The organism is Geovibrio sp. ADMFC3, from assembly GCF_054687035.1.
On sequence record NZ_BAAFZG010000002.1, the window covers coordinates 517,747 to 979,119 of the forward strand.

Annotated in this window: 434 protein-coding genes, 9 tRNA genes, 1 other RNA gene, 6 pseudogenes and 1 CRISPR repeat array (2 of these 451 cut by a window edge); of the genes and pseudogenes, 175 read left to right on the forward strand and 275 right to left on the reverse strand. The window is 43.7% G+C overall.

Going from position 1 to position 461,373, the window contains the following annotated elements:
• From ACYRYY_RS02745 to ACYRYY_RS02870, 26 genes are all read right to left on the reverse strand, one after another.
• On the reverse strand, positions 1–566 hold the 5' portion of the coding sequence (locus ACYRYY_RS02745) for a PTS sugar transporter subunit IIC (protein ID WP_460213962.1). Its footprint begins 91 nt before the window's first position; only the first 566 of its 657 coding nucleotides appear in the window; it begins with the start codon at positions 564–566; its stop codon lies off the left edge, out of view.
• On the reverse strand, positions 563–1,054 hold the full coding sequence (locus ACYRYY_RS02750; protein WP_460213963.1) for a PTS system mannose/fructose/N-acetylgalactosamine-transporter subunit IIB: 492 nt from the start codon (positions 1,052–1,054) through the stop codon (positions 563–565). The genes ACYRYY_RS02745 and ACYRYY_RS02750 overlap by 4 nt, the downstream gene beginning before the upstream one ends.
• Positions 1,051–1,458, reverse strand: a complete 408-nt coding sequence (locus tag ACYRYY_RS02755) for a PTS sugar transporter subunit IIA (protein ID WP_460213964.1) — start codon at positions 1,456–1,458, stop codon at positions 1,051–1,053. Before ACYRYY_RS02755 ends, ACYRYY_RS02750 begins: the two co-directional genes overlap by 4 nt.
• A 2-nt stretch (positions 1,459–1,460) precedes the next feature.
• Positions 1,461–2,312 carry an RNase adapter RapZ gene (gene rapZ, locus ACYRYY_RS02760; protein ID WP_460213965.1) on the reverse strand — a complete coding sequence of 284 codons (852 nt, stop codon included), beginning with the start codon at positions 2,310–2,312 and terminating at the stop codon, positions 1,461–1,463.
• Positions 2,312–3,313 (reverse strand): HPr(Ser) kinase/phosphatase, encoded by a 1,002-nt coding sequence (hprK, locus tag ACYRYY_RS02765; protein ID WP_460213966.1) that lies wholly within the window; start codon positions 3,311–3,313, stop codon positions 2,312–2,314. The genes rapZ and hprK overlap by 1 nt, the downstream gene beginning before the upstream one ends.
• A 27-nt stretch (positions 3,314–3,340) precedes the next feature.
• Positions 3,341–3,799 (reverse strand): PTS sugar transporter subunit IIA, encoded by a 459-nt coding sequence (locus ACYRYY_RS02770; RefSeq protein WP_460213967.1) that lies wholly within the window; start codon positions 3,797–3,799, stop codon positions 3,341–3,343.
• A 10-nt stretch (positions 3,800–3,809) separates the two neighbouring features.
• Positions 3,810–4,343, reverse strand: a complete 534-nt coding sequence (gene hpf / locus ACYRYY_RS02775) for a ribosome hibernation-promoting factor, HPF/YfiA family (RefSeq protein ID WP_460213968.1) — start codon at positions 4,341–4,343, stop codon at positions 3,810–3,812.
• Position 4,344: 1 nt separating this feature from the next.
• On the reverse strand, positions 4,345–5,751 hold the full coding sequence (gene rpoN / locus ACYRYY_RS02780; RefSeq protein WP_460213969.1) for an RNA polymerase factor sigma-54: 1,407 nt from the start codon (positions 5,749–5,751) through the stop codon (positions 4,345–4,347).
• The gene (lptB, locus tag ACYRYY_RS02785) at positions 5,751–6,470 is read right to left on the reverse strand and encodes an LPS export ABC transporter ATP-binding protein (RefSeq protein ID WP_460213970.1); all 720 of its coding nucleotides are present in this window, start codon (positions 6,468–6,470) and stop codon (positions 5,751–5,753) included. Before lptB ends, rpoN begins: the two co-directional genes overlap by 1 nt.
• A gap of 1 nt (position 6,471) precedes the next feature.
• Complete coding sequence (locus ACYRYY_RS02790) at positions 6,472–6,945, reverse strand: LptA/OstA family protein (protein WP_460213971.1); 474 nt, start codon at positions 6,943–6,945, stop codon at positions 6,472–6,474.
• On the reverse strand, positions 6,920–7,453 hold the full coding sequence (gene lptC / locus ACYRYY_RS02795) for an LPS export ABC transporter periplasmic protein LptC (protein WP_460213972.1): 534 nt from the start codon (positions 7,451–7,453) through the stop codon (positions 6,920–6,922). Before lptC ends, ACYRYY_RS02790 begins: the two co-directional genes overlap by 26 nt.
• Positions 7,426–7,923, reverse strand: a complete 498-nt coding sequence (locus tag ACYRYY_RS02800; RefSeq protein ID WP_460213973.1) for a KdsC family phosphatase — start codon at positions 7,921–7,923, stop codon at positions 7,426–7,428. Before ACYRYY_RS02800 ends, lptC begins: the two co-directional genes overlap by 28 nt.
• A complete protein-coding gene (locus ACYRYY_RS02805; protein WP_460213974.1) occupies positions 7,920–8,885 on the reverse strand; it encodes a KpsF/GutQ family sugar-phosphate isomerase in 966 nt (321 codons plus the stop codon). The genes ACYRYY_RS02800 and ACYRYY_RS02805 overlap by 4 nt, the downstream gene beginning before the upstream one ends.
• 2 nt (positions 8,886–8,887) lie before the next feature.
• Complete coding sequence (locus ACYRYY_RS02810) at positions 8,888–10,513, reverse strand: CTP synthase (protein WP_460213975.1); 1,626 nt, start codon at positions 10,511–10,513, stop codon at positions 8,888–8,890.
• Positions 10,506–11,237 (reverse strand): 3-deoxy-manno-octulosonate cytidylyltransferase, encoded by a 732-nt coding sequence (gene kdsB / locus ACYRYY_RS02815; RefSeq protein ID WP_460213976.1) that lies wholly within the window; start codon positions 11,235–11,237, stop codon positions 10,506–10,508. Before kdsB ends, ACYRYY_RS02810 begins: the two co-directional genes overlap by 8 nt.
• 203 nt (positions 11,238–11,440) lie before the next feature.
• The gene (gene acpS / locus ACYRYY_RS02820; protein ID WP_460213977.1) at positions 11,441–11,785 is read right to left on the reverse strand and encodes a holo-ACP synthase; all 345 of its coding nucleotides are present in this window, start codon (positions 11,783–11,785) and stop codon (positions 11,441–11,443) included.
• Complete coding sequence (locus ACYRYY_RS02825; RefSeq protein WP_460213978.1) at positions 11,772–12,506, reverse strand: pyridoxine 5'-phosphate synthase; 735 nt, start codon at positions 12,504–12,506, stop codon at positions 11,772–11,774. Before ACYRYY_RS02825 ends, acpS begins: the two co-directional genes overlap by 14 nt.
• A complete protein-coding gene (gene glmM, locus ACYRYY_RS02830; protein WP_460213979.1) occupies positions 12,506–13,864 on the reverse strand; it encodes a phosphoglucosamine mutase in 1,359 nt (452 codons plus the stop codon). The genes ACYRYY_RS02825 and glmM overlap by 1 nt, the downstream gene beginning before the upstream one ends.
• 2 nt (positions 13,865–13,866) lie before the next feature.
• On the reverse strand, positions 13,867–14,772 hold the full coding sequence (locus tag ACYRYY_RS02835; RefSeq protein WP_460213980.1) for a CdaR family protein: 906 nt from the start codon (positions 14,770–14,772) through the stop codon (positions 13,867–13,869).
• Positions 14,769–15,542, reverse strand: coding sequence for a diadenylate cyclase CdaA (gene cdaA / locus ACYRYY_RS02840; protein ID WP_460213981.1), 774 nt, complete (start codon positions 15,540–15,542; stop codon positions 14,769–14,771). Before cdaA ends, ACYRYY_RS02835 begins: the two co-directional genes overlap by 4 nt.
• Positions 15,535–16,725, reverse strand: a complete 1,191-nt coding sequence (folP, locus tag ACYRYY_RS02845) for a dihydropteroate synthase (RefSeq protein WP_460213982.1) — start codon at positions 16,723–16,725, stop codon at positions 15,535–15,537. The genes cdaA and folP overlap by 8 nt, the downstream gene beginning before the upstream one ends.
• A complete protein-coding gene (ftsH, locus tag ACYRYY_RS02850) occupies positions 16,712–18,619 on the reverse strand; it encodes an ATP-dependent zinc metalloprotease FtsH (protein WP_460213983.1) in 1,908 nt (635 codons plus the stop codon). The genes folP and ftsH overlap by 14 nt, the downstream gene beginning before the upstream one ends.
• The gene (gene hpt, locus ACYRYY_RS02855; RefSeq protein ID WP_460213984.1) at positions 18,616–19,164 is read right to left on the reverse strand and encodes a hypoxanthine phosphoribosyltransferase; all 549 of its coding nucleotides are present in this window, start codon (positions 19,162–19,164) and stop codon (positions 18,616–18,618) included. The genes ftsH and hpt overlap by 4 nt, the downstream gene beginning before the upstream one ends.
• Before the next feature lie 128 nt (positions 19,165–19,292).
• A complete protein-coding gene (tilS, locus tag ACYRYY_RS02860; protein ID WP_460213985.1) occupies positions 19,293–20,531 on the reverse strand; it encodes a tRNA lysidine(34) synthetase TilS in 1,239 nt (412 codons plus the stop codon).
• Positions 20,515–21,873 (reverse strand): glucose-6-phosphate isomerase, encoded by a 1,359-nt coding sequence (locus ACYRYY_RS02865; RefSeq protein WP_460213986.1) that lies wholly within the window; start codon positions 21,871–21,873, stop codon positions 20,515–20,517. Before ACYRYY_RS02865 ends, tilS begins: the two co-directional genes overlap by 17 nt.
• Positions 21,848–23,659, reverse strand: a complete 1,812-nt coding sequence (locus tag ACYRYY_RS02870; RefSeq protein WP_460213987.1) for an ATP-dependent DNA helicase — start codon at positions 23,657–23,659, stop codon at positions 21,848–21,850. The genes ACYRYY_RS02865 and ACYRYY_RS02870 overlap by 26 nt, the downstream gene beginning before the upstream one ends.
• Before the next feature lie 158 nt (positions 23,660–23,817).
• Between ACYRYY_RS02870 and ACYRYY_RS02875 the strand changes: the two genes are divergently transcribed.
• The 7 genes from ACYRYY_RS02875 (at position 23,818) to ACYRYY_RS02905 (ending at position 32,474) form a co-directional block, all read left to right on the forward strand.
• Positions 23,818–25,170 (forward strand): S1C family serine protease, encoded by a 1,353-nt coding sequence (locus ACYRYY_RS02875; RefSeq protein WP_460213988.1) that lies wholly within the window; start codon positions 23,818–23,820, stop codon positions 25,168–25,170.
• A 143-nt stretch (positions 25,171–25,313) separates the two neighbouring features.
• Positions 25,314–26,435, forward strand: coding sequence for a glutamine-hydrolyzing carbamoyl-phosphate synthase small subunit (gene carA / locus ACYRYY_RS02880; RefSeq protein WP_460213989.1), 1,122 nt, complete (start codon positions 25,314–25,316; stop codon positions 26,433–26,435).
• A gap of 3 nt (positions 26,436–26,438) precedes the next feature.
• On the forward strand, positions 26,439–27,452 hold the full coding sequence (mltG, locus tag ACYRYY_RS02885) for an endolytic transglycosylase MltG (RefSeq protein WP_460213990.1): 1,014 nt from the start codon (positions 26,439–26,441) through the stop codon (positions 27,450–27,452).
• Positions 27,452–28,366 carry a Ppx/GppA phosphatase family protein gene (locus ACYRYY_RS02890; RefSeq protein WP_460213991.1) on the forward strand — a complete coding sequence of 305 codons (915 nt, stop codon included), beginning with the start codon at positions 27,452–27,454 and terminating at the stop codon, positions 28,364–28,366. Before mltG ends, ACYRYY_RS02890 begins: the two co-directional genes overlap by 1 nt.
• On the forward strand, positions 28,347–29,873 hold the full coding sequence (locus ACYRYY_RS02895) for a DUF445 family protein (RefSeq protein ID WP_460213992.1): 1,527 nt from the start codon (positions 28,347–28,349) through the stop codon (positions 29,871–29,873). The genes ACYRYY_RS02890 and ACYRYY_RS02895 overlap by 20 nt, the downstream gene beginning before the upstream one ends.
• Positions 29,874–29,970: 97 nt before the next feature.
• Positions 29,971–31,227, forward strand: a complete 1,257-nt coding sequence (locus ACYRYY_RS02900; protein WP_460213993.1) for an EAL domain-containing protein — start codon at positions 29,971–29,973, stop codon at positions 31,225–31,227.
• Between the two features lie 14 nt (positions 31,228–31,241).
• Positions 31,242–32,474 carry an EAL domain-containing protein gene (locus ACYRYY_RS02905; RefSeq protein ID WP_460213994.1) on the forward strand — a complete coding sequence of 411 codons (1,233 nt, stop codon included), beginning with the start codon at positions 31,242–31,244 and terminating at the stop codon, positions 32,472–32,474.
• Here ACYRYY_RS02905 and cls read toward each other — a convergent pair.
• Both cls and ACYRYY_RS02915 read right to left on the reverse strand, forming a co-directional pair.
• Positions 32,471–33,883 (reverse strand): cardiolipin synthase, encoded by a 1,413-nt coding sequence (cls, locus tag ACYRYY_RS02910; protein ID WP_460213995.1) that lies wholly within the window; start codon positions 33,881–33,883, stop codon positions 32,471–32,473. The two genes, ACYRYY_RS02905 and cls, sit on opposite strands and share 4 nt — an antisense overlap.
• Positions 33,880–34,785 (reverse strand): TIGR01212 family radical SAM protein, encoded by a 906-nt coding sequence (locus tag ACYRYY_RS02915; RefSeq protein WP_460213996.1) that lies wholly within the window; start codon positions 34,783–34,785, stop codon positions 33,880–33,882. Before ACYRYY_RS02915 ends, cls begins: the two co-directional genes overlap by 4 nt.
• A 149-nt stretch (positions 34,786–34,934) precedes the next feature.
• Between ACYRYY_RS02915 and ACYRYY_RS02920 the strand changes: the two genes are divergently transcribed.
• The 12 genes from ACYRYY_RS02920 (at position 34,935) to rsmI (ending at position 45,205) form a co-directional block, all read left to right on the forward strand.
• On the forward strand, positions 34,935–36,272 hold the full coding sequence (locus ACYRYY_RS02920) for a Fic family protein (protein ID WP_460213997.1): 1,338 nt from the start codon (positions 34,935–34,937) through the stop codon (positions 36,270–36,272).
• A gap of 167 nt (positions 36,273–36,439) precedes the next feature.
• Positions 36,440–36,625 carry a Trm112 family protein gene (locus ACYRYY_RS02925; RefSeq protein ID WP_460213998.1) on the forward strand — a complete coding sequence of 62 codons (186 nt, stop codon included), beginning with the start codon at positions 36,440–36,442 and terminating at the stop codon, positions 36,623–36,625.
• Positions 36,626–36,627: 2 nt separating this feature from the next.
• On the forward strand, positions 36,628–38,136 hold the full coding sequence (locus ACYRYY_RS02930) for an NAD(P)H-hydrate dehydratase (protein ID WP_460213999.1): 1,509 nt from the start codon (positions 36,628–36,630) through the stop codon (positions 38,134–38,136).
• The gene (gene tsaE / locus ACYRYY_RS02935; RefSeq protein WP_460214000.1) at positions 38,120–38,536 is read left to right on the forward strand and encodes a tRNA (adenosine(37)-N6)-threonylcarbamoyltransferase complex ATPase subunit type 1 TsaE; all 417 of its coding nucleotides are present in this window, start codon (positions 38,120–38,122) and stop codon (positions 38,534–38,536) included. The genes ACYRYY_RS02930 and tsaE overlap by 17 nt, the downstream gene beginning before the upstream one ends.
• A gap of 2 nt (positions 38,537–38,538) precedes the next feature.
• On the forward strand, positions 38,539–38,772 hold the full coding sequence (locus ACYRYY_RS02940; RefSeq protein WP_460214001.1) for a hypothetical protein: 234 nt from the start codon (positions 38,539–38,541) through the stop codon (positions 38,770–38,772).
• 25 nt (positions 38,773–38,797) lie between these two features.
• On the forward strand, positions 38,798–39,019 hold the full coding sequence (locus ACYRYY_RS02945; protein ID WP_460214002.1) for a hypothetical protein: 222 nt from the start codon (positions 38,798–38,800) through the stop codon (positions 39,017–39,019).
• Between the two features lie 18 nt (positions 39,020–39,037).
• Positions 39,038–41,662 carry a valine--tRNA ligase gene (locus ACYRYY_RS02950; protein ID WP_460214003.1) on the forward strand — a complete coding sequence of 875 codons (2,625 nt, stop codon included), beginning with the start codon at positions 39,038–39,040 and terminating at the stop codon, positions 41,660–41,662.
• The gene (gene nadC, locus ACYRYY_RS02955) at positions 41,653–42,489 is read left to right on the forward strand and encodes a carboxylating nicotinate-nucleotide diphosphorylase (RefSeq protein WP_460214004.1); all 837 of its coding nucleotides are present in this window, start codon (positions 41,653–41,655) and stop codon (positions 42,487–42,489) included. Before ACYRYY_RS02950 ends, nadC begins: the two co-directional genes overlap by 10 nt.
• Before the next feature lie 2 nt (positions 42,490–42,491).
• Positions 42,492–43,025 carry a TlpA family protein disulfide reductase gene (locus ACYRYY_RS02960; protein WP_460214005.1) on the forward strand — a complete coding sequence of 178 codons (534 nt, stop codon included), beginning with the start codon at positions 42,492–42,494 and terminating at the stop codon, positions 43,023–43,025.
• Complete coding sequence (gene trxB / locus ACYRYY_RS02965) at positions 43,026–43,988, forward strand: thioredoxin-disulfide reductase (protein WP_460214006.1); 963 nt, start codon at positions 43,026–43,028, stop codon at positions 43,986–43,988. It abuts the gene before it with no gap.
• A 19-nt stretch (positions 43,989–44,007) separates the two neighbouring features.
• Complete coding sequence (locus ACYRYY_RS02970) at positions 44,008–44,391, forward strand: DUF2914 domain-containing protein (protein WP_460214007.1); 384 nt, start codon at positions 44,008–44,010, stop codon at positions 44,389–44,391.
• Positions 44,384–45,205, forward strand: a complete 822-nt coding sequence (gene rsmI / locus ACYRYY_RS02975; protein ID WP_460214008.1) for a 16S rRNA (cytidine(1402)-2'-O)-methyltransferase — start codon at positions 44,384–44,386, stop codon at positions 45,203–45,205. The genes ACYRYY_RS02970 and rsmI overlap by 8 nt, the downstream gene beginning before the upstream one ends.
• Here the strand turns inward: rsmI and ACYRYY_RS02980 are convergent.
• Together ACYRYY_RS02980 and ACYRYY_RS02985 are read right to left on the reverse strand one after the other, a co-directional pair.
• On the reverse strand, positions 45,176–45,691 hold the full coding sequence (locus tag ACYRYY_RS02980) for a hypothetical protein (protein WP_460214009.1): 516 nt from the start codon (positions 45,689–45,691) through the stop codon (positions 45,176–45,178). The two genes, rsmI and ACYRYY_RS02980, sit on opposite strands and share 30 nt — an antisense overlap.
• The gene (locus ACYRYY_RS02985) at positions 45,678–48,398 is read right to left on the reverse strand and encodes a tetratricopeptide repeat protein (protein ID WP_460214010.1); all 2,721 of its coding nucleotides are present in this window, start codon (positions 48,396–48,398) and stop codon (positions 45,678–45,680) included. Before ACYRYY_RS02985 ends, ACYRYY_RS02980 begins: the two co-directional genes overlap by 14 nt.
• 332 nt (positions 48,399–48,730) lie before the next feature.
• Here ACYRYY_RS02985 and ACYRYY_RS02990 point away from each other — a divergent pair, with 332 nt between their 5' ends.
• From ACYRYY_RS02990 to ACYRYY_RS03000, 3 genes are read left to right on the forward strand one after another with little or no spacing between them, the layout of a single operon-like run.
• Positions 48,731–49,495, forward strand: a complete 765-nt coding sequence (locus ACYRYY_RS02990; protein ID WP_460214011.1) for an ABC transporter substrate-binding protein — start codon at positions 48,731–48,733, stop codon at positions 49,493–49,495.
• A gap of 29 nt (positions 49,496–49,524) precedes the next feature.
• Positions 49,525–50,172, forward strand: a complete 648-nt coding sequence (locus ACYRYY_RS02995) for an amino acid ABC transporter permease (RefSeq protein ID WP_460214012.1) — start codon at positions 49,525–49,527, stop codon at positions 50,170–50,172.
• 13 nt (positions 50,173–50,185) lie between these two features.
• Positions 50,186–50,959 carry an amino acid ABC transporter ATP-binding protein gene (locus tag ACYRYY_RS03000; protein WP_460214013.1) on the forward strand — a complete coding sequence of 258 codons (774 nt, stop codon included), beginning with the start codon at positions 50,186–50,188 and terminating at the stop codon, positions 50,957–50,959.
• Positions 50,960–51,097: 138 nt separating this feature from the next.
• On the opposite strand, the gene ACYRYY_RS03005 is transcribed toward ACYRYY_RS03000, so the two are convergent.
• From ACYRYY_RS03005 to dnaG, 6 genes are all read right to left on the reverse strand, one after another.
• Complete coding sequence (locus tag ACYRYY_RS03005) at positions 51,098–51,502, reverse strand: ribonuclease HI family protein (protein WP_460214014.1); 405 nt, start codon at positions 51,500–51,502, stop codon at positions 51,098–51,100.
• Between the two features lie 3 nt (positions 51,503–51,505).
• Entirely contained in the window at positions 51,506–52,216 is a 711-nt protein-coding gene (locus ACYRYY_RS03010; protein WP_460214015.1) for a zinc ribbon domain-containing protein, read from the reverse strand.
• Positions 52,217–52,219: 3 nt separating this feature from the next.
• Positions 52,220–53,323, reverse strand: a complete 1,104-nt coding sequence (locus ACYRYY_RS03015; RefSeq protein WP_460214016.1) for a Nif3-like dinuclear metal center hexameric protein — start codon at positions 53,321–53,323, stop codon at positions 52,220–52,222.
• A 20-nt stretch (positions 53,324–53,343) separates the two neighbouring features.
• A tRNA-Ile gene (locus ACYRYY_RS03020) sits at positions 53,344–53,417 on the reverse strand.
• 58 nt (positions 53,418–53,475) lie between these two features.
• Positions 53,476–55,410 carry an RNA polymerase sigma factor RpoD gene (gene rpoD / locus ACYRYY_RS03025; protein WP_460214017.1) on the reverse strand — a complete coding sequence of 645 codons (1,935 nt, stop codon included), beginning with the start codon at positions 55,408–55,410 and terminating at the stop codon, positions 53,476–53,478.
• Between the two features lie 5 nt (positions 55,411–55,415).
• A complete protein-coding gene (dnaG, locus tag ACYRYY_RS03030; protein WP_460214018.1) occupies positions 55,416–57,119 on the reverse strand; it encodes a DNA primase in 1,704 nt (567 codons plus the stop codon).
• A 199-nt stretch (positions 57,120–57,318) separates the two neighbouring features.
• Here dnaG and ACYRYY_RS03035 point away from each other — a divergent pair, with 199 nt between their 5' ends.
• The gene (locus ACYRYY_RS03035) at positions 57,319–58,266 is read left to right on the forward strand and encodes an ABC transporter ATP-binding protein (protein WP_460214019.1); all 948 of its coding nucleotides are present in this window, start codon (positions 57,319–57,321) and stop codon (positions 58,264–58,266) included.
• A gap of 1 nt (position 58,267) precedes the next feature.
• Here ACYRYY_RS03035 and ACYRYY_RS03040 read toward each other — a convergent pair whose 3' ends face one another.
• Positions 58,268–59,593: an MATE family efflux transporter gene (locus ACYRYY_RS03040; protein WP_460214020.1), complete on the reverse strand. Its 1,326-nt coding sequence runs from the start codon at positions 59,591–59,593 to the stop codon at positions 58,268–58,270.
• Positions 59,594–59,749: 156 nt separating this feature from the next.
• Between ACYRYY_RS03040 and ACYRYY_RS03045 the strand changes: the two genes are divergently transcribed.
• Together ACYRYY_RS03045 and ACYRYY_RS03050 are read left to right on the forward strand one after the other, a co-directional pair.
• The gene (locus ACYRYY_RS03045) at positions 59,750–60,436 is read left to right on the forward strand and encodes a 3'-5' exonuclease (protein ID WP_460214021.1); all 687 of its coding nucleotides are present in this window, start codon (positions 59,750–59,752) and stop codon (positions 60,434–60,436) included.
• A gap of 47 nt (positions 60,437–60,483) precedes the next feature.
• Entirely contained in the window at positions 60,484–60,888 is a 405-nt protein-coding gene (locus tag ACYRYY_RS03050; protein ID WP_460214022.1) for a ClpXP protease specificity-enhancing factor SspB, read from the forward strand.
• 7 nt (positions 60,889–60,895) lie between these two features.
• Here ACYRYY_RS03050 and ACYRYY_RS03055 read toward each other — a convergent pair whose 3' ends face one another.
• The 3 genes from ACYRYY_RS03055 to hcp all read right to left on the reverse strand — a co-directional run bounded on the left by ACYRYY_RS03055 (position 60,896) and on the right by hcp (position 63,490).
• Positions 60,896–61,111 carry a hypothetical protein gene (locus ACYRYY_RS03055; protein WP_460214023.1) on the reverse strand — a complete coding sequence of 72 codons (216 nt, stop codon included), beginning with the start codon at positions 61,109–61,111 and terminating at the stop codon, positions 60,896–60,898.
• A gap of 234 nt (positions 61,112–61,345) precedes the next feature.
• Positions 61,346–61,735, reverse strand: coding sequence for a response regulator (locus ACYRYY_RS03060; protein ID WP_460214024.1), 390 nt, complete (start codon positions 61,733–61,735; stop codon positions 61,346–61,348).
• A gap of 132 nt (positions 61,736–61,867) precedes the next feature.
• Positions 61,868–63,490: a hydroxylamine reductase gene (gene hcp, locus ACYRYY_RS03065; RefSeq protein WP_460214025.1), complete on the reverse strand. Its 1,623-nt coding sequence runs from the start codon at positions 63,488–63,490 to the stop codon at positions 61,868–61,870.
• 80 nt (positions 63,491–63,570) lie between these two features.
• Between hcp and ACYRYY_RS03070 the strand changes: the two genes are divergently transcribed.
• The 5 genes from ACYRYY_RS03070 to ACYRYY_RS03090 all read left to right on the forward strand — a co-directional run bounded on the left by ACYRYY_RS03070 (position 63,571) and on the right by ACYRYY_RS03090 (position 69,964).
• Positions 63,571–64,215 carry a Crp/Fnr family transcriptional regulator gene (locus tag ACYRYY_RS03070; protein ID WP_460214026.1) on the forward strand — a complete coding sequence of 215 codons (645 nt, stop codon included), beginning with the start codon at positions 63,571–63,573 and terminating at the stop codon, positions 64,213–64,215.
• Positions 64,216–64,262: 47 nt separating this feature from the next.
• Entirely contained in the window at positions 64,263–65,240 is a 978-nt protein-coding gene (locus ACYRYY_RS03075) for a sodium:calcium antiporter (RefSeq protein ID WP_460214027.1), read from the forward strand.
• A gap of 67 nt (positions 65,241–65,307) precedes the next feature.
• Positions 65,308–65,643, forward strand: coding sequence for an STAS domain-containing protein (locus ACYRYY_RS03080; RefSeq protein ID WP_460214028.1), 336 nt, complete (start codon positions 65,308–65,310; stop codon positions 65,641–65,643).
• Between the two features lie 23 nt (positions 65,644–65,666).
• Entirely contained in the window at positions 65,667–68,630 is a 2,964-nt protein-coding gene (locus tag ACYRYY_RS03085) for a PAS domain S-box protein (protein ID WP_460214029.1), read from the forward strand.
• Positions 68,631–68,710: 80 nt separating this feature from the next.
• The gene (locus tag ACYRYY_RS03090) at positions 68,711–69,964 is read left to right on the forward strand and encodes an MgtC/SapB family protein (RefSeq protein ID WP_460214030.1); all 1,254 of its coding nucleotides are present in this window, start codon (positions 68,711–68,713) and stop codon (positions 69,962–69,964) included.
• Here the strand turns inward: ACYRYY_RS03090 and ACYRYY_RS03095 are convergent.
• On the reverse strand, positions 69,961–70,617 hold the full coding sequence (locus tag ACYRYY_RS03095; RefSeq protein ID WP_460214031.1) for a YkgJ family cysteine cluster protein: 657 nt from the start codon (positions 70,615–70,617) through the stop codon (positions 69,961–69,963). The two genes, ACYRYY_RS03090 and ACYRYY_RS03095, sit on opposite strands and share 4 nt — an antisense overlap.
• A gap of 146 nt (positions 70,618–70,763) precedes the next feature.
• Here ACYRYY_RS03095 and ACYRYY_RS03100 point away from each other — a divergent pair, with 146 nt between their 5' ends.
• A complete protein-coding gene (locus ACYRYY_RS03100) occupies positions 70,764–72,026 on the forward strand; it encodes an NAD(P)/FAD-dependent oxidoreductase (protein ID WP_460214032.1) in 1,263 nt (420 codons plus the stop codon).
• Between the two features lie 3 nt (positions 72,027–72,029).
• Here ACYRYY_RS03100 and ACYRYY_RS03105 read toward each other — a convergent pair whose 3' ends face one another.
• The 3 genes from ACYRYY_RS03105 to ACYRYY_RS03115 form a co-directional block, all read right to left on the reverse strand.
• On the reverse strand, positions 72,030–72,281 hold the full coding sequence (locus tag ACYRYY_RS03105) for a hypothetical protein (RefSeq protein ID WP_460214033.1): 252 nt from the start codon (positions 72,279–72,281) through the stop codon (positions 72,030–72,032).
• Positions 72,282–72,344: 63 nt separating this feature from the next.
• A complete protein-coding gene (locus tag ACYRYY_RS03110) occupies positions 72,345–72,707 on the reverse strand; it encodes a PAS domain-containing protein (RefSeq protein WP_460214034.1) in 363 nt (120 codons plus the stop codon).
• Positions 72,708–72,838: 131 nt separating this feature from the next.
• The gene (locus ACYRYY_RS03115; protein WP_460214035.1) at positions 72,839–73,654 is read right to left on the reverse strand and encodes a ZIP family metal transporter; all 816 of its coding nucleotides are present in this window, start codon (positions 73,652–73,654) and stop codon (positions 72,839–72,841) included.
• Between the two features lie 145 nt (positions 73,655–73,799).
• On the opposite strand from ACYRYY_RS03115, the gene ACYRYY_RS03120 reads away from it, so the two are divergent.
• Positions 73,800–74,816 (forward strand): MBL fold metallo-hydrolase, encoded by a 1,017-nt coding sequence (locus ACYRYY_RS03120; protein ID WP_460214036.1) that lies wholly within the window; start codon positions 73,800–73,802, stop codon positions 74,814–74,816.
• 186 nt (positions 74,817–75,002) lie between these two features.
• Here the strand turns inward: ACYRYY_RS03120 and ACYRYY_RS03125 are convergent, their stop codons facing one another.
• Together ACYRYY_RS03125 and nifB are read right to left on the reverse strand one after the other, a co-directional pair.
• Positions 75,003–75,296, reverse strand: a complete 294-nt coding sequence (locus ACYRYY_RS03125) for a hypothetical protein (RefSeq protein WP_460214037.1) — start codon at positions 75,294–75,296, stop codon at positions 75,003–75,005.
• The gene (nifB, locus tag ACYRYY_RS03130; protein ID WP_460214038.1) at positions 75,293–76,633 is read right to left on the reverse strand and encodes a nitrogenase cofactor biosynthesis protein NifB; all 1,341 of its coding nucleotides are present in this window, start codon (positions 76,631–76,633) and stop codon (positions 75,293–75,295) included. Before nifB ends, ACYRYY_RS03125 begins: the two co-directional genes overlap by 4 nt.
• A gap of 246 nt (positions 76,634–76,879) precedes the next feature.
• Here nifB and nifV point away from each other — a divergent pair, with 246 nt between their 5' ends.
• The gene (gene nifV, locus ACYRYY_RS03135; protein ID WP_460214039.1) at positions 76,880–77,998 is read left to right on the forward strand and encodes a homocitrate synthase; all 1,119 of its coding nucleotides are present in this window, start codon (positions 76,880–76,882) and stop codon (positions 77,996–77,998) included.
• A gap of 42 nt (positions 77,999–78,040) precedes the next feature.
• On the opposite strand, the gene ACYRYY_RS03140 is transcribed toward nifV, so the two are convergent.
• The 3 genes from ACYRYY_RS03140 to ACYRYY_RS03150 form a co-directional block, all read right to left on the reverse strand.
• Positions 78,041–81,799: a choice-of-anchor D domain-containing protein gene (locus ACYRYY_RS03140; RefSeq protein WP_460214040.1), complete on the reverse strand. Its 3,759-nt coding sequence runs from the start codon at positions 81,797–81,799 to the stop codon at positions 78,041–78,043.
• A gap of 138 nt (positions 81,800–81,937) precedes the next feature.
• Positions 81,938–82,204 (reverse strand): hypothetical protein, encoded by a 267-nt coding sequence (locus ACYRYY_RS03145; RefSeq protein WP_460214041.1) that lies wholly within the window; start codon positions 82,202–82,204, stop codon positions 81,938–81,940.
• The gene (locus ACYRYY_RS03150) at positions 82,204–84,171 is read right to left on the reverse strand and encodes a cation:proton antiporter domain-containing protein (protein ID WP_460214042.1); all 1,968 of its coding nucleotides are present in this window, start codon (positions 84,169–84,171) and stop codon (positions 82,204–82,206) included. Before ACYRYY_RS03150 ends, ACYRYY_RS03145 begins: the two co-directional genes overlap by 1 nt.
• Before the next feature lie 104 nt (positions 84,172–84,275).
• Here ACYRYY_RS03150 and ACYRYY_RS03155 point away from each other — a divergent pair, with 104 nt between their 5' ends.
• The 4 genes from ACYRYY_RS03155 (at position 84,276) to ACYRYY_RS03170 (ending at position 87,830) form a co-directional block, all read left to right on the forward strand.
• Positions 84,276–85,010, forward strand: a complete 735-nt coding sequence (locus tag ACYRYY_RS03155; protein WP_460214043.1) for a PhnD/SsuA/transferrin family substrate-binding protein — start codon at positions 84,276–84,278, stop codon at positions 85,008–85,010.
• A complete protein-coding gene (locus ACYRYY_RS03160) occupies positions 85,007–87,592 on the forward strand; it encodes an ATP-binding protein (RefSeq protein ID WP_460214044.1) in 2,586 nt (861 codons plus the stop codon). The genes ACYRYY_RS03155 and ACYRYY_RS03160 overlap by 4 nt, the downstream gene beginning before the upstream one ends.
• A 77-nt stretch (positions 87,593–87,669) precedes the next feature.
• A tRNA-Gly gene (locus ACYRYY_RS03165) sits at positions 87,670–87,742 on the forward strand.
• 17 nt (positions 87,743–87,759) lie between these two features.
• Positions 87,760–87,830, forward strand: a tRNA-Cys gene (locus tag ACYRYY_RS03170).
• 134 nt (positions 87,831–87,964) lie between these two features.
• On the opposite strand, the gene arsB is transcribed toward ACYRYY_RS03170, so the two are convergent.
• Together arsB and ACYRYY_RS03180 are read right to left on the reverse strand one after the other, a co-directional pair.
• Positions 87,965–89,146 (reverse strand): ACR3 family arsenite efflux transporter, encoded by a 1,182-nt coding sequence (gene arsB, locus ACYRYY_RS03175; protein ID WP_460214045.1) that lies wholly within the window; start codon positions 89,144–89,146, stop codon positions 87,965–87,967.
• Between the two features lie 13 nt (positions 89,147–89,159).
• A pseudogene (locus ACYRYY_RS03180) lies at positions 89,160–89,957 on the reverse strand (arsenite methyltransferase).
• Positions 89,958–90,076: 119 nt separating this feature from the next.
• Here ACYRYY_RS03180 and ACYRYY_RS03185 point away from each other — a divergent pair.
• The 17 genes from ACYRYY_RS03185 (at position 90,077) to ACYRYY_RS03265 (ending at position 111,472) form a co-directional block, all read left to right on the forward strand.
• The gene (locus ACYRYY_RS03185; protein WP_460214046.1) at positions 90,077–90,505 is read left to right on the forward strand and encodes an arsenate reductase ArsC; all 429 of its coding nucleotides are present in this window, start codon (positions 90,077–90,079) and stop codon (positions 90,503–90,505) included.
• Between the two features lie 156 nt (positions 90,506–90,661).
• A complete protein-coding gene (locus tag ACYRYY_RS03190) occupies positions 90,662–91,525 on the forward strand; it encodes a substrate-binding domain-containing protein (RefSeq protein WP_460214047.1) in 864 nt (287 codons plus the stop codon).
• The gene (locus ACYRYY_RS03195; protein WP_460214048.1) at positions 91,509–92,888 is read left to right on the forward strand and encodes an ATP-binding protein; all 1,380 of its coding nucleotides are present in this window, start codon (positions 91,509–91,511) and stop codon (positions 92,886–92,888) included. The genes ACYRYY_RS03190 and ACYRYY_RS03195 overlap by 17 nt, the downstream gene beginning before the upstream one ends.
• The gene (locus ACYRYY_RS03200; RefSeq protein ID WP_460214049.1) at positions 92,866–94,245 is read left to right on the forward strand and encodes a sigma-54-dependent transcriptional regulator; all 1,380 of its coding nucleotides are present in this window, start codon (positions 92,866–92,868) and stop codon (positions 94,243–94,245) included. Before ACYRYY_RS03195 ends, ACYRYY_RS03200 begins: the two co-directional genes overlap by 23 nt.
• A 149-nt stretch (positions 94,246–94,394) precedes the next feature.
• A complete protein-coding gene (locus ACYRYY_RS03205) occupies positions 94,395–96,926 on the forward strand; it encodes a molybdopterin-dependent oxidoreductase (RefSeq protein WP_460214050.1) in 2,532 nt (843 codons plus the stop codon).
• An 11-nt stretch (positions 96,927–96,937) separates the two neighbouring features.
• Positions 96,938–97,693, forward strand: a complete 756-nt coding sequence (locus tag ACYRYY_RS03210; protein ID WP_460214051.1) for a 4Fe-4S dicluster domain-containing protein — start codon at positions 96,938–96,940, stop codon at positions 97,691–97,693.
• Between the two features lie 79 nt (positions 97,694–97,772).
• Positions 97,773–98,381 (forward strand): TorD/DmsD family molecular chaperone, encoded by a 609-nt coding sequence (locus ACYRYY_RS03215; protein WP_460214052.1) that lies wholly within the window; start codon positions 97,773–97,775, stop codon positions 98,379–98,381.
• A gap of 531 nt (positions 98,382–98,912) precedes the next feature.
• Positions 98,913–99,665 carry a CRISPR-associated endoribonuclease Cas6 gene (gene cas6 / locus ACYRYY_RS03220; protein ID WP_460214053.1) on the forward strand — a complete coding sequence of 251 codons (753 nt, stop codon included), beginning with the start codon at positions 98,913–98,915 and terminating at the stop codon, positions 99,663–99,665.
• Between the two features lie 10 nt (positions 99,666–99,675).
• A complete protein-coding gene (locus ACYRYY_RS03225) occupies positions 99,676–101,193 on the forward strand; it encodes a TM1802 family CRISPR-associated protein (RefSeq protein WP_460214054.1) in 1,518 nt (505 codons plus the stop codon).
• The gene (locus ACYRYY_RS03230; protein WP_460214055.1) at positions 101,194–101,652 is read left to right on the forward strand and encodes a hypothetical protein; all 459 of its coding nucleotides are present in this window, start codon (positions 101,194–101,196) and stop codon (positions 101,650–101,652) included.
• A gap of 10 nt (positions 101,653–101,662) precedes the next feature.
• On the forward strand, positions 101,663–102,595 hold the full coding sequence (gene cas7b, locus ACYRYY_RS03235) for a type I-B CRISPR-associated protein Cas7/Csh2 (RefSeq protein WP_460214056.1): 933 nt from the start codon (positions 101,663–101,665) through the stop codon (positions 102,593–102,595).
• Between the two features lies 1 nt (position 102,596).
• On the forward strand, positions 102,597–103,469 hold the full coding sequence (gene cas5, locus ACYRYY_RS03240; protein ID WP_460214057.1) for a CRISPR-associated protein Cas5: 873 nt from the start codon (positions 102,597–102,599) through the stop codon (positions 103,467–103,469).
• Positions 103,470–103,527: 58 nt separating this feature from the next.
• Positions 103,528–105,699, forward strand: coding sequence for a CRISPR-associated helicase Cas3' (gene cas3 / locus ACYRYY_RS03245; protein ID WP_460214058.1), 2,172 nt, complete (start codon positions 103,528–103,530; stop codon positions 105,697–105,699).
• Positions 105,700–105,709: 10 nt separating this feature from the next.
• Positions 105,710–106,207 (forward strand): CRISPR-associated protein Cas4, encoded by a 498-nt coding sequence (gene cas4, locus ACYRYY_RS03250; RefSeq protein ID WP_460214059.1) that lies wholly within the window; start codon positions 105,710–105,712, stop codon positions 106,205–106,207.
• 6 nt (positions 106,208–106,213) lie between these two features.
• Entirely contained in the window at positions 106,214–107,209 is a 996-nt protein-coding gene (gene cas1b / locus ACYRYY_RS03255) for a type I-B CRISPR-associated endonuclease Cas1b (protein ID WP_460214060.1), read from the forward strand.
• The gene (cas2, locus tag ACYRYY_RS03260) at positions 107,209–107,475 is read left to right on the forward strand and encodes a CRISPR-associated endonuclease Cas2 (protein ID WP_460214061.1); all 267 of its coding nucleotides are present in this window, start codon (positions 107,209–107,211) and stop codon (positions 107,473–107,475) included. Before cas1b ends, cas2 begins: the two co-directional genes overlap by 1 nt.
• A gap of 143 nt (positions 107,476–107,618) precedes the next feature.
• Positions 107,619–110,762: direct repeats of the CRISPR family, unit length 30 nt; unit sequence CTTTCGACCCTACCTATAAGGAATTGAAAC.
• 281 nt (positions 110,763–111,043) lie between these two features.
• Positions 111,044–111,472 (forward strand): hypothetical protein, encoded by a 429-nt coding sequence (locus tag ACYRYY_RS03265; protein ID WP_460214062.1) that lies wholly within the window; start codon positions 111,044–111,046, stop codon positions 111,470–111,472.
• A gap of 13 nt (positions 111,473–111,485) precedes the next feature.
• Here the strand turns inward: ACYRYY_RS03265 and ACYRYY_RS03270 are convergent, their stop codons facing one another.
• From ACYRYY_RS03270 to ACYRYY_RS03300, 7 genes are all read right to left on the reverse strand, one after another.
• The gene (locus ACYRYY_RS03270; RefSeq protein ID WP_460214063.1) at positions 111,486–112,841 is read right to left on the reverse strand and encodes a toxin-antitoxin system YwqK family antitoxin; all 1,356 of its coding nucleotides are present in this window, start codon (positions 112,839–112,841) and stop codon (positions 111,486–111,488) included.
• Between the two features lie 148 nt (positions 112,842–112,989).
• Positions 112,990–113,790, reverse strand: coding sequence for a hypothetical protein (locus ACYRYY_RS03275; protein WP_460214064.1), 801 nt, complete (start codon positions 113,788–113,790; stop codon positions 112,990–112,992).
• 145 nt (positions 113,791–113,935) lie between these two features.
• Positions 113,936–115,477 (reverse strand): sensor histidine kinase, encoded by a 1,542-nt coding sequence (locus ACYRYY_RS03280; RefSeq protein WP_460214065.1) that lies wholly within the window; start codon positions 115,475–115,477, stop codon positions 113,936–113,938.
• Positions 115,474–116,103, reverse strand: a complete 630-nt coding sequence (locus ACYRYY_RS03285) for a response regulator transcription factor (RefSeq protein ID WP_460216450.1) — start codon at positions 116,101–116,103, stop codon at positions 115,474–115,476. The genes ACYRYY_RS03280 and ACYRYY_RS03285 overlap by 4 nt, the downstream gene beginning before the upstream one ends.
• 27 nt (positions 116,104–116,130) lie before the next feature.
• Positions 116,131–117,311, reverse strand: a protein-coding gene (locus tag ACYRYY_RS03290; protein WP_460214066.1) for an IS3 family transposase whose coding sequence is annotated in 2 segments (ribosomal slippage) — positions 116,131–117,030 and positions 117,033–117,311 — 1,179 coding nt in all. Because the reading frame shifts where the segments join, the coding sequence is not laid out codon by codon here.
• 377 nt (positions 117,312–117,688) lie between these two features.
• Complete coding sequence (locus tag ACYRYY_RS03295; protein ID WP_460214067.1) at positions 117,689–118,087, reverse strand: thioredoxin family protein; 399 nt, start codon at positions 118,085–118,087, stop codon at positions 117,689–117,691.
• Positions 118,088–118,148: 61 nt separating this feature from the next.
• A complete protein-coding gene (locus ACYRYY_RS03300; RefSeq protein ID WP_460214068.1) occupies positions 118,149–118,358 on the reverse strand; it encodes a hypothetical protein in 210 nt (69 codons plus the stop codon).
• Between the two features lie 152 nt (positions 118,359–118,510).
• On the opposite strand from ACYRYY_RS03300, the gene ACYRYY_RS03305 reads away from it, so the two are divergent.
• The 3 genes from ACYRYY_RS03305 to ACYRYY_RS03315 all read left to right on the forward strand — a co-directional run bounded on the left by ACYRYY_RS03305 (position 118,511) and on the right by ACYRYY_RS03315 (position 121,291).
• Positions 118,511–120,142 carry a methyl-accepting chemotaxis protein gene (locus tag ACYRYY_RS03305; RefSeq protein WP_460214069.1) on the forward strand — a complete coding sequence of 544 codons (1,632 nt, stop codon included), beginning with the start codon at positions 118,511–118,513 and terminating at the stop codon, positions 120,140–120,142.
• A 147-nt stretch (positions 120,143–120,289) separates the two neighbouring features.
• Positions 120,290–120,736, forward strand: coding sequence for a hypothetical protein (locus ACYRYY_RS03310; RefSeq protein WP_460214070.1), 447 nt, complete (start codon positions 120,290–120,292; stop codon positions 120,734–120,736).
• A gap of 93 nt (positions 120,737–120,829) precedes the next feature.
• On the forward strand, positions 120,830–121,291 hold the full coding sequence (locus ACYRYY_RS03315) for a hypothetical protein (protein ID WP_460214071.1): 462 nt from the start codon (positions 120,830–120,832) through the stop codon (positions 121,289–121,291).
• Here ACYRYY_RS03315 and ACYRYY_RS03320 read toward each other — a convergent pair whose 3' ends face one another.
• Both ACYRYY_RS03320 and ACYRYY_RS03325 read right to left on the reverse strand, forming a co-directional pair.
• A complete protein-coding gene (locus ACYRYY_RS03320; protein ID WP_460214072.1) occupies positions 121,292–121,492 on the reverse strand; it encodes a YjfB family protein in 201 nt (66 codons plus the stop codon). It abuts the gene before it with no gap.
• 103 nt (positions 121,493–121,595) lie between these two features.
• Positions 121,596–121,967 (reverse strand): hypothetical protein, encoded by a 372-nt coding sequence (locus ACYRYY_RS03325; protein WP_460214073.1) that lies wholly within the window; start codon positions 121,965–121,967, stop codon positions 121,596–121,598.
• A gap of 351 nt (positions 121,968–122,318) precedes the next feature.
• Between ACYRYY_RS03325 and ACYRYY_RS03330 the strand changes: the two genes are divergently transcribed.
• Genes ACYRYY_RS03330 through ACYRYY_RS03340 form a run of 3 tightly spaced genes read left to right on the forward strand, consistent with a single transcriptional unit; the run spans position 122,319 to position 128,979 of the window.
• A complete protein-coding gene (locus ACYRYY_RS03330; RefSeq protein ID WP_460214074.1) occupies positions 122,319–123,377 on the forward strand; it encodes a glycosyltransferase family 9 protein in 1,059 nt (352 codons plus the stop codon).
• Between the two features lie 38 nt (positions 123,378–123,415).
• Positions 123,416–126,025, forward strand: coding sequence for a PD-(D/E)XK nuclease family protein (locus tag ACYRYY_RS03335; RefSeq protein ID WP_460214075.1), 2,610 nt, complete (start codon positions 123,416–123,418; stop codon positions 126,023–126,025).
• The gene (locus ACYRYY_RS03340) at positions 126,025–128,979 is read left to right on the forward strand and encodes a UvrD-helicase domain-containing protein (RefSeq protein ID WP_460214076.1); all 2,955 of its coding nucleotides are present in this window, start codon (positions 126,025–126,027) and stop codon (positions 128,977–128,979) included. Before ACYRYY_RS03335 ends, ACYRYY_RS03340 begins: the two co-directional genes overlap by 1 nt.
• A gap of 2 nt (positions 128,980–128,981) precedes the next feature.
• Here ACYRYY_RS03340 and ACYRYY_RS03345 read toward each other — a convergent pair whose 3' ends face one another.
• The 4 genes from ACYRYY_RS03345 to ACYRYY_RS03360 form a co-directional block, all read right to left on the reverse strand.
• Positions 128,982–129,764, reverse strand: coding sequence for a DODA-type extradiol aromatic ring-opening family dioxygenase (locus ACYRYY_RS03345; RefSeq protein ID WP_460214077.1), 783 nt, complete (start codon positions 129,762–129,764; stop codon positions 128,982–128,984).
• A 207-nt stretch (positions 129,765–129,971) separates the two neighbouring features.
• Positions 129,972–130,385: a hypothetical protein gene (locus ACYRYY_RS03350; protein ID WP_460214078.1), complete on the reverse strand. Its 414-nt coding sequence runs from the start codon at positions 130,383–130,385 to the stop codon at positions 129,972–129,974.
• Positions 130,386–130,630: 245 nt separating this feature from the next.
• Entirely contained in the window at positions 130,631–130,816 is a 186-nt protein-coding gene (locus ACYRYY_RS03355; protein WP_460214079.1) for a hypothetical protein, read from the reverse strand.
• Between the two features lie 184 nt (positions 130,817–131,000).
• Positions 131,001–131,300, reverse strand: coding sequence for an MTH1187 family thiamine-binding protein (locus ACYRYY_RS03360; RefSeq protein ID WP_460214080.1), 300 nt, complete (start codon positions 131,298–131,300; stop codon positions 131,001–131,003).
• Between the two features lie 69 nt (positions 131,301–131,369).
• Between ACYRYY_RS03360 and ACYRYY_RS03365 the strand changes: the two genes are divergently transcribed.
• Positions 131,370–132,236: a DUF6731 family protein gene (locus tag ACYRYY_RS03365; RefSeq protein ID WP_460214081.1), complete on the forward strand. Its 867-nt coding sequence runs from the start codon at positions 131,370–131,372 to the stop codon at positions 132,234–132,236.
• Here ACYRYY_RS03365 and ACYRYY_RS03370 read toward each other — a convergent pair.
• The 3 genes from ACYRYY_RS03370 to ACYRYY_RS03380 all read right to left on the reverse strand — a co-directional run bounded on the left by ACYRYY_RS03370 (position 132,233) and on the right by ACYRYY_RS03380 (position 136,854).
• On the reverse strand, positions 132,233–133,636 hold the full coding sequence (locus ACYRYY_RS03370) for a capsular polysaccharide export protein, LipB/KpsS family (protein ID WP_460214082.1): 1,404 nt from the start codon (positions 133,634–133,636) through the stop codon (positions 132,233–132,235). The genes ACYRYY_RS03365 and ACYRYY_RS03370 overlap by 4 nt on opposite strands.
• Positions 133,633–134,898 (reverse strand): oligosaccharide flippase family protein, encoded by a 1,266-nt coding sequence (locus ACYRYY_RS03375; RefSeq protein ID WP_460214083.1) that lies wholly within the window; start codon positions 134,896–134,898, stop codon positions 133,633–133,635. The genes ACYRYY_RS03370 and ACYRYY_RS03375 overlap by 4 nt, the downstream gene beginning before the upstream one ends.
• 66 nt (positions 134,899–134,964) lie before the next feature.
• Positions 134,965–136,854 (reverse strand): putative nucleotidyltransferase substrate binding domain-containing protein, encoded by a 1,890-nt coding sequence (locus tag ACYRYY_RS03380; RefSeq protein WP_460214084.1) that lies wholly within the window; start codon positions 136,852–136,854, stop codon positions 134,965–134,967.
• 627 nt (positions 136,855–137,481) lie between these two features.
• On the opposite strand from ACYRYY_RS03380, the gene ACYRYY_RS03385 reads away from it, so the two are divergent.
• Positions 137,482–137,775 (forward strand): DUF485 domain-containing protein, encoded by a 294-nt coding sequence (locus ACYRYY_RS03385; RefSeq protein WP_460214085.1) that lies wholly within the window; start codon positions 137,482–137,484, stop codon positions 137,773–137,775.
• A 13-nt stretch (positions 137,776–137,788) separates the two neighbouring features.
• Complete coding sequence (locus tag ACYRYY_RS03390; protein WP_460214086.1) at positions 137,789–139,357, forward strand: sodium:solute symporter family transporter; 1,569 nt, start codon at positions 137,789–137,791, stop codon at positions 139,355–139,357.
• Between the two features lie 60 nt (positions 139,358–139,417).
• On the opposite strand, the gene ACYRYY_RS03395 is transcribed toward ACYRYY_RS03390, so the two are convergent.
• Positions 139,418–140,275, reverse strand: coding sequence for a glycerophosphodiester phosphodiesterase (locus ACYRYY_RS03395; protein WP_460214087.1), 858 nt, complete (start codon positions 140,273–140,275; stop codon positions 139,418–139,420).
• 81 nt (positions 140,276–140,356) lie between these two features.
• On the opposite strand from ACYRYY_RS03395, the gene ACYRYY_RS03400 reads away from it, so the two are divergent.
• Positions 140,357–140,800: a hypothetical protein gene (locus tag ACYRYY_RS03400; protein WP_460214088.1), complete on the forward strand. Its 444-nt coding sequence runs from the start codon at positions 140,357–140,359 to the stop codon at positions 140,798–140,800.
• Here ACYRYY_RS03400 and bioD read toward each other — a convergent pair.
• Both bioD and bioA read right to left on the reverse strand, forming a co-directional pair.
• Complete coding sequence (gene bioD / locus ACYRYY_RS03405) at positions 140,767–141,372, reverse strand: dethiobiotin synthase (protein ID WP_460214089.1); 606 nt, start codon at positions 141,370–141,372, stop codon at positions 140,767–140,769. The genes ACYRYY_RS03400 and bioD overlap by 34 nt on opposite strands.
• A complete protein-coding gene (gene bioA, locus ACYRYY_RS03410; RefSeq protein WP_460214090.1) occupies positions 141,369–142,709 on the reverse strand; it encodes an adenosylmethionine--8-amino-7-oxononanoate transaminase in 1,341 nt (446 codons plus the stop codon). The genes bioD and bioA overlap by 4 nt, the downstream gene beginning before the upstream one ends.
• 38 nt (positions 142,710–142,747) lie before the next feature.
• Between bioA and bioF the strand changes: the two genes are divergently transcribed.
• The 4 genes from bioF to ACYRYY_RS03430 all read left to right on the forward strand — a co-directional run bounded on the left by bioF (position 142,748) and on the right by ACYRYY_RS03430 (position 146,193).
• The gene (bioF, locus tag ACYRYY_RS03415) at positions 142,748–143,923 is read left to right on the forward strand and encodes an 8-amino-7-oxononanoate synthase (RefSeq protein WP_460214091.1); all 1,176 of its coding nucleotides are present in this window, start codon (positions 142,748–142,750) and stop codon (positions 143,921–143,923) included.
• Positions 143,916–144,536, forward strand: a complete 621-nt coding sequence (locus ACYRYY_RS03420; protein WP_460214092.1) for a hypothetical protein — start codon at positions 143,916–143,918, stop codon at positions 144,534–144,536. The genes bioF and ACYRYY_RS03420 overlap by 8 nt, the downstream gene beginning before the upstream one ends.
• On the forward strand, positions 144,508–145,257 hold the full coding sequence (locus ACYRYY_RS03425; protein WP_460214093.1) for a methyltransferase domain-containing protein: 750 nt from the start codon (positions 144,508–144,510) through the stop codon (positions 145,255–145,257). Before ACYRYY_RS03420 ends, ACYRYY_RS03425 begins: the two co-directional genes overlap by 29 nt.
• 126 nt (positions 145,258–145,383) lie before the next feature.
• Complete coding sequence (locus ACYRYY_RS03430; protein WP_460214094.1) at positions 145,384–146,193, forward strand: lipopolysaccharide kinase InaA family protein; 810 nt, start codon at positions 145,384–145,386, stop codon at positions 146,191–146,193.
• Here the strand turns inward: ACYRYY_RS03430 and ACYRYY_RS03435 are convergent.
• The 3 genes from ACYRYY_RS03435 to ACYRYY_RS03445 form a co-directional block, all read right to left on the reverse strand.
• Complete coding sequence (locus tag ACYRYY_RS03435) at positions 146,156–146,965, reverse strand: hypothetical protein (protein ID WP_460214095.1); 810 nt, start codon at positions 146,963–146,965, stop codon at positions 146,156–146,158. The two genes, ACYRYY_RS03430 and ACYRYY_RS03435, sit on opposite strands and share 38 nt — an antisense overlap.
• Positions 146,965–147,495, reverse strand: a complete 531-nt coding sequence (def, locus tag ACYRYY_RS03440) for a peptide deformylase (protein ID WP_460214096.1) — start codon at positions 147,493–147,495, stop codon at positions 146,965–146,967. Before def ends, ACYRYY_RS03435 begins: the two co-directional genes overlap by 1 nt.
• Positions 147,496–147,562: 67 nt before the next feature.
• Positions 147,563–147,697, reverse strand: a complete 135-nt coding sequence (locus tag ACYRYY_RS03445; protein WP_460214097.1) for a FeoB-associated Cys-rich membrane protein — start codon at positions 147,695–147,697, stop codon at positions 147,563–147,565.
• A 344-nt stretch (positions 147,698–148,041) separates the two neighbouring features.
• Between ACYRYY_RS03445 and ACYRYY_RS03450 the strand changes: the two genes are divergently transcribed.
• From ACYRYY_RS03450 to ACYRYY_RS03500, 11 genes are read left to right on the forward strand one after another with little or no spacing between them, the layout of a single operon-like run.
• Positions 148,042–148,524, forward strand: coding sequence for a Na+/H+ antiporter subunit E (locus ACYRYY_RS03450; protein WP_460214098.1), 483 nt, complete (start codon positions 148,042–148,044; stop codon positions 148,522–148,524).
• Complete coding sequence (locus ACYRYY_RS03455) at positions 148,517–148,771, forward strand: monovalent cation/H+ antiporter complex subunit F (protein WP_460214099.1); 255 nt, start codon at positions 148,517–148,519, stop codon at positions 148,769–148,771. Before ACYRYY_RS03450 ends, ACYRYY_RS03455 begins: the two co-directional genes overlap by 8 nt.
• 11 nt (positions 148,772–148,782) lie before the next feature.
• The gene (gene mnhG, locus ACYRYY_RS03460; RefSeq protein WP_460214100.1) at positions 148,783–149,091 is read left to right on the forward strand and encodes a monovalent cation/H(+) antiporter subunit G; all 309 of its coding nucleotides are present in this window, start codon (positions 148,783–148,785) and stop codon (positions 149,089–149,091) included.
• Positions 149,084–149,617, forward strand: a complete 534-nt coding sequence (locus tag ACYRYY_RS03465) for a DUF4040 domain-containing protein (RefSeq protein WP_460214101.1) — start codon at positions 149,084–149,086, stop codon at positions 149,615–149,617. Before mnhG ends, ACYRYY_RS03465 begins: the two co-directional genes overlap by 8 nt.
• Entirely contained in the window at positions 149,607–150,029 is a 423-nt protein-coding gene (locus ACYRYY_RS03470; RefSeq protein ID WP_460214102.1) for a Na(+)/H(+) antiporter subunit B, read from the forward strand. Before ACYRYY_RS03465 ends, ACYRYY_RS03470 begins: the two co-directional genes overlap by 11 nt.
• Complete coding sequence (locus tag ACYRYY_RS03475) at positions 150,022–150,402, forward strand: cation:proton antiporter subunit C (RefSeq protein ID WP_460214103.1); 381 nt, start codon at positions 150,022–150,024, stop codon at positions 150,400–150,402. Before ACYRYY_RS03470 ends, ACYRYY_RS03475 begins: the two co-directional genes overlap by 8 nt.
• A complete protein-coding gene (locus tag ACYRYY_RS03480; protein WP_460214104.1) occupies positions 150,399–151,907 on the forward strand; it encodes a monovalent cation/H+ antiporter subunit D family protein in 1,509 nt (502 codons plus the stop codon). Before ACYRYY_RS03475 ends, ACYRYY_RS03480 begins: the two co-directional genes overlap by 4 nt.
• Positions 151,898–153,382 (forward strand): monovalent cation/H+ antiporter subunit D family protein, encoded by a 1,485-nt coding sequence (locus tag ACYRYY_RS03485; protein ID WP_460214105.1) that lies wholly within the window; start codon positions 151,898–151,900, stop codon positions 153,380–153,382. The genes ACYRYY_RS03480 and ACYRYY_RS03485 overlap by 10 nt, the downstream gene beginning before the upstream one ends.
• Positions 153,383–153,393: 11 nt before the next feature.
• Positions 153,394–153,525 carry a hypothetical protein gene (locus ACYRYY_RS03490; RefSeq protein ID WP_460214106.1) on the forward strand — a complete coding sequence of 44 codons (132 nt, stop codon included), beginning with the start codon at positions 153,394–153,396 and terminating at the stop codon, positions 153,523–153,525.
• Positions 153,526–153,539: 14 nt separating this feature from the next.
• Positions 153,540–153,791, forward strand: coding sequence for a hypothetical protein (locus tag ACYRYY_RS03495; RefSeq protein WP_460214107.1), 252 nt, complete (start codon positions 153,540–153,542; stop codon positions 153,789–153,791).
• Positions 153,784–155,568, forward strand: coding sequence for a Na(+)/H(+) antiporter subunit D (locus ACYRYY_RS03500; RefSeq protein WP_460214108.1), 1,785 nt, complete (start codon positions 153,784–153,786; stop codon positions 155,566–155,568). Before ACYRYY_RS03495 ends, ACYRYY_RS03500 begins: the two co-directional genes overlap by 8 nt.
• 40 nt (positions 155,569–155,608) lie before the next feature.
• Here ACYRYY_RS03500 and ACYRYY_RS03505 read toward each other — a convergent pair whose 3' ends face one another.
• The 17 genes from ACYRYY_RS03505 to argS all read right to left on the reverse strand — a co-directional run bounded on the left by ACYRYY_RS03505 (position 155,609) and on the right by argS (position 172,901).
• Positions 155,609–156,736 carry a class I SAM-dependent methyltransferase gene (locus tag ACYRYY_RS03505; protein WP_460214109.1) on the reverse strand — a complete coding sequence of 376 codons (1,128 nt, stop codon included), beginning with the start codon at positions 156,734–156,736 and terminating at the stop codon, positions 155,609–155,611.
• Positions 156,736–157,449 (reverse strand): hypothetical protein, encoded by a 714-nt coding sequence (locus tag ACYRYY_RS03510; RefSeq protein WP_460214110.1) that lies wholly within the window; start codon positions 157,447–157,449, stop codon positions 156,736–156,738. The genes ACYRYY_RS03505 and ACYRYY_RS03510 overlap by 1 nt, the downstream gene beginning before the upstream one ends.
• 3 nt (positions 157,450–157,452) lie before the next feature.
• Positions 157,453–157,854: an ExbD/TolR family protein gene (locus ACYRYY_RS03515; protein WP_460214111.1), complete on the reverse strand. Its 402-nt coding sequence runs from the start codon at positions 157,852–157,854 to the stop codon at positions 157,453–157,455.
• The gene (locus tag ACYRYY_RS03520; RefSeq protein ID WP_460214112.1) at positions 157,851–158,474 is read right to left on the reverse strand and encodes a MotA/TolQ/ExbB proton channel family protein; all 624 of its coding nucleotides are present in this window, start codon (positions 158,472–158,474) and stop codon (positions 157,851–157,853) included. Before ACYRYY_RS03520 ends, ACYRYY_RS03515 begins: the two co-directional genes overlap by 4 nt.
• 358 nt (positions 158,475–158,832) lie before the next feature.
• A complete protein-coding gene (locus ACYRYY_RS03525; RefSeq protein ID WP_460214113.1) occupies positions 158,833–161,490 on the reverse strand; it encodes a tetratricopeptide repeat protein in 2,658 nt (885 codons plus the stop codon).
• Positions 161,490–161,612 (reverse strand): hypothetical protein, encoded by a 123-nt coding sequence (locus ACYRYY_RS03530; RefSeq protein WP_460214114.1) that lies wholly within the window; start codon positions 161,610–161,612, stop codon positions 161,490–161,492. The genes ACYRYY_RS03525 and ACYRYY_RS03530 overlap by 1 nt, the downstream gene beginning before the upstream one ends.
• Positions 161,599–162,366, reverse strand: coding sequence for a 5'/3'-nucleotidase SurE (gene surE, locus ACYRYY_RS03535; RefSeq protein ID WP_460214116.1), 768 nt, complete (start codon positions 162,364–162,366; stop codon positions 161,599–161,601). Before surE ends, ACYRYY_RS03530 begins: the two co-directional genes overlap by 14 nt.
• A gap of 118 nt (positions 162,367–162,484) precedes the next feature.
• On the reverse strand, positions 162,485–163,327 hold the full coding sequence (gene modD, locus ACYRYY_RS03540) for a ModD protein (RefSeq protein ID WP_460214118.1): 843 nt from the start codon (positions 163,325–163,327) through the stop codon (positions 162,485–162,487).
• 23 nt (positions 163,328–163,350) lie between these two features.
• Positions 163,351–164,025 (reverse strand): molybdate ABC transporter permease subunit, encoded by a 675-nt coding sequence (locus ACYRYY_RS03545; protein WP_460214119.1) that lies wholly within the window; start codon positions 164,023–164,025, stop codon positions 163,351–163,353.
• Positions 164,022–164,741: a molybdate ABC transporter substrate-binding protein gene (gene modA / locus ACYRYY_RS03550; RefSeq protein WP_460214120.1), complete on the reverse strand. Its 720-nt coding sequence runs from the start codon at positions 164,739–164,741 to the stop codon at positions 164,022–164,024. The genes ACYRYY_RS03545 and modA overlap by 4 nt, the downstream gene beginning before the upstream one ends.
• Before the next feature lie 234 nt (positions 164,742–164,975).
• Entirely contained in the window at positions 164,976–165,719 is a 744-nt protein-coding gene (locus tag ACYRYY_RS03555; RefSeq protein WP_460214122.1) for a molybdenum ABC transporter ATP-binding protein, read from the reverse strand.
• 74 nt (positions 165,720–165,793) lie between these two features.
• Positions 165,794–166,585, reverse strand: a complete 792-nt coding sequence (locus ACYRYY_RS03560; RefSeq protein WP_460214123.1) for a TOBE domain-containing protein — start codon at positions 166,583–166,585, stop codon at positions 165,794–165,796.
• Between the two features lie 206 nt (positions 166,586–166,791).
• A complete protein-coding gene (elbB, locus tag ACYRYY_RS03565; protein ID WP_460214124.1) occupies positions 166,792–167,454 on the reverse strand; it encodes an isoprenoid biosynthesis glyoxalase ElbB in 663 nt (220 codons plus the stop codon).
• A gap of 504 nt (positions 167,455–167,958) precedes the next feature.
• On the reverse strand, positions 167,959–169,335 hold the full coding sequence (gene hemG / locus ACYRYY_RS03570; protein ID WP_460214126.1) for a protoporphyrinogen oxidase: 1,377 nt from the start codon (positions 169,333–169,335) through the stop codon (positions 167,959–167,961).
• Between the two features lie 26 nt (positions 169,336–169,361).
• Positions 169,362–170,522: a poly-beta-1,6-N-acetyl-D-glucosamine N-deacetylase PgaB gene (locus tag ACYRYY_RS03575; protein ID WP_460214127.1), complete on the reverse strand. Its 1,161-nt coding sequence runs from the start codon at positions 170,520–170,522 to the stop codon at positions 169,362–169,364.
• A complete protein-coding gene (locus tag ACYRYY_RS03580) occupies positions 170,519–171,250 on the reverse strand; it encodes an SPOR domain-containing protein (RefSeq protein WP_460214128.1) in 732 nt (243 codons plus the stop codon). The genes ACYRYY_RS03575 and ACYRYY_RS03580 overlap by 4 nt, the downstream gene beginning before the upstream one ends.
• A gap of 1 nt (position 171,251) precedes the next feature.
• Entirely contained in the window at positions 171,252–172,901 is a 1,650-nt protein-coding gene (gene argS / locus ACYRYY_RS03585) for an arginine--tRNA ligase (RefSeq protein ID WP_460214129.1), read from the reverse strand.
• A 225-nt stretch (positions 172,902–173,126) separates the two neighbouring features.
• Between argS and ACYRYY_RS03590 the strand changes: the two genes are divergently transcribed.
• From ACYRYY_RS03590 to ACYRYY_RS03665, 16 genes are all read left to right on the forward strand, one after another.
• Entirely contained in the window at positions 173,127–174,452 is a 1,326-nt protein-coding gene (locus tag ACYRYY_RS03590; protein WP_460214131.1) for a GGDEF domain-containing response regulator, read from the forward strand.
• 108 nt (positions 174,453–174,560) lie between these two features.
• Positions 174,561–175,262 (forward strand): cell division ATP-binding protein FtsE, encoded by a 702-nt coding sequence (ftsE, locus tag ACYRYY_RS03595; RefSeq protein ID WP_460214133.1) that lies wholly within the window; start codon positions 174,561–174,563, stop codon positions 175,260–175,262.
• Positions 175,252–176,145: a cell division protein FtsX gene (locus ACYRYY_RS03600; RefSeq protein ID WP_460214134.1), complete on the forward strand. Its 894-nt coding sequence runs from the start codon at positions 175,252–175,254 to the stop codon at positions 176,143–176,145. The genes ftsE and ACYRYY_RS03600 overlap by 11 nt, the downstream gene beginning before the upstream one ends.
• Positions 176,135–177,316 (forward strand): murein hydrolase activator EnvC family protein, encoded by a 1,182-nt coding sequence (locus tag ACYRYY_RS03605; RefSeq protein ID WP_460214135.1) that lies wholly within the window; start codon positions 176,135–176,137, stop codon positions 177,314–177,316. The genes ACYRYY_RS03600 and ACYRYY_RS03605 overlap by 11 nt, the downstream gene beginning before the upstream one ends.
• A 5-nt stretch (positions 177,317–177,321) precedes the next feature.
• Positions 177,322–178,560, forward strand: a complete 1,239-nt coding sequence (locus tag ACYRYY_RS03610) for a S41 family peptidase (RefSeq protein ID WP_460214136.1) — start codon at positions 177,322–177,324, stop codon at positions 178,558–178,560.
• On the forward strand, positions 178,553–179,785 hold the full coding sequence (locus tag ACYRYY_RS03615) for a divergent polysaccharide deacetylase family protein (protein ID WP_460214137.1): 1,233 nt from the start codon (positions 178,553–178,555) through the stop codon (positions 179,783–179,785). The genes ACYRYY_RS03610 and ACYRYY_RS03615 overlap by 8 nt, the downstream gene beginning before the upstream one ends.
• A gap of 18 nt (positions 179,786–179,803) precedes the next feature.
• Entirely contained in the window at positions 179,804–180,787 is a 984-nt protein-coding gene (tsaD, locus tag ACYRYY_RS03620; RefSeq protein ID WP_460214138.1) for a tRNA (adenosine(37)-N6)-threonylcarbamoyltransferase complex transferase subunit TsaD, read from the forward strand.
• Positions 180,705–181,748: a tRNA dihydrouridine synthase gene (locus ACYRYY_RS03625; RefSeq protein ID WP_460214139.1), complete on the forward strand. Its 1,044-nt coding sequence runs from the start codon at positions 180,705–180,707 to the stop codon at positions 181,746–181,748. The genes tsaD and ACYRYY_RS03625 overlap by 83 nt, the downstream gene beginning before the upstream one ends.
• Positions 181,749–181,894: 146 nt before the next feature.
• Positions 181,895–184,105, forward strand: coding sequence for a heavy metal translocating P-type ATPase (locus ACYRYY_RS03630; RefSeq protein WP_460214140.1), 2,211 nt, complete (start codon positions 181,895–181,897; stop codon positions 184,103–184,105).
• Positions 184,090–184,395, forward strand: a complete 306-nt coding sequence (locus ACYRYY_RS03635; protein WP_460214141.1) for an HMA2 domain-containing protein — start codon at positions 184,090–184,092, stop codon at positions 184,393–184,395. Before ACYRYY_RS03630 ends, ACYRYY_RS03635 begins: the two co-directional genes overlap by 16 nt.
• Before the next feature lie 11 nt (positions 184,396–184,406).
• Complete coding sequence (locus ACYRYY_RS03640; RefSeq protein ID WP_460214142.1) at positions 184,407–185,105, forward strand: hypothetical protein; 699 nt, start codon at positions 184,407–184,409, stop codon at positions 185,103–185,105.
• 11 nt (positions 185,106–185,116) lie between these two features.
• Positions 185,117–185,446 (forward strand): hypothetical protein, encoded by a 330-nt coding sequence (locus ACYRYY_RS03645; RefSeq protein WP_460214144.1) that lies wholly within the window; start codon positions 185,117–185,119, stop codon positions 185,444–185,446.
• A 23-nt stretch (positions 185,447–185,469) separates the two neighbouring features.
• A complete protein-coding gene (locus ACYRYY_RS03650) occupies positions 185,470–185,793 on the forward strand; it encodes a YtxH domain-containing protein (protein ID WP_460214146.1) in 324 nt (107 codons plus the stop codon).
• Position 185,794: 1 nt separating this feature from the next.
• Positions 185,795–186,025 carry a hypothetical protein gene (locus tag ACYRYY_RS03655; RefSeq protein WP_460214147.1) on the forward strand — a complete coding sequence of 77 codons (231 nt, stop codon included), beginning with the start codon at positions 185,795–185,797 and terminating at the stop codon, positions 186,023–186,025.
• Between the two features lie 23 nt (positions 186,026–186,048).
• Positions 186,049–188,148 carry a heavy metal translocating P-type ATPase gene (locus ACYRYY_RS03660; RefSeq protein ID WP_460214148.1) on the forward strand — a complete coding sequence of 700 codons (2,100 nt, stop codon included), beginning with the start codon at positions 186,049–186,051 and terminating at the stop codon, positions 188,146–188,148.
• Positions 188,149–188,862, forward strand: coding sequence for a hypothetical protein (locus ACYRYY_RS03665; protein WP_460214149.1), 714 nt, complete (start codon positions 188,149–188,151; stop codon positions 188,860–188,862).
• Between the two features lie 43 nt (positions 188,863–188,905).
• Here ACYRYY_RS03665 and ACYRYY_RS03670 read toward each other — a convergent pair whose 3' ends face one another.
• Genes ACYRYY_RS03670 through xthA form a run of 5 tightly spaced genes read right to left on the reverse strand, consistent with a single transcriptional unit; the run spans position 188,906 to position 193,338 of the window.
• Positions 188,906–189,157: a Txe/YoeB family addiction module toxin gene (locus ACYRYY_RS03670; protein ID WP_460214150.1), complete on the reverse strand. Its 252-nt coding sequence runs from the start codon at positions 189,155–189,157 to the stop codon at positions 188,906–188,908.
• A complete protein-coding gene (locus ACYRYY_RS03675) occupies positions 189,141–189,407 on the reverse strand; it encodes a type II toxin-antitoxin system Phd/YefM family antitoxin (RefSeq protein WP_460214152.1) in 267 nt (88 codons plus the stop codon). Before ACYRYY_RS03675 ends, ACYRYY_RS03670 begins: the two co-directional genes overlap by 17 nt.
• Positions 189,408–189,466: 59 nt before the next feature.
• Entirely contained in the window at positions 189,467–191,593 is a 2,127-nt protein-coding gene (locus tag ACYRYY_RS03680) for a Tex-like N-terminal domain-containing protein (protein ID WP_460214153.1), read from the reverse strand.
• 24 nt (positions 191,594–191,617) lie between these two features.
• Positions 191,618–192,520 carry an AEC family transporter gene (locus ACYRYY_RS03685; RefSeq protein ID WP_460214154.1) on the reverse strand — a complete coding sequence of 301 codons (903 nt, stop codon included), beginning with the start codon at positions 192,518–192,520 and terminating at the stop codon, positions 191,618–191,620.
• An 11-nt stretch (positions 192,521–192,531) separates the two neighbouring features.
• A complete protein-coding gene (gene xthA, locus ACYRYY_RS03690; RefSeq protein ID WP_460214155.1) occupies positions 192,532–193,338 on the reverse strand; it encodes an exodeoxyribonuclease III in 807 nt (268 codons plus the stop codon).
• 103 nt (positions 193,339–193,441) lie between these two features.
• On the opposite strand from xthA, the gene ACYRYY_RS03695 reads away from it, so the two are divergent.
• Positions 193,442–193,969, forward strand: a complete 528-nt coding sequence (locus tag ACYRYY_RS03695) for a YqiA/YcfP family alpha/beta fold hydrolase (RefSeq protein WP_460214156.1) — start codon at positions 193,442–193,444, stop codon at positions 193,967–193,969.
• A 31-nt stretch (positions 193,970–194,000) separates the two neighbouring features.
• Here ACYRYY_RS03695 and ACYRYY_RS03700 read toward each other — a convergent pair whose 3' ends face one another.
• The 12 genes from ACYRYY_RS03700 to ACYRYY_RS03755 form a co-directional block, all read right to left on the reverse strand.
• Complete coding sequence (locus ACYRYY_RS03700) at positions 194,001–195,587, reverse strand: hypothetical protein (RefSeq protein ID WP_460214157.1); 1,587 nt, start codon at positions 195,585–195,587, stop codon at positions 194,001–194,003.
• A 135-nt stretch (positions 195,588–195,722) separates the two neighbouring features.
• Positions 195,723–196,196: a transcription elongation factor GreA gene (greA, locus tag ACYRYY_RS03705; RefSeq protein WP_460214158.1), complete on the reverse strand. Its 474-nt coding sequence runs from the start codon at positions 196,194–196,196 to the stop codon at positions 195,723–195,725.
• Positions 196,123–197,538: an exodeoxyribonuclease VII large subunit gene (gene xseA, locus ACYRYY_RS03710; protein WP_460214159.1), complete on the reverse strand. Its 1,416-nt coding sequence runs from the start codon at positions 197,536–197,538 to the stop codon at positions 196,123–196,125. The genes greA and xseA overlap by 74 nt, the downstream gene beginning before the upstream one ends.
• Entirely contained in the window at positions 197,498–197,800 is a 303-nt protein-coding gene (locus ACYRYY_RS03715; RefSeq protein WP_460214160.1) for an FtsB family cell division protein, read from the reverse strand. The genes xseA and ACYRYY_RS03715 overlap by 41 nt, the downstream gene beginning before the upstream one ends.
• Positions 197,797–198,705: a hypothetical protein gene (locus tag ACYRYY_RS03720; RefSeq protein WP_460214161.1), complete on the reverse strand. Its 909-nt coding sequence runs from the start codon at positions 198,703–198,705 to the stop codon at positions 197,797–197,799. Before ACYRYY_RS03720 ends, ACYRYY_RS03715 begins: the two co-directional genes overlap by 4 nt.
• A gap of 25 nt (positions 198,706–198,730) precedes the next feature.
• Positions 198,731–199,273 (reverse strand): DUF4416 family protein, encoded by a 543-nt coding sequence (locus ACYRYY_RS03725; RefSeq protein ID WP_460214162.1) that lies wholly within the window; start codon positions 199,271–199,273, stop codon positions 198,731–198,733.
• On the reverse strand, positions 199,273–199,500 hold the full coding sequence (hfq, locus tag ACYRYY_RS03730; protein WP_460216451.1) for an RNA chaperone Hfq: 228 nt from the start codon (positions 199,498–199,500) through the stop codon (positions 199,273–199,275). The genes ACYRYY_RS03725 and hfq overlap by 1 nt, the downstream gene beginning before the upstream one ends.
• A 63-nt stretch (positions 199,501–199,563) precedes the next feature.
• Positions 199,564–200,472, reverse strand: coding sequence for a tRNA (adenosine(37)-N6)-dimethylallyltransferase MiaA (gene miaA, locus ACYRYY_RS03735; RefSeq protein ID WP_460214163.1), 909 nt, complete (start codon positions 200,470–200,472; stop codon positions 199,564–199,566).
• Positions 200,469–202,208: a DNA mismatch repair endonuclease MutL gene (gene mutL / locus ACYRYY_RS03740; RefSeq protein ID WP_460214164.1), complete on the reverse strand. Its 1,740-nt coding sequence runs from the start codon at positions 202,206–202,208 to the stop codon at positions 200,469–200,471. Before mutL ends, miaA begins: the two co-directional genes overlap by 4 nt.
• Positions 202,209–202,210: 2 nt before the next feature.
• Entirely contained in the window at positions 202,211–203,164 is a 954-nt protein-coding gene (locus ACYRYY_RS03745; RefSeq protein WP_460214165.1) for an acetyl-CoA carboxylase carboxyltransferase subunit alpha, read from the reverse strand.
• A 276-nt stretch (positions 203,165–203,440) separates the two neighbouring features.
• Positions 203,441–204,289, reverse strand: coding sequence for a DsbA family protein (locus ACYRYY_RS03750; protein WP_460214166.1), 849 nt, complete (start codon positions 204,287–204,289; stop codon positions 203,441–203,443).
• A gap of 437 nt (positions 204,290–204,726) precedes the next feature.
• On the reverse strand, positions 204,727–205,812 hold the full coding sequence (locus ACYRYY_RS03755; protein WP_460214167.1) for a glycosyltransferase family 4 protein: 1,086 nt from the start codon (positions 205,810–205,812) through the stop codon (positions 204,727–204,729).
• 197 nt (positions 205,813–206,009) lie between these two features.
• On the opposite strand from ACYRYY_RS03755, the gene ileS reads away from it, so the two are divergent.
• The 7 genes from ileS to ACYRYY_RS03790 all read left to right on the forward strand — a co-directional run bounded on the left by ileS (position 206,010) and on the right by ACYRYY_RS03790 (position 213,686).
• Positions 206,010–208,811: an isoleucine--tRNA ligase gene (gene ileS, locus ACYRYY_RS03760; protein WP_460214168.1), complete on the forward strand. Its 2,802-nt coding sequence runs from the start codon at positions 206,010–206,012 to the stop codon at positions 208,809–208,811.
• Between the two features lies 1 nt (position 208,812).
• Positions 208,813–209,289, forward strand: coding sequence for a signal peptidase II (gene lspA, locus ACYRYY_RS03765; RefSeq protein WP_460214169.1), 477 nt, complete (start codon positions 208,813–208,815; stop codon positions 209,287–209,289).
• Positions 209,286–210,839, forward strand: a complete 1,554-nt coding sequence (gene purH, locus ACYRYY_RS03770; RefSeq protein ID WP_460214171.1) for a bifunctional phosphoribosylaminoimidazolecarboxamide formyltransferase/IMP cyclohydrolase — start codon at positions 209,286–209,288, stop codon at positions 210,837–210,839. Before lspA ends, purH begins: the two co-directional genes overlap by 4 nt.
• Before the next feature lie 70 nt (positions 210,840–210,909).
• A complete protein-coding gene (gene purD, locus ACYRYY_RS03775) occupies positions 210,910–212,196 on the forward strand; it encodes a phosphoribosylamine--glycine ligase (protein ID WP_460214173.1) in 1,287 nt (428 codons plus the stop codon).
• The gene (gene purE / locus ACYRYY_RS03780) at positions 212,193–212,699 is read left to right on the forward strand and encodes a 5-(carboxyamino)imidazole ribonucleotide mutase (protein WP_460214174.1); all 507 of its coding nucleotides are present in this window, start codon (positions 212,193–212,195) and stop codon (positions 212,697–212,699) included. Before purD ends, purE begins: the two co-directional genes overlap by 4 nt.
• Before the next feature lies 1 nt (position 212,700).
• On the forward strand, positions 212,701–213,312 hold the full coding sequence (locus tag ACYRYY_RS03785) for an L-threonylcarbamoyladenylate synthase (RefSeq protein WP_460214176.1): 612 nt from the start codon (positions 212,701–212,703) through the stop codon (positions 213,310–213,312).
• Positions 213,313–213,335: 23 nt separating this feature from the next.
• The gene (locus ACYRYY_RS03790; protein ID WP_460214178.1) at positions 213,336–213,686 is read left to right on the forward strand and encodes a cytochrome c3 family protein; all 351 of its coding nucleotides are present in this window, start codon (positions 213,336–213,338) and stop codon (positions 213,684–213,686) included.
• A 78-nt stretch (positions 213,687–213,764) separates the two neighbouring features.
• On the opposite strand, the gene ACYRYY_RS03795 is transcribed toward ACYRYY_RS03790, so the two are convergent.
• The 4 genes from ACYRYY_RS03795 to tnpA (ACYRYY_RS03810) all read right to left on the reverse strand — a co-directional run bounded on the left by ACYRYY_RS03795 (position 213,765) and on the right by tnpA (ACYRYY_RS03810) (position 217,408).
• Positions 213,765–215,063 carry a GGDEF domain-containing response regulator gene (locus tag ACYRYY_RS03795; protein WP_460214179.1) on the reverse strand — a complete coding sequence of 433 codons (1,299 nt, stop codon included), beginning with the start codon at positions 215,061–215,063 and terminating at the stop codon, positions 213,765–213,767.
• A gap of 175 nt (positions 215,064–215,238) precedes the next feature.
• A complete protein-coding gene (gene xerA, locus ACYRYY_RS03800; protein ID WP_460214180.1) occupies positions 215,239–216,141 on the reverse strand; it encodes a site-specific tyrosine recombinase/integron integrase in 903 nt (300 codons plus the stop codon).
• 2 nt (positions 216,142–216,143) lie between these two features.
• Entirely contained in the window at positions 216,144–216,878 is a 735-nt protein-coding gene (locus tag ACYRYY_RS03805) for a Crp/Fnr family transcriptional regulator (RefSeq protein ID WP_460214181.1), read from the reverse strand.
• 74 nt (positions 216,879–216,952) lie between these two features.
• Complete coding sequence (gene tnpA / locus ACYRYY_RS03810; protein WP_460213868.1) at positions 216,953–217,408, reverse strand: IS200/IS605 family transposase; 456 nt, start codon at positions 217,406–217,408, stop codon at positions 216,953–216,955.
• Positions 217,409–217,659: 251 nt separating this feature from the next.
• Here tnpA (ACYRYY_RS03810) and ACYRYY_RS03815 point away from each other — a divergent pair, with 251 nt between their 5' ends.
• From ACYRYY_RS03815 to ACYRYY_RS03825, 3 genes are all read left to right on the forward strand, one after another.
• Positions 217,660–219,159: an FAD-dependent oxidoreductase gene (locus ACYRYY_RS03815; protein ID WP_460214182.1), complete on the forward strand. Its 1,500-nt coding sequence runs from the start codon at positions 217,660–217,662 to the stop codon at positions 219,157–219,159.
• 78 nt (positions 219,160–219,237) lie between these two features.
• Complete coding sequence (locus tag ACYRYY_RS03820; protein WP_460214183.1) at positions 219,238–219,606, forward strand: cytochrome c3 family protein; 369 nt, start codon at positions 219,238–219,240, stop codon at positions 219,604–219,606.
• Positions 219,607–219,617: 11 nt separating this feature from the next.
• Positions 219,618–220,796 (forward strand): MFS transporter, encoded by a 1,179-nt coding sequence (locus tag ACYRYY_RS03825; protein WP_460214184.1) that lies wholly within the window; start codon positions 219,618–219,620, stop codon positions 220,794–220,796.
• Here the strand turns inward: ACYRYY_RS03825 and trmFO are convergent.
• The 6 genes from trmFO to ACYRYY_RS03855 are packed head-to-tail and all read right to left on the reverse strand — an operon-like array spanning position 220,773 to position 227,755.
• Entirely contained in the window at positions 220,773–222,074 is a 1,302-nt protein-coding gene (trmFO, locus tag ACYRYY_RS03830) for a methylenetetrahydrofolate--tRNA-(uracil(54)-C(5))-methyltransferase (FADH(2)-oxidizing) TrmFO (protein ID WP_460214185.1), read from the reverse strand. The genes ACYRYY_RS03825 and trmFO overlap by 24 nt on opposite strands.
• Positions 222,075–222,080: 6 nt before the next feature.
• Positions 222,081–224,441, reverse strand: coding sequence for a type I DNA topoisomerase (topA, locus tag ACYRYY_RS03835; protein ID WP_460214187.1), 2,361 nt, complete (start codon positions 224,439–224,441; stop codon positions 222,081–222,083).
• 14 nt (positions 224,442–224,455) lie between these two features.
• The gene (locus tag ACYRYY_RS03840) at positions 224,456–224,872 is read right to left on the reverse strand and encodes a DUF494 family protein (RefSeq protein WP_460214189.1); all 417 of its coding nucleotides are present in this window, start codon (positions 224,870–224,872) and stop codon (positions 224,456–224,458) included.
• Complete coding sequence (dprA, locus tag ACYRYY_RS03845; protein WP_460214191.1) at positions 224,847–225,974, reverse strand: DNA-processing protein DprA; 1,128 nt, start codon at positions 225,972–225,974, stop codon at positions 224,847–224,849. Before dprA ends, ACYRYY_RS03840 begins: the two co-directional genes overlap by 26 nt.
• 12 nt (positions 225,975–225,986) lie before the next feature.
• Positions 225,987–227,117, reverse strand: a complete 1,131-nt coding sequence (locus ACYRYY_RS03850) for a M20 metallopeptidase family protein (RefSeq protein WP_460214193.1) — start codon at positions 227,115–227,117, stop codon at positions 225,987–225,989.
• Positions 227,118–227,158: 41 nt separating this feature from the next.
• On the reverse strand, positions 227,159–227,755 hold the full coding sequence (locus ACYRYY_RS03855) for a LolA family protein (protein WP_460214195.1): 597 nt from the start codon (positions 227,753–227,755) through the stop codon (positions 227,159–227,161).
• A 385-nt stretch (positions 227,756–228,140) separates the two neighbouring features.
• Between ACYRYY_RS03855 and ACYRYY_RS03860 the strand changes: the two genes are divergently transcribed.
• Complete coding sequence (locus ACYRYY_RS03860) at positions 228,141–231,575, forward strand: pyruvate carboxylase (RefSeq protein ID WP_460214196.1); 3,435 nt, start codon at positions 228,141–228,143, stop codon at positions 231,573–231,575.
• 554 nt (positions 231,576–232,129) lie between these two features.
• Here ACYRYY_RS03860 and uvrC read toward each other — a convergent pair.
• The 23 genes from uvrC to ACYRYY_RS03975 form a co-directional block, all read right to left on the reverse strand.
• Positions 232,130–233,929 (reverse strand): excinuclease ABC subunit UvrC, encoded by a 1,800-nt coding sequence (gene uvrC / locus ACYRYY_RS03865; RefSeq protein WP_460214197.1) that lies wholly within the window; start codon positions 233,927–233,929, stop codon positions 232,130–232,132.
• Between the two features lie 92 nt (positions 233,930–234,021).
• Entirely contained in the window at positions 234,022–235,668 is a 1,647-nt protein-coding gene (locus ACYRYY_RS03870; protein WP_460214198.1) for a methyl-accepting chemotaxis protein, read from the reverse strand.
• A gap of 140 nt (positions 235,669–235,808) precedes the next feature.
• The gene (gene trpA / locus ACYRYY_RS03875; protein ID WP_460214199.1) at positions 235,809–236,510 is read right to left on the reverse strand and encodes a tryptophan synthase subunit alpha; all 702 of its coding nucleotides are present in this window, start codon (positions 236,508–236,510) and stop codon (positions 235,809–235,811) included.
• Positions 236,507–237,649 (reverse strand): tryptophan synthase subunit beta, encoded by a 1,143-nt coding sequence (gene trpB, locus ACYRYY_RS03880; protein ID WP_460214200.1) that lies wholly within the window; start codon positions 237,647–237,649, stop codon positions 236,507–236,509. The genes trpA and trpB overlap by 4 nt, the downstream gene beginning before the upstream one ends.
• A complete protein-coding gene (locus ACYRYY_RS03885) occupies positions 237,646–238,185 on the reverse strand; it encodes a phosphoribosylanthranilate isomerase (RefSeq protein ID WP_460214202.1) in 540 nt (179 codons plus the stop codon). Before ACYRYY_RS03885 ends, trpB begins: the two co-directional genes overlap by 4 nt.
• The gene (locus ACYRYY_RS03890; protein WP_460214203.1) at positions 238,176–238,925 is read right to left on the reverse strand and encodes an indole-3-glycerol phosphate synthase TrpC; all 750 of its coding nucleotides are present in this window, start codon (positions 238,923–238,925) and stop codon (positions 238,176–238,178) included. The genes ACYRYY_RS03885 and ACYRYY_RS03890 overlap by 10 nt, the downstream gene beginning before the upstream one ends.
• 5 nt (positions 238,926–238,930) lie before the next feature.
• Entirely contained in the window at positions 238,931–239,914 is a 984-nt protein-coding gene (gene trpD / locus ACYRYY_RS03895) for an anthranilate phosphoribosyltransferase (protein ID WP_460214204.1), read from the reverse strand.
• Entirely contained in the window at positions 239,911–240,465 is a 555-nt protein-coding gene (locus ACYRYY_RS03900; protein WP_460214205.1) for an anthranilate synthase component II, read from the reverse strand. The genes trpD and ACYRYY_RS03900 overlap by 4 nt, the downstream gene beginning before the upstream one ends.
• Positions 240,449–241,933, reverse strand: a complete 1,485-nt coding sequence (locus ACYRYY_RS03905) for an anthranilate synthase component I family protein (RefSeq protein ID WP_460214206.1) — start codon at positions 241,931–241,933, stop codon at positions 240,449–240,451. The genes ACYRYY_RS03900 and ACYRYY_RS03905 overlap by 17 nt, the downstream gene beginning before the upstream one ends.
• A 270-nt stretch (positions 241,934–242,203) precedes the next feature.
• Positions 242,204–243,325 carry an MFS transporter gene (locus ACYRYY_RS03910; protein ID WP_460216453.1) on the reverse strand — a complete coding sequence of 374 codons (1,122 nt, stop codon included), beginning with the start codon at positions 243,323–243,325 and terminating at the stop codon, positions 242,204–242,206.
• A 25-nt stretch (positions 243,326–243,350) separates the two neighbouring features.
• Positions 243,351–244,091, reverse strand: a complete 741-nt coding sequence (locus ACYRYY_RS03915) for a lipoprotein intramolecular transacylase Lit (RefSeq protein ID WP_460214207.1) — start codon at positions 244,089–244,091, stop codon at positions 243,351–243,353.
• A 5-nt stretch (positions 244,092–244,096) separates the two neighbouring features.
• On the reverse strand, positions 244,097–245,245 hold the full coding sequence (locus tag ACYRYY_RS03920) for an HD-GYP domain-containing protein (protein WP_460214208.1): 1,149 nt from the start codon (positions 245,243–245,245) through the stop codon (positions 244,097–244,099).
• Positions 245,242–245,403, reverse strand: coding sequence for a hypothetical protein (locus ACYRYY_RS03925; protein ID WP_460214209.1), 162 nt, complete (start codon positions 245,401–245,403; stop codon positions 245,242–245,244). The genes ACYRYY_RS03920 and ACYRYY_RS03925 overlap by 4 nt, the downstream gene beginning before the upstream one ends.
• Positions 245,404–245,405: 2 nt before the next feature.
• Entirely contained in the window at positions 245,406–245,909 is a 504-nt protein-coding gene (locus tag ACYRYY_RS03930; RefSeq protein WP_460214211.1) for a flavin reductase family protein, read from the reverse strand.
• 1 nt (position 245,910) lies between these two features.
• Positions 245,911–246,171, reverse strand: coding sequence for a c-type cytochrome (locus tag ACYRYY_RS03935; protein ID WP_460214212.1), 261 nt, complete (start codon positions 246,169–246,171; stop codon positions 245,911–245,913).
• A gap of 212 nt (positions 246,172–246,383) precedes the next feature.
• Positions 246,384–247,076, reverse strand: a complete 693-nt coding sequence (locus tag ACYRYY_RS03940; RefSeq protein ID WP_460214213.1) for a DUF554 domain-containing protein — start codon at positions 247,074–247,076, stop codon at positions 246,384–246,386.
• Entirely contained in the window at positions 247,073–247,699 is a 627-nt protein-coding gene (locus ACYRYY_RS03945; RefSeq protein WP_460214214.1) for a phospholipase D-like domain-containing protein, read from the reverse strand. Before ACYRYY_RS03945 ends, ACYRYY_RS03940 begins: the two co-directional genes overlap by 4 nt.
• Entirely contained in the window at positions 247,608–248,183 is a 576-nt protein-coding gene (gene yihA, locus ACYRYY_RS03950) for a ribosome biogenesis GTP-binding protein YihA/YsxC (protein WP_460214216.1), read from the reverse strand. Before yihA ends, ACYRYY_RS03945 begins: the two co-directional genes overlap by 92 nt.
• On the reverse strand, positions 248,180–249,025 hold the full coding sequence (locus ACYRYY_RS03955) for a DHH family phosphoesterase (protein ID WP_460214217.1): 846 nt from the start codon (positions 249,023–249,025) through the stop codon (positions 248,180–248,182). The genes yihA and ACYRYY_RS03955 overlap by 4 nt, the downstream gene beginning before the upstream one ends.
• A 59-nt stretch (positions 249,026–249,084) precedes the next feature.
• Complete coding sequence (locus ACYRYY_RS03960) at positions 249,085–249,504, reverse strand: secondary thiamine-phosphate synthase enzyme YjbQ (protein ID WP_460214218.1); 420 nt, start codon at positions 249,502–249,504, stop codon at positions 249,085–249,087.
• Positions 249,505–249,508: 4 nt separating this feature from the next.
• On the reverse strand, positions 249,509–249,721 hold the full coding sequence (locus ACYRYY_RS03965) for a DUF2905 domain-containing protein (protein ID WP_460214219.1): 213 nt from the start codon (positions 249,719–249,721) through the stop codon (positions 249,509–249,511).
• The gene (locus ACYRYY_RS03970; RefSeq protein WP_460214220.1) at positions 249,722–250,288 is read right to left on the reverse strand and encodes an epoxyqueuosine reductase QueH; all 567 of its coding nucleotides are present in this window, start codon (positions 250,286–250,288) and stop codon (positions 249,722–249,724) included. It lies immediately after the preceding gene.
• Entirely contained in the window at positions 250,285–251,640 is a 1,356-nt protein-coding gene (locus ACYRYY_RS03975) for a TrpB-like pyridoxal phosphate-dependent enzyme (RefSeq protein WP_460214221.1), read from the reverse strand. Before ACYRYY_RS03975 ends, ACYRYY_RS03970 begins: the two co-directional genes overlap by 4 nt.
• A gap of 101 nt (positions 251,641–251,741) precedes the next feature.
• On the opposite strand from ACYRYY_RS03975, the gene ACYRYY_RS03980 reads away from it, so the two are divergent.
• Positions 251,742–252,293 carry a DJ-1 family glyoxalase III gene (locus ACYRYY_RS03980; RefSeq protein WP_460214223.1) on the forward strand — a complete coding sequence of 184 codons (552 nt, stop codon included), beginning with the start codon at positions 251,742–251,744 and terminating at the stop codon, positions 252,291–252,293.
• 7 nt (positions 252,294–252,300) lie between these two features.
• On the opposite strand, the gene ACYRYY_RS03985 is transcribed toward ACYRYY_RS03980, so the two are convergent.
• Genes ACYRYY_RS03985 through ACYRYY_RS03995 form a run of 3 tightly spaced genes read right to left on the reverse strand, consistent with a single transcriptional unit; the run spans position 252,301 to position 256,023 of the window.
• Positions 252,301–254,211 carry a transglutaminase family protein gene (locus tag ACYRYY_RS03985; RefSeq protein ID WP_460214224.1) on the reverse strand — a complete coding sequence of 637 codons (1,911 nt, stop codon included), beginning with the start codon at positions 254,209–254,211 and terminating at the stop codon, positions 252,301–252,303.
• Positions 254,204–255,094: a DUF58 domain-containing protein gene (locus ACYRYY_RS03990; protein WP_460214225.1), complete on the reverse strand. Its 891-nt coding sequence runs from the start codon at positions 255,092–255,094 to the stop codon at positions 254,204–254,206. Before ACYRYY_RS03990 ends, ACYRYY_RS03985 begins: the two co-directional genes overlap by 8 nt.
• Complete coding sequence (locus ACYRYY_RS03995) at positions 255,091–256,023, reverse strand: AAA family ATPase (RefSeq protein ID WP_460214226.1); 933 nt, start codon at positions 256,021–256,023, stop codon at positions 255,091–255,093. Before ACYRYY_RS03995 ends, ACYRYY_RS03990 begins: the two co-directional genes overlap by 4 nt.
• A gap of 808 nt (positions 256,024–256,831) precedes the next feature.
• Here ACYRYY_RS03995 and ACYRYY_RS04000 point away from each other — a divergent pair.
• The 6 genes and pseudogenes from ACYRYY_RS04000 to ACYRYY_RS04025 all read left to right on the forward strand — a co-directional run.
• Positions 256,832–257,293: pseudogene (locus tag ACYRYY_RS04000) on the forward strand (methyl-accepting chemotaxis protein); the annotation flags it as partial.
• A 219-nt stretch (positions 257,294–257,512) separates the two neighbouring features.
• Positions 257,513–257,806: a CZB domain-containing protein gene (locus tag ACYRYY_RS04005; RefSeq protein WP_460216454.1), complete on the forward strand. Its 294-nt coding sequence runs from the start codon at positions 257,513–257,515 to the stop codon at positions 257,804–257,806.
• A 55-nt stretch (positions 257,807–257,861) separates the two neighbouring features.
• The gene (locus tag ACYRYY_RS04010) at positions 257,862–258,125 is read left to right on the forward strand and encodes a hypothetical protein (RefSeq protein WP_460214227.1); all 264 of its coding nucleotides are present in this window, start codon (positions 257,862–257,864) and stop codon (positions 258,123–258,125) included.
• Between the two features lie 87 nt (positions 258,126–258,212).
• Positions 258,213–258,827: a DUF4136 domain-containing protein gene (locus ACYRYY_RS04015; RefSeq protein WP_460214228.1), complete on the forward strand. Its 615-nt coding sequence runs from the start codon at positions 258,213–258,215 to the stop codon at positions 258,825–258,827.
• Positions 258,828–258,917: 90 nt separating this feature from the next.
• Positions 258,918–259,211, forward strand: coding sequence for a type II toxin-antitoxin system HigB family toxin (locus tag ACYRYY_RS04020; RefSeq protein ID WP_460214229.1), 294 nt, complete (start codon positions 258,918–258,920; stop codon positions 259,209–259,211).
• 1 nt (position 259,212) lies between these two features.
• Entirely contained in the window at positions 259,213–259,560 is a 348-nt protein-coding gene (locus ACYRYY_RS04025) for a helix-turn-helix domain-containing protein (protein ID WP_460214230.1), read from the forward strand.
• Between the two features lie 72 nt (positions 259,561–259,632).
• Here the strand turns inward: ACYRYY_RS04025 and glyQ are convergent, their stop codons facing one another.
• From glyQ to amrA, 5 genes are all read right to left on the reverse strand, one after another.
• On the reverse strand, positions 259,633–260,505 hold the full coding sequence (gene glyQ / locus ACYRYY_RS04030) for a glycine--tRNA ligase subunit alpha (RefSeq protein WP_460214231.1): 873 nt from the start codon (positions 260,503–260,505) through the stop codon (positions 259,633–259,635).
• A gap of 10 nt (positions 260,506–260,515) precedes the next feature.
• Positions 260,516–261,727 (reverse strand): argininosuccinate synthase, encoded by a 1,212-nt coding sequence (locus ACYRYY_RS04035; RefSeq protein ID WP_460214232.1) that lies wholly within the window; start codon positions 261,725–261,727, stop codon positions 260,516–260,518.
• 32 nt (positions 261,728–261,759) lie between these two features.
• Positions 261,760–262,686 (reverse strand): ornithine carbamoyltransferase, encoded by a 927-nt coding sequence (gene argF, locus ACYRYY_RS04040; protein ID WP_460214233.1) that lies wholly within the window; start codon positions 262,684–262,686, stop codon positions 261,760–261,762.
• Positions 262,683–263,846 (reverse strand): aspartate aminotransferase family protein, encoded by a 1,164-nt coding sequence (locus ACYRYY_RS04045; RefSeq protein ID WP_460214234.1) that lies wholly within the window; start codon positions 263,844–263,846, stop codon positions 262,683–262,685. The genes argF and ACYRYY_RS04045 overlap by 4 nt, the downstream gene beginning before the upstream one ends.
• 146 nt (positions 263,847–263,992) lie before the next feature.
• Positions 263,993–264,547, reverse strand: coding sequence for an AmmeMemoRadiSam system protein A (amrA, locus tag ACYRYY_RS04050; RefSeq protein WP_460214235.1), 555 nt, complete (start codon positions 264,545–264,547; stop codon positions 263,993–263,995).
• Between the two features lie 163 nt (positions 264,548–264,710).
• On the opposite strand from amrA, the gene ACYRYY_RS04055 reads away from it, so the two are divergent.
• The 6 genes from ACYRYY_RS04055 to ACYRYY_RS04080 all read left to right on the forward strand — a co-directional run bounded on the left by ACYRYY_RS04055 (position 264,711) and on the right by ACYRYY_RS04080 (position 270,772).
• Positions 264,711–266,567 (forward strand): methyl-accepting chemotaxis protein, encoded by a 1,857-nt coding sequence (locus ACYRYY_RS04055; protein WP_460214236.1) that lies wholly within the window; start codon positions 264,711–264,713, stop codon positions 266,565–266,567.
• A gap of 399 nt (positions 266,568–266,966) precedes the next feature.
• Positions 266,967–267,320: a succinate dehydrogenase, cytochrome b556 subunit gene (sdhC, locus tag ACYRYY_RS04060; protein ID WP_460214237.1), complete on the forward strand. Its 354-nt coding sequence runs from the start codon at positions 266,967–266,969 to the stop codon at positions 267,318–267,320.
• 12 nt (positions 267,321–267,332) lie between these two features.
• A complete protein-coding gene (locus ACYRYY_RS04065) occupies positions 267,333–267,641 on the forward strand; it encodes a succinate dehydrogenase, hydrophobic membrane anchor protein (RefSeq protein ID WP_460214238.1) in 309 nt (102 codons plus the stop codon).
• 26 nt (positions 267,642–267,667) lie between these two features.
• On the forward strand, positions 267,668–269,437 hold the full coding sequence (sdhA, locus tag ACYRYY_RS04070; RefSeq protein ID WP_460214239.1) for a succinate dehydrogenase flavoprotein subunit: 1,770 nt from the start codon (positions 267,668–267,670) through the stop codon (positions 269,435–269,437).
• 18 nt (positions 269,438–269,455) lie between these two features.
• Positions 269,456–270,163 (forward strand): succinate dehydrogenase iron-sulfur subunit, encoded by a 708-nt coding sequence (locus ACYRYY_RS04075; RefSeq protein WP_460214241.1) that lies wholly within the window; start codon positions 269,456–269,458, stop codon positions 270,161–270,163.
• Positions 270,164–270,295: 132 nt separating this feature from the next.
• Positions 270,296–270,772: a YbaK/EbsC family protein gene (locus tag ACYRYY_RS04080; RefSeq protein ID WP_460214242.1), complete on the forward strand. Its 477-nt coding sequence runs from the start codon at positions 270,296–270,298 to the stop codon at positions 270,770–270,772.
• 32 nt (positions 270,773–270,804) lie between these two features.
• On the opposite strand, the gene ACYRYY_RS04085 is transcribed toward ACYRYY_RS04080, so the two are convergent.
• The 3 genes from ACYRYY_RS04085 to ACYRYY_RS04095 all read right to left on the reverse strand — a co-directional run bounded on the left by ACYRYY_RS04085 (position 270,805) and on the right by ACYRYY_RS04095 (position 272,968).
• Positions 270,805–271,653 carry a DMT family transporter gene (locus ACYRYY_RS04085; RefSeq protein WP_460214244.1) on the reverse strand — a complete coding sequence of 283 codons (849 nt, stop codon included), beginning with the start codon at positions 271,651–271,653 and terminating at the stop codon, positions 270,805–270,807.
• A 152-nt stretch (positions 271,654–271,805) separates the two neighbouring features.
• Entirely contained in the window at positions 271,806–272,354 is a 549-nt protein-coding gene (locus tag ACYRYY_RS04090; protein WP_460214245.1) for a hydrolase, read from the reverse strand.
• A gap of 14 nt (positions 272,355–272,368) precedes the next feature.
• Positions 272,369–272,968: an HAD-IA family hydrolase gene (locus ACYRYY_RS04095; protein WP_460214246.1), complete on the reverse strand. Its 600-nt coding sequence runs from the start codon at positions 272,966–272,968 to the stop codon at positions 272,369–272,371.
• A gap of 33 nt (positions 272,969–273,001) precedes the next feature.
• On the opposite strand from ACYRYY_RS04095, the gene mnmA reads away from it, so the two are divergent.
• Together mnmA and larE are read left to right on the forward strand one after the other, a co-directional pair.
• Positions 273,002–274,078: a tRNA 2-thiouridine(34) synthase MnmA gene (gene mnmA / locus ACYRYY_RS04100; RefSeq protein ID WP_460214248.1), complete on the forward strand. Its 1,077-nt coding sequence runs from the start codon at positions 273,002–273,004 to the stop codon at positions 274,076–274,078.
• The gene (gene larE, locus ACYRYY_RS04105; protein ID WP_460214249.1) at positions 274,062–274,769 is read left to right on the forward strand and encodes an ATP-dependent sacrificial sulfur transferase LarE; all 708 of its coding nucleotides are present in this window, start codon (positions 274,062–274,064) and stop codon (positions 274,767–274,769) included. Before mnmA ends, larE begins: the two co-directional genes overlap by 17 nt.
• Here larE and ACYRYY_RS04110 read toward each other — a convergent pair.
• Positions 274,750–275,430 (reverse strand): flagellar brake protein, encoded by a 681-nt coding sequence (locus tag ACYRYY_RS04110; protein ID WP_460214250.1) that lies wholly within the window; start codon positions 275,428–275,430, stop codon positions 274,750–274,752. The genes larE and ACYRYY_RS04110 overlap by 20 nt on opposite strands.
• Positions 275,431–275,618: 188 nt before the next feature.
• Between ACYRYY_RS04110 and ACYRYY_RS04115 the strand changes: the two genes are divergently transcribed.
• Positions 275,619–276,194 carry a hypothetical protein gene (locus tag ACYRYY_RS04115; RefSeq protein ID WP_460214251.1) on the forward strand — a complete coding sequence of 192 codons (576 nt, stop codon included), beginning with the start codon at positions 275,619–275,621 and terminating at the stop codon, positions 276,192–276,194.
• A gap of 5 nt (positions 276,195–276,199) precedes the next feature.
• On the forward strand, positions 276,200–276,943 hold the full coding sequence (locus ACYRYY_RS04120; protein WP_460214252.1) for a hypothetical protein: 744 nt from the start codon (positions 276,200–276,202) through the stop codon (positions 276,941–276,943).
• On the opposite strand, the gene ACYRYY_RS04125 is transcribed toward ACYRYY_RS04120, so the two are convergent.
• The 9 genes from ACYRYY_RS04125 to ACYRYY_RS04165 all read right to left on the reverse strand — a co-directional run bounded on the left by ACYRYY_RS04125 (position 276,936) and on the right by ACYRYY_RS04165 (position 290,367).
• Complete coding sequence (locus ACYRYY_RS04125; RefSeq protein WP_460214254.1) at positions 276,936–277,508, reverse strand: class II aldolase/adducin family protein; 573 nt, start codon at positions 277,506–277,508, stop codon at positions 276,936–276,938. The genes ACYRYY_RS04120 and ACYRYY_RS04125 overlap by 8 nt on opposite strands.
• A 352-nt stretch (positions 277,509–277,860) precedes the next feature.
• Positions 277,861–279,021 (reverse strand): MFS transporter, encoded by a 1,161-nt coding sequence (locus tag ACYRYY_RS04130; RefSeq protein WP_460214256.1) that lies wholly within the window; start codon positions 279,019–279,021, stop codon positions 277,861–277,863.
• Complete coding sequence (locus ACYRYY_RS04135) at positions 279,018–280,295, reverse strand: MFS transporter (RefSeq protein WP_460214258.1); 1,278 nt, start codon at positions 280,293–280,295, stop codon at positions 279,018–279,020. Before ACYRYY_RS04135 ends, ACYRYY_RS04130 begins: the two co-directional genes overlap by 4 nt.
• Positions 280,288–282,072, reverse strand: coding sequence for an ABC transporter ATP-binding protein (locus ACYRYY_RS04140; protein ID WP_460214260.1), 1,785 nt, complete (start codon positions 282,070–282,072; stop codon positions 280,288–280,290). Before ACYRYY_RS04140 ends, ACYRYY_RS04135 begins: the two co-directional genes overlap by 8 nt.
• Positions 282,059–283,846: an ABC transporter ATP-binding protein gene (locus ACYRYY_RS04145; protein WP_460214262.1), complete on the reverse strand. Its 1,788-nt coding sequence runs from the start codon at positions 283,844–283,846 to the stop codon at positions 282,059–282,061. Before ACYRYY_RS04145 ends, ACYRYY_RS04140 begins: the two co-directional genes overlap by 14 nt.
• 9 nt (positions 283,847–283,855) lie before the next feature.
• Positions 283,856–286,012, reverse strand: a complete 2,157-nt coding sequence (locus ACYRYY_RS04150; RefSeq protein ID WP_460214264.1) for a TonB-dependent receptor — start codon at positions 286,010–286,012, stop codon at positions 283,856–283,858.
• A gap of 129 nt (positions 286,013–286,141) precedes the next feature.
• Positions 286,142–287,326 (reverse strand): DUF1302 family protein, encoded by a 1,185-nt coding sequence (locus tag ACYRYY_RS04155; protein WP_460214266.1) that lies wholly within the window; start codon positions 287,324–287,326, stop codon positions 286,142–286,144.
• 12 nt (positions 287,327–287,338) lie between these two features.
• On the reverse strand, positions 287,339–288,100 hold the full coding sequence (locus tag ACYRYY_RS04160; protein WP_460214268.1) for an outer membrane lipoprotein-sorting protein: 762 nt from the start codon (positions 288,098–288,100) through the stop codon (positions 287,339–287,341).
• On the reverse strand, positions 288,097–290,367 hold the full coding sequence (locus ACYRYY_RS04165) for an efflux RND transporter permease subunit (RefSeq protein WP_460214270.1): 2,271 nt from the start codon (positions 290,365–290,367) through the stop codon (positions 288,097–288,099). Before ACYRYY_RS04165 ends, ACYRYY_RS04160 begins: the two co-directional genes overlap by 4 nt.
• 256 nt (positions 290,368–290,623) lie before the next feature.
• On the opposite strand from ACYRYY_RS04165, the gene ACYRYY_RS04170 reads away from it, so the two are divergent.
• Positions 290,624–291,661, forward strand: a complete 1,038-nt coding sequence (locus tag ACYRYY_RS04170) for a helix-turn-helix domain-containing protein (protein ID WP_460214272.1) — start codon at positions 290,624–290,626, stop codon at positions 291,659–291,661.
• Between the two features lie 55 nt (positions 291,662–291,716).
• On the opposite strand, the gene rplQ is transcribed toward ACYRYY_RS04170, so the two are convergent.
• The 53 genes from rplQ to ACYRYY_RS04435 all read right to left on the reverse strand — a co-directional run bounded on the left by rplQ (position 291,717) and on the right by ACYRYY_RS04435 (position 327,652).
• Positions 291,717–292,073: a 50S ribosomal protein L17 gene (rplQ, locus tag ACYRYY_RS04175; protein WP_265823827.1), complete on the reverse strand. Its 357-nt coding sequence runs from the start codon at positions 292,071–292,073 to the stop codon at positions 291,717–291,719.
• Positions 292,074–293,078, reverse strand: a complete 1,005-nt coding sequence (locus ACYRYY_RS04180; RefSeq protein WP_460214274.1) for a DNA-directed RNA polymerase subunit alpha — start codon at positions 293,076–293,078, stop codon at positions 292,074–292,076.
• A 32-nt stretch (positions 293,079–293,110) separates the two neighbouring features.
• Entirely contained in the window at positions 293,111–293,737 is a 627-nt protein-coding gene (gene rpsD / locus ACYRYY_RS04185; protein ID WP_460214276.1) for a 30S ribosomal protein S4, read from the reverse strand.
• A 15-nt stretch (positions 293,738–293,752) separates the two neighbouring features.
• A complete protein-coding gene (gene rpsK, locus ACYRYY_RS04190; protein ID WP_460214277.1) occupies positions 293,753–294,142 on the reverse strand; it encodes a 30S ribosomal protein S11 in 390 nt (129 codons plus the stop codon).
• A gap of 13 nt (positions 294,143–294,155) precedes the next feature.
• Positions 294,156–294,524 (reverse strand): 30S ribosomal protein S13, encoded by a 369-nt coding sequence (gene rpsM, locus ACYRYY_RS04195; RefSeq protein WP_460214278.1) that lies wholly within the window; start codon positions 294,522–294,524, stop codon positions 294,156–294,158.
• A 12-nt stretch (positions 294,525–294,536) separates the two neighbouring features.
• Positions 294,537–294,650 carry a 50S ribosomal protein L36 gene (rpmJ, locus tag ACYRYY_RS04200; protein WP_128466087.1) on the reverse strand — a complete coding sequence of 38 codons (114 nt, stop codon included), beginning with the start codon at positions 294,648–294,650 and terminating at the stop codon, positions 294,537–294,539.
• A 12-nt stretch (positions 294,651–294,662) separates the two neighbouring features.
• Positions 294,663–294,887, reverse strand: a complete 225-nt coding sequence (gene infA, locus ACYRYY_RS04205) for a translation initiation factor IF-1 (protein ID WP_128466086.1) — start codon at positions 294,885–294,887, stop codon at positions 294,663–294,665.
• Positions 294,884–295,636 carry a type I methionyl aminopeptidase gene (gene map, locus ACYRYY_RS04210; protein WP_460214280.1) on the reverse strand — a complete coding sequence of 251 codons (753 nt, stop codon included), beginning with the start codon at positions 295,634–295,636 and terminating at the stop codon, positions 294,884–294,886. Before map ends, infA begins: the two co-directional genes overlap by 4 nt.
• Positions 295,636–296,283 carry an adenylate kinase gene (locus ACYRYY_RS04215; protein WP_460214281.1) on the reverse strand — a complete coding sequence of 216 codons (648 nt, stop codon included), beginning with the start codon at positions 296,281–296,283 and terminating at the stop codon, positions 295,636–295,638. The genes map and ACYRYY_RS04215 overlap by 1 nt, the downstream gene beginning before the upstream one ends.
• Positions 296,280–297,596, reverse strand: coding sequence for a preprotein translocase subunit SecY (secY, locus tag ACYRYY_RS04220; protein ID WP_460214282.1), 1,317 nt, complete (start codon positions 297,594–297,596; stop codon positions 296,280–296,282). The genes ACYRYY_RS04215 and secY overlap by 4 nt, the downstream gene beginning before the upstream one ends.
• 6 nt (positions 297,597–297,602) lie before the next feature.
• The gene (gene rplO / locus ACYRYY_RS04225; RefSeq protein ID WP_460214283.1) at positions 297,603–298,052 is read right to left on the reverse strand and encodes a 50S ribosomal protein L15; all 450 of its coding nucleotides are present in this window, start codon (positions 298,050–298,052) and stop codon (positions 297,603–297,605) included.
• 3 nt (positions 298,053–298,055) lie between these two features.
• Positions 298,056–298,601 carry a 30S ribosomal protein S5 gene (rpsE, locus tag ACYRYY_RS04230; protein ID WP_460214284.1) on the reverse strand — a complete coding sequence of 182 codons (546 nt, stop codon included), beginning with the start codon at positions 298,599–298,601 and terminating at the stop codon, positions 298,056–298,058.
• Positions 298,570–298,938: a 50S ribosomal protein L18 gene (rplR, locus tag ACYRYY_RS04235; RefSeq protein ID WP_460216455.1), complete on the reverse strand. Its 369-nt coding sequence runs from the start codon at positions 298,936–298,938 to the stop codon at positions 298,570–298,572. Before rplR ends, rpsE begins: the two co-directional genes overlap by 32 nt.
• A gap of 8 nt (positions 298,939–298,946) precedes the next feature.
• On the reverse strand, positions 298,947–299,486 hold the full coding sequence (gene rplF, locus ACYRYY_RS04240) for a 50S ribosomal protein L6 (RefSeq protein ID WP_460214285.1): 540 nt from the start codon (positions 299,484–299,486) through the stop codon (positions 298,947–298,949).
• A gap of 12 nt (positions 299,487–299,498) precedes the next feature.
• Positions 299,499–299,897, reverse strand: a complete 399-nt coding sequence (rpsH, locus tag ACYRYY_RS04245) for a 30S ribosomal protein S8 (RefSeq protein WP_460214286.1) — start codon at positions 299,895–299,897, stop codon at positions 299,499–299,501.
• Positions 299,898–299,907: 10 nt separating this feature from the next.
• A complete protein-coding gene (locus ACYRYY_RS04250) occupies positions 299,908–300,093 on the reverse strand; it encodes a type Z 30S ribosomal protein S14 (RefSeq protein WP_460214287.1) in 186 nt (61 codons plus the stop codon).
• On the reverse strand, positions 300,083–300,637 hold the full coding sequence (rplE, locus tag ACYRYY_RS04255; RefSeq protein ID WP_460214288.1) for a 50S ribosomal protein L5: 555 nt from the start codon (positions 300,635–300,637) through the stop codon (positions 300,083–300,085). Before rplE ends, ACYRYY_RS04250 begins: the two co-directional genes overlap by 11 nt.
• Positions 300,638–300,639: 2 nt before the next feature.
• Entirely contained in the window at positions 300,640–300,969 is a 330-nt protein-coding gene (rplX, locus tag ACYRYY_RS04260; protein WP_460214289.1) for a 50S ribosomal protein L24, read from the reverse strand.
• Positions 300,970–300,981: 12 nt separating this feature from the next.
• The gene (gene rplN / locus ACYRYY_RS04265; RefSeq protein WP_460214291.1) at positions 300,982–301,353 is read right to left on the reverse strand and encodes a 50S ribosomal protein L14; all 372 of its coding nucleotides are present in this window, start codon (positions 301,351–301,353) and stop codon (positions 300,982–300,984) included.
• 12 nt (positions 301,354–301,365) lie between these two features.
• The gene (rpsQ, locus tag ACYRYY_RS04270; RefSeq protein ID WP_460214292.1) at positions 301,366–301,638 is read right to left on the reverse strand and encodes a 30S ribosomal protein S17; all 273 of its coding nucleotides are present in this window, start codon (positions 301,636–301,638) and stop codon (positions 301,366–301,368) included.
• A 10-nt stretch (positions 301,639–301,648) separates the two neighbouring features.
• On the reverse strand, positions 301,649–301,846 hold the full coding sequence (rpmC, locus tag ACYRYY_RS04275) for a 50S ribosomal protein L29 (RefSeq protein WP_460214294.1): 198 nt from the start codon (positions 301,844–301,846) through the stop codon (positions 301,649–301,651).
• The gene (gene rplP, locus ACYRYY_RS04280; RefSeq protein ID WP_460214295.1) at positions 301,843–302,265 is read right to left on the reverse strand and encodes a 50S ribosomal protein L16; all 423 of its coding nucleotides are present in this window, start codon (positions 302,263–302,265) and stop codon (positions 301,843–301,845) included. The genes rpmC and rplP overlap by 4 nt, the downstream gene beginning before the upstream one ends.
• Positions 302,266–302,925, reverse strand: coding sequence for a 30S ribosomal protein S3 (rpsC, locus tag ACYRYY_RS04285; RefSeq protein WP_460214296.1), 660 nt, complete (start codon positions 302,923–302,925; stop codon positions 302,266–302,268). It lies immediately after the preceding gene.
• An 11-nt stretch (positions 302,926–302,936) separates the two neighbouring features.
• Complete coding sequence (gene rplV, locus ACYRYY_RS04290; RefSeq protein ID WP_460214298.1) at positions 302,937–303,269, reverse strand: 50S ribosomal protein L22; 333 nt, start codon at positions 303,267–303,269, stop codon at positions 302,937–302,939.
• Position 303,270: 1 nt separating this feature from the next.
• Positions 303,271–303,552, reverse strand: a complete 282-nt coding sequence (gene rpsS / locus ACYRYY_RS04295; protein ID WP_460214299.1) for a 30S ribosomal protein S19 — start codon at positions 303,550–303,552, stop codon at positions 303,271–303,273.
• A 12-nt stretch (positions 303,553–303,564) separates the two neighbouring features.
• Positions 303,565–304,392 (reverse strand): 50S ribosomal protein L2, encoded by an 828-nt coding sequence (gene rplB, locus ACYRYY_RS04300; protein WP_460214300.1) that lies wholly within the window; start codon positions 304,390–304,392, stop codon positions 303,565–303,567.
• 11 nt (positions 304,393–304,403) lie between these two features.
• Complete coding sequence (gene rplW / locus ACYRYY_RS04305) at positions 304,404–304,682, reverse strand: 50S ribosomal protein L23 (protein ID WP_460216456.1); 279 nt, start codon at positions 304,680–304,682, stop codon at positions 304,404–304,406.
• Between the two features lie 2 nt (positions 304,683–304,684).
• On the reverse strand, positions 304,685–305,308 hold the full coding sequence (rplD, locus tag ACYRYY_RS04310) for a 50S ribosomal protein L4 (protein ID WP_460214301.1): 624 nt from the start codon (positions 305,306–305,308) through the stop codon (positions 304,685–304,687).
• 10 nt (positions 305,309–305,318) lie between these two features.
• Complete coding sequence (gene rplC, locus ACYRYY_RS04315; protein ID WP_460214302.1) at positions 305,319–305,951, reverse strand: 50S ribosomal protein L3; 633 nt, start codon at positions 305,949–305,951, stop codon at positions 305,319–305,321.
• Positions 305,952–305,967: 16 nt separating this feature from the next.
• A complete protein-coding gene (rpsJ, locus tag ACYRYY_RS04320; protein ID WP_460214303.1) occupies positions 305,968–306,276 on the reverse strand; it encodes a 30S ribosomal protein S10 in 309 nt (102 codons plus the stop codon).
• Between the two features lie 14 nt (positions 306,277–306,290).
• Positions 306,291–307,481: an elongation factor Tu gene (tuf, locus tag ACYRYY_RS04325; RefSeq protein WP_460214304.1), complete on the reverse strand. Its 1,191-nt coding sequence runs from the start codon at positions 307,479–307,481 to the stop codon at positions 306,291–306,293.
• A gap of 27 nt (positions 307,482–307,508) precedes the next feature.
• The gene (gene fusA, locus ACYRYY_RS04330) at positions 307,509–309,584 is read right to left on the reverse strand and encodes an elongation factor G (protein WP_460214305.1); all 2,076 of its coding nucleotides are present in this window, start codon (positions 309,582–309,584) and stop codon (positions 307,509–307,511) included.
• Between the two features lie 12 nt (positions 309,585–309,596).
• Positions 309,597–310,067: a 30S ribosomal protein S7 gene (rpsG, locus tag ACYRYY_RS04335; protein ID WP_460214306.1), complete on the reverse strand. Its 471-nt coding sequence runs from the start codon at positions 310,065–310,067 to the stop codon at positions 309,597–309,599.
• Between the two features lie 11 nt (positions 310,068–310,078).
• Positions 310,079–310,450 carry a 30S ribosomal protein S12 gene (gene rpsL, locus ACYRYY_RS04340; protein WP_128466060.1) on the reverse strand — a complete coding sequence of 124 codons (372 nt, stop codon included), beginning with the start codon at positions 310,448–310,450 and terminating at the stop codon, positions 310,079–310,081.
• 357 nt (positions 310,451–310,807) lie between these two features.
• Entirely contained in the window at positions 310,808–314,863 is a 4,056-nt protein-coding gene (gene rpoC / locus ACYRYY_RS04345) for a DNA-directed RNA polymerase subunit beta' (RefSeq protein WP_460214308.1), read from the reverse strand.
• 2 nt (positions 314,864–314,865) lie between these two features.
• The gene (rpoB, locus tag ACYRYY_RS04350) at positions 314,866–318,849 is read right to left on the reverse strand and encodes a DNA-directed RNA polymerase subunit beta (protein ID WP_460214309.1); all 3,984 of its coding nucleotides are present in this window, start codon (positions 318,847–318,849) and stop codon (positions 314,866–314,868) included.
• Positions 318,850–318,955: 106 nt separating this feature from the next.
• Positions 318,956–319,336: a 50S ribosomal protein L7/L12 gene (gene rplL / locus ACYRYY_RS04355; protein ID WP_460214310.1), complete on the reverse strand. Its 381-nt coding sequence runs from the start codon at positions 319,334–319,336 to the stop codon at positions 318,956–318,958.
• 12 nt (positions 319,337–319,348) lie between these two features.
• Positions 319,349–319,867 carry a 50S ribosomal protein L10 gene (rplJ, locus tag ACYRYY_RS04360; RefSeq protein WP_460214311.1) on the reverse strand — a complete coding sequence of 173 codons (519 nt, stop codon included), beginning with the start codon at positions 319,865–319,867 and terminating at the stop codon, positions 319,349–319,351.
• A gap of 208 nt (positions 319,868–320,075) precedes the next feature.
• Positions 320,076–320,774, reverse strand: coding sequence for a 50S ribosomal protein L1 (rplA, locus tag ACYRYY_RS04365; protein ID WP_460214313.1), 699 nt, complete (start codon positions 320,772–320,774; stop codon positions 320,076–320,078).
• Positions 320,775–320,843: 69 nt separating this feature from the next.
• Entirely contained in the window at positions 320,844–321,269 is a 426-nt protein-coding gene (gene rplK, locus ACYRYY_RS04370; protein ID WP_460214314.1) for a 50S ribosomal protein L11, read from the reverse strand.
• Positions 321,270–321,284: 15 nt separating this feature from the next.
• Positions 321,285–321,809, reverse strand: a complete 525-nt coding sequence (nusG, locus tag ACYRYY_RS04375; RefSeq protein WP_460214316.1) for a transcription termination/antitermination protein NusG — start codon at positions 321,807–321,809, stop codon at positions 321,285–321,287.
• Between the two features lie 13 nt (positions 321,810–321,822).
• Entirely contained in the window at positions 321,823–322,002 is a 180-nt protein-coding gene (gene secE / locus ACYRYY_RS04380) for a preprotein translocase subunit SecE (RefSeq protein ID WP_460214317.1), read from the reverse strand.
• Between the two features lie 399 nt (positions 322,003–322,401).
• A tRNA-Trp gene (locus ACYRYY_RS04385) sits at positions 322,402–322,477 on the reverse strand.
• 16 nt (positions 322,478–322,493) lie between these two features.
• Positions 322,494–322,643, reverse strand: a complete 150-nt coding sequence (rpmG, locus tag ACYRYY_RS04390; protein WP_128466051.1) for a 50S ribosomal protein L33 — start codon at positions 322,641–322,643, stop codon at positions 322,494–322,496.
• Between the two features lie 10 nt (positions 322,644–322,653).
• Positions 322,654–323,844, reverse strand: a complete 1,191-nt coding sequence (gene tuf, locus ACYRYY_RS04395; protein ID WP_460214304.1) for an elongation factor Tu — start codon at positions 323,842–323,844, stop codon at positions 322,654–322,656.
• Positions 323,845–323,866: 22 nt separating this feature from the next.
• Positions 323,867–323,940: transfer RNA gene (locus tag ACYRYY_RS04400), tRNA-Thr, on the reverse strand.
• A 62-nt stretch (positions 323,941–324,002) separates the two neighbouring features.
• Positions 324,003–324,076, reverse strand: a tRNA-Gly gene (locus ACYRYY_RS04405).
• A gap of 45 nt (positions 324,077–324,121) precedes the next feature.
• A tRNA-Tyr gene (locus tag ACYRYY_RS04410) sits at positions 324,122–324,204 on the reverse strand.
• Between the two features lie 122 nt (positions 324,205–324,326).
• Positions 324,327–324,399 (reverse strand) — tRNA-Thr (locus tag ACYRYY_RS04415).
• 226 nt (positions 324,400–324,625) lie between these two features.
• Complete coding sequence (locus tag ACYRYY_RS04420; RefSeq protein ID WP_460214319.1) at positions 324,626–325,468, reverse strand: tetratricopeptide repeat protein; 843 nt, start codon at positions 325,466–325,468, stop codon at positions 324,626–324,628.
• Positions 325,465–326,253, reverse strand: coding sequence for an ABC transporter permease (locus tag ACYRYY_RS04425; RefSeq protein ID WP_460214320.1), 789 nt, complete (start codon positions 326,251–326,253; stop codon positions 325,465–325,467). Before ACYRYY_RS04425 ends, ACYRYY_RS04420 begins: the two co-directional genes overlap by 4 nt.
• Complete coding sequence (locus ACYRYY_RS04430) at positions 326,250–327,146, reverse strand: ABC transporter ATP-binding protein (protein WP_460214321.1); 897 nt, start codon at positions 327,144–327,146, stop codon at positions 326,250–326,252. The genes ACYRYY_RS04425 and ACYRYY_RS04430 overlap by 4 nt, the downstream gene beginning before the upstream one ends.
• A 44-nt stretch (positions 327,147–327,190) precedes the next feature.
• On the reverse strand, positions 327,191–327,652 hold the full coding sequence (locus ACYRYY_RS04435) for a type IV pilin protein (protein WP_460214322.1): 462 nt from the start codon (positions 327,650–327,652) through the stop codon (positions 327,191–327,193).
• Between the two features lie 304 nt (positions 327,653–327,956).
• On the opposite strand from ACYRYY_RS04435, the gene ACYRYY_RS04440 reads away from it, so the two are divergent.
• Both ACYRYY_RS04440 and ACYRYY_RS04445 read left to right on the forward strand, forming a co-directional pair.
• Positions 327,957–328,040, forward strand: a tRNA-Leu gene (locus ACYRYY_RS04440).
• 160 nt (positions 328,041–328,200) lie between these two features.
• Positions 328,201–328,329, forward strand: coding sequence for a hypothetical protein (locus tag ACYRYY_RS04445; protein ID WP_460216457.1), 129 nt, complete (start codon positions 328,201–328,203; stop codon positions 328,327–328,329).
• A gap of 345 nt (positions 328,330–328,674) precedes the next feature.
• Here the strand turns inward: ACYRYY_RS04445 and ACYRYY_RS04450 are convergent, their stop codons facing one another.
• Positions 328,675–328,866: a HipA N-terminal domain-containing protein gene (locus ACYRYY_RS04450; RefSeq protein WP_460216458.1), complete on the reverse strand. Its 192-nt coding sequence runs from the start codon at positions 328,864–328,866 to the stop codon at positions 328,675–328,677.
• A 6-nt stretch (positions 328,867–328,872) separates the two neighbouring features.
• Positions 328,873–329,007: pseudogene (locus ACYRYY_RS04455) on the reverse strand (hypothetical protein); the annotation flags it as partial.
• Between the two features lie 432 nt (positions 329,008–329,439).
• Here ACYRYY_RS04455 and ACYRYY_RS04460 point away from each other — a divergent pair.
• Complete coding sequence (locus ACYRYY_RS04460) at positions 329,440–331,479, forward strand: tetratricopeptide repeat protein (protein ID WP_460214324.1); 2,040 nt, start codon at positions 329,440–329,442, stop codon at positions 331,477–331,479.
• A 169-nt stretch (positions 331,480–331,648) separates the two neighbouring features.
• Positions 331,649–332,629, forward strand: a pseudogene (locus tag ACYRYY_RS04465) (IS3 family transposase).
• 150 nt (positions 332,630–332,779) lie between these two features.
• Here the strand turns inward: ACYRYY_RS04465 and ACYRYY_RS04470 are convergent.
• The 12 genes from ACYRYY_RS04470 to ACYRYY_RS04525 all read right to left on the reverse strand — a co-directional run bounded on the left by ACYRYY_RS04470 (position 332,780) and on the right by ACYRYY_RS04525 (position 355,283).
• Positions 332,780–334,105 (reverse strand): TolC family outer membrane protein, encoded by a 1,326-nt coding sequence (locus ACYRYY_RS04470; RefSeq protein WP_460214325.1) that lies wholly within the window; start codon positions 334,103–334,105, stop codon positions 332,780–332,782.
• Positions 334,106–334,118: 13 nt separating this feature from the next.
• Positions 334,119–335,399, reverse strand: a complete 1,281-nt coding sequence (locus ACYRYY_RS04475) for an HlyD family type I secretion periplasmic adaptor subunit (RefSeq protein ID WP_460214326.1) — start codon at positions 335,397–335,399, stop codon at positions 334,119–334,121.
• The gene (locus ACYRYY_RS04480; RefSeq protein WP_460214327.1) at positions 335,396–337,126 is read right to left on the reverse strand and encodes a type I secretion system permease/ATPase; all 1,731 of its coding nucleotides are present in this window, start codon (positions 337,124–337,126) and stop codon (positions 335,396–335,398) included. The genes ACYRYY_RS04475 and ACYRYY_RS04480 overlap by 4 nt, the downstream gene beginning before the upstream one ends.
• A gap of 181 nt (positions 337,127–337,307) precedes the next feature.
• Positions 337,308–346,166, reverse strand: coding sequence for a cadherin-like domain-containing protein (locus ACYRYY_RS04485; protein WP_460214328.1), 8,859 nt, complete (start codon positions 346,164–346,166; stop codon positions 337,308–337,310).
• A gap of 5 nt (positions 346,167–346,171) precedes the next feature.
• Positions 346,172–346,564, reverse strand: coding sequence for a hypothetical protein (locus ACYRYY_RS04490; protein WP_460214329.1), 393 nt, complete (start codon positions 346,562–346,564; stop codon positions 346,172–346,174).
• Between the two features lie 15 nt (positions 346,565–346,579).
• Complete coding sequence (locus ACYRYY_RS04495; protein WP_460214330.1) at positions 346,580–347,284, reverse strand: outer membrane protein; 705 nt, start codon at positions 347,282–347,284, stop codon at positions 346,580–346,582.
• 49 nt (positions 347,285–347,333) lie between these two features.
• The gene (locus tag ACYRYY_RS04500) at positions 347,334–347,990 is read right to left on the reverse strand and encodes a response regulator transcription factor (protein ID WP_460214331.1); all 657 of its coding nucleotides are present in this window, start codon (positions 347,988–347,990) and stop codon (positions 347,334–347,336) included.
• A gap of 801 nt (positions 347,991–348,791) precedes the next feature.
• Positions 348,792–349,589, reverse strand: a complete 798-nt coding sequence (locus ACYRYY_RS04505; protein ID WP_460214332.1) for a hypothetical protein — start codon at positions 349,587–349,589, stop codon at positions 348,792–348,794.
• Positions 349,586–350,275: a TorD/DmsD family molecular chaperone gene (locus ACYRYY_RS04510; protein WP_460214333.1), complete on the reverse strand. Its 690-nt coding sequence runs from the start codon at positions 350,273–350,275 to the stop codon at positions 349,586–349,588. Before ACYRYY_RS04510 ends, ACYRYY_RS04505 begins: the two co-directional genes overlap by 4 nt.
• On the reverse strand, positions 350,265–351,590 hold the full coding sequence (locus tag ACYRYY_RS04515; RefSeq protein WP_460214334.1) for a radical SAM protein: 1,326 nt from the start codon (positions 351,588–351,590) through the stop codon (positions 350,265–350,267). Before ACYRYY_RS04515 ends, ACYRYY_RS04510 begins: the two co-directional genes overlap by 11 nt.
• A 65-nt stretch (positions 351,591–351,655) precedes the next feature.
• A complete protein-coding gene (locus ACYRYY_RS04520) occupies positions 351,656–352,270 on the reverse strand; it encodes a 4Fe-4S dicluster domain-containing protein (protein ID WP_460214335.1) in 615 nt (204 codons plus the stop codon).
• A 4-nt stretch (positions 352,271–352,274) separates the two neighbouring features.
• On the reverse strand, positions 352,275–355,283 hold the full coding sequence (locus ACYRYY_RS04525; RefSeq protein ID WP_460214337.1) for a molybdopterin-containing oxidoreductase family protein: 3,009 nt from the start codon (positions 355,281–355,283) through the stop codon (positions 352,275–352,277).
• A 243-nt stretch (positions 355,284–355,526) separates the two neighbouring features.
• Here ACYRYY_RS04525 and ACYRYY_RS04530 point away from each other — a divergent pair, with 243 nt between their 5' ends.
• Positions 355,527–356,138, forward strand: coding sequence for a helix-turn-helix transcriptional regulator (locus ACYRYY_RS04530; protein WP_460214338.1), 612 nt, complete (start codon positions 355,527–355,529; stop codon positions 356,136–356,138).
• A 118-nt stretch (positions 356,139–356,256) separates the two neighbouring features.
• Here ACYRYY_RS04530 and ACYRYY_RS04535 read toward each other — a convergent pair whose 3' ends face one another.
• From ACYRYY_RS04535 to ACYRYY_RS04545, 3 genes are all read right to left on the reverse strand, one after another.
• Positions 356,257–357,579 (reverse strand): metallophosphoesterase, encoded by a 1,323-nt coding sequence (locus tag ACYRYY_RS04535; protein WP_460214339.1) that lies wholly within the window; start codon positions 357,577–357,579, stop codon positions 356,257–356,259.
• Positions 357,580–357,734: 155 nt separating this feature from the next.
• Positions 357,735–359,021 (reverse strand): sensor histidine kinase, encoded by a 1,287-nt coding sequence (locus tag ACYRYY_RS04540; RefSeq protein WP_460214340.1) that lies wholly within the window; start codon positions 359,019–359,021, stop codon positions 357,735–357,737.
• On the reverse strand, positions 359,018–359,755 hold the full coding sequence (locus ACYRYY_RS04545; RefSeq protein ID WP_460214341.1) for a LytR/AlgR family response regulator transcription factor: 738 nt from the start codon (positions 359,753–359,755) through the stop codon (positions 359,018–359,020). Before ACYRYY_RS04545 ends, ACYRYY_RS04540 begins: the two co-directional genes overlap by 4 nt.
• 333 nt (positions 359,756–360,088) lie before the next feature.
• On the opposite strand from ACYRYY_RS04545, the gene ACYRYY_RS04550 reads away from it, so the two are divergent.
• From ACYRYY_RS04550 to ACYRYY_RS04565, 4 genes are all read left to right on the forward strand, one after another.
• Positions 360,089–360,937: a sulfide/dihydroorotate dehydrogenase-like FAD/NAD-binding protein gene (locus tag ACYRYY_RS04550; protein ID WP_460214342.1), complete on the forward strand. Its 849-nt coding sequence runs from the start codon at positions 360,089–360,091 to the stop codon at positions 360,935–360,937.
• 4 nt (positions 360,938–360,941) lie between these two features.
• Complete coding sequence (gene gltA / locus ACYRYY_RS04555; RefSeq protein WP_460214343.1) at positions 360,942–362,432, forward strand: NADPH-dependent glutamate synthase; 1,491 nt, start codon at positions 360,942–360,944, stop codon at positions 362,430–362,432.
• Between the two features lie 233 nt (positions 362,433–362,665).
• Complete coding sequence (locus ACYRYY_RS04560; protein ID WP_460214345.1) at positions 362,666–363,370, forward strand: response regulator transcription factor; 705 nt, start codon at positions 362,666–362,668, stop codon at positions 363,368–363,370.
• Positions 363,363–364,658, forward strand: coding sequence for a HAMP domain-containing sensor histidine kinase (locus ACYRYY_RS04565; protein ID WP_460214346.1), 1,296 nt, complete (start codon positions 363,363–363,365; stop codon positions 364,656–364,658). Before ACYRYY_RS04560 ends, ACYRYY_RS04565 begins: the two co-directional genes overlap by 8 nt.
• A 292-nt stretch (positions 364,659–364,950) precedes the next feature.
• Here ACYRYY_RS04565 and ACYRYY_RS04570 read toward each other — a convergent pair whose 3' ends face one another.
• Together ACYRYY_RS04570 and ACYRYY_RS04575 are read right to left on the reverse strand one after the other, a co-directional pair.
• Positions 364,951–365,889 carry a M23 family metallopeptidase gene (locus tag ACYRYY_RS04570; RefSeq protein WP_460214347.1) on the reverse strand — a complete coding sequence of 313 codons (939 nt, stop codon included), beginning with the start codon at positions 365,887–365,889 and terminating at the stop codon, positions 364,951–364,953.
• 81 nt (positions 365,890–365,970) lie between these two features.
• Entirely contained in the window at positions 365,971–367,680 is a 1,710-nt protein-coding gene (locus ACYRYY_RS04575) for a proline--tRNA ligase (RefSeq protein ID WP_460214349.1), read from the reverse strand.
• 138 nt (positions 367,681–367,818) lie between these two features.
• Between ACYRYY_RS04575 and ACYRYY_RS04580 the strand changes: the two genes are divergently transcribed.
• Positions 367,819–369,471: a GspE/PulE family protein gene (locus ACYRYY_RS04580; RefSeq protein WP_460214351.1), complete on the forward strand. Its 1,653-nt coding sequence runs from the start codon at positions 367,819–367,821 to the stop codon at positions 369,469–369,471.
• Positions 369,468–370,670 carry a type II secretion system F family protein gene (locus ACYRYY_RS04585; protein ID WP_460214352.1) on the forward strand — a complete coding sequence of 401 codons (1,203 nt, stop codon included), beginning with the start codon at positions 369,468–369,470 and terminating at the stop codon, positions 370,668–370,670. The genes ACYRYY_RS04580 and ACYRYY_RS04585 overlap by 4 nt, the downstream gene beginning before the upstream one ends.
• Here ACYRYY_RS04585 and chrA read toward each other — a convergent pair whose 3' ends face one another.
• The 8 genes from chrA to ACYRYY_RS04625 form a co-directional block, all read right to left on the reverse strand.
• Positions 370,671–371,849 carry a chromate efflux transporter gene (chrA, locus tag ACYRYY_RS04590; protein WP_460214353.1) on the reverse strand — a complete coding sequence of 393 codons (1,179 nt, stop codon included), beginning with the start codon at positions 371,847–371,849 and terminating at the stop codon, positions 370,671–370,673.
• 76 nt (positions 371,850–371,925) lie between these two features.
• Positions 371,926–372,471, reverse strand: a complete 546-nt coding sequence (locus tag ACYRYY_RS04595) for an NAD(P)H-dependent oxidoreductase (protein WP_460214355.1) — start codon at positions 372,469–372,471, stop codon at positions 371,926–371,928.
• Between the two features lie 8 nt (positions 372,472–372,479).
• Entirely contained in the window at positions 372,480–373,118 is a 639-nt protein-coding gene (upp, locus tag ACYRYY_RS04600) for a uracil phosphoribosyltransferase (RefSeq protein ID WP_460214356.1), read from the reverse strand.
• Complete coding sequence (locus ACYRYY_RS04605; protein ID WP_460214357.1) at positions 373,118–374,347, reverse strand: uracil-xanthine permease family protein; 1,230 nt, start codon at positions 374,345–374,347, stop codon at positions 373,118–373,120. Before ACYRYY_RS04605 ends, upp begins: the two co-directional genes overlap by 1 nt.
• 855 nt (positions 374,348–375,202) lie before the next feature.
• On the reverse strand, positions 375,203–377,155 hold the full coding sequence (locus ACYRYY_RS04610; protein WP_460214358.1) for a methyl-accepting chemotaxis protein: 1,953 nt from the start codon (positions 377,153–377,155) through the stop codon (positions 375,203–375,205).
• A 154-nt stretch (positions 377,156–377,309) separates the two neighbouring features.
• Positions 377,310–377,579 (reverse strand): DUF3325 domain-containing protein, encoded by a 270-nt coding sequence (locus ACYRYY_RS04615; protein WP_460214359.1) that lies wholly within the window; start codon positions 377,577–377,579, stop codon positions 377,310–377,312.
• A gap of 2 nt (positions 377,580–377,581) precedes the next feature.
• Complete coding sequence (locus ACYRYY_RS04620) at positions 377,582–379,180, reverse strand: PepSY-associated TM helix domain-containing protein (protein WP_460214360.1); 1,599 nt, start codon at positions 379,178–379,180, stop codon at positions 377,582–377,584.
• Positions 379,177–379,464, reverse strand: coding sequence for a hypothetical protein (locus ACYRYY_RS04625; protein ID WP_460214362.1), 288 nt, complete (start codon positions 379,462–379,464; stop codon positions 379,177–379,179). The genes ACYRYY_RS04620 and ACYRYY_RS04625 overlap by 4 nt, the downstream gene beginning before the upstream one ends.
• A 399-nt stretch (positions 379,465–379,863) precedes the next feature.
• Here ACYRYY_RS04625 and ACYRYY_RS04630 point away from each other — a divergent pair, with 399 nt between their 5' ends.
• Positions 379,864–381,270 carry a methyl-accepting chemotaxis protein gene (locus tag ACYRYY_RS04630; RefSeq protein ID WP_460214363.1) on the forward strand — a complete coding sequence of 469 codons (1,407 nt, stop codon included), beginning with the start codon at positions 379,864–379,866 and terminating at the stop codon, positions 381,268–381,270.
• A 5-nt stretch (positions 381,271–381,275) separates the two neighbouring features.
• Here the strand turns inward: ACYRYY_RS04630 and ACYRYY_RS04635 are convergent, their stop codons facing one another.
• From ACYRYY_RS04635 to ACYRYY_RS04670, 8 genes are all read right to left on the reverse strand, one after another.
• On the reverse strand, positions 381,276–382,145 hold the full coding sequence (locus tag ACYRYY_RS04635) for a DMT family transporter (protein ID WP_460214365.1): 870 nt from the start codon (positions 382,143–382,145) through the stop codon (positions 381,276–381,278).
• Between the two features lie 39 nt (positions 382,146–382,184).
• Complete coding sequence (locus ACYRYY_RS04640; protein WP_460214366.1) at positions 382,185–383,027, reverse strand: AraC family transcriptional regulator; 843 nt, start codon at positions 383,025–383,027, stop codon at positions 382,185–382,187.
• Positions 383,028–383,087: 60 nt separating this feature from the next.
• Positions 383,088–383,783 carry a 16S rRNA (uracil(1498)-N(3))-methyltransferase gene (locus ACYRYY_RS04645; protein ID WP_460214367.1) on the reverse strand — a complete coding sequence of 232 codons (696 nt, stop codon included), beginning with the start codon at positions 383,781–383,783 and terminating at the stop codon, positions 383,088–383,090.
• A gap of 69 nt (positions 383,784–383,852) precedes the next feature.
• Entirely contained in the window at positions 383,853–384,104 is a 252-nt protein-coding gene (locus ACYRYY_RS04650) for a hypothetical protein (RefSeq protein ID WP_460214369.1), read from the reverse strand.
• Between the two features lie 176 nt (positions 384,105–384,280).
• Positions 384,281–385,189, reverse strand: a complete 909-nt coding sequence (locus ACYRYY_RS04655) for a SphA family protein (RefSeq protein ID WP_460214370.1) — start codon at positions 385,187–385,189, stop codon at positions 384,281–384,283.
• A complete protein-coding gene (locus ACYRYY_RS04660) occupies positions 385,173–385,844 on the reverse strand; it encodes a TorD/DmsD family molecular chaperone (protein WP_460214371.1) in 672 nt (223 codons plus the stop codon). The genes ACYRYY_RS04655 and ACYRYY_RS04660 overlap by 17 nt, the downstream gene beginning before the upstream one ends.
• 55 nt (positions 385,845–385,899) lie before the next feature.
• Positions 385,900–386,505, reverse strand: coding sequence for a 4Fe-4S dicluster domain-containing protein (locus ACYRYY_RS04665; protein WP_460214373.1), 606 nt, complete (start codon positions 386,503–386,505; stop codon positions 385,900–385,902).
• Between the two features lie 10 nt (positions 386,506–386,515).
• Entirely contained in the window at positions 386,516–389,242 is a 2,727-nt protein-coding gene (locus ACYRYY_RS04670) for a molybdopterin-dependent oxidoreductase (protein ID WP_460214374.1), read from the reverse strand.
• Positions 389,243–389,415: 173 nt separating this feature from the next.
• Between ACYRYY_RS04670 and ACYRYY_RS04675 the strand changes: the two genes are divergently transcribed.
• Entirely contained in the window at positions 389,416–390,825 is a 1,410-nt protein-coding gene (locus ACYRYY_RS04675; protein ID WP_460214376.1) for an aminotransferase-like domain-containing protein, read from the forward strand.
• Positions 390,826–390,864: 39 nt separating this feature from the next.
• On the opposite strand, the gene lysA is transcribed toward ACYRYY_RS04675, so the two are convergent.
• The 4 genes from lysA to ACYRYY_RS04695 all read right to left on the reverse strand — a co-directional run bounded on the left by lysA (position 390,865) and on the right by ACYRYY_RS04695 (position 396,462).
• Positions 390,865–392,103, reverse strand: coding sequence for a diaminopimelate decarboxylase (gene lysA, locus ACYRYY_RS04680; RefSeq protein ID WP_460214377.1), 1,239 nt, complete (start codon positions 392,101–392,103; stop codon positions 390,865–390,867).
• A gap of 81 nt (positions 392,104–392,184) precedes the next feature.
• The gene (locus ACYRYY_RS04685; RefSeq protein WP_460214378.1) at positions 392,185–393,651 is read right to left on the reverse strand and encodes a nicotinate phosphoribosyltransferase; all 1,467 of its coding nucleotides are present in this window, start codon (positions 393,649–393,651) and stop codon (positions 392,185–392,187) included.
• Between the two features lies 1 nt (position 393,652).
• A complete protein-coding gene (pncA, locus tag ACYRYY_RS04690) occupies positions 393,653–394,285 on the reverse strand; it encodes a bifunctional nicotinamidase/pyrazinamidase (protein WP_460214379.1) in 633 nt (210 codons plus the stop codon).
• A 746-nt stretch (positions 394,286–395,031) separates the two neighbouring features.
• The gene (locus ACYRYY_RS04695; protein ID WP_460214380.1) at positions 395,032–396,462 is read right to left on the reverse strand and encodes a nitronate monooxygenase; all 1,431 of its coding nucleotides are present in this window, start codon (positions 396,460–396,462) and stop codon (positions 395,032–395,034) included.
• A 212-nt stretch (positions 396,463–396,674) separates the two neighbouring features.
• On the opposite strand from ACYRYY_RS04695, the gene ACYRYY_RS04700 reads away from it, so the two are divergent.
• Together ACYRYY_RS04700 and ACYRYY_RS04705 are read left to right on the forward strand one after the other, a co-directional pair.
• Complete coding sequence (locus tag ACYRYY_RS04700; protein WP_460214381.1) at positions 396,675–397,127, forward strand: PilZ domain-containing protein; 453 nt, start codon at positions 396,675–396,677, stop codon at positions 397,125–397,127.
• Between the two features lie 93 nt (positions 397,128–397,220).
• Positions 397,221–397,820 (forward strand): redoxin domain-containing protein, encoded by a 600-nt coding sequence (locus ACYRYY_RS04705; RefSeq protein ID WP_460214383.1) that lies wholly within the window; start codon positions 397,221–397,223, stop codon positions 397,818–397,820.
• Between the two features lie 108 nt (positions 397,821–397,928).
• On the opposite strand, the gene ACYRYY_RS04710 is transcribed toward ACYRYY_RS04705, so the two are convergent.
• From ACYRYY_RS04710 to uvrB, 3 genes are read right to left on the reverse strand one after another with little or no spacing between them, the layout of a single operon-like run.
• Positions 397,929–398,897, reverse strand: a complete 969-nt coding sequence (locus tag ACYRYY_RS04710; protein WP_460214384.1) for a two-component system sensor histidine kinase NtrB — start codon at positions 398,895–398,897, stop codon at positions 397,929–397,931.
• 2 nt (positions 398,898–398,899) lie between these two features.
• The gene (locus ACYRYY_RS04715) at positions 398,900–401,185 is read right to left on the reverse strand and encodes a penicillin-binding protein 1A (protein ID WP_460214385.1); all 2,286 of its coding nucleotides are present in this window, start codon (positions 401,183–401,185) and stop codon (positions 398,900–398,902) included.
• Complete coding sequence (uvrB, locus tag ACYRYY_RS04720) at positions 401,182–403,155, reverse strand: excinuclease ABC subunit UvrB (RefSeq protein WP_460214386.1); 1,974 nt, start codon at positions 403,153–403,155, stop codon at positions 401,182–401,184. Before uvrB ends, ACYRYY_RS04715 begins: the two co-directional genes overlap by 4 nt.
• A 159-nt stretch (positions 403,156–403,314) precedes the next feature.
• Here uvrB and ACYRYY_RS04725 point away from each other — a divergent pair, with 159 nt between their 5' ends.
• On the forward strand, positions 403,315–403,566 hold the full coding sequence (locus ACYRYY_RS04725; protein WP_460214387.1) for an FmdB family zinc ribbon protein: 252 nt from the start codon (positions 403,315–403,317) through the stop codon (positions 403,564–403,566).
• 39 nt (positions 403,567–403,605) lie between these two features.
• Here ACYRYY_RS04725 and ACYRYY_RS04730 read toward each other — a convergent pair whose 3' ends face one another.
• Entirely contained in the window at positions 403,606–404,031 is a 426-nt protein-coding gene (locus ACYRYY_RS04730; protein ID WP_460214388.1) for a bacteriohemerythrin, read from the reverse strand.
• 107 nt (positions 404,032–404,138) lie between these two features.
• Positions 404,139–406,883 carry a cache domain-containing protein gene (locus tag ACYRYY_RS04735; RefSeq protein WP_460214389.1) on the reverse strand — a complete coding sequence of 915 codons (2,745 nt, stop codon included), beginning with the start codon at positions 406,881–406,883 and terminating at the stop codon, positions 404,139–404,141.
• 131 nt (positions 406,884–407,014) lie between these two features.
• Here ACYRYY_RS04735 and smpB point away from each other — a divergent pair, with 131 nt between their 5' ends.
• The 4 genes from smpB (at position 407,015) to ssrA (ending at position 409,027) form a co-directional block, all read left to right on the forward strand.
• On the forward strand, positions 407,015–407,461 hold the full coding sequence (smpB, locus tag ACYRYY_RS04740) for an SsrA-binding protein SmpB (protein WP_460214390.1): 447 nt from the start codon (positions 407,015–407,017) through the stop codon (positions 407,459–407,461).
• Positions 407,462–407,585: 124 nt separating this feature from the next.
• Complete coding sequence (locus ACYRYY_RS04745; protein ID WP_460214391.1) at positions 407,586–408,005, forward strand: MarR family winged helix-turn-helix transcriptional regulator; 420 nt, start codon at positions 407,586–407,588, stop codon at positions 408,003–408,005.
• A gap of 42 nt (positions 408,006–408,047) precedes the next feature.
• Positions 408,048–408,575, forward strand: coding sequence for an NAD(P)H-dependent oxidoreductase (locus ACYRYY_RS04750; protein ID WP_460214392.1), 528 nt, complete (start codon positions 408,048–408,050; stop codon positions 408,573–408,575).
• Between the two features lie 104 nt (positions 408,576–408,679).
• Positions 408,680–409,027, forward strand: a transfer-messenger RNA (tmRNA) gene (gene ssrA, locus ACYRYY_RS04755).
• Positions 409,028–409,366: 339 nt separating this feature from the next.
• Here ssrA and ACYRYY_RS04760 read toward each other — a convergent pair.
• Positions 409,367–409,972 (reverse strand): YqiA/YcfP family alpha/beta fold hydrolase, encoded by a 606-nt coding sequence (locus ACYRYY_RS04760; protein WP_460214393.1) that lies wholly within the window; start codon positions 409,970–409,972, stop codon positions 409,367–409,369.
• Between the two features lie 18 nt (positions 409,973–409,990).
• On the reverse strand, positions 409,991–411,814 hold the full coding sequence (locus ACYRYY_RS04765; protein WP_460214395.1) for a DUF262 domain-containing protein: 1,824 nt from the start codon (positions 411,812–411,814) through the stop codon (positions 409,991–409,993).
• A 212-nt stretch (positions 411,815–412,026) separates the two neighbouring features.
• Here ACYRYY_RS04765 and ACYRYY_RS04770 point away from each other — a divergent pair, with 212 nt between their 5' ends.
• The 11 genes from ACYRYY_RS04770 to ACYRYY_RS04820 all read left to right on the forward strand — a co-directional run bounded on the left by ACYRYY_RS04770 (position 412,027) and on the right by ACYRYY_RS04820 (position 425,059).
• Positions 412,027–412,548 (forward strand): hypothetical protein, encoded by a 522-nt coding sequence (locus tag ACYRYY_RS04770; RefSeq protein WP_460214397.1) that lies wholly within the window; start codon positions 412,027–412,029, stop codon positions 412,546–412,548.
• A gap of 690 nt (positions 412,549–413,238) precedes the next feature.
• Positions 413,239–414,039 (forward strand): hypothetical protein, encoded by an 801-nt coding sequence (locus ACYRYY_RS04775; RefSeq protein WP_460214398.1) that lies wholly within the window; start codon positions 413,239–413,241, stop codon positions 414,037–414,039.
• 32 nt (positions 414,040–414,071) lie between these two features.
• Complete coding sequence (locus ACYRYY_RS04780) at positions 414,072–414,338, forward strand: hypothetical protein (RefSeq protein ID WP_460214400.1); 267 nt, start codon at positions 414,072–414,074, stop codon at positions 414,336–414,338.
• The gene (locus ACYRYY_RS04785; protein ID WP_460214401.1) at positions 414,331–415,236 is read left to right on the forward strand and encodes a helix-turn-helix transcriptional regulator; all 906 of its coding nucleotides are present in this window, start codon (positions 414,331–414,333) and stop codon (positions 415,234–415,236) included. Before ACYRYY_RS04780 ends, ACYRYY_RS04785 begins: the two co-directional genes overlap by 8 nt.
• A 283-nt stretch (positions 415,237–415,519) precedes the next feature.
• Positions 415,520–417,124, forward strand: a complete 1,605-nt coding sequence (locus ACYRYY_RS04790) for an ATP-binding protein (protein ID WP_460214402.1) — start codon at positions 415,520–415,522, stop codon at positions 417,122–417,124.
• A 48-nt stretch (positions 417,125–417,172) separates the two neighbouring features.
• A complete protein-coding gene (locus ACYRYY_RS04795) occupies positions 417,173–417,712 on the forward strand; it encodes a hypothetical protein (protein ID WP_460214403.1) in 540 nt (179 codons plus the stop codon).
• Positions 417,713–418,128: 416 nt separating this feature from the next.
• The gene (locus ACYRYY_RS04800) at positions 418,129–419,667 is read left to right on the forward strand and encodes a type I restriction-modification system subunit M (RefSeq protein ID WP_460214404.1); all 1,539 of its coding nucleotides are present in this window, start codon (positions 418,129–418,131) and stop codon (positions 419,665–419,667) included.
• Complete coding sequence (locus ACYRYY_RS04805) at positions 419,657–420,922, forward strand: restriction endonuclease subunit S (RefSeq protein ID WP_460214405.1); 1,266 nt, start codon at positions 419,657–419,659, stop codon at positions 420,920–420,922. Before ACYRYY_RS04800 ends, ACYRYY_RS04805 begins: the two co-directional genes overlap by 11 nt.
• Entirely contained in the window at positions 420,913–421,365 is a 453-nt protein-coding gene (locus tag ACYRYY_RS04810) for a hypothetical protein (protein ID WP_460214406.1), read from the forward strand. Before ACYRYY_RS04805 ends, ACYRYY_RS04810 begins: the two co-directional genes overlap by 10 nt.
• The gene (locus ACYRYY_RS04815; RefSeq protein ID WP_460214407.1) at positions 421,365–424,364 is read left to right on the forward strand and encodes a type I restriction endonuclease subunit R; all 3,000 of its coding nucleotides are present in this window, start codon (positions 421,365–421,367) and stop codon (positions 424,362–424,364) included. Before ACYRYY_RS04810 ends, ACYRYY_RS04815 begins: the two co-directional genes overlap by 1 nt.
• Entirely contained in the window at positions 424,361–425,059 is a 699-nt protein-coding gene (locus tag ACYRYY_RS04820; protein WP_460214408.1) for a M48 family metallopeptidase, read from the forward strand. The genes ACYRYY_RS04815 and ACYRYY_RS04820 overlap by 4 nt, the downstream gene beginning before the upstream one ends.
• A gap of 257 nt (positions 425,060–425,316) precedes the next feature.
• Here ACYRYY_RS04820 and ACYRYY_RS04825 read toward each other — a convergent pair.
• Positions 425,317–425,673, reverse strand: a pseudogene (locus ACYRYY_RS04825) (SNF2-related protein); the annotation flags it as partial.
• A gap of 758 nt (positions 425,674–426,431) precedes the next feature.
• Here ACYRYY_RS04825 and ACYRYY_RS04830 point away from each other — a divergent pair.
• From ACYRYY_RS04830 to ACYRYY_RS04845, 4 genes are all read left to right on the forward strand, one after another.
• A complete protein-coding gene (locus tag ACYRYY_RS04830) occupies positions 426,432–427,499 on the forward strand; it encodes a hypothetical protein (RefSeq protein ID WP_460214409.1) in 1,068 nt (355 codons plus the stop codon).
• Positions 427,500–427,690: 191 nt separating this feature from the next.
• Complete coding sequence (locus tag ACYRYY_RS04835; protein ID WP_460214410.1) at positions 427,691–429,667, forward strand: hypothetical protein; 1,977 nt, start codon at positions 427,691–427,693, stop codon at positions 429,665–429,667.
• Positions 429,657–431,180: a hypothetical protein gene (locus tag ACYRYY_RS04840; protein WP_460214411.1), complete on the forward strand. Its 1,524-nt coding sequence runs from the start codon at positions 429,657–429,659 to the stop codon at positions 431,178–431,180. Before ACYRYY_RS04835 ends, ACYRYY_RS04840 begins: the two co-directional genes overlap by 11 nt.
• Before the next feature lie 3 nt (positions 431,181–431,183).
• Positions 431,184–431,576 (forward strand): site-specific integrase, encoded by a 393-nt coding sequence (locus ACYRYY_RS04845; RefSeq protein ID WP_460214412.1) that lies wholly within the window; start codon positions 431,184–431,186, stop codon positions 431,574–431,576.
• 50 nt (positions 431,577–431,626) lie between these two features.
• Here the strand turns inward: ACYRYY_RS04845 and ACYRYY_RS04850 are convergent, their stop codons facing one another.
• A complete protein-coding gene (locus tag ACYRYY_RS04850; RefSeq protein WP_460214413.1) occupies positions 431,627–432,298 on the reverse strand; it encodes a hypothetical protein in 672 nt (223 codons plus the stop codon).
• Between the two features lie 280 nt (positions 432,299–432,578).
• Here ACYRYY_RS04850 and ACYRYY_RS04855 point away from each other — a divergent pair, with 280 nt between their 5' ends.
• From ACYRYY_RS04855 to ACYRYY_RS04870, 4 genes are all read left to right on the forward strand, one after another.
• Positions 432,579–433,166: a site-specific integrase gene (locus ACYRYY_RS04855; RefSeq protein ID WP_460216459.1), complete on the forward strand. Its 588-nt coding sequence runs from the start codon at positions 432,579–432,581 to the stop codon at positions 433,164–433,166.
• Complete coding sequence (locus tag ACYRYY_RS04860) at positions 433,156–433,368, forward strand: hypothetical protein (RefSeq protein WP_460214414.1); 213 nt, start codon at positions 433,156–433,158, stop codon at positions 433,366–433,368. The genes ACYRYY_RS04855 and ACYRYY_RS04860 overlap by 11 nt, the downstream gene beginning before the upstream one ends.
• A gap of 415 nt (positions 433,369–433,783) precedes the next feature.
• The gene (locus tag ACYRYY_RS04865; protein WP_460214416.1) at positions 433,784–433,996 is read left to right on the forward strand and encodes a type II toxin-antitoxin system Y4mF family antitoxin; all 213 of its coding nucleotides are present in this window, start codon (positions 433,784–433,786) and stop codon (positions 433,994–433,996) included.
• Between the two features lies 1 nt (position 433,997).
• Positions 433,998–435,182: a HipA domain-containing protein gene (locus ACYRYY_RS04870; RefSeq protein WP_460214417.1), complete on the forward strand. Its 1,185-nt coding sequence runs from the start codon at positions 433,998–434,000 to the stop codon at positions 435,180–435,182.
• A gap of 334 nt (positions 435,183–435,516) precedes the next feature.
• On the opposite strand, the gene ACYRYY_RS04875 is transcribed toward ACYRYY_RS04870, so the two are convergent.
• Both ACYRYY_RS04875 and ACYRYY_RS04880 read right to left on the reverse strand, forming a co-directional pair.
• Positions 435,517–435,696 carry an SEC-C metal-binding domain-containing protein gene (locus ACYRYY_RS04875; RefSeq protein ID WP_460214418.1) on the reverse strand — a complete coding sequence of 60 codons (180 nt, stop codon included), beginning with the start codon at positions 435,694–435,696 and terminating at the stop codon, positions 435,517–435,519.
• 2 nt (positions 435,697–435,698) lie between these two features.
• Entirely contained in the window at positions 435,699–436,076 is a 378-nt protein-coding gene (locus tag ACYRYY_RS04880; protein ID WP_460214419.1) for a hypothetical protein, read from the reverse strand.
• Between the two features lie 331 nt (positions 436,077–436,407).
• Here ACYRYY_RS04880 and ACYRYY_RS04885 point away from each other — a divergent pair, with 331 nt between their 5' ends.
• From ACYRYY_RS04885 to ACYRYY_RS04905, 5 genes are all read left to right on the forward strand, one after another.
• Positions 436,408–436,704 (forward strand): helix-turn-helix transcriptional regulator, encoded by a 297-nt coding sequence (locus tag ACYRYY_RS04885; RefSeq protein WP_460214420.1) that lies wholly within the window; start codon positions 436,408–436,410, stop codon positions 436,702–436,704.
• Complete coding sequence (locus ACYRYY_RS04890; protein WP_460214422.1) at positions 436,701–437,933, forward strand: type II toxin-antitoxin system HipA family toxin; 1,233 nt, start codon at positions 436,701–436,703, stop codon at positions 437,931–437,933. The genes ACYRYY_RS04885 and ACYRYY_RS04890 overlap by 4 nt, the downstream gene beginning before the upstream one ends.
• A gap of 584 nt (positions 437,934–438,517) precedes the next feature.
• Positions 438,518–440,197 carry a caspase family protein gene (locus ACYRYY_RS04895; RefSeq protein ID WP_460214424.1) on the forward strand — a complete coding sequence of 560 codons (1,680 nt, stop codon included), beginning with the start codon at positions 438,518–438,520 and terminating at the stop codon, positions 440,195–440,197.
• A 7-nt stretch (positions 440,198–440,204) separates the two neighbouring features.
• The gene (locus tag ACYRYY_RS04900) at positions 440,205–441,008 is read left to right on the forward strand and encodes a DUF4384 domain-containing protein (RefSeq protein WP_460214425.1); all 804 of its coding nucleotides are present in this window, start codon (positions 440,205–440,207) and stop codon (positions 441,006–441,008) included.
• Between the two features lies 1 nt (position 441,009).
• Complete coding sequence (locus ACYRYY_RS04905; protein WP_460214426.1) at positions 441,010–442,089, forward strand: formylglycine-generating enzyme family protein; 1,080 nt, start codon at positions 441,010–441,012, stop codon at positions 442,087–442,089.
• A gap of 315 nt (positions 442,090–442,404) precedes the next feature.
• Here the strand turns inward: ACYRYY_RS04905 and ACYRYY_RS04910 are convergent.
• A pseudogene (locus ACYRYY_RS04910) lies at positions 442,405–442,707 on the reverse strand (IS1595 family transposase); the annotation flags it as partial.
• A gap of 4 nt (positions 442,708–442,711) precedes the next feature.
• Positions 442,712–443,854: a Fic family protein gene (locus ACYRYY_RS04915; RefSeq protein ID WP_460214427.1), complete on the reverse strand. Its 1,143-nt coding sequence runs from the start codon at positions 443,852–443,854 to the stop codon at positions 442,712–442,714.
• Positions 443,855–444,015: 161 nt separating this feature from the next.
• Between ACYRYY_RS04915 and ACYRYY_RS04920 the strand changes: the two genes are divergently transcribed.
• Together ACYRYY_RS04920 and ACYRYY_RS04925 are read left to right on the forward strand one after the other, a co-directional pair.
• Positions 444,016–444,261 (forward strand): type II toxin-antitoxin system prevent-host-death family antitoxin, encoded by a 246-nt coding sequence (locus ACYRYY_RS04920; protein ID WP_460214428.1) that lies wholly within the window; start codon positions 444,016–444,018, stop codon positions 444,259–444,261.
• Positions 444,262–444,263: 2 nt separating this feature from the next.
• A complete protein-coding gene (locus tag ACYRYY_RS04925) occupies positions 444,264–444,569 on the forward strand; it encodes a type II toxin-antitoxin system RelE/ParE family toxin (protein ID WP_460214429.1) in 306 nt (101 codons plus the stop codon).
• A 684-nt stretch (positions 444,570–445,253) separates the two neighbouring features.
• On the opposite strand, the gene tnpA (ACYRYY_RS04930) is transcribed toward ACYRYY_RS04925, so the two are convergent.
• The 6 genes from tnpA (ACYRYY_RS04930) to ACYRYY_RS04955 form a co-directional block, all read right to left on the reverse strand.
• Positions 445,254–445,709 carry an IS200/IS605 family transposase gene (gene tnpA / locus ACYRYY_RS04930; RefSeq protein WP_460213868.1) on the reverse strand — a complete coding sequence of 152 codons (456 nt, stop codon included), beginning with the start codon at positions 445,707–445,709 and terminating at the stop codon, positions 445,254–445,256.
• A gap of 213 nt (positions 445,710–445,922) precedes the next feature.
• Positions 445,923–446,558, reverse strand: a complete 636-nt coding sequence (locus ACYRYY_RS04935; RefSeq protein WP_460214430.1) for a cytochrome c3 family protein — start codon at positions 446,556–446,558, stop codon at positions 445,923–445,925.
• Between the two features lie 91 nt (positions 446,559–446,649).
• Positions 446,650–447,543 carry a SphA family protein gene (locus tag ACYRYY_RS04940; protein WP_460214431.1) on the reverse strand — a complete coding sequence of 298 codons (894 nt, stop codon included), beginning with the start codon at positions 447,541–447,543 and terminating at the stop codon, positions 446,650–446,652.
• Positions 447,544–447,554: 11 nt separating this feature from the next.
• Positions 447,555–449,075, reverse strand: coding sequence for an FAD-dependent oxidoreductase (locus ACYRYY_RS04945; RefSeq protein ID WP_460214432.1), 1,521 nt, complete (start codon positions 449,073–449,075; stop codon positions 447,555–447,557).
• Between the two features lie 195 nt (positions 449,076–449,270).
• Complete coding sequence (locus ACYRYY_RS04950) at positions 449,271–450,725, reverse strand: PAS domain-containing sensor histidine kinase (protein ID WP_460214434.1); 1,455 nt, start codon at positions 450,723–450,725, stop codon at positions 449,271–449,273.
• Entirely contained in the window at positions 450,722–451,387 is a 666-nt protein-coding gene (locus tag ACYRYY_RS04955; RefSeq protein WP_460214435.1) for a response regulator transcription factor, read from the reverse strand. Before ACYRYY_RS04955 ends, ACYRYY_RS04950 begins: the two co-directional genes overlap by 4 nt.
• Before the next feature lie 317 nt (positions 451,388–451,704).
• On the opposite strand from ACYRYY_RS04955, the gene ACYRYY_RS04960 reads away from it, so the two are divergent.
• From ACYRYY_RS04960 to ACYRYY_RS04975, 4 genes are all read left to right on the forward strand, one after another.
• Positions 451,705–452,886 carry an MFS transporter gene (locus tag ACYRYY_RS04960; protein WP_460214436.1) on the forward strand — a complete coding sequence of 394 codons (1,182 nt, stop codon included), beginning with the start codon at positions 451,705–451,707 and terminating at the stop codon, positions 452,884–452,886.
• 283 nt (positions 452,887–453,169) lie between these two features.
• On the forward strand, positions 453,170–454,603 hold the full coding sequence (locus tag ACYRYY_RS04965; protein WP_460214438.1) for an aminotransferase-like domain-containing protein: 1,434 nt from the start codon (positions 453,170–453,172) through the stop codon (positions 454,601–454,603).
• 96 nt (positions 454,604–454,699) lie between these two features.
• Positions 454,700–455,959, forward strand: a complete 1,260-nt coding sequence (locus ACYRYY_RS04970; RefSeq protein WP_460214439.1) for an OprD family outer membrane porin — start codon at positions 454,700–454,702, stop codon at positions 455,957–455,959.
• A gap of 28 nt (positions 455,960–455,987) precedes the next feature.
• Entirely contained in the window at positions 455,988–457,574 is a 1,587-nt protein-coding gene (locus ACYRYY_RS04975; RefSeq protein WP_460214440.1) for an FAD-dependent oxidoreductase, read from the forward strand.
• 416 nt (positions 457,575–457,990) lie between these two features.
• Here ACYRYY_RS04975 and ACYRYY_RS04980 read toward each other — a convergent pair whose 3' ends face one another.
• The 3 genes in view from ACYRYY_RS04980 to ACYRYY_RS04990 are tightly spaced (at most 3 nt apart) and all read right to left on the reverse strand, a layout consistent with a single transcriptional unit that may run on beyond the window.
• Entirely contained in the window at positions 457,991–459,454 is a 1,464-nt protein-coding gene (locus tag ACYRYY_RS04980) for a class I SAM-dependent DNA methyltransferase (RefSeq protein ID WP_460214441.1), read from the reverse strand.
• A gap of 3 nt (positions 459,455–459,457) precedes the next feature.
• Positions 459,458–460,747, reverse strand: a complete 1,290-nt coding sequence (locus ACYRYY_RS04985; RefSeq protein WP_460214442.1) for a restriction endonuclease subunit S — start codon at positions 460,745–460,747, stop codon at positions 459,458–459,460.
• Positions 460,744–461,373: the end of a type I restriction endonuclease subunit R gene (locus ACYRYY_RS04990; protein ID WP_460214443.1), read on the reverse strand. 2,121 nt of this gene lie beyond the right edge of the window; only the last 630 of its 2,751 coding nucleotides appear in the window; its start codon lies beyond the right edge, outside the window — the gene reads right to left on this strand; its stop codon occupies positions 460,744–460,746. The genes ACYRYY_RS04985 and ACYRYY_RS04990 overlap by 4 nt, the downstream gene beginning before the upstream one ends.

Genomic DNA, 461,373 nt, shown 5'->3' on the forward strand with positions numbered 1-461,373 from the left:
GAAAGAAATATTATCGTAAACACCATATAGGGTATGAAGTTGTCATTACCGGGCAGATAAGCCGCAAACCACTGGTAAAGAGTGTATATAATAACAAAAGCAAGGTTGTAGACCACCACGCCCTGCCCGAAGTGGAACAGAAGACCCAGCTTAACAAGCTTTGATGCATTAAACCTCTCCCCTTTGGTAAGTTCACGGAGATAAAGCCTCTTGTTGATCTTCCTGCATATATGGACAGACATAGTAACCGGATAAGTAAAGATTATCACAAGCATAAGAGCAAGGATAAAGTTGCTCATGCCTGTTACGGCGTGATAAGACAAAACAAGGCTGAAAGCATAGGCACCGAAGCTGTCGTCTCTGGCAATCCTTGTGCCCACAGGCACATCCACAAGACCTATTATCTCGAAGATAAGTCCGCCGAGAAAGCACAACTCTACCGAGCCGAAAATCATTCCGATTATTACGGACACAACAAGCGGTCTGGATATCATAGTGTTGAAGCCTGCGGCTCTGTCAATTGTGATTATCCCTGAAAAAGCCAACAGTAGAATAAGCTGGGTCATAACCCGCCTTTAAGAAGTTTTGAAAAATTTCGTATTTCTACGCTGGGCTCCCACGGAACTTTATGAATATACACCTCGACCATGTCCCTGATTGAACAGACCTGTTCAATTTCGTTCAGGTCAAGAAACACAGTGTTGGATACCTCAACCTTATGCTCACGGCATGCAACACAGCCTATGTTTACATATATATCGCTGTCTATAAGGTTCATACATCGTGCCAGATCCTCAACAGACTCCATAAGGACAAGGGTATAGTCCTTCACCTTTTTCAGCCTGCTGAAACCGGCAATAAACTGATCAACGCTCATAATCTCAAGGGTACAGCCCGAAGGCAGAGCGCTTTGAAAGATCATTCGCTGAAGGCTGTCTCCGGCGATTCGGTCACTCACCACCATTATCCGGTGTATTTTGTAATACTTCACCCAGCCTTCAATCACCTGACCGTGTATAAGTCTGTCATCAACACGAAAAATAATCTTCTTCATGATGTCTCTTTTAAAAGCTCTCCGGCAACTATAATGCTCTGCCTTGCGGATTCAGCGCATTCATTGCACATCACCCTTATGGATTTATTTTCACGCCTCATCCCCAGAGCCTTTATCAGCATAGGGAGATTAACGCCTGAAACAACCTCAACATTTTTTGCGCCGAGGTAAGCCATAGCCACATTAGAGGGGCTGCCTCCGAACATGTCGGTAAACACAATTGCCCCGGACTCTTCATATCTGGCGATTATTTTTTCTATTTCGTCGGCCACATCCGCCAGAGATGAGCCGTACTCCATGGAAATCGTCTCCACACCTTCCTGAGATCCCAAGATCATTTCTGCGCTTTTTTTAAGCTCTTCCCCGAATCTTCCGTGTGTTACAAGAACTATTCCGACCATCATTGTCACCTGTCCATATCTCTGTGCTTAGTTATAACTTTAAATTTAGTCGCTTCTTTCAGATATTTCGATAGATTTTCGGCAATAGTCACGGATCTGTGTTTACCGCCTGTGCATCCTATTGATATGGTAAAAAATTTCTTCCCTTCCTCAAGATAGTTCGGGATGAGAAAGTTAAGCATATCTTTCAGTTTATCAAGAAATATCCCTGTATTTTGATCAGAAAAGACGAACTCCTGAACATCTTTCTGCAAACCTGTTTTTTCCTTGAGTTCCTCTTCAAAAAAAGGATTTTTAAGAAAGCGGACATCAAAAAGCATGTCGGAATCCTCTGGCACACCGTATTTAAACCCGAAAGACTGAACAGTTATATTCAGCACAGCAGAATCATCGTCAGCGAAATATGACTCCACCTGGCGGGCAAGCTCATGTACTGTTTTACGTGATGTATCTATGACAATATCAGCGGTTTCCCTTATCTCCCGAAGACTTTCGCGTTCGGTATTGATTGCTTCGGGCAGGCTGGAGCCAAGGGGGTGGGTGCGCCTTGTTTCTTTGTATCGCTTGATCAGTGTGGCATTATCCGCCTCAATAAAAAGCACCTTGGCACCGTAGCTTTTTTTAAGAAGAGAAATAACCTCGAATGCTTTTTGATTGTTTCTGCTGCGGATGTCTATCACAAGGGCAACCTTGGAAACATCCATATTCAGAGTGCCAATGAGTTCAAGGAACTTTTCCAGAAGCTGAGGAGGAAAATTGTCCACTGTATAATAGCCGAGATCCTCCAGAACGTCAGCCGCCCTTGATTTACCGGCTCCGGAAAGTCCTGTGAGGACAACCAGAGAAACTCCCTCCACTATTCTTCCCCCTTTTTAGGAATATTTTTAAATGATAATATATCTCCGGTGGTGTTACCATTCTTTTTTCTCTTCGGGTTCATTTTATTGAGCAGATTTTCGGAAAAAACCTTTGCAGAATCATAACCCATTACCTTCAGAAGCTGGTTTCTGGCGGCGACTTCAACTATAACCGCCATATTTCGCCCGGCGGTGATGGGCAGAACAATCATCGGAATCTGGATATCAAGAGCTTCGTAAAACTTTTTTTCAAGCCCTATGCGGTCACAGCTTCCCACCTGATCCCAGTCCACAAACTCTATGACAAGCTCCATCTTCTTACGCATGCGGATCGCAGTCACACCGAACATGTCCTTGATGTTCAATATGCCCAGTCCTCTCACCTCTATGTGGTGGCGCAGAATATCATTACTCATCCCCACAAGTGTGTCATAGCGTTTTTTTATGGTGACTATATCATCCGCCACAAGCCTGTGACCTCTTTTCACAAGCTCAACGGCGCATTCGCTTTTGCCTATGCCGCTTCTGCCTCTGATAAGAACACCGATGCCGTAAACATCCATAAGAACACCGTGGGTGTTTGTTTCGGGAGCAAGTCTTTCCTCAAGAAAATCCGTAATAAATTCAATAGCCTTTGAACTTAAGAGCTTTGTTTTCAGGAGAGGTATATCGCTCTCTTTGACAGCAGCGAGAAATTCTTTCGGTATTTTGAGATTTTTCGTAACGATAAAACAGCTTATGTTATGCCGCATGAGGTTGTCGGCAGCAGTTCTGCGCTGTTTCGGGGGGAGTGTCCAGAGATAGCTTATTTCTGTATTGCCGAGGATTTGTATTCGCCCCTCGTGCAGATATTCGGTAAAACCCGCCAGAGCCAGCCCCGGTTTCTGGATTCGGTAGCTGGTTACAAAGCGTTCGTGAATCTGCTTCTTACCGTAAAGCAGTCTGAGCCCTATATGTTTCGCTCCCGCTGAGAGCAGATCGGAAACAGGCAGTTTATCCATACAGATTCATCCGGATATTTATCCTATTTAAAGTTTCTGTTCCTCTTCACTGAGAATGCGGCACACATCGGCAACGCTTCCGGCTTCAAGCACCCTTTCTTTAAAACCCGTAGACTTCACAAGCCTGCTGATTTTTGCAAGTGTCTTAAGGTGCAGGTTCATTTGCTTTTCAGGCGCAAGGAGAAGAAAGAATATCCTCACATCTTTTCCGTCCGCTGAGTCAAAGGGTATTCCTTTGCTGCAAGCCAGCATGATCACAAGATCTTCAATGGACGCAAGTTTTGCATGGGGAATCGCAATTTCCTCGCCAACCCCTGTGCTGCCAAGTTTTTCTCTTTCAAAGAGTGCCTTTAACGCCGATTCCGTGTCGGAAAGAGCTTTCTTCTGATCCAGAAAGCCCACCATTTCCCTGATTGCGGAATCTTTATCATGAGCAGAAAGGGAGAGGATTACCCTCTCCCCGTCTATGTATTCGGAAAGATTCATTCAATTATGCCTAAGAGTCGATCAGACCGATGTTGCCGTCGTCTCTTTTGTAAACAACGCTGAGATCGCCTGTTTCGGCATTGCGGAAAACAAAGAATGCCTTGTTAAGCAGATCCATCTGCATAACGGCTTCTTCAACATCCATAGGTTTAACAGGCATGTCTTTAGACACTACCACACGGGGTTCATCAGCATCAAAGCTCTCAACGTCAAGAACGTTAAGTTTGAGGGGAGCTTTGAACTCTTTATCCATGAGTTTTTTGCTTTTCAGTTTTTCTTTGTATTTTATAAGCTGTTTTTCTATCTTATCCACGGCGAGGTCTATTGAGGCGTAGAGGTCTTCAGACTTTTCAAGACCTTTCATAAACACGCCTTTGGCAGTGATAAGCACTTCAACTATATGAAGATTTTTCTGAACCTCCAGAAGAACGTTTGCTTCGGTGATATGATCGAAGTATTTTTCAAGTTTTGCGACTTTCTTTTCTGCGTAGCTTCTTATTGCATCCGTAATTTCAATGTTTCTTGCAGTGATCTGGACGTTCATGCTACCTCCCGGTTTTTTTTCTCTGAGATTTAGTGGGTATATTTAACTCATCTCTGTATTTTGCAACGGTTCGCCGTGCAATTTTTATACCTTTTTTCTGCAAAATTTCCACAATTTTCTGATCGCTGTGGGGGCTGTCTGCGGGCTCTTCATCAATGATACCTTTGATCATATCCTTCACTCTGTCGGTGGACATATCCCCGTCTGCCGTGTCGAGTCCTTTAACAAAAAAAGATTTAAGCTCCATAACGCCGTGTTCGGTCATGGCATACTTGCCGGATGTGACCCTGCTGACAGTGGATTCATGAAGCTCCGTAACTTCGGCGATATCTTTCAGCTTCAGCGGGCTAAGGTGCTTCACAGCGCCGAGGAAAAACGGCTTCTGTGCATCTATTATAGCACGCACAACCCTGTAAATCGCTTTCTGCCGTTTATTAAGGCTTTTTATCAGCCATACAGCGCCCTTTATTTTTTCTTCCAGATATTCCTTTGCCTTCTCATCCACATTAGCACTTTTCAAAAGCCTCATGTAGTAAGCGCTGGTGCGCAGAGAGGGCATTCCATCCTCATTGAGAACAACATCAAAGTCATCCCCTTTTCGGGCTATGTAAACATCGGGAGTCACATGCCTGTTCTCCCCTTTCTGAAAAGAAAGTCCCGGTCTGGGGTCTGTCTTTCTAATTAAAAAAAGGAGATATTCAAAAGTATCCAGCTCTATGCCGATGCTTTTCATTATATCGTCATACTTAAAGTTTATCAGTTCCTCTTCGTAGTTTTCAAGGAGTTCCGTCACAAGTTCAATATAAACCTCTTCGGTTCCGAAATCCTCAAGCTGGCGGCATATGCACTCACGCAGGTTTGAGCTTGCGATACCAGACGGTTCAAACCCTTTTATCACATCGAGAACAGCCTGAACCTGATGCTCAGTTGAGCCGAAATGCTCGGCAACCTCAGTACAGGGAAGCCTGAAAAAGCCATCATCCGAAAGGTTGCCGATAATATATTCGCCTATCCTTTCGGCTTCTATTCCCAAACCCATAATTTTAAGCTGAAACATCAGATGATCAAAAAGATTATCTGTCCTTCCGACAAACTTTTCAAAATCATAACCTTCATCGCCGGAAGGGTTATACTGAAGTTCCTCATTGTCACGGTAAAGCTCGTCCCAGTCAACTTTAAGAAGATCATCCTCAAAATTATCCTCGTTTTTGAGTTCTTCTGCGGATTTTTCCTCTCCTTCCTGCACCTCTTCAAGTACCGGATTCTCCTCAAGATAGGTATTCAGCTCCTGCACCAATTCGGTAATAGGCATCTGGAGGATATTGAGGGACTGCTTCATCTGCGGTGTGATGAGTAGTTTCTGCGCAAGCTTTGTCTGAAGACCGATATTAAGTTTTCCCGATACCATCAGATTTCAAAGCCCTCGCCAAGATAGCGGCTGATCACCTCTTCATTTCTCACGATCTCCTGTGGAGAACCGTGGCAGAGTATTTTTCCATCCGCTACAATGTAAGCCCTGTCAGTTATTTTCAGGGTTTCCCGAACGTTGTGATCAGTTATCAGAACGCCCAAGCCCATCTCCTTCAGGGAAAAAATCATTTTCTGTATATCAGAAACGGATATAGGGTCGATACCCGAAAAAGGCTCATCAAGCATTATCACATCCGGTTCTGTGGATATGCAGCGGGCTATTTCCACCCTTCTCCTTTCACCGCCGGAGAGGGAGTAGCCTTTGGAGTCACGTACTTTTTCGAGTCCGAAATCTTTTATTAACCTTTCAGTTGTTTCTTTTATAAGGGATTTATCGTTATTTTTCAGTTCAAGGGCAGCATAGATATTTTCATAAACACTGAGTTTTCTGAAAACAGACGGTTCCTGCGGGAGATAGCCAATGCCTTCACGGCTGCGTTCATGAATGGGGCTTTTTGTTATATTTTTCCCGTTCAGATGCACACTTCCGCCATCCGGTTTTACAATACCGGTGAGCATGTAGAAAGTTGTGGTTTTACCCGCTCCGTTAGGACCCAAAAGCCCCACAACTTCACCTTTGGAAACCTTCAGTGAGATTCCGTCAACAACGGCACGTTTTTTATAAACCTTGCGCAGGTTTTCCGCAGAAAGTCCCAAACTATTTACCTTCCTCCGGATTAAGAATTATCTTAACCCTTTTGTCCTTTCCTCTGAATACTTTCGCTTCGCCTGTCTTGTTATTTATCGTAACTGTTTCGCCTTCCAGATAGTTGATGCCCTGCCACACTTTGACGGCACCGCTGAGAACCGCTCTGTCGTCAGACACAAAAAACTCTGCCCGATCAGAAACAGCCCTCATATCTTCCTTGGTTATCCTTACATTGCCTTTGAATATAAGTTTATCAACTTCCTTTGAGCCTTTGAGGTAAACCTCAAGTTCTTCGGAGCGTGCCTCAAGCTCGCCCCTTTTAACGAACACATTGCCACGCAGAACATTTTTGTCCTTAAGCACGGTCATATTGTCCATTTCTATATGAATGGGACCTGATGAGCCCATGTTAAAGCCTTCCACCGCATATGCTGAAAAATATGTCAGCACGATAATACTACATAGAATAACTAATCGATACATTACCTTTAAACTCCGTAATTTTGGTTTTGAAGTCCATCTCTGCCTTGTCAGCTTTGATGATATTGCCGCCCTGGTCGCATTCAACATCGTTTTCAACCGTTCCGGTATAGTTTTCAAAGTCATAATTCATTATGCCTTCCGGCCCGGTCTTAAAGGATAATTCAGGCGTTCTGCCCTTTATGTTCCCTTCGGCAACCAGATAACGGTTCTGCATGTAGTAGCCTCTGTCTGCCGTGGCGGTTATCCTGTCTTCGCCGTCCTCAAATTCTACAGTAATATCAGTGAGTTCAGCAATATTTCCTATTCTATTGAAAGACGCCTTTGCCGCAAGCAGGCGGTAATTTGCCCCTTCCCTGCCGGTGAGCATCTCAAAGTCTTTTATCTCAAAAACATTTGACGGCGGAACATAGCCTTTCACTCTCTTGTCACTGCCGGAGCAGGAGAAAAGAATAAGCAGCAAAACAAGACCGCCGGCAGCAGCTAATACGACTTTAAAACGTCTTCCCATATCCCGCATTTTTTCAGTATATATTCTATAAACTCCCTGACCGCACCCTCTCCGCCTTTGGCAAAGGTGATATAGTCAACCTCGCTTTTAACATATTCCGGAGCGTCCGAAACCGTAGCAGAGGTTCCGACAGCCCGAAGCATGCCGATGTCGTTTATATCATCACCTATGGCAGCGCAGTTGCAGTCATCATATCCTTTGGCGTCTCTTATCTCTCTGTAGAGAGTCGCCTTGTCAATTATACCTGTGTGTGCTTCAATGCCCAGTTCTGCGGCACGTATATCCGTAACAACGGATTTCCTGCCGGAGATTATTATAATCTCAAGTCCGGCACGCATAGCCAGCTTAATACCAAGACCATCATGGACGTTAAAATGTTTTGTTTCTTCGCCTCTTTCGTTATAAACAATTTTGCCGTCGGTCATTACACCGTCAACATCAAGGAAAATAACCTTTATATCCTTCCTCATGCCAGCCCCGCACGGAGAAGATCATGAAGATGAATAATACCTGTTGCTTTGCCGTCCGGATCCACTGTCAGAAGTGATGTTATGGAGTAAGTCTCCATAATTGACAGAGCCTTGGCAGCAAGAGCATCATCCGCTATGGTCTTGGGAGATTTTGTGCAAAGCTCCTCAACCTTCATTGAGAAAACCCTGTCTCGGTGTTTTTCCATACCTCGTCTCAAGTCACCGTCAGTCAATATACCCACAAGCTTTCCGTTTTCCCCAATAACTACTGTACAGCCGAAGCCTTTGGAGCTGATGACAAAAACCGCTTCGGAAACCGGAGTGCCTTCCTTAACCACGGGAAGGGCATCACCTGTGTTGTATATATCAGCCACTTTCAGCAAAAGTTGTTTGCCGAGAGAACCTGACGGATGAAAAATTGCGAAATCTTCCTTTTTAAACCCTCTCTTTTCAAGGAGGGCAACGGCAAGAGCATCACCCACAGCAAGGGCAGCGGTTGTACTGGCGGTGGGAGCGAGGTTAAGAGGGCATGCCTCTTTTTCAACAGATGCATCAAGAACACAATCGCTCTTTTTTGCAAGCATTGAATTTGTCTTGCCCACAATGCAGATCAGCGGGATGCTGAATCTTTTTATAACAGGGAGAATTTCAAGAATTTCCTTTGTCTCCCCGCTGTTTGAAAGGGCTATGACAACATCGCCCTTCACTATCATTCCCAAGTCTCCGTGAACACCTTCCGCCGGATGGAGGAAAAGCGCCGGAGTGCCTGTACTGGCGAATGTTGCGGCTATTTTTTTGCCGATATGACCTGATTTGCCCATACCAGTGACGACAACACGTCCTTTGCAGGAATAAATAAGCTCAACAGCATCGACAAAACCACCGTCCAGAGCATCTTTCACTCTGTGCAGCGCATCTATTTCAACATCAAGGGTCTTTCGGCCCGCTTCAAGAATATCCAAGTTTATTCTCCTTCGCCGGCAAGCTCCTCACGCTCTTTCTTAAATTTATAAGCGGCGGCTATGAAGCTTGAAAAAAGAGGATGCGGCTTGGTTGGTTTTGATTTGAACTCCGGATGAAACTGGCATCCGAGGAACCATCTGTGGGTTTTGAGTTCAAGTATCTCCACCAGATCTTTTTCCGGGTTAACGCCTGTAATATGCAGACCGCCCTTTTTCAGAGCTTCCCTGTATTCGTTATTAACTTCAAGTCTGTGCCTGTGTCTTTCGCTGATCAGCGGTTCACCGTATGCGGCGTAAGCAGAGCTTCCCTCTTCGAGCTTGCACGCATATGCGCCGAGTCTCATTGTTCCGCCCATGTTCTGAATATTTTTCTGTTCGATCATGTAGTGAATGACAGGATGAGGGGTGTTTTCCGCAAATTCGATGCTGTGAGCATTTTCAAGTTTAAGCACGTTGCGTGCATACTCCACAACCATGCACTGAAGACCGAGGCATATTCCAAACAAAGGAATATCCTTAACACGGGCGAAGTTTACGGCATTTATCTTGCCTTCCACCCCTCTGTCGCCGAAACCGCCGGGGATAAGCACGCCGTCAACATCGTCAAGAAGTTTGTCGGGACTGCTTTCCTCAAGATCTTCAGCGTCAATCCACTTGATATTCACCTTAAGCTTGTTAGCAATGCTTCCGTGGAGAAGTGCTTCGGAAATGCTTATGTATGCGTCCTTGAGTGATATATATTTACCGACAACGGCTATATCAACAGTGTCTTCAGGCTGTTTTATTCTGTAAACTATGTCTTCCCATACGGAAAGATCTGACTCTCTTTCTTCAAGACCGAGCTTCTTAAGAACAACTCTGTCTATGCCCTCTTTGCTCATTTTGTGGGGGATTTCATATATTGAAGCTGCGTCAATGGCATTGATTACGCATTCTTTTGAAACATTACAGAACAGAGCTATTTTCTCCCTGTAATTATCATTGAGCGGGTACTCCGAGCGGCACACAAGAACATCTGCCTGAATACCTATCTCACGCAGTGTCTTGACAGAGTGCTGTGTCGGTTTTGTTTTCAGTTCGCCGGCTTTTTTCATGTAGGGAACAAGTGTTACATGGATGTAAAGCACATTGTTTTCTCCGTCCTCATAGCGGAACTGCCTGATTGCCTCAAGGAAGGGAAGTGATTCAATATCGCCCACCGTACCGCCTATCTCAACAAGAACTATGTCAAAATTCTCGCTTCCGGCACGTACGTTTGCTTTTATTTCATCTGTGATGTGAGGAATAACCTGAACTGTAGCGCCGAGATAGTCCCCTCTTCTTTCTTTATCTATTACGGACTTATATATTTTACCCGTAGTATAGTTGCTTTCCTTTGTGGTGTTTGATGAAAGGAAACGCTCATAGTGACCTAAGTCAAGATCAGTCTCCGCTCCGTCATCAGTTACGAAAACTTCTCCGTGCTGAATAGGGCTCATTGTTCCGGGGTCAACGTTAAGATACGGATCAAGTTTTTTAACCGTTACTCTGTAGCCTCTGGACTCAAGAAGAGCACCCAGTGACGCCGCAGTTATTCCTTTTCCCAGCGAAGAGAGAACCCCGCCCGTTACAAAAATATACTTAGCCATTTCCCAACCTTTTTAAATATTCTTCTGCTTTTTTCAAGTCCTCTGCCGTGTCAACGGAGACGGGCTTGTAATCTGTTACTAATACACGAATCTTTTCGCCGGACTCCATAGCTCTGAGCTGTTCCAGTTTCTCGGTATTCTCAAATCTGCTTGGTTCCATTGAGGCGAATTTAAGTAAAAAATCCTTTCTGAATCCGTAGATTCCGATGTGTCTGTATCTCTGCACGCCGCTGCCTTCTCTGTCAAAAGGGATGGGCAGACGTGAGAAGTAAAGAGCATTGCCCGTACTGTCAAAAACAACTTTGACTGCATTCGGGTTGCTTTCGTCCTCACCTTCTTCAAAGGGCGTGCATGCTGTAACCATATTAAGCCCTTCATCCGCCTTAAGTTCAGCAATGAGTGCATCTATAAGTCCGGGATCGATGAAAGGCTCATCCCCCTGAACATTTATAACTATATCGTCTTCTAAAAACTTTGCAACCTTTGCGACCCTGTCCGTGCCGGAAGGTATAGCTGGGTCTGACATGGAAGCCTCAAGCCCGTCAACTGCCTTACAGGCGTCCAGAACACGCATGTCATCAGTGACAACGATTACCCTGTCCGCTTCTGACTTTATGCACCTTTCCGCAGTGCGGACAACCATAGGTACACCGCCTATCTTTGCCAAAGGCTTACCCGGCAGACGGCTGGACTCATAACGCGCCGGTATAACAACAACACTCATAAAAAACCTGACCTTACATATGCTTAAACTTTATTTGCACTCAAAACATTACATGATAGTATGAACAGCGGAGTTTTTCAATGAGCAAAAACGATGCCGCAGGATAACACTTAATATTTTTTTGAAAAAACATCAAAGAGAATGGAGTCAGCGTGGAAATATGCTGACACTGTATCGAAAACCAGTATTTCCAGCAGCCAGCACTATTTTATGCAAATGCTTACAGCTATAGCATAATCTTTGCCGTGGGAAATGGAGACCTCAATGTCAGGACGCTTTACCCCCTTAACATAAACTTCCGGTGCGCCGCCCCTGACCGGAAGAATCTCAATATCAGAAAAGCCTATTCCTCTCATTCCTGTCTTGAGGGATTTGGAAACAGACTCTTTTGCGGCAAATCTTCCGGCAAGGAAATTGAGCCCGTTTTTATTGCGTTTATAAAAAACCGTCTGTTCACGCTCGGAGAGTATCTTGTTCAGAAATCTCTGCCCGAAACGCCCATAGGCGGATTTTATTCTCTCCATCTCGACAATGTCACACCCCAGCATGGAATGTTGCCCTGTCAATCGCTTCACGCATATCTTTCACAGCCTGAGTAAGTCCGGTAAATATGCTTCTGGCTATGATAGAATGTCCGATATTTAACTCGTGCATCCCCCTAAGGGTCGCAACCTCACCCACGTTCTTGTAGTTAAGTCCGTGTCCGGCATTCACAATGAAGCCTGTCTCAAGGGCAAAGTCAGCAGCAGTGGCAAGCTTGGTAAACTCCCCTCTTTTCTGCATTCTTTTTGCATCGGCGTAGCTGCCTGTGTGAAGCTCAATGTATTTCGCCCCAGTTTCATAAGCCTTTGCTATCTGCCTGTTATCGGGATCAATGAATATACTCACATCGATTCCTGCCGTCATAAGTTTCTCAACAGTATATTTCACCGTATCATAGTTGGAAATGACGTCGAGACCACCCTCAGTGGTAAGCTCTTCGCGCTTTTCAGGCACAAGTGTGCATGTTTCAGGCATTACGGCAAGGGCAATTTCGATTATTTCATCACTGCATGCCATCTCAAGGTTAAGAGGTACATTTATTGTCTCCCTGAGGAGCATAACATCACGTTCGTTTATATGCCTTCTATCTTCACGGAGATGCACGGTTATACCGTCAGCACCGCCAAGTTCCGCAAGAACAGCCGCCTGAACAGGGTCGGGTTCATGCCCTCTTCTTGCCTGACGAACCGTTGCCACATGGTCTATATTTACACCGAGTTTAACCATTACTTCTTACCTATCTCATTTACCACAGTGCATGTTATTTCCTGCGCCATAACTGTTATTTCATCATTATCATGACCTTCGGTCATCACTCTTATTTTGTTTTCCGTGCCGGAATAGCGGACAAGTACCCTGCCTCTGCCTTTGAGCTTTTCTTCCACAGATTTGATGAGTGCAGAAGTTTCGGGCAGTTCTTCCAGAGGTATTTTTTGGTCGACTTTCTGATTGATAAGTACCTGCGGATAAAGTTCAATGAACTTCTTAAGCTCACTCAATGGCTTGCCGGTTCTCCGCATAACTTTCAGAAGCTGGATAGCGCTCACCATTCCGTCTCCGGTGGTGTTGTAGTCAGAAAATATCATATGACCGCTCTGCTCACCGCCGATATTGTATCCGCCCTCAAGCATCCTCGCCAGAACATATCTGTCACCAACCTGGCAGCGCTCAAGGTTTATGCCTATGCCGTTCATGGATTTTTCAAAGCCATAGTTGCTCATCACAGTGGCAACAAGAGTATTGCCGTTAAGCCTGCCCTCCGCCTTCATCTGGCGGGCGCAAATTCCCATGATGATATCGCCGTCAACAACTTCACCGTTTTCATCTGTAAATATAACCCTATCAGCATCTCCGTCAAAGGATATACCTACATCCGCACCCTGTTTTTTAACAAGTTCAGAGCATTTTTCAGGATAAACAGAACCAACACCGTCATTTATATTTCTGCCGTCCGGTTCAACACCAATAGTAGTTACAGCCGCCCCAAGCTCCATCATAGCCATAGGAGCAACCCTGTAGGCGGAACCGTTTGCGCAGTCCATTACAATTTTCATTCCCATAAGGTCAAGATCCTTGTCCAGACTGCTTTTCACAAACTCGACATACCGCCCGACAGCGGTGTCTATCCTGTATGCTTTTCCTATAGTTTCTGCGGATATGGAAATCTCACCGCCGTGGATCATTTTGTCAGTTTTCTCTTCAATGGCGAGTTCCACCTCATCGGGGAGTTTCAGCCCGTCTGAGGAGAAAAACTTTATTCCGTTATCGTAATAGGGATTATGTGAAGCAGAGATAACCACACCTGCGTCAGCACGAAGGCTTCGTGTTATGAAAGCGATGGCAGGAGTGGGAATAACCCCTATCTGCACTGCATCCACACCCATTGAGCAGATTCCCGCAACAAGGGCGTTTTCAAAAAGATAACCGGAAAGCCTTGTATCTTTTCCAACTACTATACGATGAGTTTTCTTGCCGTTTTTAAACTGCTGTGCAGCCGCCTGACCAAGACGAAGAGCAAATGCAGCAGTCATGGGAAAAATATTAGCCCTTCCCCTGACCCCGTCTGTACCGAAATATTTTCTCAATGTTATTCACCTTTCCGTTCGACTCTAATCCTAACTTTGCCGGGGTTTATCTTGAGTACCTGATACCCCTCTGCTCTGCTTGAGCGTATTCTGAATGTATATGAACCCGGTTTATCTATACTTTCAAGATCCACATAGAACTTGATCTTTTTCCCTATGCTTTCAGAAGTAAGAAAATCCTTTCTTCCTTTTACTCTCACAGAGATTTTGTCGTTTATCACGGCAGTAAGATTATCGCTCAGATTAGCTGCAATAACCGGGACATCATCTATTGTTTCCTCGATTATGTTCTCAATGAAGCTCACATACACCTCGACCTGTTCAGGAGCGGAGGTAAGAACACCGTCAGTTTCTTTTATTCCTATGCTGTATGTAAGCCCTTCTTTTTTAGAAGATAGATTCACAGGCTTTGTCTCTATGGCATTTATAGCAGCCAGCTTATTTGTTGCACCCTGAATTTCAACATATTCAGGATAAACCGTAACACTGCCCACCTTAAATCCCGGATGAGGCTCACCTATGAAAGTAGGAACAACTTTTATGGGCTTTTTAACGAGTTTATCTACTGTTATATTAATACCTTCCGGCTCCACACGTACAAATTCCACACCGGAGGGGAGCTTAATTTCATCAGTGGTCAGTCTGTGATACGTATCACCCAGTCCGAGGGAGGAAACATCCACCTCTATAGTAACTGCATTATAGTCCAGAGCCCTCATAAGCCCTCTGGGAGTTTTTGCAAAAACGTTCACGTGCGTATCAGCAGTGACAGCAACAAGCTCGCCCTGCATATTTCTGAGCTTAACCGGAGCGTAAACACTGAACTCCTGATATTCTCCGCTGACAAGCCCGAACCAGAGAGAAACGGCAATAACAACGGAAAGTATTTTCAAATGAAGGTTTTTCATTTCTTTTTACTCCCTTTTCTGTCTGTTTCAAAAAGCTCTTTAAGCTTGACCCTGAGCATTTCAGCATCAAGCTCATCACTTAAAACTCCTCTGTAAGCTACTGTGATAGAACCTTTTTCCTCACTGACAGTAACACTCACAGCGTCAGTTTCCTCTGTTATGCCTATGGCAGCTCTGTGGCGTGTTCCGTAGTTTTTGCCTATATCGACTTTCTTACTCAAGGGGAGAATACACCCTGCCTTGAGAATTTCACCGTCCTTAATTATCACCGCACCGTCATGAAGGGGTGAGTAAGGGATGAATATACTGATTAAAATATCCTTGGTTACAAGGCTTTTAAGAGTCTCACCCGTATCAAGGTAATGTTCAAGATCTGTATTGCCTTCAATAACAATAAGTGCCCCAATCTGTCTGTTGGCAAGGATGCTCGCAGCTTTGACAATTTCATCAAGAACCTTGACCGTAGACTTGTTACCTGCGCCAAGCATTCTTGTTTCACCGAATACGGCAAGGGCACGCCTTATTTCAGGCTGGAAGAGAACAACGAGAGTTATGAAAAGATAACCGGTAAAATTACTTAAGACCCAGCTTGTTGTTTTAAGACCTAAATATTTGGAAGCAAAGGATATAACAATCAGTAAAAGGACACCGAGAATCATCTGTATGGCTCTTGTGCCCTTTATGAGCAGAAGTATCCTGTACGCCACAACGGCGATAATTGTCATGTCGAGAATATCGATCAGCGTTATAAATTTCAAAAACTCAGGCATCACACCCTGCCTTTCTTAAATAATCAACCACCTTAATCATCTCGGCGGTTTCCGCAATATCGTGAGAACGGATGATATCTGCTCCCTTGAAAACAGCAACAGCTTCAAGGGATTTTGTTCCTATAAGCCTCTCCTGAGGCGGTTTTTCAGTTATACCGCCAACCATGGATTTTCTGGACATCCCCACAAGGAGCGGAAAACCCATGGAAGTGAATTCCTCCAGATATTTAAGGATAACGTGATTATCCTTCAAAGTCTTTCCGAACCCGAACCCCGGATCAAAAATTATGGAATCTTCCCTTACACCCGCTTTGACAGCGGCATCCGCCGAATCGTAAAGGAAATTTTTAACATCTTCCAGCAGGTTTCCGTAAACAGGGGAATCCTGCATGCTTTTCGGTTCACCCTTTATATGCATAACACACAAAGCCGCACCAAAATCGGCGCAGACTTTTGCCATGTCCTTATCAAAGGTAAGACCGCTTATATCATTTATCATATCGGCTCCGTTCTCCAGAGCCTTTAGCGCTGTTTTGCTTTTATAAGTGTCTATGGACACAAAAAGATCCATTTTCTTAGCAAGCTGAACAGCAGGAAGGATTCTTGCCATCTCTTCCTCATGGGAAACAGTGTCCGATCCGGGACGGGTAGACTCGCCGCCTATGTCCGCCATATCAGCACCCTGAGCGGCGAATTCAGCAAGCCTTGCTCTCATGGCTTCTTCTTCAGTGAACTTACCCCCATCACTGAAAGAATCAGGAGTCACATTAAAAATACCCATAAGGAGAGGTTTTTCCAGTGAAAATTCCCTTCCGCATGAAAAGAATGAACGTTTTTTTGATTTTGTGAGAAGTGACTTAAGAGATCTGCCTATTTCCGGCAGACCGAAGGGCTGAACGGCAAGCCTGCCGGACAATGCTTTCAGCCCTCTTTCTGTTCCGATGATAAGAACATCTGTTCTTTCTACTGTGCAGTTTACAGTGCCTCTGCATACGGCGGCATCTATACCGCATGCAAGAGCCTCCTGCTTTATAATGTTCCCCTGAGAAGGCTTGAGTCCGCATATTTTAACGGCTCTCGCCACTGCCTTTTCGGCCATTCTCAGGGCATAGGGGTCAACCCCTACCTTTTTCAGTTCATAGATTATCCGCTCTTTTTCAGGCGTTACCTCAAACAGTCTCAACTTGTGCTTCTTCCCCTTCCGTAACTTCGGCGGATTCAGCTTTTTCTTCGCTTTTTCTTTCGATGGGCTTAATCATATCCGGCTCAATCTCACCGGAATTTATTTTACTTATAAGCTCATCTATTTCATGTCCGTCGATCGTTTCTTTTTCAAGGAGAAGTCTGGTAACTGCATGCAGCAGCTCCATATTGCTGTTAAGTATATCTTTAGCGTTGTTATAACCGGTGATTACAAGTCTTTTCACTTCCTCATCGATCATAACAGCCGTAGCTTCGCTGTAGTCTTTGGTGTGTCCGAAGTCACGTCCGAGGAACACCTGCTCGTCCTTGCGTCCGAAAGCGAGGGGTCCCATCTTTTCGCTCATGCCCCATGAGCAGACCATCTTGCGGGCTATATCAGTCGCCCTTTCGATGTCATTGCCAGCTCCGGTGCTTAATCTGCCGTAGATAACCTCTTCGGCGCATCTGCCGGCCATAAGAACCGCAAGCATTCCTTCCATATACTCTTTGGTGTACATGTGTCTGTCATCTTCGGGAAGCTGCTGGGTAACACCGAGAGCCATACCTCTGGGAATGATACTAACCTTATGAACAGGGTCGGCACCTTCGACAAATTTAGCCACAATAGCGTGTCCTGCTTCGTGGTATGCGGTGTTCTCTTTTTCTGCATCTTTAATAACCATGCTGCGTCTTTCCTTGCCCATGGTTACTTTATCTTTTGAGTCCTCGATATCTTTCATGTCAACCTTGTCTTTGTTGCGTCTGGCGGCAAGAAGAGCAGCCTCATTAACAAGGTTTGCAAGTTCCGCTCCGGCAAAACCGGGGGTTCCCTTTGCTATAACCTCAAGATCTACTTCGGAATCAAGGGGTATTTTATTTGTATGAACTTTGAGAATCTGCAATCTTCCCTGCATGTCCGGTCTGGGAACAACGACCTGCCTGTCGAACCTGCCCGGTCTTAAAAGAGCAGGGTCAAGGACATCAGGTCTGTTTGTGGCGGCTATGAGGATAACGCCTTCGTTTGACTCAAAACCGTCCATCTCAACAAGAAGCTGGTTAAGTGTCTGTTCCCTCTCATCGTGTCCTCCGCCGAGACCTGCGCCTCTGTGGCGTCCGACTGCGTCTATCTCGTCCACGAAAATGATGCACGGAGCATGTTTTTTACCCTGATCAAAAAGGTCACGCACACGGGATGCACCCACGCCCACGAACATCTCTACAAAGTCTGAACCGCTAATGCTGAAGAAGTTTACACCAGCTTCACCTGCAACTGCTCTGGCGAGGAGTGTTTTACCTGTTCCCGGAGGCCCCACAAGCAGTACGCCTTTGGGAATCTTTCCGCCGAGCTTCTGAAATTTATGGGGATCCTTGAGAAATTCTATGATCTCCTCAAGTTCTTCCTTCGCTTCTTCAATTCCTGCAACATCCTTGAAAGTAACTTTCTGCTGATCCTGTGTAAGGAGCTTCGCCTTGCTTTTGCCGAAGCTGAAAGCTTTTCCGCCGCCTCCGCCGCCCTGCATCTGGCGCATGAAGAATATCCACACACCAATAAGAAGCAGCATAGGCAGCCATGAGATAAGCACCTGCATATACCAAGGGCTCTTATCAGGGGGACGTGCCGTAATTTTTACTTTATGTTCAACAAGCATCTGCACAAGTTCAGGGTCGTTCGGGGCATAGCTCTCGAACTGGGTTCCGTCCATGTACTGCCCGTTAAGCTTTTCCTGCTTGATAATAACGGATTCAACTTCACCGCTCTGCACGGCTTGGAGAAACTCCGAGTATGATATGTTCTTGATAACCCCCTGAGTTCCTGAAATAATGTTAAACAGGAACACCATAATGAATGCTATAACAAGCCAGAGGGCCATATTTTTATAGAGGTTGTTGTTCATTTCTCCTCCAGATTTCCGAAATCCACAACTTTTATATCCGCAAGGTTTCTGTATTTTCCGTCATAGTCAAGCCCGTATCCAACCACAAACTTATCAGGGATGGAAAAGCCTATGTAATCGGGCGTGAAATCCATTATACGCCTTGAGGGCTTGTCCAGAAGGGCGCACACACCGACATATTCCGGATCACGAACCTTGAGCATCTTTGTAAGATAATTTATAGTATAGCCTGTGTCTACAATATCTTCCACTAGAAGAACACATTTATCTTTCAGTGGTTTATCAATATCGCAAACAAGCTGAACAGAGCCGCTTGACTTGGTGCTTGCGCCCTTGTAGCTGGAAACTGTTATGAACGCAGTTTCAACTGAAGGTTTGTCCAGCTTCCTCACCAGATCCGCCATAAAGATAAACGAACCCTTGAGAACCCCAACCACCAGCAGATCCCTGCCGGCGAAGTCATTGTTGATTTTTTCAGCCATTTCAGCGACTTTAGCGCTTATTCTGTCTTCAGTAATGTAACTCACAAGTGTATGCTTGTTCACGAACCCTCCGCAAATGTCCTATAAATATAAAACAGATTTAAGGACACTGGAACTTTTCAGGAAAAAATACTTTTTAGTCAACGGAACAGGGAAAGTCAAACAAAAATAATCCGTTAATAGTATATTGATTATTCCCCTGCTTCCCTGCGGAGGGAGATGCCGCTGTTCTGAAAAACACTTTCAGCCCAGATAATTTTACCGTCTTTCTCCGCAATAAGAGCCTTGTCTCTGTTAAAAAGTTCAGTTTTAGTATTTATAAATATATCTTTAAGTTTTTTATTTCCTATTCGGTCGCCGTTTTTTCTGGTGCGGATAATAATTTCCGCATCCTCAAGCCCGCCGGAAAAAGTTAAAACACTGCTGTTTATATTTAATTCTGTCTGTCCCGCCTTTTTGACAACATAAACCGGCTTTATCAGCTCTGAGTGGAAAATACGCAGAACACCGTAAGAATATTCCCCGTGAAATCCGTCCGGCAGGTCGATTCTTGCCGATTCACCGCTTTCAGCCAGTTTCAGCACAGCTTCCACATGCCGTTTCGCCGCACGGAAAAATTCCGAAAGCATCCGCCGCACAGCCCACGCCTGTTCAACAGGGCGTAAGGATAAAAGCTCTGAAGCATCAGCAACACAGCATCCGCCGTCAGTACGGCAGAAACTTCCCAGCCGTTTTTCTGTTTCGGAATCAAGCTCCGCAGACTGCTCCATAAGCTGAATAACCTTATCCAGAAAAGCAGGGTTATAGCGTTTGATCTCACCGACTATTCCGCTCCGAACCCAGTTGCGCAGGTAAGCCCCGTCCAGATTGGTTTCATCAAATGTGGTTTCTATCTCGTTATTTTTTATATATTCCAGCACATCTTCCGTGGAGATTTTCAGCATGGGTCGGAAGATGCTGCCTCTTTCCTGTTTTATTCCGCCGAGGGAAAACGGAGACGCACCCTGAAAAACTCTTATGAAAAAGGTTTCTGCCATGTCGTCTTTTGTGTGGGCAGTGAGGATCAGTTCCGCCTGAATTCTCTTTCTGACCAGTTCAAGAACTTCGTATCGCAGCTTTCTTGCCGCATGTTCCAGCCCCTGCCCCTGATATGCGGCAAGCTCCGGAACATTACGTTTTTCCGCATAAAAGGCTATGTCCCTTTTTTCACAGAACAGACGGCAGAATTCCTCATCTCTGTCAGCGTTTTCACCCCTTATCATGTGGTTGACATGACAAGCGTGTAAACTGATGCCCAGCCTTTTAATGTTGAGATAAAGCCAATGGAGAAGAGCGCATGAATCCTTTCCGCCGGAAAAAGCAGCAAGAACAACCCTGCCGCTCAAGACTCCGGCGTTTTCTTCCATGTATGTATCAAAGGATAAAGTCATTCTGTTTGCTGTAAATTTCCGTAAACGCTTTTTTCTTAGCCTCAAACCCCTCACGTCCGAGAAGTCCGTAGGCATATTGTTTTCCTTCTTCAACGCCGGGCTGATCGAAGGGATCAATATCGTAAGCAAGCCCGATTACAGGCACAACATACTGATAAAGCATAAAAAGCTGACCAAGCGTATATTCATCAAGCACATCCACAGTAATCTTCAGCGAAGGCTTGCCTGTATTTTTCAGAGCGGCTTCTGTTGCCTTAAGCTCAACATTGCAGAGTTCGCCCATTGTATGCCCGCTTAAGTAGTCGTAAGCTTCAAAGGATGATTTAATCGGTTTATCACTCTCGTGGTTGAGAACTTCGACAAATGTTACAAGCTTGTCTGAAGGACCTTCCTTAAAAAGCTGAACAAGTGAATGCTGATCCACCACGCCCACAGAAGGAACAGGGGTTGAGCCGAAGAAAACTTCGTTTCCATTCCGGTCATACCTTTTGCCGAGGCTCTCACCCCAGAGCTGGCAGAACCATGCGGAAAATGACTTAAGCCTTGAGCTGTAGGGCATCATAACATTCATGTTGCGCCCTTTGTCCATGTAATACATGTATATTGAAGAGAGAACCAGAACCATCTCATAATTATCATCAATGATTGATGCTCCGCCTTTTATAAGCTTATCTATATCCACTCCCAAAACAGCGGCGGGCAGAAGTCCCACAGGGCTGAGAACGGAATATCTTCCGCCCACGTTTGAGGGAACATCAAACGCACGGAATTTCTTTTCGGATGAAATAGAACGCATAATCCCTTTTTCGGGATCAGTTACAACCACAACTTTCTTGGAAACATCTTTGACATTGCTTTTCAGCCATTCGTAAAGAATATTGAAGTTTGCTGCTGTTTCCACTGTACTCCCGGATTTTGAAATAACACAGAGAAATGTGTCGTCCGGTTCACAAGTGTTCATAATAGATGCCACTTTGGAGGGATCAACGTTGTCAGCAACCCATATCCTTGGCTTGCTGCCTCTTTCCCCGTAGGAAAGGGAGTTGTATCCGAATGGAAGCAGAGCATCGCAGAGTGTCTCAAGCCCCAGAGATGAACCGCCGATACCGGCAACTATAAAGTCATTCACTGAACCTTTTATCTCTTTTGCAAAGCTTTTCATCGCAACGGTATTCTGCCCTTTAAGGTTCGGAAAACCAACGCTTCCGGCGTTCACCAGGTCAATCAGGCGGGAAAGTCCAAGTCTTGCCTTCTCCTTGTACTGCCCGAAGTCCTCTTCGCCCATTCCGCCATCAATAAAAGCGGATGAGACATAGTTATAATCCAGCCTGATTCTTTCCATCGCAAACCTCCAGAAAGCTCAGGGCTTCGCTTAGAGTGCGTACCCTGTGTACATTTTTTAGCACATCCATAAAGGACTTTCCATAATTTTTAGTCAGCAGGCGGTCGTCCAGAACAACCCAAAGCCCCATATCATCCTCATGGCGGAAGAGTCTTCCCACTGCCTGCTTAAAATAAATTACCGCACGGGGAAGAAAAAAATCCATAAAAGGGTTGCCGCCGTTATCTCTGACTTTTTCTGACTTCTGCTTTAAAAAAGCGTCATCAGGATACTCAAACGGCAGCTTATCCAGAACAACGCATTTAAGTCCCGTGTGGGCAAAATCCACGCCTTCACGGAAGATGTTGCAGCCGATGAAGATTCCGCCGGATTCAAGCTCACGGTCACTTATATCCACCATTCCCTGCATAAAAACTTTTTTATACGGCATGGTAGTTTCAAAAAGAGCAGCAAGCTCCTCCATTCTTCTGGTACTGTTGCATATAACAAGCATCGAGCCTTCAAGGCGGGATGCCAGTGACGTATAGATTCCGTCTGCATTTTTGTCGTTCCACAAACCTTTAGGGACATAAATCCGTCCCCTGTTCTCATAGTCAAACACTGCGCCGGTTTTCAGGGCATTGACTTCATCAGCCTCATACCCAAGTTCAGAAAGGAAATAACCGAAGCTGTCCCCAGCGGTGAGGGTTGCGCTTATGAAGACTGGAGAAACACACGTTCCCTTAAGCCCTTCACGGAAGTTGTCACCGGCGGTGAGGGGAATGAACTTAACGGTAAATGTACCAGCCCCCGCCTCGCAAAGCCTGACACCCTCTTCTTCTCCCCTTATGGGGGCAAGAGCGGCTTTAAGTTTTGTGAATGTATCTTTTATTTCTTTTTCGGTTCGGTCCTCTATTATTCTGAAAACAGCCTCAAGGTATCTGTCCACATCGCCCTGCATCTGCTCAAGGAGCATACGGCTTTCCTTAACATTCGCCAGAAGAGAGTTGTATGCCCCTGTCGCAGTTTCCACCTCTTTCGGGGAAAAGAGCGCCTTATTCTCACGTATCAGAGACATAAAGCTCCGCAGGTTCAGATCACTGCCTGCAAATTGCGGATAAATATCCGGCAGTGCGTGGGCTTCATCAAATATTACATGCTCGGCAAAGTCGAAAACAGCGCCGAACTCGCTTTTGTTCTTCATGGCTATATCGCTGGCGATGAGATGGTGATTGGTAACAATGATATCCGATGAGTTGGCGGCTTCTTTTGCCCTGTAGAATGAGCAATGAGTATAAAACTGACAGCCGCTGCCTGTACATTGATAGCTGTCTGCGGTCATTTTTTCCACAACCTCGCCGCCGAAAACGCCGGAGGGGATCTCAATCACATAATCTTCTGCAATGCTCTCAAACCATTTTACAGCATCGGGATAAAAACTTGAGTTCGGATAAACCAAACGAAAAAAACGCTCATGGCAGAAATAATTGCGCCGTCCCTTAAGGTAATACACCGCAGGAGAATGCCCGAAAAGCTTTGAGGCTATAGGTATATCCTTATTAAGTATCTGAAGCATGAGCTGTTTTGTTTTGGTGGAAATGATAATTTTCCGCTCAAGTTCAAGGGCGGGGATAAGGTACGACAGAGTCTTGCCCGAACCTGTGGGGGCTTCCACCACGGCGGGAGTATGACCGTTCATTGATTTATGGATGAAGTCCGCTATCTCTGCCTGCTGTTTCCTTGGTCTGTATCCGCCAAGAACAGAGGGCAGAAAGTCTTCATCTTCAAAGTATTTTTTTATCGTCATATTATCACGGAGAATTTATATCACACGAAACAGGAAGTATAAACTTATATTTATGCTGTCTCTGAATCGGGTTAATATATAATGATAGCCGAAAGAGAACAAAACATCTTTTTTAAGCGTCTTTTTTCTGATAGAATTTCTACCCGTCGGAGAGTTAAATGTTCAGAAAATTATCAGCAGTCATAATTCTTTTTATAATGTGCGTAAGCTGCGGAGCCGTTAAGCAGGATAAAACCGCAGAAAACAACGATCAGCAGAAGCCGGAGGCTGTGGCTCCTGTTCATCCGGAAAGCCAGCCTGATGCATCGGATTCCAGCAGGGTTACACCCACTGTTCTGGCAATACGCAAAATTGAAGACAGCGTGGTAAATATCCGCACCGAAAAAACTGTTGAAACAAATGTCAGCCCTTTTTTCAATGACCCTTTCTTTGATGATTTCTTTGGAATGCGCAAACGCAGCTACAAGACTCAAAGCTTGGGTTCAGGGGTTTTTGTCCATGAGGACGGAACAGTTGTCACCAATTACCACGTAGTTAAGGACGCAACTACAATATTTGTAATTACCCGTGATAACGCAAATTATGAAGCGGAATTTATCGGCGGTGACGAGGCTATTGACCTTGCTGTTCTCAAAATAAAAGATGATAACAAAAAATTTCCCGCAGCAACGCTCGGCACCAGCTCTGACATTATGCTCGGAGAACCTATAATAGCCATAGGCAATCCATACGGACTAAGCAGTTCAGTAACCACAGGGGTAATCAGCGCCACGGCCAGAATGATGAACATCGGCAATAACTACAGTGTATTTATTCAAACTGATGCCCTTATAAACCCCGGGAATTCGGGCGGTCCGCTTATTAATATAAACGGTGAAGTAATAGGAATAAACACAGCCATCCACCGTCAGGCTCAGGGTATAGGCTTTTCAATCCCTGCCGACACCATAAAAAGAGTTCTCCCGGAAATTGCCAAAAACGGCAAACTCCGCAGGGGGCATGTGGGCTTCACTGTCAAAGACACTGCCAAAGGGGATGATGTTGTTCCGGTGATCGAATCTGTGGAGAAAAACTCCAATGCCGCAGAAATAGGGCTCAAAACCGGTGATGAGGTAATCGAACTCGGCGGTGTACCCATAAACAGTGAGGAGGTAATGTATCACATCCTCCGCAGCTATCCTCCCGGCTCCGCTGTTGAAATAGGCATCAGAAGACCGGACGGCACATTTAAAGGACGGCTCGTACTCACTGAAAGACCATCAGATTTCGGATTAAAATATCTGGATACTAAATACGGTATTGCGGTGATCGAGAAAGACGGCTATCTTACCGTGGCAAAAAGCGGAAACGCTAAGTATATTCGTGAAGGGGATATGGTTATCGCCTTCAACAACACGGAGATGGACAGCCTCGACCAGTTAAGTCAGATGATCGAGGATAATCAGGATAAAGCGTTTCTCCTCACCGTGTACAGGGACGGCAGACTGCTTCAGGTAAAGCTGAATCCCTAATTAATAGTGATAAAAACTACATCCTGTGTTTTTATCACACACGCTCGCGCCTCGGTAAACGAGGCTTCGCTTCGCACGGCGGGCGGCACATCAACGTGCCCTAAAAGTTGAATAATAAAACACTAAATATACTGGGAGTATTAATGAGCAAGGCTTTTCTTGTGCTGGAAGACGGCACTGTTTTTGAAGGAAAAAGTTTCGGGGCGGAAGGAACGTCCGAAGGTGAAGTAGTTTTTAATACCTCTATTACAGGCTATCAGGAAATACTCACCGACCCCTCATACTACGGGCAGATGGTGGCGATGACCTACCCCCTCATAGGCAACTACGGTGTAAATGAGGAAGACTTTGAGGCCGACCGCCCTTACCTCTCCGCATTTATAGTAAAAGAACACAGCAGGGTTCACTCCAACTACAGGTCAAATGGAAGCCTCGGCGATTTCCTGAAAAAATACGGAGTAATCGGCATTGAAGGCATAGATACCAGAAAGCTTGTACGCCATATCAGGGAAAGAGGCTCAATGAACGCCGTTATCACCACCCAGACGGAAGACCTTGAAGCCCTTAAAAAGCAGGCGGCAGCCATTCAGACCATTATAGGCAAAGACCTTGTAAAAGAAGTGACCTGCAAAAAGCCCTACGAATGGACACAGACAAGCTGGCAGCTTGGCGAGGGATACAACAACCTTGAAAAACCCAAATATCACATAGTCGCAGTAGACTTCGGTATAAAAAGAAACATTCTCCGTAATATGGCTGACCTCGGCTGTAAAGTTACCGTGGTTCCCGCTGATTCAAAGATTGAAGAAATTGACGCTCTCAAACCGGACGGTGTATTCCTCTCAAACGGACCGGGCGACCCTGAAGCCGTTACATACGGTATAGAGCTTACAAAGCAGCTTGTGGGCAAATACCCGATGTTCGGGATATGCCTTGGCAACCAGATACTTGGTCTCGCCCTCGGAGGAAAAACATACAAGCTCAAATTCGGTCATCACGGCGGCAATCAGCCTGTTATGGACAGCGAGACGGGCAAAGTAGAGATAACAGCACAGAACCACTGCTTTGCTGTGGATGTTGACAGCCTCGGAGATCAGGTGGAAGTAACTCACATGAATCTCAACGATAAAACAGTCGAGGGTCTTAAACATAAAAAATACCCTATATTCTCCGTTCAGTACCACCCCGAAAACGGACCCGGGCCCCACGACGCCACTTATCTTTTCAAAAGATTTGTGGACATGATCGAGGAGTGCAAGGCGTAAGGGATGGTTAAAAAAATCATCGCAGCCGTTGTTGTTACAGCGGCTTTAGCCTTTGCTGCAACTGCTGTTCTGGGCATCTGGATAGTCAAGTGCGAAAAGTTCCTTGAAACAACGGAAATCACCCTTGAACTGGATCTGCCTAAAAACAGTAATTTCAATGAATTTTATGAAAGGGTGTTCGCCCATCTGAACACCCCTCCCTACTTCAGAGAATATCTTATCCGTGTAAAAAAAGCCGACCGCAGGATAAAATATGGATACTACCGTGCAGAAAATACACTGCTGAAGGATTATCTTGAAAATATTCTCAGAGGCACGCAGTCCACACTGAAAGTTACAATCCCTGAAGGCTACAATATACACGATATAGCGGCGGTTCTGGAAAATACCAAAATCATCAATGCTGAAGAATTTCTCAAAACAGCGCTGGATGATTCATTCATATTCAGCCTGACAGGCGTTCAGGCACCGACAATTGAAGGATTTCTTTATCCCGACACCTACTTTTTTCCTCCATATACCAAAGCTGACTACATAATCCGCACAATGTACATGAACTTTCAGCGCAATCTGCCGGAAGATTTTGACGCACGGGCAGAAGAAAAAGGCTTAAGCTTTTATGATGCGCTGATCCTTGCCTCCATTGTCCAGAAAGAAACATATATAGATGAAGAGGCAAAGACAGTTGCATCTGTTTTTTATAACAGGCTGAAAAAACGAATGCGGCTTCAGGCTGATCCCACTATTATATACGGCAAATACGCCGAATTTGACGGCAATATCCGCAAAGAAGACATCAAAGACGGTGAAAACCCTTACAACACATATGTGATCAGAGGTCTCCCCCCCACTCCTATCTCAAACCCGGACAGACAGTCCCTTGAAGCTGCTGCCTATCCGGCGGACACGCCCTTCCTCTATTTTGTGGCGAGGCAGGACGGAACTCACGTTTTTTCAAAGACATATGACGAACACCGCAGACAGGTTTATCTGCATCAGATAAGAAGAGGCAAATAATGAGAGTAGCCGCCATAGACATAGGCTCAAACGCAGTAAGGCTCATAATAGCCGATATAGAACACGGAGTTCTTACTGAAATTGTTCACTCCGACAGAATAATAACCAGACTCGGCAGCGGGCTGAAGAATACCGGCAGAATATCTGAGGAATCTGTATTAAAAACACTGATAGCTCTACAAAAATTTATTACAGCAGCATCTGAGCATAAGTCGGAAAAAATAACCGCAGTGGCAACAAGTGCTGTGCGTGAATGTACTAATAAAGACGATTTGCTGATACCTGCAAAGGAAATAGGCATAGATATAAGTGTTATAAACGGTGAAACCGAAGCAGCACTGGAGCTTGCGGGAGTTCAGGCGGGTATTGAAACCGGCGGGCAGAGAACTCTTATTTTTGATATAGGCGGAGGCTCCACCGAATTTATTTACACTGAGCCGAATGTGCCAGCAAAGGTTATGAGCATTCCCCTCGGAGTTGTGAAAATGGCAGACTCCTATAACTTCCGTGAGCCTTGCATCGAAGAACATATGGACAGGATACGCATCCCTCTTTTCACCATCCTGAATGACGTGAAAAATGAGATGGATTTTCAGCCGGAATTACTAATCGGCAGTGCGGGCACACCCACAACCCTCGCAGCCATTGATCTGGGGATGACAACATACGACTGGAAAAAAATAAACGGATACCCCTTGAAAAAATCGAGGATAGAACAAATATTCTCAAGGTTATGCTCGCTCTCGTCAGAGGAAAGACTTTCTATTCCCGGTATGGAAAAAGGAAGAGAGGATCTGCTCATCCCCGGAACTCTGATAACTCTGGAGCTTATGAGTATGACAGGTATGGACACTCTTACAGTGTCCGATTTTGGTTTGAGGGAGGGTCTTGCTGTTGCAGCCGCTGTCAGTTAGTTTTATCGTAACACCTTTTGTAACGGGCTTTGTTGGTTATGTAACCAACTGGCTTGCCATCAAAATGCTTTTCCGCCCCCACAAGCGCAGGTGGTACTCCTTCGGCTGGATAGGTGTGATCCCACGCAACCGTTCAAAGCTTGCCTCCAAAGTCGGTATTATGGTGGGTGAAAAACTCATCGGAGAAGAGGAAATAGCAAAGGCTGTCAAATCAGACAACGTGCAGAGTGCTATATCCGATACAATTGAAAAAGAACTTGAAAATTTTCTAAAGACAGACCATGGAAGCATAAGCGATATCTTAGAGAAAATCGGTCTCCATGAAGAGACAGTGATAAAGAAACTCTCCGATATCCTTGCAGATGAAACAACCCTAAACAGCATAAGCGAGGCTCTTTCATCCATAACAGCTCCTATGCTTGAGCGGCTGGCAGATACGGAGCTGAACACTCTTGCTCCCGAAGGCGGTCTCGAACCTGTTATAAGGAAAGTTTTTACCGAAGGTAAATGGCAGCCCGCCGTTATAAACGAAATATCAAACAGGCTTAACAACCTTGTTCTTTCCGGCAAATCCTTTTCCGACCTGTTGCCTGATAAGCTCAATCAATCCACAGGAAAAGTGGCGGACTTTCTCACTGACAAGGCTCTGGATATTCTGGATAAACTTTTTGAGGATGAAAATTCAAGAAAAAAGGTTGCGGAAAGACTCATAAGCCTCAAAGACAGCATGTTCGGCGGCAGCGGGTTTGATCAGCTCAAGCTAGGCTTTCTCAATATGTTTCTCAATGAGGACAGTATAAACGACCTTGTTCAGGAGCATCTGCCTAAACTGATTAATGGAATCAAAACAGATCCGGCGCTCAAACAGCGCATCTCAAAAGGGATCAAAGGTAAAATTGACGAATTTCTCAAGAAACCTCTTTACGCCCATGCGGGCAAAATAGGCTTTGAAACAATATACGAAGTCAGAAGTGATTACATCACCCGCATTCAGAAATACCTTTCTTCAGAAAGCTTTGCCGAAAGCATATCAAAAGCCGCCTGCATGATGCTCGAAGAGAGGGGAGCCACAATAGGCTCGGCGGCGAAAATGATAGGAATAGACCTCAAAAACGAAGGTACTGCGTCTGCGCTCATCACAAGGCTTGCCGGCTCAGGTGTACTAAAAAACACTCTGCCCCATGCAATATACAAAATACTAAAAAGCATAAGAGCTGCAAACTTATATGACGGCATGCCTAAGAAATCATTTTTTGCCGTTAAGGCAAAACTCACAGATGAGATAAACATTCTTCTGGAAAAAAATGTGCCGGGCATGGTGCGTGCGGTTGATCTGCCGGGAATCGTTGAGAAAAAAATAAATACACTAAATCTTTATGAGGTTGAGGATATTCTCTTCGACTTCATGAAGGACCAGTTCAAATGGATCAACAGACTCGGTTTTGTTCTGGGTTTTATTTTCGGGCTTGTTCAGGTTGCTGTGCTTATTTTTATGCAGACCCAATAACATATTACGCAAGCTAACTAAAAATTACTTCTTGCAAAATGACTTACAAATACAATATTCTGGCTACTAATTTATATGTAGTATTTTACGGTGATTGGTGAACGAGTTCAACATTCGGGAAATTATTGAAAAGGAAAGTGTGATAACTCACTTCCAGCCTATCATCAGCCTGAAGGAAAAACGGGTTGTGGGGATAGAGGCTCTCAGCAGAGGCATTAAGCCTGTCTGCGGTTCTGTTATTCCTCCTGCCGCAATGTTTGAGTCTGCAAAGCAAAATAACTGCCTTGTGGAGCTGGACAGGCTATGCCGTAAGAAAGCTCTGGAAAACTTCCGTGAATTCGCTCAAAATGAAGAGCTTATTCTCTTTATAAACCTTGACGCATCCATACTTGATATGATCGAAATAAACGGCAAGTCATGGACAAAATCCTTTGCTGATGCTGCAGGCATCGACTGCAGCATGATCGCCATAGAAATTGTTGAATCCCGTGTGGAGAAGAATGAGAACCTCGTCCACTTCGTAAATAAGCATAAAGATTACGGTTTTTTTGTAACTCTGGATGATTTCGGCGCATATCACTCTAATCTGGATCGCATAGTCAAATCAAAGCCGAATATCATCAAAATCGACCGTTCTCTTGTTGCCAATATGAATAATGATTACTACCAGCAGTCCATAGTTCGCTCAATAATTGAACTCTCACGGAAAATAGGCTCCCTCACACTGGCAGAAGGGCTTGAGACAGAAGAGGATATTATAAAATGCTACGAGCTTGGAGTAGATCTTTTTCAGGGATTTTACTTCAGCGAACCGGTAAGCGAGTTTGAAAAGATAAAAGAAAGCTGCTCTGAGGAAATTAAAAAAATATCTAAAAGCATCAAAATTCACCTCAATGGCATCATCAGCAGAAAACAACAGCAGCATAAGCATTTTGAAGCTATACTTGACAATATTGTTGACGAAATACGTTCATCAGGCGAAGCGGCCGAAATCCGTTTTCTTGAAGAAATTATTGGCAGACATCAGGAAATAGAAAAAATATGCATCCTTGACAGTGAAGGAATTCAGACCTCTCAGGCGATCAGCGGGACGTGTGTTTCTAAGAACGGCTTCCACAGGTTATACTGGCCAAGCACCGAAAATATGGATCATTCGTTAAAAGATTATTATTATTTTTTGATGCGTCTTGATATTAAAAAGTTTTATACTGATCCTTTCATGTCCATTTTATCCGGCAGATTATGCAGAACCATGTCTTCCAGATATATACGCAACGGGCATGAGGAGGTTGTCTGCATCGACTTCGTTGAGATGGAAACAGAACTTAACCTTAAAAAAAGCAGTTCGCTGTGAGCATGGTGAGTCATTTGAACTTCGATATAACAGAAATACTGGATAAGGAATCAATCATAACCGCCTTTCAGCCGATAGTCAGTCTGAAACGCAAAAAAATAGTCGGTCTTGAAGCCCTTACCAGAGGATGCAGTCCGTCAGACGACAGTATCATTCCCCCTAACCTGCTTTTTGATGCAGCAGAGCAAAACGGAAAATCAATAGAACTCGACAGGCTCTGCCGCAGAACTGCGATCAAAAACTTCAATAAAATCAAAAACCACAGAGATATGGTTCTGTTTGTAAATCTCAACACCTCAGTGCTTAATCAGGACGGTGAGTTACAGATGCTCACTAAGCAGTACGCTGATTCCGAAGGGATTGACTACAGCAACATAGCCATAGAAATTGTTGAGTCAGCGGTTGAGAACAACGGCAAACTCATAGAAGTTATAGAAAAGTACCGCGAGATCGGCTTCTTTGTGGCGCTTGATGATTTCGGCGCTCTTCATTCAAACCTTAACAGGCTGGTGATCACCAAGCCTGATATTATCAAGATCGACCGCTGTCTGGTGCATAATGTCAGCAAGAGCTACTACCAGCGTTCAATAATAAAATCGATCATAGAGCTGGCAAAGACAATCGGCTCTCTGACCCTTGCCGAAGGGCTTGAGGAAGAGGTAGACATTCTCACCTGCTACGAAATGGGTATAGATCTCTATCAGGGATTTTACTTCGCAAGACCAGGCGCATACGATGAAATAGCCGTGGAAAGCTGCCTCAATAAAGTTCTGACCTGCGCAGATAAAATAAAGAAAAATATTGAAACCTCCATCCATGAGAATAAAGAGAAGCATAAGGAAAACCAGAAGATAATCGAAGAGGTCGAAGGCAGGCTCAACAAGCTGGCGATAAAAGACTTTTTTCAGGAGTTTCAGGAAACGGCAAACGGAAATGATTCGGTTCAGTGCATTTACCTTCTTGATTCGAGCGGTACACAGATAGGTCCGACCATCTGCGGATGCGGCAAAAAAAACCTGAAACATAATCATTTTTTCAGACCCGCAGAAGAGCTGGATGACCACTCACTGAAAGATTATTATTACTACATAAGTCACTTAGGGCTTGAAAGATTCTACACGAACCCCTATATATCCCTCGCCTCCGGTCAACTTTGCAGAACAGCATCGTTCCGTACAAACGCAGGCGCAAAGGATTATATCGTCTGTATAGACTTCATAGAGCAGAAACTAGATATTCAGGATTAAAGAACAGGTCCCAGAGTACGGCACACTCCTTCAAATACACGAAGGGCAAAGGGACGTGCTTTGATCGTTTTAAGATCCATTTCCTCCGAATGGCAGAGATAATACTTCACAAGCCGTCCCACATCCTCGGCAAATGCGCCGGAATAAGCAACGATATTAAGCTCGAAGTTGATCTTAAAGCTTCTGCCGTCCATGTTCGCTGAACCCGTAATCACAAAATAATCATCTATCACTACAATCTTGGCGTGAAGCATTATGCCTTTTGTCTCATATATCTTAACGCCGTTCTCGATCAGTTCCTCGTAATAGGAGCGTCCGGCAGCGGCGGCAAGCGGCTGATTGTTCTTACCGGGGAGGATAACAGTGACATCTATCCCCTGACGGCTGATATTTTTCAGGGTTTCTATAACAGGCTGATCAGGAACAAGGTAAGGAGTAACTATGACAACAGACTTTCTCGCCCTGTTCAGTGTACTGAAAAGCGTGCTGTATATCAGCGGGCGTGGCATATGCGGACCGGAGGGAACAACCTGAAGCGTGGTATCCCCGCCCCGCTCAACCTGAGCGCTTTTTATCAGCTCTTCAATATTCTCACCTGTTGCAAAAAGCCAGTCCTCAGCGAAAACCTCTTCAACAGGGTACACTGCATCCCCTTCAAATGAAAGGTGTGCATCAAACCATTTTCTGTTGCCGAACAGACCGCCCATGTATTCACTGCCGATATTCATTCCGCCTGTGTAGCAGATGCGTCCGTCTATTACGGCTATCTTCCTGTGGTTGCGGAAGTTCATCCTTGAAACAGTTTTAAAACCCAGAGGCGGATGAAATACAGCTATATTCACCTTGCTTTTCTTCAGCCTTCTGTAAGTTCTGCTGAGAGTAAAAAGAAAAGAGCCGAAACCATCCACAAGAAGGAAAACCTTAACGCCTCTTTCGGCAGTTTCGATAAGCATATCAGCAAAAAATTTCCCTGCAAAATCATTCCTGAATACGTAATATTCCATGAGAACATACTTCTCTGCACCGCTTATATCTTCACCCAGAAGAGAATATTTCTCTCCGCCGCCGATGATGAGTTTTAAGTTGCTGCACATATGCGGAGAAACGCCTGTGATATTTTCCACAAGGGCGCCAAGACCGCTTTTATCAAACTCTTCATCATGTTTTACGTATTTCTTGAGATCAATGGAACGGTAGGACTTGAATTTCTGCTCAACCATGCGCTTAAGCCTCGGATTACCGAGAAGAATATACATCACAGCGCCCACGAAAGGGAAAAGCACCACAACCATCAGCCAAGAGAAGTTCGCCCTCGCTTCTCTCCTGCCTGAAAGGATAACAAGGACAAGAATAAGAGAAATTACCTCGCCCAGATGCTGAAAAAAGAAATTGACAAACGCTGTCATCATTTCCTGAATAAAACTCCCTGACGCAGTCCCTTTTCACGCATTACACTTTTGAGAAGATCAATAAACCCGTTTTTGGAAATTTCCCATTTCGGTGCGATAAGCGTGTCACCCGCTGCATCCCCCATAAGACGGGCGATAACGGTTTCATCCGGCAGAAGTGCTATGCACTCAGCAAGAATATTCGCATATTCACGCACGTCCATAACTTTAATTTTACCCTGTTTATAAATATTTTCAAGCTCTGTATCTTTTACGATGTGGAGGTGGTGAAACTTTACGGAATGAACACCGCAGGCAGCGGCAAAGCGGGCTGTTTCCAGCATGTCCTCCCTTGTGTCATTGGGCAGACCAAGGATTATATGAGCGCATGACTTTATGCCCCGTTCAGATGTTTTACGCACAGCATCAGCAAAATCATCCGCAGTATGCCCACGGTTTATAATGCGGAGTGTTTCAGGGTTGGAGGACTGAAGCCCATATTCCACAACAACTTCGTAGCGTTTATTTAACTCCGCCAGATAATCAAGTTTTTCATCATCTACAGTGTCTGGACGGGTGCCTATGTGAATAGAAACTATTCCATCGTCAATGAGTGCGCTTTCAAGCTTTGTTTTTATCTCACTCACAGAACCGTAAGTATTTGAGTATGACTGAAAATACACTATGTATGCGTTTATATTCTTCCGTTTAAGCGCCTCAATACGCTTCTTCACCTGCCCGGTAATCTCACCTGCTGAAGCCCCGGAGAAGGATTCGTTATTGCAGTAAATGCACCCGTTGAGCCCCTTGGTTCCGTCCCTGTTGGGGCATGTGAATCCGGCATCGACAGGCACTTTCCAAACCTTCTGCCCGAAACGCCGGCGGAGATAGGTATTTAAGTCAAGATAAAGGTGTTCAGTCATCAGTTTTCCTAAATACTAATGGTTTATAAAAAAGTCATTGGTTGATATTTCATTATATACCAATCTGTTAGTTTGAAAAGATTTATAATTTACAAAATACTGCTCAAGCTATATACTAATTATTACTAAATTAGTATTTGGAGATAAAATTGAAGCTTCCCCAAATTCCGCCGCAAATAAGTGATATAGCAGAATTAGATCATGACAGACTATTTGATATTTTTATGCTGAATGTAAAACCCGTGGATGAAAAAGGGCGTTATCTTCACTGGGATGAAATAATCCACAAAAAATCTCCAGAGGGGTTCACTAAGGATGAATATTGGCTCGCTATTAAAAATACACGTTTAAAAATATCATCACATCTTGCTTTCAAGTTGAAAAATCAAACAAATTTTTCTTTCTGTATACCTGAACCTATTCTGAAGCTTAACAGCTATATAGATAAACACGCATGCGGAACTGTTGATGCTCCAAAAGAACTTAATGAAGGAGGGCACAAGGAACGCTTTCTCGTAAGCTCAATTATTGAAGAAGCAATACGCTCAAGCCAGCTTGAAGGAGCTTCAACCACACGGGATGCTGCAAAAAAAATGATATTGTCTGATTCTAAACCAAAAGATAAAAGTCAGCAGATGATCATGAACAATTATCGTGCAATGCAATTTATAAAAGATAAAAAAGATGAAAGCTTAACCCCTGAATTAATTTTTGAGATTCACCGTATACTCACAGAAAACACTCTGGAAAACCCGCTAAAGGCAGGTACTTTCCGCACTGATGAAGATAGTGTTACAGTTGTTGATAACAGAGATGGTGCAACTCTTCATATTCCGCCAAAAGCAGGGGAACTTCCGAACAGGATTAAAGTACTTTGCGATTTTATCAATAAAGAAGATGAAGACTATTTTATATTTCCTATCATGAAATCGATTATTCTGCATTTTATGATCGGCTACGATCACCCATTTATTGATGGAAACGGGCGAACAGCAAGGGCACTTTTTTACTGGTCTGCATTAAAATACGGATATTGGATTATAGAATTTATATCCATATCCCAAATACTGAAAAAAGCTCCGTCTCAATATGCTAAATCGTATCTTTATACAGAAACAGACGGAGGTGACGTAACTTATTTTATTATTCATCAAATGGAAGTAATTAAGCAGGCAATAGAAAATATGTACGCCTATATTATCAGAAAAACAAATGAAAACTCCGCAACAGAATCAGTTTTAAGATCAGCAAAAATTAAAGCAAATTTTAATCATAGGCAGATCGATCTGTTCAGAAAAATTACACATAACCCAAACAGCAGATACACAATCGCAGAGCATAAAAATTATCATAATATAACCTATGAAACTGCCAGAACGGACCTTCTTGAACTTGAGAAGCTAGGCTTTATGAAAATGGTGAAGTTCGGCAGAACATATGTTTTTATACCTCAAGATAATCTTATGGATAAGCTCAAAAACTATTAGTATTTAAGTAAGTCTATCATAAAAAAAGACTGATATATTATTGACACAACACATCTACTAATTTCGTATTAATTAGTATTTGCCACTATTCTCTTCAATTAATTTCCTTTCTTGTATTTGTTGCTATAATATCTTACATTAATTCAAACTGTACTCGGAGCGACATAATGGCTTTAAAACCAGAACTTATAGAAGTGCTTGCATGTCCGAAATGCAAAACGGGCGTAAGAGTATCCAAAAACGGAAAATCCATTGTATGCGACACATGCAGGCTTGTGTATGAGATAAAAGACGATATTCCAGTTATGCTTATTGACGAAGCCAAACAGGTTGAAAACACGGAAGAGTATTAATCATGGAAATTCTTAATTCTGCCTCCATGTCCGAGGCGGACAGACTCACTATTCAGGAAACCGGAATCCCTTCTGCCGTATTAATGGAAAACGCCGCCAGAAGTGTTTTTGAATATATTGCCTCCCTTGATGTTCCGAAGGAGAGGATAGCTATTGCTGCGGGCTCAGGCAACAACGGCGGAGACGGCTTCGCCCTTGCCCGTCACCTTGCAAACGCAGGGGTTATTGTTGATGTTTTTGCCTGTCACCCTGAAAAACTCAAGGGCGATGCTAAGCTTAACTACGACATTCTCCTTAATTTTCCTGTAAGCATAATAGAGCTGGACGGCGAAGCCCCCCTCTTCGATTCATACGACATAACTGTCGATGCTGTTTTCGGCACAGGCTTTAAGGGTGAAGTAGCAGGATTTTACGCAGAACTGATTGAGTCAGTGAACGAGACATCAAACTACGTAATTTCAATAGATATACCAAGCGGTCTTTCAGGCAGTTCCCACAATGTTTCAGGCATATGCGTTGATGCAGACGCCACTGTGACATTCTGCCGCCCGAAGATACCGCACTGCATGTACCCTGCCAAGAAATTCTGCGGTGAAATCGCCGTAACAGATATTTCCATACCCGATTTCAATGTGGATAAGGTGTCCGAAGGTCTTTTTCTCATAACAGAAGATCTGCTGCCCCGCATCCCTCAGCGCAGTGAAGATTCCCACAAAGGAACATACGGTCATGCGGTGATTGCAGGCGGTTCAGCAGGAAAAACAGGTGCCGCTATGATGGCGTCATTATCATGCCTTTCCGCAGGTGCAGGGCTCGTAACCTGCATGCTCCCCGCCAGCCTGAATTATGCGGCTGAAACCGGAGCATTTGAGGTAATGAGCTTTCCCGTGGGCAAGGGCGACCATTTCCACGGAGAGGATTACCTTGATGCCGTCAGCTTTCTGAAAGACAAAAAAGTTCTAGCCATCGGCACAGGAATCGGCAGAAATGAGGAAACAGGCGAGTTTATCCGCAAAACACTCAAATCAACCTCACTTCCGGTAGTGATAGATGCTGACGGGCTGTATCACACTGATAAAACAATCCTTGCCGCACTTTCAGGACGTGCTGTGCTTACGCCGCATATAGGCGAATTTGCACGCATGACAGGGCTTAGTACCGAACAGGTTCAGGCGGACAGACTGAATCTTGCACGCTCATTTGCCGCAGAAAACGGTGTTGTCCTCGTGCTGAAAAGTGCTGATACCATAATCGCAACCCCCGAAGGAATAACCTTCATAAACATAAACGGCTCACCCGCCCTTGCAAAAGGCGGCAGCGGAGACTGCCTCACGGGACTGATAACAGGCTTTATCTCCCAGGGTTATGAACCCGCAGAAGCCACTGTTCTCGGCTGCTACATACTTGGCGCAGCAGGGAAAAAAGCCGCAGAGGAAATGAGTGAAAGAAGCGTTATGACCTCCCATGTCATACAGCAGATCGGAACGGTGATAAGTGAGCTTGAAGATTAACACATCATCACCGGAGGAAACAGCGGAAACGGCAAAAAGCCTCATAAGCACACTCACGGGAAAGACAGTTCTCCTCAACGGCAACCTCGGTGCGGGTAAAACAACCTTTGTTAAGGCATTTGCCAAAGCTTCAGGCTGTATGGAGGAAGGCTCAAGCCCCACTTTCACCCTGATGCAGAGATACAGAGGAGAAACAGATATACTCCACTTCGATCTCTATAGGCTCAATCACTTTGAAGAACTTGAAACAATAGGCTTTTTTGAGACTATGGAGGAAAATGCCACAAAGTTTATCGAATGGGCAGAGAAGTTCAGCCTTGAAGACGAGCTTGAAAGTTTTGTAAAAATTGATATAAAAAATCTCGGCGGCAACAAGAGAGAGCTGCACATAAAGGAATAGATATGATACCCAAATACTGCCCCTACTGCGGTGACGAAAAACTGGAAGAGCTTGAGCCTACAGAAGTCGCCATAGACAATATGATATGGACAATATATCATTACGAATGCCAGTTCTGCGGCGAGCTTTTCGACAGAATAATCCCCGAAGGCGAGCTTGAGTGGGACAATGTATCGCCTGATGACCTTGATTCGCTCATAGACGATGACGATAAACCGAAAGGATATCCCCATTAACAGACCTAACCTCTCCGAAGAGGATGTGAATAAAATACTTATCGTCAAAAACGGACTTGAGGATCTTAACCTGATCATTCAGGAAATTGAGCATACTTACCAGGTTCTGAGCGATACAGAGCTTACGGACGAGGAAATAGCACTGAACAGAAGAAGACTGAAATCGCTGGAAAAGCTGCTTGCGGACATTAACTCCAAGGTTAATACAGCGATTGAGAAAGAACTTGATAAATCAAAACTTTCATAATAGACGGAGCTGATAAGAATGCCGAAAGAAATACCTACGCGAATTGACCCGAAAGAATTTGAAGCAGACATTTATGCGGAGTGGATAAGAGACAACAGATTTCATGCAGATGAAAACTCTGAAAAACCCGCCTACTCTATAGTCATACCGCCTCCAAACGTCACAGGCTCACTTCACATGGGGCATGCTCTGAATAACACATTGCAGGATATTCTCATCCGCTATCACCGCCTTGCTGGTTTTGAAGCTCTCTGGATGCCCGGCACAGACCATGCAGGAATCGCAACGCAGAACGTTGTGGAGAAACAGCTTGCCGCAGAAGGAACAGACAGACACGCAGTCGGACGAGAAGCTTTCATAGAAAGGGTCTGGAAATGGCGTGAGGAATCAGGCGGAACAATAATAAACCAGCTCAGGCGCCTCGGCTGTTCATGTGACTGGGAGCGTGAGCGCTTCACCATGGATGAAGGCTTGAGCGATGCTGTCCGCAAGGTGTTTGTAACTCTTTACAAAGAAGGACTGATCTACCGTTCTGACTATATAGTTAACTGGTGTCCCAGATGCCACACCGCCCTGAGCGATCTTGAGGTCGAACACGAAGACACCGAAGGCGGATTTTATCAGATACTCTACCCTGTCAAAGACAGCGATATAAAACTCACAGTCGCCACAACAAGACCCGAAACAATGCTCGGCGATACTGCTGTTGCTGTTCATCCTGATGATGAGAGATATAACAGCCTCATAGGTAAAACAGTTATACTCCCCCTTATGAACCGCGAGATCCCCATAATCGGCGATGAATATGTCGATATGGAGATGGGGACAGGCTGTCTGAAGGTTACTCCGGCACATGACCCTAACGACTTTGAAATAGGCAGAAGGCATAACCTTCCCGCTGTCAAAATGATGGACGAGAGCGGAAAAGTAAACTCAAACGGCGGTCAGTTCGCAGGAATGGACAGATTCGAGGCAAGGAAAAAGGTAATCGAAGAGCTTGATAAGCTTGGTCTCTTCGTTAAAAAAGATGTCCACATGCACAGCGTGGGACACTGCCAGAGATGCACAACAGTGGTTGAACCCACAATCTCTAAGCAGTGGTTTGTAAAAATCAAACCTCTGGCTGAAAAGGCCATCGAAGGCGTGGAAACAGGCGACATCAAAATATATCCTGAATCATGGAAAAATACCTACTATGAATGGATGTACAACATCCGTGACTGGTGCATAAGCCGCCAGATATGGTGGGGACACAGAATACCCGCATGGTATTGTGACGGCTGCGGCGAAGTTATTGTCGAAACAGAAGATCCGGACACATGCCCCAAATGCGGAAGCTCAAGCTTAAGGCAGGATCCCGATGTCCTTGACACATGGTTTTCATCTGCCCTGTGGCCTTTTTCTACGATGGGCTGGCCGGAGCAAACAAAAACTCTTGAGAAATTCTACCCCACATCCTGCCTTGTGACAGGCTTCGATATTCTGTTCTTCTGGGTGGCGAGAATGATCATGGACGGATATAAGTTCATGAGAGAAAAGCCCTTTAAAGAGGTGTATCTCCACGCCCTTGTCCGTGACCAGCACGGACAGAAAATGAGTAAATCCAAAGGGAACGTAATAGATCCCCTTCTGATGATAGACAAGTTCGGAGCCGATTCCTTCCGCTTCACCCTCGCAGCATTCGCAGCGCAGGGGCGTGACATAAAAATGTCCGAAGAGCGCATCGAAGGCTACAGAAACTTTGTAAACAAAATATGGAACGCCTCAAGGTTCATTATGATGAATGTTGAGCAGAATAATCCCCTTCCCTCTGCGGATAAACTGAGCATCGAAGATAAATGGATTCTCATGAACCTGCGCAAAACTGCGGAGCAGACAGCGGAAGCGATTAAAAAATATGACTTTAACGAAGGCGCACTAAGTATATACAGCTTCTTCTGGCACAAATTCTGCGACTGGTACATCGAGTTTATCAAACCCAGAATATACAACGAGGAAACCAAGGCGGACGCCATAGCTGTTGCATCTTATGTGCTTGAGAAATCATTGATAATACTCCATCCGTTTATGCCTTTCGTAACGGAATATATCTATAAGATGCTCACAGGCAAAGAGTCTGTGATGGCTGAAACCTATCCTGAACTGGATTTTACATGGCAGAAAGAGATGGAAGAGACAGATGCGGTAATCGAACTTGTAAGCCTTATCAGAAACGTAAGGGGCGAGTACAACGTATCCATGTCCAAACAGCTTAAGGCCTGGGTTAAGACAGACAGTGAAAAAATGAAAGAGCTTTTTACCCACGCAAAAGACAGGGTAATAAACCTCGCAAGGCTTGAGAGCCTCGACTTCACTGATGCAGAACCTGCTGATTCTGTTGCCAATATTGCAGGCAGTTTCACTGTTTATGTCCCTCTTCAGGGTTTGATCGATGTTGAGGCGGAGATCAAAAAACTGGAAAAAGAACAGAAAGCAGTCGAAAAAGACCTTAATGTTTACGGTGGAAAGCTGAAAAATGAAAAATATCTGGCAAATGCTGCGCCGGAAGTTATCGAAAAGGATAAAAAGAAATTCGAGGATGCAACAGCCCTCGCCGCCAAAATTGAAGAAAACTTAAGGAGACTGAAAAGCCAATGCAAATGAACGGATACACCAAAAGGCTTATACAGCTTGCCTTAGATGAAGATATAGGTACAGGAGATCTCACAGCCGGAGCATTTGAATCCTTCAAATCTCAGGCAACCTTCAACTTCATAGCAAAGGAGGACTGCATAATCTGCGGTACAAAAGTTGCGCAGGAAGTGTATTTCATGCTTGATCATGATGTTAAGGTTGAGTTCTCCGTTAAAGACGGTGAGCGTGTGAGTGAACGGCGTATAATCGGTCAGGTCACAGGTCCGGCAAGCTCGATCCTCACAGGTGAGAGAACATCGCTTAACTTTCTCCAAAGGCTTTCAGGCGTTGCCACAAACACCGCCAGATATGTTGAGGCGCTTGGTGATTCAAATATAAAAATTCTTGATACCCGCAAAACCACCCCCGGCTGGCGCAGGATAGAGAAATACGCAGTGAAGACAGGCGGCGGCTGGAACCACAGACTCGGTCTGTTTGACGGAGTAATGCTTAAGGACAACCATGTGGACGCAGCGGGAAGCATAACAGGCGCAGTGAAAAACGTCCGCCGATTCATCCCCACCACTGTTAAGGTTGAGGTCGAAACCCGCAATCTTCAGGAAGTTCAGGAAGCTGTGGAAGCCGGAGCAGACATAATCATGCTTGATAACTTTGACATAGCGACCATTGAGGAAGCTGTGAAAATTATAGAAAAACGTGCAAAAATTGAGGTCTCCGGCGGCGTAACAATGGACTTCCTTAAAAAGCTAAGAAACATTGATGTGGATTATGTATCCATCGGAGCGCTCACTCATCAGGCTACAGGAGTTGACATAAGCCTCAAAATGAGAGGTTAATCTTGAGGAAAATCCGCTTTTTTGACGGCAAAAGCATTCTTGTTTTCGGAATAATAGCCCTTGCCTTCTACACCCTTTGGCAGAGCAGATTCAATGACGCCCTGCCGGAGGGATTCAAAGCGGAGAGACTTGAATTTCGTACCCTTGACAACCAGAGTTTTACCACAGATGAAATAGGCATGCCTGTCATGCTTGTATTCCTTAATACAAAAACCTTTTTTACCAGCAACATATATCCAAACCTCATACTGAAGGCTATGCCGGAACTCAAGCAGATTGAAAACGCAGGATATATGAAGCTGTTAGTGGTTACAGATATTGAACAAACGCCCGAATCAGTACATAAGCTGCTCGGACGAAAAAAGTATAAAATCCTTGAAAATAGCGTATATTTGAGTAATACTGAACTATTGTCAGGCTACTTCGGCGTGCGGAGCTGGCCTCATTTTTTTTTGATGGATAAAGATAACACAATACTTTATCAGGACAAAGTTCCCTCCGTGGATAAGCTTATCCGCATACTTAAAGGAGTATAAATGCAGGACTTTTTTAACTTTCAGGATATTCAGGAAGAATATGATGTTGTGATTCTGGGCGCAGGGCCGGCTGGACTTACCGCTGCGATGTATGCTGCCCGTGACAATCTTAAAACCCTTGTGCTTGAAAAGCAGTTTCCCGGCGGGCAGGTTGCCACCACAGAATTTGTGGAGAATTATCCGGGATTTCCCGAAGGCTTAATGGGTGCGGACTTAAGTGAAAAAATGTACGCCCATGCCGAAAAATTCGGCGTTGTTATACGTGCTGCAGAATGTCAGAATATTGAAGTCAAAGGTGACTACAAATACCTCACCATAAAAAACCTGCCCTTCCAGCTCAAGGCTAAGGCACTGATACTCTGTCTGGGCGCCCACTGGAAAAGGCTTGATGTACCCGGAGAAAACAAATTTTTCGGACGTGGAGTATCCTTCTGCGCCACCTGTGACGGTTCTTTCTATAAAGACAGAGAAATAGCAGTTATCGGCGGCGGCGATTCCGCAGTGGAAGAAGGACTTTACCTGACCAAATTTGCCAGCAAAGTTACAATTATTCACCGCAGGGATAAACTCCGTGCCGCAAAAATATATCAGGACAGGGCACTTAAGCATGAAAAAATGAATTTCATATGGGATACTGTTGTAACTGCTGTAAACGGTGACCAGAAAGTTAGCTCCATATCCCTGAAAAATGTCAAAACCGGTGAGGAATCCGAGCTTGAGATAGCCGGAATCTTTGTTTTTATCGGGCAGACTGCTGATACTGAGCTTGTTAAAGACTTTATCAAGCTTGATGAAAGCGGCTTTATAGTGGCTGATGAAACAACAGAAACAAATATTCCGGGGATATTCGCAGCCGGCGATGTCCGCTGGAAACCCTTGAGGCAGATAACAACAGCGGTTGCTGACGGCTCTGTAGCCGCCAAGGCAGCCGGAAAATATATCGGCGAAGTTTTTGAACAATAAATTTTTACGGAGTTTTTTCATGAAAAAGGTTCTTCTTGTTTTCATTGCGGTTTTGTTTTTGGCTAATTTATCTTACGCACAAACCAAGGTAAGCAGAATAATTATGAGTACAGGCATTGAAAACAAAGAACCAGTGGATAATCTCAGTTCTATCACCACCGGCACAGAGACAATTTACTGCTTCACCGAAATCCAGACTGATGAATACCCAACAGAAGTCACACACATCTGGATTCATGAGAAAAATATTGAAGCAGAAGTTAAGCTTTTTGTCGGCTCTCCTAAATGGAGAACATACAGCTCAAAAACCATACTCCCCGGCAAAACCGGACAGTGGAAAGTGGAAATATACGCCCAGAGCGGTCAGCTTATAGATTCTGTGGACTTCACTGTTAATGAGTAAAACCCCGCTTCTCAGTTTTGTTCCCACCCCTGTGGGCAATCTGGGCGATATAACACTGAGGGCTGTCGAAACTCTGCGGAGTGCGGATATTGTATTCGCAGAGGACACAAGGACAGCCTTAAAACTCCTCAGTCATCTCGAAATCAAAGTCAGAGTCGAGTCTTTCCATAAAGATAACGAGAAAAAAAATATCGGCAGAATCATGGAACTCCTTGAAGAAGGAAAAAAGCTCGCAGTAATCAGTGAGGCGGGCTCACCGTGCATCTCTGATCCCGGTATGTATTTGTCTGCAGCGCTGCGTGAGGCAAACGTAACTTTTGAAGCCCTGCCCGGAGCAACGGCTTTTGTTCCCGCACTCACACTTTCCGGTTTTGACACTTCCGACTTTTATTTTCACGGTTTTCTCCCACACAAAGCATCAGAGAAAAAAAGCGAAATAGAAAAGCTTAAAAAATTAAGCACTCTTATAGTGTTCTACGAATCACCTCACAGAGTTACAGAAACCATCAAACTGCTCTTGGAAAGTTTCCCGTCTCCAATATCAGTGAGCAGAGAAATAAGCAAGATTCACGAAGAAACCCTTATGATATGCAATGAGAACGACATAAACGCCCTCACATTAAAAGGTGAGTTTGTTCTTGTGGTGAACAACCGCAAAGGATCGGAACCGGAAGAGAAAGAAGATTTCAGAGAGCTGGCGGAAACACTGATAAAAGAGGGAATTTCCGCCAAAGACTGCCTGATTGTTCTTAAAGCGATGGGAATTAAAAGAAACGCTGCCTACTCAGCTATTAATGAAATTATAAACGGCTGATCCGATAAGAAAAATGTTCAGAACAACAAGCAGAACCATGAATGTTATCTGCTTTTTTCTTATGAGCTTGTTATCCAGCTTCGCTATATTTCCCTGCAATTCAGCATTTACATTTGATTTAACATAATCGGTAAAATCTTCAAAATTTTTGAAATATGAAGAAACAAAAACAAATCTCTCCGCATCGGACAAAATCAAAATAGCACGCATTTTCAGCAATATAACGCCTATCTCTTCAAGGGCGGTGAGCCTTATCTTTTTCCTGCCGAAAACAGTGTAAAGGCGTACCTCGTCCCCTTCCACTTCAAGTCTGCGGAAATAGAGCGAAATAAAATTAAACAGGGTAAAGCCCATAACAATCGCAGCTATAAGCCATTTGGCACCGTTCATCCCTGTGAAGGCATGCGACACGGAGAAAAAAACAGATGAAAGTACAAGAAGAAAAGAAAGAATCATGGCAGATGTGCCGACTCTATAAACCGTCAATTTCAAGCTCCAGCGGGAGTTTCAGCAGAAAATTGCCATTCTTTGCCTCAAGTTCTCCCATTTCGTTGTAAACCATGCGGATATTATCACTTTTAAGCGCAACCATCAACCTTATAGCTGCACCTCTGAAATCATCAGGGTATTTTCTCATGTAGCTTTCGATATGATCCAGAAGTCGTTGATCGTGATAATTCAGCAGGAAGTACAGCATCTTATAGTAATCAAAATACCTGTCCTGATACCCCAGATTTTCAAGGGCAGAAAATGAGGCTTCGGCGTTCACAAAGTCCTCAAGCCAGATAAAGTAGTACAGCGAAGCCTTATAAAGCTCAGGATATCTGAAATCCAGATTATTCAGACGTTGCAAATAGTAAAGGGCACGTCTGCTGTCGCCCATATACACCTGATAATAAAAAAGTTCCTTCAGGATCACGTTGTCGTTTATGTAGTCGTCACTGTCAACACCGGAAAGCTGCTTAAATTTTTTCACCTGCAAATATGCCCGCATGAACTTATAGAACCTGTCTGTTATCAGATCAGGATTCTGCGCAGGTTCCTTGTTTTCAAACATAGCGAGGAGATCACGGAGGCTTGCGCCTCTGAAAATTTTATCACTCCGAAGAACCTCAAGTCTGTCGAACCCCTGCCCGCTTAAATATTCGGAAAGTGAGAGAAGTGCCTTAAGAAAACCGTCTTCCGGTTTTTGCTTGCCAATATCTTCTATCACGCCTCTGTAGTCGCCCACACCCATATCAGCAAGGTATTTGGTGTAATAGATAATGTTCGGAACTTTTTCACGGTCGTCCTGAACATCCGCCGCTCTGTCACGCACAAGGTTATATTCCTGATAGGCTCCGTTATCGTCCCCTTTGTCCTTGAGAACAACAGCCTTTGCCAGATAAGCAGGGAAATTGTATCTGTTCTGCATTATTGAATTATCAAAAAACTTTTCCGCAAGATCCGGTCTGCCGACGGCAAGATTGACAAGCCCTATGTTGTACAAGGTGTAAGGGTTATTGCTAAGGAGTTCATTTGCCTGCTGAAACTCACGCATGGCATCCTGATAAGCATAGGCAAGAAACAGGGTAACACCCTTATTATTATGAGCTATACCTTCCGAGAAGCGGACAGATTTCTGAAGCTCTTCAAGAGCAAGGAGTTTGTCATTCTGTTGGAGGAGCTTATAACCGAGAGCGACAAAATTCAGCATCTCATCAGGTTCAATAAGCAGCGGATAAAGCACTGTTGAAAGAATATCCTCAAAGTTACCGTCGAACCTGTACGAAAAATTCATATCGTCAAGGACAGGATCAAGATGTACGGCAATTTCAGGGTGCCTGCTTATTCTTAAGTTCCTTGTAAGAGCGTCATTTATATGAACCTTAAGATCTGTAATCTTCTTGGTGTTCCATAGATTCACTGTTTTATACCAGAAATACTCCGGTTTGAATTCATCTATAAGATCAACAACTTTCACCGCATCATCATAGTTACGGTACTTCATCATGATATAGGCACGGTAAACATAGTAGTCATTATCCGTCTCAGGCGGAACACGGTCCAGAAGCTTCTGAGCAGGGAGCATACTTCCTTTGTAGATATTGTACATGGCATCAGCGAGTTCCACATACGGAGACCGCCCGCGGGAAGTAATAAGCCTGCGCACTTCCTCTCCCTTATTTTCATATATAAGAGAATGTTTTGCATACATATACATCAGAGCGTCATCATTTATCTCCCTGAAGCCCTTAAATATAAGTCCGCCAGCCTGTCTGTAATCGCCTTGGGCAAGCAGAATATTGTAATCTGTTAAGTAGTAAGCAGTTTCTTTAGGATATTCAGCAAGCAGCCCTGTCATAACATCATGGGCAGTGTTAAGTGAACCGCTTCTGAAAAGAGCCAGTGCGTATCTGTGCCTGTAATCTCTGTCTTTATTGAGATCCGTGAGTTTTTTAAGCACTGACGCCTCTTCGGCGTAGCTTTTAAGCATATTGTAATCTCTGGCGAGAAGTTCAAACACTTCTTCAGTTTCCCTGAATTTTTCTGCCAGAAGGAGATTGGTAATGGATGTAAGGTAATCTCCTGTTCTGTAATATGCCGTACCAAGATTGAAATAATCAGTGTAGTTTTTATATTCAAGACCTTCTATTATCTTTATACCGCTCTCAAATTCACCGATACTGAGCAGGAAATAAGCGTAATTGGACATTACAAATCGGGATTTCCCGTCTTTTTTGAGAGCTTCCTCATAAAGCACCGTAGCACGGGCTGTTTCACCCTTTCGGAGATATATATTAGCCATATTTACAAGAAGTTTGCCGGATGCTCTGTCTTTGAGGAGTTCAGCCATGTAAAGCTCTGCCTCGTCCAGCTTGCCGGTTTGAAGCAGAACAACAGCAAGGTTTATATAGCCTTCGGTAAATTTTGGATCTTCTTCAACGGATTTGCGGAAATACTCTTCACTTTTATCAATATCACCAAGAAGATAATAGCTCACACCCATATTATAGAACGCAACGGAACGGTTAACCCGGAGTCCTTCCTCGTACTTTCTTATGGCGTCCTCAAAATTACCCTGCAAAAAGAGGTTATTACCTTCCTCTATGCCCTGATCCTGTTCTGCTACGGCTACACCGGATATAGGCTGACTGTCTGTGTAGTTATCCTCAATCAGCTTTATCCGCTCCTCCTCGGAGCAGGATGCCAAAACAAAAACAAGGAAAAGAAATAATCCCGCAAGGTACGGACTGTAAAGCTTTAATACTGTTCTTGCCGCGCTTATATCAGTTTCCCGTAATTACGTATTCACACCAAATTTACACTTATGGCGCTGTCATTAGAATCGTCTGTTTTTTCTAAATATTAATACTTTTTTGCTTAAAAAAGACTTTTACAGACTGATCCGCTTTTAAATTTTATGCAACATTAATCTTGAACCATACTTTCGTGCATGTTATCTTTAAATATACATATTTCATATATCAATAATATAAGCATGAATTTATTCCAGTATAAATAATCAATTGACAGGAGAAGACAATGAAAAAACTAACAACATTGATCATTACAGGATTCATAATTTTCACATCCTCATTCGCTTTTGCGGAAGGTCTTGATGATGTGAAGAAAAAAGGCGAACTTTCTTTTTCCCTCACAGGACAGTACCCGCCTTTCAATTTTGTTAACGAAAAAAACACGGTAACAGGATTTGACGTTGAAATAGGGATGGAAGTTGCAAAAAGACTCGGAGTAAAGGGAAAAGCTGTCACAACTGCGTGGGATGGAATAATAGCCGGTCTCATTGCTTCTAAATATGACCTGATATGCGGAAGCATGGCTATCACAGAACAGAGGCTCAAATCAATCGATTTTTCTGACCCCTACTACAGAAGCGGGGCACAGATATTCACAAAAAACAGTTCAAAAATTAAGTCAGCTCTTGATCTCAGAGGCAAAAAAATTGGTGTGACACTCGGCACAACCTTTGAGCAATGGGTTCGTGAAAACATCAAGGATGCCGAAATCAAGACCTACAAAGGCGTGCCTGATATGATACTTGAAACAGCTACAGGCAGAATTGATGCCTTCATTACAGATAAAATTGTAGGCGCTATGGCTATTAAAGAGAAATTTGCCCCGCTTAAACTTGTCGGCGACCTGCTCTATGAAGAGAGGATGGGCATAGCACTCCGCAAAGGCAATCCAGAACTCAGAGAAGCCATAAACAAAGCGCTGACAGATATGAAAAATGACGGCACTTATGAAAAAATAAGCATGAAATGGCTGGGCATCGATGTCAGATAATATGATGATAGCAGAAGCAGGAGCCGCCTATGCTTGATTGGGGCACGATGGTGCATTACTTTCCCTTTCTTTTGCAGGGGGCGGTTCTTACGCTTAAGATTTCAATTTTTGCTCTGATTCTGGGGTTCATCTTCGGGATATCGGCAGCGCTTTTCAAGCTTTCAAAAAACCCTTTACTGAGAGGCGCTGCGGGTTTCTACATCTGGATTGTCCGTTCCACACCTCTTTTGGTTCAGCTTTTTCTCATTTATTTTGGTCTGCCCCAGCTCGGGATCGACCTTGGCTCTTTCTTTTCCGGTGTTTTGGGGCTTGCTCTCAACACAGGTGCATATAATGCAGAAGCAATAAGAGGCGGTATCATTTCAGTACCCAGCGGACAAATGGAGGCTTCACGCAGTCTGGGGATGTCATCCAAACTTGCCATGAGGAGGATTATTTTGCCGCAGGCTATGGGTATAGCCCTTCCCTCTCTCGGAAATAATTTTGTCATCCTAATTAAAGACACATCTCTCGTTTCGACAATCACCCTTGTGGAACTCACGCTCACGGCGCAGAGACTTATAGGCTCAACTTATAAACCGTTTGAGATGTATCTCATGGCGGCTTTCCTTTACGCTATACTGACAACAGCCACAAGCCTTATTCTTGGGCGAGTCGAAAAAAGGATGGCATACTGATATGGAGGAACAGATGACAGAACAGCCGATGGTTCAGATGAAAAATCTCCATAAATATTTCGGTGAAAATGAAGTGCTGAAGGGTATAGACATAGATGTGGAAAGAAGTGAAGTTGTGGCGGTGATAGGACCCAGCGGTTCAGGGAAAAGCACTCTGCTTCGCTGTGTAAACCGTCTTGAGGAGTCAACTGAAGGAGAAATCTATATCGAAGGAATACTGCTCAACAAACAGGGCATGAAACCCAAGGAGTTTCAAAAACACCTCAACAGAATCCGCACAAAGGTTGGAATGGTTTTTCAGCAGTTTAACCTCTTTCCGCACATGACAGTTCTGGAAAATGTTATTGAAGCTCCGATTCATGTACTGAAAAAATCCAGAAAAAATGCAGTGAAATTTGCTGAATCGCTCCTTGATAAAGTGGGAATGCTGGAAAAGCGTGATGCATATCCCAAAACCCTTTCAGGAGGGCAGAAACAAAGGGTCGCCATAGCCCGTGCCCTTGCTATGGAGCCCGACATCATGCTTTTTGACGAAGCGACTTCAGCTCTAGATCCTGAACTTGTGGGAGAAGTGCTGAAGGTCATGGAGGATCTGGCGAAAGAAGGTATGACCATGATAGTGGTAACTCACGAAATGGACTTTGCCAGACGTGTTGCGGACAGGGTGGTCTTCATTGCCGAAGGAAAAATAGTTGAGCAGGGAAATCCGGAGAAAATATTCACCGAACCTGCGGAAGAAAGAACAAAGCAATTTCTCGGAACTTTTATAAACGGTTTCGGGTCATAAAACAAAAGGGCAGAAGCGTGCGTCACTTTCTGCCCTTTAAACTTCCGCCGGTTTGCTCAATCAGCGGTTATAATAATACTATATGCTCATTATGAAAAAAATCAATAGCTATTGAACATGCTGATATTACGGATAAAGTTAAGCCGTAATTTTATCATCAATAGCCTTGTTTGCTAATTTATCAGCAAGCTTATTCTGCTCTCTGGGTACGTGATTAAAAGAAACCTTTAACCCCTGCAAGGTCTTAACAAGCTCAAGGCGTATCAGCGCAAGGGCTTCATTCCTCACCTTATATTCGCCTTTCATCTGTTTTACAATAAGCTCGGAGTCGAGATAGAAATTTATCTCAGAAGGATTTTTAAGTTTTGCTCTGCGTGCGGCTTCAAGCACCGCCCGGTATTCGGCTACATTGTTTGTGGCATGTCCCAGATAAAGACAGCCCTCTTCCAGAACTTTATTCTCCGTATTCAGAATAACAAAACCGCAGCCCGCCTCGCCGGGGTTACCCCTTGAGGCGCCATCGGAAAAGACCTTTAATATCATTGATTAATCATCACTGAGCGCATAAAGGAAACGCTGGCAGTTGGGACACTGATGCAGAGCTTTGCCTTTTTTTACTTCAACATAAAGCTGGGGTGGAACTTTGATATAGCAACCTGTGCAGGTTTCTTCGTGGACTCTTACGATGGCGAGATTGTTTCTGGCGTGTCTTACTCTTTCGTATTTAGAAATAATGGATTTTTTTACAACTGACTGAGCTTCTGCTCTTTTGGTTTTAAGTTCGGTGAGTTCTGTGTTTGCTTCGGAGTCTTCTTCGCTTTTCTGAGCTTCTTTTTCCTCAAGGCTCGCCTTGAGTTCAGCCTCTTTGGCCTCAAGCTCCTCAACCTTCTGTTTGGATGCGTTTACACTCTCCTGAAGCTCAAGGATTCGGTATTCGCCTTCGTTCACGTTTTTCTTAAGCACATCAAGCTCTTTCAGAACAGCTTCATATTCCTTGTTATTTTTAACATTAGGAAGCTTACCCTGCGCTTTATCCAGAAGAGCCTTGTTTTCCGCACATTCCCTTGAGAGCTTGGAAAGAGTTTCAGCATCAGTATCATATTTAACTTTTACAGTTGCATATTCACTTTTTACGCTTTCAAATTCGTCCCTTACCTCTTTAAGAAACGCCGGAACCTGTGAAACCTTGGTTTCAAGTTCGGCAATTCTGTTGTCCAGCTTCTGCAGTTCAATAAGCTGTTCCACTTCTTGGAGCATTGATCACCTCATATGTTTTATTGGAGAACTCTCATCAATAATGATTGTTTCTATATTAAGCTCTTTGTTTATTCTTTCTGCCAGATGCTCCATGTAGCATCTTTCTGTTTCAAAATGACCCGCATCCACAAGGCATATGCCAGCCTCATAAGCGTCCAGTGCATCATGGTGCTTCATATCCCCTGTAAGGAGAAGTTTAACGCCGCAGCGGTTCCACATGGACGCTCCGCTGCCTGTTATTATGCCGAAGCCGGTAAACTTCGTATCAAGGGGAAAACCGTTGTAACGAACCGTTCCACAGCCGAGCTTTGATTTGACAGTCTCAAGGAACTCGCCAAGGGTAAACTCACGCCCGAAGCCGCATTTTCTGCCGAGTGAGAACTCTGTGCCTATTTCCATTTTATAGACATCATAAGCCACTTCCTCGTATGGGTGAGCCTTAATAACCTCTTCAATAAGCCTGTTCAGGTTAGGCGCAGTGACAACAGTTTCAATGCGGTATTCCTCAACCCTTTCCAGTTCGTCCTTTTTGCCGATAAAGGGATTTGCTCCCTCCATAGGCTGGAAGGTTCCGGTTCCTTCTATGTTAAAAGTGACCTTTGAATAATTCCCAATAACGCCCGCACCTGCCCTGTCTATGGCATCACGCACGGCATCTTCATGCCCTTTCGGAACAAAAACCGCATACTTATACCAGTTTTCCTTCCCCTCTTTTACAAGACCGCCCTTCACAGATGCACCGATTTTTTCGGCGAGATAATCGTTCAGGCTAAAATCCGCAAGGTCTGCGGAGGTGTGGTAGGAAATGATATTCAGGTTGCCCTGCACGGCTTTTATGATTTTGCGTCCCAATGCGTTTGCGGGGTTTATGCTTTTCAGCTTGTCAAAAAAAAGGGGGTGATGAGTAATAAGTAACTCACACCCCGCATCAATTGCTTTGTTTATCGCCCCTTCACTGGGATCCAGTGCCAGAGCTGCTTTTCGTGTTTCAGCATCCGGACTGAGACAGATTTGCAGTCCGGAGTTGTCCCAAGTGTACTGTCTGGACTGACTTACTGCATTTTTTTCAAGAAAGGCGATTACGTTTTTTATGCTACTGCTCATCATTTTATTTAGAGGAAAAAAAATGGGCCAACTAGGAATCGAACCTAGGACCTCCCGGTTATGAGCCGGAGGCTCTAGCCAACTGAGCTATTGGCCCGTTATCTCGTTAAAAACGAGAAGGTTGTTTTACTTAAATATTATAGCTTTGTCAAGAGCTATTCTACAAAAGTTTTAAGAATTCTGCTTCTGGTGGGATGGCGCAGTTTTCTTAAAGCTTTAGCCTCAATCTGCCTGATACGTTCACGGGTTACGCTGAACTGTTTGCCAACTTCCTCAAGGGTGTGGTCAGACTCGCAGTCTATTCCGAAACGCAGCTTGAGAACGTTTGCTTCACGCTGAGACAGGGTGTTGAGTATCTGCTTGGTATGTTCACGCAGCTTGAGGTACATAACCTCGTCTGCGGGGTTTGTAGCGCTCTTGTCTTCGATAAAGTCACCAAGGCTGCTGTCCTCATCCTCACCTATGGGTGTTTCAAGGGAAACAGGTTCTTTGGCTATTTTCATAACCTTTTTGATTTTCTCTACAGGGATATCCATTTTCTTGGATATTTCTTCCGGCGTAGGTTCTCTGCCGTAATCCTGCTGAAGCTGGCGGGTTATCTTCATCATCTTGTTTATAGTCTCTATCATATGCACGGGGATACGGATAGTGCGTGCCTGATCCGCTATCGCCCTTGTGATAGCCTGACGAATCCACCATGTAGCGTATGTGGAGAACTTATAGCCTCGTTTATACTCAAACTTTTCCACAGCCTTCATAAGCCCTATGTTACCTTCCTGAATCAGGTCAAGGAACTGGAGCCCTCTGTTGGTATATTTTTTGGCTATGGAAACAACCAGACGGAGGTTTGCTTCAATAAGCTTGCTTTTAGCATTTTCCGTCTCTCTTTCACCAAGGAGAAGCCCTTCATAAATAAGTTCAAGCTCCTGCTTGTCACAGCCGAGTTTTTTGTATTCCTTGAGGAGGGTATCTCTCGCTTTGGAGAACTTTTTGACAACAAGTTCTTTTTCGCTGGGAGACTTTCCGGTTTCATCACAGGCTTTTATTATATCCTCGTCTGAAAGTTCAAGCGGGTCATGGTTGGTGGCTATTTTCATAAGCTTGAGAAGCTTGCGGATGTCGCTCTGAGAGTCAATGACTCTGGAGTACATTTCTCTTATATCATTGGCGATCTGGCATATTCTTGAATAATTCACTTTTATTTCAAGGAGCTTGGCTGTAACTTCGTCAACCGTAGCCTGTCTCTGCCTGTTTACTTCAATCATGTCCTCAACATTGATCGAACCGTCCTTAATTCTGGCGGCAAGTTCAATATTTTCTTTAAGCTTCTGAGTGATATCCTCAAAAATATTTACAAACTGGGCACGCATCTGCGCTTCCCTGTCTTCTGCCGCTTCCGCTGCCGCTGTTTTGGCTTTTTCTATTTCTTCAACAGCTTCCGCTACGGTTTTCTGAGGTGCGGGTTCTTTAACTTCGGCTTCAGAGTCTTCCTCATCAAAGCTTTCTTCCTCGTCGGAATCAACTTCATTTTCAGCATCATTCTCTGCATCGTCAAAATCCATCTCACCGGACTCAAAGTCAAGCTCGTCGTCCACATCCACAATGTCTTTCAGTCTCATGGAACCATCGTTGATGGCTTCGGATATCTCCATGATTTTTTTTGCTGTGGTGGGAAAAAGAAGAACGCTGCGGATAACTTTGCTCTGTCCGTCTTCAATTTCTCTGGCTACCTGAATCTCCTCTTCCCTGTTGAGAAGAGGAATGTTTCCCATCTCCTTAAGATAAAGGCGCACGGGATCATCCGTACTCATGGTATCCTCAACACCAGATTTCAGAGCTGCCATAACCTCATCGTCCTCGTCCGCTTCTTCATCATCATCGTCAGCGGAAAGAAGGCTGCTGTTCTTGGACTTGGAATCTATAACATCGATCTTGAGCTGTGCGAGGAGCATGAGTATTTCATCAATGAACTCTGCCGAACTCATCTCTTCCGGCAGGATGTCGTTTATCTCGTCAAAAGTGAGAAATCCCTTCTCTTTCCCCAGTGCGATAATCTGTTTAACTTCCGGGGTCTTAATCTTTTTCGACATCTACTCTAAACCTCCGATTTCTTATCAATAACTTCGTTCCGAACAAGGCTGTTTTGGAGACGGAGATACTCCATCTTCTCTTCAAAAGAAGCCGCTTCGGATATTTTTTTGGTCATGTTTTTCTTGAAAGCAGGCATTGCGTTGCTGATGATCTTACCCCTATTTTCCATAGCGGAACGGTAATAATCTTCCTGAGACTCTTGCTGGATACGCATTTCGGCAATATCCTCACCCACTTCGGGATCATTGACAAGAATTTCGATAGTACCACCTTCACTAAAAACTTCAACCACTTTCTTAAAAATTTTTCGCGCAACGGGATCATGAAAATAGGATTCCGCTACGCCTTCGGTAAGTCTCTGCCCCAGGTCTTCGGGGAGCTGGAACAGGCTGGAGAGGTAATGCCTCTCACATATATAATTCAATGAACTTGAATTTGTTTTCTTTAAGTTAGTTTTAGCCAGAGAAAGATCAACGTCTTTTTTCATTAAGTCAGGGTCAACTTCAAACCGCTTTGCCACTGCCTCAAGGTAGTGAGCCTTTCTGTACGGATCCTTTATCCGCATGAGCTTGTCTTTTATCCTGCCTAAGTGCATGAGCTTCCTGTTAAAATCACTGGAACGCCCCCGCATGAGGTCAACAGTGTAGAGAAAAAGATCCTTTTTCGCATCCAGAAGCCTTTCAAACTCGGCATTGCCCTTCTGCTGTAAAAAGGTGTCGGGGTCGTCGCCCTTAGGCAGAAACACCGCATAGGGGAAAAAGTTTGATTCAAGGAAAACATCCAGAGCCTTAAGCGCTGCCTTGTATCCGGCATCGTCACCGTCAAAAAGGAGAATTATCTCCTGTGCATAGCGCTTGAGCTGATCCACATGCTCTTTGGTGAGCGCAGTTCCCATTGTGGCGACTGCGTTTCCGTAGCCCTTTTCCACCAGACGCATAACATCAAAATAGCCTTCGGTGATTATGCAGGTTTCCGTCTTTTTGATTTTATCTTTCGCCTTGTCGAAGTTGTATAAGATCTCTCTCTTTCTGAAAGCTTCAGTCTCCGGAGAGTTCATATATTTCGGCATTGAGCCGTCCATTGAGCGTCCTGAAAACCCCACAACCTTGCCTGTTATACTGCGTATGGGGAATGACAGCCTGTTGAAAAAGCGCATACGGACACCGTATTTACCTTCAACAAACAGCCCTGAAGCAAGAAGAACATCCTTGCCGTATTTCTTGAGATACGGCTCGGTTTCAAGCCTTATGGGGAAATATCCCAGCCCGAATTCCTCCACAACCTCACCTGCAAACTTTCTGGAGGCTATATAGTCCCTTGCCTCTTTTCCTTCTGCGGAAAGGAGCCTGCGCTTGGTTTCAAGGAGAATATCCTCATGCAGACCGATTATTCCGCTTCGCTTTGAGTCCTCTTTCCCTGTCTGAACACTGATGCCGTACCGCTCAGCGAGAAACATAACCGCATCAGTAAAGCTCAGGTTATGAAAACGGGAAACGAATGTAATAACATTTCCGCCTGCTCCGCAGCCGAAGCAGTAAAAAAGGTTCTTTTCAGGATTAACATTGAATGAAGGTGTCTTTTCACCGTGGAACGGGCAAAGTCCCTTGTAGCTGTTTCCGGCTTTTTTTAGCTGAACAGTCTCTCCGACAATGTCGACAATATCTGCTGAACTCAGAACCTCTTCGACAACGGTATCGGGTATTTTCATATATATAGTCTACTCCTGATTTAATAATACAAATCCGCACACATAAAACACCAGGAAGGAAAAACAGGCGGAAACCTGAACCTTTCCTTTCACTGAAAGTTCTAAAAAAGCGGGAAGAAATAATTATCTGCTGATGTGTTGAATATCTTCATACTTTATATAATATAGACAAAGGATCCTATTTCAAATATATTTTAACATGCTTTTTATAAACAGTCTCAATATCGGAATAAAAAATTCCGAAAAAAACATACATATTTTACGTGATGTTTCCCTAAGTATTCAAAAAGGCGAAATACTTGGAATCGGCGGTGAGTCCGGTTCGGGAAAAACCATTCTCGCCAAAACAGTGCTGGGGCTCCTCAGCCTTCCGGTTCAGAAAGTTTCCGGAGAAATAGTTTTTGAAGGCAAAAAACTGGAAACAGAAAAAGATTTCCGCTCCGTCCGGGGTAAAAATATATCCATGATTTTCCAAAATCCCACAGCATCTCTCAATCCTGTGATGAAAATCGGCACGCAGATTATTGAAGCGATACGTGCTGCAGATAAAAAAATCTCAAAATCAGATGCCCGCAAAAAAGCCGAACAGCTTCTGAAAGAGGTCGAGATTGATTATCCGGCTGAAAGACTTGAGAGTTATCCGCATCAGCTTTCCGGCGGTATGAACCAGAGGGTGATGATCGCCCTAGCCCTCGCCAGCGACCCCGAACTCCTCATAGCTGACGAACCCACCACAGCGCTTGATGTAACCATACAGAAGCAGATTGTTGAACTGCTCCTCAAGCTGAACAGAGAGAAGCATCTTTCTATTATATTCATCACCCATGATCTTTCTCTGATGCAGGTAATCTCCCATCGGTGCATTATCCTCTATGCAGGGGAGATAATGGAAAAAACTGACGGAAAGGCTCTGCGTGAAAACAAAATACGCCACCCCTATACATACAGCCTGAAAAAATGTCTGCCCGTACTGGATGAGAAAAAAGAGACTCTCTACTCAATTCCGGGGGTCATTGAAAAAAATACAGACGAATATGATAACTCATGCGTTTTTCATAAACGCTGCTTCAACAAAATTGATAAATGCACAGCGGAGAAACCTAAGCTCACCGCTGAACACCCTTTTGCCTGCCATAATCCGCTCTGATTCATACTGCGATACTTTTCCACCTGCCCCGCATAAACACACGGACAAGAAGTCCCGCCCTCACTGCGCTTTCCAAAGCCGCTACAAGATAAATCCAGAAGAGTGAAATGCCCATCCACACCATAACAACGGCCGGAAGAACACGCAGAAGCCATATGCAGACAGTATTCACCACAAATGTGGTTCTCGTATCCCCTGCCCCTCTCAATGCTCCGCTCATAACAAAAAATATGCCCAAAGGAATCTGGCTCAAGCCCATTATACGAAGATATTCCGCTGCATGTTCCACAGTCGCAGCATCCGAAGTAAAAACCCTTGCCAGCGGGACAGGAAAAAAGAACATAGCCAGCCCCACAGTTCCCATGAATGCACATGCGGCAACAGTTGCTGCCAAAGCATCCTTCTCCGCCTCTTCAGGGCTGCCGGCTCCGAGATGTTTTCCGGTCAGCGCCATAGTCGCAACTATAAAACCTACCCCCGGCATAAATGCTATTCCCTCAACACGCATACCGATCTGGTATCCGGCGAGAGCTTCTGTTCCGTACCTCGCAACCAGAGCCGAAAGCACAATGTACGTGGGAAAGGTCATCATTCTTTCCATCCATGTGGGAAAACCGACCTTGAGGGCTCTCCGGAGAAGATCGGCAGAAAAACGTGTCACAAAATGGATCTCTTTTTTGATGAAGCATATATAGATGTATATAAAAAATTCAAGAAGCCTTGTGAAAGCGGTTGCGTAAGCCACACCGGCTACACCGAGAGCGGGAAACCCCCATGCGCCTAATATCAGCACATAGTCAAGCACCAGATTCACAACATTGCCGAACACGCCTATATAAAAGGGTATTTTTGTTTTCCCGTATGCGTTAAGACTGCTGTAAAGCACACCTTGGGCAAAAAGAATGGGGATGGTGAAGGCATAAATTTTCATATATACTGAGCCTATCTCTTCTATTTCTCCGCTCATGCCGAGGATATGAAACAGGATGTGAGACTTAAAGTAGCCCACAAGAAGCAGCGGAACAGAAAATGCAACGGCGAACAGGAACATATTATAGCTCACAAGCCCTGCCTTTTCAGGCTCCTTTGCACCGAAAAAACGTGATACAAGGGCATTAGTACCCACATAAAACAGCGACATGAAAGCGTACAACATACCTGCATACTGCATGCTTACGCCCACAGCGGCAACACTAAGAGCCGAAATACGCCCCACAAAAAGCATATCAACAAGCCCCTGAACCATACCGAGGAAATTATACATAGCGGCGGGAAAGGATATTTTAAGAACAGTCCATATCCTTTTACCAAAAGAAAAATCCGACAAAAAAGCACCTTTTTTCTGTAAACAATTGTAAAAAACAGTATAAACCAAAAACAGAAGCTTGAAAAAGGGAAAAAAAATATTTAGAATAATACCGAAATGAAATTATGTTATAAATTACAAATGTTCATAAAAACAAAAACACCAAACCGGTGAAAAATGATAGCGAAACTCTTCGGCAAAAAGAATGTTGAAAATAAACCGAAAGACCCCATAGCCATTTATGTAAACAAGATGTGCGAGGCTGCGAAAAAGCACAATGTAATGACCGAAAAAATTGAGGATGCGGTGTTCTCTGTTGTGGATACGGAGACCACAGGGCTTGATCTCTCCAAGGCAAGGGTTATTAACATAGCCGCTGTCAAGGTACAGAATTTTAAAATCATCGATTTTTACAACACGTTTATTAATCCTGAAATGATCATTCCGCCTGAATCAATCAAATGGCACAACATCACCGATGAAATGGTTAAGGATAAACCGAAAGTTGAAGAGATTCTGCCCGATTTCATGAAGTTTGTCGGTACATCAGTTATAGTGGGTCATCACATAAATTTCGATATAAAGATGATAAATAAAGAGCTTAACGGCTGTTTCGGGTGCCAGCTCAACAACCAGTGGCTTGATACTATGCTGATCTATTCCCGTGCGATTATCAAGAAAGAGGATCACCTCACTCTTGATCATCTGTTTGATGTCTATAATGTGAAATGTAACGGCAGGCACACAGCGCTGGGGGATGCCCTCGCCACGGCAGAGGTGTTCACCAAAATGGTTTTTCAGGCAAATGAACACTACAGCACAATCCGTGAGCTTGTGGACTGTCAGAAAAGCCTGCTGACATAAGCGAAAATCCGGTTTATTAAAGGCTGTTTTCCTGCTATAAAAACAATATGGAATCAGTTATACCTTTCAAAAAAGAACTCATAGGCAGTGTTGTTGCCAATTATCTTAAATTTTTCATGCACATATCACCTCATCCCGGTGTGGTTATCGGCAGGCGTGGTTTTGTTGACGAGGAAAAAACACGGGGAATAGTCCTTGTGTTCGGATCGCAGTCATACCGTGATTTCAGGATGGAGGACAGCTTCATCTCCGTTACAATGAAGTTTTCCGGCAGATGGGAAGAGGTCTTTATCCCTTATGAAGCCATAGCAGCAGTTTTTAACGATCCTGTTACCCCTGAGTTTATAGTTAATTTCCGCATTCAGGAGAAAAAAACCGAACAGCCGAAAGCCGAAATTGAAACTCAGCAGGAAGGCAAAATAATCAGGCACGACTTCGGAAAAAAGAAATAAACAGCCTTCAGTAACCGCCGCTGATAACCATAAAAGCGGCAAAAGCGATAACCGCAGGCCAAATCAGCCCTGCCACATAAGCCACAATGACCGAAGGCAGCCAGCCAATTCCACCGCCCAGAAGCAGACCGTAGTTCTTTACACAGTACACGTACGCAATTACAAAAACCACACCCCATGTCAGATAAAGCCCGAAACGATATAAATTGCTTCCAAAGCCCATGCTCCGCTCCTATGTTCATTATAAGAAATAAGCAGTTCAGATTAATCAACTAAAGGATCTACATTTTCATGAATATCAAATTTATATTCATAAAACAATACAAATTTCTGAAATACTTGACATTTTCCATAAAATAGATTAGCGGATGTTCATTTGAAATAAACAGATCAGGATAGTGGAATTTTTTAACAGAGCATTCTGAAAGGACTGGGACTTAAAGAGAGAAAAACAATTTCAGTCCTTGTTTTTTTCGTTCATTTTTCTGACACAGGCATGAAGAAGCTCGAGAAGAAGATCCTTATGAACAGGCTTAACCATGATATAGTCAGCGCCGTCAAGGTTTTTTCCCTGATCGGGAAAAGCCGTTACGATAACAATCGGCACTTCTTTGTCATGCTCACGTATGGAAGCTATCATTTCAGCGCCGTCCATAACAGGCATGGCGAGATCAGCCACAACAAGGTCAGGGCGTTTTTCCATGAAAACATCAAGTCCTTCCTGCCCGTTGGCTGCCATGTAAACCTCTGCTGTTCTTCTGCGGATGATGTTTACGATGGAAAGTCTGGCTATTTCGTCATCCTCAACGCAAAGAACACGCAGTTTGCTTAAATCTGTCGAAGCCACGCCTCACCCCATGAAAATTACTATCAATAACATAGTGTTTCCCTAGAGGATATTGCGTGAGGGGTTTATAGTCAAGAGATAAAAAAAACCGGAAAGGCTTTCACCCTTCCGGCTTTGAGATTATTTTTTTAATTATGCGAGCATTCCAACAAACTCGTCCGCTTCTTTTACGGGGCTGAGTTTGAACTGTTCAACAATGAAGTTAGCCACTGTCGGCGAGAGGAACGCAGGCAAGCTCGGTCCGAGATGGATGTTTTTCACACCGAGGTAAAGCAGCGCAAGAAGAACTGTAACCGCTTTCTGCTCATACCATGCCACATCATAATAGATGGGAAGTTTATTAACATCATCAAGTCCGAAAGCTTCTTTCAGTTTGAGAGCAATGACAGCGAGAGAGTAAGAGTCGTTACACTGACCGGCGTCAAGCACTCTGGGGATTCCGCCTATTGTACCGAGGTTGAGCTTGTTATAACGGTATTTAGCGCATCCCGCTGTGAGGATGATGTATCCTTCGGGGAGCTTTTCAGCAACTTCTGTGTAGTGCGAGCGGGTTTTGTGCCTTCCGTCGCAGCCGGCCATAACAACAAAGCCTTTTACAGCGCCGGATTTAACAGCTTCAATAACCTTATCGGCAATGGAAAGAACTGTTCCGTGAGCAAAACCGCCTACAATCTTACCTGTTTCAAGTTCCACGGGAGCAGCGCATTTTTTAGCAAGAGCGATAATTTCAGAGAAATCTTTTTTGCCGCCCTTCGCCCTGTCGCCGATGTGCTTAACACCGGGATAACCGGCCATGCCTGTGGTGAAAATTCTGTCTTTGTAGGAATCTTTCACAGGTACAATACAGTTTGTTGTCATAAGGATAGGTCCGTTGAATGTTTCAAATTCCTTATCCTGATGCCACCAGGAGCCGCCGTAGTTTCCGGCAAAATGGGTATATTTCTTGAATGCCGGATAGTAATGACCGGGAAGCATTTCGCTGTGAGTGTAAACATCAATTCCTGTTCCTTCTGTCTGCTCAAGGAGTTCCTGAAGGTCTTTAAGATCGTGTCCGGAAATGAGGATACCGGGGTTTTTACCAACGCCGATGTTAACCTCTGTGGGTTCGGGGCTGCCATAAGTAGTCGTGTTGGCCTTATCAAGGAGAGCCATGGTGGTTACAGCAATTTCGCCTGTTTTCATAACAAGTGCTATAAGCTGTTCCATGCTCATATCTTTCACTGTGGCAGCGAGAGCTTCCTTAGCGAAAGAATAGATAGCGTCATCCTCATAACCAAGAACCGCCGCATGCTCCGCATAAGCAGCTATACCTTTCAGACCGTAGGTAATAAGCTCTTTCAGCGAGCGGATATCCTCATTTGTTTCAAGGAGAATGCCCACGGATGATGCTTTCGCCTGAAGATCCTCATCATTTGCGGGTTTCCATGTCACACAGTCAGGCATATGAGCGGGCACAGCCGCTTTTGCCTTTACGGATTCTCTTATATTCAAAGCCTCTTTCACAAGAGATGTCAGCTTGTCATTATCAAAGTTAGCATTTGTGATTGTGGCGAAAAGTGCCTTGATTGTGAAAAAACCTGCTTCCTTCTCATAAACTCCGGCAGGAGCGCACTCACCTGCAAAAGCTATCCCCTTAAGGACGTAAAGAAGAAGATCCTGAAGCTGGGCGGTATCAGCCTGTTTACCGCAAACCCCTTTTACCGTACAGCCTGTGTTTTTTGCCGTTTCCTGGCACTGCATACAAAACATACTCATTAAATTGTCCTCCTGTCTTTTTTTTTCTGATGAAGTTATGATATAAGAATACCAAGTAAATGATTTGATATGGATCAAGAATGGATAAAAAAACTGCGATTAAAAAATTTCTTACGGCTTTTTTCGGTGATGACAGTGTTCACGATGTCATAGACAGAATTTCAAAGGTCAGAACTCTGGACAAAGGCGGAATTCTCTTTATGGAAGGTCAGACAGGAAGATACATCTACTTTCTGCTGGAAGGGAAGATAAAGCTCTATAAAACCAACAGTGAAGGCAAAGAGGCAATAGTACACTTTGTTGTTGAAAATGAGATGTTTGCTGAAATAATTCTTCAGCTTGAGTGCTGCTATCCTGTCACCTCTGAGGCAATGGAGAACTGTATTCTTCTGGAGATGGATGCGGCGGAACTTTTCAGACAGATCGAAAAAACACCCAAAGTTGCCATGGCCATAATAGCCTTGCTTGCCAGACGAATAAAATATTTTGTAAATATGATTGAAAACCTCACACTTAAAGATGTGCGGGGCAGATTTCTGCATTATCTGGGAACAATACAGCATAAAGGTAAAAACACAGCCACTCTTCCCGTCCCAAAAGGCGAGCTGGCTCTTCTTCTGGGTACAACACCGGAAACTTTCTCACGGCTTCTTAAAAAACTTGCTGAGGAAGAGGTGATAACCTATGAAGGCAAAAAAATAACATTTCTCAAAGAACTTGAGTAATCAGTAACAGTCTTAAGTCTGATTTTAATATTACAGGTGTAATAAATATGTATTATCTTCTTTTCCTAGCATCTGCCGCTGCAGTGATATTCGCCGGTAAAAAAATGTCGGTAAGCGGCGATATAATAGCCGAAAAAACCGGACTGGGGCACAGTTTCATCGGGCTCACGCTCATTGCCGCCTCCACAAGCCTGCCGGAAGTTATATCCTCTGTCGGCGCTGTGACAATTGTTGACAACCCGGATCTGGCATTCGGTAATGTTTACGGCTCAAATATGTTTAACATGCTGGTAATATTCATAATGGATGCCATGTACCGGAAAGGCAGCATCCTTGCTCATGCCAGCAAATCCAATGTTACAACAGGTCTTTATGTAATAATTCTTACCATGATAAGCGGAGTTGGACTTTTTGTTCCTATGCCCTCTTTCGGGTGGCTGAATATTACAAGCATAGCCATATTCGCAGTTTATCTCCTCTCAATGTACACTGCGTTTATACATAAGGACGAGCTTTCAGCAGACCTTGAAGAGGAAAATATAAACGGAACCAGCCTGTCCTCTGCTTTTCTGTCATTCGCAATATCAGCAGCAATTATAGTTGCCGCAGGGCTTGCACTCAGCAAATCCGCAGACTTTATAGCCACAGACACAGGGCTGGGCGGTTCATTTGTGGGCAACTTCATGCTTGCCTTCGTTACATCTCTTCCCGAACTGGCAGTGTGCATAGCGGCTGTGAAAATAGGCTCTGTCAATATGGCAGTTGGCAACCTCATTGGCTCTAATATTTTTAATATAACAGTAATCGGGATATGTGACCTTTTTTACCTCAAAGGCGATGTTTACAGCTCCGTCAGCAGAATCAACACTGTTGCCGTTCTGATTACATCCATAGTGGTGGCTCTTGTTCTTCTTGGTATTGAGCTTGATAAAACAGCAAAAAAACACAGGAGAATCTCCGTTGTGTCATGGTGCATAGCGGCGCTTTACACTGTTTATATGCTTTATATTTATTTTGCATCATAGGTTCATAAGGACATTGAGTTTACAAAAGCTTCACCGACACTTATAATTCTTAATAAAATGGTATGATATGTGGAAATATAAAACAGAAAAAGAAAATACGGCGGTAATCACACCGCCTAAATCCATCAACTACGATACTCTGGAGGATTTCCGCAAGCTGATCAAAAAGCTTACGGAATCAGGCTGCGTCAATGCTGTCATAAATATGAAAAATGCTATATATATAGACTCCAGCGGTCTTGGAACACTCGTCAAGGCGGCTGCTGACCTGAAAAATGCCGGCGGAAACCTTAAACTTGCCGATGTCAGCCAAGGTATTATGGATATACTCAAAATAACAAGCCTGCATAAGGTACTGAAAGTTTACGAGGATACGGAGACCGCACTTAAAAATTATGAGTGAGGGAAAAAAATTAAGGCCGGGCAATGCTGAAATTCAAAAACCTATCAGAACAGATATTCTTATCGGCTTTTATAGCTGCCGTTATAACTGTGATTACGGTAGGTCTTCTCTGGCTTATGGATATCAACACCAAGTTAAGCGAGGAAACAGCAGACCTTAAAACTGCCCAGATTAACAGCAGAAAAGAGCTTATCAAGTCACAAGTTGATGAAATAAGAACCTTCATTGATTATGAAAAAGTGCGTACAGAAAAAGAGATCGCCAGCGTTATTTCAAATGAGCTTAACAGTATTGTTTATCTAATCAGTGAGCTGGCAGAATACGAAACAAAAGATAAGCTTGTCTCCTCCGCCCTTTCCTTAGCCTCCGGATTTAATACAAAAATCTTCATAATCGATGCAGAAGGTACTATTCTTGCCCATTCATCAATGCCTGAGCTGGCTGGAAAACATGTATCATCTTTTGAAGATGCAGATAAAAGACGCCCTTATTACATTCTTTTTAATGATGCTCAAAAAGGTTTCAGAGCCAACATCCGTTTCAATAATAACCCTCAGCCGTCAGGAACTTATGAAATAAGTGCTTCTGCGTTTCATGATCAGAATTCCGGTCTCATAATCGGAGTTCAGGCAGACAGAAATATTTTCATTAATATAATGAGGAATAACATATTCCGCACCCTTGCCTCCAGAAAACTAAGCAAAGGCGGTTATCTTATCGTAACCGATTTTAACGGCTACCTTCATGCAAACTTCGGCACATATTACGACCCTCCGCTGTATTTTGAAAAATTTCAGGATTCCACGGGAGCATACCCTTATCTGGGTATAAAAGAGATTCTTGAAAAGGAAGATACCACATTCTACTCCTACCTTTACCCTAAACATAAAGGCGGCAAACCCCTTCAAAAGGTATCTTACTTCGCAGCAGACAGAGAGCTGAATGCGATCTATGGAACGGGTCTTTACATCGACGATATTGAAGCAGTATTTGAAGCGGAAAAAGCAATAAGAGTTCAAAGAACAAAAGATAGCATTATAAAGACAGTCAGTGTTCTTTTTATAACTCTTTTAATAATAGCAATCATTGCCCGCAGAGTTTCAGAGCAGATAAAGAGAAGTTTCGGCTCATTTATGCTCTTTTTTGAAAGAGGCAGGGATGAAAATGTCAAAATAGAGCAGGACGAGCTGTTTTTCAACGAATTCAAGATACTGGCAGAATACGCAAACAGAATGATTGAAGAGCGGGTAGAGTTTGAAAAAACTCTTGAGGAAAAACATCTTGCTCTCCAGAAAGAAACAACGGAAAAGCAGGAGTCTGAAAAACGTTTTAAAACCGTTATTTCCGTTATGCGGGAAGGTGTACTGATTCAGGACGGAACAGGACGCATAATAAGCATAAACGCCAGCCTCCGTCAGATGTTCGGAATAGGCGATACAGGCATAATAGGGCGAACTCTCGAATCACTCGGTCTGAAATTCATGGATGAAGATAACGTAATAGCAGGAAGTTTCTGCCCGCCCATAGCCGAATGCAGGAAAAATGGAAAACCTTCTGTTGACAGCATCATAGGGCTTCATAAACCGGATGGAAGCTCAAGCTGGTTCATCGTCAATGTTATGCCTCTCTTCACAGACAACGGCGACAAGGTCGACAAAACCGCAGCAACCTTCAGCGATATAACAACAAGAAAAGAGCTTAATGACGAGCTTGTAAAAACCAGAGCAAGTCTGGAAAATGCTCAGACAATTTCAAATATTGGCAACTGGGAGTGGAGTCCGGATACGGGTAATCTCTGGCTTTCAAAAATGTTTTACACCATTCACGGAATAAAAGAGGGGCAAATACTCGACCTTGATACTTTTCTGGCGATAACACACGAAAATGACAGGGATAGAATCAGGAAACTTCTTCAGGATCTTGCCAGAAAAGACATCCCCTTTGAGACGGAATACAAGGTTGTAAGTGAAGGCGGTCAGGAAAAGTGGGTGTATGCCAAAGCTGTTACATCTGTCCTTAATAACGGCGAGAAAGTAATAACGGGAACCATTCAGGACATAACCGCAATGCGTAAAGCCCAGCAGGAGCTTAAACAGGCGTATGCCAAACTTAATGAATACGTCGAAATAATAGACGAAAACGTAATAATATCTGAAACGGACAAAAAAGGATTTATAACATCCGTCAGTGAAGCCTTCTGCCGCATATCAGGCTACAGTAAGGAAGAACTGCTGGGGAAAAAACATAACGACCTGAAATATGACCGCAATGATCCCCCAACTGCCGATGATATACGCTTTATTGTACTTACCGGAGAAAAATGGGTGGGAGAAGTGCGGAATAAACGCAAAAACGGCGAGCTTTACTGGGTAAAAGCAACAGTCTCACCTAAGTTTGATGCAAACGGCAAGCCAGTAGGCATGCTTTCTATCAGGCAGGATATTACCGACAGAAAAAAGGTTGAGGAGCTTTCACTCACCGACGAACTGACCGGACTGAACAACAGAAGATCTTTCAATGCGGTTCTTAACTCTGAACTGAAAAGAGTCCGCAGAGACAGTAAATACCTTACCTTTGTCCTGATAGACGTTGACAAGTTTAAAGAGTTTAACGACACATACGGACATACCCAGGGGGATATGGTGCTGAAGAGCGTATCCCACTGCATGAAAAGCTTTATGCTGAGAAGCTCAGACTACAGCTTTCGGCTGGGGGGAGAGGAATTCGGACTCCTTTTCAGCGGGCTGGATACAGAAAAAAGTAAAGCGTTTCTTGAAAAAATACGTTCAGCGATAGAAAACCTCATGATCGAACATAAAGGCAACACAGCCTCAAAGTTCGTGACCGCATCTTTCGGTGGAATCTGCATAAACCTTTCCAAGTACACAAAAACAGATATCGATACCCTGTACAAAGCGGCTGATGAAGAGCTTTACAAAGCCAAAGATGCAGGCAGAAACTGTATTTTTCTGAAAACAGCAGACTGATCCTGCTCAAAATTTTCCTGTTTGTTATCCTCGCTGAAATAGGCTAAACTGTTATTAAATATATTACTGAAGGTGCAGCTATGAATGAGTTTCTCCCATTGTTCCTTTCTCTTGCTCTGGGTCTTCTCATCGGACTTGAAAGAGGCTGGAGGGAGATAATAGACGGCGAAGCCTCACCCTTTTTCGGGCTCCGCACCTTCGGTCTCATTGGTCTTCTAGGCGGGATAATCGGCTTCATCAGCCATACATACGATAATATGATGATAATAGCCATTGCCTTTGCCGCTGTAACTGTTCTGCTTACAGCAGTTCACGTCAGTGACTGCGGACGTCCTCACGGTGTGGGTATTACAACCGTGGTCGCAGCCGCCATCACCTTCTGTTTGGGTGTTCTCTCCACTATAGGCTTCATGAGCATAGCCTCATCCATAGCAGTGGTAACGGCGGTGATATTAAGCATGAAACCCATAGTTTATCAGTGGGTCAGAAAGCTCGAAGCAAAAGAAATTTACGCAGTTCTCAAGCTTCTTCTCATATCTGTCGTCCTCCTGCCTGTCCTCCCGAACAAAGGATTTGGTCCTTACAGTGCGCTTAATCCATACGAAGTGTGGTGGTTTGTGGTGCTTATTACAGGAATGTCTTTTGCGGGATACTTCGCCATACGGATAGCAGGAGCAGGCAAAGGAATAATGATAACAGGCATACTCGGCGGTCTGGTATCGTCCACTGCCCTCACCCTTTCATTCTCAAGGCTTGGCAAGCATTCACAGCTCAAAAGAATTTTCTCCGCAGGAATACTGGTGGCGTGCGGAACAATGTTTCCCCGTATGATTATCGAAGTTTCCGTTGTGAACAAGGAACTTCTTAAGCTTGTGGCTATTCCGCTCTCAGTGAGCGGGATTACTGTGTATGCCGGAATGCTTTTTTTCTGGCTGACAAGGGCAAAAGACAGGGAAGTCAAGGCGGATATGCCGCCTTTGAGCAACCCTTTTCAGATAAAACCTGCGCTGAAATTTGCCGCCCTTATTTCTGTGATACTTCTGTTTTCACAATTTATAAAGGAATCATTCGGCGATGCCGGAATAATAATACTGGCATTTTTTTCAGGGCTTACGGATGTAGACGCTATTACGATATCAATGGCACGTTTGGCCCATGAGGGTCTGAGTCACACCACCGCCTCAATGGCTATAATGACTGCGGCTGCCACAAACACCATGCTGAAAGGTCTTCTTGTTCTTTTCCTTTCCAACAGGCTTATAGGTATAAGGGTTATGTCTGTCTTTGTTATTGCCTTTGTTGCAGGTGCAGTATCGCTATATATAGCAGCCTAGCAGGGTCGTATTTTTTCTCCCTTTTTCAGTCTTTCTGCCAGATCTTCATTTTTCAGAGCGCAGAGAACAGCACGGGTCAGCTCAAGACCTGCGCTGTCCATGCCGTTATTTTTCATAGCGTCTGCAAGGGCGTGAAAGCTCTGTTCATAGGTTTTCTTAATAAGAAGGTTCATTAATATAAGTTTTTCCTCTCCCATTATTCTTGAAGCCAACGCCTCATGGCAGTCCTCCGCAGAAGCCGATGTCACTGCCCTGCACAAAAGCGGGCGGACAGTATAAATTGAGCAGCTTCCGCCCTCATCCAGAAAAATACATTTTTTGCCAAGGAGGCTCCAGTCCTGCTCCTCTGTCCATCTGGTTTCTATCACACGCTCCTCAAGCAAAGGGATCAGCTTTTCGGCTCTGCCCTCTTTTCTCAAATAAGCAGCAATACTAACCGCCTCCGGCAGCAAAACTGTAATAAAAACAACACAGCAATGGGCACACCCTTTCTTACATGCTATAAAATCAAAATTTGTTTTATCTTTATTTTCTAAAATATATGTATCAGAGTCAGTAGTGACTGTGCGTGCAATATCTGCCAAACAAGCATCTGAACTAACGCTCTCAATACACTCCCCGACCTTTTTAAGTATCTGTTCATAAACATACATAATAAAACCTCTTTGTTTATAAAACACTGTAATACTATATTAACACACTCTGTCACAAAAAATCAAAAACAAACTCTTGACCGGAAAGTCTAAATGTCTGATCATCATTAAACGCATTAGATTTGTCTTGTTTTAACGGAGGTTGTATGAAGCGGGTTGTCATAATAGGCGGCGGATTTGCGGGACTCAATGCCGCTAAAGGTCTGGGTGGAGCCAAAGATATTGAGGTTATCCTCGTGGACAGAGCCAACCATCACCTTTTCCAGCCTTTGCTTTATCAGGTAGCGATGGCAGGGCTGAACCCTGCTGATATAGCTGTTCCGGTGAGAAGCCTCCTCGCTAAATATGAAAATGTCAAGGTAGTGCAGGGAAAAGCACTCTACATAAGCTCTTCTGAAAAGAAAATAATCACCGATTTCGGTGAACTGAACTATGATTATCTCATAATCAGCTTAGGCGCAAAACACACCTACTTCGGAAATGAGCAGTGGGAACAATTTGCTCCGGGTCTCAAAACACTTGAACAGGCAACGGAGATTCGCAGAAGAGTTCTTTCCGCCTTTGAAAATGCCGAAAAAACTTCTGATAAAAGCCTGCAAAAAAAATATCTCACCTTCGCAGTGGTAGGCGGCGGACCCACAGGTGTTGAACTTGCCGGAGCCATAGGCGAAATGAGCCGCTACACCCTTGCCCGTGACTTCAAAAACATTGATGCCAAACTGACAAGAGTAATCCTTGTTGAAGGCGGAAACCGCATTCTCCCCTCTTTCAGCAAAAAACTTTCAACATGGGCAACAAGAGCCCTCGAACAGCTTGGCGTTCAGGTATGGACAAACAGTATTGTCACAAATATAGACGAAAACGGACTTAACATAGGCAATGAAAGGATAGAGACCACAACCGTGCTTTGGGCTGCCGGAGTAAAAGCAAACTCCATCGATGCAGACTTCACCATAGAAAAAGACAGAATGAACCGTATAGCAGTAACCAGCGACCTGAGCCTTACCGGACACCCGGATATCTTTGCCGCCGGAGACTGTGCCTGTTTTCCGGACGATGAAGGCAAGCCTCTTCCCGGAATAGCTCCGGTTGCCATGCAGCAGGGCAATTACCTTGCAGACGTAATAGAGAGTGATGTGCGGGGAAAGGCTCGCAAGCCTTTTAAGTATAAAGATAAAGGGCAGATGGCAACAATAGGCAGGAGTAAAGCGATAACCGAGTTCGGAATAATGCGCCTCACGGGATTTTCCGCCTGGGTTGCGTGGCTTCTGGTTCACATCTATTATTTAGCAGGATTCAAAAACCGCTTCATTGTAGTCACCCAGTGGGCATGGTCTTACCTGACATTCCGCAGGGGTTCACGGCTTATACTGGAAAAGAAATGGAGATTCTACAACGGAGACAGCTAGGCTCTACCACTTATCCGCCAGAGCGTCTATACGTTCGTGGGCACGCTGAACAGCCTCCTCGCATTGACGCTCCAGGCGGTAGAAATCATCTTTTGTGGCATATTTTTCAGATATATGAAGTTTAAGTTCCTGTAGTGCTTCTCTTACTCCGCCTATGCTCCGGTTGAGTTTTGAAAGCACATTCCATACAGGAACAAAAATAAGCATTGTGACAGTGTGGACTATTCCAAGAACCACCGCAATTGTTTCAAGCATCGCCATCCTCCGTATTTATATGCGGATTATAGCTGAATGAGGCAAAAGAGATGTTCCGGCTTGTTATTTAATATAAAAACTCTCTGTTGCTCCTCTGATTACCCCTATGGAGTCATAAAGAGGCTTAATACTCACTGTGCATGGAAGCCTATAGCCGTCCTTGTGCATCATAAAAGCTTCAATTTCTCTGGGTTTTCCGTCTTTAAGGGTCATCTGCATAGGGCATCCGGCTTTGCAGTATTCGTTACCGCAGCTATCTGCATGTCTCAATATATCATCTGCGCATGATCTCCCCACACATTCAGACTTGAGATAACCTGAGATTTTTTCAGCACCCTTGTTCCAATAAAGAATGTGCCTTTTGCTGTCAACGTAGAACACACCTTCATCAAGCTCATCGAGCTTGTCGAATCCTATTCCAATCATAATAATCACCTTTTTGTATATGTATTGTGTAATCCTTTCAGGATATGTCACAAAATATTACACAACAGCCTTTTTGCAATGGAAAAGTGACATTCAGTTAACAGTTTTTTTACATATCCGATTTTCTCCTTTTATCCCAATGCCACATCCAGTGTCATCATCACAGCGAAGCCCAGCATTGTTCCTATGGTGGCGATATCCGTATTTTTTTCAAGCTGCGCTTCGGGAATAAGCTCCTCAACCACAACGTAAATCATTGCGCCCGCAGCAAAAGCAAGAGCGTAGGGTAAAATGGGACGCATTGCAAGAACAGCAATTACTCCTATTACCGCAGCAATGGGCTCCACAATACCTGAAAGCTGCCCGTACCAGAAGCATTTAAACTTACTTAAGCCCTCTCTGCGGAGCGGAACTGAAACCGCCGTGCCTTCAGGAAAATTCTGTATACCAATACCTATGGCAAGAGCGACTGCTCCGGAAAGTTCAGCAGACGGCAGACCGTAAGCCACAGCACCGAACGCAACTCCAACCGCCAGTCCTTCAGGGATATTATGGAGTGTTATGGCAAGAACCAGAAGAATACTACGCTGCCAGCTTGTTTTTATTCCTTCCGCTTCTGACTTGGGAAAACCGAGGTGCAGGTGAGGCAAAATTCTGTCTATACCCCAGAGAAACGCCCCTCCCGCAAGAAAGCCTACCACTGCGGGTATCCATGCAGGAGTATCACCGTTATTTTCAGCCATTTCTATGGCAGGAGCAAGGAGAGACCAGTAGCTTGCAGCTATCATAACACCGGCAGCAAACCCAAGCATCCCGTCCATAAGCTTGCGGTTAATTTTTGTAAAGAAAAATACCAGCGAACCGCCGAGAGCAGTCATTCCCCATGTGAAGAGGGTTGCCAAAAGCGCCTGATAAACAGGACTTAATTCTATAAATGACTCAACCATACCGACTCCGTTGCCATGTTTATTCTGAATTGTATACTGTTAACATCGGTAAAATCAAGCTACAGTGGATAAACAGCAATGATAAACTTTTTCGGCAAAAATGAGTCTTGGATATATATTATTGGTTAAAGATCAGGGGGAACGAATGGACTTTAAAATAATTATTATTGCGTGCTTGCTGGCGGGGTGTTCAGCATCCGCCAAGGTCGAGCGGGCAAATATAAACGCTCCGTTTGACGGAGAGAGGTTCCATAATTATGACCCTCGACCCGAACGATCAAGATGGGATGTATGGAAATGGCGATTCAGCTCCAACAAAACCGAATGGCCGGAGTGGATAGACAGCACACCTCAGAAGGTTCCTAATGAGAGGGTGAATGGTTTATCCGTTACTTTCATAAATCACAGTACATTTCTTATACAGACGGACGGTAAAAATATTCTCACTGACCCATTTTTTTCATACAGAGCAAGCCCTTTTACATGGATCGGACCAAAACGTGTGCGTGATGCCGGGGTCAAGATGGAGGATCTGCCTCCCATTGATATAATTCTCATCAGCCATAATCACTACGAACATATGGACAAGCCCGCTCTTGAAAAGCTCCACGCACTTTTTCCAGATGCAGAAGTTTATACAGGTCTCGGCAATATACCGGATGTAAGAGAGACTGGCTTTAAGAATGTTACAGAGCTTGACTGGTGGGAAGAAACAGAGTTCAAGGGGCTAAAACTAGCCTTTGTCCCCGCAAGACACTTCTCCGCCCGCACCCTGTGGGACAGAAATATGACACTTTGGGGCGGTTTCGTGATAACGAGCAGTACCGGAAACATTTATTTTGCAGGAGACACCGCAAAAGGCAGCCATGATAAAATGATTGCAGATAAATTCGGCGAATTTGAACTGTCTCTCATACCAATAGGGGCGTATGAACCAAGATGGTTTATGAAATATTCCCACACAAACCCTGAAGAAGCTGTGCAGATACATCAGGAAATCAATTCAAAATTCAGTATAGGCGGTCATTTCGGCACAGTTCAGCTCACTGACGAAGGTATTGATGAACCGGCGGAAGGACTGATCAAGGCACGGAAAGCAGCAGGACTTGCTGATAATGAATTTATTGTGCCCGAATTCGGGGCAACATATGCATTACGCTGATTTTGCAACAGAGCTGGTTTTCCAAGGACAGGAAATAGTGAACGGTTACAGCCGCCTCCATGGATGGCAGGCGGCGATATAAAAAGGACCGGAGCGGCGAACTCCGGTCCTTCATAAGGAGTGTCGAAAGGTGTTAGCTTTCTATCCTGTACGGAAAGCGAGCATACCGCACAGAACTCAACAAATCTATTTTACAAGGTAAGTCTCCAGATTCGGATTCTTCTTCTGAAGGCTTGTCATATATTCTTTTATATCAGTTATTATTGTTATATCCTTTCCGCTCATCAGGCAGAAAACAGTGCTGTTCACAGCTATACCTGCTTTTACAAGCTCCGCCGCAGACATCATAATGCTTATGGTGCGTTTGCCGGACTGGATCATCACTGATGCGTTGATAAGCCCTGAATCTACCTCAAGGACTGTCCCTTTTATGAGCTGACCGTTGAAATCTCTGTTTGTCAATCTTGGAGCCGCTATCATTTGTTCACCTCAGCTTTTTCGACAGCCAGAATATCGGCCGCCGCTTTCCATGCCTCTTTCAGACATGTATTATACGCTGTACCCACCACAGGGGTCATGCCTAAGTTTTTCATCTCATCCGCTGCGCTGTTGCCTATTCTGCGGTAAACCACCGCATGACACCCACCGAGCCCGGCTATCATAGCATGGGTTCTGGCATCAAGCCTGTTTTCCGGAGAAGCAGCAATCTCCGCAGCCAAATCAAAGCTGCGTTCGTGTGCGTAGCCGTTTTCGGAGAAGCTGAATATCTCAAACCTGCCTGCTTTACCGAAGTTTGAATCAAGATATCTTCCGGTGGATGAGGCAACAGCAACTCTCACAGTGCGCCCATTGAGGAAGTCTTTCATTTCACCGATTCCTTTTCTCACATCCGCTTCGGCGAGTTCGTTCAGTTTGCCGAAAACAGCGCCGCTGTGCGTCCTTGAGTGTTCATCAAGGGAGAGATCACCCACCTTTGAAACACTGCCCAGTTTACCCACAGCATCCGCCCTGCACTGACGGCAGTGGCTCATTATATTTTCTGAACTGCCCATTGCATCCTCACAGTCATTTCTGACCTTGGCGAGCATTGCGCAGTCCGGTTCGGGAACTTCCATCTCAGCGAATTTTGTTCCGTATTCCTTTTTGGACATAAGAGGGATTACATTATGAATGTAAGCACCCAATTCCTTTATTGTTTTAGCCACTTCGGCTATGTGTTCGTCATTTACTCCGGGTATGAGAACAGAGTTGATTTTGACTATAACATCCTCAGCCACAAGCATCCGGATGCCGAGAATCTGGTTGCCTATGAGCTTCTTGACAGCCTCTATCCCCTTTTCTCCGCCCACATTGTCATATATTTTTACTGCAATTTCAGGATCAACCGCATTCATCGTCACCGTGACATGCTCTATGCCAAGCTCAACAATTTCATCAACATACTGAGGCAATGCCAGACCGTTTGTGCTGAGACAGAGCTTAATTTCAGGGTTAAATTCCTTTATCAGTCTGAATGTTCCGAATGTTTCCTCAGGGTTGGCAAGGGCATCGCCGGGACCTGCTATTCCAGCAACACTTAAGTTTTCAACTGCGTGATAAGCGGAGATTGTTTTCTCAAGCGCCTGCTCAGGAGTAAGAATATCGCTGGTCACTCCGGGGCGTGATTCATTGCTGCAGTCAAACTTACGGTTGCAGTAATTACACTGAATATTACAGGCAGGGGCAACAGGAAGATGTATGCGTGAATATTTCATGTGCGCGCCGGCACAATAACAGGGGTGTTTCTCTACTTTCTGCTTTATTGTTTCTCTGTCCATAACGCACTCTCCTTATGGCTCAACATATGCAAAAAGCCTGCCAAACAATATATTCTTATTTATCAGCAACTTATAAAAATGTCAGTTTGTGCGAAACCTTACAATGACTGTTTTTTGTAAGTGTTACGACAATGTCAGTAAATCATATAAATAACTTATAAATAAGAATTATAGCAAAACAACCCATATGGCACGGGTTTTGCAGGTGGATTATTAAATTTAAATCCGTTTTTGGGAGGCATAAATATGAAGAATTACATAATAGACGATACAACCCTCCGTGACGGAGAGCAGACGCCGGGAGTCAGCTTCTCACTGAAAGAGAAACTGGAAATAGCCAGAGGGCTGGATAAAATAGGCGTTCAGGAGATCGAGGCGGGAATCCCTGTTATGGGAGAAGAGGAAAGCCGTGTCTTCTCAAAAATAGTAGACCTTGGGCTCAGTGCAAGAATCATTGCATGGAACAGGGCACTGATCAGCGATGTTCAGGCATCAATTAATGCCGGAGCAGATTCTGTGGAAATTTCTCTGCCGCTCTCCGATATACAGATAAAAACCAAGCTTAACAAAGACCGCACATGGGTGAAAGACCAGATAAAGCGGGTGATGGATTTCTGTGCCTCTAAAAACCTTTATGTTTCCGTCGGCGGTGAAGATGCCTCCAGAGCTGATATAAGCTTTGTCACAGAATACGCAAAGATTGTTAAAGAACATGGCGGCGCACGATTTCGCTACTGCGACACAGTGGGCATACTCGACCCCTTTTCCACATATGAAACAGTGAAAAGAATAATAGATGAAACAGGAATAGATGTTGAAATCCATGCTCACAATGATTTCGGACTCGCCACAGCTAACTCACTCGCTGCGATAAGAGCTGGAGCAACTCACGTAAACACCACTGTAATAGGCTTAGGAGAAAGAGCAGGAAATGCGCCTCTGGAAGAAATTGTCATGGCATCCAGACATGTCTACGGACTTGAAGACGGCTTCAACCACTCCTGCATAAAAAGCCTCAGTGAATACGTATCAAAAGCATCAGGCAGAGCAATAGAACCTTACAGACCTGTCATCGGAGAGCTGATGTTTACCCATGAATCAGGCATCCATACAGATGGAATACTGAAAAACCCTAATAACTATGAAGCTTTTGACCCGGCAGAACTGGGAATGGAGAGAAAGCTTGTGGTCGGTAAACACTCAGGCAGAGGCATTCTGGAATACATTCTTCAGGCGCACGGTCTGGAGTACACTCCGGATACTGTTAAGAACCTGCTTGAAGCGGCTAAAAAAATAAGCGGCAGCAAAAAACGTTATCTGAATAATAATGAAGTGATAGAGCTTTATAAAAGCATTGCCATTTAATGAAAAGAGGCTTCCCATTCTGCGGGAAGCCTCTTTTTTTTATCAATTCATCTTTCCGATTCCGAAAAGATTTGTCATCTTCGTACTCCTGTCTGTTTCAACGATCAGCCTGTCACCCAGAGCCCCTTCGCCGTACGGGCGGAATTTCACCTTAACGGTGCATTCACTCTCAGGATAAAGCGTAAAATCATCATCAGGGCATGCTCCTGTTCCGTAATCGGTTAGCAGAATAAAGTTATCTCCGTAATCAAGGCGGATATCCTCAACTTCCATAACCTGTGTGCCGTTGTTTGAAACGGTTACAATAAACTCAGGAGAATTCATACCGAAATAAACCTCACCGAAGTTTTTATAAACATGGGAAAGATCCAAAACAGGGATAAGGCTTTCTGTTGTGTGGATAAGCTTATCCCCATTGCGATAGAACACGGAAACAAGCTTTGTAACAGGATCGGTTATAACCTTCATTCCATTATATGTGCCGGAAGAAGCATCATCAAAATCTTCAATTGTTTCCACGCTGTAAGCATCACCCAGAACACCTTTAAGCAGGATAACCTTTGACTGACTCTCAATTACTCCGACATAAACATTGTCATCGCTGTCAACAGTAAGAGAGACAGCCAGTGCGGAACTATTTGCAGGAGTTGTGTAGCTGTAATCCTCAGAGCAGGATGATAAATCAGCTTCGCACTCGAAAATTTTTACTGTTGACTCCGTAGTCATTGTGTCATAGATATTTGCCGCATACACAAGTGTTCCCGCAGAAGAAACAGCCATATCAACATAGTTCGTATAGGGTGACGCACTTGCTATTTCAATGCCTGTGTCATTGCTGAAATATTTCAGCATATACTTTTCAGTAACTGAATCATAATGGGCAAAATAAAGCTTTCCATCAGTAAACTTCATGCTCATGCCGGTTTCACTTACACCGGCGGTAAGACCGCCTGTTATGCCAGCACCAACCTTACGCAATGTCGGTTTCGCAGTGCTGTCTCCGTAAGCTATGTATATGTTGCCGGATGAATCTTTCTCAAGAGTGCATGTTTTTGAAGATGCATCATCCAAAGCCCCATGAGTGATGTGGGTATCACCGTCATAATAACCAAGTTTGAGACCGCCGTTTAACTCATATACATAGCACACAGATCTGCCGGAATCAGTAACCAGCATGTCTGTTCCCCTGACTACATAGCTTTCGGGTCTGTCAAGGGCTTCCGATTCAACACCGCCGTCATCCAGATTAAACATATAGAGCCCGCCGCTTATGTCATAAATAAAATCTCCCATCACGCCGTAAAATTCAGTTCCCTCAGGCTTGAATTCAACATCAAAAGACAGGTTAGAATTTATTCCAACAAGCATTGCAACAGGGATTGAACCGTTGTCCCACACTCCGCTTGTGCGGCTTTTTGATGAAAGCAGAGCGTTTTTATCATAAACAATAACTGTATCGCCGTTAGATGCAGCGGAAGCGGCAAGCATATTATTGCCGGTGAAGAAGTTTATGGTGTTGTCATAAAATTCCTCCGGAGCAGACCATCCACTGGAATAGGTTTTCTTCATAATCCTAGGACTTTCAGTATATTTATAATAGAGTTCGATATTCCCGCCCACACTGAGTGCCGAAAAACCGCCTGTGTACATTGCATCAATTTCAATGGGAGTCGGTGACCAGCCTGCCCCGCTGTCTATAACTTCATAAAGTCCGTTATTGTTGTATATGACGTGTACTTCAGTACCTGAAAAAGCAATTGTCGGATTATAGCCGTCAGCAATTTCCTCATCAACGACCCACGGATCTGATGCGCTGTTGGCGTAATGAATACCATCGCTGTCACTGAAAACAACATGTATTAAGCCTGCTGAATCAATTTTAAGCATTGTGCTTTCAGGTCCGGGCAGAGCCGTAGCCACAGTCCTTCTGGTGAAATTTGCTCCGAAATCCGTTGTTTTATCAACAACAACAGAACTAGTGTCGTCATTTATGCTTGAAATATATATGTCAGTGCCGTCAGAGTCTATGGAAACAGCACCGTTCATCCTGAGTACCATAGCCGTGTCTATTTCATAATGCTGCCAGAAGCCGGATGTTCTGCTCTGAGCATAGTGGAGAGTCTGCTCGGAAGTGTACGCAACATGGGGCATGCAGTCTGAATCGGCGGTTACTACCGCAAGATCCCACTCATCCATTACTACGCCCATATCACTTAACATCCACTTTGTTCCGTCAAAAAAACCGTAAGCGAGCTTGCCGTTTGAGGGGAACACAGCATGTGCAGTGCCTCCGGGGCATACAGCAACACTTTTTTCAGTAAGTGACGTGAACCCGGTATCTTCAAATACAACCTCGGACGCCAGTGTGCCTTCAAGAACAGAGTAGCCTTTGAGGTCAACTTCAACATCTGCTGCGTTTGAACTTACTGTCATAACAGCATCTCTTTGTCCGGCAGATGAAACAGGCTGGAATCTCACGCTTATTGTGCAGCTCTGACCGCCCGCAAGCGAGGTGCAGGTATTTGTTTCAGTGTAACCGTTTGCTCCGGAAAAAGAAGCAGTGATGCCAGTGGCTGCTGCTGTACTTATATTTGTGAGTGTAATTGTTTTTGTTATGGATCCGCCTGTGGCAACTGCTCCGAAATCAAGCTTTGATGAGCTTGACGTAATAACCGGAGACGCCGATGCGGTACCGTTAACTTTAAGTGCGGATGAAGCAGGAGCAACAGCCGAATCTGATGACGTTACATCAAGAGTTCCGTTTGTAACGCCGGTTGCAGCGGGAAAAGCTTTTACTGTTACAGTGCAGCTTTCCTGCGGAACAAGGGTAAAAGCTCCGCTGCCGCAAGGTGCTGAACCTCCTGTTAAATCGACCTGAAATGTGTAATGAGGAGAAGCAGTTATACTATTTATATTAAGGCGGAAGTTACCCGTATTAGTTATCATGACTGTTTCTGTGGAGGAAAGAGTGCTGACTTCGACATTTTCAAAATCAACCGAAACAGGAGTCACGGAAATTTCAGGTTTTAACCCTTCGTCAAGAACGCTTTCTATTATCTCTGCCGCAGCTTTAAGCTCTGCTGTGTTTTCAAAAGCGTTTACCATGTTTTTAAATGCGTTAAATGCCGCAAGAGAGCTTTGCTTGAGAGCCTTAAGACTGGCAAGCAGATTTCTGTAGCTTTGTGTATTTTTGCTTTTATCGGCCATATGGGATGAAACTTCCGCTTCTGCCACAGCGTCCTGAACCTCTCCGAGATTCACTCCGTCATCCACTGCTGCGGCGAGTCTGCCCATAACATTATAAACAGCAGGAAGATTCTGGTAATCCAGCAGGTTCATTATACCTTCAACCTTGGAAGGAGATAAATCAACATCTATCTGAAGGGCGCATACAAGCCCGATATTTACTTCTGAGTTAGCCTGAATCATCACACTTTCAGAACCGCTGCAAATCAGCATATTGCCGGAAGTATAAGCACTGACCGTAAACTTGTATATCTTCCCCGCAGTGATCTCCAACTCAACTTCGCTGTCACCATGAGCAAGATTCTCCACAAGATTCAGCCTCAGACCTGACCAGCCTGATGTCGCAACGTCAAGATAAAGACTGTGAACAGGATGCCCGCCCACGGATGTTCGGGACGATACCCCGCTCTCTTCAAACAATCCGTCCATCTTAAGGCGTACCGTTACATTTTTATCTCCGCTGTCTGACACTCCGTCACCGCAGGAGACTGCGGCAAACATAAGAAAAACAGACAAAAAGATAATGCATAAAAATGACTTCCGCATGTCGTTCATGATTATTCTCCCGAATAGCTTGTAAAAATAGACGCAAAGATACCCTTTGCGCATATAAAAATATATTACCAGATAAAAACAGGATTAAGCAGAAAAAATAATAATAATACAAAAATATAGGAAAATTTAATAAGCGTTTTACATACCTATTTTAGCAGCAAAAAGAGCATAGCCTCCGCAAAGGCCGTAAACGAACGTATGAGGATAAATACTGTAAGACACAACCCCAACTAATACGGCAAAAAAAACACCTGCAAAGCTGAGTTTTCTCATATAAGCCTCGTATTCCTCCCGCCCACTTTCATCAGGAAAACGCCTGCTGACCAAATATCCTTCCAGCCGTGAGCAGGCAAATCCCCCGATCATAAAACCGCTTAAAAATATCAGTATATTATCAACATTCATCAGAAACTCTTCATAAAATTCTGTACTGCTTCATCATCACCCATGAGGACAAGTTCATCCCTTTCATCCAGAACAAATCCACTGCCGGGGTTTGCCATCACCTGCTGCCCTCTTCTCACAGCAAGAAGCGAAACGCTGTAGCGAAAACGAAGATCAAGCTCACGCAGTGTTCTGCCGGCTATGCGTGAACCCACGGGAACAGTGACATTCTTTATGTTCATCCCGGTGAGGCAGATCCCTTCGTTATATGCAGCTCTGGATTCCGAACCGTTTGAACCGCCATGAACCTCATAGCGTATGCCGGATGCTATGCGTTCTATCTCTTCGGCAGAGATCTGGTACTTCCTCAGAACACGGGAAAAAGTCTCAATTGCGGTTTCATACTCCTCAACAATTATCTCATCGGCTCCGAGTTCTTTGAGAGGCTTAATTTCAGTTACGTATCTTGTTCTTGCCAATATATATACAGTGGGATTTTCACGCCTCGCAGTCTCCACAACCTTTCTCACCGCAACAGGGTCAGGCAGCGTTACAACCACTATCCTTGCACTGTGCAGGCTTCCATGCTCCAAGACAGCAGGCTGTGAGGCATCACCATAGAAAATAGGAGTTCCCAGCTCTTTTTCTTTTTTAACAGTTTCAGGGTTCATTTCGATAACAACAAAGTCTATCCCTGTTTCCTTCGCTGCCCTTGCGGTATTTCTGCCGTTAAGCCCGAATCCGGCGATTATAATATGATCAATAAGCTCTTTTGTATCATCTTCTTTTTTCTCATGGAGATAACCGAAACGAAGCTTTGACGGCAGAGGAAGAATAGAAAGAACATCCGCCAGCTTCGGAGCTGATATAATAAGGAAAGGCGTTGTTGCCATTGATATAACGGTAACTGCAATTAAGAATGAGTAGGTGTCCGCATCTATGAGTCCGGCGGCGGCTCCGGCAGCTCCGAGAATAAATGAAAACTCGCTGACCTGCGCCAGTGAAAGCCCCGAAAGCACGGCAACCCTCATTGGGTAGCCGAGTACATTTACAACAAAGCCTGTGACAAGGAACTTGAAAATAATCAGCAGAAGCACACTGAGAATTATTCCGACAGGATTAGCCATCACCACAGACGGGTTAAGCAGCATTCCTATGGAGACAAAGAAAAATCCGGTAAAAACATCTTTAAAGGGAATAACATCCCCAAGCGCCTGCTGGCCGTAACCCGATTCACTGACCACTATGCCCGCAAGAAATGCACCGAGCGCAAGTGAAAGCCCAGCCATTGAAGTAAACCACGCAACACCAAGACAGAGAAGAACAATCGTAATCATAAAAAGCTCTCTGTTTCTCGTTGAAGCCACATGGTAAAGAATCTTCGGGACAATTGTACGTGCGCCGAAAAACACAAAAACAACAATAAGAACAGCCTTGCCAAGCAGAAGTCCGACTTCGCTTATTCCCCCGCCCTCCCCTGCAAGCACAGGCACCATGAACATCATAGGTATAACGGCTATATCCTGAAAGATTGAAACCGCGAGGGCTATCCTGCCGTAAAGAGAGTCAACTTCGCCTCTGGCGGCAAAAACTTTGAGCATAATCGCAGTTCCTGAGACAGCCGCCATCATCCCCACGAAAACTGCGCTGTTTATGTGATAGCCTGCGATATAAGCTATTACAGCAAAAACAAGTATAGTGCCCGCAACCTGAAAACCGCCGCCGAAAATAGCCGGACGTTTCAGAGAAATAAGTGTCGCAAGAGAAAACTCTATGCCTATTGTAAACAGAAGGAGAACAACGCCTATCTGAGCCATCATGTCGACCTGCTCCACACCGTGAATCAGACCAAACCCGTTGGGTCCCACCAGAACACCGGTGAGCAGGTAACCCATTATTTCAGGTATTTTAAGTTTTCCTGCTATAAAGAGAGCAAGTGCGGCAAAAAGAAATATTATCGTAATATCAGACAATAATGGAATACCCATCAGTAATCTCCGTCCTATTCTGCTTATAAAAACGAGTCAGCCGCATTTACAATAAATCACTTCACAATGTATAATACGGCATTAAGTATATTTTCAGGCAGTTTATGAAGCTATTAATAACAGTACTGTGCTTTCTCTTTTTTAACATAGCCTTTGCCGATAAAACAAGTATTGTTTTGGGTATAGTTCCGCTTTATTCTGCATCAGAAACCCTTGAAATATGGGGTCCGGTTGCTGTTTATGCGGAGAATGAGGACTTGAAAATAATCATCAGAACCGAGCGCTCCACACAGGATTTCGAGTCGGGACTTATGTCAGGCAAATATGATGCAGCTTTCATGACAGGAGAGCAGTACCAGAAAGCCCTGCTCCGTTACAGAGCAATTGCCGTTCCCTCCGACCGGACAATGAGAGGTACTGTCATCACCCACAAAAACAGCGGAATAAACTCCATTAAAGATCTGAATAACAAATATATTGCCTTTGCATCGCCGGATGAATATGTATCTTCCTCTATGACACAGGAAATACTAAAAAATAATGATATAATATTTAAACCGGTTTACCTTAACTCTGTCAGTTCTGTGGTAATAGGCATAAAGAAACAGCTTTATCCCGCGGGGTCGGTTCTGGAAGGATTTTATGAATCGGAGGAAGATCTAAAGGCTGTTTTTACCACTGAAGAATCCGCTTCTTATGTGGTGGGCGTATCAAAGAGAGTAAACAACGAAACAGAAGAGTATCTCAAAAAAATACTGACAAATTTACATAAAAACAAGAAAACTGCGGAAACAATGAAAAAACTTCACCTTTCATCCTTCATTCTGCCGGAGAAATGATGATTTTAAGCAATATTCCCATGTCATTCAAACTCAAAATAGCCATCGGTGTGGTTTTCATCCAGATAGTCACAACCGTTGCCGCACTTTACGTCAGCGTAGGATTTCTGAAAACTTACGGAGTAAAAGAGATCACTGTACGTGCCGAAACAGCGGTGACACTCCTTGGTTCTTCAGCTCAGGAGGCTATACTCGTCAATGACTTTGCCCTGCTGGACAGCCTTACAAAAAGCCTTGCAGCTCACGATGACATCACATACGCCCGTGTGAAAAACGAAATAGGTTCAACTGTTGCCCAAAACGGAAAGTCAGAATATGCTCACAGTGTATTTGAATCCGATTCAGATGTAAGAAGCGTCGCTGACGGTTCTTACGATACCTATGAGGATCTGTATAATGGAGATTATTATATAGGCAGGGTTGAAGTAGGTGTTGCAACTGCCGCATATACATCCTTTATAAGAAACACTCTTAAAGAGATGTTTATTCTTGCTGCAATACAGATTTTCACCACACTCATTTTTTCTTACATTCTCGCCCATATTCTTACAATGCAGGTCTACAAAATAGCAGACGCCTCCGCACGAATAACCGCCGGTGAGCTTGGGGTTACAGTTGCTGTGGAAGGCAGCGATGAACTTTCAAAAGTGGCAGATGCCTTTAATACCATGTCCCTGACAGTCAGAGACAGTCATGCGGAACAGGAGAAACTGCTTCACGACTTCAGCGAGGCAAAAATGCTGGCTGAGGAGGAAACAGCTAAAATTCGTGTTATTCTGGAAACAGTTGTTGATGCCATTGTAATCATCAAACAGGACGGCAGTATCACTGTTTTCAACAACGCAGCGGAAAAAATGTTCGGATACACTGAAGAAGAACTGCTCGGCAAAAGTGTGAATATTCTCATGCCTTACGATGCGGCAGTCAATCACCAGAAAAGACTTGATGAGTTTGACTTCAGTAAACGTTCTCCTGTAATAGGAATAATAAGGGACATCGAAGGTGTACACTCAAATGGATCAGTATTCCCCATCGAAATGGCTGTCAGTGCATCAATGTTAAACGGCGAGGTATTCTTTACCGGAGTCATAAGAGACGTAACAGAAAGAAAGAAAAACGAACAGGAACTTATTAAGGCCAAACAGACAGCAGAAGAGGCAAGCAGGGCAAAAACCGCTTTTATGGCTGTTATGAGTCATGAAATACGAACCCCGATGAATGTTGTAATAGGTCTTGTGGATGTTCTCAAAACTGATGAAACCGACAAAAGCAGACTCAGCAAGCTGAACAGCATTGCCGGAGCGGCTGAAAGCCTTATGGGCATACTGAATGATTTGCTTGATCTCTCCAAGCTTGACACCGGCAAAATGGAGCTGGAAAATGCCGGCTTTAATCTTCACGAGGTATTCAATATAACTGCGGATTTCTTTTCATATGCAGCATCAGAGAAAGGGCTTAATTTGTATATGTTTATGGATGAAAATGTACCCCAGAGCGTTAAAGGAGACAAGCACCGTCTCCGCCAGATTCTCTCTAACCTGATCGGAAACGCAGTTAAATTCACCCACACAGGCAGTATTACTGTTAAGGCTGATGCACACAGGGATGAGACTGGGTGGAAACTTTATGTGGAAGTCAGTGATACGGGCATAGGCATCAGCAGCGAAAATATCGGCAAAATATTTGAGGAATTCACACAGGCTGACCAGTCCATGTCCAGAAAATACGGCGGTTCCGGTCTGGGGCTTGCCATATGCAGAAAGCTTGTCACAATGATGGGCGGAGAGATATATGCAGAAAGTACCCCCGGCAAAGGCAGTTCTTTTCTCTTTTCCGTAAAATTTGAAGAAGCAGAGGAAGAAATTAAAAAAACTCCGAAGCCAATAGAAACAAGTCTGGACAAACCTTCTGTACTTATTGCAGAAGATTCTGAAGATAACAGAAACCTGATCAAACTATACGCAAAGAGTATTCCTGTCAGAATCACCTTTGCAGAAGACGGGCAGGAAGCCCTTAATAAATATAAAAACAACACTTATCACCTTGTTCTTATGGACAGAAGAATGCCTGTTATGAGCGGAGACGAAGCAGCGGAAGAGATACGCCTGATCCAGAAAGAAACCGGGGAAAAAACACCTCTCTTCAGCTTTTCAGCAAACAGACCTGATGAAACAGACTTTCCGAAGGATCTGTATGATGGTCATTTCAGTAAACCTTTTAAGAAAAAAGATCTGGAAGAATTTTTCATGAATATATTCTCAGGAACCATCAGCAGCGAATCGGGGGAGGATCTCAGAATAAGCATAGATCCTGATCTTGCGGATCTTGTCCCCGCCTATATTGAGCGAAAGGCTGAAGAAATAATAGAAATGCGCAGAGCAGCGGAAATAATGGATTTTGAAAAGACCGAAGCAATAGCCCATACCATAAAGGGAACGGGCGCAAGCTACGGTTTTATTATCATCACAGAAACAGCAAAAGCAATAGAAGACGCAGCAAAAAAGAAGGATAAAGACGCTGTAATGCAGAATATACGCAGTCTTGAAGACTACACTCAAAAAGTCAGGAAGATCCTGATATAACTTACAAAAAAAAATAAAAAAAATGAAAACTACTTATTGACAAACCAAACTCACAAAGGTATATATATCTTCCCGTTGCGGGTGTAGCTCAGTTGGTAGAGCGCAACCTTGCCAAGGTTGAGGTCGCCGGTTCGAGCCCGGTCACCCGCTCTTTTTTTTATCTAAATGGCGACGTGGCCGAGTGGTTAGGCAGCGGCCTGCAAAGCCGTGTACCCCGGTTCGATTCCGGGCGTCGCCTTGAAAAAGCATTCCGAGGGCTTCCGGTATTTTCCGGCAAGCCCTTTTTTGTCGCCCATTTTTAGTTTGGAGCTGTCCTATATTTTTTTAGACAGTCCCTTGTTTTTTAGCCATTCATATGACAATAATGCTGTATCATGCTTCAAACCATTTTTCCGTCCGTTTGCATATCCCGACCAACATAAGCATCACCGGAACCTCTATCAGCACCCCGACCACAGTGGCGAGCGCAGCTCCGGAGGAAAGTCCGAACAGCATTACTGCTGTGGCTATTGCCACTTCAAAGTGGTTTGAAGCACCAATCATAGCAGCGGGAGCAGCATCTTCATATCTGAGTCTGAGCATCTTTGCGCCGGCATAGCCCAGAACAAATATAAAAACTGTCTGAATGAACAGCGGAACAGATATCCACAATATTGTCAGCGGATTAGCGAGTATAACGTCTCCTTTAAAGCTGAAAAGCAGCACAAGGGTGAGCAAAAGGGCTACTATTGTCACCGGAGTAAGCAGGTGGAGAAACTTTTCCCTGAACCACTCCTTCCCTTTTGCACTGATTATAAGCTTTCTGGAGAAATAGCCAGCGACCAACGGCAGCGCCACATAAACACCGACTGAAAGCAGAAGTGCCTGCCACGGAACAGGAAGCTTGCCCACACCAAGGAGGAATCCGCCGAGAATTCCGTAAAGTACAAGCATTGCGAGCGAGTTTACAGCGACCATGACAAGAGTGAGCCCGTCGTTTCCTCTGGATAGGTAGCCCCACACCAGAACCATGGCTGTGCAGGGAGCAATGCCCAGAAGGATACATCCCGCAAAATAACTCCTCCAGAGAGGGATCTCAAGCATCTTCACTCCATCAGCAAGCACCACAGTACCTGCTCCATGAATGCTGCCCACGGGAAGATCAAGTCCGAAGGGCATTTTAACCAGATCCACCGCCTCTGCTCCTATGAATCCCCTGAACAAAAAGCCGAGGAAGACAAGAGCTATTGCGTACATTGTGAAGGGTTTTACGCACCAGTTTATAAAAAGGGTGAGAAATACAGGTCTGCCGCTTCTGCCCGCTCTGACTACCTTTTCAAAATCTATTTTCACCATTATGGGATACATCATGAAGAAAAGGCAGACTGCAATCGGCAATGACACTACAGGAGTGCCATTCACATTGATCGACATCCCGTCCAGAGTTTTTGCCAGATCAGGGGCGATCTTCCCGAGGGCTATGCCGCCGATTATGCAGAGAGCGACCCAAAGGGTAAGGTATTTTTCAAATATGCTTGTCATTCTGCGTTCATCGGCGCAATTTATATTGCTCATCAATTTCTCCTTATTATTTAACGGCTTTAATCACTGCAGAAACAACATAGTCTTCTATTTTGCTGCCCGGTGACCATTCTGAGATGAACTCACGGCTTTCATCCTTAGGCGTTATGCTTATGCTGCTGAATCCGCTTCTGTGCATCATTTCCTTAAGCTCTTTGATATGGGATGCGCCCGCCATACAGCCGGTGTACATGGCAAGATTATCTTTAATCTCATCCGGCAGTTCGGCTGTCGCTACTATGTCCGAAACAGCGATTCTTCCGCCTTTTTTCAGGACACGAAAGCATTCCCTGAAAACTTTTTCTTTGTCGGGCGAGAGGTTTATTACACAGTTGGATATTATTGCATCCACTGTTGAGTCTCCTGCCGGAAGGTTTTCAATTTCTCCCAGCCTGAAATCAACATTGCTGAAACCATTTTCTTCGGCTGTTTTGCGTGCTTTGCACACCATTTCCGGTGTCATGTCCACGCCTATCACCAGTCCGCCAGCACCCACTGCTTTTGAGGCAAGAAAGCAGTCAATCCCCCCTCCGCTTCCCAGATCCAGAACAGTTTCCCCCTTCTTCAGCTCCGCTTCAGCTATAGGATTGCCGCAGCCCAGACCCAGATTGGCGCTTTTCGGAATGGACGCCAGCTCTTCTGCGGAGTAGCCGAGAACGATAGAAATTGATTCTGCGTCCGCAGCTTTTCCGCTGCCGCAGCATGATTCTGTTTCACATCCGCATCCGGCAGGCTACGCCACGGCGAATTTTCTGTAATTATTTCTCACTGCTGCTCTTATTCCGTCTTTACCGCTTTGGCTCATGCTGCCTCCGAAACTTTTGACATTTATTTGTATTCTTCATGAGAATTTCTTATTTCTATATTTATAGAAATGAAGCAGCGGAAATGCAAGTTAAAAATAAGTCAGATTTCGGAGGAGCCATGTCCAGAAAAAAAGTTCTTTTCGTATGCGTGCATAACAGCGCAAGGAGCCAGATGGCGGAAGCCCTGCTCAATAATATCGCCCCCGACAGATTTATAGCAGAAAGCGCAGGGCTGACACCCGGCACACTGAACCCGTTTGCAGTGGAGGCAATGAAGGAAATAGGCATAGATATTTCAGGAAACAGCGTGGACAGTGTTTTCGATTTTTTCAAGGCTGGCAAAATTTTCAGTCACATTATAACTGTCTGCGATGCAGAAGCTGCGGAAAAGTGTCCGCTTTTTCCCGGAGTTGAAGTTAAGCGCATTCATTGGACTTTTCCGGATCCTTCTTCTGCGGACGGCACTTATGAAGAAAAACTTCAGGTAGTGAGAGAAATAAGAAACATGATCCGAACAAAGCTTGAGGAATGGTTGAAAACCGCATAAACAATTTGAGCAGCTGGGATATTTCTCCCGGCTGCTTGCTTAACAAACTAAATTATCCTTTCAATTCTCTCATTTTTATGGTTATCATAATGGCTATTGGACTCCAATACAGCTTTAATGTTTTCACCTCCAATACCCAGTGTAGGAGAAAAACTAATGAAAAATGCCTTTAACCTTTTATTACTTTTCTGTTTATCCGTGTTTCTGCCCTTTGAAGGTCATACGCTTGAGAAAGATACAATACGGTTCGGTGTTGCCTCTGTTATTTCCCCCGGGGAAAGCTATAGCCAGTACAGTGCGCTCAGTGATTATCTGGGGAAAAAACTAAATATGAAAGTTGCTTTTTTCCAAAAAGATAGCTACGCAAAAATGAATACAATGATAAGAGATGGTGAAGTGGATGTGGCAACTGTCTGCACCGGCGCTCTTCTTGACCTGAATGAAAAAGATTATAAAGTTCTCGCCATTCCGGTTGTCAGAGGAAAATCGTCTTATCATTCCTATATAATTGTTTCCGAAAAATCAGGTATTAAATCAGTTGATGAACTCAAAGGACAAACATTTGCCTTCACAGACAGCCTTTCCAACAGCGGTGCCCTTTATCCAACATATCTTATCACAAAGAACACCAATCAGAATCCTGACCGCTACTTTTCCAAGGTTTACTATACCGGCAACCATGACAAATCAATATTCCTCGTGAACAGCGGAGTAGTGGCGGGTGCGGCAGTTGACAGCCTGATATTTGAATACTTCAGGGAAAAGTATCCAGAAAAGGTTGCGAACATCCGTATAATCGATATTTCGCCCGAATTTCTTGCTCCTCCCATAGTGGCATCAGGTAAAGTCCCTGAAAAGCTTTTCAAGCAAATGCAACATATCCTGACAAACATGCACAAAGATGACGAAGGACGGAAAATCCTCGGCGGTATTCTCGTTGACATGCTGATTCCCCCGGACAGTCACAGTCTGGACAGTATGATAGAGATGAAGAAGTTTCTTGATGCGCATTCCCGATAGATTTGTACCCGATTCATTCAGAAGCAGGGTTCTGCTGCTGATAATTTTCCTGGGTATTTCAGCTATGGTGCTTGAACTTGCCGTAGTAACTTCCTTCCAATACCAGTTCATCAGAAAAGGAGCGGAAAACACTCTTGTGAGCCAGCATAAGGTCATAGAGTCCTACATTTCCGAGGCTATGCTTTATGACAACATATATGACATGTATTCTCTGCTGAAAGCATCGACAGACGCCCATGAGTTCATAAAAAACATCTATCTTTTCGATAGTAGCGGCAGACTTATAGTCGATGCCCTGACTCAAAGCGGATGGGATGAATCTATGCGTAAGGGGTGGTATTTTGAATACAAGATACTTGCCAAAGACGAAGTGATAGGAAAAGTGGTTTATGTTCTTAACAGCACATACGTGAGCAGTGCCGTTGCGCTTCAGTTTGTGGAAACATGCTTTTTTTTCCTGATTCTTCTGGGAATAGGTCTTATTTTTGCCACAAAAATATCTGTTTTCATTACCAAGCCCCTGCAATCTCTTTCAAATGAAATAAATAAATTCACTCTGGACAACCTGCCTGAAAATCTTGAAACAGACAAGTATGCGACAACTGAAATTAAAGCTTTTGCAAAAACTCTGGGAAATATGTCTCGCACACTCAAAGAAGCGCTCAGTGAAATTTACAGACAAAGCGAACAGATTAAAAGAAACGAAAGACTCGCAACAGTGGGAACTATGGCTGCGGGGCTTGCTCATGAGCTTAAAAACCCGATAATGACAATTAACCTGCTGTCAATGAGCCTTAAGGAAAACCATTCAGACCCCCAGTCCGCCGAAGACCTTGCTGTCATGCGTAAGGAATCTGACAGAATCGTAGCTACACTGAATGACTTCCTTAGTCTATCCAGACCAATGGAGGTAAGACTCGAAAAAACATCCTCCCATGCTGTAACAGCGTATCTTGTTCAGTATATTAAAAGCAGATTCAAGGACAGTATTTCAGCTGTGGTTCAGGCCGGCAGTAATGTATCCTTTACCAGCGATCCTGAAAAGCTGTATCAGGTGATGATCAGCATGGTGCATAACTCAGTTGAGGCAGGAGCTACAGGAATTAATTTCGGTTTTGGACGTGAGAACGGGTTTGCGGTGTTTGAAATTTCTGACAACGGATGCGGAATACCACTGGAAAAACAATCCAAAATCTTTATGCCGTTTTACACATCCAAGTCAACAGGAACAGGACTGGGGCTTACATACACTGAAATGATTCTGGAAATTCTCGGCGGTGGGATCGAATTAGACAAAACATACACCGGCGGTGCAAAATTCATTATAAAAGTGAAGGACTATGAAAAAGATACTGATAATTGATGATGATGCTTCTCTTTGTTACGGCATGAAGCGGGTTCTTTCCGGCGAATATTTTGTTTCAACCGCCTCATCCTCGGAAGAGGCTTTTGAATATCTTAATAGAGCCAGCTTCAGCCTAATTCTGCTTGATTACAGACTTGGCTCTGAAAACGGTCTTGAGGTACTTGAAAAAATTAAGGGGCTTGCTCACTCACCACCGGTCATTATGCTCACGGCATTCGGAACAAGTAATACCGTGCTTGACTCGTTTAAACTCGGAGCAGTAGATTTTCTCGTCAAGCCTGTTGACTATGAAGAATTAACAGCATGTATAGAAAAATACGCACAACCTGAGAAAGCGTTTTGCGGAGAAGACGCATTGAATCTGGATGATATAACAGATGCAGACAATGCATTTGTAGGTTCATCCCGCAAGATCCGTGATGTGTTCAAGCTGATAGCCACTGTTGCAAATTCAAATACTCCTGTTTTTATTACAGGAGAAAGCGGAACCGGAAAAGAACTGATAGCAGGCCTCATTCATGAACGAAGCCATAGAAGAGACAAGCCTTTTGTGGTGATAAACTGTGCAGCTATCCCCCGCGAGCTTCTTGAAAGTGAGCTTTTCGGCTATATCAAAGGGGCATTCACCGGAGCGCATCAAGACAGAACAGGAAAATTCGAGGCCGCTCACACAGGAACCCTTTTTCTGGACGAGATAGGTGAACTGCCTGTTGAACTCCAATCTAAAATGCTGAGAGTTCTCCAAAACGGCGCAATAGAAAAGCTTGGTTCAAATAAACCGGTTCATGTCGATGTCCGTATTGTTTCTGCAACAAACAGAAACATAGACGAACTCATCGCTAAAGGGGAATTTCGTCCCGATCTTTTCTACAGATTAAATGTTGTGGATATAAAACTTCCTCCTTTACGGGAAAGAAAAGACGATATACCACAGCTCGCTGCTTTCTTTACTGCCAAATACGCCCGTGAAGCAGAGAAAAGTATCTGCTGTATTGACAGAGAGGTAGTTGATATCTTCAGTGCCTACCCATGGCCCGGAAATATCAGAGAAATGCAGAATGTAATCAAAAAAGCAGTCATATTATCATCCTCAAACAGAATAACAGAATCTGACATCCAACTTACAGGACAAAAACATGAACAAAACGGGGAAACAGTCTCTGCGTTGTCAGATTATTTATTTGCTAAATTTCCCTCTGATACCTTAAACCGCAGTGTCGAGGAACTTGAAAAAATACTCATTGAAAAGAGTCTGCTGAAAAACTCAAACCACCTCACACACACCGCCGAAGAACTTGGAATAACCAGAGTAACCCTGAATGCTAAAATGAAGAAATACGGCATTAATATTTAACATTTATCTGTATAGATACTATACATACTTGTATAGTATCTATACTTAGACTGGTCTAATTTTTCTGATTTATCAATGTTTTAGAGCAATATCACATGGCATCCGTTTTGCATTAAACTATTTAGTTCAGTTTAACTAAGGAGGAACGGATGCGTATAAGCAGAAGGAATTTTATTAAAGCTTCCGCCGCCGCAGGTGTAGTTGCTGCGGTGGGCTGCGGTGTTTCCGGCAACGCCCTTGCCCCGGCAAAAGGCGAAAAGAAAATAGGCGAAACACCTGGAAAATGGATTTCGACATCCTGTCAGGGTTGCACAACATGGGATCCCATACAGATTTTCGTTCAGGACGGAAGAGCTGTAAAAGTACGAGGCAACCCGAACAGTGAATCCAACAAGGGCACTTGCTGTCCCAGGGCACACCTTACTCTGCAGCAGGTTTATGATCCTGACAGAGTTAAAGTTCCAATGAAAAGAACAAATCCTAAAAAAGGCAGAGGTGTTGATCCTAAATTCGTACCAATTTCATGGGACGAAGCTCTTAACACCATTGCAGATAAAATGATGGAACTCCGCAACAATGGAGAAGCACACAAGTATATGCTTAACCGTGGACGTTATACACACATGAATGTTTTGATTTATGATGCAATGACAAAAATCTATGGTTCTCCAAACAATATAAGCCACTCCTCTATCTGTGCTGAAGCTGAAAAATCCGGGGCATTCTTCACTGAAGGGCTGTGGGACTATCGTGACTACGATATGGAAAACACAAAATATATGCTGATTTGGGGTCTTGATCCGCTCAGTTCAAACCGTCAGGTTCCTTACACAATAAAAATGTTTGGTGATGTTCTTGACCGTGCCAAGGTTGTGGTGGTTGATCCTAAAATGAACGCCTCATCAGCAAAAGCTCATGACTGGCTTCCTGTTATTCCCGGTGAGGATGGGGCGCTGGCGGTTGCAATTGCCCATGTTATCCTGACTGAAGGCGGCTGGAACAGAGAGTTTGTGGGTGATTTTACTGACGGCATAAACCGCTTTAAAAAAGGGGAAACCGTAGCAGAAGATACTTTTAAAGAAGTTTATACAGGCGGGCTTGTTAAGTGGTGGAACATAGAGCTTAAAGATAAAACTCCTGAATGGGCAGAAAAAATCTGCGGTATTCCTGCCGCAAAAATATATGAAACAGCAAGGGATATGGTCAAGGCTGCCCCTAATGTTGTTGTCTGGCTTGGACCGGGTGCTGCCATGCACGTCAGGGGAACTTACTCTGCTATGGCAGTTCATGCCTTAAACGGTCTTCTCGGAAGTTGTGACAATGTCGGAGGAACTCTCGCCGGTTCAAAAATCCTCGGGAACGATCTTCAGAAACTTGACCCTTATATTGATGATACAGCAAAGAAAAAAAATAAAAAAATCGATCAGAGAGGAACCTTAGCTTTTCCGGCAATGGCAAAAGGAAAACCCGGCAGCGGAGTTATTACAAATAACCTGCCTGATGCTATAATGGCTAAAAAACCATATGACATCAAGATGGGACTTGGTTACATGAACAACTTCCCCTTCTCCGGCACAGGTGCCCAGAGATGGGAAAAAATGTTTGCTGAAAATGAAATTTTCTATGTTCATATTACGACCCATGCTTCAGAGCTGACTATGTTTGCTGACATTGTGCTTCCCGCTGCCCAGACAACCACAGAAAAATGGGCATATCTTAAGAACAAAGGTGCCCAGCACGGTTACAGTACAATTCTTCAGCCGGTAATCAAACCTGTGTGGGATGTTAAAGCAGATGAAACTGAAATCCCTTTTCTTATTGCCAAAAAACTTGCAGAAAGAGGCTTCACAAATCTTCTGGATTTCTACATGAACGAATTCAAAGATTCTGAAACAGGAAAAGCTCCGGCTGATGAGAAGGAATTTACTGTTAATGCTGTCAAATATTACACCAAACCCGCATGGACAAATACAGATCCTTCTATCGGGGATGTAATAGGTTCATGGGAAAAGTTCAAAGAAATAGGAGTATGGAACTCCGCAAAATACAAACCACGCAGCAGGTGGGGTAAGTTCAAAACAGTCACTCATAAGTTTGAATTCTATAGTGATACTCTCAAAAAAGCGCTTAAAGACCATGCAGAAAATAATAAGTCTGATGTCGACAAAGTTCTTGAAGTATGCAATTACGAAGCCAGAGGCGAAAAAGCATTTGTACCTCACTATGAATCTCCTTTCCGCTACGGCAGCACAGAAGAATACCCTTTCACTTTTGTTGATCACAAGTCACGTCTCAACAAGGAAGGAAGAAGCGCTAACTGTACATGGTATATGGAGTTTAAAAAAGTCGATGCAGGCGATGCTAGCTGGGAAGATGTACTCAAGATGAATCCTGCTGATGCTCAAAAACTCGGTATAGCTGACGGAGAAATAGCGAAAATATCTTCTGTCTCCGGCACATTCTTCACCAAGGTGCGCTACTGGGAAGGCATCCGACCGGGAACAGTTGCAAAAGCTTACGGTCAGGGACACTGGGCATACGGCAAGGTCGCTTCCAAAAAATTCGGTAAAGAGGCTTACACATTTAACAACAATGAGCTTATCCCTGCCGATTACGACAGACTCACCGGAGCGACAGCAAGAAACGGCGGTCTTTGCGGCGTGAAAATTGAAAAGGCGTGAGGAGGTAAAAAATGGCTCAATACTGTATGGTAATAGATCTTCAGAAATGCGTTGGGTGCGGAGCTTGCGGAATAGCCTGCAAAACGGAAAACAACACATCCGACAGAAAAAACGGACAAACTTTCAACTGGGCAGATTTTATGATCAGAATGGAAGGAAAATTCCCGGATGTTAATTTTGCTGCCATCCCTGTTCTCTGTAATCACTGTTCAAATGCCGCATGCGTTGAGGCATGCCCTGTTGAACCCAAGGCAATGTTTAAAACGCCCGAAGGCATAACTATGCACAATGATGAACGCTGCATAGGCTGCCGTTCCTGCCAGATAGCATGCCCTTACAGTTCAGAGGATATTGCAGCAGAAAAAGCGGAGTACAGCGTTATAAGCTTCAATTTTGATGGTGAAGATGTACACTCGGCATACACCTCAAAAGTTGCGGTAATTCCCGGCGGAACCGCCACCGGCGAGGAAACTGCAAAGAAAACAGGCGGGCTTCCCCCCTATAAAACCGAGTACTCACATCCTGAGTATGAAGCTGTCCGCAGAGCAGGAGTTACTGAGAAGTGCTACCTCTGTCACCACAGGCTAATGGTCAATGAAAAGCCATGGTGTGTAAAATCCTGCCCTTCAGGCGCAAGGGTTGTGGGCGATAAAAACGATCCGAACAGCGAAGTTAGCAAACTCCTGACAAAATATTCTTCCATGGTGCTTAAACCTGAAGAAGGAACACAACCTAATGTTTACTATATAAGAAAGTTTAAGGTGTAGCGCACCTGCTGCACTTTGAAAAACCAGCGGCGGAGGGGTGACTCTCCGCCATTATTCAACTTTTTACAACGGAGTGAATATGGAAACGAAATTCCCCGAAGCGGCTGTGATAAAAACAGAAATCTACAGACTTTTTGCCCTGTGTTTTTATCCGCCCAAAGAAACAATACTGGAAGAAAAGACAATAATCGAATCACTTGCCAGCGGGCTGGATTCGCTTGGAATACATAAAGAGGCAAAAGAACTGAGAACGGCTTTTGCAGAAACAACAAATGAAGCACTTGAATTGGATTTCGCCAAACTTTTCATAGGTCCGTTTGAGCTGCCTTGCCCGCCTTACGGTTCTGTTTATCTTGAAAAGGACAGGCAGATCATGGGTAAAACAACAATGGACGTTGCGGCAATTTACGAAGCCGCAGGCCTTCAGGTTGAAGAAGAAATGCACGAACCAGCAGATCATATCGCAATCGAGCTTGAGTTTATGTATCTGTTAGGTTCACGCATAAAAAGTAAAGATGAAAACAGAAACAAAGAGGACGCTGATACATTGTCCGAACTCAAAAGAATGTTTGAAAGTTCATATTTTGTACCATTTGCATTAAAATTTTCAGATGCCGTTGCAGAAAATGCCGAAACTTCATTTTATAAAAAAACCGGAGAAGCTTTGAAAAAATTTGTAACTGCCTAAAAAATAACACCGACAGGGTTTTACCTCCATATTCCTGCCCGTACTTTAACCGCAGAAGAACGGGCAGGTTTTTTTATTCCGAGCATAGTACACGAAGCACATTATTCTCCCGATCATAGTCCCTGTTTTCTTCGGATGTTCCGATTGTGAAGAGTACAAGAAGGCGCACCTTCTCCGAAGAGTGCCCTTATCGAGATATTCATCTCAGGCTTCAGCCTGTGCGCTGAAAACAATAACTTCGACAAAGAAAGAATTTTTCAGATTTGAGTTTGTTTGCGGCAATGCCGAATTTGCAGAGTGCAAATTCACTGCCTTTTTACTCTAGAGGTATTCCAGCTCCGGTTTTCTGGTAAGGTTATGGTATGCTAGGTGTGATCATGAAAGCACCTCCTTACCATGTAAAAGCTAAGAAGGTGGGGAAGGATTTACAAAAAATTTATAAATGATATAATAACGGAGAGTTACAAATTATTTCAGTCTAGAAACTGTACATATATCCTTAACTTAAGGATAACATTATCAGGGAACTAAATGCGGATAAGAATCAATTTATCATCTAATGAACAGATATGTTTTCCCAAGGGGTATCTGAAATATAATCAGGCATTCATATACAACCTTCTGGACAGGCTGGATGCGAACTGGCTGCATGAAAAAGGCTTTGTTTTTGAAAAACGATCGTTCAAGCTGTTCACCTATTCGGATTTTCTCGAAAAGCGGATATATGACAGAGAAAAAGAGGTTTTTATATTTAAAGACCGATTCCTTAGTTTTTATGTGTCCTCCCCTGTGGACTGGATACTTCAGCAGACAGCGGCGAATGTTCTCAAGAGCGAACTGGTGCGGATTGGCTCCAACCTTTTGACTATTGACAGTGTCGCTGTGATGAAGGAGCCGGAGTTTTCAGAAAGCGTACAGAAAATCGGCACACTTTCCCCCATCACTATGCACTCAACCATAGAGCAGAACGGCAGGAAATTCACCCTGTTTCACACCCCCTTTGAGGAGTCCTTTTCGGAGCTAATCAACAGGAATCTGCAAAAGAAATGGACTGCCCTGCACAACGAGGACTGCAGATACAACATCAGTATAAAACCTCTTTTCAATGACGAAAAGCACCAGAAAATAACTTATTTCGGAACAAATAAACAGACCCGCACGCTGATTAAGGCATGGGCAGGCAGATTTGAGATCGCCGGAGAACCGGAATTCCTCAAATTTGCCTTTAATGCCGGTCTCGGCGCACGCAACTCACAAGGTTACGGTATGGCGGAAGTGGTATGAGGTAAACTGTATGAGCTTGGCATATAAACTGAAACAAATCGGCGATGTACTTACGAAGGATGAGATTCTGGATTCGGTGATAACCAGTCCCGAGACAAAAGATCCGACTTACATAAACATTGATTTTGCACTTCATAACGGCAGTGTGACAGGATTCAGAATTTCGGCTGATGCTCTTTCCAGAGACAATTTTGTTTTCACTGTGAAAATGGGCGGAAGCGGAACAGGGATGTATTACATGTTTCCGAACCTTGCCATTAAGGATGAACCTTTAAACAAAAAGCTTCCCCAGCTTATCAACTCTCTCAGATCCTCAACCTCTGTCTTTGCTAATGACTGCAACAAAAGCACATGTGAGGCGGTTCTTGAATACTTTGATGATAATGAAAAGCTAATCGAAGAGCGAATCAACAATTACAAGAAAGGGAACTATATTTTCTGGTTATCAGTAAATGGAAAAACATTTAGTGAATTGATGCCGGAAGTAATTGATAACTGGTATGAAAACCCTGTCGACATTGAACCATCCGCAAAAGAGGGAGTGGATTTTTTTACAGGTGAAAAAACTGATATAGGTTACAAGCCTGACTTTAAGGTCTTTTCATATGACAACTACCACAGCAGTCTCAGCCACAGAGTTGTTGATAATATCCCTCTGTCAAAGGAAAGTGCTGTTAAAATTAAGTTTGCATGGATTTATATTCTTAAGAACCTTGTGTTTTATTTCAAAGGAATTGAGTACATAATAATACCCAACGTACTGTCCGGATCACCGGAAGTTGTAAGGATGGTTATCCGACGTCTCAGAATGGCTCACCTCGCTTCCAAAGAAAATTCAGATAAGCTCAGACTATTTTACGAACAGGAAAAAAAACTGACAAAAGATATTAAGAAACTAAATGAAAAGAAAAAACTCACAAACGATGAACAACTCAGAATTTCAGAACTATCAACAAACTTACAGTCTGTTTCCGCCGAAGTTGCTGAACTTGAAAGAGGGCTGGTTGCAGAACTCAGCAGCAACGCAGATCACCTTGAAGAACTGAAAAACTCTGTCATACTTGGTTTTATTTTCACAGACATCAACAGAACCAACCTTTCTTTTTCCATAAAAGGTTCACTGGAGGATATTATCCCCAGCAGACTGAGCGAGGTTGTCAGAACTATGAAAGACTGCAACATTGCAGACGCAGTCAAACTGGGCAAACGAGATAAGGAAAGCGTGCTTCTTCAGGATTTCTTCCACAGATATGAACTTCTTTATGCGCTGACAAAATCCAGCAAAAAGAACAGCAATACAATACTGAAGGAGCAGCTTTATATAGCACGCCTGCTTCTGACAGATGAAAAGATTTCCATGGATGACCTTTTGCAAAGATTCGAGTTTAACCGTGAGTTTGACTACCTTCATAAAAAACGTATGAAAAACAACATTAAAACATGGATAAGCTACCCGACAGGGTTCGTAAAGAATGAAACAGCAATTTTGCATTTTTTGAGAACACTTAATAAAATTAAGGAGCAATAAATGGACGAAAAAAAATCTTTTGCAGAATACCTTGAAAGAAGAACAGCAGAAGACACTGCTTCTTTCTTCACTAACCCTGCAATACAGAAGTCATACTACATCGGAGCGTATTCATATGCGGTAATAGCCAGCTCATATTATTCTGAAGTTAGCCATCAGAATACCACATTCAAAACATGGCTCTCAAACCAGATAATCAACTACAGTAATCTTTTCAGAATTTTTGAAATGGCAGAACGTTTTGAAAGAAAGCTAAGGCTAAATATCAAAAATTCCTCTGAAGTCCGCAAGCTTGTACACAGCAGTCCGGTAACCAAAACAGCAGGAATTTCCAGTGCAAAAATATCATATGCCTTTATAGCCGGATTTGACGACTACAAAGACTTCATCAAATCAACGGGGGGCAAAACAGCTGAACCAGACCAAACAGATGATGATATAAAAAGCAGTGAAGATTAGGAGGATGGAAATGGGAAATAAAGCAAAACAAAGCGAGATTCTTTTCATATGGGATGCAAGAATGTGCAACCCCAACGGTGATATGTCTGCCGATAATGCGCCAAGATTTGATGATGTGGATGAAAAAGCCATAGTCAGCGATGTTCGTGTTAAAAGAACTATCAGGGATGACCTGCAGTACAGAAAGGGGCAGCAGATTTTCATAAATAATGAAGCGATTGTGGAAGGCGGGCTTAATGCGGAAAAACGCTTTGAACAGATAGCAGACGGCAAAACGAAAGAGCTTGGAGCATTCCTCACATGCATTGACAACAGGCTTTTCGGAGGAGTTGCACCGAAAAGCAATATTCAGCTTGTGGGTGCTGTGCAGTTCAGCTGGACAAAATCCCTGAACAAAACAGAAACTGTCCTCAAACAGGGTACAGGTGCATTTGCCACCGAAGCCAAAGAAGGGGACGATGCAAAGAATAAAAAGACTTTCCGTGCAGATAATTACATACCTTACGGGCTTTTTGCCATGTACGGTTCAATAAACTCTGCTCAGGCTGAAAAGTCCGCCGCAACTGAAGAAGACATCAGAACCATGCTGGACTCACTCTGGTTCGGAACAAAGCTGCTGAACACACGCAGCAAGGAAGGGCAAAAGCCGAGGCTGCTTATTAAAATAACATATAAAAGCGATAACAGATATTTTATTGGTCTGCTGGATGAGCTTGTAACTCTGGATAATGAAGACAGTAAAATCATCCGTAGCGTTTCCGAAGCGGAGCTGAATTTTTCAAGGTTAATTTCGGCTGCAAAGAAAGCAGAGGAATTTATCGACGAAATACTCATTGTTCTTGATGATTCCCTTGAGGGCTATAAGAGCGGGCTTTCATCTCTGCCCAAAGTAAAAATCATGGATGAGATTGAGTTTTTAAAACAATTCCAGCCCGGAGTATAAAATGTTCGGAATAAGACTATGGAGCAGGTTCGGTTCATTCCGCGATCCGCTCACCATAACACAGAACCTAACCCTGCCCTTCCCTCCGAAGACAACAATCGGAGGGATGATGGCTGCAATTTTAGGGATCGATTACAACGAGTATTTCAACGATCAGGACTTCTTCGGCTTTAAATACTCTGTTGTGCTGGATAGACCCATCAGAAAAAAGAGCTTTGCTCAGAATTATATAAATGATTATACAAAAACATCTGAAACAAAACTGAACACTTCTCTGGGATATTTTCTCTCAAGCAGTGAGCTTAGATCGCTGCTTGATGAAAAAGAAAATACTGATGTATCAAGTCTCAGCAAAAAAGAAGCAGCAGCATTCAGTAAAATCGACGCCAAAATTGCAAAAACGAAAGAGACAACCGACAAAAAATACCGGAGCTACGCAAAGCAGGTTTCAGAAAAATTCACAAGCCCCAAGCCAATTTTCAGGGAGCTTCTGATCGATCCCGGCTATGTAGTCTTCGTAAAGAACTTCAAACACGAAGCCGCAATAACTGAGCATTTGCAAAAACATTTTTCAGAATTCACCCTGTACATGGGCAATTCCGAATTTGCCGCAAACTATGCTTATCTGCCATGCTCTTGCGAAGAATATACCGCAGACACAGCAGATTCCTTCACCGCAAGCCCTGATTTGCTCCTTTTTGAAGCGGGGAAGAAGTACATAAGCATGTATTCCGCAACAAGAACTGAAACAAACAGAACATATGGCGATTACAGAAAACTGGTTATCTCCGATAGGAGGATAAAGTTTAGAACTGAACGTCCGCTGACAAAAATAGTTACAGAAGGAAACAGTTATAGCTGTGAATTTGTTTGATATACCAGAGAAATTTAAATCTCATCCGGATTACCCTTACCGCAGCCATATCTTAAATATGGCTGCCGGTTTCAACTGCCCACAGCACGGCGCAGCAGCCTGCTTCCACGATTTCGGCAAATTACACAGAGATTTTCAGCAGTTTATAACAAACATAGGCAAGTCGGACAAAACAACCCACGCAGTTGAAGGAGCATTTTTTTATCTACTGCTGAAACAGCGGTTCGATCCGCAAATGTTCCCTGTTTTCCTCTCGATCCTCCGTCACCACGGCAACCTGATCGATGTGAACAACTATATGACAAATAACTTTTCAGATGACCACCGTATAACAGAAATCTTAAACAGAATAAACGATATTTGCCGCTCGATAGAACTTACGGAATATACAGATGAATGCGCAGATGAGATTGCAGAACAGTTTGATACAGTTAGATTCGTGCAGGATTTTAAACTGGGCGGACTCTACGGTTATTTCAGCGTCAAATCTGTATTCTCCAAGCTGATTTTCACAGACAAATACGAGGCTATTTTCAAAGCCGCCTATAGTGAACAACAACCGCCCGACTCATTGAAGTACACTGACAGGCTGCTTAATTTCATCGGCTCTAAATCCAATGCAATGTCAGAGGTGCGCAATACAGCCCGAGAAGAGATAATCAGCAATTACAAAAAGAATTCAGATAAGAATATCTTCATCATTGAAGCTCCCACTGGTCTTGGGAAAACCTTCACCGCTCTTCATCTGGCACTTGAAATATGTACTGATAAGCAAAAGAAAAAACTGATCTGCACTCTCCCTATGACTTCCATCATAGATCAGACCTTTGAGGAATACGGAAACATAATTGATGCTGCCGATCTTGTGAGGGCGCATCACCTGACATCTGCAAAAAACTATGCAGAGGATAATCCGCTTCATTATCAGACATCTTCTGCCCGCCAGAAAAACGATTATGTCAACTCCTCTTGGTGTTACGATAAGATTGTGATCACTACATTCAACCAATTGTTTAACGCATTTTTTTCCAATAAGAATAAAGACTTGATTAAATTCTGGACTTTAAAGGACAGCGTTGTGATCATTGACGAGGTTCAGGCTGTACCTAGGCGGATTTTCAAGGATGTATCAATAATCATCAAATATCTGGCAGACAGCTTCAATATAGACTTCATCCTTATGTCTGCAACAATACCGGATATAAAAGCTTATCTCCCTCAGGATTCTTATGCGGAACTGCTTGACAATTCATATTATTCGATGAGCTTCAACAACAGATACACCCTGTATCTTGACAAATCGGTCAACACTCCTGAACTCCTTACAGAACGTATTGTTGAAGCATCCAAGAAATATAATTCAGTGCTTTGTGTTGTTAACACAAAGAAGCTGTGTCTGCAAATTTTTGAACTGCTTGATGACTCCGGATATTTTAATGATGACGAACTGCATATGCTCAGTACTAATCATATTCCGCTGCACAGAAAAGAAATAATTAATAATCTAAAATCAAGGATTAAGAATAAGAAAACCATACTGATATCTACTCAGGTTATTGAGGCAGGTGTTGACCTCGATTTTGATACAGGCTTCAGGGAATTTGCACCCCTTTCAAGCATTATCCAGACGGCAGGGAGGGTAAACCGAGAGGGCTTAAAACATAATGCACCTATGATAATCACAGATAAAATAGGCAATTCTCCCTATGACGATAAAGATGTTTTATATAACGAAGTGTCTGCACTGTTTTCTGATGATGTTCAGGAAAAGGATATGCTGCAGCTTCTAAAAAAGTATTTTGAAACTGCACGGAAAATGACCTCACCTGACCCTGTCTTTATTCATCACATGGAAGCTTTGAATTTTGAAACTGCTTTTATCAAATTCGGTGAACATTTTATGAAAGGTCAGCCGGATCTGCTGCCGTTATTTATTGAAACTGAATACGGGCTTTACGAGCGATTTAAAGAGCTACACGACCAGTCTAGCAATAAACTGGCCGCTGCCGCCAGTCTTGAAGAAAAGATGGATGCAAGAAGCGAACTGCACGAACTCAATAAAAAAATTTCACAGTATACCATTAACTTAAGGCACGCTGATTTAAAAGGTTTCAGTGAATTTTACCCCGACAGTGATATGCGCTGGTGTCCGTTTACCTATATAGAATCCGGCAGCAAATATTCATTTAAAAAGGGCTGGTTCGGCGGTTACAACGAAATATATCTTTAGGAGCAAACGCATGTCAGTTTCGCCATCAGTGTATAATGCTTTTCTCATCTGCCACAGGCAGGCTTGGCTGATGTCTAGGCAGATGAATGCGGATCAGGAAAATACATATCTGGATATAGGCAGGCTGATTAGCGAAGAAACATTTGAGCGGGAAAAAAAGGAGATTTACATCCCTGATCTAGGCGCAAAAATCGACCTGATAACAAAAAAAGACGGCGAATTCTTCATAGCAGAAGTAAAAAAGTCGTCTACAACACTCAAAAGCGGAATAAATCAGCTTAAATATTATCTGTTTCTCCTGAAATCCAAAGGATTTAATCTCAAGGGGATGATAAAAATTCCCGCCGAAAAGAAAAGCATTACCATAGAGCTTACTGAGAAAGATGAAGCGGAGATTAAAAAAAATCTGGAAGCATTTGAAATACTTATGAAAGAATCTGCGCCACCCGCACCTGTCATGCTGAAAATATGTCCGAAGTGCGCTCATTATGAATTCTGCTACTGCTGAGGAGTTATGAAAGAAACTGTTTATATTTTCTCAAACGGCGAAATCGAACGGAAGGACAACACCATTCTGTTTGAGTCGGAAGATGGCATAAAAAAATATCTTCCGGTTGAAAACATCAGGGAAATCTGCATTTTCGGCGAAATTGACCTGAATAAGCGTGTTTTGGAATTTTTCACAAAAAAAGAAATAATTCTCCATTTCTTCAATTACTACAGTTACTATGTCGGTTCTTACTACCCCAGAGAACATTATAACTCCGGTTATATGATACTCCATCAGGTTCGAGGTTATGAAAGCGCAGAGATGCGCCTGAACATAGCACGCAACTTTGTTGAAGGTGCGGCGAAAAACTGCCTAAAGATAATGAAATACTACGATCGGAGAGAAAAAGATCTTTCTGGTCAGATAGATGCAGTGGAGAATGCGCTTGGTGAGCTTGGCAGCCAGACAAGCATAGAAACCCTCATGTCTGTGGAAGGGAAGATCAAGCAGTTTTATTATCAGTGTTTTGCAACCATCATTGATAATCCTGAGTTTTCTTTTGAACGGCGGTCAAAACGCCCACCTAAAGATTATATCAATTCTCTGATAAGTTTTGCCAACTCAATCATTTACACTGTCTGCCTTTCTGAAATTTATCAGACGCATCTTGACCCCCGCATCGGATTTCTTCATACCTCCAATTTCCGCAGATTCTCGCTTAACCTCGATATAGCCGAAATATTTAAGCCCGTTGTGGGCGATAGGACAATTTTCAGCGTCCTCAATAAAAATGTCATTACTGAAGAAGATTTTGATAAAGATCTGAACGGCATCATCCTTAAACCTTCAGGAAAGCGGAAGTTCGCCGAAGCACTGGAAACCCGCATGAAGCAGACCATCAAGCATTCAACCCTGAAAAATGATGTAAGTTACAGAAGGCTGATAAGACTGGAATGCTACAAAATCGAAAAATATCTTATGGGCGAGTGCGAGTATAAGCCTTTTGTTATGGACTGGTGATGTTTATTATTTTGTATTATGATGTTAATGAGAAAAGATGTGCGAAGATGCTCAAAAAATGCAGAGAGTATCTCGTTTGGGTGCAGAACTCTGTTTTTGAGGGCGAGCTTACAGAAGGGCAACTGGCGAGGCTTACCAATGACTTAAGCAAAATCGTCTGCGGTGATGACGGAGACAGCCTTGTTATTTACAGGTTCGAATCAAAGAAATACAGCGAACGCATAACTATCGGTGCTGACAAAAAGGACGAAATTAATTTTCTCTGATTCTGTCGACCGCATATACTGCATAAAATACGGGGCAAAGACAGAAGTCTGTTTCCTCCAAACTATTAATACCAAAAGAACAGTATTTTCATATTGTTTTTTTCAGCATATTTAGGAATAATAGAAACGTGCATCCGGCGATGCTTTCGACCCTACCTATAAGGAATTGAAACCTTAAAAACTTTGAGGATAAAGCGTATGAGCTTGGCACTTTCGACCCTACCTATAAGGAATTGAAACCCCATTCATCAAATGATTGAAACTCAAAGGCGAACACTTTCGACCCTACCTATAAGGAATTGAAACCTCCAATCCCCTTGAGGCATATGCATCAACAGACCCTCTTTCGACCCTACCTATAAGGAATTGAAACTTGTAAAAAATGTAACATTGAAAAGGATTTTCTTGTCTTTCGACCCTACCTATAAGGAATTGAAACTCACTATAGTAACAGGTTCAGCTATTGCCGCTTTTCTTTCGACCCTACCTATAAGGAATTGAAACAAAGAATGAATCTTAGAGGAGCTAATCTTAGAGGAGCTTTCGACCCTACCTATAAGGAATTGAAACTGAATTTGAGGGAAAAATGAGTCTGATCAGTGCTGCTTTCGACCCTACCTATAAGGAATTGAAACTAGTAAAATTACTCATAGAGTTCTTTAATATCTAACACTTTCGACCCTACCTATAAGGAATTGAAACCTGTCGTAATGTTCTTTGCGTACAGATCTACAAGCTTCTTTCGACCCTACCTATAAGGAATTGAAACTTCGCAATGAACAACGTTTTCCTACCCTTGCAGTAATCTTTCGACCCTACCTATAAGGAATTGAAACTACATCTAAAAGTAAAATACTTAACTGATGCTAAGTCTTTCGACCCTACCTATAAGGAATTGAAACCGGGCATAATTGTACTATTTTTGACAAGCTCGATCTCTTTCGACCCTACCTATAAGGAATTGAAACTTATACTGTCCATCTCGTCCTGCTTGCGGCGGTCATCTTTCGACCCTACCTATAAGGAATTGAAACAACCCCATCCGTGGCTTATGCCCGCATGAATGCCCCCTTTCGACCCTACCTATAAGGAATTGAAACCCATCAACGGCATTTTTGGCATTGATTGATAGTTCAGCTTTCGACCCTACCTATAAGGAATTGAAACGAGGAAGGGGGCATGAGAGTTGTTAAAATAAAAACACTTTCGACCCTACCTATAAGGAATTGAAACGGGTCTACTGGCGCTAAAACCCGCCTTGCCCGCCATCTTTCGACCCTACCTATAAGGAATTGAAACAGAGATCAAGAAGAGAAACGGAACAAAACGGCAAATACTTTCGACCCTACCTATAAGGAATTGAAACTTGGACTTCTTAGAGGACAGCGAAAGTTTGGACAAGCTTTCGACCCTACCTATAAGGAATTGAAACACAGGAAATACACTAAAGGGGAAATGAGCGTGTTTGCTTTCGACCCTACCTATAAGGAATTGAAACGTATATTATGTGCTAATGTATCAAAAGATATAAATAACTTTCGACCCTACCTATAAGGAATTGAAACCATTTTTCAGCGGGTCTTGTATCAAAATAACTTGTCGCTTTCGACCCTACCTATAAGGAATTGAAACATATAATAGAATTGATTAATCAATCTGAAATAATATCTTTCGACCCTACCTATAAGGAATTGAAACTTATACGCCACATCAACAGACTGAATTTCAACAACACTTTCGACCCTACCTATAAGGAATTGAAACCACGGCGGCATCTGTGAACCCGGCTAACGTGGCTCTGCTTTCGACCCTACCTATAAGGAATTGAAACTGTTCCGTGCCCACACTGTGAGAGCGAGTTTGTTTCTTTCGACCCTACCTATAAGGAATTGAAACGAAAAGTAAACGCTGCACTTGAAAGATGTGTTGATACTTTCGACCCTACCTATAAGGAATTGAAACGATGTAGATTTGTGTGGTCTTTTTGTTGATGTGTTGCTTTCGACCCTACCTATAAGGAATTGAAACAGCCCTTCCGGCGGTCGTTCAGCCTCACCCGTGAGTCTTTCGACCCTACCTATAAGGAATTGAAACCCGCCACACCAAAAGATGCACCGGTAAATTTCTTGCCTTTCGACCCTACCTATAAGGAATTGAAACTCCGCACTGGCGCAAGGCGGTCATACTCTGCGGCTACTTTCGACCCTACCTATAAGGAATTGAAACTCTGAACGAATGCAACGAGTCGGGGCAGTTCACTAACTTTCGACCCTACCTATAAGGAATTGAAACAACAGTATGAACCGGATTTTAGAGAAGAGTGTGTTTCTTTCGACCCTACCTATAAGGAATTGAAACTTCCTGAAGACGTTGTAATCGTTGCCGACTCCAAAGCCTTTCGACCCTACCTATAAGGAATTGAAACCCTAGAATAGATTGCCCGTGCCATGTAGCAGCGCCGCTTTCGACCCTACCTATAAGGAATTGAAACAGCACTTTCTGTGCATGACTCCGCCCGTCAAATGCGCTTTCGACCCTACCTATAAGGAATTGAAACCGTTCTCGGACAAACGTTCGGCTGGCTAGCTCGAATAACTTTCGACCCTACCTATAAGGAATTGAAACCCGTTGAATGGATGATAAATAGATGATGGAGGTCTACTTCCAACTCTACCTATAAGGAATTGAAACACGAGTTCATCAAGCATGACATGCGCTTCATCAAAACTTCCAACTCTACCTATAAGGAATTGAAACAGTTCATAAACATTTCCGTTTTCTTATCGCTGTCACTTCCAACTCTACCTATAAGGAATTGAAACCTGAAGAAGCGAAAGATAAACGCCCCACTGTTGCCAACTTCCAACTCTACCTATAAGGAATTGAAACTATTCATACTTTGTGCCCCTCTGCGCTGAGTGTGTCTCTTCCAACTCTACCTATAAGGAATTGAAACGATCACTATGAGTGCAATGATTGAACATAGCACCCCTTCCAACTCTACCTATAAGGAATTGAAACTAAGAGAAACAAACCATGAAATCGGTCACACAGATACTTCCAACTCTACCTATAAGGAATTGAAACCTTGTTAATTTTCTATTACCATCCATAAGTTCAGACTTCCAACTCTACCTATAAGGAATTGAAACTCTTTCAGACACCGCAGGGCGCATCAAGAAGAGCCATGCTTCCAACTCTACCTATAAGGAATTGAAACGGGATAACTCATCAGACATACCAGTATCATGAAAAAACTTCCAACTCTACCTATAAGGAATTGAAATCTGAAATTACCATTGCACAAGAATATTCATAAATGAAAACAGTATATTTATGAAATAGTTATATCCATAATCGGAATGAGAGCGTCTTACAAATTTACTTTTATCATCATAAAAACAAATATTTTATAGAAACTCCTCTCATTACAATTAAATCTGTATACCAATCATTTATAAACCATTATTAGATCTATCTATTGATTACCAAAATGCTCCCACAATTCTTTTCACGATTTTTTCACGTCAGGGTGATATATTATATTAAATATTTCATCGAGGCGGACATGAAAGTTGATTACAGCTCCTACAACAGGCACACATACCCCGTGATAATATTTGAAGCTGATGGAACGCTGATATACATGAATGAATCCGCACACCGCATTTTCGGACAATTCTCATGCGGAGAACACAAATGTCACTACATTTTCAGAGGATTTGAAAATGAGTGCAAAAACTACATGAACTGCGTATGCGGAAAAGAGGCAACCTGCATTAACGGCAAAGCAAGCTTTGTGCGTGAGGCAAAAACACTCAAAGGAAAGGCTTTTTTCATAGTTGAAAGGCTTCGTATTCAGGAAAGCGATCACTACATGGAATATCTTTACGATATAACACAGACCGCTTCAAGCTATATAGAAAACGGCTGGATGAGCAAATATGAACTGGAAAATCTGATGCTTGATGCAGAAGGCTCATCAGGAACTATGTAAAAACTGTTACGAGTCAATAATAGAAATTGACCATTTGAATAGCCTTGTAGTTTTCAAGATCCTGCTCAATGAAGAAGTCAGCTTTATCCCAGCAACGCATCTTCTGCCATAACGGCAAAGAGCTTTCATCAAGGTTTATTTTCAATCCTTCGTCAAAGCAAAACCCTTCCAAGGGAACACCATCCCTGTATATTACTTCAAAGCCCGCTCTGCCGCTTTCAGAATATGCGTCGACTTTTCCATCGGGCTTACCGTTCTTATAATTCAAGATATATGCGGGATTTCCGTTATCGTAATAAATGCCTCTTTCCCCCTCAGCCTTTCCATTTATAAAATAAACGTGTGAATACAGCCTTCCTGACGGATAATACTCTCCAAATACCCCCACTGCCTTCCCATCTTCAAACATCAGCTCTGTTTTAAGCTGACCGTCAGCATAATACAAGGCATATAAACCATGCTGCACGCCTTTTTCCATAGACATCAAAAAGCTGGGGTTGCCGTTCTCATAATATGCTCTTATATCATCATAAGGCATATTGTTTTTATAATATGTTTCATATGCTGTTTTTCCGTTTTTATACATTACATAAAAACTGCCATTAAGCTTCCCCTCTTCAACCTCTGCATTCACAAGACCATCAGGACTTACACATTTGCCTGAAGCAACTCTTCTGCCAGGAAAATAGAAAATATTATCATGCCTTTCAGCTTTTTCACCGCTGCAAATCCACTCCTCATTAGTTTGTTTCAATTTTGCTAAAGGAGATTCCAGTGATAAAAGCCTATGCGCACCTTCCCAGCAAACTACATTTTGCCAGCTAAACAGCTCGCTCCCTTCAAGAGGTACCCTGCTGTTCACTATACAATACCCTTTTTCCGGTTCACCGTTTAAGTAGCTAATCTCAAAAACTTTTTTTCCATTTTCAATAAAAGCTTCCGACGTACCTTCAAGCTTGCCGTTTTTATAATGAAATCTGTAAGCAACAGACCCGTTTTCAAAATAATAGACAGAAAATCCGTTTTGTTTACCGTTAATATAACTTTTTTCTGATCGGACTGCCCCTTTTTCATAAAATTCAGTCACTTTGCCATCAAATAATCCGTTTTTCAGTGAAGTTTTTAAATATAATGTACCGCTCCGGTAATATATTTTCCCTTCATTTTCTGTTATTTCCGACTGAATACTGCCGTTTTCATAGTATAATTTTATTTTTCCGGTTTTGACCCCGTCTTTATACTCAGATTCCTCTTTTATATTTCCGTTCACGTAATAAACTGTAAGCAGTCCATCTGGTAATCCATGTTTTATTTCGGCGACAGCCTCAACTTTATTTGCGTGCATCTTGATACACTTGCCTTCAGCCAACTTTCCATCAGCATAAAAAAACTTTCCGTTCTCAAAAAAAGCAGTTTTCCCAGAGCAAGACCAGTCGGAAGCATACGCACCGGCAGAAAAAAGAAGTAAAATGATAAAAATGATATTACACATATCTGTTCTCACAGCTATGTTAAGACTACCTATCATGGCATTCCTTATAGCAGTCATTGTCACTGTCATTACTGCCCTGATCACCTGTGTTATACTCAAACAGAGGAACAACATTTGTTCGATAATAATCAAGTCCGAAGTCTAAGCCATTACGTATATTCATAATATCCCCTTGATTTCTGTTAAAATCCCAACTTCCGACATTAAGATTAAAACCTTCGTAACCGGCATCAAAATAAAGCCTGTTAATAGACATATCCAAAGACACTATATACATCAAACCAACATAATTAGCATTGCCACTGCTGTTAAAAAAGTCATCACGGAGGGCTTTTAAAAAAAACTCTTCAATCAAAGCACTATCAACAAAATTTTTGCTTCGGTTCATAAAAATGGCTGAACTATAAAACATGACTTCACCTTCAAGACCTGAAGGCTCAGTCCCCGGCAGCATCTTTAAAAGCTCTGAAGTTGAAAATGGAACATAATCAATTTGAGAAGGGATTGAAAAATTTAAATAATCAATATACTGCTCACTCCCGACACCGCCTTGTATCAAAAGCGTGTTCCCCTCATACTTTTCAACTATCAGAACAATCGACTTTATAAAACTTGAGTCTTCCGGGTTATAAAGATTATCAAATATAACTACAACATCCGAATCGGGTGCAAATTCAATATCATTAATAGATAAAGCATTTGTTTTTGAAGGAAAGATAAAAGGTAATCCAAGGCAAGTATAGGTAATAACTGATGATGACAATCGAATGAATTTACGTCTGGTGCATGTTCTCTGGCAAAGTATTGTTTTTGAGTCTTCTTTCATAATGATCTCCATAAGCCAACAACAATATTATCAACATATTTACGGGAACTTATTACGAATGAGAACTTCTGGAGAGTTTCTGTTCATCTGTTAACTTAACGGTAACACACCTAAATTAACATTACAATAAAATAATTAGATAAGCCTAACTACACAGATTAAATGAATCGGGAAGAATAACTCTGAATTCGGTGTATTTGCCCACTTCAGATTCAATCTCAAGTCTGCCTTTGTGGGCGTGAACAACCCTGTTTACTATGGAAAGCCCAAGTCCTGTACCCGGATAATCCTTTTTAACGTTACTTGCTCTGTAGAATCGTTTTTTAACGTTCTCCATTTCTTGAGAAGGAATACCGCAGCCTGTATCTCTTACTGTAAAGCATGTTGCATCTCCACCCCTGAAAGCTCTGACAATCAGCTCCCCTTCCTGTTTGTTAAACTTAATAGCGTTGGAAAGAAGATTATCTATAAGATATTTGAACACATCTGCATCAACGCACACGGTCAGATCTGCTATATCTGTAATCAGGTTAATTTTTTTCTCTTTCATATCCTGTTCAAAAAATGCAAGTGTCTCTTCAAACATTGAGGTTATTTTAACAGGAGCAAAGTGATAGTCATGCTGCTTATGTTCAAGCCTGCTCAGGGTTATTATCTCATTAAAAAGCCTGTTGAGAGCCTTGGAGCTTCTTCTGATTGTTTCAGCGGATTTGTGCCTGATGTCCGCATCGTTCTCAAGCTCCGGCTTCTGCAAAAGTTCGCTGTAAGCAAGAATCTTGGTGAGCGGAGTTCTTATTTCATGGGAAATAGAGTCAAGTATCTCTGTTTTAAATGAGTTAACAGAGCGGAGTTCTTCATTTTTCTGTTCAAGCTCATTCACAAGGAGAACATACTTACCAGTAACATCTTTCAGCCTTCGTTTGAGGTTTTCCTCATTTTGGAGAATACTTTCCCGCATGAGGTTAAAAGCTTCTGCCAGCTCTTCTATTTCATCATCTGTGTCAATATCCACATTTTTTGTATAATCACCCGATTTAAAAGACGATGCAGCTTCAGTCAGGATATCAAGTTTCCTTAGCACCATCGCACGGACAAGTATGCTGATTGTTATGACTATTCCGAGAAAAGTAACAATTCCCGCCATATAAAAAAAACGGTTGTTGCGGTCAATGGAAGTTTCTATCTCATCCAGCGGAACGGCAATAGAGATTCCGCCGCGGAGATCACCGACTGTATATCCTTGGTATATATGGCATTCAAGACATGCATCGTTTATATAAAGAGGCGCCATGTATCTGTAGATTCTTTTTTTGCCCTCTTCTATGGTTTCATCATACTCTTCTTTTCCTCTGGCGAGAGCGTTCAGGGCACGCTTTTCAAATTCATCCGGAGCGTTTTCAGGGTTGATAAGACTGGTGCTGGTTATATGAAATCTGAAGCGGGACATGACCCCTGCATATTTTGAAAGCTCTTTGGTAACAACAGCAGGAACCGGGCGCACATCATTTCTGTTTTCTGCAACCCACTGACGGGTGATGATAATCATCTCAAACAATGTCTTTGCCTGAATATGTGCCTGCTCAATAATCAGCTCTTTCTGGCGCTGCCAGAGAAACATTGTGGAAAGCACCACAAAAATTACAGTAACAATGACAATATTGGTAATAAGCTTAAGAGTCAGCCTCATTTCTTCACTTTATAGCCCACACCTGAAACAGTTTTAATAATATCCGGATTTTTGGGGTTTGTTTCTATTTTCTGACGAAGGTTTTTAACATGCACATCAAGGCTTCTTGACCATGAATACACCGTATTTTTTCCCCAGATATCCTTCACTATCTCATCTCGAGAAAGAACCTGCCCTCTTTTTTCATAAAAATACATGAGAAGTTCAAATTCCTTTGGAGTAATGTTTATTTTTTCGCCGTTTATATGAACTGTGCGGTCGCATTTGTCTATGTTTATATGAAAAAACTGAATTACGCCTTCCTGCTGGCAATCCGCAGCTGTTTCCGTTCTGCGGAGTATGGCTTTTATTCTTGCAGTAAGCTCTATATTTTCAAAAGGTTTCGTAAGGTAGTCATCAGCGCCGTACTCAAGGCATATAACTTTATCGGAAACATTATCTCTGGCGGAAAGGATAAGGATCGGCACATCTTTCTCCTTTCTGATGAGCCGGCATATCTGCTGCCCGTCCACATCCGGCAGATTCAGATCAAGCACAATAAGATCAATGTTGTTTTCCCTTGCTTTTGAAATGCCTTCTATCCCGGTAGAGGCTGTCAGAACGGTATATTTTTCAAGAGAAAGCAGAGGTGGTACCCATCTTTAGTACAGTTTTTAGACTGAAATAAGGTGGAAACTCTCAGTCATTTTATCATCTTTTTTCCAAATTTGAATCTCTAATCCGTTATAAGCTTCATATGGCGTTCTGTCGCCCAGAGAAGAATGCGGTCTTCCTGTATTGTAGAAATTTATCCAGTCCGCCAGTCCTCGTTTCAGCTCGTGTCCGTTATCAAACGCATGGAGATAGACAAAGCTATATTTCAATGTCCGCCAGATGCGCTCAATCATGACATTATCCATCCAACGCCCCTTGCCGTCCATAGAGACCTTAATACCTGCATCTTTAAGGGTTTGCGTAAAGTCATAGCTGGTAAACTGACTCCCCTGGTCAGTATTAAATATTTCAGGTGTTCCATACTTTTCAAGGGCTTCTTCAAGTGCAGCCACGCAGAAATCAGAATCAAGGCTGTTTGAAAGTCTCCAGCTGAGAACTTTTCTGCTGTACCAATCCATAATAGCCACCAGATAGAGGAATCCTCTTCTCATTGGTATGTAGGTGATATCAGAGCACCAAACCTGATTAGGTCGGTTTATATCAATATCTCTAAGCAGATACGGGTATGTCTTATGCTCCGGATGTGGAACACTGGTTTTGGGCTTCTGATAAACGGCAGCTATGCCCATCTTCTTCATAAGTCTACTTACACGCTTGCGGCTGACATTGTATCCATACCTTCTGATAAGCTTTGCCATCTGTCTGGAACCGAAGTCAGGCGTCGCCATAAACTGCTTATCTATTATGTGCATAAGTTCAAGATTCAAAGCCGATTCGCCGGACTCCTGATAATAATAGCAGGAGCGGCTGATGCCCAAAAGACTGCACTGACTGCTGATGGACAGGCTGCTTCTTGCGTTATCGATCATAAGCTTCCTCCGGGATATGCTTACCGTTTCCCGAAGGCTCGCTGCAAAAAATCCCGCTCCACTGTCAGCTGACCTATTTTTGCATGAAGATCCTTTATCTCAGCTTCTGTGCGCTCTTCCGACTTGCAGGGCTTGTTGGCAAAGATTGATGCCATGCCTTCTATAGCTTCTTTCTTCCACTTGGAAATCTGGTTCGGGTGAACATTATACTTGGCTGATAATTCTGATAAAGTCAGCTCCTCTCGAAGAGCTTCAAGGGCTACTTTCGATTTAAACTCCGCTGAGTAACGGGTACGTTTGGCATTTGACATCGCATGGTCCTCCAATATGCTTTTTACACCTTAGCATACTGTACAGATTTTGGGGACCACCTCTAGCAGAAGCCTGATTATTTCCAGAATTTCAGGGTCATCATCAACTACCAGTATTATTTTTTCCATTAAAATAAACCTTCAGTCATTATTTACAATGTTGTTATAAAGATATTAATGAAAACAAATTTTGTAAACGCTTTTAGGAGTGCAGAAACACTCCTGAAACGTCTAACAGCTTAAAACTGCTTTATTTTTTCAACATACTAAACTTTTTCAGCACTAAATGAAACATTAATTACAATCTTTACAGACTAAGCCTGCCCGAACAAAACTTCAACATGTGGAAACAAATATCCGAAGCAATTCAGGAAGGATTATATTGAATGTTCCGAAAAAATATCAGTGAAATCTTTATACGAGAGATAACCAAGATGTCTTTTGATTATTTCACCTTCACCGGAGATAAAAAGCTGTACCGGTACGGCTGTGATACCAAGTTCAATGGCTATTCCTGAGTTAACATCCACATCAACAACCTTGACTGAGTACCTGTCTGCTCCTTCAGATTCAACTTTTTCAAGAGCAGGTTTCATTTTTCTGCATGTGATACAGCCATCGGAGCTGAACTGCACAACAAGAGCCTTTCCGCTTTCTGCTGCTTCCGCCTGAAGCATGGCAAGAGATAATCCGCCGTCCTGCTCTGTTCTGAGTGAGAATATCATAATCAGTGCAACAGCGGTTAATACAGCAATAGGAACAATTATTTTTTTCATTCCGACTCCTTTATATATGTTTTTTTGAATATTTTATACATGATTCAGGAAAAAGCAAGCTTTACCATCCGTTTTTTTCTGACGGAAAACCAAATTTTATCACAAGCACGATAACAAGAGCAGCGGCAAATGAGAAAATCAGCAGACGCAGCATATTGCGGTTTGCTGCACTTTCATAGATCCATCCCGCAAGGTTTTGAAAAAACCACCGGAAAAGAAATGTATTTACAAAAATAAAACCAAGTATTTTTAAAAGATTTTTTGCCATCATCCAGCATTACCGCCATTATTGTGAAAAATATATTCTTTTTTTATACAATTAAATAATTATATTCCAATTACCAGTATTTTTAAGTATTATCTGACCTATAACAATGTTTAAGAAAATTAACTTAGCATAAAAACAAAAAACGGTGAAAAAAAATGAAGAACCTTACCATCAGAAAAAAAATAATGGCAATCCTCATCATCGGAAGCGTACTTTTTCTTGTCCTCGGTTTTTATAATAACCTTACCATCAGAAAACTCAATACTCTTACTTTAGATCAGAGAGCATCATTTGATAAATCAACTGCACTGCGCAACCTGGAAATGACTAATCTGAAACTGAACCTTCTGGCTATGGATATTATTGTAGACAGGCTTGACGGCTTTGTTGATGAAGAAAGGCTCAGGGAACTCAAAGGAGTTCTCGCCGATTACAACAGAGACAAAGCAATGATAGACAGCTTTGTAAAAGATGCCGAAACAGCAGAGAAAACCGCCGATATTTATAAAAAATTCGACAAGCTATACTCACTTGTAAGCACTGACCTTATAAAGGCAGTCGAAGGGAGGGAAGGAAACGCGGTATTCGACACTTTTGATAATATAATAGACGATACAAGCTCAGCAATAGATGATCAGCTCAAAGAAATTATTGAACTGGTAAATACTGAAGTCGGAAAAATAGCAGCTGATGCAGCCTCAATCAGTAAGTCATCTGTGCTTAACAGCCTAATAATAATGTTTCTTATAATTGCCGTTAACACCGCCGTAACTCTCGTTGTTTCTGCCTCGATCATAAAATCAGTCAGAACTATCACCGTGACTGCACGGGATCTTGCTGAAGGCGAAGGTGACCTCACGAAAGAGATACGTGTGGATGCTTTTGATGAAACAAAGATTCTTGCTGACTATATCAACATATTTATCATGAAAGTACGTGACACTGTACAGAACATTCAGAAATCCTCTGAGTCTGTCTCAGCAGGAGCAAGCGAGCTTGCAGCGTCCACCGAGCAGCTTTCAAACACAATGAGCCAGCAGACTTCTCAGGTGTCAAGCATAGCTGCCTCTGTGGAGCAGATGGCGTCAACATCCAAGGAAATAGCAGTAAATGTTGGCGAGGTTCTTCAGAGATCACATGAAGCCAATAACCTCACGGAAGACGGCAAACACAAACTTGATTCAGCAGTGAAAGATATAGCTGAAATCAAGAAAAGCGTTGAGGAAATGGCGAAAACAATCAATGAGCTGTCCGGTTCATCCGAAAGAATAGGAGATATTCTTGACGTGATAAATGATATTGCTGATCAAACAAACCTTCTGGCACTCAACGCAGCAATAGAGGCGGCCAGAGCAGGCGAAGCCGGCAGAGGCTTTGCTGTTGTTGCCGATGAAGTGCGCAAGCTCGCAGAGCGCACCCAGAGCGCAACAGGGGAAGTCGGAGGAATAATCTCAACTCTCAGAAAAGAAACCGAAAACGCATCAAGCAATATGAATAAAGCAGTTAGTGCCGTGGGCAAGGGAGTTAAAACAATATCCGATACTGGAGAGATATTTGAACAAATTATGATTTCTGTTAAGGATATATCTCTGAATAACAGTGCAATAAGCAGTGCAGTAAACGAAGAAAGCGACGCTGTGGATTCTGTAAATGACAATGTTCAGATGATTTCTTCCGGCTTAGAACAAAGCAGTATAGCACTTGCGGAGATATCACACACAGTGAGTGACCTGCAAATGCAGTCTGAAGATCAGTATAGAGTTGTAAACCGTTTCAAAGTAGTGTAAATATTTATCCGCTGTTTTTTGCAGAAAAAAGTGAAGTTTTCACATTTTCTGCCGAAAAAATAAACGGATCATTTTTTTTATACTACATTCACAGGTGAAAGACAGTTGCTGAAAGTCTACCATCGTTTAATGATTTTGCTGGTGACAATGCTTTTTACAGTTTCATGCGGAGGAACAAACGGAAGCGCTTCCTCCCATACAACTGAAGCCGGAACTATTCCTGTTTCATCAAGCACGGCAGGCAGCTTCCACGGAACTTACAGACTCTCAGACATCTATTCTGCTGATCTCAGCATTGTAAGGGCTGAAGGAGTGCAGTATATTGATACGGTGAAAAACAAAGTCAGAATTGAAATAGAGATAGAAACTTTGCTGGACAGCTACAAAATTGAGAGAGAGTACCCTATTGAGTTCGGCAAATCCTCCTTTATGCTGACTTCGGTATCTGCCGAAAAATATGAGTCTGAAAACTCGTCCGCCAAAAAGTCCTACTTCATAGACACGCATTATCTTGCAGAAATGCCCGACTTTCTTGCTCTTCTCAATATTGAATGGCAAAAAATATCAAACAGCACTGCAGAAATAAAATTCTAAAAATAATCCAATGCCGCTTTTGCTTAAAGCGGCATTTTTTTCTTTCATCTTCGTGCTTTAAATAATATCATATCACTGAAGGAAGGTGAAAAAATGACCAAAAAACTTATTCCGCTTTTCATAATTATTCTTCTCACGGCAGCCTGCGCCCGCATGGCAAACTATTACGCCTCAAATGTCAGCGTTAAAATAGAAAATGTTGAGATAAAAAACAAAGCAAGCTTTGATAAAGTCGATCTGGGCGTGGATCTCCTTATAAAAAATGAAAATATGTTTCCGGTTTACATAACAGGATTCACTTATAATATACTGATGGGGAAATCAATTGTCGCTTCAGGCAAAAACCCTGATAACAAAAGCTTCGCCATAGAAGAAAAAGAAACAGGAAACCTGTCATTCAATATGACAATATACCCCAAGAGGGCAGGACAGGAATTTATTAAGGCGTACCTTGCAGAAGACGCAGAAATGAAAATATACGGAAAGGTTTACGCAACCTCTGATCTGGGCAGTTTCAGTTTTAATTATTCACACACCCATAAACTGAAAAAATAATCAGGCTATAACATCGAGGAGATTACCCTTTTCACCGCCGGAATTTTTGGGCAGTTCGGCAGCCTGCAAAAGCTTAAGCACTGCCTGACCCTGAGTTTCCTGAAGATCAAGTGCCTTTTTAGCGACTGTCACGGACGCCTGCATTGTATACTCAGCCTGTGACATCTGTGTGAATCCTGAAGCAAGTGAAGCAACATCCATAATTTTCTCCTTATTCTTCTTTTATCGGCAGGAAATCAGTTTTCTTAAGCAAAAAAAGGGAGCCTCACGACTCCCCTCTTAAGTTCAGGCTGTTTATTTATTTTTAATTTGCAGTAATGGGTCCGAAAACCGAACCGTCTCTTCTTACATGAAAGTAGAAAACGTTTCCGTTGGCGTCTTTAACTGTTGCCTGATATGATTCGCCTCTGGGCATCACAAATTTGTCAAATTTTTCAATTTTGAAACCTTTGAAATTTTCGGCAACATATGCCTCAACTGACGCTTTTGCCGCTTCTTCTGTCACCGGCTGAAAATCTGTAATAGGTCCACCGTAAGGTCCGCCGCCACATGGAGACTGATATCCAGCTCCGCCACAAGGTCCGCCACCTCTTACTCCTTTTGGTCCGGGTCCATAGGCAAAAGCCATTCCGGCTGCCAGAACCACTGCAAGTGTAAGTAATGCTGCTTTTTTCATTTGTCTTTCCTCCTTGAGCATTAAAATGCTTTTCTCTTTTAGCTCAAGTCGTGCCAAAAAATATGTTTGCAGATAAATAGTTGGTAATGCAGTCATTTATAATTCAGCATAGCAAGCAGAGGTGTGCAGTTTCTGCACAATACTGTGCAGGTATTTCATAGTAAACTATTAGGATTAAAATAATGAAGCAGATCTTGAACAGAAAACACAGCTAAATAGCATTCGGAGTGTTATTAAACAGAATAATGGCACAATGCTTCATCCTTTTTTGCATATGTTTTTCAATAATACTTTCAAATTTTTTAAGTTAAGTATAAAATTCTTTTACCTTCTATAACATGGGAGATAACCTTGAGCAGAAGACCGGTTACTGTTTTTTTTAAACTAGGCGCACTGGGCGACACAATTATGACCACTCCCGCTTTGAGAGCATACCGAAAATCCTTTCCTCATGAAGAAATTATATACATAATAGGCAAAACCTGCGAGGCTGCTCTTCTTGGCAATCCGAACATCGACAGGCTGATAACCTTTGATGATGACGCCTTCTACACAGGCGGCGCAATCGCCCGTATGAAAACTGTCTTTAAAGTCACTGGGCTTATAAAATCATTCAAAGCAGGCAGAATATTCATCATGCAGAAGGACAGCTCATGGAACAATGCGGCGAAAAGCGCCGGAGTTCCTGAACGCTTCGGTTTTGGCGAAGAAAAAAACAAACATCTCACTCATGCCCTTAAAAACTCTGATGACTTCCATGAAGTTGACTCCTATATCGAGATCTGCAAGCTGGCAGAAGGATTCAGACCGGACGGGCATACAATGAATGTTTACCACAGCGAAGCTGAGCCAGAGAGAATTAAAAGCCTGACAGGCAACCTCTTTAGCAAAAAAGTAATAGCTGTTGCCCCAGGCGGACGTTCAGGCATGAAAGCCGAGGATGATTTACGACGCTGGCGGGGCTATCTTGAGCTTATCAGAAAAATTATCAGTGAGACCGAATGCAATATTCTGGTAATAGGCTCACGGAGCGATAAAGAGCTTCTGGACACAAACGGCTTTGACGAGGCAAGAGTTAAAAACCTCTGCGGAAAAATTCCAGTTGCCGGGTCATATGCAGCTCTTAAACGCTGTGCAATGCTTGTTGCTGGCGACGGCGGAGCGATGATACTGGGAGCGGCTGCGGGCATTCCTGTTGTTTCAATATTCGGACCAACCAATCCGCTCAACAGGTATCCCATCACAAATCACCTCAGCAGGTACATATGGCTTGAGAAAGACTGCTCTCCATGTATAAAAGACGGTCACTTCCCCAGAAAGACTGATCATGCCTGCATGGAGGAAATAACCCCTGACATGGTATTTGCCGAAGTTACAGATATTTTGGAAAAATCTCCGCAGAAAGAATAAGATTGAACATTCACCCGTCCGGATGTTAAAATTCACTCATGATCCATGTACACAGAGCCCCATCGGGCAAAGCAGTAATTCCTGTAATTTCAGAATATCTTAAAAACAATAATCTCCTTAGCGGAAAGGTCTGCTGCATACTGCCCACAGGCAGAAACAAGCGCTCTCTGGCACTCAGGTTGAGTCAATCGGAAAAATCTCCGGTAATACTGAGCATCCCTGAGTTCAATTCTTATCTCTTCAGAGCAGAAAAACCTGTTGTTCCCCAAGAGTTAAGACACTTCTATATGAAACAGGCAGCAGAACGCCTCAGTTTGGATGAGAAGCTTGCCCTTTTTAAACGGACCGACCCTGATTTCCTTGAAAACTTCATCACCTTCACCGAAACAGGAAACGCCTTCTTCCGCTTTTTCAGGGAAATTAAAGGCGAACTCATAACAGCAGAAGAGCTTGCCGGGCATGCTTTATATACAGATTATGAAAAACAGACTCACATACTCTATTCCCTGTGGTCGGCGTATGTTTCCGTTTTGAACGAAAACGGTCTGTGCGACAGTGCGGAAATGTTCGATAATCCGCTTTTTAATCAGTTTTTTACGGACAGATTCTCTGATTTTGTGTTCCTTATAACAGGTTTTCTTACACGGCATGAGATACGGACGCTTAAAATGCTTTCCGAAATCGGGAATATCCACCTTTTTCTCCACTTTCTGGGAGAAAAAACAGTTAATCATAAAGAAATTGAAGAAGCATTACAGATAGTAATACAGGATGATGAAAATATTGCGCATCATACAGGTTTTGATGTCGTTGAAACTGGTTCCCGTCTTGAGGAGTATGAATTCATAACCGAAAAAATATATGAAGCGTCAGGTAAAGGGATACCCCTTAACCGCATGGCCGTAATTCTTCCTGATGAAAAAATGAAGTCATACTTCATAGAAAACGATATTTACAACCTTTTCAACATAACATCGGGAATAGACGGAACACACTCTGAAATATATCAGATTACGGACATTTTGAGACAAGCGGCCGAAGAAAATATGCTCAGTCAAGGCTTGGTAGGCATAGAAACCATAGAAAAAATAGCCGTTCAGCCGTTTTTGCAAAAAATAAGTGGTTTTGCTCCCCTTAAAGACAGGATAAAAGATCTCATAGCCTTGAAACGGCTTGCTGTAAACATAGATGAAATAGCCGGTTTTCCCTCTGTCCGTAAGGTTTTATACCCTTTTTTAAAAGAGACACACTCCACATTGCCGGAAGCTGCACATAAGCTTTCAGCTATTGCTGAAATTTATCTGGAAAACACTGAAGATGAAAGGGAAAAGCAGCATGGAACAATTGTGCTGAAAGAACTTAAAAGACTGAGAGCAGTTTATGCTCCGGTGGATGATTCTCTTCCTCTGCAAACCGCCCTCACCTTGCTTATGAACAGTATAGCACGTCTCAGCTTTCACCGCCCCGGAGGCGAAGTCACTGTTATGGGACTTCTGGAAACAAGGAACATGCAGTTTGATGCAGTATTCATCCCCAATATGAATGCTGATGTTTTTCCGCCTTCAAGTGACAAAGACCTCTTTCTTAATACAGAAATACGCCGCAACCTGCGCCTTCCAACCTTTCAGGACAGAGAACACCTAATCAAAAACTACATGAGCCAGATAATATCTAAAAGTAAATTTGTTTATATATCATGTATATCAAGGGACAAGGGAGCATCATACCGCAGCCCGTTTCTGGAAGAGCTGATAATAAAAAATAAACTGCAGGTACGACCCTATTCCTCATCCGGCTTCCGTATATTTCAAACTTCGGACAAAGGGATCAAACTCCATGAATCGGAGGCGTTTAAAAAAGACACAGCAATAGCCGGAAAACTGAAAAAACGGGGGATCTCCGCCACTATGCTGAATGATTATTTGGCCTGCCCTTACAGGTTTTATGCAAAATATATCATAGGGCTCAAAACAGCAGACAGACCGGAAGACTCCATACCCCCGTATGAGTACGGAAAGACCCTGCACAGCGTCCTTGAGGGAATCTACTCCCTAGGCATACCGGAAACTGTGGATGAGCTTCATAGGCGTGTTTACGATGAATTTCTCCGGTCAATGAGCAGGTTTGATGCATACAGAATTAATCCTCTGGAAAGAGAGCAGGTAAATGATCTTGCTGAAAGGCTTTATAGCTTTGCTGAAAATGAAATACACCGCTTTGCAGAGGGGTGGAGACCGAAAACAGAAGAGGATGAACTTAAAGCAACTATAAACGGAATGCGCCTTCACGGAAGGCTGGACAGAACAGACGAAAACAACGGCAGAACAGCTATAATCGACTATAAACTGAAAACTGTCAAAGAGTTCAGAGATTTTAACCCCGATAAAATAAAAGACGTGCAGATGCCTCTTTATGCACTGCTTTTTTTGTACAAACACGGAAACATGCCGGACGAAATTCTTTGGTATGATTTAAAAAAAGAGTTCAAAACCGTAAAAGCATTTGACGTAAGCTGCATTGATCAGTTCAGAGAATTTCTGGATGGACTGCTGAAAAGGATAGCAGATCCTGAACAGGAATACCCCAGAACCGAAAGGCAGGCGGACTGCCTCTACTGCGATTATTCTGATCTCTGCGGGAGAAGCTAATGAAAAACCTTGATAATAAAAGCAATATAGCCCTTGTGGCATCGGCGGGAACAGGCAAAACATTCAACCTTTCCCTTCGTTATATAAATCTTCTCCTCAGCGGCGCACAGATGGAGCAGATTCTCTGCCTTACCTTCACAGTTAAGGCCACTGCGGAGATGCAGGAAAGAATCATTCAGGTTCTCAACGCACTGGCAGACGGCAACAGGGCGGACTTCAAAGGCGAGCGGCAGATACTTCGTGAGCATAACAGTCTTACAGATGAAGAACTTGAAAAAAGAGCCCGTCCTGTGCGGGACTATGTGCTTAAAAACTTTTCCCAGATGCGGATACGCACCATAGATTCATTTATAAACCGGATTATTTCCCAGTTTCCCTTCGAGGCGAATGTGCGTCCGGGGTTTTCAATTATTCAGGATAAGGAAAAGGAAGAGCTTGAAGCGGAAGCTTTTTTCAGTACATACAATCTTTTTTCCGCAGACATGGGAGACATGCTTAAAAAAGCAGCCCGTGCCCTTGAGCAAACCCCCAAGTCCCTGATGGATGAGATCCGCAAACAGCAGTCGAATTTTGAAAACCAGCTTATAGGTTTACCGGAGCTGGCAGAAAAGTATAAAACAGATGCAGACTTCTTCGCAGACCTGACTAACCGGCTTAATCACCACAGAAAACAAGCTATTGAGGCTTCAATAAAATTCGGAACAGAGCTTTTACAGTCAAAACTCAACGGAAATCAGAAAAAACAGGCGGAAGGTCTGGCAGCGTCAGGCAATCTGAAAAAAATAACAGATACTGCTCTTTACTGCAACTGCGACCCGGTCAGCGGTTATTTCAAAAGCTTTGACTACACTGAAGCTCAGCTTAGGGCATATTATGAAGTCATTGAAAACACAGGTAAATTCCTTGAGGCAAAAGGTGAGATGCTTGTCCGTTTGGCGGTTAAGTTTTACACCATGTTTTTTACAGAAGTGGAACGGATTAAACGTGTAAGAAATGTGCTGACCTTTTCCGATATCACAATGAAAGCATACAGTATGCTGGTTGAGAACAATATAGCAGAGGATACGGAATACCTTTATTTCCGTCTGGACGGCAGAATACTCCACATACTAATAGATGAGTTTCAGGATACCAGCCTTGCCCAATGGAAGATTCTTGAGCCGCTTGTTCAGCAGGCCCTTGCCGGAGTCGGTCAGCAGGATGCTGTGAAATCATTCTTTTATGTAGGCGACCCTAAACAGACTCTTTATAGGTTCAGGGGCGGAGAAAGCAGGCTTTTTGACACTGTAACAGAGAGCTACAGTGATTTTATAAACGAACAGAAACTTGATGTAAACTACAGAAGTGCGAAAGCAGTGATGGATTTTGCCAATGTTCTTTTTGACAGGTTTAAAGACGAAACTTTCAAATATTCCGAACAAACCGGACATAGTGATGAAAGCGGACGTGTTTCTGTGGAAATAATTGAGAAAGATACTAACCAGGAATACATGCTTAAATGCGTTGAAGACCTCATGAAACGAGGATTCAGAGCATCTGATATTGCGGTCCTCACCGAAACTAACAGCAAGGCGGACTCCTGCACCGAATATCTTAATGAAAACGGGATCCCGGCACGGAGCGAAACGAGACAAAAGCTCACAGACTCAGCACCATTCAAAATAATAATGAACATTTTCAACCACATATTCTACGGTGACAGTCTGAACGCATTCGCCTTCCATATGACAGAACCGGCAGTAAGCACTGTTGAAGAAGCAGCCAAGGAAGGCTTCTGCGAAAAGATTCAGGCAGAGCTGGCAGAGTTTGCAAAACAGGTAAACGGACTGAACGGTCAGGCAGCCTTCACCAGAGCAATAAATGAGTTTTTTCTGGCAGAACGCTTTGAAGGAGACGCAAACTTCAAAAAGCTGTGTGACATAGCAGTCAGCCTCCATGTAACTGCCAATCTCCCTGCTTTCTTTGAGGAGTTTAAACGCAGGGCAGAATCTGAAAATGCTCTCTCCGCAGGCAAGTCTGAATCTGTTACAGTCATGACCATTCACAAGTCAAAAGGGCTTGAATTTGAGGCGGTCATTATATCTGATCTTGAAATAAGAACAAAGCCTGACGCAAACAGCACAAGGATGATATTTTACTCCGAAAGCGATTCAATGCTTGCTGACAGCATAATTTTCAACCATGGCGAAAAGCTCAACGGGTTTGTGAGCGGCAGTTTCGCAGAAGCTTACGAAGCTGAGGAAAAAGCTGTCTACCACGACAGGCTGAACCTGCTTTATGTTGCTGTCACCAGAGCTAAAAGAGAACTTTACATCCCCATAAAGGAAACTCCGTCAAAAAACACCCTAGAACAAATGATAATGGGCAGTATAGAAATCCCCTGCTCTTTCGGCGTACCTTATACAAAATCCTTCACCCCCAAGACTGAAGAGAAGAAACGGAGAACGGAAAAATTTGAGCCCCGCCCGATTCCGGAATACCCGATTACGGAAGAGAGTGCAGACTTTTATGGCGAAAAGTTTGGGACTGCGCTCCATGAGGCTATTTTCCTTGGGGTTGATTTTAACGATGCTGAAGCAGAAGAAACAAGCCGCTTCTCTGTGATGAAACACTCTCCTTACCTTACCGATGAAGAAGGGGAAAAGATAAAAAACTATCTCCTGCTGCTGTATTCCGATCCGCTTTTCAGAACAATCACCGCTGATGCTGAAATATTCAGAGAAAGAAGCTTTTTTGACGGCACAGGGATAAAGACTGTGGATTTTTATTCAGTGACAGAGGACGCCGTATGGTGTCTCGACTTTAAAACAGGTGACATAAAGCCCCACATGGCTGAATATACTGAACAAATAAACGAATATGCCGGAATATTAAGCGCACTTTATAAAAAACCGGTCAAAAAATATCTTGTAAACTTCGTTTCCGGTTCGCTGGAATGGGTTGAGATAAAATAGCCCTAGTCATTCCAGATATATGCCGCCATTGATATAATTCCATAGGCTATTTCATCGTGAATCTTTTCCGCAACACCGCTTTCAGACATTCCCAAACCTATAAAAAGCGGATTAATATGATCAGGCGTGGGATGGTTATGCTTGGCTTCCGGTGCGCTTGCCATGTAGTCCAGCAACTTTTCACGCTCTCCCGCTGCAAGCATATTTTCAAGCCATTTATCAAACTCTTCAGCATATGGGACAGGTTCGGACACAGCAGGATAATTCCCAAAATCATAGAGGTTATGGGTTGCACTGCCGCTGCATATTACAAGAACACCCTCTTCCCTCAAAGATTTCAGTCTTTTGCCTGTTTCATGAAGCTCAGTCGGTGAGGCGCCTCTTTTTATGGAAAGCTGGAAGGACGGAATATCCGCATCAGGGTACATACACATAAGAGGAACCCATGCTCCGTGGTCAAGCCCTCTTTCAGCTTTTCGGCATTCTATTCCGCTGTTGTTAAGGATTTCAGCTGTTTTTAAAGCCAGCTCTGGAAAGCCTGCCGGATTGTATTTGAGTTCATAAAAGCGGCGTGGAAAACCGTAAAAGTCATAAATTGTTTCCATTGAAGGTGAGACAGAAACCATGTGAACAGGCGGCTCCCAGTGTGCAGAAACGCATATTACCGCTTTAGGGCGGGGAAGCTTAGTGCCGAGTGTGCGGAAGAAGTCCGCAGCTTTTGTTCCGTCATCAAGAATTATAGGCGCACCGTGAGATATAAATACAACCGGCAAGATATTTTTCATATGTCATTCTCCATCGTCTTAAACATATAAAAAACATATGATATAAACAAGGAAAAAAGGAAGGGGGCGCATCGCTGCACCCCCAGGACAGTATTTACGTGATTTTTCAACCACGCTTTCGACGCCGTTGTCAATGTTTCCCCTGCTGCCGCAATTTAAAACTTACGCCCTCCGTGTTCGGGAGAGGCGGCACGGGCTGAAATCCTTTTAAAGATTTCTGAAACGAAGAAGAAGCTCGCGGATTCTTTTTGAATAATCCTCTCCGATTCCGTTTTCTGACAGTCTTTTCATGCGTTCTATCTGATAATCCACATATTCCGCAAAACTCAGACCGCCTTCGGCGAAATCCGCTTCTGCCATATCTGAAAAAGGGAAAGAAACCTTGCGCTGCTCTGCCGCTGTTTTAGGCAGTTCTATCAGAACAAGATGCAGATAGTTAAGCTCTTTCATATTGATCTCGTCATCTGCTACGAGGTCAATGAGTCTGGTTATTACCTCTGCGGGAAAGTCTTCAGGATACCTGTAAACTCTGTCGCAGTACCTTATCTCTGATACAGGGATAAGCCTTGCCTTACGCCTCTCTTTAACAAGTGTTGTTTTAACATCTTCGGCGGTTTGCATCGTTTTACCCTGCCCTTTTTCAGTCTTATATTGTTCAAAGCAGGAATCATGCCAAAAAAATCAGGAAAAAATTGCCATTGAGCTGCAAAAAGGAAGGGCTCCTGCGGAATAAATCCGAGGAGCCCGTTAACCCGCGGCTTTATACAAAGCCGTATAACTCATATACCATTCAGGGTAATTCAAATATAGATATCACTATATGTCAGATCAATCCTTGTAACTTCAGATATAGGTATTGCGATATGTCAGATCAATCTTTTAGCTTTAGTCAAAACAGTTTCAAGGTCCTCCGCCAGTCTGTTAACAACAGCGCATCCATCCGGCTCCTGAGAGGCAATCTCCCTGCATTTTGCAAGAACTCTTTCGAGCCGGTCAATTGGGGCGGAGCTTTTTATATCATCATTCAAAGTATCTTCTTCAGACCAGTGCATGACACATCTCCCGTCTTTACCTAATCGGTTGCCGGGTTCATGTCTTAAACGCCTTAGCCGAACAGGTGTTCAGTTACTAGCACTCATAAGGTAAAATGCGGGTAAAGAACGGCGGTTTGAAACAGAAATACTTATAAAAAGTGAAAAATGATGTATATCCCGTAAAAAGAACGGAACAATTTTCCTACAGGTCTATTTTTTCCATCACACTCTCAACTTTCCGGCTCATTCCTGTTTCCCTGTTTCTGCGGTAATCCATCTTAATGGCTATTGATATACGGCTGCAGTCTCCAAGCTCTTCCACTGCGGCATTGATAACCCCAAGCACATCGGATGGTTTATCCCCTTCGATTATTGTGCCCATGGGCGTAAGCCGCCACTCAAGACCGCTGTTTTTAATAACCTTAACCGCCCTGGCAACATACTCGGACACACTTTCCCCTTCACCCAGCGGTGTTATGGATACAAAAGCCATAGCGCTCATGATACGCCTCCTTTATTTTTCTCAACTTTGCTGATAGTATAAACTTAATTTAATGTAATGAGGAAATAAATGACTGAAAAAAAACGGATCAACGTAAACTTCTTTAATATAGAATCACAGGAGGACGGGGTTTTCATGACCCTTTCCGAAAAACTTTCCACCCTTTTTGACAGCGGCATGGACTACGGCTTTTTTGAAACAAAAAGCCGGGAAATAATGTTCAAACTGTTTGAATCATTTGAGGTTAACAGTTATCCCGCCTACCTTTTCGGACTCATAAAAGAGAAATCAAACTGGCCTGTGTGGTATGACAGAAACGGAGAACTGAGCGAGGTTCCGCTCAACTCCGGTACTCTGGGCGACATAACCTACGGACTCGCACTCCCGCAGGACAGACTTATCCTCACCGCATCAGGCACAGCAGGCAAAGGTGCTTTTACGGAGTTTCTCAGGTGGCTGGCAGATGACAATACCGTTATTCTTGACCCTGTCTTCATAAACGACGCCTACAACAAGATACAAAACTGGGAAGTTTTCAGAAAATTTGAACTAAGTGTTGAAGCCCCCACGGCGGATTTTGTCGATACTGTTCTTACCAGCGAATCAGGACGTGAACTCGGTTCGATCATGGGTACTCTGGAAGGACTGAAAATGGATATAACCGTCAGCATGGGCAACACAAAGGGGAGCATGTCCGCACCTCAGCTTAAGGCGCTTCTCGGAGGGATTCTCTCAGATAACTATGCCAGAAAGCTCACAATCACAGGCAAAGGGTTTGAGGACGAAGCAAGCGAAAGCATAGATGTAATGAGCGCAAAACTTAAATACTCGGCGGATGTTGCAGTAAGCAAAACATACCTTAGCCCCGATGAGGCCCGCACAGCTTTTCTTGAAGGATATTACAATAACCAGCAGTATCTTGTGAAAGAGGACTAACGGACTATCTCCGGTTTTTCATTCTTAATATGATGCAGGACAGCGTTAAAACCTTTGGCGGCGGTTTTAAAGTTTCCCTCCTGCACATTTGAATCGCTGACCTCACGTCCGTAGACTGAACCCTCGAATGAGTTTTTTATCACTCTGGCAAGGAAAGCCGTGCATGCTGTTCTGTCCGGTTTTCTGTTTGAATTCATACACTTTTCCAGAATATCAGGCAGCTCCTCCTGACTTTTGCACCTGTGAACAAGGGGAAGCTCATCGAAAAACATATCTGCAAAAACAACCGCAGGAGTGCCTGTCAGTGCTGCCTGATAAGCCACTGTTCCGGAAACAGTGATAACGGCGAATGCTCCCGCCATAAGTTCCCAGTTGTCTGCCTCAGGATGAACAAGAATAGCATTGGGCAGATCATTTACAGCATTGTAAAACTCCCTGACCCTGTCACCTACCGCCTGTGGATGTTCCTTGACAACCACCACGGCGTCCGCAGGTATTGAGCGGGCGATATTCTGGATTATATGGAACTGATCCGAATTGTACGCTCCTAAAAGATCGATGCTTGCTTCCGGCTGCATATGAAGATTATATACGCAGTATTTCATACCGCTGAGAAAAGAGATATCTTTTGAAAGACGAAGTCTTTTCAGCCTTTTGGCATTATTGCGGCGAAAGATGCGCTGATCAAACAGATAATCAAGATCCGGGCGGGTCATATCCTTATCACGATGAAACATCATATATGACAAATGTTTTGCAAATTTACGCATATTCTTTGCACTGAAAAGAGCGTAGTCACGCATTCTGTGAGCATAATCAGGCACAGGGCGGCGGCTGACAAATTCATCATAAAAAGCTTCTGCTGTTTCAAGGTCCGAGTCAAATGCCGGATTATCCAGAAAAAGCCTGTCCTGAAATAAGCCTTTGAAAAAAGTAAACCTGCCGTTTGGGATCCTTGTGGTCGCAGGAACAAGGTAAGGGATACCGCACTTTTCCGCCGCTGCTGATGCGGCAGCTTCCGCAGCCCACGTCATCTCACCGAATATGACATCCAGACCGTTGTCAGTGATGAACTTTTTTATCATAGAATACACAGCGGCAATGTAAGGATAGCTTTTTTCACGGGGTTTGCGGCGTAAGAGACGGTCGGACATTATTATTGCCGATGCTTTGTACGGTGAATGCTCCTCCATCTCAAGCACGGCAGAGATGTCTGTATCATCATTTGAAGATGCGGAAGCCAAATTCAGTATTCTGCTGTCCTCAACACCTTTTGATTTGAGAAAGTTTATCCAGTCCGGGTCTCCGGTGGCGATCCAGTGGGTGTCTGCGTCTATATACTGAGAAATTCCATAAAAAGTTTCCGTTCTTAAATAGTTAACAACAAATGCCGCTTTCACATGCCGCTCCTGCGGACATCATAAAGGAGTCCGCTTTTAATAATATATATAGTAAGAAAAAGGCTGTAAGCCGCTTCTGATGAAACAAGCGCAAGCGCTGCCCCCTTTTCTGAAAACGCAGGAATAAGCAGAAAAGAGAGGAGGAGTCCAAGCATTTTCGCACCGATAGTCAGATTAAGAAAAGCCTTACCTCTGTCAAAGCACACCAATGTCTGCGCTCCCATTATATTGTTAAGTGTGAAAAAGAAAAGATAAACAGCAAGCATCCGCAAAACAGGTACGCTCGGCATAAATTCTTCGCCCAGAACAAGCCTTACGCCGAAATCTGAGAAAATAAAAATCACCGCTGCAAGAACCGCCGAAAAAGCTGTTACGGCGACGCCCGCCTTTTTGATAAAGATAAACCATTCAGCCTTTGATCTCGCCGCTGTTCTGCGGGAGTGCGGGAAAATTGCCTGAAAAACAGGGGAAAGCATAGCCCGCACAGCATCCATAAGCTTCTCCGCCGAGCCGTAAAATCCAACTGCGGCATCCCCTGCCATGAAGCCAAGGATAAGGGTATTGGTGATCTTGGCGAAATTATCTGTCATTGCTTTGGCAAAATAGATGAAGCCTTCCCTAAGCCCTCTCAATACTTCACTGAAAACAGGGGGTACAAAGGAAAGTCCGAATTTTGCATACACAGTCCAGATACCGTAAGCACCTGCCAGAGTGTAGGCGATGAAATTCGCAGCTGGAACAAGCTCATAATCCGCAACGGTTCTGACAGTGAGGAAAATAAGAAGAAGATACCCTGCCTTAACCGAAACAAGACAGTAAGCAATAAACTTCATCCGCTCCATTCCTCTGTAAAACCATGAGGGAATGAGGATCTGTCCGCAGATCATCCCGAAACTCAGCAGGATAAGCTGACGCTCCTCACGGAACTTATCCACAGAAACAGTAAGAATCAGAATAATTATAAATCCGATACCGCCAAGAATCAGTTTGCCCGCCATAACATTGTGAAATATTGCGGATAACCGTTTTTTATCATGCTGATTTTCGGCTATCTGAATTGTTCCCCACATGTCATAACCGTAATCCACAAGGAATATAAAATATGTAATAAGTGACTGGGCTAAGATAACAAGACCATATTTTGATGGACCCAAAACACGGACAAGATAAGGAACGGCGGCTAAAGATATTGCATATGTAATAAGCTGAAGAATAAACAGGGAAGATGCGTTGGAGAATATCCGTTTTGCGTCCGATTTCATGAAAATGAGATTATATCAGAAACCTGCGGCAGTCAATATACCTCACACACTCTTCATTAATAGAGGCTAAGGATGCCCTTTGAAGTATTTCAGCCCCACAGACAAAAACTTCGACATGTGATTAAGTGCTTTACGAAGCTTTTCCTGATTATACATAGACAGACTGTCAGGGTTCACAAATTTGCTTATACCCTCTCCTGCGTATGCCTGCCTTATCTGCTCATTCAGCGTTATATCCACAAGGATTTCATAGGCGTCCTGTGTCTGCGAAACAAGTTCATCCGAAAGAATCTTCTTACGCCGAAGATGTTTAAGCCGCTCAATAGTATTTAAATCATTCAGACCGCATTTCAGCGTAAAAGCACGGGTGACATCCACAATAAATGCCAGAGCCGCAACCTTCATATTCATTTTTCCGGCATGTTCTCCCTCTTTCTCAGTTATAAACTTGCCGAAAAGATTAATCGGCTTGCGCTGATTAGAATCGTTTTCAAGCATATATATAAGGAAAATGGGCTTCTGGGAAATTTTCATATTAATATACTCCCTGAGTTCCCAGACAAGCTTTTCATCACCTGCAAGCCCGTCATAATCGAAAACAATATTACTCCAGAGGATGCTTTTGCCTGCCGAGCCGTCCACCCAGTTTCTAACCTTGTTTTTCCAATCGGAAAGCCTCATGGACATTTCAGGGTTAGTCACCATAACGTTGCCGGGACATTTTTTGTAACCAACATATTCAAGGCTGTCTGTGAACATAGCCCCGAATTTCAGAAACATTTCAATCTCCTCATCCGTTGCATCATCAGCAAAAATGAATCCGTTGTCCTGATCGGGGTCAAGCATCATCTCTTTACGCCCGCCGCTGCCCATTATAATGAGAGAGTGTCTGACTTTAGTTATATCGAAGCCTGTCTCGGCGGCAAACTTCTCAGCCGTGAGTCTGTAGACTTTTTTCTGTATATTAAGATGCACAGAGGAAATAACGGGCAGAGCATCGTATGTGAGCCTAGAGCTGCTTACAACGCTCTCAGCTATTTTATAAAGACCCTGATAAGATGTACGAAGCTCATCCAGACCGGAAACACCTTCAATATATGTGCTGTGGATTGTGGTATTCCGGAAAAGAGAACGCATTATATCATTATTGGAAATAATTCCGACCGGCTTGTTTTTCATCGAAATAAGGGCATACTCCTGCGCTTTCGTCTGCATCTCACCCAATGCTTCCGCCAAAGGGAACTCAGCAGGCAGCACAAGGGGTTCTTTCTCCATGAAATTTTTCACGACCGGAGCCTGAAGACTGCTTTCAATATTTGAAAGAAACCTGTGAACCATGTGTTTGCTGGTAATAAGCCCCGCAAGGGACTCGTTTTCATCCAGAACAGCAAGGGCGCCGATATTGTGTTCAGACATTATTTTGCCTGCATCCATTACGGTATCTGTTGTTTTTACAGTTATTACAGGGCTTGTCATATAGCTGCCCACGGGTTTATATGTGCGGGATTCAATATTACCCGTACTTTTCCCCGTGACTGCATTTATGCGTCCGGTGACAAGACCATAGAAACGTTCCCTGAAGTCTTCGGAAACCTCCATAAGCTTATATATACTTAACTCAGGTATGAAGATAAGGTCGGAGTTGTCAGATGCCATTGCGCTGACATGATACACAGACTTTCCCACGAAGTTTGAAAGCCCTGCAAAATCACCCTCAGCCGCAACAACCTTGAGACCGGAATCATTGTAAAGCTCCACACTGCCTCTATAAACAAGGTAGACCCCCTTGTGGTAGGATTCGCCTTTCTTAAAAAGCACTTCCCCCTGCTCCACAGATACAAACTCTCCTTTTTCAAGCAAAATCCGCATACGGGAATATTCAATACCTTTGAAAACATAAAATCTTGTGAGTCTGTCCAGAATATCTATTATTCCGTTCATGGAACTGATTTCCATAAATCCTCCGAAACGATTTTCAGCATCAGACTGAATATACAAAATAAGCATGCACAATAATCAACCACTATTCTACATATCGCAAAACATGCCATGACAGCCTTTTTCCTTTGATTATATACATATCGGATTTTTTTAACAGACCAATTTTATACCTTCTGAAAATTTATACACTATTAATCATATAGAGTAAAACAAATATGACTTGTGTTTCAAAAGCTCATTACTGCATCAGACATACATACATAAAACATTAATAAAAAACAATTTTCATTAAAAACTTATTTTTAAACATAAAATAAACACCCGCATTAAACAAACCATTTATGAATTTATTTATTAATCATGAATTCTATACCGCTGTCTCATTAATAATTAATCAAATAACTTTAAATAAACTTACATAGATATTAATTTTTTACACCTTATATCAACGTATTTGTAACATTATACAGTATTTGAATTAATAAAATCTTCTTGACAAATATCACTTATATAATTTAATAATACATACATAATATAAAGTAGTTTTAAATTAAGGCGCATACGGATTTAAACATGTATTAAACCGTATAATTGAAACTGCTTGTACTTTTATACTTTTTCTAAAACAGGTAGGAGGTCTTTATGAACGCTCACGAAATCGTGAACTCTGACAGGTTCAAAAAGCTTGTCAGAAAGAGGTGGACTTTCAGCTACATAATGCTGGCAATCCTCTTTGTTGTGTATTTCGGATATCTGTTCCTTATTTCGCTGGACAAGGAACAGATGATTCATCTCGTAACACCCAACATCACTCTGGGAATCGCTCTCTTTGTAGCAGTTATTGTAATCGCATGGGTTCTGACAATCATCTATGTTCTCTGGGCTAACAGCTCATATGACAAAGAAGTCGAAGAACTTAAAAAGATGCTGAAATAAGGGAGACACGCTCATGAATGAAGTTATTGCTCAGAGACTCGCAAACTTTCAGGCCGGCAAGGCAGACCCGATAGCACTTATTTTCTTTGCTATAATAGTTGCCGGAACACTGATGATTACATACTGGGCTGCGAGAAAAACAAAAACCACTAGCGAATTCTACGCAGCAGGGCGCAGCGTAACAGGTTTTCAGAACGGTCTTGCCCTCGCCGGCGATTATATGTCTGCCGCTTCTTTCCTTGGTATATCAGGCATGGTTGCTCTCCGCGGTTATGACGGTGCAATATATGCTGTAGGCTGGCTTGTGGGATGGCCCGCTCTTATGTTCCTCATAGCAGAGCCTCTCAGAAACCTCGGTAAATTCACATTTGCAGATGTTGTTTCATCAAGGCTTAAAAACCGTCCCATCCGTATAGCATCCGCAGTCGGCGGCATCCTTGTTGTTCTCTGCTACACTATCGCTCAGATGGTGGGCGCCGGCAAGCTTATCCAGCTTATGTTCGGCATGCCTTATGAACTGGCTGAAATCCTTGTGGGCACAGTTATGCTTCTGTACGTTCTTTTCGGCGGAATGCTTGCTACAACATGGGTACAGATAATCAAGGCTGTTCTTCTTCTGTTTGGTATAACTATTCTTGCGGGACTCGTTCTCTTCAAGTTCGGGTTCAACCCCGCAAATCTTTTCGGAGCAGTAAGCGACACATATGGATTTGAAACAATGTTCAAACCCGGCGGGTTTGTAACAAGCCCCATAGAAGCCCTTTCCCTTGGTCTGGCGCTGATGTTCGGTCTGCTTGGTCTGCCCCACATCCTTATGAGATTCTTCACTGTGCCCGATGCTAAAGAAGCAAGAAAATCAGTTGCTTACGCAACAACTTTTATCGGATATTTCTATCTGGTTATCCCCATAGTCGGCTTCGGCGCAGCAGCCCTCGTCGGTCAGGAATTCATAACCGGAATAGATAAGGGTGGAAACATGGCTGCACCCATCCTTGCAGCGGCACTCGGCGGCAAACCTTTCCTCGGTTTCATCGCAGCAGTTGCTTTTGCTACAATTCTTGCGGTTGTTGCAGGTCTCACACTTGCCGCATCTTCTGCAATGAGCCATGATATTTATGTAAGCGTGTTTAAGAAAGGTCAGGCTACTGAGGCGGAGCAGGTTAAAGTTGCAAGAATAGCAACAGTCGTATTCGGCGTTGCTGCAGTTGCTCTGGGAATCCTTTTCAAAAACCAGAACGTTGCCTTCCTCGTGGGTCTTGCATTTGCAATAGCAGCAAGTGCGAACTTCCCTGCCCTGCTTCTTTCTATTACATGGAAAAAGTTCAGCACAAGAGGCGCTGTATGGTCAATAATCGCAGGTGCAGTTTCTGCTTCCCTCTGCATTCTGTTCAGCCCTGTTATATGGGTTAACATTTTCGGATTTGAGAAAGCTATATTCCCCCTCAAAAACCCCGCTATCGTCTCTATGAGCATAGCTTTCCTTGCGGCTTACATAGGTTCTGTAACGGCTCCTGAACCTGAGTCACAGGAAAAATTTGAGCAGGAAAAAATAAGAACATACCTCGGAGTAGGTGCGGAGTAAATCTTCCATCTCTTTAATAACTTAAACAAAACAAAAAAAGGAGCCTCACGGCTCCTTTTTTTATGCTTTAATTAATTCCTTCAGAATGCTTTCAGCCCTGTCAGAAAAGATCATATCAATACCCTGTATGGCTGCGAAACGTCTGTAAGCATTAATATCATTTACAGAATATATCCAGAGTTTCAGCCCGTTATCCTCACAGTATGAAACAAGCTGCGGGCAGACAAGATTTTTTGCCACGCACACACCGCCCCCGGATTTGCGAATAATTTTCAAAAGTTTATCCGGCAGAGTCCGGCATCTCAGTGAATGGAAATATCCCTGATAAAGCTCACGAGGAACAGACTCAAAAACATTTTTTCCTGTGAATACATTATATTTCTGTAATTTTATTCGGTTCTTTGAGAAAAACTCCGTAACCCTTCCCCTTAAGCCATATGCAAAAAGGCTCTGGTGTGAAAGGAATAAAGGAGCGGAAAAACCTTCCACATTGAAATTCATAAGAGAAAGGGCACACCAGGAAACAATGGCAACCTGCTTTTCCAAGCCGTATTTCTGTATAAGCCTGATATGTTCTTTCTCAAAACCGATGTCCTTAACATCCAGACAGAAAACTGTGTCAGGGGAAAACCTTTCCCTGAAAATTTTTAAGGAATCATCAAGGCGGGGAATAGGTTCATCCTGATATATCTTAATTTTATCAATATCTTTGCTATCGCTGGCAGGGAAGCTTAGTCCCTGCACATATGGATCGTGAAAGACATAAAGAACACCGTCCTTTGAAGCTCTGGTATCTATTTCAAAATATTTTACGGAGCTTTTTGCCGCCTCACAGAAGCCTGAAAAGGTATGCTCCGCCGGAGCATATCCCCTGAAACGGTGACTCAGAAGCTTTTCCGCAGGTGTTTTCATCATCATCTTCATCCTCTCCGGTGCAATATAACAAATTGGCATGCGGACTGCTACTTATAAAAAAACGAAAAAAACCGGAGGCAAAAAATGCAGGTCACAGCAAAAAGCATAATGCTGGAGCAGTATAATAAACTTCTTAAAAACGATACATCCGCCACTGTTTTATCAGCAAAACAGAGTGCCAGTCCTCTTCTGATAGGTCAGACAGATACATCAAGCTCTTCATCCGCACTTGACACAGTGCAGATTTCTCAGGCAGCTCTTGATATGCTGAAAAGTTACACATCCGAAGATGCAACAACAACGGAAGCGCAGAAAGCTGCTCTGGAAAAATTTTTCCAACTCGGCTCAAGCTTTTTCGGAACTGAAGGAAACACCAACCTTGAGGCTGTGCTGGCGGCACTGGAGGAAAACTTACAGGAAGGCGACAGTGACAGTCTGCTGAAAACCATAGCCGAATCAAACAGGGCAGCGAACGCCGGACATGGATACATCAGCTACAGTTCTGACGTTTCATCACTTTTTGAATAAAGCTTTTTGTCAAAATAATACAGTATCGAAGCGGGGATAAGCTTTTCTATAATCCCCGCATTTTTGCTGTCCGCCTCTGTTTCGGAAAAAAATCTGTTCATCGCAAAACCTTTGAAACAGACTCCTTTCTCAAACAGAAACGAACGGTTCAGAACAGCTTCGTTAACACAGCCAAGCTTATCCGGAATAACTATAATTACTCCGAGACCGCACTTTTTGGCTATTTCCCATGTCATGCGTCTGTAATCCAGAGGAACTGCTATTCCGCCCGCTCCTTCAACTATCACAACTTCTGATCTGTCTTCATTTATCTCTCTCACCGCTTCATCAAACGGAAAGTTATCAAAACAAAGGCAAGGTGCAACCGGCGGTTCGGCTGTAAAAAGTGTGCGGGCTTTGAAGATACCGGAAAAAGATTTAACAAAAGCGGCGTCATTATCTGCCGGATAACCTGTCTGTACAGGTTTTATGTATGACACATCCATGCCTTCATCATGAAAATGCTTCGCAAGGAGTGCGGAAAAAAATGTCTTTCCCACTCCTGTGCCGGAGCCGGAGATAAAGAATCTCACCCCAGCACCTCATTCACAGAATCACGGGCGATGCCAACAAGTGTTTCAGTCTCGTCCTTACTGATCACATAAGGCGGCATGAAGTATATAATATCACCAAGGTTCCGAAGCAGAGCCCCATTCTCCACCGCCTTGCGGTAAATCTGAAATCCTGTGCGGAGACCGGACTCAAAAGGAATTTTCCCGTTTTTGTCTTTCACCAGCTCCACAACAGACACAAAACCCGTGTGCCTTATCTCCCCTACATGCGGATTATCTGCAAAGGCGTCCTCTATACACTTTCTCATATGCTCAGACTTGGGCTTGTTTGTCTCTATAACATTCTCTTCACGGAAAATTTTCAGAGTCTCCACCGCAACGGAACAGGCAAGAGGATTTCCAGTATAGCTGTGGCTGTGCAGAAAAGCCTTTCCTGTGGAGTAATCATCGTAGAATCCGTAGAATATCTCATCCGTGGTCATAACAACACTAAGGGGCAGATAACCGGATGTTATCCCTTTGGAAAGGCAAAGCATGTCAGGGCAAACTCCCGCCTGTTCAAGGGCGAACATTGTGCCTGTTCTGCCGAAGCCCACTGCTATCTCATCAAAAATAAGGTGAATATCAAGCGCTGATGTGAGCCTGCGAAGCTTAACAAGATATTCCGGCGGGAACATTTTGAACCCTCCGGCGCATTGTATCAGCGGCTCAACAAGAACAGCAGTAAGGATCTCTGCATTTTCCCTTAAAGCCTGTTCCATAAACCCAAAGCACTCAACAGCGCATTTTCCCCGTTTTTTCCCGCAGGGGCATCTGAAGCAGTCAGGACCCAGAACTTTGATATTTTCGATCATAATATCGCCGTATAGATCCGTATAGAGAGTCTCTCCGCAGACGGACAAACAGCCCAGAGTTTCACCGTGGTATCCGTCCGTGAGAAAAGCGTAGCGGTTCTTGCGTGTATTGCCTGTGTTTTTACGGTATCCGTAGCTCATCTTCATTGCGGATTCAACAGCGGATGAGCCGTTGTCAGCAAAGAAGATCTTATTTAATTCAGGCGGAGTGATACGCAGCAGCCCGTCAGCCACTTCTTCTGCGGGGCTGTGGGTTGTTCCGGCGAATATGACATGTTCAAGCCTTTCCGCCTGTTTTTTCAACGCACTGATCAGCCTTGGGTTGCAGTGACCGAAAAGGTTCACCCACCAGGAAGAGACGGCGTCTATATATTTTTTACCGTATCTGTCTATGAGATACACACCCTCCCCACGTTCAATTTCAAGAAGCGGATGGGTTTCAAGGTCTTTCATCTGGGTACATGGATGCCAGATATTTGTCGGGCACTTGGAATCTGTTTTCATAATTGTCACTCTACTATATTCGTTGACACCGTGCAAGCATGGGTTATATCCTTAAAACTATGAAGGAAAAACTTAAAGAAGAACTGGAAAAAATTAAATCGGAAGGACTTTACCGCAGTCTGCCTGACATTGATGAGGGTGCGGGAAAATATATTCTCGCCGGTGGAAAAAAGCTTCTGAACCTTGCCTCAAATAATTATCTGGGGATTTCAGAAAAAGAGGAGCTTGTGAGCGAATCCGCATCGGCACTCCGCCTCTTCGGCTGCTCCAGCGGAGCTTCAAGGGTGGTAACGGGAAATTTCTCATTATATAACTCCCTCGAAAGAGAGATGGCGGAATTCAAAGAGACTGAAAGCTGTCTTGTCCTTAACACAGGATTCATGGCAAATCTCGCTGTGATAGCTTCTATAGCGACCCGCCACACCGCCGTTTTTTCAGATAAGCTGAACCACGCAAGCATAATTGACGGAATAAAACTCAGCGGGGCAAATCACATACGCTACCGCCACAACGATACTGCACATCTTGCAGAACTCCTTGAACAATATAAGGACACTAAAGAAAAAATAATCGTGACTGACAGTGTGTTCAGCATGGATGGCGACAGAGCTAATCTGGCTGAAATTGTTCAGCTCGCTGAAAAATACAACGCTCTCACTGTTGTGGATGAAGCCCACGCCACAGGGGTTCTTGGTCACGGCAGGGGTCTTGCCCATGAACTTGGGCTGGAAAAACGGATAGACATTCATATGGGCACGTTCAGCAAGGCTCTCGGCTCATTCGGTGCATATATCGCAGGAAGCAGTGATATTACGGACTACATCCGCAACAAGGGCAGAGCATTCATTTTCACGACATCCCTGCCGCCTGCGGTTATCGGTGCGAATATCGGCGCTCTCAAATGGCTGAAACACAATCCGGATAGCGGTTATCAGCTTCTGGAAAAAGCAGAAAATCTCCGCAGTGCGCTCAATGAGGCTGGTTTTGACACGGCTGACTCCTCAACACAGATAATTCCTGTTATAATAGGAGACAACTTCGCCGTTCAGCAGGCGGGAAAACTTCTGGAAGAAGCTAATATCAAAGCCGGCGTGATACGCCCTCCCACAGTTCCCGAAGGCACAGCGAGGCTTCGGCTTTCTGTCCGCCTTGATCTGGACGATGAAGAGATCAGACATGTTGTTTCTTCCGTAAGGAGGCTGAAAAATGCTTAAATTTGTTTCCGGCTGGGCTGGCTTTCCTGCTCTTTTTCCGCATATTTCCTCACGATATCCGTTTTATCTTCCATTTGTAACCCACACAGAACAGGATATTGAAACAGCCTTGGAAGAAGGCGGGGAATATTTAGCCGGATGGTCAACAGGGGCACATATTATTCTGAAAAATATAGATAAAATAATGGATAAATATGAAAAGATTTTCCTTTTTGCCCCTTTCATAAGTTTCTGCGATTACTTCCATACTCAGGTCATTATGCTTATGATAAAAAAGATGAAGCGTGATCCGCAGGCAGTTCTTCATGATTTTTATGATAAATGCGGCATAACCGGATTTCAGCCGGAAACCGATACTAATATAACAAACGGGCTAATCGAAGGGCTTGAGTTCCTCATGACCAGCCGGGCTAATGCGGAAGGTCTTAACGCAGCTGAAAAGGTTATCCTTGTGCAGGGTGCAAATGATATGATAGTTAATTTCCGTGCCAGTGAGGATGTTGCGGACATGCTCCACGGAGAAAAGCTTATCACCCTTGAATGCGGGCACTATATAAAAGAAAGCAGGATATCTGACATCATATATGAAAATACACATAAAAAGATTTTTTGATAAGGCGGCGGACTGCTATGACTCCTCAGCAGATATACAGAAAATCGTAGCATCAAAACTAAGTGATTTAACACAAGAGAACTTCCCCGAAACAGTGCTTGAAATAGGTACGGGAAGCGGCATTTTCACAGAAATATTTCTATCAAAATGCAAACCTCAGCGCTTTATAGGGCTTGATATAGCCTACTCTATGACAAAAGCATCATCCTGTTTACAGGGAATGTTTATTCAGGCAGATGGAGAAAAGCTGCCGTTCAGGAGTGAATGTGCGGATGTTCTTGTCAGCTCATCGGTTCTTCAATGGTTTCAGAGACCTGAACAGTCGATACCTGAATGTCTCGGCACTTTAAAAAACGGAGGCAGATTCTATTTTTCCGTTTTCTGTGACGGTACATTTCCTGAAATGGCTTTATTAAACAGCATCACAGGCTTCGGCAGTGTATACTCCCTGAAAACCCCTGAGTTTTATGACAGGCTGTTCAGCAGTATAAACGGCATTAAGTACCGGCTTGAGATACATGACTACGTTTTGCGTTTCAGAAATGTTAAGGAATTTTTACAAAAGCAAAAAGCCACAGGAGCAAGGTTCACAGGCAGAACCTCCGCAGCTGGAAAAGATTCATACCGCAGATTTTGCGAGCTTTATCAATCGTTCTTCGGAGACGGAGAGACAATTCCCGTAACATACCGCATCGTATACATAGTCGGAAAAAGAACCTAAGTTCATTTCAAGATTTTATCTAACTCTATTAAGTCAACTATTTGTCAGATTTTATTACAATTTTTTACACTCTTATTATTGAGTTAATGCTCAAGTCAAATCATCTTTTATTAAAGGGGAATTATTATGAATGATTTATGTATTGAACTTCAAAAAGGGTCATCTGCTAATGTTAAATTTGAAGTATCAGACACTTATAACCGTGAGTTATTATTGAACATTAAACATCTGTTTGAGCGAGATTTCAAAGTAATGCACAAAGCAAGAAATGAGATAAGGGTTATCACCTATTCCGGCAAAAAACTTGTCCTGAAATCTTTCAGGATTCCGTCACCTGTGAATCGGTTTGCATACTCATTTATCAGAGACAGCAAAGCGAAAAGATCATTTGATAATGCGCTGGTATTAAAATCGCTGGAAACAAATACGCCTGAACCTGTGGGGTATATAGAATTTTTCTCCGGCAAAATGATAAAGGAAAGCTTTTATGTTTCCGCTTATTCAGAAAGCGACTTCACAATAAGAACTGTTCTTCTGGATAAAGAGATTGAAAACAGAGATGAAATCCTGAAAGAATTTGCAGAGTTTACTCATAGTCTCCATGCGAAGAACATATACCACAAGGACTATTCACCTGGTAACATACTGGTTAAAAAGGTAAATTCGGGATGGAAGTTTGAGATTGTTGATATAAACCGCATGAGATTCGGTAAAATATCATACAAAAACAGAATTAAAAACTTTGTTAAGCTCTGGGCTGATGATGATACCATGCGTACAATCATCCGTGAGTATGCCTCTTTCTCCGGCGATAATCCGGCAAAAGCAGAAAGAGACGCCCTGAAGTGGCTTCATAGCTACAAGGCACGCATAAACTTCAAGAAAAGACTTAAAAAACTTATGAAGCGGAAAAAAGATGCTCCGTTGAACGTATAATCTTCATATTCCTGTCCGTTTCATTTCCGGCGGTTTTACTCCACCATTCACGGTGAACGCCTCTGATGCGGACAGGGATGCTTTTCATACCAAGAACCTGCGCCATAGCGAGACGGTGCAGACCCTTTGCGGTCTTGATCAGTCCGCCGTCTCTGTCTATTGCGGCGCACACAGGATCCTTTTCCAGAGAGCTGTCATAACCATGCGCCTGAAGCTGGGTCATGAATTCGAGATAAATTTCAAGATACCGTAACACCTTACTTTCCGTATTCAGATAGATCCCCATGCGGTTTCTGTTGAACTCGGTGTAAGGTCTGCCTTTTTTTATCATCTCGGTCAGCTCTGCATAGCGTCTGCTGTTCCTCAGGTTTTCTCTATTGCCCCATATATCTGTCATTAAAACGAATCTATCTATACTTTTAAAGCTCAGTCCGCCTCTGTCCCAGTCACCGTCCCATATGAAACGGTTAGCCATGCTTCTGCGTACTCGCCCGGACGGGAAAACAGCCATCCTGTTAAGAGATTCAGGCGGCACATCGAGTGTCAGAAATTTTTTATATTCCGATTCGACGGCATATCGGGGCAAACCCGAACTCTCAATGGCAGCGGCAGCGGGAGAATCATGCAGCCACAGCCTGAAAAGCAAGCTCTGCAAAGGCAAACCAAGTGCATTTTTAAAAATAATATTAACTGCTCCGCCGACTGTTTTAAAAGCAGTACGGGGAATCAGCAGCGGATGGAAAAGCTCGTTAAATGCTCTGTCATCAACCATTATGAGCCAAGCACCCTTCTTTTATACTCACTTTCGGAGTATATATCCGAACATTCTGTAACCCTGAGCGGAAAGAGAATTCCTTCGAGATGGTCAAACTCGTGCTGAAAGATGCGGGCGGGAAACCCTTGAAGACAGACCTCAGCCTCTTTCCCGGAAAGGTCGTTGTAGCGAACACTCACTCCGGTCTGCCTCGGCACAAGTCCTCTTAAGCCCGGCAAGCTCAGGCATCCTTCCCACATACTGTCAAAGCATTCGGAAAAAGAAATAATTTCGGGATTAACCATAATAAGCGGATCCATATCGGGAGCCTGCGGATAGCGTTCATTCGGTTGTGAATGTATTATCAGAAGACGCTTTGAAACCCTTATCTGCGGAGCGGCAATTCCCACACCGCCATGGGTTTTCATGGCAATAAGCATATCTTTTGCAAGCTGTTTTATCATCGGATCAGAAGGATCATCAACAGCGTGCGCCCGCATATTAAGAACTTTTTCACCCCGCAGGGCTATATTGATGTGCGCTGACATATCTTTATCTCCTTAGGATTATTTTAATAATATACCCGTTGATGCAGATATGTCCACTTTATGCTTATCAGTTTTCGTGCTTGTTCCCGCCGCAGCAGCTTTTTCCGTCACCGCATCCGCAGCCCCTGTTTTTTATAAGCTTGTAATACAGAAAGTACACAGCTCCTGCCAATATGGCAATCAGGATAAGTTTTTCAATCATAGTTCACCTTCTTAGAAATATCTAACTCTATTAACTTATATGCCGTATAAGCACATACTGCAATGAAATTTTTTTAAAAAATATTTTCTTTAAATTTCACTTAACCCGTAAATTAGTGGTATACTGTATACAAAATATACATAAACCCACTCAGTTATAGTTTTTTAAGATATGTTTCATATATAAAGCCTATAGTGTGCCATGTATTTTTTTCGGTTTGGCTGACTATTTGTATAGTTTACAATATCTTAAAAAATAGAACTGAGTGTACGATTTTTCCGAAAAATATTGACTACACCTTCAAAACTGATACTATAAACCTGTTTTGTTTTTAAGGAGCGGGGATGACATTCATATTCACATTTCTGGTGCTTTTCATCTTCTGGTTCATTTTATCAGGAGAATTCGGCGGACTTCTGGTGGCTTTCGCAGTAATTTTCAGCCTTATAGCTGCGTATCTAAGCCATGACTTCTTTCTGCACAGGCTCAGGAAAGACTACTTCCGGATGGTTAAGGACATTATCCTTTATCTTCCGTGGCTTATGAAGGAAACCTTTATTGCCAACATGCAGGTGGTCAAAATTGTCCTCAGCCCGTCCATGCCTATAGACCCCCTCGTGGTCGAGGTCAAGTCCGACCTCAAAAGCGATCTGGGGCTGACTATTCTGGCAAACTCAATCACGATTACGCCGGGGACTGTCACGCTGGACATTAAGGAAGATAATGTATTTGTTGTTCATGCCCTCACTGAGTACCACGCACAAGGTATTCTGGAGAGGCAGATCGAACATAAAGTTCTTAAGATAGAGGGCAGCAGAAATGTTTAGTATAGCAGCAACTATCCTCATTCTCTCTGCGGTGATAACGATCATCAGAATGATCAAAGGTCCCACAGTTTTTGACAGAATTCTTGCTGCCAACCTCATCGGCACTAAGACAGTTATCCTCATACTCCTTCTGGGCTACATATACGGCAGACCTCACTTTTCGGATCTGGCCCTTGTTTATGCCCTGATAAATTTCATCGTCACTATTGCTCTTCTCCGCTACATGGAGAAAGGGCGTCTGGATTAGGGGGGCAGGATATGGAAATAAGAATGATAATAAGCGGCTTCCTCATATTTGCAGGATGCTTTTTCATAGTCGTTGCATCTCTGGGTGTTCTTAGGCTGCCCGACTTCTACGCAAGGCTGCACGCCGGCGGCAAGGCAGACACAATGGGGCAGACACTGGTGGTGCTTGGTCTCATTGTGTATGAAGGCTTCAATATATTAAGCCTGAAGATGCTGTTCGTCATAATCTTCATTTACATTGCAAACCCCACAGCCACACATGCGATAGCAAAAGCCGCATGGGTGGAGGGTCTTAAGCCGTGGAGGAAGAAAAATGATTAATCTTATGCTTCTTCTCTTTCTTGTGGTAATAGCAATCGCCGCAATACAGGCTAAGGATATACTTAACTCCATAATGTATTTAAGTGTTTACAGCCTTTTTATGGCGCTTGTATGGACAGAGCTTAACGCTGTTGACGTTGCATTCACAGAGGCGGCTGTCGGCGCAGGGGTTTCCGGTGTTTTCATGATAGCGGCGCTCACAAGAATGAACAGGTTTGAATCCTCCAGAGAGCGTACAGGTCTCGGAAAATACTTTCCTATGGCTGTGGTTGCAGTGACAGCGGCTATGCTTTTCTACGCAACAGTAGACATGCCCGCATACATGGATCCTGAAGCGCCGATACATAAACATGTGGCGCCCTATTATATCGAACACTCAGAACATGATACGGGTTCTGTAAACATGGTAACATCCGTTCTCGCCAGCTACAGAGGGTTTGATACTCTCGGGGAAACTTCGGTTGTCTTTACTGCTGCTATTTCGGTTATTCTGCTTTTAAGAAGGAGGGATAAAAATGAAAAATGATGTTATCCTGCGCACTGTCGCAAGATGTATGGTTCCTTTTATCCTTCTGTTTGCCTTCTATGTTCAGGCACATGGGGAGATAAGCCCCGGTGGCGGTTTTCAGGCTGGCGTTATCTTCGCTTCCGCTTTCATTCTCATAGCTCTGGCTGTGGGCAAAGAAAAAGCGAGAGAAAAATTCAAACAGAAAATAAGCGACTTCACCTGCTCTCTGGGACTGATGATATACGCCGGAATCGGTTTTATCACTATCCTCTTCGGTGGTCTGTTTCTGGAATACGGCAAGCTTCCTTTCGGTTCTGCCGAAAAAGGCAACCACCTCGGAATGATAGGCATCGAGCTTGGCGTGGGTATCGCCGTTGCTTCTGTGATGGTTACGATATTCTTTGAGATAGCGAGGAAGGAAGATGATTGATTTTATCGCCGCAAAATACAACTACCTCATATGCGTCTGCCTTATGATGATAGGTTTCTACGCTGTTATCGCAAAGCAGAACCTTATGAAAAAGATAATAGGCTTAAGCATATTTCAAACATCCGTCTTTCTTTTCTATATATCAATGGCAAAAGTTACGGACGGCACAGCACCGATCGTATGGGAGGGCGCAGTCAGGTATGACAACCCCCTGCCCCATGTTCTTATACTGACGGCTATTGTTGTTTCCGTCAGTACGACAGCGGTTGCAATCGCTCTGATGATAAATATTTACAAAGCATACGGAACAATTGAAGACAGTAAAATAAGGGAAATAGAAGCCGGAGAATCCGGCGGGAGCGTCAGCCGATGAACCTTGCCGTTAATTTCCCCGCTCTCCTTGTAACTGTCCCGCTGATATTTGTTCCTGTAATTCCTCTTCTGGGGCTGATAAACAGGAAAATATGCTGGTATGCCGCCGTTTTGGCTGTAACAGCATCTTTTGCAATGATAATGGCCATTCTGGCAAAAGTCAGCACAGAAGGTCCCATATCATACCATCTGGGCAATTGGGCGCCGCCCATAGGCATAGAATACCGCATAGACATGCTGAATGCTTTTGTTCTGGCTGTTATCTCCTTCATATCGCTGGTTTCTCTCCTTTTCGGCAAAGAGCTTGTTGAGAAGGAAGTACCAGAGTATAAGCACCCTGCATTCTATTCAGTGTTTATCCTCTTTGTTGTGGGTATGACAGGAATGACAGTTACCGGAGACCTTTTTAACGTCTATGTTTTCCTTGAGATAACATCACTCTCCGGTTACGCACTCATAGCCACAAGCAAAAAGAGATACGCTCCCATGGCCAGCTTTAACTATCTGGTTATCGGTACACTGGCAGCAACTTTCATAGTTCTCGGAATCGGTTACCTTTACATGGTGACGGGAACATTGAACATGGCTGATCTTGCTGAAAGAATCAAACCACTCAACGGTTCAAGCGTGGTGCTTACCGCATACGCCCTGATCCTTATGGGAATCCTCATAAAAATGGCGGTTTTTCCGCTCCATCTCTGGCTGCCTGATGCCTATACCTACTCTCCTTCAGCGGTGAGCGCGGCTATGGCTGCTACATCAACCAAAGTCGGTGCATATGTGCTGATAAGGCTGATGTTCTCCGTGTTTGACATTGAATACCATGTGGGTTCAGTGCCTATCACCGGAATAATAATATTCTTTGCATCACTGTCCATTGTGATGGGCTCAGTGATCGCAATAGCACAGACAAATATAAAGAAAATGCTTGCCTACTCAAGTGTCGGGCAGATCGGTTACATACTTCTGGCTGCGGCTATGGTAAATGCTGAAGCTCTCACAGGGGGCGTAATGCACATATTCAGCCATGCGCTTATGAAAGGCGGTCTGTTCTTTGTTGTGGGGCTGATTGTCTATAATATAGGCTCAGAAAGAATAAGCGACTTCGCCGGAATCGGACGGAGGATGCCCTTCACTGCTGCGGCATTCACAATATTCTCACTCTCCATAATAGGTATTCCGCTTACTGTGGGGTTTGTGAGCAAGTGGTATCTGGTTCTCGGAGCCATAAGCTCCGGTCATTGGTATGCCATAGGGGTTATACTTCTCAGCTCTCTGCTCACAGCTATTTATTTCGGTAAAGTAATATTCGTAATGTACTTTAAAGGCGGACACGATGACCACGGGCACGCACCTGCGGCGAAACTCAGCGAGCCTATGGGAATGGTTATCCCCATGGCGTTTGTTGCCTTTCTCTGCATATATTTCGGCATATTCGCCACTTTCCCTGTGGAGCTTGCCGCCAAAGCCGCTGAGGCTGTTCTCGGAGGTGTGACATGGAAATAATATACTCTGCCGCGCCTCTTTACGCTGTTCTGGTTTCTCTGGTTGCGATTATTCCCATATACCTTTCACGCAGTAATCCTAACCTTCGTGAGAGCTGGACGATACTCGCAGCTGTGGCAAAGTTTTTCATCGTTTTAAGCATGGTTCCCACTGTGCTTGGCGGAAAGGAAATATACTTTAAACTCGCAACGGCATATCCGGGAATAGACATAGCCTTTAAGGTGGACAGTCTGGGGCTTTTCTTTGCCCTCACGGCGTCTTTCCTGTGGATACTCACATCTTTTTACTCCATAGGCTATGTCAGGGCGCTCAAAGAGCATGCACAGACCAGATACTTCATCTGTTTCGCCGGCTCGCTCTCTGTGACAATGGGTGCGGCTTTTTCCGCAAACCTCTTTACTATGTATATCTTCTATGAAGCGCTCACGCTCTTTACATATCCGCTTATCGCCCACGAAGAGAACGAAGAAGCATTCAGAGGGGCAAGGATTTACCTTATCTACCTTCTGGGAACCTCAATAGCCTTCCTTCTCCCTGCGATCCTTTTCACCTACTTCACAGCAGGGACAATGGATTTCAGACTCGGCGGAATATTCGGCGACACAGGCGGAATACACAGCCTCTTCTTTGCGGTTATATTCGCCTTCTACATAGCAGGAATCGCAAAGGCGGGCATAATGCCTTTCCACTCATGGCTGCCAAATGCAATGGTCGCCCCGACTCCGGTCAGTTCGCTCCTGCACGCAGTTGCGGTGGTAAAGATGGGTGTATTTGTGGTCCTCCGTGTAATCCTTTATGTCTTCGGTGTTGACCTTCTTAAAGAGATAGGCGCCGGAGCCTTCCTCGCCGCTTTTGCATGCGTGACAATCGTTGTCTCCTCACTCATTGCAATGCGGCAGGACAATATAAAGGCAAGGCTCGCATACTCAACCATCAGCCAGCTCTCATACATAGTCGTCGGTGCGGCACTGCTTTCGCCGTCAGGCATTAAGGCAAGTATAATGCACATAACCATCCACGCCTTTTCAAAGATAAGCCTTTTCTTCTGGGCGGGTGCGGTTTATGTGGCTCTGCATAAAAAATATATCAGCCAGATAAGCGGAATAGCCAAAAAGATGCCCGTTTCTATGGCGGTATTCACCATAGGTGCATTAAGCCTTATAGGAATCCCTCCTCTGTCCGGCTTCATAAGTAAATACTACTTCGTAACCGGAGCGGTGGAAGCGGGAATGCTGCCCGTTGCTGTGGTCTTTGCAGTGAGTTCGTTCCTGAACGCTCTGTACTTCCTGCCCATAATCTACACCGCTTACATGAAACCTCTGGATGCCGGTATGGATGATAAAGTAACCGAAGCTCCCCTTGCCATGCTGATACCCATGTGCGTAACGGCATCTGTGGCTGTGCTTCTGTTCTTCTTCCCGCAGGTTCTCACAAACTTTACCGACATAATAGTTGCCGGTCTGTTCGCTGAATAAGGAGGGGGATCATGGCTGCGAATCATAACGACAAAGACTTTACTGAACTGAAACACGACGCCGTACCCGGTTACAAGCCTGTATTCGGCGTTGTTCTGGCGGCGGCTGTTCTGTACCTCGCTTATATATTTTTATCTCACTAGGGGGCGGATTAATCATGAAAGATACCGAAAAGAAATACATTTTCGATAACCCCCGGAATATAAAGATTATTCTTATAATTCTTTATGTTCTGTGCGCTGTTATCTTTTTTGCGGATATGTTCGTCCACAAGCATACTTACTTCTTCTTTGAAGAAAAAACAGGCTTTTACGCCGTTTACGGATTTATATCATACGTGGGGCTGGTGCTTTTTGCCAAATACGTAATCCGCCCGCTGATCATGAGGAAGGAGAACTACTATGAGTAGCGGTCTTCTTATACCACCCTTTATGTTCTTCATGCTCGGCGGGATTATAGCTGGATTTCTTAAGGGAAGTCTCCGTAATGCTCTGCTTATAGCCATCCCCGTACTGAGCCTTATCAACCTCGCAATGATCCCCCACGGGGTGTATCTTGAGTATGAGTTTCTGGGACATCAGCTTGCCCTTTTCAGGGTGGATAAGCTGTCTTTAGTGTTCGGCTACGCCTTTCATATAGTATCCATAGCCGTTCTTGTTTACGGAATGCACGTAAAGAGCAATAAAGAATTTATAATAGGGCTGATCTATGCCGGCGGCGGTCTGGGTGCTGTTTTTGCATATGATCTTATCACCCTTTATGTTTTCTGGGAGATAATGACAGTCGCCTCGACCTTTATAATCTGGCGCAAAGACTCTATGGAAGCTGTGGGAGCGGGATTCCGCTACTTCATATTCCACCTTGTCGGCGGTCTGGCACTGCTTATAGGCATAATCCTCTACATCACCACAACAGGCAATGTCGCCTTTGAGCATATGGGGTGGACAGACCTTGCCACAGGGCTGATTATGATAGGCTTCGGCGTTAACGCCGCATGGCCCTTTGTACACACATGGCTTGTGGATTCATACCCCAAGGCAAGCTTCCTCGGCACTGTAATGCTTAGTGTTTTCACCACAAAAACGGCAATCTACACCCTCGCAAGAGGCTTTGCCGGAGAAGAAACGCTGATAGTCATCGGCGCAGTTATGACCGCTTTCCCCATATTTTACGCAGTGCTTGAGAATGACCTCCGCAAGGTTCTCTCATACAGCCTTATCAACCAGCTCGGCTTCATGGTTGTGGGCATAGGCGTTGGCAGCCAGATGGCTATTAATGCCGCTGTGGGGCAGGCTTTTGTGCATATAATGTTCAAATCTCTGCTGTTCATGGGCATGGGCGCCGTTCTTCACCAGACAGGCAAAATAAAGGCCACAGAACTCGGCGGGCTTTACAAATACATGCCGTTTACCACTGTTTTTACAATAGTCGGCTCCATGACGATTTCGGCTTTCCCGCTGTTCTCCGCATTCGTAACAAAGTCCATGATCCTTTCCTCTGTTGCTACGGAAGGCTTTATGGTTGTGTGGCTTGTGCTTCTATTTGCATCCGCTGGTGTTCTTGACCACTCAGGTATCAAGATTCCGTTCTTTGCCTTCTTCGGGCATGACAGCGGTCTGAAACCAAAGGAAGCCCCGCTCAATATGCTCATAGGCATGGGTTTTCTTGCCTTTCTGAACATCTTTTTAGGCATCTTCCCCGGCTATCTGTTCCAGATACTGCCATATGATGTCACTTACAATGCTTACACAGCCGATCACACCATATTCCAGCTTCAGCTTCTGCTGTTCTCCATTCTGGCGTTTACACTGCTTTTAAGAAGCGGTCTTTATCCGGCGGAAATACGCTCCATCAACCTTGATTTCGACTTTTTCTACAGAAAAGGCTACAAGGTGTTCGTATGGCTCGTGGATAACATACTGATCAGGTTTATGGATTTCGGAAAGGCACTGTTTTTCGGCTACATTCCGAAAACACTCGGAATGCTCACTAAAAACCCTGTGGGGCTTCTGCTTCTCATTGTGCCGGACACACGTTTTAAAGGGCTGAGAGAGAAGATGGCGAAGTCGGAGGACGGTTATGTTGACGGACTTGTGGAATACTGGTCAATAGGGCTTTCAGCCTTTGTGATATGCTTCTTCCTGCTATTTTACCTGCTGTTCTTTCTGGTTAATAAGCTTATTTAGTAATAGAAATTTAAAAGCCGCCTTCAGGCGGCTTTTTCTTTTAGAATCCGTTCATTTTAGAAAGTATATCAAGAGTTTCCTTCGCACCCTTGCGGTAAGGAAAATCATCCGGCACAGTAACGTTCTTCCCTTGAATCAATACAAAGAAGTTCGTTCCAAACCCGCCTTCAGGCATAATGAGAGCCTTAACTGATGCTTTTTGAAGGTCTGTTTCCGCATTTTCTATCTCGGAAAGTATTCCTGACTGCACTAGAAACAGCCATTGGGGAGTGAGAGACACAGGTACAAGCCCCGCATCATGTCCATAGCTTTGAAGTGAGGTGAAATCTACAAATGCAGTGATGTCCTGATCACCCACTCTCTCGAAAAAGTCATTATTCTGCGAGTGTTTGTAATAACAGGTAACGGTTCCGTCCCTGCGGTATGATGCAAATATATTTTCCGCCGGATAGCCGTAGTCTATTGTGAAAACGATTCCCTTGTCTATCTTGGAGGAAAGAGCCTGAACCCAGCCTGTCATATCTAGGTTGAGGTCAACAATCTGCCCGTCAGTTATTTTTAAGTTTATTCTATCCAGATATTCCTGAATTTTCGGAGTGGAGAGCTTTTCGGGGTAAAATGTCAGCCCGCCTTCATGCTCAATAACATAAAGCTCTTTAACCTCTTCTCCTATTCTGATAACCCTGTGTACCGGAAATGCGTCCACAAGCTCATTAGAATAGAAAACTCCCTGAAATCCGCCGAAATCCTCAAAGGCAGTCCAGTTTATTTTGCCTTCATGCTCTTTCAGAAGCTCCTTCTGGCGCTCGATAAGATATCCGCTTTTCTCTATAATTGTATATTTCAGCTCCGCATAAAAGTCCGGCTTAGTATTTTTAAGATGAGTCAGAATATCATTGGCAAGCATCCCGCTTCCCGCTCCCATTTCACAGAAATGAGCAGGCAGGGAAAGCCTTGTAGCTGTATCTGCAAAGGCGTTTGCCAGTGTACGCCCGAAGGATGCAGAAGCATTTACAGAGGTGTAGAAACTACCCTGATGACCAAACGGATTCTGTTTCTGGTAATACCCCTGACCGGGTTCATAGAGAGCCATATTCATAAATTCGGCAAAAGTTATCATGCCCTTATCAGCTATAAGGGAGCGTATTTTGTCATTAAGAGAATTCATTATCTAACCTTGAAGTAGAGCGTTATTTCTGCGGAATCGTTGGTTGCATATGTAACAGAGTTGAATTTGAGTCTCTCCACAAATTCAACAGCCAGTCTTTCTATGTTAGAGTCGCTTCTTGTAATCAGGACAATACCGTAGGTGCCGCCCTGCTTATCTATCTTAAAGCGAAGGTTAACTTTTGTGTTGTTGGAAAGAGAAAATGAAGGTTTAGGCGGAACATGAGTTATGCGTCTTTTCGTGTTGCTTATATTTTCAAGGACAAAAAAGCTGCTGTCAGCATATTCCTTTGCTTCCGCCGTGGATTTTTCACCCTGTCCGGCGTTCACTTCTTTATCAACAGTTTCTTTTGTTGACTGAATTTCAGAAAGCAGCCTGTTGTCCACTCTCGCTTCAGAATCCGTAGTGACACGGCTTACTTTGAGATCCGGAACTTCAACATCATATTTAGAGTCCACATCAACTGTGGGAATATCAAGATCCGGCATAGTGATTGTCGGTTCAATATTTTTAAAAGGGTTTTCGGCTGGTTTTTCCGGCACTCCGGTATTTCTCACCGGAGGTTTGGGAAGAATCTTAGGTCTGGGCGGGATAATCTCCACCTCAACCGGTTCAGATTTGTTTGTAAAACTGACCTCAAACTTGGGCAGAAAGCCTAAAATGCTTATATGCACCAGAATTGAAATCAGGAAAAACGGAAAAAGCCGTGCCAAGCCTTACTCCTCTTCAACTGCGATTGCGAACTTCTCGAAACCTGTTTTTCTTGCAGCGTCCATCACAAAAACCACTTTGCCATGGGTTGCCGCCTTGTCCGCTTCTATTACAACAGTGGCTTCCGGCGTCTCGTTCTTAAGACCGTCCAACACACCGGCCACCCGATTATCAGGGTAAAGAACGCCATTGATATGTATTCCGCCTTCACTGTTTACAGATATACGTATATTTTTCTTAACCTCAACCGGATCTCCCTTAGCTTTGGGAAGGTCAACATCAATGGAGCTTGAAACTATAAAAGATGTTGATACCATGAAGAAAATAAGCAGAAGGAAGACCACATCTATCAGAGGTGTAATATTTACATCAAGGCTCTGTTTGCGGTCATCTCTGGAGAATTTCACAGTGTTCCCTCTTTAAATATAAGGTTGATTATTTTACTGGTTGCCTGTTCAAGCTCAAGGCTCACCCTGTCAGATCTGTGGCGGACAATGTAGTAAAAAATCATAGTGGGAATGGCAACGCTCAAACCGGCGGCAGTGGTTATAAGCGCTTCTGATATACCGCCCGCAAGTGCCTGTGCATCACCCACACCCTGTGAGCTGATAACTATGAAGGTTTTGATCATGCCAAAAACAGTACCCAGAAGCCCGAGAAGGGGCGAAACACTTGCCACAGTCTGAAGCGTCGGGAGATATTTTTCAAGGCGTCTTGCCTCATAGCGTCCGGATTCTTCAGTAGCTTCCATCAGTCTGGATATGGGCAGGTCAAGGTTATTGAGAATGCCGGATGCGATCTTTGCAACAGAGCTTCCATCAGCTCCGCTGATTGTTCTTGCTGCTTCGATATCTTTTTTTCCCAGCGCCTCAAAAAGCTTATCAAGAAAAAGCTTCGGCATATATCTTTCTTTTCTGAGGGCGTAAAGCCTCTCAAGGAATATTCCAAGGGAAATCATGGATAAAAGCAGAATCGGATACATCAGCACTCCGCCTTTCTCCATAATCTGCACAAATGAATCCAACATTAGCTGTCCTCCGGTTTCTATATTATCTGTACTATTTATTCAAAAAACCACATCCTGTGTTTTTTGCCTACACGCTCGCACCCTGCAAAGCAAGGTTTCGCTTCGCACGGCGCAACTCCATCCATGGAGTTGTGTTACAATACTATTTATTCAAAAAACTACATCCTGTGTTTTTTGCCTACACGCTCGCACCCTGCAAAGCAGGGCTTCGCTACGCACGGCGCAGTCTCTTTATTTAATAATCCAAAATTTTCCATCCATGGAAATTTTGACTACACGCTCGCACCCTGCAAAACAGGGCTTCGCTACGCACGGCGCAACTCCATCCATGGAGTTGTAATATTTAGTGTTTTCAGCGTTATTTGCCGCTGAGTTTTTTCTCCAGAACCTTAGCCTCTTTGGTTTTACCGAGCTTCTTATATATATCGACAGTTTTTCTCAAACTTTGTTTAGCATATTTTGATTCAGGGAAGAGATAATAGCTTTTCATATACATGGCTGCCGCCTCTTCGGACTGCTTTTTCTCCTCAAGCACCCTGCCCTGATTAAAGTATGCACCGGGCATTATCGCAACATGCTTGCTGGCGAGCATATCCTTGACTACCTGTTCATTTTTAACAAGTTCGGCACCGCCGAGAAGAGAAAGATACCTATCCATTGCTGTGTAATATAAATCAGTGTCCTTCTCTTTAAAATATTCAGCAGATTTCAGTACATCAGCCGGATTTTTGGAGACTTCGGCTATTTTGCTGTTGGCAAGCTCCCTGAACCTGTCAGACTCGGTAAGCTCTTTATATATCTTAACAGCGGCGGCGGAGTCCTTTGCCTCCGTGCAGTCTGCTTTGAGGAAAAGAGCATCCTCTCTCGATTCACCCATAGCCATGAGCCTGTCCGCATCGGCGATGCACTGCTCAAGCCTGCCTGTATTTTTAAACAGCCTGCCGCGCAGAAGATACCCCTCACGGGTGTATTGCGAATCGGGGAACTCACTGAAAAACCGATTGACCATCTTTGTGGCAAGGTCAATCTCTTTAAGATCTATGGCAAGCCTTGCTGCCTGAATAAGCAGAAAGTCTTTTCTCTCAAACGTACCCAGTCCGGTAAGGGACATTTCGCCTGTTTTAAGGAACTCTGTCTTCATATTTCTTGCCGCATAGCCGGAGAGAAGACCGTAAACAGAGTCGAATATTGCATAATTTTTAGCTATGAGACTGCGGTAAATCGGTTCTGCGTCCTGATACCTTTTCAGCGAAGTGTAAACCTTGGCTCTGAGAAGCAGGTTTTTCGGCTCGCTGTTTGTGGCATCAAGAAGCTCAAGCACACGCTTGTAATCACCTGCAAGGAAGAGGTTTTCAGTGAGCGTGTCGAAAAACTTCATATCAGAGAAGTGTTTTCTGTATATCAGCACTGCTTCTTCGTTCATATCAAGTTTAAGATATGTAAGCATCAGCAGGTAATCTGTCTCCGCTTCGGGATTGGGAACTTTTTTAAGCTCTGCAAGTGCGCCTTCAAAATCCTTTTTATTATAAAGAATAGCCGCACGGAGCTTTGAAGCCTTCTCGCCCTGAATATTGCCTATGAAGCCTTCTGCTTCTTCATATTTCTGCCCGCCGATACTTATCTCAGCCTTAAGGAGCTTACAGTCGTCAGTGAAGCAGTCCTCCACAAGCATAAGCGCATCCGCTGTTCTGCCCCGCAGATAGTATATCTGTCCGAGAACATAGCGGGCTATTTTTTCTTTTCCATTATCTTCGCTGGAGTCTATGTATTTCAGGAGGAGGAACTCGGTTTTTGCAATATCCATACGGAAATAAGCTATACCTCTGTAGAAGTATGCGCTTTCAATAAGTTCCCTGTTGAAAATTATGCTGTCCAGACGGCGCACGGCACTACGGTAATCCTTTCCTGCCATTGCAGAAAGCCCGTTATAATAGTTTACGAAGTCTTTGTTTGCGTTTTTATTGAACTTGATCCGGTCTCCGAACGATGCATCAAGAGCAGGAAACATATTTGATACATAGAAGAAAAACACGTTCAGCCTGTTTTCATCCACCTTCAGAAGAGCAGTAAGCTCCGCTGCCTTGTTGACATTCTTATCCAATATTGCAAGCTTTGCATTCAGGACGTTTTTCGCCTCGCCTTCAGGCATAGAGCCGACAAGTTTAGCTGCTCCGGCTTTGTCACCCCTTGAGATAAGCGTATCTGCTATAAGGGGCGCAGTATTAGCAGAAGCTTTATCCGCAAGCCTGGCCACGGCATCCGGTTTACCGAGGAGATAATCCGCCACCACAGCAAAGTCATACATATACGGATGTTTTTCAAAAAGCTCTTTCCGGCTTGATGCAGCAGCCTCTATTTCGGCATACTCTTTTCTCTGCATGAGAGAGTAGAGGTATGTATAAAGGGAATATTCGGTGAATTTTGCCTGTTCTTTTCCCGCCGCTATAACTGCGGGGTAGTTTTTTGTCTGGAAATAATAGGAAAAAAGGCTGTCAGACGCTATGTCCCCTGCGGCTCCGCCGGATTTTATCACACCTTTGAGGATATCAGAACCGCCTGAGAGGTTGCCTGTTTCCATCAGAGAAAGACCGTAAAGCAGTGTGCATTCCTGCTCGTAAGGAGTGCCTGCCAGCTTCAGTTTATATCTGCCGTAGGAGTCAATTACCTGAATATACTCCTTACGGATAAAGTTTTTTACAATGTTGTTCCGGTAAGCTCTTTCACCTACAAAAACAGATGAAAGGCTTGTGCCGAAACTGCCGGAATACATGCCGCCGGGTTCAGCGGATGTGTATTCCTTCTCCTGGGTGTTTTCCAGCTTAAAGCTTTCCTGCTGTATATAAGTATCAAAGCCGGAAGCCACATTAAACGAAAGCGACACATCCATATAAGACGGCGCAACGCTGAACTTGGAAATATCTTCGCCTGTAAACGCAAATTCAGGGATGAGAACATCCGCAAAAGATGCTGAAGCGGCAAAAACAAATAACAGACAGGAGAAAATCAGCTTTTTCATTATTCGCTTTCGGTTTTCTGATCCGGCGATGTAGCGTCAGAGCATCCGCCCTCACATCCCACTATACCGCTGAAAATTGAAACAGCTACGACAAGAACCATAAAAAGTCTAGTTAATTTCACCGCCGTCCTCCATTGATTTTAATTTATTATAAAGCCCGTGGTGCGTCATATCAAACATAAGAGGAGTAACGCTCACATATCCCTGTGAAACCACATAATCATCCGATTCCTCACGGTCGTCTCGTCTGTATTCCTCACCTGTCAGCCAAAAATACCTGTTCCCCTTGGGGTCTTCCCTCACAGCGAAACTGTCGAGAAATTTAGTATTTCCCTGAACAGCATATTTCCAGCCTTTAAGGTCTTCATATTCATGGGGTGGAACATTTATATTGAGGAGTATTCCGTTATCAGTTTCCATTTTATAGAGTTTTCTGGCGAAAAAAGCCCCGACTTTGGCAGCAGGCTCAAAATTACGGCATCGTTTGGAGGCAAGGCTCACGGCTATGGATTTTATACCGAGCATGGCTCCTTCCGTAGCGGCGGAAACTGTGCCGGAGTAAATAACATTGGTAGCAACATTCGCTCCGTGGTTGATCCCGGAAACGACAAGATCAGGCTTTTCAGCCAGAATATTTGAAAGGGCTATTTTAACACAGTCAGCAGGAGTTCCCTTAACCGCAGTGCCGAAAAATTTGCCGTATCGGTAAAACTCCTCAGTGCGGAGAGGATCATAAATAGTAATAGCGTGCCCCACTGCGGACTGTTCCGTCAGAGGTGCAACAACGGTGACGTCAGCAAATTCCGACAGTTTCAGATAAAGCTGATAAATACCGTCGGAGTATATGCCGTCATCGTTGGTAAGAAGAATTTTCATAAATCACCCGTAGTCTGCGGCATATGCTCAAAAACAGCACTCCGCAATTAAACCATACATGAAGCGGCGAGTTTTTTCAAGCGGGTCAATTGTTAGGAAAATTATAAATCAACAAAGTTCACAGCGGACGCATAACAACTTCAATGTCAGCAGGCTTGCCCCAGTAGACAGACGAAGTCACGGCGACATCTATCCCTGTAAGAGCATATTCCTCCGCATTAGAAGCATTTACACCGCCTGCGGCAGCTATAATAATATGCGGATATTCAGCTTTTATAAGTTTAATCCATTCCTTAAGAGTTTCGGGCTTAACTTTGTCAAACTGTATGTTTCCCGCCCCCGCCTTTGCGGCACGCAGAGCAGCATCAAGAGAATCAGCCTCAACAGCGGGTTTTTTCTCAGGAAGTTTGGAGCATGCTTTTTCAAGTGCGGCGTAGGCATCACTCTCTTTTTCAAAAAAAACAGAATGATTTTCAAACATAAGAAAAGTTTCAGAAAGACCGAGTCTGTGAGGAACGGCGCCGCCGGCTTCCACTGCATTCATGCAGATTGTTTTAGCTCCGGGAAGGCTCTTTCTGGTACATGCAACCACAACGGCCGGATTGCCTTTTTTCGCATTGTCCACGATCTCCCTCGTGCGGGTAGCTATGCCTGATGCGTATTCCATAATGTTCTGCGCAACCTTCCAGCCCGTATGGAGCTGTCCTGCTGTGCCTTTTGCCGTCATAAAAAGGGTCCCGGCTTTGACTTTGCTGCCGCTGTTATAAATGATCTCAGGCTCGGTTCCGGCTTTTTTAAGAACTGCAAAAGCTTCTGAAACACCGCCCAAAACGCAGTCAAACCTTGCTCTGAACTCCATAATTCCGCTGACGTGGGCGATCCCCATTGCTTCAGTTGTTATATCACCGTAGGGAACATCTTCTGATAATAGTCTTTCAATAAGCTGATCGTAAATAATCAAAACAAACCTCCTTATAAGGCAGATCAGAGTGCGGAGAGCTTTTTAAGGGAAAAGAACACCGCCAGAGATATGCTCCCCAGCAGTATACAAAGAAAAGCTGCTCCGGTAAAGTCGGCATCCATGACAGAGTTGTATATCTCAAGGGAGACTGTGTTGGTTTTACCTATGAGGTTTCCGCCTACCATGAGCGTTATACCCACTTCACCAAGGCTTCTGCCCGCAGCAAGTATCAACCCTGCACCGAGGCTTCTTTTTACCGACGGAATCACAACGAGAAAAAAAGTCTGAAGCTCTGTCTTGCCGAGAGTTCTTGCAGCTTCTGCGAGTTTAAGCACTTCACGCTCAATAGCAGACTGAACAGGTTTTACCACAAGGGGAAGCCCGGCTATAAATGCCGCTATCACAACGCCTTTTTCAGTAAAAATAATGTCCGGGCTCACAGCACCGCCGGTAAGAGAAGCTATTATCCCATTGCGCCCAAGGAGATAAAGCAGAATAAACCCTGTTCCCACAGGGGGGAAAACAAGGGGGAGCGTCACCAGAAAGTCGATAAATCCTGACACTATTCCTTTGTTTTTACCAAGGTAGTAGCCGAGGACAAGCCCTGCCGCACAGTGAAGTACAAGGGCAGCAAGGCATGTTCTTGCGGTTAGCAGAATGCTGAAAACTATATTTTCATCATTCAGTATATCGATCATAAGCCGTGTTTTTTCGCTATTTCGGCGGATTTAGAGTCTGCAAGGCAGCTTTTCAGTTTAGCAACGGCAGAATCGTTTTCATTTCCTTTAAGAAATCCGGCAACTATGGGAATTTCTGTGTATCCTTCATTTATTTCGATATAACCGCCTATTTTGTCAGCTATACCCATGGTATCGGTGAGATTTGAGAAACCTGCGTCAACTTCGCCTGTGGCTACATATGAATTAACCTGTGGAACAGTGGCTACAACCATCAGCTTGTCCTTAACCTTGTCAGCAAGACCGCTGTTTTTAAGGTACTCTGTTCCGGCTATGCCGTAGATCGCTTTTTCTGTGTTGGGAATTGCTATGCGTTTAATCTTGTCAGAGGTTATTTCATCTACTGATTTAATATCCAGACCCTTTTTCCATGCCAGAACAAGCTTGCCTTTTCCTATGGGCTGAAAATCAGCTATTTCGAGTTTGGCTCTTGTGAAAAAATTTTTATCACCTATCACAACAGGGATAAGACCGCTTGCCCTAACCTGTGCGATAACTTGTCCAAGGTTGCCGAAAGACATATTAACCTTGATCCCTTCCTTTTGTTCACAGTAAGCTGCCATCTCTGTAACAAGCTTTCTGTAACCTGCTCCTGCCGCCACTGTTACTTCTTCTGCGGCAAATGCGCTTGCGGACATAATAAAAATGACAGCAATTACGATAAACTTCTTCAACATAAAACCATACCTCCTTTATTGATAATAAAAAATTCCCCATCCATGGAAATTTTTATACACGCTCGCACCCTGTAAAACAGGGCTTCGCTACGCACGGCGCACGCTCTTCATACAATAATCCAAAATTTCCCATCCATGGAAATTTTGAATACACGCTCGCACCCTGCAAAGCAGGGTTTCGCTACGCACGGCGCAACTCCATCCATGGAGTTGTCTTTATAATTCCCGGGAAATTTACGAGACTCGTAAACGTCTGTTGGGAACAATAAACTTTTTTGAGAATTCAGCAGAGCAATAAGGGCATATTTCCTTTTCAGGTTTATGAAAAACTTCATTCACCGTACCGCAGGAAACAGCCTTTCCACTTTTAAGAACAACAACATAATCAGCAAGACGGATCATTTCATCATATGAGTGAGTCACCATAATTACAGGGATCCCGCTTGCCATGGGAAGTTTGCCTATGAACGGGATAAGCTCATCTTTTCTTTCCGAGTCAAGGGAACTCATCGGCTCGTCCATTAAGAAGATTTCGGGATTAGAAAGCAGAGCCCGACCAATAGCAACCCTCTGCGATTCTCCGCCTGAGAGGAACACAGGCTTTCGCTTAAGAAGGTGGGCTATACCAAGAAGCCTTACTGTTTCATCAAATCCCAAGGATTTTTCTTCCTTTCTGCTTGCAAACAAAAGGTTTTTCTTAACTGAAAGATATGGAAAAAGACGTTTATCCTGAAAGATATAACCGCATTTACGCTGTTCGGGAGGGAGATTGATTTTTTCCTTTGAATCAAAAAAGACCTTACCGTTCACAGATATATGCCCCTCATCAGGGGTCAGAAGTCCCGCTGCCATGTTTATCAGGCTGGTTTTGCCAGCGCCGGAATGACCGTAAAAAACTGTTATTCCAGTGCTGGGAATCTGGACATTTACATCTATAAGTGTTTGTCCAAGCTGTTTTCTTACATTTATCTCCAACATAGACGCCTCCGGATACAAGTGTATTGTCCGTAATAAAACGGCTCAATACACTTATGAAATTCTGGTTACCGGGATTAGTCGTTGACGCCTATAATGACAGAGGAAGCCTTAAATGCGCCGGAGATTTTGCTGCCTTTCTTCAGCCCGAGCGCTGCGAGTGATTCTTTGGTGATAACACCTGTCAGCTCACTTCCGCCTTCAAGTTTGATTGTTACGAAGGCATTAACTTCACCTGCATCAAGGTCCTCAACTGTACCCGTAAGGAAGTTTCTCACACTGAGCTTTCCTTTTATGGAAGGGTCGGAAATTATTACGGATGAAGCCTTAACCATAGCAAAAGCTTCTCCTCCGACTTTAAGTCCAAGCCTTTCAACGCTTGTTTTTGTGATTGTAGCGGCAATCTCATCACCGCCTTTGAGTGACACGATCACTTCTGCGTTTACCTTACCGAGATTAATTTCTTTGATTTTTCCGAAATACTGGTTTCTTACGCTTGTTTTCATACTTAGCCTCCGCAAAGCTATCAGGAGTTCGTCCAAGTCATGAATGTTCTCCTGTATCTCAGACATAATGCTGCTCAATTTATTGTTTACAAGATCATATGAAGTAATTAACTTCATGCCGTATGGGCTTAATTCTGCCCCGCCGCCGCCGGCTCCGCCTGTCTTTTTCAGAACAAGCGGGTTTTCGCTGACTTCGTTCATAAGCTGTATCGCATCCCAAGCTGCTTTATAGCTGAGCCCGACATGCTTTGCCGCCTGCGATATTGACCCTGTTTCATCCACTGCTTTAAGAAGTTTTATTCTGCCTGCGCTGATAAAAAAATTATCTGCCGCATCAAAACCGAGTTCGCCTTTAATCTTCATGAGAAGTTCCCGTTATATACATCGGTACATAGCGTTATATACCCTAAATACCTGTGTGTCAATACTCCGTTCACTGGACAATTATTTTTTTCAGCCCTTTAAAAACATTATCCGGATACCCCGCTGAAACTGTATTGCGGAATATCCGGATTAAATTAGTCTTTCGGTCTGTAGCAAAAAATATCAACCGTAAAACGGCTTGCCTTTTATATCATAGCCAAAAGTTTTTTAACTGTTTTCTCTATTCCTTCAGCTACTTCCGGTATACTCTGCCCCAGCATGTAGGCTGGTGAGGAGACTATCTTATTTTTTTCATCCGCCACAAAATCCTTTACAGAGCAGTTAACATGCGCCACGCCGAAAGTTTCAACAGCCTCTGCCGTTCCTTCGTCGTTGCCGATGGTAACAGATGTCTTTATACCCGTTCCCGCAAGGGCTTTGGCGACCACCACGGGTGCTATACATATAGCTCCAAGGGGCTTCTTAGCCAGAACAGTTTCACGCACTATACGCAGAACTTCAGGGTTAATGCCGCAGTCAGCTCCTTTTACTGCAAAATCAGTAAGATTCTTCGCAGTTCCGAAACCGCCGGGAAAGATAAGAGCATCAAAATCGCTCACTTTTACATCCGCAAGATTCCTGATGTCTCCTCTGCATATTCGTGCTGCTTCAGTAAGAACATTTCTTTTTTCCCCTTCAGCGACCTCACCTTTGAGATGATCAACAACATGCAGCTGGTCAATATCGGGAGCCATGCAGATTGTCTCCGCTCCGTTTTTCTGAAGAAAATACAGAGTAAGAACAGCCTCGTGTATTTCGGCTCCGTCAAAAACTCCGCAGCCGCTTAAAACAACTCCGACTTTCGGCATTGGGCAAAAACCTCCTACTTAATAACAAAAATCCGAGCGTCCTGCCGGATTTTTGTACACGCTCGCAGGCGGATAAACCGCCCTTCGCTACGCACGGCGCAGTCCCGTCCTGTGGGACTGGGAAATAACAAAAATCCGCACATTCTGCCGTTTTTTTGTGCATGCCTACAGACTGATAAACCACCCTTCGCTACGCACGGCGCAGTCCCGTCCGGTGGGACTGGGGAATAACAAAAATCCGCACACCCCGCCAGTTCTTTGAACATTCTCACGGGCGAACAAGCGAACCTCCGCTACGCACGGCGCAGTCCCGTCCTGTGGGACTGGGGAATAACAAAAATCCGCACACCCCGCCAGTTTTTGTACACGCTCACAGGTGAACAAGCAAACCTTCGCTTCGCACGGCGCAGTCCCGTCCTGTGGGACTGGGGAATAACAAAAATCCGCACACCCCGCCAGTTTTTGTACACGCTTGCACCACAAAAGCAGCGCAGTCATTCTATTCTAACTTGCCTGTCCCTGTTTTTCAAGTGAACGGGTGATTGATTCGGTAATCTCAAGGCTTCTTCTCGTGCAGTCATTAAGAGCTATGCCGCAAAGGACATTTCCGCCCACATAAATCCCGCCAATTCTGCCACATATTTCCTCCACCGACTTAACCTTTTCAGAGTGTCCGGGGTAATACTGGGGAATAGCCTTATCCCAGCGAAAGTGTTTGTGATGAACGGGTTTTGCCTTGATACCCAAAGTATCCTTAATTTCATTAAATGCTATGTCCACAAGTTCTTCATCACTTTTCGACATGAGAGATCTGCCCTGATCCGTATCTCCGCCCATGATGACTCTCACGAGTTTTTTGTCTTTGGGTCTTCTTGACGGGAAAATTGATGAAGTAAAAAGCGCTCCGAGAATTTTCTTATTCTCAAGCTTGGGAATGAGATAGCCGAAACCGTCAAGGTCGTTTTCAACATCTTCTTCATTGAAGCCCAGTCCGGCAACAAAAGCAGGAGAATAAGGAATACTGTCCATAATATCTGCAAGCTCTTTATCAAGTGTTTTTAAGAACTTAGCCGCTTCATAAGCTGGTGCGGCGGAAACAACAGAGTCAAAATAGTATTCCCCTTGTGATGTAACAAGTCTGAAGCCGTTTTCACCCTTATGAACTTCGTTAACTGCGCATCCTTTGATTATCTCAACGCCGGAACATTTTTCTTCAAGGTCATTAATACCCTGCATCAGACCGCCGATATATGATGTAAGCGCTCCGCCGGGACCGGCCGGACCGCTTTTCTTTTTTGGTTTTTTCAGCATCCCTTTGAAGAGACCGCCGTATTTTGACTCAAGCTCGCAGATAACAGGAAATGCTGATTTAAGACTCAGCTTGGCAGCATCTCCGGCAAATACGCCCGAAACCATAGGTGCAATCATGAAATCCGCCGCTTCCTGACCAAGTCTGCGTATTGCAAACTCCTGAACAGTTTCATCCTTTTCGTCCTTCTTCTGAGGAACAAAAAGCTCACCCATCAGACGTATTTTTCCTTTCAGAGTAACAAGATCCGTTTTGAAAAAAGCCCCTGCTTTTTCCGGCACTCTGATAATCCTGCCGTAACGCATGATGAAGCGCTTGCGTGCAGCGTCATTGCTTCTTAAAAGCCTGTCGCCAAGTCCTGCATCCTGAAAAAGCTGAACAGTGTGCGGCTTGCTGTCCAGAAAGCCGTTAGGTCCTGCTTCGATGGTGAATCCGTTTTCAGTAGCTGTTCCTATACACCCGCCAAGTCTTTCATCTTTTTCAAAGAGTGTTACAGAAACGCCTTCAACTCTTGAAAGCCAGAATGCTGCGGACAAGCCCGCAATTCCTCCACCTATAATACCTACTTTCATAAATAAACCTTCCTTCTTTTGACCTGCTAAAAGCATTGCCCGAATACTTCGGATGCTTTGTTTACAGGTACTATTGCCTTGCTGATACTGCCGTATGAATCTATCAGGCGGCAAATATCCTCAAGTTCTCTGCGGTCTATGCCGCTTTTATCTGCCCACGAAACCCTTTGGAGCTTCATGAGAATTCTGTTATTATCATCTACTTTGGAGACAAGCCCCGAAAGCATTCCGTTCACATATTCTTTAGTGCTGTCATAATCAAGGCTCATTTCTCTGCGTATTTGATCGTGATAGCTCATCACAGCAAGATAGTCAAAGCCTGCTTCGAGGAGCATATCAATTGACTGGGAGTACCAGCTAATCCCTTTCATTTCATCCGCCGGAGTTTCGTAGTATATATTGGCTGCAAAACGCACTGAAGGATTACGGACAAGCACAGCCTGCCTTAACTCGCTGAAAAACTCTGCCATTTTCCTTGTTTTCCAGTTTGCCCAGGGGATATATGTCTCATTACACCCGCCGGGGATCTTGGTAAGGTTCTCACGCTCCAGGCAGCCGAAGAGATCCGATGCGGTCAGCATAACACCTGAATCCATATAATAAGCATGCAGAGCTGACAGGCTTGCCCCTTCACGGTAACGCATGATGAAATCATCCTGAAAGAGTATGCCGTCGATATCGTATGCCGCCAAATCCTCAAACAGACGAACAAGCTTACGCCGTACGGCGGACATAAAGATACTGGCACCATAGCCTTCGCCTGTACCCTGCCCGTCGGCAAAGGTTTTCTCCATAAGTAAGGGTGTTTTCAGAAACGACAGAGTGCGGGTCGCCATCCAAGCATAAAGCTTTATGCCCCGTTTATGCGCCTCTTCTGTCATTGTTGCAAGAATATCATCAACAACACAGGCTTCATCAGTTTTGAAATATACGCCAGTGCTGCATTCGCTTTTTTTAAGGAAATGATATCTGTCTATGGAGTTATGAAAAACACGGAAAAAAACCGTGTTGCCTCCCTGCTTTTTCACCTCATCAAAGAAACGGCCCGGATCATTTTCGTATGCAGGGTCAAGTACAAACACCTGAACCCCGTTAAGAAGCGGGCGGGTCTTATCTATCAGCGTAACGGAGCCGGCGTAAAGATACGCAGGCAAAAGCAGTATGAGCAGCATTATTATATGTTTCATGGCCCAGACTTTACCACTATCGGGTCAAGGCGGTACTTAGCCTTAACTGCGTCCCGCTTTTTGGCAGCTTCCTCATAGGTCGCACTGGGGAGGCAGCGGAGTCTGTACCACACTCCCTTTGCTCCCAGATCTATTTTAACATAGTAAATATCAGGAAAGCTTTTCTTCAGCCTGTTCATTTCCGATTTAGCAGTAGCTTCGTCCTTAAATGCCGCAAGCTGAAGCACATAAGCCCCTTTGGCAGCGGGCTTTGGAGCTTCCTTCTTAACGGGTGCAGAAGCCGGCTTCGGCTTTGGTTCCGGCTTTTTCTCAACCGGTTTTGCCACAGGTTTGGGAGGTTCCGGCTTCTTTTCCACAGGCTTTGCCGCAGAAACAGGTTTAGGAGCAGCGGGTTTTTCCGGCTCTTTTTTTACAACTGGCTTAGGAGCAGGTTCGGATTCCGGCTTTTTTTCAGCCTTATCCTCCTGCGGGGCAGGTTCTTCGCCTGCGGCACGCTCAGAGACATCAACATCTCCGTTTTCCCCAAGTTTATAAGTAATTTCTCCGCCGGATGAAGGGTCGGTCATTTCATCGGGATTTTCCACAGGTTTTTGAGCGATAGTAATTTTAGACGGTTCGGACATCTTCTCTGTCACATAAACAAAGAAATACGCCGCCAGTCCGAAAAGCAGAAAGAACAGAAAAACCGACTGTATCTTCCTGCCGAAGTTGTCCCTGCTGTCCGACAAGTTACATCCTTTCCGGCGCACTCACTCCAAGGAGATCAAGACCAAAGCGCACCGCAGCGGCAACACCCGCACAGAGGTTTAGTCTCGCTCCGGAGAGTTCTGGATTTTCCGGATTTATAATAACATTATTGTAATAGTAGGAGTGGAATGCAGATGCCAGCTCCTGAAGGTAATAAATTATCCTGTGCGGCTGATGGTGAAACGCCGCAGTTTCAACGATCCCTTTCATTTCGTACAGTTTTCTTATTATCTCTTTCTCTTCATCAAGTTCAAGAAGGTTAAGGTTTGTCCCCTTCTCCCACTTAAGCCCCTGTTCCTCCGCCTTGGCATACAGTCCGTAAACCCTTGCGTGGGCGTACTGAACATAATACACAGGGTTGTCGGAGGTACGTTTTTTGGCAAGGTCTATATCAAAATCGAACTGCGCTTCAAAGTCCCGCATAAGGTAGAAAAACCTTGCCGCATCCACGCCTATTTCATCGATAAGCCATTTCAGGGTTATAAACTCACCCGCACGGGTGGACATTGATGCCCTTTCGCCGTCTTTTATCAGGTTTACCATCTGTATGAGGGAAACATTAAACTCGAAATCCTCAACGCCGAGGGAATGCACTGCGGAGGAGAGCCTTTTCACATAACCGTGGTGGTCTGCTCCCCATACATCAATACTTGTTCTTATCCCTCTTCTGTATTTATTTCGGTGATATGCTATGTCGGAGGCAAAATAGGTATATTCACCGTTCTGACGTTTCACAACCCTGTCTTTATCATCTCCGAATTTTGTGGATGCGAACCACACAGCACCTTCACTGTCATAGACATGACCAAGGCTGCGGAGTTCAGCGAGACATTCCTCAACCTCTCCGCTTTCATAGAGAGATTTTTCGCTGAACCATCTCTGGAAGGAAACACGGAATTCCCTGAGGTCAGCCTCTATTCCGCTTCTTATATCCTCCAGACCGTATTCAAAAGCGATTTTCAGCGCCTGTGCCTCATCCATCGAAAGAAGTTTGTCGCCGTGTATCTTCCGAAGCTCGCCTGCTATATCAGTGATATAGTCTCCTTTGTAGCCGTCTTCAGGAAACTCAACATCACGCCCGCACACCTGAAGATAGCGGACATAGATGCTTTTACCGAGGTTGCTCATCTGTTTTCCGGCATCGTTGACGTAGTATTCAGTGGATACATCAAACCCTGCCGCTTTGAGTATTCTCGCCAGACTGTCACCATAAGCGGCATTACGGCCATGACCAATATGCAGGGGACCTGTGGGATTGGCGCTTACAAACTCAACCATAACTTTTCTGTTTCCGCCAACCTCAGATTTAAAAGGAGCATCGGAAGCTATGCAGTCACGAAGGAGATCCGTATAGAAAGTCTTTGATATTGAGAAGTTTATAAAACCAGGACGTACAGGCTCGCATTTTTCTATCAGCGGGTGCTTCATTTTTGCAGCAATGTCTGATGCAATGTCAAAAGGATTCTTTCTCATAGCTTTTGAGAGCTTAAGCGCTGTATTCGCCGCAAAATCGCCGTGTTCCTTATTATTCGGGACTTCTACAGTGTATTCAGGAAGTTCGGCTTCAAACCCGCCTTCTTTTAATATTTCTTCAACAGCTTTATCAATAAGGGATTTTATTACAGCCTTCAAATTACGTCCTCCGGATTTTCCTTGAAAAGCAAATAGTATCAGGTTGAAAAACCAAATTCAAGAGATGAATGGAGAACATTAAACGCAAACAGCGAAGGAGCTTGCGGACAAATTAAAGCTCTTCAATGTAATAGACAATTTTTCCTATTTCAGGTAAATTAGTTAAATATACACTCTGAATGGTGTAGAATATTATTAGACAGATTATACAAGCGGGGTTTTGCAGTGATAGAAGCGGAAAGCGGGCTGATTGATAAGCTCTCCATACTTTATGTCGAAGATGAGGATTCAATAAGGGAACGGCTATCCAGATTCCTCCAGAGGCGCACGCAGACTCTTTATCAGGCTTCCAACGGGCGGGAAGGTCTTGAAATGTTCCTCGAATACAAACCCGATATTATTATAACAGATATCCGCATGCCTGTGATGGACGGGTTGAGCATGGCGGAACAAATACGTGAACACAACGCCGACATTCCTATTATTATAACAACCGGACATAATGATGAAGAATTCTTCCTGCGCTCCATTGACATCGGCATAGATAAATACATCAAAAAACCCATTAACTTTAAAGAGTTTATACAGATTCTCGCACGGACTGCGAAAACAGTTATCCAGCAGAAGGAACTGGAAGCTAAAAACCAGTTTATCAAAACGATTCTGGATATTAACCCGCAGATGCTCCTTATTACTGACGGCGAAAAAATATCTTATCTCAATAAGTCATTCCTGAAATTCATAAAATGCGAAAGCATAGAGCAGTTTCAGGATAAGTACGGCTCCATAGACTATTTCCTGATTGAAAAAGAAGACAGTTTTTACAGAAACAGACCCTTCAGCGAATGGGTAAAAACAGTTGTGAACGAAACTGACAAAGATCATATGCTTATCATGACAGGGGACTTGCAGCACAAAGACCCTAACAATTCAGACAATGCATCATTCATGATAAGAGTGAACAGGGTCCCCGGACACCCCGAATGGCTGCTCAGTTTCAGCGATATCACTAAACTTGAGCAGGAAAAAGAGCTGTACATGGTTATGTCTAATCAGGATTACCTGACGGGCATTTTCAACAGAAAGAAATTTTATGATGAGCTGAACAAGGAAATTGACCGTGTACGGAGATACAACCAGAAACTCAGCGTTATCATGTTTGATGTTGACCACTTTAAAATGGTCAACGATACCCACGGACATCAGGTCGGCGATGTTGTGCTTCAGGAGATATCAGGGATAGTGCAGAGAGCCATCCGCAAGACAGATGTTTTCGCCCGTTACGGAGGCGAGGAATTTACCGTGCTTATGCCCGGAACATCCGGTCAGGGTGCAACAGATATAGCGGAAAGGCTTAGAGCGGAAATTGAAAGCACGCTGTTTCCCCATAAAAGCACAATAACATGCAGCTTCGGTGTTGCGGAAATATCCGAAACTGATAATGCAGACACCTTTGTAAACAAGGCGGACGTTGCACTGTACAAAGCCAAGGACAAAGGCAGAAACAGGGTCGAGGTTTTTGACAGCGGCGGAATCATATGTAAAAAGTAGTAACACCTGCTGTTTTCTGTGATTAACATTTGATATTGTTGTTTTTTACATGTACCATTCATTTCATAGGCGTGCGCATGCACGCCGTATTTTCTCAAGATTTTCGGTATGATAAAATTATACAATGTCAACGTATCCTTTTTTGGCGAAAAGAAAGCTCTGGACGGTGTAAACCTTAAAATCGCCCCCGGTGAATTTCTCTATATTACAGGGGAAAGCGGGGCGGGAAAATCAACACTTCTCCGGCTTATTTACGCAGATCTCAACCCCACCCGCGGCATAGTGATGGTGGACGGTCAGAATGTCAGCAACATGAACCACCGCACAATTCCCTACCTTCGCCGCAGCATAGGCGTTGTGTTTCAGGACTTTAAGCTTCTTGAGGAAAAATCAGTATTTGAAAACCTCCGTATGGCTCTGGAGATTTACTACCTCAAGCCTAAACATATGGAAGAAAAGATATACCCCCTCCTTAAAAAACTTGGGATATTTGTTAAGCGTGACACAATAGTGAAAAAACTCTCCGGCGGTGAAAAACAGAGAGTTGCTATTGCAAGAGCGCTCATAAATGAACCGAAAGTTATCCTCGCTGATGAACCCACGGGAAATCTTGACAACGATAATGCAGACTCCATAATGCGCCTTCTCCTTGAAAACAGGGATAAGGGCTCAACTGTTATTGTCGCCACACACGACCAAAGGCTCATGGAACATTTCCCCGCAAGAATGGTGGAGTTGAAATACGGCAAGATCAAGCATGACAGCCTCACAGGTTCAACTCAGGAAAAGGGGGAAGACGATGAAGATTAGCGTTGTCCTCAAAAGCGGTCTGAGGCTTTTCAGGGAAACTATGTCCCTCAACCTTGCATCAGTGGTGACAGTTATCACTGTCTTGTTCATATACAGCATGTTTGTGATAATCGGCAGCTCTTCCGACTCTTTCCTTAAAGAGATCACAAAGACCGATTCCATGCGGGTCTATGTGAAATCACCCACAAAAACTTCGGTGGATGAGCTTATAAAACAGCTTCAGGAAATCGAAGGCGTCAGAAGCATTTCCTATTACTCGCAGGAAGATGCATTTAATTACCTGAAAGGATCCACTGCAAACATTAATTATCTGGACAAAATTCCACCGGAGCTTTTCCCCGCTTTTATCGAAGTGGCAGTTAAGGATGATTTTCAGGAGATAAGCCGCCTGCGTGAAATGGAGCGCAGAATAATGAGCCTCAGCAATGTTGACGTTGCGAGTTACGGTGAGAAATGGATTCAGAACTTCAGCGATATACGCTCGGCAGTGAAAATCTTCCTCGTTGCCCTGACTATTCTCCTCACCGTTTCTGTGGGGATAATAATCTTTAACACAATACGCTTAAGCCTTTTCCGATACAGAGAGGATATTAAGATATACAACCTTGTGGGCGCCACGAGAACATTCATAGAAATACCCTATGTTATCTGCTCATTTCTGGAGATAACGATCGCATATTTCATATCATCTGCAGTTGTTTACCTGTTTATGCTGTTTATGAATGTGAAGCTTCTTGCCCCGGTGGGCTTAAACTTTATTGTTCTGCCGGATGTGTTCTACTATCTCAAAACATATATCTATCTTGTAGTTATAAGCACTATTGCCAGCACGATAAGCGTTACCTCCTTCCTCAGCAAGGTGAAAAGCATAAATGAATCTTAAAGCTGCCGCCATTGCGCTGATGCTGCTGTTTGCCGCATACGCATCTGCGGATTATTATGAAGACAGGCTTAAGGAAACCAAAGGATATTTAACCGACATAAAAAAACGGCTGGATGAAGAACGCAAACAGATAGACAAAATTGAAAGCACTAAGAAAACCGTTGCGCTCAAGGTGAATAACCTTAATGAAACTCTTGACGTGCAAAGCAAAATGATTGATCAGCTTAACAAAGAATCCGCAGAACTCAGAAAGGATATCCAGACGCTTGACAAGGAAACCTCCCGGCTTAACAGCGAAATAGCCAAAATAAGAGACTCAATAGAAACCAGCAATATCTACCTGATTGACAACATTGAATATGTGAACATAAAGCTTCTTCTTTTCACCAAAGAATCAAGGGACACCATAAAAAACATGGAGATAGTCGAGAACATCAACACAATTCTGATGAAAAGAGCGGAAGACATTAAGACAAAATCTGAACGTCTGGAAGCGGTTAAGACTGAGAAGGAAACAAAATCCCGTGATATTGAGCATCTTCTCCGCATGAAGCAGCGACTTGTAGATGAATATAATACAGAAAAAGTTAAACTGAATCAGCTTGTGGCTGTCATGGAACAGGACAAGGAAAGCAAGCGTGAATACATCAAAATTCTCAATAAAAAACAGCAGGATTTTGAAAAAAAGATGGACCGTATACGCGCTCAGGTCGAGGATGCCAGAAAGAAAGAGAAAGCTGAAGAAGGTGATGCAACCCTCTTCGGCAGACTCAAAGGGAAAATGGATTGGCCTATTAAGGGCGAGATAATTGAATTTTTCGGACCCAAGAAAGTTGAAGGTTTTCAGGGTACAATTCAGAATAAAGGAATAAAAATCAGCCCCTCCGGTCACGGAGACGTGCGGACAGTATTTGAAGGAACGGTAAAGTATGTGGATAACATAAGAGGGTTCGGAAATCTGGTCATAGTCGGACACCCCGGCGCCTATTTCACCCTGTACGCAAACATGAGCAGAGTTAATGTTCAGACAGGAAACAGCGTAGCAGCAGGACAGGCAATAGGCTCCGTTGCTGTTGACCTCCAGCCGGAAACGCCCTATCTTTACTTTGAAATACGTAAACATAACGAAGCCCTTAACCCCTCTGAGTGGCTTAAACCCGTTAGGAGATAAATAAAATGAATTTAAAAAAGAAACTTCTTCCATTCCTCGCAGCGTCAGCGCTTCTTGCTTTTCTTGCTGCTTCAGGAGTATTCATCAAGGATACCGGCACAGCCTCCGCAAAATCCAGCAGATATGAAAATCTGGATTCGTTCACCGAGGTTATGTATCTGATAGAAAGAAACTATGTTGAACCGGTTGAAAACAAGACCCTTGTGGAAGGAGCCATAAAAGGTATGCTTCAGGGACTTGATCCGCACTCCACTTTTTTCACTGAAAAAGAGTACAAAGACTTTCAGGTGGAAACCAAAGGTGAATTTGGCGGACTGGGCATTACAATCGGCATGAGAGACAATATTCTCACAGTTATAGCCCCCATTGAGGATACCCCCGCATTCAGAGCAGGTCTTAAAGCCGGAGACAGAATAATCAAGATAGAAGACAATGCCACTACCGGTCTTTCCCTTGAGGATGCGGTAAACAAGCTCAGAGGCAAGCCGGGAACAGACGTGATGATCACCATTCACAGGGATAATGTTCCCAAACCTTTTGACGTTACCCTCACAAGGGCGATAATCAAAGTTAAGGCTGTCAAATATGATATGATCGGCAAAGATGTTGCCTACATCAGAGTCACACAGTTTAAAGAAGATGTATCAGGCGAAATCAAATCAGCCATAGAGCATATGAGAAAAAATAAATTCAAAGGCATAATAATAGACCTCCGCAACAACCCCGGCGGACTGCTGACAGAAGCAATAAATGTTTCAAGCATTTTCCTCCCCTCCGGCAAAGAGGTTGTCTACACCAAGGACAGAACAGGAAAAGACCAGCATTTCAAATCCTCTGCCTTCACGCTTAGAGAGGAAAAGACTCCCCTTGTTCTTCTTGTAAACGAAGGTTCGGCATCGGCTTCTGAAATCCTTGCGGGAGCAATACAGGACTACAAAAGGGGCGTTCTTGTCGGTAAAAAAACCTACGGAAAGGCATCTGTTCAGTCGATAATACCTCTCAGAGACGGTTCAGCAATCAAGCTTACCACTGCGAAGTATTACACTCCCAACGGCAGAATGATCCATGATAAAGGGATTGAGCCTGACCTTACAGTTGAAGAAATATCCGACAATGTTACACTCACACAGGAAGAGATCGATAAACTCGCAGCTGACATCAGCAAACCCATAATCGATCTTCAGAGAGATGAGCAGCTGAAAGCAGCCGTAGAAAAACTGAGGGAAATGATCAAAAATGGCTGAAAGAAAAAAACCGGCACGGACGCCGAGAAAGCGTAAACCATCAACAGGGGCGGCTAAAAAAGCCGCCTCTTCAAGGCAGCTATATATTCTGGGCGGTGTTCTCGCAGCTCTTTTAGTGCTTCTTCTGGGAGTTTATCTCGGCATGAAAGCCGCCGGAAAAAACGAAACCGCAGAGAAAAGAGAGGTCAAGACTCCCCTCACCTCTGTTCAGGAAGAAGTTGTAACCAAGGACAATAAATCCGCCACAATTGATGAGGCTGACAAGGCTCTCAAACTTGTTATGTTTAATCTCGGCATAGGCAGTGACTCCATAAAATCACGCAAAATGGATGATGGAAGCATACCTGTTGCCACTTACACCTTAAGCCTTCCGAAAGACAGACAAAAGGAACTCACGGCAGAGCTGCAGCCTATGCTTGAAGAGATGGGCTTCAAAACCACTTTAGCCGACAACTTAAGTGCATCAAATGAAAATGGCAATATTATCATAGAATTCCTAATCGAAAAGGTTGAAAAACCCAAAGATATGGATAAGCCCGTTATACTTCCTCCGAATGCGCCGAAGCTTGCTCTTCTTATAGATGACTGCGGCTACAGCGTTCCTCTGGCAAAGAGGCTCGCCGCCATAAAATATCCTGTTACTTTTGCTATACTGCCCTATCTCCCACATGATGCAGAAACGGCAGAAATAGCCCGCAAAGCAGGAAAAACCGTGTTTCTCCACTTTCCTATGGAGCCTCTCTCGTATCCAAGTACTGACCCAGGCAAGGGTGCTGTACTTCTCAATATGCCTCCAAGCATCATAGAAGCACAGGCTGACAACAATGTTAAACAGCTCGGCAGGATTGACGGCTTTAACAACCACATGGGGTCAGCATTCACCGAAAACACCAAGAAAATGGAGCAGGTGCTTGGGTTCATGAAAAAACATACTGACACGTATGTTGACAGTTACACCTCCGGCAAGTCAGTCGCTTATGACGTATGTCTGAAAGAGGGAATGAAATGCGGTCAGAACAGAAAATTTATTGACAACGAAAACAACGAAACATATATCAGAAAAAAAATCATGGAAGGCGTTGCTCTTGCAAAAAAGAACGGCAGCGTCATCATGATCGGGCACCTGCGGGATGAAACAATAAGCACGCTTGAAAAATATCTCGGTGATATTGAAAAAGCAGGGGTTCGCATAGTTTCCATCAAGGAACTGGCTCATAAAAAATAACAGTTTAAGGATAGCTTTTTGCTTTTTTTAGGAATAGAGACTTCATGCGATGAAACCTCAATGGCGGTGTACGACACCGCCCAAGGGGTGCTTTCCACCCACACAGCCTCTCAGGCGGATATCCATAACCTCTTTGGCGGTGTAGTTCCGGAGGTTGCGTCCAGAAACCATATACTGAAGCTTGAGCCACTTTACAAGAAATGTCTCACTGATGCCTCTGTGGCTCCGTCAGATCTTGATGTTATAGGTGTTACAAATGCTCCGGGGCTGATAGGTGCTTTGTTTGTCGGAGTCGGCTTTGCCAAGGGGCTAGGCTACGGGCTGAAAATACCTGTTATGCCTGTGAACCACCTCTCCGCCCATATTTTAGCAGCGGAACTTGAGCATAAAGAACTTAAACCGCCCTACCTTGCCCTTATAATCAGCGGAGGTCATACGCACATTTATGATGTGGATGCGGCGCTGAACTTCCGGCTTGTGGCAAAAACAGTGGACGATGCTGCGGGTGAAAGCTTTGACAAAGTTGCCAAAATGCTCGATCTGGGATACCCCGGAGGTCCGGCTATTGAAAAGCTTGCAAAATCAGGCAGCGGAGACACTGTACCCCTCCCCATCGCAATGAAAAAGGAAGATAACTTCAGCTTCTCCGGTCTGAAAACCGCAGTTCTGAATAACCTTAATAAAGGAATATACTCAAAAGAAGACCTCGCAGCCTCTTTCCAGAAAACAGCGGCGGACACACTTGTGCTTAAAACCCTGCGGATTGCCCGCAGGCTGAAAAGACAGCAAGTGGTGGTAGCCGGCGGTGTGGCATGCAACGGATACATAAGGGAAACCTTCAGAAACTCCTGTAAAAAAGGGGAAAACGTGTACTTCCCTTCTTTCCGTCTCTGCACTGATAACGGCGATATGATAGCCTATGCCGCAAGCAGATTTTACAACAAACGCAGGTTTTTCTCACTGGAAGGAACAGCTTATGACACCCAGCCCGAAATCGGATAACATAATCACAGAAACACTCAAAAAAAACATTCTGGTCTCTGCGCCTATGGCGGGTGTCAGCACCCCTGCATTTCGTCTGGCTGTCCGTGATTACTTTGACGGGCTGCTCTTTACAGAAATGGTGTCCGTGGAAGGACTCATCCGCTCCGGCAGAAAAACAATGCAGTATCTGGAAATCACAGATAAAGACACACCCGTGGCATTGCAGGTGTTCGGTTCAAAGCCTGAATCAATACATGATGCCATAAAAGTCTGCGATGAAGAGTCTAACGCAGATATTTATGACATAAACATGGGCTGCCCTGTAAAAAAAGTGCTGAAAAGCGGCAGCGGTGCGGCTCTTCTTAAAGATTCTGACAAAATCAGAGACATAATCCGTGCGGCAAGGAAAGCCACCTCAAAACCCCTGACAGTAAAAATCCGCCTCGGCTGGGACAGGGAAAGCATAAATTATCCCGAAGTAATCAAAATAGCCGCAGGTGAAGGCGCAGACGCAATAAGTGTACACGGGCGCACAAAAACTGAGATGTTTTCAGGTGATGTTGACTATGCCATGATAGCCGATGCCGTCAGACTAAGTCCCATACCTGTTATCGGAAACGGCAACGTAGTTGATATTGAAACCTTCACAAAAATGAAGGAAACAGGCGCAGCAGGTGTTATGATTGGCAGAGGCATGATGAAAGCGCCGTGGATTTTTAAAGCACTTTCGGAAGGAAAAGATCCGGACGGGTATCTTACTCCGGCGGAGATACATAAACTAATTTATAAACTAGTGACATATGAAACAATGTTCAGGGAAGAAAAATTCTGTATTGACTCAGTAAAAAAATATGCAGTATGGTTCACAAAAGGCTTAAGTGAATCTACGGCGTTCAGAACTGAGATATATACTGTTAAGTCTATGGATGATACCAGAGAAGTCATTGATAGATATTTTGAAAAAATCACAGCAATCTAAAAGTTTTAAACGTCCGTAACACTCCTTTTCAATTTTATCTGACATTTTTTAACATTTTGGCTTGATCACATTCTCAAAAGGGGTATATGATTAGACAGGAACTAACTTTGTTAACCATGCCCTTAATAAAGTTATAGGTGGCTAAATTGATAACAGTTAAGCACTCACTCAAAGGGCGAATCCGCCTGAAATATAAAGAGATGATCGGCTCACCCTCCCTTGCGGAGTCAGTGGAGAAGTCCCTCCTCAAACTCGAAGGAGTAAGCGCTGCCAGATGCAGTCACATCGGCGGAAACATAGTCATAAACTATGACTGCACTGCCATTCTCCCCTCAGACCTCATCAAAAGAATCACAGAGGTTAAGCCCCTGCCCCGTGCATCTTTTAATGCGCCGGCATGCAAAAGAGAGGGCTGTGTCTGCGTAAGAAATGAGCGCCCCAAAGCCAACACGACTGCAACCGAATTCGGCATACTCTCCGCTGTTCTCGGCGGTGTGTTCATACGCACAAAAATATTCCGGCTGGCAGTCAGTCAGTCGCTCTTCAGCCCTCTGGGGCTCATTGCAGCAGCATTTTCAGTACCCTTAATTGCAAAAGCGGTCAGTGACTTCGGAAAAACAGGCAAAATATCCCTAAACAGCTTCCTCGGTGCGGGAGTGGCATCCGCAGCCATAGCGGGCGAAGCCCTCACAGCTCTTGAGATACTCTGGGTAAACACAGGCAGCGACCTGCTGAACGGATACGTCACAGAGAAATCCCGCAAGGCAATTAAGAATATTCTGGACGTAACATCCAAAACAGCCTTTGTGTACAGAGACGGGCAGGAGATCGAAGTCCCTGTGGAGCAGATACACGCAGGCGATACAGTGGTGATACACACCGGCGAAAAGATCTCTGTGGATGGTCTCATAACCTGCGGTGAAGCAGCGATAAACGAAGCCTCAATAAACGGGCGCAGTGAGCTGGTCCACAGATTTGAGGGCGAGCAGGTATTCGCCGGAACCTACGTGCAGAACGGGCTCATATATGTTAAGGCAAGTCACGTCGGTGATTCAACCTATCTGGCAAGAATTCTCTGCCTTGTCGAAGACTCCCTCGGCAATAAAGCACCCATTGAACTTGAGGCGGACAGACTGGCAAGGAAGCTTGTAAACACGGGCTTCTGGATGACCCTCGGCACCTTTGTAATAACCTGCAGCTTTTACAGGGCGTTTTCTGTCCTCCTTGTTATGGCATGCCCCTGTGCAACAGTTCTTGCAGCATCATCCGCAGTAAGTGCCGCCATATCCAACGCCGCATCAAAGGGCATCCTTATCAAAGGCGGCAGATACCTTGAGGAAGCAGGTTCACAGGAATCCTTCTGCTTTGACAAAACAGGCACAATCACCACAGATGAGCCGAAGGTTATCTCCATTGTCCCCATCAAAGGAAAAACAGAATACGATGTAATATACTCAGCATACACCGCAGAACTTCACAACAGGCACCCTGTTGCCGTTGCCATACGTGACAAAGCAAGAGAGATGTGCAGCGCTGAAACCACCCACGCAGTATGCGAAACCATTCTTGGAATGGGTGTCCGTGCCGAGTCTATGGGGCGTGAGATATTTATCGGCAACGCAAAACTGATGAATAAATACGGAATAAATATATCCAAGCTCGAAAAGCCCTCAAAGGAAGCCGAACAGCAGGGATTAAGCGTCATATATGTGGCTGAAGACGGAAAAGTAATCGGCATTCTCACTGTGGAAAACAAACAGAAGGAGAATGTTGAAGCGGTCATAAACGGTCTGCGTGAAGAAGGGGTGAAGGAGTTCATCCTTGTCACCGGAGATGAAAAATACTCCGCACAGGCAATGGCGGACAGGCTTGGCTTTAATAAATGCCACTACTCCGTTCTGCCGGAACAGAAGGCGGACATAGTTGCCGATATTCAGCAGTATCACAAAGTAACCATGATAGGTGACGGCATAAACGATGTACTTGCATTAGCAAAAGCTGACCTAGGCATAGCCATGGGCGCCGCAGGTTCTGATGTTGCGGTGGAGGCAGCGGATATAGCCCTTGTTGACGATGACCTTGAAAAAATACTGTACTTAAGAAAACTCAGCAGAAAAACAAAGGAAGTTATACACCAGAACTTTATGCTCGCTACAGGCTCAAACATAGCCGGTGCGCTGCTCGGTGCTGCGGGACTGCTGCCCCCTGTTATGGCAGGGCTTCTGCATATAGCCCACACTGCGGGCGTTCTCGGCAATTCTTCCAGACTTTTGAAATATGAAATGCAGCCACTTTCCGTAATAGATTCGGAAGCGGCGGAACTCTCGGAGGATGGGGAAAAATGCTCGAAGATTTAATTGCGGCAAAGAAATATGTCACAGTGGCACACCATGTGGAAGGCAGAATAAGGCTTAAGGTTGACCCTTCCGTGGTGAAGGATCCCGTGAGTAAGAAACTGGAGCATATAAGCAGCAGCCTCCCCGGAGTGCTTGACACACGGGTTAACATAATGGCTCGTTCAGTAGTTATACGCTATGACCCGAACATAATAGACCCCAAAACATTTGAAAAACTGATAACAACAAAAGATACTGAAGTTTGCAGGGAGATTCTTAAAAGATACGAAGACACTTATCTGCAATCATAAGGAGGCAGTACATGGGAAAAAAAGCCGCGGATGCGGAAAATCCCGTAAAAGAAGAAAGCTGCACCGATTCACTGCAGGAAGATTCTGCATCGGAAAAAGAAAAAGGAAAAGAAAACACTCCTCAGAATGCCTTCAGAGCATCGGAGAAACCGGAAGGCGGCGAAATGCCCGCCGGAGATCGATTTGAAGCACCCTACGGATACGCACCAAACGGAGAAGAGTTTATGGGACAGCCCGACTTCGGGTTCCAGCAGCCCCCATACGGCTACATGCCCCCTCCTCCGCCACCGCCATACGGCTATATGCCTATGCCGCCCCAGCCTCCGTACGGGTATATGCCACAGCAGATGCCTTATGGGTATATGCCGCCACCTCCGCCACCATACGGATACATGCCGCAGCAGCCGCCTTACGGCTATATGCCCCAGATGCCCCATGAGCCGCATCACCAGCATCATGAGGAGCAGCATCACCCTGAAGACCCGTTCGGAATGATTTTCGGCAAATTCGGGGACATGATCAAGGAAAATCCGCATCTTTCAGCCATGGGCAAGTTTGCGGATGCGTCAGGGAGCGATTTTGTAAAAGGAATGCTTATAGGAGCGGGCGTTGCCATGCTTTTTTCAAATGATTCCATTAAAGACTCGCTGATGAGTATTTTCTCTAAAACACTCGGCGGCATGACAGACGATGCCGAAGACGCTGAATAAAGGAGGATATTATGCACCATCTTACAAAAGCTGTAACAGGAGCATCCGTTGTCGGAGCGGCAGCAGGTGCGGTAGTGGGCGGAGCAGTATCCGCAGCTAAACAGGCAAAGGATGTTAAAGAAGGCAAAATAACCAAAGAGGAAGCTGCAAAGAAAACAGCAAAAGATGCAGCGGGCGCAGGAGCAGCAACAGCAGTGGGCGTTGCAGCGGCAAGCCTTCTCCGCCTCGGCGGCGTGTTCGGAATACTTACGGTTTTCGCTGTGGCGGCAGGCACAAAATACCTGCTCGATTCATCAGTCGAAAAAGCGTGTAAAGCAAAAGAACCTGTAAAATCAGAATAATATAAAAAAAAAAGGAGACGAACATGAGCGATCAGAAACAGAATCCCCAGAACCCTCAGGCTCAGCAGCAGGCACCGCAGTATGGATATTATCCCTACCCCTATCCCCAGCAGCAGTATGCGGATCATTCCGTTTATCCCCACCTTAAACAGTGGTTTAACTTCCGTGAGCCTAGCTATGTTAAGGGTTTTGCTGTGGGCGCAGGGCTTGCGATCCTTCTCACTAACCCTGCTGTCAAGAAAGCCATAGTAAAAGGCGTTGTCAAGGTTTGGGGCGGTCTTCAGTCCGGCGTTGAAGAACTGAAAGAACAGATAAGAGACGTTCAGGCGGAAGTCGAAGGAGAATAAAGTGAGCGGCGAAAGCAAGGCAACGGTAAAAAAGAAAAAAAAGAATCCGTCTGCCGTAATGCGTAAACGTAAGCTTGTTAAAAACGCCCTGATATTCACAATGGCAGCAACTGTTGTGACAGGGTTCGGCAAAGGCAAAGCCGCTAAGCATCTCCATGTGGCATCAGGTGTTGCCCTTGTCGGTTTAAGCATTTACCACAACTACCTTTATCCCGAAAATATGAAAAGTTAGAAGGTGCTGTCATTTTAGGCTCAATGTTTTTCACCGGACTGGAAAAAGTCGGAATAGTGCATGACATGCCGGGGCGTATCCGCCTCAAGGCTCCCGTTCTGGGCAATCCTGCTCTGGATGCCACACTGGTGGAATCCGGTCTGGAGCAGATCAAGGGCGTGAAATCCGTCCGTGTAAACCAGAAGGCACAAACGGCAGTAGTAAACTTTGACAAAAAAACAGATGTACGGGGCGATGTTCTGGATGTTCTTTCAGCGTTCAGCCATACGGTTTTCAACGCTGAGGAAGAGCTTCAGAACTCCCCCGATTTAATCAATGTCTACTGGGCGGGAACAATGTGGATTCTCAAATTGTTTCTGCCTCAGGGATTAAGACGCCCCCTCACATATCTCGGTGCTGCACCGATCATGATGGAGGGTATAGAAACCCTATTCACCAGAGGGCTCAAGGTTGAGGTACTGGATGCGGCTGTTATAGCCATGCTCCTCGCCAGAAAAGACTACTTCACCGCAGGTTCGATCACATTCCTCCTTAACCTCGGTCATTACCTTGAGGAATCCGCCGAATATAGATCTGACAAGATGCTGAAAAGCCTCATTAAACCGGAAGTTGAGTACGTCTGGGTAGTGAGAGGACAATCAGAGGAGAAAACAGCAGTGGGCGATCTCCAGATCGGGGATATGGTGCGTGCCGGTTCAGGGGAGATGATTCCTGTGGACGGAAAAGTCGCATCAGGAGAAGGGCTTGTAAATCAGGCATCCGTAACCGGTGAAAGCCTGCCCGTTCACATCAAGCCCGGAGACTATGTATATTCCGGCACAGTGATGGCTGAAGGCAAAATTATCATCGAAGCAGAGAAAGTGGGTTCAGAAACCACAACAGCAAGGATAGCAAAATTTATAAGCAACTCCCTTAAAAACCAGTCCAGAACAGAAGTCAAAGCATTTGCTGCGGCAGATAAAATGGTTCCCGTGACATTCGCCGCAGGGCTGGCAACACTTCTGCTCACGAGGGATTTCAGGCGTGCATCGTCTGTTCTTTCCGTGGATTACTCATGCGCATTGCAGCTTGTCACCCCTACAGCCATCAAGGCAAGCATGTACAACGCCGCCACAGAAGGCATATTTATCAAAGGCGCACAGGCACTTGAAAACCTGTCGGAAGTGGACACAATCATTTTTGACAAAACAGGAACGCTCACAAAAGGGACACTCTCCGTAACGGAGGTTCAGCCCTATAACGGATATACAGAAAATGAAATAGTGCGAATCGCCGCATCCGCAGAGGAGTATTACTCCCACCCAATAGCCTCTGCCGTGGTGAAGGAAGCGGCAAACAGAAACCTTGACCTTGAGCATACAGGCGAAGTGGACTTCATAATAGCTCACGGTGTTTCTGCATATGTGGGCGGAAAAAACGTTCTGGTGGGAAGCCATCACTTCGTTGCTGAAGACGAAAAAGTCGTATGTTGTTTTTCCGATGAAGATGCACAGAAAATGCGCACCAAGGGGCAGACAATACTTTATGTCGCCATAGACGGTATGCTCTGCGGGCTGATTGCCCTCAAAGATACCTTGCGTGATGAATCCGCACAGGTTATAAAAGAGTTAAAGAAAAACGGCATCAAAAAAACCGTGATGATCACTGGAGACCACCGTGACTCTGCTCTGCATGTTGCAGAACTCCTTGGAATAGACGACGTTTATTACGAAATGAAGCCTGAAGACAAAGCGGGCATAGTCAAAAAGCTTAAACAGCAGGGATGCAGAATCGCCTTCGCAGGTGACGGCGTAAACGATGCACCGGCACTCCTCACGGCAGATGTTGGCATAAGCCTTCCGCAGGGTGCGGATCTGGCTAAGGAAACCGCAGCAGTTATACTCCTGCGGGAAGATCTCATGGGAATTGTGAAAGCACGTGTGCTTGCGGTTAAAACCATGAAGGTTATCAAACAGATGTTCCGGTTTAACATAGGCGTGAACACAGCTACAGTCGCTCTCTCACTCATGGGCAGAATAAGCCCGCTGACAAGCGCCCTGCTCCATAACGGAACCACGCTTTCGACACTGATTTACGCCCTGAGTCTTTCCTCTTACGGCGTAAAACATAAAAAGGAGAAGTAGATGCTTAACCTTAAAAACGCCGAAAGCGGTTACTGCTACAGAATCAAGAATACTCCGCAGGGGGAATCGGCGCAGAAGCTCGCCGCACTTGGTCTCTATAAAGGCAGTGCCGTAACCAAGCTTGATCTGGATGATGTTAAATACTCCACCGTTAAGGTTGATACTAAAAACGGCGTAAGAGTGATAAGCGGCCAGCTCGCCAAGCATATCACTGTCCGTGCGGGGAGTGGTTCTCCAAAACCTTTTTATGATGCTGCTCCTTCAGCCACAGTAATCACCTACAGCCTCGGCAAATGTGAAAAAAACGCTAAACGCCTCGCCATGCTGGGAATAAAACCCAGAATGAAGCTTAAGATAATCAAAAGTCTGCCCCCTATGGAGTATGTGGTTAATGTTAACCATAAAAACAGAGTACGAATCTCCGAGGCTGTCGCCGCTATGATAATAGGCGACACTGTGAACAGGAAAAACTTTCAGTTCACCTTCTCACCAAAAGGAGTTGAGTTTAAAGTCTCTGGAATTGCAGCGGGGAAAAAAATAGCCACTTTCCTTAACAATGCTGACATAAACATCGGCTCTGTCTTGTCAATGGAAGGAATAGAAAGCGGAAAACGTGTTGATCTTGACGCCGAACAGGAAATAGTCCTCCATACTTTTGAAGGCGTTGTAATTACAATGTCGGAGAAAACCGCCTCACTGATCGAGGTGGAATAAGAAAACCCTTCGCCTTAAAGGGCGAAGGGACATGATTTTTGATTTAATAGTGATATTTGCACTGTAATATAACAATATGACTATTATCAATCTGGTACACAAGTCTGTGTTCATGATCTATACGCCTTGACCATTTACCGGCAAGACTGAACTTAAGAGCCTCCGGTTTACCTATTCCCTCAAATGGACTTCTGTGTATATCTCTTATCAGTTCATTAATCCTTTTCAGGATCTTTCTGTCGTTCTTCTGCCAGTAGAGATATTCATCCCATGCTGTCTCAGTCCAGACTATCATCTTCTATCAGCTCTTTAACAAAGCTTTTGCCTTTTTCATATTCATCAATGCTTTTAGCCAGCTTTGCCGCATTTTCAGGGCTTTTCAGCAGATAAACTGTCTCCTGAAGAGAGTTGTAGCTTTCCAGAGACATCATAACAACAGGCTTGGCATTTTTTCTTGTAATGATAACAGGTTCATGGGTATCGCACACATATTCCATTGTGCTTGCCATATTTTGACGAACCTGAGAATAGTTTTTAGCATCCATATCATACCTCCTGCTATATAATGTACAACTATTTGTACAATTGACAACGAAAAAAATCCTTATCTGCTTTTCATTGTGAGCGAAACTCTGCCCCTGTCCTTATCCACAGAGAGAACACGGACACTAACGTTATCACCCACGGAAACAACATCCGACGGATGCTTGATAAATTTATCCGCAAGATGCGAAATATGCACCAGACCGTCATTTTTCAGTCCGAGGTCAACAAATGCGCCAAAATCCACAACATTAGTGACCTTGCCCTGAAGCATCATTCCTTCTTTTATGTCATCAAGATTTACCACGCCCTTTTTGAATATTACCGGGTCAAGGCTGTCTCTTATATCACGGTCAGGCTTTTCAAGACTGTCCAGAATATCTTTCATTGTAAATTCGCCAAGCCCTGTTTCTTCAGCTATTTTTCTGATATTTTTATTTTTCAGCGCAAGCTTGATAAGCTCCGTATTTTTCAGCGAAACATTCAGTTTCTCTAAAAGCGAATAAGTTCCCTCGTAGCTTTCAGGGTGGATAAACATGGCGTCCATTGGTTCCTCACCGTCATAAACCTTGAGGAAGCCCGCACACTGAAGGAAAGTCTGCTGACCTATGCCGTCAACCTCCATAAGCTGTTTGCGGCTCATGAAGCGCCCTATTTTCTCACGCAGAGCAACAATTTTTTCAGCCGTACTTTTGGTAAGCCCCGCCACATACTGAAGAAGTGAAGGGCTGGCGGTGTTCAGGTCAACCCCCACACTGTTCACCACATCCTCAACCACATTTTCAAGGCTTTCATTAAGTTTCTTCGGGTTTACATCATGCTGATACATCCCCACGCCGATCGAGCGGGGTTCTATCTTAACAAGCTCGCTCAGTGGGTCAATTACCCTTCTGGCGATGGAGATTGCTCCTCTGATTGTTACATCAAGCTCGGGGAACTCCCTTGCTGCGACCTCGCCTGCGGAATAAACAGACGCCCCCGCCTCACTGACTATGGTGTATGTTATTTTAAGCTCTTTATCTTTTATCAGCTCCGCAACGAACTCTTCCGTCTCACGGCTTGCGGTTCCGTTACCGATAGCCACCGCTGTAATGCCGCATTTTTTCATGGATTCAAGAAACATCCTTCTGCTTCCTTCTATATCCTCCTGCGGTTTGGTGGGGTGCATAACACCCCAGTCAAGGAGCCTGCCTGTTTCATCAACAACGGCAAACTTGCAGCCTGTTCTGTATGCGGGGTCAATCCCCATTATAACCTTGCCTTTCACTTTAGGGGTAAGAAGCAGACTTTTCAGGTTCTTTGCAAAAACATCTATGGCTTTCAGCTCCGCTTCTTCTCTCAAAGTTGAGCGGAGATCAAGCTCTGCGGACACGCTGATTGTCTTTTTCAATGCAGTGTTAGAACATTTAAGGGTAATATCATTAAGTTTCATCCCTTTCTGAGCGGAAAGACCCGTCACCGCAGCCAGACAGCGTTCCTCATCTGGAGTCAGCTTTACTTTGAGTACTTTTTCCCTCTCGCCTCTGAAAATGGCAAGAACCCTGTGGGGCGGCAGAGTGGTTATCTTTTCCTCATATTCATAATAGTCTTCGTATGATGTTCTGTCTGTGACCTCTTTTCTCTTTTCGCAGGTCACAAGAGTTGTTGTTGCATAAAGTTCTCGGATTCTGGTTCTGATTTCGGGGTCTCTGCCTATGTCCTCGGAGATTATATCCGCCGCCATCTCAAGTGCCTGAGGAACATCCGCAACTGTCTCATTGAGATATTTTGCCGCTTCAGCCTCAAGTCCGCTCAAGTCCTCCCTGCCTCTTATATAATCCGCAAGGGGGAGAAGCCCCGCTTCTCTGGCTATATCGCCTTTGGTTTTGCGTTTTGATTTGTAAGGAGCGTAAAGATCTTCCACATCCTTAAGGGTTTCAGCGGCACGAATGGCTTTTTCAAGCTCCGGCGTGAGCTTTTCACGCTCTCTGATAGCCTCTATAACCTCTTCCTTACGCTTTTCCAGATTCACTATGTATTCGTATCTCTCAATAACCGCCCTTATGTCCTCGGCTTCCATACCGCCTGTCATCTCTTTTCTGTAACGGGCGATGAAAGGAACAGTGTTCCCTTCGAGGTGAAGTTCAATGAGGTTTTTAACATTAGAGGTTCTGAGCGAGAATTCACTTGATACTTTTTCGATGAACATATCCCAACCTTTTAATAATTTTTTTTATACCCACAGCAGCAGGTAATACCATGCCGCAGCAGTGAGAAAAGAAAGAGGTATTCCCACCCCTACCATAAGTGCTGTCAAGGGTCTGTCCAGACCGTTTTCCGCCGCTATTATGCTGGAAGTAACCATGGGAGCCATGGCAGCCTCAAACACAGTAACCTGAATAGCCTGCCCTCTTGCTCCGAATACGAAGACATACAGCAGGAATATGACAAAGGGAGCGATAATAAGTTTATACAAAAGACCGATCCCCAACCTGCCGTAAGCAGTCTTTATATCTCCCAGATGAAGCTGAAAGCCCACGGAAGCAAGGGCAAGTGGAGTAACAGTAGCACCCAGCGCACGCAGGAAGTCTATCATCCATGAGGGAAAAACAATTGGTTTAAGAATAAGAGCGATCACCATAGCCTGAAAAGGCGGGAACATGACCACTTTTTTCACTATATCCCAAGAGCTTACCTTACCGGATGCGTATTTTGCGGCAACCATAATGCCCAGAGTGGAAAGGACAAAAAATGAGCCCTGATCGCATAAAACACCGATACCGATCATATCTTCGCCGTAAAAGGCATTTATCATGGGAAAACCCACAAAGGATGTATTTCCAAGACCTCCGGAGAGCATGAGACAGCCGATGGTTTTGTCATTCAGCTTAAAAATTTTGCCGATAACAAGGAAAAAACCCGCACCGACACAGAAGACTATCATCCCCATAAGAGCCGGAAAGATAAGATCCATGCTGAACTCAAGCTCATGGATATAAAGCAGTGTCACAGCAGGGAATGTTATATTTATTATGAACTGGTTAAGAACATTCGCAGTTTCCGATGGGAAACGTCCTGAACGCTTCATCACGATTCCCATGACGAAGCTGTAAAGCATTACAAGCATATTTGCCATATCTAGCTCTTCTAAAGGCTGAATTCTGCCCAGACGGGACAGTGGTCAGATGGGGATTCCATTCCCCTTGTATTGTAGTCTATTCCAGCGCCGGAAGTGAATTCCGCCAAAGCCGGGCTGGCAAGAACAGCGTCAATACGCAGCCCACGCTTGGGATCACGCTCAAAGCCCTTGCTTCTGTAGTCGAACCATGAAAAAAGCTCGGTCGAATCGGGATGAACCAGACGGTATGTATCCTTCATACCTACGGAGTAAAACATACTCATCCACTCCCTCTCCTCCGGCAGAAAGCAGCACTTGCCTTCCTTGAGCCATCTTTTCACACTGTCCGCCCCGATACCTACATCAAGGTCGGTGTAGGCGACATTGAAATCACCCACAAGGGCATACAGGTCGCCTTCCTTAAAATTTGTTTTTATATACTCCGCCACTCCGGCGTAAAACTCACGCTTCATGGTGAATTTTCTTTCCGTATCCCTGCTTTCTCCCTGTGGGAAATAACAGTTAATAATGCTGAGTGCCCCTTTTGGGGTGTCATATCTGCACATAATAAAACGTTTCTGCTCGCCTTCAGCGGGAATGCCTTTGACAACGCTGACGGGCTTCTGTTTTGAGATAACAGCCACGCCGTAATGGGTTTTCTGTCCGTAGTATTCGCTGTGAAAGCCCATCTCCGCAAACTCTCCCGCCGGAAAAAACTCATCCTCCGTTTTGGTTTCCTGAAGCGCAATAATGTCCGCTCCGTTTTCTTCCGCAAATGAGGCTATATGCGCCGTTCTTTTCCTTACACTGTTTACGTTGAATGAGACAATTTTCATAATCACTTCCTTAATTTCAGGTTTCCAGTTTACTAAATTTTGTCCATTATAATCAAGAGAGGTTTGGCTTTGCGCCGTAATAAAAATCAGTTATGAGGATAATATGAAAATTCTTTATTTTCCGGGTCTTGCTCATGTGGCGGAAAGAGCGGTGAACACAAAGAACAGCCAGAAATACATACACCTTTCACGCTTGTATGATGTTGATATATTCCCTTACAACAGAACGCCGGATGCCTCAGACGCCAAAGGATATGATGCTCTGGCGGGTTCTTCCTTCGGCGGTTATTTTGCCCTGAATCTCGCAGCACGCCTTGGTATCACAGGCATAGGAATAAATCCGTCTTTTTATCTGGATCAGCGCATTCACTCAATCATGGAAAAAGAAGCAGGAATTGACCATATCGATGCTGAAAAGCTGATAAGCCTCAAATCAACGGAATTATTGACCGCCAATGCGTCAAAGCTGCACATATTCATGAATATGGATGACGATGTCATAGAACCGGAAGGGATAAGAGAAGCATGTGCCAGACATGGAATTAACTTCTATCCGTTCGCAGAAGGCGGACATGAGGCGCAGAATTTTGAAAAAGACATGCTGCCTGAAATAATAAAAATATTAAAATAAGCCGGACGGAGCTTTCCGCCCGGCACTTGCTTCAGAATTTTACAACTTTCGGTGTGTTTTTGGCAAACTGAGGCATTGTCATGCCTATTGTTGCATTTATATAGGTGGGGTCAGTCACTGTGTAGCGTTTACCCTCAAATGTCACATAATCGCCCTTAACGTTATTCTTAAATGCCACTGCAGCAGCTATGTGCCCCGGATAGTCGAGAAATACCACATCAAGTTTGAGCATTTGTTTCACAAGATATGTGAAAAGTATGCTTCTGTCCTCGCAGTCGGAATAAGGGTAATAGATTGTCTCCATGGCGAAAAGGAACTTTTCTCTGCCGAACTGCTGATCATCTGTGGCGTATTTGAAGGCTGTCTGCACAAATTTCAGAAGAATGTTAACAGCTTCCTCATCACTTTTTCCTTTTATAATAGGAGCAAGCTGTGCGATGAGCGGTTTCCCTGCCCACTCAGGAAGTCCTGCCTCGCCGTAGAGGTTGACATCGGTCTGCGGGTGATATTTCAGATATATTATGTCATTCATATTATACGGAACTTTTATTTTGAAAGTCTGACCGCCGTAAGTGAAGCTCAAATCTCTCTCTGAAACTTTTCTGCCCAGTTCAGGATAATCCGTCATGCGGAAATCCATGTAGCGATCCGCTTCGGGGTAGCTTTTCTCATAGGTGTAGACACTGCCGAGGTTGTTTATGAAGCCGTCAGCGGAAACTGCGTAGTATCTTTTGTCCTTAAGGGTAAAATATGAAACTCCATAAAGCTTGGTATCGGCGGGAACAAGCAGGTAGACATTGTTTTTGTCATACGCAGCCCTCGTTTCATATCCGGCTTTGCTTAATACAAACCATGTGAGAAGAACCTTCCCGTTTCTGTCGGCGGCAATTTTCCCCGCAGTTTCACTGACAAGAAGTATAAAGCCCCAGTCGGTCATTTTAAGCTCTTTTTTATATTTAAGCAGGTTATTCATAAGTGGTTCATAATCGGCAAGCGCTGCTTTTTCCCAAAATTCACCAAGCTTTTTACTGTTTAATGGTGCCTCTGCACCGAGGGTAAGTTTTGTATCGTATCCGAGCCTGACGGAACTGCCGAAAAACACAAATTCAAGAGGTCTGCCCTTAATTGACGGAGGTGTAACAATAACAGGTTCAGGAACAGGTACGGGAGCAGGCTGGGGAATAACAGCAATTTCCGGCTCAGGTTTAATGACAGGAGCAGGAGACGGTTCGGGTTTAACAACGTCAGGTGCAGGTTCGGGTTTAACAGGCGCTTTAGGCTCCTCAGGGGCAACAGGTGCGGGTGCGGGTTTAACAGGAAGAGGAGGAAGCGGTTCAGGAACAGGCTTCACAACAGGTAAAGGAGCCGGTTCTTCATGGGGCGGTGCAACAGGCATTTTGATGGGTTTAGGCTCATCAATCTGCTTTATGGGCTCTTCCGTCTCAACCCTGATCCACATTTCTTTCAGAAACGCAGTGAACTCCTTGTCTCTTTCATCTTTAAACTGCTGAAATTCATCCATCTGCGATTTCATATATTCTTCAAATGTCTCAGCATATATCACTGAAAACGTAGCGAACACCGCCAGAATTATTAATGCTGTCCTGCCGAAATGCATAGTTTCCTCCTAATGCGTCAAGAAACCTGAATACAAAGATATTATACAGCTAAAATAGTGTGCGGGTTATATAAAAGTACAGGTAAAAGGAACAAAAATGCCCTCCTTAATACCGGAGGGCATTTGTTAATAGGTTTATTTGAAAGATATTTCTATAATTTCGTATTCGATTTCACCGCCGGGTGCCTGAACAATGGTCTCATCACCGACCTTTTTGTTCACAAGGGCTCTTGCCAGAGGTGAAAGAATGGAAATTGTGCCGCTGCTTATATCAGCCTCATCCGGACCTACTATTTTGTAGGTTTTTCTTTCTTCAGTATCGATATTTTCCACGGTAACAGTCGCCCCGAAGATTACTTTTTCGGAAGAAAGCGAGGAGATATCTATAACGTCGAATCTGCCGATTTTTCCTTCAAGCTCGGCTATTCTCGCTTCTATCATTCCCTGCCTTTCTTTTGCGGCGTCATATTCGGCGTTTTCGCTCAGATCTCCGTGGCTTCTCGCCTCGGCAATGGCTTCCACCGCCTCTTTTCTTTCAGTCGTCTTGAGTCTCTCCAGTTCTTTTTTGACCTTTTGAAACCCTTCTTTTGTTATCGGAATTCTTTCCATTGCCATCCTCCGAAAGTTTCCTGCCGGTGACGAAGGTGTTAATATAGCCGTCATTGAATCTAATTTCAAGTTCATCTTCGAGATGGACGTCTTTTGCCTTCCTGACCAACCTGTTGTTTATACTTACCAGTGCGTAGCCTCTTTCCAGAGCCTTTTCAGGGCTTACCCCGCCGAGCCTCGCACTGAGAAGCTCAAGTTTCTGTTTATTTTCCTTCAGAGCATCCAGAGCCAGTGTTTTAAGCACTCTGTAGGCGCTGTCTGTTCTGCTTTTCATTTTTTCTATGCGTATTCCGGGGTGATGCTTCCTGACTATATTACCGCATACATCAAGCCTTCGGGAAGCGCTGAATAATTTTTCACGCATTTTTGAGGCTATTTTCTGTTCCCTTGAGCCAAGCATGTTTTTGAGAGAAGCTATCTTAGCCGCAGGGGATGATGCACCGAGTCTGCGCCCCAGAAAATCCATCCTCTGATTCAGACGGTTGAGCCTGTTTTCCATGAATGCGGATATTCTGTCCTGATAAACGGCGAGTTCTTTTTCTCTGACAGCATAGCCCTCAGAAAGTTTAACCGCAGCCGCCGTAGGTGTCGCCACCCTTAAATCCGCCGTGAAATCGCATATTGAGAAATCCCTCTCATGACCCACTGCGGAAATGCACGGAACAGCGGTTGCCGCAACGGCTCTTGCCACCAGTTCCTCGCTGAAAACAGCCAGATCCTCAAGCGAACCGCCGCCTCTCATGAGGACAACGGCATCATAAATACCAGTGAGGCTTCCCGCCGTGTTCAGGGCTTTTATAATAGGCAGTGCCGCCTCTTTCCCCTGAACAGGAACAGGCCAGATGTCTATCACAAATCTGCCGCCGGTCTTTTTAGCGGTGGTTATAAAGTCCGTTACAGCCGCTCCGGTAGGGGATGTTATCAATGCTATACGTTCGGGAAGTTCAGGCACAGGCTTCTTGCGGGACTCATCAAAAAGCCCCTCAGCCTCAAGTCTGCGTTTTGTTTCCTCAAACTTCTGCCAGAACAGCCCCACAGAATCATACTCTATCTTACGGGCAATTATCTGGTAGGCACCGTCGGTTTCATAAAGCTTGAGTTCCCCTGTAACCTCAACGGAATCCCCGTTTTTGGGCGTGTATGAACGTGCGGAGGAGGAGGCGCTTTTAAACATCGCCACCCTTATCTTCGCCTTATCGTCTTTCAGTGAGAAGTAGATGTGTCCTCTGGGTGAAACGGAATAACCGGTTATCTCCCCGCTGACGGTGACTGTCTCTCTGAAAGTGCCCTCAAGCAGGTTTTTAATTGCTGCGGTTATCTCCGTTACTGTGAACCGTTTCATTGCCTATTATATATATGTCCTCATCCGGTGAACGCATGTTAAGCTCCTTCCTGATGAGAAGCTCAAGATATTCCTTATCTTTTTTTATAGCTTCAAGCTCTTTCTGAAGGCTTTTTATTTTGGCATCCATTTCCATGAGCTGCGATTCATAAGCATTTTTCAGCCCCACCAGTTCCCTGTATTTCAGCACACCGTTGTGACCGAAAAACAGGTAAAGAACCAGTCCGGCTATAAGCGCAAAGTAAACTAAGCCTGCTTTCATGATTTTTTCGCCTTCTGCTCCACAATTCTAGCCGCCGTCTGTCTCAGAGTGGCGGGCACTTCCCTGGATCTTGCGATATATTCCACATCCTGCGCCATAAGCCTGCCCACAAGTCCCATTGTTATATCAAGCGGAGTCTTGGGGTTTTTAGCCATAGCGCTGATGATAGTATAGCTTTTCATCCATTCCTTGTTCAAGGCAACTTCACGGAAAATATGCTCCGAAGTGCTTTTATTCTTCACAAGGAATTCGACTTCATCCTCCGTCATGCGGGGATTACGCATCACAGCACCGGAAATCTGCTTATTCGGGCTGCGTACAAGAAGTCCGCGAGCCTGTTTGTTGCCCTTGGAAGCAAGTTTTATCTTCTGGGCTATGCTCATTTTCTGAATCTGCCCGTAAAGGTTGTCCTCAAGCTCTTTTTTCACCTCAAAATCAGGCTGAAAACCTGAAATTCCGGTGACTCTTGCCGCTGCCTGATCGCTTAGAAACGGATTTCTGAGCATAAGCACTGCAAGAGAAGGTTCATCTATAAGGATATCCGAATCAGCAAGGTGTTCCAGAATATCTTCCTCAGCGGACTGGGCAAAAGCAGTGAAAATTTCTGTTTTAATTCCTTTATGAGCCGCAACAGCGTTAAAAAAAGCCGGAGAGTTTTTCATCATACGGCAAAGAAACGTAAAAAGCTCCCCGCTCAGGGAAGGATCACTGCACAAAATACCGTATAGATCAGTCCGCTCTTTAAGCCAGTCATACATAGGTTTGGCAAGCGCACGCCGTTTCTCCAGAACGCATTTAACCCACAAAGGTTCATCCCCTGCGGGTACACGGTTTTCTGTAAAGAAACTTAATGCGGTGTCATCATCCGTTTCAAGGCTGATAAACAAAGAGGTGGAAAGCTCCATACCCTGTCCTTATAACTATGCCTGTTTATTCAGATGAACCTGTATGCGTTTCTGCAATCAGGTGATTCCGCATTTTTTCAAACAGTTCCAATGCCTGTGGAAACGTATAGTCCTGAAATGTCCACGGCAGAGGCATGTAGGCATTTTTTCTTCTCTGCAGCTGAAGATCTGCGTATATCCGACCGCCAATATATATTCTGTGAGTAAAGTTCTTTGTGCTTGCCGCCACGACTTTTTCAAGAGCGACATAACCGGGGTCTACATTTATAAACCTTCTTCCGTTCTTCATAAGGCTGTTTTCAAGCTCCACAGCCTTAATCTTGAACTCCGCCAGTCTTTCCGGCGAATCTATAAGCTCATACCCCGCAAAATATTTAGACTGAGGTCTGTCCATTTCCGGAGTGTAGTAATCCGTATGGCTGAAATCAAACTCCTGAGACTTAAATAACGGTTTCCCGAAAATACTGACGATGGCGGTATCGGGTTCAGGAAAATGCTCCCTGTTATACAGAACCGCATTAAAATAAATAACCTTTAAAGGTTCTCTGAAACCGCCGCCGAAAACCATCAGGCCATTTCTATTTCGTCAATTTCCTCGGAGGGTTCGATAGTGGAAACAGCGTGTTTGTAGATCATTTTCTGTGATTCATCCTTAAGAATGATCACAAAGTTGTCAAACCCTTTTATCAGTCCTTCTATCTTCACTCCGTTAACCAAATAAATTGTCACAGCGATGCGTCTTTTCCTGATATGGTTAAGAAAAACATCCTGAATATTTACTTTTTTACTCATAATACCCCCGGAAGTAATAATAACGTTAATTCACAAGTATAAGTCAGGGTTAATTTTTTTTCAAGCCTAATAATCACGCAGACAGGCCGACAGCCTGTCGATGTTCGTAGGGTCAGAGGCACGAAGCTCAGTCAGCCCTTCCATATGCTTAAACCATGTTACCTGACGTTTGGCAAAATTGCGGGTTTTCTGCTGAATGGTTGCCAGAACAGAAGCAAATTCCGCCTCTTTTCTCACTAAAGCAGCCGTCTCACGATAGCCTATAGCTTTGAAAGACTGCATGTTTTCATTATATCCGCAGGCGAGCAGGTCTTCCACCTCGTCAGCCCATCCTGCTTCAAACATCTTTACCACACGCTCATTTATGCGGGCATACATGCGTTCACGTTCATCGGCAATAAGAAAAACAGAGTATTTGTGCCTGGGATGTACATGAAAAACCTTCTGTGCTTCACGGACATTCATTCTGCATAGCGAGTTTATCTCAAGCCCTCTGATTATACGTGTTTTGTCAGACGGAGGAATGGATGCGGCGAACTCAGAGTCAATCTGCCTAAGCCTCTCATGCAGAAGCTCAAAGCCGTGCGCCTGCCCTTCTTCCTCCAAAGCAGCACGCAGAGCATCATCTCTTTCAGGGGCGCAGAAGATGCCTTTAATCAGTGTTTCTGCATAAAGCCCTGTTCCGCCTGCGATTACTGGCAATTTACCCCGTGATATAATATCGTCTGCAATATTTTCCGCATGCTCAAAAAAATCCCCTGCGGAATAGGTTTTATCAGGGTCAAGAATATCTATAAGATGGTGCGGAACAGCCGCCAGCTCTTCCTTTGAGGGCTTTGCCGTGCCGATGTCCATGCCTCTGTAAACCTGATACGCATCGGCGCTGATTATCTCTGCGTTAAAGCGGCTGGCAAGCTCAATAGCCAGAGCGGTTTTACCCGTTCCGGTGGCTCCTGTGATTATGGGAATTATCATCTGTTGAATTTCCTGAACAGAGTTTCCTTATCAAGAGAATATGTTATAGGTCGCCCATGCGGGCAGGTGTGCGGATTGGAGGTTTTAAGGAGATCCGCCATTATTTTGTCCATTTCAGGAAAGGTAAGCTTATCCCCTGCCTTCACCGCACATTTGCATGACATAGTAAGGATTCGGGAATCCTCCTGCCTGCCTTTGGAGCATTCAGCCATTTCAGCAAGCATTTCCCTTATCTCTTTTTCTATATTGCGCTTAAGAATATCCGCAGGAACCTTTACTATTTTCAGGCTGTCTGTGCCGAAAGTCTCAAGCCCGAAACCGAAGGCAGCAAGATCATCGGCATTTTCCTCTGCCGCTTTTATCTCATCTGCATCCGCTTCCATAACCATGGGCTCAAACAGCACAATGGACGGAATATTCACATTTTTTTCATTAAGAAATCTTTCATAAAGCACACGTTCGTGGGCAACATGCTGATCCACAAAGAAGACACTTCCGTTCATTTCGCATATTATCAGTGAGTCGAAAGCCTGACCTATTATCCGGTACGGGCGCTCCTCATAAATCGGCTGTTTGCCTGTTTGTTCTCTGTATGTATTTGAGTAGGATGGCTTTTCCTGAACAGTTTCCATCATGGATGATATATCAAGCGCAGGTTTCGCCTCCGCCACGAAATACTGCTTCGCCTCACCTGTTTCGCCGCTGAACCAGTCGGGCATCACGTTTACTGCGGATTTTTCTTCATCTTCCGCCGGATTATTCCGCTGGCTGTCGAGAGTTTCACGGACGCAGTCATGAACCATGCTGAAAATATCCCTTGAATTCAGCATTTTAACAACTGCCTTAGCGGGATGAACATTCACATCAACATCTTCAGGGCGAACTTTTATTTCAACTGCGCATGCTGGGTATCTGTTATCGGGAATCAGCCTGTGGTAAGCCTGCACAACTGCCTGAACAACCGCCGGGTCTTTCACCACACGCCCGTTCACGGCAACTATCATAGCGTCTCTTCTATATCGCTGAACCGTGGGAAGGCTTGCAGCCATCCTCACAGAAACACCGCTGTATTCTTTCTCCCCATACACAAGCTCATCCACTCCGAGGGCAGATTTTGCTTTCTGCAGAAAGCTTTCATCCCGTCCTGCGGAGTAAGCCTCCTTTGCACTGCTTTTTACCTTAACGGAGACACCATCGGCAAAAACAGCAAACTGCTTAACAAACTTGATTATTTCTCTTTCGAGTCCCTGCGGACTGCCGAAAAACTTCAGACGTGCGGGAACATTGCGGAACAGTTCTTTGACAGTTACGCATGTGCCCTGAACAAAAGGAGCCGGGCGAAGGGGCTCGATAACTCCGAATTTTACACGGAGTTCGTTACCTTCGCCGTTTCTGGCACTTGTTATGGAAAAATCACTCACGGATGATATGGCGGCAAGGGCTTCGCCTCTGAAACCGTAGGAATGTATATTGTAAATGTCGTCAATGTCTTTGATTTTACTGGTGGCAAATCTTTCCACAGCGGCAGGCAAATCACTTTTAAGAATGCCTTTGCCGTTGTCGGTTATTTTTATGAGCGCAAGCCCGCCTTCTTCTATCTCGACGCTTATGCTGTCCGCACCTGCATCGAGGGAGTTTTCCATCAGCTCCTTGACGGCATTGAGCGGCTTTTCCACCACCTCGCCCGCCGCAACTTTATTAGAAACGCTTTCGGGAAGGCGGATGATCTCGTTCATGATCACTCCGCAAAAACACCCATGTTGCGGAATTTATCGTATCTCTGCTCAAATATCTGCTTGGGTGCGAGCGACTTTATTTCTTTAAGGTGGCGTGCAATGGCAGTTTTGAGATTGTGAGCGATCTGGTGATGATTTCTGTGGGCTCCGCCAAGGGGTTCATTGACAATTTCATCAATTACTTCAAGCTCTTTAAGATCCTGTGCCGTAAGTTTCAGGGCTTCAGCAGCACGTCCGGCGTATGATGCGTCTTTCCAGAGGATAGATGCGCAGCCTTCGGGGCTGATAACTGAGTATGTTGAATGTTCAAGCATAAGCACACGGTTTCCCATAGCTATGGCAAGGGCTCCGCCTGAGCCGCCTTCCCCTGTAATAACGGTGATCATGGGCACAGTAAGTTCCGCCATCATCATAAGACTTTTGGCTATTGCTTCCGCCTGTCCTCTTTCTTCGGCTTCTATACCCGGATAAGCGCCGGGGGTGTCAACAAATGTGATTATCGGTCTGTTGAATCTTTCTGCAAGGTCAAACATCCTCTGCGCCTTTCGGTAGCCTTCGGGGCTTGCCATACCAAAATTTCTGCGGATATTCTCCTTGGTATTACGCCCTTTCTGGTGCCCGATGACCATAACAGGGGAATCATTGAAATTGGCAATTCCGCATACCAGAGCCTGATCATCCCTGAAAAGCCTGTCACCGTGCAGTTCAAGAAAGTCTGTGAACATCAGTTTGATGAAATCAAGAGTATAAGGGCGTTCAGGATGGCGTGCTACCATAAGCTTTTGCGATGGTGTAAGACGCTGGTATATATTCGCTTTTACTCTTTCGAGCCTTTTTTGGAGAGAGTCAACCTCTCTCTGCATATCAGAATCTGAAAGAGAAGACATGTTCTTTATTTCTGCAATTTTATTTTCTATCTCTATAATCGGGGCTTCAAAATCCAAGGGCGCTGCCATTACTACACCTTCCTTAATATATTGCGGACAGTGTGATGTCCTTAGAGTCTCTTTGTGTATTTCTTTACTCCGCTGAACTCTCATAAGTCCATAACAATTCAGCGCAAAAAAGACAATTTATGTACAAATCAGTTTTACCTATTACAAGTATCGACTGATTATATAAGCGTTAAATCTGACAACTGCAAGACAATTATTAAATGAAACGCCGACCCCTTAACCGGAAAGTCCTGCGGAAGAGCTTTCCCCCGCAGGACTTTTTTTATCCTGATAGTTTTATTTAAAAGAGTCTATGGCGAGGTCAAACATAGGGGGTTTAAATCCGCCTATCAGCTTGCCGTTAAAGTAAAGAGCCGGTGTTCCGCTTATGCCCATAGCCTGAGCTGCCTGCATCTGCTCTGCAATCTTTGCTGCTGTCGCTTCATCGTTCACAAGCGCTTTAAATGCTGCCGCATCAGCGGTTTTAGCTGCAAAATAGTCTATGATTTCTTCATCTGACTTAGCGTCAAAATCGGGAGCAGTGGAGTAAAGCTCGTCATAGAAGTTAGCATTCTGAGCTGCACCTGCTTCAAACACTTTTGCGTAAAGCTGCGCCTTGGGGTGGAAAGCGAGGGGGAAGTGCATAAAATATATTGCAACATCTTTTCCTGCGAGTTTTTCTTTCAGGTACTCATGGGCTCTTCTGCAATAAGGGCACTGAAAGTCACTTACTTCCACTATATAGTTTTTGGCATCTTTATTGCCGTATGCCAGTGTAAGCTTGCTGAGGTCAATATCAGCGGGGGGAGTATTTTTAAAGACAAGTTTGTCCTTAATTCCTGCACCTGTGGCAACTTCAGTAATATCAGGAATGATATATGTGCCGTCAGTAAAAACGTACTGTTCCTGGCTTCTTTCTGCGTCTTTGAAGGTGAGCTTCACAAACTTAAGGGCTTCAACCCCTTCGACAGGTTCAATAACTTCGACTTCATAAGTGACATCATTCATGTTCTTGGAAGCGAAAAACTTGCCGAGATTTTCCTTCATAACGGCGGAGACATCCGCTTCAGGTTTTGCTGTTTCCTTCTGTGCGCCGCATGCAGCAACGGAAATAAGCAGTAATACGGCGAGAATGCTCTTTTTCATAGACTAAAACTCCTTTTATAAATAGTCAGCACATTAAGGCTAACTTAAAGACATAGAAGATTATCATAGGTTCCGGAAAAAGTCTAATTTACAGTTTAAATTGCCTAAGGCAATTTAAACACGTTCAAAAAACGTACATCCTGTAGTTTTTTTTCACTCGCAGCCTGCGGAGCAAAGCTCCTCGCTGCTCTCACTCCGTGGGCACATCCATGTGCCTTAATTATAGAGTAAATCTGAACATCCTGTCAGATTTACTCACACGCTCACGCCGAACTTCGTTCGTCTTCGCTTCGCACGGCGGCAGCATCTATCTTTACTATGAAAAAAACTACATCCTGTGTTTTTTTCATACACGCTCGCGCCGTGATAAACACGGCTTCGCTTCGCACGGCGCAGTTCCATCCATGGAACTGCTGCACTTGGAACTGCGGGATTTTTTAAAGGTCTTCGATTATTTGGGCGATCTCCAATGCTGATTTTTCCCAGCCGAAACGTCTGATATTTTCATATCCTTTATTTATCAAATCAGTTCGTACATCAGATGAACTGCGGACATCCATGACCTTCTCTGCAATATCAGAAGGGGCAAGCGGGTCGCAGTAGATAACGCTTTCGGCACAGACTTCCCGCAGGCTTGCAGCAGGGGATGAAACAACCGGACAGCCGCTCGACTGAGCCTCCAGAGGCGGGATACCAAAACCTTCATATAATGAGGGGAAAACAAAGACAGAAGCAGAGGCGTAAATGGACGGAATATCTTTATCATCAACATAACCGGTAAAAAACACCCTGTTTTTTAAGCTTTCAGAGTTATTCACCATCTCCGCCACGGCGGAATCCCCCGTGATGAAACCGTCTCTCTTTCCGACAATAACCAGATTCACTCCTTCCATAATTTTAAGTGCTTTCAAGAGAGTTATCAGGTTTTTATTAGGCTTAACGTTTCCCACAAAAAGAATAAAATTTTCCGGCAGGGAATATTTTTTTATAACATCAGGATTTTTTGCCCCGCTGAACAGCTCCTGATCAACAGCGTTATACACAACCTTAATCTTAGACGGATCCGCCGGACAGTATTTCAATATCTCGCCCTTGGAAAACTCCGAAACAGTTAGAACCGCATCAGACACAGCCACGGCACGGCGCATTACAAACTTTGCATAAAGTCTCTGCAATGGGGAAAAAATACCGCTTTCAGCCGCCAGATGATAAGTATCATGCACTGTCACAAGCCTTTTTGCCGCCACAACTGGCAGAACAGGCACATTATAATGGGGCGACCAGAACACATCGCATTCAGGAACCTTGCGGAAAAGCTCAACCTGTTCCTTAATTGTATATATTTTTGACGAAGCCTCGATAATCCGGACCTTTTCCGCCCATGGGAACTCAAATATTTCGTCTTTTTTGCCCAGAAGTGTTATGTCAAAGCGGTCAGTAAGGTGAGGAATTATGTTTCTGATGTATGTTCCGATGCCCGATGCCCGGCACATACGGAAATCAACCGAAAGAGCAGTTTTCATAGGATATAAAAACTCCGTAATATTTCTGAATGGTCATTATTGCACACTTTCTCTGTTCTTAATACCCGTTTGTGTTTCATTTATCATAATAAAACAATGGGCTAAGAGCCTTAAAACACCATCCCTCTCTTGATTATTGCTCTTTTTAGTGATATGTATTTTTTCCCTCAAAAAATCTCATAAGGAGTGCCGCCGCGATGGATTATAAAAGCACGCTGAATCTCCCGGAAACAGGATTTCCCATGAAAGCCAACCTTTCCGTGCGGGAACCGGAACGCATAAAAAAATGGGACGAAGAAAACGCATATTCCAAAATTCTTAAAAAAAGGGAAGGCTGCGAAAAGTATATTCTTCACGATGGTCCTCCATATGCCAACGGTCACATTCACATCGGACACGCACTCAATAAAATCCTCAAGGATTTCATAGTCAAAGTTAAATCATTTGAAGGGTTCAAAGCGCCCTACATACCCGGCTGGGACTGCCACGGACTGCCCATTGAGCATCAGGTGGACAAAAAACTCGGCAGCAAAAAACATGAACTCTCCAAATCGCAGATAAGAAAACTCTGCCGTGAGTATGCTGCGGAATTTATAGACATACAGAGAGAAGAGTTTAAACGCTTGGGCGGTTTCGGCGACTGGGATCATCCTTATATAACAATGGATCATGTCTACGAAGCAAAAACCCTTGAAGAGCTTTATAAATTCTTCAACAACGGCGGCGTTTACAAAGGCTCAAAACCTGTTTACTGGTGTACGAGCTGTGTTACAGCTCTGGCTGAAGCGGAAGTTGAGTATGATAACCACACATCACACTCAATCTATGTAAAATTCCCCGTTCGTGATACAGATAAGGGTAAACTCGGACTTGGTGCTGATGATAAGGTTTCGTCTGTAATATGGACAACAACTCCATGGACACTTCCGGCGAACCTTGCTGTCTGCGTTCACCCTGATTTTGTTTATGCTCTCGTAAAAATAACCGAAGCTGACAACAAAAACCTCGGCTGCGAATATATACTTGTTGCGGAAGAACTTCTGGAAAAACTCCTCGGCGAGTTCAAGATAACTGCATATGAAAAAGTGAAAACCTTCAAAGGCTCTGATCTTGAAGGACTGAAGAATAAACACCCCTTCTATGAAAGGGATTCAGCGATAATACTGGGCGACCACGTAACTTTAGAGGCAGGTACGGGACTGGTACACACAGCCCCCGGACACGGTCAGGAAGACTACGTTGTGGGCATCAAGTATGGTCTTGAAGTTCTCAACCCTGTTGATGATTACGGTGTGTTCAAGAAAGACACTGAAATATTCGCCGGAGAACATATAAACAAGGCTAACCCGAAAATAGTTGAACTTCTTGATGAAACAGGAGTTCTTCTTTCCTACGGCAAGATAGACCACTCCTACCCTCACTGCTGGAGATGCAAGCACCCTGTAATATTCCGTGCCACTCCCCAGTGGTTTATATCAATGGAAACAAATGACCTCCGCAAAAAGGCTCTGGATGAAATAAAAAGAGTTCAGTGGATTCCCGCATGGGGTCAGAACAGAATAAACGCCATGATAGAACACAGACCGGACTGGTGCATCAGCCGTCAGAGAACATGGGGCGTACCCATAGCTGTTTTCACTTGTCAGGACTGCGATGAGGTTTATATACCAAAAGATGTGCAGGAAAAAGTCCTCGCCGCTTTCCGTGAACACGGTGCGGACGCATGGTTCGACATGGAGACGGAAGAGTTCATCGGTAAAGACGCTAAATGCCCCAAATGCGGCGGCAGCAGGCTGAAAAAAGAAACCGACATCCTTGATGTATGGTTTGACTCCGGTGTTTCACACGCCGCAGTGTGCGAAGAGAGAGAAGAACTCGGCTGGCCGGTCAACATGTATCTGGAAGGAAGCGACCAGCACAGGGGATGGTTCCACAGCACACTTCTTGAATCCGTAGGGACAAGAGGCAGAGCGCCCTATGACGAGATCCTCACCCACGGCTTTGTTGTGGACGGCAAAGGACGTAAGATGTCCAAATCCGAAGGCAACACAATAACACCGGACTCAATAATAGATAAATACGGCGCAGAGGTTCTTCGTCTCTGGGTTGCGGCGGAAGACTACACGGAAGACATCAGAATCTCAAACGATATAATAAACCGCCTTGTTGAGTCTTACAGAAAAGTCCGCAACACGGCAAGGTATCTCCTCGGCGTAATATCAGACTTCAACCCCGATACGGATACAATTGAATATGATAAGCTTCTGGATCTGGACAAATACGCCCTTATCCGCTGGCAGGCTGTAAAAGCACGCATATTCAGCGCTTACGACAAATATCAGTTCCATGTGTTTTACCACACATTCCTGAACTACTGCATAAACGACTTAAGCTCCTTCTATCTAGATATAATCAAAGACAGGGTTTACGCATACAAAAAAGATTCGCACCAGCGCAGATCCGCACAGACTGTCCTCTTCACCATCACAAAAGAGATGAGCATAGTTATGGCGCCGATTCTCTCATTCACAGCGGATGAGATATGGGAGTTCATACCCGAATGGAGCGGAAAAAGCGATCTCGTGTTTGAGGAGCTTTTCCCAAAAGCACTGCCCATAAAAGATGCTGCTCTTGAAGCAAAATGGAACAGGATCATCGAAATAAGAAGAGAAGTTAATAAAGCCCTTGAGCTGGCGAGAGCCGAAAAGGTTATAGGACATTCCCTCGGCGCAAAGGTCATCGTCGGACTTAACGAAGCCGACAGAGCGATCATGACCGCTGATGAGGGGATAGAGAAAATCTTCATAGTATCTGAGCTTATCCTCACCGACATAAACACCCTTGAAGGTGCTTATGTTTCAGAGGACAAAACGGTCAAGGTTGCCGCAACCGCATCCGAAAACCAGAAATGCGAAAGATGCTGGTGTCAGGTTCCCACAGTGGGTTCAAACCCTGAACACCCCACAATATGCGCAAGATGTGCCGAGGCGATAAGCTGATATGAAAAAATCGCTTATCTCGCTTTTTGCCGTACTGCTCATTGTGGATCAGGCTACGAAGATTTTTGTTAAGAATACATTCATGCTCCATGAAACCAGAGAGGTTATACCCGGATTTTTCAACTTCACGTATATACTCAATCCGGGTGCGGCTTTCGGTTTTCTGGCAAGAATGAATGAGAGCTACCGTCAGCTTTTCTTTGTTCTGGTTACTCTTGCGGCTATAATAGCCGTGGCGTACCTGCTTTACAGAGAAGTAAATATGAAGCTGCGTGCGTTCTCATACACTCTTATTATTGCCGGAGCGGTAGGCAATTTTATAGATAGGGTTTACATCGGAAAAGTGGTGGATTTTCTGGATTTTTATGTATCAGGTTATCACTGGCCGGCGTTTAACGTTGCGGACAGTGCTATATCCGTAGGGGTCTGCTTGCTTATGCTTGACCTTTTTCTTCATAAAAGGAGTGAAAAGAAATGATAGTAAAACCTGAAAGAGCGCTGATCAGCGTTTCCAAGAAAGAAGGCGTAGCCGAATTTGCAAAAGAGCTTGCCGCAAGAGGAGTGGAAATTATCTCCACTGGCGGAACGGCGAAACTTCTGAAAGAAAACGGCATTAAAATCACTGAAATCGGCGAATTCACCGGATTCCCCGAAATGCTTGACGGCAGAGTAAAAACTCTCCACCCCAAGGTTCACGGCGGTATTCTCAATGTCCGTGATGATGAGGCACATCAGAAAACAATGAAGGAACACGGGCTTAAGAATATCGATATAGTTGCCGTAAACCTTTATCCGTTTGAAGAAACTGTCTGTAAAGAAGGCGTGAGTCTTGACGAAATAATCGAAAACATCGACATAGGCGGTCCCTCAATGGTGAGAAGCGCCGCTAAAAACCATAAATTCGTTACAATCATAGTTGACGGAGCCGACTATAAACGTGTCATAACAGAAATGGACGCAGCAGGCGGCACAACACTTGAAACAAGACGTGACCTCGCCAGAAAAGCATACGGACACACAGCTCTGTATGACAGTATCATCGCAGGTTTCTTCAACAACCTTCTCGGTGTTAAGTTCCCCGATGAATACACTCTCCCCGCACGCAAAAAACAGGGCATGCGCTACGGAGAAAACCCCCATCAGGATTCAGCCTTCTATGTTCAGCCTCTGATCAAAGAACCGGGCGTTTCCACAGGTGTTCAGCTCCACGGTAAAGAACTTTCCTTCAACAACATAGTTGACATTAATGCAGCAGCAGAAATTATTAAGGACTTCACAGGCGAACCCGCAATAACAATCATAAAGCACACAAACCCCTGCGGTACAGCCACAGGCGCAACTCTTCTTGAAGCTTATGAGCGTGCCCTTGAGTGTGACCCAGTGAGCGCATTCGGCGGTATTGTCGGCGCAAACAGAGAGGTTGATAAAGCCACTGCAACAAAGCTTGCAGAGCTTTTCCTTGAGGTTATTGTAGCTCCATCCTTCAGCAAAGAAGCAAAGGAAATACTTGAGCAGAAAAAGAACCTTCGTCTCATAGAGGTAGGAGATCTTTCCGGCGCAAGGGACAATGAACTTGATGTCAAAAAAGTTACAGGCGGCGTTCTGCTTCAGGACAGAGACCTCCACTCTTTTGCTAACATAGCCGAACTTCCCTCACCCACTAAACGCAAACCCACCGAAGGCGAGCTTAAGGCAATGGCTTTCGCTTGGAAAGTCGCTAAACACGTTAAATCAAACGCAATCATATACGCAAACGAACACCAGTCTATAGGCGTGGGCGCAGGGCAGATGAGCCGTGTGGACTCCGCCAGAATAGCCGCTTTTAAAGCACAGAAACCCCTTCAGGGCTGTGTAATGGCAAGCGATGCCTTCTTCCCCTTCCGTGACAGTGTTGATCAGGCTGCGGAACAGGGCATCACCGCCATAATATCCCCCGGCGGTTCAATCAGAGACGAAGAAGTGATCAAAGCTGCTGATGAACACGGCATAGCCATGATCTTCACCGGCGTACGCCACTTCAAACACTAAGTTTCAAAAGATAAGTTCGCAGGACAGGACGTACCTGTCTGCGAACTATCATAAGTAAGGAAAAAAATTAATGAAAATACTTGTTGTAGGCAGCGGGGGCAGAGAACATGCTCTCGCATGGAAACTGGCTCAGAATCCGAAGGTTGAGGAAATCTTCGTTGCTCCCGGAAACGGCGGCACAGCACTTGAGAATAAAGTAACCAACATCCGCATTAAAGCCACCGAACTGAAAGATCTTGCGGACTTCGCAAAACATAATGATGTTGCGCTCACTGTTGTCGGCCCTGAAGACCCCCTTGCTGCAGGTATAGTGGATTATTTTCAGGAAAAAGGCTTACGGGTATTCGGACCCTGCAAAGCTGCGGCGCAGATAGAAGCGAGCAAGGCTTTTGCAAAAGAAATGATGGTCGCAGCAGGAATACCCACCGCTTTTTATAAAGAGTTTACGGATTTTGAATCAGCAAATGCCTATGTACATGAAAAAGGCGCACCCATTGTCATAAAAGCGGACGGACTCGCCGCAGGCAAAGGGGTAACTGTTGCCCTGACTGTTAAAGAGGCTGAAAACGCTCTGAAAGAGATCTTCATTGATAATATCTTCGGTGAAGCCGGCAGCAGAGTGGTTGTGGAAGAATTCCTCAACGGAGAGGAAGCCTCATACCTTGCCTTCTCCGATGGTGAAACTGTTCTCCCTATGGTTTCCAGTCAGGATCATAAGGCAGTTTATGACTGCGATAAGGGTCCTAATACAGGCGGAATGGGCGCTTACTCCCCTGCTCCTGTGGTGACGGATGATATATTTGACTTCGCAACTCAGAAGATAGCCTACCCGTTAATAAACGAGTTTAAAAAACGCGGCATAAAATATGTCGGCATAATATACGCCGGACTGATGATCACTGCTGACGGAGTTAAGGTTCTCGAGTTCAACGCACGTTTCGGTGATCCTGAAACCCAGCCTGTTCTCACACGCCTTAATTCTGACCTGCTTGAAATCTTTGAAGCCTGCATAGACGGCAGACTGAAAGATATAAAAGCAGAGTGGAGCAAAGAACCCGCTGTGTGTGTTGTCATGGCTTCCGGCGGTTATCCGAAGGAGTTTGAAAAAGGCTATGAAATCAACGGTATTGCAGATGCCGACAAAGTGCAGGGCGTTAAGGTTTTCCATGCAGGCACCGCAACTGTTGACACCACAACGGTAAACACAGGAGGACGTGTCCTCGGTGTGACAGCAAGGGGCAGAAACCTTGAAGAAACCATAGAAAAAGCGTACGAAGCTGTTAATAAAATATACTGGACAAACGCCCACTTCCGTAAAGACATCGGAGCTAAGGCACTGAGGAGGCTTAAGAAATGAGTAAAGTCGGTATAATAATGGGAAGCAAATCCGACCTTGGAATCGCAGAAACAGCAATCAAGGTTCTGAAAGATTTCAATATACCATGTGAAGTTATAGTTTCCAGCGCTCACAGAACCCCTGAACGCACAGGAGAATGGGCAAGAGGCGCAGAAAACAATGGTTTTTCCGTAATTATAGCCCTTGCCGGAGCTGCTGCTCATCTTGCCGGTGTAGTTGCCAGTGAAACCAATCTTCCTGTTGTGGCTGTACCCGTGTCTGCGACCACACTCGGCGGTCTTGACGCTCTTCTTTCAATGGTGCAGATGCCCGGCGGAATCCCTGTTGCCACAATGGCTATAGGAAATGCAGGCGCTAAAAATGCAGCTCTTTTCGCATGTCAGATAATCGCAAGGTCTGACGCTGAACTCGGTAAAAAGCTTAAAGATTACCGTGAGAAGATGAAGCAGGACGTTTACAAGGCTAATGAAGAAGTACAGGCGATGTTAAACGGCGCACACTAAAATGCTTATAATGAAGGCGGAGATTTCCGCATTCAGAAAAATATTCTCAGAGGCGGGTTCAAAGAATGAACCCGTCATCTTCCCCACTGACACCATATACGGCATAGGAGCATCCATAAGCGATGCGGCCGCCAACGAAAAAATATACGAAATTAAAAGCAGGGAACTCAACAAACCTTTTCCTGTTCTTGCAGGCAGCGTTGAACAGGTTATGGAAATTGCCGAACCTTCGCAGGCTGCGCTTAATCTCATGCGGAACTGCCCCTTTCCATGCACGGTCATTCTTAAAGCTAAAAAGCATATTAATCCGCTCATGACACTGAACGGAAACGTGGCAGTACGCCTTCCGAAAACTGAACCTCTGGCGGGTTTTCTTAAGGAATACGGAGCAGTTACCGCAACAAGCGCAAACCTTTCAGGCATACCCTACGAAGGCGGCATAGAGAATATGGTCAAAACTTTTTGCACGAAGGTAAATTTCTATTTATACCAAAACAATACGAATATCACACCTTCCGCCATTGTGGATTTTACCTTTACTTTACCGCAAATTATACGTAAATCAGATCTAATCAGCCTTGACATTATAATGTCATATGCTAATTTATGCTGATAGATTTCATGAAGGAGAAGATTATGAAAAAACTCATAGTTGCAATGGCAGTAATCTGTTTCGCAGTTGCTGCTGCAATTGCGGCAGGTCCCGCAAAAATCGATCTTAAAACATGGGTCGCTGGCGAACCTTCCAAACCCGCAGTTCAGTTCCCCCACGATGTACACCAGGCTAAAAACGCATGTACTGACTGTCACGTTACTGAAGAAGGCGGCGCTCTTAAAAACCTTAAAGCAGGCGGCGAAGTAAGCTTTAAAGGTGCAATCGGCGTTAAAAAGACTAAAAATGACGCTCATGACCTTTTCTGCTGGGAATGCCACGTTGCTAAAAAAGTTCCTCAGGGCAAATCCTGCAACAAATGCCACGCAAAATAACAAAGGCATAACAGAAAGAAACAACAGCCCCGCCGGCAATGCCGTTCGGGGTTTTTTTATTTTAACTAAAAACCCTAATTAAACTGTCACTCCGCTTCCGACAACCATATTCCTTCCCATATTCTTTGACTGGTACAGTCTTTCATCAGCCAGATTTACAAGTTTATCGCTGCACTTTGTTTCTGATATGCATGCAACACCAAAGCTGCTTGTTATACGGGTATTTATCCCTTGAAAAACATTGGATTCAATGGTTTTTCTGAGTTTTTCAGCCAGAGTGTATGCACCCTTGCAGTCGGTTTCAGGAAGCAGTATTATAAACTCCTCCCCGCCGTAACGGGCAACAGTGTCTGAGTCTCTGGTGAGTGAACAGGCGATCGAGGCTATCTCTCTTATCACTTCATCACCAAGAATATGCCCGAACCTGTCATTTATTCGTTTAAAATGGTCTATATCAAATATTATCAATGAGTAAGGCTCTTTTGTCCTGCGAGACCTGCTGTCTTCCTTGCTAAGAGTTTCATAAAAATAGCGTCTGTTGTATATGCCCGTCAGCCCGTCTGTAATCGCCTGAAGCTGAAGGAGTTTATTGGTTTTCTCCATATCATCCAGCAGTATTTTGTTGAGAAGATGAGCCCTTAAACGCAGGTAAAATTCCTCAACATCAAACGGTTTATGAAAAAAATCATTCACGCCTGTATAGAAAAGGCTGTTGCGTACTTCACGGTCATCAGAGACTGTCATTGCGATGATGGGAATATTCTTAAAGTTGTAATCTTTTTTCAGAAAATTTACGAACTCTCCGCTGGTTTGACCTGAACCGAAAAAATAGTCGATAAGGACAACATCAGGAACATAGCTGCCGCTCTTCAGAAGATCCATTGCGCTTTCTATGTTTTCCATGCAGATAGGGGTAACGCCGGATTTCTTCAAAAGACCGCTGATAAAATTACGCTGAAGCTTGCTGTCCTCAACAATCAGAGCCTTCATTCCGCTAAAGCAGCAGGTGCTGACAAAATCTTTAACATTTTGCAGAAACACCCCAAGCCCTTCTCTTACGGAATTTTTTATAAAGTACCCGAAAGCTCCGTTCTGAAAGCACTGAATACGCACTGAATCATCAATTAAAGAGGTTATAATAATTACTACTGTCTGTTCAAACTTTTGCTGGTACTTCATTTCTCTGCACAGTTCCAACCCTTTTCCATCGGGCAGAACCATGTCAAGGGTCACCACGTCATAATAGTTTTCAGTCAGTTTTTTTCTTGCCTCGTTCAGATCTGCCGCTTCATCAACTTTATAACTGAATTTTTCCAGTTCGCTCCTGATGCTTTTACGTATCAGTCGGCTGTCATCAACAACTAATGCTTTTTCCATACCATACCTGTCTGAATTTTAATAAAGAAATAATCATAAGACAATTATTGTCGGATCAAATAATAGCATTTGATTGTCTTCTTTCCCAGTGAAAAAAACGTGGAATTAGTGAACTTGGAACTCAATAGCACTTAAATGTTTCGGAATGAAGAGATAAAAAAATACAAAAAAATAATTATTTTGCTTTAGGATGTGTCTGATCGTAGATACGCAAAAGGTCGCTGAGATTCAGGTGGGTGTACTTCTGCGTTGTTGAAAGGGATTCATGCCCCAGAAGCTCCTGAATAGTCCGCAGATCGGCACCGCCTTCCAATAGGTGTGTGGCAAAAGAGTGCCTGAATGAGTGCGGAGAGAAATCCACCGGAAGTCCCGCTGCTTTAAGATATTTCTCCACCATGCGCCCGACAGAGCGTTCAGTAAGTCTGCCGCCGTATTTATTAAGAAAAACTGCATCATCTTTAGGATAATGTCCTTCAGCCGGCACATCAGCACGCACACGCATATATGCTGTAATCAGGTCGCCCAGAATGTCACCCAGAGGGATCACCCGCTCCTTTTTACCTTTCCCCCTCACACGTATACGCATTCCCCGCAGATCAATATCAGAGAGGTTCAGCCCCGTAAGCTCTGAAACACGAACCCCTGTGCCGTACATCAGCTCAAGGAGAAGAGCATCACGCATACCTGCAGGTTCTGTTTTATCCGGCAGTTCCAGAAGATTCAGAAGATCATCTATGTTGAAGACATTAAACGATTTTTTTTCCTTTTTAGGGAATTTCAGCATACGTGCGTAGTTATCTTCTATGACTGATTTTTTATGAAGGTATTTATAGAATGATTTAAGGGTGGACACCTTACGTTCTGCGGTGGATTTGGAGATCCCTTTGTCAAACTGAGATGCGATAAAACCACGCAGAATATAAAAATCAGCGGATTCTATATCGCTTATCTTTTCAGCATCCAGATAGTCTGCAAGCTCTGACAGATCTCCGGAATATGCTTTTATTGTATGTTCGGAGGCATTTTTTTCATTCCGCAGATATAAAATAAAGTCAGCAACAGCACGGTCAATGTTCAATACTAAGCTCCTGAACCAACATCATTATTTTTCATGCGGTTTTCCTCCCAGTCATAGAGATTGTCAAAAAGACTCTTATGAGCATACCTTTCCGTTCCCTCTTTACGATACAGTCCCCGCTTTTTCCATTCAAGCAAAATGCGGTTCAGGGTAAGCGGAATTGTGTAAATAACCTGACTAAGCTCTGAATGGGTAAGCTTGACAGGGATATTAAACCATCCGTTTTCATTTTGAACTTCATATCGCTGTACAAGGATTTTAAAAAGCACTGCAAGCCTTTCTTCCGGCGGACGGGCAATAATTGCTGCCATTCCCTCCAGGTCTGACTCTAAATCCAGCATAAGATGATTCACAAGCATTTTACCGAAGTTATGGTGAGTTCGCACATATTCCCATACCGCTTCATGCTTAACATCAAGCAGCACGGTATCCCTTAAAGCAGTTGAGGCGATATTTGACAACCTGTTTGAAAGAAAAAAAGTTCCGCCCAGAACAGTACCCGGAAGCAGCAGGCTTATTGCCTTAACTTTTGATGTTTCTTTAAAAGTAAAACTTTCGCTGAATTTTGCTAAAAGACCGCTCAGAACCAGACTGAGATTAGGATAAAATTCATTGCCTTTAAAAACAGGCGTACCTTTGGGTATGTGTTTAAGAGTTCCGTAATCCGAAAAGAACTTTTGAAGCTCACTGCCAGCTTTCGACCTGACCCATGGGAAGCCGTGATACCTTATTCTCATAATAAACCCTTTTTAAATAGATACCCCCGGGTAAACCCGGGGTTCTATGCTTTCGCCATGCTATCGCATGTTTTTTACAGCTCAATCTTGAGCTGTCCTGAATCCTGTTGCCCTTGCATTTCGACGTAATTTTTAATTACGTCTTCATTCAAACCAATACTGCTAACGAAGTAGCCTGGCGACCACACTATATTTTCATTCCAGTATACTTTTTCTAACCAATCAAAAAATTTTCGCATACGGGAAGCCAATTGGCTTTTTAATCTACCCATAACATCTGAAATACTATATTTGGGAGGAATAATTATAACCATATGCAAATGATCTAAGTCAAAGCCAATGGCTTCTATTTCAACGCCAGGCATACTTCTCAATAAACTGGGCAACGTTTTACGAATATAAGAACAGACACCAGGCTTCAGGATCTTTCGACGGTATTTACAAACCCAAACTACATGATATTTCAAGTAATAAGCACTGTGAGAGGTCTTAATGATTTCCATAGAAAAGTATACCGTCGAAAGGCTCATTCATCCACGCTTAAAAGCGTGGTGTTCTGTCTTCGACCGCATAAAAATATTTCCATTTATTTAATATAAGCACTGACAAAAAAAAATGATATCCTTTTTAAATATAGCTCATCAAATTAATCCCAAAAGCATATATCCCAGTATATATATTTTTTCCTTACATGCTTGAGGCAAAAATCATGAAGTAGTAGCTTTTAGAAAAGCCGTGGAATTACACGGCGGTTTCATTTTTTTAACTTCAGGAGAGAATTATGAAAAAGTTACTGTTCATTGCTATGTTATGCTCATTTGCTTTCGCACAGGTTTTTGCTGCTGACAAAGAGTACAATGTTGATCTGGTTATCGTGGGTGCAGGTGCCGGCGGTCTTACTGCTGCTGTGTCGGCTCAGGAAAAAGGTCTTTCCACTGTACTGCTTGAGAAAAAACCCGCAGTAGGCGGCACAGGCAACTTTATGGAAGGAACATACGCAGTTGAAAGCTTCATGCAGAAAGAAGCAGGAGTTAAGCTCACAAAGCAGCAGGCTTTTAACGAAGTCATGAGCTATCACCACTGGAAATCAAATCCTCGTCTGGTGAAAGCTGTCATTGACCAGTCTGCAGAAACAATCAAATGGATCTGGGATCACGGTGTTCATTTTGAGGAAGTCAAGACAGCATGGCTTAACAAACCCAACAAAACTTGGCACATCTTCCCCGAATCAGGTTCTAACTACATTAAAGCAATGGTAAATATCTATACCTCAAAAGGCGGTACTCTTCTTACAGAGACCCCCGGCAAGAAACTTCTCTTAGACAAAAACGGCGCAGTAACAGGTGTAATCGCTGAAAACGAAGACGGAGAAGTAATACAGGTTAATGCCAAAAGCGTAATCCTCGCCACAGGCGGTTATGCAAGCAACCTTGAGATGATCAAGAAATACGGCGGTCCGGAATCGCTCCCCACTGTTCTCGGCAGCTACGGCGATGGTATAAACATGGCTCTTTCAGCCGGTGCAGCCCTTGACGGAATGGGACCGCTTATGCTTAATGGAGCTTTCATGCTCGCACCCGGAGAAGCTATATGCAACGGTAAAAATGCCGAACTCCGTGCAATGTTCCGCCAGTCTCTTCTTTATGTAAACTCACACGGCGAACGTTTCTTCAATGAGGAAGTAACAATCGACTGGCCTCTCGCCAGCAACGCTATCAGCCGTGAAGGCAAGTTTACATATGTTGTATTCGATGCAGAAACCCTTAAGGAATTTCAGACAAAAGGATATCTTAACGGATGCGGCAACTGGATAAAACGTGGACAGCCAATGAAAAAGTTTGATCAGCTTTTCCCCGAAAACGAAAAGAAAGGCAACGCTTTCTCCGGCAAAACACTTGATGAAGTTGCCAAAAAAGCAGGTTTTGATCCTGAAGCTTTCAAACAGACAGCAAAGGAAATTACTAAATACGCTAAACAGGGCAAAGATGAGCGCTTCGGCAAAAACCCCCGCACGCTCAGAGCAGTTGAAAAAGGGCCATTCTATGTTCTCAAAGGTCAGCTCCACCACCTTACATCACTCGGCGGTTCCAGAGTTACAGAACACCTTCAGGTTGTAAACGAGCAGGGTAACGTAATTCCCGGTCTTTACGCTGTTGGCGGCGATGCAGGCGGTATGTACGGTGATTCTTACGACCTGACAATAGCAGAAGGCGCAGCAAGCTCATTTGCAATCAACGGCGCACGCCTTGCTGTTAAAAACATTGTAGCCACAGGGAAATAAACACAGTCATAGCTTACCTCTTAAGCTGTCCCGGAAATTTATCCGGGACAGCACCAATAACACAGCATCGAGGAAATAATGCCGAAACTTCTTATACTTTTACTAACATTAATCTTATCTGTTTTTTTATCTGCCGCTTTTGCAGCCGGAGAAGAGAAAACACTCAGAAGGAAACATCTTGAAGCAGAGCTTTCATGTGCGGACTGCCACGGAACAGACACGCCGGAAAAAAAAGCTTCGCAAAAAGCCTGCAAAGGCTGTCATGAAGGTATGGAAAACGAACCTCCTGTTATCTTCATTGAAGAAAATGGCGAGAAACATGAAGTCAACCCCCATAATGCACACCCCGGACAGATGAGATGCACCCTGTGCCACAGCATACATAAACCCTCCACACTGTACTGCAATGAGGGCTGTCACCACACTTTCAGTGCAAAAGTGCCGTAAGAGAGTATTTTATGAATAAAATCAGCAGCAGAAGCGGATTTGTTATCTTATTTACTATCAATTTTCTCGTAACATTCAGCTTTGCCGTTAATGACTCAATGTTCTCCCTTTTCTGTGAAGACAATTACATATCAGGGTTTATTTTCGGTTTTGTTTTTGCTGTTTATTCACTGACAAAAATCATCTCTGCACCTTTTGCGGGCAAGCTTGCCGACAGATTTGGCACACATAAAATTCTTTTCACGGCACTGGTTCTTTATACCCTTGTGCCGTGCTTTTTTCTTATCACAGATGATAAGGCAGTCATTATCACGGTAAGGATACTTCAGGGGCTGGCATGTGCTATGTTTCGTCCGGTAATTTACTGTTTCTTTCCGGCAGATTCTACACGTAAAGGAAGAATATTTGCCCTTTTTGATCTTTCCTTCTACTCGGCAATAGCTCTGGCACCTTACTCCGGTAGCCTTATACTGGAAAGTTATGGTTTCAGAGGAGTTTTCACATCCATGCTGACGTGCTGTGTTGCAGCTCTGGCTATTTTTCCCGCTCTTACACAGGAAAAACCTGCCTATACGAACATGCCAAAGACCCAAATTCAAAAAAACAGCGACAGTGCAATTAACCCTTTGCTGGTTTACATTTTTTTCAGAGGATGGGGCATTTCCGTAATCACGGCCTTTCTTCCTATATATCTTTCAAGAATGGATATTCCTCCATCAAAAATAGGCTTTACCCTCAGTGCGGCAGCTGCATTTACCACAATAAGTCTGCCCCTATGCGGAAGACTCACGGATATTATCCACAAGGAAACACTCATAGCCGCAGGTGGATTCTGTGTATCCTTCACAACTATTTTCACTGTGTTTTTTTCCGGCTTTGGTTCAATTTTTCTTTTGATGAGTCTTGGGGGAATATTTACAGCTATGTCACAGCCCGCCTGCCTTTCCTTCATTATGGAAAACACAGACGAGTGCAGCCTTGGTCATTCTATGGGGAAATTTAACGCATTCATGGGGATGGGGTTTGCCAGCGGCCCCGCATTCGGAGCTATGTTATCCTCCGCAGCAGGGCTCAAGTCAGTGTTTATAATGACAGGTTTTCTGGGAATTGTTTCGGTGTTTGTATTTATGTACGGAACACAGGTATACCCCGGCACTACAGGAACATCAGGGTTTAAGAAAACCTTTTAAAGAATTAACAGCCTTTTCAGCCATCATGCTTTTTTTCAGTTTTTTATCCTTTATTCTCTCTTCGGGTGCAGGGAGCATGCCGAAATGGAAATTGCTCGGAACATATTTTTTGCGTGTGGCTTCATATTTATCCGTAACAAACAAGCCCAGTGAACCCAAAGCGCTGTCACGGGGGAAAGGTTTGCTTTCACCGCCTGTCAGTCTCAAAGCAAGGTCATACCCTGCAATCAGTCCCGATGCGATAGATTCCAGATAGCCTTCCACGCCGGTTATCTGACCTGCGAAGTAGAAGTTATCCTCGTACCTGAACCTGTCATCCAGCTTTGAAGGGGCATTTATATACGTATTGCGGTGAACAGAGCCGTAGCGGAGAAATTCTGCGTTTTCAAGTCCCGGAATCATACCGAAAACCCGCTTCTGTTCCCCTATCTTCATCTTTGTCTGGCAGCCCACAAGGTTATATGATGTGCCTTCCTCATTCTCCTTGCGGAGCTGAAGAACAGCGTAATATCTTTTATCTGTTTCAGGATGCTCAAGTCCCACAGGTTTCAAGGGACCAAAGGCAAGGGTCTTGCGTCCCCTCACCGCCATCTCCTCTATGGGCATGCAGCCTTCAAACACATTCATTTTCTCAAAGTCTTCAAAGGCGACCTTTTCAGCATCCATAAGCGCATCGTAGAAGGCATCGTATTCATCCTTTGTCATGGGGCAGTTAAGGTAATCAGGATCACCTTTGCCGTAGCGGCTCTTGAAGTAGCATTTGGTCATGTCCACAGAGTCGTAATCTATTATGGGCGATATGGCATCAAAGAAATACAATCCGCCGCCCATGAGAGACTTTATCTTCTCCGCCAGAGCATCAGAAGTCAGAGGTCCGCTGGCAATAATGAGCGGTCTCTCCGAAGGAATATCTATTATTTCACCCCGCACTATCCGCACATTTTCCATAGCCTCAAGGCTTTCTGTCACCTTTGCGGAGAACATGTCCCTGTCCACGGCGAGAGAACCGCCGGCGGGAACTCTGCATTCCTTGGCTATGCGGATCAGAAGGCTGTCCATAAGCTCAAGCTCTGCCTTAAGAAGGCCTGAACCTGTGTCAAGAGCCTCCGCCTTCAGAGAGTTGGAGCAGACAAGCTCAGCGAAGCCGCCGCCGGAGTGGGCAGGAGTCATCACTTCAGGGCGCATCTCATAAATGATCACGGGGATATTACGTTTGGCGAGCTGATAAGCGGCCTCTGAACCAGCGAGACCGCCTCCAATTATATGAACCGGATTCATGAAAGACTATTCCTTAACAGTTATGGTGCCGTCTTCCAGAGTCTGAATAGGTTTGGCGTTTTTGCATTTCGGGTATGCTGTGCAGGCGAAAAAGCGTCCCCTCGGACCTTTTTTAAGTGCCATAGGGCTGCCGCATTTCTCGCATTTGACATTTTCGTCAACCTTGAGAATTTCGGGAGCTATGTTGCCTTTCGCATCCGTAATGATATTTGCCGTAAAGCTGCATTCCGGATAGTTGCTGCATGCAATGAAATTGCCCCTTCTGCCTTTTTTAACGGCAAGCTTGCCGCTGCATTTCGGGCAGGGAGTTTCAATTTCCGCCGTCATCTCCTCCACAAGCTTAACCTTGCCTTCCGCATCACGCACATACTGCTTGATGTTCTTGCATTCGGGATAAGCGGAGCAGGCGAGCATTTCACCGAAGCGTGATTTTTTAATAACCATCTCGCTTCCGCATTTATCGCACTCAATGCCTGTGGATTCGTTTTTGGGCTTTTCAATGAGCTTTATTGTTCCGTCCTCCTGCCTTTCGTAATCGGAGGAGAAGTCACATTCGGGATATTTGGAGCAGGCGGCGAATGAGCCGTTGCGTCCGTATTTTATGATGAGTCCGCCGCCGCATTTCGGGCATTCGGAATCAAGGGTGAGATTAACGCTAAACTGTTTTTCCGCAACATCAAGAACGGGTTTGAAGCTTTTGAAGAACTCATCAAGCACTTCATCCCATTTCACAGCACCTTCAGCAACCTTATCAAGGTCATTCTCAAGCCCTGCGGTGAATTTTATCTCGAAAATACTGGGGAAATTGCTTACCAGAAGCCTGCTGACAATACGCCCAAGCTCCGTGGGGCGGAGTTTCTTCTCCACTGTTTCAACATATTCCCTTTCCTGAATAGTCGATATGATGGAAGCGTATGTACTGGGACGCCCTATGCCTTCCTGCTCAAGTGTTTTAACAAGAGTTGCCTCTGTGTATCTTGCAGGAGGCTGAGTGAAGTTCTGCTTAGGGTCGAAGCTTTCGGGAACAGCGGGAGTGTTCTCTTTTATATCAAAAAGAATAGCCTCCGCATCCTTCTGGGCTTCCTCGTCGCCTTCTATATAAAGCTGTCTGAAACCGGGGAACTTCAGGATTTTACCCTGCGCTTTAAACTCGTAGGCTCCTCCGGTGATAAGTATCGTGCTCTGGTCATATTCCGCATCAGCCATCTGGCTTGCTACGAAGCGTTCCCAGATAAGCTTATACAGCTTGTACTGCTCTGCTGAAAGAAACTTTTCCACAGATTCGGGAGTGCGCTCAACGGATGTCGGGCGGATAGCCTCGTGAGCATCCTGCGCCTTGACTTTGGATTCCTTGGCTTTTCTGGCACTCTTGGCGAGAAAATCAGAGCCAAACTCTTTTTTGATATAGTCTGACGCTTCCTTTGCCGCCTCATCAGAAATACGCACAGAGTCAGTACGCATATAGGTAATAAGACCGGCAGGTCCCTGACTTCCCAGATCCATACCTTCGTAAAGCTTCTGGGCAGTCATCATGGTACGTTTTGCGGAGTAGCCAAGCTTGCGGCTGGCTTCCTGCTGAAGCATTGAGGTGGAGAAAGGCAGCGGCGCTTTCTGCATTACTGTCTTTCTGATAACGTCAGTTACGGAGAAGGAAGCTTTTTTAAGATCCGAAAGAACCTTGTCCGCCTCTTCCTTTTTGCCGACTTTTATTTTTTTGCCGTCTTTTTTCTCAAGACGAGCTTTGAGCTTTCTATTTTCGTCATTATCCAGAAGGAACATACCGTCAATAGTCCAGTATTCCTCCGGCTTAAACTTCTCAATCTCCTCCTCACGTTCGCATATGAGGCGGAGTGCAACGGACTGAACCCTTCCTGCGGAAAGACCGAATTTAAGCGGTTTCCAGAGGAGAGGACTTACCATATAGCCCACAAGCCTGTCCAGCACACGGCGGGACTGCTGAGCCATTGCCATATCCATATTTATATCAACGGGGTTTTCAATTCCGTCATGTATACCTTTTTTGGTGATTTCGTTAAAGTAGACACGTTTGATTTTGTCATTATTTTTTTTGCCGAGTTCGCCTGCGATATGCCATGCGATAGCCTCACCCTCACGGTCGGGGTCAGGAGCCAGAAAGATCTTTTCTGCTGTCTGCGCCTCTTTCTTGAGGTCATCCAGAACCTTTTTCTTCCCTCTGATTGTGATATATTCGGGATTAAAGCCGTTTTCTATATCTACTCCAAGCTTATTGGAGGGAAGATCTTTAACATGCCCCACGCTAGCGAGGACTTTGTAACTTTTGCCCAGATATTTCTCTATGGTTTTGGCTTTCGCCGGAGACTCAACAATAACAAGGTTTTTTGCCATACACCCGCACCTGTTTAGTGATCATATTCCTCATAATCCCCAGCACCTTCAGCAAAAAGGGATTTTTTCTCCATCAGGTTAAAGAGAACATGGTTCTTCACCTGTTCAACCCCTATACGGTAGTTATCCGTGTCTATTAGGGATTCAATAACCGTTTCGAGTGAAACCATATCCATTACTCCTGTGATGTGGAGCTTCTGGAGATAGTTCATCGCTTCATCAGTGAAAATATTTTTTTCTCTTCTGGAGAAGTATCTGTAACCCGCAAAAGGGGCGAAACTGTTCATATCAAGAACGGCAAGCACCTGTCTTATCTCGTTGTCCTCAAAGCCGGTGGACTGAAGATAGTCGGCAAGATCCTTTTCGCTGACTTTGTCAGAGGAGTCGATGTAATCGATTACCAGATTAAGTGCAATCACAAACTTTTCCACCTGCGCCTCCGTTTATTCTATATTTGCCGTCAATGTCGCAAACTATAACCCCTTCAAGCTCCAATTCGCTGAGGATTACCATCATATCGCCGACTTTCATTGCCGCTGTGATGCAAAGTTCATCTCTGTTCAAGGGACCTTTTGCAAGGAGGTTATAGATTTTGTGCTTTTCAGGACTGTCAAAGACTATATTACACTCTTCTTGTTTGTCAATGAATTTTCCCCTCGGCAGAAGGGGGCTGAACTCCTCAACAACGTCGTAATAGCTTTCTATAAGCCTCGCTCCGTTTCTGATGAGGTCGTTTGTGGCACGGTTGCGGCAGTCGGGGGAAGCGGGCACCGCAAAAACCTCTCTGCCCTGCTCGTTGGCGTATCTGGCTGTTATGAGAGAGCCGCTCTTTGTGGATGCCTCTATCACTACAACACCATGGGAAATACCGCTTATTATTCTGTTACGTATGGGAAAATTTCGTGCATGAGGGGGTTCGTCCAAAGGAAATTCACTCAAAAAACAGCCGGATTCACAGACTCCGGCAGCGTAACGTGCATTTGCTTCGGGGTAAAGGCTCATCAGCCCGTTGCCCAGAACAGCCGTGGTATAACCTTTTTTCAGCGCTCCCCTGTGGGCATGTATATCCACACCTGCTGCAAAACCGCTTACTACATTAAAGCCGACCTCAGCCAGATCTTCTGCGAGTTTTTCAGTATAAGCCATAGAAGACCTTGAAGCGTTTCTTGACCCCACTACAGCGATACAGGGCATACGCAGAGGCTCAAGCCGTCCTTTACTGAAAAGAACGGCAGGAGGGGCATATATTTCACGCAGCATAGGAGGATAACCGCCCTCCTCCAGCGTGGTTATGTCTATATTATGTTTTCCGGCAAGGCGTATCTGGTTTTCAACAAACTTTCTGTCAACATTCCGGCTTATAACCGCCTGCGCCTGACGCTGATTGAATCCGGCTTCAGCAAGTTCCGTCAGCCCGAGGTCGAACACACCGTCCAGTGTGCCGAGCCTTCCCAGAGCTTTTGAAACTGTCTCATCGCTTATTCCTTTAATGGATTTCAGCGCAAGATAAGTGTAAGCCAGACGAAAATTCAATATACTGTTCCTTTAACCAAAATACCTGTCAATGCTGTAAGCAAGCTTAATCCACATATCAGCAGAAGCTACCACGGTGGGAGTAGGCACGTAAAAATCCCCGCTGTGAAGCGGCGGATGGTTTCCATGCTCATTTGCTCCTGTCCATACAAAAACGCCTTTAACAAGCCTCACATATTCGGAGAAATCCTCCCCGCCCAGAGATGCTTTATCAAAAGGAACACGGGGCAGACTGTTTTCATCAGCAATATCGCATATAAATGCAGCAAGAGCAGGATCATTTATAACAGGGTGAGTGCCGTCCTTGATATCTATTTCAATCTTTACCCCGTAAAGCTCTTCAATGCCTGATGCAAGAGACTCCATTCCTTTCTCAATTGTATCCTTCACTTCTGAGTGAAAATAGCGAAAAGTGCCTTTCAGCTCAATTTTATCTGGAATAATATTGTCCGCACTTCCGCCGTGTATGCTGCCGAAGGATATAAGCCCCGGAAGAATGGGATCTTTAAGACGGGAGACGATCATCTGTGCTTTTGTTATGTAGTCTGCGGCGGCTGTGATAACATCATTGCCAAGGTGGGGCATTGCTGCGTGAGTCGCCTTCCCTGTAAATGTCAGGGCAATATGATGAGAACCAGCCATACATGGACCGGATTTGACACCTAACTTGCCCATGGGTATTTCGTTTTCGGCGTGGGCGGCGAATATACAATCCACACCGTCAAGACAGCCCTTTTCTATCATAAACTTAGCACCGCTAACTATCTCTTCTGCGGGCTGAAATATGTAGCGGATATTAACCTTGGGTTTGACTTCGCTTCTCTGCACAGCCTCAAGAAGGAGGAGAAGCGCTGTCATATTATGATGGTGTCCGCAGAGGTGTTTATATTCTGTTTTATCAGGGTTTGCCGGCAGAGCGTCTATATCCGACCTGAAAGCCACTGTTTTTTCCGCACCGAAGTCCAGTGTGCCGTAACAGCCTGTTTCAAAGATGTGGGAAGGGTTTATGCCTGTCTTTTTAAGGAAGGCAACAATATATTCCGTGGTTCTATATTCCTTAAATGACGGTTCGGCAAGAAGAGCCAGATCATTCATAAGCCTTTCGGCAAGCCCTGCATCGGGCTGAATTCGCTTTACATCCATGACTGTACCTTTCTGACTTTATTAATGCGCACTTTTGTGAGTTAGTTATATTCAAAAATTTCTGTTCCGGCAGGGACAGTGGGTTCAAAGATCTTTTTATCTATATCTATATTGAGATGAATATTGGTGAAAGTCACCTCTGTTCTGTTGCCTGTGGGATCTTCGCTCATAACTTTGGTAATACGGCTTCCGTCTGTGTCCACTTTAATATAGCGTACGCCTATGTCACTGAGAGGTACAAGATTGAGGGTGTTTTCACCGCTTAATGTCACATGAAAATTCTGGCGTATGTTTCCGATATCAAGCATCAGCCTCGTAATGGCATTCTGGTTTCCTTCTGCATTCTTCTGGCGGACAAGCTGTCGTATCTCGCTGTCGTAATAGTCAACTCTGTCTGAAGTAAAAAGGTAATACTGCCTGTAAGGGTAACTGTAGTCCCAAAGGGCACGGTATTTGTTCACCACATATATTCTGCCCACATACTCGTCTTTTCCGAAGTTTTCTATCTCCGTAACCTGCCTGAAATCAGCTCTGTAGCTTTGCAGTCCGCTGAAAGATGCAAGGATTTCGTCTATTGTGGCGCCAAAAGCGCTCATGCTTATGCAAAGAGCAGTAAAAAGCATTATTACTTTTTTCATAAAAAACCTCCGCCTGAATCAGCCGTATCATATTCTGACATTTATAAGTGTCAAAGGTTTTATTGATTGTACAGTAAAAAATAAATCACTTTTAAGACACAAATATATAAATCCGATTACTATTACTTTTTATTAACCGATATTTACACATTATATATAATATACCATCGTTTAATTATAGATACAGCCTATTAATATTCAGCACACACCTTAGAAAATAAGAAATGATAACGCATATTCTATTTTTTATTATCTATACTAATTTGCGCACCCTTTAAATATCAATAAAAAAACTAAACCATCCGTATAGCCTTATATTTTAGGGCTTGACTTCAATAATACATTATTTTATTATCGAATACTTTCAGCCATCAGAGGATAAGTTATGAGAATAAAGAAACTTATGTCCGCAAACAGAGGCGAGATAGCCATCAGAACATTCCGTGCCTGTACAGAGCTTGGAATCCGCACTGTGGCGGTTTATTCCACCGAAGACCGTTACTCACTCCACAGATATAAAGCAGACGAAGCCTACCATATAGGACGAGGGCTTGATCCTGTTGCTGCTTACCTTAATATTGACGAAATAGTTGAACTTGCAGTGCGGGAGAATATAGACGCAATTCACCCCGGTTACGGCTTCCTCGCCGAAAATGCAGACTTTGCAACAGCCTGTGAGGAAAAAGGAATCATATTTGTTGGTCCCTCACCGGAAACAATCAGAATTTTCGGCGATAAAAAAAGTGCAAAAGATCTTGCCGTATCCTGCGGTGTACCGGTTATTAAGGGTTCTGAAGGAATTGTGAAAGACCTTGCCTCAGCCAAAAAATCCGCAGCGGAGATAGGCTACCCTGTACTTCTCAAGGCTATAGCAGGCGGCGGAGGAAGAGGCATCCGTGTCGCAAGGGATGAAAAAGAGCTCGCAGAAAACTTCGACTCCGCCAAAAGCGAAGCTCTGAAGGCTTTCGGCAACGGCGACATAATAATAGAGAAATACATCGAAAAACCAAAACATATAGAGGTTCAGCTCCTCGGGGACAAAGGCGGAAATGTGATCCATCTCTTTGAGAGGGACTGTTCTGTTCAGCGAAGACACCAGAAGCTCATAGAGATTGCCCCTTCAATTAATGTTCCGCAGACTACACTGGATAAAATGTACGAAGCTTCAATCGCCATAGGCAAGGCTTCCAAGCTGAAAAACGCAGCTACTGTGGAATTTTTGGTAGACAAAAACAATGACTTCTACTTTCTTGAAGTTAACCCCCGTATTCAGGTTGAGCATACGGTCACAGAGCTTATAACAGGCATAGATATAGTTCAGAGCCAGATCTTCATCAGCGCCGGCGAACTTATGTCCAGCGAAAATATTGACATAAAATCGCAGGAAACCGTCACAAAGTCAGGTTATGCAATCCAGTGCCGTGTCACAACGGAAGATCCGGTCAATAATTTCATGCCTGATACAGGAGAGATTGAAGCGTATAGAATAGCCACGGGATTCGGAGTGCGGCTTGATGCCGGAAACGGCTTTACCAACGCAAAGATCACTCCTCATTACGACTCTTTGCTTGTTAAGGTCTCCACGCACTCTCTTCAGTTTCACCGTGCCGCAAGCAAAATGCTCCGTTCATTAAGCGAATTCAGAATCAGAGGGGTTAAAACGAATATCCCCTTTCTGGAAAAAGTCATAAACCACAAAGATTTCCTAGAAGGCAACATATGTACGACCTTTGTGGATAATACGCCGGAGCTTTTTCAGTTTCCCACACCCAAGGACAGAGCAAGCAAAGCGCTGATGTTTCTTGCGAACAATGTGGTAAACAACCCATCCGGCGTTAAACTAACTCCGGAGCGTATTCTTCCTAAAACAGATGCCCCGGTAACACTCTTCGGAGAAAAAATACCATCCGGCACAAAAGACATTCTCATGCGTGGCGGTGTTCAGGGTGTGATTGACCACATCCGCAAATCAAAGGAAATCCTCTTCACCGATACAACGCTGCGTGATGCTCACCAGTCGCTTCTTGCCACAAGAGTGCGCACGCAGGATATGCTGAAAATTTCAGACGTTTACGCCAAACACTTGAGCCAGCTTTTCTCCCTTGAAATGTGGGGCGGAGCAACATTTGACGTTGCTTACAGATTCCTCAAAGAATCCCCGTGGGACAGGCTGCGTCTTCTCCGTGAGAGGATACCTAACATTCTTTTTCAGATGCTTCTGCGTGCCTCAAACGCAGTGGGCTATACTAACTATCCGGACAATGTGGTAAAGGAATTCATAAAACAGGCTTCGGAATCGGGTATAGATGTTTTCAGAATCTTTGACTGTTTCAACTGGACCGACCAGATGATCCCCGCAATTGAAGAAGTTAAGAAAAACGGGCGCATAGCCGAAGCTGCGATCTGTTATACCGGTGATATTGAGAACCCTGCCCGCACAAAATATTCTCTGAAATATTACACAGGTCTCGCAAAGGAACTCGCTGAAGCGGGAACAGACATCATCGGCATCAAAGATATGGCCGGGCTTCTTAAGCCTTATGCGGCAAAAATCCTTGTTAAAGCTATCAAAGAAGAAACCGGACTTCCGGTACACTTTCACACCCATGACACCAGCGGTAACGGCGAAGCGTCTGTTCTTATGGCTATAGAAGGCGGGGCGGATATAATTGACGCCGCCATAAGCTCCATGAGCGGACTCACCAGCCAGCCGAACCTTAATTCCATACTTGCGGCAACTGCTTTTGCAAAAAAAGCCTCATCCGTTGACACCGAATGGAGTCAGAAAGTATCCGACTATTTTGAGCGTGTACGCCGTTACTATTTCCCTTTTGAAAGCGGGCTTAAATCAGCCACTGCCGAGGTTTATAAGCATGAAATCCCCGGCGGTCAGTATTCCAACCTGATAGTTCAGGTGGAGGCTATGGGTCTCATAGACAGATGGGAAGAGGTGCGGAATATGTACGCTCAGGTAAATGCGGAACTTGGCGACATAATAAAAGTTACGCCTTCATCTAAAGTTGTGGGTGATTTTGCACTATTTCTCGTTAGAAACAATCTTTCAGTTGACGATATATACGATAAGAGTGATACACTCTCCTATCCGGATTCAGTTGTGTCATTTTTCAAAGGAATGCTGGGACAGCCATACGGCGGATTCCCTTACAGGCTTCAAAAAGCAGTCCTCAAAGATGAGAAACCAATAACAGAACGCCCCGGCGATGCACTGCCGCCCTTTGATTTTGAAGCGGCGCATGCAGAGTTGAAAAAAATATTCGGGCGTGACTTTAACAATGAAGAAATTCTAGCATACGCTCTTTATCCGGCAGTGTTTAAGGATTTTGTAAAGTTTACAGCAGAATACGGTGATCCTTCAGTGTTTGACACGAAATCTTTCTTCTACCCCCTTCATAAAGAAGAGGAGATTGAGGTTAAGATTGAACAGGGTAAGACACTGATAATCAAGTACCTAGGTGAGAGTATGCCCGATGAGAAGGGATACCGCAAGGTTTACTTTGAGTTAAACGGAACCCCACGTACAGTTAAAATAAAAGATAACACATTGACAGACATCATAAAGTCAAATATTAAAGGTGAGCTGGGAAATCCGCAGGAGATATGCGCAACAATGCCCGGAACAATCACCAAAGTTAATGTGAAAAAAGGCGATAAGGTGCAGAAAGGCGATCTGCTTGTAATCACCGAAGCCATGAAGATAGAAACTAAGATCACATCCGCCGCAGGCGGTGAAGTTGCAGAAGTCCTCCTGAATCAAGGGGATAAAATTGAGGCGGGCGACCTCATAATAAAACTGGGCTGACAGATAACTTTTTCGGGAAGTCCCCCTTCACTGACGAAAAGTCTGCCGGTCCACGGCGAAGTCTGAATTGGGCGATTCAGGCTAAGTTCCTTCCAGCTTGAGGGTTAAGGCGGCTCTGAAAGGGGTCGCCTCCCCTCTTATATGATAATTCAAAATTTTCCATCCCTGGAAATTTTGAATACACGCTCACGGGTGGATAAACCACCCTTCGCTACGCACGGCGCAACTCCATCCCTGGAGTTGTATAATCCCAAACTTCAAATAGCTGCTATTCCCTGGAAATTTTGAATACACGCTCACACCGCATAAATGCGGTTTCGCTACGCACGGCGCAACTCCATCCTTGGAGTTGTATAACTCCGAACTTCAAAGACCTGCTATTCCTTGGAAATTTTGAATACACGCTCGCACCGCATAAATGCGGTTTCGCTACGCACGGCGCAACTCCATCCTTGGAGCTGTATGACCCCGAACTTCAAACACCTGCTATTCCTTGGAAATTTTGAATACACGCTCACGGGTGGATAAACCACCCTTCGCTAATCAATCAGAATTTATAAACTCTGCATGTAATCCGCAACACGGCGGCATATTTCGATGGGTATTCCTGTCTCAGCGTTTATGTCTTCTGCTGTTATCCCTTTTCGGGCATGAATATCCGGTATTGCCTCAAGAAGTTTTCGCAGACGCTTTTCGCCAAGCCCCTCAATGGCAAGCATCGGTGATTTTGTGAGATTTTTCAGTGCAAGACTGCGGGAATACGTGATGGCAAACCTGTGTGCCTCATCCCTCATCTTCTGGACAAACATAAGCAGCGGATCGTTTTTCTTAAGATTAACAGGATTTTTGCGCCCGTATAAATGGATGGATTCAATGGAATCCGCTCCGTCATGCTTCATAAACTTTATACTTCGTCCTTTGGATATCGAAATGAAGAGAGAGTCGGAACCAGCCTCTTCCGCAGCCCGCACCGCTGAATTAAGCTGCCCTATGCCACCATCGATGATATAAAGATCTGCTGATTTCTCGGTTCCTTCTGCAATATTTTCCATTTTTCTGCTGAAAAGCTCATAAATTGACGTAAAATCATCATTTTCAGCGGATTTTATCTTATATTTTCTGTATTCGCCCTTGGCGAAGCTTCCGTCTATGCTCGTCACGGCGACACCAACGGTATGATTACCGCCCAGATGCGATATATCCACACACTCTATACGGCGTATATCTCTGTCAGTTTTGAGGAGATTTTTAAGCCTTTCGTTAACGTCCTTTCTCCTGCCAAGCTGGCGGATGTATGTTTCGGTCTGTATGCGGGCATTCTCCAAAGCAGTTTCCTGAAGCTTTTTAAAACCTCTGGTGATGACAGTTTTCTTCTTTCCTGCCATCTTGCTGAGAGCTTCAGCCAGACGTGAATTATCATCCAGCCCGAACGGAACAATCACATCAGGAAACTGGCGTACCTGACCGTAAAACTGCATGATATAGGACTCCAGAACATTTTCTGTATCCTCATCCTCAAAGAAAACCGTCTCACTGCCGATAAGCTTTCCGTTGCGGATAAACTGCATGGTAATTCCGGGCAGATTCTCGAAAGTATGTGGAATAAACACATCCACTGCACGCTGTTCATCAGTGAAAACCACTGTCTGGCGGTAGAAAAGTTTTTCCATTGAACGCAGCCTGTCCCTTATAAATGCTGCTTTTTCATACTCCATACGCTCCGAATAAACCGACATATCACTTTTCAGACGCTCCTTTACTCCGTCAGTATCACCCTTGAAGAATGAGCGTATCTGATCAACCATCTTCATGTATTCTTCTTCTGTGATAGTACCTTCACAGGGTCCCAGACATTTTTTGATCTGAAATTTGAGGCAGTGCTTCTTTTCTGAAAACTTGCGGTCGTTGCAGGAGCGTAGGGGGAAAACCCGCAGAATTTCTGACAAAATACCCCTCAGTTCACTTGCATTCACAAAAGGTCCGAAGTATGAAGCATTTTCATCCGATGTATTTCTGGTCACGGCAAGCTTGGGAAACCTTTCACCTGTTATTTTTATATATGGATAGCTCTTTGAATCCTTAAGGCGGATATTATAACGGGGCTGCTCTGTTTTGATAAAGTTAGCTTCAAGAAGAAGGGCTTCCGCCTCATTATCGGTCACAACAAAGCGCAGTGAGACTGCCGCCTGAACCATGCGGAGAACTTTCAAAGGTTTATCAGTATCAACAAAATATGAGGAAACACGGGAGCGAAGATTTTTCGCCTTGCCCACGTAAAGGATCTCGCCTTTTTTGCCTAAGAAAAGGTAGACACCGGGATTTTCAGGAATTTCATTCAGGGGATATTTGTCCATCGGAACTATTATAATAAATATATTGTTTTTGTGGAGAGGATATTTTAAGCAGGGGCAGATTCTTTATAAAAGAACCCGACCCTGCAAGATATTTATGTTCTGAATCTGCCCACAAGGTTTTCAAGGCTTTCCGCCTGATTGCTAAGTTCGGAAACTGTTGAGGCAATCTCCCCTATTGAATACGAGCTTCTTTCAATGTTGCCGGAAATAACCTGTGTATTCTGGTTAATATTCTGTATAGCTGTGACCTGCTCCTCAACACTGGAGGAGATTATGCCGCTTGCAGTATCTATCTGTTTTACAGACTCGACTATTTTGTCAAAGAAGCTCTGTGTCTCTTCTATACGCTCAACTCCGCCCTCAACCTTATCTTTGGCTTTGAACATTCCTTCGGAAGCAAGATCAGCCTCTTTCTGGAGAGCGGTTATTATACTGTCAATCTCTTTAATAGCGCTCTGAGACCTTTCAGCAAGTTTGCGGACTTCATCAGCCACCACGGCAAAGCCTCTGCCGTGTTCCCCTGCCCTTGCGGCCTCTATTGCGGCATTAAGCGCCAGAAGGTTTGTCTGATCCGCAATATCGTTAATAACATTAAGAATATTACCTATTTTACGTGAAGACTGCGAAAGATTATCAACGGTTGATCCCAGTTCATCCACATTGTTTTTTATATCAAGGATTTCATTAACTGCTGAAAGGAGCTTGCTTCTTCCTGCCGCAATATCCTTATCCGCCGTTTCTGTTCTGCTTTTCATCTCATCCAGAGAACGCAGAACCTCTTCGGAAGAAACACTTATTTCTTCTGTTGCAGACGCCGTGGCGACTATCTGTGATGATTGATCACCAAAGCTCACCGCAAGCTGCTCCGAAGTAGCAGAAAGCTGTGTGCTTCCTGCTGCAACCTGACGGGCAGAGTCCTTAACAGTGTTGATTATTTCGCTAAGTTTTTTTACAAACTGGTTAAAATGTTCCGCCATCTCGCCGACTTCGTCTTTTCCTTTGACAGGAAGAGAAACAGTGAGGTCGCCCTCACCCTCGGAAATCTGCTTGAGGACACTGTTTGCACTTTTGATTCCGTTCAACAGGGTTTTTGAAATCACAAAAGCCACTGTCATTCCAAACAGAATCCCAAAAACAGTAAAGAATATCAGTCCGTATGATGCCTTCTTTTCCACGGCATGTGCCTGAACACCAAGATCCGCAATAAAGTTATTATTAACTTCTGTGAGTGCATCAATTTGGTCTCTCATTGCCTGAAAAGCTTTGGAAGCATCATTCAAGGTTATTACAAGGGCTCTGCCTCTTCCTTCTGCGGTGTCATCTGTGCGTGCCTTGACCACCTCCGCAGACAAGGTTTCCCATTCTGCCCGATACTTTTCATACTCGGCAATAAGAGCCTGCTCCTCCGGAGTATCTGCAGTTTCCTTATATTTATTCATTCTGTCTTTTGACTGTTTAAAGTTATCGTTATAGTCCTTGAGAAGCTGCTGGAAGTTATCACTCTCTGTATTGGAGAAAATCATAGTTCTCTCTGCGATCAGGAGCTGGTGAAGATCCCTGTCCGCTTCAAGAAGCAGCTGAACTGCGGGCAACCGCTTTGAAAGCGCATTTTGCAGCAATTCATCAATACTCGCTGTGCTGTTATGCCCCACAAAACCGCTTACAGCCAGTAGGATAAGAAGAATCCCGAAGCTTATAAGAAGTTTTGTTTTTATCCTGATATTACTGAGCAGTGACATGAATATCTCTCCCTGAGTTAAAATTGATTTAATCTTATAAACAATTATACGGTCGAGTGAATAATTTTCAAGCTAATGTCATATTTGGAAAACAAAGAATTTCTGCCGGAAATGTTCTCCGGCAGAAAGATATTAACACTTTATATAAGAGAATTAACAAAATCAGTATATTTTGAAGTATTTTTTTGATGTTTAACTGCTGCGGTTCCCACAACAAAACCGTCAGCAACGCTCAAAGCCTTGTCTGCATCGGTTTTATCTTTTATTCCGAACCCCATAACAATTTTTTTATCAGTGAACCCCTTTATCTGCTTAATTCTATCTGATATTTCCGGGGAAGAAAGTTCAACACTTCCGCCTGTTGTTCCTCTGATACCTATAAAGTAGATAAAATCACCCTTCAGGCCGGCTGCTTTTTTGATATCCTCTTCCCTTGATTCCGGGGTGACAAAAGGTATGATCGGTATTTCAAGACCTCTGTCATAGAAATATGAGTGAAGCGGGTTCGGCACATCGGGAATAATGAGTCCTGAAAGAACATTACTGAAGTCGTCCGAAAACTTCTTTATTCCGTAGTTATATATAATATTTGCATATGTCATTATGTACAGTTTGGCATTCTTCTTATTCAGCTTTTTTAATCCGGTGAGAACATCTGCCGCCTTAACTCCTGTGCTTAGAGCCTCCTGCACTGCGGATGCGATAACAGGACCGTCCGCCACAGGCTCGCTGAAAGGCACGCCTATTTCCACAAATTCGTATCCTGCGCTTATTACAGCATCAAAGCATTTGATAAAGCTGTCTTTGTCGGGGTAATTGCCGACTATGTATATGCCTCTCATATCTCCCTCTCAGAATCCTTATCTCCCCTGCCGGAAAGATTTATAAGCACTTTTTTACCTTTAAATATATCCTTGTTTTTCAGGACATAGGCTATGGCATGGCTCGATTCAACAGCAGGCACTATGCCCTCTTTGTGTGCAAGCTCACGGAAGGCAAAAACAGCATCTGCATCACGTACATTGTCATACTTCACCCTGCCTGTGCTGTGCAGATATGAGTGTTCAGGGCCTATACCGGGATAGTCCAGCCCTGCTGCAACGGAATGAACATCGGCAACCTGTCCGTCTTCAGTCTGCATAAGATAAGTTATACAACCATGAAGAATGCCTGCTCTTCCTTTGCCTATTGCCATGGCGTGTTCACCTTCATTATCCGAAAACCCGCCCGCTTCAATTCCGTAAAGCGCACAGTCCGTATCCAGAAAGCCCTTGAATATGCCGATTGCATTGCTTCCGCCGCCAACGCAGGCGACTACAGCATCCGGCAGAAAGCCCATCTCCTCAAAGGTCTGCCGTGCCTCTTTTCCTATGACACTCTGGAAGTGTGCCACCATCTCAGGAAAAGGGTGCGGTCCGATGACAGAGCCTATTATGTAGTGAGTATCCTCAACATTCTTCACCCAGTCACGCATTGCGGCGTTTGTAGCGTCCTTAAGGGTCTTTGAGCCGTCATGCACAAGCTCAAGCTTTGCTCCCAGAAGTTTCATTCTGTCCACATTCGGTTTCTGCCTTTCGGCATCCACTGCACCCATGTAAACAGTGCAGTCAAGCCCGAAGAGAGCGGCAACTGTGGCAGTAGCAACGCCGTGCTGACCTGCTCCGGTCTCAGCTATTATCCTATTTTTACCCATGTAACGGGTGAGGAGAGCCTGACCGATGGTATTGTTTATCTTGTGGGAACCGGTATGGTTAAGGTCTTCCCTTTTAAGGTAAATATCCACGCCGTATTCTGCCGAGAGCCTCGATGCGTAATACACAGGTAAAGGTCTGCCTATATACGTTGAGCTGTATTTTAAAAGATCCGCCTTGAATGCCGGATCATCTTTCAGCCTGTTAAACTCTCTCTCAAGCTGTTCCACCGCAGGAACAAGGGTTTCGGGAATGAACGTTCCCCCGAAATCACCGAAAAATCCTTTCATCTGTCCGCTCCTCTTACTGCATCTATAAATTTTTTCATGAGTTCATAGTCTTTTACGCCGTTCTTTTCCACACCGGAGGAAACATCCGCCCCAAAGGGACGCACGCTTTTCACTGTTTCCGCCACATTTTCAGGATTCAGCCCGCCGGAGATAAGCAGCTTATCTCTATATGTATCAAGCCATTCAGGAAAGCCTTTGTATATTCCTGATCCACGGCTTGCATCATACACAAACAAAGCACAGCTTACGTCCTGCTCATCCTTATCTGAAGCATAAGCGAGATTCGGAATAGCGACCGGTTCCGACACCTGAACATAGTCAGCCAGATGCGCCGCATCCTTCACCTCACCGTAAGATACACCCACAACGAACGTTTTTATTCTTTTGTCAGCGTACTTTATAAGCTCCAACACTCTTTCAGCGTCCACATATCTTTTACTTGGTTTGTGCATCACAAAGCCCACGGCGTCATAACCGAGACTGACGGCGTGGTCAATCTGCTCAAAGGTTTTTAATCCGCATACCTTTACGAACATGCTGCCGCCATCATTTCGCTGAAAAGCTCATCCAATCTGTCTGACGACATAAGACCGGAACCGATAAGAAAAGCATCCGCTCCGGCTCCACGCATCATAGCCACGTCCATGGGCTTTTTCATGCCGCTTTCAGCAACTTTCATATAATCACCGTTGAGAATATCCAGCATATGCGCTCCGTAACCCATATTGATTTCAAGAGTTTTAAGGTTACGGTTGTTTACACCCAAAAGCTTCGGTTCGCAGGCAAGCACAGCCTCAATCTCTTCAAGGGAATGTACTTCAAAAAGCACTTCAAGCCCCAGAACCCGTGCTTTTTTGGAGAGATAAAGCATCTCATCCTTATTCAGCACCGAAGCCATGAGCAAAACACAGTCTGCTCCGGCGGTGTATGCGTTGGTTATCTGCTTTTCATCAATGATAAAGTCCTTGCACAGAACAGGGATATGCACTTCCTGCGCAACTGATGCGAGATCGTTTAAACTGCCCTTGAAATATTTTTCATCACAAAGCACACTAACCGCTCCGGCTCCCAGACGCTCATAGGTCTTTGCCTGCGCAACTGGGTCGGCTGCGGTGTTGATATCCCCCAGAGAGGGAGAAGCCTTCTTAACTTCTGCTATGATCGGCTTTGTTTTCAGTGATTCCCTGAAGTTCAGAACAGGCTTATTCCGCCTGCCCGGAAAAGTTTTCAGAGTTTCTATTTCTTTACGTTTATTGGCAATAATTTCATCAAGCATCGGCTTTATCCCCTGAGGCTTTCCAGTTTTTCAACCACTTTTCCGCTTTTTATCACGGATTTCGCCTTTTCAAAACCTTCTTTCATATCAACGCAGATTCCGCTGACATAATATGCTAATGCAGTGTTAATGGCTATCAGTTCAGTGAGCTGTTTATCCATGCCGGAGATCGCTTTCATAAACTGTATCTGTGCGTCTTCACTGTCAGCCACCACAGGCATTTCAAACGGCTCAAAGAAATCTGCGGGGTTAATACTGAACCTTTCTGTTCCGTCCGCAGTTATTTTATAACAGGTGGTCACAGCATTGCTTGAAACCTCATCGTATCCGTCTTCGGAGCTATAGAGAATGACTCCAGTGCGTCCTAGCTTTTCCATCGCCTTGGCAAGTTTCTCCAGCTTTTCAATATTGCTGATTCCGATAAGCTGATAATCCGGGTCACAGGGGTTTGACAGGGGTCCCAGAAAGTTGAAAACAGTGGGAACCTTGATCGCTTTTCTCACCGGTCCGGCAAACTTCATAGCCGGATGAAACTTGGGAGCAAAAAGAAACACATAGCCGTGCTTTTCAAAATATGCTCTGTCCATGCCTTCATCAAACTCTATGGGCACTCCAAGCTGACGGAGAATATCCGCAGAACCGACCTTACCGCTCTGGGCGACATTGCCATGCTTGACAATATTCACACCGGAAGCTGCCAGCACGAGGGAAACAGCAGTGGAAACATTCACAGTTGATTTGCCGTCTCCGCCTGTTCCGCAGGTGTCTATAACTATCCTGTCGCCTTTATCAAGACGTATCTTTTTCTTGTTCATGGCGTTTGCAGCTCCGGCTATTTCATCCGGCGTTTCGCCTCTGAGGCGCATGGCAACAAGAACTGCTGCAATCTCCGCTTCGGTAAGCTCTCCCGCCATTATGGAGTCGAACAGCTCGCTTGCTTCCTCAAAGCTAAGTTCATGACCCAATGCTGTTTTCTGTACCAGTGTCATTTTATCCCCCTTGCGAAGTTTATAAAATTAGTAACCATTTTTGCGCCCTCTTCACTGCGTACAGATTCAGGGTGAAACTGCACACCGAAGAGCATTTTATCCACATCTTCCATAGCCATAGCTTCGCCGTCACTGGCTGCTCTTGCTGTAACAAGGCTGTCTGCCCCCTTGACTGCCAGAGAGTGATAGCGAACAGCCTCAAACTCGTCTATTCCTTCAAATATCACGCTTTTTTCAGCCTTAACTCTGTCTATCTTGCCGTGCATAACAGACTTTGCTTTGCCAACCTCATAACCCAGATGGTAGCCGATAGCCTGCATGCCGAGGCACACACCAAATATGGGTTTTCTGCCTGCGTATTCTTTCAGGTAGTGCAGGCTTGTACCGGAATTGGAAGGATGGGAAGGTCCGGGGGAAATGATTATCCCTTCGTATTTATCTGCATTTACAGTTTCATTATTTTTTATAAGTTCAACCTCCGCCCCGTTCAGATGAAAAAGAGCGTACAGGTTGTATGTGAATGAGTCATAGTTATCAACGAGCAAAAACATTATTGTCCTCCAGATTTTTCAGCCTTTCGCATGCTGCGAACAGGGCATTGAGCTTATTATGCACTTCCTTAAACTCGTTCGCCGGCTTGCTGTCATAAACAATGCCCGCTCCGGCACGGAGTATCATTTTATCAGGTTTAATCATTGCACTTCTTATTGTGATGCAGGTGTCAAGGTTGCCGCTGTAGCCGAAATAGCCCACACATCCTGCATAAAATCCTCTGGCTGTGGTTTCATATTTGCTGATAAGCTCCATCGCCCTCACCTTCGGTGCGCCGCTGACTGTTCCGGCGGGAAAGGTTTTCATGAATGCGTTCAGAGGAGAAAAATCTTTTTTAAGTTCACCGGAAACAGATGAAACTATATGAACAACATGGGAGTAAACCTCCGCCTGAAAAGATTCATCAACCTTAACACTCTCCGGCTCACATCCGGCATAAAGGTCGTTTCTGGCGAGATCCAGAAGCATAAGATGCTCGGATATTTCCTTCGGGTCATTAAGAAGAGCCTTCTTTATCCCTTCAATATCAGCACCTACGGGGTAGGTTCCGGCGATTGGTTTGAGAACAGCTTTATTCCCCACGACTTTCAGATGGATTTCAGGGGATGAACCGCAGAGAACATCCTTGCCGAATTTCAGATAAAACAGATAAGGAGAAGGGTTTACATTGCGGAGCGCTCTGTAGAAGCTCACAGGATTCACCTTTGCCTTTATCTCGAACCTGTTGGAAAGCACAACCTGAATTGCCTCACCCTCGATTATCTCTCCCCTTAACTTCTCCACAAGCTCCATATACTGCTCCTGCTCAAACTCAAGGGAGGGGTCAGCCATTTCAGAGTCATGTGAATCGAAGTTAAGTCCATGCAGTTCCCCTGCCATAGCCTCCGTGCGCTTTACAGCCTTTTCGTAAGCCTCTTCGGCATTGCCCTTCAGCAGGACGGAGCATGCGGCGTAGATTCTCGCCATGCGGTTGTCAAAAACATAAAACTCATCCACCTCAAAAAAGCCTATAAGGTTCTGATCCGTAGGTTCGGGCAGAAGCTCTCGGAGTGTCCCCATATAATTTGCAGACTCATACCCGAAATAACCGACAAAGCCTCCGGCAAAATCTCCGAAGCATCCGTCGTTGTAGCCTTTACTCTTGAAAAATTCCTGCCCCAGATAGTCCATGGGGTTCATCATGAATGTGTTCTTCTTTCCGCCCTTTTCTTCTGTGAGCGTGCCGTTTTTAAATGTAATTACCCTTTTCGGTTTGCGTCCGAAAAATGAGAACCTTGAAAAGCTCTTATCAAGATTCGCACTTTCCAGAAGAAACACGTTTTTCTCATTTGAGAAGTTACGCAGGAGAGCAATGGGGGTAAGAGTGTCCCCTGCTATTTCTCTGTAAACAGTTGCTCTTTCATATTTGACATCGTCAATTCTGCCTTCGGCGATGTCTTTAAACACATTCAATTCCGGATAAATCATTTTATATCTCCTGATTAATTGATTTTTTTCTTTTTCCTAACCGAAGATAAAAAAAGAGAGGGTCGTTGTTTTACAACAACGACCCTCTCTTAAATTCGGTTAAACCAAAAAGAGCCGCTCGGCATGCGCCGCGCGGCTCTGTATTATCACAGTATCTCAAGCGGACAGCCTCCTATTCTGAAAGCGTCCACCACCAAAAACTAGCTGTAAAGTTGAAACCTTTAAATTCCATTTCCATAATCTGCGATTATATGTATCCGTAATAAGAAGTCAAGCATAAATTTTTCTATCCTGCATAAACCATGCAATAATAAGCGCAGTCACCAGGATTGAACCTATAAAAACAAGGAATGAATTCCAGCCTAAACTGCTGTAGATAAACCCCGGAATAAAAGAGCCAAAGGCTCCGCCGAGATAATAAAATGACACATATAAGCCGTTTGTTATGCCTTTTTTATCATCTGCAATCTTATTAACATAGCCGGAAGCAACTGAATGAGCCAGAAACATGCCGCAGCAGAACAAAAACATTCCGAAAAACATCACATACAGGCTCGGATAAGTAAAAAGAAAAAGAGTACAGGCGTAAAAAGCAAGAGCAGAAAATACAGTGTTCATCTCCCCTTTGAAAACCTTGATTATCCTCACGGCATTCAGTGACATGACTATACCCATGATGTAGCCCATATACATCACACCGATGGTAAAAGATGAGGAGCCTGCACTTATCTCCCTCACCCTGAAGGGAATAAAGTTCAGGATAGCGGCAAATGTTGAAAATGTGGCGAATATCAGCAGGTACACTGTTGCAAACTGTCTTTTTTTAAGTACATCAAGTACAGAACGGAAGCAGAATCTTGAGATTTTGATCTCTGCTTCATGCAGGCTGCGAATGAGGAAAACCGCCAGTCCCAGACTGCACGCCAGAATAAGGAATGTCCAGCGCCAGCCGAAATAAGAGGCTATCAGCCCTGAAAAAAATCTTCCTGCAAAACCGCCGAGAATTGTTGATGATATATAAAAAGCCATTTGCCGCTGAACAGTCTCCCGTTTTGTTACAGTGGAGATGTATGTCATAATTGATGTAAGCACCGCAGGTATCGCCATGCCCACAAAAAAGCGTATCACTATGAGAAGCTGGAAATTTTCCGTAAGAAAGAACGCAAGCTGAAGAAGCGCAAGGGCGCCGACTCCGATTGAAAAAAGCTTTTTGGATGAAAAAGATTCCAGCATGTAGCCATAGACAATGGGAGCAATACTCAGCGGAATCATGGTTACAGTGGTAAGAAGAGCCGCCTGCTCCTTACTGACTCCGAATTCGCTCATTAATACCGGCTGGAGAGGCTGCGGAGCATACAGGGCGGAAAATGTCATGACCGTGGCATATACCATGATCAACGTATGGTAAAAACGCACGTCAGTTTATTCCTTTATTTAGGCCGAAAAGTACACCAGCTATGAACATAAGGGCAGTATAAAAAACAAAAGCAAGTATGACAAGCACTAAGGCTATATAACCGAAAATATCAGGCGCATGCATCAAAACTGTCATCAGAGATTCCTCATAATAGAAAAACCACTGGTGTTCCTTGAAAACAACTTCATGGAGGAAATAGAAAACCTCTTTCGCACCCAGAAAATAGACCAAAACTCCAGAGACACAAAGTACACCTAATGTCACAGGAACAGCAAAAACAGCCCGTGCGGGGTTTATTTTCCGGTTTATCATAGTAATAATACAAAAAAGACCTATTATGATAAAGAGATATGAGCTTATCTTAAACCAGAAAACAACATCCGCAACGTCCATAAGATGCTGAACTTCCGGCAGTGTAAGAAGTTTAAAAGACTTATCAGACATCATTGGTTTAAACTCAATATCCTCAAGCCCTTCCCCTGCATTGTTTATGCTTCTGCTGATTTCCCCGAAAAGCCTTATCCGCTCTTCCCTGTCCGTCAGAACAAACATTTTCTTTTCATTATCAGCATTCTTAGGGGCGTATTTACGTACCATTCCGTCTATATCAAGCATCTCATACATTGCAGAGTAACCAAAGTCAACTTTTGACATTGCCGTCCACGCAAAGAAGGCTGAGGTGTAAAAAATACAGATACAGAAAAGTATGTTAAGCAGAATCCCTGCTGTTTTTTTGTTCATATATTTCAGTGTTCTCCATCGGGGGCATCTTTATAAGTTTCCCTTATTTCAAGAAATTTATCCAAATTATCAAAAAATACCTTAACCAGAGCCGGGTCAAAATGCTGCCCGCTCTCCTCTCTGAAGAGTTCCAGAATCCTGTCCAGTTCCCATGCTTTTTTATACACCCTGTCGCTTCCCAGAGCATCGAAAACATCCGCTATGGCGGTTATGCGCCCGAACAGGTGTATATCTTCCCCTGCGAGACCGTAAGGATAACCTTTTCCGTTCCATTTTTCATGGTGGGTCAACGCAACTGTCGCAGCAGCCTTGAGAATTTTCCTCTCGGAATGTTTAAGAATGTTATAGCCCATTAAAGCATGGCTCCGCATAACATCCCATTCCTCATCGGTCAGCTTGCCGGGCTTAAGGAGTATAGAGTCCGGAATCGCAACTTTGCCTATATCGTGCATCGGAGAAGCCATTTTCAGAAGCTCTGCTTCTTTTTCATTCATGCCGCAGCCTATTGCCAGAATATAGGAATACTCCGCAACCCTTTTAACATGATGTCCTGTCTCTTTGGAGCGCATCTCACCGGCTTCCGCCATAGTGAAGATAATCTCCTTCTGGGTCCATTCTATCTCCTGCTGCATAAGCACTGTGGAAAGCTCTTTACCTGTGTATGTGGCGGCAAGCATAAGCCTTCTCACATCCTCTTCTGTAAACTTTCCGTCTTCCGTCATTTTATTTATAGACTGAAAAACCCCTATAACGTTCCCGTCAGGGTCGTGATAGGGGATTGCGATCATGTTTCTTGTGCGGTATCCGGTCTGCATATCAACAGTTTTGTCAAAGCGGGGGTCATTATAGGCATCATTTATTATAATAACCTCATCATTCTCCGCAGCTTTGCCGGCTATTCCGCATCCCAGAGGAATACTTATTCTGTCTACCCCGTGGGCAACCTTTGTCCAGAGTATATCCCAGCGCCTGTCTATCAGCCAGACAGTACACCTGTCAGCAACCACCAGATCCCTGCCCATATCGGCAAGTATAACCAGCATCCGGTCAAGACTGTGTTCGTTGGCAATAAGTCCGATATAATTAAATATGGAAGCTACAAGCTCTTCAGCAGTCGGTTCAGGTTTGGGTGTATAAAGCTGTCCGGGCATCATTTCTTCCTTGATTCTATAATCATATGCACTACTACAATTACTACCATAACAAAACCGGTTGCAAGTAAAATCATTTTTCCATCCGTCAAAGAGGACTGGAAATGCTTCTGGGCTGAGGCTACTTTATTCGGCAGCTGGCTGTAGAAAATGAAGTCCATGGCTACTCCGTGAATACTTTCAATATTTCACCGGTATAAATTCTGTGATAATCTTTTGTCGGGTAAAATTTTTCAGCACCCTGATCAAGAAAATTAGTGCTGTCCATATCCTGAAAATACATCTTTTTACAAAGAAGCGCCAGACGTGACTGTTCAAAACCCACTGAACTGCCAAGAGCCACAGGAGTGAGTCCGGTTTCCAAAGCCTTGTCATAATCACGCCCGGATTTTGAGCCGCAGAAATTCAGCGCAGAGCGGTATTCCTCACTGAAAAAAGAGATCGTAAATTCGTCATATTTTTCAACAAATTCATAAGTGTATCTTGTCGGGCGCACATATATGGTAACGGCGGGCTTGTTCCAGAGAATACCCACGCTTCCCCAGCTTGCGGTCATTGTATTGAATTTTTCTTCTGTTCCCGCCGTAATCAGCATCCAGTCTTTACCGATCAGCCTGAAAGGATTAAACTCCAGCTCTTCAGGCTTAATCTCCTTAAATTTCTTCATTCTATTTTTTCTCCCTTGAAGCAAGGAATTCCGCCACGGCAGAGGTTTCGGAAGAATTAATTTTAAGTCCGAACCCCTTCATCCTTTCCACGGTGGAAACCCACTTTTTTTGATCATAATCCTTTTTTAAAGCAAGCTCAAGACTGTGGCATCCGGCACATTTTGATATGAAAACCTTTTCACCGTCAGCGGCTTTTGCATTTACAGTTATCAATATACAGACAGAAACTACTACGATAAGAAAAATAATAAAAGATTTCATGATAATGCCTCCTTAACTGATAGCAGTAATCTGCACGTCCTTGTCAGATTACTGCACACGCTCACGCCGTGGTAAACACGGCTACGCTGCGCACGGCGTCGGCACTTCCTGTGCCTCCTTAACTGATAGCAGTAATCCGCACATCCTCATCAGATTTACTGCACACGCTCACGCCGTGGTAAACACGGCTGCATACCTAATTTTATCACTGCCTATGACAGAATCAAGGTCAGATAATCGTAAACAGGAGTTATGAAAATCGCAGGAAGCATATTCGCCGTACGGAATCTGGCAATACCCGATAAGCTTATGCCTATACTGAGAATTATCACACCGCCGGTGACAGATATAGCGCTGACATACATAGGTTCGTTAAGCAGAAATCGCAGATTAAATGCCAGAAGACTTAAAATTCCCTGATAAATAAATACGCTTGCAGCGGAAAACATTACACCGATTCCAAGTGTCGAGGCAAGAATAACAGAGATAATACCGTCAAGAAGGCTTTTTACATAAAGCAGGCTCGGATCATTCATAAGTCCGTCCTTTATACTTCCCAGAATGGCAAATGAGCCCACGCAATATATAACCGAAGCGGTTACAAAACCGTTCACAAAGTTCTCGGACTTGCTTTTAATTGCTTTTCTCAGAGTTTCGCCAAGTTTTTCCAGCCGCCCTTCAATATCAAGAAGCTCGCCTATCACAGTTCCAATCACAAGAGACACTATCACGGGGAAAAAGTCATGATCCTCAAAGGCCATTTTTATGCCCAGAACAGCCACAGCAAGCCCCACAACCTTTACAACCGAATCTTTAACCGGTTCTCCGAGCCTTTTCCCGAATACAAGTCCTGCGATACTTCCTGCTGCTATGGCAGCGCTGTTTACTATTGTTCCGGTTATCATCTGAAAAATTTCTCCACATATTCAGTGGCTTCCGCCGCCAGAGATTCCGACTCAAGGCGCATGGTCACTTCATCATTATAATTAAATGCGCTGTAGGTGTAATTGTGACTGCCGGAGTAAACTATCCGCCTGTCAATAACAGTCATTTTGGTATGAAGGCGCTTCTTCGGGCTGTCATAGATCACAACAGCGCCCGCCTTAGCCAGATCCGTACCCGTTTCTCTGTTTGCTTTATTGAGAAACGAGCTTTCATCGTTTTCAATATCAAAAACAACACGAACACGAACACCCCTTTTAGCGGCATTCTCAAGGGCAAGCAGAAGAAGCTCCGTATCTGCGGGTTTGTCCCTGTCTGCCTTAAACATGTATATTGTCATGTCTATTGAATGTTCGGCGGATGTTATATCATCTATCAGCGGAACGATAAGCCTCTTCCCGTCCAGAAACGCAACCTCCGCCGTGTGCGTATGCAGACGGGCGGACAGGTTGGAATATACGAAAAAGACTATAAATGCAAATACGATTAGTGATTTAAAGACCCGCGACCGAGCGGAGCGTTTCCCATAGATTTTCTTTGCCGTTTCCCGTAACAGACGAGTAAAGAAAGAAATGTTCCTTATCAATTCCCACTTCCTCTGCAATAAGGCGAACCTGTTTTGCAATCTGATTCTTTGAAAGTTTGTCAGTTTTTGTAAGCACCACGAGAGTGTTGGTTTCTGTGTCTGAAAGCCATGACAGCATATCCATGTCCTCTTCCGAGGGAAGACGCCTGATATCCAGAATAAGCACACAAGCTTTAAGGTTATCACGGGTGGTAAGATAAGTTTCTATACACTTTGCCCATGATGCACGCTCAGACTTGGAAACAGCGGCAAAGCCGTAACCGGGAAGATCCACAAACATTATTTCATTATCAATGTTAAAGAAATTCAGAGTACGTGTTTTTCCGGGTTTTGCGCTGACCTTCACCAGCTTTTTGCGCCCCAGCAGGGAGTTTATCATGGATGATTTACCCACGTTGCTTCGACCGACAAAGGCAATCTCCGGCAGGGCGCTTTCGGGATAATCCTTCTGAAAAACGGCTGATTTTATAAATTCGGCATTCACTCAAAAACCCCCATTTCACGGAGAAGGCTCTTCATGCCGAAACCGAAATCCACGCTGAAACCTGCAGCATTTTTATGTCCGCCTCCGCCGTTTTTAACGGCAATTTCAGAGACATCAACCTCCGGGATTGAGCGCATGGAGACTTTTTTCTTCTGAGCATTTACAATCACCACGTAATCAACACCCAGTTCGTTTGTTATATAATTACCAACTTCGGAATTGTATTCCTCACAGAACACTGCATAAGCGCTGCGCCCTTTGGTGTCAGTAAACAGGAAGCCGGACTTGGCGGAATTGCGGATATATCTGTCACGCCTGTCTTCCTCTATTTCGATTATAAGTGCCTCACTCTCGCCGAATTCCGTTGAAGGAACGGCGAGAAAACGGGCCTCAAATCTGTCTATGCCCAGCTTCATGAAAAGAATATTCATCTGGAGGCTATCCGCACGCTTCATGTGCCACATGTCGAAATCGTTCACACAGTTCACAAAATCAGCGTATGGAGAAACATCATACCCTTGTGATTCAAGCCACTCATAAGTAAGCTTTGTGGCAGATTTTGAAGTATCATGCACCACGCCGTGATTTCCTTTCAGCCATGCAGAGGTAGGGTGATGGTCGATGAAAGTTATCTCGGTCTCGCCCAGAACACTTTCGTAAGCACGCTTTGACGGCGAAACATCTGTGATTATCACGCTGTCATAACCTCCGCTTTCCTCTTCCAGAGCCTGATCCACCTCGTTGTAGTTAAGATAAAGCGTGTTCACGTTTTTGAGATATTTCTTGATAAGTATGCCGCAGCCTACCCCGTCAAGATCGTTATGTGATATATGAAGATGCAAAATCCTCTCCTCGTATAGGGTTAAGTTTTTTCTCCAACCCTCTCTTTTTTATTACGGAGCTACTCGCCTATTATCTTAACAAGCACCCTTTTGCGGCGTCTGCCGTCAAATTCGCCGTAGAAAATTTGCTCCCATGTGCCGAAATCAAGCCGCCCTTCTGTCACGGCGACAACAACTTCTCTGCCCATTATCTGCCTTTTATGATGAGCGTCACCATTGTCTTCCCCTGTGAGGTTATGTCTGTAGCGGCTTAAAGGTTCATGGGGTGCAAGCTCCTCAAGCCACTTTTCATAGTCTGCTATCAGCCCGTGTTCATCATCATTGATAAATACAGAGGCGGTAATGTGCATAGCGTTCACCAGACACAAATCCTCCTGTATTCCGCTTTCATTGAGTGCTTTTTCCACATCACGGGTGATGTTTATAAACTCCATCCGTTTTGTTGTGTTAAAAAACAGCTCTTTTCTGAATGATTTCACCGGCCTATCTCCTGAAAAATATATTCAGAATAATCGTAAGGACAATACTCACAACTATTGACGTAACGATGGGAAAATGGAAGGAGAAATTCTCTCTTTTTATGGATATGTCACCGGGTAATCGACCCAGACCGAACTTCTCACCTACGATGAATATCACCCCTGCTATAACGAGAATAATACCCGCAGTAATGAGCAGTTTACCCATTCCTCCCATTTAAAGCCCTTCTTTAAGTTTAGCGAACTTTTTCGAGAGACGCCCTTTGAAAGCATCCTCCTCGCTGTATATGCAGCCGCAGTATTTCTGGCGGTACATCTCCATGCGCTTTGATTCATCTATGCCGAACTGCCAGCCTTCCCGCCAGTCTTCATAATGAAACGGCACGCCGTATTTCTTTGCCGCCGCCTCGCATATATCAATAATAAGCTCATGCTTCTGATACTTGCTGTAAAGCAGTGTGGTGGAGAAGCAGTCAAACCCTTTCTCCGCCGCAAGCTCCGCCGCTTTTTCCATGCGGGAGGAATAGCAGTATGCACAGCGCATATTTTCACGGTAGGCAGCATTTCTGGTAAAATCCGTCAGCCCGTAAGTGTCGTCAGCTATCATCCCGATACTTTCCGCCTTATTGAACAAAACAGCCTGCTCAAAACGGGCATACAGTTCCGTGAGCGGATGAATATTCGGATTAAAGAAATATGCGCATATATCGTGCCCGCCCTCCTTCAGCTCCTTAACCGGATAAACTGAACAGGGGGCGCAGCACTGATGAAGAAGTATTTTCATTTTACCTCAGGCAGATTTTTGAGCGACTCTTCAATGGCGGCTTCGGGGTAAGCATAGTCTTCAAGCTTGCCGTCTGTGAAAGCCTCATAAGACATCATATCAAAATGTCCGTGCCCGCTGAGGCAGAAGAGCAGTGTCTTAGCCTCTCCGCTTTCCTTGCATTTCAACGCCTCTTTGATTGTAGCGGCTATTGCGTGGGACGATTCGGGAGCAGGAACTATTCCCTCCTCCTTGGCAAACATAAGAGCGCTGTTAAAGACCTCAAGCTGGGGAACGTTCTGCGCCGTAATCAGACCCTGATTATACAGAGCGCTCACAAGGGGAGATTCTCCGTGATAACGCAGACCGCCGGAATGGATCGCTGGCGGTTCAAAGTCATGACCAAGGGTGTACATCTGCATAATTGGTGTAAGCTTTGCCACATCGCCGTAGTCGTAAGTATAAACGCCTTTTGTAAGTGTGGGGCAGCTTGCAGGTTCAACGGCAACTGCGGTTACTTTTTTCCCGTTAATTTTATCCTGTACAAAGGGGAATGCGATTCCTGCAAAGTTTGAGCCGCCGCCGCACGCAGCAAATATCATATCAGGATAAGCGCCTATTTTGGCAAACTGCTTCTGAGCCTCAAGCCCGATAACGGTCTGATGGAGGCAGACGTGGTTAAGAACGGAGCCAAGTGCATAGTTAGTGTCCTTGCGCCCTGCCGCTTCCTCCACAGCCTCGCTGATAGCCAGCCCAAGACTTCCTGATGTTTCAGGATTCCGCTTAATAGCTTCACGCCCTGCGTTAGTAAGCTCAGACGGGCTGGGGTATATTTCAGCACCGAACATCTTCATAAAAGCCTTTCTGTATGGTTTCTGAAAATAGCTTACCTTAACCATGTAGACTCTGCATTCCATGCCGAACTGGGCACATGAAAAGCTGAGGGCGCTTCCCCATTGTCCGGCTCCGGTTTCAGTGGTGAGTCTTTTTATTCCTGCTTCCTTATTGTAATACGCCTGAGCAACGGCTGTGTTTGTTTTATGGCTTCCCGCAGGGGAAAGACCTTCGTATTTATAGTAAATTTTAGCGGGTGTTCCAAGGGCTTTTTCAAGCCTTCTTGCCCTTACAAGGGGCGAAGGACGCCACAGGGAAATAATCTCACGGACATCTTCCGGTATGTCTATCCATCTTTTATCTGTCATCTCCTGCTCAATAAGGGAAGGAGGGAAAATTGCAAGAAGCTCTTCCGGTGCAACAGGCTTACCGGTTACAGGGCTTACAGGCGGGGCAGGAAGCTTGGGCATGTCCGCCATGATGTTGTACCACTGTTTGGGAACCTCGTCTTTATCAAGATACACTCTGTCTTTATCCATTGAAATAAAGCCTCCGTAAAATATGATATACCCGCTCATTTTAGGTGAAGTTAAATGAGTTTTCAATATATTATAAGTAAAAGAAGATTGGAGTGTGTTTAATGGCTAAAATAGCATTAATCCTTGCGGACGGATTTGAAGAGATAGAGGCTCTCGCAACAACGGATATTCTCCGCAGGGCAAAGGCGGATGTTTTCATAGCAGGGCTGAAAGAGGGTCCGGTTTTATCGGCAAGAGGGGTAAAAATTCTGCCGGACGGTCTCATAGACAGTGTCAGCGCTGATAGCTTTGATGCGCTTGTTCTCCCCGGCGGTCAGCCCGGAGCAGACAACCTCAATGCGGATAAGCGTGTTGCGGAGCTGCTTTATGACTTTAACGCCAAGAATAAGCTGATCTGCGCCATATGCGCCGCTCCTTATATACTCGCTGAGAAAGGACTGCTGAAAGGCAGAAAAGCCACATGCTTCCCATCATATGCAGAAGTTCTCGGCGAAAGCTATGTTGAGAAAAAGGTTGTGGAGGACGGCAATATAATCACGAGCAGAGGACCTGCAACAGCACCGGATTTTGCCTTTGCGATAGTGGACAGGCTGGTTGACAAACGCATTACAGACACCTTAAGAAAAGCCATGCTCTACTACTGCGGATGTTGAGACAGCCTTAAGATATTCCCCTTATCTGCTTCAAAAGCTCCGTTAGCCGCTTTTTTTCATCAGCATTAAGGGTTCTGCCTCTGTAATATGCCCCGTGAAAAACAGCGGCGAACTCATCTGCGAGCTTTCTTAGTTCAGGGTCAGGTATATCAATTTCCGTGAGCCCTGCGGACGGATTCACATCATATCCCTTTGCTTTCATGAGCCTGCGGAAACTTACTGCGTACCTTTCATCCCCTTTTGCCCTGAAAGCTCCACGGAAACGCCACGCCAGAAGAAGAATTACAACAGATAAAATATACGGAATAGTCTTAACCGCCTGAGATACGACTGTTTTATAATCATTTTTAAGCTTTTCGGCAGCGCTCCGAACAGAACGCACAGCCTTGACCTGTTTTGAAAAATCATAATTAATAACAAGTGCGTTCCAGTAAAAATTCACAGTGTCCGCCAAAAGACGCATCCTGAAAGCCAGTGTTCTTTCCCCGCCGCTGAAAACCGAAGCGGTTGCGGGTGTGGGGTCTATACGCCGCCACCCTCTGCCTTCGATATAAGCCTCGACCCATACATGGGCGTTTCTCTGGGGTACGGCGTAGTATCCGCCTGCCCCGTTGTAATACCCCCCTGCGTAGCCGCCCACAAGTCTGGCGGGAATACCGTTCCTCCGCAGAATAACCGCAGCAGCCGAGGCATAGTATTCACAGTTGCCGAGCTTGGAGCTGAAAAGAAAATCCTCCAGCGGAGTATCAGAAACAGGCAGCTTATCCAGCGAATATTTAAATCCGTTTCTGATGAAATACACCTGCATAAACTCAGCTAGCTTCTCACCTGCGGCAGTTTCTCTGAAGCTGTCCGCAAATTCTGCCAATTCCGCCGAGAGAGCAGGCAGCTCCAGAAACTTTTCATAGCTTTGGTATTCTTCGGTCAGATATTTTTCAGAAGCAGAAAAAGCAGTGTACTGAATACGTTTCTGCACAGGTCGGTTCAGAGCATAAACAAACCCCTGCTCCCTGTCGCTGCCCCTCATATCCACATGAAATGGAACATCCAGTCCGAACAGGTATTTATCACCGTATGGTTCAAGATAAATTGTCTGCTCGGTGAATTTTTCAGGTGGACGTATCCGTCTTCTTCTTTCCTGATTATCCGATGCGCTCCATGCCCTGCCGTCGAAGCTGTCCATAACAATTCCACGCCAGTAGGGTGATGCGCCAATGATTTCAGGTGTTTCAGCACGGAAAATCAGCCTTGTATCCTGCTGGATCTCCGAAACATTGCCAAGGGCAACACTGTCGGAAAAACCTGTCATAGTGCCGTCTTCCCTGTTGAGAAACTGAAAAACAGGATAGTTTGTTCTGGGAAGCACGGTAAAAAGCATCACTGCAACGGGAATAGAAATAAGAGGAATAGCGGCGGTTTTGTATATTATCCGCTTTATATGCTTCAAGGGCATTACCGTTCGTTCGTCCTCTGTCATATAAGTCAGCAGAACCATCGAAACAGAGATCAGCATAAAAAGAACGAGAACAAACGCCAGAAACCATATACTGAGGCTGATGAGCGCAGAACCCGCCGCCATAAACATTGCGATCATGTATATCTGCATGTAATCACGGAACTTTTTGTTTGGCTCAATGAACTTAACAGCCTGAATTGCAAGAAGCGCTTCAAGGGCCGGGATAACCATATTATCCATATTCATGCGTGAGACAGTAAAAAGAATAATCACAACAGACAGTATGTTAAGCCATAATCTCGGCATTGAGCCTTTTTTCCGGGATTCAGCCCATGCGCCGTAAATCATTGCGATAAAAAATGCTGCTGCGTAGAGAACCCCGGTCTCGCCAATCAGAGGTAGAACGCCTATGACTGCAATGAGATAAGTAAGAATATTAACCACATTTCTTATTTCAGTCATGGAGGGCAAGCTCCTTAAGCATATCAAGCCTGTGAGGCAGAGTTACGTCTGGAGAATAAAGCCTTTCAGGTGTTCTTAAACCCACAGGTGCCCCCTTCTCCATCAGGCTGTTAATCAGCCATGCAGCACAGGAGAGCCTTTTCTCCAAATCTCCGGAAAGCTTATCAGGCTCTATTATCACAGGTTCAGCACCAAGTGCCGCCATTTCCTTAACCTTCAGGCTTCCGGTTCTGGCAGTTGCCTTCCAGTGTATCATCCGCATAGAATCACCCGGAGTGTAGCCTCGTATTGACATAAGCTCCGAATCAAAGCCCTTCATATCGGTGTCCTTCTCCCCCTGACCTCCTGCTCTGGAGTCCGAATAAACAGACATACACTGCAAAGGAGCAGGAAACACTATCACGTCTTTTGTATCTTCAAGATCTTTATAACGAATGAAAAAATTGAACGGAAACACTGTTGAAACGTACACGTTTCTTATTGTATGTCTGCCTCTGACTGCGAAGACTATTTCGGCAAACTTTATACTCTCTCCGCCGGTATCGGTAAAAGGGAAAAGAACTTCCTGACTGTTAATATGAACCCTTATGAGAAAAGCGGGCAGGAATCTGCGCCCGTTCACCAGCCTTACACTCACAGGACAGACACGCCCGGCGTATATTTCATCCGGCAGACCGATTTCGACACGCAGACGGTTCATGTCCGCAACGCCGAAAAAGCCTGAAACTGCCATAAACCCAAGCATAATGGCAACAATGATATACACCAGATTGTTAGCAGTGTTCACTGCGCCCACACCCATAAATATGCAGAGGGCAATGTATATCCACCCTGCTTTTTTTATTCGTATGACTGCGGGCGCCCCTTCTTTAGTTTTCCTCATGCGGGCATATTCACTTCATCTATCAGCGAACGGATATAAAAGTCTCTGTCGCTTCCCTGAAACTCTTCATTAAACAAGACTCTGTGAGTGATTATGTATGGGCAAAGTTCCTTTATATCTTCAGGGATAACAAAATCACGCCCTTTAAAATATGCATTCGCCTTGCCGAGACGTATCATAAAAAGAGTCGCCCTTGTGGAAAGCCCCGCACGCAGAAACCTGCTGCTGCGTGTAGCCTGAGCTATATCAAGAACATAGTCTATAATTCTGTCCGATGCCTGAACATCCTTCTCTATCTCTTTTTGTATATCGTCAATATCCGCAGGTGAGAGAAGAGGCTTTATGTCGTAAAGTTCCCTGCGCCTGCTTCCGCCGCTTAATATAATCTTCTCTGCGTCCCTGTTCGGATAACCGAGGCTGATTTTCATCATAAACCTGTCAAGCTGGGATTCCGGCAGGGGGAATGTGCCGAACTGATCCACAGGATTTTGTGTGGCTATAACAAAAAACGGACGGTTAAGGCTGTATGTGCTGCCTTCCGCCGTAACCTGCTTTTCTCCCATCGCCTCTAAAAGAGCGCTCTGGGTTTTAGGGGTTGCTCTGTTCACCTCATCCACAAGAACAATGTTATTGAATACAGGTCCCCGCTGAAACTCAAACCTGTTGTCATCCTTATTATAGAGTGAAAGCCCTGTAACGTCCGTGGGCAGAAGGTCGTTTGTACACTGAATACGCCCGAAGCTTAAGCCGAGAGCCTTGGCAAGCCCGATGGCAAGCGTTGTTTTACCCAGACCGGGCAAGTCCTCTATAAGCAGATGCCCTTTCGTAAAAAATGTGAGGAGAGCAAGTCTGAGCCCCTGATCTTTGCCGTGGAGAAATTCACCGAGAAAATTCATCAGCCCGGTTATCTTTTCATTTTTAACTTCCATTGCTCCCTCCATACCCTTTTTATTATTCTACCCCAAAGATCATATTAATAAACAGAATTTCTTTTCAGCCGCATTTCATAAATTAACTATTAATTGAACCATTAAAACGACAGTAACAATCTTATTCCAACATCATCCCCTATTTTGCAGAACCTTTGTCCGTTATTCAATCTCTAGCTACTAAGTAGGGTTTTACTATCAATTGACAAACACTACTATAACAGATTAACATTATTATATTATTCAATAATGTCCCGATAAATATTAAAGGGGAGAAAGAATGAATTCGATAACGTGCCTTTCAATCAAAACCAAGTTCCACATAATGCTTGCTCTTACCATACTGATGTTTACAGTGGTAACTCTTTACCCGTCATACATAACAGCCGCTGTATGCGCTGTCTTTTTCCTGCTGGCGATGTATATCCTTTTCAACTCCGTAACTGTCAAGCTCAAAGAAGTCAGCGACAAACTGGCATACCTGAGCAGCGGTAAAAATGACCTCACTGCAAGAATGCCGGTTATGAAGCCTGACTGCTCCTGCATGATTACAGACATGTCCCAGTCACTGAACACCTTCCTTGACTTTGTTGACAATGAGTTTGTTGACACACTCTACCGTATAGGTGAAGCAGCGGAGAAAACAATGCCTGTCTCCATGGCTGTCATAAAGGTGCGTGAATCTGTTGACGAAAACATGACAATGGCAACACAAGTCGCAACCGCCAGCGCACAGATGCGTATTGCCATTAGCGATATTGCAATGAGCGTAAACGACTCCTCCATGAAAGCGGCACAAAGTGTCGAGATGGCACAGCACGGAACAAAAGCAATACAGGAATCCAAAGCTTCAATGGAAAGCATAAACGGTATAATAAGCGATCTTGGCGGAGAAGTTTCCAAGCTCACGGAAAATGCCAATAAAATCGGCAATGTTATCTCTGTTATCAATGATATATCCGACCAGACAAACCTTCTTGCCCTTAACGCAGCAATTGAGGCAGCAAGAGCCGGCGAAGCAGGGAGAGGATTTGCCGTTGTCGCCGACGAAGTGCGCAAGCTTGCCGAAAGGACGCAGAACTCCACTAAAGAGATAGAAAACATGGTCAAGGAAATGCAGTCAAATATCCGCATAGTATCCGAAGGCGCACAGGGAGTTATCGACTCTGTGGCTGTTCAGAAAAGCTGCACTGAAAACGCTTTTGAAAGCTTCCACACAATTAACGCCGCCGTTGAAGATCTCAACAGCTCAATAGGCAGCATATCCGCCGCAATAGAAGAACAAAGCGCAACAACAGAGGAGATAGCAGGCAGTGTTGAGAATGTGGCCCGCGGTTCAGAACACACTAACGAAGTTGTGACAGAGCTGATGTCTGATGCAAATCACCTCACCGGAAGCCTCAACGGCATTGCAGAGAAATACGCCAAGCTCACTTACACCAGCAAAGGTTTCTACTTCGTAACTGCAAAAATAGCCCACATAGCATTTATGAAGCGTATATTTGACTGCTTCCAGAACGGAACCACAATCCAGCTTCCGGATCATACCACATGCGGATTCGGAAAATTCTATTTCGGCAAGGGGATGGAACTCTTCGGCAAAGACCCTGACTTTCAGGCTCTGGCAAAGCCCCACGAAGGTGTTCATAAACTAGGCAATGAAATAATGAGCAGACTTAAGAGTAATAACAAATCAGGAATAGAAGAAGCAATAAACGAACTTGATAATAATGTCAGAAGCCTTGTGGCAAAACTTGACTTCCTGTCTGAAAAATACAGATAAAGCCTTTGACATCACACCTCTCATTTTCTATAAATAACAATAACGGAGGGGTGTGATGGTCGTTATTTTCCTTGCAGTAACATCTATATACGCATATTACAAAATAGGGAGCTTCCTGCTTATTGCCCTTACCGCCGCTGTTTTCGTTGTTAACAAGATTGCCCGCTACAGAATGGATCATGACCGCAGAAAAAAACGCCTGCCTTCCGATAAAATTGCTCCATACGCCACAGACATAAATATCATTACATTTCTCATACTGGTGGTCACTTTCGTACACAGCATGTACCGGATGCTCACCTTCGGAGTTCCTGCCTGAATTAGCTTTAAGGTAAATTTCACTTGCGTATAAATACGCCATGTCTAACTTTATAATTAACAGTAAATTACAAACTGGGAGACATGTATGCACAGACTTCTGTTTATAATGCTGATACTATCCGTTCTTTTCGGATGCACTTCATACACTGTTAATGTAACCGGATACGGCGGACTGGATAAGTACCCTGCAAAGACATATGACTTTGTGCTTTCACAGGACATAAAGACAGATCTTGAAGCTATGGGGTACGTGGCAATTCTTGAGAATCAACTCGCCTGCATAGGATGGGAGAGAAACACCAAGTCACCTGAATATATGATTTCACCATCCTTCGGAATTTTAAGAGGCAAGGATGAGGAACCCAAAGCCCGCTTTGGTGTGGGTGTCGGAGCAGGAAGCTTCGGAACGGGACTCTCTCTCGGAACTTTCCTAGGCACAGGGATAGGTTCTTCCTCAAGGGATGACTTCGTTAAGTTCCTCGATGTAAAGCTTTTTGCCAAGGATAAAACTAATGAGCAGCCGCTCTGGCAGGGAAAAATCTTCATTGAAGACAGTGAAGACAAGCTCAGCGAGGTAATGCCCATTCTTGTGAAATACGCTGTGGAAAACTTCGGCAAGTCAACTGACGGCAGCAAGGAGTTTACCTTCAACGCCACAGGCAAAAGCATGGAAGCCCTCAAGACCTGCCCGGCAGAGTAAGAAGTATAATTATATTTCAACACTCAACAGTATTTTCCCATTTTGGGAAAATACTGTTGACATCCCCAATGCTTCATTATATTTTTATTTATGAGAATAATTGCCCGGAAAACCATAATAGACTTCTATACTCTGCATCCTGATAGTAAAAATGCCCTTGAAGCATGGTTTTTTGAAGCAAAACAGGCGAAATGGAACAGCTTCAACTGTATAAAAGACAGATACAGAAGTGCAAGCTTGATAGCCGGCAACAGAGTAATTTTTAATATATGCGGGAACAAATACAGGCTTATAGTCAAAATACATTATACTGTTGGGCTTATCTACATACGCTTTATAGGAACCCACAAAGAGTATGACAAAATTAACGCCGCAGAGGTGTAAGATGAAACCGATAAGAACAGAAGAAGATTACAGCAACTGCCTGAGAAAAATAGATATTCTTATGGATATGCCTGAAACACAGGAAAATATTGATGAGCTGGAAATCCTCTCCATTCTTGCAGAGAAATATGAACAAGAGCAGTTCCCCATAAGCGCCCCTTCCCCTGTGGAAGCAATAAAATTTCGTATGGAGCAAATGGGGCTTACCAACAGTGATATAGCTCCGTCACTAGGCGGACACAACAGAGTCAGTGAAGTTTTAAAAGGCAAAAGAAACCTGAGCATCAACATGATAAGGAATCTGCACAAAGATTTTAACATACCTTATGAATCGCTTATAGAGGTATAGCAGAAGAAAATCATAAAGACAGGCAAATACTTATAATACAAAAAAGCCCCTCTAAGAGGGGCTTAATTATATCTATTTCTCTTTCAGCCTCGGAAAACCCATACTCTCACGCATGGCGAGGTAGCTTTCAGCGCAGAGTTTCGCAAGGTTGCGGACTCTGCCTATGTAGCCTGTTCTCTCCGTTACGCTTATTGCGTTGCGTGCATCAAGCAAGTTGAATGTATGCGAGCATTTAAGGCAGTAGTCATAAGCCGGAAGCGGCAGACCTGACTCAACTATTCTGATGCACTCTTTCTCGTACATCTCGAAAAGTTTGAACAGCATGTCCGTATCCGCAACCTCAAAGTTGTGCCTTGAATACTGAACCTCATTATTATGATAAACTTCGCCGTATGTTACGTCTTTGTTCCATTTAAGGTCATAGACGGATTCCACACCCTGGAGGTACATGGTGATCCTTTCCAGACCGTAGGTTATCTCACCGGAAACAGGTTTGAGGTCTATCCCCCCCGCCTGCTGAAAATAGGTGAACTGCGTAATTTCCATACCGTCCAGCCATACTTCCCATCCAAGCCCCCAAGCACCGAGGGTGGGAGATTCCCAGTCATCCTCAACAAAGCGGATGTCGTGCTCTTCCGGTTTGATTCCCAGATTACGCAGACTGTCCAGATACAGATCCTGAATATTATCAGGTGAAGGCTTAAGAAGAACCTGAAACTGATAATAATGCTGAAGTCTGTTGGGGTTTTCGCCGTAACGTCCGTCTGTGGGGCGGCGGCTGGGCTCAACATAAGCAACATTCCACGGTTCAGGTCCGAGGCAGTAAAGGAAGGTGGCGGGGTTAAACGTACCCGCACCAACTTCAATATCATAGGGCTGGTAAAGCACACAGCCCTTATCGCACCAGTATTTCTGAAGACTTAAGATTACATCCTGAAAATACATCTGCACTCCCTTATTTTTTCGCTCTTGCGGCGTGAGCCTTAAGAGGAAGAGCGTGGAGCTTGATAAAGCCTACTGCATCTGTCTGGTCGTATGCACCTTTATCATCATCCATAGAAACAACCATCATATTGTACATGGAGTATTTTGACTCTCTGCCGATGCAGATTACGTTGCCTTTATAAAGCTCAAGGCGGACAGTACCTGTAACGTATTCCTGAGATTTTTCAAGGAGAGCCTTAAGGCATTCCATTTCGCTTGAGAACCAGTAGCCGTTATAAACAAGGCTTGCGAAACGGGGCATGAGTGTTTCCTTGAGGTTGATTACAGAACCGTCAAGGGTAAGCGCCTCAAGGTCTCTGTGGGCAGCCATGAGTATTGTTCCGCCGGGAGTTTCATAAACGCCTCTGGATTTCATTCCCACATATCTGCTTTCGACCATGTCAACACGTCCGATGCCGTGTTTACCGCCGAGTTTGTTAAGTTCAACAAGCATATTTGCAGGGCTGAGTGTTTTGCCGTTAAGTTTTACTGCCTCACCTTTTTCAAATTCAAGTTCGATTACTTCTGCCTGATCGGGTGCGTCTTTAGGATCAACGGAATATTCAAACATTTCCTTAGGAGGTCTGTTAGCCGGATCTTCAAGGACGCCCGCCTCAAAGCTTATGTGCATAAGGTTATCATCACTGCTCCACGGCTGGCTTTTTGTTGCCTTTACAGGGATGCCGTGTTCCTGAGCAAAGTCCATAGCTTCCTGACGTCCTTTTATTTTGTTGAAGAATTCGGGAATTCTCCAGGGAACTATTGTAGTAAGAGAAGGATCAAGAGCGGCAGCAGCGAGTTCAAAGCGAACCTGATCGTTTCCTTTGCCTGTTGCGCCGTGAGCAAGAAATTTAGCACCTGTTTTCTGAGCGACTTCAACCATACCTTTTGCGATTAGGGGTCTGGCAAGCGATGTGCCGAGAAGGTAGCGTCCTTCGTACAGAGCGTTGAATTTTATTGATGTGTACACATAATCTTTAACAAATTCTTCTTTGAGATCAAGGCAGTGGAAATCCACAGCACCTGAGTTGAGGGCTTTTTCCTTAATAGGAGCAACATCGTCTATCTGACCGAGATCCGCAACATATGCAACCACGTCATAGCCTTTCAGCTGAAGCCATTTAAGAATTACAGAAGTGTCCAGACCGCCGGAATAGGCAAGAACTATTTTGTCTCTGCTCATGTTATTATCCTCCGCAAGAGTATGCGTTTAAATTATTTATTACCGCCCATAAGTTCAACCATTACGGCCTTCTGGGCATGAAGTCTGTTTTCTGCCTCATCAAACACAACGGAAACCTCAGACTCGAATACATCCTCCGTTACCTCCTCCCCCAAATGAGCGGGAAGGCAGTGCATGAAATAGGTTTTTTTGCCGGTTGCTTTCATAAGCTTCTCATTCACCTGATAAGGAGCAAAAATACTTTTGCGCCCTTCAAGCTGATCTTCCTCGCCCATGCTCGCCCACACATCAGTATAGATCACATCTGCGCCTTTTACCGCTTCAAAAGGATCACGCAGAGTTTCTATCTTCGCTCCGGTGGATTCGGCAACTTTTTTTGCCCCTTCCACCGCCGCAGGAAGGCATTCATAGCCTTCGGGAGTTGCAACGGAAAAATCTATCCCGAATTTTGCCGCACCGTAAAGCCATGAGTTCGCCATGTTGTTTCCGTCACCAATATATGCGACCTTAACCTTGTAAGTGCCGAATATTTCATAGATTGTCATAACATCCGCAAGCACCTGACAAGGATGGAAGTCATCCGTAAGTCCGTTGATGACAGGAACAGACGCATATTTTGCCAAATCTGTAAGCTTAGAGTGTTCAAAAGTACGGATCATTATTCCGTCAACATAACGGGACAGGTTGCGCGCAGTATCTTTTATGCTTTCCCCACGCCCTATCTGTATATCATTACGGCTCAAAAAAAGAGGATATCCTCCAAGCTCGTACATCCCCACTTCAAAAGAAACACGGGTACGGGTTGAGGATTTTTCAAAAATCAGGGCAATCTTTTTACCTTCAAGAAGGTGGTGTTTTTTGCCCTCTTTCCTCTCTTTTTTCAGCTGTATAGCATTGTCCACAAGTTTTTTAAGGTCTTCGGAACTCCAGTCCCTAAGGGTAAGAAAGTCTCTTTTCAAAATCTACCTCCCGCAAGGACTTTTTCAATAATCGCAAGACCCTTGTCAAGATTTTCTCTGTCTATATTAACCGGAGGATAAATCCTCACTGTTTCATGCCCTGCGGGGATGACAAGCAGCCCTTCTGCGAGGCAGGCTTTCACAAAATCCGCTGATCTTTCATGGAACTGAACACCAATCATCAGCCCGGCTCCACGAACATCAACAACTTTATCTCCAAAAATTGATTTGAGCCTTTCCTTAAAGTAAGTACCTTTTTCACGCACACTTTCCAGAAAGCCGTCAGCGGTTAGCACATCAAGCACGGCGTTTCCTGCGGCGCACGCAAGGTAGTTTCCGCCGAATGTTGTTCCGTGAGTTCCGGGAACAAGGTAATCTGCATATTCAGCCTTTGCGATAACAGCACCGATGGGTACACCATTGCCCAGAGCCTTAGCAGTGGTGAGAATATCCGGAGCCACTCCGAAATGCTCATACCCGAAGATATGCCCCATCCTGCCCATGGCAGTCTGGATTTCATCATAGATAAGCAGAATCCCTTTTTTGTCGCAGTATGAGCGGAGGCGTTCAAGATACCCCTTCTCAACGGGGCAGACGCCCCCCTCACCCTGAACAAGCTCAAGGATAACAGCAACAACATCACCCTTTGCGCATACCTTATCCACTGCATCAAAATCGTTGTACGGAACATGGACAAACCAGTCCGCTACAGGCTCAAAGCCTTTATGTATCTTCTCCTGCCCTGTGGCGGAGAGAGTAGCGAAGGTTCTGCCGTGAAACGAATTTTTCATCGAGATCACTTTATAGCGTAAACCGTCGTGTTTTTTGTTTCCATATATTCTGGCAATCTTCAAAGCAGCTTCATTAGCTTCAGCTCCGGAATTGCAGAAAAATACCTTGCCGCCGAAGGAAAGTTCACTGAGCCGCCTGCCCAGTTCTTCCTGTACGGGGTTTCGGTAGAGGTTGGAAGTGTGTATAAGGGTCTGCGCCTGTCGTGTCACGGCTTCCGTAACAGCAGGATTGCAGTGACCAAGGCTCACAACGCTGATTCCGCATCCGAAATCAAGATACTCTCTTCCTGCTTCATCATAGAGAAAGCAGCCGTTCCCTCTCACGAACGCAACGTCATAACGCCCGTAATTTCCAACCAAACTTGACATTTCTACCTCCATAGCCGGTGAAAAACATGCTCCTGTCGGTTTGCCGCCTACAGCCCTTATGCCATACGGAAAATTTAAAACCGTAAAGCCAAAAAGGAAATATTAATAAAAGCATATTTCATGGATTTCTTCAAGAAAATGATGTGTTAAACGGATTTTTCGCCGAAGACTGCCGCCTCAAAGCGGTAAAGATCTATTTTATCAGTTTTCCATGCGTCATAAGGCAGCCCTGCCTTAGCGCATGTATGAGATATAAATTCATACTTATCCCACCCGTACTCAGTTGCCACCTGCGGAAGAAGTACGCCCCGGTTAAAGCCTTTCACAACGTAAAGACCATCTCTACCCACCTCTGCCTCTTCAACTGATTTTATGGGAATCATCGGTGAAAGCACTGATATTTCAAACTCAAGAGAATCAAACTCGCCTGCTGAAACAGAAGGAAAGCGAGGATCCTGCAAAGCTGCCTGAATAGCCATATCCGCAACGTTTTTTACTATGTTCACATCACTGCGGAAGTTGCCTATACATCCTCTAAGCACTCCATTCATATGGAGCGTAACAAAACAGCCGCTTTTAAAATTAAGCCCCTCCGGCAGGGGCGGAATAATAAACGGGCTGTTATCCAGCGAAGATTTAACAGCATTTCTTGCTGTTTCCAGAAGAAAATTCATCTCTTCCCTGTTTATATCAAAGCTCATACAGCCTCCTGTATAACTAAAGTATAGACCCCGCAAATAAAAAATAAAAATAAATTACATGAACATTTGAAATCCTGCGGACAAAGTATATGATTACTTATACACACAAATCGATACGTCTGCCGCTATCATGACAGAAGCAATATTAAGGCAGGGAGAAAACATGATTAAGAATCTTTCACTCAAACAGAAAATAACCGGTTTGGGCATAATAGCCTTAACTGGTTTCGTGCTGATATTCATAAGCACACAGGTTTATATCAACAAATCCGGACTTCTCTTCAATCAGGAGCGTACTCTGCTTGAAACAGCCACAAGCGTGCTTGAACTCCGAAGGCACGAAAAGGATTTTCTGACAAGAAGCAGCATGGGGAATGTGGAAAAATTCAAACAAGAGATCGCACATACCCGTTCTCTGCTGGACGATCTCAACTCAATGCTGAAAGACGCATCCGTTGAATCCTTTATTAGTTCTCTGGACGTTTATGAACAATCTTTTGACAAAATAGTTGAACTCAAACAAAAAATAGGACTTACAGAAGCAGAAGGGCTCCTGAAAGGACTTGAAAATTCATCAGGAGAGCTTGAAAACCTCCCTGTTTTAAAAAATTCTTTGAACACCAATAATGCTCTGCTGATGCTTAAAAACGATGAAAAAAGTTTTCTTCACAGCAAAAAAACCGAATTCAGCGAAAAATTTGATGAAGCATTCCAAACTCTTATCAATCGGGCACAAGAGAATGGCATAGGCAGTGATGAGGAATTCCTGCGCCTCAGCAAAGAATATCAGAACAGATTTCACCAGCTTGTAAAAGCTGAAACAGAATTGGGGCTCACGCCTGACAGCGGGTTACTGGGTGAAATGAGAAGAAGTGTCCACGGACTTGAAAAAGCCGTGGAGGAGAGCATGATTAATGTCAAACAGATCATTGACGCAGAATCGAAACGCAACACAGTGCTTAATATTTCTATCATAGTCCTGATAACAGTTCTGGTCGGGTTCCTCGCCTTCTCATTAATTATAAATGTCAGAAAGCTGATAGGCTCACTCCAGAAAACAACGGACAAGCTTCTCCATTTTGCCGCAATATCGCAGGGTTCAGACAGCACAGGAAAAGGATGCGAGATAACATCAATCATCAATGTTCAGAATATGCTGACCGAAAAAACATCGGATGCGATGAAAATGGTAAAACTCAGTTCAGCAAGCGTTGCCGCAGCCAGCAGTGAACTTTCGGCAGCCGCAGAAGAACTCTCCTCAACTTTTGAATCGCAGAACGAGCAGATGAACAATGCCGCAGGGGCAATGGAGGAGATGTCTGCTTCTTCTCAGGAAGTTCTGGAAAACCTCCGTATAGCTCTTGATAAAAACAATCATGCAATAAAAAGCGTGGAAAAAGGTAAAACAAAACTGAGAGATCTTTTTACCTCAAATGAGTCCATAAAAAAAGAGACAGAAAAACTGGCAGGCACAATAAACGGTTTAACCGAATCATCGAAAGAGATCAGCAATATCCTGACAGTAATAAACGATATAGCGGATCAGACAAACCTCCTCGCACTCAATGCTGCCATAGAAGCCGCCAGAGCAGGAGATGCTGGCAGAGGCTTTGCCGTGGTGGCTGATGAAGTACGCAAGCTTGCGGAGAAAACACAACAGGCTATCAATCAGGTAGACAGCATAATATCAAGACTGACTCAGGAAACCGACGAAGCATCAAACAACATGAACATTGCAGCAAAGAGTGTTGAAAAAGGCACTTACGCCGCAGAAGAAATGGGCAGTGTGTTTGAAGAAGTTATCGACAGCGTAAATGATGCAGGGCATGCAAACAGCCTCATCGGAGCAGCAGTGAACGAGCAGTCCATGACTATTCAGTCCATCAACAGCAATATCCAGATCGCCGCCAAAGGGCTTGAGGAAAGCTCCATAGCCATTTCAGAAGTGGCAAACACGGTTGGAGATCTTCAGAGACAGGCAGCAGATCTGGACACTCAGGTCGAAGCTTTTAATGTTTAATCAGCCGGGAGGGAAGGAACAATCCTTCCCTCCTAATTTTCAAAACAAAAAATAATCAATGATTTTTATTTCCATTATCTACTCAATATTTCTTTTTTATGTTTATCCGTTAATATAAAAAAGCACCTGATAACCCGTGAAGCCTGTCAAATTAAGTTTTTGTACTCCTCGTTCATAACAGACCCCCCCTATTATCATACTTTCCAACTAGTTTTATAACAGGGTTTATTTTTTTCATATTATACTATAGCATTGTTAAACATTCCAAACATACAGTCCGTTGCGGGTGTCGAATGTATACAATATACAATATGGTTTGACATGATGGGCTAATTATGATAGTAATTTTTTGGAATAATTTAACATCGTTTGTTTTAATAACTACGACAGGAGTGTACAATGCCAAGGAAAGACCTTGTTACCTACCCGAAGAAAACCGGGTACCGCAAGCACACCGGAATGGTCGCATGGCTGCTGCACCGTATAACTGGGGTTATAATCGGTGCTTACCTTATTATGCACATTCTGGGCGTTTCAGGAACTGTTTCCGCTCTTTCATCAGTTACTGGCGCCTCAGTTGTGAAAGCTCTGTTCCTCGTGAGCTTCTCGTTTCACGCTTTTAACGGCGTGAGGATCATCCTTATGGAGTTCGGAGCAGGTGCCCACAGGGAAAACTTCTCCAAATACTTCATGGCAGTGGTTTTCATAACCATCGTCATAACAGTGATCGGCGCGATCCCGATCTTCAGCTAAGGAGGAAAACTAATGGACAATTACAAATTTATGGGTTCAAGCAACACCGGAACTTTTGCATGGCTCATGCAGAGAATTTCCGGCGTAATACTCATCCTTGTTGTTCTTATGCACTTCTTCTCCATGATGAAGGGCGGAGAATACGGTATGATGCAGGCTGTTCTGGCACCTGTTATCGCTTTCGGTCTTTTCCACACTTTCAACGGATTTAAGATGATTACCGATGACTATGTCTCAAGCGCAGGCTGGAGAGGTATAATCCTCGGCGCATACTGGATAGTCGGAATCACTCTTGCGGTTCTGGCGATCAAAGTCATCTGATTTAAAAATTACAAGAGGTATTACCTATGTCTGTTAAAGTTGAATATCACAAGTTCGATGTGGTTGTCGTGGGTGCCGGCGGCGCAGGGCTCAATGCGGCTCAGGTTGCGTCACAGCATGTAAAAACTGCCGTTATCTCGGAAGTTTACCCCACAAGAAGCCACACGATCTCTGCTCAGGGCGGTATTTCCGCTTCCCTCGGCAACCTTGAAGAAGACCACTGGCACTGGCACATGTTCGATACTGTTAAAGGCAGCGACTATCTTGCGGATCAGGACGCAGCCGAATACATGACTAGAAAAGCACCCGAGATGATCATCGCTCTTGAGCATATCGGTCTGCCTTTCAGCCGTACTCCGGACGGAAAAATCGCACAGCGTCCCTTCGGCGGACACACTGCCGAATTCGGTAAAAGACCTGTTAAAAGAGCATGTTATGCTGCTGACAGAACAGGTCACGCTATGCTCCAGAACCTTTATGAGAAATCAGTTGAGCAGGGAACGCACTTCTACAGCGAGTTCTATGCCCTCGAACTTCTCGTAAACAACGGTACAGTTAACGGCGTTCTCTGCTATGACATCCAGAACGGAGAATTCCACATATTCCACGCTAAAGCGATTATCTTCGCCACAGGCGGTAACTGCCGTATCTACCAGACAAACTCAAACGCCCACATAAACACCGGTGACGGTCTTGCTCTGGCTCTCAGAAAAGGCTTCAGCTGGTCTGACGCTGAATTCTTCCAGTTCCACCCGACAGGAATCTACGGTGCGGGCAACCTTATCACAGAAGGCGTGCGCGGTGAAGGCGGTATCCTCCTTAACAAAGACGGTGAACGCTTTATGGAGCGCTATGCGCCCACCATTAAAGACCTCGCACCCAGAGATATAGTTTCACGCTCCATGATGAAAGAGATTCTTGACGGAAGAGGCGTCGGTCCCAAGGCTGACCATATCCTCCTCAAAATCGACCACATCGGTATCGAAGCTATCCTTGAAAAACTCCCCGGTATCCACGAGCTTTCACTCGTTTTCGCCGGTGCTGACTGTACTAAAGAACCTATCCCCGTTGTACCCACTGCCCACTACCAGAACGGCGGTATCCCCACAGGCTACCTCACTCAGGTTATTAAAGGCAATATGGACGGCGAAGAATTCGTACCCGGCTTCTTTGCTGCCGGCGAATGTGCTTCCGCTTCCGTACACGGTGCAAACAGGCTCGGAACGAACTCACTGCTTGACCTTGTTGTCTTCGGACGTACAGCGGGTGAGCAGGCGGCTAAGTTCGCTCAGGAAAACCCCTTCGTTGACCTCGTTGAAGACGCAGGCAAAGAAGGTCTGGCTACAATGCAGAAATTTGCTAACTCAAACGGTACAAACACTTTCGGACCGGTTTGGGAAGAGCTTACAAGAATCATGCAGACCAACGTTGGCGTGTTCAGAACTGAAGCGCTTATGACAGAGGCTCTTGAAGTTCTTGATAAACTTGAAGCAAAAATGGATGACTTCAGAGTTGTGGACAAATCTTCCGTTTACAACCTCGACCTCATTGAAGCTCTTGAGCTTAACAACATGATTCTCGTTGCAAAAGCTGCTGCTAAAGCTGCTCTGGCAAGAAAAGAATCAAGAGGCGGTCACTACAGGGATGACTATCCCGACAGGGACGACGCTAACTTCCTCAAACACACAGAAGTGTACCTTGAAGAAGACGGCAAAACTCCGAGGGTGGACTACAGAAAAGTGCGCATGCAGCCGCTTACTGTTGAGCCTTTCCCGCCTAAAGCCAGAGTATATTAATTCGGGAGGTCTGAGATAATGAAGAAGGTTACATTCGAAATATTCAGGTACGATCCCGATAAAGACAAGGAACCGTACTACAAAACATATGAAGTCGAGCTGAGAAGACCCGGTTATCTTATGCTTGACGCCCTCAACCAGATAAAATGGGAGCAGGATCCCACGTTTACTTACCGCAGATCATGCCGTGAAGGTGTTTGCGGCTCTGACGGTATCAACGTAAACGGTGTAAACATGCTTTCCTGCATGACTAAGGTTGAAGACCTCGGCAGTGATCACATAGTGCTTCAGCCGCTTCCCGGTATGAACGTTATGAGGGACCTCGTGGTTGACGTTGATGATTTCTTCGCGAAATTCATCACAGTTAAACCTTACCTCATAAGAAAATCACCCAACCCCGACAAGGAAATCTACCAGTCTCCTGAAGACAGGAAGAAACTTGACGGTCTTTATGAGTGTATCGCATGCGGATGCTGTTCATCCTCATGCCCCTCATACTGGGCTGATAAAAAATACCTCGGACCCAACGCTTTCCTCAGAGCATGGAGATATCTCGCTGACTCTAGGGATGAAGGTGCTGAGGAGCGTCTGCCTATCCTTAACGATAAGCACGGCGTTTGGAGATGCCACACAATCTACAACTGCGTAGAGGCATGCCCCAAAGAACTCAACCCCACAGAAGCAATTATGAACATCAGAAAAATGCTTCTGGACACTGAGTTCTAATCTTTCAGACTTAAAAACATCGAAGCCCGCTTCTTTTTCGGAAGCGGGCTTTTTTTTATTTTCTTAAATCCTTAGATCTTTTAAAACCCTCAAACTTATGATAAATATAATCAAAAACAATGAAGGCGTAACATGAAAAAACCGCAGGACAGCGTAGCAAAAGTCACACAGGCTCTCAAAGATATGGGAGTGGACACAGAAGTTCTTACATTCTCACAATCCACCAAAACATCTCAGGAAGCGGCAGACGCAGCAGGATGCGATCTGGCACAGATTGCTAAATCCATTGTTTTCAGAGCAAAAAAGGCAGATAAAGCTGTCCTCGTCATAACAAGTGGTGTGAACAGGGTCGATACAAAGCTGATACGTGACCATCTGGGAGAAAAACCAGACAAAGCAGACGCTGATTTTGTCAGAGAAAAAACAGGGTATGTAATCGGCGGAGTTCCGGCAATCGCACACAAAGAAGAGCCGATCGTTTTTCTGGATGGAACACTCACAACATTTGATGAAATATGGTCAGCAGCGGGCTCTCCCTATTCTATCTATAAAATAACACCACAGGAGCTTCTGCGGATAACCGGAGCTAAAGTCATCAAAGTCTGCTGAATTGACACGGTAGGAAAAGGATATTTGTCGGCTTAAGAGGCTTTAACTTTCTTGTTGATCAAATAAACAGCACACAGAGCTATACCGCCGCCGACAAATGTACTCCATGCAACCTTTTCACCAAGAAATACCATACTGAATATGAGTGCGCTCACCGGAACAAGGAACACAAATGAGCTTGCCTTGTCAGATCCAAGCTTAGTGGCACATAAAAAATACACTGAAGTTCCGAAAGTGGTTGCGAAGACTGCGAGCATAAAAAGATTGAGCCAGAAGATCCCGTCAAAAGACGAAATACTCCCCACATCTCCCTTCATGTAAGCAAATACAAATATCGTTGTAAACAGAGACAGATAGAAGTTAAAACCGATGGGGGAAAGAATGGTTCTCACCCTTGAACTCAGGTTTGTGAGCGCAGCCCATGTCGCAGCAGCAAGCAGAAAAAATACATTTCCGCTGTGAAACAGTGCATACCAGTCCATTTCCCATATTCTCAGGATGAATCCTGCGCCTACAGCACCTATGGAAAGCCCTACAATGTCCTTCCCCATAAAACCATCACGGTTGATAAGCTTGTTTATAAGATAAGTTGCGGCGGGAATAAGCGTGGTGGTAAGCACTCCGCCAACACTTGCCAGTCCTTTTTTAAGCCCCATGAAAAAGAAAAAATTATATACAAGAAGAAGAACAGCTCCAGACAGTGCGGCAAAAAAACCTGTTCTGCGGAAACGGAATCCTTCTTTCAGAACAATCATAACGGGGATAAGTGTAAGGCTTGTAAGGGCAAAACGCCAGAAGATAAGCTGATCCGGTGCAGCGTAGCGCACAAGGATTTTAGCGTTTATCCATGAACCGCCCCATGAGATCATCACGAGGAACATTAAAAACATCAGTAGCATATTTGACATTATTTATCTTATTCTAAAATTCTGATTTTTGGAAAGAGGAAAGATGAAAGTGTATGTAAAGTTTTTTTAACACGCCTTCTGCCTGATGTTGTCTGTACCCGGCAGAAGGCCGGATAATGAACTCATTACTTTATAAGCTTTGAAACTTCTTTAAATTCAGGTGTGCCTGCCGCTCCGAGAAGCTGGAACAAAACTGTCTCAGAAATGGTAACGACAGCACCGGCCTTCTCCATGAATCTGAGACCTATTTCCCAGTTAAACTTTGCACGGGAGCATACAGAGTCCGCAACAACGTGGACGCCGAAACCGGCTTCAAGAAGATCCACCGCTGTCTGCAACACGCATACGTGTGTTTCCATTCCTGCAAGCACAACATTCCGGATTCCTTTATTTTTCAGTTCTTCCACAAACGCTTTCTCGCCGCAGCATGAGAATGTTACTTTCTCAAAAAAATCGTTTCCTGCTTCAGCAGTAATCTCACTGACAGTATTGCCTAGACCTTTTGTGTACTGCTGCGTTACAAGTACCGGAGAACCGATGATCTTAAACCCCTTTATAAGCTTGATTATGTTGTTTCTGATACGCTCGTAAACCTTGGGGTCCATTGCGGGAGTGAGCCTTTCCTGAACATCAATCACTATAAGTGCCGTGTCTGCCTTAGAAATTTTGAACATAAGCAACCTCCGTATTAAATTTCCACATATTTTTTAAGTTCACCAGCCGCCTGTTCAAAGGTTTCATACAGTACGGCATTCATCCCCACGCCGAGCGCACGGGCGATATTTCCCTTATTATCATCAATAAACACCGCTTCCTGCGGAAAAATGTTCAGCTTATTACATGTTTCTGTGAAATATGACGGACTCTGTTTGCTGTTTCCGTCATGATAAGAGTTAAAAACATGATGAAAGCTTCCGAAAAAGCTGTCTCTGGCATTTAATTCATCCAGCCAGTGCGTCTGATCGCTCAGGATAGCTGTCCTGTAGTTTTTGCCAAGTTTTTCAGCAAGTTCAATCACATAAGGACGTACAACAAAGCGTGGGAGTATCTCCGCCTTAAGCTCTTCAACACTCATAGGCACACTGATCTGTTTTTTCACATAGTCCCAGTAACCATATTCATCCACCTTTCCCACGCAGAAGCCTGTTTCAGTGATTGCCTGCACGCAGAGTTCAAAGAAGCTTTCGGGCTCATGACCGCATTTACCTGCAATGACCCTTATTCCTTTTGCCCAGCCTTCCTCAGCGATTACACCGCCAAAATCGAAAATAACTGTTGAAACTTTCATCAAATCCCTTTTAATACATAGTGTTCATAATAAGTGCTAACATTCCGTACCGAAAAAGTAAAGAAAGGAAAATACATGAAAGAAAAAGTAATGGTGGCTATGAGCGGCGGCGTTGACAGTACAACCTGTGCAATGCTTATGCTTGAACAGGGTTACGACGTTACAGGCGTTACCCTGCACCTTTTTGACGGGCAGGAGCAGGCCCTTGAAGATGCTGAAAAATGTGCTAAACAGCTCGGAATTAAATGGTATGCGGCAGATTACCGCAAATTCTTCGGAGAGGATGTAATATCCTACTTCATACGCACATATAAGCTGGGCAAAACCCCTAACCCCTGCTGCCACTGCAACCACGGGGCAAAGTTTAATTATCTTTACCGTGAAATGATGTCCGAAGGCTGTAGCGCACTCGTTTCAGGGCACTATGCAAGAATAGTTGAAAAAGACGGAAAAAAGCTCGTGGCTAAAGGTGCGGACACAAAAAAGGATCAGTCCTACTACCTTTCGCTTATGGAGCCATATCAGCTTGAGGTAATACGTTTTCCTCTGGGTGAAATGACAAAGGATCAAACCCGTGAACTCGCTAAAAAATACGGACTGACCGTAGCAGAAAAAAAGGACAGTCAGGATGTATGTTTCCTGATGGGTCAGGACTACAGAGATTATCTCAGAAGCAAGCTGAAAGAAAAAGACGTTAGGAAAGGAAACTTCATCCTTGACGGGAAACCTCTTAAAGAGCATGACGGCATTGTTTTCTACACAGTCGGACAGCGAAAAGGGCTCGGCATAGGTTATCATGAACCTTTATACGTCAGCGCTATTGATCCAAAAAGCGGTGATGTGCATCTTGGAATAAAAGAGGAGTCTGCACGAAGGGGCGTAAAGCTGAAGGATTGCGTTTTTGCAGATTCAAGCAGATATATACGCCGAGCCAAAGCACGGCTCCGCTACAGGATGCAGGAAGCGCCCTGCACTCTTGAGATCCTTCCGGAAGGAAAAGCAGCACTGCTGTTTGATGAACCACAACTTTCGCCTGCACCCGGACAGGTTGCAGCGATATATGAAAAAGAGGTGCTGCTTGGCGGCGGTTTTATTGAATCGGTATTTTGAAAAATTTGATCAGGCAGTAGTCGCTTTCAGTGGCGGGGCGGACAGTACGGCGGTTCTTATGATGGCGGTGGAGTATCTTGGTGCGGAAAATGTCATTGCTGTAACGATGGAATCGCCCCACATCTTTTGGTATCAGGTGGAAAACGCACGTAAAACAGCCTCCCGTCTCGGTGTTCAGTGGATCTCCAAAAAGCTTAATATTACAGATGAATTTCTGGAAAATAAACCTAACAGATGCTATGTCTGCAAAAAGGAGATTCTGAAATCCATAACAGAAACAGCCATCGAAAAAGGAATTGAACATATTTTTGACGGTACAAATATAGAAGACACAAAAGAATACCGTCCGGGTATGGCGGCTATCATCGAATACGGCGTAGTCTCCCCCCTGCTGGACAATGAACTCGGCAAGGAATACGTCAACAAAGTCATAGCTCCGCTTATAGCAGACGGCTGGAAATTTCCCAATGACTCCTGTGTGGCGACAAGGATAAACGGCACAATAACAAAGGATAAGCTGAGAGCTGTTGAAAGGGCGGAGAACACCTTGAGAGACGAATTTGAAGGCATACGGATGCGCCTGTTTGATAATCCGCCGAAGGTGCTGTTCAAGCATCCGAAGAAACTCACACCAGAGCAGCTGCTTAAGTTAAGCTTTGAGCTAAAGAAATCTATCCCCGAATCTGTTTAAGTTCTATCTGGCGCTTAAAAACATATTTGATGAGAGGGTTGCGCTCCGACTCTTTTTTAAAGCGGAATTCAACGCTGATCTGGTTCTTACCCTCAAGGCGCACAGTGCGTATCACTTTGCCCTGAAGAACCACTCCTTTGCCAAGAATATCAGACAGATCCACACTTACATGCTGCCCCTTAGCCGCCTCCGCTTCGGTGATAAGCCGACACCCGCCTCCGGAGAGGTCAACAATTAAACAGTCCCGTGTGTCATATGCCTGACTGGTTTTTTCGCCTTGTGCAAGAGGATGATAGAGGGAAATGCTCCCCTTTATTCTGGTGGAAACCCTGAAAAAGTCCCGAAGCTGATTACGTTCCATTGTTTCCGGTTTACGGAGCTTAAGAAAATAGATGGAACCTGTTTTTACCCTTCCCTGAACCGCAGTGTCAAACCTGTAGCGGCTGTCAGGACCCATGAAGCTGACTTCAGCCTTTGTTCCCGGAATAAGCGGAACAGGAATCCCTCCGCTGGAAGGCATAGCGGCAAGAATACTCCCGTCTTTATCAAAGTCCTCCACTCTGGAGTCGTAACTGCCGGCATAGTCACCGTCATTTACAATGAGAGTAATTTTTGTATTTATCGTAAAAAGTTTATCGAAATCACTTATCAGCTCTGCCATAGTGTTCTTATACAGGACTTTCAACGGCTCTTCAAGATTTTCTAAGTTATCACAGGACAATAAATTTTATTTCAACTGCCCCCCTCTGTCCTTCTTAATTTTCTTCCATTCTCTGTTTTTATACGTATAATTGTCTTTCCCATATTCCCGAAACTGTAAAGGGGATGTGATTTTATATGAGGTAGTTGATGGACAAAGCCAGCCTTGAAATTGAAAATTTTGACATTCTTGACGGAGACGTTCTTATGGAGCTGGATGATTTTTCCAAGCTTCTGTGGGGATGGATCAATGAGGATGTGCTGTCTGTTTTGCCGGAAAGACCCTCAATTGGCTCAGGTTCTCTGCAGTCAGACCCTGTAGCTGAATATAAGTATGTTTTCTTTATTCATTATTTCAACCTGCTCATGGTTCATGTTCTGGGACACAGTCTGGGCAAATACAGGTCATTTGCGAAAAAACATCTTACTGACAAAAATATGCGCGACTTTTTAACAAAAAAACAGAGCATTCAGGATATACTTGCTAAAAACGCCAGGAACATCACAGTGCTTAACGCTATCATCCGTAACTTCATATCAAAACTGATGGAAAACGGAATAAGCACTCAAAGACTGGACAGCAGTCTTGATATGCATTATCTTAATGCTGTCTCAGTTGTTGTTCCCAATATCAGAAAAAACGCCGCTCTGAGAGAGCATATTATTCCATTGGTTATTGAAGACGCTTCTCTCGCAGGCAGGTTGAAAAGACTTTTCAGCAAGTAGGTAAAATGAACAATATCAAACTCATAAGAGTAAAACAGAAAGTCGGTTCCGGCGTTCGTGTATTTGCTTATGTTCTTGTAAATGTACGTACAAAAAAGCACGGATATTCAGAAACCATAAGTGTTGATGTTACGCCAATCATAAAAGACGAGCTGTTAAGCGGCGTTCCGGAAGAAGATCTCTCCAAAACAACTCCTCTTGACGACAAAACCAACAGATTCATCGCCACAGCAGATGCCAACAGAGAGACTGTAACCATTGCTGCCGGGCCGAGAATGATGCTAGGTTCCAGCATCCGCAACAAAGGGGTTGGAACTTTCGCACTGAACGAAATAATACGCTGGATGATAGTAAAATATCCCAACTATATGCTTGATGTAATCAATATCTCTTCAAGCTTTCTTCCTGACAAGGACGACAGAAAAAGGTCCGTACACTTCTTCTCCAACTTCGGATTCAATTTCAAGGAAAGCGGCAGTGAATATGAGGGAACCATGGAAGCTGTCCTCTGCATGAATCTGCACGAGTATCTGAACCGCGGAAAAATTGATGAAATAGATATAAGTAAATTCATCAGAGAACTCTTAAGGGAACGGTATATGATTGAGGAAACCATAAAAAATCAGGGCAGACTCATTCAGGAGCATGAAGTTTTCAGACATAAAGCAGAAAAGGACAAGTTCACCAGTGTATTGATAAATATTCTGATCGTTATGAGTGCCCTTTTTCTTCTCTTCTACCTCAGATAATGCCGTTTTTTACAAAAAGCTTTTTTAACATCAGTGCTTTTGCATAAAACTCCAGACCTGAGATGTAGACATAACATTCCTTTAGCGTGTCGCCTACTGCAAAGACTCCATGATCCTTCACAATAACTATTTTATTCATGGTGAGCCCTTCTGCAACGTTAACGGCAAGCTCATCCGACCCGCTTTTACCTGTCACCACAGGGACATATTTAAGAAACGGCAGAATCTCCGCAGCGGCAAAACAGGCTGCCTCTTTAAAAAAATCGCCGGCAAGAATTGAGAAAACAGTATGTGCGTGCATTACTCTTTTTGCACCAGTCTCACAGATTATCTTTTTATGAACACAAAGTTCTGTGGTTGCAAGTTTGTCATTCGGGCATTCTTTATCAAGGAAAAGCTCAACTATGTTCTCGTCACCAAGGTCATCAAGCATAGAACCTGTTTTAGTGGCATAGAGTACGCCGTTTTCATAAGCTGAAATATTGCCGAAGAATGAAGTTGTGAGACCGTTTTCCACAAGTTTTCTGCCAAAAACTGTCATTTCATTTTTAATTATATTATTCATATTTCCTGCCGCTAAATTAATCATTTTTTGAACCGGAGTGTTTTACGCAAAAGAACAATTCATTTGCTTGAAAAAGTATAAGATATTTGAATAAAAGAGCAAATATATTTTTCACAACAGACCTTAAGGCACAATGTTAGCAAAAATAAACGCAATAAATAATATAAAAAGACATAAAAACAAAAGTCATAAGTTAATGAGGCGCTATGGCTGCTATAAAGAAGAATATAAGTTTGACAACTTAAATTATGAGGCAAAAAACTTTAAAAAAAAGACAAATTAGCAAAAAAAACCTGAACCGCAGAACATACGGTTCAGGTAAAAACATGAAAAGAAAAAGTGGCGGTGGAAATTATATTCTTTTAAACAAAGCCCACAGAGCCATGAATGCAAATGCCGATGCAGCAACTATAAAAGGCAGAGAAGGATTGATGCCGTAAAGCATTGTACTCGCCAGAGGACCGGCAATTATACCTATCCCCTGAAACGCAGAGACAGTACCTGCCGCCGCCCCCTGCTCATCCTTTGAAACAGAGTTAGCAGTAATAGCCTGAAACGCCGGCATTACCATACCCATGCCGATTGTGCCGATACACAAAGCAAGAGCAAGAAAAACAGCGGTATTTGATAAAGCCGTTAATATGAACCCAAAGAAAGCGGTTACAGCACCGAGTTTCATCCATGTTTCCGGAGTTATGCTTTTGACCTTCGTAACAATAATCTGAATAGCGATAAATGAAATACCGCAGGCTGAAAGAACATAGCCGGTCACCCTTGAGCCTTCAATAGCTTCATAGCCAAGCCTGTCAAGAACGAAAAAGCCCATACATATCTGGCATGTAACAACACTGTACATCGTTATGAACGCCGCAAGAGACGGGTATCTGAGCCTTTTATCGGTTATTTTCAGCATTTGCTGTCCTTCTGTCTTTCCGTTATGAGATTCAGTAAGCATCACCGCAAGAACAATAACGGCAGCAAGAGGAAAAACAGCCGCAGCATAAAGAGGAACGGCAAGACCATATACAGCAAGCAAACCGCCGACAACCGGTCCCAGAATCATCCCCAGACCATTTGAAGCACCAAGCGCCGCCATGGATGAAGCCCTCTGTTCCGGAGGGGTCTTATCAGCAACTACAGCCGCTGAAACTGGAGGAATTGCAGAATAAAACAGCCCTATGATCCCTCTTGTAAACACAAGAACAGACAGGGAAACAATCATGACAGGAGGAGAGATAACAGCAAAATTAACAAAAACAGCAAGGATAAGATAGAAAACAGAAAAACCGGCAACTGCTGTTATCAGAATTTTCTTTCTTCCCTGCCTGTCGCTTTTTATTCCCCAGAAACGTGAGAACAGAATCCACATAACGCCGCCTAAAGCCACAGTGAGCCCTGCGTGCCATTCCTTTAGTCCGAGAATTCTGATTATCGGACCTATAACAGCCAGAAATGCCATCATGGCAGAAACACATAAAATATTAGTAAATATAAGAGGTCTTATCGCTTTCATTTATTATCACCATAAATCTGTAAATTCATTTCCGCACCGCAGTCACTGCAAGCCGCTTTGACAACAAGACTTGGCACAGTGTCCCGCCTCCGGCTGAAAAGCACTGCAAGCACAGTAGCAGCCAGAGAGAGGACCGAACCGGCAATCACAACTGAGGTATAGCCGAAAAAACCTGCCATAGCAGTACCTAACATTGATGCTATAAGCCCCACCGCAAGATTCAGGCTATGCTGCATTGCATAATCAGTTGCAGGCATCTCCTCTGATGACATATCCATCATATAAACGGATAAAACTGCTGCCGAAGGGGAATAAACCATAAGCACAGCACAAACGCACATGAATACAACAAAGCTGTTGTCATAACCGTTTACAGGGAAAAGCAGCAGAGGAATGAGCAACGCCTGTATAAAAGTCGTTGAAATAAGTATTTTTGCCTTGCCTATCTTCTTTATAAGCCATCCGACCATTGCGGAGGAAAAGGCTCCCAGAACTGCGCCCACAACATGCACGGCAAAGCCTATACGCTCCAGAGACCAGCCGAGATCAACAAGTATAGGCGTCGAAAGAATGTACACGATTGAAATTCCCATGGGGTAGACCATAAGCAGCAGAAGCCAGTCGCTCTTGCCTTTCCAGAAGGATATAAACTGACCGGAGTATTTTATCTTTTCCCTGCTTTGAATCTCAAAATGAGGCTCTTTATAAAAAATCACCTGAACAAGAGCTATAAAGGTGATTGCCGCAAGCATTATGAAGCACCAGCTCCACCCTATGTACCCGTATATGATCAGAGTTACTCCGCCGCCTATCATGTAACCTATCATCCCGCCGGCAATTTTTATTCCGCTTCCCAGCCCTCTTTCACTTCCTTTAAGAATCCGATAGGCAAGCCCATCTACCGCCACATCCTGCGTTGCGGAGATAAAACTAAGCAGAGTAAAAAGAACAGCAATAACGGTAAAGTCATCAACTATGCTGAACATGGCTATAGCAAGAGGAATAGCCACAAGAAGACTCTGAGAAATCACAAGCCAGCCTTTAAAATGTGTTTTAAACAGCTTAACTTTATCTATAAGCGGTGCCCAAAGAAATTTAAGCAGCCAGAATATTCCGAAAAGGTATATCAGACTTAATCTCTCCAGAGGCATTCCGTGTTTACGCAATATTCCTGCCAGTGCTTCAAGAAAAAAGCTTGGACCCAGATACTGAGTAACATACAAAGAGAAAAGCAGAATAAGGTTACGCTTGAGCGTAAGTTTTTCCTCAGTCACGCTGCACCTTCATCTGCCATTTCTTCGCACGCTGCTGGGCATTCCACATGGCAGTATAACGTCCGCCGGCAGAGGCAAGCTCCTCATGCCTGCCCCGTTCTGCTATCTTTCCGTCATCCACCACAAGGATAGTGTCCGCCCCCGCTATTGTTGAAAGTCTGTGAGCAATAACAATAACCGTACGGTCTTTCACAAGAGAGTCTATTGCTCCCTGAACAGCAGTTTCGCTCTCTGTGTCAAGCGCTGCTGTGGGCTCATCCAGTATGACTATCGGAGCATCCTTCAGGATCGCCCTTGCGATACTTATTCTCTGGCGTTCACCGCCGGAAAGATTACCGCCTATATCGCCTATTTCAGTATTATATCCCTCAGGCAGACGTGTTATGAACTCATCGCAGTATGCAGCTTCAGCAGCGAGGCGCACCTCATCATCCGTTGCATCTGGTCTGCCCATGCGTATATTGTTAAGCACTGTATCATCAAACAGATATACATCCTGAAATACAACTGAGATATTTTTCATAAGCTCGGTCTGCGTCATTGAACGTATATCAGCACCGCCGATTCTTATTGTTCCTTTGGCTGGATCTGCAAAACGCATAAGCATTTTGGTTATTGTAGTCTTTCCTGAGCCGGATGGTCCGACAATGGCTGTCAAAGAGCAGGAAGGCAGATGAAAGGAAACTCCGTTAAGCGCCTTTGTGCTTTCTCCGGAATACGCAAACTCAACATCTTCAAAATCAACAGACGAACCGGACGGTTCTTTTTCCGCTGCTGTAACATTCAGCTCTTCAACAGCCAAAACAGCCTTAATCTTCTGAAAAGCTGTATTCATGATATCTATAACCGAAGCAACACTGGCAAATATTTCCAGCGGTTCAATAAACCGGGACATAATAACAAGAAGCGCAGCGAGAACAGGAAGAGTCAGTGTTCCGCCGGCGATGAAGTACAACCCTGCGGCAGTGACAGCAAGCAGAGCCGCCTGGACAAGGGCAGCTATAACAACGGAAGGCAGTACGCCCTTTGTCTGTCCTTTTTTCTGTACATCCCGGAGAATTTTAAATGACTTCTGAAGTCTTTCCGACCGTTTACCGGTCTGATTGACAGAACGAAGTACAAACAGCCCCTGAGTGTATTCAACAATATCTGACTCCGCAGCGGCATGAGCGTCAGACACATCCTTCTTTTCTTCTGCGGAAGAACGCCTCTTCCACCTGTATACCGGGATGCCCAGCGGAAGTATAAGCAGCATAATCAGCGCCAGTCGCCAATCCTGAAAAAAAGTAACGGTTATAATCACTGCCGGAACCACCAACACCTGCATCATCAGTGACGTAACAACACCAAAGTGAAGCACGGACTCTTCAACACCGCTTGAAAATACGGCGTTCAACTCTCCGGTTCTGTATTTATAAAGCTTTTCAAGAGGCATTCCTCTGAGCTTAAGACCCAGTTTCAGGCGCAGACTGTGGGATATATCAGCCAGTTTCCCTGTGAAATCCACCGAGTGTCCTTGCCATCTGGCAAATGAATAAACAACCCCGAACAGAGTCATAATCCCGATCCAGAAAAAGGCTCTCTCCTGATTTGCATCCATTCCATAAACTGCTTTCATAAAAGGGTAAAAGCATGAAAAAGCCGCTCCTTCAGCGAGAAAAGCTATGAAAAAAAACAGAACGCTTCTTTTCACCGCCTTCCCATGCTCCCCGGCAACTTCCTGCGATATTCTGAATGAATCAGTTATTGTGGCAAAACGGCTTTTATCTGTTTCCACGGTGTTCTCCTTTTTCCTGCTGCATGTGCCAGTCCTGAGCTTTTATATAGTTTCCCCAAAGTCTTGCGTACACGCCGTCCTTCATTAAAAGCTCATCATGACGTCCGGTTTCCGACACTTTGCCCTTGTCAAAAACCACTATGCTGTTTACATCTGTTATGGTGGAAAGCCTGTGGGCTATGACTATAACAGTCTTATTTTTTGTAAGATTTGAAATGGCCCTTATTATTTCTTCCTCATTTTCCGGATCGGCAAAAGCAGTTGCCTCGTCCAGAACCACAACAGGAGAATTACGCAGTATGGCTCTGGCGATGGTAATTCGTTGCTTTTGTCCGCCGGAGAGGCGCACGCCTCTGTCTCCGGCCTTTGTTTCATAGCCATCAGGCAGAGACATTATAAAATCATGTATCTGTGCCGCTTTTGCGGCCTCGATCATGTCATCTGAGGACGCATGAGGGTTTGCCATCAGTATGTTAGAGGCTATGGAATCGTGAAAAAGGAATGTATCCTGAAACACAAAAGAAACAGTATTCATAAGAGCTTCAGTTGAAATATCACGTATATCAGCACCGCCGATCCTTATCATACCGCACTCAACATCCCAGAATCTGGGAATAAGCTTCGCAACTGTGCTTTTCCCCGCTCCGGAAGGTCCTACCAGAGCAGTAACCGTTCCCTGAGGAACAATAAAGCTTACATCCTTTAAAGCGTATTCATCCCTGTCCTCATACCTGAAGCTGACATTTTCAAACTCAACATCAAAACTCTTCGGAAACTTCGGGTTATCCGGTTCTGTAAGGGTCTTAGTGTCCAGTATTTCCTGAATGCGGATAGCGGAGGCACCTGACTTTTTAATGAAGTTTGTCAGCCACATAAGAGGCATCATAGCATCTGCCATGCCTGTACTTATGAAGAGAGAGGCAAGAAATACGGAAAAGTCCAGTGTTCCTTTGTGAATAAAAAATGCTCCTGCCGCACTGACAGATATAAGAGTCGGCACAGCACTGAGTATAATTATACCCAGTCTTCCTGAAATTCCTGTTTTTTCCACCCATCTGCTCAGACTCACTCTGAAGTAATCCAAGGCTTTGTTATATCTGCCGAAGGAGCTTGTTCCGTCATCAAAAGTCCTGACAACAGGCATTGCCTGAACAAACTCAATTACTGCGGAATTGATCTGCTCCTGACTTTGTTCATAGTCTTTGCGGAGAATCTCTGAGTCTCTCATCACCACAGACATAATCACTCCGCCGATGAAAAGAACACTCACACCCGCCACAGCAAGACGCCAGTCCAGAACAAACATCAGTATAAGCGAAAGAATGGGGGCAACCGCCGTTCGTCCTATGAACGGCGTGGTATCAGCAACAAAAGCATGAAGATTTTTAACATCATCCAGCATAACCTTTTTCAGAGCCCCGGAACCTGTATTGATAATAAAGCCCAGAGGAACTTTTGCCAGATGCTCCGAAAGCTCTGTACGAAGAATCTGCTCAAGCCTGAACGCTGCCAGATGAGAGACCTGAAATGAAAAGGTTTTCAGAAGAAAGTACACAACAGCAACAAAAAGCAGAACAGGCATAATATTGTTCAGGGCAACTGACGCATCAGCGCCGGATACTATGATATGAACAGCATATGCCACAAGCACAAGCACGCTTATGCCTGCAACCGCTCCGAGACCAGCCAAAACCATACCTGTCCATATGGCGGGCATAACGGGGGTCATGATTGACCAGAGCCCCCGTTTTGTTTGTTTATTTTCAGTTTTCATCAATATTCCTTAGAAGTAAAATGCTGCGCCGGCACCGACTGTTCTTCCTTTTGAGGGCATTCCCACTACTACATCGCTGCCGTCAACATATGATTTTCCGAAATACCACCCGTAGAGGTCGTAATATTCATCAAGGAGATTATCGCCCCATACATAGACCTCAAGGCTTCCGTTTTGTATCCCGATGCGGGCGTCAAGTTTATGATATGAATCCATCTCGAAATTATCCGCAGTATCTCCTGCACGTTTGCCCATATACCTGTCCGTTACCTTGGTAAAAAGAACAGGATTTTTCATTCCAAAAAATGCAGGGAGATGCTGAAAATGGGCTATTGAGAGGGTTGCATTCCATTCAGGAGTATCAGGAACGCTGTTCCCTTCTTCGGCTCCGGAAGATGAGCCCTGAGGAACGGAAGTTATCTCCGCATCGGTGTAGCCTACGCCTCCGCTGATAAGAAAATGCCCCAGCTTGGCATAGCCTTCAAGCTCCACACCTTTTGACTCAGTGTCAAAGTTTTCAACCTGAGTGAGTCTCGTTGAAACATCATAAACAAGCACATGATCATCTTTATTGTCATTAAAGAAGGCAGAACCGTTGAGACCATATTTTTTATTGTCAGCCTCATACTTGAAACCGATCTCATAGCTGTCCGTTTCTGTTTCTTTATAATAGCGGTCGGCTCTGCTGCCATCGATGAAGCCGGAGGCCCATTCATTGAAACCTGCTGTTTTATGCCCTCTTGCATAAACTGCATATATATTCGTCTGTTTTGTCAGTTCGTATCCGACTGCCGCTCTCCCGGTAAAATATGAGTCAGTTATTTTTCCGGAATCCTCAGCCTGACGGACGGGATTAGGGTTTACAGCGCTTGCCTTCCAGTCGGCATCATACTCCTTCTCCTCATCAGTAAAGCGCAGCCCGGCTGTGAGCTTTATCTTTTCCGCAACCGGAACAGTTGTTTCCGCAAATACAGCGGCGCTGGATATCTTAAAGTTGTTGTTCATTTCGGCGTTATACCATCCGGCAGGGTTAAGGCTGTCGTAACCGCCGGGCAAATCAGCATCGCGGTCCATATGGTAATAATTGACGCCTGTTACCCAGAATACCTTGTCGTGAGGTTTAGAAGAAAAACGGAATTCCTGATTAAATGAAGAGTCATCCATCTCTCTTTTCATCACTCCTTCACCGGTCATTCCCATCAGTTTTCTGTAGACAATACCGTTATAAACATAATTATTTTCGTTCACGCTTGACTGCGCATAGCCTGTAATTGAGTTGAACAGGGCACGGGAGAACTCATGCTCAATATTCAGAGTTCCGCTGTTCATGAATTTATCAGCATAAGCGGAATCCTTAGGGATATCGGTCTGCTGTTTATCATCATAAGGCATAAGAACTTCCGCCCCGAAACGCTTCAGAACTTCCTCATGGCTGTAAATAAGTGTGGCTTTCGTTTTTGAAGCAGGCTGCCAGAGAAGAGTACCTCTGATACCGAAATCTCTCGGTTTTGTAACCGGTTCTGCTGTTCCGTAATAAGTTACCTGACTGTCATTGCCTGCGTATTTAACTGCCAGCCTTCCGCTCAGGGTTTTTGAAAAAGGTCCGCTTACTGCACCTTCAGTAAGAAAAGTATGTTTTTCACCGTATTCACCCCTTAAATAACCCTCAAATTCTCTGGTGGGTTTTTTGGTGATGATATTTATCGCTCCTGACTGGCTGTTTCTGCCCATCAGAGTTCCCTGAGGACCTTTAAGAACCTCCACCTGCTCTACATCCAGTGTTCCCAATGTTGCACTGCCCACATTGTTAGCTACGCCGTCAATATTTATAATAACGGATGTATCATCAGGGCTTGCATTCTGAAGCGCTCCCGTACCTCTCATACGGACAATGCCTGTACTCACTCCCCCGTAGGTGTTTACCTCAACTCCTACTGACTGTTTCAGCATATCCTCAAAATTCTGTATGCCCCTGTTTGACAGCTCATCACCGCCTATAACAGAAATACTGAAAGGAACATCCTTTGCTGTTTCTTCTGCCTTTCTGGCTGTTACTGTAACATCATCAAGCTCATACACATCGCCAAAGTGATTTTCTTCCGCAAATGAATGCGTGGAGATAAGCAGCGCAGCAGTCAAAAAATAGGCTGATATTCTCTTGTTCATCGGTCTAGCCTCCGCAAAATAAGAATGGTTGAAAAAATACAAGTTTTAGTCAATTAACTTATTTTGGAATACTAAACTATTGTTATTCTATAAACTACCTGAATGCGAATTATTCATAGTCGAAAGCGATCAAAAACTGAACTTAAACTCAGTGTATGCATAATCGTTATCACTGTATTGACCCCATACAGTTGAGGGCTTGCCGTATATCAGCATAATGCCGCTTTTAAGGGTAAAACCGTCAGCATAGTAATACTCGCTGAACACTTCAAACCCGCCGCTGTCATCACCGTAATGAGTACCCCTGAAACCGGCTTTCAGATCACCATTAAAATATTTATCACTGGCTTCGTAGGTAAAACCTCTTCCCTCTTTCCCTTCGCTGTCAGTAAAAAGCTGAATATTCAGATATCCGTCGTTGTCAAAATTTCTGTCAAAACCAATAACCCCTATGGTATAGCCGCTGCCGTAGAACGAGCCTTCCTTGTGGGCAAGTTCTCCTCTCAATGTTCCGTTGGAAAGTCCTTTGGCAAAATTAAAACCGTACGCCTTAATCCGCTCATAAACAGGAACAATACTTTCGTTCCTGTACTTCAGCAAAGGTTCATCCGCATACCCGCCGTAATACAGCAAAGCGGCGTCCCAGCCGTTATATGTCGTATAAATACGGGCTGCTCCTTCTGTGCCGTCCGGTTTGTTCTCACTCTCCACACGCACATTTTTGCGGAGTTCGTTTAAGGATCTGTTTTCCCACGGACTTCCCTGTTCCGGCAGTTCGTTCATTTCCGCAAAAGGTATGAATACAGCTTCAACTGTAAAGAAATCTCCGGCGTAAACAGTCTGAACCATAGTCGCAGGCAGTCTGGAGTCGGTTCTTGCACCAGCCACAGGATTCAGGTGATCCCTTGGATTCAGAATATCCATAGGGTTGATTCCGTCACCTGTTCCCCATCTGAGCATCATATTTCCCGCCGTGATATCCAGTCTTTCAGTATTGTACCGGGCATATGCCTCATACAGCCTGAGAATCTCTGTATCTCCCTGCCAGTCTTCCGGTGCGGAATCGTAATAAGCATACGCAGAAGCGTAAAAGAAAAGCCTCTCCTTTTCATAATCCGCTTCAAGAAAGACCTTGCCCCTGTTCTGAATCAGCTTTCCGCTTTTCGGGGTATATCTCGCCGAATATTCCAGATAACCGCCAAACCTGCTTTCTTTTTCTTTTGGCTGTTCAGGTGCAAACTGAAAATCAGCCAGTGGGTCAAACCCGTATGCCGAAAATGAAATAAATATAATTATTATCAAATATTTAATCACAGCAAATCCAGCTTATCTTTTCAGACTGCTCTGTTCAAAGAGAGTGTCTGATATCTCCTCGTTGTACCTTATATTGCTGCGTTCAAGAAATGTCTTTGTCTTTCGTGAAGGGGTCTCCATCAGCACCTTAGTGTATGTATCTATTCCGTCTATATTCACAAATCCGCCGTAAACAGCGGTTTTCAGCATTCTTCCTCCTTTATCGTAATATTCGGTTTTCAAAACCAGAAACATTTCAGGATGAACAAGTACAATCTTCTTTGAATAGTTTGTATCCTCTTTTTTTACAGGAACACTCTCAACCTCGTAGCAGTTTATACCTGAAAACTCTCTCTTTCCGATTAGCCTGTGGGTGTCATCATCCACTTCTCTTTTCTGTATATCTTCATTTGCAAAGTCAGAACGCATGAAAGCTCCTTTCTTGCCGCCGCCGGAAATTCTTCTGACAAGGCTTTCAGCAGGAAGATACAACCACATGTCATCTTCACGCTCAGGATCTTCATATGACCATGTAAGATACATTGTGTCACGCACATCAGCAGGTTTCTCAAACCTGATAAGGCTTTTTTCATCCACACCGTATTTCTTCCTGTAAGACACAGTTCTGCGTTCCAGAGTCTGCTCACCCCGCTGTATAAACATAGCTGTCTCCATAACCGAAGTCAGGGAGGAATCTCTGTCTTCAACCATCTGCATAATATCTCTTCCTGTTATTTCCGATGCCCCGACGGATAAGGCAGTTAAAGTAAGAATAGTTACAATAAGCTTTTTCATTTATTCTCTCCTGTTTCTTTTCCAAGCGGCTTAATAAGCATGATAGCGGCGGGTGCCATAAAGAAATCCGCCAGAAGCGCCCAACTGAACGCCCAGCCCATAAGAAATCCGTTTTTTATATAACCGGTAAGCTCCGAAAAAATAAACGGGGCAAACCCCAGAACCAGTATCATGGAAGTAAAAATTATGGGTCTGCCGACTGTTGTGTATGTTTTGAAGAGAGCATCAGAGTAGTTGCCGCATCTATTGAATTCATTACGGAATCTGGTGAAGAAATGTATCGTATCGTCCACTGAAACACCTATGATTATTGGTGCAAAGCTCATAAGTATAACATCCAGATAGACTCCGCAGAAACCGAGCAGTCCCAGCGAAATGACAACAGGGAAAACATTCGGGATCATGCTCAGAAAACCCAGCTTCGCCGAGCGCATGACAAGCATCATCATTATGCCTATGGCAATTAAGGCAGCTAAGAAGCTGTTGCGCTGCCCTTCAAGAAGAATATCATTAATACGCAGATACCTGTATAACCCGCCGGACATCGCCAAAGTCACCTCTGAACCGAAAATTTCATCAGCGGTCTTTACAGCAAAATACCCGAATTTTCTTCCTTCCATGGTGGAGAGAGACGGAAGCTTAACTATAACCCTCGCCTTATCAGACATAAATGTTACAAGCCTGTCCATTTCGTTTCCGCCGGAGGTTTCATACATAAACAAATACTGAGAAACAGCCTTATCCTCATCTGGTATATGGTAAAACTCCATATCATTGTCATGAAGCGCCTTCCGCATTTTTTTCAAAACATATGTTATGCTTGTTACCTTGCTGGACAGTGGGTGGGCTTCAAGCCGCAAATGGAACTCATCAAGTTTTTTCATGAACTCCGCAGATTTGATACCATTTTCCCTGCCGGTATCTATCATGAACTCCAGCGACATTACACCACCCATTTTATCGCCTATATAGTCAGTTATATCCCTGAGATGATTACCTTTTTTAATCAATTTGGCGGTATTGGACTCCACCTTGACAAACGATGCACCGATAACTGCTGCAACAGTTATAATTATGAAGAAAGTCAATATCTTAACAGGGTGGTTCACCACCATTGAATGTATTTTGACCAATATAATATCAAAGATGTCCTGTCCGCCGTGCCGCCTTGTTTTCTTCGGATTTATCTTCTTTTTACCGAAGGAGAATATGGAAGGAACAAGCAGCATTGTGATAATCATCGCAAAAAATACACCCGCAGCCACATACACTCCCATCTCTCTGTAGGGTTTGATATGGGTTGTTAGAAAAGAAAGAAAACCTGCAATTGTTGTCATTGAGGTCAATACTATGGCAACTCCTGTGACCCCCAGTCCCCTAATCAGACTCTCCCGGCGCTCTAAACCATCATCGTTAAAATCATTAAAAGCTGAGATATAATGCATGGAATCTGCTATTCCGACACATATAAGAATTGTAGGAAGAGCTGTTGTAAGCAAATTTATTGTGAAACCCATATAGGGGATAGCTCCCATAGTCCAGAAAACTGACAGTGCAACCACTGCAATAGGAGCAAAAACACCCCTTACGCCTCTGCCAAGCCATGCCATGAGGGTGAGCATTATAACTATAGTCATCATGAACAGCTTCTTACCTTCCGAAGAAACCATTCTGTCATACTCGTATGAAAAAACAGGAGGGCTGGTTACAAGCACTTCAAGCTCTTTGTAACGTTCATTTTTGACAATACTGTAAACCGCCTCTGTTATTTCGTATCGTGAGTTTACCTCTTTGGTCTGCTCAGGATATTCATAAAGCTCAAGATGGATAGGAATAAGAGTTTTATCCTTGTTTATAAGTGCATTTACGTAAGAAGGCTCAGTCAGAGACTTATCAAGGAGAGCATCAACCTGTTTCTGGTTTAACACTTCATCGCTGATAAATGAACTTATTTCAAGCCCCTGCGGTGTTGACTCAATCCATTCCGCATTACCAAGCCACTGCATTCGTTTTACCAAAGGAACTTTTTCCTCCAGCTCCAGTGCCATGCTCCGCATTAGTTTGAGCATTTCAGGTGTAAATTTGCCGTTTTTGTCTGCTTTCACAAAAAGACTTACAAAATCATCGTTTCCGAAAGCTTCCTCAAACTTTTTCATAACGGTAACAGACTCATCACCCTCCACAAACCATATATCTGCAGAATTATCAAAGGTGAGATTCTTCATATTAGACACAAAAAATACTGTCACAACAGTAAGAAGCAGCAAGACTAACCACCTGAACCGTATGATTTTTTCCGCAGTTTTTTCAAAAAAAACATTTGAGCGCTTTTTATTTTCCGTCATACATAACCTCAAGCAAAATGAATCAATGCAAACACTAGTACAACAGCATCCCTCATCTCTACCTGATTCGGAATTATTCATACCTGATAACCAAGTTTTATACTGCTTATTTTATTAGATTGACAAAACTGTAGCACTGGATTAGAAAAACGTATGAAGCTTATTATGGAGCGCTTTAATGAAGTCAAAACTTTACATATCAAGCTTTTGTGATCTGTGCAGTGATAAATGTGATTTAAATGGGGAAAATAACTGCAAACGTCATACCATAAGCGATCCTGTAATTAAAATAGAGGGTGATTTTTCACCGGAAAGCATAGAGATGATAGATATGCGCCCCGGTGGTATAGGGTATGTGATAGATATCAAAAAAGAAGAAGAGTTTTACACACGTTTTTCATGCAAAGACGGACCCATAGAGCTTGCCGTCTGCCTCGAAGGCTGCACAGAATATATCTACGATAATGAGCCAATAAAGGGATACAAACATACTGCCAACGGCTCGCAGTGCTTTATTTATAGAATGAGCGAATGCAGCGGACAGGGACACAAAAAAGATTCAAAGCCGATGAAAACTGTCGGTGTCAGCATGAACCCATATATATTCAAAATGCTTATTGATGATTACTGCGGTAAAGTCAAAAAGGAATTTGAAGGATTAACTGACTTTACCCGTCCTGTCTTTGTTATGAAGGATCTTAGAAGCACTCCGGCTATGGAAGCCATAGCCCGCAGTATCCTTGATTGCAGGTTTAATGAACCGCAAAGAAGAATTTATATAATCGGCAAGCTGAGAGAACTGACAGCGCTGATCATTACAGAGTATATACTCGAACAGCCTGAAAAGGAGTCCAGCATCCTCCGCTTCGGAGACTCGCAGAAAATCGCAAAAGCAAAGGAGATTCTTCTGCGTGATATATCAGATCCGCCTGTCATTGCAGAGCTTTCAAAAATGGCAGGGATAAATGAACTTAAGCTCAAAACAGGGTTTAAAGAACTCTACGGAACAACAGTGTGCAACTTCGTTAAACAGCGGAGAATGGAAAAAGCGAAGAATATACTGGAATCAGGAAAAGCAAGTGTGAGCGAAGCAGCGTGGAGCGTGGGCTATACTAATGTAAGCTACTTTATATCGGTATTCCGAAGCTACCACGGACTAAATCCGGGAGAGTTTCTAAGTAAAATAAAAACAAAGATACCTGCAAGCAGGATATAGATACTGAAATGAATTAAAAAAAGGCGACTCTAATGAGTCACCTTTCTTCTATATCTTACTCTTTAACAAGCTCGATAATAGCCATGTCAGCCTGGTCGCCTTTGCGATAGCCTGTCTTGACTATTCTGGTGTAGCCGCCGGGACGTTCTTTGAACTTAGGGGCTACTTCATCAAAAAGGAGATTAACAACCTTTTTGTTAGGAAGTCTTTTCAGCACGAGTCTTCTTGCTGAAAGATCTCCGGCTTTGCCGAAAGTTATCAGGGGCTCGACAAACGAACGGAGAGCCTTAGCTCTTGTAACGGTTGTCTCGATTCTGCCATGCTCAATCAGGAAACCTGCCATGCTTCTGAGCATAGAGAATCTGTGCGCCGTCGGCCTGCCGAGTTTTTTGCCGCTTTTTCTATGACGCATCTATTCATCCTCCGAATCTGAATTCACATAACCAATGGCCTCAAGGTCCATTCCAAGTCCGAGACCAAGTTCATGAAGAACTTTTTTGATCTCCTCAAGGGATTTACGGCCAAAGTTTTTGGTTTTAAGCATTTCGCTGTCCGTCTTTCTGCAGAGTTCAGCCAAAGTTTTAATATTAGCGTTTTTCAGACAGTTATAAGCTCTGACGGAGAGTTCAAGCTCTTCAATGCTTTTATCAAGAAGATCAAAAAGCTGATCATTCTTGCTGGATTCATCGACATCAGAATCTTCAACCTCAGGCTCTTCAAAGTTGATGAAGAGGTTCATATGGTCTTTCACAATCTTAGCAGCGAAAGCTATCGCATCTTCAGGTGTGATTGATCCGTCTGTCTCTACTTCAATGATAAGCTTGTCATAGTCGGTACTCTGTCCGACGCGCGCATTTTCAACGAAGTAGTTAACCCTTTTGACAGGCGAGAAAATCGCATCAACAGGAATCATATCTACTTCGTCTATATCTTTTTCAAATTCTTCTGCGGGCACATATCCAAGACCTCTCTGAACCAGAAGCTCCATGTAGAGTTCTGTCTCGTTATCGGTCAGGGTGCAGATTACCTGCTCAGGATTAAGGATTTCAAGCTGTCCTTCCCCTCTGATATCAGAAGAAGTAACAGGACCTTCGCCCTTTTTCCTGATGTAGAATCTTCTCTGCTCATGCACGCCGAGTTTGAGATCAAGCGCTTTAAGGTTGAGAATTATGTCAACTATATCTTCGTAAACACCCGGAAGTGTACTGAACTCGTTGGTAACGCCCTCGATCTTAACGCCCACCACAGCAGTGCCTTCAATGGACGAAAGCATAACTCTGCGAAGAGCATTTCCCACGGTGATTCCGAAACCTTTCTCGTAGGGCTCAGCGACATACTTTCCGTATTTAGCTGTAACTTCACCCACAGGCTCGATCTTCCTGGGTTTTATTATTTCATGAAAGTTCATGATGATCATACGGAGTCCTCCGGTTTACATTAAGCTACTTACTATTTAGAGTACAGTTCCACTATGAGGTGTTCGTGAATCTCGTAGTTTATGTCAGTTCTCTCAGGGAGTCTCACTACCTGCGTTTTCTTTGCGTCTTTATCAAGAGTCAGCCATTCGGGTATGCCCCTTCCTTCTGCTGTATCAAGACACTCTTTAACACGGGCATGATCGCCTGATTTTTCTCTTACTTCAACAACTTCACCGGGTTTAACGATGAAAGAGGGAATGTTTACCTTACGTCCGTTTACAAGGAAGTGAGCGTGGCGAACCATCTGCCTTGCTTCTTTGCGGCTTCCTGCGAAACCTGCCCTGTAAACAACGTTATCAAGCCTTCTTTCAAGAAGAGAGAGAAGGTTCTCACCGGTAATGCCCTGCATTCTTTCAGCTCTCTCAAAGTAGAGGCGGAACTGCGCTTCGAGAACACCGTAAAGTCTTTTAACTTTCTGTTTTTCTCTGAGCTGCATGCCGTAGTCACTGAGTTTTTTTCTGAGCTGGCCGTGCTGTCCGGGAGGATAAGCTTTTTTCTCTATACCGCATTTATCTTTATAGCAACGCTCGCCTTTGAGGTAAAGTTTTGTGCCTTCACGCCTGCAGAGCTTGCAAACTGCGCCTGTGTACCTAGCCAATTTGAACCTCCAACCTTATACTCTTCTCTTTTTACGTGGTCTGCATCCGTTGTGGGGAACAGGAGTTACATCTCTGATGAGAGTAATTTTAATTCCCGCAGCCTGGATAGCCCTGATCGCACTTTCACGACCGGAACCGGGACCTTTCACGTTGACTTCCACTTCTCTCATGCCGTTTTCCATTGCTTTTTTAGCAGCGGCCTCAGCAGAAAGCTGAGCAGCGAAAGGAGTGGACTTCCTTGAGTTTTTAAAACCGTTGCAACCGCCGGCAGACCAGCAGATAACATTACCGTTGATATCGGTAAAGGAAACGATCGTATTGTTGAAGGTTGAGTTTATATGCGCGACGCCTTTAGGTACGTTTTTCCTGTCGCGTTTTTTAGCTGTTTTCTTAGCTTTTGCCATTTCGAACTACCCTCTACTTCCTTTTGATACCGCGTTTGCCCGCAAGACCTCTTCTGGTTCTTGCGTTGCTTCTGGTTTTCTGACCGCGGCAGGGAAGGTGCATCTTGTGCCTCTGTCCTCTGTAACAGTTGATTTCCATAAGCCTTTTGACGTTAAGAGCGATATCTTTTCTCAGGTCACCCTCAACTTTGAGATTGGCTTCAATATAAAGCCTGATTTCAGAGATTTCAGTTTCCGTAAGGTCACCGATTCTCTTTTCAAGCGATATATTAGTCTCGTTAAGTATGGACAGGGCGAGATGACGTCCTACGCCATATATATGAGTAAGTCCGATTTCAACTTTTTTGTTGTTGGGAATATCAACACCAGCTATACGTGCCACTTGAAATCCTCCTTAGCCCTGTCTCTGTTTGTGTCTGGGATTTTCACATATCACCCTTACGACACCTTTTCTTTTTACAATTTTGCATTTACTGCAAATAGGCTTAACACTTGCCCTGACCTTCATTTCTGCACCCCGTTACTTCTTGTGACGATAGGTTATCCTGCCCCTTGAAAGGTCATACGGGGATAACTCTACGGTAACTTTGTCTCCGGGCAGAATTCGGATGAAGTGCATCCTCATTTTCCCGGAAAGATGAGCAAGAATAACATGCTTGTTTTCCAACTCAACTTTGAACATAGCATTGGGCAACGCCTCAACGACTGTACCGACAATCTCGATTACATCGTCCTTTTTGCTCATACGCTCCCTATTGTAAGAATCTCCGGTCCCCTGTCCGTTATAGCAACGGTATTTTCGTAATGTGCCGCCAAACTGCTGTCCGCGGTGACAGCTGTCCAGCCATCAGAGAGGGTTTTGGTTTCATAGGAACCGGCTGTGACCATCGGTTCAACGGCTATTACCATTCCCGCTTTCAGACGGAGTCCCCTGCCGGGGCGTCCAAAGTTGGGTATGGTGGGCTCTTCATGCATGCTGCGCCCTATACCGTGACCGAAAAAGTCTCTAACGACAGCAAAACCGTTCTTTTCAACGGTTTGCTGAACTGCACTGGAGATATCGGAAAGCCTGTTCCCGACCCGTGCATTTTCTATTCCATTAAAAAAAGATTCCTCAGTGACACTGATAAGCCTTGCGGCTTCTTCAGAAATCTCACCCACAGGGTAAGTTCTTGCTGCATCACCATGGAAACCTTCTTTGAATGCGCCTACATCTACCGTAATAATATCGCCCTCGCTCAGGACCCTTTCGGAAGGTATTCCATGCACTACAACCTCATTTACAGAGGCGCAGACACTTGCCGGATACCCGTGATATCCCTTAAAGGACGGAAAGGCAGACCGAGAGTTTATTATATTTTCAGCAAACTTGTCAATATCTTTTGTTGTGATACCGGGTTTGATGAAGGAAGAGAGCTTATCAAGAACTTCCCATACTATGCCGCAGGGGATTCTCATAAGCTCTATCTCTTTCTTGGATTTAATGAATACCATTAACCAAGTATCCTTTTTATCTTAACGTAAACGTCATCCGGATTCCCTTCACCATCCACTTCTGTAAATTTACCACTGTTTCCGTAGTAACCTTTAAGAAGCGAAGTAGTTTCATGGTAAACTTTCAGACGGTTTTTGATCGTATCTTCCCTGTCATCATCCCTGTGAGCAAGTGTAGTACCGCAAAGGTCGCATACACCGCCAACTTTCGGAGGATTATACTTAATGTGGTAAACTTTGCCGTCTTTAGGGCAGCTTCTTCTGCCAACAGCTCTTTCCACAAGAAGTTCATCCGCAACATTGAGGCTGATTATTTGAGTGATCTCAGTTTTAAGATCATTTTTAAGCATAGCATCAAGAGCTTCCGCCTGAGCAATGGTTCTGGGAAAACCGTCAAAAATAACACCTTTAGCGCAGTCAGGAGAGGCGAGCCTGTCCTTCATAAGACCAATAATAAGGCTGTCAGGTACAAGTTGTCCCGCATCCATATATACTTTAGCCTCTTTGCCGAGGGGTGTCTGATCCTTTACAGCCTGACGGAGAAGATCACCGGTAGAAATCTGCACCAGACCGTAGTCACGGATGATGTATGCAGACTGCGTTCCTTTACCTGCTCCGGGAGGCCCGAGAAATATCATATTTATCATATGAGGCTTCTCCCTTTTATTCTGCCTTTCTTAAGAAAACCATCGTAGTTGTGTGACACAAGATGCGTTTCTATCTTGCTGATAACATCCATACCGACACCAATCACAATCAGAAGACTTGTTCCGCCAAAATAGAAGGGAACATTGAATCCTGATATGAAAAGCTGAGGCAGGAGTGCTACAGCAGAAAGATAGATGGCACCAACGAAGGTAAGCCTTGAAAGTACATAATCTATGAATGCAGCAGTGTGTTCACCGGGTCTTTTACCGGGAATAACGCCGCCGCCTTTGTTGATGTTTTCAGCAATGTCAGTCGGGTTGAAGATGATCGAAGTATAAAAGTAAGTAAAGAAAACGATCATTACAAGCGAGAAAACATAATACATAGCCGAGCTGGGTGTGAACCAGAAGCTGATTTTCTGCACAATTTCATTAGTGGAGAAAGTAGCAAGCGTGCTGGGAACTGCCAGAATCGACATAGCGAAGATTATAGGTATAACTCCCGCAGGGTTCAGCTTAAGGGGAAGGTATGAATTATTCACATTACCCTGCTGAGGTCCGTTCATCGCTCTCTTAACGTGCTGAATGGGAAGACGCCTTTGGGACGTTTCCATAAAGACAATTGCCGCAGTAACAGCAAGAATTATCGCAAGCACTATAATAAGAGTGATTATCTGAAGTTCACCTGTCTGCACAAGTGTAAAAGTTCTGCTTATAGCTGAAGGAAAAGACGCTACAATACCAGCGAAGATAAGAACGGAAATACCGTTTCCGAGTCCGCGCTCAGTGATCTTTTCTCCAAGCCACATAAGAAAGATTGTACCTGTGGTAAGAGTGATAGTGGTAACTATTCTGAAACCCCATCCGGGAAACATGACAACATGCACTCCGCTGGGCGAAGTCATGCTTTCAAGACCGATTGCGATCCCCATACCCTGAATAGCACTGATAAGAACTGTACCGTAGCGGGTATATTTTGTGATTTTTTCCCTGCCTTCACTCCCCTGCTTCTTAAGCTCCGCAAGGTGCGGAACCGCAACCGTGAGAAGCTCAAGTATAATAGCAGCGGATATGTAAGGCATAATGCCAAGACCAAATACCGTAAGCTTTGACAGGGCGCCCCCGGTGAACATGTCGAAGAAACCGAGAAGGTTTCCGGACTGTTGAGCAAAAAACTCGCTGAGTGCGCCGCCGTCAATGCCAGGAGTCGGCACGTGAGCGCCGATCCTGTATATGAAGAGGAAAAGAAGAGTATAGAAAATTCTTTTCCTCAGCTCCGGTATCGAGAAAATATCCTCGAATTTCTTCAACATACCTTATTACTCCGGAGTAACTACTTCTCCGCCGGCTGCTTTGATTTTATCAGCAGCAGCAGCGGATACTTTTTCAACATCAAACTTAAGTTTTTTGCTGAGTTCTCCGTCACCGAGAACCTTGACACCGTCTTTATTGCCGCGCACAAGTCCTTTCTCTTTAAGAGTAAGGATATTCACTGTTTCGCCGTCATTAAAGCGGTTGTTTATATCTTCAAGGTTAACGATCTCATATACTGTGGCAAATTTGGCGTTATTGAAGCCTCTTTTAGGGAGTCTTCTTGTAAGGGGCATCTGACCGCCTTCAAATCCGGGTCTTATTCCCCCACCTGAACGAGCCTTCTGTCCTTTTGTACCTTTGCCGGCAGTGGTACCCTGACCGCTTGCAGAGCCGCGGCCGAGTCTTTTTCTTTTCTTTCTGGAGCCTTCGGCAGGCCTGAGATCATGAAGTTCCATCACTTATTCTCCCGGTTTGGCTATGATTTCTTCAATCTTTTTGCCCCTAACCTGTGCAACTTCGTTAAGGGTACGCATTTTGCTGAAACCGTCCAGTATCGCAAAAAGCGAGTTGTATGGGTTTCTGCTGCGTGTGCTTTTGCAAAGAATGTTCTGTACGCCGGCAAGTTCAAGGAGGGCGCGTGTTACGCTTCCTGCGATGATACCTGTACCGGGAGCAGCGGGCTTCATCACGATTTCAGTGGAGACATATTTGCCCACTGTAGCATGAGGAATAGTTCCGTTCACGACAGGAACCTCAATGAGGTTCTTCTTTGCGTATTCAAGGGCTTTCTTTATAGCGTCCGGCACTTCTCTAGCCTTTCCGTAACCGATGCCAACGTGACCTTCGTAGTCACCGACGACAACTGTCGCTGTGAATTTGAAGATGCGTCCGCCCTTTACAACTTTTGTAACTCTGCCTATATGAACAACTTTATCTACAAGTTGACTTTCGTTGTTATTCAAAGCAAACCTCCTAGAATTCCAGGCCGGCTTCGCGAGCCGCATCTGCAAGAGCTTTTATTCTACCATGGTAGAGGAAACCGCCCCTGTCAAAAACCACCTTTTCTATGCCTTTTTCCTTAGCACGCTCGCCGATAACTTTACCGACTTCCTTAGCAGCTTCAATATTAAGAACGCCTTTGAATTTCTCTTTGAGAACTGTTTCAAGCGAACTAGCGGCAACAATTGTGTTGCCGGTAGTATCGTCTATTATCTGAGCGTATATGAATCTGTTGGATTTATTAACCGCAAGTCTGGGAGCGCAGGGTGTGCCTGACACTTTTTTGCGCACTCTTGCGTGCTTCCTTCTTATAGTAGCTTTTTTATTAATTTTGCTCACTATAACGCTCCTTATTTCTTACCAGTTTTACCGGCTTTTCTTATTATCTTTTCGCCGGCGTATCTGACACCCTTGCCTTTATAAGGTTCAGGCTGTCTGATTTTTCTGATGTTAGCGGCAGTTTGACCTACAAGCTGCTTGTCTATGCCCCTGACAACAATAACGGTGTTGCCTTCCATTGCGAACTCTATCCCAGCGGGAGGAGCCACAACAACGGGGTGAGAAAACCCTAAGGAGAGGTCGAGGTCCTTTCCTTTAAGAGCCGCTCTGTAACCAACGCCATGAATTTCAAGTTTCTTTTCGAAACCTTTTGTAACGCCATCAACCATGTTTGATATAAGCGTACGGGTCAGGCCGTGTACAGAACGGGACAGCTTAGATTCGTCTTTCCTGCTAACTGTGATCGTGTTTGCTTCGACAGCAACCTCGGAGTTGTCGTGCAGACTGTGTTCAAGTTTCCCTTTGGGACCTTCAACACAGCACACATTACTGTCGAGAGTGACCTTCACTCCTGCAGGTATTGTAATAGGTTTCTTGCCTATTCTTGACATTTACGCGCTCCCTTACCAAATCTGGCAGATATATTCTCCGCCAACTTTATCCAATATGCACTGTTTAACTGTTTTAACACCCTCAGAAGTGGAAATGATTCCATTACCGAGACCGCCGAGAACGGGTTTAAGATTTTTGTTGTTTACATATACTCTTCTGCCGGGCTTGCTAACTCTTTTGAGTCCCCTGATAACGGGTTCGCCGCCGTCAGTGTATTTCAGATACACAACAATTTTCTTCAGGTTTTCTTCGGATACAACACGGTAGCTTTTCACGTATCCTTCAGATCTGAAGTTTTCTATAATCGCCTCTTTAATTTTGGAATGAGGGATTACAACTTCAGATTTTTTAACCATAAAAGCGTTGCGCAGTCTGGCAAGCATATCAGCAATCGGATCAGTCATGCTCATTCTATTTCTCCTACCAGCTTGATTTTCTTACGCCGGGAATCTCGCCTTTCAGAGCAAATTTTCTGAAGCAGATCCTGCACATGTTAAATCTTCTCAGGAAAGCTCTTGGACGACCGCATATGGGGCAGCGGTTGTATTCCCTGACTTTAAACTTTTTCTTCTTAAAGGCATGATTATATTTAGCCTTAGTTGCCACTTTCAGCCTCCTCGAAGGGCATACCGAGAGCGCAGAGAAGTTCTCTTGCTTCCTCGTCGGTTTTAGCCGTAGTAGTGATTATGATGTCCATCCCTCTGATCTTGTCGATTTTGTCAAACTCGATCTCAGGAAAAACGATCTGCTCTTTAAGACCCATTGCATAGTTGCCGCGTCCGTCGAAGGATTTAGCGCTGACGCCTTTGAAATCTCTCACCCTGGCGAGGGCGATTCTTGTGAATCTCTGAAAGAATTCATATGCCGTGTTACCTCTGAGAGTAACTTTGCATCCTATTGGCATCCCCTCTCTGAGTTTGAAAGCGGCTATTGATTTCTTGGCTCTTGTCACGACAGGTTTCTGACCTGCGATTATTGTCATATCGCTAAGTGCGTGGTCAACAACCTTGGAGTTCGTAACAGCTTCGCCGAGACCCATGTTGAGAACTATTTTCTCAATTTTAGGCACCTGCATGATGTTCTCATAAGAGAACTTTTTCATGAGGGCAGGAACAACTTCCTTAAGGTATTTTTCTTTAAGCTCTGCCATTGTTAATCCTTATCGATGACTTCACCGTCGCACTTGGCGAAGCGGGCTTTTTTTCCGTTTTCCAGAGTTTTAATGCCGAGTCTAGTGCCTTTTTTGCTTTTCTGGCTGTAGTACATAACATTTGATATGTCTACCGGCATCTCTTTCTCAACGATTCCGCCTTCAGGATTCAGGGGACCGGGTTTAGTGTGTCTTTTAACAACATTAGTGTTTTCAAGTATCACTTTACCGTTCTTCCTGTCAACCTTAAGAATCTTGGCGATTTTGCCCTTATCCTTTCCGGTGGTGACGATTACGGTGTCGTCTTTTTTAAGTTTATACTTTGCCTGCATATTCTCGTCTCCTTAAAGCACTTCGGGAGCCATAGAGCATATCTTAAGGAAGCCTTTTCCTCTAAGCTCTCTTGCTACGGGTCCGAAAACCCTTGTTGCGATGGGCTCCAGGTTGTTTTTGTTAAGAAGCACGGCTGCATTATCATCAAACTTGATGTAAGTTCCGTCTTTACGGCGGCTTTCTTTAGCTGTGCGGACTATGACAGCCTTGACAACTGTTCCTTTCTTGACGTTTCCGTCCGGAGCAGCTTCCTTCACGCTGGCAACTATGATGTCGCCCACATAGCCGTATCTTATCTTTGAACCGCCGAGAACCTTGATGCAAAGAAGCTCTTTGGCTCCGGAGTTGTCGGCTACTCTGAGACGTGATTCAACCTGTATCATTACTGTAACCTCTTACTCTGATATAACTTCAACAGAACGCTCGATAATGCGCTTAACCATCCAGCACTTATCTTTGCTGAGGGGACGTACTTCAGAGATCTCGACGGTGTCGCCTATTCTGCATTCGTTCGCCTCATCATGAGCCTTGAACTTTTTACTCTGTTTAACGAATTTGTGGTATCTGCTGTGAAGCCTAAGGTTTTCAACCTTAACGACAACGGTTTTATCCATTTTGTCGCTTACCACAACTCCTCTTCTGACTTTTCTTGCTGCTTTTTCGCTCATTACAGACCTCTTACTGCTCTGCGCTTTCAGCCATACGCTGGCTGAGAACGGTTTTGATCCTTGCGATATCTTTCTTCATCTTGTTGATGGCAGAAGTATCTTCAAGGTCGCCTGTCGCAAGTTTGAAGCGGGTTCTGAAAAGATCCTCACGAAGCTGGCGTTCTTTTTCAACGAGATCTTTCACATTCATATCTTTGAATTCGCTCATTCTGCCGCCTCCGTTTCCCTGAATACGAACTTGCATCTTACGGGAAGCTTGTGAGATGCGAGCCTGAAAGCTTCTCTCGCCTGTTCTTCCGTAACGCCGGCTATCTCATAAAGGATAGTGCCGTTTTTAACTTCGGCTACATAGTATTCCACCGCACCTTTACCTTTACCCTGTCTAACTTCAAGGGGTTTTTTGGTAACGGGTTTGTGGGGGAAAATACGGATAGTCACCGTACCGCCTCTTTTAACATATCTGTTGATCGCGATCCTTGCAGATTCGATCTGGCGGCTTGTTATACGACCATTATCAAGAGACTGAAGACCGAAGTCTCCAAAAGCCACTTTGTGACCTTTGTTGGCTTTGCCTTCGTTGCGTCCCTTGAACTGTTTTCTGTATTTCATTCTTTTTGGCATCAACATTTACTCAACTCCTGCTGCTGCCCTGTTTCTCTCTTCAACTATCTCACCGGTGAAAACCCAGACTTTAATGCCTGTGATACCGTAAGTAGTGAGAGCTTCAGTCGTGCCGTAGTCGATGTCAGCTCTGAGAGTCTGAAGGGGCACCCTTCCTTTGATGTACCACTCAGTTCTAGCCATATCAGCACCAGCAAGACGTCCGCTGCACGCAACTTTAATGCCGAGTGCGCCGGATTTCATAGCCTGAAGAACAGCTTTTTTCATTGCTCTTCTGAAGGCGATACGTCTCTGAAGCTGCATAGCTATATTCTCAGCAACAAGCTGAGCGTTGGTTTCGGGTTTCTTGATCTCACGGATTACAAGAAGAACCTCAGCCTTTGTTATATTTTTAAGCTCAACTTTAAGCTTTTCAATTTCGGCGCCTTTTTTGCCGATTACGATTCCGGGTCTGCTGGTATTGAGGGTAACGCGCACTTTTGCGCCCATACGCTCAATGCCGATGCCTGCTATGCCGGCCTGGAAAAGCCTTTTTTTGAGGAATTCACGTATTTTGATGTCTTCAAGAAGGTTTGATCTGTACTCCTTCTTTCCGGCATACCATACTGAAACCCAAGGCTTGTTAACACCTAATCTATACCCGTAAGGGTGAACTTTGTGTCCCACTAAAACCTCCGTTAATCCGAAAGCACAACGGTGATGTGGCTTGTTTTCTTACGAATAAGAGAAGCCCTGCCGTATGCTCTGGGTGTGTACCTTTTCCACGCCGGACCTTCATCAATCCTGATCTCTTTAACGTAAAGCTTGCTTACGTCTCTGTAATCCTGATTTTCCTCAGCATTGGCGGCAGCGGATTTTATCGTTTTGTAGATATACTCAGCAGCCTTTTTGGGCGTGAACTTCAGCATAGCAAGAGCCTCGTCAACTTTCTTACCTCTTACGAGGTCAGCAACGGGGCGTGCTTTTCTGGGAACTAATCTTACAAATTTTGCACGTGCTACTGCTTCCATCTTATCTACCCTTGACCTTTTTATCATCCTTTTTGTGCCCTTTGAAAGTTCTTGTAAGTGCGAACTCACCGAGCTTGTGTCCGACCATGTTTTCAGTCACATAGACGGGGATGAATTTATTTCCGTTATGAACCGCAAGTGTAAGACCTATCATGTCGGGAGTTACTGTGCTTCTTCTTGACCAGGTTTTAATGACTTTTTTGTCACCTGTTTCTTTAGCTACAGTAACCTTCTTCATGAGATGGTCATCAATAAACGGCCCTTTTTTTAATGATCTAGGCACATTTTCCTCCTATCACTTCTTACGAGCGGAAACAATATACTTGTTCGAAGGTTTTTTCTTTGAACGAGTCTTGTATCCTTTCGTGGGTTTACCCCAAGGTGTAACAGGGTGACGACCGCCGCTTGTGCGTCCTTCACCACCACCGTGCGGGTGATCCACAGGGTTCATCGCAACCCCTCTAACAGTAGGTCTTATACCCAGCCAGCGTGAACGACCGGCTTTGCCAAGGCTCACGTTTTCGTGTTCCTGGTTGCTGACCTGACCAATAGAGGCTTTGCATTCGGCTTTTACAAGCCTGATTTCGCCTGAAGGAAGTCTAAGGTGGCAATATGCGCCCTCTTTTGAAAGAAGCTGTGCATATGTTCCTGCTGAGCGGGCAAGCTGTCCGCCTTTTCCGGGTCTGAGTTCAACGTTGTGAACAACTGTACCCACAGGTATATCTTTCAGCGCTTTCGCGTTTCCGGGTTTGATATCCGCAGACAAACCGCTGTGGATAACATCACCGACATTCATTCCGATCGGAGCAAGGATATATCTTTTTTCACCGTCCTCGTAAGCTACGAGAGCGATTCTTGCGCTTCTGTTAGGGTCATATTCGATTGTCTTGACCCTAGCGGCTATCTCATCCTTGTTCCTCTTGAAGTCGATCAGACGGTACTTTCTTTTTTCACCGCCGCCTTTATGTCTTGTGGTAATTCTACCGTGGTTGTTACGTCCGCCGGTTTTCTTGAGCGCTACAACCAGACTCTTCTCAGGCTTGTCTGCGGTTACCTCTGCAAAGTCAGAATTTGATCTGAACCTTACGCCGTCCGAGGTAGGTTTATACTTCTTGATTCCCATTTAAGCCTCTCTTACACGAACTCGAGTTTCTCACCTTCGGCCAGAACAACGATGGCTTTCTTCCAGTCTTTACGTTTACCCATCATACGTCCGAACCTTTTCTTCTTCCCTTTGCAGTTAAGTGTGCGCACGGAAGCAACTTTGACGCTGAAAAGTTCCTCTACAGCTTCTTTGATGAGGAACTTGTTGGCTCTGGGGTCAACTGCGAAAGTCACCATATTCTCCTCTTCTTTGAGGTTAACGGCTTTCTCGGTGATCAGAGGTTTCTTGATTACGTCATAAACTGTCAACATTATCCTAAAACCTCCTCAATTCTCGCTATGCTATCCTGAAGGACAATAATTTTGCGTGAATTGATTATGTCGTAAACGTTGAGTCCGTTTACATTAAGCAAGTCTACGTAAGGTATATTGCGGAATGCTCTTGCAACCTTTTCGTCAAGCTCTTTAAAGACAACCAGCACTTTTCTGTCAGCATTGAAATTTTTAAGTATAGCAACAGCTTCTTTTGTTTTTCCATCCTCAACTTTGAGGGCATCTACAAATATAAGGCTGCCGTCTTCCTGTTTAGCTCTGAGAGCTGATTTCATTGCGTTCTTAATCTTTTTCTTAGGCATAGAGAAAGAGTAATCCCTAGGTTGCGGACCAAAAATAGTCGCACCGCCTCGCCACAAGGGGGATTTTATAGAGCCGGCTCTGGCGCGTCCGGTTCCTTTCTGTTTGTAGGGCTTCTTACCGCCGCCCTCTATTTTTGCTCTGTTGAGAGTGGCATGAGTTCCTGCCCTTTTGCCTGCAAGCTGCATAACCACGACTTCGTGCATCAGCGCAGGTTTTACGGGGTAGGAAATGATGGAATCATTTATCTCCACCGTGCCGACCTTCTCATTTTTTACATTCACAAGTTCGAATGATGCCATTTAAATGCCTCTACTTCTTAACCGTTTCCTTAATGAAAACGATTCCGTTGTCATGTCCCGGAATAGCACCTTTCACAAGGATAAGGTTTGTCTCGGGGACTACTTTCACTACGGAAAGTTTCTGAACGGTTACTGTGTCGCCGCCCATTCTGCCGGGCATCTTTCTGCCTTTCTCAGTTTCACCGGGAAACTCGCACATCCCGATTGAACCGGGTTCACGATGGAAGTGCGAACCGTGAGTTTTAGGACCGCCGCTGAAGCCGAAACGCTTCACAACGCCCTGAAAACCTTTACCGATAGAAGTTCCCTGAACATCTACAATATCACCTTCTGCGAAAAGAGTAGCGTTCACTTCCTGACCGATTTCAAAAGAAGCGTCTTCAGCCACACGGAACTCTTTGAGTACCTTGTGAGGATCAACGCCCTGTTTCTTGAAATAGCCTTTAGCGGGGCAGTTGACTTTTTTCTCTTTGAGAATCTTGTCAAAACCGAGCTGAACGGCACTGTAACCGTTTTTTTCAACGGTTCTTTTGTTAACAACTACACATGGTCCAGCCTGGACCACTGTAACTGGGATGAGAGTTCCGTCTTCGGTAAATACCTGCGTCATCCCAACTTTTCTTCCGATTATTGCTCTAGCCATCTGCACTATCCTTCAACTAAAGTTTTATCTCGACGTCGACACCGGCAGAAAGCTCGAGCTTCATAAGAGCATCGATGGTCTGGGGGTTATGTTCAAAAATATCGATCAGACGTTTATGAGTTCTGATCTCGAACTGCTCCCTTCCTGTCTTGTCAACGTGTGGAGAACGGAGTACCGTAAACTTTTCTGTACGGGTAGGAAGCGGTACGGGACCAACAACCCTTGCTCCAGTTCTCATGGCAGTGTTAACTATATCCCTCACTGCCTTGTCGAGAATTCTAAAATCGAATGCCTTAAGCTTGATACGAATTTTTTGACTTTCCATTCGTCTACCTTTGGTTACTCGATAATCTCGGTAACAACACCTGCACCGACTGTTCTGCCGCCTTCACGAATAGCGAAACGAAGTCCCGCATCCATTGCGATAGGCGTTATAAGTTCTACCACGCAGCTGATGTTATCACCAGGCATTACCATCTCTGTCCCTTCGGGAAGAGTGATGATTCCTGTAACGTCAGTCGTACGGAAATAGAACTGAGGACGATATCCGCTGAAAAAGGGAGTGTGGCGACCACCTTCTTCTTTGGTCAGGATGTACGCTTCCGCTTTGTACCTTCTGTGGGGCTTAATTGAGCCCGGTTTGCAAAGTACCTGTCCGCGTTCTACGTCGTCCTTTTTGATTCCTCTCAGAAGGATACCTACGTTATCGCCGGCAACACCCTGATCAAGAATCTTCCTGAACATCTCTACGCCTGTTACTATTGTCTTAGTGGTATCACGAATTCCCACTATCTCTACTTCTTCTCCCACTTTAACCTGTCCCTGCTCTATACGGCCGGTTACTACTGTTCCACGACCGGATATGCTGAACACGTCTTCTACGGGCATTATGAATTCTTTATCTATATCCCTCTGAGGTTCAGGGATGTAGCTGTCCATTGCATCTACAAGCTCGCTGATCGCACCTGCCCATTTCTCATCGTTAGGGTTCTCAAGTGCTTTAAGCGCTGAACCTTTAATGATGGGTGTATCATCACCGGGAAACTCGTAAGTTGAAAGAAGGTCTCTTACTTCAAGCTCTACAAGCTCAAGAAGCTCTTCATCATCAACCATGTCACATTTGTTCATGAATACTATTATGTAAGGTACGCCTACCTGACGTGCAAGAAGGATATGCTCCCTTGTCTGGGGCATAGGACCGTCTGCTGCACTCACTACGAGAATAGCTCCGTCCATCTGAGCTGCTCCGGTGATCATGTTCTTTACATAATCTGCGTGACCCGGGCAGTCTACGTGAGCGTAATGGCGAGCGGGGGATTCGTACTCTACGTGTGATGTCGCGATTGTTATACCGCGCTCTCTCTCTTCGGGCGCCTTGTCAATGTTGTTGTAGTCTACAAATTCAGCAAGACCTTTATGCGCCTGAACGCTGGTGATTGCTGCTGTAAGAGTTGTCTTACCGTGGTCTACGTGACCAATTGTTCCTACGTTGACGTGGGGCTTCGTTCTAGCAAACTTAGCTTTAGCCATCTGGAATTCCTCCTAATATTCTCTATCTTATGAATTAGCTTTCATTATTTCTTCGGCAATGCTGTTCGGAACCTGCTCATAGTGGTCAAACTGCATTGTATACGTTGCACGTCCCTGAGTGATAGAACGCAGGTTAGTGGCGTAGCCGAACATTTCTTTCAGAGGCACAAAGCATTTAACTACCTGTGCAGTACCTCTCATTTCCATCCCTTCAACTCTGCCTCTTCTGGAGCTAAGGTCGCCCATAACATCTCCTGTGTATTCATCAGGAGAAACGACTTCAACCTTCATAATAGGCTCAAGGATAATTGGTTCAGCCTTTTTCATAGTGGCTTTGAAAGCCATAGAAGCGGCAATTTTGAACGCCATTTCGTTCGAGTCCACATCGTGATATGAACCATCGAAAAGAGTTACTTTGCAGTCAACAACGGGGTAGCCTGCGGAAACACCTGACTCAAGAGCTTCCTCAACACCTTTCTGTACAGCAGGTATGTATTCTCTGGGAACAGTACCGCCCACAATGTTGTTAACAAATTCAAAACCGCTGCCGGGCTGAAGGGGTTCAAGTTCAAGCCATACGTGACCGTACTGACCTCTACCGCCTGTCTGCTTAATGTATTTTCCTTCGCCTTTCATTGTCTTTTTGAAAGTTTCACGGTAAGCAACCTGCGGGTTACCAACGTTAGCTTCCACTTTGAACTCTCTCATGAGCCTGTCGACAATGATTTCAAGGTGAAGTTCACCCATACCGGAGATAACAGTCTGACCTGTTTCTTCATCAACCTTAACTTTGAAAGAGGGGTCTTCGGAAGCAAGTTTACCAAGAGCTATGGAAAGCTTGTCCTGATCGGCTTTACTTTTAGGCTCAATGGCAACTGAGATAACAGGGTCAGGAAACTCCATTGATTCAAGGATAACAGGTTTATCCTCGTTACAAAGAGTATCACCGGTAGTAGTGTATTTAAGACCTACTGTAGCGCAGATATCACCTGCATAGATCTCTTTGATTTCTTCACGTTTATTTGCGTGCATTTTCAGAAGACGTCCGATACGTTCTTTTTTATCCTTAGTGGAGTTAAGAACATAGCTTCCTGACTCAAGATGACCTGAGTACACTCTGAAATATGTAAGCTGTCCCATGTAAGGGTCAGTCATAATTTTGAACGCAAGGGCAGAGAAAGGCTCATCATCGTCAGCTTTTCTCACTATTTCGCCTTCGCCTCTCATGTCAGTTCCTTTTATAGCAGGAATGTCAAGGGGGCTGGGCATATAGTCAACAACTGCGTCAAGAAGAGTCTGAACGCCTTTGTTTTTAAAAGAAGAACCGCAGAAAACAGGGATAAACTGAAGGTTGATACATCCTTTTCTGATACCTGCTTTGATTTCTTCTTCAGTGATTTCCTCACCTTCAAAGTATTTGTTCATGAGATCGTCATCAAGCTCGCAGACAGCATCCATGAGCTTCTCACGGTATTCCTGAGCCTTAGCTTCAAGATCAGCGGGAATATCATAGTAGCCGTATGAAGCGCCGAGATGTTCGCCGTCCCATATAACAGCCTTCATCTTAACAAGGTCAATCACACCCTGAAAAGAATCTTCAGCACCGATAGGTATCTGAACGGGAAGAGGATTAGCACCGAGTCTGTTTTTAATCTGACCAATTACTTTAAAGAAGTCTGAACCGGTTCTATCCATTTTGTTGACGAAAGCAATACGGGGAACTTTGTACTTGTCAGCCTGTCTCCAAACGGTTTCAGACTGAGGTTCAACACCACCCACCGCACAGAAAACCGCAACAGCACCGTCGAGAACCTTAAGAGAACGTTCAACTTCGATTGTAAAGTCAACGTGTCCGGGAGTATCGATAACGTTAATGCGATAATCTTTCCAGAAGCACTGAACAGTTGCGGAGGTAATAGTAATACCACGCTCTTTTTCCTGCTCCATCCAGTCAGTAGTGGCGGCTCCGTCGTGAACTTCGCCGATTTTATGTGTAATACCTGTGTAGAACAGGATTCTTTCGGTAGTGGTTGTTTTTCCGGCGTCAATATGCGCCATGATACCGATATTTCTCTGAAGGTTTAATGGTACAAGTCTACCCACCTAAGCCTCCCCTTACCATCTGAAATGAGCAAATGCTCTGTTAGCTTCCGCCATTTTGTGGGTGTCTTCTTTCTTTTTGAAAGCGATACCTTTTCCGCCTGCGGCATCAATAAGTTCACCTGCAAGCCTTTCAACCATGGTTCTCTCTTTTTTGCTTCTGGCAGCAGCAACAATCCACTTGATGCTGAGAGCCTGCTTCCTGAGAGGACGCACTTCGATAGGTACCTGATAAGTAGCCCCGCCGACTCTTCTTGATTTAACTTCAAGCTGGGGTTTAACATTTTCAATTGCTTTTCTGAAAACATCTATGCCATTTTCGCCGGTTTTCTGAGCTATGGAGTCGATTGTTTCGTAAAATACTCTTTCTGCAACGGATTTTCTTCCGTCAAGCATGAGGATGTTTATGAACTTGGTAACAATCGCGTCCTTATAGATAGGGTCAGCAATTACCTCACGCTTCTTAGCAACTCTTCTTCTTGCCATCTTTTCTCACCTTATTTCGGTTTCTTTACGCCGTATTTGGAGCGGGATTTTTTCCTGTCCTTAACGCCGTCTGTATCAAGCGCACCGCGAACGATCTTGTAACGCACACCGGGAAGGTCTTTTACCCTTCCGCCCCTAACGAGAACAACAGAGTGTTCCTGAAGGTTGTGACCGATACCGGGAATATAGGCTGTAACTTCGATACCTGAAGTAAGCCTTACCCTTGCGACTTTCCTAAGAGCCGAGTTGGGTTTTTTCGGTGTAGTAGTATACACTCTGGTGCAAACTCCCCTTCTCTGGGGGTTGCCCTGCAATGCAGGAGATTTGGTCTTTTTAAGGACCTGTTTTCTTCCTTTTCTGACCAATTGGTTCAAAGTAGGCACCTAGCACCTCCAAAATTCTTGTGAGTTTTATATAAACTCAAATCTTACGCGAACGGCCAACTTAGTTTTTCTTGCCGTCCCTACTTTGTAATTTTACTTTAAAATCTTTATACAGCCTCAAATACCAAGCCTTTGAAGCTTTAGAGCGCATTTTGAGCGCAACTATACATTCAGGGCGAAAGAGCAAGAATAGTAGCAATGCTTTTATACAATGTCAAGAAGTTTTACGTTAGTGATTTCATGCGGGATAACCGTCTGTTAGGGCGTTGAAATGAGTTGTTTAATTAGCACAAAGAAAATAAAAATGATACCTGTTTTTTCAAAAAAAGAGCCGCCCTCATCAGGCGGCTCCTTATATTATTTAGTAGGGTTGATAAATTTATACTTTTTACTCTGAATAAATTTAGAACCTGTTCCCGCCGGTATAAGCTTACCGATGATAACATTTTCCTTAAGCCCTCTGAGTTCATCCATTTTACCTGAGCATGCTGCATCGGTAAGAACTCTGGTTGTTTCCTGGAAGGAAGCAGCAGAAAAGAAACTCTGAGTATTAAGAGCCGCTTTGGTAATACCCTGAAGTATTGATTTACCCGCAGGAGGTGTAAGCCCTGCTGCGATCAATCTCTGATACTCAGCAACAAACTCTGCTTTGTATACCTCTTCGTTAGGCATAAATTCAGAATCTCCGGGTTCTTCAACCACGACTTTCTTCAGCATCTGGCGGACGATTGTCTCAATATGTTTATCGTTAATAGCAACACCCTGCTTACGGTAAACTTCCTGAATTTCATCCACTATATATTTCTGAAGAGCATCTTCACCCAGAACCGCCAAGATATCGTGAGGATTCACGAGACCGTCAATAAGCGATTCACCAGCTTTAACTCTGTCACCGTCGTGAACGTTAATATAACGCTGAACAGAGATGCTGTAGGTTTTCTTAACGCCTGTCTCCTCGTTTTCAATGGTGAGCTTACGAAGACCACGCGCGGTGTTTTCGATACTCACAAGACCATCGATCTCAGCAATAACAGCAGGATCTTTGGGTCTTCTTGCCTCGAAAAGTTCAGCAACACGGGGAAGACCGACTGTAATATCTTTTGTTTTTGTTGTCTCTCTGGGTATCTTGGCAACAATATCACCGGGTTCTATCATATCGCCCTCATCCACCTGAAGCAGTGCGCCTATGGGGAGGATGTAGCGCTGGATAGTCTTGTTGTCCTCGCCTTTGATAGACACACGGGGCTGTTTTTTGCCTCTTGTGTTGGCAATGATAACCTTCTGGGAAAGACCGGTAATGGGGTCGATCTCTTCTTTAAGAGTCTCACCTTCAACGATATCGCCGAATGCTACACGTCCATGATACTCAGTAAGAATTACCGCAACATAAGGATCCCATTCAGCTATCAGGTCACCCTGTTTAACAGTTGCTCCGTCTTTAACAAGAAGCTTGGTTCCGTATGCGATATTGTATTTTTCAAGAACTCTTTCAGATTTATCAAGAATCTGAAGAGAACCGTTACGGTTAAGAACAACAGGGAATCCTTCACGGTTTATAACCGTTTTCATTTCCTCAAATCTTATCGTACCGCCAAACTTGGCGTTAAGGCTCGACTGTTCAGCAGATGATGATGCCGCACCACCAATGTGGAACGTTCTCATCGTAAGCTGTGTACCGGGCTCACCGATTGACTGCGCAGCAATAGTTCCCACTGCCTCGCCCACTTCAACCACACGCCTTGTTGCGAGGTCAAGACCATAGCACTGGCGGCAGATTCCGTGTTCTGACTCGCATGTAAGAACAGAGCGCACCTTCACCCTGTCAAGACCGGATGCTTCGATTTTTGCAACCAGATCTTCAGTTATCAGGCTGTTAGCTTCAACTATAAGATCATCAGTAATCGGGTCGTAAACATCTTCAAGAGTGTAACGTCCGAGAATACGCTCGCCAAGGGGCTCAACAGCTTCTGTTCCTTCCATAAGGGCAGAGATTTCGATACCACGGATTGTTCCGCAGTCCTCTTCGCTGATGATAACATCCTGAGCAACGTCCACAAGCCTTCTGGTAAGGTAACCGGAGTTCGCTGTTTTAAGAGCAGTATCCGCAAGACCCTTCCTCGCACCGTGAGTCGATATGAAGTACTGGAGAACCGTAAGCCCCTCACGGAAGTTTGAGGTAATCGGCGTTTCGATAATCTCACCGGAGGGTTTAGCCATAAGTCCTCTCATACCGGCAAGCTGGCTTATCTGCGCCTTAGAACCTCTCGCACCGGAGTGCGCCATTACGTGAATAGCGTTATAGAAGCGGTCTCTTTTATATGTTTTAGATTTATCGCCGCCCTGAGTTTCGATGGTTTTCATCATCCTGTCAGTGACTTTGTCGTTGGTTGTGGACCAAACGTCGATAATCTGGTTGTAACGTTCGCCTGATGTAAGCGCACCTTCACGATAATGTTCTTCGATCTCGCGCACTTTCTGCATAGCAGCGTTTATCAGTTCAGGTTTTTCATCGGGTATTATAAGGTCGTCGAGACATATTGAGAAACCTGCCCTGCACGCCTGAGAGAAACCGAGGTTCTTCAGGTTGTCCAGAAACTCTACCGTATGGTAGTTGCCGAGTTTCTTATATATGTAGTCAACAAGCTTAACGAGATCTTTCTTGGTGAAGATCTGGTTTACCACTTCAAAATCTATCCCTGCGGGCACTATTTCAAAAAGGATTATCCTTCCTGTGACAGTGTCATAACGCTTACCGTTTATTCTAACCTTGATCTCAGCGTGAACATCAAGCTGTCCCTGATCATAGGCGATTCTCACTTCCTGAGGGGAAGAGAAAATTTTGCCTGCACCCTTAGCGTTTTTAACACCTCTGGTCAGGTAGTATATACCGAGAACCATATCCTGCGTGGGAACGGCCAGAGGCTTTCCATGGGCAGGTGAAAGGATGTTGTAGCAAGCAAGCATAAGGGTTCTTGCTTCAAGCTGTGCCTCGTATGATAAAGGAACGTGAACAGCCATCTGGTCACCGTCGAAGTCCGCGTTAAAAGCGGGGCAAACGAGGGGGTGAAGCTGGATAGCCTTTCCTTCAACCAACTGGGGTTCAAATGCCTGAATACCGAGCCTGTGGAGTGTGGGGGCACGGTTGAGGAGAACAGGGTGTTCCCTGATGACCTCTTCCAGAACATCCCATACTTCCGGTCTCTGCTCTTCCACCATTCTTTTCGCCTGTTTTATGGTGGAGGCTATGCCTCTTTCCTTTTCCAGCTTGTAATAGAGGAAAGGTTTGAAAAGCTCAAGAGCCATAAGCTTCGGTATACCGCACTGGTGCATTTTAAGATGTGGTCCGGCAACGATAACACTACGTCCGGAGTAATCCACCCTTTTTCCGAGAAGGTTCTGACGGAAACGTCCCTGCTTTCCTTTGATCATATCTGAGAGCGATTTAAGGGGGCGTTTGTTGGAGCTGCGGATTACTCTGCCTCTCCTTCCGTTATCAAACAGTGCGTCCACTGCTTCCTGAAGCATCCTTTTTTCGTTGCGGATGATGATTTCAGGTGCATTAAGCTCCATAAGCTTTTTAAGACGGTTATTTCTGTTGATAACCCTTCTGTAAAGGTCGTTAAGGTCGCTTGTGGCGAACCTTCCGCCGTCAAGTGGAACAAGGGGACGAAGCTCAGGCGGAATCACGGGGATTACGTCCAGAACCATCCATTCAGGTCTGTTGCCGCTTTTACGGAAAGCTTCAACAACTCTTAAACGTTTAGCAAGCTTCAGTTTTTTCTGCATACTGGTGGTGTCTCTCAGATCTTCCTTGAGTTCAAGGAGAAGAATATCAAGATCCACCTGTTTCAGCAGGTCTTTAATAGCTTCTGCGCCGATTTTGGCAACAAAAGCAGATGCACCGTATTCCTCCACCGCTCTGCGGTAGTGGTCTTCCGTGAGGAGTTCCTTCTCTTTAAGAGGAGTATCCTTCGGATTGGTGACTATATATGACTCGAAGTAGATAATGCGTTCTATGTCCTTAATACTGAGGTCAAGAAGAGAGCCTATCCTGCTGGGTGTGCCTTTGAAAAACCAGATATGGCACACAGGTGAGGCAAGGTCTATGTGACCCATTCTTTCCCTTCTTACTTTAGACTGAATTACTTCAACACCGCATTTTTCGCATACGATGCCTCTGTGCTTCATCCTCTTGTATTTACCGCAGAGACATTCCCAGTCCTTTACGGGTCCGAAGATTTTTGCGCAGAACAGACCGTCTCTTTCGGGTTTGAAAGTACGGTAGTTAATGGTTTCAGGCTTTGTAACCTCACCGGAGGACCAGTCACGGATCTTTTCCGGGCTTGCTATGCGAATTGCTATAGAGTCGAAAAACACGGGTGATTTTTCGTCAAAAAGAGTACTCTTCTTCATAATTATGAGTCCTCCCTGCTGTCGGCGGCTTCTTCGCCGTCCGATTCATCTTCGGGTAAATTATCCTGCGATATAAGTTCAAGGTCGAGTGCGAGACCCTGAAGCTCTTTTATAAGTACGTTAAATGATTCAGGCATGCTCGGTGAGAAGCTGAAGTTTCCGTTAACGATCGATTCGTAAACAGTTGTTCTTCCTTCCACGTCATCTGATTTAACAGTAAGCATTTCCTGAAGTATGTTTGCCGCTCCGTATGCTTCGAGAGCCCAAACCTCCATCTCTCCCAAACGCTGACCACCGAACTGGGCTTTACCGCCAAGGGGCTGCTGCGTAACGAGTGAGTACGGTCCGGTTGAACGTGCGTGGATTTTTGTATCAACAAGGTGGTGGAGCTTCATGTAGTACATAACGCCCACTGTGACTTCCTGATCAAAGCGTTCGCCTGTTCTGCCGTCAAAAAGAATGGTCTGCCCATCTTCCTGAAAGCCTGCTTTCGTAAGCATCTCTTTGATATCACTTTCACGGGCGCTATCAAAAACCTCTGTGGAGAATTTAACTCCAAGTGCTTTGCCGGCCCAGCCGAGGTGAGTTTCAAGAATCTGCCCGATGTTCATCCTCGACGGAACTGAAAGCGGGTTAAGAACCACTTCAACAGGTGTGCCGTCAGGGAGGTAAGGCATGTCTTCTTCGGGAAGAATTCTGGACACAACCCCTTTGTTACCGTGACGACCTGCCATCTTATCGCCCACACTGAGCTTTCTTTTTATGGCAACATAGACTTTAACAGACTTAAGAACGCCTGCGGGAAGCTCGTCCCCTTTTTCGACTTTCTTTTTCCTGTCTTTATAAAGGTCTTCTGCGTCCTTCACTTTTTTGAAGTACACATTATTGATTGCCACAAGCTGCTCTTCAAAGTCTCTTCTTCCTTCGATGGGAAGATTCACAAGGTCAGTATAGTCAAATCCTTTAAGGGTGTCTGCATTGAGTGCAGAACCGGAATCCAGACTTACTGATTCGCCTTTGAATGTGTCTATAAGCTTTTTGCCGGCAAGGACAGAAACAATCTTCGCCTTTCTGGCATCTTCAAGAGCGCGGAGCGAACGTTCATAGTCCTTTTTAATATCCGCATACTCTCTCATTTCTATTATTTCAGTACGGCTGTCTTTATCTATTCCGCGTCTGGTCATGACCTGAACGCCGATAACCGTACCTTTTATACTTGGGGGAACCCTGAGTGAAGCATCTTTAACATCACCGGCTTTTTCACCGAAGATTGCTCTGAGCAGTTTTTCTTCAGGAGTAGCCTGAGTCTCACCCTTGGGAGTTACTTTACCGACAAGTATATCACCGGGTTTAACTTTTGCTCCGACACGGATGATACCGCTTTCATCAAGATCTTTCAGAGCCTCGTCACTTACGTTGGGGATATCTGATGTGATCTCTTCAGGCCCGAGCTTAGTGTCCCTTGCCTCAACCTCGAAAACTTCGATGTGAATTGAGGTATAGGCGTCTTCCTTAACGACTTTCTGTGAAATAAGGATGGAGTCTTCGTAGTTGTACCCCATCCAAGGCATGAAGGCCACGACGATATTGCGTCCGAGAGCAAGCTCTCCACCCTGTGTGGCAGGTCCACCTGCAAGAATATCGCCTTTTTTCACGATGTCGCCTTTATCGACAATGGGTTTGAAGTTAATGCATGTATCCTGGTTAGATCTTCTGTATTTAACAAGATCATATATATCAACGCCGAAATCGTCTTTTTCGTTGTAGCGGACAACTATTTTGACAGCATCAACAAAATCCACAATACCAGCGTGTTCAGCAATGACAACCGCCCCTGAGTCAATAGCGCATTTCATTTCCATACCGGTTCCCACAATCGGGGATTCGGTGCAGATAAGAGGAACACCCTGACGCTGCATGTTTGACCCCATAAGAGCCCTGTTTGCATCATCATGCTCAAGGAAAGGAATAAGAGCAGAAGAAACAGAAACTATCTGTTTCGGTGAAACATCCATATACTGAATGTTTTCACGGGGCGTCTGGAGAGAATCCCCAAGATGCCTGGCTGCTATATATTCCCTTACGAACCTGTTGTTTTCATCAAGAAGAGCGTTAGCCTGGGCTATGTAGAAATCCTCTTCCTCAATTGCTGACATGTAAACAACTTCATCAGTAACAACACCGTCTGAAACTTTTCTGTAGGGTGTTTCGATGAAACCGAATTCATTTATTTTAGAATATGTTGTAAGAGACGTGATAAGACCGATGTTGGGACCTTCAGGAGTCTCAATGGGACATATTCTTCCGTAGTGTGATGTGTGTACGTCACGAACTTCAAAGCCTGCTCTGTCACGGTTAAGACCGCCGGGTCCGAGGGCTGACAGCCTTCTTTTGTGAGTTATCTCACTGAGAGGGTTTGTCTGATCCATGAACTGCGAGAGCTGATAGCTTCCGAAAAATTCCTTAATTGACGCACTCAGTGGTTTAGCATTAAGGAGATCCTGCGGAGTGAGGTCTTCGATGTCCTGAATACTCATCCTTTCCTTAACAGTCTTTTCCATTCTGGCAAGACCGATTCTGATATGGTTCTGAAGCTGCTCGCCTGCTGCTCTGACCCTTCTGTGACCAAGGTGGTCAATATCATCAACGTTTGCTATACCTTTACGTATGTTCTCAAGAACACGAACTGTTTCCACAATGTCGTCCTTGCTGAGAGTCGTGTGGTCAAGCTCGATACTGAGACCAAGTCTTTTATTTATTTTAAGACGTCCGACCCTTGAAAGATCGTAGCGTTTTGAGTTAAAGAAAAGGTTATCGAAAAGATTTTTTGCAGTTTCCGCCGTGGCAGGTTCGCCGGGGCGGAGTTTTCTGTATATCTCAATCAGAGCCTCTTCCTGTGTTTTAACTTTATCAACTGCAAGAATATCACGGATAATGCTATCTGAGGACTGTCTGTCAATAAACAGTACCTTGAACTCGTTTATTCCGTTTTCTGCAAGTTTTTCAAAGTTTTCCTCGCTCACTGGGGCGCCGGCCTCAATGATAACTTCGCCGTCTTCACTGACGATGTCTTCTCCGAAGAATGTATCAAGCATATCCTCAAGAGTTATGGGGATACGTGTAATTTTTGCAGCAGAAATTCTTTTTCTGGCAGCTTTGGTAATCTTATGATTAGCCTTAACGATTACTTCGCCGTTTTCATCGACAATATCAAGGCTGTTTCTCTGTCCTACAACATGAGCTTCGTTGTAGTTTTTTGTCATGTTTCCGTTCGGCTCAACACGTACATTGACCATATCGTAGTAAGTGTTAAGAATATCAAGTTCGGTCATGCCGAGTGCTTTGAGAAGAACGGTAACGGGAATTTTTCTTTTCTTATCGATGCGGACATACATGATGTTTTTCGCATCGAAGTCAAAATCTATCCATGAACCTCTGTATGGGATAATTCTCGCACTGTAAAGGTGTTTCTCCACAACGCTTTTGGACGCCGTAATATCTTCGAAGAATATTCCCGGCGAGCGGTGAAGCTGGCTCACGATAACCCTTTCAACCCCGTTAATAACGAAGGTTCCTCTGTCGGTCATCAGAGGGATGTCACAGAGATAAACTTCTGATTCCTTGGCGGAATTGACAAGTTTTTCTTCTGACTCCTCATTTATATCATAATTGACAAGACGCACTTTCACTTTGAGGGGAGCCGCAAAAGTGGTGCTTCTGTCGATTGCTTCTCTGGGCGTGTATTTCGGTTTTTCAAGAGTATAACTGATATATTCAAGAACTGATGTTTCATTAAAGTCGGTGATCGGAAAGATTTCCCTGAATACTTCATCAAGACCCTTCTGTTCTCTCTCTTCAGTGGGAACTCCTTCCTGAAGGAACTCAACGTATGAGCGCTTCTGAACCTCAATAAGGTCGGGCATATCAATTACTTTCTGGATTTTTGAGAAACTGACTCTCTCAATAGGCTTTCTAGTTGAATCCATATTTTATCACCTGTGGGATGTATCCGCTAAATGTTAAAGAAGGCATGGGGGGCGTAGTGCGCCCCCCGGTTTATGCTGATCAAGTTTTTCCAGTTTTAAGAAGTAATTACTTAACTTCAGCAGTGCCGCCGGCTTCTTCAAGTTTAGCTTTGATAGAAGCAGCTTCGTCTTTGGAAACGCCTTCTTTAACGGGAGCAGGAGCGCCGTCAACGAGTGCTTTAGCTTCTTTAAGTCCGAGGTTAGTGAGTTCGCGAACTACCTTAATAACCTGAACTTTTTTGTCGCCGCCGTCCTTAAGGATAACGGTGAACTCTGTCTGCTCTTCAGCAGGAGCTGCATCAGCAGCAACAGCGGGACCAGCCATCATAGCAACGGGTGCAGCAGCGGAAACGCCGAATTTGTCTTCGAGTTCTTTTACGAAATCTGCAAGGTCGATTACAGTCATGTTTGATATAAATTCTACTACTTGTTCTTTAGTTACAGACATTTAAGTCCTCCATTAACTTTGTTTTTGATCTTTGATCGCGTTAAGCACATTCAGGAAGCTGCGGGGAACGTTGCTGAGCAGTGACACGAAGTTTGAGGCAGGTGCGTTCATAGACGCAAGAGCCCTTGACAACAGCACTTCCCTTGAAGGAAGGTCAGCAAGTGTGTTCACGTCTTCTCCGGAGAGAAGTTTGCCGTCAAGGTAGCCGCCTTTGATTTCGAACTTGTCGTAATCTTTTGCGAATTTTTTCATATCCTTGGCGACAGCGGCAACATCACCGTTTATTATGGTGCATGCCGTGCAGAGTTTGAGTGTCTCATCAAGAGATTCAATTCCGTTGTTGTGCAGCGCGATTTTTACAAGTGTGTTCTTGACGACTTTAAAATCGCTGCCTTTTTCTTTCACCGCAGTTCTGATAGCAGTAAGCTGAGGGAAAGTCAGTCCTTTATAATTTGCCAAGAACAGCGCATCACTTGTTTTGATCTGCTCAGTAAGTTCTTTTACATACTGTTTCTTTTCATCTCTAGTCACGCTGTCCTCCAGTTTACAACGAAAATCGGATAAAGATTTTCGTACACGCTCGCAGTCTACAAAATAATTTTTGTATAACGCAGCGTCGGTTTGGACTTTTGTCCTGTTTTAAAGACGGTTTGATAAATTCTATATCAACCGATCTCCGCAGGAATTACGCTGTACAAAAAAGCACAGACACCTGCTTCTTAAACCAGATTGTGTACTGTTAAAGTGTGTTAACCACTTTCTGGTGATCTACCTTAACGCCGGGTCCCATTGTGGTAGAAACTGTTATTCCTCTTACGTACTGACCTTTAGCTGTTGAAGGCTTAAGACGTACAAGAGTTTCCAGAAGAGCCTTGATGTTTTCAAAAAGTTTGTCTGCATCAAAGCTTTTTTTGCCGACGATAGCGTGGATTATACCGTTTTTGTCAACACGGAACTCAATCATACCCGCTTTAAGTTCCTTAACCACGTTACCGATGTTAGGCGTTACCGTCCCCACTTTAGGGTTAGGCATGAGTCCTCTCGGTCCGAGTACACGTCCGAGCTTACCAACGAGAGCCATCATATCGGGTGTTGCAACAACTTTATCGAAATCCATAAAGCCGCCCTGAACTTTTTCAACAAGTTCATCATCACCAACAATATCTGCGCCTGCGTCTTTCGCTTCTTTGGCTTTGTCACCCTTAGCGAATGCAAGCACTCTCACGGTTTTACCTGTTCCGTTAGGCAGACTAACTGAACCCCTCACCATCTGATCTGCGTGTTTGGGGTTAACTCCGAGTTTCACTGCTATGTCAACTGTTTCGTCAAACTTAGCAAATGCAACTTCTTTCACGAGGGCAACTGCCTCTTCCAGGTCATAGAGTTTTTCGTTGTCTACCTTAGCAGAAGCAGCCTGGTACTGTTTCCCTTTTGCCATATTACTGACTCCGTGCGCCGTTTACAGACAAGCTGTCCGGCGCATCATACAAATTTGTACGAGAGCTTATTAAGGCTCTACTTCCACACCCATACTGCGTGCGGAACCTGCAACAATCTTCATTGCCTGCTCGATATCTTTGGTGTTGAAATCGGGCAGTTTGTGTTCGGCGATTCTCTGAACCTGCTCACGAGTGAGCTTGCCGATCTTGTCCTTTTTAGGATTGCTGCTGCCGCTGTTAATCTTCAGCTCTTTTTTAATAAGCTGAGTAACAGGAGGAGTTTTGCAGACAAAAGTGAAGCTTCTGTCTTCAAAAATCGTAAGCAGAACGGGGATAATATAGTCTCCCGCATTCTGTGTTGCAGCGTTAAACGCTTTGCAGAATTCCATAATGTTCACGCCTCTCTGACCAAGTGCAGGTCCGATTGGGGGTGAAGGGTTTGCCTTGCCGGCAGGAATCTGAAGTTTAAGCTGTCCAAGTACTTTTTTGGCCATTTATAACCTCCCGGATTATCCGACTCTCTTAATTTGCAGATAATCCAGTTCTACGGGCGTTTGTCTTCCGAAAATGCTCACGATAACGCGAACTTTTTCTTTTTCTGGGTTAACCTCGTCAACAACACCGATAAAGCCGTTGAAGGGTCCGTCGATAACCTCAACTTTATCATCTTTGACATATTTCGCTGTCATTCTGGGAGCTTGAGATTTAGCGAGGTCAATCATTGCCTTAACATCGTCTTCGGGAATCGGAACAGGGTTGATTCCGCCCACAAAGCCGGTTACTTTAGGTATGTTTTTTACAACATGCCAGTTTTCCGTACTCATTTCCATATGGACGAGAATATAGCCGGGGAAGGTTTTTTTCTTGCTGATTTTTTTCTTACCCTTTTTCAGCTCAACTACGTCTTCCGTGGGGATAAGCACGTCTTCTATCTGGTCTTCGAGATTTGAGTTTCTGACTTTCTCCTCAAGGAGTGTCTTCACACGCTTCTCAAAACCCGAATAGGTATGGACTACATACCACTTTTTCGCCATAATTTGCCCTTTCCTAGTAAATGAATTGGGTAAGCTTTGAAAGCCCGTAATCTACTACACCAAGATAAATCGCACAGATAAGGCAGATTGTAATAACTACCGCAGTGGTTCCCATGGTAGCATCTTTGGTGGGCCAGATGACTTTTTTAAGTTCTTCTCTGACTTCGTTGATGAAAGTTTGTACCTTTCCCATAGTCAGCACATCCTTTATTTATAATAGTTCGCAGAAGCCTACGTCCTGTGGCTTCTACTCACACGCTCGCGCTTTGCTGAGCAAAGCTTCGCTTCGCACGGCGCAGTTTCTTCCTGAAACTGTTTTGCCCGATGGTGTGCTAATACCTTGCTTTATAATAGTTCGCAGAAACCTACGTCAGGCTTCTACTCACACGCCTGAGTTTTGCTGAGCAAAGCTTCGCTTCGCACGGCGCAGTTTCTTCCTGAAACTGTTTTGCCCGATGGTGTGCTAATACCTTGCTTTATAATAGTTCGCAGAAACCTACATCCGGCTTCTGATACCCGTTCAACCAGGAATCTGCTTTTAAAGACACGTTCAGGGCGAACAAGTTCGCCCTCAACATGCGGTTATTTAAAATGGCAGGTCAGACAGGAATCGAACCTGCAGCCTTCGGTTTTGGAGACCGATGCTCTGCCAATTGAGCTACTGACCTACTCTATACTTTTAAATTACTTAGTTTCCTTGTGAACAGTGTGTTTTCTGTCCCATTTGCAGTACTTGCTGAGTTCAAGTTTGCCGGTCATGGTCTTTTTGTTCTTAGTAGTGCTGTAGTTCCTGCGTTTGCACTCTGTGCATGCAAGGATTATTTTTTCTCTCATTTAAGTATCCTTACTCGATAATCTCGGTAACAACACCTGCACCGACTGTTCTGCCGCCTTCACGAATAGCGAAACGAAGTCCCGCATCCATTGCGATAGGCGTTATAAGTTCTACCACGCAGCTGATGTTATCACCAGGCATTACCATCTCTGTCCCTTCGGGAAGAGTGATGATTCCTGTAACGTCAGTCGTACGGAAATAGAACTGAGGACGATATCCGCTGAAAAAGGGAGTGTGGCGACCACCTTCTTCTTTGGTCAGGATGTACGCTTCCGCTTTGTACCTTCTGTGGGGCTTAATTGAGCCCGGTTTGCAAAGTACCTGTCCGCGTTCCACGTCGTCCTTTTTGATTCCTCTCAGAAGGATACCTACGTTATCGCCGGCAACACCCTGATCAAGAATCTTCCTGAACATCTCTACGCCTGTTACTATTGTCTTAGTGGTATCACGAATTCCCACTATCTCTACTTCTTCTCCCACTTTAACCTGTCCCTGCTCTATACGGCCGGTTACTACTGTTCCACGACCGGATATGCTGAACACGTCTTCTACGGGCATTATGAATTCTTTATCTATATCCCTCTGAGGTTCAGGGATGTAGCTGTCCATTGCATCTACAAGCTCGCTGATCGCACCTGCCCATTTCTCATCGTTAGGGTTCTCAAGTGCTTTAAGCGCTGAACCTTTAATGATGGGTGTATCATCACCGGGAAACTCGTAAGTTGAAAGAAGGTCTCTTACTTCAAGCTCTACAAGCTCAAGAAGCTCTTCATCATCAACCATGTCACATTTGTTCATGAATACTATTATGTAAGGTACGCCTACCTGACGTGCAAGAAGGATATGCTCCCTTGTCTGGGGCATAGGACCGTCTGCTGCACTCACTACGAGAATAGCTCCGTCCATCTGAGCAGCTCCAGTGATCATGTTCTTTACATAATCTGCGTGACCCGGGCAGTCTACGTGAGCGTAATGGCGAGCGGGGGATTCGTACTCTACGTGTGATGTCGCGATTGTTATACCGCGCTCTCTTTCTTCGGGCGCCTTGTCAATGTTGTTGTAGTCTACAAATTCAGCAAGACCTTTATGCGCCTGAACGCTGGTGATTGCTGCTGTAAGAGTTGTCTTACCGTGGTCTACGTGACCAATTGTTCCTACGTTGACGTGGGGCTTCGTTCTAGCAAACTTAGCTTTAGCCATCTGGTCTCCTCCTGAATTTAAAAGCCCTCGACCGGAATTGAACCGGTGACCTCGTCCTTACCAAGGACGCGCTCTGACCGACTGAGCCACGAGGGCGTCAAAACGCAAAAAAGGGGCGAACTGGTACGGTGTCGCCGCCTTTGAAAGCACTAGAAAAAAGCGGGTAACGGGACTTGAACCCGTGACCCTCAGCTTGGAAGGCTGATGCTCTAGCCAACTGAGCTACACCCGCATATTGGCATATATACCCACGGAACAACCCGCAGGAAAAAAGAAGTGGGGAGAGGAGGATTCGAACCTCCGAAGTCTTACGACAACAGGTTTACAGCCTGCCCCCTTTGGCCGCTTGGGTATCTCCCCTTCTTATCTTTTAAAATTTATGCCGCCCCGAAAAAAGCGGCTTAAACCGACCATCCTAAACAGACAACCGATTACTAAAGCCTTGTTTATAAGAGCCGGGCGTAACCCGGCTCTTCAAGTGAAGCTGGTGATAGGAATTGAACCCACAACCTACTGATTACAAGTCAGTTGCTCTACCGATTGAGCTACACCAGCGTCTTTAGCGAAGTGAGAGCATATATAAGAGAGCGTTTATTGTCAAGTATTTTTTTGACATTTTTACAGCTCTTTTTCTTACGAACTTCCAAGCCGAAACAAGTGATGCCGCTTGAGAAATCCCCCTGACCGCTCTTAGGTTTCGGGAAGGAAAATATTGCATATACTTTTATCTTTGTCAATCTACTATTTTATGCTTTTTAAGAAAAAATTCAGGAGTGGCTTTTTACTGTTTTTTTTCGGCAAAACCACTGGTGGAGTACACTCTTCCTTTTTCATTGATGAAATACTCCCCACCGTAAGGATCAACAGGTACAACGGTTATCACACCTTTAGCCTTTAGTTCATCAACTCCTGACGGTGTGGTGAAATATTTTTCTTTGTAAATTCTCACTGCCTTTTCCAACTCTATTGCTCTCTGTAAGGCAATAAGTCTTTTTTCATACATTGCACGAACATTTTCATTGCCTGTGTGATTAAGCATATCCAACAAGAAAGCTGCTGCGGTTTCATGTCTGCCGGAGTCATATGCAAGCCTTGCGGCAAGGTTGGCATAAAAAGGCGGCGCACCTTTAATTTTGGCTGCCTGCCCTATGTACTCCGATGCTTTTGCACTGTCTTTAAGGAAATAATAATAGATAAAACCAAGATTAAAAAGAAGCCTGTGGCTTTCCGGTCTCTTTTCTATACCTTTCTCAAGAATCTTCACGGCCGCCTCAGGACGGTTTGCGCTCCACGCAAGAGTTAACGAGGCAAAGTAATACGTGTCATAAAAATAAGGGTCAAGCTCTGAAGAAGACTTCACATTAGCCTCAAACCAGTCCCAATCCTGTCCTTTGATAATACCTCTGTCCTGAAGCATCTTCCCTACATAAAATATTGCGGAAAGCAGGCGGCTGTCTGCGGCAAGTCCTTTAAATTCAAGAGAGGTAAAACGTAAAAGCCTGCCAGAAACAGCTATATCACGCTCAAACTTTGAGTCGAAATCAGCTTTATTGGTAATAAAAGCTCCGCTTAACCATATATGCAGGGGAATAAGAAGGCAGAGAAGCCCCAATGAGATTCTCACGGGAACTCCTTACGCTCAAAAATTACCCCTGCCAGAATAAGCAGAACAGCGGAATATGCCAAAGCATATGCAATTGACCCGAAATATATTCCCGCAGGAGGCATTATTCCGTTTGCGGCAACCGTTTTGAAATCCAGAGATGAGAAATCCGGCACAATATACTTAACAATATTAAGAAAACCGGCAATAGCCGAGTAGGTTTCCGATGATGAAACATAATTCAGCACCTCCGCCAGACTCTGTCCTGCTATATATATAAGGATAGAGAACACCAGAGTCGTAAACGAAGCTGTGACGAATGAGCTGAAAAAGATAATGACGGTATTGAGAAAGATACATTTAATCAGATCAGCAAAAGCTGCAAGAGCATATGCGCCCCACGAAAAGTTTTTAAAATATGCAGGGATTGACGCCTTCATAAGCAGTATAGGGATATGTGTGAGCAGAAAAATAATGATATAAGCACATATTATAAGGAGTGCAAGCCCTGCAAACTTACCGAAGATATAGCCTCTGCGGGAGATATTGCGCCCAAGAACAAAATATATTGTGCGCCTGTCCAGATCCTTGGCGATCAAACCCACAGAGACGGAAAAGCTTATCAGAAGCCCGGCTAGAGACATTGCGCTCAGATTAAAATCCGCTACAACCTTGCCCAGATCCTGCATAAAAAACTGTGAGAAAATGGTGCTTAAAAACATGATAATAATGGCAAAAACAAAGATAGCATAAAGAACTCTGTTCCGTACGCCCTCAAGGAAGGTTATAAAGCATACCTGTCTCATCGCACAGCCTCTTCAAATATACGCTCCAATGCGTTGTCAGCAGACTTCACCGTCACAGCGTTAAATCCTTTCAATTTCATGCTTTCAATGAAGCTGACTATATCCGCAGAATCAACAAATACACCCACAGTCTGCTCATATTCCGCAATTTTCATATCCTTAACAGCCTCTTTCAGGCTTTCAGATTTTTCAAAGAATACTTCCGTCTGTTTGGAAGCCAGCAGAAGTTCTTCCCTTGTAAGCATGCGAACTATTTTTCCTTTATTCATTATCGCAGCCGTATCACAAAGCCTCTCCACGTCGCTTAATATATGAGAACAGAAAAGCACGGTAGCCCCTTTCTCTTTCAGCTCAGTGATGAGGTCAAAGACCATGCGTCGACCAAGGGGATCAAGCCCGCTCATTGGTTCATCGAGAATCACAAGTTCCGGCTCATGGATTAGAGCGGCGGCAATGCCCGAACGCTGAACCATGCCCTTTGAAAAAGTGCGGATCTGCTTATCAAGATTTTCAGTCACCCCTACCCTTTCCGCCATGTGATTAATGCGCTCTTTGACACGGTCTTTAATACCTGATGATGAAAGAGAAAAAGCGAGAAGTTCTTTCAAAGTAAGATAATCATAGTAGTATGGATTTTCCGGCAGATAACCTATATTGGTGCTGTCTACAATGACATTGCCGGATGTGGGGCGTATAAAGCCAAGAATGGTTTTGATCGTGGTGGATTTACCCGCACCATTGAGACCGAGAAGAGCAAAGACCTTGCCCTTTTTCACTTCAAAGCTGATGCCGTCTACAGCGGTTTTCTTCTTTATACGTTTTACAAGGGAATCTATCTTTATCATAAGCGGATTATACATCAAACTTATGGCAGCAGAAACAAAAAAAGCCAACCGGACAAACCGGTCGGCTTTTGGGATTTTAAACTAAGTAAGTGTTAAGGAGCAGTAGGGGCATCGCAGTAGGATACGGTATCGCCTCTGGACACGTTGTCATCAACATTAATAGTAGAGCTGTCTGAATCAGAAGAATAGCAGTTATCTCCCTGAGTATGCTTTGTAACAGCAGCGTAGCTAATATTATTAGTACCTGCAGCAGTAACAATACCAACACCGGCAGAAAGCGTCATATTATCTTCCTCACCATTTGTGCTGTTAAGAGTTATTTCACCGTCAGTATCTGCAGCTATTGCATCAGGGTATTCCTGATAGTCGGCAAAATAACCTTCAAAAGCCGTCTGAACATTTCTCAAGTCAGACTGAGCAGCAGAGTTATAAGCTCTTGTACGGTATTTGGAGAACTGGGGAATTGCGATAGCAGCAAGAATACCAATGATTGCAACAACAACCAGAAGCTCGATAAGTGTAAAACCTTTTTTGTTCTTTTCGATCCTCATCATAAGGATACCTCCTGAAGTAGAAAAAATATCTTTTGGACACATAATTTCGCTTTTAAAAAGCAACTTCTAAAAACAGTCTACCACAAAATTATCCATAGAACAGGTTTTATGCAAGTTAATTTTCACACCATTAGCTTTTAACACACTAAGTTCCTCTGTCAGCAATACTCTGAGGCTGAAAAAAAATTGTAAAACATTCATAGAAAAATAATATTTCAGAAAAAATATAATTTATTAAATATGTAATTATCAAAACCTTGACAGTTTTTTAAGAGAAACATAGAATACGCATCCTTCATATAAAGCCGAAATGGTGGAATAGGTAGACGCAGCGGACTCAAAATCCGCAGATGGCAACATCGTGGGGGTTCGAGTCCCCCTTTCGGCACTCTTTTTATGTTCCTAGAAGATTTTAATATTTCCAAAATTACTAATAATTACTTATATATCTAACATTTATATTTCCTAACGGTTTTAAATACTTTCGTATGGACTACCGCTTTGCTAGTAAAAGAAAGACACTGTCACTTGGTGTATAATACCCTGAAATATCTCTCAAAGAAGCCCGTATAAAAAGAGATGAAGCAAGAAGGATGATTTCAGAAGGTGCAGACCCATTAATGTTGAAAAAAATCAATAAGATTACTCTTCAGACAAGACAACCAATAAACTTTTAGTATCTTTTCAAAGAAATGGTTCGATAATTATAAAGATTGATGAACGATAAAACATGGAGAACGGAAATGTAGAAGACTAGAGATTCATACCCTGCCCTATATAAGCAATATGCAATAAAAATAATCACTCCGCCAGTTTATTACAGAAAAACTCGTTTACGGGTAAACCTTCAAATCTAGGGCTGAATGGTTTGACTATGTGAGTACTTAGTGAGTTACCAAGCGGTAGGTATAATTTTCATTTTGATAGACGTCTCCGCCTGAGCACCTGTCAGACAAAGGCGGTACATGTCGTTTTCTGCCGATGTCTGTTCAAGCTTTACTATCAGCTGAAGAATATCTTTATCATTCAGGGAGAAAGCTTTCAAAGAATATTCTGGATTCAGTCACTTCGAACAATTTTTCCTTTATGGTCAGAATGAGCGACAGACCAGTAAGGCTGTACGCTTCGTCATATTCAAATAGCATATCAACGCCTGTATTGATAAGGTTTCCAGCTCTTGCATACTCCCCTTTTACCTTGATGTAAATGTTAATGGTCCATTATTCATCACCAACGTAATTGGAGAGCCCTACGTACCTGAGTAGCTTGATTACTTTGCCAATCTGCGCAGTAGGTTTCCCACGCTCCACTGAGGAAACTGTGCGGTTTACCCCTGCGCCCTCAGCAAATTCCTTCTGATTAAGCCCCTACCCTTCCCTCTTTTGTTTGAGCAGTTGTCCTGTCTCTTCAATATCTGATATTTTCTCCATATTAATTACTGCTAGAGAACTAAACATAACCTCAAGTATTTCTTTTTTTTCATATGCTACCAATTTGGCAGAGTTATCATTTGAATTAGATTAAATAAAAGGAGAATGGTATGGTTAAAATTAAAATTATTAATGATGTTCCGAAAAGGATAATTGATAAAGCTCGAATGCTTATACATTTATCAAAAAATATGAACACTAATTGGCGAAAAATTTCAGGATTGACGCAAGCAAAATCCTACAAACTAAACAATAACTACAGAATGCTTGTTTTTAACGAAACTGTTTTTATAGGATCTCATGACAGTTATATTCGCACAATAAACTCATTAAAAAAACGTAATCTTGGGTGTAATTATGGAAAATAGAAAAAAATATGCATTAACAAGCTACATCAAAGAAAAAGGTTATGGTAGCTCCATAGGCTTAAACAACTGGATTGCTGGTATATTAAAAAATAAAGAAGACTTTAGAAAATATATTGTTGAACATGAGCATTATGGAAGACGTGAAAAAATAGAAATTTATAAAGACGCTGAAATACTAATAGATAATTTATGCTTACTGAAACCTTACCTGTCAATTTTTGGAAAAGGAGAGAATAAAGAATTTCCAGCATATAGAGGCTTAAAAAACCAGTCTAATTCTAAACAATATATTGATAAACTTAAAGAGAGAAAATCATTTCTAAAAGATGAAATTGAATCCAGAAATCAAGCACTAGAAAACTATGAATTTTTATATGAAATTCTCGAAAAGCACCTTCCCATTGATTTGGAAGGCCAAAGTCTCCTGAATTTGATTAACGATATTAAAGCTCAGACTCCTGAAGGGAAGACAATCAAATTCGATAATAACAATATTAATTCTTTTTCAGTCCTAGACGAACTATTAGAACTTAAAGGGAAACTTGAAAACGAAGATAAATCTAAAGCAAGCAGCATATATCGCAAGATGGCACTGTGCTATATAAAATTGTCTGAAGTTGATGATGCATTAGAGGTCCTTGACACAGCATTAAACATGAATCCAAAAGATAGTGACGCATGGGCACTAAAAGCAAAAATAATATTTCAATTATTAACCAGCGCAAACAAGGAACTCTCTTCAACTATAGCAAGAACAGAGTATTCTGGTCCGGAGGAATTTCCTATTACTTCAGAAGAACAAAATATAAGCGACCTATTTTATACTCAAATTACCGAGTTTGAACAATTAGGAATTATTTTTATTGAAACTTGCATAAACGCTTTATTAAACTGGTATAGCCACAATGGATCAATTCCACTAGTTTCAAATGAAGATATAAAATTTGAGTGGCTTATTATTAACCTTATAAGTACGCTGACTCAAACGACAACTGAAAAGTATCAAAAAGAGATTCAAATAATTTTTTCTAGATATTTGAAAAATTCTAATATCTATTTAAGATCACCATTTTTTGATAAAAATCAAAAAATTATATATGAAGTCAACCTAGTTAGAGTATTGTCCTGGCTATCGAAAAATGAACTTCAAGAATATATTCACCACCTTACAGGTAAGCCTGAAGACTTTAACTTCCATCATGGGTATACATATAACTTTATAACTCACCCAAAAATTAAAAAATATTTCATAGAACATCTTGGTATACAAGAATATAAAAAATTATATAAAGAGCTATGGGGTGTAGAAAATGCAAAAAGAACTGCTGAACATATCAGAGAATTGATTATTCTTGAAACTCAGGATTTTAAGAATTTCAATAACTCACAAAATGATATTAAATCATTCATCGATCAAATGTCTCTGAAATATAATAACTTTGATGAATTCACTAAAAACGAAGCGTGGCATATATTCCCTTTTTCAGAGTATTTTCATACAGATGTTTATCTTTTTTTATTTACTGCGTCTCTATTGGCACTAATTAGTGGAAACGCAACAGCGTCAGCCATAAAAATGGTCGAAGACTTTTCGCAACACAAAGATATTTTAAAAGATATCGCATCAAATGCGAATTCTATCGCAGCTTATGAAATAACCAAAATTCTCGTTTACCATCTTGATCCAAACGGCAGATCAGAACGAAATATTTCTTACTCAGAACCTATTATTGATACTGAATTTGAATTCACTGAAGGTAAAGGCAAACCTATACCATATGATGCACCTAATTACTTTAAGCAATTTGTACACACTATACCAGATATTTATGAAGCAAATTTTGACAACGATATAAGCGAAGAGTACGAGTCAATAATCAATAATTATAAAACACAAATTTCACTTTATAGCCGCAAAAAAGCATGTCACTGTGACACAATAAAAATAATAGAAACATTAAACACATTCCTGAAAATGAAAATAGAAGCAGACCAAATCAAGTATGGTGACTACTTAGATTGCTACTGAAGTCATTAATGACTGTAATTATGATGAGTATCATCAGACGTGTAAACATTTAAAGCCTCTGCGTTTTGCTGAGGCTTTTTAGTATCTTGCCAAAAATTATGTAAGCATCCCTGAAAATTTTACAGCTTAAAATTAGAGTTTTCCTGTAGATTAATAACAGGAGGACTTAATGAAACGCAGTCGATTTTCAGAAACTCAGATCGTAAAAATACTCAAAGAAGCCGAGTCCGGCAGACAGGTAAAAGACATCTGCCGTGAGTACGGAGTAACGCCACAGACTACAACAGGAAGTCCAAATATGGAGGCATGGAAGCCTCAGACATCAAGAGATTAAAAGAACTAGAAGAAGAGAATACAGCTCTGAAAGATATTCTCTCAAAAAAGCTTTAAAGCCGTCGGAGAAACGTAGTTTAGCAGATTACTGTAGGGCCGCTTACGGCATGAGCGTAAATCATACCTGCCGTACTGCAAGCATAAGCCGCCCGGTTTATTACTATCAGCCGGATGTACATGTTATAGCTGTTCTGCTCGAATTGTGTGAGAAATATCCGGGATATAGCTTAGGGTTTATTGCCTACTGAAGCTCAACATGTTCCGTAAGGCGAAAAGAAGGCCTCCAAACAGGAATCCTCTCCCTATCAGTGTGCCTGAATCTATCAACCAGTCCTTGTCTATAGATTTCATGAGTGACAGCTTATACTGTGGGAGGAAATACAGAACATTTAGCGTCGTTGATGATTTTAATCGGGAAGCTCTTACCATAGAGGTTGATCTCAATCTTCCGGCAGCAAGAATTATCAGAGTTCTTGACAGGATTGCTTCTTGGAGAGGTTATCCGGTTAAGCTCAGAATGGACAACGGCTCTGAGTTTATCTCGGTAAAGCTGGCTGACTGGGCGAAATACCATGATGTTGAGCTTGAATTTATACAGCCTAGCAAGCCATTTCAGAATTCATATGTGGAAAGGTTTAATCGTAAATTCAGGAACGAGGTGCTGGACAGGCATTTGTTTTTCTCTTTAAGCGAAGTTCGGGAAGAAGCTGACCGATGGATGGTTGAATACAATACAGAAAGACCGCATCATTCTCTGGGAAAAATGACTCCGGAGGAGTATGCTGAAAGAGCGGAAAACTCTAAATATCTGCTGTAAGAAAAGAGGGACGCTTACAATAGTCATGTCACAATGATGTTAAATCGTGGGCTTTAAAGTAATAACCATTACAAAAAAAACGGTATTTTTGGCGGTATTTCCAAAACCATACAACCAACTAACTATTTATTATAAACGATATACAAGAACTTATCGATTCCCGCCTTCTTGAATAATGCCTAATTCAGCTAATCGACCTGATGCTGTTAAAAGACCATAATAACTAAGTATGTAATTCAATTTAGTCTGATAATAATCTTTTCTTATTTTGTAATATTGCTCTTTTGCGTCCAGCAAATCCACATTTGTTCTTGTTCCTATTGCAAAGCCTTTTTCATTGGCAATAACAGCCAGCTTTGCAGACTCGATAGCCATTTGAAATGCATTAATCCTTGCGTGAGTACTAAGAAGATTTGAGTAGATATTCGAGATTGTTGATGTCACATCAAGGCTGACTTGTTGTAATTCATATATTGTCTTAAATTTTAATTCGGCTTTTTCTCTGACTCCGGCAACCGTTCCGCCTCCCTGTATTAGAGGCAACCTGAAATTCAAGCCAAAAGATGTGACTTCAGAGTCTTCTGCAACCCCATTTGTATCTCCGTTGCTGTCCGAATTAGTGTACGATGCGGTAAAATCAACAGTTGGCAAGTTTTTAGATTTTTCTTTGCGCAAAATGATTTCTGATATTGCCAGCTCAGCTTTTTTATACACTATATCAACGTTTTCTTTCCTAGCTTTGCTAATCCAGTAATCCAGTGAATTAAGTTCGATATCGGCAAGAAAATCTGCTGCAAAATCATCTGCATCAATTTCGCTTTCCGACAGATTAGCGATAATTGCTAACAGTTTTTTTGATAAGGCATAAGCGTTGTTTACAGCTATTTCCTCAGCTAAAACAAGATCGTATCTTGCTTTAGCTTCTGTCAGATCGGTCACGGTTGCGTCACCAAGCTCGAAGCGTTTCTCCAAATCGTTCATTTGCTCAACAATCGAATTCTTTTTGGAAATTGTCACATTCAGATACTCTTTATTAAAAAGCACGTTAACAAACGCTTCCAGAACTGCACCGAAAAGTTCCTCATATGTTTTCCTTAGCAATATTTTGCCTATTTTGGGATATTTCTTTGCTTCCTCGTAAGCAAGAAGAGATTCTGCCCTGAAAACAGGCTGGATAAACTTTAATGTATATACGGATGAATCATAGTTTTCAGAATACTTTGTTTCAACCGCACTCTTATTAGTAAAAACCGCATTTGAACTATTTTTCATCATCGATGCATCAAATGTAATTGACGGCAGTAATCCGGCTCTTGCCTGTTTCGTCTGTTCAAGCTGCGCTTTATAGGAATGTATAGCAGCCTGAATGCCAGGATTATCCTTTGAGGCCAGTTTCCACACCTCATCAAATGTCATAGCATACGTATCAGCAAGTAAAAACAAACTAAAGATAAATATAAAAGTAGATTTCAGCATCACCTTTCTCTCTTTACTGTTCTTTAAAAGCTTTGCGAAAACTGTCAATAATAGGATCAAGGAGGTAACGCATTACAGTTCTTTCACCGAATACGATATCAACAGTTGCAATCATTCCGGGAAAAAGCTTAACATCATTAAATTGTTTCTTTTGCAATTCCTCACTATTTATGCGTACTATCGCTTTATAATAAGTGTCTCCCGTTCGTTCATCTTTGAATGTTCCCGCAGAAACTCTTGCGACTTCTCCCTGAAGAGCGAAATGTTCTCTGGCTTTGAATGCTGTCAATCTGACATAACTGGTTAAACCGGGATAAACAACATCAATATCATCGGGGAATACTCTTGCTTCGATGAGAAGCTCTTTATCTAAAGGAACAATCTCCATAACTAAGCCGTTTGGGGGTATAACTCCGCCAATAGTTTTAAATCTGAGATCCTGAACTACTCCTTCAACAGGAGACCGAATAACACTCCTTAAGGTTACATCCTGTGCAGCAGTCAGTCTTTCTGAAGCTGTTGACAAATCATCATACGCCTTCCTTAGCTGTTCAAGGAGATCATTACGCCACTCAGATTGAATTTTGAGAATCTGGAACTTTGTTTCAATTATTTTTTGTTCTGCACTGGCAATTTCAGCATTTATCTTTCCGAGTTCTCCTTCGGTTTCAGCGACTTTATTTTGGTTTTCCAACAAAATACGTTTTTCTATGTATCTATGTTCATAAAGCTCTGTATTCATCTTCAATGCTTCATCAGATGTAGAAAGAATTTTTTCTAAAGCGGTTCGACGGGATTTCATTGCTGTTATTTCAGCTTCTGTCTGAGCAATTCTCTGACTTAATATCTCTATATCCTGACAAAGCGATTCTTTTCTGACTTGGAATAGTTCAATTTGTGTAAATATTGATCCAGAAACCTCTGATTGTATTTCTGCTTTATATTGCCTGCCGTCTCTTTCTGCCTCAAGTCTTCTGACAAGGGCTTCCAACACTGCTTTCTCATTTTCCAGCACAGCGAGCTGTGCCACCGCAGTTGAAATACTTAATTTTAGCAGTGGTTGTCCTTCATTTACTCTGTCGCCTTCTTTCACCATAATTTCTGAAATAACACCCCCCTCCAGGTGTTCAATTTTAACAGTGTCTTCCGCAGGAATAATTTCTCCATAGGCTACTGCTCCTGCATTAATTTTATATACTGATGCCCAAAACAAAATGCCGATTACACCAAAGAAGATGATAAATAACCCTGTTGTTATGTACTTTTTAGTTGAAGAAGGAATGTTATCTTTCATGCAGTCATCCCTTCTTTAAACTGCATTTGCTGTTTTTTAAGACTGCCCGCAGTGAGCTGCTTTATAACTTCATAATGTGGTCCATACATCTGAAGTAGACCGTCAGAAATCACTCCAAGAATATCTGCATCTGTTACCAACGAAAGCTTGTGAGTAATGACCACCACAGTCGCTTTCCTGCTTTTGGCTTTTTTGATAGCGCTGATCAAAGCTAGTTCTCCTTCGGAGTCCAAAAAAGCGTTAGGCTCATCCAACACGATAAGTTTGGGATTGGCAAAAAATGCTCTTGCAAGCCCAATCCGCTGTTTCTGCCCTCCTGAAAGAGCAACTCCCTGAGAACCTATAATTGTGTCATAGCCATGTGGTAGTTGAAGGATCATTTTATGTGCATCAGTTTCGATAGCCGCAGCGATCACCTCATCATCAGTTGCATCGGAAAACCTTGCGATGTTGGCTCTGACTGTTCCTGAAAAAAGCATAATTTCTTGCGGCAGATAACCGACATATCTGCCAAAATTATCTCTGCTCCAGACATTTAAAACATCTGCATTATCAAGTTTGATACTTCCTGAACGCAGCTTATAGATTCCGGTCATAACTTTGGCTAGTGTACTTTTCCCGGCGCCGCTTGCCCCCAGAAAGGCCACTGTTTTCCCTGCTGGAATTTCAAAACTGATACCTTTCAGAATGGGAAAAACCCCTCCTGCCGGCACATAAACAGCTTTCTCAACACTAATCTTACCTACAGGTACCGGCAGCTCTGTTTTATTTTCCTCTAAATAAAACTCCTCAAACATTTCATTCAGCCTGTCTGCTGCAGCTTTAGTATTAATATAATTTTTCCAACTGTTTATAAGTCCTTCAAGAGGTGCAGTACCTTTAGAAGATAAAATATTTGCAGCAATCATTGAGCCCACAGTTATTTCATTATTAATAGCTAAATAAGCACCAACACCTGTCATGGCAATATTCTGACAGAATCTCGTAAATTTGCCTGCTGAAGCAAGATAGCCAGCCTTATCACTTGTTTCTGAAAGAATTCTTGTACTTTCACCATACTTAGAAAACCAATGCCTAAGGACATGATTTTTCATACCCATTGCCCTGACTGCATCTGAATTTCTCATTATTTCATCTGCAATATGCTGGGCTTCAAGAGATATTTCTCCTGCTTCTTTTAGTTTGCTGCCAGTCAAAAACTCATTTACTACATTGATCATAAGGAGCAGCACCATACTCATGAGCATAACAACCACAAGCAAAGGATGAATGAGCCACACAACAAAAAAGAATACAGGTATCCATGGTGCATCGAGTAGAGTTATTAATCCATGGCTCCCTGACATAAAATTTTTAAAACTGATAACATCCTTAATCGCCTGAGAGCTTACTTTACCAGTCATTGATGCCATATTGATGCTTGCATCCATCATTTTAGGATTGAGGTTCAGATCAATACTGTTTGCTATTCTTATAAGAGAATGTGCCCGTATAAGATCAATTAGTGCTGATAAAAACAATGCAATTACTGCCCCTGTAATAAGCGCTATCAATGTATTTACACTACGGCTTGTGAGCACTCTGTCAAAAACCTGCAGAGAAAATATAGGAATGGCCAGTGTAAGAAGATTTATAAAAAAACTGAAAATTATAATAAAAGAAAAACTGCGCCAACTGACAAATTTAAAAACAGGTTTGTTTACAATATTATTAATTGCTTTAATCATTTAAATAAACCTCTGGCTTAAGGGGAAGGCAGCTCCGAAGCATACGCTGCCGGAGCTGCTTTTAACCTTCAAAAGGAAAAACTGCCGGTATTCTTAGTTCAGGACACCGGCAAGATTGTAATCTTGTTCTTAGAGAGGGCCCGCCTTTAAAAAAGACGGGACTATTAATTGTTAATATGGATTAACCATGGTCATAATAAACATGAACATCGTAATCAGTTTCGGGCTGCCCTATGATTTGAAGAGTGTTCCCGTCAACTGAAGCAGAAAAGTCATGATCGTTTATTTCATCTGCTATTCCCTGGAGGAAGTCGCTTACTGACTGTCCTTCATTGTAAACAGCTTCAAACGAAAGATCTGCTACTCCGTTAAAATCTCCGTCATTATCTGTATCAAGAAGAACAAAAAGTGAATCTCCATCCACAAGATTCTCAAGAACAGTAACATCAAATATTCCAGCAAGAGCATCACTCTCTTCCACATTCGGTGTGGGAGTAACAATAACTGCTCCGTTATCGTCAGTATCAGCTTCGGAACGGTTTAAAACTTCACCCTCAATTGTAAAACCTGTTCCAACGTTATTTGCTGTAACTTTAATAACATCGTAAACACCGGAACCATTTTCAGATTCAGCTGCTTCAAAAGTAAAGTTATCACCTAAATCCCAAAGCTCAAGTTGGTCAAGAAGTGCAGAGACAATATCTCCAACAGTCTCATCGCCGCTGAGGACGTATGACTCAGTGTGCCCGTCAATTGTTACTGAGTAAGTATCACCTACTTCAATTGTTCCCGTGGAAACTGTCACTGTTTCAACCTGAGCAACGGCATCAACTTCTGTGACATTATCGTTTTCAACTGTTATATCAGTGTTTTGAGTATCATCTGCTCCTGCAGGACGGTTGATTACTTCACTTTCAAGAGTGAAATCCACACCAGGATTTACTGCTGTTATTTTGATGACGTCATAAACACCGGAGCCGCTTTCAGACTCTACAGCCTCGAAAACAAAGTCTTCTGTTGTATCCCAAGTTTCAAGCTGGTCGATAAGCGCAGATACTATATCGCCCACTTCCTCATCACCGCTGAGAACATATGATTCGGTATACCCATTAAGTGTCACAGAGTAAGTGTCACCTGCCTCAATAGTTCCGGCAGTTATTACAACCGTGGAAACCTGTGCAATCTCATCGTTGCTTGTTACCGAATCTTCACCTATGGTCACAACGTTTTCTGTAAGCTCAATATTTGACATTACAAGGCTGTAAGTAAAAGACGAACCGCTGATATTAGCCTGAAGTTTCAGTTTACCGCTGTCGTTGGAAGCGGTTACACCTGCATCATCAAGAAGACCAGCAACAGCGTCAATAATTTCATCCGTATCAGCTTCATTTCCGGTTACAGTGTAAGTGTATTCTGCACCGTTAACTGTAAGACTGAAAACATCTCCTGCGTCATATCTCTGTTCACCGAGGTCATATTCAACAGTCTGGGTTTCGGGAAGGACTTCTTCAACATTTTCAGTGTCATTGCTGACTTCAGGCTGGGTATTATCCTGACCTTCTGCACGATTAACGACAGACGGTTCAACGGTAAAAGGAATGCCCGCATTCTCTGAAGTGAGAACAAGCTTGTAACCGCCGTTTCCATCATCTTCAACGCTGTAAGATATATCTCCGGAGGTCAGCAGTTGTATCTGATCCCCCAGACTATCAAGTATATCATAATGACTCTCGCTGTCTTCATAGGCGACAGTGATAGCCGCTTCTGCAATAGAGTTGTCATCTGCATCTTTGATGGTTATTGAGTACACATCACCGTATTCAGGACTGTTATCTCCATCAAATGAAACTTCAGTAACCTGTTTAACATCATTTGCAACAGCTTCCTGAGTTGGGTCAATATCTGCATCGCCTGTGTTTGCAGTGCCGGAGTAGTCCTCACCGTTTACAGTGGAGTCAAAAGATGTACCGTCTGCTTTACCGGTCAGGGTAAGTTTGTCTGCACCTGAATCATAGGAAGCTGTAACATCCGCTTCACCATCATTTATTGCAATTACAAGCGCAGCAGCAAGATCATCAAGGCTATTGATACTATCACCATTGATTGTAACGGTATATTCGTTCTCTCCTATCGTCACTGTGATGCTGTCGCCTATGTCGCTTGCTCCTGTCAGAGTGTAAACATCCACCTGAGGAGTTGCGGCAGATACTGCAGCCTGAGTAGGATCAACATTTATGTCGCCTGTATTTGCAGTGCCGGAGTAGTCCTCACCGTTTACCGTGGAGTCAAAAGATGTACCGTCTGCTTTGCCGATAAGGATAAGTTTGTCTGCACCTGAATCATAAGAAGCTGTAACATCCTCTTCACCGTCATTAATTGCAATTACAAGCGCAGCAGCAAGATCATCAAGGCTGGAGATATCGTCACCATTGACTGTAACGGTATATTCGTTCTCTCCTATCGTCACTGTTATGCTGTCGCCTATGTCGCTTGCTCCTGTCAGAGTGTAAACATCCACCTGAGGAGTTGCGGCAGATACTGCAGCCTGAGTAGGATCAACATTTATGTCACCAGCGTTTGTGGTAGCTGAGTAGTCTTCAACACTAGCTGTGACATTAAGTTCATGTCCAATGGAAGTTCCTGAGACTGTAAGAACACCGGCATTATTTATGATAGTAAAGTCGGACTGTTCTCCGAAAGCTGTGAAAACAAGATCTGCAAGATCTGCGGGACTGGTGGTTTCAGTAATTACTATTTCATGAGTTATGCCGTTGATAGCAACCGTTACAGAATCTCCTGCATCGTAGTCTGCGACACCAAAGTCTATTGTTGTTTCCTCAACTTCTGCCGAAACACCTTCAACATTAGGTGTAGGTGTTTCTATAGATGAACCAGCTGTGCTAGAAGTTATAGTAAACTCTTCTCCTGCTGTTTTTGAGCTTATAATAAGCTGGCTGCCCTGTCTGATTGCGCTTACTTCACTGTTTATATCAGGATTTGCGCTAATCGCAGTTTTAAGACCATTCAGAACTGTCGTCAGTGTTGCACCGGGTTTTGCGGTGTAAGAAACCTCCGTACCGTTTATCGTTACGGTGTAGGTTCCGGGAGCAATCGCTTCAGTGAAGGTAAGAGTGCTTACCTGTGCAACAGGTGAAACTTCGTAAGATGCAGGAGTTTCAATCGCAACTAAAGCATCGTTATCTTCAAAGACCTTATCCGTTATGGTATTGGTTGAGATTGTAAAACCATCGTTGTCAACTCCGGTAAGAACAATTTCACCGTCAACTGCTTCGGCAGTGACTTTTGATGAAATGCTGAAAAGTGCGGCAACTGCGGAGGCTACATCAGCCGCTGTTGCTCCGTTTTCTTCAACTGTGTAAGTGAAAGTGGCATCATCTTCTATTGTAATTGTGATAACATCGCCTGCATCAAAAGGACCGTCACCTATGCTTACCGTGCTGATCTGTGTCTGTACGGTTTCGCCTTCGTAGCTTTCACCTGCTTCAAGACTGCCGCTTGTTTCACCGTCAGTATAGGTTTCATCAGTTATGGTATTGGTTGAGATTGTAAAACCATCGTTGTCAACTCCGGTAAGAACAATTTCACCGTCAACTGCTTCGGCAGTGACTTTTAATGAAGTGCTGAAAAGTGCGGCAACTGCGGAGGCTACATCAGCCGCTGTTGCTCCGTTTTCTTCAACTGTGTAAGTGAAAGTGGCATCATCTGCTATTGTAATTGTGAGAACATCGCCTTCATCAAAAGGACCTTCACCAATGCTTACCGTGCTGATCTGTGTCTGTACGGTTTCGCCTTCGTTGCTTTCACCTGCTTCAAGACTGCCGCTTGTTTCACCGTCAGTATAGGTTTCATCAGTTATGGTATTGGTTGAGATTGTAAAACCATCGTTGTCAACTCCGGTAAGAACAATTTCACCGTCAACTGCTTCGGCAGTGACTTTTAATGAAGTGCTGAAAAGTGCGGCAACTGCGGAGGCTACATCAGCCGCTGTTGCTCCGTTTTCTTCAACTGTGTAAGTGAAAGTGGCATCATCTGCTATTGTAATTGTGATAACATCGCCTGCATCAAAAGGACCTTCACCAATGCTTACCGTGCTGATCTGTGTCTGCGCAGTCTGATTCTGAACTGTTGTGTTAACATCAAGACCATTATCATCAACACCGGCTGAAGCATTTTCAACAGCAGCTTCGGTTTCAAAAGAAGTACCTGCGACACGAGCTGTAAGTGTTATCTCCAGACCATTAAGGCTTGCAACAGGGAACTGATCATTTGCATTAATGAGCGAAACAAGATTAGAAAGTACATCGTTGATTGTTGTATCGCCATCCTGAACATAGTAGGAAACAGATGCCCCGTCGATAGTGATTGTAAATTTATCACCAACATCAAGAGATTCATCAGTGAAGGAAATTACATCTTTCTGGGCAACTGGTTCAACCGCTTCAACATTTGGTGTAACTACTGTTTCAGTTACTGCGTTTTCATGAAGACCGAAATTATCAACATCAAAGACGACGTCAAAGGATGAACCGTCTGCATTACCTGTGACATAAACTACGGTTCCATCTACTGTTGCGCCACCTGCTGCAGCTAAAGCTGCAAGTTCTGATGCCACATTTTCCGGAGTGTCGCCAGCCTGAACAGTATAGCTGTATTCCGTACCGCTTATCGTCAAAGTGAGTATATCGCCTGCATCGTATGATGTCCCCGTCAGATCGATTGTGTGAACCTCAGCTTCAGCATCAACTGCCTCAATTGTTGTGTCCGTTGTGCCGCTTTCAGATACTTCAGCATTTACGACTTCGGGTGTAACAGTAAATACTGAACCTCCATTAGTTCCAGTAATTACAAGCACACCATCAGAATATTCAGCAGAATAGTCATCGTTTATAAACTCAAGAGCGGAACCAATGTCATCAGTGCTGTCACCTGCTTGTACCATGTAGGTTGCGACAGTGACACCATCAATATTGATGTTTACTACATCTCCCTCATCGTAAGGTACTGCACCAAGATCAACAGAGGTTATCTGCTCAGTCGGAGAAGTTGGATCTATATTGCCTGTAAGAACCCGTGCGTCACCAGGAATTGAGACTTCAAATTCATTTCCTGCTGCATCGGCTGTAATGAAAAGACTGCTGCCTGAACGAACAGCAGAAACATTGACATCAGCACTTGCATTAATGGCAGTAGCAAGCTTATTAAGAACTGTAACCAAAGAATTACCCGCAGCAGCGGTATAGCTGAATATTTCAGGAACACCGCCTTCATCGGTAATAGTTACAGAAAAGACTTCTCCGGGGGAAACTGTTGAGTCTTCAAATGTCGCACTAACAACCTGTTTCACTCCAGCAGAGCCTGAAGATGCGTCTTGGTCATTCTCTGATGTTGCCTCATTCTCTGAAAATGTGGTTTTGGCTACATCAGAAGTTATCACAACTGCACTTTCGGGAGTAATAGTTATTAAATTTGTGTCAACATTATAAGAGGCCGCCACTCCGTTTTCTAAATCCACTAAATCAGCAAGAGCAACGCCTATATCGTCAATGCTGTCTCCAGCTAGGACAGTATAAGAAACAGGCGTTGAGCCAATGTTTACCGTTATGACATCATCGGTGTTATATTCAACCGAACCTAGTGCAACTTCAGTCTGTTGGGGAGCTGCAGCTACACCATTTGTAACATCAGTATCCACAGGTGCATCTTCATCGTAGTTCACATTAGCCACAGATGCATCAAAATCAAAAGACTCTCCGGCTTCTTTTGCTGTAAAAAAAACTGTATTTGTATCTGCATCATATGAAACACTTACAGTAGAATCACCAGCAAATTCAGCAGCAAGAGCCGCGCCTATTTCATCTACACTGTCTCCGGCTAACACAGTATATGACTTTGTAACTTCACCGATTGTAACTGTTATGATATCCCCGGGCTGGTATTCTGATTCACCAAGATTCAGAGTATTTACCTGATATGAAAGGGTTGAATCCTCTATTAAACTGTCATCTTCACCAATTTCAGCATTTGCTGCAGATGCAGCAAGTTCAAAACCTTCGCCGGGAGTGTCCGCTGTGATGGTGATAACATTACCGTCAAAAGAAGCAGTGAGTATATCTGCAGCACCGCTGGCGTTGATAAGCGAAGTAAGAGTTTGAGCAATTGTTTCAGGAGTATCACCAGATGAAGCAACGTAAACTATAGGTTCATACCCTGTCAGATTTATAGTGAACGTATCACCCACATCAATAGAATTTCCGATTACAGTTACCGTTTCTACCTGAGCTTCGGCTTCACGATATTCAACATTTTCTGTAACTGTTTCTGTTACAACTGTACTGTCGTCTATACCTTCAACACCGTTTGTTCCGGTTGCAGAAATATCAAAACCCGTTCCTGCAATATTCGCAGTAACAGTGATTTCACTGCCTATGTATGTGGCTGCTAAATCTGCGCCAAGGAGGTCATTGATCTGAGACGAAAGTATAAATGCGATGTTCTCAAGAGTTTCTTCACCTGTGGCAGTGTAAGTGAAAACTTCCTCATTGATAATTATCGAGTAAGTATCGCCCGTTTCAGGTGTTCCGCTGAGAGTTACTGTACTGACTTGTGCCTGTGCAGAGGTTTCAGGCGCAGGTTCCTGCATTTGCATAATTGTAATATCTGCATAGTCGTTAACAACTTCAAGCTCTGCTCTTGCTTCAGCTTCTTCATTACCATCTGTCACTTTATAAGTAAAAGTCACTGCACCGTTAAAATCAGCAGCAGGAACAAAGGTCCAAGTACCGTCTTCGTTATCTGTAAGTGTCCCATGTGAGAGGTCTGCGAGAGCTACATCTGAAACTGAAAGCTCATCGCCATCAACATCGCTTGCGTTGACAAGAAGATCTGATGCGCTGAAAGTTATACCACTGCTGTCTTCAGCTATGCTTTCAAGAACTACAGTAGCAGAAACCACAGGAACATCGTTTACCTCTGTAACTTCAAGCTCTGCTCTTGCTTCAGCTTCTTCATTACCATCTGTCACTTTATAAGTAAAAGTCACTGCACCGTTAAAATCAGCAGCAGGAACAAAGGTCCAAGTACCGTCTTCGTTATCTGTAAGTGTCCCATGTGAGAGGTCTGAAAGAGCTACATCAGAAACTGAAAGCTCATCGCCATCAACATCGCTTGCGTTGACAAGAAGATCTGATGCACTGAAAGTTATGCCACTGCTGTCTTCAGCTATGCTTTCAAGAACTACAGGAGCAGAAACCACAGGAACATCATTTACCTCTGTAACTTCAAGCTCTGCGCTTGCTTCAGCTTCTTCATTACCATCTGTCACTTTATAAGTAAAAGTCACTGCACCGTTAAAATCAGCAGCAGGAACAAAGGTCCAAGTACCGTCTTCGTTATCTGTAAGTGTCCCATGTGAGAGGTCTGCGAGAGCTACATCTGAAACTGAAAGCTCATCGCCATCAACATCGCTTGCGTTGACAAGAAGATCTGATGCGCTGAAAGTTATACCACTGCTGTCTTCAGCTATGCTTTCAAGAACTACAGTAGCAGAAACCACAGGAACATCGTTTACCTCTGTAACTTCAAGCTCTGCGTTTGCTTCAGCTTCTTCATTACCATCTGTCACTTTATAAGTAAAAGTCACTGCACCGTTAAAATCAGCAGCAGGAACAAAGGTCCAAGTACCGTCTTCGTTATCTGTAAGTGTCCCATGTGAGAGGTCTGAAAGAGCTACATCAGAAACTGAAAGTTCATCGCCATCAACATCGCTTGCGTTGACAAGAAGATCTGATGCACTGAAAGTTATGCCACTGCTGTCTTCAGCTATGCTTTCAAGAACTACAGGAGCAGAAACCACAGGAACATCATTTACCTCTGTAACTTCAAGCTCTGCGCTTGCTTCAGCTTCTTCATTACCATCTGTCACTTTATAAGTAAAAGTCACTGCACCGTTAAAATCAGCAGCAGGAACAAAGGTCCAAGTACCGTCTTCGTTATCTGTAAGTGTCCCATGTGAGAGGTCTGAAAGAGCTACATCAGAAACTGAAAGCTCATCGCCATCAACATCGCTTGCGTTGACAAGAAGATCTGATGCACTGAAAGTTATGCCACTGCTGTCTTCAGCTATGCTTTCAAGAACTACAGGAGCAGAAACCATAGGAACATCGTTTACCTCCGCAACATTAATATTAACAGTGTAAGTATTTGAACCGCCATTACCATCTGAAACCACAAATGCAAAACTGTCGGCTCCGTTGTAATCAGCAGCAGGAGTATAGCTGTAAGTACCGTTAGCATTTACTACAACTATTCCGTGTGCAGCTTGAGTAGCAAGAGCGTAAGTTACTGTATCACCATCAACATCAGTTGCCGAAGGAAGAGTACCAGAAAGAACTGTGTCTTCAGTTGCATTTACTGTCGTGTTGGTTGATGTAGGAGCATCGTTCACCCCTACAACATTAATATTAACAGTGTAAGTATTTGAACCGCCATTACCATCTGAAACCACAAATGTAAAACTGTCGGCTCCGTTGTAATCAGCAGCAGGAGTATAGCTGTAGGTACCGTTAGCATTCACTACAACTATTCCGTGTGTAGCCTGAGTACCAAGAGCATAAGTTACTGCATCACCATCAACATCAATTGCCGAAGGAAGAGTACCAGAAAGAACTGTGTCTTCAGTTGCATTTACTGTCGTGTTGGTTGATGTAGGAGCATCGTTTACGGGAAGCACTGTCAGAACAAATGTATCACTTGCAGACAACCCGCCAGTATCTGTTGCAGTCACAGTAATTGTGGCATTCCCGTTATAATTAAGAGGCGGAGTTCCTGAAAAAGTCCTTGTAGCTGCGTTAAATGTCAGCCATGAAGGAAGACCTGATACAGAATAAGTTAGTGCGTTTCCATCCGGATCATTGAACACATTTGAATTAAATGTGAAACTGTAAGGAGTGTCCTCATTAAAAGACTGATCAGCAATAGGGTTGGCAACAATAGGTACTCTGTTAGATATTATAACCGGCATATTAATTACCTCGCTAAGTTTTTATTTTGATTAGAATTGCGGCTGAAGATTTTAGCCATTTTTGAAATTTTTTCTGAAATCCATTTTTCCAGATTCATATGCAGCAACAACACAAAAGGAACATTTTCAAGCTCTATTAAACGCATTAAGAAAGTTTCTCTAACCAGAGTGCCGCTGTCGTTTAAGCCTTCAACAGTGATATTGATTTCTTTCTCATCATTCTCGTGAATCATCCCCTTGAATGAGTATGAGGCGGAATCAAAATAAACCCCGATAGGAAGTCCTGATACTGTATAGGTCAAACCTGACATTGATTGGCTTGTAAGAATATTTGATTCCAGATACAGCAAGAAAGCTGAGATAGGCTTCCCAGCTCTTTTCTGTTTATCTAAAGCCATAACCAAGCTCCCTAATTAAAATACGTATCTTAAACCGAGTACAGCTTCCTGAACTCTCAGATCACCTTTGATCCCTTCGAGATCAACTTTACCAAGACCAAACTCGGTAAGGTCGTTTTCACCTTTCCCCACAGAAATTTCACCAAGATCTGCGTATCTGTATTCAAAATCCAGAAACAATTTTTCTGTTAATTTAAATCCAACACCTGCAGCAACCTGCCATGCGAAACCAGATTCATCGTTTCCAGGACCTTTTCCTTTCAAACCGCCTGAAGTATAGGAAAATGAATCAATTTCATTTTTTGAATATCCAAGACCGACACCAACATAAGGAACAAATCTTCCAAACTCTTTCTGGACATATAAATTCACAAGGATTGCTTTAGAATCTATATCACCTGAAAATTCCTGAGCGCCATTAAAACTGCTGTCGTCGATCTCATAACCCGATCTAACATAGCCGGTGATATCTGCTCTGAGATATTGATTAAAAACATAACCAACGCCAACACCAAAAGATGCTCCGTTACCGATATTATCAAGCTTTGAACCCGCTGCAAGCTGATCATCATTAACAGTCGTTGTTGCTCTTTCATTGTCTAAGCCGGCATCGAAGGCACTGCTGTAAGCAAGTTCACCTTTAACATAAATTCCGCTTTCAGCCTGAACCGCTGCCGTTGAAAGAACCACTAGTGCTAAAACAATTACAATCCTCTTCATTTCCAACTCCTCACATTTATTTTTGTCTCACATATGGGAAACATTAATGTCAGCTTAAAACTGTTGCTGTTTCGGTAACCTCAAGCATATATCCGAACCCCTTCACAGTACGGATGGAGTTTTCAGGCAATTTTTTACGAATATTCTTAATGAGTGTACGCAAAGAATCAGAGGACATAAAATCACCTTGCCACACGTAAGCCTCAATCTCTTCATAACTGGTTATCTTATTTATATTTTTAGATAATACCTCTAAAAGAAGCCTTTCTTTATTCGAAAGAACATACTGTCCCTGTTCGTTCACTATTAAACACTTTGTTCTTAAAAAGCTGTATCCGTTGCTAAGAAGAATTATATCTTTATGCTGTTCTGACAGATGCTTAAAAACAATTTGTTTTAAAAAAACGAGATCAACAGGTTTTTCCAGCACATCAACAGCTCCTATTTTGACAGCATGCACAAGTCCTTGAATGCTGTACTTATCATATGAAATAATTATTTTTGCCTTCATATCTGAAAACGTCTCAAGAAAAGAAGGCTCAATTACATCGTAATTTATAACCAATAAGTCATATTGATATTCATCATAAATACGATTCATTAATTCACTTGCAGTCGCTACAAGTTCAAATGTAAAAAGGTGGGACGATTTCCCGTTCCTAAACAACTTAAAAATATCCTCATCATAAATAAGCAACCGATACATCTCTCCCCACCAGTAAGTTAGTAATACCATAAGCAGAATGTGTAGAACGTGAATTCCACATGTCGGAAATCTAAATTTTTCGCTTATGGCTTAAATTAAACAAAAAGAATATTTGATTTATAAACTAATTCACGTTTAGCTAGACTGTTTGCGTTTAAAGTCCAGCATTAGCTCATAATTCATTATCATTTATTCATTTTTTTTAAATTTGTGAATAAAGAAGGCATATATAATTTTGTTTTAGTTCTTAAAAAAAGTAACATGTTTATTTTCCACAATATAGAACAAATATAGTTTTCTGTGATTTAATCATTCTGATGAAAAAGGAATAAATGCTTATGGACTCAACTTAATAATCATGACTATGGGGAAGGTTTTGTATTGGGATATTAACATTTGATACGAGCCTGCTCCCTTATTTTTTGTATTCATCTATTTAAAATAAAGCGAAGGAATAAATAAACAGGTATTATACTGAGAGGGATTAAACACCCTCTTCTGCTGTGTCAAATATAGCTTTTTAAAGCTTGTGTAAAGCAAATGGAAATTGCTGGAAATATTGTTATAATAAAAAAAATACTGTTCGTTCTAACATGAAATAAATAAATTAAATCCTTCTGAATATTTCGAATAAAATGAAGTTAAAAGGAAAAATATGTAGAAAACTAGATATTAGAAAAACTCTTTATAGTGATGCCTTCTGTTTTCCGCTATTTTTTATACGTTTTTTAACTCGAGTCCCCCTTTCGGCACTCTAAAAGAAAATGGTTTCAGCGCATATGCTGCTGAAACCATTTTTGTCTATTTCATGCTGTCTCTTTCTTTCAAACAAACAAGGCTATTAACATCTTCGACATTTTTACCACCTGTGCCGTGTATGTTACCGTCAGAAAGACGCACATGGCTGGCTCTTGATGGCATTAAGGCTCGCCCCGTCCAGTACGTGCCTTCTTTCCAGCCAGCAGACACAGAAGCCCCGAACGCATGTTTAACAGGATTTTTTGCACTAGGCATTGCCACCGCCTGAAGTTCTTCCACAGAGGGCATCCTTTTTCCTCCCTCATGCCCCTGCAATACAATCCATCTTAGCGGATTACCTGTGTATTCATAGCCGTTACAAATATTAAATCCTTCCGTCCAGTCAACCTTCTTTTCATAAGGGTACTCAAACAGAGACAACGGTCCTTTTCCGAATTCCGCTATTACTTCAACAACTTCCTTTTTTTCACCATCTACTGCCTTTATTATCAAAGTAACCGTCCGTTCCCCTATAATGTCAGCGAGAATAATTTGTGCCCCGCCATGAGAATCGGTTTTGAGTGTTAACGGTTCTGGTTGCTTGAGGATACCCGGCACGGGGTAATTCCATGAGAGTCCGGACAGCTTGTTTCTGGCATTTTTATCCATTGCATCTGCTCTGTTGTCTGCTGTTTTTAAATTAATCTCCAGCTGAACCTGTGGGACAGAGCTGATGGAGATTGTTGCAACTCCAAAACCTGCTTCGATAAAGTCATAGGGTTCGGAAATTTCTGTTTTCAGCTCGAACCCGGAAGATACTCCGCATGCAAAAACTATCATAAGGACATAGAAAAACCTCACTCCGCATACTCCTGAATAAAATCACTAAGCAGATTGATATCATAGAGAAGAAATGAATAGAGGATGCTTGCCAGAGTTTTAAATATATCAACATGGGTATAAGAGGAGCTTGTAATATCTTTATACAAAGCAGGAACCCAGCGCATAATATGTTTTTTGAGAAAATCAAGCTGCTCTCCTGCTAAATATGACACCCCTTTGTCGTCACTGTTCTCTATTCTTTCTGATATTTTCTTAGCCATAAAAGCCATAAATAGTAACTCAGCTGATAAATGCTCCTCACTTATCCCCATACTTTCCGGAATGCCGAAACCGTGCCTGCTGTAAACTCGGAGCAGATCTTCCCATGGTTCCTGTTTCACAAGACCACTGGGGGATAAATAAACAGACTCCTCAATTGCGATACCTTGATCACCTATTAGAAAGAGGGAGGTGTAACCTCTGTTGATTTCATCTAAAGCATCAAGTTCATCAGTGATTTTTTCAGTATACAAAATGAACTCATCAGCACTTTTCATAAATGCGGATATATTACTGTCCGCAGCAATCCTTTTAAAATGCACTGCAAACTTCTTTGTTATTCCAAGGAAGTTATCCGCAGATGGATTATGAAAACATAATGTAAAGTATTCATAAACTGCTGCTCTTCCATTTAGCATCATTATTAAGTCTGTTTCAGTCTGCATAATTAACTCCTAATATATCTTCAGTGGAAAATCTTTTACTATCTGTTCCATCAATGGCAACTTCCCTTAATAGCCATCCGTTCTCACCTTTCTCAACGATTGCTGAACTTATGCCAAGTTCGATTTTAGTTTTATCCAGTAAGCGTATATCCGACACCGAGAACTCTGCTGCACGGTTTTCAGGCACATAGTGGAAGTTTTTTAGTCCCGCTTTTTCCAGAATATTCATAACTTTCACTGCATCCTTGCCGTAAGCTTTTGCAGTTTTAATAAAAAAATCTTTGTGCGAAAATGTTTCATTGTCAGCGAGTGCCACCCTGCTGTTTCGGTGCCACACCTGCGAAGTGAGTTTATTTTCCAGAGAACAATAGTGGATACCTGTTTTAAAGTTATTTTCAGCAGCATATTTCAAAAGCCTAAGGCATTCCTTTTCGCTTCCATCAACAGGAAGCCCGCCCGCATAATCGTATCCATAAAGCACACGGTATGGTTTCCTTTTTATCTTAAAGCCTTTTTGGCTGTAACTCTCTTTGTTATTCCACGGGAACAGAAACTCCAAAAGGTTGACAGAGAACACGCCCATTGATTCTGCTCTGTCCATAACTATTTTCATTTCATCATAGCTGCCAGGCATTACGGGCATTTCGATCATTGTTCTATTAATATATTTCACGGCAGCCTTGAGGTTATCATAAAGGTTCTCAGATATAGTTCCATCCTCATCAAATTTCAGTCCGAACCGTATTTCATCCAGACCGGCATCAGAGAGTTTGCTCAGTGCCGCTTCATCTGCCAGATCACCGTTAGTATAAAGACGAATCTGGGTTGATGGATCTGCTAGTTTCACATGCTCAATAAAATTTATACATTCATCGATAAAAAGCAGAGGTTCGCCTCCGGTTATACCCACGGAAAGGAGAGAACCAAGCCTAGCCCTCACAGTATCAAACTCTGCTTTTATATTTCTTACATCCGAAACAGGCTCACTGTAATCCTGCTGGTTTTTATTTGCGCAAAAGTAACAGTCACGGTTGCATTTCAGAGAGATTATAAATGTTTCGGACTTTTCCCCTGTCCGGCAATGCAGGCAAGATGGAGAGATCCCGCCCCACACAAAACTTTTGCCGTCATTCCGCACCTTGACATGAAGAGAAGCCAGCTCACTTTTCAGCTCACTTGTATCCGAGCATGTATCCGCAACATTTATTCCCTGTTTTCTGAGTTCGCTGTACAAGGTGTCAAACGTTCGGAGGTAGCGTCTGATATCCTTTCTCAAGTCTTTATTTTTTATTTCTTCATACGGCACTTTCAACATAACTGCCTCTTAAATTTTAAATAAACAGGAAACTTCCGCCCCTGGGGACGGAAGTGGCTGTATCATCAGCGTGAAGAAGGTCGAAAAACAATAGAAGGATTTGTCGATTTATCCAGCTTTGTTTTTCCGTCAGCCTGATATTTGTCAGAAGGAAAGCCTTTCACCTTGTCCACACTGGCGGGATATTTTTTCTTTAGTTCATCCATAGTGCCGAAATCAAGCGCCCTGACAAGACACGAACTGACACAGACAGGAGGTTTTCCGTCATCAATCCGGTCTGCGCAGAAAGTACATTTCTGCATCGGATGCTCTGTATTCCACTCTTTTTTTGACTCAGGCTCAGTCACATCATCTCCGTACTTCGGCGCACCAAAGGGGCATGCCTCTGCACAGGAACCGCAGCCTATACATTTATCTCTGTCTACAAGCACTATACCGTCGCTTCTTTTTGATATTGCCTCAACAGGGCATACACTCAGACACGCAGGTTTTTTACAATGGTTGCAGGAGAAAACAGTGTTACTAACTTTTATAGCCGGATATCTTTCACCTTCTTCAATAGTTATAATCTTTCTGTACTGAAGATTTCCGGGCTTAAGTCCATTCCAGTCCTTACAAGCCACAAGACATGTCGTGCAGCCTGTGCAGCGGGACTGATCAAAATAAAATCCGTATTGCATCTTATCACCCTCTGAATTTTTCAACTTTGACCCTGTTGTCAGTTGCCAGTGCCATCCCTTTAGCTATTCTAGAAGGGCGGGCAGAAGTTGTGGTATTGACGTTTCCGCCGAGATCCACAGCATCTTTATGTTTGAGAGGATCTTTATCAAAAATTGTGATTCCGCCCTGACTGATCATAATATTCCCGCGGTTTACTCTCTTCGATGAACGGAGCGATGCTCTTATTCTTCCTCTGTCGTTAGAAATGAGTACCACATCACCCTCTTGGAGATTAATTGACCTTATATCTTCAGGGTTCATGATAACAGGCATAATGATGTCTTTTGAATGGTCATAGATTCCATTGCCCAGAGCTTTTTTGGGGAACATATCCTCATTGGTGAGTTTTCCTTTCTCATCACACATATACATATCCTGAAGCAGCACACTGTTAAAAAGCGTGGAGTGAGACCTGTACATCATGTGATATGAGTGGAGGGTGAAGTTATACCCTTTTTTGCCCCTTCCAGTAACGTCAGGATGTTTGGTATAGCCTGCAACTTTCTTGCCCTGAACATATGAAGGTGCATTTTTTTCCTGATCACAGGCGTGACGCCCTTCTATGAGAGGAATATACATAGGTATGGGATAAACGAAGCGGGCTTTGGAAGAAGCACCGTGTTTTTTGGTGTATATTTCTGCTTTTACTGTGTTGCCTTTGCCGTCTTTTCCGTTAACAAGTTCAAGATCACCATCTATATTTTCATGGAATCTTGCTTCATAGTCTTCGGCAAGAGCCTGACTGTATGCTTCGATTCTGCCTGAAGGAGTAAGAAGCATATTGTTTTTTGAAGTTGGATTATTCCGGTATTCCCTGAGTGCGACTTTATCTCTGAGGTCGCCTTCAGCAAGGGGAAGAATGCCCGATTCCTTAAGTTCTTCATATGATGCACGGGAGTAAATGCTCGGGTTTTCCGCCCATGTATCCTTGACAATCTGCCCCTCGGTCTTGTAATTGCTGTACTGTTTCTCTTTGCCCATGATTTTTGCTATCTTTCTGAAAACTTCAAAGTCGCTCATAACTTCGCCGGGTTTTTTGATTGCTTCCGGCATATACAGAACCTCATCACCAAAGTTCCATGGAGTATGTATCGCTTCTTTTTCAAATGTCATCGCAACAGGAAGAATCACATCCGAATGCTTGGCAGCATGAGTCATAAAAAAATCCAGAGCAACAATAAGCTCTATTTTGCTTTTATCTGTAACTGTCTTCATAAACCATGCCGGATCACCGGTCTGATTACCGAATTTATTACATGCGCCGTTTATAATCATTTTAGGTTCGGGAAGGTGCTTGACCTGCCCGTCATTATATCTTGATTTACCTGTTCCGCCGTTTTCAAAATAGTCTCCGCAGCTGCAAATCATGAAGCTTTTGCGGGTGTCGTTTACTGTGTACTTGGGAGCAGTAAGAACATCTTCGTCATATACGTCATAGCCTTCGGAGTTTTTAATATTGACTTTGGAAAGTAGCGGGTTGCTCACAGTGTAGTCTTTTGGCGATTTAACCCCTGCCGTTGTCTGGTTAAAGTTTAAAGGCCATCCTGTTCCCTGCCCTGATCTGCCGAAGTTACCGGTAGCAAGACCAAGAATAAGGCTTAACATAAGCGCTTGCTCGCCTTCGTGATTACGCTGCCATCCTCCGCCCTGAAGCAGAATTGTCTTTTTAGATGCAATCGATTCGGCAAGTTCCTTAATCACTTTTGCCGGAACACCGCATATTTTCTCAGCCCATTCCGGTGTTTTTGGAACCTGACCGTAAACAGGTGTTTTCTTCCCGTAAAGAGGGTCTACGCCGCCGGGGTCATCGGCACTCCCGTTAACATTATAGCCTATTGCATCTGGATAAATTGATGTGGCTTTGTTCAGCCCTTTTTTCACAAGGAAGTCATCATTCCCAAAAATATACGCTGAAAGGGATGCACCTGCCGGACAGTAATACTCATCAGCGCTTACTCCCTCTGCTCTGAAGCCTTCTCCTTTGGTTTCATCAAAGAAACCGAATAGCTTTGTTTTCAGAAACTCATAGTTATTTTCAGAAACTTCTTTTGAAAACTTGCCACTTTTCAGCAGGTGGTAAAGCATAGCCAGCATCATGGCAACATCTGTTCCGGGCACAGGAGAGATAAACTGGTCGGAAACTGCTGCTGTTTTGGAAAGGTATGAGTCGACTGTAACCAGTTTTGCACCCATATCTCTGGCCTGCATTATGTACCACATAGTATTTGAGCCATAGACGGTTTCCATAGGGTTGAAAGACCAGCATACTATTTGTTCTGCCTGAGTGAAGCTTTGTCTTGATGCAGAAAAAGCTCGCTTAAATGCCGCAGAACCCTGTTTGTTGGGTCCAAGAACAAACCATGAAGCATGTTCAATGATCGGAAAGCTGTATGTGCTTCGGTATGCTACCCTTCCACCGAGAAGTTCAAGGAATCTGTCCGCAGGGTTCTGGTTTTTAAAGTGGTTGGGATCGCCTGTACTATTGTGTGAAAAGAAATTTCTGGGGCCATAGCCTCTTTTCTGGAGATCATCAATTTTGTCGACTATGTAGGCAATTGCTGTTTCCCAGCTTACTCTTTTGAAGCCGGAAAGATCTCCGCGCTCCCCAGTTTGTATCATGGGGTATTTTAATCTTTCCGGGCGGTAGTACCAAAGTGATTTGCTTCTGCATCTCACACAGGAACGTCTCTGGGGGTTATCTTCGTTGCCGTCGATGAGGTTTTTTTCAGGTCTTTCATCGGTCAAATGTCTTTTGATCACCCCGTTTTTCACAACAATCCTTGTTACACAGCAACCGCCGCAATTTGAGGGCGATGTACCGGGAAAAATTGTTTCAGTGTCAGTGATACTTGCAGGGGCTGCATGTCCCAGTTCATTAAAAACGCCTGTAGCGTTTGAAAGGGATGCAGCGGCGGCAAGTGCAAGTGAACCTTTGAGGAATCCTCTTCGGCTTGTGCCAATAAAATTCTTCATATTTGCCTCCTAAGCAGATATGAGAAAAATAGCACCACGAACCATATATAGGGATTGTGAAAGATTGGTGAAAAAACGGTACAAAAGATCACCATTTACGGACTATATGGGTAGAAATTGTCAGCTTGCTCACTAACCGCTTTTTAAGTATAATAAGTTATGGAAAAAAATCTCTTTATCCATATTTATGAGCACAGTGTTTTTCTTAAGAAATGGCTCCGTTATACAAAAGATACCCCGATAATGGCCTTTACGTCAGACTTTGAGAAATCCCGTGTGTCATTTACCTATTTTTTGAGGCTTATTGAATCAGCCATTACTGATAACCCTGAAAATATGACTGTTATGTCTATTCAGGCTGACAGTAAATTTATCAGTGAATTAAGAACCCTGATTACTGCCCACATCGTAAGGACAGATATCGACAGCTTCCTTTTATCGGTTAAGCTTTATAAACAATGCCTGCTGGAAATGATTGCAGAATCCGCTGTGAGGGAACAAACAAAGATAATGATGGCGGTCAGCAAAGTTTTTGATGTTATTGAAATCAACATTGTTGAAGTTTTTCACGTTTCAGACCTGCAAAAGCTTAAAGAAATCATCTACCGCATGTGCAATGAAAACGAAAAGGATAAAGTCACATCTATCCCGATAACGATGGAGAAACTAAGCAAACTCAGCCAGTCTGAGTACGCCGTATGCGAACTCGTAGTTGCGAACCTCTCCACCAAAGAAATTTCCGAAAAACTGAATGTAAGTGTCGAAACAATCCACACTCACAGAAAACGTATCAGAAAAAAACTCAATATTCCAAGTGAGCAAAATCTCTATAGCTACCTTAAACATATTATCTGATCAAGGGCAGTATCCAGAAAGATCTGATGGAGTTATTTTTATCAATTTTATGAGTGAACTCCAGCCCGAATTAACGGGCTGGAAGCATTACACCGTAAGGCATGAATTGATATAAAAACTACACATCTTTGGAAACGGCTTTAGTTATATCATTAACAGAACCATTAGCATCAAAGCTGTACACAGCACTTGCACTATTATCACTGGTTGTTATAACTGTAAAAGTGCGGGGAGCAATGTTTTTATCAGTATGATGATCTACCCATGTTCCTGAGTTGAGATAGAGCTTACCTCCGCCTATATTTCTGTAGGCCGGAACGTGAGTATGACCGAATACAACAATATCAACATTTTCAGAAAGGTTTTCCAGATACTGCGTTCTCGCCTGTCTGAAAAAGTATTCAGGATCAATAGCACCGGGCGCTGCCTCTATAAAGCTGTTTGCAACATTAACATTATTCAGCACCTGCCTTTCAGCCCATGTACGCTGAATATTTTTGAAAAGAACAGGTGCGGTAATAGTTCCGTCCAACTGCTGTGAAGGATAAAAATCAAGGTAGCTGTATGCGTCATTAAATCCTGATATGCGCATATCAAATATTTTTTCCTCAAGGCTCTCATAAGGCGTCATACGCATAGAAATATCTCTGAGGATTGAATAATATACATAAGCTCCGTACTGGTCAGTATCACTCTGATCAGGTATATCAGTCACCCCGGGAAGATTCTTTGGAACTGTTGGATACCCTTCCAGTACCCATGTTGCGGCGTAGCGGGCGTAAAAATAGCCTGCCGGGAGGATAGTGTCGTCATTTCCGCATAATTCGGCATTTGTTACTGTATCCGGTGCGGAGAAAATATCATAACGATGACCATGTTCAATTACGATCTCGTTGCGATCTCCTGTATAGTAAGCTCCAAGCCCTTCGACATCTCTCGCCTGAACAAGGAGAGGAATTGCTTCCTGTAAAATGTCTGCTTCTAGCGTCAAGTCGTGGTTTCCGGGCACATAAACCAGTTTTATTCCACTGTCGATTACGTTGTTAAGCTCCTCAAATACAATCTCGTTGTTTGCTATAACATCTCTGTAAAACTGAGCCTGATCCGTATGGGCAGGAAAATAAACTGGCAGATACCACTCATCCAAAAAATCACCGGCAATGACAAGTTCCCGCACATCTGTGGTTTTTTGAATCCTTTGCAGAAAATTAATGAGCATCGGACGGTTTTTCAAGGTTTCTGTATATCTGTCATCAATACCCAGATGAAGATCACTTATGACAACAATTTTGCTCCTTGTACCATCGCTCTTCCACAGGGGAGCGTCACTTAAGCCTGAACCGGAGCTGCCTGAAGAACATCCTATGTTATTCAGTGCCATAAAACACGCACCTGCACCCACACCAAGGGTTTTAATAAAGCCTCTCCTAGAAAAAAACATTCTGAACCTCCGATAACCTGACGTTATTCTTTTCAGTCCAGAGAATACTCCGAAAAAAGGAAGAAATGAGTTTATGCACTTAAAAGACTCATTATTACACTCAAAAATTTATATTGCTTCAAACTCACTTCCAATAAACAGAAACCTCAGTATTTTCACACAAGAAGGCGTACCTGAAAAACTCCATTTTCAACTTTATACAAAAGCTCTCCGTCATATTTTTTTGCGAATGCTGCGACACTCTTACTGCCTATGCCATGACCGTCACCTGCTGCCACCGGGTAACCATTTTCATCAAATGAAATATTGCCTGAACAAGGGTTTTCCATTTCAAGAAGCAGCCTCCCCGCATTTCGGCAAATAAAACGGATATAAATATCTTTATTTTCAGATTGTTTTCTACATTCGTGAATGGCGTTTTCCAGAAGATTAGAAACAACCATGGACAGTTCCAGGGCACTCAATGTCAGGTTATTTGGAATATCGAGGTTAATTTCCATCGGGATACCTGATTGCTCTGCAATACCTGCATAGTAAGATACAGCAGCATTGACAGCATGATTCTCACAGTAAATCTTGCTGATTTGCGGTGAATTCTGACTCTGGTTCCGGAGTAAATCGGCGGCCTCGTCTGCCTGTCCCTGTTCCAAAAGTTCCAGAAGCACCCGGTTAAAGTGGCGTCGGTCATGAGATGTCCGGCTATCCTGCTCTGCTACCTCCTGCATCAGCTTAATCCTTTCCACCATGCCTTCTGCCGCCAGCTGGAGATACTCACGTTCTGCCTGTATTGTTTGATTTTCCTCTCTCATTGCGTATTGTTTTGTTATTGTCCAAAGGGAATGAATAATTGTAATATACACTGACAGACCAAGCAAAGTGAGCAGAATAAGCTGAATGAAGTTATCCGTCAGCATTGTTTTAATATCGCCGCCGAAAAAATACCCTAAAAAACAGGCAAAAAGAACTGCGATTGGCATTATGTAGATATGCCAGTAGTCGAGCACATTGCGGTAAAGCTTTGAGACCCATATGCGGAAAATAAGAATGACCGCCGTAAATAAGATAAGGCGTATGTAAACAGTGCCGTAATAAGGATTAGAAAAAATATTTCTGAAAGCATAGCTCAAAAACACAATAGCAGCATAGATATTAAGCATTGTGATATAGCTGAAGCACCATTGCATTATCCTGTCGCTGAAAAGAGGCTTTAGGACAATGCCTATTACTGCCAGCATAGCAAGATCAACGTAAAATACCGCAGTGTAGTTCCCTGAGAGATAAAAATAGTAGTTTGCACTGAGATTCCCAAGCAGTATCACAGCCGTTGCGAGGAAATACACAAGCTTATTTTTATATTTCGGCATCGCCATTGTCCAAAGCAGAAGGATCAGCATAATATCAGTGGTTACAGCCCTTAACAGGTCCGGAAAATGTTCAATCATCTGCGCTTCCCTTTTGCTGCCAAATAATCCATATATGCATCACGCACGGCGGAATACCGCTTTGCTGCAATAGGAACAGTTTGACCGCCGAAGAGCGTAAAACTGTCCTTGCTGAAACGCTCAATCTGCCTGATGTTGATGATAAAAGATGTGTGGGACTGCAGAAAATGCCTGTCTTTAAGCAAAAGCCCGCAGTATTCTGAAAAATTTTCTCTGAAAGTACGGCTGAGTACCTTATCTCCATTGGTAAGGCTTAAGATAACCGCATGGTTTCTGTATTCACAGCAAATTATGTTAGACAGCTTGATTATACGCAGACTGCCTGCGGTTTTGACTGTAAAGGTTTGTTCATCAGTGAGATCTGATTTGGAAACGGCAAAAGCCAGAGCATCAAACAACTGCTCTCTTTTAATTGGCTTAATCAGGTAACTAACCGGATTTGCAGCGTAGGCCTGCAAGGCAAACTGCGGCTCGGTGGTGGCATATATAATCTGTGCTTCCCAGTCAAGACGGCGGATTTCTTTACCCAATTCCAAACCGCTGACCATCGGCATTACTATGTCTAATATGTAAATATGAAAACTGTCAGTCTCAATAGCAGCCAGCAGATAATCAGGATGAGAAAACTCAGTCACTTCTGCATCAAGATTATTAATTGACATATACTGGTTAATAAGGGCAGCAAGACCTTGCAAATCATCCGGCATGTCATCGCAAATCGCAATACGAATCATTAGTCCGTTCCACCCTGCACTAAGAAAGAGTTAATCCATAGAATGCGCAATATTGCAACACCCTAACTAAAAAAATCTTCAATTACAATATGTAATAAATCAAACAACCCATAACGTTTTTCTGAACTCATTGAATTTTTAAACTTAGCTTTTATATTGACACTTAACTTATTATGTTAAAAATATATTGTAATATCTGTTTGTCCGATATCTGACATTGAAAAAAATAAAACATACCTGTTTAAGTTCATGATGTACCAAAAGAAAAATTTAAGTTGAAATTCGCCAAATAATATAACAAAGTTAAAATGAAAAATATAACGAGGAAAGCTGATGAGTAAAATTTTGGATAAAAAAATGCTTTCAAGGGACGTGGTGCAGATGAAGCTTCTCGCACCTGAAATCGCATCTGAAAGGCAGGCGGGACAGTTTATCATAGTTCAGGTCGATTCAGATTTCAGCGAGCGTATTCCGCTAACCATAGCTGATGCGGATGAAAAAGCTGGAAGTATAACCATCATCTTCCAGATTGTAGGCAAATCGACCCTGAAACTGGCTCAGAAGAAAACAGGCGAAAGCGTGGAAAATCTTCTTGGTCCCCTCGGAAAACCAACTCATATAGAAAAATTCGGCACAGTTGTCTGTGTGGGCGGAGGCATAGGCGTTGCACCGCTGCACCCGATTGCCCAAGCAATGAAAAAGGCAGGCAACAGAGTAATAACTATAATAGGTGCAAGAACAAAGGATCTTCTTATCCTTGAAGATGAGATGCGTGCTATAGCTGATGAATTAATAATCTGCACGGATGACGGCTCATATGGTCGAAAATGCCTTGTTACTGAGCCTCTGAAAGAAATATGCGAAAAAGGCGGAGCAGACCTCGCTGTTACAATAGGCCCGGCAATTATGATGAAGTTCTGTGCTGAAACCACACGTCCGTTCGGTGTAAAGACATACGCATCTCTCAACACTATAATGGTTGACGGAACAGGCATGTGCGGCGGTTGCAGAGTAACTGTGGGCAATGAAACAAAATTTGTATGCGTTGACGGACCGGAATTCGACGCTCACTTAGTGGACTTTGACAACATGATGCTGCGCCTGCGTTCGTACAAGCCGCAGGAGCAGGACGCCAACCACGCCTGCCACCTTCAGGCAGCAATTGATCAGCTTCAGAGGTAGTGAAATGTCATATATTCCCGCAGATAAACTAAAAGAAGAAGCTCAAACTATTATCAAAGAGATAGATTTTTCAAACCTAAAGCCAAAGGACAGACTCAGGATACCTATGCAGGAAATGCCTGCTCAGGAGCCGAAAGCCCGTGCGAAAAATATTCAGGAAGTCGCTCTGGGATATTTTGAAGAGCAGGTGAAACTTGAAGCCGAACGCTGTCTTCAATGCAAAAACGCACCCTGCATCAAGGGGTGTCCTGTAGAAATAAATATTCCCGGTTTCATCAAAGCCGCAGCAGAAGGCGATTACCAGAAATCGGTGAATATCATAAAAGAATCAAGTATGCTGCCTGCCATATGCGGAAGAGTCTGCCCGCAGGAAACACAGTGCATGGCGGAATGCACCGTGGGTAAATCCCTTAAAGATATGGATAAGTCTGTAGCTATAGGGCGCATTGAACGTTTTGTAGCGGACTGGGAAAGGGCAAAGGGCAAAATGTCTGTTCCTGAAATAGCACCATCTACAGGTAAAAAAGTTGGTATCGTAGGCTCAGGTCCCGCAGGGCTCACAGCGGCTGCAGACGTACGCAAAGCCGGTCATGAGGTTGTTCTTTTTGAAGCTTTTCATAAGCTTGGCGGCGTTATGATTTACGGTATACCGGAATTCCGTCTTCCCAAGGAAATACTTGATAAAGAAATCGATAACCTTCTGTCCATGGGGGTGAAAATCAAAAGAAACTTCCTTGTGGGCAGAACAAGAAAAGTTAAAGACTTAATAGAAAAAGATGGTTTTGACGCCCTGTTCATAGGAACAGGAGCAGGTCTGCCAAATTTCATGAATATAGAAGGTGAGAACCTTGTGGGAGTTTCCTCTGCAAACGAATTTCTCACAAGGGCAAACCTCATGAAGGCGTACACTCCAGACAAAGCAGATACACCAATTTTTACCGGAAAACGAACCGCAGTCATAGGCGGCGGAAATGTTGCTATGGATGCTGCGAGAATGGCTCTGCGTGTGGGAGCAGAAAAGGTTTATGTCATTTACAGACGTACTGAAAACGAAATGCCGGCACGCCGGGAAGAAGTGGCTCACGCTAAAGAGGAAGGAATAATATTCAGCTTCCTCTCAAGCCCTGTTCGCATCCTCGGCGATGAAACTGGCAAGGTAAAAGGAATTGAATGCCTTAAATACGTTCTTGGAGAGCCGGATGATTCAGGCAGAAGGAAACCCGTTGCTGTTAAAGGGAGTGAGTTCACACTTGAGATGGACTCTGTGATAATGGCTCTCGGCAACTCTTCCAATCCGCTGATAAGCCAGACTGCACCGGAAATAGGAGTAAACAAATGGGGCAATATCACCGTTGATGAAGACGGCAAAACCTCCATGGATAAAGTATATGCAGGGGGAGATATTGTTCTCGGAGCAGCGACGGTAATTCTTGCCATGGGTGAAGGAAGGCGTGCTGCCGCTTCCATTAATAAGCTCCTCGCAGATAATAAATAATTGCTACATCCCTCTGTCTGGTCAAACAGCAGGGGGATGTCTTTGTCTGATGAAATACAATTAGTTACAATTTGTTTCTCATTTTAAATCCGTTTTTTGTGTTTATATTTATACTGGGGTTCAAGGAGGACTTCCATGAAGCCCGGAGATATTCTGTTATTTGCAGTCACGGTAGGATTTATAATAGCCTTAACTGCCGCATTGATATCTGCATTTTTTTGAGGTATTGCATTATGCAGACAAAAGTAATGATCATAGACGATGATCTTAAGCTGATCAAAATGCTCAGAAAGTACCTTTCAGAATATTCATTTCTGATTGATGCTTTTGATGAACCCCTTACGGCACTTGAGAAATTTGGTGAGTGCAGCCCCGATCTTGTTGTTCTTGATATAATGATGCCGGGAATGAACGGCTTTGAAGTATGCAAGAGAATAAGAAAATTTTCTGAAGTGCCTATAATAATGCTCAGTGCCAGAGGGGATGTTGAAGACAGAATAGTCGGGCTTGAAATTGGCGCAGATGACTATCTGCCCAAACCTTTTGAGCCCAGAGAGCTTGTAGCAAGAATTCAGGCAGTAACAAAAAGGCGCGATCCGGCATCAGCAGGAGACAGAAAAAACCTTTCATATGACTTCGGAAGACTGCTTGTTGAACCTTCAAAGTTTACAGCGATACTCGACAATGAAAAGCTGGAACTTACCACCAGTGAGTTCGATGTTCTGCATCTTTTTGTGAGAAATCCTTTTACGACACTTGACAGAGATAAAATACTCAATGAACTCAAAGGCATAGACTGTGATCCATTTAACAGAATAGTAGATGTAACAGTGAGTCGCCTTAGAAACAAGCTGAAAGATGATCCGAAAAATCCACAGTTTATCAAAACAATGTGGGGAAGCGGCTATATGTTTATCGGTGAAAGGTTAAATGATTAAAAAAATTCTGGGGTCACTTTTTACAAAGCTGCTTTTAGTTGTTGTGTGTTCAGCAGTAATGCTGAACCTGATTTTTTACTGCACTTTCTCTCACTATGCTGAAAGGGCACAGATAGATGTAAACAAACACAAGGTTCTTTACCTGAACTATCTCCATAGCGAAATAGGTCACCCTCCAGATAGAAAGAAAGCGGAATACCTCTCGCAGAGAGTCGGGCTTACTATAGAATATATATCCCCTGATATCTCATGGATCACCGGAGCAAGAAAAGCGCCGTTTCCGGATAATCAGCTTCATTACCAGAAAATTGCCGACGACATGTTTATAGGTTCGGAAGATGAATACATGGCTGCCAAGCTTGTAGACGGCGACTCAATGCTCCTCCTCAAGTTTTGGCCGGGAACAGAGGAACAAAAAAGATTAAGATCATATGGATTGTTTATTATTCTGCTTGTTTCTCTGCTTATGGGCTGTGTTTTTATGATCATCAGACACTTCCTCAAACCTGTCAGCCTTCTTTCCTCTGCTATAGAAGAAGTTAAAAAAGAAAACTTTGACCATAAGATAAACAAACAAGGGCATGATGAGCTTGCTGATCTATGCAAGATGTTTGATTCGCTCACATCACAAATTGCCCATTCCATAAAGCATAAAGAAAGACTTCTGACTGCAATAAGCCATGAACTCCGCACACCCCTTGCAAGCCTGCGAATAGCCGCCGAGATGGTTAATGATGAAAGCCTTCGGGTTGATATGGCTGATGATATAAAGCAGATGAATATGCTGATTGATTATCTGCTTGAGAGCGCAAGGCTGAATAATGATGTACTCTGCCTTGAGTCTGTCGATCTGAACAGTGTCGTTGCTGATATCTGCCGTTCATACAAATCCAGAAGCGTCCGCATCAATCTGATTCCCTACCACTCCCCTGTTGAAATGCAGATTGATGTACCTGCCATGGAACATGCGCTGAAAAATCTCATTGATAACGCATTGAAATATTCAGATGAATCAGACGAGCCTGTGAAAGTTGAAATAGGACTTGATGAGGAATATGCAGTAATCAAAGTAACTGATAAAGGCATAGGAATTCCGGAAGATGAGCTGGAATTTATTACAGAGCCCTTTTACAGAACGGATATATCAAGAAGTAAAAAAACAGGAGGATATGGTCTGGGACTGGATATCTGTAAACAGATCGCAGAAGCACACAGGGGGAAGCTTGTATTTAAAAGCATTCTTCATGAAGGCACCGAAGCGAACCTTTATATTCCTCTTCAATCTTAAGAAGTTTTCAAAAAAGAAAAAGCCGCTCCGTAATAAACCGAAGCGGCTTTATGTATTCTTTAAGCGGCGGCTACCAGTGCCGTACGATCTTTTTTTTAGTATAATTGTCTGAACGGCGCCGCCGCTTATAACCATGCTTATAATTAAATTATAAGTCAGTTCCCGGTTTACGCAACTAAAAGTGAATAATCAAGCTAAAAAATATTAATTGAAACAAGGGATCACTGATATTTAATACAAAAAAAGCCCGCCTTTTAAAGAAGCGGGCTTAGTATTTTTTGAACAGTTTTTACTATTGAATTGTCGCAGCAAAATCAGTTTCGCCTATGATAAACTTCATAGGGTTAACCTGAACACCGTTTACCAGAACCTCGTAATGGAGGTGAGGTCCAGTGCTTCGTCCGGTGTTGCCCACTTCGGCAATCACCTGACCTTTGTCCACATTATCACCCTCTTTCATATAAAGTTTATTACAGTGGGCATAGCGTGTTACATAGCCGAAGCCATGGTCAACAGTGATCACATTCCCGTAGCCTGCTTTTCTGCCGGAGAATATAACCACACCTTTTGCTGCGGCTTTTATAGGGGTGCCAATTTTATTAGCAATATCAAGACCTTCATGGAAAACACGTCTTCCTGTGAAAGGGGACATTCGGTAGCCGAAACTGCTCGATATCCAGCCTTTAGTCGGCCAGATTGAAGGGGTTGAACTCATGATGAGCCTGTGTTCCTCAAGAAAGTCTGAAAGCTCTGAAAGGCTTGCAGCCCTCTTTTCAAGCTCCAGCCCGAGGGTAACAAGGTTTTCGTTAAGTTCTTCAAAAAATTCTTTTTCCTTCCTTTCGCTGACCGCAGAAAGATCCTGTATGATGTCGACCTCTTTACCGCCTATAGCAAGCTGTTTTTGTGGAACAGGTCCGTTGGCATAGGTGGCAAGATTTCGAACTTTGTACTCAAGCTCGTCAACGCTTGCGATCTTTTTCTCGATCTCCTCAAGCTGCATGGCATAGCCTTCTATTTTTTCCTTAAGTTTTTCATTCTCTTTTTTAAACACCAGCATATCGTGACGCTCGGAGTAGAGGCTGGTTAAAAAGAAAAAGCCTGTGCAGGAAATAACGGCGTAGAATGCTACCAGCATCATGACGAACTTGATCGCAGAGAGGCTAAGCTTCTTGGTCTTCACCTCTTCCAGACGGGATTCGTCAAATATCATAATGGTATAGCGTTTCTTCATCTTACCTCCGAACGCTTAAGAGAGAATAAATATATAAATGTTTTACATAATAAATTTCTCTTTAGCAAGAATAACCTTTGTTCAGCGCAGCTTTTCCAGCATTTCCATAACTACCGAAATGCAGTCTTCCTTCTTCACGGCTTCGGTTTCGCCTGTTTTACGGACAGTGACTTCCACTTTTCCTTCCGCAAGAGACTTTTTGCCGATTGCCACACGCACAGGGTATCCGACCAGTTCCGCATCGGTAAACTTCACTCCCGCTCTTTCGTCCCTGTCGTCATACATAACATCCAGACCAAGCCCTGAAAGCTCTTTGTAGATTGTTTCGGAAAGATCCGCAACTGCCTGCTCATTAGGGTTGAGGGAAACGATAACAACCTGAAAGGGTGCAAGCTGAACGGGCCAGATAATGCCTTTTTCATCATGGTTCTGCTCAATGGCCGCAGCGACAACCCTTGTAACCCCGATTCCGTAGCAGCCCATTATCATAGGATTCCTTTTCCCTTCTTTATCAAGGTAAACAGCGTTCATGCTTTCGGAATATTTTGTTCCGAGCTTGAAAATATGCCCGACCTCTATCCCTCTTGTGAGAACATATTTACCGCCGTCAACGGGGCAGGTGTCGCCTTCAACAGCGTTTCTGAAATCGCCGAAGGTTTTAACATCAAAGTCCCTGCCGAAATTAGCGTTTATTATATGAAGATCCTTTACATTAGCACCCATGACGACATTTTTCATGGCACGGACCGCATAATCGGCATAAATTTCAAGTTCCAGCCCTGCTGGTCCGATGAATCCGGCGGGAGCGCCTTCCGCATGTACAGCTATATCGTCATATGAAGCGAGTTCGGCTGAGGGAGCGCCGAAAAAGTTTTTAACCTTGGCAAGATTAAGCTCGTGGTCGCCCCTTACGAGGAAACAGTAAAAACTGCCGTCCACATTCACAATCATAGCCTTGAGAATTTTCATTACCGGAACATCAAGAAAAGCCGCAAGCTCTTCAACTGTTCTGGTATTTGGAGTTTCCTTTTTTTCAGCGGGAAGTATCTCTTCTTTCCACTCGTCCCAGTTATCACCGCACACGGCTTTTTCAAGGTTTGCAGAATAACCGCCTTTGTCGCTGCTGATCACTGTGTCCTCACCGGTATCTGCGAGAACCATGAATTCATGGGAGTATGAACCGCCGATCGCTCCGGAGTCGGCCTCAACCATAGTGTATTTAAGACCGCAGTCATCGAATATGCGGCAGTAAGCATCACGCATTTTGCCGTAGCTCACGTTTGCGCCTGCATCATCCACATCGAATGAGTAAGCATCCTTCATGATGAATTCCCTGCCTCTCATCAGCCCGAATCTGGGGCGGACTTCGTCACGGAACTTGGTCTGTATCTGATAAAGGTTTATGGGAAGCTGTTTGTATGAGGTTATGAAGCTTCTCACTATGTCTGTGGTCACTTCCTCATGGGTGGGACCGAAGCAGAAGTTTCTGTCGTGCCTGTCTTTAATACGAAGAAGCTCCTTGCCGTAGTAGCTCCAGCGACCTGATTCCTCCCACATTTCCGCGGGCTGAACAGAAGGCATAAGAAGCTCTATTGCGCCGGACTGATCCATATTTTTTCTTATTATATTTTCCGCTTTGCGTATAGCCTTAAGCCCCAGAGGGAGATAATCGTATATGCCTGAAGCGAGTTTTTTAATCATCCCCGCTCTGAGCATAGCCTTATGGCTCACAACTTCCGCTTCAGCCGGAACTTCTCTCAGTGTAGGGATAAAATATTTGCTTAATCTCATGCCGCCTCCGAAATGGTGGTTGAATATCAGCAAAAAGGTTACAATTATTCGGTACATAAATCAACGGGTACTTTTACCGTAATTGTTTGATCTGCCCCGTTCAATGGGCTATAGTGAATGCCTTAGGCGGGGGATTTTATGCACGAAAAACAGCTCGGACAACTACTGATAGAAATGGGCTACCTGACACCTGAACAGCTGAAAGTCGCTCTGGATGTTCAGCGTGTGCATTCCGGCATGCTGGGCGACATCCTTATTTCCCTTGCGTTTGTTTCTGCTGCAGAAACCTCCAAAGCTGTGGCGAAACAGGCAAAAAGAGACTTTATAGACATAACGGAAATCAAGCCTGACACAGAACTTTTAAAGCTTTTTGATATAAATACTCTCAAAACAATGTGCTTTATCCCCCTGAATAAATCGGGCGAAACAATCCGCATAGCAGCCTCCGATCCGTTTGACGTGGGCATAGCAGACACCGTCCGCAGGAGAACAGGGCTCAGGGCAGAAATCCATGTGACGGACAGGGAAAGCATACTCCGCAGCATAGAAATAAGCTTCTATCTCATAGAAAAACCTGTGAAGGATGAAATAGCCCGTCTGGTTTCTGCGGTTAAGGTGGATACCCCTGATCTTCTGGATAAAATAATAAAATACGCCGTCACCGAACGTGCAACAGATATACATATTTCCCCCGAATCCCTTGGGGCGCACATCTTTCTCCGCACAGACGGTATAATGCGCCATTCTTTTGCCGTTCCCTCATCTGTTCATGCTTCTCTCATTTCCCGCATTAAGATACTGTCACATCTGGATATAGCGGAACAGAGACTACCTCAGGACGGCTCAATGTCTGTTCAGCTTTTCGGTGAGGAGTACGACATCAGAATATCCACCATACCCACAGCCTACGGCGAAAATGCAGTGTTAAGACTTCTTGCCAAAAACCTTTCGATGTTCAGCCTTGAAAACCTAGGGTTTGATGAAGCTGTGAGGCAAAAGCTTGAAAGGTGCTTCGCAAAACCCCACGGCATATTTCTCGTCACCGGTCCCACTGGTTCAGGCAAAACCACAACTCTTTACTCTGCACTGCGGCGCATAAACGCTCTCAAACGGCGTGTTCTCACAGTGGAAGACCCCATAGAATACAGATTTCCATTTATTAAACAGACACAGGTAAACGAAAAATCCGGTTATAAATTCTCCTCCGCAATGCGTGCCTTTCTGCGGCAGGATCCGGACGTGATTCTTCTCGGCGAGATGCGTGATGAGGAAACGGCGGAAATAGCCATGAGGGCGGCCATCACCGGGCACCTTGTCCTCTCCACGATGCACACTAACGATGCAGTGACAGCCATACCCCGCCTTATGGATCTGAAAATCAAGGACTACCTCATCGCATCAGGAGTTTCGGGAATAATGGCACAGAGGCTTGTCCGCAAAGTCTGCCGCTTCTGTGCCGAACAGCGCAAGGCAGATGCAGAGCTCCTCGCCTCATACGGTATAGACCCTGAAACAGCGGCAAAACACGGCATGAACTCTGAAATATTCCTGCCTGAAGCCAAGGGATGCCCCTTATGCGGCGGCACAGGGTATGCGGGCAGAACTGTAATATCCGAATTTCTCGAAACCGATGAGGAAATTCAGGATATGATAATAAAAGGCGCAACCCCCAATGAGATACATGCAAACGCTGTCAGCAAGGGGATGCTTACTATGATCGATGATGGGTTTCTCAAGGCGGCAAAGGGCATAACAACCTTGGATGAAATCCGCAGAGTGGCAGTAAAATGATATTTTCCGTGCGGGCATTCGATACATACGGCAAAAAAATAAGGCTGACAGTCAACGCCCGTGACCCTCAGGAGCTTGCGGCGTATCTCTCCCACTGCCGTCTTGAACCCCTAGTAATAAAAGAAACCACTGCTGTTAAAGCTCTCTTTCTGCAAAAAGACAAGCTGTCCCCTTCGGAACTGGTTGAAATTCTTGAGAGCCTTCACCTTGTCATAAAATCAGGAATTCCACTGTCCACAGGCTTGCAGGAGCTGACGGAAGACACAGACAACCCTGCTGTCAAAAGCATACTGAACAGGGTTTCATTCCGGCTTTCATCCGGTGATTCCTTCTCATCCGCCTGTGCATCCTGCGGCGGTGCTTTCGGCGAAACTGTCCTGAGCCTGATCCGCATCGGAGAGGAGACAGGCAGGCTCGACCGCACACTGAAAGATGCTTCTGCTCACGTCCAACGGATGACAGATCTGAAATCAGGAATACGTCAGGCTCTTATTTATCCCGCTTTTGCTTTCTTTTCACTGCTTGCGGCACTGGTCTTCTGGCTTGTTTATGTAATGCCCCAGATGGCTGACACCTTCAGGGTGTTTGAGGCAGAGCTTCCCCCTGTGACTGTTGCTGTTCTGGGTATATCTGATTTTCTCGGCGTTTACGGAATGTTCCTGCTTCTTCTCCTTACGGCTCCGGCAGTTTTGATGCTGTATATCCGCAAAATAGATTCGGCTTTCCGCCTCAGAACAGACAGAATAATCCTTAAACTGCCAGTTGCAGGCAGTATTGTATTTATGTTTAATCTCGCTTTTTTCTCCGAATATATCAGGCTCATGACCGGAGCGGGGCTTCCGCTGTACCGTGCGCTTTCAGTTATGGGAAACAGCTTTGGCAACATGGTTTTCAGCAATGCTGTAAAAGGGATAATGGAATCTGTGAACGGCGGTGCTTCTTTTTCTGCTTCAATGGCGAAGGAGAAGCTTTTCCCGCCCCTTCTGGTGCGTATGGTGAATATTGGCGAACAGACGGGGCACCTCACAGAACAGCTTGAAACCGCCGCAGAACATTATCTGGAAAAAGCTGAGCGCACTGCAAAAAATATATCAAAAGTGCTTGAGCCTGCGGTAATAGGCTTTGTGGGGCTCTTCATGCTTATTATATTCATAGCACTTCTAAGTCCGGTATTCAGCCTGATCAGCGGCATAAAGTAATCAAAGCAGTATCACTCCCGAAACAGCAGAAAAAATAACCACTGACCATGACGGTGCTTTCATAAACTGGAGCAGTCCGAACCCAATGAGCCCGATTACCATTTCCCTGTGTCCAGTTATGCCTTCGATAAAAACAGGGTCATAAAACGCTCCAAGCAGAAGTCCCACCACGGCGGCATTTGTTCCTGCCAGAACTTTCTGAGCGGAAGGAAGAGTCCTCAGACTTTCCCAGAAAGGCAAAACTCCCATAACAAGCAGAACAGACGGAAGAAATATAAATATAAGAGCAAGCATTCCCCCTGTGAGTCCGTTAGGCTGAACACCGGAGACTGCGCCAAGATAAGCAGCAAATGTGAAGAGAGGACCGGGCACTGCCTGTACTGCTCCGTAACCTGCCATAAACTTATCCGCATCCAGCCAGTTTCCCGATGTTACCTCAGCCTGAAGCAAAGGGAGCACCACATGCCCTCCTCCGAACACAAGCGAGCCGGCTCTGTAAAAGCTGTCGGCAAGCTTAACGGACTGAATGTCTGTCACTGATGCTGCTATGGGCAGTGCTATAAGAAGGGCAAAAAATAACGCCAGATAAACCGCCCCCTCTCTGACACGGAATTTCCCTCCGGCACTTCGCCCTGCTGAATCTGCGTTTATAAGAAAATACCCTGCCGCACCTCCGGTTATTATTACGCCTATCTGCATAAAACCGGATGACACGTATATTACAGCGCATGCGGCAGTAACAGCGATTACCGCCCGCAGCCTGTCGGGACAAAGCTTAACAGCCATACTCCACACAGCATGAGCCACCACAGCCGCAGCGGCAACCTTAAGCCCCTTCAGCCAGCCGGAATCAAGTGAATCTCCGAAAAAATCCAGTCCATAGGCAAAGGCGATCATGAAGAGTGCGGAAGGCATCGTGAAACCAAGCCATGCGGCAAAACCACCAGCTTTTCCGCCACGCTTTAAACCAACAGCAAACCCAACCTGACTGCTTGCCGGACCGGGAAGAAACTGGCACAGCGCAGCAAGATCCGCATACTCCTGTTCGCTCATCCATTTCCTTCTCATCACAAACTCGTCATGAAAATAGCTTAGATGAGCCACGGGACCGCCAAACGAGGTGAGACCAAGACGCAGAAAAACACTTAATATTTCGAGGATATTTTTTATTCCGCTCATTTAACCTTCCATAAGAATATTATAATGGAAAAAATGCGCTGTCGGCAAAGGTTTGAGAGTAAGGCTCTTTCCTCTGTCAGGGACGGGATAATTCGGTGATGCGTTCTTTCAGGATACGGGCATGTTCAGCCGCACGGAGCTTTATATCGTCCTTATCACCCGCCAGAAACGGAACAAAAAGATAACCGCCGCTTACCACTGGCTCAGCGAAGTTCATTCCGGTGTATTCGGCAAACTCCTTTATATCATCCAGAAGCTTGAACACAGGCTTTGATGCGGAGTCATCAACCTTGCCCCCCATTGTTGCAGAAGCTATGAGAACTTTGCCTTGCAGTCTGTCTCCGGCTTCACCGAAGGCAAAGCCGTCCGTAAAAACATCAGAAAGCCACTTCTTAAATATCCAAGGCATATTAAACCATTGAAGAGGAAACTGGAAAACTATTATATCGGCATCCGTAAGGGCATCCTGCTCTGCTTTGACATCAAAGCATCCGCCGGCGGAACTGTCATTCAGGCAGCGCACGGTCACCCCTGCCGTTTTTTCAAGCTCAGAGCTAATAATCTTATTAACCGTTGAGCCCTCAGGACTGGGATGACCATACACCAGAAGAGTTTTATACATTTATAATCTTACTTTGTTCCGAAAAGCCTGTCGCCTGCATCGCCGAGACCGGGAACAATATAGCCCAGTTCATTCAGCTTTTCATCAAGTGAGGCAGTATAAACCTTTATATCCGGATGAGCAGTACAGAACGCCTCCACACCTTCAGGAGCAGCTATAAGGCTCATGAATTTGATGGATTCCGCACCCTTGTCCTTAAGCATCTGCGCCGCAGCAATAGCGGAACCGCCTGTGGCAAGCATCGGGTCAATGAGTATAAATTCTCTCTTCTCACAGTTCTGCGGTACTTTGAAATAATACTGAACAGGCTGAAGAGTTTCATGATCCCTGTAAAGCCCTATGTGCCCCACACGGGCAGAAGGCATAAGCTTCAGTACACCTTCAACCATGCCCAGTCCGGCACGGAGTATAGGCACAAGAACAACTTTCTTGCCGGAAACCTCATGAGCCTCCATTTCGCAGATAGGAGTCTTGATCCTGACCTTCCTCAGGGGAAAATCCTTTGTTATCTCATAAGCCATGAGCATTGCAACTTCGTCCACAAGTTCCTTAAAATCACGCTTTGAGGTTTTCTTGTCCCTGATATAACGAAGCTTGTGCTGAATCAGCGGGTGGCTGATTACCGTAAGGTTTTTAAATTTGCTCATTAGTTATCCTCAGGAAGAATAAGGTTAAGAACAACGCCGATTATACCTGCGAGACCTATACCGCCGAGAGTTACTTTCCACATGGAAAGATTGACTCCGCCTATTCCGCACACAAGAATAACAGAAGAGATAATCAGGTTTCTGGGTTTTGACATGTCTACTCTGCTCTTAACAAGGGAGTTGATGCCTATTCCGGCTATCATTCCGAAAAGCAGGAACATAATACCGCCCATTACGGGAACGGGAATTGTTTTAAGAACAGCACCGAGCTTGCCGAAGAAAGCAAGGCATATAGCAAAAACAGCCGCAATACGCATATACATGGGGTCAAACGCCTTGGTAAGGGCAACTGCGCCTGTAACTTCGGAGTATGTGGTGTTTGGGGGACCGCCGAGAACGCTTGCGAAGCTTGTGGCAAGACCGTCACCGAGGAGGGTTCTGTGGAGTCCGGGGTCTTTGAGATAATCTTTTCCGGTGGTTGAGCTTATCGCCAGAACATCGCCGACATGCTCAATAGCCGGAGCAATGGCAACGGGGAGAATGAATATAATCGCTTCCAGATCAAACTGAGGAAAAGCGAAAGAACCGTTTCTTGAAGCTTCAATCCACGGAATAGAAAGCCATGCCGCCTGCCTTATGGGTTCAAAGCTTACATGCCCCATAATAAGAGCAGCAATATAGCCCACACAGATTGCAGTGAGAATTGGAATAAGGCTGAAAATCTTTTTGCCGAATGTAACAACTATTATTGCAGTAAGGAGGGTTATACCGGAGAGAATAACAGCCTGAACATTGTACTGACCATCGCCGAAGTGTTTTGTCATACCCACGGCAACGGGAGCAAGGTTAAGACCGATAACCATAATAACGGGACCTGTCACGATGGGAGGCAGGTATCTTTCTATCGCCTTGATTCCACCCTGCTTTACAAGAAAGCTGAACAGAATGTACGAAAACCCCGCACATGTGAGACCGCCCAAAGTTTTGGCAACACCGAAATTCTGCATTCCATATTGAATAGGTGCGATGAATGCGAATGAACTTGCAAGAAAAACAGGTACTTTACCCTTAGTAATAACCTGAAAAAGCAGAGTTCCGGCTCCTGCGGTAAACAGCGCAATCGATGGATCAAGCCCCGTAAGCAGCGGAACAAGAACCAGTGCCCCGAATGCCACGAAAAGCATCTGAAGACCGAGAATCGTCTTCTTTACTCCCGAAAAATTCTCCATAAAACCTCCTTAATTTATAATAAAAAAAACTACATCCTGTGTTTTTTTTATACACGCTCGCGGTCTGTAAAACAGACCTTCGCTACGCACGGCGTCGGCACTTCCCTGTGCCTCCCGAATTTATAATAAAAAAAACTACAACCTAAGTTTTTTTATATACACACACTCTCTGCACAGCAGACATTCGCTACGCACGGCGTCGGTACTTCCCTGTGCCTCCCGAATTTATAATAAAAAAAACTACATCCTGAGTTTTTTTATCTACACACACTCTCTGCACAGCAGACATTCGCTACCCGCAACGCCCGTACTTCCCTGTGCCTCCCGAAATTTATAATAAAAAAAACTACATCCTGAGTTTTTTATCTACACACACTCTCTGCACAGCAGACATTCGCTACCCGCAACGCCCGTACTTCCCTGTGCCTCCCGAATTTATAATAAAAAAAACAACAACCTGAGTTTTTTATCTACACACACTCTTTGCACAGCAGACATTTGCTACCCGCAACGCCCGTACTTCCCTGTGCCTCCCGAATTTATAATAAAAAAAACTACATCCTGAGTTTTTTTATCTACACACACTCTTTCAGGACACCCGGTTTGGCATCAATCGGCAGACCTTGACCCGCTCTGATTCGGACGTTTTTCGTCCGTCTTGCTAAAACCTTCACCAATACAAAAAACAATAATTATTAAAGATTTACCCGACACTTAAGTGTGTGTTTCATACCGACTTACAGAAACGCACAACAAAACATTTTATATTAAATTAATATCTTTCTCAGATCAAGATATGAATAAAATACCTAAAAAAAAGCCGCTGTTCCTTTAAAGGAAAGCGGCTTTTGACTTTTATTCGGTTTTAAACTTTCGCACTAGGCTATCAAGAGCTTCGGCAAGCTTCTGCAAATCAGAGACAGTACGGCTTACTTCGACCATTCCTGAAGAGCTTTCCTCTACACCGGCTGAAATAACCTGAATATTATCGTTTGTTCCTTCAATTGCCCTGACCTGTTCTTCCACGGCAGTTTTTATTATTGCCATCGCAGATCTTATATCATTAACAGCTTCCACAACATGATCAAAATATCCGTCAACTTCTTTGATGGATTCAACGCCGTCATCCACAGTTTTTTCTGCGCTGCCCATGTGTTCCGAAGCATTTTTTGTTTCTGACTGAAGTCCTGATATAAGGCTGCCTACCTCTTTTGTGGCATTCTGTGTTCTTTCCGCAAGCTTACGCACCTCATCGGCAACAACGGCAAATCCTCTGCCCGCTTCCCCTGCCCTTGCCGCTTCTATTGCAGCGTTAAGAGCCAAAAGGTTTGTCTGGTCTGCTATGTCATTAATCACGCTGATAATATCGCCTATCCTTGAGGATGCCTCGCTGAGTTTTTCTATGGAGCCGGCAAGATCGGCTGTCTCCCTGCGGATGCCTTCGATCCTTTCAACTGCACCGGTAAGCTGTCTGCGTCCGTTTTCCACAGTTTTTGAAGCTGTCTCGGAAAAGCCTATGCCGTCAGTGAGGCTTGAGCTTATTTCTCCGGCGGAAGCGCTCATCTCCTCAACAGCGGCAGCAACGTTTGTAACCTGTGCCGCCTGCTCCTGAAATGTATTTGTAAACTGTTCCGTTGTGGAGGCAAGCTCTGCATTGCCCGAAGCCACACCGGCGGCGTTCATTTTTATCTCAATAATAATTCCGTTGAGCTTCACCAGAAAAGCATCAAAATGATCACAGAGGATTCCAAGCTCATCGTGGGGTCTGCCGTTTACTCTTCGGGTGAGATCCCCTTCTCCTTTTGATATTTCCTCAAACACTCCTGAAAGAATCTTCACACGACTGAAAACAAGAATATTAAGAACTGCAAACATAACAGAAAGAATTGTTACAACGAGTATAAGAGCCCCGATCATAAACACTCTTATCATTTTATTTGCCTCGTTGATTTCACCCATGACAGCGTCTGCTTTTTCAGCAAGGAGAAAATAGCCTATCTCCATACCGTTAAGACCGGTTGAGGGGACAGCGGTAATAAAGAAACCGCTTACATTTGCATAGGCTCCGTTGATTAAAGAAGCAGGATCAATATCTTTTACAGCTTCGGCAAGTTCCTTATTATACGTTTTCTGAGCCACAACATACTGTCCGATTTTAGTATTGTCCCGTGCCTCTTCCGCTATATCAAGATACTTCTGATCCATCAGCATAAGCAGATCAATCTCTCTGGAGGCAAGCTCTTCAACAACGTCATTGACCCCCTGAATAAACTCCATGGATCCTATAAATTCGCCATCATTAAAGATAGGAACTATTGCCCGATGCGAAAGCCCTGCGACCCCTATCTCAAAAACCACAAGAGGTTTCTGTGTTTTCTTGATTTCAAGGAGGGAGTATCGGAAAGAACTTAGATCATCTCCATATTTTTTGGGATTCCATGCCCGCAAAAAAGATTTAGTATCAGCGGTATGTATATGAATCTGAACTCTTTTCAGTTTCGTGTTTTCTTTAAAGCTTTCTGCCAGCTTCTGAAGCTGGTTTACAGCCAAATCTCTGTTTCCGGTAAGAAGAGACTCTTTCACAGCTTCATCATTAACGACTGCCAAGGCATTGGTAAGCCCGACATTATCCTTCGCATCCAGTTTTTGTTTAAGTGAATAAGCGAGGTCATCAGCAGTCTTGGCGAAAACAGACACAGAAATATCCTTTGTAAGGTTCTTCGTGTAAAGAAAAAGTCCGAAGAAAACAACAAGAGACGCACCGAGAATAAAAATACCGAGTTTCTTTTTTATTGATATTTCGACCATACAATCAGCTCCGGCAAATATATTGAATATGTTTATACTCAATATTACCTTTAACGGTGCGCCTGTTCAAGAAGAAAGTTTAATACTGATTTAGTCTTATATCATATTTAGACACTAGTAATAAAAGAAAAGGCGATCATATGACCGCCTCGGATTACTTGATAAGCTGATTTTCAGGCAGGTAAGATAAAACCATGACAAAAATACTGCCTGTCAGGCTCATTATGCCGAGCCAGGCCGCTATGCCAATTGCCGTGTTCCATTCCTTTATACAAGGGAACAGAGCAATAAACAGAATTATCCAGCCAAGGATTCTGAAAAGGTATTTATTGGTCATAGAAAAACCTTTGGAATGCCTTTCCATGGTTATTGAAACAAGGAAAAAACCAATGAGAACCATTAGAACCGAAAGGAGAATATTCATAATTAATTACCCCTTCCCGCTGCTGCGGTGGAAAAAGCATTTTCGGGCATATTTTGTTTTTCGTGCAGTTTCCATCCGGCATATCCGAAAATAATTCCCAAGCCGAACACAGTGAGATCAAAAGCCATAATAATCGAATTCCCCCCAGCAAGCGCACTGAAAAAGTTTACATCAGACGTGAAAGCGTTCAATACAGGCATAAGGCAGTAAAGTCCGCCGGCAAGAAAAAGCTGTTCCTTCCATGCGTTTTTCGGAGTGCGGATCAAAGGATGCAGAAAGAAAATGAGCCATGCGGCAAAGAATATATAAATTTCCCACTGTGCCCTTGCCGCAATCTCCACAGGGAGAAGCCTGTTAGCCCAGAAATGAACCCCTGTAGCGGCAACAAGCCCTGTTATTCCACCCACATTAAGGATCTCCACAAGCTTTCTTCCGAAGGATTTATTAATCACGGATGATTTCTTGTTCACCCATATTATAAGCCCTGTTCCTATCATAACTGTCCCAAGTGCGCCGGAAACAAAGAACAGCCAGCGGAGAAAAGTATCAGCGAAGCGTGCCAGATGAAGTGACGTAAGCACACCGGAGATTTTAGCTGCGCCGTCCGATGCCTGCATGTTCATCATCCCCATAAATCTGCCTTTCGGACCTTTATAAGTCAGCCTCTGAGAACTTCCTGTTCCTTTGAATCCGTTGACAATATCCATCCCTGTTCCGGGGCTGACTGTAACAAGCGTATTTTTTGAATACGGATTGCTTATGCTTATACTTCCCGCCTCTCTGCCGAGCCTCTGTTCAGCATCTGCGAGTATTGCTTTTATATCAGGCAGGGGAATCTTCTCCGCAGGCAGAGGTATCTGCTCCTGACGCATGTGCATTGCTATGTGATCATCAAAAGCTTTAGCCGATTTCTGGGCTGTAAAGGGAAGAATATAGATCATGACCAGCACCAGTCCGGAGTAAGTGATCATCAGGTGATAAGGGAGAGCCAGAACGGATGTGAAAATGTGAGCATCAAGCCATGATCTGAGCCCTTTTTTACGCCGGAATGTAAAGAAATCAGCAAAGATGCGCTTGTGAATAATCACACCGCTTATTATGGCAATAAACATAAACATCGTTGCAGTGCCTACTATTGCCCTGCCTGTTGCTCTGTCAAGTCCGTAAAGCTCAATATGAAAACGGTAGAGAAAGTTTCCGCCCTCTGTATCTCTAGGATTAAAATGCTCACCTGTCACAGGGTCAAGATATGTCATAGGCATAGCAGTGCGGACATAATCCTGCACTTTCATATCCATAGGCAGTCTTTCCCTGTGCCCCACCTGTAAAACAGGGGTGCGTTTATTTGCGAAAGTGATGCCCCACTCTGCCGCATCGGGCAGGCTGGATTCAAGATACCTTATTGCCATTTCAGTCTGAGCTGCCCTGTCAGCGGCTTCCGGCGCTGCTTTATGGGTTTCAGGGTTCATCCAATAGGTGATTTCATCTTTAAAATATGAATAAGTACCGGTAAAGAATATCGCAAACAGCAGCCATCCGGCAAGAAGTCCGCTCCATGTATGAAGGCTGCTTATGGATTTACGAAAAGTATCCTTCATCATGCACCTCCCAACAACAGCATTGCCGCCGTGAGAGCAAGCATAACAGACATCACAATCCACACTGTTTTTGTTTTCGCATTTGAAAAAACCCATATCAGCGCACAAGTGTAAATGATAAAGAAAACCATATTTGCTGCCTTTTCCGCCTGAACAGGGGCAAAAGGCATAACACGGATCAGCAGTGCGGTAATCATTGCCGATAAAGCATAACCGCCGACAATACCCAGAATGATGCGGGAGGCGGTTTCAAATCCGCCGGATTTTTCCCTTATACTTTTAGTCATATTGTTCCTCTTGTAATAAAGATACATGCTTACAAACTTCAAAACATGCTGACTGATTAAAAACGAATCTCTAAAAGGATTTCTATATCTAAGCCAATGTTAAAAACTGGATAGCAATAATATTAGTCAGTGTCAATAAATTTAATAATAACTAACTAAGTTCATTATTATTTAATATCTTTAGAAATATAAGGATAAGCGAAGCCTCTTTATTGTAATCAACACCATTTTTGTCTGCTCACAAATTAAACAGTGATAGATTCATTTTTAACCACAGAGACTTACTTATCTTCTCAGTATATGCAGGGAACAGGTATTTTTCCTCTGTCCAGAGTACCTGCATAATATTTATAAAACTGGTACGCATCTTGCGAGGGGAAGCATAAAGAGGTGATTATTATGTTTAAATTTTCGTCAGGGCTGGATAATAAACTGCTGAAACCGCTGGAAAGAATGGCTTCAGGCAAATGGGATCTAAACGGCAGGTTTGAGTCCTTAAAAGGCGGGTTAGCAGTAAGTATAGGGAACGTTTTAAATAAGGTATTCGACTCACTCAAGAAAACAATCGAATCCATATCCAAATCATCTGTCACTCTTTCACAGATAGCTCCGGAACTTGATCAGGCAGCGAAATCCCTTGAGGAGCAGTCTAAAATTCAGGCTGAAAAAGCTGTGCAGATCGCAGCAGCGGGCAAACAGATGGCTGTTTCCGTTGAACACGTAACGGGAAGCACCCTTGAGGCAACACAGTTTTCATCACAGATAACAAAATCTGCCGGAATAGCCATGGAGAAAAGCAGGCTTTCCGAATCCTCCATGCTTGAGGTGAGGGAGATGGTTACAGGTTTGAAAAACCAGATGGAGGCTCTTTCTGAGCAATCCGGAAAAATAGGCTCAATCATGGAGATGATAAAAAAGATAGCAGACCAGACAAACCTTCTCTCACTGAATGCATCCATAGAAGCCGCCAGAGCAGGTGAGGCGGGAAGAGGCTTCGCAGTGGTCGCCACCGAAGTGAGAAAGCTTGCAGAACAGTCGATGGAAGCAACAAGCGGGGTTGAAAATATTCTCTACAGCATAAAAAGCAGCATAGAGACATCTATGGGTTCCGTGGGCAAAGTCCTCTCTTCCGTGGAAAAATCCGCAGAAATAAGCGAAGAGGCTGTTGAGGTTCTTGCTGAGGTTGCAAACCACATGGACGAGCTTGATAAGCACCTCAACACTATAGCCGCCGCAGGACAGGAACAGGATGTTACCGTTAAATCTGTCGTAGGTGAAATAGACGGCATAGCGTCTGCCGCTGAAGAGCAGTCTGCCCTTGCAAGCCAGCTCAACGGCATTGTGGATAAAATAAACGGCGGATGTGACGATCTTCTCATATCCATAGGAGTCTTCCGCACAGGTTCCCACGAAAAGGCTGAAAAAGCAGCTCTGGAAGCTGCAAAAAGCAAAGAAGTGACTTCGATGAACTCATCAAGCATAGAAAGCTACATGAACCAGTTTATAAAGCGCAACAGCTACATAGAACTTGCCTACATGACAGATGCGAGAGGCAGGCAGATAACACCCAACATATGGAACAGAAACGTCAGGGGATCAAACGACAGCCTTTCTGTGGGCTCCGACTGGTCAACAAGAGACTGGTTCAGAAAGCCCAAGGAAACAGGGGATGTTTATGTAACCGATATATACAGGTCAGTTGCAACAGACAACTTCTGCTTCACAGTTGCAGCCCCGGTTAAAGACAATTCAGGGAACGTAACGGGGGTGCTGGCGGTGGATATAAGTTTTGCTGATATGATGTAACCGGTTCATTTTTTCTGAGCAAGGAATACTCCTGCGGCGATGACAGCGGAACCGGCAAGCTGAGACACTCCGAGAGACTCGCCCAGTATTCCCCACCCCATGAAGACAGCAAAAACAGGCACAAGGTTTATAAACACAGCCGCACGGGTTGCGGGTATCTTGCTTATTCCCCAGTTATACAGCCCAAATGCACCAACCGTAACAAACACGCCGAGGTAAATAACAGCCGCTGTTACTTTTGGGCTCCATTCTGTGCTGAAAGCATCTGCCGCTCCGCCTGAAAAAAATATAAGCCCTGCTCCGACCTGAATAAAAGTCAGCACCCACGGATTGAACCGTGCTGACAGGCTGCGGGTAAGCACCATGTATCCCGCTGCGCAGACCATAGCGCCCAGTTCCATAATATTGCCCAATGCAGGATTTGAGGCTTTGTCATCCGCTCCGCTGCCGAAAGTAAGCCAAGCCACCCCCAAAACAGAAACAGCAAGCCCGAACATGGCTGTTCTGCCTGTTTTTTCACCGAGAAACATCGCTGAAAGAACAGCAACAAACATGGGAACAGTGGAAGAAATCACCCCCGCCTGCGAAGCAGTGGTAAAGCGCAGTGCGTTTGCTTCCAGAAGAAAATAAAGGCACGGCTGGAAAAGAGCCATAATACCCAGAAGAAGAATCTCCACCTGTGTAATATTTTTAGGAAAAAGTCTGAAGCAAAAAGGCAAAAGCAGGATGAATCCCGAAGCCATCCTTATCCAGACTATTGTTGAGGGTGAAAGCTCTGCCAAAGCGATACGAGTGGCAGTAAATGAGCCTGCCCAGAAAACAACCGCAAATACAACCGCCATGAAAGGCAGAAGTGCGGAGTGACGTTCGGTCATAATTATTCCTCCGGTTGATAGACAGACTATAGAATATTTTCAGGTAGGAGTATTGAAAGAAATTGACCCGGAGCAGGAGTCAGCATACTGTGCCGGGGTCGAGCCTGTAAACTGTCTGAATTTATTGGAAAAATGGCTCTGGTCGGCAAAGCCTGTCTCCAGCGCAGCATCAGCAAAGGGCGTCCCCTGCCGAAGAAGTGTCTTAGCCAGCTCAATGCGCTTGCCTGTGCGGTAAACATGGGGCGGAACCCCAACCTCCTTACGGAACGTGCGTAGAAGGTAATATCTGCTGACACCGAGTTCTTCAGCCATATCCTCCAGAGTCACCTTGCAGGAGAGATCACCGCTTAGAAATTCCTTTGCCCTGCGGACAAGCTTACGGTCGGTGCCTTTGCGCATTTTACCGCATCCGTTCAGCACGCCGGAAAGACCCTCCGTAACCGCTGCTTCAAGCTCCATGCTCTCTTCCGAATAAATCAGAGCGTTATAAAGATTCATAAAAGTTTTATGTACACTTTCTGAATCAACAACCATTTCAGCAAATTCGGGATAAAAAGGTTCACGCTCAAGGATATCTCCGGCAAGCTTTGCCATGAGGTCATTTTTGAAATAGAGCATGGTGTATGTGGCACGTCCTCTCCGGACGGGAATACCGGAATGAACCTGCGAGGGATTTATAAAAAAAGTTTGATCAGGCATTACAACAGTGTCGGAGTCAGAATTGCTCACGCAGTAGCATCCGCCTTTGTGCATCAGCCCGATGGAATACATATCATCATGCACATGCTTGGGAAAAGCATGCATGCTCTCCGTAACCCGGCATGCTTCAAACCCTTTCATAAAATCTTTATGCCAGTAAACTGCGTTCACTCCTGCTTTCATGAACTGAATTATACTCTCAAAAAACAAAAAATGATTGAAAAAAATTGCCCCTGAACAATTTCAGAAAAGCCTGCCGAGGATATACGGCACTGCTGTTTCCACATTAAGCACTCTTTCACCCACGGAAAAAAAGCTGAAACCGGAATCTTCCAGAGTATCAAGCTCTTTCTGGATAAAACCGCCTTCAGCACCTATGGCAAGAGTAACAGGCTCTGATGGTTTTACTGATAATCCGGAGCCCGTAGGGTGAGCAGCTATTCGCAGTGTATTTTTGCTGATTTCAGGTAAAATTTCTTTCACAAAAGGCGTAAAAAAACGATGAAAGGTTATTTTGGGAAGAATTGTATCTTTCGACTGTTCCAGAGCAGGAATAAGGTAGTCATCCAGTTCATTGAGCAGAGGGCTTGACCAGTAGCTTTTTTCCACACGCCACGAATTAAATATATGGATATTCTTAACACCCAGACATGTTACGGCGTAGAGAACTCTTCTTAAAACCTTCGGGCGGGGCAGAGCGAGGGCGAGGTTTACTTTCAGGGGAACCGGAGGATCAGTATCCGGTGTGAAGCGAAGAACAGCACACTCTTTGCCGATTCTTTCCACAAGTGCCGTTCCGAGTTTTCCGCCCAGAACCCCTGCTTTAACTTCATCTCCGTCAGTTTTTTTGAGCGTTTCTTTCAGGTGTTTATGCTGTCTGCCCGAAACTTCCGCTCTGCCTTCTTTCAGCTCACTTTCTTTGAGAATGATAATGTTCATAAAGTGGATGATACTGCCTTAAACATCGGCTGTCAAAGAGTTAAGCTGAAATCCGCCCGAAGGGTGAAATTATCTTAATTCACTCTCCGAGATGCTTTTCCAGTATCTTGAGTTCTCAGTTTCATGCCCCTGAAGCCCGTATGCTATTGCCTGATAGAGATTGCTGTAATACAAACTGCTTTCAAAGCCTTTTTCCATAAGGATTTCAGTCATCTCCATACCGATTGCGGGGTCACCTTCATGGGGCATGGCAAAAAGACTCACGGTATAGCACATATTCTTAAGATATTCGGGACTGATGTTCGGAAATCTGCTTCCCATTATGCACCTCCGCAGGAGAATAAAGCGGTGATACAGGTATACGTTAAACGTGACGGGTCGCCGTATGTTGATACTTATATTATAAGCACAACAATGAACATCCGCAAGTGGGATTCAAAAAAAAGACGGAGCCCACAGCAAAGGCTCCGTCAGTTTAAGTTAACAGGAGGAAATTTCTAAAATGCTTTTACCAGAGTAAACCACAAAGCATCACCTTCCTTGGTATCTTTAGCGCCGAACTCTTTATAATATTTCAGCCTGAGCTGGCTTTTTATCTGAGGCACGGCCAGATTCACTTCAGGTCCGGCAGCATAAACACGGTCGAGATCATCAGAGGTTCTGTCACTGCCTTCATCCTCGGTGATCTGCCAGTGTGCATAACCTGACACACCAACATCAAAAAGACCTATGCTTCTGCCGAATCCCCACTCAACAAGAACATCATCGCCATAGGTAACATCAAGCACCCTGTTCTCGAAGTGTTTTTCATATCTCGCAAGAAGAGACAGGCTCCAGAGCCTTTCTGCATCAAAAAACAGGGTTGTGCCAGCAGTTGCGGTAATGTTGTAATGGTCACCGCCTATGGAGACTGCATCTTTCTCATCATACTCACCGCTGGGGATAAGCATAGAAAGGCTTATTGTTATGTCCTGCTGGGGCTTGTGCCAAGCAAGCACGAGTGGCTCAAGGGTTATATCGCCTATCCCTGTGCTGTCGCCGTCGATATTAGCAGCATCGATCTCAAGATTAACATTAACCACGGGAATGATTACGTTCATGCCGTAATCTGCACCGAATATTTTCTTATTTGTCACATAAACAAAACGGTGAGCCATAGCATATGATTTAACATCAAAACCGTTATTAACCTTATCACCGTCTTTATCTCTCATTGTATCTGCGGTGTAGTAGTTGTTATACATAACATAATAGAAACCAGGTCCGGGGAAGGATGCCGCCTTAATGCCTTCTGAACCGAGAGGGTAATCCACCGCTAAGGCATCAAAAGCAGCCCCGGTAGTGAGAATAGTTATAAAAGCAGCGATCAGTATAAACTTCTTTTTTATGTCAGAATAAAAATTCATCAGAAACTCCTTCTGTAGTTATAGTAAGGGCTGTAAATTTAAGTACCCCTTTATAAAAATCTGTTGTGGCGTGTTTTCCGGCATCCTTACAGAATATTTCCGCCCAGCCGGACAAATGCTTTCTGACGAAAACGTCAAACATCTCCTGATATTTTACGTATTCTTCAAAATTACCGGTTTCCAGAGCAGTTATACGGAGAGATGCCAGATGTGCTGCATAAGACAGCTCGGTGCCAAGATAATCATGCCTGTTGTTGATCTCCATATACTCCGCAAAACCGTTGCATATGTACTCCTGAGCCAGTTCGCTTATAAGCTCAAGACTGGCTGACTTCATAAAAAGCTGCTCATAAGGCGGCTTGGCGCCGTAATCCGGTGAAACACCGCGGAAAAGCCTTGTCCAGTCACGCTTAAGCTCTGTTATCATCTCCTCACTGTCCACAGCTTTGCGGGCGTATTCGGATATGGATTTCAGGGCATCGGCTATTTTCTCTTCAGCCACATCCTCCGCAGAAAGATTAAGTAAGGCTTCAAGAAAATTTTTGTCAGGATTGTAGTTATAAAAAGCAGCAAGCAGTCTGTACACCGCACGGTCTATTTCCGCATCAGAAACCGCTTCATCTTTTTTGAATAAAATATTTTCATTTCCGGTCATTTTTGCACCCCAGTTAAGTCCGCCCTGAACTGGCAGAGCGGACACGGATTAGGTTTTATTCTATGTAGAACACGCTGGGCTTTGTACCTTCTTCAGGCAGATAAGGTTTCGGTTTGTATTGTTTAAACAGTTTTGAAACCTCACTCTTCGGTTCATCCAGATCCCCGAAGAATCTTGCGATAGCAGGGCAGGTTTCCACACATGCAGGCGGAAGGTTTCTTTCTCTTCTGGAGGCGCAGAAGGTGCATTTGTCAACAGTTCCGCTGACATGCTCTTTGCTTCTCAGTTTTTCGTAAGCATCCTGTCCTTTGCTGCCCCAGTAAGTCGGAACATCTTCAGAGTTAAAGTATCTGGCGTCATACGGACACGCTTCCATACAAAGCTGGCAGCCCACACATTCAGACGCTGTTACCTGAACAGTTCCGTCTTTAAGTTTTTTTGAAGCTCCTGTAGGGCACACCTCCACACAGGGAGCATTATCGCAGTGGTTACAGATAAGAGGCATGTACTCAACTTTGCTGTTGGGAAACTTACCCTTCTCCTGTGTGAGTGTTTTTGTGTAAAAAGTGCCGGGAGGCGTAGCGTTCGCCTGCTTGCAGGCAACAGTACAGCCGTTGCACCCATAACATCTTCTTTTATCAATTATCATCACAAGTTTCATTGTCCGGCTCCTAGCTCTGTTTATAAATTCTTACGGGAACAGTATTTGTCACACCCATAGCCACAGGGTCGAAATCATTAATGTTGTTCCCCGTAAGCTTGTTATAATGCAGGTATTTAGTGCCTTTGGGACCTGAAGCTTCATTAAGCCTGCCAAGAGCGCCGGCAACACCTACAACACCCGGCTGGAGCAGCTCTGTAACAAAAAGTTTGCCGTTCACCTTGCCATATTCAGACTCAATCACCACCGTATCACCGTTTACGAGACCTTTCTCTTTAGCGGTTTCCGTGTTGAGTGAAACAGTTCCGTAGAACGGATCAAAAGTTTCTCCCACTTCGTTCAGGTAAGGGAGCTGGTCAACAGCACCTATCCTCATCGGTGAATACTGAGTTTTGTATGTGATTGATACAAGGTCGTATTTGTCACCTTTTTTGACAGAGTTAACCTTGTTGGGACGCCATGATATCGTCGGTTCATAAAAGGAGAGATGCTCCTTAATATCCCAGCCCGGCATATAGATCTTATCTTTGTGCTTGTCAAAAAAGCTGCGGAGCTTATCGCCGCTGTCCTTCAGTCTGGCAAAATAGAACGGAAAGCGTGTTTCTCCTTTATCGTACCTTCCGGTGTTGTAACAGTCACCGGGGGCTTCCCGCTGAATAATCAGCCCGGTCTTGTTCATACTGTCCATAGTATGTTCTTTGCCGAAATATTTTCTTACACCTCTGTCCCAGACTTCCCTTACGGTGTAGCGTTTATCGAGGTCGAAATAGTCCTCTTTGTCCAGAAATGCGATTGAGATCTCGCCGATCATTACGCCCATTTTATTCATGGCATCGTTAAAGTTTGATATGATGCCCATGCGCTCGGAAATATCCATGATAATATCCTGCGACTGACGAGAATCGTAAACAGAAGGAAAGGGGTCTCTGTACATAAGCATTTTGAGCCCCATAGTGTCTTTCTGATACACATCAAAGGCTGATTCGTAGCAGTTTACTGATTCCTTCTCAAGTATTGCGTGGGAAGGCAGAAGGATGTCTGACATGTGTGCCATTTCATCATAATGATAGGCAAGAGTTGCCGAGAACGGTATACGTGACACAGATTCAGCTACCATATAAGGTTCTGTGCTGCTGCTGATAGGGTTTCCCCCAACTGTGAGCAGCGCATCTATCTCGTACTCCAGACCGTATTTATGAGGATCCATCGCAATCTGATAAGCAAGTGCGGGTATGGAGTGTTTGTGAGGGAAAAATTCATAGAGGTCTATGTGCTGAGGCGGCCATGTGGGTTCTTTGAAAAGAGCCTCCATTTTGGGTTCAACAACGCCGTCCTTATCCGGTGACAGGAACGGTCCTCTCGCACAGGCAACGTTTCCTCCGGGCACATCGAGAGAGCCCACAAGCATATTGATCACCTTGCTCATCAGATCTCCGCCCACACCGTCACGCTGACCCATTGTGCCCCTCTGGCAAATTATAGAAGATGTGCGGAGGGGGAATTTTCTTACTTTCCCGCTGTTGTCTTTCAGATCTACTGTTTTACCTATGCTGGCGTTTTCAACAAACTCTTTGGCAACGGTACGTATTTTGCCCGCAGGAACAGTTGTTATTTTTTTAGCCCACTCAGGAGTGTTGCCTTTCAGGCTCTCTTTAACAAGCAGGAAGCTTGCTTTCAGCTTTTCTTTACCGACTTTAATTTCAGCTTCGATATCAGGTGTTTTAAGAGTTTTATCATCAAATGATTTTACTCTTTTATCTGACAGGTCATAGATCTGAGGCTTGCCGTCCTTACCCCTGAAATAATCTCCGTTTGCATTTATAAGATATGGTGAATTAGTCCACCAGCGAAGGGATTCCACATCGTATTTTTTAACTTCATAAATTATCGAATGTGCAACGCCCATCAGAAAAGCAAGGTCTGTTCCCGGTTTAATCGGAACCCAGTCCCCTTTTCCTGCTTCCGCAGAGCATCTGGGGTCTACTACAACAAATTTTGTTTTACCGCCGACAATAGCATCCACTGCCCCTCTGGCTCCCCCGTTGGCAGCTCCGATGGACATTCCCGTGTGTCTGCCCATAGTGACCACATATTTTGCGTATGTAAGGTCAGAGACAGTAACGGGGAAAATACCCTGAACAAGGTCCGCAGCATAGTGAAGCGCACAGAGAGTACCATTGCTCTTCAGATAATTAGGTGTTCCGTATGCTGCCGCAAAGTAGAAAAGATACGTACAGAAGTAGTTCATGTCACCAAAGCCGACCTGAAAAATGAATCTTCTGGGGTCTTTATCCCTGACTTCTTTGAGCTTCTTTGCGGTTGTGTTGAGCGCTTCATCCCATGAAATCTCAACCCACATAGGATCTTCATTCAATCCTTTTTTGGGGTTGGTTCTTTTCATTGGCGCTTTTACTCTGTAAGGATTATAAAGGTTCTGGATCAACGACTGCCCTCTGGCACACATTGTTCCTTTTCCGTTTTCGGACTTAGGGTTCCCCTTAAGTTCGACAACTACCCCGTTTTCCACACGGTACATATTTGCACAGTCTCCACGCATGCACATACGACAGTGGCTGAAATGCCATCCATCTTTACCGTGAGGGGCTGTTTTTACTTCCGCAAGCCCTTTTGCCTCACTTTTGCCGGTGTAGCCTGTTCCGATAACAGCAGCAGTGCCAAGCACTCCAGCCGCTTTCAGGACTGTTCTCCGGCTTACTTTCGAGAATGAATTTGCCATCGTTCTCCTCCATGATTTAAGAACATCTGTTGTTTCTGAGCTAATCAAGTCTTGAAAAAAAGTTACAATTCTTTTATGTGATAAAAAAGGACCAGAGTATTTAATAAGCTTGGGACCAGAATTACACCTAAGGATGGTTTCAAACAAAGTTACATTTGATTCAGAGGTTAAATATGATCCAGCATGTAGTGCTTGACAAAGATTCACGCATACCGCTCTACGTCCAGCTTGCAAAACAGATACGCAGGAAGATTGAGGACGGTGTATTCAAAAGAGGCGAAAAACTCCCCAGTAAACACAAAATAATGTCCGCTCTTTTAATAAGCAAAAACACTGTCTCCGCAGCCATGGAGCTTCTGGTGAACGAAGGGATGGTCAAGGCATTCCAGAAATCGGGATATTTTGTAGCGGAACAGTGGGATATCAATATTCCCGACTGGCAGGCATACATAAAGCGGGCAAAACACAAGCCCGGCAATAATGAACTCAGATTCTGGGCGGATGCGGGCGGACTGACCGATTTTGGTCTCAGTAGTGATTTTGATATTTTTCCTTTTATAGTTGAAGCATTTAATAAAGCATTAACAAGATCTTATGAATTAAGCTGCAAAAATGACTACTCCGTGTCAGGCTATATCCCCCTGAAAAAGTCGATTATAAAGCATCTGGCCCTGTCAAAAATACATGCAGAGACAGACAACATCCTAATATGCCCCGGCAGTATACAGGTATTATACCCTCTCTATGAATCACTTATGACCGGAGGTTCAAATTTCCTCCACGAAAAAAGCAACCTGATAGTTGCTATTTCTGATATACACTCCATCGGCATGAATATGATTCCCATCGAGGTGGATCAACACGGACTCTCTGTTGATGAGCTGGAAAAAGCCATATTGAAATACAAACACCCTGTTCTGCATGTAGATATGCTTGATCAGGCGCCCACAGGAATAGTTGCAAGCAAGAAGCGAAAAACAGACATAATGAAGCTGGTGAATAACTATAAGCTGCCTGTGGTGGAGATAGAGCATCTTCAGGACGCATGGTACAATAAACCTTTTCCGCCATCATTAAAGTCAATGGATACCTTCGGTAATGTGATTTATCTCGGGATGTTCATAAGAAGTTGTCCGTTTGATCTTCAAATTACGTGGATAGTCGCCGACAAATACATCATAAACCACCTCAGTAACGTGCTTATTCAGGATGGGATAAAAGCTAACTTTTTTATGCAGATTGTTGTGGATGAGATGTTCCGGAGCGGAATGTACTACAAAATGATGCACGCCATACGTCATTTCATCAAAAAAAGGCGTGAAACTGCACTGAAACTCTGTGAAAAACACTTGAAAGATGTGGGAAAATGGAATGAGAAGAATTGCAGCTTCCACTTCTGGCTGGAGTTTCCGGAAGTGAATACAAAAGTTATTTTTAAGGACAACTACTACAAAACCTTCCACCCCGGCTATTTTTTTGACAAACAGGACACCACACATATTCTGCTCTGCCCCGCTTCCATCAAAGAAGAGGAGATAGAGCCGGCAATAATGGAGATAGCAAGGCTTGTAAAAGGGAAATAAAAAAGCCGCCTCCTTTTAGAAGACGGCTTCAGGAATATGCTAGAATTTGAGGGTTGCGAAATAATCTTCGGGTGTTTCTGCTCGTCTGATCATTTCAAAAGAACCGTCCTCATTGAGAAAAAACTCAGCAGAACGGAGCTTTCCGTTGTAGTTAAAACCCATGGCGTGTCCATGGGCGCCTGTATCGTGAATTACTATGAAGTCTCCCTTTTCGATAACAGGGAGGGTTCTGTCCACAGCGAATTTATCGTTGTTCTCGCAAAGAGAGCCGACAACATCATAAACAGTGTCAGCCTTGGCGTTCTCTTTCCCGAGGATAGTCATATGATGGTAAGCGCCGTACATTCCGGGACGCATGAGGTTTGCCATGCAGGCATCCACGCCGACATAGTTTTTGTATATTTTCTTTTCATGCACAGCCTGTGTCACAAGATATCCGTAGGGTCCTGTGATCACTCTGCCGCACTCAAGATAAATCTTCGGTTTAAGTCCATTCGCAGAAAGAATACCCTCATATTTTGACTGAATTTTAGAGCCCAGTTCTTCGAGATTAATGGCGTCCTGCTCCGGTTTATAGGGTATGCCTATCCCGCCGCCGAGATTGATAAATTCAAGCTCTATGCCTACCTTTTCGGAGATTTCAGCAGCCATTTCAAAGAGAATAACCGCAGTCTCAACAAAGTAGTCAACATTAAGCTCATTTGAAGCAACCATGGTGTGCATTCCGAAGCGCTTAACGCCCTTTGCCTTGCACTTGGAGTATGCCTCAAACATCTGCTCACGGGTAAGACCGTATTTTGCGTCCTCCGGCTTGCCGATAATTGAGTTGCCGCCCTTGAGGGGACCGGGGTTATAACGGAAGCATATCAGTTCCGGCAGACCTGCAACTTCCTCAAGGAAATCTATATGTGTAATGTCGTCAAGATTGATAACAGCACCCTGCTCTTTAGCCTTGAGATATTCCTTTGCAGGAGTTTCATTTGAGGTGAACATAATATCCTCACCGCTGATTCCCGCCATATCACAAAGGAGAAGCTCAGTGTACGAGCTGCAGTCTGCTCCTATGCCCAGAGATTTAAGCGCCTTCATAACAGAAGGGTTGGGAAGAGCCTTGACAGCAAAATATTCCTTGAACTCAGGAGCCCATGAAAAAGCCTTCTGAAGCCTTTCAGCGTTCTTAAGAATCGCTTTTTTATCGTATATGTGGAAAGGCGTCGGATGTTTCTTAATCAGTTCTTCAATCTGTTCCTTAGTGAAAGGGACTTTCTTTTCTGCCATATTAAAGTTCTCCCGATAATTTATGTTTTTTAACTAATGCGTTTAACATTCTTCCGCCGCATATTCAACGAAAAAAAAATATCAATCAGTGTTTTTGTCATCCATATGCTCTTTTATTATAGACATTTTCAGTTTTTTCAGATTATTGGAAAGACTGACCTTGTATATATGAGGATTGAGGAATCTTTTATACGTACCATGCAAAGCAGCAAGTTCAGCCTTTGCATGTGCCTGTATATCCATCAGTGGAATCGGTTTTCCTGTCCGTTTCCCCTTTTCCATGACTCTGTGAAGAAGAAGCTTCGCCTCAGAATAGTTTTCCAGTGTTTTATATGAATACTCTATGGACGGGTGATTCAGCCTGATAGGCTTTTTTTCAGCTATGAGTGTGTTTACCTCTTCCATGCTGTCTTCCAGAAGAACAAGGTCAGAGAGCATCATACCGTCATCACCGTAAAACCTGTAAACGTTTTTTATGCCGGGGTTGGACATTTTTTCGGGGTTGTTGGTTATTTTCATTGCTGAAACAAACTGCCCTTCTTCCTCTTTTGCAGCAAGCTTATAAACACCGGTAAGCGAAGGATCTCTGTCAGCCGTAACAAGCCTTGTGCCGACACCGTAAGCGTCAATCCGTGCGCCTTCACGGCTTAACTGTTCGATAATCCACTCATCCAGATCGTTTGAGGCAATAATTTTTGCTTCGGGAAAACCTGCTTTCTCAAACATTTTTCCCGCTTCACGGCTCAAAAAGCTTAAGTCACCGCTGTCCAGCCTTATGCCGTAGTTTTTGCGCCCGTCTTTTTTGAGTTTTTCAAATACTTTTATTGCATTCGGCACACCGGATGTCAGTGTGTCGTATGTGTCAGCAAGGAGTATGCAGTCATCAGGATACATATCCGAAAATGCCAAAAATGCTTCAAGCTCGTTTTCAAAGCTCATTACCCAGCTATGCGCCATAGTTCCCTTGACAGGAATTCCGTATTCCTTGCCGGCAAGCACATTTGAAGTCGCTTTAACTCCGCCGATAAAGGAGGCTCTGGCGGCAGAAAGAGCGCCGTCTGTCCCCTGTGCCCTGCGAAGCCCGAACTCCATCACGGCAGCATCTCCGGCAACACAGCACACTCTGGCAGCTTTTGTAGCTATAAGTGTTTGAAAATTAATGAAGTTCAGGAGCAAAGGTTCTATTATCTGAGTTTCAAGGAGAGTCCCCGTAACACGGAGGAGAGGCTCATTAGGGAAAACCACTGTACCTTCCGCCACAGAGTGTATTTCTCCTTTGAACCGAAAGTCTTTAAGATAATTGATGAAATGGTCGGAAAAGTAATTAAGGCTTCGGATATATTCGATGTCACTGTCATAAAACCTGAAATTCTCCAGAGCATCCAAAAGCGGATCGAGCCCTGCAAAAACCGCATAGCCTCCGCCGAAAGGCTGCCTGCGATAAAACATATCAAAAACTGCTTTTCTGTCAGGATCTTTTTCCAAAAACCCCTGCATCATGGTGAGTTCGTAAAAATCCGTCATGAGGGCGGAGTACGAGCATTTCATGTCATAACCTGACGTCAGCGGACTGAACTATCCTGACTCCTGCCTCTTTCATTGCGGAAAGAGCCTTGACCACATTGCCTTCAGGAAAGTCCACACCTTTGCAGGCGTCCTCAATCACATATGTTTCAAAACCAGCCTTCACAGCGTCCAGCGCTGTGTACATTACACAGAAATCAGTAGCCAGACCTGTTACATAAACCTTGGTCACTCCCAGCTCTTTCAGACATCCCTTAAGCCCGGTCACAGTAACACCGTCATTTTCTGTAAAAGCAGAATACGAGTCAATATCAGGGTTTGCACCTTTTCTGATAACAACATGAAAAGCATCTGCATGCAGATCCGGGTGAAAGTCAGCCCCGTGTGTTCCCTGTATACAGTGATCCGGCCACATAACCTGCTCAATACCGTTTAATGTCTGCACGCTGAAAGGTTCTGTTCCTTCATTGCTTGATGCAAAAGAGCCGTGATTGACCGGATGCCAGTCCTGCGTTCCTATGGTTATTTCAAAGCTGTCAACTAATGAGTTGATAACGGAAACTACCCTGTTTCCGTTTTTGACCGCCAGCGCTCCGCCGGGGCAGAAATCATTTTGAACATCCACAACTATAAGTGCGGTATTTTTTCCATGTGTCATATTTCACCTACTTAACAGCCAGAATCCGTGCGTCCTGCCGGATTCTGACACACGCTCGCGGTTTGCAAAGCAAACCTTCGCTACGCACGGCGCAATCCCTTCCTGGGATTGTGTTACAGTCTGCATCTGCCATTGTGCGAAACAATTAGCTTCATCCTGTAACTTAACAGCCAGAATCCGTGCGTCCTGCCGGATTCTGACACACGCTCACGCCGAACTCCGTTCGTCTTCGCTACGCACGGCGCAATCCCTTCCTGGGATTGTGTTACAGTCTGCATCTGCCATTGTGCGAAACAATTAGCTTCATCCTGTAACTTAACAGCCAGAATCCGTGCGTCCTGCCGGATTCTGACACACGCTCGCGCCGAACTTCGTTCGTCTTCGCTACGCACGGCGCAATCCCTTCCTGGGATTGTGTTACAGTCTGCATCTGCCATAGTGCGAACCAATTAGTTTCATCCTGTAACTTAACAGCCAGAATCCGTGCGTCCTGCCGGATTCTGACACACGCTTGCGGTTTGCAAAGCAAGCCTTTGTTCCCTGACTGCATAATACACCTGCGTGCATAGCACCTTTTAATATTCTCCCCTGACCGTAAGTAAAATAAAATATGTAAAACAACTATACTACCATTAGCAGCTATGTCAAAGGGGGAAAAGGAGGTTTTACAAAACTTGAGAAGTGATGAACAAAAAACCCGCAGATGAAAACCTGCGGGTTCTGTTAATTTAAGTCAGACGGTAATTTTATTCCTGTTCTGCGGTTTTCAGATCACCCAGAACATAGTCAATAACATCCTTGGCGCTGAAAGCAGGGTTACCGTTTTTGATAAACTCCTTAACAGCGGCAAAGCATGAGCCGGCTGTCACCAGAGGCTTTTCAAAATAACCGTTCATATACTGCGTTGCATGCCCGATATTAGCCAGAAGACCGTTGCAAAGGCATTTGCGCCCGTGCGTATCCTCTTCAAGACCGCCCTTGCTCACATATGTTTTAACCGGTTCAGCGGGGCATCTGTATCCCACTGTTCCGTCCTCTTTCCTGAACAGAGTTCTAAGGTAGCCAAGATTGCATATTCTCGGTCTGGCAGCATATTCAGCGGCTTCGGAGAGTGTGCCTAAAACTTTAAGCACCTTAAACGGAAAACCTGTAGGTGATGCGAAGATATCGGTTTTCACATCAAATTTCCCGAAGGCAAGAATCGCTTTTTTCAGCTTTTCATCAAGTCCTGATTCTTTGCAAAATGCGAAAGCAGTGCCAAGCTGGACACCGGCTGCACCTTTTTTTATTGCTTCTTTAAGCTTGTTTGCCTCATCAAAAGCTCCTGCAAGCCAGAAGGGCACATCAAGTGATCTGATTTTTTCAAGGTCGATAATATCCTTCTCGCCGTAAACAGGTTCTCCCGATTCATCAGTGGTAATGCCGCCCCTTGGGGGAGCATTATGACCGCCGGCTATCGGGTATTCCACAACAAGTCCGTCAACCTTTCCTGTTGCTTTTTTAACCATAGTGGTTGCCAGAATATTTGATGAGATAATAGCGAGAAAATCAGGTCGTTTAAGAGAAGGCAGCCCGCTGCCGAAAAGCTCCTTCGGATCGAGAGAAACATGAAAGCTCTCATCCTTCTGTGCGCCTTCAACGTTAAGCCTCATATCACTTTTCAGGTTTTCGGAAAAACGGTCAAGAATACCGGGAATCTCTCTGGGAATACCTGCGCCCATTATAACATAGTCAACCCCTGCCAGCATTGCTCCGTAAAGTGAAGCAAGATTGGGAAGCTGAATTTTTTCAAGCAGATTTATGCCTACCTTTCCGCCGTGTCCTTCCTTTGCCAGATAAACTTCTGCAAAGTTAGACGCAACAGTGAGTTCTATGAGTTCTTTAGGTGAATTAACGCTGTGCATGGGGATATTAATGTATTTGCCCTGCTCAGTTAAACCCTCTTCCCTGAAATATTTCTTCAGAATCCTCAAAGCGGCGTCCTGAAAGGGAAATGCAGCAAGCGCCCGTCTCATGTGACCGCCTTTGTCCCCTTCCTGAAGCCTTCTGGCGAAAATAACGTCCATAGCTACTCCTGAGACAACGCCGAGCTGTCCCTGCATGGAGACTTCTCTCGCCAGTGCCCAGTTGGAGACCGCAGCCCCCATTCCGCCTTGTATAATAAGTGGATGGCTCATTTTTTACTCCGGATTTGCAAATTAATTGTCGTTCGCACAAAATAGATTATTGTGCCGCATTTTACAAGAAATATATAACCCTTGCATTACTGAAAGAAAAACATAAATTATGGAGTATAGTTGACAAGCAAAAATATACTGCCATAATACTACACAAAGAGGCGGTAAAACTGATATTACACAATATATACAACATATTAACAGGTATTATTATGAATGCACTTCAAGAAACCACAGAATCGGTTATGACAAACCGCAGGAATTTTATACGAGCTAAAATAGCAGTGAAAATGTGCGGATTTTTCTTTGAAGAAGGCGATGCAGGCGAAAGAGCCTACAATGGCTGTTTCATGAGCAAAACCATAGATATGAGTGAAGGCGGCATGCAGATTATCCATAACGGAAGCCTTAAACCCGGCATGGTGGTCGAACTCAGAACAAAAAATGCAATAGGCTTTCCTAAGTGCCTCAAGTGTGACCAGTATTATAATATGCGCTCCAAGATAGAGCTTGCTCCTTTAACTGCCCGTGTTGTATGGACTCAGGGGAGCAGATGCGGTCTTGAATTTGTTAAACTCTCCAACTTCAACAGAAATGTTATAGCTAAGATCGTATGGAAAAAACACATTGAGGAGATCAAAAGCAGCAAAGAAACTAAACAGTAAAAATTATCATTTAATAAAACATATTAAATTATTGACAACCTCTAAGGTATGGAATATCCTATGATATACATTACATCATTTAGGAGGATGCCAATGAGCCTTGTAACCAGACAAGCACCCCTTTTTAAAGAAATTTCCGTCGTGGGAAAAGAGTTTAAAGACGTAAGCCTCGAAAGCTACAGAGGTAAATGGGTTGTTCTTTTCTTTTACCCCCTCGATTTCACATTTGTTTGCCCCACAGAAATCACAGCTCTTTCAGATGCTATGCCTGAATTTGCTAAAAGAAATGCTCAGATCATAGGCGTTTCCACTGACAGCAAATTCTCTCACCTCGCATGGATCAACACCCCCCGTTCAGAAGGCGGACTCGGCGAAATCGCTTATCCCCTTGTTGCGGACTTCACTAAAAAGATATCCGAAGACTACGGCGTTCTGCTTTCCGGCGGGATGGCTCTCAGAGCAACTTTTATCATTGACCCCGAAGGCGTGGTTCAGTTTGAACTTGTGCATGACCTCGGCATTGGCAGAAACGTGGATGAAATCATGAGAAGTCTTGATGCTCTCCAGTTTGTAAGACAGCATGGCGAAGTTTGCCCCGCAGGCTGGACTCCCGGAAAAGACACAATGATTCCCGACCCTGAAAAGAAAAAAGAGTTCTTCAAAAAGAACCCTTCAGGACATCAATCCAAATAATAAAGAATCCGTGCATTATGCCGGATTTCTGATACAAGCTTAAGCCGCATTAATACGGCTCTGTTATGGCAGTGAGCGCTCCTGAAAAAAACGGGAGCGCTTCTTTTTTTAGTTTTGCCTGCCGCTGGCAGGATGTATGCGTGATGGTATATAGACCAGAAAATCGGTTCCTTTTCCCTTAACTGAGTTTACTTCAATACGCCCGTGATGCTTATCAATAGCTTCTTTGGCGATTATAAGCCCAAGCCCTGTGCCACGGTTTTTTGTGGTGAAAAAAGGGGTAAACAGTCTTTCCATAACCTGCTCATCCATACCTGGACCGGAATCAGAAATTACAATACGGAGCATGGAACATGCCCTGTCCATCTCCTTGTCCATATACTTGATTGTGGGATCAATGGAAACCTCAACCTCAATATCCCCTTCCCCCTGAGCCTCACAGGCATTTTTGAGAATATTGCTCAGAGCCATAAAAAGCTTTTCCCTGTCAGCTCTGATCACAGTGAGGTTGCGCAGAACACGAAACCGGATTTCAATTTTTGAATAAACAATCTTTATACTGTCCCGAAGCTCATTGATAAAACTTTCGAGATCCACCTCATCAAACGTTACCGTCATTTCACTGAGCATGTGTATGTTTCCGAGGATCGATTTTATCCTGCCGCTCTCTTTCTGGATTATTCCGGCACATTTTTCAATGTATTCGTTTTTAGCTTTGGCGGCGATGATCTGTGCCGTACCGTCAATGACAGTGAGAGGGTTTTTGATCTCATGCTGAAGGGATGATATATCCATAATATCCCCCAACGGCTGATTAAATTCATCAAGGGCAATAACAAAAAATTCATAATCCTTGCGGGAATTAATAACCTTAATACCGTAGGTGCCTCTGGGAGTTTTGAAAACAAGGTTATCACCGTTAATCTTGCCAAGAAGAAACTCCCCGAACCGGCGTATGCCGAAAGCGGACATTTCATCCATTAAAAGTTCGGCCTGAAAATTCGCAGATTTTACCTTGCCGTCTTTTGAAACTGTGAAGAAAGCAAATGGAACATCCTCGAACTTTTTATGCGACATTATCACTCCGCTGCGCTGTAAGGCTCAAAGGAGAAATCTGTGGCGTAGCTGTCCGTAATTTTATGAGTTCCTGTATCCACTTTGTAATAGATTACATTTTCCGTAGAAGGAAAAATAGCATAGTCGAATTTATTCAGGCTGCTGTTCATGTAGTCAACCCAGGCGGGCAGAGCTGCGCTTGCTCCCGCCATTGAGTATCCTGCGGCTTTGAAATCATCAAAACCGACCCACACACCGCTGACAACATTGGGCAGATAGCCCACAAACCAAGCATCTTTAAAGTCGTTTGTTGTCCCTGTTTTCCCGCCTGCGGGTCTGTTAAGCACCTTTGCCCTTCTGCCTGTTCCGTTCTGGACAACATTTTCCATCAGATCTGTCATAATCTGCGCTGTTTCAGGCTTTATAACATCAGTTTTACCCTGAGCAGGTTTATATTCTTTAACAATTTCGCCTTTTCCATCTTCAATTTTAGTCACGAAATAGGGCTGAACCCTGTAGCCTAAGTTGGGGAACACACTGAAGGCATAAACCATTTCAATAAGAGGGGCAGAACCGGAACCGATACTTACAGAGAGATCCCTCTGGAGATGTTCCGTTAACCCGAACTTTTTTGCATAGGACAGAATTGTGCCTATGCCTATTCTCTCTGCGACTTTGATTGTTACAACGTTTCTTGACTGGGTGAGAGCTTCTTTGAGGGTCGTCAGTCCGTAAAATCTGCCGGAGTAGTTTTCAGGCTTCCAGTATTCGCCTTCCTCCTCCATCTCTTTCACAACAGGCGCATCATAGGTCTCAGACATAACATTGTATCCATGCTCAAGCGCGGCAGAATATACAATAGGCTTAAACAGACTGCCCACCTGACGCTTTGCCTGAACAGCCCTGTTAAACATTGATTTTGAGTATTCAAACCCGCCTGTAACAGCTAGGATCGCCCCAGTGTGCGGCTCAATTGAGATAAGGGCGCTCTCAAGATCAGGGTCTGCTTCAATTGAGTAAAAACCTTTATCTTTATCAGCCGGAGAAACGAAAATTACAGAGTTCTTTTTTATGATAGTTGCAAAATCTGTCAGACGTGAGTAGCTTCCGCCCCTTGGTCTTGCCCATCTGCTGTCATTTATGCGGAGTATGCCCTTTGAGCCGTCAGCCAGAAGAATTTCAGACTGATTTTTTTCAACTTTCGTAACAATTGCACGCTGAAAACCCATTGCCAGAATATACGGACGCTCCTCTTTCAGAACTGCGTCAAGCCGCTCTTTACGTTCTTCCGGAGATTCGCCTTTTTTCTCTTCAAAAAGGGTAATACCCCCTGTGTAGCCAAGGTTTTTATTCAGGCGGAGAATATTGTTCTTGATTGCTGTTTCGGCATTTTTCTGAAGATCCAAATCAAGGGTAGTGTAAATTTTATAACCGCTGTTTTCAGGGTCTTCCTCATCTATTTCATCTTTAATAAATTTTATAACCATATCGGTAAAATAACCGGCGTAGGAGTTTTTCGGTTTTATTTTATCAATAAGATGAACATCTTCCGCTGCGGCTTTTTTGTAAATGTCTTCTGTTATATATCCTGTTTCAAAAAGTCTGTAGAGAACATGGTTTCTGCGGTTAACGGCTTTTTCCATATTGATATGCGGGGCATAAATACCGGGCGCTTTTGGTATTCCGGCTATCATAGCGGCTTCAGCGAGACTCAGCTCTGAGGCTGTCTTGCCGAAATAGTTTGCAGCAGCAGCCTCAACACCGTAAGCCCCTCTGCCGAAGTAAACCTGATTAAGATACATTTCAAGTATCTGCTCTTTCTCCAGAAAGTTATCAAGACGGTAGGCGAGAATAGCCTCTTTTATTTTACGTTTAATCTTTTTCTCCGGGGTCAGATATATGATTTTCACAAGCTGCTGAGTGAGTGTGCTGCCCCCTTCCACAACCCTGCCCGCCTTCACGTTTGACACGAAAGCACGCATTATTCCCATCATATCCACACCGCCGTGGTCGAAGAATCTTGCGTCCTCCACCGCCACAATAGACTGCCACATATATTCGGGCATTTCTTTTATGGATATGGGATAGCGCCTCTCCGTACCAAGCTCTGCAATGGGGTCGCCGTTGCGATCATAGATTATGGTGGGTCTGTCGTACTGGAAATCCTTGAGCTGTTCAACGGAAGGAAGCTGACGACTGAGCATGTATATGTAGCCCAGAACACTGCCGAAGCAGAACAGAATAAGAAAAACCGCTGTACCTGCTATGAGATACACGGGTCTGGTATTTTTTATAAAATCTTTTATCATTTTTTCACACTGTACTCAAAGAGCATGTCACGAAGTTTAGCGGCTTTTTCAAACTCCAATGCCTCTGCGTATTCCTGCATTTTTTTCTTCAATTCGGCAATATCTTTGTCTCTGTTGCCTGTCAATCTTATACCATCCTCATCGGGCAGATCAACAGTTACATAGTCTTTTTCATAGATGCTCTCCATTATATCAGAGATTTCATTGCGTATGGTTTCGGGGGTTATATTATTTTCTTCATTGTATGCAAGCTGTTTTTGCCTTCTGCGTTCCGTCTCATCCAGAGCTGCCTGCATACTTGGGGTTATCTTATCGGCATAGAAAATTGCTCTGCCGTTTACGTTCCTTGCAGCTCGTCCTATTGTCTGAATGAGAGAACGCTCCGAACGGAGAAACCCTTCCCTGTCTGCATCCAGAACTGCAACGAGACTGACCTCCGGTATATCAAGCCCCTCACGGAGCAGGTTTATACCCACAAGAACATCAAATTTACCAAGACGAAGGTTGCGGATTATTTTTATACGCTCCAGAGTGTCTATCTCCGAATGAAGGTACTCCACCCTAACCCCAACTTCCTGATAATATTTCGTAAGTTCCTCCGCCATGCGCTTGGTCAGTGTAGTTACAAGCACACGCTCGCCATTCGCAGTTATCTTCTGAATTTCCGCCAGAAGGTCATCCACCTGTGTTTTTGCTGGGCGAAGTTCTATAAGAGGGTCTATAAGCCCTGTGGGTCGGATAATCTGCTCCGCTACGACACCTTTGGAATCATTCAGCTCATAGTCTGCCGGAGTGGCACTCACGTAAAGCACACGGTGGACAGCGCTTCTGAACTCCTCAAATTTCAAAGGTCTGTTGTCCAGAGCTGCCGGAAGACGGAAACCGAATTCCACAAGGGTTGTCTTGCGGGATCTGTCTCCGTTGTACATTCCCCTTACCTGCGGTACGGTTATGTGCGATTCGTCTATTATAACGAGTGCGTCTTTAGGCAGATAACTAAGCAGGGTGGGAGGAGCTTCGCCCGGCGTTCTGCCTTCAAAAAAGCGGGAGTAGTTCTCAATGCCGTTGCAGTACCCAGTTTCCATGATCATCTCAATGTCATACATTGTGCGCTGAGTGAGCCTCTGCGCTTCAAGGAGACGGTTATTCTCCTCCAGAAAACGACAGCGCTCCAGAAGCTCGTTTCTGATATTCTGAACTGCTGCTTCTCTTGTTATTTTGTGAGTTACATAGTGAGTCGCAGGATATATGGCAAGTTTGGGGCGTTCTTTAATCGTTTTACCCGTTACCGGGTCAAACTCGGAAAGCCTGTCCACCTCATCACCGAAAAACTCTATACGGTAGGCAACGGAATCTTCATGGGCAGGGAAAACCTCAAGGGTGTCGCCCTTCAAACGGTATGTGCCCCTGTGGAAGTCATAATCATTGCGCTCATACTGTATCTCCACAAGCTTTTCCAGCACCTCTTCCATGTCAGCAGGTTCACCCGTCTCAAGGACAACAAGCATACCGCTGTATGCCTCCGGCGAACCGAGACCGTAGATGCAGGAAACACTGGCAACAATTATTACATCACGTCTTTCAAGGAGGCTTCTCGTGGCGGAGTGGCGGAGCTTATCTATCTCTTCGTTTATGGACGAATCTTTTTCAATATACGTATCACTTGAAGGAACGTAGGCTTCGGGCTGGTAATAGTCGTAATAACTAACAAAGTATTCCACGGCGTTTTCAGGAAAAAACTTCTTAAATTCCCCGTAAAGCTGTGCCGCAAGGGTCTTGTTGTGCGCTATAATCAATGCCGGCACACCAAGACGCTGGATAACATTCGCCATGGTGTACGTTTTGCCGGAACCTGTAACACCAAGAAGAACCTGCGCATCCGCACCGTCACGAAAGTTTTCCGTAAGCTGGTCTATCGCAGCGGGCTGATCCCCTGCGGGCTGATAATCTGAATTAAGTTTAAAAACCATAAGAGATATTCTATATTTTTTTACCGTCAGTACAACGGGTAATTAATTATTTTTAAGATAAGGGCTTGATTTTTTCTCCTCTTGGTAATATTCATTTTGTTTCAGATAAGTAAAATAAAAGCGCCTCATGCGCCGAACTATTTTGAAGGTGAATGAACAATGCCTATTTACGAGTACAGATGCAAGTCATGCGGAAAAGTTACGGAAGTGATGGAAAGCATCACAAGCACTGAGAAAGTAAAGGAATGTCCCGCCTGTAAAGGCGAGGCGGAAAGAATCATGTCTGTCAGCGGGTTTCAGCTTAAAGGCGGCGGATGGTATGAACAGGGCTACACGAAAGGCTCCTCATGCGCTTCTGCGGATTCATCCTCCCCAAAATGCGCCTCATGCCCTGCTGCGGCAGGAAATTAAAATATCGAACGCGCGTCACAGCTACGCGCGTTTTTCTTTTCAGCCGGCGCAGCCGCCTCCGGTTTTTCTAACAGAGTTTACATAATCCGCCAATATGCGGTCAGCCTTGCATATGTGATTCGTCATCCAGTCCTGCATCTTTCTTTGAAGAGTGAGAGGAAGGGACACAGAATAGCCTTTTGAGAAATATATATCTTTTATCTCTTCAAAGTCTGCCCTGAATTTTTTGTGCTGAGTAATATGGAAATCAATATCGTGATAGTTGTTCTCACCCATGAATTCTTCTTCTCTGGGGAAATACTTAAGAATATGAAGCTCAACAAACCGCATGGTTTTACGGATTTCTTCCTTGCCTTCTCCGTTTTTCATCGCTTCAAGCAGGCGGTTTATGGAAGCGGCAAAGAATGTGTGCTGCTGATCCATAAACTCTATTCCGTTTGCAAAACCATTCCCAGTTTTAATCATAGACATTCCTTGTATGTTATTGAATTAACTAATACCAGACTTTACAACAAGACAAAAACGAACACAATATTTTATTAGACATCATTCAGAATTAATTTAAAAATAACTTATATAACAATATTTTGAGACACAAACACAGGTTTATCCTCCGGCTTGCCGAAATAATACCCTTGTCCATAATCAACACCGAGAAGAGCTATTTCACGGGCTATGTTTTTATTTGATATGAACTCGGCAACGGTCTTCATTCCGGAGTGCCTGCCAAGGGATACAATAGATGCGATTATCTCCCTTGAGCTTTCATCGTCCTCAACTCTCTTCACAATGGAGGCATCAATCTTCAGATAATCCGCCCTTATATTCATCAAATAATCAAAGTTGGAAAACCCCGCACCGAAATCATCAATTGAGATCTTTGCCCCGCCGGATTTAAACTTCTCAAAAATCCTGTTAGTCTCATCTATATTCACAAGCTCCTGCGACTCGACAATCTCAATAACCAGCCTGCCCAAAACCCCATTGTTCTTCGCCACGGTAAAGAGATAATCCATTGTGTCACGGTCGAAAATATCCTCAACGGAAAGGTTGATCGAAAACTGGTAAGGCAGGTTTTTAAATACTGCCACGGATTTTTCAATAACCCTTGCGGTCAGCCTTGGGTACATGTTTGTTTTCTTTGAAATATCAAGGAACTTAGCCGGACTGATTACATCACCGTTTTCGTCTATTATCCTCATCAGACATTCGTATTTTTCACTGTCGCCGGTTTTCATATCTATTATAGGCTGATAATAAGCGGTGACACGGTCGTTCTTTAAAGCATCAGAAACTTTCCTGATTATAGAAAGATTTTCCTCAAAATCAGCCTTGATTCTGTTATCCGCCTGAGAATAAACAAGAATATCCTGCTTAAGTTTTTTTGCTCCATTCAGTGCCATGTCTGCATAAGCAAGCAGGTTGTCCTTATCCCCTGCTATTCCTGCGGTAAAGTATATGTGTTTATCCTCGCCGTGACGCTCCTGAAGAATTGCCCCGACTCTCCGCATAGCAGCAGATACATTGTTTTTAAAAACAACCGGATCTGCATTATTTGCAAGTATGCCAAACTTATCAGAGTGCAGCCTGTAAACCGAATATCCTGCCAAAGCAGGAAAAGCCACGAACTCTCTGGCTGTTTCAATCAGAATCCGGTCGGCAAAATGATTGCCGAAAAACTCATTGATCTGCTTAAAGCCTCGTATATCAACTATCGCAAGAATCGGATATTCCATGGGTTCAGCGTCACTGATAAGCTTCACCCTGCTGCCGAGCCCAGTGAGACTGTCACTGTTAAAAAGCTCTTCAATCCGGTTGCGGTTTTCCACCAGCTCTGTGATGTCGTTAGCACAGGCTATGTATTCTATAACTTCACCAAATTCATTCAGTATCGGAGCGATTGTCGCACTTATATAAAAACTCTCTCCGTCTTTCCTGCGGTTGCGTAGAACCCCTTTCCAGACTTTGCCCTTTGTTATAGTGTTCCAAAGCTCTTTAAAAGTCTCTATAGGAGTGGTGGAATGCTTTATAATGTTATGCCTGTTTCCGATCAGTTCCTCTCTTTTGTAACCGCTTATTTCACAAAATTTATCGTTAACATAAGTCATTACACCGTATTCATCAGTGATTGTGACAACTGAACTTTTATCCAAAATAGATTTGTACTGCTCAAGAAGATTTCGGTGTCCTTCCTGCCGTTTTTCCAGTTTGCGTATCATTCTGTATATAAAAATACCTGAAATTAAAACAACAGCAAAAAGGTAAGAAATTACCCTTTTGACTTTCTCTATATCCTCCTGAACAAGCTTTTCAATAAGTGCCCGTTCATCTTCAAGCTGTTTTTCAAGATCACTGAAATAAAAGCCTGTTCCGATCACCCATCCCCAAGGCTTATACACTGTTGCATAAGTTACTTTCCGTTCAGGAACAACAGTATCAGGACGGGGCCAGAAGTATTCAACGTATCCACCTCCGTTCCTCACTATTTTGTCTACTTCCTGAAAAAGATACTTTCCGTCTCGGGAGCGCATGTTTTTAAGGTTTTTCCCCTCAAGCTCCGGATTCCCCGGATGCACAATGCCGGTAAAATCACTGTCATTAACCCAGAAATATCCTGTTTTATCTTTTCCGTAACGCTCACGGCGGATGGAGGAAATAACACGCTTTTTTGCCTCATCCTCGGCACTTTCAATTGTAAATGAGCTGCCAATGAACAATGGAATATTTTTCAGCTTCTGAACATAGCCTATCTTCACTTTACCACTGGTACGGAGGCTGTCATTAAGCTCATATGAGCCGAATCCTCCTCCTGAATTCCTCAGGCCGTTCAACAGAGCCGTAAGTTCAGGGCTGCCTTTAAGCAGATTTACGATATTCTGATTAATAAGTTTTTTATTCTCTTCATGGTAAATAATTGTTCCGTCATCAGAAATCAAAAAGTAATATTCTGAATCATCCGCACCTTTAAAAGCAGAAATCATCCTGCCAAAATCAGCTTTTTTGTAAGCGGTATCCCCATCCAGACTGAGATTAAGATATTCCGCAGCAGACCCAACTCTCTGTGCAACAGAAGCTTTTTTCATCTCTATATTGCTCTCTCTCACAGCATCAATACGAATCAGCATACGCTCAATCTCGTTCTTCACTTCCGCCTGACTGTTTTCAGTAAATTGTTTTTCCAGCAGTACGGCACGTTCACCGTAATCATTTTTTGCATTTGCATTAATAAAATACAAAACCACAGCAGAAAAAATCATTGCGGTGGAAAGAGAAGCAAACAAACTAAGCAGTGATGCACTGTATTTAAAAACGGACATTAACACCCTCAAATAATAATTCGGGAACAATAATTCCTATATTGTAACTATTATTTCAACAAATAACAATCTTTCCTCTTGTATTTTTATGTGCCGGATAATAACCTATTCATCTACGGAGAAAAAAACTTATGGCAACTTTGGCGAGAAACAAAAAAGCTTTTTTTGACTATGAAATAATCGAAAAATTCGAGGCAGGGATTGTTCTTCAGGGAACAGAAGTTAAATCCACCAAAGGCGGAAATATAAACCTCAAGGATTCTTTCGTTAAAATTATCGGTGAAGAAATGCACCTTATCAACTGCCATATATCCGAATACAAACAGGGAAACATCTCAAACCACGAGCCTACCCGTTCCCGCAAGCTGCTTCTCCATAAAAAAGAGATCACACGGCTTATCGGTAAAATGAACGAAAAGGGGCTTTCAGTGGTTCCCTTAAGCGTATATCTCAACTCCCGCAACTTTATCAAAGCCGAAATAGCCCTCGTAAAAGGGAAAAAGAGCCATGATAAACGTCAAGTAATAAAAGAACGCGACCTGCAAAGAGAAATAAGCAGAGATTTCAAAATAAGATAATCATTCTGCCAATTTAGCAACACCTTATGTGATTTCACCAAAATTTATACTATTTTTATCTCATTTACCCCTTGACTCATCCCGCAGAGCGATTATACTTGTATGTACAAGCAAGGAGAAAGAGATGAAAGGTCATACTTCAAAAAAATGTCTTTATGCAGCAAGCATGAGCTTTGCCAGACAAATCTCAAAACTCGCTGAAGAATGCTTCACCTCAACAGGTATGCACCCTTCACAGGCTTTTCTTCTTGTGCTTGCTGCTGATGAGCCGGGCATAAGCCCCACCCGTGCGGCAGAGCTTCTTTCTCTCGCCCCGTCAACAATAACACGCTTTGCGGACGGACTTGAACGGAAAGGCTACATAACCCGAAACAGAAACGGGAAAACCGCGGAAATGTTTGCCACTAATAACGGTTTGGCACTCACAGCAAAAATTTCAAAAGCATCCCAAGACCTCTATGAGATGTATTCTGAAAAACTTGGGATGGAAGAAGCGGACAAACTCGCAGAACTTATAAACGATGCAGCGGAAAAAATGAGATAAATATCTCTGGAAATAACAGAAACAAGTTTTAAGGAGGATACCATGAAAACACTTGTACTCTACGGACATTCAACGCCTGAACAGTCATTATCAAATGCAACTATAGTTGCAGAAATAGCAAAACTGCCTGATGTTACAGTAAGAACATTGGCTAATCACAGACCTGACGGTCATTTTGATGTTTCAGCGGAACAAAAAGAACTTGTTAACGCAGACAGAATAGTTTTTCAGTTCCCTTTTAACTGGTACGGCATGCCTTGGCTGCTTAAACAATGGGTTGATGAAGTTATTACCTATGGATTTGCCTACGGAGAAGGTGGCGATAAATTGAAAGGAAAACCAGTTATTCTCTCTTTTACAACAGGTGTTCCGGCAGATGGTTATGTGAACCCCACTACAGATGAACTGCTTTTGCCAGTAAAACAAACACTGGCACTAACACAGGTAAAACTTGAGGAAAGCGTGTCTTCAAATGGTATGATGTACATCCCAGGAATGGCGGGTGACAAAGATCAGGTCCAGGCTAAGGCACTCGATCATGCAGAACGCCTTATCGCAAGACTCAAATAGATTATAAAGCGTGCCTTCTGTAAACACAGAAGACACGCTTTTTCTTCACGATCTTATAAAGACCTTGCACTAAATTGTTTAACATATATAATAATTCTTCTCACGGGGGCGATCGGTTTCGACGGGGAATCGTAGGTCTTGGGAGCATGCCGAGGTCGGCACCTCGTTAATTAGCCGGCAAATAGTAACTGCAAACGAAGAATTTGCACTCGCTGCTTAATTGACGGCGACGCACGAAGTGAGGCCTGCTCACGGCTGACCCTAGTGCGCCAAACAATAGTGAGCCAAGCCCTTTGAACCGCCTTGAACAAAGGGATTGAAACTTAAAGGCTTACCTGCCGGCAGGGCTGTCCGTGGTCACGGTGGCAGGAAAATCTAAACACGGAACAAGCATGTAGCGCCTTTGGCTGTAAGTTTTTCGGACGCGGGTTCGATTCCCGCCGCCTCCATTTTTTGATTTCTTAAAGTGTTATTTATAAGCAATTTGCCAGACAGATGTAAAGAGTGGTGCCCAAAATGGTGCCTAAAAAATATTAAGAGTTCCTAAACTGTACTCTTCAATAATTATCACATCAAATTTGTCCTTCAGTCTGTGGGAGAAAATCTTTGCCGGAAACAAGGCATAGACGGCGATAACATTGGACTAGCTCCCCCCTTGAACGTGGCATGATTTAATACAGTTAAAGGATTGAAGTCTAATACGGTACTTATACAAAATGATTTACAGGTTACTCCGTTTTTATTTAAACTCAGTGCGCCTGTCCCTTTCAATTGCACCCTCCTGTATATCCCTAATCAATAAGGGCTTTTACCTTTGAAACAACAACCTTTTTAATATTAGTGTAATTCAAGCGGTGCTTGTCTTTTACCATTATAATATTGCTGCAATATTTAGCAAAAACTTCTTTATAAGAAAACAGCTCGTCATTAGTAGCAAAAATTGCATATATTTGTTGAAAATTATTTTCCAGAACAGTTTTTTCCAGTTCAACACATTCTGAAAGGTACTGAAATTCTGGGTGTCGTTTACCAAACTGTTCACTTGGATATAAACAGGGATTTATCAGTAATCTAAGCGTTCCTTTTAACTGCATTGCGAAAAAAGCACCATACGAAGATGCAACAACTAAATCAATTTTATGTTCGCATATTAGCTTGTTGGCTTGCTCAATTGCTTCATGCGGATTTGCAGAGAAAGTTTCCGTAATAACATCAGTATTCGGTAAATACTGCGCAAGTTTTTTACCTGTTGATGAGTCTTTTGATGAACTATAACCATGTATATAAAGAATCTTTTTCTTATCTTTATGAGGAAACATAGTTTCAGCAATTTCTTCATATGTTAGGCCCAAACTTTTAAGCACCATTATTTCATCACAAGCTTCATAATGCGGCATAAAGAGTACCCTTCTGGTTTAATATTTATTAAAGATAAACTTCACAATTCTCTCTGCAGCCTTTTCAGTTGCTATCTCGATATCATCTTTTGTCCATATATCTCTATGATACTCTGTTAAAGATAAAGCGATAGAGTACCTGCTGTCAGCATATCCGGATTTGTTACTAATCGAGTTTTGTTTTTTGGTTTTGAACCATTCATTACCGATGGATTTATTTATATCCTCTTCAAGCAGTATTTTATTCCCGAGCTTATTAACTACATTATTAAAATCATCCTTGGAAAGCCCTGCATCGTCACGAATAATAACGTTATTACGTCCGCTTGATGGCATTATATGCTCGATATTAACATTATCTGAAAAATCAAATTTAGATTTCTTTTCTTTGGCATATAAATATTCATTGATGTAAACAAGGAGATTTTTGCTATATTCTCTAATTATCTCTTTTATATCTATTTCTTTCCAATTCTCTCTTATGTGCTTATCAAAATCATTTTTAATGGTGTCAACAGAAACCGCATTATCAACTAATTTAAGATTTTCTTGGAATAAGAAAGTTTTAAATTTACTGCTCGAGTAACCGGCATCAACGACTTCCAGCAAAATAAATAGCCTCAATAAACTCTCACATATATCTGTTACTTTTGACTCATCTATATCATCTGCTTTAAATCGATACAGATAACTGGACAGAAACAGCTTAGAGTTTTCATTGCACTTTAATAACAACATAATCAACGGATAATCTTTTACAGTATCCCACAGTCTCGTAATTTTATCTAAATTCTCGCATAATTCCAATGGTTTTCTCAGCAGTTCTTTATTAATTACAGTATAATATCTCCTCAGTCCTGGAGTTGTGACATCTATTGAGTTGTCTCTGGCATAATCTTTGTCCATTGCGCGACGAATATACATAAATTGCTGCAATATTGAACCAATGTCTACTATTCTGCGATTAGATAATTCATCGGCAAGCTTATTTATATTTTGCCATGAATCATTAAACTTTTCTTTATGTTCACCTGCTTTTGAATATAACTCAGCAGAGATAATATCCGCATCCGTAAGAGGCAGACCGGTCGAATTAAGCGAATTGAACATTGTAATTGCCTGTTCAACTTGCCAACTACGAATCTCTATGACCTGACATTTCCCTAAAAAATCTTTGGCGAATTTATTTAACGCACTTTCTGATTCAAGAAGACGCAGCTTGTCATAGAAATATTTAAAATTGCGAAAATGGTTAGTGTATTTATTATCATTATGCTTGCGCGGAATTTTACACACGCTTTCCTCAGATGTTTTATAATCAGCAGCTTCAATAATTTTTTTTATTTCTTCCGGATGCAGTTCATTAATTGAATTATTTTCAATTATCAATATCTCTTTGGTCTTCTCATGATCTTTCAACATTGACGGAATTTCTTCTTCTTCAGCTTTATACAAAATTCTCATTATTTTATTTCTATTTGCTGTTATTCCGGCCTTAAGCCCTTCTGAGTCTTCGTCATTTGGGATGTTGTGAAGTGCGTCTTTTAATCTGATTAATAATGCCTTAAGCAGTAATAAAAATGTTGTGGTTCGCTGCTGACCGTCAATTAGGCTAAGGCTAAGTTTATCATTGTTTGAGCAATTGATTATAATGGTTCCGAAAAAATAAGGGTCAGCTGCACCTGAATTGATAAATTCTTCAATGTCTTGCCATAATTTATCACACTGATTTTTATCCCAAGAATATCCTCGCTGATATTCAGGTATTACAAAGTTTTCATTTTTTTCAAGAGTAAGATATTCGCTTATTGTTCTTAATCTTGGTTCAATCTCTTTAGCCATTTTAACCCCCGTCAATCATTTTCAAACGATAGTGCTAATTCGACAATATTATAGCCAGAAGTATATTATAGCATAACTTCAGCCCTTCGTTATTTTTCTTTATGTAATTAAACACTCTCCGGCGTCAGCGTCTGTCGCCATGACATGCAAAATTAATAAATACAGTATATAATCCGCTGACAACATTAAATTGTATCCGTAGCAAGGTGTATATGAAAACTTTTCACGAATTACTTGAAAAATACAGGCACACTGAAAGTAAAAGAAATGTTGAAAAACTTGGGAACATAAATGGCATGCAGTTTCAGTTTTTATGTGGTTTTGATAAGGTTAACTTTCAAGACTTAGAAAGCAGACTGAAGGAAGCTGGTATAACTATGCACGAGCTTACTGCGCAATTCCCGTTTATAGAGGACTGTATATCAAACCAAAAATATGAATTTATCGCCTTCTACCTGAATTTTCAAAAAACTGGATTCAAAATATTCTTGCGTTATTTTTCAGAAAGCAAGACAGCGGAGATAATCGCCCTGATCCCGCCCGAACACCAAAATCACGAAAGCCACGCTAATGAATTAATGCGATATTTTGAAAGCATAGGCTTACCCTTTGAAGATAACTCGGTGGACATGATGCGCAAAAAAGATAGCGTTGAATTAGTTATGTTTGAAAAAGAAGACGGCAAATATGATGTTTATGGAGAAATTTATATAGATGTGTTTACGCATAAATAAGCAAATTGCTACAATAATTTCAGTAAATGAATCAATATTGAGACCAACCATGTAAATCATTTTGTGCAAATGCAGTTTATACCTAAAAATTTTCGCCGTATTCCATAATGAAACTATTCACGGGTAGGAGCAATTCCTTTAGCGGCATTCATAGTCTTGAAGCTATGGTGAAAAACTGACTTTATCAGTATTAGCAGCCAAGTATAATATTCACCCTAACCAGATTTGTAAGCGGAAGAAAGAAGACATAAAAGGTATGGCAGCGAGCTCTCGGGAAACGGTACGCATATCCTGAAGGAACTTTATGGTTGATATCGCAAGAAGCAGCCTGTCCAGCAGCAGTCAGTATGAGCTTTTGGGTATCAAGTGCTCCTGCTGTTACTATCCGGGTTCCGATGAGTCGTCTCAGAATCTTGAACTCATGCGTTATAGATAAACAGTTTATGGCGACAAAACACCATATAAAGTTCACAACGGATTAGGGGCTCAGAGTTGAGAGCAAGATGATATAATGACTGTAAGTTTACACCTTATATCAGTATAAAAACTGTACCGAAACCGGAGACCGTCACCAATCCGTAAAACACATCTTGTTTGTTTGTGAGAAAAAGCCATAATAATTCATCCATACGTCAATAAATGACGTTCAATGTGAATATAAATTAAAAGCAAATTACGTGCAGGGCTTAAATGAAGGAAACTGAAAAAACAGCAATAATTTTTATCGGAAACTCAAAAGAAAGGCATGATTGTTTCATGGATAATTTGTGTTATTCGTGCGGATTTAATACAGAACAGCTCTCAGCTTTTAGCATTCGCGGAAAAGACGAACTTTCATCCAACGAGCAAATATATGTAAAGGCCGACTATATAGCTGCTTCTCAGCTCGGCAGAAATGACTTTGATTCGCTTCATATAATTGCATATGAAGAGTTTTATCCCAGTCTCATAAATGAGATAGTTAAACATATCCTAAAGCCTGATTCGCCTGCATTTATTTATGCAAAAAATGAAAACAAAGATAAAATAAAAGATATGGTAAAGATTATATGCCACTCTGGAATCGATACTGCACTTGAAAAAACAGCAGAATTTTTCATCAAAGGAACTATATCCAGCAGTCCGGCGTTCTGCCCGGAGCAGCAGTATATCGCAAGAGCAATAATAAATTTCTTTAATGTTGAAAAACCTGAAGAAAACTCATTGTATGTTAAAATATTTGATATAAACAGAGGAGAATCGGCAAAAAGTTTGCTTAGGAGTGTCAGAGAGGTGATAGAAACCTATGAGAGCAATGCACTTTTTCTGCATTATGAAATATCTTCAGGGGTTGATGAAACAAAATATTACAGTTTTTTTTCAATGCTTCTGAATAGCCTGTGCGAAGATAGAGAATTAGATATTTTCAATACTTGTGAAATAGTAAAAGACATAGTCTGTGAGTCACGGCTTACGATTTATGCAAATATATGTAGTGAAAAGAACTTATGATTCGACTAAAGTACATATATTATAATAATTCGTTGCTTATCGCTGAATATATAAATCTTCCCAACGCTCTGGCAATAGAACCGGGAAAAAGAAACGATAGATTGTTTGGATTCGGAAATATAAACAGCATAGAGTCATTCGACAAGATGTTCCGCCTATATACTGATATAAAAAGCATATTTATCTTTACTGGCGGAAATATAGATAATCAATACGCTGATTTATTAACACAGGTTATAGCTGGCTACGACTTAGGAGATGTTCATATAGAAACAGTGCAAGGAGAAGATAATGAATAAGCTCAGTGTAGCTGTAAAACTTCTGCATATGCTTACCACAAATAAAGAAATCAACTCCAAGATGGTGCAGAATGAGTTTGAAATAAGCCTGAGGACAGCCCAAAGGCATCTTTTGGAACTGGCGGATCTGCCTTTTGTTCAGAAAAATGATGAACGCAACTCATATTCACTCATAGACGGATATAAAATCAAAAAGGGCATACTGGAGAATGCGGAATATGCGTTCATAAAGTCTTTGCTGAATTACTCAAAAAGCATTCTAGGCAAGGAAAATGAAGATAAAATCAATAAAATCAACAGTAAAATTGATGTATCTTCACATATCATCATCGGTGAAACAGCAATTGATTATGATAATATCGCTCAAACCCATTCAAGGCTAGAGAGAGCAATCGCTGATAGTGAGAAAATTGAGTTTTTGTATACAAAATATAACAAGAAGTACATGGTTGACCCTTATTCAATCATTTTTAATGATGGCTACTGGTATCTTGCTGCCGGACACGATGGATTGCTTAAAAAGTTTATTCTCGACTACATAACAGATATAAAAAATGCAGGAACGTACCTGTTCATCCCTGATAATTTTGCAGAGGTATTAAAAAAGCCTCAGAGCATATGGTTTGAACAGGGGAAAACCATAACAGCAAAAATAAAAGTAAGCCCTTTGGCGACAGAGTATATCAAAAGAAGAGCTTTGACGGCAGATCAGATAATGGAAGAGGAATTTGAGGACGGCTCTGCCATTATAAAATTTGAAACCGCAAATGAGATGGAGTTTTTCCAGATAATAGTTCGCTGGATAGATAATATAGAAGTACTTGAACCTAAGGAATACAGGGAGTTTTTGAAAGTAATAGGGGAGAAAATTATAAATCTGAACAAAGATATAGACTGACTTAATGAATAAGCAATGTAGATAATGTCACTGGGTAATCGCTAAAATATAAAAAACTCAATTAGTAAGAAATGAACAATAAAAAACATTCGTTCCACGGCACAACAAAAGGAGCTACTGTAAATTACTGTTAAAAAAGGGATGATTGCCGTATTAAACAAATGAATATTAATGACATTGTGGTTATAAATTAGAATTCCCTCAATTAATCTTATAAACCGCAACCATTGCGACATGATTTGTCGCCCAACTATGTAAGAATCTGTCATGGAGGTAAACAGCCATGACAGATTTTTGCAAGCAAGCCCTTTATATTAAACCTACCAAGCTTTTCCTTAAAGGAAAAGGAAACGAAGAAGCCATCAGCTATTTTAGTAATCTTTTCGGTCTTTCCGACATTGAAACAAGAACGTTGATCGCTCTGACCAATTATTCCTTCAGAAATAGAAGCTTTAATCTGCTCACTGACTTTTCAGAGAAATTAAAACTATCTGAGAAGGATTATTATGATGTATTTGAAGCCATAAAGTTGTTGGAGAGAAAAAGATTTATAGAGTTTGAGGATACTGATGCCATAGAAGAATTGTACCCCGACATCATTATTTCGAAAAGCTTTAAGACTTTTATGCTGACAGGAAAAACTCTGGATATTGATTATTCAGATATTTTTTCAGTATTTGAACATTTTTCAAAAATAATAGACGAACATAAATCTAAAACAAAAAAAGATCATATTAAGCTTATCAGTAAACTCAATGACATTCTCGAGAAGATGCACCCTATTCCTGTTGTATCACTGCTGAAGAACACCTGCGATGACAACAAAATATTGTTAATATATCTGCTTAAAGAGCTTTTTGAAGGTAATGAATTGGAAGATATAGACCATTATCTGAACAATATATATTCCGAAATCTCAATTAAGATGAGATTAAAAAGAGACATCGTAAACGAAAAGCTCGATCTCATAAAAAACGGATATGTGGAGGTCGAAGCACAATCAGGATTTTTCAGATCAGACTTTGCGCTTTCACTCACAGACAAGACAAAAGAGATGGTCGGCTTGAATTTTGAACAATCCACCGAATTTAAAAGCAATAAGCTGGTAACTATCAAACATGAGGAAATCAACACAACACTTGTTTTTGACAGTGTTCTGAAGACACATATAGATACCCTAACCTCAGCTCTTGAAGAAAGCAGACTCGAGCAGTTAAACAGAACATTAAAAGATAAAAACCTGCCGTCAGGGTTTGTTTGCCTCCTGTACGGAGCCCCCGGAACAGGAAAAACAGCAACAGTGCATGAGATCGCACTCAAAACAGAGAGAAATATCCTTCAGGTTGATATAGCAGCTATCAGGGATATGTTTGTTGGAGAAAGCGAGAAAAATCTCAAAAAAGTTTTTGAGGAATACAAAAAAGCAACAAAAACATTGAAAAAGACTCCCATACTTCTCTTCAATGAAGCCGATGCCCTCATTGGTAAAAGAATAGATGTTTCATCTAGCGTGGATCAAATGAATAATTCAATGCAAAATATACTTTTGGAAGAGTTGGAAAAATTTGAAGGCATATTTTTTGCCACGACAAATCTGATGGATAATCTTGATAACGCATTCTCACGCAGGTTTCTTTATAAAGTTGAATATACAACTCCGTCCAAAGAGTTGAGAGAAAAAATCTGGAAGCTGAAAATACCTGAATTGAACGATAACATTATCGGAATACTCAGTGCATTTCCGCTTTCCGGCGGACAAATAGAAAATATCGTCCGAAAAGCAATAGTTGATTCTGTTATAATAAACAAGGAGATTATTTACACTGATCTTCTTGAACTGATAAAGCAGGAAATATCTTTCAAGTCAGGTAATAAGGTCGGATTTTAAAGCTTGATTGATACTTAAAACTACACGTATTTCCATAGGAGAACTTAAATGAACAAGATCGAGCCAAGAAAACAAGGTTATTTTGATTATCTTTGCGGTGTCTATTCTATTATCAATGCTTGCCGCAAAGCAAATATCATTGATGAAAATAGCGAACAGTCTCTCTTTAATGATTCAATAGATTTTTTGAATGATAATGTAATTTTGCTAGAAGCTGTTAAGGGCGATGGTATCTACTTTAAGGATATGAAACCACTGCTCAGGCACATCGGGGAGAAATATGGTTTTGAGCATTCTAAACCCTTTAAAAAAGAAATAAATATTGCTGATTTTCTCAAAGAATGTGCAGATATTTTGAAAAAGGGTAAGTCAGCGATTATAATTTTTCTTAATAAAATTCCGGCATATTACCCAGACATAATTCCGAATAAAGACTCGATTGACCATTGGACGGTACTGAGCAGCGTCTCAAAAATAGGTATCAGCCTTTTTGATTCATATGGGTATAATTCTATTCGCAGAGCAGACTTGGAATCTGGAATATGTCAAATAAAACAAACATATACAATATTAATCACTAAAAAATGAAAAGCCGGTAGCTTATGGCATAAATAACTTATTCTTACATTTATACCTAAGCTGACCATTGGTTCTTAGATCTGGAAGATGCTAGGTGAAGGATTGAAAAATGGCGTATGGGCTACAATACATTTGGATCTCATAAAGCTTTAGAAGGACTCACGCCTTTAGAATATGTATTAAAATACTGAGAAGGAATTCAGGCTGATTTTTTTAGGGTCTCTTTGGACGTCTGTTTGATAGCCAAATATACAACCTTAAAAGCCGATTTGTCGGAGCTGATTGATATAGGTTAAAATTGCTAAAGAGATTGAACTCTGCCCGGGAATAATAGTGCCCTCTCTTCAGGGTACTTTTCTTTTACAAAGTATTCCGGTTTTACAGAGCTTTGTGCTATATTATTCACAGTACATGAGAGGTAATAAATGACTCTGACACTTGAAACACTGGAAAGCTGGCTGTGGGGCGCGGCGGACATTCTGCGTGGAAGCACAGACAGCTCTGACTATAAAAACTACATCTTCGGCTTGCTGTTTTTGAAGCGGGCGAATGATGTTTTCTTTGAAGAAGTAGAAAAAGCAACGGAGAGAGGCTACACAGAGCAGGAAGCAAAAGAAGATGACGACATCCATCAGTTTGCCCTGCCCGAAAGCGCATTCTGGAGCACCATCGCCCAGAAGACGGAGAAGATTGGCGAAGCAATAGACAAAGCCTTTGCCGAGATTGAAGAGAAAAACCCGTCCCTCGCCGGAGTAATGACCGCTGTGCATTTTGGGGACAAAGAGAAACTGACCGATGCAACCCTAATGCGTCTGCTGGGACATTTCAACAAATACAGCCTTGCCAATAAAGACCTCTACACCCCGGACCTGCTGGGGCAGGCATATGAATACCTGATTAAACAGTTTGCAGACGATGCCGGAAAAAAGGGTGGCGAATTCTACACCCCAAAAGGGGTGGTAAAGCTGATTGTGCACCTGTTGAAGCCGGAAGCAGGCAACACAGTATACGACCCCACCTGCGGCAGTGGCGGTATGCTGATTGAATCCGCACGGTATATTGCAGAGCATGGCGGGCTAACCCCTTCGGGCGTAAACGTGACGCTCTTCGGGCAGGAGCGCAACCTTGGCACATGGGCAATCTGCAAGCTGAACATGATGCTACACAACTACCGCAGTGCCCAAATTGCAAAAGGGGACACCCTCAGCGACCCGAAACATAGAGAGAGTGACGACACGGTAAAAACATTTGACCGTGTAATTGCCAACCCGCCGTTCAGTCTGGACGGTTGGTGGGAAAGAGCAGAGGTAACCGCAGAAGCCGAAGGGAAAAAGCCGAACTATGCTAAGGAAGTGCATGACGCTTTCGGGCGCTTCTCATATGGCACTCCACCCCGAAGCTATGGGGATTTAGCCTTTGCCCAGCATATGGTAGCATCATTAAAGCAAAACGGACGGATGGGTGTTGTCTTGCCCCATGGTGTGCTGTTTCGTGGCAGTGGCGAGGGACAGATTCGCCAAGGGATGCTGAAAGACGACATTATAGAGGCAGTGGTAGGGCTGCCCAGCAAGCTGTTTTACAACACGGGTATTCCCGCATGTGTGCTCATCATTAACAAAAGCAAACCCGCCAACCTGAAAAGGAAAGTGATTATTATAGACGCATCGGCGGATTTTAAAACAGGCTCAAACATGAACATGCTGGAGCAGGAGCATATTGAAAAAATCGTGCAGGCATATAACGCAGGGCAGGATGTGGACAAATATATGCGCATCGTGCCGATGGATGAAATTAAAGAGAACGACTACAACCTGAACATCGCCCGCTATATAGACACCAGCGAGGAAGAAGAGCAGGTAGACATAGAAGCAACGCTAAAGGAAATAGTAAAGCTGGAAGCAGAGGAAAAGGCGATTGACGCAAAACTGACCACCTACCTGACGGAGCTGGGCTATGACGCATAAACTGCCGGATGGGTGGAGAGAGGTTAAGCTTTCTGATGTTTGTACCCTTAGGGGTGGTACAGGATTTAAGGAAGAATACCAAGGAAATGTGTCCGGTGAATTTCCTTTCATAAAAGTTAGCGACATGAATTTGAAGGGTAATGAAACCTACATACATACTTCTAATAACTGGGTGAGTGCCATAGATGTTAAGTCAATGAAAGGAGTTGTCTTCGCTGCGAATACGGTTGTTTTTGCTAAAGTAGGTGCAGCGTTGTTGCTTAACAGACGACGCATACTGACAAGGGACACCCTGATTGACAATAATATGATGGGGGCGACTCCTAAAGAATTAATTATATCTAGCTTTCTTTATTTAGTCTTACTTCAAACGGACTTTGGTAAACTTGTTCAGGAAGGAGCAGTTCCTTCTGTAAACCAAACACAGCTCGGAGCAATATTAATCCCCCTCCCTCCTCTTGAGGAACAGCGGAAGATTGCGGACATTTTGGGCACGGTGGACGACAAGCTGGCAAACATCGACCAGCAGATTACCGCAACCGAAAACCTGAAAAAAGGGCTGATGCAGCAACTCTTCACAAAAGGCATCGGACACACTGAATTCAAACAAACCGAAATCGGCACCATCCCCAAAGCGTGGGAGGTAGTGTCTCTTGGAGGGTTAATTACTCCACCGACTGCAGGGGTAAGTGTTAATTCTGATGAGTCTGCTTCAAATGCAAACTATGGTATTTTAAAAACAAGTGCTGTGTCACTTGGGAAGTTTTACGCTGACGAATATAAAACTATTGCGAATGGCGAAGAAGCACGAGCAAGAATTAATCCTGCTAGAAATTCAATTATTTTGAGTCGCATGAACACTCCTCAATTAGTTGGTGAATCGGGTTATGTTTCAAAGGATTTCCCAAACTTGTTTCTTCCTGACCGTTTATGGCAGTTTTCAGCAAAAACTCCTGAAACTCTATGTGTAAAATGGCTGTCTGCTATTTTGTCGCATGGATATGCTAGGGCTGAGTTGCAAAGAAAAGCGACGGGAACGAGTAATAGTATGAAAAATATTCCGAAGTCTGTTTTGCTCAACATGAACATACCCCTCCCCCCCCCTGAAGAACAGGAGAAAATAGCTTCCATCCTTACCGAGGTGGACAACAAGCTTGACTCACTCAAAAAGCGGAAATCAGCATACACCACACTAAAAACCGGACTGATGCAACAGCTACTGACCGGACAAAAACGGGTGAAAGTATGCCCCTAACGCTTGACCGTCTGAAAGAGATTATGAATGAAGCAATCAGTATGCTCTGGGAGCGTGATGTATACTTGTTTGAACATGATGTACATGAGCAAGCAATTGCCCACAGGCTCGCACTATACCTTGAAAATGTTACTGAATTTGACGGCTACAATATAGATTGCGAGTATAACAAAGACATGAACGACCCGAAACGCTCACAGGGTGAAGTTGTACGCCCTGACATAATCGTCCATAGGCGTGGTTCAAACGAACATAACCTTGTCGTCATTGAACTGAAAAAGGCAGGCATCAGAGCGAATGACGCTGAAAAGGTACGTGGGTATGTAAAGGACAAACGTTTGGCATATAAATATGGTGTGTATTTTGCATTTCCTGTTGGTAAAGGCACCACTTTGGGTGGATTATTTAATGGTTTACAGTATTACCATGATGGGGGTGATTAATGAGCGAACTCAAAACCTCTGAACTCCCGGCTATTGAACTGTTTCAACTGCTGGGGTACGACTATTTTGATGCAAGCAAGCACGACTCACGGGGGAGCATCCATGAGGTTGTGCTGACCGACAGGCTGGCGAGCGCCATCCGCAAGCTGAACCCGTGGATGGATGAAAACGGGGTGAGCAAATGCGTGCATACCCTCACCAAAGTTACTGCCGACAGCCTGATGAGTGCAAACAACAATCTGCACAAGCTCATCACTTCGTCTCCTCTGGCGAATTTCTCCATCCCTGACCCTGTTACCACCAAGCATAAAACACCCGTTTTTATAGATTTTCAAAACCTGGAGAATAATGACTTTCTCGCCGTAAACCAGATGAAGTTTTATGGCAGTGGCGTAAACTCAAAGCCGGACATTGTGCTGTTTGTGAACGGTTTGCCTTTAGCTGTAGTCGAATGCAAGTCTCCCACAAACAGAAACGCTATTGAAGAGTCCGTCACAGACCTGAAATATTACCAGGAAAACAGTCCGGAGCTTTTTTACTATAATCAGATTTGCGCAGGCATCTACGAAGTCGGCGGGCGGTATGGCTCCATCGGTGCAGGCAGCACCCACTACAGCGAGTTTAAATCTGAAGATATTTCGGAGCTTACCGCAATGCTCCCCAGACCGCTAATAAAGCAGGATATTCTGCTGTATAACCTGTTCCGCAAAGACAAGTTTCTGGACATTGTGCGGGATTTCACCATATTCGAGGTAGAAGAAGGACGCACCATCAAAAAACTCCCACGGTACCAGCAAATAAGGGCAGTGCAGAAAACACTAACCAGACTGCAAACCGAAAACAACGGCGGCGTGGTGTGGCACACGCAGGGCTCTGGCAAATCAATCACAATGCTGTACCTTGCCATTAAGCTGAAGCGGGAAGAAAACGGATTCGGCAACCCCATAATAATAATCCTTACCGACCGGGTTGACCTCGACAAACAGATTTCTGACACTTTCAAACGATGCAGTCTGCCGAATGTCATTCGTGCGAGGTCTATCAGCGATTTGAAAGAAAAACTGAAAGACAGCTACGGCAAAACAATCACTACCACTATTCATAAATTTGACGAAGAGATGCCGGACGACATTGAAAATGTTCAACCGCTGACCGAGGCGGAAAACCTGTTCGTCATGGTGGACGAAGCCCACCGCAGTCAATACGGGCTTTTTGCCGCATATATGCGCAAACTGCTCCCGAATGCAAAATACATCGCTTTCACCGGAACACCCATAGACAAAGAGACAAAAAGCACCCTCGGCACGTTTTACGGCGGAGAATATATTGACAAGTACACCATCAAGCAGTCTGTAGAGGATGGCGCAACGCTCCCTATTCTGTATGACATTGGACTGCCGGAACTGTTTCTGGAAAAAGAGCAGATGAACAAAGCATTTCAGGAATATTTCGGCAATGAATCACAGGAAAAACAGGAACTCCTTAAAGCAAAAGCCACCGGCATGGGGAGCATCCAAAGTGCAAAAGAACGCATACGAAAAATTGCCGAGCATATTGTGAAGCATTACCGTGATAAAATTCATCCAAGCGGTCACAAGGCTATGATTGTGTGTTACAGCAAGTTTGCCGCTGTGGAGTATAAAAAAGCGTTTAACGAACTGGCTGAGCTGGGGCTGAATCCTTTTGAAAGCAAAGTTATTCTGAGCCATTCACCCAAAAAAGACCCGAAAGAATTTGATGAATACATAACTCCGCAGAGCGATGTGCAAAAAGTTACAGATGACTACAAGCTCCCTTTTGGTGACGCAACAAGCCTGAGTAAGGGCGGTAAAAAACTGTATGACAACACCGCTTTTCTGATTGTGTGCGATATGTTGTTAACCGGATATGATGCCCCCATTGCGCAGGTTATGTACCTCGATAAACCGATTAAAGAACATAACCTCCTTCAGGCAATTGCACGAGTGAACCGCACTCGGGCAGGCAAAGCATACGGCTTGATTGTGGATTATTGCGGAATCACCCAGTTTCTGGTGGATGCGCTGGAAATTTTCAGCGGCGACCTTGAGCCGAATGATGTCATGACCAACCTGAATGAAGAAAAACCAAAACTGGACGCAAACCACGACAAGCTCGTGAAGTTTTTTAAAGAAATAAAGATTGACCGCAGAGCAGAGCGGGAAAAATACCTGAATGCATGCGTACATCTTATTGAGCCGGAAGATGTGCGGGACGAGTTCAAGGCATTGCTCAAAGCATTCAACCGCTCTATGGACATTGTTCTGCCGGATGAATACGCCGCAAAATATGGCTATGATATGAAGCTGTATAACGATATCCGCACAAAAGCCGCAAACACGTATGCGGACACTACGCTTTCCATCTCTGCGGAAGATTTTAAAAAGCTGAAAAAACTGATGGACGACCACTTGCGTGCGAACGGGGTGGAGCACCTTATGGATGCACCTGTTGCCATTACTGACCGCAAAAAGTTCCAAGAGGAACTCAGCAAGGTGAGCGACCTGAAAACCCGCGCACTCACTATTGAAAACCGTATAAAACATAAAATCAGCATCGAGCTGGACAAAAACCCTGAATTTTACAAACCCATTGCAGAGCTTTTGCATGAGCTGATTGAAAAACGGAAAGCCGGAATGCTTTCAGTTGCTGAATTGCTGGAAGAATACGAAAAGATGCAGGAGAAAATTCTGAAGCATGGCAACGGCGGCTTTGCGACCGAGCAGGAATTTGCGGTGTTCAAAACACTGGAAAAACATATGGACGGCAGGGCGAAGGAGCTAACGCCTGAGCTGATCCGTATTGCATATGAGCGCATCACCGACAGTACGGGCAAAATCATTACCGACTGGCACACCAAAGAACACGAGATGAAAGAGATGCGCACTGCAATCAAACTCCATATGAGAGACGAACTGGGGATGAAGGCCGCAGCCGACCTCGCTCTGGATGTTGTGGAAGTGCTCAGGAAAAACACATGATTGTGAAATACGGCAACAAAGTTATTGAATTTGCCCATATTGTTGACCCTAAACTGAAAAGAGCATACATCACCGTGGACAATAAAAACGGTGTTGTCGTAAAAACGCCGGAAATGTCAGATGAAAAAATGCAGGAGCTGGTAAAGGGAAAAGCCCGCTGGATTCTGCAAAAGAAAGCTCTGATTCAGGAGAACCTCAGCAACTTTGAGTTTGAAACAGGTTCTAGGCTGCCGTACCTTGGCAAAAGATACTATCTGAAGCTCGAAGAAGACAAGGATGCTCCTGTCGGCAGAGCATATCTGACATTCAATCATTCAAAGTTTACATTGAGGTATAACCCTTACCTGATGAAAAAAGAATTTATGTATAAAGCTCTTGATGGGTTTTATATAGAGAAGGCTAAGGAGCGTATTACTGCTTTGGCTATCAAGTGGGCTGAAGTAATGGGGCGAAGCTATACAAAGATCACCTTTAAGAAGGTCGCAAAAAGATGGGGAAGCTGTTCATCCAGAGGGAATATAATCTTCAACTATGAAGCTATCAAGCTGCCGATAGACTGTGTTGAATATATCGTAGTGCATGAGCTTGCCCATCTGGTACACCATGACCATAGCAAAGATTTCTGGAAGCTTGTTGAGAAATATCTGCCGAACTACAAGGAGCAGCACGATAAAATGCGTGGTTTTGGTCTATAATAAAGCATTAGCTGATTAGTGAAATATATATTTAGAAATCATAAATACTATCAAATTAAGCTGACCAAATTGCTCAATAGTTTTATAATATCGATATAGTCCGCATAGCAGAAAAGGCGGCTGCATTTCTGTGCGGTCAGCTCCTTGAAAATACCAAGCTGATCCAAGTGACCGAGCGTCTTGGTGACAGTGGCAGGAGTAATACCGGTCTTATCCACAATAAACGGATTAAGGTTGCCTCTTTTGATTTCAGACTAAAATGATTTCTTTTCAAGAATAACGGTGGGGATAAAAAACTTGTCCGCAAGCTCCTGATTCCATTGCTTACGGAGGTTTGAAGGAGTGATGGTCAGAATATTCCGCTTACGCTCTGCCCATTTCTGTGAAATAACAAGCCCATCCTCAATGGTTTTGCCCAAACCGACTTCGTCAGCAAGCAACGCACCCTTAGAAAATGGCGATTTGAAAGCAAACAGTGTCGTATCCACCTGATGGGGCTTTATTTCAACCTGTGCATCAATGAGAGTAGCCGCAAGTTTTTCAGGGTCTCCCGAAGCAAGCTGTTTGGTAAGCTCATGTGCAAAATACTTGGCATGGTAATCTGTTATTCCCATATCTCCCTCTCTGTTCTCTCCTTATTTTATAAAATAATTTGCATATAGGCAACATATTGCAGCAGCACGAAAAAAACACTTGAAGTTACTATCCTTGCTTGCTAAAATTATAAAAAGAATGTTGTTTGACAACTGAATATGTGAACAGAGGCGAATGCGTTACATGAAATGTCGCTGCAATTAGGGGCCATGACTTGCAGCACCTATAATGAAAGATCTGTCTTAGCATACGGGAAACAATCTATGACCCCGGCATACGACCGTTGCAGATCGGATAAGAAATATGAAAGCAGACCACCGCTTGTTTTCAGCTTGTTTCCTGATAAACAAGGGCAGTATTTGCATAAAAATTGGCAATAATTAAAAATTGAGCTCAAATCGCCATGAACGCCCCCCATAAGGGAAAAATATCAAACCTGAAGGCGTTGGGTGCTTTGTCAACTGGTTTATGTTTTGAGGACACAAGGTGCAAATCAGTTTAATGACAAAGTGTTATCTGAAACTAACTGGCATTATAGTTTTAGATAAAAGATAATGAATACGTGAGTAACTGTCAGTGTGAAAACGTCAGAGAAAGTGTCCCTGTAACCTAAATCATTCGATTTAATCCTCAAAAATCTCAAAAAATTATATAGGGAGAAGTTTGCTCAAAAATAGCCCTATATCAATTCAAATGAGCATTTCGCTCACAAAAATCGATAATTTAATGAAAAACGCAAAGCCCTCAGTTTCACAAATCACAAAACAGAGGGAGAATTATGTCCAGAATGGAGAAACGCATAAGCATAGACTTTAACTCATTAATGATACATCAGTTATATACTGAGATAGCTCCGGCATTAATGATACTGGAGGATAAGTTTAACCAGAAATTTGAGAAACTTTCTTCCGGCGTTAATGAGTACGTAAGCTTGAACCCAATAAAGGTAATAGAAAAAGGAGAGAAATATGAAATAATTTCAGGAGTGTCACAATATTTAAAAATATTCCGTAAGGTCGGCAAAATCAATGCGATACAGATATTAAATCCGAAATACAGTATTGAAGCCGTAATAGCAGCCGACATATTAACCTCGGATCTGCACCTTTGGCACCCACAGGCCCTGATAATACATGCGGGTGTTTTATCCTATCTGCAGAAACACCCAAGCGTCGCTTCAAGAGTCGAAGAGATGACTTGGCTAAGAATCACCCCCATAAATGATTTCTTGCATTCCTCAAGCTTAATTAAAAGGAGTGTATACTATGATTTAAAACAAAAGCATTACTCAAAGCCAGACGAAGAAAAAGCTAAGCCCGAAGCTGATATCGTGAAAGCATCTCAACCAATAGCTATTACAGGCAAATTACCTATGCGCATGTTTATTGACGCTTACAACGATGCACTGCTCAGTCTTAGTTTTGATAGCAAAAACCAGTTTATATCGGCTCACATAATCAATTCACAAGCAAGTACTGATATAACTGAACAAGTACGCTGCTTAGAAAAAATTACTCACGGGATTCGACTGTCGATTTCGCTGGATAAAGACTATGCCTTTGAAATTTATTTTCTCAAACATGTTGATTTTATCGATGATAATAGTCGTTTAGTACTAATTCTTGACGGAGAAAAAATAAAAGGCAGGTTATTCACCAATAATCAGCAAAAGACTGTGAGTTGTTCTGAGCAGGGAGAAATAACGTTCAAAGACTGCAAAACAATAATCGGGAAAATAGCTAAAGACAGCCACAGTTACACATTCAACCACGTCAACAGCAATAACAAGATAGTATCCTCTGTTAATGATGTGCTGATAAAGCCAATTATTGAGGTGCAATCATGACACCCCTGTTTTATTGCATTAATTTAAAATCCGCAATCAGCCGGTATCGCAAGATACCGGCGTTGCAGGCGATTGCAGCTTTCATAGGCTTAACAGGAGATGATTCTGAGCAGTTGTTCAGTGACATGCTGCCTGCGCTAAAATATCTGGGAAAGCAATATGGAGTTGTTTTACCTGAGTTTCAGCAAAGTTTGAACTCCGATGAAGACAGGAACTTTCTGACCACACGCCCTATTCTGGGTTTTGTACTTACTGTGCAGCATACTCAGTCATTCAGATTATACGGTCATCAGTGCCTGACCCTGCTTCATATGATTAATGCTAAGTTCCCTAACAACATGAACAATAAATTATCTCGGTACTCGCTGGCAGCAAGGCGTTTTTTTGCGTTGTACGATAGCTTCTGTCAACAGAATAACATCAGACATATATCATGGGAGGAACTCAGAACAATTACCGACAGCCTAATCCGCTATCAGCCACAGGACAGACATAATATAGAAAATTTTATTTCTCTTATTGATGGCAACTGGCGTGAAATAAAGAACGTTCATCAACGCAGAGTCGGTGCAACATTATTCGAACCGATCAGACAAAAAATCAATGTTGATGAGCAAATTATAGAATATGTTTCCAGTACTCCGGTTGCCGACAACGAAGAGGGTGCAGATGCTCTACTTGAAAGCTATCTGAAAACATACTTCAGGGAAATTGATTCCAAAACGCCGCCAGACATAAACAGATGGAAGCGCCCCTATCAAAAAGCCGCCATAGCTCAACACCAGCAAATCAGCCCGTTTGCGAGGGATGTTGCTCAACTCTCCGAGCTCAGAACACTTTATAATGCATACAGTGAAACTGATAACGAGTTTTCAAAACAATGCATAGGCATTTTAATCATATCGGCAAATACTGGTCTGACGGCGGAAACAATTATAGAAGCAATTCCGTGGCGCAAAAAACAAAAGGACTTTCCCATCCGTTTTCAGGAGAATTATTCAAAATATACTTATCCTTTATTTGCGTTAGGCTATGAAAATAAAAAACCGGACGGAGCGATTTACCATAAATCAAGCAGAATCGTTACAATCTACCTTCCCGAAGGCTTGAGCAGATTTATACAGGAGCTTGAGCTCGATACTCTGAAACAGACTCCTTTCAGTTCTGTAAAACAGCACACGGCAAAGCTTATAAGTAAAATCAACAAAAGGAACAACACTAGTCTTTCAGTTGCCAGAATACGGAACAGCTTTATCAGCCATTATGTCAGTAACTGGGGACTGGACGAGATGTATGCGGCACTAATTTCAAACAATTATACCCACAGAACCCGCACGCAGATGAACTATACGAGATTTGATCCACTTGAGATTCACAAAAGATATTCAAATGCCTTTGAAAACGCAAACAAGTACTATCAATTTTTCCGAACTTACTCTCAATCACCAGCAGGGCGAGCCTTCCCCTTCGGCTCTAGAGCTGTTCCTATGGACAACGCAGTCATGACGATTTTTGAGTATCTCAGAAATAAAATTACAAGTTTTGGAAGGAGCATGCAGTTTACAGAACGAAGGAAACACTACAACTATCTGACTATATACACCTTCCTTGTGCTGCAGCTTATTACAGGGCACAGACCTGTTGCGAATAGCTCCACATGCAGAACCATCTTTATTCCGGCAGAAAAGATTGTAACAGTGAGTGACAAGGACAATATTTCATTCTCCGAGCACCGTACAATTCCTTTGCATAAAGGCTTCTGGCAGCTATATGAGCGTCATAAAACCGTTCAAAAAAGCATACTGAATCAGATGAGCCTTTTATACAATATCCCTACCCCAAACGAGCATTGTCATCTTTTGACAGATTCGCTTTTTCTGTTTGATGATAATAATCAGCAGCAATGGTTTTCAAAAGAGACTATTCAGCAATTCCTTGAAAATGAATCAATAAATTCTAACTTTCTCCGTCATTGGCTGCGAACATGGCTTCAATCGGAGGCATACAGCAAAACTCTTATCGATCATGTTTTCGGGCATTTTACCGCAGGAACAGAAACTATGAGCACCTTATCCATGCTTAACACCTGCGACCTGTTCGATGACATTTTGAAGTATCAGGGGGTACTGCTCTCAAAATTTGCAATCAAGGAGCACGATGATGTTTGAACAAGTTATTATCGAATATATAGAAAAACTGCAGGCACATTTAAACTCAATCCCTGAAGAGAAGCCGAAAGCAAGAATACGGTTTGAGCAGAAATTGAGATTCACAGCAGAATGCACAGAAGCGATACGTAATCTTCTGTCGCCAATGGAAGAATACCCTATAGCTTTGGAACAGATGCAGGTAAAGAAGCTTGAAACAGAAACACCATATCCCAGATATACTGAAAGCTATTACGGATACCACAGACAGCTTATCATCCTGCTGCAGTTATTAAACAAGAAAAAGGTTATTATATCTGCTATACCGGAAAAATATGACAAGCCGAAAAGAGATATTGTCACCAAAAGCAGTGTGAGGCATATTCACGAGCATAGCCAATTTTACGAGCTTTGGGGCAAACTTTATTCTAAGTTCCCTGAAAAAGCATGTAACATAATTGACTTACAATGCGTCTTCCTGTTTGTCCTTATGCGTGAGTCATTCTGCTTTTTTCCAGACCTCCCTGCCCTGCTCTCCGGCTTGACAGATGATGAAATCGGAGCAGGTACCGGGGAGTTATATTTATCAGCAACAAAGGATGCTGATAAAAGAAACATACGCATTCCTTTATCAGACAGAGGGCAAACAATCCTCAATGCTCTTATGCTCCAAAACAATCACAACAAACCGTTTCATGGACTTAACACGGCATTATTTAATAGCTGGCTGAAAAGCATGGGATTTGATATGCCCTTCCTGGCCGTAAGAAATCTCTTAATCAACCGCACCAGTCTGTTCCTTCCACCCTTCATAATTGCGGTAATGTCCAATAATCTCAGCTTCACCAGCATCAGCCCTGAATGCAGAAAGCGAATATACACAGGAACAGTCAAACCACAAAGATCCGCCTCACCCCGTAAAAACAGGAAAAAAGTTGTAAATGTATCTGTTCAGCAGCAACATTTTTTAGTGAGCGAGCATATTACTTTCATTAAAACTCTCTCTTCTGAAATGCACAAAGCATATCGTAACAACAGAAGGAAAACGGCTCAGCTTCAAAGCAATATTGAAAAGTTTTACAATAAAAATCATGGACTTATATCCACTAATGAGACGCTCTGCCTGCTCACTGATTGGCTGTTTGACCTGATTCGCAAACCGAAGAAAGGAAGCAGTCTCGGGACAATTGTCACATACTTCGGTCCGTTCGCAAGAGTGTTGATTTATGAGACGAGAAGCCGACCGCTTTCCCATATGAAGTCATCGGAAATAATCGAGCTGATCGAGAAAATCATAAATCAGGATATTCTCAAGAACGGTAACAAAAAGAATATGGGTAGAAGGCTCAAATCCTTCTTTAGATACTACATCATCAGATTTACACACAAGGATCCTAACGGTGAAATAAGCGACTATCTGGGTTCATCTGAAATGAGAGGTACATCATCAGAGACAAGGACAGCCATCATAACACCACATGAATTCGATATGTTTATTGCTTATCTTAATGATACATATCCGGAAGATGCGTAGATTATGACTATTTGCTCTGCACTTGCTTTCTGGGGAGGAATGAGGCGCAGCGAAATCGAGCTTTTCAGGGCGGACAAGGCACAATCGGAGCCGGAAATGCTTTACCGTGTATCTGAATCAAAAACATTTTCAGGACGCCGCCCCGTACAGCTTTGGGCAATTATGCCTGAACATTACAGGAACATACTTATTGATGAACTCCAGAAGGCAGAAAAACGTAAATATCTGTTATGGGAAGATGACGAAGAACGCTATTACCTCAATGCAGAAATATTTCCAAATATCATACGTGAGCTAAAGAACTTCTTTCAAGATGATGAGTTGGTTTTTCACTCTTTAAGGCACTCTTTTGCGTCAAATATGCTGATATGTATCTTAAGCAACTGCATAGAATGAGCAAGCATCTATCACATCAATATCAGCTAGCAAGACTCACAAAAATAATTTCAGCCTGCTCTTTCATTCAGCTTATTAACTTTTATATCATAATAAAAGTTCCAAGCAATCCCCGCATAAACGATACTCGTGAACAACAGTAACGCTCCTGTCTTAACCGGACCTATATCTATGATAAAATTAACTATTGATATTAAAAATCTCGTTTTTAAAGCTCCCGTAGAATAAATCTTTTCAATCATGTCCCAACGTATAAAACAAACTAATAATGCTCCTAACAAAAAACTAGACAAAGATACAAATACATTGAGAATTATGTTTATGCGGTTCATAATTATTTTTTCTGTTATCAATAAAGAAATTCCACTAACAATAAATGAACCTAAAAATATTACAAGTAAATATTTGGCAAATAAAACATATTGTTCATAATTACCCAAAAAATATAAAATAATAAATAGAACTGTATATACAAAAACTGATTTTACAATATATAAAGAAATATCCTTTCTTATATATTCCTTTGAAAATATATACATTTTTTCTTTAAATCCATCATTCTTTGTTACTATTTTAGTAGCCAATGCTCGTTCAATACCCATTTTATTTACCAGAGAATCAATAACTTCAGCTTGTTTTTTCCCATTATTAAGTTCGTTTGAAACATAACTCGATAAAAACTCTATAGCATTTAAAAATTTTTCGTTTTCTAAATCATTCACAAGATACTCCCCCACACAAAAAATATCTTTCAAATTCAGAACCAATCTAAATACCTTAGCCATATAGATCATGACATCAAAACTAATTACATACACAACTACATAATATTTTACGAGATATTCATAATAATGTCAAATATAATAGCCTCTATTTCTTTTATACTTATGGACTTTTATATTTATAAACAAGCATTTAGCTAATAACTATACCCTTCATTCCTAATCAAAATTACCTCAAAGAAATGTAAAAATTCAAATAAAGAGAAATAACAAGCCGGAGATCAATCCTTTCAGCAAGGACGAGTTAAATGCGCTGTTCGACGCCTTCAAGGATTTTTATCCGTTTTACGTAAATTTCATATCGTTTCTTGCATTCAGCGGCTGCCGTCCGAATGAAGCTGTAGCTCTGCAGTGGAAGCATATAGACTGGGAAAACAGAATAATCATGGTCCGGGAAGGGTATGTTCTCGGAGAAACCACAACACTCAAAACTTCAAGCAGCAGAAGGGACATAGATATGAACGACCTTCTTTTAAATCTGCTTCAAGAACAATATACAAAAAGGACGGAGAATGCTGAGCCTTTCGTCTTCACCAATATGCTGGGCAAGCGTATCTGTTGGGAAAATTTCAGGCAGAAATACTATAAAGCAATGGAAACAGCCGAATTGCCCTCAAGACCGGCATACCAGCTTCGCCACACATTCGCTTCGTTGGCATTGAAAGCAGGAGAGGATCCGACCTGGGTTTCCAAAACACTCGGCCACTCGAGCCTCAGGACAACATTGGAAAAATACAACAGATATATAGCATCAAAAGACAGAAGGGACGGCAGTCTGTTCGCAGGAGAATTTAAAGATGGGATCTAATTCAGGAATAGCATTTTTAGGAATATTTGGTTTAACAATTACAATTTTGGCTTTATTTGCAGCCCGTGGGCTTGAAAAGGTAAACGAAAAAGAGAGGGATAAAACAAAAAGGAAGAAGAAAAGAACTGCACTCAAAATATACAGGAATGCAAAACGTAATCCTTCACGCTTTATAAGATCGATGAAACACCGGAGGAAATAGCTATGCGTGTTTTTTATGAAAAGACCCTGAATATTTGTTCCGCGGTAGCAAAAGTCATTGTGCTTGAGCTTTTCCTTAAATACGGACTGACACTTTTAATGGCATAAAGGAGTAAACTAATATGAGAATGATATGCAAGAAGATTTTTGAGCTTTGTGTTATGCTGTCAATGGTTGCTGTTTTAGGTATTATCTTAAAACCGGAAATGCGGCTTGAGCTTGCACTTTACTTAATCGCTTCAATTACCTGCGGGTTCATCATCTTTATTTTATTAAAAAGTAAAAAGGATGACTGAGCATTTTTCTAATTCTACCGTTCGGGATAATGAATCTGGTTTTTCTTATAATTCTCCCTATCGGTAAAATTTATTGATTTTATTCAATTTTAAGCCTATATTTTACCGAAGAGGATAATTATGCGTATAATCAGCAGTGAAGATTTGGGTAAAATAATCAGAGAAAGACGCAAAGAGCTGGGGCTGACGCAAACTCAGCTTGCCCAGCTCAGCGGTGTCGGCCTGCGCTTTATTTCCGAGCTTGAGAGAGGCAAAGAGAATGTCCGTCTGGGATATGCAATCAAAATTGCCTCCAATCTCGGAATAGATATTACCGCAGAAAGCAGAGGCTGACATGAAGTATCTGAGTGTAAGCATTCCTACCAAAAGCGGACTGAAGCCTGTCGGCAGGCTTTATGAGGACTATTCCTTCGAATATACAGGTAGTATTCAGATTTCATGTTCGATGCCCATCGACAGCGAAGCTGATAAAGAGATTGTTTATAACTTTTTCACCGGACTGCTGCCGGAAGAGGAACAACTAAAGGCGGTTGCACAATTTTATCACCTCAGCGTAAGAGATTCCTTCGGGCTGCTTAGTAAGCTCGGCGGAGACTGCGCCGGAGCGTTGTATTTTTCCGAAGACAGCAATGTTCTTTTGAAAGGCTCTTACAGAAAGCTGACTTTGAGCGAACTGGGTAAAATCATAGACGAGCTGCCCAGAAAGCCTTTTGCTTCCGATATAAAAACAAGAATGTCCTTAGCCGGTGCACAGCCGAAGCTCCCAGTCATGTATGACGGAAATGATTTCTATCTGCCGGAGGAAACAGCCGCCAGCACTCACATCATAAAGCCTGTGTACAACCAAAAGCTTGAAGGCTTGGAAGAGAATGAGCATATATGCCTTACACTTGCTAAGTCAGTCGGACTGAACACCATAGATTCGAAAATAATAACCATCGGAAACTACAAGGCGCTTCTGGTTAAGAGATATGACAGAAAGCCTGACGAAGATCAGATAATACGTCTGCATCAGGAGGATTTTACCCAGTGCTTAGGTATACCCAGAGACAGCAAATACTACGGCGAATACAAACAAATTGCCGACATTATCAGAAGATACTGCAAATCACCTGTTCTGGATATTCTTTCATTAATCAGATGGACGCTTTTCAACTATCTGATAGGCAATGCGGACGCTCACCTCAAGAATATTTCTCTGCTTTATGATGATATTGAATCGGGAAACAAGGTAAGCCTCGCACCGTTTTACGATATAGTCTGCACTGATATTTACGGCTTCGATGTTGAAATGGCAATTTCAATAGGTGAGCAGATTAATCCCGGACACCTTACCATTGAGGACTGGAGAAAATACGCAGATGATTTGGGAGTAAATATTCGACTTATACAGACAACCTTTAAGGACATTACAGAAAAAATTAATTTCAAGTTAATTGCTGACAGCGACATTAAAAGTCAAATTCAGGAAAAATATAACCAGAGGAAAGAATGGCTCTTGGAAACATTAAAACAATGAAGAGGACTCTAAGGCTAAGCGATTACTCTGTAAATCATTTTATGTAAATGTCTTTTTTGACTTCTGCCCTTTCGCCGCTCTTATGAACTCCCCCAACACCTCTGCACTTCTGAGCAGCTGAGGTTCCGGCATCTCTGCTTTTATGATTTTATTAGCCATGTTTATACCCTTTAATACTGCTATAGCAGAATTATTATACAGAAATATGGGTAACGCAACATAAATACTGGTGAAGCACTATTATAGACTGACATTGTACTGGAAAGATAATAAATTTTGGTCAAGCAGTATTTATAATGAGTAGGCTGTAAAGGAGGGGAAAAAGAATAATTTTTTACGGCTTTGTTTGATTCAAATAAACCACATTATCATTCTTTCCGCAGCATTTTTTATACTTCAATCTGCTACCGCAGGAACAAGGATCATTTCTTCCGATTTTGTCCTTCTTTGCCTCCTGTCTGACAGGTTTGGGCATATTTAAAGTCCGGATGGAGTTAGCAATATCAGTAAGCATGATCAGGTTTGCAAGGATAAAGCAGCCCTTTTACCTTTTTCCGAAAGCTCTGCAACAGTCTTTGCCGCAACCCTGCACATCATTTCGCACATTTCCGCATAATCAGCGACTCCAGTCTCGCCTGCTGTTTTATCGTTAAGCTCCAGAGCAAACAGTTCATCCTCATAATGCTCTAAAATGAACTCAAAACCGCTGATACACTTATGAAGAAGTTCTATCAACCCTTTCTTGCCGTATACATCAACCACGTTATTAACGGCAGCTTCGGTTATAGCGGCAACATCAGAGGGAAAGCTATTATCTTTATCTTTCATAAAAAAACGTGAAATAGAATTATACGTATCCATAACCAAAGTAACGGCTTTTTGCGCTTCTTCCATATCCGGCAGTGATCAGTTCAGGAACGAGGTGTTGGACAGACATTTGTTTTTCTATTTAAGCGAAGTTCGGGAAGTTTGTGCCCAGCGGCACATGCATATTGCCTCTATCGAAGCAAAGCTTCTCAGGAGGCTCTACTCTGATAATGGATAAGGAAGTAAACGGTTTAATGAGTTTTTTTAAAGTTTTTTATCAGTGCCTGCGTAGTGATTAAACACTCTTAATAAATGTCCTCGATTAATTTCAGGCTAAATAATCATCACAATTGACATATAGTATAATAGATATTATAGTATCCGCAAATACAATATTTTAGTTTTTAGGGATACCATAATGACTTTTATCACTTTAGAAGATATGGCTGAATATATCAGAAATTCATTGAGAAACACCCGTCTTGAAAAGAATCTCACTCAGGAGGGGCTTGCCGAACGATCTGGTGTCAGCCTCGGCACATTGAAGAAGTTTGAATCAACAGGTCAGATTTCTCTTGAGTCGCTTCTCAAGCTCTGCCTGGCACTTGACTTACTGAATAAGTTTGAAAATTTATTTGATAAAAAAGAACAGCCGAAATCATTGGATGATATTTTATCGCAGGATAAGACAAGAAAGAGAGGACGCAAGAAATGAACCATGCCCCTATACAGCTGCTGAATGTTTTTTACCATGCTGACAAAAAATATCATATGGGAAGACTGGCCTCCAGAGATAGAAAAATCTGGTTTGAATATTCACCTGAATTTATCGCTACAGGTTTTGAGCTGTCGCCTTTCAAACTACCGCTGCAGCCAAATGCTGTCTCTGCCGATACTAACGCATTTGATGGCCTGCACGGTGTATTCAATGACAGTTTGCCCGACGGATGGGGAAGGATGCTTCTTGATCGTCAGGTTGCAAAATATGGAATAGCCCGCCACCTGCTTACGCCATTGGACAGGCTAAGCCATGTCGGCAAATACGGCATGGGGGCATTGTCATACGAGCCTGAATATTCAGAAGATGCCCAGCTTGAGGAAAATCTTGACCTAACGAAACTTGCAGAAGAAATGCAGCAGATTCTTGAAGGTGAAGGAGACGACGCACTGCTGAAGTTAAAGCAACTTGCCGGTTCATCAGGTGGTGCCAGACCAAAAATCACCGCAAAGGTAAGTCCTGACAAAAAGCATATAATGTCGCAAACAAGCAGCTATCCTGACGGTTATGAGGACTGGCTGATTAAGTTTAACTCAAGATTTGATGATGCAGACTCAGGCAAAATCGAATATGCATACAGCATTATCGCAAAAGATTCCGGAATAAACATGCCTGAGACTTACCTTTTCAACACAAGTACCGGAAGCTATTTCGGTGTGCAGAGATTCGATAGAGATAGCGGCAGGCGAATTCATATGCATTCGCTATGCGGACTTATCCATTCAGACTACAGGTTTCCATCTTTGGACTATACCGATCTGCTGAAAGTCACTCAGGTACTCACGAAAGACATGAGAGAAGTAGAGGCCGCATTCAAACTGGCGTGCTTTAACGTCATCATGCACAACAGAGATGATCACAGCAAAAATTTTTCGTTTTTGTACATAGATAAGGAATGGAAATTATCGCCTGCTTACGACCTGACATTTTCATCGGGCCCTAACGGCTATCAGAGCATGACTGTTATAGGAGAGAGTCTTAAGCCCACCCTGACACATTTAAAAGAGCTTGGAACAAAGGCAAATATAAAAAAAACTGAACGGATTATAGACCAGGTTCTAGCTTCAGCAATAAGGTGGAAAGACACCGCCGCCAGCCTGAACATTAGTGACAGCACAATAAAGAATATCGACCAGATAATTAACTCTCACATGAAAGCAGGCTAACAAGCACTCATTAACCACTCTTTAATGAGTGTTTAAAGAGTTTTCTTTCAATGCCTAAACACTGATTTGTGCGGTATGGGAACCTGTGGCGGATGATGTAGCCGTCTGCGCCTGACATCGCCAATGCGGAAAATTCGAAAAGCACTCTGACAACTGTCCGCTTATGGGTATAAATGTAACCACATATCTTCCTGAAATCAGTATTGCTGATAATCAAAATTTCCGCTGTGCGGCTGCTCCATTCTGGCAAGGCATACCCAACGGGCAAATCACCTATACGGTATTTAATCCTCCCCTGAGAATATAGGCGGGATAACACCTATTTAGAAACTGAGAAATACAGAAAAAAATTCTACTATAAATTACTGTTAAAAATGAGATGATTACCAGTTCAGTAGTAGAATTATTCGTAAAATTCATCAACATTCTTTTGCGTATGGGGCGGTTTTCCTGGAAAAGATCCCTGCTATCTGAGAAATTACACATTCTTATTAAATCTATTAATGATTCTTAGGTTCCATTTCACTTTTATATACGTAGTATTTTTGTTATTATTTAGACGAAAAAATATGCGGAGGTTCGGGATGCGTTGGCTCATTTTTACTTTTCTTCTTTTTTCCCTGATAAATACAGCTTTTGCCGGTTCCGGCAGTGCGAGGTTTTCTGTTCTGCCCGCACCGCCTATGTTATCTGTCAGTATCGGCTTTGAGGAGGCTTCAGGCAACAAGGCGCTGGATGCTGAAGAGTCCGGTGCTGTAATTGTCAAAGTAACCAATTCCGGTCAGGGTGATGCTTTCGATGTGAAAGCTCAGCTTAATCCTCAGAAGCAGTTTAATGGTCTTGATGTGCCCGGCTCGCTTGACATAGGTACTGTTCCCGCAGGCAAAACGGTTGAAAAGAGGATTTCGATTAACACTACAGATCAGCTTGAGACAGGCGTTTATAAGCTTGGCATAAGCGTTAAGGAGCTTAACGGCTTCAACCCAGCTCCCACAGGCATAGCCTTCAATACGAAGGAATATAGAGCGCCTAAGCTGGTTGTTGCTGATATGAGCGTGCTTGACTCCTCCAGAAACGGGCGTATTGAGCCTATGGAGAATGTTGAGATAAAGGCTCGCATACAGAACATAGGCGCTGGCGATGCGTTTGATGTTAATGCCGACATATTGCCCGGTAATAATGTTTATCTCGGCGGAGACAGAAAAAGCAGTTTTAATCTTGGCACAGTGGCTTCCGGTCAGTATATGGATGTGTCATTTATAATATATACAAACAGCATGATAGCTGACGGGGCAAGGGTTCCGGTGGATGTGAATATTACTGAGAAAAAAGGCCGCTTTGGAGCAAGCACTCCCTTGAAGCTTGTGATGAGCAACAAAAACACAGGCGGCGGTTTTGTGACTGTACAGGCAGCGGAAGAGAAAAAAGAGACCGTTGTTCCTGTCGCCGGACTTTCTACAGGGGTGGACACAAAGGTTCCTGTAGGTCTGAAAAAGGCTGGCAGGTATGATGTTGCGGTTGTGATAGGCAATTCACGCTATTCCAATGCTCCTGATGTTGACTACGCTCTCAATGATGCCAGAGTGATGAAGCAGTACCTCATAAAAACCTTCGGCTTTGACGAAGGGAACATCATATACGCCGAGGACGCTTCACTCGGCAAGTTCTACGAGATTTTCGGCAACACAGCAAGCATAAAAGGCAAGCTGTTCAATTACATAAAACCCGGTATATCAAATGTTTTTGTATACTACGCAGGCCACGGAGCGCCGGATCTCGATTCTTCAGAGGCATATATCGTGCCCGTGGATGCCAACACCCATTATCTTTCCAGCTCCGGCTATAAGCTTCAGACGTTCTACAGCAACCTTGACAAGATGCAGGCAAAGAAAATCACGGTTGTGATTGATGCCTGCTTCTCCGGTGATTCAGCGGCAGGTATGCTTTTTAAAGACATCAGCCCCGCTATGGTAAAGGTTAAGAAGCAGTATGAGAAGCCGAAGCTTGCGACACTGTTGACCAGTTCAGGTTTTTCCGAGGTTTCCAGCTGGTATCCGGAAAAACGCCACTCTATGTTTACTTACTGGTTCCTGAAAGGCTTGCAGGGAGATGCGGATCTGAACGGGGATAAGACGGTTACGCTGCTTGAGATGAAGAAATACGTAACTGACAATGTACCGTATAAGGCCAGAAAGCTTCACGGCATCAATCAGAATCCTGTGGTTGACGGCAGTGATGAAGATGTTCTGGTTGTTTTGAAGTAGGTTTGGGATGCTGAAAAGTCTGATATGTATTTTGCTGATCTTGATAGCGGCGCAGGGTTACTGTGGCGATGGAAGGCTTGTGAAAGGCGTTACTGCTGACGGTTCCTGCGCTGTTGTGGGAATGACTGCGGAGCAGGCGAGGCTGACCGCACTGCAGAATGCCCGCATGGGTGTGATAGAGAAGGCGGCAGGGGTGAAGGTGAGCTCCAGCACAGTTGTTACGGACGGCAGGATGGCGGCTGATTTTATCAGGGTTTATGCCAGTGGTTACATTGTAAAAGAAGACAGTCTGTGGCACGATTTGAGGCAGTATAACGCAGGCGGAGTGCCTGTGCCTGAGTATAGCGTTACGGTGACTGCGGATGTATATGTGCCGGAGAAAAAGAACATACTCGGCCTGAAGGCGGAGCTGAATAAGATGCTTTTCAGAGAGGGCGAAAAGGCTGAGCTGAAGATAAATGTTAAGAAGGACGCAAGGCTTGCGGTATTTAATATCAGGGCGGATGACAAGGTGGAGATGCTTTATCCAAGTCAGTATATGAAGGGAGAGACGGTAAAGGCCGGTGAGACGTTTATTTTCCCGGGTTATGATGCTCCTTTTGAGCTTGTTATGGGAACGCTGGAGGGGCATAAGGCGGACTCAGAGGCTTTTCTGGTCGCGGTGCTTCCGGCAGAATCAAAGCTGCCGTTCAGTGTGCTTTTTGATAATAAACTGTATGATTTTTCTGAGTTTTTCGCTGCATATGCAAATATAGCGGATGATACAGAGGATTCGCTTATTGCCTATACAGTGCTGGGTGAGGGGAAATAGTATGAAATATGCTTTAGTTATTCTGCTGGCTTTTTTTAGTTTAAGTGTTTTTGCTGCAGAGGATGTTAATTCGAGATTGCAGCAGGAGGGTAACAGGGGTGTTTTGCGGTATGACCTTAAGGGTGAGCCGAATGAGGACGCAGAAGTGAACCTCTCTGTGGAGATTGAGGGGAAGAAGTATACGCAGGAACAGCTTAGTGTCAGTGGTGATGTGGGCAAGGTTGTCACCGGAAGTAATAAAGTAATCTACTGGGATGTGCTGAAGGACTTTCCGAGGGGACTTGTGGGCAATGTCAACTGGTTTCTGGATGTCGGCGGAAAGGAATATAAAGACCCTGTGACCGGCATGGAGTTTGTTTTTGTGAAGGGCGGCTGCTTCCAGATGGGGAGTAACAGCGGGGATAGTGATGAAAAGCCAGTGCATGAGGTATGCGTGGATGACTTCTATATAGGCAAGTACGAGGTAACAAACGCCCAGTACAGAAGATACCAGTCGGGCCACAGCAGCAAGGACTACGAAGGCAACAGCCTTAACGGTGACAGCCAGCCAGTGGTTTATGTGAGCTGGGATGACGCAAAGAGTTATGCCAACTGGCTGAGCAGGCAGGGCGGGAAGACCTTCCGTCTTCCGACGGAAGCGGAATGGGAATATGCCGCCCGAGCGGGAACAAGGACAGAACGCTTCTGGGGAGACAGTTCTGACAGCGCCTGCGGCTATGCGAATGTAGCGGATCAATATGTTATTCAGCAAAATGGATGGTCTAAAGATTCAAATGATTTTAAATGTTCTGACGGTTACGCGGCGAGTTCTCCAGTAGGAAAATTTAAGCCGAACGCCTTAGGCTTGTACGATATGCTCGGCAACGTATGGGAGTGGGTAGAGGATATATATAGCAGTGACGCATACAGCAAACACCAGCGTAATAACCCTATATATACGGGCAGCGGCTCTTATCGGGTTTTCCGAGGCGGCAGTTGGCTCAACTCGCCGCAGGGCGTCCGTTCCGCCGATCGCGGCTACGACTCGCCAGGCAACTTGGACAGCTTCCTCGGCTTTCGCTTAGCGATGACAGTCAATTAACTTTTAGGTTTTTTACCTTTTTACCTTTTGAATAGATAATTAGTGCGAAGCACCTTTTAAGGTTTCCCTCACCTGTGCAGGCTTGCGTTGTATATGCCGCAACAGGTGAAAGGGAAACATCCTGAGCTTTGCTCAGGATCGCGCGAAAATTGACCCAAGGCGGTCATCCTGAGCGATTAGCAAAGGATCTCTCACCGATAGAGATTCTTCACTTCGTTCAGAATGACGGCAATGGAGCGCGAAGCGAAACAAAACCGCCAATGGCGGCGAATCAGGGCTTGCAATGAATTATGTTTTTGGGGCTATCCTAGATAATTAACGCATATATTCTCTAACTAGTTGTTTTAACAGCCTTAATTGTTCTTTTGGTTCAGGATTATTAAATCGCCATTCACATTCTTTCAGAAACAAGTGAAAATGCTCCTTAGGAATCCCGTTAAATTTTCTTAAGTGACGCTTTGCCTGATTCCAAAAATTCTCAATTCCATTTATATGATTGCCCTTATTGGCAAATAGTACACTGTGATTTATGCGGTAATGTTTAAATTCAGAGACATCAAGAACATTGTAGCTCTTGAATGTGTCTGTATAAACAATACTATCAGGAGCAATTTTCTCCCAACTACACAGGATCCCGCAAACGGTAGCTTGTGCTCCGCCCCCCTGCAATGTTTTGGATAAACACACCGTAGACTTTCAACTCCTGAATGTCCCTCAAAGCGGTGTCATTCGAACACTTGGTCAGCTTTGCATATTTTGAAGTGTTCATGTATCCTTCAAAACTATCATCAAGCATTAAATTAATAATCATTCTCTGACGCTCATTAATTGAAAACTGCTTGAGATGACTCCACAGTTCTGTTTTATACATAATTGACTTTAAAGTGTTTTCAGCACGCTCCAGGGCACGGCCCAGACAATCCAAAAACCACTCAAGCCATTCGGTTATATCAGTAGTTCCCTTCTGCTGGCACTCAAGCTGAAAATAGTAGTCTTTACGCTCTGCCTCAATCTGGCTTGAAAGACTGTAAAAACGCTCAGAAATACCGTCTGCACAGGCAAGAAGCATATCGGTAATAGCACGGGCTATACGACCGTTGCCATCTTCAAAAGGATGTATAGTAACAAACCAAAAATGGGCAATTCCTGCTTTTATGACTGGATCAAGAGTTATATCAGAGTTAAACCAGTTGAGAAAAGCAGCCATTTCGTCAGAAATTTTATCTGCATGTGGGGCTTCGAAATGTATCTTTTCACGTCCAACTGGACCGGAAACAACTTGCATTGCACCAGACTCTGGTGTTCGCCACTGTCCGACAGCAATTTTGTACATTCCGCTTCGACCGCTAGGAAACAATGCAGAATGCCATGCAAAAAGTCTCTCTTCAGTTAAATCTCGAGAAAAATTATGAGTAGCATCGACCATCATTTCAACAAAACCATCGATATTCCTGCTGGCAGGAACAAGCCCTGCAATATCGATTCCAAGCCTGCGTGCAATAGATGAACGTACTTCTTCCCGGTTGAGGAGTTCACCTTCAATTGCCGAAGAAGTCACAATATCACTGGTCAAAGTTTTTAAGCTTGCCTCCTGCTTTAAATCAAACCCGATCCCAGCCATCTTCCCAAGAAGAAGCCCCTGCCTGTAACGGACATCAGCAAGCTTAAATGCTAAAGCTTCTGCATTCCATTTGAAGTGAGGCCAATCGCTCTGCTCATATAACCACATAATATTCACCGCAAATTTTAATGCGAATATAGTCATTATTTACTGCAAGCGCAATACCTATTCACCGCATATTATACAGTGTTTAAAATGTACTTTCACCGCATGTCAGATGCATTATACCAATTCGCTCTGCATTCTTATCTTTGCTGTTGAATTTCACGAACAATTTTACTACATTTATTATATTGAGGTGAATTATGCCGAATATCAAACCGGTTTCGGATTTAAGAAATTACAATGAGGTTTTACAGGATGTTGCCGTTAATGAACCTGTTTTTTTAACTAAAAACGGTAGAGGACGCTATGCAATTCTTGATATAGAAGATTATCAAAAAACTCAGGCAACTATTAAACTACTAAAAAAGCTTTCTGAAGCAGAAGTAGCCGCAAAAGACGGTGGTTGGCTTACAACTGAAGAAACGGCAAAAGAACTCGGCATCTAAATATGAAGTTAAGAATAAACCCTCTTGCTGTTGATGATCTGAAACAGATCAAAGCATATATAAGCGAAGAGTTGCAGAATCCTGATTCTGCCCTAAAAATTGTAACAGGTATTATTGAGCGTTATTCACGATTGACAGAATTTCCGCAAATGGGCCCACTCTTGTCAAGCATCATAGATATAGAAACTAACTTTCGATATTTAATATGCGATACATATATTGTGTTTTACACGATTAACAAAGAGTATGTGTCAATTTACAGAGTGCTGTCATCACGTCAAGACTACATACGAGCACTGTTCAAATAATCCGATTCAATTCCAAATTTAAAAATCAAACCGCAATCCGAATATGGACATTAGGCAAGGAAAATGATATACAAAACTGTGTCCGTACATGGATTTTGAATCCGAAAATGGACACGGCACTTTTGCAGTTTTAATTTTCATAGGCAGAATTTAGTGCCCAAAACGGTGCCTAAAAAGTGGGAAAATCTGTCCGGATATGGACAGCCAGCAAACAAGTATAAAAGTCATCAATCAATATTCATCAGCAACTTACATCAATTAGAAATCCATTTATGGACAGCAAAATCCAATACAATGGAACCGCCGCCTCCATTTCTTTAACCCACTTATAAACAATGATATTTTATATTTCTTAAGCATCTTCATTATTCTTTCAATTAGACCGGCTCACAATGAAGCTACAAAACAATACTTCAGGTTGTGATATAACTGCTGAACTTTTTAGCTGCAGCTATAATTCTGCAAGGAAAGCCTGACAAGATAATTCGGTTTATTTTATTCATTGGCTCAGCTTTGCGGTTGCATGGTTTGAAGCCGATGTTATGCAGTAGATTGAATCCAAAGTAACTGAAAGCAGGGAGTTATAACCATAAAATCGGAAGGTTTTTCTTACGGTTTTGACCTCTATAGATACCCCCGGGTAAACCCGGGGTTCTATGCTTTCGCCATGCTATCGCATGTTTTTTACAGCTCAATCTTGAGCTGTCCTGAATCCTGTTGCCCTTGCATTTCGACGTAATTTTTAATTACGTCTTCATTCAAACCAATACTGCTAACGAAGTAGCCTGGCGACCACACTATATTTTCATTCCAGTATACTTTTTCTAACCAATCAAAAAATTTTCGCATACGGGAAGCCAATTGGCTTTTTAATCTACCCATAACATCTGAAATACTATATTTGGGAGGAATAATTATAACCATATGCAAATGATCTAAGTCAAAGCCAATGGCTTCTATTTCAACGCCAGGCATACTTCTCAATAAACTGGGCAACGTTTTACGAATATAAGAACAGACACCAGGCTTCAGGATCTTTCGACGGTATTTACAAACCCAAACTACATGATATTTCAAGTAATAAGCACTGTGAGAGGTCTTAATGATTTCCATAGAAAAGTATACCGTCGAAAGGCTCATTCATCCACGCTTAAAAGCGTGGTGTTCTGTCTTCGACCGCATAAAAGAAAGGGCACCCTTTTCTATGTGATATTACAGGAAGCGGGTGACGGAGATTTGCTCAAAAAATACTTAAGAATCCAGATTGAAAAGAGAAACGACAGTGCAGGTGCATGCACTGTCGCCTTTAAGGGGTAGGAGGAAACTAAAAGTTTCTGCGTTTTATAGAGAGGGCTACTTCACTTTTTTATTCCACTTCATGTTTGTTTTATGACATTGATCACAGTAATCCGCAAAAGGCTCATGAACCTGATGGCATTTTGCGCAGTTCAGGTTTCCGTAATGCGACTTGTGCGGATTTCTGTGCCTGTCGGCAGTTTTGGGAGCGAGCTGCTCATATCCGCCATGGCAGCCCGTACATTTCACCGATACTGTATCGTAATCATCGTAGTCGTAATTAACGTGACATGCCGAGCAGCCGACACCTGCTGTTTTATGGGAATCAGCAAGCTCCGCCAAGTCGCTCCATGTGGCATATTTCTGAACAAGATCTTCCATGTCTGCCTTATCAAACACCACCTGTTTTTTTGAGGAGATAATAATTTTACCTTCAGCATCAGGCTTATGGCAGGTAAGGCATGTTTCCTCTGTTGCTCCCTGAGCCTCGGTATGCTTAAGGTGTATCCTGTCTCCAAGGCTGCCCGTTTCAGTTCCTGATTCATGACAAGTGAGACAGTCGGAGAAGGATTCAACCTTTTCGTGTTCAGATTTAAGCACCTCAGAGGGTATACCGTGACATTCGGAGCAAACTGGCTGGACAACGGCAGACGCCAACGCAGACAATGACTGAAAATACAGAACTGAAATCATAAAAATATATAAAAACCACTTTTTTATGTGCATAAATTCAAATCCTTTGCGTAAAAAACGGCTCCGGCGAACCGGAGCCGCAATATTATTTTTAGAAAGCGTACATAAACTTAAACCAGAACCTGTCGGTTTCTGCTTTGTTTTCCACCTCAAACTCCTGCTGGTATTTCAGATGGAAGGCCATATTCTTATAGTCGTATTTTACTTCAGGACCGAGTGCCATAGCCTGACCCTTGTTGCCGTCAAGGTATTTATCTCCGTCGAGTTCATCATCGGTTACCTGTTTATAGTAGTATCCGTTGATACCCACTGTCCAAGGTCCCTTATGCAGACCGACAAAGCTGTCAAAATGAAATTCCTGACCAGATTGATAATTTGTGTCAGAATTTTCGGTGTTTATGTCGTACATAAACTTGGCAGAAACCTCAAAACCGCTTTCATTGAGATATGTGACTGCAAAAACAGGTTCAAAGGTAAAATAATTTCTGCCTATATTGGCTATGTCGTCCTTATCGTAGGAACCGGAGGGAAGAATTATGTCAGGTCCCAAAGCGATATGCAGATTATTAAAGTGCCATGCGTTAAGCAGACCCATCTGTATGTCACCCATACCGGTTTTGCTCTCGCTTCCAGCAGGGGTGTCCAGCTCAAGGTGAACAAAGGGAAGTATTATATGCCCGCCGACATGCCCGCCTAAAAGTTCAATATCAGACATATATACAAAACGGAATATGGTAGCAGTTCCCTTTAATTCAAAATCAGGAACAGCACTGTTGCCGTTGGAGTCATTAAACCTATCCGAGTGCATATATGTTGTATAGTTTATCAAATATAGTCCCTTAGGCGGCAGAACGCCTGCCATTGTACCTTCCGACCCGTTGGAAGAAGAGGAACCTCCGCCCTCCGTGGCAAATACAGAAGTACTTAGAGAAACCATAAGAAAAGCGCACAAAAAGAAGGTTTTAATAAAATTGCTTAGTTTCATATCTTTTCTCCCTATCTTTTAAGCTGTTGAGCAGCGTCAGCACCGGCAAGGCGACCTGAAGTAGCGGCAAAGCCGAAGGCGGAACCTGATGCAAAAAGTGTGTAAGTGTCACCGTAGAGACCGCCGACATCGCAGCCAACTGCGTAAAGACCTTTTATGACATTGTCTTTTTCATCAAGAGCCTGCATGCGGTCGTTGATTCTCACACCACCGAGAGACACATAGGTCATGGGTTTTATTTTGATTGCGTAGAATTTGCCTTTTTTAACAGGAAGAATCCATTTTGTATCCATCCAGAATTCATCATCCAGATTTTTCTCTTTGTGGTTGTTGTAACGCTCAACTGTCTGTTTCAAAACGGCAGGTTCAATATTGATTTTTTTGGCAAGTCCTTCAAGGGTATCAGCATAAACTGCGTTGGGGTTACCAGCTTTCTCTGAATCCTCAAACTCTTTTTTGAGATTTGTAAGCTTTGTCCCGATGGGAATAATTACGCCTATTCCCGCTTCGATACCGTCTTTTTCAGCATATTTGTCAAAGGTGTCCTGATCAAACACAACCCATGCGTAACTGTCAGGCTGGCGGTACACAATATTTGAGGCATGGGTGAAACTGAAAACCGCAGTTTCGTCAACAAACCTTTTGCCGTATTTGTTTACCCAAAGAGCAGGCTGCCAAACCATTGTGAAAAGATTGCCGAATGGAACTACGCCTGGACCGTCGGTCCCCTGGTGGGTCATAAGTCCCCAACCTTCTGTTGAAGCACCTACCTCCATAGACATATTTATGCCGTCACCGGTTTTTTTGAGGGGTACGGTGGATGCCACCTTTGTGCTGTCAAACCTTGTATATTTATCAATCATAGCTGGATTATTAGTGAATCCGCCTGTGGCGATAATAACGCTTTTGGCGTTTACTATAACCTTATTGCCTCTTGCATCCTCTCCTTCAACACCTGAGACAACTCCGTTTTTATAGATCAACTTCTTGCCGGGAGTTTCATAGAGAACCTTTATACCTAGCTCATTACCAACATCAAGCATCCTGTTTACAAGAGCAGCTCCGTGAATATAGTTTTTGTAATCCTTAACAAGATGCCATACGGGTGAATCCGCATACGACATTTTAATAGCATCAAAGCCAACACCAAGACTTTCAAGCCATCTAATTGTAATATCCGACTCGTCCACAAACTGTTTGAGAAGAGCGGCGTTTGTAGTGTAATGGCCGTACTCCATTATTTCCTTATAAAACTCTTCTTTTGAAATGTCCTGCGCATCGTCTCGCAACTGCTTAGTGCCTATGGCAAACAGCCCTTCAGCATAGTTGGATGTGCCGCCCGCTACGGGCATTTTTTCAAGCACTATCACCTTTGCACCGTTCTGAGCTGCGGAAACAGCGGCGGTAAGACCTGATGAACCGGCACCTATAACAACAACATCTGTGTTGAGAACTCTGTCCTTTGCAAAGACCTGCCCGAAAGACAAAGCAAGCATCATGCAAACCGCAAAAACCTTAACAAAAATTTTCATAAATAAACCTCCAGAAATTTAAGGCGGAATGTGAATAAAAAATCCGTCCGAAAGAAATATTAAAGCAGAGGTAATAATTTATGAATCAGGTCAGATACCGCTTAATCAGCAGAATAGTTTTGGTTTTCATTACGGTTGTTTACACCTGAAAAGCGAAGAAGAATTTTGGAAAAGATTAAGTAGAATTACCGGAACTTATGAATCAAAGCTGATGGAGACCACTGTTCCTTTTTTACTGTTACCTATGCACAGTTCCGCACCGATTACCGAAGCCCTGTAGTGCATTATACGGAAACCATGCCCTCCGTTTGATGAACCGTTCAATCCTTCACCGTCATCACAAATGGAAATGACATTCTTCCCTTTGCACTCTTCAGACTTTATACTGATTTTTGTACACTTACTGTGCTTGACAGCATTATTAACGGCCTCTTGAACTATAAGAAACAGATGGTTCGCCTTAGATTGATCCTCAAATTTCATGACACCTTCTGTTTCAAAAATGCATTCAATATTGTAAGTTGCTGAAACTCCCACAGCAAGACGTGCGAGGGAATCCGAAAGATCCTCACTTCCGCCGTGTATCGGATAAATACTGTAAAGAATACTGCGCATAAGCGTTTGTGTTTCTCCGGTGTACCTCACTATTTTTTCTGTTATTGAATATTCCTTTGCCATGTTTTTATCAATCATGCTCAATAGACTTGAGGACATCATCGACACGGCTGTGAGCATCTGCCCCAGACGGTCATGCAGGTCATAGGCAATTCTCTGTCTTTCGTTATTGCTTAATTCTACAATCTGCGTCTCAAGAAGCCTGCGGTCGGTAATATCGCTCACAACCATGACAATCGACAGAATAGCCCCTCTGCTGTCAAGGACAGGTTGAGCAAAAGCTGCAAGAGTTCTGTCCTTGTAACTGAGCTCACATATTTTTTTTATCTTTTCGGCTATCGCTTTTTCAAGAATACATACGGAACAGTTTCTCCCCATACCCGGACATACAGATACACAGCTTTTGCCTTTCATACGTGACATGGGAATATTAAACAGACCGGATATGATTTTATTTGCCCATATAACCTTTTTGTCCGGATCAAAATATATCACCCCTTCACTCATGGCGTTCAGGATTATACTTTTTTCCTTTTCTGATTTTAAGAGTGCATCATTGGCGTTTACAGCGTCTGAAATATCCATAACAAAACCGACTCCGGCAATGTATCTTCCTGAGCTGTCGTATTCCGCTCTGGCGCTGTGGATTACGTTTATGACCTCTCCTGTTTTTTTAAGCATACGCCATCTCTTTTTCCTGATACAGCCCTCCTTCCGGAAACGGATAAACTCTTTTATATGCTCCTCCACCTGTTCATAATCGGCAAGAATATCCGCAAAGTTGTAACCGATAAGCTCATCAGAAGAATAACCGGTGACTGTTTCAACACCGCCGGAAAGACCTGTAATATTGGCATTCTCATCAATAGTCAGTTCAAATACCGGCACGTCATCAAAGGCCAGCATCTTGCATTCTTCGTGTCCGAGAAGCTCATTGTAGGCATTTTTAGCGGCTATAAGCTCCTGCTTCAGATACGTTCTTGCGGCAGAACCGTTTTTTGAGTCTTCATCGTTTAATGCATCTTTTTTTTTCATAGTACATTTCTCAAACGTACCCACTTTATTGCGTACTTTGTTAATTCGCAGGCGTTTTCAAGTCCCAGTTTGTGTTTTATGCTTTCTCTGATCGAGTCGATGGTTTTTATGCTGAGATTGAGATTCCCTGCCATATGTTTTGAAGAAATGCCTTCCCCTATATATTGAAATACCTGAAACTCTCTGTCCGAAAGAGTTTCCACCACATCCGCATCGCTTTTGCACTTAGAATTCAAAGCTTTGTTAACCACATACTGGGTCATTCTGGGGCTGAGATACATTTTCCCGTTAACAATCTGGCGTATGGCGCTTATTATAACTGATGGCTTCTCGCTTTTCATGATATAGCCAGAGGCCCCTGCGCGGATGCTCCTTTCGGCGAAAATAAGCTCATCGTGCATTGACAGTACAAGTACATGAGTATCAGGATACCGTGCTTTTATGCTTTTTATGAAATCAAGCCCGTTTGAATTTTCTAAGGACAAATCCACAATAGCAACATCGGGATGAATCTCGAAAAGCCTGTTCACGGCAGATGGTGCGTCTGTGGCGGTGGCGCACACCTCCATGTCGTGTTCCTTACTGATGAGAATATTAAGACCTTCAAGAAGAATTGCATGATCATCGATCAAAAAGATCGATGCCTTTTTAGCTGAACTCATACTCACCTCAAAATAAAAAAAAATTAATGGCTGGCAGTAGAAATTTTACTCATATCTGCATATCTCAATAATATGAGTAGGCATATACTTCTTTCAACTTAAAATAAAAGCACCGGAAAAGAACAATAAGAACATTAAACTAAAAATATTCTATATATAAACACTTTATCGTTATAAGCCATAGCAGGTCCCATAACAAAAACAGTAAAACTACCTAAGTAAATTCACCTTACAAATTGCAGAAAACCTGCTGATTCACTGCTCCTATTTCCGATGATATTATTAACATATTTTATTAACTTCCTCAGGGGCGGAGCATGCCGATAAAAACGGACAGTAACAATTTTATTGTGCTTTTCATTGTAAACTTTGTCATAACCTTCTGTTTTTCCGTAAATGACATATTTTTCCCCCTTTATTTAGGCTCCTTCTCTCACGAAGCTGTGACTTTCGGTCTGGCATTCAGCCTCTATTCCTTATCAAAAATAGCTCTGACACCTCTTACAGGAAAGCTTCTCGATAAAACCGGAGCGGAAAAAGTCCTTCTCTTTTCACTGTTTGCGTATACGGCTGTCTCCTGCTCATTTTACTTTGTTCATGACGCAGTCACGACACTTGGCTTAAGAATACTCCAGGGAGCGGCATGCGCTATGTTCCGACCCGTTATTTACTATCTGCTTAATTCGGATTCCGAAGGGCAAAAAGGTCGGACTATGGGAAATTTTGATCTGTCATTTTACTCGGCTCTGGCGGTTGCGCCCATCTCCGGAGGATTCCTGATAAGCAATCTGGGATTTTCGGGAATATTCCTCTTGATGTTCTTTTGCTGTCTGTCGTCAGCAGCATTGTTTATTTGCTGCTTCAGGAAAAGCAATAAGACCGGACAACAGAAAAAAATAAGTCCTCCGGGGAATATTTCCTCCGAATTTTCCGTAAACCTCATAATGTTTTACATATTCTGCCGCAGCTGGGGCATATCAACCGTGGCTGTTTTTCTGCCGCTCATTCTCCATGATGCAGGCATGGGTATCGGCAGAACAGGAATAATCATAGGGACAACAACGGCTGTTACTGCTGTTACACTGCCGTTTACTGGCAGGCTTGCAGACTCGGTGCGCAAGGAGACGCTCATTTTGACAGGCGGGTTAGCAGTGTCCACCCTTCTGCCCTTTTTTGCTGTAATTTCAGATTACCGCCAGCTTATAATTCTTGCCGCAGCAAGCGGTTTTTTCAGCGCTGTTTCACAGCCTGCCAGCTCTGCACTGATGCTGGAACGCACTGATAAAAGTGTACTGGGACAAACGGTAGGAAGATTTGGACTGTTCATGGGGCTCGGTTCTGCATCTGCACCTGTATTGGGTTCCATGCTTTTCCACACAGGAAATATCAAAACATCTTTTTTCGTATCAGCAGCTCTGGGAACCGCAGCCTCTCTTATGTTTCTGTTGTCGGGTCAAGAACAGGGCGATAATCCTGCCGCAAAAAGAAAGTATTTATAAGCAGAATTTTCTCGTTATATCAACGGAGGAACTTCAAGTCCGATCTTAGTCTTCTGCTCCGCAGAAAACTGATGTCTCTTTTTACTTATGTGGACCTACTATTTTTCTAAGTATTTTAATTCAAAAAGCACTAAGAAATCTGCTCTCACTGTTTAAATTCATCGATCCACAATATAATCCCATATCTGGCAAGTATTAAAATCAGAATCTGGTCATTGATGGAATCAAATTAATTATTATTCTATAATATAAACATGAAAATAAGCTCTACAAAGGCGCTTAAATGTTGGGAAATTGTTTTATTAATATTGATTCTGATATGTCTGCTTACGAGCAAATTGCCCATAATATAGGCAAACAAATCAGGGACGGCAGATTGGTTTACGGCGAAAAACTCCCGTCTCAGCGGGATCTTTGTTCAATCTTTGGCGTTAGTCGCCCGACTATTATAAAAGCTCTGGAAATCCTTGAGTCAGAAAATATAATCAAAATTGAAGATAAAAAAAGGGCGGTAGTCTGTTCTGACCCTTATAACGAAGATAAGAACAAAGTCAACTGGAAGCAATACACATGTGCAGCATATAGTCATTCTCTGCCATGCTCTTACAGAGCCGTAAGTTATCTGAGGAGTAACCCCAATGTAATAAACCTGTATGAATGCACATTCGGGAAAGACTTCTTTCCCGATAAGCCGCTCAGGGAAGTTATGAAATATGTTGGCGAAGATATGCATAAGATCATTCACCACAGCAGTCTGGATATACGAGGCACTCTATCACTCAGGCAGGTTATCTGTGACCACCTTACCCAAAAAGATATATATGTGAAACCATCTCAGGTACTTATATGCAATAACCTGCAAAATGCATTTAAGACAATATTTGATTCTATATGTAATCCGCATATAAATTTTTTTATTGAAAATGAGTCTATCTTTCTTTTTGACCAATCTGCTCCGGAAACATTAAATTTTCAGCCAATTAAAATGGATCGTGAGGGCATGATACCGGAAGAAGTTGAACATTATCTGCGTATTAGAAAAAAAGGCATATTGATGCTGGACACCGATTACGGAATGCCCACAGGTATAACTTATTCAATGAAGAGAAGGAAAAAGATAATTGATATTTCTGCTGCGTATAATCTTCCTATCATTGAAAGTAATGTAGTGAGTGACTGCTGGCACACCACTCCCCCCCTTCCGACATTAAAATCAATGGATTTAAATAATAATATTATATATGTTTTCTCTCTTGCCAGACCGTTCATGTCAATGCCTATGACTGCTATTGTTGTTGCGGAACAGCTTATGCCGTCACTTCTGAATGTAAAATTAATGAATGATGAATATACAGATGTTATCCCTCAGATTGTTATGGAAAAACTTCTGAGTAAAGGCATATATACCTCTTATATGGACGAAATACGCCCAATGATTATTGAGCGTTGTGCAAAAGTCGATGAGCTTCTCAAAAAATACTTTACGGGTATTGCTCAATGGGAGAAACCTGATCGTGGTGTAAACTGCAGGCTCAACTTCGGACATAACATGAAGCATTGTTTCAAAAAGCTGCTGAAAGACAATATCCTGCTTTATCCTCCCGAGATATTCGGGAGTGATAATAATTTTATCTGGTTCTGCTACACCGGAGTATCTATAGAAAAGTTGGATTTTTCCCTGTCAAAAATGGCTTATTATATTAAGAATAATACCTAGGATATACCTATCTGGTAATCCGTCAAAGTACCGTCTGGATATTGTAAACTCCTCCTATAAAATCGTAATTGTTATTAATTTTACAGGAGGATCAAGATGAAAAAAATCTCTTGGTACAAGCAAAAAAGCATTACCGGTATAATGCTTACTGCAGCAGCCCTCTTATTTTCATTAAATGCTTTTGCGGCAAATAACTTCAAAGAAATGTTTAATGAAAGTACAGTGGAAGGCCAGCTCATTTATCGTTATCAAAATCTTGAAATTGCCGAAGGCATAAAAGATGGCTCTGATAGTGCAGTGGGCGGCATGTTAAGTGTAAATACAGGCAGTCTTCATGGTATCAGCCTGGGAGTGACTTTCGGCACTGCCAATGACATGTTCAGCAATGACAATGATGGAGCCTATGGTCTATTGCAGGAAGATCATGAAGGTTATGCAACCCTTAAAGAATACTATATTCAAGGGGAATGGTTAAAGACAGCAATAAAATACGGGGCTCAACATATTAACACACCATGGGCAAACGGCGATGAGTACCCGTGGTTTCTGCCTATAACCTACAGAGGCCTGTCTGTAATCAACAGAGGTCTCAGCAATACAGAAATTCATGGTTATTATCTCACAGATATTTCAACTCCGAACTCTGATGAATTTGTTGATATTTCAAAAAATGTCAGCTCTGGTGCCGATAGCAATCCGCTTATTATCGGAGGGATAAAATACGCTTTAGATTCAGAATCTTACATTTTTAATGCGCAAGGCTGGGGTTACCATGTAGATGATTTTATTGATATGAGTTACGTGGACTTAAATGTCGGAAAAAAGTTTGGTCCATGGACAGCTTATATCAAACCTTCATACCTAACTCAGAAATCTGCAGGAGATGAAATACGCGGGGATTTCGACACATATCAATATGGAGTAGTGGCCGGTACAGAAGCGTACGGATTTAATGCAAGCCTCCACTACTCTGAAACAGGTGATGATAACCTATTCAGAGGATGGGGACACAGTTCTGTGGTTCCTGCACAGTTTCTTGTATCAGAAAGAGCCGAAGAAACAGCATATATGGCTTATGCCGGCTACGCATTTGATGCTATAGGCATACCCGGTCTTTACGCAGCAATCACCTACGCATCATTCGACACGCCGGATTCAGGCACTAACTCTTCTTCCGATGCAGATGAAATCGACTACAACGTTATGTACGATTTTAATGACAATATCCTCGGCGGTGCCCTTAGCGGCCTGCACCTTGAAGTCAGATATGCAGACATAAACTTTGACTCAGACCCTGACATGACAGAACTTCATGTTTTAGCAATATATTCTTTCTCTTTTGGAGGAGAAAAATAGTTTTTAATAAATCAAACAGGAGATAAAAATGTTAAAAGTAACAAAATTTATTTTAATCGCATTTGTCGCAGTGCTATTGAGTTCAAGCTTCTCTTTTGCAGAAGACTTACGTGCTGACGTTGTTGTAATCGGTGCAGGTACATCCGGCACTTCCGCAGCTCTGTCTGCTGTCTCAAACGGAGCAAAAACTATTCTTATTGAAAAGGCTCCTTTCCCTGCAGGTGCAGGCACTTTTTCAGGCGGTATGTTTGCTGCCGACAGTTCTCAGCAAATTAAAGAACAAAAAACCGTAGACAAAGAATGGCTCTTTGAAAAATTTATGGTGGAAACAAATTATCTTGCTAACGGTCGTCTTGTTAAGAGAATCATTGAAAATGCTGGTAAAACAGTTGATTTCCTTAATGAAAATGGTGCTGAACTTGCACTCGTTCCGGCAGGGTCAGGTGGTCAGTACTGGCACGTTGGGACACCGGATACACTCCACGGTTACCAGAATGGAGGAGGATCAAAAAATATCGGACGTCTTCAGGCTACATTCAAAAAGAAAGGCGGAACTCTTCTTTTTGAAACAAAGGGCTTAAGAATTCTCCAGGATAAAGAAGGCAAAATAGCAGGAATAGTTGCCGAAGATGCTGACGGTAACGAATTCAATATCTATGCAAAAGCAGTCATCGTGGCAACAGGCGGTATGGGTGCAAACAAAGTAATGGTTGAAACATACACAGGCTATAAAAATCCACCGCTGTCACCAATTCAAATGGCACAGGGCGAAGGACTTAAAATGGCATGGAATGCAGGAGCTAAACAAGGCCGCGTTATCGGTCAGTGGTTTGCTTTAAATCCTAACCATAAAAAGAAAACACCTCTTGGCGGCGACTTCATACTTTGGCTCTTCAGTGATGCGCCTGTTCTCAAAGTCAATAAAGACGGCTACAGATTCTTTAGAGAAGACCATTCATCTGAATTTGCTATCGTTGCAAATGCTTATATGCAACAACCTGATTATGTAGGCTGGCACGTATTTGACCAGAGTGTTGTTGACAACATGAAAAAGCACGGACTCAAATACCTTATGAACAAATATGGATATTGGAAATACACTGACTTAGAATTCTATGAGTTCAATGAGAAAAACAACCTCAAGGAACTTGCTGACATCTTTGAAGCTCCATACGATATCATGCCTTACGTAAAAGACGCTATCAAATCAGAAGCTTTTGTTGTCGCTGATACTATTGAAGAACTTGCAAAGAAAATGAACATTGACCCTGCAGTTCTGACAAAAGAAATAAAAAGATATAATCAACTTGCGCATGAAGGAGAGGATGTGGACTTTTATAACGCTCCTCAGTTCCTCTTCCCCGTGGAAAAAGGTCCTTTCTATGCTTTTTCTAACATAGCAAGAAGCCTTGGAACACTTGGCGGTGTCGAAGTTAATGAAAATCTTCAGGCTCTTGACGATAACAATCATCCTATCAACGGTCTATATGTTGTTGGTAACGATGCAACAGGCATGTACGGAGCCAGCTACATAGAACTGGAAGGTGCGACACTTGGTTTCGCATTCACATCAGGTAGACTGGCGGGAGAACATGCTGCAAAAATGACTAAATAAATTTCCACTTCTCAGATTAAAGGAGTGCCCTGTTGTGGGGCACCCCTTTTTATAATAAGCTCCCCCACGGAGTAGACATTCCAAATTTAAAGTTTTTCCGGCAAACCAGATTTTCCCTTGTGACTATTTTGTGATCAAATTTTAGTAAAAAATGTTTCTGATAAACGAACTATCAACTTCATAATATATTGTTAATAATACAATTTAATCTAACATTACTTACTGTTCCATAGCCATAAATCTACAATTCGATTCCCGCAGCCGCTGATTTTGAGTTACTTGTTTATCAATAGTTTACAATAATATATACATTTTTTTAGCGTTCTTGTTCCATTATGTTCCAAAAACATTCTCTAAAATCCACATAATCTTGAGGTACTTATGATGGTATGTTATCTTTTATTAAAAGAAGATACCTATTCCCCCAGTTCCTCTACTATGCTGCTGAACTGCTCCAGTGCATTCTGGAGATTTTCGACAATTTCCTGAGCGAGAACTTCCGGTGCCGGAAGGTTGGCTGTATCCTCTAAGCTTTCGTCTTTCAGCCAGAAGATATCTAGGTTTACCTTGTCCCGTTGGATGAGTTCGTCATAATCAAAGCATTTGAAACGTTCTGTTTCCGTTCTGCCGCCGAAGCGGTTTTCTGGGTGGTAGCAAGCAATAAAGTCTTCAAAGTCCGCAGAAGAGAGCGGATTTTGTTTTAGTGTAAAGTGTTTGTTTGTGCGGAGGTCATAAATCCAGATTTTCTTTGTCCAAGGCTCCTCACGTCCTTCCTTGCGGTCGAAAAAGAGTACATTAGCCTTTACCCCTTGCGCATAGAAAATACCTGTAGGGAGACGAAGAAGAGTGTGTACATCACATTCCTGTAATAGCTTCCGGCGAATTGTTTCACCTGCGCCACCTTCAAAAAGTACGTTATCCGGTACGACAACAGCTGCACGTCCGTTAATTTTCAGCATAGACTTGATGTGCTGCACAAAGTTAAGCTGTTTGTTGGTTGTGGATGCCCAGAAATCGTCACGTTCGTATGTAACAGAATCTTTGTCTTCTTTGCCTTCTTCATTGATGATTTTGATACTGCTCTTTTTGCCGAACGGCGGGTTTGTGAGTACCATATCAAAACGGTCGGCAGGCAGGCTGATTAGTGAGTCTGCAACGTTTACTGGTGTACGTTCAATACCTATGCCGTGGAGGTAGAGGTTCATAATGCAGAGGCGTGCTGTGTTGTCCACAAGCTCCCATCCGGTGAATGTTTGCTCCTGCAAAAATCTTTGCTGGTCACGGTCGAGAATGTACCCGCCCTTTTTGGTGATGTAGTCATATGCACCGAGGAAAAAGCCGCCTGTTCCACATGCGGGGTCACATATTGTTTCTCCCGGAGCTGGCTTCATAACCTCTACCATCGCCTGAATAACAGCACGAGGGGTAAAGTATTGCCCTGCACCGCTCTTTGTGTCCTGAGCGTTCTTTTCCAGTAACCCTTCGTAAATGTCACCCTTAACATCTACACCAAGGCGAAGCCAGACTTCTTCGTTTATGAGTTTAACAAGTCTTTCCAGTAAGGCAGGGTTCTGGATTTTGTTTGTTGATTTTCGGAAAATATCGCCAAGCATCCCCGGCTGTTTTGATAGAGTTTCAAGAGTATGTTTATAGTGCATTTCAAGAGCATCGCCTGACTTGCTAACCAGTGATGTCCAGTCATATCCATTCGGAATCTTATTCTCTTTATTCAGCGGAGGCAAAGTCTGTTCATATGTCATTTTCAAAAAAATGAGGTAGGTGAGCTGTTCCACATAGTCACCATAGCTTAATCCTTCATCACGAAGCAGGTTACAAAAATTCCAAACTTTATTTACAATTGCTCTGGTTTCCGGTGACATAATCTATTGCCTCTTTCTTGTTTTCTTTGTTGACTGAAATGCTTCTTTTTCTGCTTTGATTCGCTCCAGCAAAACTTCTGCTGGTTCATCATCAGGATTCTGGGGGACGAGCTTACCTGTAAATGCATACTCAAGGATTTTGGACTTTAGAGCCTGAGCTTTTTTCAGTTCTTGTTCAACAGTTTCAAGGGCTTTGTTGGCAACGGAGAAAAACTTTTCAATCTTTGTAACTATTTGTCTTTGTATTAAAACATTTGGCACTTGTATTTTTGATGTTTTTATTTTCTTTAAAGTTAATCTGGTAATTGCAACACCAGCAATATTTTTAAACATCTCGTCTCTGGCTATTCTTGAATTCAAGAAAAATGTAAGAAACTCAGGCAATAGTTTATTTTCATCTGGACGTAAAACACATACGCTAGAAAGGAGAGAATATTCTTCGTTGAGAGTATTTATACATGCTCTTCCAGTTGTTGCCCCATCTTTAATGTACAGCACATCCCTATATTTGACATCACATCTCGAGTAAATTTCATCATGGTCTTTCTTTGAAATATAGGTAATGTTGTCCAAATCCAATGAATATTCTTTTATATTTTTTGCTGTAATATATTTATAGTCTCCATTAGGTTTATTTACTGGAGAATGATGTGTGCCGTCAGTAATTTTTATACAACAGTCACTTAAATTTATCTCTTGCCAAACACAATCAGATTTAATGAGTGAGCCTTCAAATGCAGCTTTCAGGACGGATTGTTTGTAGCGTTTGAGCTGGGCTTTTGTTTTTTCGAGGGCGGCGATTCCGGCATCGAGGCGAGAAAAAAGAGCCTCAATCTTCTCCACAATCCGCTTCTGCTCCGTCAGAGGGGGGAGATGAATTGAAATAGACTTTACTACGTCTCCTGTTATTGCGTTGAACGTTGTACCAGTTCCCTTACCTGAAAGTTCAGGCTCGATTTGCTTAAAAAAATAGTACACATACATATAGTCAACAATTATTGGGCGTACAGCTGCGAGACCTCTCCCAATGCAAGATTTATGCAAACTCAGATTTGTTGGACCAACAGGGGCACGAACACTAAGCAGTATGTCATTTTCAAGAGCAATTTTATTTGGTTGATTGCACCACTTTCTTGGAGTAGGTGATTTTTTACCAAATTCTGTTTTCCCTTGGTAGAATGGTAACCCATCACCATCGTCATTGTATGTTTCTGAAGGAGGGGACTGTCCAAGTACAATCTCCGAAATTTCTATCAGCTCTGTCTCTACCCAGCCCTTTGGCAATTCATTCACGCTACCAATACCCCGTTAAGTTCGTTAATCAACTCTTCCAGTTTTTCGCCAAACAGATCGTACGCTCCGAAAAGCCCGCCTTTGCCGCTGAAAGCGGGGAGTTCCAAGTCGTTCCTTGTAATCTCAGCGTTGTTGGCGATGTGACTTTTAATAAGCTCCAGCCACTCAAGCTGTTCTGCGGTAAACTCTATACCACTTTCCTGCTGCTGTTGCACCCAGTTTTCAAAGCGGATTTCAACAAGCTCAGGGAAAGGCATAAGTTCATTGTCTTTATGAAGAGCATAACGGACAAGGCTGATGATATTGGTGAGAATCTGAAATGAGGGCTTGCCCTTTACCTTGCTTTCTTCCAGAATTCTATAAGCATTCCACAAATTTTCCTGATTAAGCAGATACGGAGGCTTCTGTATCTTTTCTGCCAGCTCTTTCACAGAATCGTATGTTATATGCCTTTGGGAATAAGGCTTGCTGAAGTAAACTTGCAGGGCGGTTATTTCGTCTTTATTTTCTTCTATAAATTCAGAAAATCTTTTGACTATTTTTTCAGCTTTCTCTTTTGCTTCTGTGCTGAATCCTGCTTCCAGCGTTTCATCTATACTTACTATGTCGATAATGATTTCTGTCTG

Excerpts from the sequence above, each read along its gene's own strand:
- ACYRYY_RS02750 (WP_460213963.1), bottom strand. The coding sequence starts at position 1,054 with ATGAAGAAGATTATTTTTCGTGTTGATGACAGACTTATACACGGTCAG.
- ACYRYY_RS02755 (WP_460213964.1), bottom strand. The coding sequence starts at position 1,458 with ATGATGGTCGGAATAGTTCTTGTAACACACGGAAGATTCGGGGAAGAG.
- hprK (WP_460213966.1), bottom strand. The coding sequence starts at position 3,313 with ATGGATAAACTGCCTGTTTCCGATCTGCTCTCAGCGGGAGCGAAACAT.
- ACYRYY_RS02770 (WP_460213967.1), bottom strand. The coding sequence starts at position 3,799 with ATGAATCTTTCCGAATACATAGACGGGGAGAGGGTAATCCTCTCCCTT.
- hpf (WP_460213968.1), bottom strand. The coding sequence starts at position 4,343 with ATGAACGTCCAGATCACTGCAAGAAACATTGAAATTACGGATGCAATA.
- rpoN (WP_460213969.1), bottom strand. The coding sequence starts at position 5,751 with ATGGTATCGGGAAAACTTAATATCGGTCTTCAGACAAAGCTTGCGCAG.
- ACYRYY_RS02790 (WP_460213971.1), bottom strand. The coding sequence starts at position 6,945 with ATGTATCGATTAGTTATTCTATGTAGTATTATCGTGCTGACATATTTT.
- lptC (WP_460213972.1), bottom strand. The coding sequence starts at position 7,453 with ATGGGAAGACGTTTTAAAGTCGTATTAGCTGCTGCCGGCGGTCTTGTT.
- ACYRYY_RS02800 (WP_460213973.1), bottom strand. The coding sequence starts at position 7,923 with ATGAGGAAGGATATAAAGGTTATTTTCCTTGATGTTGACGGTGTAATG.
- ACYRYY_RS02810 (WP_460213975.1), bottom strand. The coding sequence starts at position 10,513 with ATGGCTAAGTATATTTTTGTAACGGGCGGGGTTCTCTCTTCGCTGGGA.
- kdsB (WP_460213976.1), bottom strand. The coding sequence starts at position 11,237 with ATGAGTGTTGTTGTTATACCGGCGCGTTATGAGTCCAGCCGTCTGCCG.
- acpS (WP_460213977.1), bottom strand. The coding sequence starts at position 11,785 with ATGCTGGGGTGTGACATTGTCGAGATGGAGAGAATAAAATCCGCCTAT.
- ACYRYY_RS02825 (WP_460213978.1), bottom strand. The coding sequence starts at position 12,506 with ATGGTTAAACTCGGTGTAAATATAGACCATGTGGCAACGGTTCGTCAG.
- ACYRYY_RS02835 (WP_460213980.1), bottom strand. The coding sequence starts at position 14,772 with ATGAAAAACCTTCATTTGAAAATACTTTCCGTTGTTATTGCCGTTTCT.
- cdaA (WP_460213981.1), bottom strand. The coding sequence starts at position 15,542 with ATGCCTGAGTTTTTGAAATTTATAACGCTGATCGATATTCTCGACATG.
- ftsH (WP_460213983.1), bottom strand. The coding sequence starts at position 18,619 with ATGAACAACAACCTCTATAAAAATATGGCCCTCTGGCTTGTTATAGCA.
- tilS (WP_460213985.1), bottom strand. The coding sequence starts at position 20,531 with ATGACTTTATCCTTTGATACATACATGGAAGAAAACGCCGGAGTCTTG.
- ACYRYY_RS02865 (WP_460213986.1), bottom strand. The coding sequence starts at position 21,873 with ATGGAAAGAATCAGGCTGGATTATAACTATGTCTCATCCGCTTTTATT.
- ACYRYY_RS02870 (WP_460213987.1), bottom strand. The coding sequence starts at position 23,659 with ATGACGATAAAAAAATACTTTGAAGATGAAGACTTTCTGCCCTCTGTT.
- ACYRYY_RS02875 (WP_460213988.1), top strand. The coding sequence starts at position 23,818 with ATGTTCAGAAAATTATCAGCAGTCATAATTCTTTTTATAATGTGCGTA.
- carA (WP_460213989.1), top strand. The coding sequence starts at position 25,314 with ATGAGCAAGGCTTTTCTTGTGCTGGAAGACGGCACTGTTTTTGAAGGA.
- mltG (WP_460213990.1), top strand. The coding sequence starts at position 26,439 with ATGGTTAAAAAAATCATCGCAGCCGTTGTTGTTACAGCGGCTTTAGCC.
- ACYRYY_RS02890 (WP_460213991.1), top strand. The coding sequence starts at position 27,452 with ATGAGAGTAGCCGCCATAGACATAGGCTCAAACGCAGTAAGGCTCATA.
- cls (WP_460213995.1), bottom strand. The coding sequence starts at position 33,883 with ATGATGACAGCGTTTGTCAATTTCTTTTTTCAGCATCTGGGCGAGGTA.
- ACYRYY_RS02915 (WP_460213996.1), bottom strand. The coding sequence starts at position 34,785 with ATGACTGAACACCTTTATCTTGACTTAAATACCTATCTCCGCCGGCGT.
- ACYRYY_RS02925 (WP_460213998.1), top strand. The coding sequence starts at position 36,440 with ATGGCTTTAAAACCAGAACTTATAGAAGTGCTTGCATGTCCGAAATGC.
- ACYRYY_RS02930 (WP_460213999.1), top strand. The coding sequence starts at position 36,628 with ATGGAAATTCTTAATTCTGCCTCCATGTCCGAGGCGGACAGACTCACT.
- ACYRYY_RS02940 (WP_460214001.1), top strand. The coding sequence starts at position 38,539 with ATGATACCCAAATACTGCCCCTACTGCGGTGACGAAAAACTGGAAGAG.
- ACYRYY_RS02950 (WP_460214003.1), top strand. The coding sequence starts at position 39,038 with ATGCCGAAAGAAATACCTACGCGAATTGACCCGAAAGAATTTGAAGCA.
- nadC (WP_460214004.1), top strand. The coding sequence starts at position 41,653 with ATGCAAATGAACGGATACACCAAAAGGCTTATACAGCTTGCCTTAGAT.
- trxB (WP_460214006.1), top strand. The coding sequence starts at position 43,026 with ATGCAGGACTTTTTTAACTTTCAGGATATTCAGGAAGAATATGATGTT.
- ACYRYY_RS02970 (WP_460214007.1), top strand. The coding sequence starts at position 44,008 with ATGAAAAAGGTTCTTCTTGTTTTCATTGCGGTTTTGTTTTTGGCTAAT.
- rsmI (WP_460214008.1), top strand. The coding sequence starts at position 44,384 with ATGAGTAAAACCCCGCTTCTCAGTTTTGTTCCCACCCCTGTGGGCAAT.
- ACYRYY_RS02990 (WP_460214011.1), top strand. The coding sequence starts at position 48,731 with ATGAAAAAACTAACAACATTGATCATTACAGGATTCATAATTTTCACA.
- ACYRYY_RS02995 (WP_460214012.1), top strand. The coding sequence starts at position 49,525 with ATGCTTGATTGGGGCACGATGGTGCATTACTTTCCCTTTCTTTTGCAG.
- ACYRYY_RS03000 (WP_460214013.1), top strand. The coding sequence starts at position 50,186 with ATGACAGAACAGCCGATGGTTCAGATGAAAAATCTCCATAAATATTTC.
- ACYRYY_RS03005 (WP_460214014.1), bottom strand. The coding sequence starts at position 51,502 with ATGATATTAAAGGTCTTTTCCGATGGCGCCTCAAGGGGTAACCCCGGC.
- ACYRYY_RS03010 (WP_460214015.1), bottom strand. The coding sequence starts at position 52,216 with ATGCTCCAAGAAGTGGAACAGCTTATTGAACTGCAGAAGCTGGACAAC.
- ACYRYY_RS03015 (WP_460214016.1), bottom strand. The coding sequence starts at position 53,323 with ATGATGAGCAGTAGCATAAAAAACGTAATCGCCTTTCTTGAAAAAAAT.
- rpoD (WP_460214017.1), bottom strand. The coding sequence starts at position 55,410 with ATGTCGAAAAAGATTAAGACCCCGGAAGTTAAACAGATTATCGCACTG.
- dnaG (WP_460214018.1), bottom strand. The coding sequence starts at position 57,119 with ATGAAAATACCCGATACCGTTGTCGAAGAGGTTCTGAGTTCAGCAGAT.
- ACYRYY_RS03035 (WP_460214019.1), top strand. The coding sequence starts at position 57,319 with ATGCTTTTTATAAACAGTCTCAATATCGGAATAAAAAATTCCGAAAAA.
- ACYRYY_RS03045 (WP_460214021.1), top strand. The coding sequence starts at position 59,750 with ATGATAGCGAAACTCTTCGGCAAAAAGAATGTTGAAAATAAACCGAAA.
- ACYRYY_RS03050 (WP_460214022.1), top strand. The coding sequence starts at position 60,484 with ATGGAATCAGTTATACCTTTCAAAAAAGAACTCATAGGCAGTGTTGTT.
- ACYRYY_RS03055 (WP_460214023.1), bottom strand. The coding sequence starts at position 61,111 with ATGGGCTTTGGAAGCAATTTATATCGTTTCGGGCTTTATCTGACATGG.
- hcp (WP_460214025.1), bottom strand. The coding sequence starts at position 63,490 with ATGAGTATGTTTTGTATGCAGTGCCAGGAAACGGCAAAAAACACAGGC.
- ACYRYY_RS03070 (WP_460214026.1), top strand. The coding sequence starts at position 63,571 with ATGGATAAAAAAACTGCGATTAAAAAATTTCTTACGGCTTTTTTCGGT.
- ACYRYY_RS03075 (WP_460214027.1), top strand. The coding sequence starts at position 64,263 with ATGTATTATCTTCTTTTCCTAGCATCTGCCGCTGCAGTGATATTCGCC.
- ACYRYY_RS03080 (WP_460214028.1), top strand. The coding sequence starts at position 65,308 with ATGTGGAAATATAAAACAGAAAAAGAAAATACGGCGGTAATCACACCG.
- ACYRYY_RS03085 (WP_460214029.1), top strand. The coding sequence starts at position 65,667 with ATGCTGAAATTCAAAAACCTATCAGAACAGATATTCTTATCGGCTTTT.
- ACYRYY_RS03090 (WP_460214030.1), top strand. The coding sequence starts at position 68,711 with ATGAATGAGTTTCTCCCATTGTTCCTTTCTCTTGCTCTGGGTCTTCTC.
- ACYRYY_RS03095 (WP_460214031.1), bottom strand. The coding sequence starts at position 70,617 with ATGTATGTTTATGAACAGATACTTAAAAAGGTCGGGGAGTGTATTGAG.
- ACYRYY_RS03100 (WP_460214032.1), top strand. The coding sequence starts at position 70,764 with ATGAAGCGGGTTGTCATAATAGGCGGCGGATTTGCGGGACTCAATGCC.
- ACYRYY_RS03105 (WP_460214033.1), bottom strand. The coding sequence starts at position 72,281 with ATGCTTGAAACAATTGCGGTGGTTCTTGGAATAGTCCACACTGTCACA.
- ACYRYY_RS03110 (WP_460214034.1), bottom strand. The coding sequence starts at position 72,707 with ATGATTGGAATAGGATTCGACAAGCTCGATGAGCTTGATGAAGGTGTG.
- ACYRYY_RS03115 (WP_460214035.1), bottom strand. The coding sequence starts at position 73,654 with ATGGTTGAGTCATTTATAGAATTAAGTCCTGTTTATCAGGCGCTTTTG.
- ACYRYY_RS03120 (WP_460214036.1), top strand. The coding sequence starts at position 73,800 with ATGGACTTTAAAATAATTATTATTGCGTGCTTGCTGGCGGGGTGTTCA.
- ACYRYY_RS03125 (WP_460214037.1), bottom strand. The coding sequence starts at position 75,296 with ATGATAGCGGCTCCAAGATTGACAAACAGAGATTTCAACGGTCAGCTC.
- nifB (WP_460214038.1), bottom strand. The coding sequence starts at position 76,633 with ATGGACAGAGAAACAATAAAGCAGAAAGTAGAGAAACACCCCTGTTAT.
- nifV (WP_460214039.1), top strand. The coding sequence starts at position 76,880 with ATGAAGAATTACATAATAGACGATACAACCCTCCGTGACGGAGAGCAG.
- ACYRYY_RS03140 (WP_460214040.1), bottom strand. The coding sequence starts at position 81,799 with ATGAACGACATGCGGAAGTCATTTTTATGCATTATCTTTTTGTCTGTT.
- ACYRYY_RS03145 (WP_460214041.1), bottom strand. The coding sequence starts at position 82,204 with ATGAATGTTGATAATATACTGATATTTTTAAGCGGTTTTATGATCGGG.
- ACYRYY_RS03150 (WP_460214042.1), bottom strand. The coding sequence starts at position 84,171 with ATGGGTATTCCATTATTGTCTGATATTACGATAATATTTCTTTTTGCC.
- ACYRYY_RS03155 (WP_460214043.1), top strand. The coding sequence starts at position 84,276 with ATGAAGCTATTAATAACAGTACTGTGCTTTCTCTTTTTTAACATAGCC.
- ACYRYY_RS03160 (WP_460214044.1), top strand. The coding sequence starts at position 85,007 with ATGATGATTTTAAGCAATATTCCCATGTCATTCAAACTCAAAATAGCC.
- arsB (WP_460214045.1), bottom strand. The coding sequence starts at position 89,146 with ATGAGCAATATAAATTGCGCCGATGAACGCAGAATGACAAGCATATTT.
- ACYRYY_RS03185 (WP_460214046.1), top strand. The coding sequence starts at position 90,077 with ATGTCCAGAAAAAAAGTTCTTTTCGTATGCGTGCATAACAGCGCAAGG.
- ACYRYY_RS03190 (WP_460214047.1), top strand. The coding sequence starts at position 90,662 with ATGAAAAATGCCTTTAACCTTTTATTACTTTTCTGTTTATCCGTGTTT.
- ACYRYY_RS03195 (WP_460214048.1), top strand. The coding sequence starts at position 91,509 with ATGCGCATTCCCGATAGATTTGTACCCGATTCATTCAGAAGCAGGGTT.
- ACYRYY_RS03200 (WP_460214049.1), top strand. The coding sequence starts at position 92,866 with ATGAAAAAGATACTGATAATTGATGATGATGCTTCTCTTTGTTACGGC.
- ACYRYY_RS03205 (WP_460214050.1), top strand. The coding sequence starts at position 94,395 with ATGCGTATAAGCAGAAGGAATTTTATTAAAGCTTCCGCCGCCGCAGGT.
- ACYRYY_RS03210 (WP_460214051.1), top strand. The coding sequence starts at position 96,938 with ATGGCTCAATACTGTATGGTAATAGATCTTCAGAAATGCGTTGGGTGC.
- ACYRYY_RS03215 (WP_460214052.1), top strand. The coding sequence starts at position 97,773 with ATGGAAACGAAATTCCCCGAAGCGGCTGTGATAAAAACAGAAATCTAC.
- cas6 (WP_460214053.1), top strand. The coding sequence starts at position 98,913 with ATGCGGATAAGAATCAATTTATCATCTAATGAACAGATATGTTTTCCC.
- ACYRYY_RS03225 (WP_460214054.1), top strand. The coding sequence starts at position 99,676 with ATGAGCTTGGCATATAAACTGAAACAAATCGGCGATGTACTTACGAAG.
- ACYRYY_RS03230 (WP_460214055.1), top strand. The coding sequence starts at position 101,194 with ATGGACGAAAAAAAATCTTTTGCAGAATACCTTGAAAGAAGAACAGCA.
- cas7b (WP_460214056.1), top strand. The coding sequence starts at position 101,663 with ATGGGAAATAAAGCAAAACAAAGCGAGATTCTTTTCATATGGGATGCA.
- cas5 (WP_460214057.1), top strand. The coding sequence starts at position 102,597 with ATGTTCGGAATAAGACTATGGAGCAGGTTCGGTTCATTCCGCGATCCG.
- cas3 (WP_460214058.1), top strand. The coding sequence starts at position 103,528 with ATGGCTGCCGGTTTCAACTGCCCACAGCACGGCGCAGCAGCCTGCTTC.
- cas4 (WP_460214059.1), top strand. The coding sequence starts at position 105,710 with ATGTCAGTTTCGCCATCAGTGTATAATGCTTTTCTCATCTGCCACAGG.
- cas1b (WP_460214060.1), top strand. The coding sequence starts at position 106,214 with ATGAAAGAAACTGTTTATATTTTCTCAAACGGCGAAATCGAACGGAAG.
- cas2 (WP_460214061.1), top strand. The coding sequence starts at position 107,209 with ATGTTTATTATTTTGTATTATGATGTTAATGAGAAAAGATGTGCGAAG.
- ACYRYY_RS03265 (WP_460214062.1), top strand. The coding sequence starts at position 111,044 with ATGAAAGTTGATTACAGCTCCTACAACAGGCACACATACCCCGTGATA.
- ACYRYY_RS03275 (WP_460214064.1), bottom strand. The coding sequence starts at position 113,790 with ATGAAAGAAGACTCAAAAACAATACTTTGCCAGAGAACATGCACCAGA.
- ACYRYY_RS03280 (WP_460214065.1), bottom strand. The coding sequence starts at position 115,477 with ATGAGGCTGACTCTTAAGCTTATTACCAATATTGTCATTGTTACTGTA.
- ACYRYY_RS03295 (WP_460214067.1), bottom strand. The coding sequence starts at position 118,087 with ATGAAAAAAATAATTGTTCCTATTGCTGTATTAACCGCTGTTGCACTG.
- ACYRYY_RS03300 (WP_460214068.1), bottom strand. The coding sequence starts at position 118,358 with ATGATGGCAAAAAATCTTTTAAAAATACTTGGTTTTATTTTTGTAAAT.
- ACYRYY_RS03305 (WP_460214069.1), top strand. The coding sequence starts at position 118,511 with ATGAAGAACCTTACCATCAGAAAAAAAATAATGGCAATCCTCATCATC.
- ACYRYY_RS03310 (WP_460214070.1), top strand. The coding sequence starts at position 120,290 with ATGCTTTTTACAGTTTCATGCGGAGGAACAAACGGAAGCGCTTCCTCC.
- ACYRYY_RS03315 (WP_460214071.1), top strand. The coding sequence starts at position 120,830 with ATGACCAAAAAACTTATTCCGCTTTTCATAATTATTCTTCTCACGGCA.
- ACYRYY_RS03320 (WP_460214072.1), bottom strand. The coding sequence starts at position 121,492 with ATGGATGTTGCTTCACTTGCTTCAGGATTCACACAGATGTCACAGGCT.
- ACYRYY_RS03325 (WP_460214073.1), bottom strand. The coding sequence starts at position 121,967 with ATGAAAAAAGCAGCATTACTTACACTTGCAGTGGTTCTGGCAGCCGGA.
- ACYRYY_RS03335 (WP_460214075.1), top strand. The coding sequence starts at position 123,416 with ATGATCCATGTACACAGAGCCCCATCGGGCAAAGCAGTAATTCCTGTA.
- ACYRYY_RS03340 (WP_460214076.1), top strand. The coding sequence starts at position 126,025 with ATGAAAAACCTTGATAATAAAAGCAATATAGCCCTTGTGGCATCGGCG.
- ACYRYY_RS03345 (WP_460214077.1), bottom strand. The coding sequence starts at position 129,764 with ATGAAAAATATCTTGCCGGTTGTATTTATATCTCACGGTGCGCCTATA.
- ACYRYY_RS03350 (WP_460214078.1), bottom strand. The coding sequence starts at position 130,385 with ATGCAAACCGCCGAAGATGTTAAAACAACACTTGTTAAAGAGAGGCGT.
- ACYRYY_RS03355 (WP_460214079.1), bottom strand. The coding sequence starts at position 130,816 with ATGCACTGGTCTGAAGAAGATACTTTGAATGATGATATAAAAAGCTCC.
- ACYRYY_RS03360 (WP_460214080.1), bottom strand. The coding sequence starts at position 131,300 with ATGAGCGCTATGGCTTTTGTATCCATAACACCGCTGGGTGAAGGGGAA.
- ACYRYY_RS03365 (WP_460214081.1), top strand. The coding sequence starts at position 131,370 with ATGACTGAAAAAAAACGGATCAACGTAAACTTCTTTAATATAGAATCA.
- ACYRYY_RS03375 (WP_460214083.1), bottom strand. The coding sequence starts at position 134,898 with ATGAAATCGGACGCAAAACGGATATTCTCCAACGCATCTTCCCTGTTT.
- ACYRYY_RS03380 (WP_460214084.1), bottom strand. The coding sequence starts at position 136,854 with ATGGAAATCAGTTCCATGAACGGAATAATAGATATTCTGGACAGACTC.
- ACYRYY_RS03385 (WP_460214085.1), top strand. The coding sequence starts at position 137,482 with ATGAACGCTCACGAAATCGTGAACTCTGACAGGTTCAAAAAGCTTGTC.
- ACYRYY_RS03390 (WP_460214086.1), top strand. The coding sequence starts at position 137,789 with ATGAATGAAGTTATTGCTCAGAGACTCGCAAACTTTCAGGCCGGCAAG.
- ACYRYY_RS03395 (WP_460214087.1), bottom strand. The coding sequence starts at position 140,275 with ATGATGATGAAAACACCTGCGGAAAAGCTTCTGAGTCACCGTTTCAGG.
- ACYRYY_RS03400 (WP_460214088.1), top strand. The coding sequence starts at position 140,357 with ATGCAGGTCACAGCAAAAAGCATAATGCTGGAGCAGTATAATAAACTT.
- bioA (WP_460214090.1), bottom strand. The coding sequence starts at position 142,709 with ATGAAAACAGATTCCAAGTGCCCGACAAATATCTGGCATCCATGTACC.
- bioF (WP_460214091.1), top strand. The coding sequence starts at position 142,748 with ATGGGTTATATCCTTAAAACTATGAAGGAAAAACTTAAAGAAGAACTG.
- ACYRYY_RS03420 (WP_460214092.1), top strand. The coding sequence starts at position 143,916 with ATGCTTAAATTTGTTTCCGGCTGGGCTGGCTTTCCTGCTCTTTTTCCG.
- ACYRYY_RS03425 (WP_460214093.1), top strand. The coding sequence starts at position 144,508 with ATGAAAATACACATAAAAAGATTTTTTGATAAGGCGGCGGACTGCTAT.
- ACYRYY_RS03430 (WP_460214094.1), top strand. The coding sequence starts at position 145,384 with ATGAATGATTTATGTATTGAACTTCAAAAAGGGTCATCTGCTAATGTT.
- ACYRYY_RS03435 (WP_460214095.1), bottom strand. The coding sequence starts at position 146,965 with ATGGTTGATGACAGAGCATTTAACGAGCTTTTCCATCCGCTGCTGATT.
- def (WP_460214096.1), bottom strand. The coding sequence starts at position 147,495 with ATGTCAGCGCACATCAATATAGCCCTGCGGGGTGAAAAAGTTCTTAAT.
- ACYRYY_RS03445 (WP_460214097.1), bottom strand. The coding sequence starts at position 147,697 with ATGATTGAAAAACTTATCCTGATTGCCATATTGGCAGGAGCTGTGTAC.
- ACYRYY_RS03450 (WP_460214098.1), top strand. The coding sequence starts at position 148,042 with ATGACATTCATATTCACATTTCTGGTGCTTTTCATCTTCTGGTTCATT.
- ACYRYY_RS03455 (WP_460214099.1), top strand. The coding sequence starts at position 148,517 with ATGTTTAGTATAGCAGCAACTATCCTCATTCTCTCTGCGGTGATAACG.
- mnhG (WP_460214100.1), top strand. The coding sequence starts at position 148,783 with ATGGAAATAAGAATGATAATAAGCGGCTTCCTCATATTTGCAGGATGC.
- ACYRYY_RS03465 (WP_460214101.1), top strand. The coding sequence starts at position 149,084 with ATGATTAATCTTATGCTTCTTCTCTTTCTTGTGGTAATAGCAATCGCC.
- ACYRYY_RS03470 (WP_460214102.1), top strand. The coding sequence starts at position 149,607 with ATGAAAAATGATGTTATCCTGCGCACTGTCGCAAGATGTATGGTTCCT.
- ACYRYY_RS03475 (WP_460214103.1), top strand. The coding sequence starts at position 150,022 with ATGATTGATTTTATCGCCGCAAAATACAACTACCTCATATGCGTCTGC.
- ACYRYY_RS03480 (WP_460214104.1), top strand. The coding sequence starts at position 150,399 with ATGAACCTTGCCGTTAATTTCCCCGCTCTCCTTGTAACTGTCCCGCTG.
- ACYRYY_RS03485 (WP_460214105.1), top strand. The coding sequence starts at position 151,898 with ATGGAAATAATATACTCTGCCGCGCCTCTTTACGCTGTTCTGGTTTCT.
- ACYRYY_RS03490 (WP_460214106.1), top strand. The coding sequence starts at position 153,394 with ATGGCTGCGAATCATAACGACAAAGACTTTACTGAACTGAAACACGAC.
- ACYRYY_RS03495 (WP_460214107.1), top strand. The coding sequence starts at position 153,540 with ATGAAAGATACCGAAAAGAAATACATTTTCGATAACCCCCGGAATATA.
- ACYRYY_RS03500 (WP_460214108.1), top strand. The coding sequence starts at position 153,784 with ATGAGTAGCGGTCTTCTTATACCACCCTTTATGTTCTTCATGCTCGGC.
- ACYRYY_RS03505 (WP_460214109.1), bottom strand. The coding sequence starts at position 156,736 with ATGAATTCTCTTAATGACAAAATACGCTCCCTTATAGCTGATAAGGGC.
- ACYRYY_RS03520 (WP_460214112.1), bottom strand. The coding sequence starts at position 158,474 with ATGTTGGATTCATTTGTGCAGATTATGGAGAAAGGCGGAGTGCTGATG.
- ACYRYY_RS03525 (WP_460214113.1), bottom strand. The coding sequence starts at position 161,490 with ATGAAAAAGCTGATTTTCTCCTGTCTGTTATTTGTTTTTGCCGCTTCA.
- surE (WP_460214116.1), bottom strand. The coding sequence starts at position 162,366 with ATGAAAATTCTTCTTACCAACGATGACGGCATATACTCCGACGGTATT.
- ACYRYY_RS03545 (WP_460214119.1), bottom strand. The coding sequence starts at position 164,025 with ATGATCGATATACTGAATGATGAAAATATAGTTTTCAGCATTCTGCTA.
- modA (WP_460214120.1), bottom strand. The coding sequence starts at position 164,741 with ATGTTGAAGAAGTTTATCGTAATTGCTGTCATTTTTATTATGTCCGCA.
- ACYRYY_RS03555 (WP_460214122.1), bottom strand. The coding sequence starts at position 165,719 with ATGTTGGAGATAAATGTAAGAAAACAGCTTGGACAAACACTTATAGAT.
- ACYRYY_RS03560 (WP_460214123.1), bottom strand. The coding sequence starts at position 166,585 with ATGAAGATTAAAGGCGAACTCGGTTTTGATGCGGCAGATAATTTTTTT.
- elbB (WP_460214124.1), bottom strand. The coding sequence starts at position 167,454 with ATGCCGAAAGTCGGAGTTGTTTTAAGCGGCTGCGGAGTTTTTGACGGA.
- hemG (WP_460214126.1), bottom strand. The coding sequence starts at position 169,335 with ATGAAAGTAGGTATTATAGGTGGAGGAATTGCGGGCTTGTCCGCAGCA.
- ACYRYY_RS03575 (WP_460214127.1), bottom strand. The coding sequence starts at position 170,522 with ATGAAACATATAATAATGCTGCTCATACTGCTTTTGCCTGCGTATCTT.
- ftsE (WP_460214133.1), top strand. The coding sequence starts at position 174,561 with ATGATAAAATTATACAATGTCAACGTATCCTTTTTTGGCGAAAAGAAA.
- ACYRYY_RS03600 (WP_460214134.1), top strand. The coding sequence starts at position 175,252 with ATGAAGATTAGCGTTGTCCTCAAAAGCGGTCTGAGGCTTTTCAGGGAA.
- ACYRYY_RS03605 (WP_460214135.1), top strand. The coding sequence starts at position 176,135 with ATGAATCTTAAAGCTGCCGCCATTGCGCTGATGCTGCTGTTTGCCGCA.
- ACYRYY_RS03610 (WP_460214136.1), top strand. The coding sequence starts at position 177,322 with ATGAATTTAAAAAAGAAACTTCTTCCATTCCTCGCAGCGTCAGCGCTT.
- ACYRYY_RS03615 (WP_460214137.1), top strand. The coding sequence starts at position 178,553 with ATGGCTGAAAGAAAAAAACCGGCACGGACGCCGAGAAAGCGTAAACCA.
- ACYRYY_RS03625 (WP_460214139.1), top strand. The coding sequence starts at position 180,705 with ATGCCGCAAGCAGATTTTACAACAAACGCAGGTTTTTCTCACTGGAAG.
- ACYRYY_RS03635 (WP_460214141.1), top strand. The coding sequence starts at position 184,090 with ATGCTCGAAGATTTAATTGCGGCAAAGAAATATGTCACAGTGGCACAC.
- ACYRYY_RS03640 (WP_460214142.1), top strand. The coding sequence starts at position 184,407 with ATGGGAAAAAAAGCCGCGGATGCGGAAAATCCCGTAAAAGAAGAAAGC.
- ACYRYY_RS03645 (WP_460214144.1), top strand. The coding sequence starts at position 185,117 with ATGCACCATCTTACAAAAGCTGTAACAGGAGCATCCGTTGTCGGAGCG.
- ACYRYY_RS03650 (WP_460214146.1), top strand. The coding sequence starts at position 185,470 with ATGAGCGATCAGAAACAGAATCCCCAGAACCCTCAGGCTCAGCAGCAG.
- ACYRYY_RS03660 (WP_460214148.1), top strand. The coding sequence starts at position 186,049 with ATGTTTTTCACCGGACTGGAAAAAGTCGGAATAGTGCATGACATGCCG.
- ACYRYY_RS03665 (WP_460214149.1), top strand. The coding sequence starts at position 188,149 with ATGCTTAACCTTAAAAACGCCGAAAGCGGTTACTGCTACAGAATCAAG.
- ACYRYY_RS03670 (WP_460214150.1), bottom strand. The coding sequence starts at position 189,157 with ATGATAGTCTGGACTGAGACAGCATGGGATGAATATCTCTACTGGCAG.
- ACYRYY_RS03675 (WP_460214152.1), bottom strand. The coding sequence starts at position 189,407 with ATGGATGCTAAAAACTATTCTCAGGTTCGTCAAAATATGGCAAGCACA.
- ACYRYY_RS03680 (WP_460214153.1), bottom strand. The coding sequence starts at position 191,593 with ATGTTCATCGAAAAAGTATCAAGTGAATTCTCGCTCAGAACCTCTAAT.
- ACYRYY_RS03685 (WP_460214154.1), bottom strand. The coding sequence starts at position 192,520 with ATGGCAAATATGCTTGTAATGCTTTACAGCTTCGTCATGGGAATCGTG.
- xthA (WP_460214155.1), bottom strand. The coding sequence starts at position 193,338 with ATGAAAATTGTCTCATTCAACGTAAACAGTGTAAGGAAAAGAACGGCG.
- ACYRYY_RS03695 (WP_460214156.1), top strand. The coding sequence starts at position 193,442 with ATGAAAATTCTTTATTTTCCGGGTCTTGCTCATGTGGCGGAAAGAGCG.
- ACYRYY_RS03700 (WP_460214157.1), bottom strand. The coding sequence starts at position 195,587 with ATGCATTTCGGCAGGACAGCATTAATAATTCTGGCGGTGTTCGCTACG.
- greA (WP_460214158.1), bottom strand. The coding sequence starts at position 196,196 with ATGGAAAGAATTCCGATAACAAAAGAAGGGTTTCAAAAGGTCAAAAAA.
- xseA (WP_460214159.1), bottom strand. The coding sequence starts at position 197,538 with ATGAAACGGTTCACAGTAACGGAGATAACCGCAGCAATTAAAAACCTG.
- ACYRYY_RS03715 (WP_460214160.1), bottom strand. The coding sequence starts at position 197,800 with ATGAAAGCAGGCTTAGTTTACTTTGCGCTTATAGCCGGACTGGTTCTT.
- ACYRYY_RS03720 (WP_460214161.1), bottom strand. The coding sequence starts at position 198,705 with ATGGAGCTTTCCACCTCTTTGTTTATCAGCCTTGAAACGGATGATGAC.
- ACYRYY_RS03725 (WP_460214162.1), bottom strand. The coding sequence starts at position 199,273 with ATGGTTTTCGGCGGCGGTTTCAGAGAACCTTTAAAGGTTATTTATTTT.
- miaA (WP_460214163.1), bottom strand. The coding sequence starts at position 200,472 with ATGATAATTCCCATAATCACAGGAGCCACCGGAACGGGTAAAACCGCT.
- mutL (WP_460214164.1), bottom strand. The coding sequence starts at position 202,208 with ATGAACGAGATCATCCGCCTTCCCGAAAGCGTTTCTAATAAAGTTGCG.
- ACYRYY_RS03745 (WP_460214165.1), bottom strand. The coding sequence starts at position 203,164 with ATGGCAGCGCCCTTGGATTTTGAAGCCCCGATTATAGAGATAGAAAAT.
- ACYRYY_RS03750 (WP_460214166.1), bottom strand. The coding sequence starts at position 204,289 with ATGAAAAAGAGCATTCTCGCCGTATTACTGCTTATTTCCGTTGCTGCA.
- ACYRYY_RS03755 (WP_460214167.1), bottom strand. The coding sequence starts at position 205,812 with ATGAAAACTGCTCTTTCGGTTGATTTCCGTATGTGCCGGGCATCGGGC.
- ileS (WP_460214168.1), top strand. The coding sequence starts at position 206,010 with ATGGATTATAAAAGCACGCTGAATCTCCCGGAAACAGGATTTCCCATG.
- lspA (WP_460214169.1), top strand. The coding sequence starts at position 208,813 with ATGAAAAAATCGCTTATCTCGCTTTTTGCCGTACTGCTCATTGTGGAT.
- purH (WP_460214171.1), top strand. The coding sequence starts at position 209,286 with ATGATAGTAAAACCTGAAAGAGCGCTGATCAGCGTTTCCAAGAAAGAA.
- purD (WP_460214173.1), top strand. The coding sequence starts at position 210,910 with ATGAAAATACTTGTTGTAGGCAGCGGGGGCAGAGAACATGCTCTCGCA.
- purE (WP_460214174.1), top strand. The coding sequence starts at position 212,193 with ATGAGTAAAGTCGGTATAATAATGGGAAGCAAATCCGACCTTGGAATC.
- ACYRYY_RS03785 (WP_460214176.1), top strand. The coding sequence starts at position 212,701 with ATGCTTATAATGAAGGCGGAGATTTCCGCATTCAGAAAAATATTCTCA.
- ACYRYY_RS03790 (WP_460214178.1), top strand. The coding sequence starts at position 213,336 with ATGAAAAAACTCATAGTTGCAATGGCAGTAATCTGTTTCGCAGTTGCT.
- ACYRYY_RS03795 (WP_460214179.1), bottom strand. The coding sequence starts at position 215,063 with ATGGAAAAAGCATTAGTTGTTGATGACAGCCGACTGATACGTAAAAGC.
- ACYRYY_RS03805 (WP_460214181.1), bottom strand. The coding sequence starts at position 216,878 with ATGAGAATAAGGTATCACGGCTTCCCATGGGTCAGGTCGAAAGCTGGC.
- tnpA (WP_460213868.1), bottom strand. The coding sequence starts at position 217,408 with ATGAGCCTTTCGACGGTATACTTTTCTATGGAAATCATTAAGACCTCT.
- ACYRYY_RS03815 (WP_460214182.1), top strand. The coding sequence starts at position 217,660 with ATGAAAAAGTTACTGTTCATTGCTATGTTATGCTCATTTGCTTTCGCA.
- ACYRYY_RS03820 (WP_460214183.1), top strand. The coding sequence starts at position 219,238 with ATGCCGAAACTTCTTATACTTTTACTAACATTAATCTTATCTGTTTTT.
- ACYRYY_RS03825 (WP_460214184.1), top strand. The coding sequence starts at position 219,618 with ATGAATAAAATCAGCAGCAGAAGCGGATTTGTTATCTTATTTACTATC.
- trmFO (WP_460214185.1), bottom strand. The coding sequence starts at position 222,074 with ATGAATCCGGTTCATATAATTGGAGGCGGTCTCGCTGGTTCAGAGGCC.
- topA (WP_460214187.1), bottom strand. The coding sequence starts at position 224,441 with ATGGCAAAAAACCTTGTTATTGTTGAGTCTCCGGCGAAAGCCAAAACC.
- ACYRYY_RS03850 (WP_460214193.1), bottom strand. The coding sequence starts at position 227,117 with ATGGATGTAAAGCGAATTCAGCCCGATGCAGGGCTTGCCGAAAGGCTT.
- ACYRYY_RS03855 (WP_460214195.1), bottom strand. The coding sequence starts at position 227,755 with ATGAAAAAAGTAATAATGCTTTTTACTGCTCTTTGCATAAGCATGAGC.
- ACYRYY_RS03860 (WP_460214196.1), top strand. The coding sequence starts at position 228,141 with ATGAGAATAAAGAAACTTATGTCCGCAAACAGAGGCGAGATAGCCATC.
- uvrC (WP_460214197.1), bottom strand. The coding sequence starts at position 233,929 with ATGGACAAATATCCCCTGAATGAAATTCCTGAAAATCCCGGTGTCTAC.
- ACYRYY_RS03870 (WP_460214198.1), bottom strand. The coding sequence starts at position 235,668 with ATGTCACTGCTCAGTAATATCAGGATAAAAACAAAACTTCTTATAAGC.
- trpA (WP_460214199.1), bottom strand. The coding sequence starts at position 236,510 with ATGAGAGGCATATACATAGTCGGCAATTACCCCGACAAAGACAGCTTT.
- trpB (WP_460214200.1), bottom strand. The coding sequence starts at position 237,649 with ATGAAAGGATTTTTCGGTGATTTCGGGGGAACGTTCATTCCCGAAACC.
- ACYRYY_RS03885 (WP_460214202.1), bottom strand. The coding sequence starts at position 238,185 with ATGTTCGTAAAGGTATGCGGATTAAAAACCTTTGAGCAGATTGACCAC.
- ACYRYY_RS03890 (WP_460214203.1), bottom strand. The coding sequence starts at position 238,925 with ATGCTTGATGAAATTATTGCCAATAAACGTAAAGAAATAGAAACTCTG.
- trpD (WP_460214204.1), bottom strand. The coding sequence starts at position 239,914 with ATGACACTGGTACAGAAAACAGCATTGGGTCATGAACTTAGCTTTGAG.
- ACYRYY_RS03900 (WP_460214205.1), bottom strand. The coding sequence starts at position 240,465 with ATGTTTTTGCTCGTTGATAACTATGACTCATTCACATACAACCTGTAC.
- ACYRYY_RS03905 (WP_460214206.1), bottom strand. The coding sequence starts at position 241,933 with ATGATTTATCCGGAATTGAATGTGTTTAAAGACATCGCCGAAGGCAGA.
- ACYRYY_RS03910 (WP_460216453.1), bottom strand. The coding sequence starts at position 243,325 with ATGGTATATGCCACGGTCATGACATTTTCCGCCCTGTATGCTCCGCAG.
- ACYRYY_RS03915 (WP_460214207.1), bottom strand. The coding sequence starts at position 244,091 with ATGAACAAAAAAACAGCAGGGATTCTGCTTAACATACTTTTCTGTATC.
- ACYRYY_RS03920 (WP_460214208.1), bottom strand. The coding sequence starts at position 245,245 with ATGATGCCCGGACAGCTTTATACACCCAAACCTGAACCGACTGCTGAA.
- ACYRYY_RS03925 (WP_460214209.1), bottom strand. The coding sequence starts at position 245,403 with ATGGACTTCATTTTCTACAGCCAGCTGCCGAATAAAGTAGCCTCAGCC.
- ACYRYY_RS03930 (WP_460214211.1), bottom strand. The coding sequence starts at position 245,909 with ATGAAGAAATTTAAGGAGATTAAGCCTGAAGAGCTGGAGTTTAATCCT.
- ACYRYY_RS03935 (WP_460214212.1), bottom strand. The coding sequence starts at position 246,171 with ATGAAATCTTTTATTATTTTTCTTATCGTAGTAGTTTCTGTCTGTATA.
- ACYRYY_RS03940 (WP_460214213.1), bottom strand. The coding sequence starts at position 247,076 with ATGATAACCGGAACAATAGTAAACAGCGCTGCCATAGCAGCAGGAAGT.
- ACYRYY_RS03965 (WP_460214219.1), bottom strand. The coding sequence starts at position 249,721 with ATGGGAGGAATGGGTAAACTGCTCATTACTGCGGGTATTATTCTCGTT.
- ACYRYY_RS03970 (WP_460214220.1), bottom strand. The coding sequence starts at position 250,288 with ATGAAAATACTTCTTCATCAGTGCTGCGCCCCCTGTTCAGTTTATCCG.
- ACYRYY_RS03975 (WP_460214221.1), bottom strand. The coding sequence starts at position 251,640 with ATGGATAAAGACAGAGTGTATCTTGATAAAGACGAGGTTCCCAAACAG.
- ACYRYY_RS03980 (WP_460214223.1), top strand. The coding sequence starts at position 251,742 with ATGGCTAAAATAGCATTAATCCTTGCGGACGGATTTGAAGAGATAGAG.
- ACYRYY_RS03985 (WP_460214224.1), bottom strand. The coding sequence starts at position 254,211 with ATGACTGAAATAAGAAATGTGGTTAATATTCTTACTTATCTCATTGCA.
- ACYRYY_RS03990 (WP_460214225.1), bottom strand. The coding sequence starts at position 255,094 with ATGAGGAAAACTAAAGAAGGGGCGCCCGCAGTCATACGAATAAAAAAA.
- ACYRYY_RS03995 (WP_460214226.1), bottom strand. The coding sequence starts at position 256,023 with ATGGAAGTTAAAAATGAAAAGATAACCGGGCTGATGAATTTTCTCGGT.
- ACYRYY_RS04005 (WP_460216454.1), top strand. The coding sequence starts at position 257,513 with ATGAAGCGTATATTTGACTGCTTCCAGAACGGAACCACAATCCAGCTT.
- ACYRYY_RS04010 (WP_460214227.1), top strand. The coding sequence starts at position 257,862 with ATGGTCGTTATTTTCCTTGCAGTAACATCTATATACGCATATTACAAA.
- ACYRYY_RS04015 (WP_460214228.1), top strand. The coding sequence starts at position 258,213 with ATGCACAGACTTCTGTTTATAATGCTGATACTATCCGTTCTTTTCGGA.
- ACYRYY_RS04020 (WP_460214229.1), top strand. The coding sequence starts at position 258,918 with ATGAGAATAATTGCCCGGAAAACCATAATAGACTTCTATACTCTGCAT.
- ACYRYY_RS04025 (WP_460214230.1), top strand. The coding sequence starts at position 259,213 with ATGAAACCGATAAGAACAGAAGAAGATTACAGCAACTGCCTGAGAAAA.
- glyQ (WP_460214231.1), bottom strand. The coding sequence starts at position 260,505 with ATGTATTTTCAGGATGTAATCTTAAGTCTTCAGAAATACTGGTGCGAT.
- ACYRYY_RS04035 (WP_460214232.1), bottom strand. The coding sequence starts at position 261,727 with ATGAGCAGAGACAAAATAGTTCTTGCCTATTCCGGCGGTCTGGACACT.
- ACYRYY_RS04045 (WP_460214234.1), bottom strand. The coding sequence starts at position 263,846 with ATGTCAAGTTTGGTTGGAAATTACGGGCGTTATGACGTTGCGTTCGTG.
- amrA (WP_460214235.1), bottom strand. The coding sequence starts at position 264,547 with ATGAGCTTTGATATAAACAGGGAAGAGATGAATTTTCTTCTGGAAACA.
- ACYRYY_RS04055 (WP_460214236.1), top strand. The coding sequence starts at position 264,711 with ATGATTAAGAATCTTTCACTCAAACAGAAAATAACCGGTTTGGGCATA.
- sdhC (WP_460214237.1), top strand. The coding sequence starts at position 266,967 with ATGCCAAGGAAAGACCTTGTTACCTACCCGAAGAAAACCGGGTACCGC.
- ACYRYY_RS04065 (WP_460214238.1), top strand. The coding sequence starts at position 267,333 with ATGGACAATTACAAATTTATGGGTTCAAGCAACACCGGAACTTTTGCA.
- sdhA (WP_460214239.1), top strand. The coding sequence starts at position 267,668 with ATGTCTGTTAAAGTTGAATATCACAAGTTCGATGTGGTTGTCGTGGGT.
- ACYRYY_RS04075 (WP_460214241.1), top strand. The coding sequence starts at position 269,456 with ATGAAGAAGGTTACATTCGAAATATTCAGGTACGATCCCGATAAAGAC.
- ACYRYY_RS04080 (WP_460214242.1), top strand. The coding sequence starts at position 270,296 with ATGAAAAAACCGCAGGACAGCGTAGCAAAAGTCACACAGGCTCTCAAA.
- ACYRYY_RS04085 (WP_460214244.1), bottom strand. The coding sequence starts at position 271,653 with ATGTTCCTCGTGATGATCTCATGGGGCGGTTCATGGATAAACGCTAAA.
- ACYRYY_RS04090 (WP_460214245.1), bottom strand. The coding sequence starts at position 272,354 with ATGTTCAAAATTTCTAAGGCAGACACGGCACTTATAGTGATTGATGTT.
- ACYRYY_RS04095 (WP_460214246.1), bottom strand. The coding sequence starts at position 272,968 with ATGAAAGTTTCAACAGTTATTTTCGATTTTGGCGGTGTAATCGCTGAG.
- ACYRYY_RS04110 (WP_460214250.1), bottom strand. The coding sequence starts at position 275,430 with ATGGCAGAGCTGATAAGTGATTTCGATAAACTTTTTACGATAAATACA.
- ACYRYY_RS04115 (WP_460214251.1), top strand. The coding sequence starts at position 275,619 with ATGGACAAAGCCAGCCTTGAAATTGAAAATTTTGACATTCTTGACGGA.
- ACYRYY_RS04120 (WP_460214252.1), top strand. The coding sequence starts at position 276,200 with ATGAACAATATCAAACTCATAAGAGTAAAACAGAAAGTCGGTTCCGGC.
- ACYRYY_RS04125 (WP_460214254.1), bottom strand. The coding sequence starts at position 277,508 with ATGAATAATATAATTAAAAATGAAATGACAGTTTTTGGCAGAAAACTT.
- ACYRYY_RS04130 (WP_460214256.1), bottom strand. The coding sequence starts at position 279,021 with ATGAAAGCGATAAGACCTCTTATATTTACTAATATTTTATGTGTTTCT.
- ACYRYY_RS04145 (WP_460214262.1), bottom strand. The coding sequence starts at position 283,846 with ATGAAAACTGAAAATAAACAAACAAAACGGGGGCTCTGGTCAATCATG.
- ACYRYY_RS04150 (WP_460214264.1), bottom strand. The coding sequence starts at position 286,012 with ATGAACAAGAGAATATCAGCCTATTTTTTGACTGCTGCGCTGCTTATC.
- ACYRYY_RS04160 (WP_460214268.1), bottom strand. The coding sequence starts at position 288,100 with ATGAAAAAGCTTATTGTAACTATTCTTACTTTAACTGCCTTATCCGTC.
- ACYRYY_RS04170 (WP_460214272.1), top strand. The coding sequence starts at position 290,624 with ATGAAGTCAAAACTTTACATATCAAGCTTTTGTGATCTGTGCAGTGAT.
- rplQ (WP_265823827.1), bottom strand. The coding sequence starts at position 292,073 with ATGCGTCATAGAAAAAGCGGCAAAAAACTCGGCAGGCCGACGGCGCAC.
- ACYRYY_RS04180 (WP_460214274.1), bottom strand. The coding sequence starts at position 293,078 with ATGATCATCATGAACTTTCATGAAATAATAAAACCCAGGAAGATCGAG.
- rpsK (WP_460214277.1), bottom strand. The coding sequence starts at position 294,142 with ATGGCAAAAGCTAAGAAAACAGCTAAAAAACGCGACAGGAAAAACGTA.
- rpmJ (WP_128466087.1), bottom strand. The coding sequence starts at position 294,650 with ATGAAGGTCAGGGCAAGTGTTAAGCCTATTTGCAGTAAATGCAAAATT.
- infA (WP_128466086.1), bottom strand. The coding sequence starts at position 294,887 with ATGAGCAAAAAGGACGATGTAATCGAGATTGTCGGTACAGTCGTTGAG.
- map (WP_460214280.1), bottom strand. The coding sequence starts at position 295,636 with ATGGTATTCATTAAATCCAAGAAAGAGATAGAGCTTATGAGAATCCCC.
- ACYRYY_RS04215 (WP_460214281.1), bottom strand. The coding sequence starts at position 296,283 with ATGATAAATATGATATTTCTCGGGCCTCCCGGAGCAGGTAAAGGAACG.
- secY (WP_460214282.1), bottom strand. The coding sequence starts at position 297,596 with ATGTTGAAGAAATTCGAGGATATTTTCTCGATACCGGAGCTGAGGAAA.
- rplO (WP_460214283.1), bottom strand. The coding sequence starts at position 298,052 with ATGGAACTTCATGATCTCAGGCCTGCCGAAGGCTCCAGAAAGAAAAGA.
- rpsE (WP_460214284.1), bottom strand. The coding sequence starts at position 298,601 with ATGCGGCTCGCGAAGCCGGCCTGGAATTCTAGGAGGTTTGCTTTGAAT.
- rplF (WP_460214285.1), bottom strand. The coding sequence starts at position 299,486 with ATGTCAAGAATAGGCAAGAAACCTATTACAATACCTGCAGGAGTGAAG.
- rpsH (WP_460214286.1), bottom strand. The coding sequence starts at position 299,897 with ATGAGCATGACTGATCCGATTGCTGATATGCTTGCCAGACTGCGCAAC.
- rplE (WP_460214288.1), bottom strand. The coding sequence starts at position 300,637 with ATGGCAGAGCTTAAAGAAAAATACCTTAAGGAAGTTGTTCCTGCCCTC.
- rplX (WP_460214289.1), bottom strand. The coding sequence starts at position 300,969 with ATGCAGGCAAAGTATAAACTTAAAAAAGACGACACCGTAATCGTCACC.
- rplN (WP_460214291.1), bottom strand. The coding sequence starts at position 301,353 with ATGATACAGGTTGAATCACGTCTCAGAGTAGCCGACAACTCCGGAGCC.
- rpsQ (WP_460214292.1), bottom strand. The coding sequence starts at position 301,638 with ATGAGCGAAAAAGCAGCAAGAAAAGTCAGAAGAGGAGTTGTGGTAAGC.
- rpmC (WP_460214294.1), bottom strand. The coding sequence starts at position 301,846 with ATGAGCGAATTCAAAGATATGAATGTGAAAGATCTCGTTGAAAAAGAA.
- rplP (WP_460214295.1), bottom strand. The coding sequence starts at position 302,265 with ATGTTGATGCCAAAAAGAATGAAATACAGAAAACAGTTCAAGGGACGC.
- rplV (WP_460214298.1), bottom strand. The coding sequence starts at position 303,269 with ATGGAAGCAGTAGCACGTGCAAAATTTGTAAGATTAGTTCCCAGAAAA.
- rplB (WP_460214300.1), bottom strand. The coding sequence starts at position 304,392 with ATGGGAATCAAGAAGTATAAACCTACCTCGGACGGCGTAAGGTTCAGA.
- rplD (WP_460214301.1), bottom strand. The coding sequence starts at position 305,308 with ATGGCATCATTCGAACTTGTGAATGTAAAAAATGAGAAGGTCGGCACG.
- rplC (WP_460214302.1), bottom strand. The coding sequence starts at position 305,951 with ATGGCTAGAGCAATAATCGGAAGAAAAGTTGGGATGACGCAGGTATTT.
- rpsJ (WP_460214303.1), bottom strand. The coding sequence starts at position 306,276 with ATGGAAAGTCAAAAAATTCGTATCAAGCTTAAGGCATTCGATTTTAGA.
- tuf (WP_460214304.1), bottom strand. The coding sequence starts at position 307,481 with ATGGCTAAAGCTAAGTTTGCTAGAACGAAGCCCCACGTCAACGTAGGA.
- rpsG (WP_460214306.1), bottom strand. The coding sequence starts at position 310,067 with ATGGCAAGAAGAAGAGTTGCTAAGAAGCGTGAGGTAATTGCTGACCCT.
- rpoC (WP_460214308.1), bottom strand. The coding sequence starts at position 314,863 with ATGAAGAAGAGTACTCTTTTTGACGAAAAATCACCCGTGTTTTTCGAC.
- rpoB (WP_460214309.1), bottom strand. The coding sequence starts at position 318,849 with ATGGATTCAACTAGAAAGCCTATTGAGAGAGTCAGTTTCTCAAAAATC.
- rplL (WP_460214310.1), bottom strand. The coding sequence starts at position 319,336 with ATGTCTGTAACTAAAGAACAAGTAGTAGAATTTATATCAAACATGACT.
- rplA (WP_460214313.1), bottom strand. The coding sequence starts at position 320,774 with ATGGCAAAAGGGAAACAGTACCAGGCTGCTTCTGCTAAGGTAGACAAC.
- rplK (WP_460214314.1), bottom strand. The coding sequence starts at position 321,269 with ATGGCCAAAAAAGTACTTGGACAGCTTAAACTTCAGATTCCTGCCGGC.
- nusG (WP_460214316.1), bottom strand. The coding sequence starts at position 321,809 with ATGGCGAAAAAGTGGTATGTAGTCCATACCTATTCGGGTTTTGAGAAG.
- secE (WP_460214317.1), bottom strand. The coding sequence starts at position 322,002 with ATGGGAAAGGTACAAACTTTCATCAACGAAGTCAGAGAAGAACTTAAA.
- rpmG (WP_128466051.1), bottom strand. The coding sequence starts at position 322,643 with ATGAGAGAAAAAATAATCCTTGCATGCACAGAGTGCAAACGCAGGAAC.
- tuf (WP_460214304.1), bottom strand. The coding sequence starts at position 323,844 with ATGGCTAAAGCTAAGTTTGCTAGAACGAAGCCCCACGTCAACGTAGGA.
- ACYRYY_RS04425 (WP_460214320.1), bottom strand. The coding sequence starts at position 326,253 with ATGAGACAGGTATGCTTTATAACCTTCCTTGAGGGCGTACGGAACAGA.
- ACYRYY_RS04435 (WP_460214322.1), bottom strand. The coding sequence starts at position 327,652 with ATGATGAGGATCGAAAAGAACAAAAAAGGTTTTACACTTATCGAGCTT.
- ACYRYY_RS04460 (WP_460214324.1), top strand. The coding sequence starts at position 329,440 with ATGGAAAATAGAAAAAAATATGCATTAACAAGCTACATCAAAGAAAAA.
- ACYRYY_RS04470 (WP_460214325.1), bottom strand. The coding sequence starts at position 334,105 with ATGCTGAAATCTACTTTTATATTTATCTTTAGTTTGTTTTTACTTGCT.
- ACYRYY_RS04475 (WP_460214326.1), bottom strand. The coding sequence starts at position 335,399 with ATGAAAGATAACATTCCTTCTTCAACTAAAAAGTACATAACAACAGGG.
- ACYRYY_RS04480 (WP_460214327.1), bottom strand. The coding sequence starts at position 337,126 with ATGATTAAAGCAATTAATAATATTGTAAACAAACCTGTTTTTAAATTT.
- ACYRYY_RS04485 (WP_460214328.1), bottom strand. The coding sequence starts at position 346,166 with ATGCCGGTTATAATATCTAACAGAGTACCTATTGTTGCCAACCCTATT.
- ACYRYY_RS04490 (WP_460214329.1), bottom strand. The coding sequence starts at position 346,564 with ATGGCTTTAGATAAACAGAAAAGAGCTGGGAAGCCTATCTCAGCTTTC.
- ACYRYY_RS04495 (WP_460214330.1), bottom strand. The coding sequence starts at position 347,284 with ATGAAGAGGATTGTAATTGTTTTAGCACTAGTGGTTCTTTCAACGGCA.
- ACYRYY_RS04500 (WP_460214331.1), bottom strand. The coding sequence starts at position 347,990 with ATGTATCGGTTGCTTATTTATGATGAGGATATTTTTAAGTTGTTTAGG.
- ACYRYY_RS04510 (WP_460214333.1), bottom strand. The coding sequence starts at position 350,275 with ATGCAGACTGAAACAGACTTAATAATGATGCTAAATGGAAGAGCAGCA.
- ACYRYY_RS04515 (WP_460214334.1), bottom strand. The coding sequence starts at position 351,590 with ATGTTGAAAGTGCCGTATGAAGAAATAAAAAATAAAGACTTGAGAAAG.
- ACYRYY_RS04520 (WP_460214335.1), bottom strand. The coding sequence starts at position 352,270 with ATGCAATACGGATTTTATTTTGATCAGTCCCGCTGCACAGGCTGCACG.
- ACYRYY_RS04525 (WP_460214337.1), bottom strand. The coding sequence starts at position 355,283 with ATGAAGAATTTTATTGGCACAAGCCGAAGAGGATTCCTCAAAGGTTCA.
- ACYRYY_RS04530 (WP_460214338.1), top strand. The coding sequence starts at position 355,527 with ATGGCCTTTACGTCAGACTTTGAGAAATCCCGTGTGTCATTTACCTAT.
- ACYRYY_RS04535 (WP_460214339.1), bottom strand. The coding sequence starts at position 357,579 with ATGTTTTTTTCTAGGAGAGGCTTTATTAAAACCCTTGGTGTGGGTGCA.
- ACYRYY_RS04540 (WP_460214340.1), bottom strand. The coding sequence starts at position 359,021 with ATGATTGAACATTTTCCGGACCTGTTAAGGGCTGTAACCACTGATATT.
- ACYRYY_RS04545 (WP_460214341.1), bottom strand. The coding sequence starts at position 359,755 with ATGATTCGTATTGCGATTTGCGATGACATGCCGGATGATTTGCAAGGT.
- ACYRYY_RS04550 (WP_460214342.1), top strand. The coding sequence starts at position 360,089 with ATGAGTAAAATTTTGGATAAAAAAATGCTTTCAAGGGACGTGGTGCAG.
- gltA (WP_460214343.1), top strand. The coding sequence starts at position 360,942 with ATGTCATATATTCCCGCAGATAAACTAAAAGAAGAAGCTCAAACTATT.
- ACYRYY_RS04560 (WP_460214345.1), top strand. The coding sequence starts at position 362,666 with ATGCAGACAAAAGTAATGATCATAGACGATGATCTTAAGCTGATCAAA.
- ACYRYY_RS04565 (WP_460214346.1), top strand. The coding sequence starts at position 363,363 with ATGATTAAAAAAATTCTGGGGTCACTTTTTACAAAGCTGCTTTTAGTT.
- ACYRYY_RS04570 (WP_460214347.1), bottom strand. The coding sequence starts at position 365,889 with ATGAAGAAACGCTATACCATTATGATATTTGACGAATCCCGTCTGGAA.
- ACYRYY_RS04575 (WP_460214349.1), bottom strand. The coding sequence starts at position 367,680 with ATGAGATTAAGCAAATATTTTATCCCTACACTGAGAGAAGTTCCGGCT.
- ACYRYY_RS04580 (WP_460214351.1), top strand. The coding sequence starts at position 367,819 with ATGCACGAAAAACAGCTCGGACAACTACTGATAGAAATGGGCTACCTG.
- ACYRYY_RS04585 (WP_460214352.1), top strand. The coding sequence starts at position 369,468 with ATGATATTTTCCGTGCGGGCATTCGATACATACGGCAAAAAAATAAGG.
- chrA (WP_460214353.1), bottom strand. The coding sequence starts at position 371,849 with ATGAGCGGAATAAAAAATATCCTCGAAATATTAAGTGTTTTTCTGCGT.
- ACYRYY_RS04595 (WP_460214355.1), bottom strand. The coding sequence starts at position 372,471 with ATGTATAAAACTCTTCTGGTGTATGGTCATCCCAGTCCTGAGGGCTCA.
- upp (WP_460214356.1), bottom strand. The coding sequence starts at position 373,118 with ATGAGCAAATTTAAAAACCTTACGGTAATCAGCCACCCGCTGATTCAG.
- ACYRYY_RS04605 (WP_460214357.1), bottom strand. The coding sequence starts at position 374,347 with ATGGAGAATTTTTCGGGAGTAAAGAAGACGATTCTCGGTCTTCAGATG.
- ACYRYY_RS04610 (WP_460214358.1), bottom strand. The coding sequence starts at position 377,155 with ATGGTCGAAATATCAATAAAAAAGAAACTCGGTATTTTTATTCTCGGT.
- ACYRYY_RS04615 (WP_460214359.1), bottom strand. The coding sequence starts at position 377,579 with ATGAATATTCTCCTTTCGGTTCTAATGGTTCTCATTGGTTTTTTCCTT.
- ACYRYY_RS04620 (WP_460214360.1), bottom strand. The coding sequence starts at position 379,180 with ATGATGAAGGATACTTTTCGTAAATCCATAAGCAGCCTTCATACATGG.
- ACYRYY_RS04625 (WP_460214362.1), bottom strand. The coding sequence starts at position 379,464 with ATGACTAAAAGTATAAGGGAAAAATCCGGCGGATTTGAAACCGCCTCC.
- ACYRYY_RS04630 (WP_460214363.1), top strand. The coding sequence starts at position 379,864 with ATGTTTAAATTTTCGTCAGGGCTGGATAATAAACTGCTGAAACCGCTG.
- ACYRYY_RS04635 (WP_460214365.1), bottom strand. The coding sequence starts at position 382,145 with ATGACCGAACGTCACTCCGCACTTCTGCCTTTCATGGCGGTTGTATTT.
- ACYRYY_RS04640 (WP_460214366.1), bottom strand. The coding sequence starts at position 383,027 with ATGAAAGCAGGAGTGAACGCAGTTTACTGGCATAAAGATTTTATGAAA.
- ACYRYY_RS04645 (WP_460214367.1), bottom strand. The coding sequence starts at position 383,783 with ATGAACATTATCATTCTCAAAGAAAGTGAGCTGAAAGAAGGCAGAGCG.
- ACYRYY_RS04650 (WP_460214369.1), bottom strand. The coding sequence starts at position 384,104 with ATGGGAAGCAGATTTCCGAACATCAGTCCCGAATATCTTAAGAATATG.
- ACYRYY_RS04655 (WP_460214370.1), bottom strand. The coding sequence starts at position 385,189 with ATGAATTTTTATTCTGACATAAAAAAGAAGTTTATACTGATCGCTGCT.
- ACYRYY_RS04660 (WP_460214371.1), bottom strand. The coding sequence starts at position 385,844 with ATGACCGGAAATGAAAATATTTTATTCAAAAAAGATGAAGCGGTTTCT.
- ACYRYY_RS04665 (WP_460214373.1), bottom strand. The coding sequence starts at position 386,505 with ATGAAACTTGTGATGATAATTGATAAAAGAAGATGTTATGGGTGCAAC.
- ACYRYY_RS04670 (WP_460214374.1), bottom strand. The coding sequence starts at position 389,242 with ATGGCAAATTCATTCTCGAAAGTAAGCCGGAGAACAGTCCTGAAAGCG.
- ACYRYY_RS04675 (WP_460214376.1), top strand. The coding sequence starts at position 389,416 with ATGATCCAGCATGTAGTGCTTGACAAAGATTCACGCATACCGCTCTAC.
- lysA (WP_460214377.1), bottom strand. The coding sequence starts at position 392,103 with ATGGCAGAAAAGAAAGTCCCTTTCACTAAGGAACAGATTGAAGAACTG.
- ACYRYY_RS04685 (WP_460214378.1), bottom strand. The coding sequence starts at position 393,651 with ATGAAATGCTCGTACTCCGCCCTCATGACGGATTTTTACGAACTCACC.
- pncA (WP_460214379.1), bottom strand. The coding sequence starts at position 394,285 with ATGACACATGGAAAAAATACCGCACTTATAGTTGTGGATGTTCAAAAT.
- ACYRYY_RS04695 (WP_460214380.1), bottom strand. The coding sequence starts at position 396,462 with ATGAGCCATCCACTTATTATACAAGGCGGAATGGGGGCTGCGGTCTCC.
- ACYRYY_RS04700 (WP_460214381.1), top strand. The coding sequence starts at position 396,675 with ATGAATGCACTTCAAGAAACCACAGAATCGGTTATGACAAACCGCAGG.
- ACYRYY_RS04705 (WP_460214383.1), top strand. The coding sequence starts at position 397,221 with ATGAGCCTTGTAACCAGACAAGCACCCCTTTTTAAAGAAATTTCCGTC.
- ACYRYY_RS04710 (WP_460214384.1), bottom strand. The coding sequence starts at position 398,897 with ATGTCGCATAAAAAGTTCGAGGATGTTCCATTTGCTTTCTTCACAGTT.
- ACYRYY_RS04715 (WP_460214385.1), bottom strand. The coding sequence starts at position 401,185 with ATGATAAAAGATTTTATAAAAAATACCAGACCCGTGTATCTCATAGCA.
- uvrB (WP_460214386.1), bottom strand. The coding sequence starts at position 403,155 with ATGGTTTTTAAACTTAATTCAGATTATCAGCCCGCAGGGGATCAGCCC.
- ACYRYY_RS04725 (WP_460214387.1), top strand. The coding sequence starts at position 403,315 with ATGCCTATTTACGAGTACAGATGCAAGTCATGCGGAAAAGTTACGGAA.
- ACYRYY_RS04730 (WP_460214388.1), bottom strand. The coding sequence starts at position 404,031 with ATGATTAAAACTGGGAATGGTTTTGCAAACGGAATAGAGTTTATGGAT.
- ACYRYY_RS04735 (WP_460214389.1), bottom strand. The coding sequence starts at position 406,883 with ATGTCCGTTTTTAAATACAGTGCATCACTGCTTAGTTTGTTTGCTTCT.
- smpB (WP_460214390.1), top strand. The coding sequence starts at position 407,015 with ATGGCAACTTTGGCGAGAAACAAAAAAGCTTTTTTTGACTATGAAATA.
- ACYRYY_RS04745 (WP_460214391.1), top strand. The coding sequence starts at position 407,586 with ATGAAAGGTCATACTTCAAAAAAATGTCTTTATGCAGCAAGCATGAGC.
- ACYRYY_RS04750 (WP_460214392.1), top strand. The coding sequence starts at position 408,048 with ATGAAAACACTTGTACTCTACGGACATTCAACGCCTGAACAGTCATTA.
- ACYRYY_RS04760 (WP_460214393.1), bottom strand. The coding sequence starts at position 409,972 with ATGCCGCATTATGAAGCTTGTGATGAAATAATGGTGCTTAAAAGTTTG.
- ACYRYY_RS04765 (WP_460214395.1), bottom strand. The coding sequence starts at position 411,814 with ATGGCTAAAGAGATTGAACCAAGATTAAGAACAATAAGCGAATATCTT.
- ACYRYY_RS04770 (WP_460214397.1), top strand. The coding sequence starts at position 412,027 with ATGAAAACTTTTCACGAATTACTTGAAAAATACAGGCACACTGAAAGT.
- ACYRYY_RS04775 (WP_460214398.1), top strand. The coding sequence starts at position 413,239 with ATGAAGGAAACTGAAAAAACAGCAATAATTTTTATCGGAAACTCAAAA.
- ACYRYY_RS04785 (WP_460214401.1), top strand. The coding sequence starts at position 414,331 with ATGAATAAGCTCAGTGTAGCTGTAAAACTTCTGCATATGCTTACCACA.
- ACYRYY_RS04790 (WP_460214402.1), top strand. The coding sequence starts at position 415,520 with ATGACAGATTTTTGCAAGCAAGCCCTTTATATTAAACCTACCAAGCTT.
- ACYRYY_RS04795 (WP_460214403.1), top strand. The coding sequence starts at position 417,173 with ATGAACAAGATCGAGCCAAGAAAACAAGGTTATTTTGATTATCTTTGC.
- ACYRYY_RS04800 (WP_460214404.1), top strand. The coding sequence starts at position 418,129 with ATGACTCTGACACTTGAAACACTGGAAAGCTGGCTGTGGGGCGCGGCG.
- ACYRYY_RS04805 (WP_460214405.1), top strand. The coding sequence starts at position 419,657 with ATGACGCATAAACTGCCGGATGGGTGGAGAGAGGTTAAGCTTTCTGAT.
- ACYRYY_RS04810 (WP_460214406.1), top strand. The coding sequence starts at position 420,913 with ATGCCCCTAACGCTTGACCGTCTGAAAGAGATTATGAATGAAGCAATC.
- ACYRYY_RS04815 (WP_460214407.1), top strand. The coding sequence starts at position 421,365 with ATGAGCGAACTCAAAACCTCTGAACTCCCGGCTATTGAACTGTTTCAA.
- ACYRYY_RS04820 (WP_460214408.1), top strand. The coding sequence starts at position 424,361 with ATGATTGTGAAATACGGCAACAAAGTTATTGAATTTGCCCATATTGTT.
- ACYRYY_RS04830 (WP_460214409.1), top strand. The coding sequence starts at position 426,432 with ATGTCCAGAATGGAGAAACGCATAAGCATAGACTTTAACTCATTAATG.
- ACYRYY_RS04840 (WP_460214411.1), top strand. The coding sequence starts at position 429,657 with ATGATGTTTGAACAAGTTATTATCGAATATATAGAAAAACTGCAGGCA.
- ACYRYY_RS04845 (WP_460214412.1), top strand. The coding sequence starts at position 431,184 with ATGACTATTTGCTCTGCACTTGCTTTCTGGGGAGGAATGAGGCGCAGC.
- ACYRYY_RS04860 (WP_460214414.1), top strand. The coding sequence starts at position 433,156 with ATGGGATCTAATTCAGGAATAGCATTTTTAGGAATATTTGGTTTAACA.
- ACYRYY_RS04865 (WP_460214416.1), top strand. The coding sequence starts at position 433,784 with ATGCGTATAATCAGCAGTGAAGATTTGGGTAAAATAATCAGAGAAAGA.
- ACYRYY_RS04870 (WP_460214417.1), top strand. The coding sequence starts at position 433,998 with ATGAAGTATCTGAGTGTAAGCATTCCTACCAAAAGCGGACTGAAGCCT.
- ACYRYY_RS04875 (WP_460214418.1), bottom strand. The coding sequence starts at position 435,696 with ATGCTTACTGATATTGCTAACTCCATCCGGACTTTAAATATGCCCAAA.
- ACYRYY_RS04880 (WP_460214419.1), bottom strand. The coding sequence starts at position 436,076 with ATGGAAGAAGCGCAAAAAGCCGTTACTTTGGTTATGGATACGTATAAT.
- ACYRYY_RS04885 (WP_460214420.1), top strand. The coding sequence starts at position 436,408 with ATGACTTTTATCACTTTAGAAGATATGGCTGAATATATCAGAAATTCA.
- ACYRYY_RS04890 (WP_460214422.1), top strand. The coding sequence starts at position 436,701 with ATGAACCATGCCCCTATACAGCTGCTGAATGTTTTTTACCATGCTGAC.
- ACYRYY_RS04895 (WP_460214424.1), top strand. The coding sequence starts at position 438,518 with ATGCGTTGGCTCATTTTTACTTTTCTTCTTTTTTCCCTGATAAATACA.
- ACYRYY_RS04900 (WP_460214425.1), top strand. The coding sequence starts at position 440,205 with ATGCTGAAAAGTCTGATATGTATTTTGCTGATCTTGATAGCGGCGCAG.
- ACYRYY_RS04905 (WP_460214426.1), top strand. The coding sequence starts at position 441,010 with ATGAAATATGCTTTAGTTATTCTGCTGGCTTTTTTTAGTTTAAGTGTT.
- ACYRYY_RS04915 (WP_460214427.1), bottom strand. The coding sequence starts at position 443,854 with ATGACTATATTCGCATTAAAATTTGCGGTGAATATTATGTGGTTATAT.
- ACYRYY_RS04920 (WP_460214428.1), top strand. The coding sequence starts at position 444,016 with ATGCCGAATATCAAACCGGTTTCGGATTTAAGAAATTACAATGAGGTT.
- ACYRYY_RS04925 (WP_460214429.1), top strand. The coding sequence starts at position 444,264 with ATGAAGTTAAGAATAAACCCTCTTGCTGTTGATGATCTGAAACAGATC.
- tnpA (WP_460213868.1), bottom strand. The coding sequence starts at position 445,709 with ATGAGCCTTTCGACGGTATACTTTTCTATGGAAATCATTAAGACCTCT.
- ACYRYY_RS04935 (WP_460214430.1), bottom strand. The coding sequence starts at position 446,558 with ATGATTTCAGTTCTGTATTTTCAGTCATTGTCTGCGTTGGCGTCTGCC.
- ACYRYY_RS04940 (WP_460214431.1), bottom strand. The coding sequence starts at position 447,543 with ATGAAACTAAGCAATTTTATTAAAACCTTCTTTTTGTGCGCTTTTCTT.
- ACYRYY_RS04945 (WP_460214432.1), bottom strand. The coding sequence starts at position 449,075 with ATGAAAATTTTTGTTAAGGTTTTTGCGGTTTGCATGATGCTTGCTTTG.
- ACYRYY_RS04950 (WP_460214434.1), bottom strand. The coding sequence starts at position 450,725 with ATGAAAAAAAAAGATGCATTAAACGATGAAGACTCAAAAAACGGTTCT.
- ACYRYY_RS04955 (WP_460214435.1), bottom strand. The coding sequence starts at position 451,387 with ATGAGTTCAGCTAAAAAGGCATCGATCTTTTTGATCGATGATCATGCA.
- ACYRYY_RS04960 (WP_460214436.1), top strand. The coding sequence starts at position 451,705 with ATGCCGATAAAAACGGACAGTAACAATTTTATTGTGCTTTTCATTGTA.
- ACYRYY_RS04965 (WP_460214438.1), top strand. The coding sequence starts at position 453,170 with ATGTTGGGAAATTGTTTTATTAATATTGATTCTGATATGTCTGCTTAC.
- ACYRYY_RS04970 (WP_460214439.1), top strand. The coding sequence starts at position 454,700 with ATGAAAAAAATCTCTTGGTACAAGCAAAAAAGCATTACCGGTATAATG.
- ACYRYY_RS04975 (WP_460214440.1), top strand. The coding sequence starts at position 455,988 with ATGTTAAAAGTAACAAAATTTATTTTAATCGCATTTGTCGCAGTGCTA.
- ACYRYY_RS04980 (WP_460214441.1), bottom strand. The coding sequence starts at position 459,454 with ATGTCACCGGAAACCAGAGCAATTGTAAATAAAGTTTGGAATTTTTGT.